Source organism: Pseudoalteromonas sp. H103 (assembly GCF_001469205.1).
In the GTDB taxonomy this organism is placed as follows: domain Bacteria; phylum Pseudomonadota; class Gammaproteobacteria; order Enterobacterales; family Alteromonadaceae; genus Pseudoalteromonas; species Pseudoalteromonas carrageenovora.
The window spans coordinates 115,343-554,949 of sequence record NZ_LOFG01000012.1 but is presented as its reverse complement, the minus strand read 5'-3'; the positions used below and the strand labels follow the sequence as shown (position 1 = coordinate 554,949).

Sequence of the window (439,607 nt, the reverse complement as noted above, 5' to 3'; positions counted from 1 at the left end):
TAGAAGCCAGCTTAACTGCGAGACAGACACGTCGAGCAGGTACGAAAGTAGGTCATAGTGATCCGGTGGTTCTGAATGGAAGGGCCATCGCTCAACGGATAAAAGGTACTCCGGGGATAACAGGCTGATACCGCCCAAGAGTTCATATCGACGGCGGTGTTTGGCACCTCGATGTCGGCTCATCACATCCTGGGGCTGAAGTCGGTCCCAAGGGTATGGCTGTTCGCCATTTAAAGTGGTACGCGAGCTGGGTTTAGAACGTCGTGAGACAGTTCGGTCCCTATCTGCCGTGGGCGTTTGAGAATTGAGAGGGGTTGCTCCTAGTACGAGAGGACCGGAGTGAACGAACCGCTGGTGTTCGGGTTGTCATGCCAATGGCATTGCCCGGTAGCTACGTTCGGAACTGATAAGCGCTGAAAGCATCTAAGCGCGAAGCAGGCCTCGAGATGATTTCTCACTAGACTTTTAAAGTCTCTGAAGGGCCGTTGAAGACTACAACGTTGATAGGCAAGATGTGGAAGTGGTGTGAGCCATTAAGCTAACTTGTACTAATTACCCGTGAGGCTTAACCATACAACGCCAAACGCGTTTTGTGACAGTGAAGCGACAGAAGTTAATAACTAAAGTAGATATTACTTAAAGACTTAAAAATATTATCAGATATTTTCCAAATTTATGAGGTGACTCTTAGCGCGTAGCGTTAAAGTAGAGGCACCTTGCGCAAAGGAAAAAGAAGCACTACGTGCTTATCATTAATCCTTTGCACCTAATTTGCTTGGTGACAATAGCGTTTTGGACCCACCTGACTCCATGCCGAACTCAGTAGTGAAACGAAACAGCGCCGATGATAGTGTAGCATTTGCTATGTGAAAGTAGGACATTACCAGGCTTCAAATTCAGTCGAAGGACTCTAAACTTAATAAAAATAAGAAAATTGAAAAGAATTTTCTTGGTGACAATAGCGTTTTGGACCCACCTGACTCCATGCCGAACTCAGTAGTGAAACGAAACAGCGCCGATGATAGTGTAGCATTTGCTATGTGAAAGTAGGACATTACCAGGATTTAATTAAGAGAAACCCGTTACAGAGATGTGACGGGTTTTTTGTTATCTGGGATTTAGTAAATAGCCAATATCCCATGCCGAATTCAGTAGTGACCTCTCCTGCACGCCGCGGCATTTGTATTCCTATACATCAAACGAATAGCTCCAAGACGAGCCCGACCAATGATAGTGTAGTATGTGCTATGTGACTCTCGAGCGCTGTGGGCACTAAGACATTAACAGGATTTAATTAAGAGAACCCCGTTACAGTGATTTAACGGTTTTTTGCTTTTAATTTAAAAAATCTCACCTTTGAATTCATCAACAAAACTAGGTGCGCCTCTTGGCGCGTGCTAAAATCCAATTTTTACCAATGACGATATAGAGGTATAGATTGCCGACTGCTGATTACCAAAAGGTGCTTGATGAGATAGCACATGAAGTACGTCCTTTGTTATCACAAGGGAAAGTAGCTGATTATATACCTGCGCTTGCTGAGGTTGATCCTGAGCAGTTTTCTATCGCCATTTACACCACTAATGGTGAAACTATATGTGCAGGGGATTGCTCTAAACGTTTTACTATTCAATCGGTTTCTAAAGTAATGACTCTTACTATGGCTTTGCAGCGCTATGGTGACGAGCTTTGGCATAGAGTGGGTAAAGAGCCTTCTGGTACTGCATTTAACTCTTTAACTCAGCTAGAGTTTGAAAAAGGGATCCCACGAAACCCATTTATTAATGCTGGTGCAATTGTTACCTGTGATGCGTTATACAGTCGTTTATCTGCCCCGCGTCACTCAATGCTTGAAACGTTTAGGTTACTCTCAGGCAATAGCACTATTGTTATTGATAAAAAAGTAGCTAACTCTGAATATGAATTTAGACACAGAAATGCTGCCATGGCGCATTTAATGAAGTCATTTGGCAATTTCGAAAATGACGTTGATGATGTGCTTTGGTCGTACTTTAATTTTTGCTCAATTGAGCTTAACTGTGTTGAGCTTGCTAAGGCGTATAACTTTTTGGCTAATAAAGGGATTGATTTTAGCTCTGGTAAACGTGTGCTATCGAGTCGCCAAAACAAACAGCTGAACTCACTCTTATTTACAAGTGGGTTGTATGATGCGGCCGGTGATTTTGGTTATAGGGTTGGTATGCCAGGTAAATCAGGGGTGTCAGGAACCATATTAGCGGTATTACCAGGTAAGTTTACAGTGGCTGTGTATTCCCCGGGGCTTAATAGTTTTGGTAATTCAGTGGCAGGGATAGCAGCACTAGAGCTGCTATCTAAAAAGCTCGATATTTCAATTTTTTAAAATACCAATAGGGAGCTAATTTAGCTCCCTACGTTATTGCTCCCAATACACTTGTTCAAGACAGTCTTCGCGCTCTGGTAAACCACGGGATAAACGTGGAGAGTGCTGAACTAATACTTCGTAGCTTGCACGGTTTGCATATTTACTAATTTGCGCAAGAGATGAGTAAGTAATGGCTTGTTGCTGATGCTTAGCTGAGTTTGCTACGTTTAATTTATGGTAAACGTTAGCTGATAAATCATGTAATACTGCGGCTAAAGCGCAATCGCCAGCACCGTTTGTATTTTTGATTGAATCAGGACCACCCATAAATGGTGCCGTGTGGCTATAAGCTCTAATTGGTGTTTTACAGTCTTCTTTTCGCATAGCGCGAGAAAACTCATAACGGTTAAAGTCTGGAATAGCTCCTGGTAACAACGGGTACTCAGTTTCACGCTTGAGTTCGTCATCAACATAGCCTGCCATAAACAAACCTTTTTCACCTGCAGTACAAATAACTAAATCTACCCAGTCGAGAGCTTTATCTGCAGCAAGAAGAGGGTCTTCAAAACCTGTAATTGCTAGGCCTTCTTCTTCGTTCATTGCAAGTATATCTACGTGCTCATTAACAAAGTTAGCCCACCAAGTAGGATCTTGCTCAATAAGGAACTTGGTACCAAGAGTCAGTACTACCGGTACGCCAGCATCGTTGGCATACTTAACTGCCTGCATGGTCGCTTCGGTCATTGTCTCATTACCTTGAGTACGCATTAAGTAAGCGCTTATAACCAAAGCTGATGATTGTTCAATTAGCTCTTTGTCAATTGACTCAGGGCGTAAGTGATTCATTAACCCTGCGCTAATAGCAAAAGTACGCTCGCCAGTTTCATCAATAAGTGTGAAACAGCGACCTATTGGCCCATCAACAGGTTGAAGGTAATCTAAATCTACTCGGCTTGAGGTATTACACAAAAAGCGATAGGCGTAGCTACCTATTTTTATGTTTTCACTCATTACACCAAGTAAAACAGAGCGGTCGTCTGCAAGTACCGAGTAATTGTGCATAGTGTTACCTATTGTTCCACCTGCAAACTCGTAATCAACCATGTCGTTTAATTTTAAACGGTCGTATAAGGCGTTTGTAATATCGCTATCAATAACTTGCGACATACCTCTGCGCAATTGAAACTCGTCTAGGAAAGCTTGATCAACTTTTGCCTCTATATCAACAACGATTTGGTCGATACCCGTAATATAGCTACGTTGTAATCGCTCTGTTGCGTTAAGTTGATTGGTAAGTGGATCTTTGGCTTCCACTGGAAAATAATGTTTATGCCTGCGGCGTCCAGGAAATTTCATTTGCTACCCGTGTTGTGAGCTAAATAAAAAAAGCGTGAGATTATAGCGTAAATCACTAGCTATGAGCTAAATAAAAAAAGCGTGAGATTATAGCGTAAATCACTAGCTATGAGCCATGACAAACCACACTATTTTGTTTTATTTTTGCAATAAACCAATCTCAAAGGCACTTTATTAGCCTAAGTTGGTATAATTAGAGCATAAAAAGTTAATTAAGTTGATTGAATGAACGAGCCAATTGATGATTCCTACTGGATGGAATTAGCCTTAGAGTATGCACTTAAAGCACAAGCACTTAATGAAATCCCTGTTGGGGCTGTTGTTGTAAAAGATAATAAGCTTATAGCAGCGGGGTATAATCGCTCAATTACTGATAACGATCCTTCTGCTCATGCCGAAATGATAGCCGTGAGAGAGGCGGGCAAAGTACTTAATAATTACCGTTTAATCGACTGTACTTTATATGTAACGCTTGAACCGTGTTCTATGTGTGCTGGTTTATTAGTGCATAGCAGAATTAATCGCTTAGTATTTGGTGCCTCAGATGCAAAAACGGGTTCGGCAGGATCAATTATGAATTTACTGCAAGAGCCTAGGTTAAATCATCAGGTTGAAGTATGTGGTGGGGTATTAGCTCAACAATGTGGTAATACTATTTCTGAGTTTTTTAAAAATCGTCGAGCGCAAATTAAAGCAGCCAAAAAAGCTGCTCGTGATGCTCAAATAAATAAGCCTTGCTCAAGCTAACTTGCAAGTGGCTCTGATATTGGAGCTTCCATTTGCTGCATTGCAAACATGCGGCGGCGCCAGATTATTTTTTTATGTAAACCACGTAACATAATACGACGGCGAGTAGCGGTTGAATATATTACATTTCTTTTTAGTTTTTGCGTGCGTCTACGTTTTAGCATGTGTTCTCCTAATGCGTGAGAGTGAGAAAGGCACAAGGTATATCTGTATAAAAGTGCAGATATACTATTAACACACATTAGTGATCATTTGATGACAAGTAAACAGCTTTTTAATTTTCTTAGTTTTTGTTTTTAAAGTAATTCGATTATTTATAGAAATTTGGTCTTACTGATTACTTTCCTCTTCTTTTACTTTACTTTGCTTTGAAGCGCTGCGGGTTCAGTTTTAGCTGGTTCAGTAGGCGCGGGTTCGTTTTGTACTGGCTCAGGCTCAGACGCAGTTTCTGGCTCTGGAGCTATAGCATTGTTTTCATCAAGCCAAACGAGTGCGTCGTAATATCTGCGAATATTATCAACATATTTTACAGCCACATCTCCACGTGCATAGCCATAACGTGTTTTACGGTAGTAACGCTTTTTAATTAGCAGCGGTAAGCGTTTTTTAACATCGGCCCACTTATCAGGACTTGCCCCTTGCTGCTCAGTGATAATACGTGCATCGTTAACATGTCCCCAACCTACATTATATGCCGCCAATGCTAGCCACGTGCGATCTGGTTGCGGAATACGATCAGGAATGCGCTTAATGAGTTTACTTAAGTACTTAGCGCCACCGCGTATGTTTTGCTCAGGTTCTAATCTATTGGTAACACCTACTTGCTTGGCTGTGCTGCGCGTTAGCATCATAATACCACGCACCCCGGTTGGCGATTTTGCTCGTGGGTTCCACATAGACTCTTGATAACTCAATGCTGCAAGCAAGCGCCAGTCGAGAGTACCGGCATATTGCTCAAACCAAGGTCTGTAAGTAGGGAGTGTCTCTTTTATTGCTTCAATATAGGCAAGCGTATTAACGTAGTTAAATTGGCGCACATGGCCAAAATACTTCTCTTCGAGCACGTAAAGCTGGTTACTTTGTTTAACATCTCCAAAAAATGGCACCAATAACGCGTATAAAGAGTCATCTGTTGATTTATTAAGTATCCACGCAATTGGATCGTTATGTGATACAGAGAAGCCAATACTTAAATTAGGGTGGTAGCGCCTGAATAGCGATAATGTATGGGAATCAGCTAGCGTGTAATCTATTTCACCATCTATAACGGCCTGAAGTAGTTCCTCTTCATCAAATTCTTCGCTTTCGGTCCAGGAGAGTGATGGATTGTTTTTCTTAATTTTTTGTAGGGTAAGCGAATGGCTACTTTTAGCTATTACAGTAAAGTTACCATCTAAATCATCAAATTCTCGCGGACGAACGCGCCCTTGCTTATAAACAAGTTTTTGGCTAATTGTTCTGTAGGTAGGGCCATATCTATATTGCTGCGCGCGCGCTTTATTGTATGTAAGGCCTGAGGCAATTAAATCTAAGTCGCCACTTTCAAGGCGAGCAAACATGTCTGATAAATTAAAAAAGGGGACTATTTCAAGTTCAACACCTAGGTAATCGGCAAAAGCTTGAGAAAGCTCGTACTCAAAGCCTTGCTCGCCTTGAACTGCTTGATAATAATTACTGGCACTAGCCAGCGTACCCACGCGTATTTTATTTTGCTCTTTAATTTGAGCAAGTTGGGTTGACTGTTCTTGCATATCACATGCACATAACAGCATAACTAAAGTAATGATTATTATTAGTTTTTCTTTGAACATTCAGTGCCCCTTATACGCGCTAGCACCCGTTATAGCAAAACTTAGCCATTTCGTCACTTTCCCTTTTATTTTATTAGCTAAAGCGGACTATAAATAAAGCTAAAAAGTTAATTTTATGAAAAGCGCAATTTGGAGTTAAATCTGGATGCTACTTAGACTATAATGTCGCCCTAAAATATCGTTCAATCCCTAACCCCGGATGAAATTATCTATGTTGATCCTTCGTGGTGCACCAGCACTGTCAGAGTTCAGAGTTAATAAAATTTTAGCGCGTTGCAAACAATCGCAACTTCCAGTCACCAACGTATATGCCGAGTATGCTCATTTTGCCGATTTAACATCGCCTTTGAGTGTTGATGAGCAAACCAAGCTTGAAAAGCTATTAACTTACGGTCCTACTATTGCCGAGCATACCCCAGCTGGCACATTAGTACTTGTTACACCTCGCCCTGGTACCATTTCGCCTTGGGCATCTAAAGCAACCGATATAGCGCATAACTGTGGCCTTAAACAGGTCCACCGTGTAGAGCGCGGTATTGCTTATTATATAGAAGGTGAGCTAAGTGCAGAGCAACTTGCGCAAGTAACGGCGTTATTACACGACCGTATGACTGAAGCAACTCATATTGAGCTTGAAGCTGCAGCACAGTTGTTCCGTAATGATTCTCCACGTGAAATGTCATCAGTTGATATTTTAGGTGGTGGTCGCGAAGCGTTAGCTGCCGCAAATGTTGAGCAAGGTTTTGCTCTTGCCGATGACGAAATTGACTACCTAGTAGAAAACTTTAAAAAGCTAGGTCGTAATCCTAACGACATAGAATTATTTATGTTTGCCCAAGCAAACTCAGAACATTGTCGTCATAAAATATTTAATGCTGATTGGACAATTGATGGCATTGAACAGCCAAAATCGCTGTTTAAAATGATCAAAAATACTTTTGAGCACAACCCTGAAAATGTATTGTCGGCGTATAAAGATAACGCGGCAGTAATGAAAGGCTCAAAAGCGGGTCGCTTCTTCCCGAATGCGCAAGGTGAATATGCGTATCATCAAGAAGACATTGAAATATTAATGAAGGTAGAGACTCACAACCACCCAACGGCTATTGCACCGTTTTCGGGGGCTGCTACCGGCTCTGGTGGTGAAATTCGTGACGAAGGTGCAACAGGGCGTGGTTCTAAGCCAAAAGCGGGTTTAGTTGGCTTTACGGTTTCTAACTTACGTATACCGGGTTACGAGCAACCGTGGGAAAGCGATTTTGGTAAGCCTGGGCGTATCGTTAACGCACTTGATATTATGATGGACGGACCACTAGGCGGTGCTGCATTTAATAATGAGTTTGGTCGTCCTAATTTATTAGGTTACTTCCGCACGTACGAAGAAAAAGTAACAAGCCACAATGGGGAAGAGGTACGTGGTTACCACAAACCAATTATGCTTGCCGGTGGTTTAGGTAATATTCGTGCTGATCATGTTCAAAAAGGCGAGATTCCAGTAGGCGCAAAACTAATTGCACTAGGCGGCCCTGCTATGAACATTGGTTTAGGTGGTGGTGCTGCATCAAGTATGGCATCGGGTCAATCAAACGAAGACTTAGACTTTGCCTCTGTACAGCGTGAAAACCCTGAAATGGAACGTCGTTGTCAAGAAGTCATCGACAAATGCTGGCAGTTAGGCGACGAAAACCCAATTGCATTTATACATGATGTAGGCGCTGGTGGTTTATCAAATGCGTTTCCTGAGCTGGTAAACGATGGTGGCCGTGGTGGTAAATTCCAACTACGCGATATCCCTAACGATGAGCCAGGCATGGCACCTCATGAAATTTGGTGTAATGAATCGCAAGAGCGCTATGTACTTGCTGTAGGTATTGAAGACTTTGACCGTTTTGAAGCAATTTGTAAGCGTGAACGTGCACAGTATGCAGTGATTGGTGAAGCAACCGCTGAACCTCATTTAACTGTAGCCGATAGCCACTTTGATAATAACCCAGTCGATTTACCGCTAGATGTATTGTTAGGTAAAGCGCCTAAAATGCACCGCGATGTAACATCTCAGCAAGCAACTGGTACTGCCATTGATACAAGCGCTATTGACGTAGCTGATGCCGCGCAGCGTTTGTTACGCTTACCTACAATTGCAGAAAAAACATTCTTGATTACCATAGGGGATCGCTCGGTTACCGGTTTAGTAGCACGTGATCAAATGGTTGGCCCTTGGCAAGTACCTGTTGCTAACTGTGCTGTTACCGCGGCAACGTACGATACTTATCACGGTGAAGCTATGTCACTCGGGGAACGTACTCCGGCGGCATTATTAAATTATGGTGCTTCGGCGCGTTTAGCGGTGGCAGAGTCGTTAACTAATATTGCGTGTGCAAATATTGGTAGCCTTGAAAACATTAAGCTATCTGCTAACTGGATGGCTGCAGCGGGTCACCCAGGCGAAGACGCAGGCCTTTACGAAGCCGTAAAAGCGGTAGGCGAAGAGCTTTGCCCAGCACTTGGTTTAACTATACCTGTAGGTAAAGATTCTATGTCGATGAAAACGACATGGAAAAACGATGACGATAGTGTTGAGCAATCAGTAACGTCGCCGTTATCGCTTATTATTACTGCCTTTGGTCGTGTTGACGATGTACGTAAAACTGTAACTCCACAGTTACGCACTGATAAAGGCGACACTTCGCTTATTTTAGTTGATTTAGGTGCTGGTAAAAACCGTATGGGCGCATCGAGCCTTGCACAGGTTTATAAGCAGCTTGGTGATGTTACACCTGATGTAGACAGCCCTGAGTTACTTAAAGGCTTTTACAATGCTATGCAAGCACTTGTAGCAGATAGCAAACTACTTGCTTATCATGACCGTTCAGACGGTGGTTTATTTACTACCGTAACTGAAATGGCATTTGCAGGGCACACAGGTGTAACTGTTGATTTAGCGAGTTTAACAGGCTCAGACCTAGAAGTACTTTATAACGAAGAGCTTGGTGCAGTAATTCAAGTGGCTAACAGCGACTTAGAGGCCGTAAATGCAGTGTTTGAACAACACGGTGTAGCTGCAATTAGTCACGTGATTGGCTCGCTTAATAGCGACGATAGCATTGTATTTAACCGCGGCGAGCAAACGGTACTTAATCATACTCGTACTGAGTTACGTACTATTTGGGCCGAAACAACGTACCAAATGCAAGCACGTCGTGATAACCCTGATTGTGCTAAGCAGGAGTTTGATGCTAAGTTTGATGCAAAAGATCCAGGCTTAAACGTAAAGCTTAACTTTGACTTAAACGAAGATATAGCTGCGCCATACATCGCAACGGGTGCTAAACCACAAATGGCTATTTTACGTGAGCAAGGCGTTAACTCGCATCTAGAAATGGCTGCTGCGTTTAACCGTGCTGGTTTTGCCGCTGTTGATGTGCACATGAGCGATATACTCGAAGGGCGTTTAACTCTTGAGCAGTTTAAAGGCTTAGTGGCGTGTGGTGGTTTCTCTTACGGTGACGTATTAGGCGCCGGTGAAGGTTGGGCTAAGTCTATATTGTTTAACGATATGGCACGCGATCAGTTCCAAAACTTCTTCCACCGTGAAGACACCTTTAGTTTAGGTGTATGTAATGGTTGCCAAATGTTATCAACGCTTAAAGAGTTAATTCCAGGTACTGAGCATTGGCCTCGTTTTGTAACTAATAAATCTGAGCGTTTTGAAGCACGCTTTAGCTTAGTAGAAATACAAGAGAATCCGTCTGTGTTCTTTAATGGAATGGCGGGATCGCGTATGCCAATTGCTGTATCTCATGGTGAAGGGCATGCTGAGTTTGCAAATGATGCTGCCACTCAAGCTGCGCTTGAAAGCGGTACTGTCGCGGTTAAATTTGTTGATAACTACGGTAACCCTACAACGCAATACCCGGCTAACCCGAATGGTTCACCAGAAGGTATTACCGGTATTACCTCTACTGATGGCCGTGCAACAGTAATGATGCCGCACCCTGAGCGTGTATTCCGTGCTGTAGCTAACTCGTGGCACCCTGATGAGTGGCAAGAGGATAGCCCGTGGATGCGTATGTTCCGCAATGCACGTAAAAATGTAGGCTAGTGATTATACTCGCTACCTATACAAGCTAGATTCATAATCTAGCGGTAAAATAAAAAAGGCTGCTTGTGCAGCCTTTTTTGATTGCGTAGATTTAAAATTACGATATTTTGTTAGGTAGAAAGCTTATTAAGGATAGTATGTTAAAGCGCATTGGTTTAATTGTTGGTTTTGTATTACTAAGCATAGTATTGCTTGGTTATGTATTTCGTTTGCCATTATTACAATGGGCTGTAGCGCCTGCGCTTGAAAAAGCGGGCGTTACTTTAAGTTGTTTAGACTTTTCGCTTACCAGCAAGCTAAATGTACATGTACAAAAAGCGTGCTTGAGTTACCAAAATCAAGAGCTTGTTGTTACAGGCATTACCGCAAATACTCGCCATGTTGAAATTAAACGTGCGGCGCTTAATATAAATCCACTTCCTCAAAGTGATAAAGTAAGTAACCCTGCAACAATTTTAGATTTAGCCCTTCCCGACAAAAGACCAACAATTACAGTTGAGCAACTAAGTATAAACAGTGAGTTTTTAAATCAGCCTTTAATTTTAAGTATTAACGAGCCTAAGCTTAACCAGTTTGTAGTAAGTGGTGATTTAAGTGCCAGCGCAACGCTTTACAATAATAAGGTACAAGGGCAGCTTAAAGTTAGTGATGAATTGCTTAAACAATTACTTAAAACCGATAACGCGTTATTAAGCGGGCTTAGCTTTAATACATCGCAAGCATTTAACTTTAATGGAATAGAAGGGAGCGCCACTGGTAATTTACAGGCGCGGTATGACTATAAATTTAAAAACTGCGACATTAGTAATAATACTAAAGGGGTGCTAAGCGCTGCGTATAATTTAAATACCCAAAAGCTTGGGCTAGACTCAAGTAAGCTTAAAAACAATGTAACGCTTGGTAATAACTGCCAATCTCTTATTCCTGAAGGTGACTACAAAGCCTTTGCAGTTAAGCAACTTCCCCTTAATTGGCAGTGGGCTTTACCTAAACCAATAAGCCTAGTAGGTAATAATTTAGCCTTGCCGTTAATAACGCTTACAAGCGATGAGCAAAGCGAGCAAGACATAGACATAACTTTTACAGATACGTTTGTTAATACAGTCACGTCTTTACAAAGTGCGCGCACGCAGCTTAAAGCGCAGCTACACACTGATGATATAAAGGCTGTAGTGCTAAATACGCAGCTTGAAAACGCACAACTAAGTGGTAATTACGATATTACGCTTACCGCTTTGCCTGAATTTTTACCGGCTGATGCTAATAATGTAAAAGCCCACGGCGACTTTACACTTACTCAACTCATTGACTCTAAACCCGTAGGTAAAGTAAGTACTGCATTTAGCTTTGACAAAGCCGTTGCTTATGGCACGACTATTAACGCTTACACAGGTAAACTAGTGGTAAATATGAGTGAAAAGCTCAATGCAAACGTGGTTTTAAAAAGTGAGTTTAAAAGCGTTCAATACGATGAGTATAAGCTCACTGGTATTAACAATACCCTCAGTGCAAAGGCAAACTTAGGCGTGGGTGAGTTATTTGCTCATTTATCTGCGAATACTCAAATAAGTACACTGACAAGCCCCAGTATTGATTTAGAAAATATAAACGTGGATTCAAAGGGCTTGCAAAGCCGAGCGCTTAAAGCGTCTCATCATGTATTTGTAAATGGTATAGAGCTGGTGGCGAATCACCATATTTCAAAAGTAGAACACCCGTTTGAAGTAATAGTTCCGCAGCAAAATGTACTTTCGCTAAATTCAATTATTAGCCAATTTGAGCCGTTAGCTCAACTCACTCAAGGCGAGTTTGGTGGGCGTATTAGTGGCGATGTTAACTTACAAAAAGCCAATTTTTATTTAACTATTGATGATACCAGCGCGCTTTATAACGATTACTTAGCTAATCAGTTTAGGGCGCAACTTAGCGGGCAATATGATTCAGGACAGCTTAATGTTAAGCCTACTACCTTTAACGTTAATGAATTAAGAGCGGGCGCGGTAGTTAATAATATTAATGGCAAAATAGAAGTGGTAAATAATAGCGGGAAAGCATTTGATGTAAGTGGCAATGTGTTTGGTGGGGTATTTGAGTTAGATAAATACTCGCTTTTAAAATCGCAGCAAACAGCCAATGTTACTTTTAAAGATATTGATGCGAGTAAACTCATTACCCTTGATGATAAGTCGGGAATTACTTTAACCGGTCGATTAAAAGGGTTGCTGCCCCTTCATTTTAGTGACAGTGGCGTAGAGGTTACAAACGGCAGCTTATTAAACCAAGGCGAAGGTAAGCTTATTATTAGCAATAACGCAGCGTTTGACTCTGTTATGCAACAGCAGCAAGAATTACAGCCTGTACTGAGCTTACTTAAAAACCTTGATATACAAAAACTTAATAGTACAGTAGCACTTAAAAGTGATGGTTGGTTAAATTTAGGTGTTAACTTACAAGGCTTTAATGAGCCACAACAGCAGCAAGTTAATTTTAACTATAACCACGAAGAAAACGTGTTTACGCTACTAAGAGCGCTAAGATTAAGTGACGAAATAACACAAAAAGTTGAGCAGCAATATTCTCAAAAAGGAAACTAATGATGAAAAATTCGTTAAGCATTAAGGCAATCACAGCCCTTGCTGCTATTAGCGCATTGAGCGCATGTACACACAGAGTAGAAGTAGCAGCTAAAGAGCCAATAACTATCAACCTTAATGTAAAAGTAGATCACGAAATTCGTGTGAAGGTGGATAAAGAACTCGATACCCTGTTCAGTGACGACAGCGAATTATTTTAGGAGCTAAATGATGACTATAAAAAATAAATTAAGTATTGCCACTTTAATTGGTGCAGTGTGTATGTCGTTTTCGGCGTGGGCGATTAGTTTAGATGATGCTAAAAGCCAAGGGTTAGTTGGTGAGAACAGTTCGGGTTATTTAGGCTTAGTAGTACAAAATAGCGAAGCTAAAGCTGTTGTTGAAGAAATTAACGCAAAGCGCAAAGATCAGTATTTAAAACTAGCTAAAAAGAACAATTTATCGCTCGCCCAAGTAGAAGCACTCGCAGCGGCTAAAACAATCGAAAAAACTCAAAGTGGTCATTATGTTGAAGTAAATGGCAGCTGGGTTAAAAAGTAACATTGAATTTGATACTTAAAAACCGAGCGGTTATGCGCTCGGTTTTTTTATGCCTTCTAAAAGCTGCTGCCAAAAGTCGATGCCTTTTCGTCTTGCAAGTTTAATATTGTGCTCAGGAATAGATTCTGGCTCATCGTAGCTTTCAAGCGCTTCGCTCATACTTAGTTCGCGTATTAAATGCAGTGTAGGGTAAGGAGCTCGGTTTGTGTAATTTGCGGCATCATCTTCGTCGCTATCGGCAAATACGTAGTCAGGGTGGAAATTAGCAATTTGATATTTACCTTCAAAGCCTTGTGCAACCAGTAGCGCATTGGCTAAATCAACTAAATCTAAAAAGTCTTCAAAATCGATAAAGCCTTTATCAAACAGTATTAATGTGGTTTCGCGCTCTGCACTTTGATCAAGCTGTGTGCATTGCTTAAGCATATCCATTACTGCATCATCAATTTTTACTGCTGGGCTAAGCACATAATGAATGCAGTTGTTCTCAACTTCTTTGCGGGCGAATGGGCAAAAGTTATATTTTACAATAACCGACGATACCCACTCACGGGTTTGAGTTATAGCTAAATTAGTCATGCTTGTGGCTCTAAATACTGATTAATTATGGTTAATGTTTTTTTAATGGCGCCTTGGTTTTTTAATACGCACTGCTGCGCTTTATTCCCTAAAGTTTGGCAAGCTTTAGTGTTTTGGCTTAAGTTAATTAATTGTGTAGCAAGCTCATCAGTGTTTTCAACAACCACAGCGCCTTTTAATTTTATAAGCTCAGGATATACATGATCAAAATTATACGTATGTGGGCCAGTTATAACTCCGACCGAAAAAGCTGCAGCTTCAAGTGGGTTATGCCCGCCGCGGCGAATTAAACTACCGCCTACATAACTTACATTACCAGCGCCATATAAACATTGCAGCTCGCCAAGTGTATCAGCTAATAGTACGTGCTCGTTTTGATAGTTATCGTTACTACGACGGCTAAAGCTAAGGGGGCTTTGAGCTAACGTGTCGGCTACTTTATCAAACTGTTCAGGGTGTCGAGGGGCAATAACTAAAAGTGAATTAGGGTGTTTTTTTAATAATTGCTGATGGGCATTTAATATCATTTCGTGCTCAAGCGGGTGAGTAGAGCCTGCCACCCATACAAAGCGCTCTTGAGTTTTATATTGTGCTTTAAGTTTTGCAACTGAAGCTAGCTGCTCAATGCTTGGGCTTATGTCAAACTTAATTGAGCCTGTAACATGGCTTTTTGAGGAGGTTAAACCGAGCTCAATAAACCGCTCGGCATCTTTTTTATTATGGCTTGCAAGTACCGTCATTGAACGCATAATTATCTGCGTTAACTTAGCTACTTTTTGATACCCTTGTTGTGATTTTTCGCTCAAACGGGCATTGAGCACCAATACTGGAATATTTTTTTTATGGCTTATTGCCATTAAGTTTGGCCAAAGCTCGGTTTCCAATATGCATAGTGCTTGTGGGTTTAAACGTTTTAAAAACCGGGCGGTCGAAAACGGGAAGTCCATAGGTAAATAACTACACGCCGCGGTATTTTTAAATTGATTAATTATTTGCTCGCGACCTGCAGGGGTATTACAGGTAATAAGTATATTAAGCTGTGGGTGTTGTTTTTGCAGCGCTTTAATAAGTGGTGCAGCTGCAAGTACTTCACCTACAGAGGCGCAGTGTACAACTAACGGTTTGCCTTTACTTGTAAATAAGCTTTTGCTCACAAAGCCAAAACGTTCTTTAAAGTGTGCGCGGTAGCCTTTGTTTTTTTTACCTCTTAATACATATAAGTAAAATACAATCAGCGGGCTAATTAAAATTAAAGCGAATGAGTAGAAAATGCGTGCCATACTGAACTTTTATTGAGGTAAGTGCCCTTAGTTTAACGCGAAAGTGATAATTTCTGAACATGTGAAGCACTAAATTATGTTCCAGTTCAGCTATATTCCTATAAAATACACACAACTAAATAAAACTGTGGAATAATGGATTTAATTTTTTCCTGCCATTTCAGTTCCTAGAGGAATTTTTCATGTCAATTATCGATTCTGTGGCAACAAGCTACGTTGAAAGTTTAAACCGTCATCAAGCCTTATTTGAAACGATGGAGGCTTATCATCAAGAGTCTATGCAGTTATTAGAAGCATGCCATAGTGCATTACAAGCTGGTGGTAAGGTTATTTGGTTTGGTAACGGCGGAAGTGCGGCTGATGCTCAGCATTTGGCGGCCGAATTTGTAGTACGTTATAAATTAGAGCGCGGACCGCTTGCGTCTATGGCGCTCACAACCGACACGTCAATTCTTACTGCGCACAGTAACGACTACCATTTTGATACCGTGTTTGAGCGCCAAGTTCAGGCGCTTTGTAAACCAGAAGATTTAGTCATTGGTTTAACAACCTCAGGTACCAGTGCAAATATTAATTTAGCACTTGAAGCCGCTAATAAAATTGGCGCATTTACTGTTGCATTAACAGGCCGTGATGGCGGAAAAGTAAAAAACATTGCCAAGCTGCCAATTATTATCAAAAACGATGAAACAGCACGTATTCAAGAAGCGCATATGTTTATTGGCCACTGGTTATGTGAAGCCATAGATATGGTTGTTGCGGAGCAGCAGTAATGGATTTATCGCTATTAAAAAACTTATCTAAAGCGCGTATTTTAGTGGTGGGCGATGTAATGCTTGATCGCTACTGGTACGGTGACACCGGGCGTATCTCGCCAGAAGCGCCAGTACCAGTTGTTAAGGTAAGTAAGTTTGAAGACAAAGCCGGTGGCGCAGCCAATGTTGCTAAAAACATTGCTAGGCTTGATGCCAAAGTTGGGCTACTTGGCTTAATTGGCGAGGATGAAAGCGGGCAAATTTTAGAAAATATTTTAAAAGGTGAAAAAATAAGTTCACAGCTTGTGAGTGTATGTGATTTACCGACTATTTCTAAAATGCGCGTTATTAGCCGCCATCAACAACTTGTACGCCTTGATTTAGAAGAAACCTTTAGCGAGCAGCACAGCCAGCTGTTATTAAATCGCTTAGAGCTGGTGCTTGATGAATACGACTTTGTGGTGTTTTCTGATTACAGTAAAGGCTCGCTCAGCTTAATTAAAGAGATGGTGAGTATTGCCAAAGCGGCGGGTAAAACCGTGCTTATCGATCCTAAATCGCCAGACTTACACTTATACGAGGGCGCAGACTACATTACGCCTAACTTGCATGAGTTTAATTTAGCAGGTGGTAAAACCGGCTCTGAAGAAATTTTAGCGCAAAGTGCCCGTGAGCTTATTAGTAAAAATGGTATTAAAGCCATGCTACTTACACGCTCAGAGCAAGGTATGTCGTTAATTAATGCCGATGAAAAACACGACTTTGCAGCTCAGCAGCTAGAAGTAAGCGATGTAACTGGCGCAGGTGATACTGTTATTGCAACTTTAGCTGTAATGCTTGGGGCAGGTATGGCCCCTAAAGATGCAGTAGAAATTGCTAATTTAGCCGCCGGTATTGTAGTAAGTAAACTTGGGGCAGCCACAGTGTCACCAGAAGAGCTAAGCCAAAAGCTAGGCCAATACTTACACATTAATGGCGAGCACTACCAAACTCCGTTTGATGATGTACTGCAGCATATTGAGTTTGCAAAACAAAACGGCGAAACCATTGTATTTACGAATGGTTGTTTTGATATTTTACATGCAGGGCATGTCCGCTACTTAGCACAAGCTAAAGCGCGCGGAGATAGACTCGTTGTTGGGTTAAATAACGATGAATCTATTACCCGTTTAAAAGGCCCTGAGCGCCCGATAAACCCGCTTGATGAGCGGGCAATGGTATTAAGTGCACTTGCCTCTGTTGATTGGGTAATCCCCTTTGGCAGCGCTGAGGAAAACGACACACCTGCTAAATTAATCGAGCAAATTAGCCCTGATATTTTAGTAAAAGGTGGTGATTACACCGTAGAGCAAATAGCCGGTGCCGATCATGTACTGCGCCATGGCGGCAAAGTAGAAGTGCTGACATTTTTAGATGGTTGTTCAACATCAAAAGTAATTAGTAAAATAAAGCAGTAATATAAATATTCATAATAAAAAGGGTTGAAAACTGCGTTTTCAACCCTTTTTATTATCACTCTACAACTTTTTAAAAGTTATATTCGTACTTAGCAAACGCAGATGTGTCGTTTTCAGCGCCATCATTGTTTGATGCAAAAGCGCCCAGTGTTAAACGTCCACCCATTGCAAGTTGCCTGTAACGCAGTTCAACCTGTTTTGAGTTATAGCCCGTTTTAGTAATTGTGTTACCTAAATCTGGGTTATTTGGATACCAATCACTATTATCGCTGTTGTAATCAACGCTACGTAGTTTTACTTGCCAATCATCACCGTTTGAAAGTTGCCCAAGCAGTGTTAACACCACTGATTGCGAATCGTTATCAAAGGCTGAGCCTATGGTGCGGCCATGGTAACGGTAACCTGATTTATAATCTGAGTGTTCGTAGTAACAATTCTCTTCAACTGATTCACCACATGAAACACCCGTATCTATATATTCAACATTCACTAATACATTTTGATCGTAAATACGCTGGGTCGTTTGCACACCAAATAAGTAAGCTCTATCGGCAGGTTTAAACTGTGAGCTGGCATCTTCACCTATGGTACTGGCATAAATGGCATAGGGGTGGCTAAATAATGTATCAGACCAACGAACGTCTATACCGGCAAGCTGGTTACCAATTTTAGACTCTAATGAGCTATCGCAACTTTCATTGCCGTCAATACAGTTGGTTTGCCCAGTAATAACATCAATAAAGTCACCGGCAGAGCTTGGTTGGCCTTCGCCAGCCCATTGTGCAGACCAACTTAACGCAATTTCCAACTCTTGAATTGGACGAAAGTTTAAACGGCTGCTCCACAGTAACGCATCAGGAATTACGCGGGTTGATTCCAGCTTTGCCATTTGGGCGGTAAAGCTCCATTGGCCTATCCAGCTTAACCACGGTGTTTCAAACGCAGTGCTTTGCTCACGCGTTACACTTAGTGCAGGTAAAGGCTTGGCATTACCTGAAATAATTAAACTGTTATCAACACCCGGTCCCCAAAATTGCTCTACGGCGCCGGCTCTAAAAATCCAATTACCTAAGCGGTATGCTAAATAGCTATCGTCAAATGAAGTGTCGTTACAATCTTCAAGCGCTTGATCATCTAAGGCTATATCATCAGTTGTTTTACCTTCAATTAAACACTTTTTGCCATCGTTTCGGTAGTTAATAGCAACCTTTGCTGCAAAATTATCCCCAAGATAAGCATACGCTGCGCTTACTTCTGATTCTTGAGTGTTTGTAGCGCCAAAGCTTGTAGCTATAATTGGATCTGATGCTGCAAAAGCTGAAAGTTGTACACTATGAGAACTACCATTTTCTGATTTATAACGATGTTTTACACGAAGTAACGCATCTTGTAAGCTCGGTGATAAAAGCTCAAGCTTGGTAGACTCAACCTCTCCAATAAAGCTTTTCCACATTAAAGGGTACGTTGTTACGGGCGCTAAAATAACGCCAGCATCAGCAAGCTGTTGAATATCGGCTCTGAGTCCGTAGTCGTCTGGTTTTACCCATGGCTCTGCATTTACTGATACGCTCATAGCGCAAAATAGAGAAGAAAGTAGGAAAATTCTGTTTCGCAAAGTTCAGATCCTTGTGATTAAGATTGCGGCTAAGTTTACCAACCTAGGGCGGTTAATGCAGTAAATAATCAAAATAATAGCATTAATTTAATGTATAAAAATGTAACCTATCTATCGTAAAAACTATGGTGTTGATATACTGCTGCGCAAATAGGAAATAGAGAATGCAATGAGCAACAAACGACTTTTATTTATACCCGTATCATCACCGCAAGGGATTGGTGAATACATGCGCTCGTTGTTGCTAGCTCAAAGCCTACAAAATGAATGCTCAAATACTCTCGATATACACTTTATTTTAAATAAGCACACTGCTTATGCTAAAAGCTGTCCATTTAATACAACTTTACTTGAACATTCGCCGACAAAAGAGCTTGATAAGGTATGTCAATTTATAACTGAATATAAACCAGATGTTGTAATCTTTGACTGCGCAGGGCGCGCTGCACATATGAAGGCGGCTAAAAAAGTAGGCGCAAAAGTAGTGTTTATTTCTCAGCATGCAAAAAAACGTGCTAAAGGCTTAAAACTTAATCGTATTAATTTAATAGATAGTCATTGGGTAGTGCAACCCGATTACTGTATTGAGCCACTTAGCTGGGCAGAAAAAACCAAAATAGATATGTTTTCGCTAGCTATGCCCAAAAATGTGGGGCCTTATATTGCGTTTTCTTCAAAGCAACAAACTCAGCAAGTGTTAGATACCTATAAACTCGACAAAAAAGATTATTTTATTGTGAGTGCAGGCTCTGGAGGTCATTTGCTCAATGGTGAGAATTGCGCAGATGTTTTTTTTGCTGCCGCAGAGCAAATTTCATCTAAAACGGGATTAAAAGGGATGGTGGTCTTTGGCGCTAATTATAATAAGACCTTACCAATATCTAGTACAGTAATTAGTCTCACAAGCTTAGATAATAGTGAGTTTTTATCGCTGCTGGAACAAGCTAAATTTGCACTATTAAGTGCAGGCGATACCCTATTGCAAGCTATTGCTGTAAACACTCCTGCTGTTGCTTGTGCTATTTCAAAAGATCAAAATGAACGCCTAACTAGCTGTGAAAGTACAGGCGTAGTACTTAAAGCTCGTTTTGATAAAAACGACATTATAAATAAAGTAGAAGCCTTACTTATAGAGCCTCACTTTAAAGAACTTTTGAGTAAATACTCACAGTTTAAAAATGCGCAAGGTTATGATGTTATAACCCAAGGTGTAAAAAATATGCTATTGGATAAGCATTAATGAATGTTGTTATTGTAATTGATTCATTAGCGGGTGGTGGTGCTGAAAAAGTGATGCTAACCCTTGCTCAGCAGCTTATAAAAGAGCATTGCGTAACCATTTTATCGCTGGCAGATAATTTTGAATACGCTATACCCGAGCAAATAAAGGTAGAGAGTTTATTTACTGATAGGGCATCTAAAGTCGATCGCTTTTGGAAAATAAATAAAAGCGTAGCAAAGTTAGAGGCCTGGTTTAGTAATAAACAACAAGACATAGGCGCGATAGATTTAGTACTTTCAAACCTTGATAGAAGTAATAATTTACTCGCTAAAAGTGCGGTTAAAAATGTGCATTTTGTTATGCATAACTCCGTAAACGCAGAGCTTGCTAGGCAAAAAAAGTTAGGGCCATTTTCATATCGCTATCTTAAAAAATCAAAACAAAACTTAAATGGCAAGTCACTAGTTTGCGTATCTAAAGGGGTAGAGCAAGAAATCAACCAAGGCGATTTAATTACGCCAAGTGCAATAACCACTATTTATAATCCATTTGATTTAGCTGATATAAAACGCCAATCTAATGAAGTAAATACGGCTATCCCGCAGTCTCCTTATTTAATTCATGTTGGTCGCTTAGCTAAGCAAAAGCGCCACGATATTTTATTTGCAGCATTTGCCAAGCTTGATAAAAAAAATAAATTGGTACTTTTGTGTAATAAGCCAGCAAAGGCATTTAAGCTTGCAAAAGAGTATGGCATTGAAGAGCAGCTGATTGTGCCAGGGTTTGAGCAAAACCCTTATAACTGGATTAAACACGCGCAGGCGTTAGTTTTAAGCTCTGACTTTGAAGGTTTGCCAACAGTGTTAATTGAGGCGTTAGCAGTTGGTACGCCTGTAGTAAGTACAAACTGTACCTTTGGGCCGAGCGAAATATTAACAGGCGAACTGGCTAATTACTTAGTACCTGTAGGAAATAGCGAAGAGCTATCGGCTCAAATAAAGCAAGTTTTAGCAAATAAGCCTAATGTAGAAAATGCGGAAATTTTGCAAAAAGTGAATGCTGAACTAGTAGCTCAGCAGTATTTAGCTTTAAGCTGTTAGCCTCTTTTCGTAAAGAGTACACAAAGCTTCCCAATCATTACTTTGCCAATTGAAGACGTTATTACGGCCTTGCTCTTTTAGGAATGAACGCTCCAAGCGCGCCATATTACGTTGTTGCCATTGAAGGTTCGGTGCTTTTAACTCCCCCCTATCAAAATCGATAATATATACGTCGCCTTTTTCATTAAATAAAATATTATTGATATTTAAATCGGCGTGATACACCCCTTTGTTATGAAATAACGCAATAGTGCTGGCTATGTTCTCAAGCTCACTACTATTTAAAGGGCGTTCAATTAAAATGTCGAGCAGGCTTTTAGCACCGCTAACAGCTTGTGTAATTATATCGCCTCGGTAAATCAAACCACTTTGAGATACTTTAGCTGCAATGGGCTTTGGCACATTTAGGCCTAGTTCAATAAGCTTTACCATTAAGCTAAATTCTTTATATACGCGTGTATTTTCAAGTCCAGGATAAAGGTATTGATCGCTTAATAGCTTACCAACTAGTCCACCGCGCCAATAATGCCTTAGTACTGCAGTTAAATCATCGTGCTTAAAAAACCATGCTATAGCGCGGCCTTTTTTAGCGCCCACTATTTTATTTTGCTTTTGCCAATATTCTGCATCAAACCAGTTTATATCAACAAGGTTAAAATAATCTGGGTGGCTTAAAATAGTGTGCTTGCCTTGCTTTCGTGTTTTAAACATAGCTCGTTAAAATAATTCAATAATAGGTCTATATTAACGTGTTTTATGGCGCAGGATAAGTGCTTGCATTAACGCGAGTATAATTTAAGATCCCATCATATTATTTAAAACCTAACGGAATGCGTGACTCAAGTGCCTAATTACTCCTCTATTTGTATTTTAAGACTCTCTGCCATTGGTGATGTGTGTCATGCCGTTAGTGCTGTTCAAGCAATTCAAAAAGCGCATCCTAATGCAAAAATAACGTGGGTAATGGGTAAAGTAGAGGCTATGTTACTTGCTGATTTACCAGGTGTAGAGCTGGTAATATTTGATAAAAAAGAAGGTAAGGCTGCGCTTAAAAAATTAAAAAACACCTTTAAAGGTAAGCAGTTTGATGTGCTTCTTAATATGCAGGTGGCACTAAGAGCAGGCTTTGTAGCACGCTGTATACCTGCAAAAGTTAAATTAGGGTTTGATTGGGCGCGCTCAAAAGAGCTACACAGCTTATTTATAAATAAACGCATAGCAGCGCAAAAAGAGGCGCATGTATTAGAGGGCTTTAAAGGTTTTGCTAAAGCGATAGGGGTAAATGATTATGAACCCAGCTGGCAAATGCCTTACACGAGAGAAGATGAAGTTAAAGCGGATGAGTTATTAGGGCAAGACTATTTAGCTAATAAGTTATTTGTTATTTCGCCAGCGGCTAGTAAAGCTCAGCGTAATTGGTTGCCTGAACGTTATGCCGCACTTGCAGAACACGCACGCGCGCAAGGTTTTAACGTTGCTTTAACAGGCGGGCCTACCGAGCTTGAAGTAAACTTAGCAGAGAATATTATAAAACACTGTAACAGCCCTATTTTAAATCTTGTAGGTAAAACAAAACTTAAAGAGTTGCTATGTGTTTTGAAAAGAGCTGATTTAGTACTTGCCCCAGATACCGGCCCGGCTCACATGGCAGTAACGGTTGGCACGCCAGTAATTGGTTTATATGCACACTCAAACCCGGCTCGTACCGGCCCTTATTTATACCAAGACTACGTAGTTGAGGTTTATCATAAAAATTTACTTAAACAAACCGGTAAAACTGCGCAGCAAGTACCGTGGGGTACCCGAGTAAAGGGCGATGATTTAATGGGCCAAATAAGCGTAGAAAGCGTTAAGGCAGTGTTTGATCATGTTGTATTAAAAGAATCTTTATAATGACTGAACTACAAAATAAAGCCCTTTTTTTAGACCGCGATGGTGTTGTTAACGTTGATCACGGCTATGTATATCAAAGTGAAGAGTTTGAATTTATTGACGGCATTTTTAGCACCTGTAAAAAGTTTTATGATGCAGGCTACAAAATTATAGTAGTGACTAACCAATCAGGTATTGGGCGTGGTTATTATACCGAAGCTGATTTTTTAGCGCTCACTCAGTGGATGAAAACGCAATTTAGTAACCACAATATTGAAATTGCCGATGTTTATTTTTGTCCTCATCACCCTAAAAAGGCTTTACCAGAATATTTAAAGCAATGTGATTGCAGAAAACCAGCTCCCGGTATGTTACTACAAGGCATTAAAGAGCATAACATCGACCCCAAGTACTGCATTATGGTTGGCGATAAACTTAGTGATATGCAAGCTGCAAAAAAGGCACATATTGCTACACGTGTTCTTGTACGTTCAGGTCAAAGTTTTGACGAAAACGCAAAGCAATCTGCTGATCTAGTAATTGATTCAATAAATGATTTACCTGCATTTATAACATTATAAATCTAACCCTCTTATTAGTGTGTAAAGTGGCAGGAATTCCTGCCACTGCATGTGTTTGCGATAAACTGCAAACCGTGCATTTTACTCATGAAACTTTTACAATACCCACCATATTAAACAGTACCTGTTTACCCGTTCAATTAAATGGAGACCACAGATGAGAGCATCTGCTTTTTTTAGCCAGCTACAGCAGCAAATTGAAGACGTAAAAACCGAAGGTTTGTATAAAAACGAACGTATTATAAAGTCTCAGCAACAAGCTGAGATAGAAGTTGCATCAGGCAAAGTAATAAATTTTTGCGCGAACAATTACTTAGGTTTAGCAAATAGCCCTGAGCTAATAAAAGCAGCTCAAAATGGTTTAAACGATCATGGCTTTGGTGTTGCTTCTGTTCGCTTTATTTGTGGCACGCAGGATATTCATAAAACACTTGAGCAAAAAATTAGTGCATTTTTAGAAACCGAAGACACCATTTTATACTCGTCTTGTTTTGATGCTAATACAGGCTTGTTTGAAACAATTTTGGGGCCAGATGATGCCATTATCTCTGATTCATTAAACCATGCGTCAATTATTGATGGCGTACGTTTATGTAAAGCTAAGCGTTTTCGCTATGCGAACAACGACATGGCCGATCTTGAAAAGCAACTTATTGCTGCAGACGAAGCGGGTGCTAAAACTAAACTAATTGCTACCGACGGCGTGTTTTCTATGGACGGCGTAATTTGTAATTTAGAAGCCGTGTGCGACTTAGCCGATAAGTACGATGCTCTTGTAATGGTAGATGACTCTCATGCGGTAGGCTTTGTTGGCGAAAACGGTAAGGGTACACCAGAGTATTGTAATGTACTTGACCGAGTAGATATTATTACTGGTACATTAGGTAAAGCACTTGGCGGCGCATCAGGTGGTTACACCTCAGGTAAAAAAGAAATTGTAGAATGGTTACGCCAGCGCTCTCGTCCATACTTGTTTTCTAATTCACTAGCACCTTCGATTGTTACAGCATCAATTAAAGTACTCGAAATGCTAGAAAATGGCGGTGAACTTCGCGCTAAGCTTTGGTCAAACGCTAAATACTTCCGTGAGCAAATGGAAGCTGCAGGCTTTACCTGTGCAGGTAAAGACCATGCCATTATCCCTGTTATGTTAGGCGACGCTAAAGTAGCATCACTTATGGCTGATAAATTACTTGCAGAAGGCATTTATGTGACTGGCTTTTCATTCCCAGTTGTACCAAAAGGCCAAGCACGTATTCGTACGCAAATATCAGCAGCGCACAGTGTTGAGCAGCTTGATACAGCGATCGCTGCCTTTACCCGTATTGGTAAAGAAATAGGCGTTATTTAATTTTTAATAAACCGGAGTCTTTTCGGTTTTTTTGTTGAGTGTAATTCATGAAAGCATTATCTAAATTAAAAGCAGAGCCGGGCATTTGGATGACAGATGCGCCAAAACCAGAAGTTGGCCATAACGATCTGCTTATTAAAATTCGCAAAACGGCTATTTGTGGAACCGACGTTCATATTTATAAATGGGACGAATGGGCAAGTAAAACGATACCTACGCCTATGGTGGTTGGCCACGAATATGTAGGTGAAGTAGTTGATATGGGTCAAGAAGTTCGTGGCTTTGCTGTTGGCGACCGCGTATCTGGCGAAGGCCATATTACCTGTGGGCATTGTCGAAACTGCCGTGCTGGGCGTGTTCATTTATGTCGTAATACCACAGGTGTTGGTGTTAACCGCGAAGGCGCTTTTGCTGAATATTTAGTTATTCCTGCATTTAACGCGTTTAAAATTCCAGATAACATTTCAGATGAACTAGCGTCTATTTTTGACCCGTTTGGCAATGCTGTACACACAGCGCTTTCGTTTGATTTGGTGGGTGAAGATGTCCTTATTACAGGCGCTGGCCCAATTGGTATTATGGCTGCAGCCGTTGCAAAACATGTAGGTGCACGCCATGTTGTAATTACTGATGTAAATGAATATCGCTTAGAGCTTGCCCGTAAAATGGGGGCTTCACGTGCTGTAAATGTTGCCAATGAAAAGCTCGAAGATGTAATGAATGATTTAGGCATGACAGAAGGCTTTGATATTGGCCTTGAGATGTCAGGCGTGCCAAGTGCATTTAATTCTATGCTTAATAACATGAACCATGGTGGTAAAATTGCCATGTTAGGTATTCCGCCATCAGATATGGCGGTAGATTGGAACCAAGTTATTTTTAAAGGCTTAGTGATCAAAGGCATTTACGGTCGTGAAATGTTCGAAACCTGGTACAAAATGGCAAGTTTGATTCAATCAGGTCTTGATCTAAACCCAATCATAACACATCAGTATTCTGTAGATGACTTCCAAGCTGGCTTTGATATGATGATTTCAGGTCAGTCAGGAAAAGTAATTTTAAACTGGGATTAATTCCACAAAAATTACAAGAAGGGCGGCTATGGCCGCCTTTTTTATTTAATTTATTAAAGAGATTTCAATGGCATTTAAACATATTTCTATTGCGCAAACGCATGAGCTGTTAGATAAAGAAGACGTAGTAATTGCAGATATACGCGACCCAAACTCGTATCAAGCAGGGCATATTCCAGGCTCTGAGGCTCTATCAAATGCAAATATAGCCCAATTTATGATGGAAAAAGAATTCGACCAGCCCATTATTATAGTCTGTTACCACGGCATGAGCTCGCAAGGTGCTGCAAGTTACTTAGTTGAGCAAGGCTTTGAAGATGTGTATAGCATGGATGGCGGCTTTACTGCCTGGGAAGCTTCATATAGTGAGAAAGTAGAACGATGATTGAACTTGGCAGTTTAAATAACCCGCGCGCCGCACAAGGCTTTATAGATTATTTAAAAAGCCAAGGTTTACAAGGGCAGTTAAGCTCCTCTGATGGTAGTAATGTAATAATTAGCGTTGCGCCTGAGCATTTTCATAAAGTACAACCTTTATGGGATGAGTTTGTACAAACCCCTAATCATGCACGCTATCAGCAAGCTTCTTGGGATGTAGGAAGTACGCAATCAGGACTTACCTACCAAGGACAGTCGCTTAACTTAATAGCGCGATTTAAAGCCCTTAGCTGGTTAAACCAAACGGTAAGTATTGTAAGTGTAATTATTTATTTTGCATTTTTACTCGGCGGCTTTGAGAAAATATACACCGCGCTTCAATTTAATCCTGCTCAGCCTTTAAGTTGGCTTACACCTGCACTTGTGCATTTTAGTGCTATGCATATAGTGTTTAATTTAATTTGGTGGATGTCGCTTGGTGATAATATTGAAAAACAGTGTGGTAAAATTAGCTTAGTAGGGCTTTTTGTTGTAACTGCGCTTATTAGCAACTGGGCTCAGTACCTAATTGTAGGCCCCAATTTTGGTGGCTTAAGCGGTGTGGTATATGGGTTATTGGGCTTTTGCTGGATCCATAGCTATTTAAACCCTAAGCGGCCTGCGCTTGTTAGTACACCAATCATTGGCTTTATGCTTATTTGGCTAGTACTTGGTTTTGCTGATGTATTATTTGTTGGCATGGCAAACTGGGCACATTTAGGTGGGCTTTTAAGCGGTATGGCCTACGCATTTACCGCTAATATTTTTAATGCAAAAAAATAGCTCTCTAGTGATACAGGTATTTAGTAAACAAGACTTCACGGATGATCTCTTGTCCTGTTTCCTCTTTGAGTAACATTTTTAATTTTTCAGCACATTTTGCTCTGATCTCTTCACGACCAGTTAACGACTTTATTTTTTCTTCAGGCTCTTTTGATAGTATTTCAACCAAGGCATCACGTAGTAATGGTGTATGGTGCTCAACAATAGCAATGTCTGAAGTATCGGTTAGCATTAAATCGATAGTAACCCTTACGTAGCCCATTTTTTTACTAGAGGCGCCAATATAGTTAGTGATTATATCTGGCTCAAAACCAAAGTATCCTACGCTCGACTCCGCACGAGCAGTCAGACTCATTATGCTAGCTAAAAGTGTAAAAAGACCTGCATATACTATTTTTTTCATAATTTAGTGCGTTTCCGTAAACCAGTTATAAATAGTTTATACTTAATAGTAGGTAATAAACAGCGCCAAGCAATTATTTATCGGCAATAAAACATCACTTTTTCAAATGCTTTGGCAATGTTATCATCGCGTTGGTTTTTATTTTATCGAGCTATTGTGATTACTTATCCCTTGTCTATTTCTGCTAATTGGCAGTCCACTTCATCTGTAAGTGATTTATCTTCTGCTGAACAAGAATGGCTATTTGAGCCAAATTCTTTAACCGCTAAATTAAAAAGTAAATCACAAATATTTAGTGTGAAAGTTTTAAGTGAGCAACTATTTACTTTAAGTCCTGAGCAACAAAATTTGCTAAGTTGTGCTACTCAAACAGCAATTAATCGAGAAGTTATTTTACTGTGCGATAACGTACCTATGGTATATGCACAAAGCTGGTTACCTAAAAGCGATGCAAGCAACCCGTTGCATAATATAGGGGAGCGTCCGTTAGGGGATGTGATTTTTCAAGACCCTGCATTAAAGCGTACAGAGATAGAAATAGCCTCTTTCAACTTCTCTCATTCAATACAACAATTAGTGACGTTGCTAAACTTACCAAACAGAGAGCTTTTAGGGCGTCGTAGTGTTTTTTCCCTACACGAATATCAATTTTTAGTGTGCGAAGTATTTTTACCAGGAGCGTATTTGTACTCATGAAATTAGCCTCATTGCATATCAAGCATATTCCTTTTTATATTCAACTAATGCGTATCGATAAGCCAATAGGTACTTTATTACTCCTGTGGCCTACATACTGGGCTTTATGGCTTGCTAATAGCGGTATGCCTAGTTTGCTTAACTTTATTGTATTTACACTGGGAGTGGTTGTTATGCGCAGCGCCGGTTGCGTTATTAACGATTTTGCAGATAGAAAAATAGATGGAGCTGTTAAGCGAACTGCAGGGCGGCCGCTCGCTACTGGGCAAGTAAGCGCTGGTGAAGCATTAAGCTTATTTGCACTGCTTATTACCATTGCTTTTGTACTCGTGCTGTTGTTGGGTATAAACACTATATTATTGTCGTTTGGGGCGCTTGCTTTAGCATTTTGTTACCCTTTTATGAAGCGTTATACCCAATTACCCCAAGTGGTTTTAGGTGCTGCGTTTGGCTGGGCAGTTCCAATGGCCTATATGGCATCGATTAATTCAGTACCATCGCAAGCGTGGCTATTATTCATTGCTAATATCTGCTGGACTGTAGCCTACGATACTATGTATGCAATGGTCGATAGAGATGACGATTTAAAAATAGGGGTAAAGTCTACAGCCATCTTATTTGGTCAATTGGATCGTCATATTATTTTTATATTAAATACTGTATTTATCGCAATTGTTGCTTTTATTGGGCTAAGTAATAATTTAGGTGCGGTATTTGGCGTTGGCGTAAGTGTTGCTGCGGGTTTACTTATTTATCAGCAAACACTTATTCATAAGCGCGATAGAAGTGATTGCTTTAAAGCATTTTTAAATAACCATTATGTGGGCTTAGCTATTTTTATAGGGTTACTAGTTTCTTATCCAATGGTAGTTTAAAGCCTCTAGGCAGGCTTTAAACTACTTATTATTACTACCTTGGTGGGTCTATAATACCGCTTATAGAAGCGTTTTTTCTAAACCATCCTGCTATAGAGTAACGCTCATCAACGGCGGGTAATACTTCATGGGCAAAACGCTCACTTTCAAACATAACTAATGTACCCGCGGTTGGTTTAATCGTTATTTCTATTTCTTTACTTTTAGGTTTATAAATAACAAGTTCGCCACCTTGTTCAGGTGTATTTAAATAAAGCACAGTTGTAAATACGCGATTAGAGCGTCCTTTAAATGCATCTATATGTTTTTTATAAAAGTCACCATTCGTATACTTTGCATAGTGACATTCGTAATCAAATAACCCCATAAAAAAAGTACGGTTTAGCGTTGTTTTTATACTTTGCATAATAGCTTGATAGGTAAGCTGCGCCTGAGAGCTGCCATCAAACCAATAGGTTTTATCTTTACGAATAGTTTTATCTATTTGCAAATCGTTTAAACGGCCAATACCGGCAAGACTAAAGTGAGGGTTTATACGGTGACAATCGGTTACTAACTCATTAACTAATTCAGCAATAAGCGCGTTATGAATTACGGCGTATCCTTGGCGTTCTATATCATCTAAATAGACATCGGAACCAAAAAGTGTGTTCATTCATGTCAGCTGTTTAAAAAAGGTGCGACAGTGTAGCCGAAAAATAGCTAAAAGCTACTGTTTATTATGCCGCACTTTTTTTAATAATTAGTTAAACGTAGTGCCTGCTTTTTTAATTAGCGATAGTAAGTGCTCTACATGTTCACTAATCGCTGTTTGTTGGCTTGTTTGCACTACAAGCTGTTCATGGCTTAAATCTTTATTCGTTTTTAATTGCACTAAATTCGAGTGTTCAGCAATTGTATTAGCATGCTCAATACTTGCAATTGCAAAGTGATTAGACTTAACAACGCCCGCCATTACTTGCTCAATACTGCCTACTTTAATACTTGATGATTTGTTTAAAGAGTCAATAGCTTCGTTTAGCATAGTTTGTACTTGTTTTGATTGGGAAAAACAACCGTACATAGGGTAACCATCTAAGTCGTGCTTACTGATATCGTTTTTATGAGCCAGAGGGTGGTTTGTTGACACAAATAAAACAAGCTGATCAGGTAAATGTATATCGCTTCCAATACTATTAATAGCTTGCGAATATACGCTTATGTCTATTTCTCCTTGTTGGAGTTTACGTGTCAGTTCTTGCTGGTCTTGTAGTTGCATCTCTATTTTAATGTGAGGGTACTGCGCTAAAAATTGTCCGCACGAAATAGGCACTATGCTACTGGCCTTATTGGTATAGCCAATAACTAGCTTTTCATCAGCGTTGCCATTAACAGATTGAAAAATTCGTTTTTTAGTTAGTTCAAGTTCCGACAGTGTGTTTTTCGCGTAATCAAGAAAAAGCTCGCCTTCAGGCGTTAATTTAACAGAGCGGGTTGAGCGTTTAACTAATTCATATCCCATTTCATCTTCAAGAGTTTGAATGCTGCGCGTAAGCGCTGAAGTACTGATTTGGGTTTGCTCAGCTGCTTGTCTAAAGTGACGTAACACACCAAGCGCTACAAATTGCTCTAATTGTTCAAATCTCACTTTATAGTCCCTTTTTATAAGTAAGTCGCAGTTACCGCGAACATCAAATATATTAATTTTTATTCTAAAGATTAGTAAAATTTAATACTGAAATACGTTTGCAAGTTCATGCATGATTTAGGCAGGATACCCCCCTTTAAGTATTAATTAAAGAGAAAAGCGACCAAATAGTATTACTTTTTTAATTTAAAACTAGTTGTTCATTCTTATTTATTTATATTTATGCAATTATTTTTATTTTAAAGTTATTTTTACTCAGTAAGTTAGGTGTAAAAGGTTAAGTTTTTTATTCTAGTTAATGAAAAGGTATATGCTCGAATTAGTAGCCCATACCATGTAATTGTTACAATCAATAGGTGTGCTTAAGCGTATACGTATTATTTTACAAAGTTACGGTTTACTCTGTTACTTAATGGCTTGTTTTCAATACTTTGTAGCTCTATTTCAATTGCATCACAAGATATGTGTATTTCAAAAAGAGAAGTTAATAGCGATAAGCTTAAACACGCCAAACTTACGCCAAATAGAATAATGCCAGTGGTATTAAATTCAATAAACAATGCAAACATTGATAGCGTGCAAAGTAAAAATGATGCTACACCATACACTTGCATAGTTCGAATCAGCTTTATTCGCTTTCTTAAATTAGTAATTTGAGCAACAACAACTGGACGTATAGACTCACCTTCTCGCGCATTTAGCTCTCTAATTAATTGCGCTAGAACTAAAAAGCGGTTTGTATAAGCAAGTAACAAAAGTGAAATTGCCGGAAAAAGTAAGCCAGGGGTCGTAAGAGTCATTGTTTTATCCTAAAAAGTTACTTACTACACAGTTTAGTAGAGTATCGTAGGATATTGTAAACGCAAAACAAATGAGGTGATAATTGCAAAATATTAATACTGAAAACTCTCACAATGCATTTCATTGGATAACACTCTACAAAGCTGACAATAATCTTGAAGCGAATATTGTAAAAGGGCTTATTTTGAGTGCTGGCATAGAGTGTCAAATTCAAGGTGAAATGTTACAAGGTGCGTTAGGTGAAATCCCATTTGAGCAAACCCAAGTTAGTGTGCAGGTTTATGCGATAAAAGAGCGCCACGCGCGTGAAATATTGGTAAACTATCAGCAAGTAAAACAATCCGCTCCAGATTGGGTGTGCCCTAATTGTAATGAGCATAATGGATCAACATTTGATTTTTGTTGGTCATGTGAGACTCTAAAGAATGACTAAAGCGAATAATTTTCAACGTATTAGAGAGCTAAACTACTTACAAAAAGCAGTGCTAGCAGGTGCTTTAATTGAGCGTATGTTGCCAAACTACGGTTTATTTAGTGAGGCCACTGGTTTTGGTGATGAAGCATTACTGCGTAGTGCGCTTAACGTTTGTTGGGAAAAAATATTACTACCTAAAAGTAAAATTGATCTTGAAAAACAAGTTGAAAAAATTGAGCCAAATGTTCCAGAGCTTGCTGACTTTGATATGTTTGGTACTTACCCTGCGATAGATGCTGCTACCTCTTTGTTAAGTCTTATGCATGGCCTTATGGGTCAAGACGAGCAAGAGTTTATTAGCGTAAGTAAAATTTCGCAGGCTACAGTAGCGCGTTTTATTGAATACCAAATGACTGTTGAAGGCGAAGTAGCTGACAATAAGGCAGTGCGTGAGCACCCATTAATGCAATACGAAATTGACGTGCTTAGGGAGCTAATCGACTTTGTTGAAAATATGGGGCGTATTACCTCAGAAAATGTTAAAGCACTTAAAAAGCAAGCTATTGCGGATGGACAAACCAACATTGGTTTGGCGTTATAAACACATTAAGTAGTGATTAAAAGGCAGGAGAAGTACAGTGCGAATTTTGGGCATTGAGTCATCGTGTGATGAAACAGGTATTGCGATTTACGATGATGAAAAAGGCTTATTGGCTCATCAATTATACAGCCAAGTTAAAGTACATGCAGATTATGGTGGTGTAGTACCTGAGCTTGCATCGCGCGATCATGTTCGTAAAATATTACCACTTATTGACGCCGCTTTTGCTCAAGCAGGTTGCGGCCCTGAAGATTTAGACGGTATTGCCTATACCGCAGGCCCAGGCTTGGTTGGTGCGTTACTTGTTGGTACCTCTATTGGTCGCTCTTTAGCATATGGTTGGGATATTCCAGCTGTTGCAGTGCATCATATGGAAGGGCATTTACTTGCGCCTATGCTTGAAGAAAACGTACCTGAATTCCCTTTTATTGCTTTACTTGTATCTGGTGGTCACACCATGATGGTGAAAGTTGCGGGCATAGGCCAGTACGAAGTGCTTGGTGAATCGGTAGATGATGCGGCCGGTGAGGCGTTTGATAAAACTGCCAAACTGTTAGGGCTTGATTACCCAGGCGGGCCACGCTTAGCTAAAATGGCAGAGCAAGGCGTAGCAAAGCGTTTTGTATTTCCGCGCCCAATGACAGATAAACCCGGTCTTGATTTTAGCTTTAGCGGTTTAAAAACAGCTGCTTCTATTGCGATTCGTGAAAATGACGACGACGCGCAAACCAAAGCAGATATAGCCCATGCGTTTCAAACTGCAGTAATAGATACTTTAGTAATAAAATGTAAGCGTGCGCTTAAACAAACGGGTATTAAACGCTTAGTTATTGCCGGTGGGGTAAGTGCAAATACACAGTTGCGTTTACAGCTAGAGCGCGTAATGCACGGTATGAAAGGGCAAGTATATTATCCTCGCACAGAGTTTTGCACAGATAACGGTGCGATGATTGCTTATGCAGGTATGCAGCGTTTAAAGGCCGGCCAGTTTGCTAGCCTAGATATGAAAACCAAACCACGTTGGCCAATAGATAGCTTAGAAGCTATATAAAGCTAGTGTTTTTTGTCATCAGTGGGGGCTTTTTTAGCGCCCACTTTTGGTTCGTCTCCGCTAAATAAACGAATTATATTAGTGCGGTGGCGAAAAATGATTAACAGCGTAATAAACGCAACAGGCAAAGTATAAAGCGGTTTTATTAACCAAGTATATAGCGGCGCTAAAGAGACAGCCACAAGCGCAGCAAGAGAAGAGTAACGCGTTATTGCAACAATAACCAACCATGTACAAATTAATAAGCCAGCCAAAGATAAACCAATAGGTAGCAATGAGCCAAATGCTGTGGCGACTGCTTTTCCGCCTTTGAAGCTAAAAAATACAGGGTACATATGCCCTAAACATGCAGCTACGGCTACTAAGCCAAGCTCTAAAGGTTCTAGCTTTAAAAAATAAGCGCCCCAAACGGGGATCGTGCCTTTTAAAATATCAAAAACCAATACCAAACACGCAGGAAACGTCCCACCTAGTCTATAGACATTTGTAGCGCCAGGGTTATTTGAACCACTATTACGAGGATCTGGAAGTTTGAATAGCCGCGACACTAAAATAGCCGACGAAATCGACCCAAGTAAATAAGCTAAAACAAACATTAATGTGGCTAACACGCGCTTCCTTATTTTTTAATTGCTATACCAATTGAGGGTACTTTTAAGCTATTATTGGCGACAAAATTTATCGTAAAAATTATTAACAGCCTATTTAATAGCTAGCTTAGTTAATTTGCTATTGTAGAAGTTATTTTTACATATTTAAACACTGGCTAAACCATATACAGTATTAATTTTACTGATGCTTAGTAGTTTATTGTTATTTGGAGTATCAATGGATAAGGTTTTTATATCTCAATTGCACGTCGACACGATTATTGGCGTGTACGATTTTGAAAAAGAAAGTAAACAGAGCCTTTATTTTGATATTGAAATGCTTAGTGATATTAAACCTGCAGCAGAAAACGACGATATTAACTTAGCGCTTGATTACGCTAAAGTAAGCGAACGTATTATTGAGCACAGCACAGCAAAACCAGTTGAATTACTAGAAACACTGGTAGAGCAGTTAGCAAAAATAATACTAACCGAATTTAATACACCAAAAGTGACTATAAGAGTAAGCAAACCTGCAGCAGTACCTCAAGCAAAAACTGTTGGTGTAGAAATTACTCGCACTAAGGTTTGTGATTAAATGGCGCAAATTTATATCAGCTTAGGCTCAAATATAAATAAAGCGCATTATATACAATGCGCACTGATAGCCCTTAGGCAACACTTTGAGCATATCGTGCATTCGTCAGTATTTGAAAGTGAGGCAGTAGGCTTTGCAGGAAATAACTTTTACAATTCTGTTGTTGCTGCAAGTACTGATATGAAATTGCATGATGTGTGTGCCTTATTAAAGCAAATCGAGCGAGATAATGGTCGTAACGCGCATGATAAAAAGTTTAGTCCTCGTACACTCGATTTAGACTTATTATTTTATGATGATGTTATTTGCGACTCTCCAGCACAATTACCACGCGACGAAATAACAAAAAATGCATTTGTACTTCAGCCACTGTCTGAAGTAGCCCCTAATTTTTATCACCCTGTAGCAAAGCAAACCATAGCTGAGCTTTGGGGTGAGTATAACAACCCTCAACAAAAACTATGGAAGGTGGAGTTTTCTAACCCATGAGCATTATAGAAATAATTGTTTTAGCCCTGATACAAGGATTTACTGAGTTTTTACCTATCTCAAGCTCAGCACATTTAATTTTACCTTCGCAAATATTAGGCTGGGAAGATCAAGGCTTAGCCTTTGATGTAGCAGTACATGTAGGGACATTAATAGCCGTAGTAATTTATTTTAGAAAAGAGGTTGCCGATATACTCACGGCTTGGTTTAAATCGTTTGGTGATCAAGGTACTACAGACGATAGTAAATTAGGCTGGTGGATTATTCTTGGTACTATTCCAGCTGCTATTTTAGGGCTGCTTTTAAAAGACTTTATAGAGCTTTATTTAAGAAGCGCTTGGGTAATAGCAACTACCACAATCGTATTTGGTTTATTGCTTTGGTACGCAGATGCCAAGGGCAAGCAAATTAAAACGATTTATCAGCTTAACTGGAAAACGGCACTTATTATCGGCTTTGCACAAGCTGTTGCCATGATCCCAGGAACTTCTCGCTCAGGTATCACCATGACAGCTGGTTTAATGCTGGGTATGAATAAACAAAGTGCTGCGCGTTTCTCATTTTTATTAGCAATACCAATTATTTCTATGATGGGCCTTTATTACACTGTGGAGCTTGCGTTAGGTGACCACGTTGTTGATTGGAGCACATTATTATTAGGTGTAGCGCTTTCGTTTTTATCAGCTTATGCATGTATATTTATGTTTTTAAAAGTAATTGAGCGAATGGGGATGTTGCCATTTGTGATTTACAGATTGCTACTAGGCGTTGGATTAATTGTTTTTTTAACATTGTAGTTTAGCTTAAAAGTAAAAGCCCTCTTTGTTAAGAGGGCTTTTTTATTTCTAATTAGCCGTATTTAGGCATTAGTGAATTGTGTATACGTGCATAGTAACTAAGCGCGAAATTTGGCATTATAGCGCCATTAAATTTGCAGACGTGCAAAGCAGTGAAGGATTAAATAAAAGTTATGCATATACATATTTTAGGCATTTGCGGCACCTTTATGGGCGGTATAGCAGCTATAGCTAAGTCACTTGGCCATAAGGTAACTGGGTCGGATCAAAATGTTTACCCGCCAATGAGCACGCAACTTGAAGAGTTAGGTATTGAGCTGACTCAAGGTTTCAACGTAAACCAGTTAGAGCCTAAACCAGATATGGTGGTAATTGGTAATGCAATGAGCCGTGGTAACCCGTGTGTAGAGTATGTGTTAGATAAAGGCCTACCTTATACGTCAGGTCCTGAGTGGCTTAAGCATAATTTATTACAAAACTCATGGGTGCTTGCTGTAGCTGGCACACATGGCAAAACCACTACAGCGAGCATGTTGGCGTGGATACTTGAATATGCAGGCTTAAAACCAGGTTTTTTAATTGGTGGCATAGTACAAAATTTTGGTGTGTCGGCCAAAGTGGGCGAAACCCCGTTTTTTGTAATTGAAGCCGATGAGTACGATACCGCCTTTTTTGATAAGCGTAGTAAGTTTGTTCACTATTTACCGCGTACGCTAATTTTAAATAATCTTGAATTTGATCACGCAGATATTTTTGAAGATTTAAATGCAATTAAAAAACAATTTCATCATTTAATGCGTACATTACCTCAAAGCGGCAAAGTTATTTGGCCAAAGCAAGATGTAGCACTTAGCGATGTTATTAACCAAGGCTTATGGAGTGAAAGCGAAACGCTTGATGGCGATTGGACGTACGAGTTAATAAAAGCCGACGGCAGTGAATTTAATGTACTGTTAAATAATGAACACCAAGGCACTGTTAACTGGCAGGCAATTGGCGAGCATAATGTTAAAAATGCTATTATGGCTATAGCTGCGGCGCGCCATGTAGGTATTGCTATAGATCATAGTATTGCTGCACTTGGGGAATTTATTAGCCCTAAAAGGCGAATGGAGCTTAAAGCAAATATAAATAACATTAAAGTGTACGACGATTTTGCGCACCATCCAACAGCTATTAAAACCACAATTGCTGGGCTTCGAGCAAAAGTAGGCGATGAAAAAATTATCGCTATTTTAGAGCCTCGTTCAAACACCATGAAAATGGGAGTACATCAGCATACATTGCTTGATTCGTTACGCGATGCTGACGATGTACTTTTATTTGAACCAGATAACTTAAGTTGGTCACTGAAAGAGCAAGCAGATAAAGCGGGTATGCAATGCTTTAACAGCACGCAAACTATTATTAACAGTGTACTTGCAAATATAAAACCTGATCAGCACATTCTAATTATGAGTAATGGCGGCTTTAATGGTCTTCATCAACAGCTTGTTGATGGTTTGAGTAATAAATACAGCGGAGAATAATGTGCAATTTAAAGACAGAATCACACTGGCATTTAGTGGCGCTTCAGGTGCACCATATGGCTTAAGACTACTTGAAGTATTACTTGAACAGCAATTTCAAGTGTACGTACTTATATCAAGCGCAGCCCGTGTGGTACTTGATACAGAATCAAATATAAAGTTATCTGGCAACGAAAACAAAGCAACTGAACAGCTAAGTACTTTATTTAACGCTAAAGATGAGCAGTTAAAAGTATTCGGTAAAGACAATTGGTTTAGTCCGGTAGCCTCAGGCTCTGCGGCACCTAAAAAAATGGTAGTATGCCCTTGTAGTGCAGGCTCTGTTTCGGCAATTTCGGTAGGTGCGTCAGATAATCTACTAGAGCGCGCCGCCGATGTTGTTATCAAAGAGCGCGGACAATTAATTTTAGTACCACGTGAAACGCCATTCAACGAAATCCATCTGGAAAATATGCTTAAGTTATCTCGTTTAGGGGTGACTATTATGCCCGCAGCGCCTGGCTTTTATCATAAACCGCAAAGCATAGAAGACTTAGTTGATTTTATGGTGGCGCGAATTTTAGATCATTTAAACATTGAACATAACCTAACAAAACGTTGGGGTTATGGTGAGGGTAAATAATGAGTAAGCAAAATATTGCTTTAAATATAGAAGGCCTTACCAAGGTTTATAAAAATGGCGTAGAGGCTATTAAAGGTGTTGATTTACAAGTTAATGAGGGCGATTTTTTTGCTTTATTAGGCCCTAATGGCGCGGGTAAATCGACCACCATAGGTGTTATATCGTCTTTGGTTAATAAAACAAAAGGCAAGGTTGAAGTATTTGGGCACAATATTGATACAGACTTAGAGGCAGCTAAAGCGCATTTAGGGCTTGTTCCGCAAGAGTTTAACTTTAGCCAGTTTGAAACGTTAGGGCAAATACTGGTTAACCAAGCAGGTTATTATGGTGTTACTCGCAGCGAGGCGCACAAACGCGCTGATAAGTATTTAAAGCAACTAGGTTTATTAGAGAAAAAAGACAAGCAGGCACGCACGCTTTCTGGCGGTATGAAGCGCCGATTAATGATTGCTCGCGCACTTATGCACGAACCGAAGCTGCTTATACTTGATGAACCAACAGCAGGGGTTGATATAGAGCTTCGTCGTTCAATGTGGGATTTTTTACGTCAAATTAATGAGCAAGGCGTAACAATTATCCTAACTACCCATTACTTAGAAGAAGCAGAGCTATTGTGTAAAAACATTGCCATTATTGATACCGGTCGTATTGTTGAAAACACGACGATTAAAGCGTTGCTAGCAAAGCTTGATAAAGAAACCTTTATTTTAGATTTGAAAATGCCAGCCAACCCTGTAACGCTTGAAGGCTATAAATTTACAATGACGGACGATCATACAATTGAAGTCGAAGTTGCTAAGTCACAAGGCTTAAATGCTGTGTTTAGTGCGCTTACTGAGCAAGGTAATACGGTATTAAGCATGCGTAACAAAGCAAACAGGTTAGAAGAGTTATTTGTAGGACTACTAGAGCAAGGGCGGGGCGAATAAATGTTTAAGTATGGCGTAGCGCTAAAAAGTTTATGGATTAAAGAGTGTATTCGTTTTTTACGTATTTGGGTGCAAACCCTAGTACCGCCAGCGATTACAATGAGTTTATACTTTGTTATTTTTGGTAATTTAATTGGCTCACGTATTGGTGATATGGGCGGCTTTAGCTACATGGAGTTTATCGTACCTGGACTTATAATGATGTCGGTCATAACTAACTCCTACTCTAATGTGGCCTCTAGTTTTTACTCAACTAAATTTCAAAAAAGCATTGAAGAGCTACTTGTTGCACCTGTACCTAATTACATTATTGTACTTGGCTATATGGGCGGCGGTATGACTCGAGGCATGATGGTTGGCTTTATAGTGACCTGTGTATCGTTGTTATTTGTTGATATTCAAATACATAATATATTTGTAATTATGGCGACAGTTATTTTAACGTCAGCTGTATTTGCATTAGGTGGGTTAATTAACGCGATTTACGCAAATAGCTTTGATGATATTAGTATCATTCCTACCTTTATTTTAACGCCCTTAACATACTTAGGTGGTGTATTTTATTCGATTACACTATTACCTGAATTTTGGCAAAATGTGTCGCAAATTAATCCAATTATATACATGGTTAATGCATTCCGTTACGGCTTTTTAGGTGTGTCGGATGTTGATTTAAGCGTAGCACTTGGGGTTATTTTAGTATTTATTACGGTATTATTTACTTTAGCACTTACGCTAATTAAAAAAGGTGTGGGGCTAAGACACTAATGAGCGATGCAAATTCACGCAGTATTGTATCTAACCAAGCAGGTATTCACGAAAAGCTTGATGAAATAGTTAATAAACATTTAAACGCTGAGTTTAAAAAGCCAATTGCTGAGCATACTCAAAAAGCGTTTGATGAAGTAAACGCTAAAGTACAGGCCTTTAATGGCCCGCTTATTTTAGACTCGTGTTGTGGAGTAGGTGAGAGTAGCGCGAACTTAGCTAAGCGCCACCCCGATGCACTGGTTATAGGTATTGATAAATCGTCTCATCGACTTGATAAACACGACGTAGAATACAAGCAAACAGATAGCGGGCAGTATATTTTAGTGCAAGCCGATTTAAACGACTTTTGGCGTTTAGCGGTTGCAGCTAACTGGCAGCCTACACATCATTATTTGCTTTACCCTAACCCGTGGCCTAAATCTAAGCATATTCAGCGCAGGTGGCACGGTGCGGCTATTTTTCCGTTTATTGTTAAGCTAGGCGGGCAATTAGAAGTACGCAGTAACTGGGATATTTACGTAAAAGAGTTTGCAAGGGCGCTTGCGCTAACTGGCAACCCTTGCGATGTAACATTGTATGAGTCAGATGATGCAATTACACCCTTTGAGCGTAAATACTGGGCTAGTGGCCAACAAAGCCACCGTTTAGTTATTAATCTTTAAAGTATTGTTTCTTCTTCAGTTACAGTATTAACGTGTGGCGCTGGATGAGCAAAGTAATTGCCTTGCATCAGTGCCACATTTGCTTTTTTTAGCGCCGTTACTATGGTGGTATTTTCAACTGATTCAGCTATTAGTTTTAGCCCTAATTGGTTTGCAAAACTCGCTATATGTTCGATAAACAAGTAAATATCTTTATCGTTTACTATTTGTTTTATTAGTGCGCCATCTAACTTTATTCCATCTACTTCAAGTTTTAGTACATTTGATATGTTTGAATAACCGCTACCAAAGTCATCAATAATTACTTTTACACCTTTTGCTTTTACCATACCAATAAAGGCTTTTACTTCTGAGAAGTTAGCAATAGCTTGGGTTTCTAAAAGCTCTAACGTGATATTACCTGGGTGCGGGTAACGTTTAAGTTCATAGGCAATGAATTCACTTAAATTAGGGTCAAGCATATCTTGTGCGGTTATATTTAGGCTCCAGCAAATACTGGTTTTTCTAAAGCGGCTTACACATTGCGAAAATATAGTACGAGTTAGTAAGCCATCCATTCTTGAGCGAGTTACTACATTTAAAAATGCGTCGGGTTTTAATATTTCACCTTGGGCCGTGACCATGCGCGCTAAACATTCGTATTGCACAATTTTATCTGTAGTTGTATCAACTATTGGCTGAAAGTAAGGGACTATTCGATTGTTATCAAATGCTTCGCGAACCTCTTTAGCCATTTCTACATTGTATTGATATTGCGTTTTTACATCGTGCAGGGCTTTTGAATAGTTCACTATACTGTGGCGGCCTTCTTTAGCTTGCAGCGCTGCAATATGAGCATTTTCAAGTAGTAATGATTTATTACCGCTAGCAATACCGGCACACAGAGTTATATAAATAAAAGGGTCGGTTAAAACGGGCGTATTAAAGTTGTAAGTTTTAACAAGCTCGGTAAATTCATCATTACTCATTTCTTTAGGTGCAAGTAACACAATTTTATTGGTAGCTAAACGGTATATATAGCAATTTGTAGAACTGCGAAGTTTAAAGTGAGTAAGCAAATTTTTCATCACTTTATCGCCTACTTCGGTGCCGTAAAAACTGTTTATGTCTTCTATTTCATTAACCCAAATTACGGCTAATTGCATATGATGGGCATTGCTTTTTTTTATGTAGTATTCAAGCGCTATATGGTTTGAAAAACCTGTACTTGAGTCGGTCGCTAACGAGCGTTTTAATAAATATATATAGATAGCAGAAACTAATATGGCGATAAAAAAGAAAAAGCTCGCCATAGCAGCAGCCTTCGATACACTCTCTTTAAGTTGCTGGTTTAAATTATAAATAGTTATATCGGCACCGGTTAAGTAGGTTTTGCCGTTAATTGGGTCAACAAAGGGAATAAAAATAGTTTTAAAATGACCCCACTGATCACTCGAAATTTCAAACACAGGCTCAGTAGAATAAAATGCGCTTATGTTAGCGTCGGTGGCTTCAGGGTAGAGGTCTAAAAATTGAGTCACTTTTCCATTATCTTGATCGTCTTGCGTGTAGCTTGATGAACTAAAATGTACTTTGCCATCTTTTAGTATCATCGAATATACATATGCAATATCAAGGGCTTGAGCAAACTCAGAAAGCTGTTTGCTTTTATTTTGATAGTCAGCAAAGCTTACATTGTTGCCTTGGTTTACTGCAATTAAGTATTTTTCACCTAAAATATGTTTAACGCTGGTGGCTGCATTTAACAAGCGGTTATCAACCGACTGCATTATCTCAGCACGTGTAGTCTGGTAAGTGTAGTAAACATAGGTAAGTAAACTTATTAAAAACAAGCTAAAACCAGCCATAATCCAACTAACTTTTACTCTTCCTTTAAGCATGTGTGTCCCTTTTTTGATATCAAATTTATTATACGCAAAATAAACAAATGCCCAATAAATAATTGGGTTTAGTTGAATATTAATTAAATTATCATTTTTTTGTCATCGCTTTGATTGCTTTTATGGGTTTAAACGAGACATTTTAGTTATATTGCAGTAAAGTTAGCGCAATTTTTAAAGAAACACGGTTGCTTAAAATAATGTCTTAATTTGACATTTTTAATAGGTAAATACGTGTTTTAGCTACACACACACTAGGTATAAAGATGGATCAAAAGCGTTGTGCCGTCGCCTCTAAAGAAAGCCTTAAGCGTATATTTACTGTACCTGAAGCGCCAGACTCAACTTTAAGCAAAATAGAGCTTGAAATTTCGAGTAATTTAGCAGGATTTCTAAACGAAAATATTGCGGCAATTGAAAAACCATTACACGAAATTGAAAAAGACTTTCAATCGGCAGTGATCCCAGAAGATCCAACGTTTGTATCTGCCTATGCACAAGATATTATGGACCAATTAGTTGCCCATTCTGTGCATACGGCTGCACCTAGCTTTATTGGGCATATGACGTCGGCATTACCGCATTTTTTACTGCCGCTTTCAAAGCTAATGGTGGGTCTTAATCAAAACTTAGTAAAAATAGAAACCTCAAAAGCGTTTACCCCACTTGAACGACAAGTACTTGGAATGATGCATCATTTGGCTTATGGGCAGGATGATGACTTTTATTCTAAATGGATGCATAGCGCTAAAACATCATTAGGCGCTTTTTGCTCTGGTGGCACTGTAGCTAACATTACTGCACTTTGGATTGCACGCAACCGTTTATTAAAACCCCAAGGTAGTTTTAAAGGAATTGGGGCACAGGGTTTAATTGCTGGCATGCTGCATTATGGTTACAAAGGATTGGCGGTATTAATTTCTGAACGCGGGCATTACTCTCTAGGTAAGTCGGTTGATTTGCTGGGCATTGGCCGTGAAAATTTAATTGGTATTAAAACCTGCAAAAATAATAAAGTTGACGTTGCTGCCATGCGTGAAAAAGCCCTAGAGCTTGAAGCTCAAGGTATTAAAGTCATGGCAATTGTGGGTGTAGCTGGTACTACCGAAACCGGTAATATAGATCCACTTGATGATATGGCCGACTTAGCACACGAAATAAATTGTCATTTTCATGTAGATGCAGCGTGGGGGGGGGCGACTCTTTTATCGCAAACACACCGCCCACTTTTAAAAGGGATTGAGCGCGCAGACTCTATTACCATAGATGCACACAAACAAATGTATGTACCAATGGGCGCGGGTTTAGTGCTGTTTAAGGACCCTGCGGCAACCGATGCAATTGAGCATCACGCTGAGTATATATTACGTAAAGGTTCAAAAGATTTAGGTAGTCATACACTTGAAGGCAGCCGGCCTGGTATGGCTATGTTAGTACATGCATGCTTACGCGTTATTGGTCGTAAAGGCTATGAAATGCTAATTGATCGCAGCATTAAAAAAGCACATTATTTTGCTGATTTAATAAAAGCTGATGAAGATTTTGAGCTTATTTCAGAGCCAGAACTGTGCTTATTAACCTACCGCTACGTGCCTAAACAAATTAAGGAAGCTATTGCAGAAGCTGATGAAAAAACACGTATTGATATTTTTGCATCGCTCAATCGTTTTACTGCCAGTATGCAAAAACGCCAGCGTGAATCGGGTCGTTCGTTTGTATCGCGAACACGTTTAACACCCGTTCAATATGACAACCAGCCTACAGTTGTATTCAGGGTGGTACTTGCTAATCCACTTACCTCAGGTAAAATTTTGAAAGAAATTTTAACTGAGCAAAAAGAGTTAGCAAAATCAGATCCGGTATTTAAAAAGTACTTAAGTAAATATATGAAGTAGCGTTAAAGTAGTTGCTAAAAAGGCACCAATTGGCGCCTTTTTTGCTTTTTAATGCGTAATTACTTTAAGCGTTAAAGCAATTGGCCTTAATAATGTCAGTAATCATTTTTTGCGATGGTGTTATTTTTTCCATAGCTAAAAACTCATCAGGCTGATGAGCTTGGTTAATAGAGCCAGGCCCCATCACTATTGTTTCACAGCCAAGCTGTTGTATAAAAGGTGCTTCAGTACAATAGTTTACTGCAACCGCTTTTTGTCCCGCTATTTTCTCTGCCATTTTTACTAAGGCGCTGTCGGTGCTACCACTAAATGCAGGTATAGGATCGTGTAAATCAATTACACTAACTGCATTAGGGTATTGCTCATTAATCTCTTTAGTTGCATCAATAAGTAATGCTTGTAAGTCTTTTATACTTAGCCCGGGTAATGGGCGCATATCTATGTGCATTTCACAGCAGCCGCAAATTCTATTTGCGTTATCGCCACCATGTATATGGCCCAAATTTAACGTAGGGTAGGGAATTTTGAAGTGCTCTACTGAATATTTATTCTTTAATAGCTCTTTTAAGTTTAGTAATTTTGTAGTCACTTTATGCATTACTTCGATGGCGTTAAGACCACGTTCGGGATCGGAGCTATGGCCAGAACGACCGACAACTCTTATTGCAGTACTCATATGCCCTTTGTGTGTAAATACTGGTGTCATATCAGTAGGTTCGCCAATTATACAGCGAGCAGGTTTTAAATTTGGATGCTTACAAATTTGCTGAGCACCCGCCATTGTCGTTTCTTCATCAGCAGTGGCGAGTATTAAAATTGGCTGGGTTTGTTGCTTTTCATCAAGTTCACTAATTGCTTGCAGCACAAAAGCAAAAAAGCCCTTCATATCAATGCTACCTAAGCCATACAACTTATTATTGTGTTCCGTTAGTTTAAATGGATCGTGATTCCAACGGCTATCATCAAAAGGCACAGTATCGGTGTGTCCTGCAAGCATTAAACCACCATCACCTTGGCCGCGCTTAGCTAATAAGTTATAGCGGCCTTTACCACCTTCTAACTCTATAATTTCACAAGTAAAGCCTAAGCTTTCACACCACTGTGCAAGTAGTTCAATTACGTTTTTATTACTCATACAAAGCGTATCTTCTATTGCGCTGATAGAAGGAGCGGCAATGAGTTGTTGGTACATAGAGATAAACGAAGGCAAAGGCATAAAAAAATCCAAAATTATTATTCAATTTAATTGCATAACAATATAAAAGTATTTATGATGAATATCAATTCACTTTTTAAGCATAAATATATTAAAGTAAAGCTATGACAATAATGCGACGATAATCTACAAATTCATTAAATTAAGTCTTAATTTAGCGATTTAGCTAACTTAAGCGAACAACATATATATTTAGCAATACATTTTAAAATAACGAGTAATCAATGAATGTAGTAATTATTGGCGCAAGCGGTTACAGCGGCGCAGAGTTAGCAAGCTTAGTTGCTAATCACCCACACCTTAAATTAGCAGGTTGTTATGTATCTGAAGGTAGTTTAGATAAAAATAAATTGCTAAGCGATCTTTATCCTGAGCACCTAGGCTTACTCGATACGCCTTTACTCCCTCTTAGCGCTTCAGCATTTGATGACATTAACAATAGCGCTGACTATGTTTGTTTATGTACAGATCATAAGGTAAGTGTTGATTTAGCACCCCAATTTTTAGCTATGGGAAAAAAGGTATTTGATTTATCAGGTGGCTACCGCCTAGCAAGCAACGACGATTACGTTACTTACTATGGTTTTGAGCATCAACATCCTGAACTATTAAACGAAGCGGCCTACGGTTTAGCTGAATGGAATAGTGATGCTATAGCAAATGCACAACTCGTTGCAGTGGCAGGTTGCTACCCGACTGCGGCACTCAACGCACTAAAACCTCTTAAACAAGCTGATTTATTAAGTGATGAAAATATTATTATTAATGCGGTATCGGGTGTAACGGGAGCTGGGCGAAAAGCAAGCGTAGGTACTCACTTTTGTGAAGTGTCGCTGGTTCCATATGGTTTGTTTAACCACCGCCACGGTCCAGAGATTGAACAGCACTTAGGTCACAAAGTGCTATTTACTCCGCATTTAGGTAATTTTCCGCGTGGTATTTTAGAAACTATTTATGTACAGCTTAAGCTTGGCGTTACCAAGGAAAACGTTTTAGACGCTTATAAAGTACTTGCAGATGAGCCATTGATTCGTCTACTCGAAAATAAAATACCGTCTATTAAAGGTGTTGCACAACAACCGTATGTTGATATTGGTTGGCAACAACAAGGGACGCAGTTAATCGTTATGTCTGCTATTGATAATTTATTAAAAGGCGCTGCAGGCCAAGCATTACAATGTATTAACTTATCCATGAATTTAAAACACACTACTGGCTTAAAAGGGGCGTTTTAAATGAGCAAAAAAACGTGGGTAATTAAACTCGGTGGTGCAGTACTTAATATAGAAAATGCAGCAAAAGCTTTGTTTGATGTATTAAATGAGCAAAACAATGATGAGTTTGTCATCGTGCATGGAGGCGGTTCTTTAGTTGATACATGGCTAAAGCAAGCAGGCTTTGCTAGTGCAAAGCACCAGGGCTTGCGTATCAGCCCAAAAGAGCAAATGCCTTATATTGTAGGCGCACTTGCTGGCTGTGCTAATAAACAGCTAGTAAGCCAAGCCATAAATGCAGGACATAAACCTGTTGGATTAAGCCTTTATGAAGCCGGTGTTAGTGCTTCGCAAAAGCTAAAAGCACTTGGCCAAGTCGGTAAGTGTAAAAGTAATGATGACTCTATCGTTAATGATTTACTTAAAATTGGCCGCTTACCTATTGTGAGCTCTATTGGCTTTGACGAGCAAGGTAACTGGTACAACGTGAATGCCGATGAAGCTGCAGCAGCGATTGCCAGTAATCTAAACGCTGAACTTATATTTATGACAGATGTAGAGGCGGTGCTTGATGCAAATAAACAACCGCTACATCAACTTGACACAAAACACATTGATACTTTAATTGATGAAGGAGTAATTTTGGGCGGGATGGAGGTCAAAGTTAAGACCAGCCTACACGCTGCCCAACATTTACGACGAGGTGTGTATATTTCCAGTTGGCAAAAGCCAGAAAACTTAACTGCTTTGCTAAAAGGCGAGCATGTCGGAACAAAGATTACACCATAGGGTTACCATGTTAGAGAATTTTTTAACGGGTCTAGAATTAGACCAACAAGGCGCACTTAATTTATTAAAATTAGCGCGTGATTTAAAAGCAAATCCAGAGAAATACAGCCAAGTATTAGCGGGCAAGTCTGTTGTTACGTTATTCGAAAAACAAAGTTTACGTACGCGTTTATCATTTGATATTGGTATTAATCGCTTAGGTGGTCACGCTGTATATTTAGATCAGCAAAATGGCGCTATGGGCGCACGTGAATCGGTAAAAGATTTCGCACTTAATATTTCTACATGGGCTGATGGTATTGTAGCGCGTGTTAATCAGCACAGCACATTATCAACGCTAGGTGAATACTCTTCTGTGCCTGTGGTTAATAGCTTGTGTGATTTATATCACCCATGCCAAGCATTGGCTGATTTTTTAACGCTTCAAGAAGTACATGGCGATGTGAGCGAGCTTAAAGTTGCTTACTTAGGTGAGGGCAATAATGTAACTCACTCACTTATGCTCTTAGCGGCAACGCTTGGTACTGATTTTGTAGCGGTAACGCCAAAAGGCAGCTCACCTGATTCGCAAATTCTTAAAAAGGCTGAACAAATAGCAGCTATGAATGGCGCATCAGTAATGGTAAGTGACCGTGTTGAAGCGGCTGTTGGCGCAAACGTTGTTTACGCCGATACGTGGGTTTCAATGGGGGATGACACGCCACTTGAGCTTGTAAAAGAAAAATACATGCCTTATCAGTTAAACCAAGCATTGCTAGATCAAACAGGTGCGACTACGGTATTACATTGCCAACCGGCACACCGTGAGTTTGAAATTACCTCTGAGGTAATGGATGGCCCAGCATCTAAAATTATTCAACAAGCAGAAAATCGCATGCATGCGCAAAATGCTCTGCTAGTTACATTACTAAATCCAAATTTTGTTAAGGAACACCTATGAGTTCAATTAAAAAAGTCGTTTTAGCCTATTCAGGTGGTCTTGATACGTCGGCTATCGTGCCATGGTTAAAAGAAAACTACGATTGTGAAGTAATCGCGTTTGTTGCCGATGTAGGCCAAGGCGCTGAAGAGCTTGAAGGCGTAGAAGCTAAAGCAATCGCATCAGGTGCGTCTGAGTGTTACGTAGTTGACTTAAAAGACGAAATGGTAAGTGAATACATTTACCCAACGCTTAAAACCGGTTCAATTTACGAAGGTACTTATTTACTTGGTACTTCAATGGCGCGCCCAATTATCGCTAAAGCACAAGTTGAAATTGCACGTAAAGTAGGTGCCGATGCACTTTCTCATGGTTGTACTGGTAAAGGTAACGACCAAGTTCGTTTTGAATCGTGCTTTGCAGCACTTGCACCCGATTTAAAAGTAATTGCGCCATGGCGTGAGTGGGACTTATCGAGTCGTGAATCATTACTAGATTACTTAGCTGAGCGTGATATTCCGTGCTCTGCTTCTGCAACAAAAATATACAGCCGTGATGCTAACGCATGGCATATTTCGCACGAAGGTGGCGAGCTTGAAGACCCATGGTGTGAGCCTAGCGACCAAGTGTGGACTTGGACTAACTCTCCTGAGCAAGCACCTGATAAAGCTGAGCATGTAACGCTTACGGTTATCGAAGGCGAAGTAGTTGCGGTAAATGGTGAAGAGCTTAAACCTTACGACTGTTTAGTTAAATTAAACGACATCGCAGCACCACATGGTGTTGGGCGTGTAGACATTGTAGAAAATCGTTTAGTAGGCATGAAATCGCGTGGTTGTTACGAAACGCCAGGTGGCACCGTTATTATGGCGGCACTGCAAGCTATTGACGAGCTAGTACTTGATAAATCTAGCCGTAAATGGAAAGAAGTACTCGGCGGTGAGTTTTCGCACTTAGTTTATGATGGTCGTTGGTTTACACCTCTTAAAGATTCTATTTTAGCCGGCGCAGAAGCACTTTCTACACTAGCAACGGGTGAAGTTGTACTTAAGCTTTACAAAGGCCAAGTGACAGCTGTTCAGAAAAAATCACCTAATAGCTTATACAGCGAAGACTTTGCTACCTTTGGTGAAGACGATGTGTATGACCAATCGCACGCTGAAGGCTTTATTCGTTTATTCTCGCTTTCGAGCAGAATTTCAGCAATGGCTAAAAAGTAAATTATTTATAGCCCCTTTAAAAGGGGCATTTCAGGGTTTGGAGAGATTTCATGGCATTATGGGGCGGACGTTTTTCTACGGGTCCAGATGAGGCGTTTAAACAATTTAACGACTCACTTCCGTTCGATTACCAGTTAGCAGAGCAAGATATTATTGGCTCTGTGGCATGGGCAGGCGCACTTGAGCAAGTGAATGTGCTTTCAAGTGACGAGCATACAAAATTAGTCGCAGCATTAAACGAACTGCTTGAAGAAGTAAAAGCAGATCCACAAGCTGTAGCAACATCAGGTGCTGAGGATATTCACTCGCACGTTGAAGCTGCATTAATTGAAAAAGTAGGCGATTTAGCTAAAAAGCTACACACAGGCCGAAGCCGTAATGACCAGGTAGCTACCGACTTTAGATTATGGTGCCGTGATACTGCCGATCATTTACTGGGTGCAATAGCCGGATTAAAAGCTGAATTTGTTGCCCTTGCAGAGCGTGAACTAGGCACTATTTTGCCAGGTTACACTCACTTGCAACGTGCTCAACCTGTGTTATTTAGTCATTGGTGTATGGCCTACGTTGAAATGCTAGAGCGAGATGAAGGCCGCCTACAAGATGCCAAAGCACGTATGAATTTTTGCCCGCTTGGCAGTGGAGCATTAGCCGGTACAGCTTACCCAATTGATCGCCAAGCTTTAGCCGAAGGTTTAGGCTTTACTGGTGCAACAAAAAATAGCCTTGATGGTGTATCTGATCGTGACTTTGTAGTCGAGCTTTTAAGTTGTGCGTCTATTTCGATGATTCACCTATCACGTATGTCTGAAGATTTAATTTTTTATAATTCGGGTGAAGCCGGATTTATAGAGCTTGCTGATAATGTAACATCTGGCTCATCTTTAATGCCTCAGAAAAAGAACCCAGATGCATTAGAGCTCATTCGTGGTAAAACTGGGCGTGTATTTGGCGCGTTTAGTGCCATGATGATGACCCTAAAAGCATTACCCCTTGCTTACAATAAAGATATGCAAGAAGACAAAGAAGGCCTATTTGATGCTATGCCAACATGGCTTGCGTGTATTCATATGGCACAAGCGTGTATTAAAGGCGTAAAAGTAAACGGTGATAAAACATTAGCAGCCGCAAAAGGCGGCCACGCTAATGCAACAGAACTCGCTGACTACTTGGTTGCTAAAGGTGTGCCCTTTAGAGAAGGTCATCACATTGTTGGTGTGCTGGTGCAGCTTGCCATTAGTGAAGGTAAAACCCTAGAGGAGCTTTCACTTGAGCAGTACAAATCGGTTAATGACGTATTTGAAGATGACGTTTACCCAGTACTTGAAATAGATGCCTGTATTAAAGCTCGTCAAGCGCTTGGTGGTACGTCTATTGAACAAGTAACGAATGCTGTTAAAGAAGCCAAAAAAAAACAGCAAATAACGGTTCGTGATGCAAACTTAGACGATGTTGAGGCCATTGCAACGCTTATACAACACTGGGCAACCGTAGGTGAAAACTTACCTCGTGCTAAAAGCGACATGGTGCATTCAATTAATGAATTTGCCGTAACTGAAATAAATGGCAAAGTGTCGGGCTGTGCGTCGTTATACATTTATGACACTGGTCTTGCTGAAATACGCTCTTTAGGAATAGACCCAAAAAGTGCTGTATCTGGGCAGGGCAGGCAGCTTGTAGATCACTTATTAACAAAAGCCAAAAAATTGGCGCTTAACCGCGTTATTGTACTAACGCGAGTGCCAGATTTTTTTGAGCAGCAGCGTTTTACTTTTTGTAGCAAAGAATCATTACCAGAAAAAGTAATGAAAGATTGCGAGCTTTGCCTTCGTAAAGAAAACTGTGACGAAGTTGCGATGGAATATATTTTGAAGCCGAGTACACGTGCGGAGATCCCGTGTAAATACGTGGCTTAAATTCCCTGGATATAAAAAACGTACGGTTACCCCTGTGCGTTTTTTTATGCGTATAATAGACTGGTCAGATGAGTTTGTGGTTTAGTGAAGGTTTTAGGTTAGTTTTAATAAAGTGCTGCTGATAGCATATATTTTTAATGTCAAAAAAATGTTGGCACATTGGTTGCTTTGTATAAGTCAGATAGCAAAATAGCTATCACTGCTTAAAACAGGTAATGCAATTACCTACATGATGGTGTGATTAAAAGTTGCGCCAAATAATATTAAAACTTATACAAGGATCAATCAAATGCAAGTTTCAGCTAATAGCCAATTACAAATGCAAGCATACAATAAAACACAACAATTACAGCCTGCAGCGGAACAAATTGCTAGCCCTAAAACCCTACAATCTGATACAGTAAGTTTCTCTAATGAGGCGATGGCAGCTAGTATGGGAACTGAACGACAAGCTTCAATTTTACCTGGTGCTCCTAAACCAAAATAATAACTAAAGGTTCTTGATGTTTTTAACTGAGTTTTTTGGTCATTTTTCTTTGTCAGCTTTTACAATGTGGGCTTTTATGATGGCCTTTTTGTTTAACGTTTTTGTTTATTCTATTGGTAATAAGAGAAATACTACCCTTTTACTCAGTTCATTAATCATGTTTATTTCATACTCATCGTATGAGTACTTTTTAGATTGGTTGTCTATTTATGCATTAACTTATTTAGATTTAGCAATATACGATGGTTGCACAATAGCTGCACTCCTCATAGCGAAACATTTTATTAAAACAAGCTCTAGTTCATTGCTTTATTTAATTTTTGGATTGTCTACGAATCTTAGTTTAGCTTTATGTATGCAACTAGACACCTTTATTTTACGTAATAGTGAACCATGGTTTTTTTGGGATTTTTATACTTTCTCGGTGATTACAATCGATTTATTGATGGCTGTTTCTTTGATTGTAGATAGAGACTTTTTAGGCCTACACAAATTAAAAAGTAAGCTATGTGGTTTGTTTAAATCGACAAAGCCTCAGCCCACAACCTAGCTTAAATGTACTTATCTGAAGCCCTAATAGATTATGTAGCGGCTTTCTCCCAATGGGGCTTTTTAATGGCCTTCCTATTTTGTTTGGTCTCCAGCATAAACAAAGAAAATAAGACTCCTGTTTATTTGTCTGCATTAATGCTCTGCTCATATATTTTCAGCAGCTATATAAAACTTTTAGAGAATTTGTATCTTAACTGGGCGCTCTACGATTTTATTACAATTGCAGCGCTGCTAACTTTGCAGTACTTCGATGTTTTTAAACGTACTAAAGCTTTCCTGTTCCTCGTTTTGGCTTTAACTGCTAATGCCGTACTTACGTTGCTTTTGTATTGTGATATATACATTTTGTATAACTTTGAGCCATGGTGGTATTGGAGTGTTTATTCTATCGGCGTAAACGTAATTGATGTTTTAATGATGCTTTCATTAGTATTCAATCAATTTAAGAGTAATCGATTTAGTGAGAGGCTATAAGTGTGGTTGAGCTTTAATAATATGGCTATTTTTGATGTAATCTCTAACTTTGATTTCGCTTATGTATTAAGCGTCATTTTGCAGTGGGGGGGGGCTTATGGCCTTTTTATATTCATTCGTATCCTCAATTAATGAATCCTTTAAAGGTTTAGTCGCACTTTCGAGTATTATGGCGATAGGTTACTTACCTTGGATATTCACAAACTTTCAAACGATTATTTATTTAGATTTTGTCCTTTTAGATATCGCTATTTTAGTAGCTGTTTATGGAACCTAGCGTTATTTTATTAAAGAGAAAACGACAGCTTATGTCTACCTAATTATCGGCCTTAGCATCTACGCCTTTTTAGCCCTTAGCATTTATCTAGATACCAATATTCTATATAATTACACCTACTGGTGGTTTTGGCGCTTTTATTCATCGGCTGTTATGCTTTCTGTGTGATTGCCGTACTAATTATCAATAGAGACTTTTTAGGCTTAATTAAGCTTAAAAGGTGGCTTTTGCAGCTAGCATTTTAAAGACGAAGTATCGATACGTTTATGGCGATGAAAGTTATAGTTTGGATAAGTAAAATACTAAGCTAGGTGCTCAGTTAATGGTGTTGTTTATTATTTTTGAGGTGCTTATTATTAGCGTTTACTTTTAAGATGGATATCATCTCTTTTTTATTAGATGTGAGAATTGCCCATATAATCGGTGTGGTATTGCAATGGGGGTTCCTCATGGCATTTTTATATTCTTTAGTCTCATCTATCAATTCACGCTTTAAAGCGTTAGTTATACTTTCATCGATTATGGCTATTTCGTATTTTCCAGGTGTTTTGTTCAATTACCAAACCATTACTTACCTTGATCTCGCTATTTTAGACGCTATCACCATTGTGGTTTTAATTATTACCCAATACTTTTTTATTAAAGAGAAAACGGTTGCATTTATGTATCTTATGCTTGGGCTGAGTATCAACATGTGCTTTGCTCTAGGTATGTATTTAGACTCTTATATTTTACATAATTACACCTACTGGTGGTTTTGGGGACTGTATTCATCAGTTGTGGCCATTTCTGATCTGAGTATGATTTTAGTGTTGTTTATCAATAGAGATTTCTTAAAAATTATTTATTTCACAAACCTTATTCGCTCGCTATGTGCTAAGAAACCGCAATAGTGAATAATGTTCTAATCCCTCCATAGATTTCAGTTTATATCGGTGTGTTAGTACAGTGGGGCTTTTTAATGGCCTTTTTATATTCACTAACAACTAGCATTAACAATCCATCGAAAAAGGCTGTATGGCTATCTTTAGTTATGGTAGTTTCTTATTGCCTAAGCTCATTTATAGATATTTACAACTTTAGCTACATAGAGTTTTTTTGCTATGACGTAGCCACTTTATTTTTTATTTTTTTTCTGCGGTATTACTTACCTGAAAAGCGCATGTCTACTTACTTATTATTTGGCTTGAGCATCAATTCGTTATTATTTTTAGCTATGCACATAGATGTGTTTGTACGTGGTAATTACGAACCGTGGTGGTTTTGGTCTTTTTATACGGTTGTTATTAATATGATGGATATCATCATGGTTAGTATTTTTTTCGTTAAAAAGGATTTCTTAATGTTAGTGCATGCTACTGATAAGTTGGTGAACGGTGTTATGAGATTGAAGCAAAGTGGCTGATATTCTTTGGGGACTGGTCGATTTAGGTTACAACGTAGGCGTTTTGTTTACGTGGTTTTTTCTTATTGCCTTTTTGTATAACTTATCGGCAAGTATTAATAAGCCAGATAAGAGCAGGGCACAACTTTCATTTATTATGATGGTATCCTACATAGCTAGTTTGCTTATGGACCCACTTATTACACCATCGCACTTAAATTATTTTTATTATGACGCTGTAACTCTCCTTGTTTTACTTCTGTGGCATAATTTCACGGAACAGGCTATACCTACGCCTTTTTATTATTTAATTGTAGGGCTAAGCTTTAATGCCTGCTTATTTTTAGGTATGCATTACGACATTGTTATACAGGGTACACTTTACTATTGGTGGTTTTGGACCGTATATATTTTTGGTATGTATTTTAGCGATTTTACAATGGCACTAGTGCTAATTATAAATAAAGACTTGCTGGGACTTGTGAGGCTTAAAAACGTTTTGCAAAGCGACATTCTGAGGCGTTAATTTCTATGGCAGATATTCTTTGGAGTTTAGTTGCAATTAGAGATTATGTAGGCATTTTCATCACATGGCTGTTCGTTTTCGCTTTTTTGTACAACCTATCAGCAAGTATAAATACTTCTCAAAAAGCGAATGTGTACTTATCTTTAATTATGATGATTTCCTATAGTTCAAGTACATTATTCGATATGGTTACAGTATCGCACTTATACTACTTCTATTTTGATATTGTTACTTTAGCTGCTATTTTTTTCTACAAACGCATAAGCAAAGAAGCTATGCCTGTATCTTTTTACTATGTGGTTATAGGCTTAAGTATTAATGCGAGTTTGTTTTTAGCAATGCATTACGATATTGAAGTACGTGGCACATTGTATTATTGGTGGTTTTGGAATGTTTATGTATTTGGCACGTATTTTACAGATTTAATTATGCCATTAGCTTTAATTGTTAATAAAGATATCTTAGGCTTAGCAAAGTTAAGTGATTATTTAACAACAAAATTTAAGCCCTCACAATATGCATAATTTATTATGGGCGATGGCTAACCTTTATGATTACATAACCATTTTAATTACTTGGCTATTTGTTTTTGCATTTCTATATAACTTATCAATAAGTATTAATAAACCAGATAAAAGCCTAGCCCAAATATCATTTATTATGATGGTTTCATATACATCAAGCATGGTTATGGATCCTCAAACAGCTACGCCTCACCTAAACCTTTTTTTATTTGATGCAGTTACAATATTAACTTTGATGATGTGGGCGGGCTTTTTCATAAAAAACAAGCCTACCGCTTTTTATTACCTAATAGTGGGGCTTAGCTTTAATGCGTTTGTATTTTTTGGAATGCATTACGATAGCATTGTCTTGGGAAATATGGAGTTTTGGTGGTTTTGGGGGCTTTACGGTATTGGTCAGCTTACAAGTGACTTAGTTATGGCAGTGGTTTTATTTATAAATAAAGATATTTTAGGGTTAATAAAAGTCAAAAATTTTCTCGTTAAGAAAATGGGTGCTCATTAATGCTTCAATATGTATTTATGGCATTAAGTACTATAAACGATTACCTGAGCATCTTTATTACATGGGCTTTTGTAGTGCCATTTTTATATAATTACGCTTGTACAATTAACTGCCGTAATAAGCATGTAATGTTCATTTCATTAGTTATGATGCTCTCCTATACATTCAGCCTAATTATGTTCAAAGCATCACTTACCCTTACTGATTCAATATATTTAGATTTAGTAATTGCAGATTTACTTACCATCCTCAGTCTTGTTTACTTCTCTTATAGTTATGTACATGCAAACGCCACAGCCTATTATTACCTTGTTTTTGGTTTAACAATTAATGCAATTTTACATATGGCTATGCATTACGATTATGTAGTATTGGTTAGCTATGACTATTGGTGGCTTTGGGGAGTTTACGGGGTCGGGCAGTTTTCGAGTGATTTAATTATGGCAATAGTCTTAATTATTAATAAAGATATTTTGGGCTTAGTAAAAATTAAAAATTTTTTACTTAGTAGCCGGTTATTACAAAAAACGATATAAGATTAGGTGGAGGGTATTAGCGCATTGCAGCGCTAATACTGATGTGTACTTTAACACGCGTCGCAGCCCAACTTTTCTGTTAAGGCATCAACAATAACAGGGTGAACAAATTCGCTTACATCACCATTATGGCGCGCCACTTCTTTAACCAGTGTTGACGATATAAATGAATTACGCTCAGAAGGTGTTAAAAACACGCTTTCTAAATCTGGATTTAGGCGACGGTTCATGTTTGCGAGCTGAAATTCGTAATCAAAATCAGACACCGCTCTAATACCGCGAATAAGTACATCAGCTTTATGATCAAAAGCTAAATCGGCTAGTAAGCCTGAAAAGCCAATCACTTTTACATTACTTAAATGGCCTAAAATGTTGTTGGCTAAATCCACTCGTTCTTCAAGGCTAAAACACGGTTGTTTAGATGGGTTATGAGCAATAGCTACAATCACAGTGCTAAACATTTTAGCTGCGCGTTGAATAAGATCTGTGTGCCCATTGGTTAAAGGATCGAATGTACCAGGGTAAATTGCCGTAACGTTCATAAGTTTCACTAACTATTATTTTTTGAGTAGTCTATCAGTGTTTGTAGTACAAATCAGCTTAGCTCGTTTTTAAAATAGTAAATTATGGTGGTATTTAAACCAGCTCGATTTGTTTATACTGCAAAGATTATATTTAGTGTAATGTAGTTTATAAGTTAATTTGAGTAGTCGCATATGAATACCAAGGAAAAAATAATACACACCAGTATTTCGTTATTTAATGAACATGGTGAGCGTGCAATATCAACTAATCATATTGCATCGCATTTAGGGATGAGCCCGGGTAACCTTTATTATCACTTTAAAAATAAAGAAGACATTATCCGTCATATTTTTGCGCTTTATAGCGAGCACTTAAACACTCATTTTAAACCAATACATGCTAACGATGATGCGTTTGATCACCTAACAGCGTATTTAGATTCATTATTTGAGTTGATGTGGCGTTATCACTTTTTTTACGACAACTTGGGCGATATTCTCTCCAGAGATGAAAGCTTAAAACAAGCGTATATTGATTTTCAGTCAGCATTGCTCGAGCAGGTACGCCAAGTTATTTTAGGCTTATGCGATAGCGATATGATATTTATAGAAGAGCAAGACGCATTAGAACTTGCCCATACACTCAAGCTTACCGTGAGCTTTTGGACACCCTACATAAAAGCACGTAGACCAAGTGGCGCACTCGCTGAGCAAGATATTTACCATGGTATTTTAAAGGTACTGACTTTATTCAGGGCTTACAGTACTGATAAAAGTATTGATAAAATGAACCAACTACGTGAAAAGTACACCGAACTTGCACAACACGCCCCAAGTGTTACTTAGTCTCATTTTTCTGGTTAGTTCCTAGACGCAAAATTTTTTGATATAATCGCGCGCCCAATGCCTGGGAGCGCGAATTCCCGCAGTCTAAGAGTGAACTATGCTTAAATTTATCGTCAAACTACATCCTGAAATTGCCATTAAAAGCCGTTCGGTACGTAAACGCTTTACTAAAGTGTTAGAAAATAACATTAAAATTGTATTGCGTCGTGTTGACGAAAAAGTACAAGTAAGAAACAACTGGGATAATATTTCAGTCGTTACTAAATTGGTTGATGCACAAACGCGCTTAGACTTTATTGACAGCCTGCAGCGTATTCCTGGAATTGTGCAATTTATTGAAGTAACCGAAACAGACTTCACTACACTTGACGATATTTATAAAAAAACGATTGATCTAGTAGGGCATACGATTGTTGGCAAAACATTTTGTGTACGCGCTAAACGTATCGGGCAACACGATTTTACTTCAACAGATTTAGAACGTTACGTAGGTGGTGGCTTAAACCAGCACGTAGAAGGTGCACGCGTTAAGTTAAGCCGCCCTGAAGTAACTATTCGCTTAGAAGTAAAAGACGATAAAGCCTACATAGTAACGCAAACACATTTTGGTATGGCTGGTTTCCCACTGCCAACTCAAGAAGACGTGCTTTCGCTTATGTCGGGTGGTTTTGACTCCGGTGTAGCTAGTTATCAAATGATCCGTAAAGGCGCTCGTACGCACTTTTTATTCTTCAATTTAGGTGGCGCAGCTCACGAAATTGGTGTTAAACAAGCAAGTTACTATTTATGGAAAAAGTTTAGCTCTACCCATAAAGTTAAGTTTGTAACTGTTGATTTTGAACCCGTAGTCGCAGAGATTTTAGAAAACGTTGAAAACAGCCAAATGGGTGTTGTACTAAAACGCATGATGATGCGTGCAGGTAGCCAAGTTGCTGAAAAGCTAAACATTCAAGCACTTGTAACTGGTGAAAGTATTGGTCAGGTTTCAAGCCAAACACTAGCTAATTTAAGCGTGATTGATCGCGTAACCGAAACGCTTATTTTACGCCCGCTTATTCAGCACGATAAGCAAGAAATTATTAATATTGCCCGCCAAATTGGTACCGCAGAAATGGCCGAAACGATGCCAGAGTACTGTGGCGTAATTTCTAAAAAGCCAACGGTTAAAGCTAAAATTGATGTTATTAAAGGCGAAGAAGAAAAGTTCGACTTTGATGTACTAAATACCGTAGTAGAAAATGCCCGCATTATGGATGTACGCGACATTGACGTAGAAGCTAAGCAAGAGCTTAAAGAAGCTGAGTCGGTTGCTGATTTACCAGCTGGCGCAGTGGTTGTTGATATTCGTTCTCCAGAAGAGGAAGACGCAGCACCACTTGAAGTTGATGGCATTGAAGTTGTGCATTTACCGTTTTTCCGCCTAGCGACTAAATTTGGTGATTTACCAAAAGACAAAGATTACTACCTATATTGCGATAGAGGTGTAATGAGCCAGTTACAAGCGCTTATTTTGCATGAGCAAGGCTTCGGCACAGTTAAAGTTTATCGCCCATAAACAACAAACCTTAAGTAAAGTATTTATATAAGCGTGGTTTATACCACGCTTTTTTTTGCCTCAATTTTAGCAAGTAGCTCATTATTATAAGGTGTTTTAATATTATAAAGTTTGCCTTGCTGAGCGATATAGCCACAAATGGCTCTAATTTCGGTTGTTCTGTTATGAACAACATCTTGTTGCATAGATGAGTAATTATCGCAGGTTAGCTCCATTATTTTATAAGCGGTGTTTAAAGCTTTAATTAATGGAATATTAAGACCTTGGGCCCTAGCTATGTTGCAAGCTTCATTGAGAGCGTTAAAAATTACAGCATTGAATTTTGGTGCACGTAACTCACCATTTTTTACATTGTTTAGGGCGCTTAGGGGATTAATCGCAATATTAACAAGTAGTTTTTCAAAACGAAGCTGATGAATGTTATCAGTCCATTTAACGTTAGGTACTGCTTTGAATGCATTAGTGATGACTTCGTTATCTTGAAGCGCTAGGTTATTACAACCGCCAATAATACTTTGCCCCTCACCGCTATGTTGCACAATATACTGGTTAGATTTATACCCAGCCATGCTGGTGGTTAAAAAGTAGAGTGCTTGGTTACTATTGAGCTGATTACTTATTTCGTCAATATTTCCCATTCCATTATGCGAAAGAACGACAGAGCAACCTTTAGGTAAAAAAGATTTTACTTGAGTAAAGGCATCGGGTACCTGAAAGGCTTTAACCGTAAATAATACAAGATCAAATTCACTGTTTTTATTTAGCTGATTTAAAGAAATAAACTGTGCGTTGATTTTTTTAGACGCATTATTGCCACGGCTATAAAAACGTGTGTTCGTAGAGGCTTTACGAGTTAATACCGTTACATGATTTGATGTGCTTAAAAAGTGGCACAGTAATAAGCCTATAGCGCCATCACCAACAATTAAAATATTAGCCATATGGGTTCTTTTTTCGAGGGGTAAAAATAACTCTAATTAAAAAGTAGCTAGCAGCACCAGCAAAGTCAGCAAAAAAATCACCTAGTGATGCCTGTCTGTAGGGGAGGGCGTCTTGCATTATTTCTATAGATGCACCGTATCCAGCCAGTAGCATTATTTGTGCATACAAAGGAAGCTTAAACGCTTTATCCATTATGATAGCTAGTACGAAAAAAATCCCGAAATGGGCGACTTTATCAACATGGGGGAATAAATTTACAACTCCGCCTTTTACTTCCTTGGCAAATAAAAAGGTAAAAGCCACTATACTGATTAAAAAAATTGCTTGATAAACACGCCTTGTCACGACAAATCCTAAAATCGCTTAAAAAAGAGTCGCAAGTATATCAAACTAAATTAGTATCGCACCTGAACAGCATGCAGAAAAATGTAAAGATTTATAATTTTAGCGTTATAATTGCCGCATAAAATTAAGATTAAATAGTTAGGAGAAACCAATGCCTTCATTTGATATTGTATCTGAAGTAGAAATGAACGAAGCTAAAAACGCGGTTGATAACGCAAATCGCGAGTTAGAAACGCGTTTTGACTTTAGAGGCGTAGACGCTTCAATAGAATTAAACGACAAAACAATTAAACTAAAAGCAGAAGCTGACTCACAAGTTATGCAATTGTTTGATATTTTAGCCAGTAAAATATCAAAGCGCGGTATGGATGTAGCGAGTTTAGAGCTGCAAGATATTACGCGTGCAGGCAAAAATGTTTTTCGTAACGTTGGCCTTAAACAAGGTATTGAAAAAGACATGGCTAAAAAAGTAGTTAAAGCCATTAAAGATTCTAAAGTAAAAGTACAAGCCGCTATTCAAGGTGAAGAAGTACGTGTTACAGGTAAAAAGCGTGACGATCTACAAGAAGCTATGCAGGTAGTTCGCAGCGCTGACTTAGGCCAGCCTTTTCAGTTTAAAAACTTCCGCGATTAATTATTTATAGTAGGGCTAGTTATAAATAATACCTCTTCAACCTGCGCTTAATAATATAAGCTCAGGTTGAGCTATTTTTAAGCGCTGTTAGCACCCTTAATAAATCAAACTATGTTTAATAATTAAGCTACTATACTTATACTCTTATTAAATATTTTTGTTTTAGGTGCATTAATGAATCGCTACCAACTTTTAGTTTTTATTACTTTTGTATTTTTTAGTAGCTCAAGCACAAGTAAAGCAATAGATATAAATGTATTAGTAGAAGATGGTTATTTTCCTATAGTCATTAATGCCCAAAAACAGCAGGGCTTAGCCCCTGAGTTTATTAAAGTATTAAACAATACCCAAAGTGAATATAACTTTATACTCAATTCATTACCTGTAAAAAGGTTGACCAAATCAGTAGAGCAAAACAGATTTGATGTTTTATTTTTAATGGCGCAGCAATGGATCCCTCTATCAGCGCGAGAAAATATTACCCAAAGCAAATTTTATGTTATTACTAAAAATGAATTATATGCACTTAAAGAAAACGCCAAAGATCAAACCTACTTTGATGACTTACAATCATTAACTAAAGCCGGTGTACTTGGTTACTCTTATCACTTTGCAGGGTTTAATACCGACGCGTATTACTTAAGTGAAGAGCATAATGTTAGCCTCACAGTTGACGAGTTCAATGTAGTAAAAATGCTGTTATTGCAGCGCGCAGATGTCGGTGTTTTAAATAATATTGCTTATCAATATTTTAAAAATAAAAAAATATTCGATATGAGTTTGTTATATAAAAGCGAAAAACCAGACGCGGTGTTCGACACTCACTTTTTAGTAAGCCCTAAGCAAAGCAAAATATCTGCATCTAAAATAGATTCAATTCTTAACTCAGCAGCTACAAAGCCCCATATTATAAAGTTACTAAATAAATACTCAGCACCATCTAGCTTTGATAATACACCAGAGTAATTAGGTTTTAGCTGTATAGACGTCCGTTGACATTTGTAAACAAAGTACTCACAATAGCCGCATATTTTTAAGGTGCTTGCTTAGTGCTCATGCATTGGTTTTAAGGTATTGAAACTAACAGCAAGATAATCGGGAAGTTGGTGCGTATTTATGACAAAAGCAATCCCAACACTGCCCCCGCAACGGTAAAATATTAACACTTTCTTTATGGTGTTTACTGAGTCCGGAGACCGGCCTTAAAGTAATCTTACTTACTTAAATCTTTGCGGTGGGCAAAGATAGGGACCATCATGTTAAATAAAACAACACTTGGCGTTGCAATTACTGCTGCGCTGTCATTTTCTGTGTCTGGCGCAGAACAATCAATTGAAAAAATAACCGTAACAGCTAATAAATTTGAGCAATCAATTAATGATGTTTTAGCAAGCGTAAATGTTATTGACCGTGCTGAAATAGATGCAAGCAACGTGCGTGACTTACCAACGCTATTAAGTAAACAAGTTGGCTTTCAAATTAATCCTAACGGCGGCTTTGGCCAAAATTCTGGCGTGTCTTTACGTGGTACGGGTTCTGGCGATACGTTAATTTTAATCGATGGCGTACGGACGGGTTCGGCAACGCTTGGTCAAAAAGCGCTAAGTAATGTTCCTTTAAATAGTATTGAGCGTATCGAAATTATTAAAGGCTCACGTGCTGCTGTTTATGGCTCAGATGCTCTTGCGGGTGTTATTAATATTATTACGCGTGAAGCTGATAATTTATCTTTAGATGCTACTTTTGGCTCAGACGCATACCAAAACTATCAAGTTGCGGGCTCTGTTAAATCGGCTGAGGTAACCACCGCTTTTAATGCGGGTTATGAAAAAACAGATGGCTTTGACGCATTGCAAGGTGTGGCACCCGATGAAGATGGCTATGAAAATAAAAACCTTGGTTTTAAAGTAAATTACTCCGACGCATATTACGGCGACTTTAAGTTACTAGGTCAATACAGCGAAGGTTACGCAGATTACGATAGTCGCTTTAGCCCTGCAACAAGTACTGTGGAAACTAGTGATTTTAAAAATTATCAGCTTTCTGCTGGTTGGAATAAAAACTACATTAGTCAATCACACAGTATTGATATTGCTATTTCAACAGATGATTCACACGATACTTCAGCATTTGGCGAAAATGATTTTATAACTAAACGTGTGCAATTGGATTATAACGGTCAGTATAATTTATCAGAAGTACTTAATATTAGTGGCGGTGTTAACTGGTACAATGATGATGTAAGCCACAGTTCAACACAATATGATGTACAAGAACGTGATGTGTTAGCTGTATTTATTGGTGCATATTACAACGCTGAGAAAGTATTAGCTAATTTAACTGTACGCCAAGATGATGATGAGCAATTTGGTGACGAAACGACTTACACTGTGGCAGCCGGATATCACTTATCTGAAGATGCAACCTTTAGAATAAGTCAAAGTACTGGTTTTAAAGCGCCTACCTTTAACGATTTATATTTTCCAGCCTTTCCAGGTTTTCCACCTTCATCTAACCCTGATTTAGAGCCTGAAAAATCATTAAATCGAGAGATTGGATTAAATGTAGATTTTGATGTAGCAAGTGTTGACGTTGCTATTTTTAGAAATGATATTGAGGATAAAATTTCTTTAGACACTAATTTCTTTCCTATTAACTTAAACGAAGCACGCTATGAAGGGGTTGAGTTTGGCCTTTCTCAGCAGTTTTATGGGTTTGATAGCAATATTAACTTTACTTACTTAAGTGCTGAAAACAAAGAAACAGGCGCAGAATTACGTAACGTTGCTAAACGTACATTCAACTGGGAAGTAGCAAAACAGTTTGGTGCATTTGATGCAACACTAGATATGCAATACCGTAGTGACCGAGAAGGTGCAGTAACGCGTTTAGGTTCTTACACACTTTGGAACTTAGCGGGTAATTACCAAGTAAATGAGCACATTGAAGTATCACTTCGTGTAGAAAATTTATTTGATAAAGAATACAACGCGGTTGATTCAAATGCTGATTTTACAACGGGTGAAGTGTATTACTACAACACACCAGAGCGTCGCTTCTTTGCAGGCGCAAGCTACCAGTTTTAGTCGTCTTTAATAACCTTTTGTAGTTAAAGGTTTTTTAAGTTGAGCTGAAAATACAAAAGCCCGGTTTAAATCGGGCTTTTTAATGTGTAGCTAAATTTAACTACTTAAATTAACTGCTTAAATTAGTTACTCAGTTAAAAACTCTCTAAAAACGGTTTCAAACTTGTGTAATTTAGGTGCTATTAAAATACTACAGTAACCTTGTTGTGGGTTTTCGTTGTAGTAATCTTGATGATAATGCTCTGCTGGGTAATACGTTGTAGCTGGGCTAACCTCTGTCACTATTGGCTCGCTAACGTGGTTTTGTAATTGGGCTATCATTTCATTGGTTTGTGTGAATTGCGCGTCGTCATGGTAATAAACAACGCTTCTGTATTGCGTGCCTATATCGTTACCTTGGCGATTTAATTGCGTTGCATCATGCAAAGTAAAAAACATTGCTAAAAGTGTTTCAAAGCTCACTATAGCGCTGTCAAATTCAATTTTAACAACTTCTGCATGCCCGGTAGTGCCTGTACAAACTGATTGGTAAGTCGGCGTGTTTGTTTCGCCGCCAGTGTAACCAGAACTTACGTTTAATACGCCATTTACACGCCTAAATGCAGCATCTATACACCAAAAACAGCCGCCACCAAATGTTGCTACTTGCTTTGCTGAGCTCATAAATTATTCCTAAATGTGTATGGAGTTTAAAGGCGAGCATAAAATGAATGCGCCGTAACAACAAGGTTACGGCGCAATTAAGCGGTTAGATCTCTTCTAAAGGTTTATCTTGTGCTTGTTTATCAAGTTTTTGTTGTAAAAACTCAGGCGATTGTGTGTTTCGAGCTAACGCATAATACGCAGCAGGTACAACAAAAAGAGTCAGCAAGGTAGAGACTATAACGCCTGTAAATACAACAACACCAATTACCATGCGGCTTTCAGCACCAGGACCTGAGGCAAGTACTAAAGGTACCGAACTCATAACCGTGGTCAGCGAGGTCATAATAATAGGGCGTAAGCGCTGAGTTGCTGCCTGCAAAATAGCTTCGCTAAATTCAACGCCTTTATCACGTAGCTGGTTAGTAAACTCAACGATTAAAATACCGTTTTTAGCGCTTAAACCTATGAGCATGACAATACCAATTTGGCTGTAAATATTGAGCGTAAGGCCAGTAGACCATAAACCAAACATAGCGCCCATTAAGCCAAGCGGTACAGTTAGCATAATTACAAACGGGTGCATAAAGCTTTCAAATTGCGCTGCCAGTACTAAAAAAGTAACCGTAAGAGCAAGTATAAATACATAGGTCATCGCAGATGCACCTTCGTAATAAAGCTGAGATTCGCCTTTATAATCTACAGCACCATCAATATCGTTTTCCTGCGCGGCTACTTCATTCAAAAAGTTAAGCGCTTGCTCAAGCGTATAGCCATCAGCTAAGTTAGCGCTTAGCGTTATAGCGCGCATACGATTATAACGATTTAATCGCGATGCTGTGGCTTCTTCTTTTAAGCTGATAAGGCTGTCTAGCGGTACTAGCTCACCGCTTCGCGATTTAAGGTATATGTTTGAAATATCAGTAGGGTTAGCAAAATCGGCTTTTGTGCCTTTTAAAATTACATCGTATTCTTCACCACGGTCAATAAAGGTGGTTACGCGGCGCTGACCTAACATTGTTTCAAGGGTTGTGCCTACATCTGATACCGACACACCTAAATCAGCCGCTTTGTTTTTATCTATGCTAACTAAAAACTGTGGGAAGGTTTCTTTATAATCATGGTCGATTCTTACAAGGCCTGGGTTTTGCTCGGCACGTTTTATTATGCGGTCGCGCCAATCGGCTAGTTGTGCGTAATCGTTACCTTGCAATACAAACTCAATAGGGCGAGATGAGCCACCACCGCCAATACCGCGGCGCATAATGGCAAAGGCACGTACATCAGTAACTTCTTGCATTTTACCGCTTATTTCATCCATTACTTCCCAAGTAGAGCGTTTACGCTTATCCCAATCGGCCATACCTACAATTGCCACGCCGCCGCTACCGCCCCAACCAGGCACTCGAACAAGCACACGGCTAAGCTCACCTGCTTGCGAATAGGGCATTAAGCGCTCTTCAATTTTTGCCATGTTGGCGGCATTATTTTCGTAGCTTGCGCCTTCTGGACCACTCATCATAATAAAGAATGTACCACGGTCTTCTTTTGGCGTTAGCTCAGAGGGGACTTGTAAAAATAGCGAATAACTAACAAAGCCAGCAAGTAATAAGCTCACCATTAATCCCCATTTACGGGTTATATTGGTAGATAAGGACTTACGATAGCTTGATTCTATTTTAGTAAACTGACGGTCCATCCACAGGCTAAACTTGTTTGGTTTGTCAGATACTTTAAGTACTTTAGAGCAAAGGGCAGGAGCAAGCGTTAGCGCGGTAACGCTTGAGAAAAATACGGCAGCACTTACAGCCATTGCAAACTCTGTAAATAAGGCGCCTATACGGCCATCCATAAATACAAGCGGCACAAATACCGATATAAGCACTAGTGTGGTTGCTACAATTGCAAAACCTACTTCACGTGCGCCCCTAAATGCGGCTAACAACGGTGGCTCACCCAGCTCTATACGGCGGTGAATGTTTTCAAGCATTACAATGGCGTCATCTACGACTAAACCAATAGCCAATACTAATGCCAATAACGTTAATAGGTTGATTGAGTAACCCATAGCAAGTAAAAACATAAAGCTACCAACCAGTGCTACGGGTACAGTTACCGCCGGGATAAGCGTTGCTCGTATATTGCCTAAAAACAAAAATATAACCAGTACAACTAGCCCCATAGATATTGCTAGAGTGCTGTAAACTTCACTAATTGACTCTTTAATAAACACAGAGGAGTCGTAGCTGTCTTGAATAGTAGTACCTTCAGGTAGGTTTCGTTTTATTTTTTCAAGTTCGCTGCGGGCATTGTCTACCACGGTTAACGTGTTTGCTTTAGCTTGCTTAACAATGCCTAAACCAATCATGTTACGGCCATTACCACGGAACAAACTTTCATCGTCAGCAGCTTCTAGCTGAACGTCGGCAACTTCGCCTAAACGTACTAAATAGCCTTCTTCACCACGCTTTATTACTAGGTTTTTAAAATCGCGTTGATCTTTATAGCTTCGGGCTGTACGTACAGTAAAGTCACGATCTATCGACTCAATTTCACCTGCTGGTAGCTCAACGTTTTCTGTACGTAGCGTATTTTCTATATCACTTGATGTAATTCCACGGGCAGCCATGGCTTGGCGATTTAGCCAAATTTTCATCGCGTATTGGCGCTCTCCGCCAATACGTACGTTTGATACACCATCAACGACGGCCAAACGGTCAACAATAAAACGCTGAGCGTAATCAGATAGTTGCAACGAATCCATTGTTTCGCTGTTTAGTACAAACCACGCAATAGGGCTTTCATCACTATTTGATTTAGATATTTCAGGTGGGCGTACTTGATCAGGTAAGCTATCTAGAGCGCGAGCAACTCGCTCTCGTACATCGTTAGATGCAGCGTCTATGTCGCGGTTAATATTAAACTCAATAGTAATGTTTGAACGTCCATTACGACTTGATGAGTTAATACTTTTAATACCTTCAATACCTGATATACGATTTTCAATTATTTGCGTTATTTTGGTTTCTATAATCTCAGCAGACGCGCCAGTGTACTCAGTACTTATATTTACTATAGGCGTTTCAATATCTGGGTATTCTCGAAGTGGCAGCATAGTAAAAGCAACCAAACCAAAAGTAAGCAGTAGTAAATTAATTACAATGGCAAAAACAGGGCGTTTAACGCTAGTATCTGTAATCTTCACGTATTACCCCTTTATGCTTACTTTGCTACCAGAGCGAATTTTTATTAGCCCTTCAGTAACAATTTGCTCGCCATCGGTTAAGCCTTCATCAATAGCAACCCAACCATTGTTTCTGCCGGCAACATGTACTTCAATTCGGTTAGCTACACCATCAGTAATTTGAAATACAAAATGTTTATCTTGAAGTGGGATCACGGCTTTTTCAGGCACCATTAATGCCTGATTACTACTTAGCTCCAGAGCCGTGTTTAATAACATGCCAGGGCGAAGTAATCCTGATTTATTAGCAAAGCTTGCAGTAACTTCAACGCTGCGAGTTACAGAGTCGATACGCGAGCTAATATGCGTTACTTTGCCGTTAAACGTTTGCCCTGGGTAGGCGTCGTTTTGAGTTAATACCTTCATACCTATAGCTAGCTGAGATAAGTATTTTTCAGGCACTTTAAAATCAACTTTAATAATACTAATATCATCAAGTGTTGTGATAATGGTTGTATTACTTACGTATGCACCTACTGATATTTCTCGTTTACCTAGTAGACCAGAAAAAGGCGCAGTAATCGTCATTTCGTTTAGCTTTGTTTTTGCGCTTTCTAGTTGAGCCTCTGTTGCATCAACACGCGAAAGTTGCTCCTCTAGTAGTGACTTTGCTGTTGATTGCGTACGTGAAAGCTCAGTAAGGCGGTCTAGCTGGCGCTTTTCTTCACGCAGGTTTATGCCTAGTTCTTTAACCGCTAGTTGTTCTTGCTGGCTTTGTAGTTGAACTAATTTTTGACCTTTACTGACTAAGTCGCCATCTTTAAAGTATATATCTGTGACATAGTCGTTTTGTGCACTTTTAATATAAATTGCTTGGTTTGCGCGGGCACTACCAATGGCTTCTATCATTACTGCGTTTTCTTGAGAGGTAACCGTGTGAGCTGTTACTTGGGTCGACATTTGCGATAAATCGGCCTGTTCACCGTGGCTAGCGGGTAAATATAAGTAAACGCTAAATATTAAAAGTAGTGTAATAATAAATGGAAAGAGAGCTTTACCTGATTGTCTTGAGTACATTGATTTCATACCTGAAAATGAATTGTAAGTATTGTACGAAATAAGACCGGGAAAAGGCGGTTATGTATCTCATAAATTTGTGCGTTAAGCGTAAAAGTAAATAAGATTTATTCATTGTTCCTATTTTGTTGAGGAAAAGCGGTAAATGTATGAAATTTAAAACCACCTGTAGTTTTTGTTTAACCACAAGAAAGGTCATACTTTGGGCCGTTATTATGTTTGTATTTTATATGGTGTTTTATCAATATGGATAAACTTAACAAAGCGGTTAAATATCGTGCTCAAGGAGCTCGCTATGCAATAGAAATACTTATTGTTGGGGCGGTAGGCCTTGCCTTTATCATGCTGTTTAACTTATTGCGGCCGGGTGAAATTAGCATACTAGAAATATTTTTAGTAAGTTTGTGTATAGCCGCTATTTTTGTTGGTTTTTTAAAAACTCAAGAGCCTTATTACAGTCTAGTTTTAAGTGAGTCTGAATTAATTTATTGCCACAAATATGGCGCGTGGAGCATGTCTTGGAGTAATTTTCATCACAGTGGGATCCCTAAAGTAGAAGATGGGCTTGATCACCTAGAGCTTAATGCTGTGGGTGTTAAATTAAACGACATAGATGAGTTTTTAACAAGTATTGCACCGCGAATTGCAGGGAAACTATTAATAGAACAGCGCAACTTATTTATGCAAGTTGTTCAAAAACATTGCAAAAATGGCAATTGCCCATCAGAATGGTTAATAGAAGATACACATTACACTTCCTTAAAAGGAAAGAGCTATACTGGACTTATAGCTATGTTTGCTAATAGAACTAAGCACCTTCAACTGTTAACAGGTTACGACTTATTGTTACCTGCCAGTGTATTAGATAGAGATATTTGGGCATTTAGTGCTAACTTAAATAAGTGGAAGCGCCAGCCCAGTCAGTTTATAGCGTCGCAAATTAATAATTAAATTGCGGCTGTAGGAAAGAAGATGAGCCAAGACAGAGCCTTTTTAAAAAGTGGTCGAAATACCATAATACATAAAGACAAAAAACTTGATTTAGTGGTAGTTAACTCTGAGATCCACCCTAAAATAAAAGTAACTCAAAATGGCCTAGAACCATTTAAAGAAGAGTTACCTAAAAATCGACGTGACGCAAAAGACCGTTACCTAGAAATGGTTTACGTTAGCAGTGCAGATGTTTTTGGTGAAGAAAAGCAACTGCTTTTTATTCAGGCTTTGGATGGTCGAGAGTACAAGGTAGATTACAGTAAAATAGGTACAAAGTTGTTTGTGCGTATCCATCAAGATACTTATATGTAGCTATTTAATGGCATCTTTATTGCTTGTGATTACACTATAGTAATTATTTGACATAAAAGGTGCTACGTATGAAAGCGTTTGCTTTAATCCCTCTCATTTCTTGCGGTTTGCTGAGTGCGTGTGGAGGCGGTGGTGGTAGTGACGATACCGGTATAGAGTCATCAGTGAATGCCGGAACTGACTTACAAATTATCGAAAAAAGTGAATTTACCATTACTGCACAAGGCTCTCCTGCAGACGGTACATTTACTTGGCAACAAGTAAGTGGCCCAAGTTTAGATGGATTCCCACTTGATGGTGCAGAGCAAACCCTTACAGCACCAGATGTTAAAGCTGACAGTGAAATAATTTTAAGAGTTAGCTATCAAAGTACTGGAAGCAGTGCTGTTAGTGATGATATTACAATTTCTGTTAGTTCTAATAATCAGCTACCTCTTGTGGTAGTAACGCAAACCTTACCCGAAACACTTCCCTCTGTTTATAAAGATACAATTACCTTAAGTGCTCTTGAATCAACAGATCCTGATGACAATGGCCAAATAGATACTTATTTTTGGGAACAGTTATCAGGCTTAGATCTTGATATTACAAGCTTTGATGAGTCAACGCTGAGCTTCTCTCATCCGTTACTTGAAAGCAATACCAATTTATCTTGGAAATTAACAATTACTGACGATGAAGGTGGGCAAGCAAGTACGCAATATGATATGACACTTAATAAAACTAATGAGCTGGTGGATGCTAATGCTGGGGATGATCAAACTGTAGAAGAGTTTGAATTAGTTACCCTAGATGCAACAGGCAGTGAAACAGTCACAGATACTTATGAGTGTACCTGGCAACAACTTACCGGTAATGCCGAAACGCTTAGTAGCGCGAGCCAATGTACAACAACATTTACTGCATCTGATGTAGATACAGATACTACTTTAAGCTTTGAGGTGACAGTAACAGACTCAAAAGGGCGTACCGATACAGATTCTTTATTTGTTGATGTTACACCTAAAGCGCTGGGACTTATAAACGACAGCGGTGTAGGTGAGTGCTATAACAATACTCAACGAATAAACTGCGCAAGTGATGACTTTCCTGAGCAAGATGCTGAGCTTGGCCGCGATAGTTACGCAAATAGATTAGATAAAGTAGGTAAAGGTAATCTGGCATTTGATTATACTAAGTTAAACAAGTTTGCCGATGAAGTTGCAGATGATAGCAGTGACTTTACCTGTATTCGCGATAATGTGACTGGCTTAGTGTGGGAAGTAAAAAGTGCTCCTTCAGGTACTGTGCCAGACACCTCATTGCGAGATGGGCAAAATCATTACTTTTGGGATATAGGAGAGACTACTTTTACAGATACAAGTACTGCAAATAGCACGTGTCCTAACGATACAAGTTGTGGAGTTCAAAGTTATATAAACGAAGTGAACGACTTAGATTTTTGTGGTGGTACTAATTGGCGTTTACCAACGTACACTGAGCTTTTAGGTTTAATTGATTATGGCAAGCAAGGGCAAAGAGTATTGATCGACGAATCGTTATTTCCTTATATCCCTCAAGCGGGCGAGATAGAAGATGTAGATTTACCTTATTGGACCTCGCAAACAGCCGCCGATGGTACTAGTTTATCGCAAGCTTATATTATCGATATGAGTAGCGGGAATGACCTTGCTTACCCTAAAGAAAACACCGCTTATGTACGCCTAGTTAGAAGCCGTTAGGAGAAAATGATGAAATTAAAATTACTCTATGTTCTAGCTGCTACCGCGTTTAGCTTTAATGTTGCTGCTGAACAAACATGTTACGCAGGTGCAGACACTACAACCGCAACAGATAGGTTTACTATAAATACAGACGGTACAGTATCAGACAGTGAAACAGGTTTAATGTGGCAACGATGTAGCTATTCGCAAACCTACAACGAGGATACAGAACTGTGCGAAGGGTCTACACCTTCTATTAATTGGCAAGAAGCTCTGCGCGGAGCAAAAAATGATACAACCGCCGATTACGATGATTGGCAAGTGCCTAATATTAAAGAGCTTGCGAGTATTTTAGAGCACAGCTGTACAGAGCCAAGTATTAATGAAGATGTATTTTTAGGCACCAAGCTGCAAAATTATTGGTCAAATACATCGGGTGTAAGCACAATGAGCTCAGCATGGGTTTATCAATTTGATAGCGGGCTAAATAGTTTACACGCCAAAACAAGTAACGTGTATTTACGCTTAGTTCGTTACGAAAAATAACATAAACTATTATTTAGCTGATGCTACTTATAAAGGCATTACACTAAAAAGCACAGCTTTAACGCTGTGCTTTTTTGTTTTACATAAATTTACGTTATTTCACCAATAAAGTGCTTATAAGATTGTTACTTAGTGTGTTTTTTTGCCATTATAGGCCGTGATTTAATTACGAAGGAATATCACGGTGTATTTAAGCTATTTTGGCCTAAGCGAAAAACCTTTTTCGATCTCGCCTAACCCTCATTACTTATTTTTAAGTGAACGCCACAAAGAAGCATTAGCACACCTAACCTATGGATTGGGTGAAGATGGCGGCTTTGTATTATTAACGGGCGAAGTAGGCACAGGTAAAACAACTATTACGCGCAGTATGTTAGAGCAGCTGCCAGAAAATACGCAAGTGGCAATGATCCATAACCCTGCGTTATCAGAGCTTGAACTTTTAGCAAGTATTTGTGATGAGTTAAAAATTAGTTACGACTCGCAAAATGCCACACTAAAAAGCCTAACCGATATTATTAAACAGCATTTAGAAATGAATAATAAGTCGGGTGGCCACACCATACTTATTATTGATGAAGCCCAATTATTAGCACCTGATGTACTAGAGCAGTTACGCTTATTAACTAACATAGAAACTGATCATAAAAAGTTACTGCAAATAGTGCTAGTAGGGCAACCTGAATTGCAAGAGCTATTAAAACGAAATGAATTAAGGCAACTTGCTCAGCGAATTACTGCTCGATATCACTTATTACCGTTAACGCAAGGGCAAACGGTGGCTTATATTAAGCACCGTTTACATATAGCAGGCTGTGATAAAGGAATATTTTCAATGGATGCCATGCAAACTGTCCATCAGTTAACTGGCGGAGTGCCTCGCTTGATGAACTTAGTATGTGAGCGGGCATTAGTAGGGGCTTTTGCAAAGCAACAGCTAATAGTAGATAGCGATATAATAAAAAAATCAGCGCAAGAATCATTACCTATGGATTTTATAGCAACTGATAATAGCGCTTCAAAACCAAGTGGATACACCTCGTACGGCTTTGCCTTTGTTGCATTGTTTGCAGCAGGTGTTGGCCTTTCATTTATTATATAGTTAGGTGATTAATGTCTTATTTATTAGATGCATTAAAACAATCGCAACAAGCAGATATGAGCGCCGAGCAATACGATTTGCAATCAGAACAATTAAAACAACAACAAGCACTCAAGCGTTATCGTAAAGTAGCGTGGTTACTCGGAGGCAGTATTGCCGCTTTTATAACTGTCGCTGGTGGGTTTGCCAGTGGTAAGTGGCTACAAAGCAGCCCCTTTTTTGAAAAGCCAGTACTTAACGAAGCTACAAAAATTGAAGCGGATAGTAAAGCGCCTGTAAAAGTGAGCGAAGAAGAGCAAACAGCATCTTTAAATTCAGCAAATAAATCATCGCCTTTAGAGTCTATGAAAACTGCAGATAGCACTAATAAAGCGTCTATTGAAGGTCAGGTTGTATATGTACAAACACAATCTGGTGTGCAAAAAATGCTGCTAACCCCGCAAGGGCAATATATTCCAATGAATGATAATCCTATGCAAACTCAGCAAGGTTATAATGTAAAAATGCCTATAAATGCCAATGGTTATAGCCAAAATACATTTAATCAACCTGTGCAGAACTACAACCCCAATGCCTATAATGCACAAGGGCAAAACTCACAGTTTATGCAGCCTCAAACGCCAAATACAAGCTCTGCTGGGCTAGATATGAGCAAATATAAAGTGCTGGGTAAACCTGTTAATAGTAATGCAGGGCAAAATACATCAACGACACAAAGCGATCCTGAATTAGATGCGGTGCCAACTAAATTAAAAGACGCGTTTGCACAAGCAATAAAAGACTCTGAACAGGAGCAAGATTACGAAGTAACTCAAGGCTCTCGCACTTCTTCTCGTGTTAACCCTGTAGAGCTATTACCAGACGGCCTACAAGCAATGCTACCAAGCATAAAATATCAGGCGCATATTTACTCATCAAGCGCAGATAAACGTTGGATCAAGTTAAATGGACGAGAGCTTCATGAAGGTGAAAGCATCGGAGTTTTAACTGTAATAGAGATTACGCCAGAGCAAAGTGTACTTGATTTTGATGGTTACGAGTTTAGCTTAAAAGCATTGCAAGACTGGCCGCAATAATAAGGTAGGAGTTGTATCAATAGAGCCGCACTATCGCGTTCTGAGCGGCTTTATTAAGGTAAAATAGAATTTTTATAAAAGCGTTCTAAATCAATATTATATTCTTTTGGTTTTACGGCAGACTCTAGCGAGTCAGACGTTTTTTTATTTGATAAATCTATATCTTGTACTTCCGTATAGCGACCATGTTTAGCACTATAAAAAGTTTTAACTGTAGGCTTTAAGGGGGTCGCTGGGTTGCTTTCGGTTACCAAGCCCACTTTTTGACTCGACAACCTGACAAGAGTACCTACAGGGTGAATACCAATACACTGGATAAACTTAGTTAATAGCTCACCATCAAAACTGTCCGGGCATCCGTCTTTTAATATTTTAAAGGCTTTTATAGGCTCCATACCTGCTTTATAAACTCGCTCTGCGGTTAATGCATCGTATACATCTACAATCGATGCCATGCGAACATATAAGCTTATTTCATCACCTTTTTTACCAAAGGGGTAGCCTTTGCCATCCAATCGTTCATGGTGCATACCAGCAATATCTACAGCTACACCAGTTAATCCAGACTCTTCTAGTATTTGCTTTGAATAAAGTGCGTGCAGCTTCATTATTTCAAACTCGGCCTCGGTTAGACGCCCTGGTTTGTTGAGCACTTCATCTGGGGTTTTTATTTTTCCTATATCATGCAATAAAGCACCTGTTGTTAGCTCTACTATTAGGTCTTTATCTACGCCTAAATGTTTTGCAAAAATGCCCATTAAAATAGACACGTTTATTGAGTGCTCAAGTAAGTAAGCGTCTTTTTGGCGCATTTGCGTTAAACATGCAAGGGCATCTTGGTTTCTAAATACTGAGTCCATAAAACCACTGGCAAGCTCTCTAAATGGCGCTATATCTATATCACGGCCAGCCTTAATATCTTTAAATGCTTTTATTTGTAAGGTTTTAGCTTCGTCGTAAAGCTTTTTTGCTTTACCCATTTCTTGTTCACTACTGTGAACTTTCTGCCAGGGATCACGTTTTTTAATGATGGTAGATGTCTGGGTTGATTCTTTTTCAGGTACTGAATCTGTGAGGGTTTTGTCTGGGTCTATTTCTACCTCTAAAATACCGGCATTTTTAAGCTTATCAATACCAGCCTGAGTTTTTACCCATCCCTGATTTTTGATCTTTATACGGCCTGTTTGTTTAGTAACACTTTGAACAAACATACCGGGTAATAGTTTTGAAATAGGAATAATTTTCAATCTAGTGGCTTCTGTTGTTAATCTTTCGTTAATTTAACAAATATGTACGTTACTGACTAATAAAAAAGGCACTTTACAGTGCCTTTTTTATTTTTTAGTGTAAAAGTATTGAGTTAACTACTCATCATCTTCAACAAGCGTCATTAGCGAGGTATTACCGCCTGATGCTGTTGTATCAATACTAATTGTTTTTTCAGTAATTAAGCGCTTAATTAATGTATCGTAATACTCAGAGCTAATTACCGGTAAAATTGCTCCTTTACGCTGTGCAAGTTGTTGGCTGAAGTAGCCTAAACGAGACGAGCGAGCAGCAACTACCGCACCTGCTAAATGAGGGTGTGCCAAAATAGCTTGTAACTGATTAGGTTTAGCTACTTGGAATACGCCCTCAGCAACACCTGTAGAGATAAATTTATCTTTAAAGGCAACCGCTTCATCATAAAACAGCTCAGACGCTACAGTGATGACCGTATTACCTGCGGCAATTGCAGTAATGATAGACAATGCCCAAAAGTTAAATGAAGTACTTTTATCGGCGTAACACACTACACAACCACGCGCTTCAAGGTGAAGTGTATTAGACTCACCAGTTGGCCCTGGCAGGGTAGTAAACTTACGCATGTGTTTTTCAAGGCGGTTAAGCTGAGCACGTGCTTCTGAAAGCGTTAATGCTAAATCGTCTGCTAAATCGTCAATAATTTCTACTGTAGCAATTTTAGCAAGTAACTGTCGTACAGCCGAAACGCGGTCGTTTAATGGTGTTGCACGCCAAATTTTTTCATCGCGCATTGAGTTCGTCATTAGCTTTTGAACTTGCTCATTTGCACCGCTATAGTGGTGTAAATCAAGCTCATCTGGCGTCAGGTTAGTCATTTGCACGTTATCTGGTGATGCTTTTTCTTTCACTAAACGTTGAAGGTAGTTAGGGCCACCAGCTTTAGGGCCTGTACCTGATAAACCACGGCCACCAAACGGTTGCACACCAACAATCGCGCCAATCATGTTACGGTTTACGTATACGTTACCCGCACGCGACATTTTAGCTAAATACTCACAGCGCTCTTCAATACGTGAATGCACGCCCATTGTTAAGCCGTAACCTGTGTTATTTATTTGGTCAATCACGTTATCAATATCGTTCGATTTAAAGCGTACAACATGAACACATGGGCCAAATACTTCACGCTTAAGTACTGATAAATCTTCAATTTCGTATAAGCGAGGAGCAAAGAAGTAAGCGCCATTTTGCGTGTTATCCGGAATTTTACACTCGTAATGAAGTATAGAATTACCTTTTAAGTACTCAACATGGTCGTTTAAGTTTTTAAGCGCTTTTTCGTCAATTACTGGGCCAACATCAGTTGAAAGTAATGAAGGGTCGCCAATGTGTAATTCAGCTAAAGCACCTTTAAGCATTTCAATAATGCCATCAGCTACGTCATCTTGAATAAATAGCACACGAAGAGCAGAACAACGTTGTCCAGCACTTTGGAAACCCGAACTAATTACATCGTCAACAACTTGCTCAGGAAGGGCTGTTGAGTCCACAATCATACAGTTTTGGCCACCTGTTTCTGCAATTAACGGTACTTGAATATCGTTACGGGCAGCAAGTGTTTGAGAAATAAGTGTGCCTGTTTCTGTAGAACCGGTAAACATAACAGCCTGAATACGCTCATCAGGGACAATTGTTTTACCAACTTCTGAACCGCGTGCAACAACAGGTTGTACAACATGCTCTGGTAAGCCAACAGATAACATTAACTCTATAGCACGAAGCGCAATTAAGCTTGTTTGCTCAGCTGGTTTTGCAATTACAGTGTTACCAGTAACAATAGCAGCAGCCACTTGGCCTAAGAAAATCGCTAGAGGGAAGTTCCATGGGCTAATACATAAAATTACGCCACGGGCTTCAAAACGCTCATCTTGAGAAAGCTCTTCAGCGCGCGCTGCGTAGTAACGGCAAAAATCAACGGCTTCACGTACTTCATCAATACCATCTTGCGCAATTTTACCCGCTTCTTTAATACAAATAGCCACTAGCTCATCGTGATGACGCTCTAAAATATCAGCAACACGGCGTAATAAGTTAGCACGCTCTTTTACTGATGTTTGTGACCAAGTCTCAAATGCGGCTTCTGCATTTGCAAGCAAGGTTTTCATTTCATCGCCAGATTGTAATTTAACGTGACCAATAATTTCTTTATGGTTTGCAGGGTTTTTAACTGCAAGTGAGCCTTCTGGTACTTGGCTTGGCTCAATTAAATGCTCGTTAAACCACATATCAAGGTTTTCTTTGAAAGGGGTAATAACGTTAATATCAGTTAAATCCATGCCTTTTGAATTGGCACGTTCTTCACCGTATAAGTCTATTGGCATTTTAATTTGCGTATTGTATTTGTTACGCAGGCCTTGCAGTGTTTCTACTGGGTCTGGTAGTAACGACTCAACAGGTTTAGTTGTATCTACTATTGCATTTACAAACGAAGAGTTTGCACCGTTTTCTAATAAACGACGTACAAGATAAGCAAGTAAGTCTTCGTGCTGACCTACTGGCGCATATACGCGGCACTGAATTTTTTCTTCGTTAACGATTTGGTCAAATAAAGATTCACCCATACCGTGTAAGCGTTGGAATTCAAAACCTGTGTTATCGCCTTTAGCAACTTCTAAAATAGTCGCTGCAGTGTAAGCGTTGTGTGTTGCAAATTGTGGGTAAAGCACGTCACGCGCTTCAAGCATTTTAATTGCACATGCTTTGTAAGAAACGTCAGTTGTCGCTTTACGCGTAAACACCGGGAAGTGCTCTAAACCATCTTGCTGAGTGGTTTTGATTTCTGTATCCCAGTATGCGCCTTTAACTAAACGTACCATCATCTTGCGACCCACACGAGTTGCAAGGTCAGTTAGCCATTCAATTACAAAAATAGCGCGTTTTTGATAAGCCTGTACCGCTAAACCAAAACCTTGCCAATCACCAAGATCTTTATCGCTAAATACCGCTTCAATAACATCTAAAGAAATATCTAAACGGTCAGCTTCTTCAGCATCTACCGTAAAGCCGATATCGTACTTTTTAGCAGCAAGCGCAAGCTCTTTAAGTTTTGGCACAATTTCTTGCATTACACGTTCTTTATGAGTGAACTCATAGCGAGGGTGAATAGCAGAAAGTTTAACTGAAATACCAGGGCTTTTAACTGGTCCACGGCCATTTGCCGCTTTACCAATTGAGTGTATTGCATTCATGTAGCTGTCAAAGTAACGCTTGGCATCTTTCATGGTGCGCGCGCCTTCGCCTAGCATATCGTAAGAATATACATAGCCTTTTTGCTCTGTGTCGGCAGCACGCTCAATTGCTTCGTCAATGGTACGACCCATTACGAATTGCTTACCCATAATTTTCATTGCAAAGTTTACAGACTTACGAATAACCGGTTCGCCTAAACGACCAATGGTCTTTTTAAGCATACCGAACTGTTGTTCTTTAGTTTTGTCTGTGTAGTTAACCATTTTACCGGTTACTAATAATCCCCAAGAAGATGCGTTTACAAATAATGAATCGCTGCTTCCTAAATGAGAGCTCCAATCGCCTTTAGCTAACTTGTCGCGAATAAGCACATCTTGAGTTGCTTTATCTGGTACGCGAAGCAGTGCTTCGGCCAAACACATTAATACAACGCCTTCTTCACTTGATAGTGAAAATTCGTTTAAAAGCGCATCAACACCGCTTTGACCATCTTGGTCTTTACGAATGTTTAAAACAATCTGACGAGCCCTTTCCCACGCACGGCTTCGTGCTTTTACGCCAACTTCTGCAAGCGGTAAAATATGATCAATAACCGCATTTTCGTCTATGCGGTAAAAGTCACGGATTCTTTGTCTAATAGGACAAGTCGTTGTTAAATCGCCGTTGAATAACATAAGCAACCCTCAGGAGTGTTAAGATTTAAAGTAAAGTTAATTACCAATAAATTACCAGTGATATTGTGAGTGCATTCTAAATAAATTTCAGCAGAATATGCTGGTTAAATTTCACGATTTACGATAATTTACAGGGTATAAATTTAACTTATCCGCATAAAATTCTGTTATGAGCATTCCAAATAGATTACGCATGCTTGATCGTATCGATTTAGCTATATTAGACGTTCTTCAAAAGAACGGCAGAATTTCGAATGTTAACCTAGCAAAACAGGTTAATTTAAGTGCCAGCCCATGCCTTGACCGTGTTAAACGTTTAGAGCAAGAAGGCTATATTGAAGGCTACTATGCTAAGCTTAGCGAAGCTAAACTTAATCAGAGCTTAGTGGCGCATGTTCAAGTATCACTTGTTGCTTCAAACACCGCTGTATTTAAAGTATTCAGAGAGCACATATTGAGGATAGAACAAGTCGTCGAGTGTGACATGGTAGCTGGCGGCTATGACTACCTTTTAAAAATTCGTGTGTCTAACATGGAAGAGTACAGGCAGGTACTAGGTGATTTAGTCGATATCCCAGGGGTAGGGACTCATCATACCTATATGGTTATCGAAAAAATCAAAAAAGATAAAGGCCTGCTAATAGACGTATAAGCCTATTTAATAACAAAAACCGCCAAGTGCGGTTTTTATTTCAGTACATAAAGGTTCTATCAATATAGATCGTACACTACCTTATACATAATTTATTACGCCCTTCCGACTTCGCTCTATATAACGCCGTGTCAGCTGCGCATACTAATGCTTCAGATGTTCTGTATTGATTATCGTATTCGCAGGCAAGGCCCTGGCTTACACTTATTTTTACGTTTGCAGGTAGGCCAATATCTCTAAAGTTAATATTTAGAATTTTATCTTGGATGCGCTTAGCAATCATTTGTGCATTTGAAATGTGCGAACGAGGTAGTACAACGGCAAACTCTTCACCGCCATACCTAGCTACTAAACTGTCTTTAGAGGGGAGGCATTCTTCAATTGTACGCGCGACTTTTTGAAGGCATTTGTCACCTTTTACATGGCCAAAGTTATCGTTAAATAATTTAAAGTAATCAATATCAATAAGTATAAAGCTAAGAGGCTGCTTGTTAACTATGCACTCTTGCCAATTTTTAATGATGGTTTTTTCTAAAGTACAACGATTAGCAATGCCAGTGAGATGATCAAGCTTGGCTACATTTTCCAGTACTTTATACTTTTTAACGTGCTTTGAAATATCATGCATTATACAAATAAAAAGTGGGGTATTTGCGACTACCGATTCGGGTAAACATGATATAGATAGCTCAACATCTAAAAAGTTACCATTGGCTTTAATTATTTTTACTTCTTTAGGACCATGGTTAAGCGGCGTTTGATAATTGTTTTTCCAACTTTCAAACATGTAATTGTAATCGTCTCTATATTGCTCTTGTAAAAACGATTGCCACTTTTTACCAATTATGGCTTCAAGTGGCATATTAAAAAACTTTGCAGCAATCGGATTTACAGACTCAAATACACCGTGTGCATTTACAATAAAAATAGCATCGGCCATCACATTAGTAACATTAATAATCGCGCTTATTTTTTCATTGTTAACGGTATTAGAAATGCTGCTCATTAATGCAGATACAGCGTTGTTGGTGTTATTTGCTCTACTATTTTCATTATTGTTAGACATGGTGTTGCTCATTTTTATTGTTAATGAAACTTGATGTCTAGCAGTGTATTTAATTTGTGGGTTTTAAACCTTTCGGTAACCTTCTGGTTTAAGTTGCTTATTTTATTATGTTTTTTAATTAGGAAAGTACTGAGGTTTAGTTTTTATAACTTTGAAGAGTAGTAGGCGAAAAGGTGGTAAGTCTATAAATAAATTGCACAGGGGTAAATTAGGCCTGTGCAATTTAGAAATCAATAATAAAGCGTTGTTAATTAGTTTTCTTCTTCATTGATAACTTGAGGGTCGGTACTTGTATAAGGATTACCATTGCACTCAACATTAAATACTAAACAGGCAGTACCTGGGTTTTCATCGGTGTCGATAACGGTAATTTTACGGCCGTTATCGCTTACTTTAAAGCTGAAGTCTTGAGCGCAAGGCGCTTCTTTATCGACATCAGTAATAGTGGCGCCAGTAAATAAAAAGCCCTTAGCAAGCGTGGCTTCATCTAAACTATAAATGCCCGCAGTTTCGGTTCTAACAACTCCGCCGCCTGTCACTTCTTTGCCATCTACAGAGTATGTAAAGTTAGCTTCGTTGTCACTGTCTAGTGCAATGTTAACTGTAAAGTGAATTTGCTCTTGAGTGTTATTCATATTATTTCCTTTTGTATTTATGGTTATAGTTGAAAGTTGTTAATGCCCAGCTTAACCAGACGGGCTTTAATTTTGGGTATTTCGTTTGCTCGGTTCAAGCAAGTGTATGCCTGAACCTGTGGGTATGTTATGAGAATGCTTTGGTTTGTATTTACTGTTTTAGCAATTTCTTGAAGCGCATTTAAGCAAAATTGTTCTTTTTGTATACTCGTAGCAGCTAACTTAGCTTTCAGCAGGTTTATTCGTAAAAGTACTAAATTATCACCAATTTTTACTTGTTTAGTTATCAACTGTTGGTAGTTTTCGTTACTCTCAAGCGTAGTTAATAATTTTTGGGCTTTATGCTGTAAGTTTCTATCTATAAAGTACTGAATCAAAACAATTTTTATATTAATGAGCCTGGTATTATTAAAGCTTTGTGACTTTAAGAATGTAATAATTTCTTCTATCCTTGGATCAATGTTTTTGTCATTAGATAACATCAATAATTGCGCTAAAGATCGGTAATACATAAGCTGAAGTTTATTGTCTTTGAAATCTTGTTTTAATGCATTGCTTACCATTTTGTTAGCAAATAGCGCTTTTTGGTAAGCTATTCGTTTATCGGCTAAATAGCTCAATAAATAGCTTTGCTGCATATGTATATTTGCTGACATATACAAAAGGCTTGCATCATTGGGGTAGCGATTAGTCATTTCTTTGACCACTGATGCTGCATTTTCTAACATATTTACCGTTGTACTAAAGCCGCCTAACTTCTCTTCTGTTTTTGCCAGCCAACTGATGGTATCGGCTTTATCGCGCAGTAAGTTTTTGTTGCTGGGTTTAAGCTCAAGGGCTTCATTTTTAAGGGTGAGTGACTCTGTAAAGCTTTGCTTTGCGGCTATGTAGTTAAATTGCTTTAAATACAAAGATCCCAGCGAATTATACGAATAAGATAGCTCCATAATCGAGCTAAAATCATTCGGTGCTAACGAATACATCCTTTCGCTATATGAATGGTACTTTTTAAATAATGGCTCAGTGGCAGCGTAATCACTTTTATCATAATGAAGCTGGCCGAGCCAAAAGGCATTGGCACCGGCGAGGGTGAGTAGCTCTAAGTTGTTTGGCTGGATTTTTAATAATGCTTCAAGGCGAATGCGGGCGTTTTCAAAGGCAGTGAAGGCCTCAATGGTTTTCCCGCGAGAATAGGCCACTTCCCCCATGGCTTCCAGAGTTTGCGCGTATTGAAAGCGACTTTTAAATTCGCCTTGTTGACTGCTAAAGTTAAATAGCGAGCTTGGTTCATCAACTTGATTAGTAAAATACTCAAGTGCTTTATTACTAATGCCATCAAGTAAGTCCATACGTTTAACGCTGCGTAGTTTGTCGGCAAAGTCGCCGACCATAAACCCCAGTAAGCTTTCTGCCTCAAGCTGTTTTTTTTGCGCGTGTTGTTGGGCTTTAAAGCTAGTGAAGCTCATTAATGACGCGGTAAATGTAAGTAAGCATAATAGAGCAACGGTCACTCGCTTTACTCTTACTTTTGTTTTTGTTCTTTTTACAGAGCTTTTAATAAGAGCATGCTCGTTATCATCTAGTTTAAACAGTTTGTCATTAAGCAATAGCTGCGCTTCTTGTAGCGGTTTACCTGGCGCAAGGAGGTAAGCGCTACTTTTACCTTCATCTATCCAATTTTGTGCTTGGTGTTGTAAGCGACTTTTTATTGCTAAAGCATCTTTGTGATCGCTTATCCACTGTTTTGCGCGTGGCCATTGACGTAATAATGCTTCGTGCGCAAGGCTAAAACACGCCTCTTGATTTTGTAAGTGCGATACAAATAAGCGGCTATCGACCATGGCTTGAACAAGCTCTTTTTGGCTGGTATTGGTTAATGCCTTCCAGCGCGCTGCGCGGCTAGTAATCGTTTTACCATCAGGGTTTAGCGTTATTAACTGTGATAACACGCTTTTTAGTTGCTGTTGTTGCGCTTTAGAAAGGCCAATAAATACATCTTCTGCCTTTTTGCCTATGGCGCCCTCAATACCGCCAAGTTTTTTATAAACACTGTGTAGTAACTCGTTATTATCACTACGCTGTAAATACAGCTCTTGCAGAGTGTATTGCAGCATAGGCAGTGCATCGGGGTTGTTGGCGGTATCGGCGCACAGTATTTCATCCAGTGGTGTTTGGGTTTGCGGGTCGTGTGAAAACGTTAAATTAGCGGTTATTGCTGGCAAGCGAATAATTTGTTGAAGCTCGTGCCTGTTTGGGGGTATTAAGTCGTAATGCGCGCCATTAGCTTTGCCAGCCATTAGGCTTGGTTGCTCAACCACTAAAGAATAAAAATCGTTTCTGCACGCACTAAATACAATCACCGCTTTAGACGTTGCTAAGTGCTCAATAACTGATAAAAAGTGGCTACGTGTTTCGTTACTAAATAGTGGCGAGGAGAGTAGTACTTCTAAACGGTCTATAAATAAAAATAATTGCGGCTTGTGGATTTGTGTAGAGGTTTTGCTAAGCACTGATTTTATGGTATTGATGACATTATCAATACTGTGCTCTAGCTGCTGAGCAAGTACTTGCGCGCTTAACCCTTCAAATACAGGTTGATTGTTTATATCCCAGTCGAGTAGCGCAGAGGCTAAATCTAAAAAAAGCCTATCTTTATGTACATCTGCAAAATCGAGCTGACAATAAGAAAGAACTCCGATGCCGTTATAGCCTCGCTCGTCGAGTAACTTTGGCAGTATACCCGCATTAACTAATGATGACTTACCTGTGCCACTAGGGCCTAGGATTAAACAAAATGCGCGTCCAAAATTAACTTGACTCGATATTCTATCAAGTAAGGTAGATACCGATTTATTTCGGCCAAAAAACAAGTGTGTATCGGCTGGATTATATGCGCTTAAACCTAAAAAGGGAGAACCACCTTGCCACGTGTTTTCAGTTGCTGTTATGTCATCTGCTAATGGAAACTCAAGTTTTGCAATAATCCGGTAACCACGTTTGCGAATAGTTTCTATGTAGGTGGGTTCACTTGCTTTATCGCCAAGGGCTTTTCGTAGCTGAGTAATAATTTTATGTAGCGGGTTATCGCCAATTTCAATATTTTTCCAACAATGATCTAATAGCTCATCGCTGGTGACTATTTCACCTTTTTGCAAACACAGGTGCACTAATACATCTATGGCTTTAGGTTCTAATTGCTTAGTTTTACCTGCTCGCTGAACGGTATTTGACTGGGGATTGACTTGCCAATCACCTAAGTAAAAGAGGCTGCGATTCATAATGGCTCATTATTGTTATTATGTGATTAAAGCGAGAGAATAAATAGTTATTTAACTAATTATTTATATTACAGAATAAACAACAAACACAAAAAGAGTTTTTGCTAAGAAAGGGAAGTTTAGGGCGTGTTGAACTTTGATGGTTGAATTTGCAGCTGTGTGTTTGGTTTTTAGGCAAGGCGGAGCCTATGAAGTGTGGTTACTCCCCATAAATAGGCGATAACGCAGCATAAATGCCAAACATGCGCTGCCCTTCGGGTTCTGCCTAGGGGCGATAAACTCTTTGTTACTCGGTTTTTACTTAGCCCACTAGGTTACAAACCTCGCGCCGCGATTTAATCGCCCCTAGATTGAACAAATTTCAATCCGCAAAGATCAACACGCCCTAGTGATGTAGGTAATGCAATACTGCATTACCTACTAAGTTTAAAGGTTAAATATCGTTTTTATTTATGGTCACTACGCGTTGCGGGAACGGTATTTCAATTTCAGCGTTGTTAATAGCTTTATAAACACCACCATTAATAGCGAGCTTTGTTTCGATTATTTTTGTAGTAGGCACCCAATACCTGTAACTAATAGTGACGCCACTATCAGCAAAGCGCTCTATGCCTATTTGAGAGTGTGGGTTTTGAGCAACTAACTCGTGTGCGTTGAGTACTTCTTCAATAAGACTAATAGCGGTATCAGCACATGCACTATAGGCAATATCTATTTCACCTTTAACTAATGAATAACTAAATGAGTTATGAATTATTTCGCCCATTATATGTTTGTTAGGAATAGTGATTTCTACTTTTTCTTCATCTATTAAAATGGTGTAGCCAAGCTCTATAGTTTTAACTTGGCCGCTTACATTTTTAACCTCAATGGTATCGCCAACTACAAAAGGGCGTGTAGCTATAATGGCAAGGCCTGCACCATAGTTAGATAGCATACCTTGCAGTGCTAAACCTGCACCTAAAGACGCTGCACCTATTGCTGCCACAAAAGGAGTAACGCTTATCCCTATTTTGCCCAGCGCTATAATAACCACCATAACAATAAGCAATACCTTAACTACATTGCTTACAAAGTTGGTTAAAGTAACGTCGATATTATGACGAGCCATTAAGCTTGCAACCAGATTGGCTATTTTTTTAGCTACCCATAAGCCCAGTAGTAATATAAAAATAGCGCCTACAATCTGCATGCTGTAGGTAACTAGGTACTCGGTGAGCATGGTGTAGTATTTTTCAAATTGTTCTATTTCAGAACTGATCATAGCGGGCTCTTTAAATGATGGTAATACGATTTTTGCTAACTATAGCAAAGTGTTGACTAAAAAAGGATAGAGCAACGGCACTATAATTGCCGTTAATAATGCGCTTAATGCCATAGCAACAGACGAAAATGCGCCTACTTTTGGATGTTCACTAAGGGCTGCGGCAGTGCCAATTGCATGGCACGCAGTTCCCATTGCAACGCCTTGCGCTTCGTGATTATAAATAGCAGCCAGTTTAAATAGCATAAAGCCAAATAAAGCCCCTAATAAGCCTATAAAAATAACCAAGGCGGCGGCGAGCGAGCTTATTCCTCCTAAGGAGTCTGTCACTATTAAAGAGATGGGCGTTGTTACACTTAAAGCCGCAACAGATGCACTTAAGCTGTTAGGCACGTCAAATAACACACTCAGTACAAATGCAACAAAAGTAGCATTAACAATGCCTAAACTGCAGGTGCTTACTATGAGTAATAAGTTTTTTCGTACATGAATAAATTGCTGATATAAAGGCAGTGCTAAGGCAACAATTGCGGGTTCTAATAACCAGCTAAGTAGTTGACTGTGAGAGGAAAATTGGGAATAGGGCAAGTTTAAGTTAACAAGCAGCAAAGCAATAATAGCAATACTTAAAAATACCGGATTAGTAAGTGATTTTAAAACACCGTTTTGAACTTTCTTGTTTAAGGCCCTTAGCAGTACAAATAAGGCAACAATAAAGGGGATACTTAACCACCATAAATTAGGTGTTAGCTCAGTCATTGTTATCTCTACCTTTAAAATAAGCCATAACCGCACTTACCAGCAGTAAAGTACTGGTAGGAACGAGTAATACCACAGAGACTAAAAAAGGCCCGTTCGATTTTATAAGGTCTATATGCTCAATAAAACCGACTCCTGCAGGAATGAAAAATATTGGCATAATATTTAAGATTGGTGATGCGCAGGGCATTACATAATGCTCTTTTACAATGCCCGATAACAGTAAAGTGAGTAAAATAACCATGCCAAGCAGAGGGGCAGGAAAGTTGCCGCCAATAAAATGCATAACTAATTTAGCTAAAGTTAAACACAATAAAATAATAGCGCTGCTGAGTAAGTACTTCATTTAAGTAGCTTATAAATAAAATGAGGGTTTAACTTTAGCAAATTTGTGCGCGCCATGCATTGGGCGTTAGTCTTACCAGCGCTTAGCATTATTGTAAGTTATATCAGTTTTCCCTTTAGCTTTAGCTATCGCTTTTTTAGTGTTTGGGTTTAGCAGTAATCGCACTTGGCTAAATGTTTCTTTAGCTAATATTTTACGTTGATTAAGCTTATAGCTTTGCTGTGTTATACGTTTAATTGCAGCTAATGTATCTGGCGAGCGCTCAAGCAATGTGTTTAACATGTTGTGTGTTGCCGTTTGTGTATCGTCGGTGAGTTGAGTAACTAACCCTAATTGTTCAGCTTGCTGAGCACTAATTGGATTTGCATGACTGGCAAGCCATTGTGCATGATCGCGCTTTACAAGGCCACTTAGTACTACATTTGCACCCATATCAGGGCAAAGTCCCCAGCGGGCTTCCATAATGGCAAGTTTTGCATTGTTATTAACAATTCTGTAGTCGGCTCCTAAGGCTATTTGTAATCCTCCACCTAAGCAGTTGCCATCTATTTGTGCAATAACCGGTACACTTAACGATTGCCAGCCTAAAACAGCCTTTTGAGCTAGGTTTTGATTACCCGGTAACCACTTAAATAGTAGTTTTACAATGTTAAAGGGGGAAGCCATAACGCCTGCTACATCAAGCCCTGCACAAAAGTGTTCACTTTCGCCTTTAATGATTACAGCTCTAATACTGCGATCTTGTTTGATGTTATTGATTGTTTTTTTTAATTGTACAAACATTTCAAAGCTTAGGGCGTTTTGTTTTTGTGCCCTGCAAAGTGTGACAGTAGCAATATTATTTAGTTTTTCTAATTTTATCATGGTTACTCCTCTGACCTCTTTTGAGCTTAAGTTTTTATAAGCGTTAAGTACATATTTATAAAAAATAAATTGAATTATTTAGTGATCCTTTAGTCATAATTAATTAATTTAGCGAGTATCTACTTTTATTTATTGGTATTGTTTTTAATGGTTTATTTATAGCAATAAATATAATTAATGCAGTTATTCAAGGTGTTAGGAAGTTCCTTAAGTAATGAATTTATTAAATGCTGAATCAAGCATGACTCGGTAACAAAAAAATCTGTTTTTTAAGCGTATTTTTCTCAAACTTGTTTCTAGTTTTGATATTATGACGCCACTTTAAAGCTTAAGGTTAAGCAATTATGTCGGGTCCACGTTTATACACAGAAGAAGAAGCTACTCACCAAGCCTATGATATTTTTTTAGAACTGGCGCCTAATAACCTTAGCGATAAAGACGTTGAGGACTTTAATGAATACCGAGAAGAGTTAGGATTTATTGAAGAAGGTGAACCTGATGACCAATGGCAAGACTTTGTAGCGCTTGAAATAGAGCCTGAACACTTTATTCAGGTATTAGTAGGTTTAGAGTTTGAAACCGACGATGTGTTATTTGCAAAAATTTTAATTAGCCGTGATAAAGACGCACCGTTTTGTCATATTTTATGGAAAGAAACAGCGTAAGCATTGCGCTTACTTGTTTTAATTGTGTATCAGAGAGAGTTCTGTGCGTAAGTATTTATTTTTAATTCTTTTAATGATTAGTAGCCCTAGCTGGGCAGTTGATCCGTTTGAGGATTTTCATGAATATGGCAAGCTTTCAGATGAAGAAATTCATGAGTTACACAAAGGCGAAATGTTTTATGGTGATACCGAGTTTGGCTTAATTTTAAGTAAAGGTAACACCAACTCCACAAGCTTTAAGCTCAAAGGCAACTTGTATCAAGACTTTGAGAAATGGCGAAATCAATTCAAAATAGACTCCCTTTATAAGCGCGACCAAAATGACGATACGGGTACAACCGATGTAACCGCAAATCGTATATTTGTATCTGCTCAGGGTAACTACAAAGTAGGTGTTAAAAACTCTTCACTTTTTATTTATGGCGATTATGAAGAAGATGAATTTAGCGGCCTTGATTTTAAAAGCACGATAGCAACCGGTTATGGCGCGCGGGTATATCAGGGCGTAAAAAATAAAGTTGATATTGATGTTGGGCCTGGCTTGTATCGCTCAGTTGCAGATGATGAATCTGAAGTGAGTGAAGATGAGCAAAACAAAACAGGTTACTTAGTCCGTGTTGCTATGCAGTGGGAGCGATTAGTTTCAAAACGAACTCGTTTTAACCAAGATGTAAGTATTGAGCAATCACTTTCTGGGTTAAACTCTCGTTTAAAATCAGAAACTGCGCTCATTAGCCAAGTTATTGGTGCGGTATCACTTAAGTTTGCTTATATGTATCGTTATAATTCAAAGCCAGAAGACGATAACCTCAAATACGACTCAGAGTTGAGTGCCACCTTGGTATACAGCTTTTAATATTTTTTTATTTTAGAGATAACTATGTATCAGCATAAGCAGTACGCGGTGTTTATATTTTTTGTATTGGCATGGATTGGCGGTTTTGTTGCTCTGGCGTGGAATTTAATAGGTGCTGATGCTCCTTTGATGATATTTGCCGGTATTTTAGTGCTGGTGGGTTTCTTATTTCATGGCTTAACAATTAAAGTAAATGATAGCGCTATTAGTTGGGCGTTTGGCCCAGGCGTAGCAGGGCAAAGTGTTGAGTTGAGTGAAATCACTGAAGCAAAAGCGGTTCAAAATTCTTACAGGCATGGTATTGGTATGCGCATTACGCACGATGGCTGGGTATATTCTGTGTCGGGTTTTAGTGCAGTACAATTAACGCTAAAAGATGGCACTATGTATCGCTTAGGAACTAACGATCAACAAGGTTTATTAAGTGCCCTTAAACAAAATGATGTACCCATGGCACAGCCCGAAAAGCAACAAAGCGAGCCCAAAGTGGTTAAGCGAAATAATATGATATAAAAAAAGCGCCTTAGGCGCTTTTTTTATAAGTATTTAGATTAATGGTCGTGACCACAACCACCTTCGCCATGAACGTGGCCATGAGCCATTTCATCTTCGCTAGCGTCACGTACTTCTAAAATTTCTACATCAAAGTTAAGTGTAATACCTGCAAGCGGGTTATTACCATCTACAATAACTTCTTCATCTTGGATGTCGATGATCATTACCGATTGGTCGCCATCATCAGTTGATGCACGAAATTGCATACCTACTTCAATTTCCATACCTTCAAACATTGATTTAGGTACTGCTTGCATTAAATGGTCGTGGCGCTCGCCGTAACCATCTTCAGGTTCTACTTTTACGCTTAGCGTATCGCCAGCTTGCTTACCTTGTAACGCGTTTTCTAGGCCTGAAATTAAGTAGCCAGTGCCAACAATAAAAACTAGCGGTTCACCACCGAACGAGTTATCAATACTATTGCCATCATTATCCATTACTGAGTAATGCATTTTTACTACTTTATTTGCCGCAACGATCATAGTCATTCCTATTTATTCATCTTCAAGAGAGTATGGTAGAGGCAGAATGCTTAGCTCCACCTGAGGTGCGTGTTTTGCACGAAGTACCTGAGTTACATCGGTATCGTTAGGCAACACAACAAGGCCCGTTAATTTATTAGATTGCTCATCAAAGCTTTGTGCAATCAGTTTACCTGCACGTCGCCAGTTTTCACCTAGTTGGGTTTCTAAATCAAGCTCTTCTAGTAAGCCTTCGCTTTGCCCAGAAACGATATACATGGCACGTTTGTTTTTACCTAGGTATTTCATACGGGCAACGGTTTCCTGGCCCGTGTAGCAACCTTTTTTAAAACTAATACCGCCAATGGCTTGTAAGTTCACCATTTGTGGTACGTATTCACCTACCGCGTCACTGCTTAATTGAGGTTCGCCAGCAAGCATTGCAGCTTGCTGCCAAAGCGCTTCGTTATCAAGCGTTGATATGCTATCGGGCATGCTAAATTGGCCATCTACCATTAACAGTACACGGTTAGGGGCTAATTTAAGTGCTTTGCCATTATTAAAGTCACACGCGTTTGTATCGTCTTCAAAATGAATACCAAGGTGTGTAAGTACATCACTAAGGTCATCGCCAATTAAACCGATTAAACGTTTAGAGCACTCGCTAATTTCAACTTTAGCAAATACAGCGTACTTTTTAAGCTCAGCTAACGACTTTTCTACTTCGGCTTCGCTACCTGCTAGGTAATAGCTATCTTGATAAGAAAATAATTTAAATACGCCCCAAAGTTTACCTTTAGCGCTGCAATGGCCAGCCCATAAATAATTACTGCTGGTTAATTTATTGAGATCTTGAGTGATTTGCCCGTGCAAATAAGATAATTTATCAGCACCACTGAGGCTAATAAGCTGATGAGATAACGGACATGCATAAACGCTCGACATAAAAACCTTCTTTGCAATACAAATGAAGTGACATAATAACGCAGTTGTTACGTATGGTACAGGCAAGCAACTATAACGATTAGTTTATTATTTAATGAATGATTAATAGCTGCTAAGTACACCTGATTTTGGTAAACTCAGGTTAATTAAGTATGAGGTTTAAAATGGTTGAAATTCATAGTAAAGCACGTATTCGTTGGGCTTGTCGTCGTGGCATGTTAGAGTTAGACGTTTTGTTTATGCCGTTTGTAGAAGAAGCATACGACTCGCTTAATGCAAAACAACAAGCTATTTTTCAGCGTTTACTAACGCAAGAAGACCCTGATTTATTTGCATGGTTTATGGGCCATGAAGAATGTAAAGATGAAGAACTAAATAGCATGGTTTCACTCATCTTAGACCGAGTTCGTGTATAGATTTACAGTTACAAATAATAAAGCAGACCACAAACCGATTGTGGTCTTTTTTTGCGTGCTTAGCTTACTACTTTGTATGTTTTTAGACGCGGCGTTAGCTATGCTATTTTGTGTGATTATAAATGCGATAGCTGCCTATATAGTTTGGCGAAAAATTTTAGCGATACATCCTATACAGGGCGTAATAATTTTAGAACCTAAGCTTTTTAGGTTTGAAGGCGAAACGCTAAAAGTGCAGGGTGAAATAACTCAAAAGAGTCGTTTTTATGGCAATAGTATATGGCTGCATATAAAGGGCTTTAGCGAACACCATTGGCTAATAATTTCAGCCAATGGTGTTAATGCGCAAAGTTATGCACGTTTAAAACGCGCCACTTTAAATGCAATTAACTGCGCTTTGGAGTCAAAATAGTCGGTGTTGGGTTTTCATTTTGTTCAGGGTAGTCAATTGTATAGTGAAGGCCTCTGCTTTCTTTTCGCTCCATTGCACTTCTAATGATAAGTTCAGACACTTGTACTAAGTTACGAAGCTCAAGTAAATTATTACTTACTCTAAAGTTTGCGTAGTAATCGTGGATTTCTTGTTGCAGTAACTCAACTCGGTGCAGTGCTCGCTCTAAACGTTTAGTTGAGCGCACAATGCCTACATAATCCCACATAAATAAACGTAGTTCGTGCCAGTTATGGGTAATGACAATTTCTTCATCTGAGTTACTAACACGACTTTCATCCCAATTAGGAAGCGCCATAGGCTCTGGTGCTGTTTCAATTTTACTTAAAATATCTTTAGCAGCAGCATGAGCAAACACAATACACTCTAATAATGAGTTACTTGCCATGCGGTTTGCACCATGAAGACCGGTGTAAGCAACTTCGCCAACGGCATATAGGTTATCCAAATCGGTTTTACCGTTAAAGTCGGTCATTACACCGCCACAGGTATAATGCGCCGCAGGCACAACCGGAATTGCCTCTTTGGTTATATCAAGGCCAACACTTAAACATTTTGCGTAAATAGTTGGAAAGTGCTCAATAATAAAGTCTTTGTCTTTGTGGCTTATATCTAAATAAACACAATTAGCACCAAGGCGTTTCATTTCAAAATCGATTGCGCGAGCGACTATATCACGAGGTGCAAGCTCTTCACGCTCATCAAAGTCTTTCATAAAACGGGAGCCGTCAGGGCGTTTTAAATAAGCACCTTCGCCGCGCATTGCCTCGGTGATTAAAAAGTTTTGCAGCTCTGGGTGATAAAGGCTAGTAGGGTGAAATTGGTTAAACTCCATATTGGCCACTTTACAGCCCGCGCGCCATGCCATTGCAATACCATCACCGCTTGAAACATCAGGGTTAGAGGTATATAGATATACTTTACTTGCACCACCTGTAGCTAAAGCCACAAATTTAGCCGTAATAGTTTCTACTTTTTTAGCTTTTTTGTTCCATACATACATACCATGGATATGCGACCCTGGTTTATCGGCGCTTTTATCAGTAATTAAATCAATTGCATTATATTGCTCAAGCAAGGTTATATTTTTATGCGCTTTTACTTGGCTAATAAGGGTGGTTTGTACCGCTTTACCTGTTGCGTCGGCTGCATGTAAAATACGGCGATGGCTGTGACCGCCTTCGCGAGTTAAATGAAATCTTTCTTTACCTTTACTGTCAAACTCCATATCAAAAGGCACGCCTTGGTCTATTAACCATTGTAGGCAGTCGTGTGCATTACTTGCAGTGTAATGAACAGCATCGCGGTCACACAGGCCGCCGCCAGCGTCGAGGGTATCTTCTACATGGGATTCTATACTGTCATTTTTTTTATCAAAAACCGCGGCTATACCGCCTTGAGCGTACAAGGTAGAACCTTCGGTAAGCGCTCCTTTACTGATCACGGTAACGTTACAATAATTAGCTAAAGACAATGCAAGCGATAAGCCTGCTGCGCCGCTACCGATAATAGCGACATCTGCAATGTGATGTTTATTTTGGTTCATGTCAGAGGTACTTTGCGGTTACAATGCTCAAATAGAGCAATATTTGTTTTTAATATCTGTAGTTGTATCATATTTGTCATATTACTACGTAGTGATTTTAAAGGCTTAGCGCCGTTATTTATCAACTATTTTATAAAAAAATAATATTAAGCAGAACTTTTTATTCATAAAGGGGTCAGAGTATTTGTGAACAATGACGACAATATGAATAACAAGCAAAAATCAGACATAGGAGTACCGGCTCGAATGAGCGAGCAGGAATTAGATTTAGTGCTAGTAAAAAGGGTCCAGCAAGGAGATAAAAACGCCTTCAACCTATTAGTAAAGAAGTATCAAAACAAAATTGCAGGTTTGATCTCACGTTATGTATCTAACCAAGGCGATATTGCAGATGTAGCACAAGAAGCGTTTATTAAAGCTTACCGTGCACTTCCTAACTTTAGAGGGGACAGCGCCTTTTACACGTGGTTATACCGTATTGCCGTTAATTGTGCTAAAAATTACTTAGTAGCCCAGGGGCGTAAGCCGCCAGCGAATGATATAGACGCCGAAGATGCCGAGTTTTACGATGGTGCAGATTCAATGCGTTCTAATGCATCTCCTGAAAACCTACTTTTAAGCGAAGAAGTACGCGCTGTTATTTTTAATACGATTGATAGTTTGCCTGAAGACCTTAAAACCGCGATTACCCTAAGAGAAATTGAAGGGATGAGCTATGAAGAAATAGCCGTGGTAATGGATTGCCCAGTTGGCACTGTACGTTCGCGTATATTTAGAGCCCGTGAAGCAATAGATAACAAATTAAACCCATTAATAGGCGAGTCTTAGTATGACAAAAGCACACGTTAGCAAGTTAGATAACGAAGCGTTATCAGCATTACTTGACGGCGAGCAACATTTAGCTGATGCAACAATTGCAGAGCAAGATGTAACTACGTTCGGTCGTTATGCGTTAATTGGTGATGCGATGCGTGCTCAAAAAAATAACAACGACATCCATATTGATATTAGCGATCGCGTTGCACTAGCGCTAGAAAGTGAGCCTGTATACGCTGATTTTTCTCAGCCTAAAGCAGCAAATAAGCCGCAAAGCTCAACCGAAAAAGACAACAACGTAGTTGCTTTTAATTGGCGTAAACCTGTTGCACAACTTGCTATTGCAGCAAGTGTAGCGATGTTTGCCATTGTAGGTGTAAACACCTTGCCACAAAGCAATAACGAGCAACAAAGTGAAATTCCATTACTGCAAACGACTCCGTTAACAGGTATGGCATCTCCGGTAAGTTACTCATCAGAGCCTGCCCTTGAAAATGCAGAGCAAGGTTTACGTGAGTTACAACAGCAACGTATTGGCGCGTTAGTTTTAGAGCACCAACGCCAAGCCCGAGTTGCGAATTCTTTAGAAACAGCGCAAACTAGCACCAAAGCGTCTGAGGAAAAAAACTAATTAAATGAAAGTAATCACTTTTGTTCTGTCGTTGGTCGTAAGCGTAAATGCCTTTGCCAACGACACAAATCCTGCCAAAGATTTATTACTTAAAATGGCGAATGCCGTTCACACCCGTAATTTTGACGCCTCGTTTGTGGTCGTTAAAGGTAAAGCAATGGAACCCTATCGATGGGTACATGCGCTTCAGGGCGAAACAGAACTTGAGCATTTAAGCTTGCTTAACGGCGCTGGTTTAGAAATGGTTCGTGTTGATAATCAAGTTACTTACTTTGAGCCGCAATCTCAGCCTTACTCTTTAAAAACAGACTCAATAGCGGGTCCAATTCCTGAAGTATTATTCAAAGATATCGAGCGCTTAAGTGCGCATTATGACTTTGTTTTAGGTGGAAAAGGGCGAATAGCTGGGCGTGCTGCGCAGCTAGTGCGAATAGAATCTAAAGACGAGTATAAATATAACTATTGGATTTGGCTTGATATGGAGTCGTCGCTTTTATTAAAAGCAGCGTACGTTAATCATGAAGGCGAAGCTCTTGAGCAGTTGCAGCTTACGCATATTAGCGTAACAGAGCAGCCTGCGGCTATGTTACTTGAAGTACTTAATCGTAATTTTCCAACGCCTTTACCAAATGATGCATTGAACAATAACGATAGCACGGCCACAAACTGGAAAATTAGTTGGTTGCCAGATGGTTTTGAACTTCTAAAATCAGACCGCCATAAGCTCGATTTAAATAATGAACTTACAGACTATTACCTGTTCTCAGACGGGTTTGTAGAAGTGTCGGTATTTATTCAGCGCCCATTACCGGGCAAGCGTTTAAGCGGTGCATTAACTTCTGGTGCAACGACTGTATATGTGCATAATGGCGGTAATTTCGATGTATCCGTTGTTGGTAATGTGCCAAGTATGACCGCAAAAGCAATAGCAGAGTCAGTAACCCGCGCATTATAAACGATTCGTAAGGATTGTTATGATAGAACAGACCCTCACAGTTGTGGCCCTCGATGGCCACACTGCACATTTAGAAGCCCAGCAAAAACAAGCTTGCGAAGGCTGCAACGGACGTTGTGGTTCACAAGTGTTTGGTAAGCTATTTGGCACGGCTAAAAAAACATTCCCCTTTAAATTTGAATCCCCCGTAGAGGTCGGTCAAAAAGTCACACTGTCTCTTGATGATAGCCATATGGTTAAACATGCTTTTGCTGTTTACATGCTACCGTTATTTTTAAGCCTGATTTTTGCTTTTATTGCAGCTCAGTTATTTATAGCTAGTGAAGGCTGGCAAATTTTAGCAGCGGTTTTAGGTGGGATAAGTGGTTATTTTATTGCTAAAACACGTGTTAAATCTCTTAAGCACGATATAAAAGTTATAAAAATTCATCCAATTAGTATTCCTTTAACGCAAATAGATGGTGATTGACGCCAATTAAATGTAAAATTGCCGTTTTATACCAAAGTAACTTGGAAATACAAGGAGCCGTGGTTTTTATAATTGTTTTACGCGAGGAAAGTTATTTAGGCTAAACGGCTCTAAATCAATGTTATTCAAGCTATAAAATAATTTTAACCCACCTTAAAAAGCGTAAGTTTAGTGTGAAAGTTATAAACTAAACTTGTGGCATCCTAAAGCAAGTATTTTCAAGTCACTTAGGTGTATGTACTTAGTCCATTAAAATAGAAGTTTAGAATCCAGTTTATGAAGCATATCCGTAATTTTTCGATCATCGCCCACATTGACCATGGTAAATCGACCCTTTCTGACCGTTTGATCCAAGTTTGTGGCGGTTTAACCGACCGTGAAATGCAGAAGCAGGTTTTGGATTCAATGGACATTGAGCGCGAACGTGGTATTACCATTAAAGCGCAAAGTGTAACGTTGAACTACAAAGCAAATGATGGTGAAACATACCAACTTAACTTCATCGACACGCCAGGGCATGTTGATTTTACTTATGAAGTATCTCGTTCATTAGCTGCGTGTGAAGGTGCATTATTAGTAGTAGATGCAGGCCAAGGCGTAGAAGCGCAAACATTGGCAAACTGTTATACCGCTATCGAAATGGACTTAGAAGTAATTCCTGTACTTAACAAAATTGATTTACCGCAAGCAGATCCGCTTCGTGTAGCTGAAGAAATTGAAGATATTATTGGCATTGATGCCTTAGACGCTGTGCAGTGTAGCGCTAAAACAGGTGTAGGTATTGCCGAAGTTCTTGAAATGATTGTTAAAGACGTTCCGCCACCAGAAGGTGATAAAGAAGCGCCTTTACAAGCACTTATTATTGACTCGTGGTTTGACCCATACCAAGGTGTTGTATCACTTGTACGTATTAAGCATGGTGAACTACGCGCGGGCGACAAAATAAAAATAATGTCAAACGAGCACGTTCATACCGCTGACCATGTTGGTATTTTTACCCCTAAGCAAACAAATACCGGTATTTTACGTACTGGCGAAGTAGGTTTTGTTATTGCGGGTATTAAAGAAATACACGGTGCGCCAGTTGGCGACACCATTACTCATCAAAAAAATGCAGCACCGCTTCGTTTACCAGGCTTTCAAAAAATTAAGCCACAGGTTTATGCCGGTATGTTCCCAATTGCATCTGATGAATATGAATCGTTCCGTGATGCACTAAATAAATTAAGCTTAAACGATGCGTCGTTATTCTTTGAACCAGAGAATTCGACCGCACTTGGTTTTGGTTTCCGCTGTGGCTTTTTAGGAATGCTACACATGGAAATTATTCAAGAACGTTTAGAGCGTGAATACGATATTGATTTAATTACGACGGCACCTACTGTAATCTACGAAGTAGTTACTAAAGAAGGTACTACTCAGATTGATAATCCATCTGATTTACCTGCGGTAAACGATATTTTAGAAATTCGTGAGCCAGTAGTAGAGGCTAATATTCTTGTTCCTCAAGAGTATTTAGGTAGTGTTATTACGTTATGTGTTGATAAGCGTGGTGTACAAACCAAAATGAGTTACCACGGTAAGCAAGTAGCTGTGACGTATGAGCTACCGATGGCTGAAGTGGTAATGGACTTTTTTGATAAGTTAAAATCAACAAGTCGTGGTTTTGCATCACTTGATTATAACTTTAAGCACTTTCAAACCTCAGACATGGTACGCGTTGATATACTTATTAACGGTGAGCGTGTTGATGCGTTAGCAATTATTGTACACAGAGATAGCGCTCAATCGCGTGGTCGTCAGCTTGCTGATGCGCTTAAAGAGCTCATCCCGCGTCAAATGTTTGATATTGCGATTCAAGCAGCTATCGGACAGCATGTTATTGCGCGTACAACGGTTAAGCAGTTACGTAAAAACGTAATAGCTAAATGTTACGGTGGTGACGTGAGTCGTAAGAAAAAGCTACTGCAAAAGCAAAAAGATGGTAAAAAACGAATGAAGCAACTAGGTAATGTTGAAGTGCCTCAAGAAGCGTTTTTAGCTATTTTGAAAGTTGGTAAATAAAAACAAAGGATTATAGATGGCTGGTTACTTTTCAGTTTTATTGGTGTTATTAACCTTAGGCTCAGGTTTAATATGGTTAATAGATCACCTGTTGTATGCGCCAAAAAGGCAAGAGCGTTTGGCTATAGCGCAAACCTCTGCTGGCAGCCAGTTAGATGAAGAAACAGCTGCACTAATAGCACCAGAACCAGTAATAACTGAAACTGCAAAGTCGATTTTTCCGATGATTGCAGCTATTACTATTTTTAGGTCATTTATTTTTGAACCGTTTCAGATTCCATCAGGTTCAATGATGCCTACTTTATTAGTTGGCGACTTTATTTTAGTGCAAAAATATTCTTACGGAATTAAAGACCCAGTTTGGCGTACTCAGTTAGTTGATATGGGTGAGCCAGAACGTGGTGATATTGTTGTTTTTAAATACCCGTTAGATGAAAGAGTTGATTATATTAAACGCGCAATTGGTTTACCGGGCGATAAAATTGTTTATCGCGATAAGCGTTTATATATTCAACCAAACTGTAAAGAAGGTGAAACCCAACAGGGTGAGCTTCTATGCAATGAATTCAATAAAATTGATTTTAAACTAATTAATGATAACGAATTTAAACAAGGCCAAATGTCGCTTGCACGTGTAAACGAAAATTTAACTACACTTAAGCACGACATTTTAATCAACCCACGCGCACCTGAAAGAAAAGGGCGTTACTATCAGCAACCAGGCACACCTTCAGATGAATGGACTGTACCTGCTGATCATTATTTTATGATGGGTGATAACCGCGATAACAGCCAAGATAGTCGCTTTTGGGGCTTTGTACCAAAAGAAAACTTGGTGGGTAAAGCTGTCTTTATATGGATGAGTTTTGAATTTGAAAATGGCCCAGATGATGTTTTACCAGGATGGGTTCCAACTGGTGTTCGTTTTGAACGCCTAGGTAATATTCAGTAACAATGAAAAAAAATGTAACAGAATTATATAATAGAATTGGCTATGTATTTGCTGATCAAGGTTTACTTGAACAAGCAATGACGCACCGCAGCCACAAAGGTCAACATAATGAGCGACTAGAGTTTTTAGGCGACTCAATATTAAGCTTTGTAATTGCCAATGCGCTTTATGCTAAATTTCCAAAAGCACGCGAAGGCGATTTAAGCCGTATGCGTTCTACGCTTGTGCGTGGCCAAACTCTTGCTGAATTTGGTCTCGAATTTGGCCTAGGCGATTACTTGCGCTTGGGGCCGGGTGAGCTTAAAAGTGGAGGTTTCCGCCGTGAGTCTACACTCGCTGACGCAGTTGAAGCCATTATTGGCGCAGTATTTTTAGATTCAGATATTGAACGCTGCGGAGAACTAATTTTAGCGTGGTACGAGTCTCGACTTGATGCTATTTCACCAGGGCTTAATCAAAAAGATCCGAAGACCCTGCTGCAAGAGTATCTACAAGCCCGTAAATTATCTTTACCGGGTTACACTGTTGTTGACACTAAAGGCCAAGCACATAATCAAACATTCACGGTTGAATGTATTGTTGATGGAATGGATAGCATAATTTCTGTTGGTAGCTCGCGCCGTAAAGCCGAACAAAAAGCTGCCGAAAAAGCATTGAAGATACTTAAAAATGAACCTTGATACCTTAATACAACCTCATGAAGGTGATGTAGATACATTTTGTGGAATGGTTGCCATTGTTGGTCGCCCAAACGTAGGTAAATCAACTTTACTTAATGAAATCATTGAGCAAAAAGTAAGTATTACCTCGCGCAAACCACAAACTACACGCCACCGTATTATGGGTATTCATACCGAAGGTAAACACCAAGCGGTATACATAGATACACCAGGTCTTCACGTTGAAGAAAAGCGTGCTATTAACCGTTTAATGAACCGTGCAGCGTCTAGTTCAATTGGTGATGTAGAACTTATTATTTTTGTTGTTGAAGGCACTCATTGGAATGCTGATGACGAAATGGTACTTAATAAGGTATCGCAAAGTGGTAAGCCGGTATTATTGGTTATAAATAAAATTGACCAAGTTAAAAACCGCGATTTAGTGCTACCTCACATGAAAGAGCTTGGTGACAAGTTTGATTTTGTTGGCATTATGCCAGTATCGGCAACACAAGGTAAAAACGTTGATTTGATCAAAGCAGAAGTAACTAAACGCTTACCTCCTTGTGAGTTTTACTTCCCTGAAGATTACGTTACCGATCGTTCTATGCGCTTTATGGCAGCAGAGGTTATTCGTGAAAAGCTAATGCGCTTCATGGGTGAAGAACTTCCATATTCTGTAACTGTTGAAATAGAGCAGTTTAAATGGCAAGAAAACGGTGTATGGCATATCAACGGGTTAATACTTGTTGAGCGTGAAACACAAAAGCGCATGGTAATCGGTAATAAAGGCGAAAAGCTAAAAACGATTGGCCGTGAAGCCCGTAAAGACATTGAAGAAATGCTCGACAACAAAGTATTTTTGGAACTTTGGGTAAAAGTTAAATCTGGTTGGGCTGATGACGAACGAGCACTTAGAAGCTTAGGTTACGGTGAAGACTAAACCAATAAGCAGCTTAATGAATGGATAGCGACTTCTACACAGCGTATTTGTTACATCGGCGTCCTTATAGTGACTCCCAAGTAATGCTTGATATGCTGGTAGAGGGCGTGGGCCAGTTAAGAATGCTGGCGCGAATTAGTGGCCGCCAGGCCACTAAGCATAAAGCACAACTTCAGCCGTTTCAGGCATTACTTGTTCACTACAGCGGCAAGTATGATTTAAAATATATCAATAAATTCGAATTACATGGTAACCCGCATTATTTAAAAGGTGACGAGTTATACTGTGGTTTTTATTTAAATGAATTAACTAATCGTATTGTGCCTGTTAATGAACCCATTGAACAAGTATTTGAACTTTACAAATCTCACCTTGGTAACCTTAATAGCGGTGCTAATTTGCAAGCTGTGCTGCGCTCATACGAGTTTCAATTGTTAGAGCTTTTAGGCTACGGTGTCGATTTTAGTTTTGACGCAAGCGGTGAGCCAATAGACGAAGCGCTTACGTATAGCTATTTCCCTGAGCTTGGTTTTTTAATGCAAGACGATGTACGCTCAGGATTTAGTGGTAAACAGCTTAATGCAATTGCAAATCATGACTTTAGCCAAAGCGATGTGCTATATATGGCAAAGCAATTAAGTCGCTATTTATTAAAGCCCTTACTAGGTAGTAAACCATTAAAAAGCCGTGAGCTATTTATGGCCTCTCAATAAACGTAATTTTACAGGTAGAACAATGAAAGATATTCTTTTAGGTGTAAACGTAGATCATATTGCAACACTTCGCCAAGCACGTGGAACAAACTACCCAGATCCGGCTCACGCAGCCAGTGTAGCTGAGCACGCAGGTGCTGATGGCATTACGATTCATTTACGTGAAGACAGACGCCATATTCAAGACCGTGACGTTTATGTAATGGCTAAAACTATTCAAACTCGTATGAATCTTGAAACCGCTGTTACCGATGAAATGATAAAAATAGCGCTTGAAGTAAAACCTGAGTACGTGTGTTTAGTACCTGAAAAACGTGAAGAGCTAACGACTGAGGGTGGCTTAAATGTAGCTGGCAATATAGATAAAATTAAAGCTGCGACTAAAACTCTTGGTGATGCGGGCATTAAAGTATCGCTATTTATTGATGCAGATAAAGTGCAGTTAGACGCAGCAAAAGAATGTGGCGCTCCATTTGTTGAAATACACACTGGCGCATATGCCGACGCTACTAATGACACTGACTTACATAAAGAGCTTGAGCACATTCGCGAAGGCGTTAAATATGCAGCAAGCATAGGCTTAATTGTAAATGCAGGACATGGCCTTCATTATCATAACGTTAAGCCAATTGCTGAAATGCCCGAAATATACGAGCTAAACATTGGCCACGCTATTATAGCTCGTGCAGCTATAGATGGCCTTGATAAAGCCGTGCGCGATATGAAGCGATTAATGATTGAAGCAAGAATGTAATTTTTATCTTTGATTTAAATTTTACAAAAGCGCAGTTTTACTGCGCTTTTTTAGTTTAAGTAACTAAATTTAAGTTACTGAATTTAAGAAACTTAGTTTAAGTAGCCGTAAGCTAGCGTTGAAGCTCGGTGACATTGGCATCAGCTAATAAATTTTCAAGCTCATCTTGAAGCTCAAATAACTCAGGTTCAATATTCTCTAGTATGCATTCACTTTTAAGTGATGTTTCAATGGTTTCTGCTAGTGATTTAAGCTTAGGTACGCCGGTGTAACAACATGCACCATGAAACTTGTGCACTATGCTAAGTACTTGCTTACAATCATTACTTTCAATAGCTTTAGCAAGGAGTGTGAGTGTTTCAGGCACACTTAGCAGTAGCATATTAAGCATCTCGAGTGCTAACTCGCTTTTGCCGCCAGCACGTTGCAATGCCTGCGCCCAGTCAATTCGAGTACTTTGAAATGGAGCAGGGCTTTGTGGAATATCTATTTTAGCTTTATCACGGTTTATAGGTGTTTGTGGGCTATGATCGCAAATAATTTGGCTTAACATATCCTCATCAATAGGCTTAGTTAAATAGCCTTTAAAACCATCTTTTAAAAGTTGTTCTTTTTCACTGTGAAGCGCATGGGCTGTTACTGCAATAATAGGTGTATCTTCATTTAATGATGATTCGCGAATAAGCTTACATGCGGTAATGCCATCCATTATTGGCATTTGTATATCCATAAATATCACATCGTACTTATGACTTTTGCTTAAGCTGTATGCTTGAGAGCCATTATGAGCGGTTTCTACAACCTCTACTTGCTCTTTTAATAACGTACAAATAAGTTTTAAGTTAGCGTCGTTATCGTCAACAACAAGCACTTTTAATGGTAATAAAGCTTGCTCATTTTGCTCAATATTATGAGTAGGGTGATCAAGTCTATAAGGCGCAGCAAGTACTTCACATAACTTACGGTGATTAAGCGGTTTACTCAAACAAGCGTCAGCGCCACTGCCTATAAACGCTTCTCGCATATTGTGCGATACAGTATTAAGCATTAAATATAAGTAGTCGGTTGATTCACGTACGGCTTTTACATAGCTTTTTAGCTGCTGCATATCATCAACAGACGCCATATGGCCAATTAAACAAATATCATATTTATATTCGCTATTTTTTATAGCATCTAAAAAGCTGGTCTCGTTAAAGCACGCTGTTACGTTTGATTGCCACTGAGTTAATAATGAAAGCACTGCATGGTGTGTATGTTCATGCGGCTCTAAATATAAAATACGCTTACCAATGAGCGATTTCGATGGTAAGTCGTTAGTAAATATATGGTTTGGTAAGTTAAATACACTATTGAATGTAAAACATGTGCCGTTACCTGGTGCTGAGTTTAATGTAATGCGGCCGCTCATCGCCTCAACTATATGCTTGGTAATAATAAGCCCCAGGCCTGTGCCACCAAATTTACGTGTAATACTTGAATCTGCTTGGCCAAAAGGGGTGAATAGTGAATCCTGTTTATCCATAGGGATACCCACACCAGTATCGGTTACCGAAACCAATAAAGAAGCACGCTCGTCATCGAGTAACCGGTGACTTATATCGACCTTAATTGAGCCTTTCTCAGTAAACTTAATCGCGTTGCTTAAAAGGTTTATTAAAACTTGTTTAAAGCGCGTTGGGTCGCCGGTTAAATCATCTGGTACGTGCTGGTTTATGTATATAGATAACTCTAATTGTTTTTCGTGTGCACTAGGCGCTAGTAATGTCATTACCTCATTAACAGCATCGCGAAGTTGAAACTGAATTGACTCAAGCTCCATTGCACCCGCTTCAAGTTTAGAAAAATCTAAAATATCGCTAATTATGGTCATTAAACTATTTGCCGAGAGCATAATTGTATCAAGGTAATCTTTTTGATTTTTATTAAGTGGCGTTTTATAAAGTTGGCGGGTAAAGCCAATAACACCATTAAGCGGAGTGCGCAGCTCGTGACTCATTTTAGCTAAAAAGTCTGATTTAACTCGGTTAGCGTCTTGCGCTTCTTTTTTAGCAAATGAGAGTTCTATATTTGAGGTTTCATATTGCTCAAGTGTTTCACGGTAGTCGCTGGTTGCTTGGTCAATATTTTTTTGCATCTCATCTTTTTGCATCACCATAGTGTGAGCAATGGTATTTAAACCTTCGCGTAGCAGCTCAAATTCACCAATCATGCTATCGGTTAAGCCAGTGTTTCTTTTTCCTTCAACAAGTTTGTCGGTGGCAAGTACTAACTTATTAAGAGGGTTCATAAACATACGGCTAAGTCTTAATGCCAAAATAGCGGCAAACACCAGCGACAAAATAATAACAATACCGCTAATTAATAGCGCTCGTTGCTGGCCAATAACGGCTTGGTCTTTATTTAATTGTAAAATTACAGTACCAAGTGATGACTGAAAAGCCGAAGGGTCCCATTTAGAATCATGACTTGTATGGTTAATTACTGGCGTAAAAAAAGTGATGAGCTCTGCATTTTTTTGCACATGAGTCGTTTTTAAATTTTGTAGTGTTTGCTGGTTAATAAGCTTGTCAAATGAGCGGTGGTAATTACTGGTCATTAACAGCTCATTATTTTTATCAAAAATCGCTATCGATTTGACTGCAGGGGAGTGTTTGTTATGTGTATAGCTAATAAGGCGATTTAATAATTGTTTGTTTTTTTCAAGCATAGGTTGCTCAAGGGCAATAGCAAGCGGCTCAGAAATAGTTGCGCCTTGTTGATATAAAATTTCATCAAGCTCAATGTAACGATTTATTGTAAAATAGCCACCAAGTAGTAATCCTATGATCACCGTTGGGATCAGGGTCAGTGTTAAAACAGAATCGCGTAAGCCTAATTTGGTCATAATGGGAGCGTTATTATCATTATTAGTATGATTTGAGTATATACGGTTCAACTCGCATTCTAAAGCATCTAAACATAGGTGCATTACAAATAAAGTGAAGGTAATGCCTAATGGCGCAAATTTTTAAAGCGAAAAAAAAACCGCTTAAGCAACAAACATTAGAATTAAATATCACAGGTATAGATCACCAAGGGAGTGGTATTGCTAAGCATAAAAATAAAGTGTGTTTTGTAAGTGGTGCATTACCTAATGAAACGGTTAAAGCAACACTTGTTGAAGATAAAGCGAAATACAGTAGTGCTAAGGTAATAAAAGTAATAAACGCCAGTGAATTTAGAACAGATGCATTTTGCGAGCATTATAATCACTGCGGTGGTTGCCAGTTACAGCACCTAGAAGTTGCTCAGCAAGTTATTGAAAAGCAAACAGCGGTTACTCAATTATTTAATAAATTTGCTAAATTAAAAGAGCTGAATTGGCAAACTCCGCTATTGAGCAAATCAACTCATTACAGGCGCAGTGCTCGGATTGCCGTTATGTTTGATAAAGCCGCTAAAAAAATGCGTGTAGGCTATAGAGCCAGTGGCTCTAAAAACATTGTAAGTATTAATAAATGCGCGGTACTTAATGATGTTTTTGCAAATGTATTTACTCTTTTTGATGAGTTAATTAATCAACATAAAGCGCTTCACAGTATAAGTCACCTGCAGTTATGCCAAAGTGATGAGCAAAACTTTGTGGTTATTCGTCACACAAAAACAATTAACGATGAATTTAAGGCAATAGTTGAGCAAGCTGCACTTAACCAGCAATATACTATTGTATGGCAAAGCGAGAGTGACGTTATTGATCATTCGCACTTAGCGATGCCATTTTATTACCTTAAAGATTTAGATATAAAATTTGAATTTGGTTTAAGTAATTTTATTCAAGTTAATGCGCAAGTTAACGAAGCTATGTTAAAGCAAGCTGCAAATTGGCTTAATTTAAATGGGGACGAAAATCTATTAGATTTGTTTTGTGGTATTGGTAATTTCTCATTAGTGTTGGCAAAACAAGCCAAATCGGTAATTGGTGTTGAAGGCGTCACTTCAGCTGTTGCAATGGCTGCTCAAAATGCGCAAACTAACCAAATTACTAATACGCAGTTTCATTGTTTTGATTTAACGCAAAATATGCAAAACGCGCCGTGGTTTAGTAAAGAGTTAGACGTACTCGTGCTTGACCCTTCTCGTACAGGTGCAATGGCTGTTTTGGAGCAATTACCACTGAAGCAGTTTAAAACTATTTTATATGTGTCTTGTGACCCTGTTACTTTAGCCCGTGACAGTGCAATTATTTCGCAAGCAGGCTTTGATCTTAATAAAATTGGGCTAATGAATATGTTCCCTCATACAGGGCATATCGAAACTATGGCGTTATTTCAACGGAGGTAAAGCGCACTATGGTAGCTACACGACAATCACATCAACAAGATGAGAGTACAGACTTTAGCACGCGGCTTTCGTTACTTGGCTTGTCTGAGGAAAAAACAGAGCTACTAAATCAAGCCCAAGCCCTGTGCGATAAATGTGATAACCAAAGCCGGCAAAACACAGCAATCGAAATGGTAGAAATTTTAGCTGAGCTAAATCTTGACCCTGAATCGTTAGCTACTGCATATTTAACGCCTTATTTTTTAAATGATCTTATATCGCTTGAAATCATAGAAGAGCAGCTAGGTAATAACATTGCTATGCTGCTAACGGGTGTAGCGCAAATGGCCACTATTAGTACTTTATCGCACCAAGGTAAAGGCACTATGCAGGTCGATAATATCCGAAAAATGCTATTAACCATGGTTGAAGATGTACGCGCTGTTGTTATTAAACTTGCAGAGCAGGTATGTCATTTACGTAATGTAAAAGATGCCGACGAAGAAGAGCGAGTTATTGCCGCAAAAGAAACAGCCGATATTTTTGCACCACTTGCAAACCGTTTAGGAATAGGGCAATTAAAATGGGAGCTTGAAGATTTATCGTTCAGGTATTTACACCCAGATACCTACAAAGGCATTGCCAAACAGTTAGATGATAAACGACTTGCTCGCGAAGCCTATATGGAAGATATGGTTGAGCAGGTAAAAAACCGCTTAAGTGAGGCCGGTATAGAAGCGCAAGTGTACGGGCGGCCTAAACATATCTACAGCATTTTTAAAAAAATGCAGCAGAAAAACTACGAGTTTGATCAGCTTTTTGATATTCGCGCAATGCGTATTGTGGTTGAGCGTCTACAAGATTGTTATGGCGCGCTTGGCATTGTTCATACTAATTGGCGCCACTTAAATAAAGAGTTTGACGACTACGTAGCAACGCCTAAACAAAATGGCTATCAATCAATTCATACCGTGGTATTTGGCCCTGAGGGCAAAACCGTAGAAATACAAATACGCACCAGCGATATGCATCAAGATGCTGAGCTAGGTGTTGCTGCGCACTGGATGTATAAAGAAGGCGCATTACCTGGACGAGGCTCAGGTTACGAGCAAAAAATTAGTTGGCTGCGTAAATTACTACAATGGCAAGAAGAAGTCGTTGATGGGGGCGATTTAGCCGAAGAGCTAAAAAACCAAGTAGTAGAAGACCGTGTGTACATTTTTACCCCAAGTGGCGATATTATTGATTTACCATTAGGTGCTACACCGCTTGATTTTGCCTACTACATTCACTCAAACGTAGGTCACAGGTGCATAGGCGCTAAAGTATTTGGCAAAATAGTGCCGTTTACACATCAGTTATCAACGGGTGATCAAGTAGAGATACTTACTCAAAAGCAACCTAATCCAAGCCGAGACTGGCTTAATCCATCATTAGGTTATATTAAATCATCACGTGCAAGAGCTAAAATACATCACTGGTTTAAGCAGCTCGACCGCGATAAAAACCTAAGTGCGGGTAAAGAAATCCTCGACAGTGAGTTACAAAAGCTTGATTTAACCTACAAAGATTTAGATCCCGCCATCAAGCGCTTTAATTTTAAAGAGCTCGATGACTTAATGGTTGCCATTGGCGCAGGTGATGTACGCTTAAACCAAATGCTTAACTTTGTTAGCGACCGTACAGAAGATGAACCGGTTATACGTTTTAAAGCACCAAGTAAAGTAACGGGTGATAAAAACGGCATTGTAGTGGACGGTGTTGGTAGCTTAATGAGTCATGTAGCTAAGTGTTGTCGTCCTGTGCCTGGCGACCAAATAATTGGCTATATAACCCAAGGCCGTGGTATTGGTGTTCATAAAGATGACTGCGACGCATTTAATAACTTAAAAACACAGCATCCTGAACGCGTGATCTCAGTAAGTTGGTCTGACGATATTAATGGCTCTTATGCACTGAGCATAAAAATTGAGGCCAGCGATCGGTCTGGTTTAATCCGCGATATAAGCTCTGTGCTTGCTAATGAAAAGGTCAACGTATTAAACATGAACGTAAATACGGTTGGCGCAGACCAACTTGCCGTATTTACTATGCAAATAGAAGTACATGACTTATCAGGTACTAATCGAGTACTTTCAAAACTACTTCAGATTGAAGGTGTTCACGATGCTAAGCGCAGCCAATAAACATGACAGATAAAAACGCATTAACTGAGCTTTTAAATATTATGCAAACCTTGCGAGATCCTAACGGCGGGTGCCCGTGGGATCTTAAGCAAGATTTCAAATCAATTGTTCCTCATACCCTAGAAGAGGCGTACGAGGTTGCCGATTGCATAGAGACTAATAATTTAGGTGAGCTTAAAAATGAGCTTGGCGATTTACTTTTTCAAATTGTGTTTTATGCCCAGTTAGCTAAAGAGCAAAACTTATTTGATTTTGATGATATTATAAATCAGCTAAGCACTAAACTTGTGCGCCGCCACCCTCATGTATTTAACGAGCAGCAAGCGTTAACTGACGAGCAGTTAGCAAAGCAATGGCAAGCAATTAAAGCACAAGAACGTGCTGAAAAAGCTTCACCGGTTAATACTTCGCTTTGGCAAGATATTCCGGCAAATATGCCAAGCCTTAGTAAAGCTAAAAAAATTCAGCAACGTGTTGCTGGCTTAGGGTTTGATTGGCCAAGCTATCATGGCGCACTTGATAAAGTGAGCGAAGAAGTATTAGAAGTAAAAGAAGCGCTCGAACACGATCCTCTATCTGAGCATACAGCAGAAGAAATAGGCGACTTACTGTTTGCCACTGTTAATGTTGCTCGCCATGTTAAACGCGACCCTGAACAACTTTTAAGACAAGCAAATGATAAGTTTTCAGCGCGGTTTGAAAAGGTACAAGCGTACTTAATTGCTCAAGGCAAAAGTTTAGATACTGCGAGCCTAGAAGAAATGGACAACGCGTGGGATGCCATTAAAAAAGTGAAATAGGTTTAATGTTAAAAAATGCACATTTTTTGTGCGCGCATTTACTATTTTTAGCTGGATTGCGCTGGCGTGTTTTGGTACAATTTCGCCCCGTCTTGATGATATACCCAGAGTCTCTTTCTCGGGTGTTATATTCCTTTTAATTCCTGATATTCTAGGGTTCGCATGAGTACAAAATTTATCTTCGTTACTGGCGGGGTTGTTTCTTCGTTGGGTAAAGGTATTGCAGCAGCATCACTAGCCGCTATTTTAGAGGCCCGTGGTTTAGACGTTACCATTTTAAAGCTGGATCCTTACATCAACGTTGACCCAGGCACAATGAGCCCAATTCAACACGGTGAAGTATACGTTACAGAAGACGGCGCAGAGACTGACCTTGACTTAGGTCACTACGAGCGTTTTATTCGTACCAAAATGACTAGTCGTAATAACTTTACACAAGGGCGTGTATACGAAGACGTGTTACGTCGTGAGCGCCGTGGTGAATACCTAGGTGCAACTATTCAGGTTATTCCACATATTACAAATGACATTAAGCAACGCGTATACGACGGTGCTGAAGGTCATGAAATTGCGATTGTAGAAATTGGCGGTACAGTAGGTGATATTGAATCACAACCGTTTATTGAAGCAATTCGTCAAATGGGTACTGAAATTGGCCGCGAACGCGCGCTATTTATTCACTTAACGCTAGTGCCATTTTTAGGCCCTGCGGGTGAAGTGAAAACAAAACCAACTCAGCATTCTGTTAAAGAGTTGCGCTCTGTAGGTATTCAGCCAGATATTCTTATCTGTCGTTCAGACCGTAAACTGCCTAACAACGAGCGTGCAAAAATTGCATTGTTCACTAATGTTGAAGAAAAAGCGGTTATTTCACTACCAGACGTAGACAGCATTTATAAAATTCCTGCGCTATTAAAATCTCAAGAATTAGATAATTTTGTATGCCGTCGCTTTCATTTAGATGCGCCAGAAGCTGATCTTGCTGAGTGGGAACAAGTACTTTATCAAGAGTCTAACCCTACTGGTGAAGTAACAATTGGTATGGTTGGTAAGTACATTGAATTACCAGATGCATACAAATCAGTTAACGAAGCACTAAAACATGCGGGTCTTAAAAATCGTTTAACAATTAATATTGAATACGTAGACTCACAAGATTTAGAAAGCAAAGGTGTAGAACTACTATCTCATTTAGATGCTATTTTAGTTCCTGGCGGCTTTGGCGGACGTGGTGTTGAAGGTAAAATTTTAGCGGCTAAATACGCACGTGAAAACAAAGTTCCATACCTAGGTATTTGTTTAGGTATGCAAGTGGCACTTATTGAATACGCGCGTAATGTTGCAGGTTTAACTGATGCAAACTCTACAGAATTTAACGCTAACTCAGAAGCGCCTGTCGTTGGTTTAATTACTGAATGGTTAGACGCTGAAGGCAAGGTTGAAGTACGTGATGAAAAATCTGATTTAGGTGGCACTATGCGCTTAGGCGCACAAAAATGTCATTTAACACCAGGTTCTAAAGTACATGAAGTATACGGTAATGCTGAAATTGTTGAACGTCATCGTCATCGCTACGAAGTAAACAATAATTTTGTAGAAGCGCTTGAAAAAGCAGGCTTGAGCTTTACTGGTTTATCAGAAGATAAAAAATTAGTAGAAATTATCGAAAATAAAGATCACCCATGGTTTATTGCCGCGCAATTCCACCCGGAATTCACGTCAACCCCACGTGATGGTCACCCGCTATTTGAAGGGTTTGTAGCTGCGGCTCACATTCACCAAAAAGCTAATTCGTAATTTTAAAAGCCGTGCATATTGCACGGCTTTTTTGTTTTAAGGGCTGACTGATACCCATTTTATTAAAAACATGAGCATTGTATCGGATTAAATAACTTACTAATTGCGTTAAAAATTACTCATATAGAACAACTATATGTCATAATTTGTGTCTTGTTATTGAGTTGTTTTCTTAGCGTTATGATAGCTCACTAATTAAATGCAATTGGTATAAACTATACAAAACGTAGTAAAGTTAGCTGAACTCACCATTTTGGGAATATAGAGGAATCAAGATGTCAGAAATCGTAAAAGTAATCGGTCGCGAAATTATGGACTCGCGTGGTAACCCAACTGTTGAAGCAGACGTACATTTAGCAGATGGTTCTTGGGGTCGTGCAGCTGCACCTTCAGGCGCATCTACTGGTACTCGCGAAGCATTAGAGTTACGCGACGGTGATAAGTCACGTTACTTAGGTAAAGGCGTATTAAACGCTGTTGGTTTTATTAATAATGAAATCGCAGATGCGCTTAAAGGCCAAAATGCATTAGAGCAAAGTGCTGTTGATAAAGTAATGCTAGATTTAGACGGCACTGAAAACAAAGAAAAACTAGGTGCAAACGCAATCTTAGCAGTATCACTTGCAACTGCAAAAGCAGCTGCACAGTCTAAAAAAGTAGAGCTTTACGAGCACATTGCTGATTTAAACGGCACACCGGGTGTTTACTCTATGCCACTTCCAATGATGAACATCATCAATGGTGGTGAGCACGCAGATAACTCTGTAGATATTCAAGAGTTTATGATCCAACCTGTTGGCGCTGCAAACTTCCGCGAAGGCCTACGTATGGGCGCAGAGGTATTTCATAGCCTTGCAAAAGTACTTAAAGCAGACGGTCATTCAACAGCGGTTGGCGATGAAGGTGGCTTTGCGCCAAACCTTGCATCTAACGAAGCGGCACTTGCAGCAATTAAAGTTGCGGTAGCAAACGCAGGTTACGAGTTAGGTAAAGATATTACTTTAGCGATGGATTGTGCTGCATCTGAGTTTTACGACAAAGAAGCAAACATTTATGATCTTAAAGGTGAAGGCAAAAAATTCACTTCAGAAGAATTTAACTTCTTCTTACAAGAGCTTACTGAGCAATACCCAATTGTGTCTATTGAAGATGGCTTAGATGAGTCAGATTGGGATGGCTTTGCACACCAAACTAAACTAATGGGTGATAAAATCCAATTAGTAGGCGATGACTTATTCGTAACTAACACTAAGATTTTAAAACGTGGTATCGACAACGGTATTGCTAACTCGATCTTAATTAAGTTTAACCAAATTGGTTCACTAACTGAGACGTTAGCTGCAATCAAAATGGCAAAAGATGCAGGCTTTACAGTTGTTATTTCTCACCGCTCTGGCGAGACGGAAGATTCAACTATTGCTGATTTAGCGGTAGGTACTGCTGCAGGTCAAATTAAAACAGGTTCATTGAGCCGTTCTGACCGTGTTGCTAAGTACAACCAACTTCTCCGTATTGAAGAAGCGCTAGGTTCAAAAGCACCTTACAACGGTCTTAAAGAAGTTAAAGGTCAGTAATTACTGCTCTTTAATTTAAGATTATAAAATCCTCGCTCGGGCGGGGATTTTTTATGCCAGCTACTCTTCTATTAGGAGATCTGAGTAGACCTTCTAATGTACGTATTTAGTAAAAATGAGCCCACTTAAAGCTTTTAATACTTACGTATAATCAAAGCTGAAACTGCTGTTTTAAAATCTCACCCGTAAAACTGGTTTTTAAATAAAAACCACGTGGTAGGGTTTTGATAATTTGACCATGTGGACCAATAGCATCAGTAACAACTTTGCTGTTTGCCGCCTTAGGCCTAATTTGTATAGCATCCCCTAAATGGCCTGATATTTCATCTACTCGTCCGAGTGCGATTAACTCCATTTGTTCTTCCCAGTCACGCTGTAATAACGCATCTTGCTCAGGTGTTGGTTGCCACAAAAAGCCGCTGCCTATCGTTCTGTCAAAAGGGGCTATATCTCGCTCACTTAGTATGGGTAACCATAAAACATGATTTAGCTTTTTACGCACAGAGCTTGTATGCCACGTCATACCGGTGACGTTTATTAAAGGTGTTACCGATACAAACGTAGTCTCTAGTGGCTTACCCTTGTATGAAATTGGTAATGTTTTTAGCTCTATCCCTAAATCTTCAAAATCGGGTAGGGGTTTTGAACCTGCTGTAGCCCCTAGTACATATTCAATGAGTTGCCCGGTCCAGCCTTTTTCACGAAGTAAATCATCAGGTGTTTTAAAGTGATACTGGTTTGCAAGTTGGCCAAGTGTTAATCCAGCAATGTTATTCACGCGCTGCATTAGGTCGTTAATTGAGTGTGGTTTTGATGGTCGCATACTATTAATTTCGGTTGAATAAATACCATAGCCATGATAGCAAATTGGCTAAGCCGTGGATATCTTTAGGGTTGTTCGTTTTTTGTGCTCGTGTTGTTTGGGTTAATTTTGTACATGTATAAAATTGAGCGGTTTACTTTAAGTTACTGAGCTAGTTGGTTTTTTTTAAATTATATATTCAGTTTTGATTAAGGCTATTAAAAGTTGTTGGGATAAATACAACTATATAAACATGTTTATCCACAGAATCTGTGGAGAACACGAGTTTTTAGATCTTATATTGTGGATTTGTTTGCAAAACGAGCGTGTTTTATAAAAGTTATGCACAAACTGTGAGTAAGTAGAGTAAAACAATAACCGCAATAGCTTTGGTGGATTATTTTTAAAATTTTTACTCACACTTCATTATTTATGGGTTATGCAAAAGCGTAAACTTAGCTTACAAATTAGCTTGGCTATAATAGTGTTTGCCGTATTGCAGCTAATGTGGAACAATCATTAAAAATCGACTTACAAATGAGGCACTAAGGTGATTGATGCCGAAGGTTTTCGTGCCAATGTCGGAATTGTAATTTGCAATAATCAGGGACAGGTTTTTTGGGCTAGACGTTATGGTCAGCATTCTTGGCAATTTCCCCAAGGTGGTGTTGATGATGGCGAGACAGCAGAACAAACCATGTACCGCGAGTTACATGAGGAAGTAGGGCTGCGACCTGAAGATGTAGAAATAGTCGCAAGCTCAAAACATTGGTTACGCTATAAATTACCCAAACGATTAATTCGCCGCGACTCTAGTCCGGTATGTATTGGGCAAAAACAAAAATGGTTTTTATTAAAACTACGTTGTAAAGATGAAGACGTAAACTTGCTTAAAACCCATCATCCAGAGTTTGATGATTGGCGCTGGGTAAGCTACTGGTATCCTGTAAGACAGGTAGTATCGTTTAAACGGGATGTTTATCGACGTGTAATGAAGGAGTTTGCTCCTTTCGCCATGCCCTTTAATAAAAGAGAACAACACAAAGATCATTGGCGAAGTAAAAGGTAGTAATTTCTCGATAGAATAAAGGAGCAGGACATGCTGGCTACACTTAGGTCTATTGCTGAGTCTGTATCGCAACAAGCGAATTTAGACAGTGCTTTAGTGTGCTTTGTGCAAATGGTTAAAGATGCCATGAAAACCCAGTGCTGCTCCATTTATTTTGCAGATTACAGCCAAGACAATTTTGTACTTATGGCTACCGAAGGGTTAAATCCTGATGCGGTGGGTAAGTTTAGAATTGGCTTTACCGAAGGCTTAGTAGGCTTAGTTGCCCAGCGCGAAGAGCCAATTAATATAGCATTTGCTAAATCACACCCGCGATTTAAACTCTCCCCCGAAGTGAATGAAGAAGGCTACAATGCTTTTTTATCTGTGCCTGTGGTGCATCAAAAAAAAGTATTGGGCGTTATTGTTGTTCAGCAAAAAATGGCCCGTGTTTTTAGCCAAGATGAAGAATCGTTTTTAATTACGCTCTCTGCACAACTTGCATCACAATTAGCGCATGCTGAAATAAAAGAAGTATTGCGACAAGACGAATCATCTCATCAAACATCAGTTTTAAAAGGGGTATCGAGTGCGCCGGGCATAGGAATTGGCCAAGCATTTGTCGTGCTGCCAAAGCTTGATTTTAAGTCTATAGAGCTTTTAAAAGACAGTGATGTAACCGAGCAACGCCGCTTGTTTACACAAGCCGTAGCCGCGACCCGAAAAGAATTTAATACGCTTTCTATGACGCTAAGTGACTCGATACCGCATGAAGCGTTGGCTGTATTTGATGTTTACCAACAATTACTTGATGCAAAAAGCTTAGGCCATAATGTTGAGGTACAGTTACAAGAAGGTTGGTGCGCTAAAAGTGCATTAAAAATTGTAATAGAGCGCTTAATCTCTCAATTTAATGCCATGCAAGACCCATATATAAAGGAGCGTGCGGTTGATGTTAAAGACATTGGTTTACGTGTGCTACATCATTTAGTAAACACCGAACACGCTATAAAAGATTACCCACCAAATACTATTTTAATTGCTAATACATTAACTCCGGCCATGCTTGCAGAAGTGCCAAAAGGGCATTTAGCGGGTGTAGTTAGTGTTAATGGTTCAGCTAATAGCCATGCGTCTATTTTAACGCGTGCAATGGGTACTCCTGCTATTTGGGGTATTGAAGATTTACCACTATTACAGTTTGAGGGTAAACCGCTCATTCTGGATGCATTTTCTGGGCGTTTATATATTTCCCCATCGCAAATGCTAATAGATGAGTACACCGAGCTTCAGTACCAAGATGGCTTATTGAATAACCGTTTTTTAGCCGAGCAAACATCAGAATCAATCACGCTTGATGGTGAGCATATTAGCTTGCTGTTAAATGCCGGGCTTGAGCTAAATACAGAACAAAGCAGTTCACATATTTGCGATGGCGTAGGGCTTTACAGAACAGAGGCTTGGTTTATGCAAAAAGGCCAGTTTCCTTCGCAATTTGAGCAAGAAAACTGGTACCGCGAAGTGCTTACTAGCTACCACCCAAACCCTGTGGTTATGCGTACGCTGGATATTGGTGGCGATAAAGTTTTAGATTATTTTAATATTACCGAAGAAAACCCATTTTTAGGATGGCGTGGTATTCGTATTAGTCTTGATCACCCAGAGCTGTTTTTAGATCAGCTTAAAGCGATGTTAAAAGCAAATATTGGCTTAGGTAATTTAAAGATTATGCTGCCAATGATCAGTGGCACCGATGAAGTAGATGAATCTTTAGCATTGTTTGAGCAAGCGTACTATGAGCTAAGTGAAAAGTACCCAGAGCAAAGTATAGAAAGACCTGATATTGGTATAATGCTTGAGGTGCCTTCGAGCGTATTTATGTTGCCTGAATGGTCAAAAAAAGTCGATTTTTGCTCAGTCGGTAGTAATGATTTAACGCAGTACCTATTAGCTGTAGATAGAGCTAATGCACGTGTTGCTGAGCTGTTTAACCCTTATCACCCAGGCGTACTAAGAGTGTTAAATAAAGTGGCTTGTGAGTGTGAGCAGTACGAATTGCCTTTTAGTTTATGTGGTGAACTTGGTGGCGATCCAGAAGGTGCGATTTTACTTATTGCAATGGGATACAGGCGCTTAAGTATGAACCTATCATCACTTAATAAAGTTAAATGGGTGATCAGGCGCTTAAATGTGAGTGATATGGAGCAGCTACTTAGCGAGTGCTTAGCTCAATCTACCGCTAAGCAAGTATTGCGCTTAACACGAAACTTTATGTTAGAGCATCAATTAGGCGATTTATTTTACACGCCCAAATAGTATCAATCCGCAGATGCTATTGGCTTTATAATCCTTTAATATAAACACATTATTAGGTATTTGAGATAACTATGTATGACTTAGGGCTGTTAGTGGCAAGCTGCGCACTACTAGGCTGCGTTGTCGGTTTTTTAGCAGGATTGTTAGGTATTGGTGGCGGTTTAATTATTGTCCCTGTGCTTAGTACGTTACTGTTATCGTTTGACGTTACATCTCCAAGCCACGTTCTAGTGATTGCTATTGCAACCTCACTAGCTTCTATTTTATTTACTTCAACCTCTTCAGCGTTAGCTCATCATAAAAATGATAATGTGCCGTGGGAAATAGCTCCTTGGGTTATGTCAGGCGTTGCGTTAGGGGCATTAATTAGTGGCTTTGCCGCAAGTCTCATTCCTGAGCAAATTTTACGAACTGTGTTTGCTATCAGCGTCGTGTTTATTGCTGCGAGGATGGTGTTGTCGACCCGCAAAAAAGCAGTCGTGGAGCAGCCTTTACCAGCAGGCCCTATTTTGGGAGCTATATCGGCTCTAATGGGTGGCTTATCTGGTTTAATTGGTATTGGTGGTGGGGCGCTTATTGTTCCAATGCTTAATTATTTTTCGGTAGATATAAAAAAAGCCATAGGTTGCGCTGCTGCTTGCGGCATTGTTATCGCCTTATTTGGTTCTATTGGGTATATTAGTGCAGGTTGGCAAGTTACCGATTTAGAACATGGTTTTGCAGGGTTTGTTTATTTACCTGCGTTATTTGGGATTGTTATTACATCATGGTTTGTTGCGCCTATAGGCGCTAAAGCAACTCATTATTTACCTGTTAATACAATAAAGAAAGTTTTCGCGGTATTGCTTGTTGTTATCGCACTTAAAATGGTTTTTAGCTAAAGGTTTATTTTTTATGGCACTTGAGTTTCCTCAAATTGATCCAATAATTTTTTCTGTTGGGCCGCTAAGCGTACGTTGGTACGGGTTAATGTATTTAATTGGTTTTGCGTTTGCGATGTGGTTCGCTAATCGCCAAGCTGCAAAACCTAATTCAGGTTGGACAAAAGATCAGGTAAGCGACTTACTATTTTATGGCATGCTAGGGGTAATTCTTGGTGGGCGTATTGGTTATGTATTGTTTTATCAGTTTAGTTACTTTATAGAAAACCCGCTTTATTTATTTAGAATAGATCAAGGTGGTATGTCTTTTCATGGCGGCACGCTGGGAGTTATAACAGCTGTAGCCATTTTCTCGTGGACACGCAAAAAATCATTGCTTCAAGTTGGCGATTTTGTTGCTCCGCTTGTCCCTGTTGGTTTATTAGCTGGAAGAATAGGTAACTTTATTAATGGCGAGCTGTGGGGGCGAGTGACCGATGTGCCTTGGGCTATGGTATTTCCTACAGGCGGGCCACTTGCGCGTCATCCATCACAATTATATGAAGCATTTTTTGAAGGCCTAGTACTCTTTTTAATCCTGCAATGGTTTATTAAAAAACCGCGTCCAGCGGGTAGTGTAGCGGGTGTATTTTTACTAGGTTATGGTGTATTTAGATTCTGCATTGAATACTTCCGTCAACCAGATGCGCAACTAGGGCTGTTTGCTGACTTTATTTCGATGGGTCAAATATTATCACTTCCAATGATTGTGGGCGGTTTAGGTTTATTAATTTGGGCATACAAACAACCACAACAAGTTAAAACAGCTAAGGCATAATAAAAACAGCATGAAACAATATTTAGAATTATGTCAGCGTATTGTTGACGAAGGCCAGTGGGTAGAAAATAAGCGTACAGGTACGCGTTGTTTAACGGTTATAAACGCTGACTTAGAGTACGACGTAGCGAATAATAAGTTTCCTATGATCACCACGCGAAAAAGCTACTATAAAGCAGCGATTGCTGAGTTATTAGGGTATTTACGTGGTTACGATAGTGCAGAGCAGTTTCGTGATATTGGCTGTAAAACCTGGGATGCAAATGCTAACGACAACGGCGCATGGCTTAATAACCCAAGTCGTAAAGGTGAAGACGACATGGGCCGCGTCTACGGCGTGCAAGGCCGCGGATGGCAGCGACCAGATGGTTCAACGCTCGATCAGCTTGCTAAAGTTATTAATAACTTAAAAAATGGTATTGATGATAGAGGGGAAATCGTTACTTTTTATAACCCCGGCGAATTTGAGCTTGGTTGTTTGCGCCCATGTATGCACACGCATACTTTTTCACTGCTTGGTGATACGCTATATTTAACATCGTATCAGCGCAGCTGTGATGTGCCACTGGGGCTTAATTTCAATCAAATTCAGTGTTTTGTTTTACTTGCATTGGTAGCTCAAATTACCGGTCATAAAGCAGGTAAGGCGTATCATAAAATTGCTAACGCCCATATTTACGAAAACCAACTAGAACTAATGAGAGACGTGCAATTAAAGCGCGAACCGTTCGAGTCGCCTAAACTAGCAATTAACCCAAAAATAAAAACGTTAGAAGATATAGAAACGTGGGTAACGCGTGACGACTTTGAAGTAACGGGCTATCAAAGCCACGAACCGATTCAGTATCCATTTTCAGTATAAAAAGATTAAGGAAAACTAAAATGAAAGCAGTGATCCCAGTAGCTGGACTAGGTACTCGTATGTTACCTGCCACAAAAGCAATCCCTAAAGAAATGCTACCAATAGTAGACCGTCCACTTATTCAATATGTAGTAAATGAAGCGGTTGCAGCAGGTATTAAAGAAATAGTACTTGTAACTCACTCAAGTAAAAATTCTATCGAAAACCATTTTGATACAAGCTTTGAGCTAGAAGCCACATTAGAGAAACGTGTTAAGCGGCAATTACTTGCCGAAGTGCAGGCTATTTGCCCTAAAGACGTTACTATTATTCACGTACGCCAAGGTGAAGCTAAAGGCCTAGGCCACGCAATTAACTGTGCGGCGCCAATTATTGGTAACGAACCGTTTGTTGTAATTTTGCCAGATGTAATTATTGATGACGTGGAAAGCGATCTAAAAAAAGACAACCTAGCTGAAATGATTGCTCATTTTGAGCAAACAAAACACAGCCAAATAATGGTTGAGCCAGTGCCAATGGATGAAGTAGATAAGTTTGGTGTGGTTGATTTAGGCGATGTTGACTTACAGCAAGGTGAAAGCTCACCTATTACAAACATGGTAGAAAAGCCGCCTGTTGATCAAGCTCCTTCTAACTTAGCTGTAGTAGGGCGTTATGTATTAAGTGAAAATATTTGGCCATTACTTGCTAAAACACCTCAAGGTGCAGGCAACGAAATTCAGCTAACAGATGCCATTGCAATGCTAATGGAGCATGAAAAAGTTGATGCTTATGCAATTAAAGGCCGTAGTCACGATTGTGGTAGTAAAATAGGTTACTTAAAAGCAACGATTGAATTTGCACTACGCCGCGATGAATTTGCAGGTGAACTCAAATCATTTATTAAAACACTAATTTAATTAGTTATTTTATTTAATACCTTAAGGCGCCTATTTGGCGCCTTTTTTTATATTTATTCATTAGAATAAATATGCATTAATAAGAAAGCTCTAAAACAGAAATGTTTTAGGGACATTACAGACAGATTGTAATTTATGTTGTAAAGTTTAAGTTAACTGGCATTAAATTTGTATTAAATAATGCTCTCAAGGAAGGGGTGGAGTATGCAATATTGTGTTTTATAAAACATAAAAAAGCATACGAAGAGCTAAGTTAATAGCTCAAAGCTTAATAAAGTTAAACGCTTTCTTGTGAGAATGTTTAACTGAAATGTAAGTGTAAAGGCACTACTTTCAGGACAACAAATACATGTTTATACATAAAAAAAATAACATTGGGCTATTACTTAGCTTGCTGATGCTTTTATTTGGCACAGCATGCAGTGTTACGCCTGAAATAAAAACAAGCAACACACCGCAAACTAACACACCAGACTACGTATCTATTACAGCCCTAGAGCTTGCTCAGCTAAAAGATGCCGCCATGCAATGGCAACAAGCCCGAGCGGGTATTGAGCGCATTTTAAAATTAGAAAAAGAAATAACTTATTTAGTAAACCATATAGACATTATAAACAGCAAAGCTATTGCTCAGTCTAACCAAGGCTATAGCAGTAAGTCAGTACGCTCGCCACGCAATACCCGCAGTACGCAATCGCGCCCGCGACAGGTTAAGCAAAACTACAGCAATAAAAAGCAAGCTGTTAAATTAAATACACCTAAACATGTATTTGCATTACAGGTTGCCTCTGTTGATTCGCAAAACGGTGTAGCAAAGGCATGGAAAGAGCTAAATACCAAAGCAGCCCCATTATTTAGAGACAAAATACTGACAAATGTAGAAACCGCAAAAATAAATAACAAAACTTTTTACAGGCTGAAGCTAGGCTCTTACCAAAACTTTAAAAATGCAAAAGCTGACTGTGACGTATTTAAGCTATATAAGCTTGATTGCATAGTAAGTAATTACACAGATAAACCTATTAAGTTGTAACTAAATTTATTGAAAGTGGCGCATAATTTGCTTTGAGATGTTATCTAGGTTGTCTGAGTACTTTTAATGCGCTGTTTTAGGAATTTTCATTTAATACTAACTTTACTTATACCTTTTGGTCTTTATGGATGTACTAGTGCGACGGTTAAACAAGAAAGCACGCAACATACCTTAATAACAGACAAACAGGTCAAAGAGTTCGTATCGCAGTGGCATATGCAGCAAGATAGCATCGCCAAATTAACTGCTATGGAAGCGGATTTACAGCTGCTAATTATGGCGTTATCTTCTCAAAGCGAATTGAGTGAAAACCCTCCTTTATTAACCCAAAAAAAACCAGATATTACTTATAGCAACGAAGCTGTAAAGCCTCTTGAACCTACTACAGTTAATTCTCTTTCTGAGGCTAAATTATCTACCCCTCAGAATTTAGATCTAGCTTTAATAGATGAGTCTAAAGTAGGGGCTCAACTCGGTTGGTATTTAAATCCCGATTTTGCGATTGCGAAAGTTACAAAGCTTAAGGCGTTTTATCCTAATGCATTTTCTCAATTTAGTTTTGCAGTGTTTGAGAACAAAAAAAGCAATATTACGTTGTATGGGTTACGTGTAGGTCCGTTTAAAAGTAATGCTGAGGTAAGCATGTTTTGTTATTTAGTAAATCAATTAGATCAAGCGTGTGATATCGCTGCATTTATAGGAAAGCCAATATAATTGATAAACTAAGCCTTTTGAGCTTATATAGTATTAAAGTATTTGAATTAGTGGTCGATACTAATTACAGTTGGGCAAAATTTAATAAGGCCCATTTTCTCATAAGGATTTAGCATGAAGTTTTATTTATCTACACTAGCTGTAGTTACAGCGGCCAGTTCGTTTAGCTCTTTTGCAGCAACAGAATCATTTGAAGCAAAAGTAACGGTACAAAATGCGGTTGTTCTTACAAAAGATAACGATTTAAGTTTTGGTACTATTCGTGCTATTGCAGATCCAACAGGTGGCGAACAAGCTACACTTGTGGTTAATCCAGACCCTGACGCAAGCCCTGTTTCTACACAGTCAAACCCCGTTAGTAATACTGCAACTATTTCAGTAATAGAGGATGGTGAGGCTGCTGGTTTTAGTGTGTCTGATGTAGTACCTAATTCTATTTTAACTATTACTGATCCGGTAAATACCTTAATAGTGTCTTCTGCAGGACAGGGGGTAAATGAGCCCGACTTTACTGTCGATTCTTGGACATATTTTATAACAAGTGGAACAAATGCGGGGGCGCTTTATACGCAGGGATCTCCTAACTTACAAGCAGGAGCTGACGGCGCTGTATCATTTAATATAGGCGCAACGTTGTCTACTTCGTCAAGTGTATCAAGTGTGGATTATCCTGATGGTGAGTATTCAGGTAGCTTCAATATTGAAGTGTCTTATTGATAAGTGCTTAAGCAAATAATGCGCTTTTTGTATGCTTCGCTATTGCTGATTTTTAGTAAGTCGCTCTATTGCGATAGCATACAGCAAGAGCCTCTCAATTTTGGCACTTTAGTTATTCCTCAAAATAATACCTTAAGCTCTATAACTATTAATCATGAAGGTGAAACTACTACATTTGGTAGTATTTATGTTTTAGCAGAGGGGAACCCCGCAGAGCTTTTATTTACTGGCTTACCTCCTCTTACTCAAGTTTCGTTTAATAAAACAAGTGATTCAACATTGCAAAGCGAAGCACTAGGATCGAATAGTGCTAAGTTTTCGGTGGTCCTAGTGGATTTACCTAGAACGCAAGCTAGCGATGAGTTTGGAGAGCTTTTATTAAAAGTAGGTGGCCGTTTAATTACTACAGGGACAAGCCAAGGTTACTTAGATGGTAGTTTTATTACCGACACACAATTAGAAATTACGATTGATTACTAAAGGAAAAACATGTTTTATAAAGTTGTAGTGCTGCTCGCACTGAGTGTATGTATTTTAGGAAAAAATGCATACGCAAATTTACTTATCTCTCCAACCCGTATTAGTTTTGATGAGCGCCAAAGAACGGCTAAAGTTACCGTAATTAATACGGGTGATAAATATCAAACATATCGTGTTTTGTGGAGCGAAAAGCAAGCGCAGCCAACGGGCGGTTATATACAATTAGCAGAGCCTACTAATGAAAGTTTAAGTACAATGGCGCGGTTGTCACCAAAACAAATGCGTTTAGCCCCGGGTGAAAAGCAAACAGTAAAAATCGCAATACGTAAGCCTAAAAACTTAGTTTCTGGTGAGTACCGTTCTCACTTATTGTTTCAGGCCCTCCCAGGCGAAAATACTAATAAAACAAGCTCTATAAAAGTAAATATGATTATGAGTTATAGTATTCCTATTCTGTTACGTAAAGACATGCAACAGCCTAATGTAGTCATTGAACAAGCTCAATTAGTTTTAAATAACAGTAATAAACGCCCTCAGTTTTTACTAAATATAAACCGAGAGGGTAAGTTTAGTAGCTACGGTAAATTAAGTGCTTACTTTGTTGATAGCAATAACGAGCAAGTTAAAATTGCAGAAATTGGCAATTTAAGTATTTATCCCGAAGTAAACAACGCGTTTGTAACGCTTAGCTTATTTAGTGATAAAAATTTAGATAAAACAGGCAAAGTTATTTTTAAATATGAAGGAAGTCAGGAGTATAAAGATCTTGAATTTGCACAATACACGCTTCCTTTAACATCACAATCACTTAATGTATTAACAGTGAATGAAGCTAAATAAATTATTGTGTGTAATATTTGTAGGCATTAGCGCTCTGCTTAGCACTTGTGCAAATGCCAACAAAGGTGCTTCGGTAGAGGATGCTTTAACAACAATACGCGCAATTGAGCTAAAGCTAACTACATCCGTTGATCTAAACGATTATAACGCCGCTAAAGAAAGTCCCCAGCAGCGTATAGCAACTGGGGAGTTATTAATACTCTCGCTTCATTTAAACTCATACTATCTAGGTGAAGTTGCCGCTATTAAGAGCGCCCAAAGTGTGCATGTTAGTTTAAGTGACCTGTTTGATATATTACAATTTGCCATGAATGTAGATGTAAGCAATCGAACAGCTCAAGGCGTTGGAGCAAACCAACAACCACTTTCCTTAAATGCTGTTGTTACTCCGGCAGTATTTACTAGCTCTTCTCAAAGCTATTTTTTAGCAAAAAACCAAATTACTATTGAAGATGATATTTATGTAGATATTAAAAGCTTACATAGTATTTTAAATCTAGAATTTAGTATTGATTACCCAGATCTAGAGCTATTTATTAGCTCAGAAATACCGCTTCCAGTTGAGTTACAAAGGTACAGGCAATCACGTAATTTTAAATCAGCTAATAAAAAGTCGCCTCCAACGCTTCCCTGGAAAGCAAGCCCTTATCAGGCACTATCCTCCCCAGTGGCTGATTTACAGTTAAACTTTACCGCAAGCGATGATAAGCATTCCACAAACTATTCCCTTTTAGGAACGCAGGATTTTGCTTATTTATCGGCTGAATATTTTTTGGCTGGTCGAAGTACTGATTTACTAACCAATTCTAGGTTAACGTTTACAAAGCAAAATTTAGACAAAAACATAGAAAATGGCTTTATGCCAACAGAAATATCTTTTGGTGATGTAATCGCAACTCAAGTAGGTAATAACTATAACAGCCAGTATGCTCGTGGCATTAAAGTGTCTAATAATGTAACTAATAAAATAATAGTTAATAATCAAATTAATTTAAGTGGTGCTATCCAGCCTGGTTGGGATGTAGAGTTGTACCGCAATGAAATATTAATAGATCAGCAGCTGAGCCTCGCAGATGGTCGATATATTTTTGATAACATAGATTTATTATTTGGAGCTAATAACTTTGAGCTTATTTTTTATGGCCCCCAAGGGCAAGTTGAGCGCAAAAGTGACTATTACTTTGTAGATGGAAATCAGCTCAAAGAAGGGCAAGGCAACTATGAATTATCAGTTACTGAACAAGGTAAGCAGCTACTAAATAATAATGTTTTTAATTCACAAGGGCATGGATGGCAAGTTGCAGGGAGATACGAACAAGGGCTTACTAATAACGTATCTGTTTACTCGGCAGCGTTCGGTCAAAAAAATTCAGATGATGATTTACTCAAATATGCTTTTGGTACCAATATAAGTGTGTTTGACCGGTTACTATTAAATGCAAACATTGAAAAAAACAATAAAAATGAACAAGAATTTGAATTTACAGCTCGAACTCAACTTGCCGAACAATCACTACTTTTTAGTGCCTCTAACCGCACCGACGAACAACAGCAAGATTTTAACAGTTATCAAATAAATTTAGCTGGTGGCCTAATGAATAATATTTATGGGCGACTTTCTTATCAAAATAACTTTTTATATGACGATAGTGATACCAGAGGGCGTTTTAAACAAGTACGCAACCAATTAAATTATTCGTATTCAGGCTTTGCATTAAGTAACCAATTACTATGGCAACACGATAATAGCTCCAAGAGCACATTTGGAACAACACGTTTTCAAAAGCGCTTTGGTAGAACTTACACAAGGTTTGGTGTTGATTATAGGTTATCACCAGTAAGTGAAATTGTAAGTTATGAGGCAGAGTTTAGCCGTAACCTGAGCAGAGACTTACAAGCAGAACTTACTTTAACTGACTCACTCAGTAACAATATTCAATCGGCTGAATTAGGCCTTAACTGGCAAAGTGACAAATTAAGCTTAACAAGCAACGTAAATTATAATAGTAATGATGATTGGCGACTTGGCATTTACAGTCGTTTTAGTCTCGGGTTTGATGTAGAAAACAATACATATTTTATCTCTAAGCGCAGCTTAACTAACACGGGTAGCTTAATGCTAAGAGTATTTTTAGATCAAAACAATAACGGTATTATGGATGATGACGAGCGCGGGATAGCCGGCGTTAAAGTCAAAGGGGTTCATAATTACCGCCAAGCAATTACAGATGAACATGGTATTGCGCTATTAACTTCAATGCCTGCAAACCGAACGACAGACATAATACTTGATAGAGATAGCTTTGAAGATCCATTTATAATTCCCGCTAATGATGGCTTTTCTATAACGCCTCGAGCTGGTTTTGTAGAATACATGGACTTTGCGTTAAATAATGCAAGTGAAGTGGAGGGGGTTGTTTATCAGCAAAAAGGTGATGATATACAAGTTCAACCGTTTGCGAGTGTTTCACTGTTGAATAAAAAAGGTGAAAAAATTGCGCAAGCTCAAGCTGCATATGATGGTTATTATTTATTTACAGATTTAAAGCCTGGGCAATATAAAGCGGTTATAAATGATGAATATAAACAGCGCAAGAAGCTAAAAAGCACCCAAAATGTCACTGTGTCATTGCCGCCAGAGGGAGATGTTGTAATGGGGGTTGATCTTACATTGAAAGCCCTTAGCGAAATAACAGGCGCTATTGCTAATGCGGGGAGTTTTAGCTCGTTAAACATATTAAAAATTTATTACCGATTAATAGCACCAAAAATAGAGCACAAAAAAGCTTTTTATATACATGATAAAGTTAAAAATAAGTTTATTTTAGCGTTAGGGTATGCAAAAGAAATTTCGCCAGATCTTATCTCTGTATGCAACGCAATAAAAGCGCAAGGGCTTAACTGCACTGTGGAAAAACACAAAATACTCCATTAAAGGAATTAGGATGAAAAGGGCTAAAGTTATTTGTTTAATTAGTGCGGTATTATTAAGTTATGGCTGTGCTAGCAATAAGGTAATTGATGAGAATGAAAATACTAAAAATGAAAAAAGTTATATAAAAATAACGGCACAAGAACTTGATGAGCTAAAAAAGAGCTCTGAACAATGGCAAAATATGAAGCCCGAACTATCTCGTTTACTGCTTATTGAAGAAGACCTAAGCTTATTAATATCGCAATTAAATACTATTGCAAAGGTAAAGGAAGAAAATACCTCAGCATTAAAGCAAGAAAAAAAAGTGGTGGATAAAGAGCCTAAAACTAACAGATTTAACTCTAACGATAATAACAAAAGTGCTCCAAAGTTTGCTTTACAAGTGCTATCAATTACTCACAAAGAGCAATTAGCTTCTGCGTTTAAGCAGTTACAAAAAAAGATCCCCGCACTATTTGAATCTAATTACGTTATAAATGTTGAAACAATTAATGTTAAAGGCGTAATGTATAATCGTTTAAAGCTAGGTGCGTATATAAGTAAAGAAAACGCGACAGCTGATTGTCAAAAACTAAAGAGCCAAAGTGTAAATTGTATAGTTAGTCATTATGTTGAACAGCCCTTCATATTAGATTAAATAAGTAGGCATAATAATTGCTTTATCCTCATTATGTTTTAAAGAGGACGGCAACTATGCGCCTTTTACTGCCTTTAGTATTGTTAAATTTAACAGCTTGTAACTTGGTTCCGCCTGAGGAGCCGAGCATACCGACTGACGCCCCTAAAGCGGCAATGGCACCTTATACTGTTAACGAGTACATGGTTAATTTAACCTCACAACTTAACCAAGTAAATGGTGCTTTAAATGCCAATGCGCGCATTGGTGTAAGCAGCTTTTATTACGCAGATGCATTAGATACAAAGCTAGTAACAGGGCAAGCATCGGGCTTGAGCTTGCAAATTCAAGAAAGCTTATTAACTCAGTTTACCCAGCTTGGCTATCATACGGTTGAGTACCGCCTCGGAAACAATCTAACTTTAGCGCAAAATGCAGACAGCATTTTAAGCCGCGACTTAAGTAAATTACGTAATCGCCAAAATATTGACTTAGTGATCACCGGCACAGTGACTCGTCAGCAGCATGCCTATATAGTTAATGCTCGGCTCGTTAATATTGAAAACAAGCAAGTTTTGTCGGCGGGCAGTACAGAGATCCCTATAAATGTAATGTGGGGAAATGAAAAAATTCAGCAGCGTGACGGGTCTTTGTACCGCAGCGAATATTAATCAGGAGCACACCATGAGAAACCTATTAATTACCCTATGTTTGCCATTAGGCTTTGGCTGTTCACAAATGTTAGATTCGCTAAGCCCAGAGGCAAAGCCAGTAGAGCAAGATAATTCAGCTCAGTTGGTATCTGACCAACGTACGGTAAAAGCACCTGAGACTAATACAGCGCTATTTCAATCTAACTTGAACCAGCAAAGTAATTACACTAAAAGCGCGCCTGCAAAGCGAAAAAATATAAATCATTATGTGCGCGGCATAATGCAAGACATGGTGGAAAACTTGCAATATGTGAACGATAAAACACCACTAGCTGTATCTAGTTTTGTATTTTTAGATGATGACTATAGTGATGGTAGCTTACTAGGCAACCAAATAGCCGAAAGCTTTATGCATGAACTACATAGTTTTGGTGTGCCGGTTATCGATTTTAAAACAACCGATTACATGCGTGTAACGCCCGATGGTGACTTTGTATTTAGCCGTGATTACTTGGAGCTAAACCAAGATCAAAACTTTAATTATGTGTTAGCAGGAACGTTAGTAAGCCATCAAGGTGGCGTATTAGTAAATGCGCGTGTAGTGGGTATACAAAGCAAGGCAGTGGTAGGTACTGCGCAAGGGTTTATCCCTCAATCAGTTGTTGATGCACTTAACAGTAGCTATCGCACTGATGGAATAATGCTTAAACAAGCTAGTAAGTGAGGCCAAAATGCATTTTAAATATTTAAATAGCGCAATAGGCTTAGCCATACTTTTAACCTTAGCAGGTTGCTCAATTATTCAAAATAACGAATCAGTAGAGGTTGTTACGCCGGTTGATAATACCCCAAATTACGATTTGACCAGCATGCTACAGTCAGTTCAAGCCGAGCAAAATTCAGAGCCTCAAGATAGCAGTGCGTTTGTGCCTCTTAAGCATCATAAAACGCTTGTTAATTACGTTGAACAAATGGCGCTTGATTTAGTCGACACGCTTGAGTCTGAAGCACAAGATAACAACAGCATTAATATAGCGGTAACAACCATTGTAGATTTAGACGCATCGCTCAATAAAAGTAATCAATTAGGGAATCAAATAGCTGAGAGCTTTATTCATCAGCTGCAAAAATTTGGTTACGGTGTTGTTGACTTCAAAGCTATGAATTCTATTGATGTATCAAACCGAGGTGACTTTGTATTATCTCGTGATATAGAAAAATTGAGTGAAAGCAGCATGGCCAACTACGTATTAGCAGGCACTTTAATTTATCGTCCAAATGGCGTAGCAGTAAATACTCGCGTTATAAACGTGCACAGTAAGCATGTGGTTGCCACTAGCAGAAAACTCATCCCGCTTTATGTACTAAACAAAGAAGATATATATTTATCAAGCAATTAAGTTAATTTTAGCTTGATATGAAAAACAAGATGCCGTTATAATTTTGTAAGCTGTAAGCTGTAAGCTGTAAGCTGTAAGCTGTAAGCTGTAAGCTGTAAGCTCGATGTGGCCTCTTAGTTAAATGGATATAACGGCCCCCTCCTAAGGGGCAGTTGTAGGTTCGATTCCTGCAGGGGCTACCAACCAAAAAACTAATGCAATATTAGTAACTCTTTTGTGCCCGCGTAGGTCGGATAAGCGAAGCGCCATCAGGCACAGTAAAATACCTTACCCAATTATTATCAATATTTTATGTGGTCGAGTGGCTGGAGAGTGCCATAAGCGGACTCACGTAACCTTAGACTCTTGTTATATGCAATTACATAAGTACTTCAATTAGCTCATAAGATTGAAGAATAAACATTAATATTCCGCATATCAACAGAATTGAGCCTCGCTTTTGCAGTACCTCTTTCGGTACAGCAATAGTACCATTTAGAGTGTTTTTAAGCTTACGACCTTGGATAATAAAACCAATTGATACAATTAGAGTTATAATATTTATAGTTAAGCTTGCAGCTTGCTCCGGTTCCATTAATTTCTCCTTGCATATAACGCCTCATTATATCGCTTTTACCGCTTTACTAAACTCATCTAAATCTGCTTTAAGATCTTGAATCGGTATTTTTTCACCGAGAATATCAACAGCACGTAGCAACATAATTAAAATCAGGTTCTGACACTCTCCATGGTTTGCCTGATTAAATCGCTCAAAATCGATGATTAAACGAAAATCCATATCTCTTTTTTTAGCTGAGTAGTTATGGATTTCACAAAATTCTGAGTCATCTCGGATTATCGCAATACAATCTAATGAATCTAATTCGATATCATACTGCTTCTCACTTAAATATTACGTCAATTGGCGTTCGACTTCTATGCGAGCTAAACGAAACTTATCAGAAATTACAGACTCAATTTCACCACCAATCCAAACTTCCATATTTCACCAAACTTTGATTAAGCAATATAACTTTTAAATAAGGGGCGCAGGCATGTGGGGCATAATGGCGAAGCCGCCCCGCGTGTATGCGTCCCAGCGAACGAAGTGAGTGACTTAATTTTTTTGTGTACGCCCGACATGGGCATTGACTTATGAGGTGAAAGTCCTCTGTAGGAAGATCACCGTTTAAATAACACACTGTTATTAAACGATAACTACTAGCGAATGGCAAGGGCTAAATCGCGAGAGATAGTCTGGAGGAAGCCCCTAGCAAATCTGCGAGCTGATGAACAAAAAAATCATATGAGGCGTAGGCTGGAGACGAGCTAGCACAAGATAGCGAAGTCATGTGATCTAACGGCCACCGTAAATGATGCAGTTGTGCAGAGAAAGTCGATGCTCCTTATCCGGGGAGATCTGATAAACACGCATCCGCGCTAACGCTTGTAGCGTTACCAGTTAGGGACTGGTTGTTCAACCCTTGGCGCTTTGGTTACTGCGACCTATAGCGAGCGAAATAGCAGTAAACAAGCGTTAGTTTAGACGCGCTTTATCGAGTAATCGCTAGAGTGATTTATCAGAAGTCAGCAGACGGCATAGTAGCCAAACGCCCATCGTAATGGAGGGGACACGGTGAAGGCCTGAACATCTTAACCAGAGGAGATACTACAATTGAACTTGAATTCACATAGATCACCGTGTTGTGATAGTGATGAACAGCGTTCTGCTGTGAATAATACCTCGAATGAATATAACCAAACAGATCGTGGCCTGATGGCAAGGGTACTAAGCAACCACAATATTGGTGCAGCATGACAACATGTTAAACGCAATAAAGGGGCTGCGGGTATTGATAATATGAGTATTGAAGAATTTAATCACTTCGCTAAGTTACATTGGCTGGGTATTAAACAACAATTACTTAGCGGCACTTATCAACCCTTGCCAGTCAAACGCGTGATGATACCCAAACCCGATGGCGGTGAGCGAATGCTTGGGATCCCTTCTGTTATCGACAGAGTGATCCAACAAGCTATTGCTCAAGTGATTAGCCCTCACTTTGAGCCTCTATTTTCACCACATAGTTATGGTTATCGCCCTCATAAAAGAGCCAGTCAAGCAGTGAGCCATGCTCAATCTTGTGTTAAACAAGGTTATAAAACAGCGGTTGATATCGACTTGTCTAAGTTCTTTGATGAAGTAAACCATGACATGCTGATGCATCGTGTTGCTCGTAAAATCAAAGACAAAGCACTCATGCGCCTACTCGGTAAATACCTCCGAGCAGGGGTAGCAGAACGCGAAACAGGTCTGTGGTTTGAGTCAACCAAAGGAGTCCCTCAAGGTAGGCCATTATCCCCTTTGCTTTCCAACATTTTACTCGATGAATTAGATAAGAAGCTAACCTACAAACACCTTAAGTTTGCACGTTATGCTGATGACATAATCATTTTAGTAAAAACGAAAAGTGAAGGGCTCATAATCCAACGGGACATTACTGCGTTTATCACTAACCGATTAAAACTCAAAGTGAATGAATCGAAAAGTCGAGTCGGTCCCGTATCAGGCTCGAAATTTCTCGGGTTTACATTCCGTTATGCTCAAGTGCAGATCCACGAACAGGCGCTAAAGAAATTTAAAGCAAATGTAAGAGAGCTCACTAACCGCAACTGGGGGATCTCAATGACCCTACAAATTCATAAACTCACGCAGTATTTACGCGGCTGGGGACACTACTACCTGATAGCCAACGCTTATCAGCTAACGGTGGATTTAGATCATTGGATCCGCCGTAGGATAAGAATGTGCTACTGGCGGCAATGGCGTAAACCTCGCACCAAAGTACGCAGTTTAATGAAATTGGGTGTTAGCGAACGACTCGCCATAGCCTGTGGTATCACCAGTACAGGCCCTTGTAGAAGCTCAAAAACAAAAGGAATTAACATTGCGCTAGGTAATGATTACTTAGCGTCACAAGGTTTAGTGTCATTGAGAGATATTTGGAGCAATATTCATTACGGGAGATGAACCGCCCATTGCGGACCCGCATGATGGGTGGTGTGGGGGCTGGAGGTTAGAGACCTCCGGCTACCCGATTAGGTAACCGGCAACTCCGAGGTATCAATTGAAAATATACGTTTCCCAACTCTATTTGTAATTGTGAAAATTGAGTCACTCCATGCTCCGTGGAAAAGAATAAACCAAGCAGAGTCTCTGAATTGGTTCGAAAATAATTGCTTTGTGTATAAAACATTACCACTCTTGTCAATCAATGCAAAGTTGATGTCTATCCCGCCAATTTTATAAGAAAGGGTCGTAGTAGCTCTAATATTCCTAGACTTATTCCACTTGTTGGTTTTTTTATGTATTCGCTCCAACTGGAAATCACAACCTAAGACCTTTTCAGCAATTAAGTCAATGGTGTTTAATATCTCAAAAGGTACGTTGAGCTTATTTCCAATAATTTGCAGAGAATCAGTTAGATAATACAGAGACTTAACACACTTATTATGGTCTGAGAGCTCGCAAAAATCATCGAATCTAAAGTCATCTCTTTTATAAGCAGCTATTCCACCAGATCGTGGAGGAATGTAATCCTCACCTGAATATTTTCCCAGATATACATTCAGCTTTGCCAACCCTGCAAAATCAAACTTATCTGGCAGATATATACAAAAAATATCTTCAACTAAGTTCCAATAGTTCATCAAGTACTTATTTTGTTCAAGCTTCTCGTTACTCGATTTGCCACCATTAACTAATTGGACATCGCGAAGTATCATGAGGTTACCTAACAATTTAATTGTGCGCTCATCGCGCATATTTCTGCCGACGCCACGCTCATTTTTCTGCATTATATAGTTTTAACAAATAACCTAAGGTATTACTATCAATAAGTTTTCTAGAGTTTTTAGATAAAGTTAAATTAACCAATATACGCTCAGCGCTCATTTTCATGAATATATGCGCAAAGAGCAGCCTTACCAATCAATTCACGACGATATTTGGCCAAACTCAATGACCGGTTATCGCTGTGAGTTCAACTCACAGCTCAAAGCCGCCTTTAAAAAACCAAAGATGCCAATAACTACTGAGTTGAAGTATTAGTAAAACAGTAATTTTTATAACTACGCATAAAAAAGCGAGTAAATATAAATCTACTCGCTTTAAAATTTCGACAGCTGACAGCTGACAGCTTACAGCTGACAGCTTACAGCTCAACCATCACTCGTAATCGTATCAATCAATTCACCAAGCACCGTTTCAGATTTACTGGTTTCTACTTGACAAGTACCTGCATTTAAATGGCCGCCACCGCCATATTTAAGGCACAGTTCGCCAACGTTGGTGTTTGAGCTGCGGTTGGTGATTGATTTACCAATGGCAAACACTACGTTTTGTTTTTTAAGGCCCCACATTTTGTGTATTGATATATTGCAGTCGGGGTACATGGCGTAAATTACAAAGCGGTTGGTGGCGTAAATGGTTTCTTCTTGTGTTAAATCCAGTACCACTAGGTTTTTATGTACCGTTGCACACTGTGTTATTTGTGCTTTTGCTTTTTCGTTATGCTCGTTATAAAGCGCAACACGTTCGGCTACGTCTTCCATTTTTAAAATGTCTTCGATGCTTTGATCTTTACAGGCATCAATGAGCTTCATCATTAATTGGTAATTTGAAATTTTAAATTCGCGGAAGCGGCCAAGGCCTGTGCGTGCATCCATTATAAAGTTCATTAATACCCAATCGGTTGGGTTGAGTATTTCGTCTTTTGAAAACTGTGCGGCATCGCCTTTATCTACTGCGTCCATCATATCAATGCTGATGTTTGGAAACTTTTCAGCGCCGCCGTAATAATCGTAAACAACGCGCGCAGCAGAGGGGGCTTCTGGATCAATTACATGGTTTTTTATGTCGCTTGCGTTACGTACGGTTTCGCTTAAGTGGTGGTCAAATGCAATATGGCAACCTGCAACGTAGGGGAGGTTAGTGGTGATGTCGTTTGCTGTTATGTCTATTTTTCCATCTTGCATATCTTTTGGGTGTACAAATAAGATGTCGTCAATTAGGTCTAAGTCTTTTAACAGTACGGCGCACACTAAGCCGTCAAAATCGCTGCGGGTGACTAGTCTAAATTTATTATTGGGCATGGCTGTTCCATCTTTTTTAATTGAGTAATCAATTGAGTGTAACAGCAAATATATTTTTTGAGAGATTAGCGTTAAAAAAACACATAAAAAAGCCAAAACAGATGTTTTGGCTTTTTGTTAGCAAGTATGTATTTGTTTTTTACTATATAAACGTTAAGCGCCTGGGCCACATTCCATACAGCTATTAATAATATCTGGGCCAAATTTTAGTTTGGCGTTTAAATCACGCAGTGCGGTACGTAAGCCTTCTTCTATTACTGGGTGGTAAAATGGCATATCTAGCATTTCTGGTACGGTCATTTTATTTTGCACAGCCCATGCCAGTAAGTGGGCTATGTGCTCGGCTTGTGGGCCAATAAATTCTGCACCTAAAAATAAGCCTGTGCCTTGCTCTGCATAAACGCGCATGTGGCCTTTATTTTTTAGCATAACTCTGCTGCGGCCTTGGTTTTCAAAGCTTACTTCGCCTACTTCAAAACAACCACATTCACCTAGTCGTTCTGTAATTTGCTTATAGCTTTCGCCAACCATTGCTATTTGTGGGTCGCTAAATACAGCAGCAATTTTAGCTCTACGAAGCCCGATACGTATATCTGGGAAACGTCCTGCATTTTGACCAGCGATAGCGCCTTGGTCCGATGCTTCATGTAGCAATGGGATCATGTTGCTGGCATCGCCCGCTATAAATATATTTGACTCTCCACATTGCATGGTATGTGGGTCGGCGTGCGGCACACCGCGATCATCAAGTTCTATGCCTGTGTTCTCTAGGCCTAATTTATCTACATTGGGTACTCGGCCTGTGGCTGCAAGTACGTAGTCAAATTGTTCTGTATGCTTAGCACCTTGTTTGTCGGTGTAAGTTAGTTGGGCTTTATCACCCACTTGCATCATGTCAGATACGTTCGAGTCGGTATCTACAAAAAATTCTTCTGCAAAAACAGTGTTTGCGTAGTCTCTTACTACTGGATCTGTAAGTGGGCCAATTGCGCCACCTACACCAAATAGTTTTACGTTTACGCCTAGTCGGCTAAGTGCTTGGCCAATTTCAAGACCTATAACGCCTGGGCCAAATACCGCGACTGATTCTGGTAGGTCGTCCCAATCAAATACATCATCGTTAATAATTAGCTTGTCGCCAAAGTTATTAAATACGCCAGGGTATGAAGGGCGAGAGCCTGTGGCAATTACAAAGCGTTTAGCGGTTATAATTGTATCGTCATTTATTTGTACACGGTTGGCATCTAAAAATTTAGCGTAACCACGAATTTTATCACCATCTGGTAGTTCATCAACGGCTTCTACTACAAATCCTGCAAAGCGATCTCGTTCACTTTTAACACGTGCCATTACTGCTTTGCCATCAATTTCTGGCTTTGAGCTGTGTACACCAAATGCAGGTGCCATTTCAATTGAGTGAGCGGCTTCGGCTGCGGCAATTAATAATTTGCTTGGCATACAACCAACACGTGCGCATGTTGTGCCGTATGGGCCTGATTCAATCATTAATACGTTTTGTGTGAACTGTTTAGCGTTACGGTATGCACTTAAACCTGCAGTGCCAGCACCTATAACAACAACATCGGTTTGCAATTCTTTCATAGCGTTTTTCCTCTAATAAATAGGGGCATGTATGCCCCTATTTTTACCTATTTACATTAGGTTTTTTTATTTACTTATTATATTAATTAAGCAAAGTAATTTTCTAAATCGTCTGAACCGCCAATGTGTTTACCACCAATAAATATTTGTGGAACAGTGTCACGGCCAGTGATTGCTTTAAGGCTTGTTAATGTTGCGCCTGCACCCATAACAACTTCTTCATATGCATAGCCTTTTTCAGTAAGAAGATCTTTTGCCTTTTTACAGAAAGGGCAACCAGGTTTAGCAAATACAGTTACTGGCTCTGGCTTAATTTGTTTTGGGTTGATGTAGTCAAGCATTGTGTCTGCATCAGATACTTCAAACGGGTCACCTGGTAAATCTGGTTCGATGAACATTTTGTCAATTACGCCATCTTTAACCAGCATAGAGTATCTCCAGCTGCGCTTACCAAAACCTAAGTCGTTCTTGTCTACTAACATGCCCATGCCGTCAGTAAATTCGCCGTTGCCATCTGGTAATAATGTAATGTTTTGCGCTTCTTGGTGCTCAGCCCATGCGTTCATTACAAAGGTATCGTTAACTGATAAACATACAATTTCGTCAACGCCGTTTTTCTTAAATACGCCAGCTAGCTCGTTGTAACGTGGTAAATGCGTTGATGAACATGTTGGGGTAAATGCACCTGGTAATGAAAATACAGCAACGGTTTTACCTTTAAAAATTTCATCTGTTGTTACTGATTTCCATTCGTCGTTTTGACGAGTTGCAAATGTAACGTTTGGGATTGTTTGACCTTCAATATTCTTTAACATAGTTTGTTCCTCTTGATTTGTTGGAGCCATTATGGCGAATAAATAAATATAGTTCCAATCGTTTGTTTGTATTAAACTAATAGGTATAACCTATCATGCTGTGATGAATATGAACTTAAAAGATTTCGAATACGTTAAAGCAATAGCGCACTATAAGCATTTTCGCAAAGCTGCTGATGCTTGCTTTGTTAGCCAGCCTACATTGAGTGGACAAGTTAAAAAACTTGAGCAAGAGCTTGGTGTTGTGTTGTTCGATCGCTCTACTAAGCAAATAACGTTAACATCTCAAGGTGAACGTTTATTGACACAAATAGAGATTATTTTAGAGCAAACACAAATCTTAAAAGAGCTTGCAGCGACCTCAAATGAGCCTCTACAGGGTAAAATTACTATCGGGATCATTCCGACCATTGCGCCGTATTTACTACCAGCTTTACTTACTTCAATGAAAGAAGCCTTTAAAGACAGTCAATTTGCGTTTACTGAAATGCAAACGGCAACAATTTTAGATGCGCTTGATAACGGTGAACTCGATTTTGCGATATTAGCCGACGTACCTGAACTTAAAAATTATCATACGATTAATTTGTATAAAGAAGATTTTTTAGTCGCTGTTTCTCACGATAACGCGTTATCTAAACATAAAAAAGTGGCCATAAGCGATTTACAAAATTACAGCCTATTAATGTTAAGTGATGGTCATTGCTTCAAAGATCAAGCCCAAAAGTTTTGTTTTTCGGCTGGGGTTGATGTCTCAAAGCAGTATCAGGGCAATAGCCTTGAAACGTTATTGGCGCTGGTGGCTATGGATGATGGTATAACATTTGTACCTAAACTTGCATGTACACAGCGCATAGGTATTGAATATTTGCCTATATTTCCTAATCAGCAACGCAATGTAGTGTTTGCATGTAGAAAGCATTACCCGCACTTGTCGGGTGTTGAGCAATTAGGTGAGTGGTTAACTAAGCACCCAAATTTAAAAGCTAAATTGAGTGAAAAGCTTAATTAAGCTATTTAAAGATCTTGGCTGATTATTTCTACCACATCATTAATTTGCACACCTGGTAACGGCTTGTCGTCGATGCTAATTGCAATTGCGCTTTGCTGATAAACTTGCTCTACACGAATGGTGTTAAGTGTTGTAATAGTGTGGGGCATGGTATTACCTTGGGCATCGGTTAAGTAGTTATGATGTGCAATGCTTAGCATCTGGCCTTTTTTAAGCCCGTGCGCTTTACCTAGGTTAATCACTATTTTGCTATTTTCCATGTGCATTATTTTACCTTGAGTTGGCAAACACGCCATAGCTGCTTGAATATCGTAACTTACCGACTGATTTAGTTCGGTTATGCCTTGCCCGTAAGGTGATTGCCAAAACCTATCAGAGTTCACGTCAATAATTGTCGTTTTTTCAAATGGCCAAATTGCTTTAGTGTGATAGCTATTTTGCCAAAGTTGTTCGTATGTTGTGCCATCAAATAATACAAACTCAATGTTGTAACCTCGTTGATAAGCTTCATCTTGCCAAAATGCGTAATCGTTATTTAGTTTATCACTGGTTGATAAATCCGTTATTTGGCTAAGCAATACATATTGAGCGTTACTTCGTGATGCTATTTCTTCTAGTTGCGCATTTGAGTAGTCGTGCTGCTGCGAAAAATATTTATCTACACTAATCGCGTTATTATAATAAGCGATAGGAATAGCACTCATTTTTGATTTTTGCAGTGCGGTAAATATATTTTTGCTAATTGCTTTATTTACGTCAAATATTTGACCCATCATGGCATGCTCGCGATGCACAAGGCGGCTTTGAGTGACCGCTATAAATTTATTAAAGCTATTTTGTGGACATTGCTGTGCTTGAGCAAAAATATCTAAACGTAGGGTAATTGCAAATTTACTGCTGTGGCGGTCTTCGCTTACTAGCTCTATTTTTTGAATTTCTCCATGGCTGCTAATTTTGAGCTGATCTTGCATTAAAACGCCATCTACCAAGGTTTGCACAGAGCTTACACGTGCTCCTGAGAATACAAGAGCTTGAGTTATGGCATCTTTAATAGCCGCTGATTTAGCCGCTGCTACATCGCCATTTTGAATTTGTGCATGGCCCGTTGATTCATACCACTGCGCTTTAGTAAAAGGGGAGAACGTTAATAATGCCGTTGCACTTAACCCTGCAAATGCCAATGATAAAAACGACTTCATACTCTTACTCCAATTAAACTTTAGCTAGTAAGGTGTTTAGAGCAAGGACTGTACCAATGTTATATCAGCGCATTGTTTAGCTTATAAATGGCATTAAACGTGCATAGATTGCTGTAATTAGTTTTTTGAGGGCGATGTGCTATGCGAGTAATTTCATTATTAATTACACTTGGGTGTTTAAGCTTGAGTGGCTGTAGCAGTATTTTTGATAAACATGTTGAGTACAAATACGTAGAGCCAAATAACTATCCTGTTTTAAAAGCAATAGGCTATGCGCCTATAAGTTTGCAAAGTGGTGCTAATTTATCGCAAAAACAGTTAATGGCAATTAAAGCGTCAAAGCTTGAAGCGTACCGTGAACTTACCGAGCAGGTGTACGGGCAAAAAATTACCGCTGGCACCACGGTGGAAGGCTCAATTGCACAAGATGATTATTTACAAAGCCAAGTGCAAGGTATTATTAAAGGCGCTCAAATAATTAAAACCTACGCTGTAGATGATACCTACATTACAGAGCTTGAGCTTAATATGAAGCGCGTACACGATTTGTACATAGGCGAAGTAAAACCTCGTGAGGTTAAAAAGGTAACTTACTACTAAATTACGACCACTATTAAAAAACTCTTACAAAATATCTCATCCTCTTATATTGAGTGCTATGCTGTTGTTAGGATTAATTTTTAAACAGACTGCGTAGTGCTCAACCGATGTATTTTATTGCTACAAGTAGTATAAATGGCGCTTAAGCCAATTCATATTCGTCCCACGTTATTTACATGGTGCAAAGCCAATTTGCGCTACCTATTGCTGTTTTTTTTACTTTCTAGTGGTGTTTTTGCAAGCCGCCTGAGTATTCAATTTAATACGTTTATTGAGCTTATGGGGCAAAAGTATGGCCCTGCGCGAGTAGCTGTTGCCCGTAGTTGGCAAAGTATGTTGGTACAAACACAAAATAAGCCAGAGCAACAACAAATACTTATAGTAAACGACTTTTTTGCACGTAACTTACGTTATCAAACCGATATATTACTTTGGAAACAAAACGACTATTGGGCCACCCCATTAGAAACATTAGGCCGAGGCTTGGGAGATTGCGAAGACTACGCAATTGCAAAATACATTAGTTTAAGAGCATTAGGTGTGAGCGACGATAAGTTAAGGCTTATTTACGTAAAAGCAAAGCTAGCGGGTTCAAACAAAACTCAAGCACACATGGTGCTTGGTTATTTTGCTACACCTAACGCTCAACCACTTATTTTAGACAGTTTAATTACAAAGGTTTTACCTGCTGCAAAACGTGTAGATTTAAGCCCTGTTTTTAGCTTTAACAGCCAAGGTTTATGGGCTAATAATTCAACCAAAAGTGTCGCTAGCCCAACAGCAAGGCTTTCTCGCTGGCGTAAAATTTTGGAGCAGACAACCAATGAAGGAGTTATGTGGTAATGGCATCATTTTCCTTATCTAACTATTTTAAAAAGCGCAAAATTACGCTTCGACAAGAGCTTTGGATTGCATTGCTAATTGTTATTTTTGTTGGGTTTGTTAGCAGTGTTTTAATTAGCACTAATTCGGCTAAAAGTTACTTTTCTACTCAGTTGTATTTAAAAAATGTAGATAACGCAAGCTCACTTGCGTTAATGATTAGCCAGCTAGACAAAGACCCCGTAGAACTTGAGTTATTGGTATCTGCCACGTTTGATACTGGGCACTACAAACGCATTGAACTTCAAGACCCTAATGGTGAGGTAATAATTAAACGCACTTTTACAGATGAGCTTGAAGCGTCTGCGCCAAACTGGTTTAAAGCAATATATGGGCTAAATGTGCAGCCAGGGGTAGGGCAAGTAAATAATGGATGGCAACAGTTTGGTACGTTATTTATAGAAAGCCATAGTCAGTACGCAGAGCAAGCCCTATGGGAAAGTGCACTTAAGCTGTTTTTTAGCTTTTTAATAGTCGCTTTTTTTGCTTGTATAGTTAGTGCTTACTTTTTAAGTAGAATATTAAAACCATTAGATGATGTGGTTTATCAGGCAAACGCGTTTGGAGAAAAACGCTTTATTAAATCTAAGGTGCCGCGCACATTTGAGTTTGCTCGACTAGTACAGTCAATGAATCAGTTATCAACTCGTTTTAGCCGCATTATTAAAGAAGACAGTAAGCGCTTAGAAGAGCTTAGGTTTAAGTCGCAGCATGACGAATTAACCGGTTTGGCTAATCGTGAATATTTTGGCGCTACGCTTGAGGCGCATTTACAAAAGTCGAAAGATCATGCTCATGGTGCTTTATTTTTATTTAGAATTGTAAACTTAGATCAAATTAGTGAGCAAATTAGCCGGGTCGAAATGGTTAATTTTTTGCGCCGTTTTTCAGATATGCTAATTGGGTTTTTAGAGTTAAACCAAGAGCATTTTTCTGAAAACTACATTGCGCGTATCTCTCATAGTGATTTTACGGTTTTATTTAGTGATATAGATGACATAGAGCAATTAAGTGAAAGAGTTAAGGCTATGCATCAGGCTTTTATTGAAGAATATAAAAGCGTTAAGTTAGCAATTCCTCATAGCTGTACATACATACTAAAAGAGGATTCGAGGTTTGATGTATTAAAGCGTGTTGATGAGTTATTAAAATCGGGCAATACCAAGCAGGTGGCTGTTCGTGCTAAAGAAGTCGACAGTAAACAAAAAAGCGAGTTATTTGATGACGCCACAAGTTGGCAAAGTGCAATAGAGTCTGCTTTAGATAATCAAACTCTCGAAATAAACTCCCTCCCAGTAATGAGCTTTACAGGGCAGTTAATGCAAAATCAGCTAGGGCTAAGCCTAGAGCTTGGTGGGCAACTGTACCGCGCAAGTTATTACTACCAATGGGCTAACCGTTTAAAGCTATTAGCACGCTTAGATTGGGGGTTAATTAAACAGTTAGTTAGTGAATATAATGTTGAGCCGCCAAACGAGCTTATTTCAGTTGAGCTTTCGGCGCAAACTTTATTAGATGATACGGCTCTTGCTTCTATATTAACTTACTTATCGGCATTTCCTGAGTTAGCCTCAAAAATTTGCTTTGATATTCGTGAAAGTATTGCGGTTAGCGAAATCGAAATATTTAAAGACTTTTGTGAGCAAGTTAGGTGTATGGGTGCAAAAGTAGCCTTAAAACGGGTAGGACCTGAGTTTACCAAAATTAAGAAAATTCAAGAGTTTGGCTTAGAAATGATTAAAATTGATAGTGTGTATGGTCACAACATTAGCTACAGCCAAGACAATCAAACCTTTTTACGTGGTGTGTGTACTCTCGCACATTCTATTGGTATTAAGGTGGTGGCTCAGGGAGTTACTAACCAAGATGATTTAGACACCCTTATTAATCTTGGCTTTGATGGAGTTATTAAAGAGTCGTAAAAGTTAATGCCCTTTTACGACTAACATTAATTGAATTCGGTCGCGTACTTTTAGTTTATTGAATATAGAGCTCATATGCTCTTTAATAGTGCGCTCTGTAATGTTTAATGACTCTGCGGCTTGTTTATTGGTGGCGCCTGTAACCACAATATCAACTACCTGGCGCTCTCGTTTGGTGAGCGAGTCAAGGTTGCATGAATGCGTATAGTTAAACTGAGTTTGTGATAAAGCACCAACTAGGTTTGACAGCAATTGACCTGGCAGCCAAATACCTCCTGAGCAGGCTGTTTCTAATACTTGTTCAATAATAACCTTAGCAGCTAAAGCCTCTACATAACCTCTTGCGCCAGCCTCTAGGGCTGCTCTGAGTTCGTTAATTTCAAGCTCGTTGGTCATTACTATAACGAGTAAACGCTGTTGCGAATATTTTTTAACAAGTTCGAGCCAATTAGAGGTGCCAGCTAAAATCCAAATAACATTGGATGCTGTTACTCTGTTAGGTTCTTTTGTGCATATTACACAACCCGGAAACGCTGTGTGCCAGTGTTTCGACTCAAACTCAGGTTGTGTAATAAAAATACTTTGACGCATTATTTCTCCGTTTATGTAAATGCTTTAACGCTCTGTCATTGCTTGTGATGTTGCTCTGAGAACAGGTTTTAAAAGATACTCAAGTACGGTTTTTTTACCGGTAATAATGTCTACTTGAGTGGTCATCCCTGGGATAATAGTTAGTTCTTTAGAAAAGTTATTTTTGGTGGTTTTTAACTGCACCAAGTAAAACGTGTTTTCTCTATCGTCTGTTATTGTGTCTGCGCTGATGTGTAATACTTCTGCCTCTAGGCCACCGTACACAGCAAAGTCGTAGGCGCTAAATTTGATCATAGCTGGCTGCCCAGGGCGTAAAAAAGCAATGTCTTTTGGTGGAATTTTTGCCTCTACAACTAGTTGGTCGTCCAGTGGTACTATTTCCATAACGTCACTGCCTGGTTGTAAAATACCGCCTACTGTATTGACTAATAAGCGTTGTACAGTGCCTTTAACTGGCGAGCGAATTTCAGTTTGAGTGACTTTATCGGCAAGGCCAGATTCCGTTTCTTTAATCGACTCTAAGCGAAGTAGTGCCTCAGATAACTCATTGTTCCAGCGGTTTATCATCGCAAGTTCAACTTCGGTAACCTTATTCTTAGCTTCATTAATTGCCGAAAGACTTCGGTTTATAACTGCTTTGGTTCGGTTTACTTCGCCAGTAATATCGACTATTTCTCGCTCTAATCTAATAATATCGATATCAGATACTGCACCTGTACGCAGTAGTGGGCGAGTTACTTTAAGCTCTCTATTGGTTAGCCTTAATGCGTTGGTATGCTGCTGTAGCGCCGCTTTAGCTTCAATATGATCTTGTCGACGCTGTTCAAGCTGACGCTTATGTATTGCCACCTGTTGCTCAAGCTCTTGTCGATTACTTAAGTAAATAGATTGCTCATGTATAACGGCTTCAGGTACGTCTTTAGCTAAACCGTCAGGGAAAATAAGTTCTTCTTTTTTAGTTAATGCTTTCAAGCGTGCAACCTTCGCAGTAAGTGACTGCACTTTTGATTGATTTTCTCTAAAGCTAGAAATAAAACGAGTAGGGTCAATTTTAATAAGTACATCGCCTTCGTTAACTATTTGCCCTTCACGTACATTTATTTTTTCTACCATGCCGCCATCGTAGGATTGAACCAACTGTAATTTATTCGAGGGGATAACTCGCCCTTCTCCACGTGCAACCTCATCTAAATTAGCAAATCCTGCCCATACAATAAGGCTTATAAATGCAATGCAAATTAAATAAAGCAGTAACCTTGCACTGGCGGGCTCTTGCTGCATTTTTTCCCATTGGGCATCTACTACCCAGTCTTGCGTGTTTGGTGGCGAGAGCCATCCACTAAATAATTTATTGAAAACTGATGGCTTGCCTTTTTTTCTGGATTCAATAGCCCTACTTACAGATTCGAAGGAGCGTTGTTCTAGTGGTTTTTTGTCATTACTCATGATGCTTGCTCCACTGTTTTATTATTTAATGCAGCAATTACTTTTTGCTTAGGACCGTCGGCAACTACTTTGCCATTGTCTAAAACAATAATACGGTCAACTAGTTCAAGTAATGATGAGCGATGTGTAACTACAATTAAGGTTTTATCTGTAGAGCATTTTTTTAGATTATTAATGATCTTGTTTTCGCTGTTGTGATCAAGCGACGACGTTGGCTCATCTAATAATAAAATTGGCGGGTCGTTAATTAATGCTCTTGCCATTCCCACAGCTTGGCGTTGGCCACCTGAAAGTTGCCTGCCTAGCTCGCCTACTTGCAAGTCGAAGCCGTCTGGATGTGAGTTTATTAAATCAAATAATTGGCTTCGCTCACACGCTTCTATAATTTGCTCATCTTTAGCATGCCAGGCACTCATGGTTAAGTTATCTTTTAAAGTACCAAAAAATAATGAAATGGTTTGAGGCACATAACCAATATTGTGACGAAGTTCTGCCGGGTCTATTTGATGAATATCGTTATTGTCCATTAAAATATTACCTGAGCTTGGCTCGTATAGACCTAAAATGAGCTTTTCTAAGGTACTTTTACCTGAACCATTTCGACCTAAAATAGCGACCTTTTCGCCTGCTTTTATTTTAAAACTAACCCCGTTAAGCGCATTGTGTGATTCGTCAGAGTACTTAAAGCACACATCTTTAAATTCTATATCGCCTTTTAAAATAGGGTGACTTAACCAATGTTTACCAGTAGGGCGTTCTATCTCTTTTTCCATTATTTCGTTAAGAGATTGCATAGCAATAGCAGCATGGTGGTACTGCGCTAAAACTGCAGCAGACTGCCCAATGGGGCCCATAGCACGAGATGAGAGTAAATAGGCGGCTATTAAGCCACCTTGGGTGAGTTCGCCTTCGATAACTAAGTGAACACCAATTATCATTATGATCACACCTACACATTGTTGTATCCACGACGCAGTATTAGATATTGAGCTGGAAACTAATCGGCTTTGTGCATTTACTTGGGCAATGTATATGGTTGATTTTTCCCACGTGGATTGTGTTTTGCACTCAGAGTGAAAGCTTTTTACATCTTCTATATTTGTTAGGCTCTCTACTAAGACTGCGTTTCGCATTGAGCTTGCCTTCATTGTTTGCTCTGAAAGTGCTTCAAGTTTACGGTGCGCCGCTATAGCATAGGTAAGTAATATAAGCGCGCCTGCAATGATAGGAAGGCTCAGAGGGACGCCAATAATTGCTATAACAATCAGGTATAAAACAACAAAGGGGAGGTCTACTAAGGCTACAAGCGTAATAGAACTAAAAAAGTTTCTTACCGCTTCAAAAGATTGTATGTTACTTGCAAAAGACCCCGCTGAAGATGGGCGATTTTCAAGCTTCATGCCTAAAACTCGCTCCATGATCACCGCTGATACTTTTACGTCAATTCTGCTGGCAGCCAGCTCTACAAAATAGCCGCGTACTAACCTAAGTGCAAAGTCAGCGGTTAAGGCTATTAAAATTCCTATCGCGAGTACCCAAAGAGTTTCGGTGGCATGGTTTGGCACAACGCGGTCATACACGTTCATTACAAATAAAGGCATAGCAACAGAAAGCACGCCAAGCGCAATAGCAGATATAATCACGTCTTTGTAAAGTGATCGACACTCCTTTATTACGCCCCAAAACCATCCATCTTTTGATAGTTTTTCGAGTACTGGTGTACGTTCGTCAAACGCAAATTCGGGTTGAGCATAAATAACCATATCAACGCTTGTTAATGCCAGCTCATCAATACTTTGCTCAATAACAGATTCAGTTAACTCTGGGTAAATAACACTCACGAGATTGTTGCTAAAATCGATTTTAGTAACAACGCATGCTTGGTTATCTTTTAATATTAAAATGGCGGGTAATAGTGCTGTATTTATTTTTTGTAGTGGCTTATTAACTACTTTTGATTTAAAACCAATACGTTTAGCCGCGCGTGCAAATCCTGAAGGAGTAAGGTTCCCGTCGCTAAGTGGTAAGCCATTTAAAAGGGCTTCTCTTGAAAAATCTTTATCATGGTGGCGACATAGCACTGCTAAGCAGTCGACTAATTTGCCACCGTGATCAAGTACATCATTTAATTCCATAAACCATCCAATGTTATGAAGAACTACAAGCGGTTGTTACTACTTAACCTAAACCCTACATAAAAGGCTTTTACTTAAGCTTTTAGATAAAGTTTAGGTTATTTACATAACGCTAATTGCCTTTGTGTTTAAACTGGTTGGTATTAACTATCAGTAATAACGGCTTCAATACGTCTGTTTTGTGCATTAGCCCTTACTGATATTTCGTTTACACGTGGTTGATCAATGCCATAACCCAATGATTTAACACGGTTAGGCTCTATACCAAATTGCTCAATTAGCATTTGTGCAACGCTAAAAGCACGTTGTTCAGATAGTTTTCGGTTGTAAGTTTTATCCCCATCTAAAGAAGCATGACCTTGAATTTCCACCATTTTATTTGGGTTTTGTTTTAAAAAATCAGCTAGCCTTTCGACTTCACGTATATACTCAGAACGAACTTCACTAGAATCTGCTGAAAATGGAATACCGATATCCACAGAGTTAGTTGCCTGCGTGTACAGGGTACAACCTGATAAATCAACGTTTGTACTCAAAGGTGTACTTGGGCAGGTATCTTGCTCGTTTGGCACACCGTCACCGTCGTCATCTAAAAACTCTCCACTCGGTGCAGTATTTGTCTCTAGTGGAATATCAAGATAGCGTGGCATCGCCGTTACACTCATATAGGCGTTATCTTGCTTGGCCTTTTTTTGCAAAAAGGCTTTACGGCTAAAGGTTGTGGCTACGTCGTAGGTTGGACAAATATTTTGTGCATCGTGAATAATAGGATCGTCGGTCAAATCTTCTATAGATGGGTATTGATCTGACATTACGTTAAGCGCGGGTAGAAGTTTCCCCATTTCTTTGAGCATTGTTAAAATAGCCGACTGCCGATCGTAAAGCGCAACTATGTATGAACGAGTTGACTGAAATGACTCATTTTCTGCATCAAGTACGTCTAGTAATGTACGTTGACCTATATCAAATTGGTCTTTGTAAGCTATTTTTACTTTAGTTGAAGATGCTCTGTGCTGATCTAGTGCGGGTAGTTTCTGCTCAAGTATAGTCACATTATGGTATGCAATTTGTAAGCTTTGGCGAATATCAATACACGCTTGATCTCGTTGGTATTTAGCAATGTTTATATCTTGATAGGCTTGCTCAAGATTAGCGCTATCAAGCCCACCATTATATAAGTTGTAGCTTATATCTATGCCTACACGGGCTTCTGTTCTGGTTTCGTTTTGCCCAAGCTCATCTCTATCTTGGCTGCCATAACGGGCAGATAAATCTACATTAGGATGAAACGCGGCTTTTTGCGCTTCGGCATTCGCTTTTTGCGCCTCTATATTATACAAAGACGCATAAAAGGTAGGGCTGTTTTTATACGCTATGCTAAGCGCTTGATTGACTGAAATAGGGATATTATCTTCATTCAGATCTGCTTGTTTAATCTCTTGTAACGGAAGCTCTCCTACAACTCGTAAATAACGTGCACTTACGTCATGTAAATTTGCGTACTCTGTAAGTACATTCGATTGCGCAAGCGATAAACGTCCGCTAATTTGCTCTAAATCGGCCGCCCGTGCTACGCCTGCGCTTACACTTTGTTCTATTTGTTGGTATACCGATTCATGCTCTTGTAGGTTAGCTTCAGCAAGCTGAACTAGCTCTTTAAATTTTTGTACATCAAGTAATGCTATTGAGGCTTCAAGCGCTGTTTGCTCTGTTTGCGTTATAAGCTCAAAATAGCGAATAAGCTGAATACGCTTAAAGCGGTCAACGGTATTAGATGTTCTAAACCCATCGTAAAGCATTTGAGTAACACTTAGCTCTGCTGTATTTCGATTGTATTCTTCTTCAACTCCATAATTTCTTCTCTCGTAGCCTGCGCTGGCAGATACGTCAACACTGGGTAAATAACCAGAACGTGCAGCATCGACTCCATAAATAGAGGATTTAAATGCATGCCACGCTTCTTGGACTTCAGGATTATTCTCTATGGCTTTACTAGAAACATAGGTTAGGGGCATAGCTGATTCGTTTGTAGCTTGCGCGTAACTAGACAGAGCGGCCGATGCTACGGCTAACCCAATTAAAATATTTCCATGATGCTTTTTAAAAGTGTTTTTTGTAATCATTTCTTCCTCTTAGATCCTGTTAAGACCGAAAATACTCCCTTCAATATTTAGTAAAGGAATATCAATTTTGCAAATAATCATTTTGGGTAGCATAAAATAAGTTTTCTACCACTTTTTTGTTGATTATTTTGTTTTGGAATTTATTTGCAAAACCTGTACTTGAGTCCAGTACCTAGATTGATTTTGTGTTCTACCTTTAAGTTATTAGAACGTAATTTAAAAAGTTTGAGGGTACCCAAATGGAAGCAAATCAATTATTAGTAACCGATATTCAGGGCTCTGCGGGTGTAGTTTTAGAAGATGGCTCAATTAAGGCTTTAAACGTAGGTGATTTCATTAATGTGGGAGATTTAGTAGTTACGGCTGTTAAGTCTTCACTACAAATTGATGTACAAGGTGAAACACTTTCTATTCCTGCAAATCAAAAGGTAAAAATAACTCCAGACTTATTAGCAAAAGAAGCCAGAGACTCAAGCGAAACAACTATTTTTGATGAAAGCTTAGATGAGGCCATTGCAAGTTTAGACTTAGGCACTGATCAAGATTCTACAACCTCGGCTAATTCGGATGTAACTGACTTTTTAGATGCCCTAGAGGGTGATGGTGATATTTTAGATAACCTAGAAGCAACAGCCGCTGGTGGCGGTGGCGCTGCTGGTTCTGGCGGTGGTAGCTCGTTTGTGCAACTTACCCGTATATCTGAAAATGTTGATCCGAACAGTGTGGCGTTTGACTCATCACTTGATCAAAGTACTGCTGAGGCATTTAACTTACGTGACACATCAGACGGGGTAGTACCAGATGATAGCACCGCGTCTATATCGCTAAACGAGTTGGGTATAACCAACTCATCTCAACCTACTATTAGCGGTACTAGTGAAAACCTTATCGGTGAAACTGTTAATATAACGGTGACGGATGAAGATGGTAACTCGCAAGTGGTCACTGCAGTTATTGGTCCAGATGGCACATTTGAAATTACGCTTCCAAACCCAATAGCTGATGGCCCAGTTGATGTTGTTGTTGAGGCAGTAGACCCTGATGGTAATGCGTTTAACGATGCTATTTCTATTGAAATTGATACCACAGCACCTGTTATTAATATTGACCCAGTTGCGGACTCTGCTTCGCAAACGGTTACGGTAACAGGCTCTGTTGCGGGTTTAAATACCGGTGATAATGTATCTGTAACGCTTACAGATAGCACAGGTACACAGCAAACTGTTATTACACAAGTTGATGCGCAAGGTAATTGGAGTATTACAACCACGTCGCCGTTAGCAGAGGGCGAGTTTAGCGTTAATGCTGTAGCAGTAGATGCCGCTGGTAACCAAGCGATAGATCAAGCTATTGCAAATGTTGACCTAACAGCACCTGAAATTAGTGTAACGGTTGCAGGAGAGACGAATAATGCAACACCTCCTCTAACCGGTACAACCAGTGGTGTACCAGAAGGCACAGAGGTAACAATAACAGTTACTAATAGCGTAGGAGATGTACAGCTGTTAACTGCCGTTACCGCTGAAGACGGAAGCTGGTCGGTGGATGTTGGAACTGCATTACCTGAGGGCGATTTTACAGTAGATGCGCAAGTAAGTGATAGTGTAGGGAATCAGGCTCTAGCAAGTGATGCTGGTATTATAGATTTGACCGCACCTATTGTTGAAATTAATGCCATTGCAGATACACAAGATACAACGCCTGTAATTACAGGTTCTGCTCAAGATGTGCCAGCAGGCTCAGTGATTACGGTTGTTATCACTGATATTAATGGTCAAACCCAAACGCTTTTAACACAAACTAATGATGACGGTAGTTGGTCTGTCAGTGTATCGACTCCTTTAGCGCAAGGTGAGTTTGATGTAAACGCAACGGTTACAGACAATGCGGGTAACCAAGCGCAAGCTATCGAACAAGGTTTAGTTGACTTAACAAGCCCTGAAATCACGGTTACAGCAATTGCTGATACTAACGATGCTACTCCAACTTTTGTTGGGCGTGTTGACGGTGCGCCAGAGGGCTCAGTAATCACTGTTTTAGTAACAGACAGTGACGGTAATTTACAAACATTGACCACAACACTTGAAGCCGATGGCACATGGAGTGTTGAATCACCAAGCGCAATTCCTAGCGGCGACTTTAATGTTACTGCTACGGTTAGCGATCCTGCTGGAAACGAAGCATCAGCACAAACAAGTGGTGAAGTGACCTTTGCGCCTATTTCAATTCAAATTAACTCGATTGCAGATACAAACGATACCACGCCATTTTTAAGTGGTAATACTGGCAACGTACCTGCAGGGACCACCATTACACTAACCATTACAGCAAGTGATGGCAGCACATTTACTCTATTAGCGGTAACTCAAGACGATGGCTCGTGGACTGCGCAAGTTACGCAGCCGCTACCAGAAGGTGATTTTACCGTTGTTGCTGCGGTAATTGACGACTCAGGTAATGAAGCGCAAGCAAGTACAGTAGGTAATGTAGATTTAACAGTAAGTATTAACTTTATAATAGATACAAACGATACCACACCAACAATTAGTGGCTCTACACAAGATGTAGATGCCGGGGCGGTAGTTACCGTTACCTTTACAGGCAGCGATGGCGCAACAGAAACCGTACAAGTAACAACTAATGCAGACGGTAGTTGGTCAATAGAAGCCACTGATGAGCTGGTGGAAGGTCAGTTTACTGTGGTTGCAACGGTTACTGACGCGGCAGGTAATACCGCTTCTGCAAGTGAAGTTGGCGAAATAGATTTAACAGATCCTGCAATTACTATAAACCCTATTGAGGATACAAACGACACTACACCAAGCGTTACCGGTAGTGTAGTGGATGTACCACAAGGTACAGAAATAACGCTGGTAATTACCGATAGTAACGGTAATCAACAAACAATTACCGCGGTGACTAATGCTGATGGAAGCTATAGCGCCGATATTGTAAACGAGCTTAGTGAAGGTGATTTTACAGTAACTGCAAGTGTGAGTGATGAAGCGGGTAATAGCAGTACTGCAACTGTTACGGGCACCGTTGATTTAACACCGCCTAGCGTTACCATAGATACTTTAGGCGATGGCAACGATACAACGCCTGCTATTTCAGGTTCAACCCAAGGGTTATCTGCTGGCAGTGTAGTGACGGTTATTGTTACCGATAGTGCAGGTGCTGAACAACAGTTTGTAACTGCAATAAATGGCGATGGCACATGGAATATTGATGTGCCACAAGCGCTGGCTGAAGGTGAGTTTACTGTTGTAGCAAATGTGAGTGATAGCGCGGGGAATACAGCACAAGATTCTCAAGCAGGCAATATTGACCTTACGGCTCCAACAATCAGTGTAAATCCATTTACAGATTCTAACGACACGACCCCTAGCTTTAGTGGCACAACAAGCGAAGTTGAGCCTGGTAGTTTGATCACCGTATTAGTGACAGATTCAAATGGCGATTCACAAACATTAACTGCAGTTGTTGCACAAGATAGCTCTTGGCAAGTAGGCGCAACGGATGAAATTGCTGAAGGTGAGTTTACTATTACAGCCACGGCAACTGACTCAGCAGGTAATGAAGCATCGGCTTCAACTACAGGCATTATTGATACTGCCGCGCCAACGGTTACTGTTGATCCTTTAGGCGATACTAACGATACAACGCCTACAATTTCAGGCACCGCAACAGGTGAGCCAGAAGGCACCGTTGTTACCATTACAGTTACTGATGAAGCTGGTAACCCACAAATCATCACTACTGAAGTGCAAGCCGATGGCACCTTTAGTGTGGATGTACCGAATGAATTAAGCGAAGGTGAATTTACGGTTGAAGTATCGGTTACCGATACTGCGGGGAATGAAACCACTGGAACCACAACCGGCGAAGTGGACACGGCTGCGCCATCAGTAATAATCGACCCAGTTGGCGATACTAACGATACCACACCTACAATTTCAGGCAGTGCAACGGGTGAGCCAGAAGGCACAGTTGTTACCATTACTGTGACTGATGAAGCGGGTAATCCACAGATAATTACTACCGAAGTGCAAGCCGATGGCACCTTTAGTGTGGATGTACCTAACGAATTAAGCGAAGGTGAATTCACCGTTGAAGTATCGGTTACCGATACTGCGGGCAATGAAATGACTTCAACGACCACGGGTGAAGTGGATACTGCTGCGCCATCAGTAATAATTGATTCTGTTGGCGATACTAACGATACCACACCTACAATTTCAGGCACCGCGACGGGTGAGCCAGAAGGCACCGTTGTTACCATTACAGTTACTGATGAAGCGGGTAACCCACAAACTATTACCACTGAAGTGCAAGCCGATGGCACCTTTAGTGTGGATGTACCGAATGAATTAAGCGAAGGTGAATTCACCGTTGAAGTATCGGTTACCGATACTGCGGGCAATGAAACGACTTCAACGACCACGGGTGAAGTGGATACTGCTGCGCCATCAGTAATAATTGATTCTGTTGGCGATACTAACGATACCACACCTACAATTTCAGGCAGTGCAACGGGTGAGCCAGAAGGCACCGTTGTTACCATTACTGTGACTGATGAAGCGGATAACCCACAAATCATCACTACTGAAGTGCAAGCCGATGGCACCTTTAGTGTGGATGTACCGAATGAATTAAGCGAAGGTGAATTCACCGTTGAAGTATCGGTTACCGATACTGCGGGCAATGAAACCACTGCAACCACAACCGGTGAAGTGGATACGGCTGCGCCATCAGTAATAATCGACCCTGTTGGCGATACTAACGATACTACGCCTACAATTTCAGGCACGGCGGCAGGTGAGCCAGAAGGTACACTAGTTACGATTACCGTCACTGATGAAGCAGGTAACCCACAAATCATCACTACTGAAGTGCAAGCCGATGGCACCTTTAGTGTGGATGTACCGAATGAATTAAGCGAAGGTGAATTTACGGTCGAGGTATCGGTTACCGATACTGCGGGGAATGAAACCACTGCAACCACAACCGGCGAAGTTGATACCACAGCGCCAATAGTGACTATTAACGCGCTAGGTGATACAAGTGATACAACACCTACTATTTCAGGTACGGTTAGCGGTGAGCCTGCTGGTTCAACTATTACTTTAACTGTGACTGATGCTAATGGTGCTGTTCAAACTATTACGGCACAAGTAATTGCAGATGGAAGTTGGACTGTTGAAGTGCCTGTGGCTTTAGCTGAAGGGAGCTACTCTGTAGATGCAAGTATTAGTGATAGCGCTGGTAATGAAGGCACTGCAAATGCTTCAGGTACAATTGATACAAGCGCGTTGACTATTACCATTAATGTTATTGGTGAAACTAACGACCAAACACCTCAAATAAATGGTGATACTTTTAATGCACAAGCCGGCTCGTCGGTTGAAGTTCAGATCACTGACTCTGCGGGGGCAGTAATCACTTTAACTACAACTGTTGATGAAAACGGGCTATGGAGTGTGACTCCGCCTGCCAATTTGGCTGAGGGCACAATTTTAATTAGTGCAACAGTAACAGACCTAGGTGGTGGAACTGCAAATGCAGAGCTTGATGCTGTAATTGATATTACGCCTCCAACCCTACAAGTAAATGAACTAGAAACAAGTAATGATACAACACCGGTTATTTCTGGTAACACAACAGGCGTCGTATCAGGCACAGTTATAAATTTAACAGTTACTGACTCTCAAGGCGTTGTCCGCTCATTTAGCGCAACAACAGATGCCGAAGGTAATTGGAGTGTAGAGCTTTCTCAAGGGCTGGCCTCGGGAGATTACTCTGTAGAAGCTGAAGTGTCTGATGCTGCAGGAAATAGCGCTTCAACTACGGCTACCGGTAACATAGATACATCAGGACCGAGCTTAACCGTTGACTTTGAAGCTGTAACCAACGACTCAACGCCTACTATTTCAGGTACTAGTGATGCAGACGTTGGTACCAGTATTACGGTTGTTATTACAGATGAAAATGAGGTAGAACAAACACTTACCACCACAGTAGATGCAAATGGTAATTGGGAAGTAACGCCACAAACAGATTTAAATGAAGGTGATAACACCATAGAAGTAAGTGTGTCTGATGAAGCCGGTAATACAACAACAGTTACAGATACAATTACGTTAGACACACAAGCACCCACATTAACCATTCAAACCGTGGGCGATGTAAACGACCTAACACCGACCTTGCAAGGCACCAGTAACGAAATTGGCGGCACGGTCACACTCACCGTCACCGACAGCGACGGCGCTGTACAAACCATTACCACGACTGTTGGCAGTGATGGCCACTGGGATATTGAAATCCCCAGTGCGCTCGCACAAGGTGACTTTACTGTAAGCGCCAGTATTACCGATGCCGCGGGCAATGAGAGTACAGCAAATAGCAGCGGTAATGTAGATACCATCACCCCGATTGTGAGCGTGGATGCACTGGGCCTTGGCAATGACAGCACGCCAGTGATCAGCGGTACCTCAACAGAGCCTGAAGGCACGGTTGTAAACATTGTCATCACCGACAGTAACGGCGATGAAACACCCATTACCGCCACCGTTGATGCCAACGGCAACTGGCAAGCAACCAGCCCTGAATTACCAGAAGGCAGCTACAGTGTGCAAGCCAGCATCACCGATGCGGCAGGCAATACCGGAGGCGCCGTGCAAGCAGGCACCATTGATAGCCTCGCGCCAACTCTTGTGCTTGATACTGTGGGCGCGACTAACGACAGCACCCCGACTATCAGCGGAAGCACCAATGCGCCAGCGGGCACAGTGATAAACATCAGCGTCAGCGATGGCACCACAACCGAAACCTTCACCGCCACGGTACAAGCTGACGGCAGTTGGTCAGCGGATGTGCCGAACGCCTTAAGCGATGGAGAGCTCACCATTGAAGCAAGCGTAAGCGATAGCGCCGGTAACACCACCACATTAAGTGAAACCGCGACACTGAACACCACTGCACCAAGCATTAGTATTAATGCCTTGGTGGATACCAACGACACCACGCCAACCATTAATGGGACAAGCGATGCAGCCGATGGCACCACCATTAGCCTAACGTTTGAAGACAGTGCAGGGAATATTACGACTGTTGATACGACCGTAACGGGTGGCGTCTGGAGCGTTGATGCACCAAGCGCTTTAGCTGAAGGCGAATACACGGTCACCGCAGAAGTAGACGATGGCCTAGGGAATATTGGCAGCGCGAGCGAAACCGGTATTATTGACACCACCATGCCAGCGATTGAAGTTGATACGCTGAGCGTAACAAACGACACCACACCAACCATCACCGGCACCGCGAATGCACCGCAAGGCAGCACCGTGACGGTTGAAATCACCGATAGCAATAATGTCACTCATACGGTTACAACTACGCTTGGGGCTAATGGCACCTGGAGTGTGGCCGCCTCACAAGTACTTGCTGAAGGTAACTTTACTGTAAGCGCAAGCGTGAGCGATGCCGCGGGTAACGCCGCGACTGCCACAGGCGCAGGGGAAGTGGACACCATTGCCCCAACGCTTGAGTTAACCAGCCCAGGTTCAAGTAACGACGTAACCCCAACCTTAAGCGGCACTAGTGATGCGGTAGAAGGCACCGTGATCACCTTTACTGTTACAGATGATTTAGGGGCCGAGCAAACCTTTACGACGACCGTGGATGCCAGCGGCAACTTCTCAGTCGAAGTGCCAAACGCATTAGCTGAAGGCCCTTACAGCATCGACGCGACTATTAGCGATGAAGCGGGCAACAGCAACGATATTACCGCCAGCGGTAACATTGATACCACCGCGCCAAGTGTGAGTGTGGATGCGCCAATACTCACTAACGACAGCACCCCAACGGTTACAGGCACCAGTGATGCACCAAACAGCACCATCATCGTTACCTTTACGGATGCGGCCAACGCAGTTCAAACCATTGATGTACAAACCGATGCCAGCGGTAACTGGAGTGCCACCCCAGCGACAGACTTAGCAGAAGGGAACTACAGTGTTAGCGCCAGCATCACCGATGCGGCGGGCAACACCGGCACAGGCAGTAATACGGGCGAAGTAGATGTGACGCCACCGACCTTAGAGATCATTCCTTCGTTCTTGCTGGGGAATTTGGTTTCTCTTTCAGGGGATTCTGATTTACCTGAAGGGTCTGTAATTACCATTACTGAGTATTTAGTTGACGGCTTGGTAGGCGCGACTTACACAGCTACAACAAATGCTGATGGCACATGGGGGCTTGCAAATATAACAGTACCTCTACTTAACCTTGCCTATGTTACAGCTAGTGCAAGTGATGCCGCTGGTAACGTTGTTACTGTTAACTCGCTTGATTTTGATAACGAAGCACCTGCGCTCACTGTGACTGTTGATGCCTTATCGAACGATGCTACGCCTATAGTTTCTGGTGTCACTGATATGGAAGCGGGTACAGAGATAAAACTTACCGTTGTAGATAGTGCAGGGCAGAGTCAAGAGTTTACGGCTATTGCTCAAGCAAATGGCGGTTGGTCTGTTGAAGTACCAACCGAACTTTCGCAAGGTCAGTACACTGTAACTGCGGAGGTAAGAGACGACGTTGGTAATTTAACTACTGAGCAAGCACAAGGTGAAATAGACAGTATTGCACCAACCCTTAGTGTTAATCCTATTGATACTACAGTAGATACGACGCCAATTATTTCAGGCACCAGTGATGCAATTGGTGCTGATGTAATTATTAGTATTGATGGACAAACGTTCTTTGCTGTAGTTGGTGCAGAGGGGAACTGGCAAGTAGAAGTACCTACGGCACTTACTGATGGGAGCTATACAGCGCAAATAAATGTTGCCGATGAAGCTAATAACATCACTAACACAACAATAGATCTAACTATTGATACTCAAGTCCCAGTTGTAGTACTAGCTGATATCACAGTATTTAATACAGATACCCCAGTTATAAGCGGCACATCAACAGAGCCTACTGGCACAAATGTAGATATTGTTATTACAGATAGTAATGGTGATACCCACACGCTATTAGCAACGGTTGATGCAAGTGGAAACTGGCAAGCTACGGCACCAAGTTTACCTGATGGTAATTACGATGTTGTAGTAAGTATTACTGATGATGCTGACAATACAGGCTCTGATTCTGCGTCAAGTTTTGTTGATACCCAAGCGCCTAATATTACTATTGATGCCCTAGGTACAATTAATAACAGTACGCCTACTATTTCAGGTACATCTAATGAGGTTGAAGGTACTACAATCACCGTCACAATTACTGATGGTGATAGCGTTGATACATATACAACAACTGTTGCTGCCAACGGAGGATGGAGCTTTGATGTAACGACCCCATTAACTGATGGACAAGTGACAGTTTCAGCAAGTATTACTGATACGGCAGGAAACACTTCATCAGCAGAGGCGACTGCAACGCTTAATACTAATGCGCCTACTATTAATATAAACACCATTGTTGATACGAACGATCAAACCCCAACACTTTCGGGTACAAGCAGTGCGGCTGATGGCACTGAAATTACAGTAGTTATAACGGATATTAATAATGTTTCACACACAGTTACTACTAATGTGCTAAGCGGTGCTTGGAGTGTAGATGCGACAGATATACTTCCTGAGGGAGAGTTTACTGTTACTGCAAGTGTTACTGAAGATGGCTTAACAAGTAACGCTACGAGTAGTGGTGTTATCGATTTAACAGCACCAGCACTAAGTATCAATACGCTTATTACAGCAAACGATACAACCCCTACCATTTCGGGCACAACAACGGCACCGCAAGGCGCAATAGTTGTAATTTTTATTACTGATAGCTTAGGGGCTGAGCAAACAGTTAATGCCACAGTGGGAGCCAATGGCACTTGGTCAGTTGCTGCACCTAGTGCGCTTAGTGAAGGGGTATTTAGTGTAAATGCATCAACAACAGATACCGCAGGCAACCCTGTAAGTACGAGCGCAACAGGTACGCTTGATATAACAGCACCAATAGTAACTATTAACGATATTGTTGGAAGTATCGATTTAACACCAAGTGTTTCAGGTACTGTTACTGGAGCAACAGTAGGCGATAGCGTTGTTGTCGTATTTATTGATGCACAAGGTAACGAGCACTCAGTAAACACAACAGTGCAAGCCGGTGGTACATGGACAGTAGAGGCTAGTAATAGCCTTTCACAAGGAGATTATTCTGTTGAGGTGTTTATTACCGATAATGCAGGAAATACCGGTGATTCACTTGTAAGCGCGACCATAGATAGCATTGCACCAGAGATTAGTATTGATCAAAGCTCACTGGTACTAACACAAGACAACACACCTCTGATTTCGGGCACATCAAACGAGGCCAACACTAATGTGATTGTTACCTTTACTGATTCTGCAGGAGCTTCTCATCAAATGACCGTTCAAACCGATGCTAATGGAGACTGGCAAGCGGCTGCTGATAATATTTTGGCTGACGGTGTTTACAGTGTAAGTGCAACTATTAGCGATGTTGCAGGCAATACTTCTACAGATAGTAAAACAGGTGGTGAGGTTGATACAGTAGGACCAGAACTAACAATTGTGCCTTCGTTCTTATTAGGTCAGTTGATTTCTTTATCTGGTACATCCGATTTGGGCGAAGGTAAAACCGTTACGGTTACTCTAGAGCTTGCAGGTGACTTACTTGATTTAACATACGATGTAACCACAGATGCAAATGGTGATTGGGAGTTAGTGGGTTTAGCAGTGAACGTAGTAGGATTATCGGTTGTTGAAGCTTCTGCAACTGACGATGCTGGTAATACAACCACTATAACTACGGCTGATGTAGATGCTTCAACCCCAGTACTAAATGCGGTGGTTGACTTTGTTACTGGTGAGGGGGACTTACCAATAATCAGTGGGTCAACAGACCAAGCACCTGGTACTGAAGTATTAGTTGAAGTGATTGATAGCGATAACGTAGTGCAAGAACTCGTTGCAATAGTACAAGCCGATCAATCATGGGTTGTACAAGTGCCGCAGTCTCTTGCAGAAGGTGCATTTAGTGTAACTGTTAATGTGCTTAGTGAGGTTGGTATCACTGCAACACAATTAATCACAGATGTTGTAGATACCATATCGCCAACATTGGTCTTAGATGTTATTGGGTCAACATCTGATTCATCGCCAATAATTCAAGGTACCAGTGATTTAATTAATGGTGTAGTAGAAATACAATTAGATGGCGGGACTGTACTAACGACTACTGTCGATGCTCTAGGGTTGTTCACACTACAACTAGATGCATTATCTGAAGGCCAACACGTTGCTAATGTTAGTATTACAGATGAGTCGGGCAATGTAGTAACGCAAACGCTTGAGTTTGTAGTTGATACGCTAGTGCCTGTAGTAGATATTTTACCGTTGAGCATCAGCAATACTGACATACTAACTATTTCAGGTACATCAGAAGAAGCACCAGGTACAGAGATTGATGTAACTGTAATTGGCAGTAACGGCAACACAACAGTATTCGATGCGCTTGTAGGAAGTGATGGCACGTGGTCATTAGTAACTACTAGCCTACCCGATGGTGTATATAGTGTATTCGCAGGCATTACTGATGCTGCAGGCAACGTAGGCCAGTCTGTTACTGAGCAAGTGATCATTGATACCATACCGCCAGCGCTAGGAATAGATGCCTTTGGTGTACTTAACACGCTAACGCCAACTATTACAGGCACCAGTGACGAAGAGGCTGGTAGCTTAATTACGGTTAATATTACAGACTCTACAAGTACACTCTTTGCAGTTACCACAACGGTATTAGGCGATGGAACATGGCTTATTGTTACTCCGGCTCTAGCTGAAGGTGATTTAACCGTTGAGGCTATTAGTATTGATGATGCAGGAAATATAGCAACAGTGACACAAACGGGCACCGTTAGCACTACTTTACCAGGCCTATTAATCAACCCAATAATAGATACAAGCGATACAACCCCTACCATTAGCGGTACTACCGATGTGTTAAATGGTGATGTAGAAGTTGTAATAACCGATAGTAGTGGTACAGCAACTACTTACAACACACAGGCTATTGCGGGAGTGTGGACGTTAACACCTAGCGTTCCATTAGCTGAAGGCGCCTTTACAGTGGATGCAACTGTAGAAAACTCAGGGCTTACCAGTACTACAAGCCTAGGTGGTATTGTTGATTTAACACCGCCAACAATTGAAGTTGACCAGTTAGCAGTTACTAACAATCCACTACCTACCATTACAGGTACAAGTGATGCACCAGCAGGTACAACGCTGAGTGTGGTTATTACTGATGCTAATAACGACTCACAAACTATTACTGCCCAAGTTGCAGGAAATGGCATATGGACAGTAACAGCGGCTACAGTACTGAGTGAAGGTAGCTTTAGTGCAACAGCATCAATAAGCGACGCTGCAGGTAACTCTTCAAGCGATACAATGGTATCAAGCACAGACTACACTGCACCAACTGTAGTCATAGATCCAATTGTGGTAGGTCAAGATACTACGCCTACTGTTACAGGGTCAGTAACTGGAAGCTTTGCGGGGGCTTCAGTTATGGTGATGTTTACTGACGCACTAGGTGAAACACACAATGTTTCGACAACAGTAAACACAGACGGGTCGTGGAGTGTTACAGCCTCGCAGCCTCTTAGTGAAGGGAACTACAGCGTTGATGTAAGCGTACTTGATAATGCAGGTAATATTGGCGAGCAATCAATAAGCAGCATAGTTGATTCAGGCATAGTAATTAACTCTGGTTTAGAATTAACAGCCGATAGCACACCTAAGCTCACCGGTACCGCAGGAGCAAATGAAGATATTACCGTAAGCTTCATAGATGAAAGCGGTACTGTTGTAACCAAGGATACAACAGCGGGTGAGACAGGTGTATGGAGCGTATCACCAGACAACGCTTTACTCGATGGAACATACACTGTAACGGCTACCGCTACTGATGAATCTGGAAATGTTACTTCAAGTGGAAGCTTATCTGGATTGGTTGTTGATACTACGCCAATAAGTTTTCAGGTCAGTTACTATCATGGATTGCTAGGCTTAGGCCTGACGGCTTTTGGTACCGTAGAAGAGGGGAGTAGTGTATACGTAGTGGGGAATAACTTGCTTGGTCTTGATGTGCTAAATATTAACCTTAATGTATTAGAAAGTTCTACAGAGGTTCAATCGGATGCTAATGGTGAGTGGAGTCACTTATTGTCTGTACTCGATTTAGGTTCTTGGAGCGACTATCGTTTTATCACCATTGATGAAGCCGGTAACTACTTAGTTAAAGATTTATACAATAATGTTATTGACCAAGGATATAACTCCGAGTTAGTTTCAGATGAAAATAATTTGAGTACAGCTGAAAGTACATTCGGATTAGGGGATAGTATTGCAGAATCATTTAGCGAAGATTCAGCTTTAGGCGATACAACCCCGAATGAAGTTTCAAGCAACAACGTATTAAGCACTGAATCGATTGATTTAGGTAACTTGAGTGGCCTATCAACACCTGAGCAAACGGTGCAAATGAGTTCGGCGGAGCCGCTTAATATTGATGATGTGATCATTAACGAAGATGCAGAGCAGCTTATAGCGCTAAATACACTGGTTGAAGACGAAGGCTCTGCGATTGCTTATAGCCCAGCACAAAGCGGAGGAAGTATTGATGAAGCAGCGCCAGCGGTTGATGTACAAAATCAGTCAGAGGAGATGATTAAGCACTTAATCGAAAATGGTAATAACCAAACAGACATTTAAATAAATTGCCCATCTCAGTTTAGTATTGAGATGGGCTATAAAATGTACTTAATCTAGGGCGTGTTGATCTTTGCGGATTGAAATTTGTTCAATCTAGGGGCGATTAAATCGCGGCGCGAGGTTTGTAACCTAGTGGGCTAAGTAAAAACCGAGTAACAAAGAGTTTATCGCCCCTAGGCAGAACCCGAAGGGCAGTGCATGTTTAGCATTTATGCTGCGTTATCGCCTATTTATGGGGAGTAACCACACTTCATAGGCTCTGCCTTGCCTAAAAACCAAACATACTGCTGCAAATTCAACCATCAAAGATCAACACGCCCTAATGTTTGATAAAGCGATTTATTTATACCAACTCCATTAAATATGTGTTCTAAATTTCACGCCGAAAAACAATTCAGTTCTAGGCGTAAATTGATGTAAATGGTTGTTCCCTTTACGAAATTTACAACAAAGAAATGGGTTGTTTTAGCAAGTAAAATAGAACAGCTATTTATTGGCGTTGGTATTACAGGTTCAAAGTGATTGTAAGTATGTTAGTACGGAAGGTAGCAAGTTCAGATTGGTTTATTATTCAAAGCGCAGCTTACTAAGCTATCTATATTTAAAAGGCCCTTATTGAAAATATTCAATAAGGGCCTTTTAACAAAATATGGCTATAAATAAAGTATGGTTAGGCTTTTAAGTTACGGACTAACTTGTTATCAGTATTCACTACGCTACCGCCTTGATCGTAAGTCATGCTGGTTGGTGCGCCAATTAAAATCTCTTTAAGTTGTTTAACACTTAAATGAGCTTGGCGAGCTGCATGTGAATTAACTTTATTTTGCTTTTGGCATTGTGCTAATTGTGATTTAACTTGGTCAACAAGCTCATTCACTTCAGGAGAATTCTCATCATTAGCGACAAAAAGTTTGTTTAACTCTTTATCGAGCTTAGTTAGCTTGGTTAAAAAAGGCATTTTTTGTTGGGCAAGCTCTTTTAAACCTTCACCTCTTCGAGATGCTATAACTGTAAGCTCTTCGTTTAACAGCGCGTGTAATGAGTCTAAGCAATCTACTTGCTCATTTAATTTTACGCAAATTAAACCGTTATGATTAGCCATAAACGTTAAACTCAAAGTCTGCTAAGTTTTTTGTTAGCTTTTCAGCATCAATTTGGTATTTACCTTCGGTAATTGCTTTTTTAAGTTCAGCTACTTTTTCACTGTCAAAACCAGGCGACTGTTGCGCTTTATCTTGCAATGTTTTTAATTGTTGTGCCTGTGGCGTCAAGCTTACAGAATCACTCGCAGCTTTTGGAGATTGCGACTGTGCAGCTTGTGTATTTGCATTATCTTTTTTTAAATCAACTTGTTGTTGCTTTGCGTTTGTAAGCGCATTCGTTTGTTGATTACTACCATTAACTTGACTGACCATAATAATAAACCTGTATATTACCCAACTAATGCCTAGTTATCGGCATATACGTAGGATACTTTAGTATAAATCTAAATTAAATGTTTACTTGAACAGACTCTACACCATCTACTCGAGCATTTAAAATTTTACCTGATTTTTTGTTTTTAATCTGAACCTGTTCGCCTAAAGTACCATCTTCAAGGGCTATGCCCGTGGTTTTAATTCTAAGGCCTCTGAGGTTTGCGTAAATATTAACAGAATCTCCCTTACATACCATGCAAATTTGATTAAGTAGTACTGGCATACCACTTCTAATGTTCCGTTTACTTCTGCTACCAATCAACATATCAGGGTTATCTAAGTATTGGACTCTCACAAAGTGCGAAGGCTTCATTTGTATACTTAAATGTGACTTAGTAATTACTTCACCACGAGCTAGGTTTGCATTCGCAACTACTACTGGGGCCATTTCGACAACTCTTACATGTACGTATTGCGCCCACGCTTGCTCATCTTGGCACTTAGCCTGAATAGTGACCTGCCTATTAAAAGGAGGCTCACTAGCAGACGTTAGCTCAAGGGGGGATTTACAGATGCGATCAGGTATGCGGCTATCAAGTGGTAGGGCACTTAATTGAGTTTTATCACTATCATTTGTGTTTATTTGATTAGCTACGTAACTAACGGCTATCTCTTGTAATAAATCTTTGCTAAACACTTTTGCATGCAAAGGTGTTGCTAAGCAGAGGCTGGCAACAAAATAAAAAACACTGTATCTTCTGACTTTTTTTAACAAACTCATAATGTTTCGACTATGCTTATGGTTTCAAACAGGGTATAAATATTTTGCGTCAAAACTTAGACGCTCCCGCGATGTTATGTAGCTTTATAATTAGAAAGCAATTATCGTTCCGCATTATTTGTTTTCTTTAGGAGATTTGAATGGCAGGCATTTTAGACTCAGTAAACCAACGCACACAGTTGGTTGGGCAGAACCGCCTAGAATTACTTTTATTTAAGCTCAGAGGGCGTCAGCGTTTTGGTATTAACGTATTTAAAGTAAGAGAGGTACTACAATGTCCGCCTCTTACTAGTATGCCTAAATCGAATGCGTACATTCGTGGTGTAGCGCATATTCGTGGCCAAACTATTTCAGTTATAGATTTATCGATGGCTGTAGGCGGGCGTCCAATAGAAAACATTAAAGACAGTTTTATTATCATTGCTGAATATAACCGTTCTGTTCAAGGGTTTTTAGTGGGTGGTGTAGAGCGAATAGTAAATATGAATTGGGAAAAAATAATGCCGCCTCCATCAGGAGCTGGGCGATATTCATATTTAACCGCTGTGACCGAAATCGAAAATGAATTAGTAGAAATTCTTGATGTAGAAAAAATTCTTAACGAAATTTGCCCAGTAAATACAGAAGTGAGCGCTGAAGTAGCTGCCGGTGGTGATATCCAAAAAGATTTAGGCGAGCGTATCGTATTTATTGCTGATGACTCTGCCGTTGCTCGTAACCAAGTAAAGCGTGCTCTTGAACCACTAGGTGTACAAACTGAGCTTGCTAAAAATGGTAAAGAAGCACTAATCAGACTTAAAGAAATAGCCGAGCTTGATTGTAAAAACGATATTACAGAAAGAGTAGGTTTATTAATATCAGATGTTGAAATGCCTGAAATGGACGGCTATACATTAACTGCAGAAATAAAAGCAGATCCAAAATTAGCGCCATTGCACGTTATTTTACACACATCTTTAAGTGGTGTATTTAACCAAGCAATGATCGAAAAAGTAGGCGCAGATGATTTTATTGCTAAATTTAACCCTGATGAATTAGCTACAGCGGTTAAAAAATGGGTTCATAGTGACGAATAATTATAGGTGTTATTAATTTGAATAATAAAGATTTGCAGCAAAGTGAATACGATCAGTTCCGTTCGTTTTTAGAGCAGCAATGTGGCATTGTTTTAGGTGAAAACAAGCAGTATTTAGTTAAAAGCCGACTTGCTCCATTAATGGCTCGATTTAATGTGGAATCTTTATCGCAACTAGTCAGTAAAACACTTGGGCCACATGAGCGGCAATTAAGAGCCGCAGTTGTTGATGCAATGACCACAAACGAAACGTTATGGTTTAGAGATCAATACCCATTTGAGCTTTTACAAAATAGATTATTCCCTGAATTTAAAGATCTAAGGAGGCCATTGAAAATTTGGTCTGCGGCAAGTTCATCAGGGCAAGAGCCATACTCTATTGCTATGTCTGTTGCGGAGTTTCAGGCAAAGCAGCCTGGAGTACTGCGCATGGGAGCGCAAATTACCGGTACTGATATATCTAATACCATGCTCGATATGTGTAAAAATGCAGAGTACGATTCACTTGCGTTAGCAAGAGGTTTGTCTGCAGAGCGTCGTAAAAAGTTCTTCAAAGATAGTGGTAATGGTATGGCTCAAGTTAACGATTCGGTAAAAAAACAAGTTAACTTTAGGCACTTAAACCTACTTGATTCTTATGCACTTATGGGTAAGTTTGATATTATTTTTTGTCGAAATGTACTTATTTATTTTGCACCAGAAGTAAAAGCAAAAATTATTAGTCAATTTGCTCAAGCCTTAAATCCTAAAGGGTATCTATTTTTAGGTGCTTCGGAATCGATGACTGGCTTAAGTAATGAATTTGATATGGTACGGTGCAACCCTGGTATCATTTACCAAAAGAAATAATTAAGTTAATTCCTTCCTTTTTAACGACGCTATTTGCGTCGTTTTTCATTTAAAAACATAGCTCTATAAAAATAACATAACTTCTAAGATTAATGGCTTATTTTTTGCTTTAACCATAGGTAAGTCAATTTTTTGGAGAAGGGTTATGGCTATCAGTTTTGATAAAGCTTTGGGTGTGCATCCGCAAGCCATGTTGATCCGTTCACAGCGAGCAGAGTTACTTGCCACTAATATAGCGAACGCTGATACGCCTGGCTATAAAGCAAAAGATATCGATTTTGCCTCAGCATTAAAAGCGGCAAGGTCAACCCAACAAAGCGGCAATTCAATGGTTACAACAGATGCAAATCACATTGCCGGTGGTACTAGAAGTGTAGGTGGTTCTGAATTATTTCGTATGCCAAATCAAACAGATACAGGTGATGGTAACTCGGTTGATATACAGGTGGAACGAAACTTGTATACACAGAATGCGATGGAGTATCAGGCCAGCTTGCAATTTTTAAGCGGCAGATTTAAAGGTCTGAACAAAGCCCTCGGTAGTCAAGGATAAAAATTATGAGTTTATATAATGTATTTGATATTTCAGCTAGTGGTATGAGCGCACAAAATGTTCGCCTAAATACTACCGCAAGTAATATCTCTAATGCTAATACGATTAGTTCATCTCAAGACCAAACTTACCGAGCGCGCCAGCCTGTATTTGCAGCAGAACTGACTAAAGCGTCAGCATCGGCTAGTAATCCTCAGGGCTCCGCTGTTGGTGTTAAAGTTTTGGGAATTGTTGAAAGTGACAAGCCATTACAGATTGAATATAACCCAAATCACCCGAGCGCGGATGAAAACGGCTATATCTATAAACCCAACGTTAATGTTGTTGAGGAGATGGCAAATATGATCTCAGCCTCTCGCTCTTATCAAACAAACGTGCAAGTTGCAGATGCAGCTAAGCAAATGTTAAGCAAAACGCTGTTACTTGGGCAGCGATAACCGAGGGTAGGTTATGAGTAACGATATTAGTACCAGTTCATCCTATTTAGACTCTATTACTTGGCAAGACACCCAAGTAGCAACAGCTGATGAGGAAAGTGACGCGTTAACGCAAGAAGACTTTTTCTCTTTGTTAACTCAGCAATTATCGTATCAAGATCCCAGTAACCCTGCGGATAATGATCAAATGATTGCACAAATGACTAATTTTACGATGGCGCAAGGCATTACTGATTTAAACACAAACTTTGAATCTTTAGCTTCATCAATGACTTCTAACTCTGCTTTGCAAGCTTCAACACTTGTAGGTAAGCAGGCGCTATTAGAATCTAACAGTTTAGATTTAAACGAAACAGGTGATGCTAAAGGGTCTGCAGTTGCAGAAGCCGCGGTTGATAATTTAAAAATTAAGGTAACTGATGCGTCAGGTCAATTAGTGAAAACAATTGATATGGGCTCTCAGCCTGCTGGAGCGGTTCGTTTTACTTGGGATGGTACCAACGAAGACGGTGAGCGCTTACCTGAAGGTGAATACACTGTATCAGCTGAAGGAAGTACCGACGGTGAATTTTCAAGCTTACCAATAGCGACATTTAAGAACATTGAAAGCGTTAATATAAATGGCTCAAGCGGCATTATTATTAACACTAAAGAAGGCGCGGTTAGACTGACAGATGTTGCAGAAATCGCATAATAAAATTTAGTATTTTTTGCCTGCCAGCAGGCCACATATTTAAAGGTTAGAGGTGAATTATGAGCTTCAATATTGCATTAACCGGCCTTGCTGCCGCACAAAAAGATTTAGACGTAACAGCAAATAATATTGCAAACGTTAATACAACGGGCTTTAAAGAGTCACGTGCTGAGTTTGCTGATGTATATGCATCATCAGTATTTAGTGCAGGTAAAACTAAAAATGGTGATGGTGTACAAACCACTATGGTTGCACAACAGTTTCATCAGGGGTCGTTACAGTTTACTAATAACTCATTAGACTTAGCGATTACGGGTGAAGGTTATTTTGCAATGACTGATGATATTTCATCGCAAGATTTAACATACACACGTGCGGGTGCATTTAAGCTTAACCAAGATAATTTTATGGTAGATGCTAAAGGTAATTATTTACAAGCCTTTCCAGTTGATTCATCAACAGGTGATACTACCTCTGTGAGTTTAAGTACAACTAACCCAGTACAAATTCCGGATTCGTCGGGTTCTCCTCGAGCAACAGAAAATGTATATCTATCTTTTAACTTGGATGCAACTGCAGATCCAACGGGTATAGATTTTGACCCTACATCAAATGGTACGTACAACTCTTCAACATCAACAACTGTATATGATTCATTAGGTGAGCCACATATTTTACAATACTTCTTTGTTAAAGAAGAAGATGCGGCTTCTGGTGGCACAGACAACAGCTGGGAAGTATATGCCACTCTTGATGGTAAAGTAGTTGATGGTACAACGGGCGCAGAACAAACTACAACGCCATATACACCTATCACTACACTAGGTTTCGACTCAAGCGGTTTGCCGTCTACAACAGACGGTGTAGCGAACACGAACTTAACAACGTTTGACGAAATAAACCTACCAGCAGGTGCAGGCACTGGGCTATCTACCATGCTTGATAACGGTGCAACATTTCCTAGCACAGGTATTGAGCTGAACTGGCGTGATGAAAATAACACAGCTGGTCGTATTCCTACTCAGTACTCGAGTGGTTTTGAAGTAAAAGCACTTGATCAAGATGGCTCAACAGTAGGTCGTTTAGCGGGGATCGATATTGGCACCGATGGTAAACTTGTTGCTTCATACAGTAATGGCGATTCAACTTACCTAGGTCAAGTTGCTATGGTTCGCTTCCCTAATTCACAAGGTTTATCGCAAGTAGGCGATACAAGTTGGAAGCAAAGTATTGACTCTGGAGAGCCTGTTGCAGGTGAAGCAGGATCAGGTACTTTTGGTAGTATTAACTCCTCTGCACTTGAGCAATCAAATACAAATTTGACAAACGAACTTGTAGATTTGATTACAGCCCAACGAAATTATCAGGCCAACTCACGTGCGCTTGAAGTTAACTCAACCATTCAGCAAAGCATTTTGCAGATTCGATAAGTTAAATTTAATTCAAATAGGCTGCATTTTTGCAGCCTTTTTTATGATCTCCTGTATAAAACCTTCCTGTTTATTGCGTCAATTTTAATCTGGCATCTATTTTGCATTTATCAACTCAGAGATTTTTATGTGAGTCGATACTATGGACAAAATGGTCTACATTGCCGCCTCTGGCGCTAAGCAAAGCCTGCAGGGGCTTGCGCTTAAAGCCAATAATTTGGCGAATGCAAATACAACTGGCTTTAAAGCTGACTTTGCTCAGGCGCGCTCTATGCAAGCGTTTGGCGAAGGTTTGCCGACACGTGTATTTTCAATGCAAGAGCGCCCAGGCTCAAACATGGTATCGGGTGGCATAATACAAACCGGACGCGATTTAGATATTGCGATGAGCGATAACGCTTGGCTTGCAGTACAAGATGCATCGGGCAACGAAGCTTACACAAAAGTAGGTACGCTTAATATCACAGCGCAAGGCATGTTAGTAACAAGTCATGGTCGTCAAGTAATTGGCGAGGGTGGCCCTGTTATTTTACCTGTACCGGTCGAAAAAATTGGTTTTAGTGAAGATGGTGCCATTCAAGTACGCCCGCAGGGTGCACCGGCTAACTTCTTAGAAGAAGTGGACACGCTAAGAGTTGTAGAAGCTAACAGCTCGCAACTTGAAAAAGGTAACGATGGTTTATTTAGGCCTGTAGTAGGGCAAGCTGTTGATACCTCTGCAAATGTAAAAGTATTAAGTGGTTCGCTTGAAATGTCTAATGTGAACCCTGTTCACGAAATGGTCGACATGATAAGTCACCAGCGTCAATTTGAATTACAAGTAAAACTAATGAAAACAGCTGAAGAAATTGACGAACGTCAAGATCAGCTCATGCGCATAGTTTAACTTTAAAATGAGGGCATAATTATGAATCCAGCATTGTGGATCAGTAAAACAGGGCTAGACGCTCAACAAACCGATATATCGGTTATTTCAAATAACCTAGCGAATGCCAGCACTGTAGGTTACAAAAAAAGCCGCGCTATATTTGAAGACTTACTCTATCAAAATATTAATCAGCCGGGTGGTCGTTCATCGCAAGATACCGAAATGCCGTCAGGTTTAATGTTAGGTGCGGGTGCTAAGGTGGTTGCCAACCAAAAAGAGTTTACTCAAGGTAATATGTTAACTACCGAGAACTCTTTAGATTGGATGATTTCTGGCGAAGGCTTTTTTGAAGTACTTCAGCCAGATGGCAATATTGCCTACTCACGCAATGGCCAATTTACAACAGATGGCGATGGACGAATTGTAACCTCTGGAGCTGGCTACGTAATTCAGCCAGAGATGAATGTACCAGATGACGCACAATCAATAACCGTTTCACAAGATGGTGAAGTATCGGTACGTGTTGCAGGTCAAGCCGATAATGTGGTTATTGGGCAGTTAACAATTAGTGATTTTATTAATCCATCAGGCCTTGAGCCAATTGGACAAAATCTTTATACCGAAACGGCTGTAAGTGGTGCACCGGTACAAGGTAACCCAGGAGTTGAAGGACTTGGAAGTATTATTCAAGGTTCGCTTGAAACATCAAACGTAAATGTAACTGAAGAGCTGGTTAATCTAATTGAAACGCAGCGTATTTACGAGATGAACTCAAAGGTTATCTCGGCCGTTGACGAAATGATGAGTTACATTAATCAACAGCTTTAAAGAGTAAGGGGACTTTTATGCGTAAAACTTTATTTATTTCAGCAGGTGCTTTATTTTTAAGTGGCTGTATGTCTACGCAAAATAGTGAAGTAGTACAAGACGATCCGTACTATGCACCTATGTACCCAGAGCCTGTTGTAGAGCCCCTGGTAGCAACTGGGTCTTTATTTAATACTCATACTTCTAACGATTTATATTCAGACAAAAAAGCACTACGTACTGGCGATATAATTACGGTTAAACTTGAAGAGTCTACCCAAGCGACTAAAGCCGCTAAAACAGAAACAGATAAAGAAACTGACGCAAGCCTCGACCCTGTTATCGGCTTAGGTGGTTTACCTGTAAATATTGGTGGCGATAGTATTCAGTTTGGTATTGGCAGCGATTCATCGTTTACGGGTGATTCTAAATCAAACCAATCTAATAGTTTAGTAGGCGATATTTCGGTAAATGTTATGCGTGTTTTACCAAATGGTAATTTAGTTATTCGCGGCGAAAAATGGCTAACCTTAAATACCGGTGAAGAATTTATTAGGCTCGAAGGCTTAGTTCGCCCGCAAGATGTAAGTGCTGATAACACAGTAGAGTCAAACCGCATTGCAAATGCTCGTATTCAGTACTCGGGTAAAGGTCAAACACAAGAATCGCAAAGTCCAGGTTGGCTTACACGCTTCTTTAGCAGTTCGCTGTTTCCATTTTAGAGGGTAGCAACATGAAGAGCCTAAAAGCTTTATGTTTAGTCGTTTTACTAAGCTTGCATTTTACTGCGAGCGCCGAGCGCATTAAAGACGTGTCTATGGTCGAAGGCGTAAGGTCTAATCAATTAGTTGGTTATGGTTTAGTTGTTGGCCTACCTGGCACTGGAGAGCAAAACTCATATACGCAACAAAGCTTCAGAGGCATGCTAAATAGTTTTGGTATTACGCTTCCTTCTACGCAAAGTCCTAAAATTAAAAATGTAGCTGCAGTAGCTGTTCATGCTGAGTTACCCGCTTTTAGAAAACCAGGGCAAACAATTGACATCACTGTTTCGTCTATTGGTAGTGCAGGGAGTTTACGTGGTGGTACTTTGCTGCAAACCTTTTTAAAAGGGGTAGATGGCAACGTGTACGCAATTGCTCAAGGTAGTTTAATTGTCGGTGGTTTAGGTGCCCAAGGGCTTGATGGCAGTAAAGTTGTTATTAATACACCTACAGTTGGCAGAGTGCCAAATGGTGCTACTGTAGAGCGCGCCGTAGAAAGCCCGTTTATGCAAGGTGATTACATTACTTTTAATTTAAATCGCCCAGACTTCACAACTGCTAAACGCTTAGAAAAAACGATTAACGATTTAGTGGGCCCTAATAGCGCACAAGCACTTGATGCTGCTTCTATAAGAGTTTTAGCGCCACGGGATGCCTCGCAGCGTGTGTCTTACTTATCTACGCTTGAAAACCTTGAGTTTAAACCCGCTGATACAGCAGCAAAAATTATTGTTAATTCGCGAACAGGTACCATTGTTATTGGTAAAAACGTAAAGCTTCAGCCAGCGGCAATTACGCATGGTGGCTTAACTGTAACAATTGCAGAGCAACAAAATGTCTCTCAACCAAATCCGCTAGCAAACGGCGATACTGTTGTCACGCAGCAAAGTATTATTGATGTTAACCAAGATGATTCTCGTGCGTTTGTTTTTAATCCTGGCGTTAGTCTTGACGATTTAGTGCGTGCAATAAACGAAGTAGGTGCAGCGCCTGGCGATTTAATGGCTATTTTAGAAGCCCTAAAAGAAGCGGGTGCCATTAACGGTCAGCTTGTTGTTATTTAATTAGTTACAGGTTGTTACTCCTTCCAAACAAAGCTTAAGTATACAAAAGGGACTTAAGCTTTTTATTGTTTCCCCTTCTTTGGCTCAATTTTTGCATTTGTTAAAGCATTATTCATTTTTGTGTCAAAAAGCTGATGGAAACAAATCACCTCGATAAGCAAAACTTTTTTGATTTAAGTAATTTAAATACATTACGTCAAGACGCTTTAAACAGCGGTGATGCATCAACTGATGCCTCAAAAGCTGCGCTTAAAAAAGCGGCTGCACAATTTGAAGCTATTTTTACGCAAATGCTGCTAAAAGGAATGCGCAAAGCAAATGAAGCTTTCGAAGACGAAGACAGTCCTTTTAATTCAAGTGGTGTAAAGTTTTTTGAAGAAATGCACGATCAGCAGCTTTCCTCTGAGCTGTCATCAAACGGCTCTCTAGGTTTAGCTGATTTAATAGTGCAGCAGCTTTCGCCAGAAGCAGATAACTTTATGCCCGGTTCAGTGTTAAGAACAACAAATGACTTTTTTAGTGACAAGCGTGCTGGGTCAACACTTGCGCATGAAAAAAACGAGCAACAAGCAGCTGCTATTGATAGTACTCAAGCCAATATTAATGAGCCTAAAGCGAGTAGTACTAATTTTGAAACAGCAGAGCAGTTTGTAAGTTCAGTGTGGGAACACGCTAAAACTGCAGCACAAAAAATTGGCTTAAACCCAGCTGTAATGGTTGCTCAGGCCGCCCTTGAAACGGGTTGGGGTAAGCACATCATTAGTAAAAGTGATGGTGGCAGTTCAAATAACTTATTTAATATTAAGTCAGATAAAAGCTGGGAAGGCGACAAAGCAAGTAAAGTAACACTTGAGTTTGAGCAAGGTACAGCTGTTAAAAAACAAGCAAGCTTTAGAGCCTACGATTCTATTAAAGATAGCGTAAACGACTTTGTTGATTTTTTAACGCAAAACCCACGTTACGAAGAAGCACTACAAAATACCGCAAAGCCAAATGAATTTTTAGATTCACTACAAAAAGCAGGCTACGCAACCGATCCTAATTACGCGAGTAAAATTAAAAAAGTGCTAAATAGCAGTGAGCTTAAAAATATTGCAACAAGCGCGTTTGCCCAAGGAGTGAAGTAATATGTCGTTTAGTTTATTAAATATTGCCAGTGCTGGGGTACGTTCAAGCTCTGAGCTTTTGCAAACGACCAGTAAAAATATCACCAATGTAAATACTGAGGGCTACGTACGTGAGCGAACTGAATTTACCACTATGGTTGATAATCAAGTAGGGCGGGGCGAAACATATAGGCTTTTGAACGAGTTTGCCCAATCGCAATTAAATCGCGATACCTCTAATAAATCATTTTTTGATCAGTTTGTTACTGAGGCAAACCGTGTAGATACCATTTTTTCTGAAGAATCTAATAATTTATCAACCGGTATCAATTCGCTTTTCAACAACGTGCAAGAGGCATTAAACCAGCCTTCTTCATCTGTTGCTCGCTCATTGGTAATGACTGATGCGCAAAGCCTAGTTGATCAAATGGATAGACTTTCAGGCATAGTGCTTGAGCAGCAAAGCATAGTGAACGAACAACTCGAGATTTTTTCTGATGAGGCTAATTCATTAATTCAAAATATTAATACGCTAAACCAAGAAATAGCGGTAGTAAACGGAACAAATAACGCATCAGACGCAAGCTCTATTTACAATCAACGAGATTTAGCAATTCGTGAGCTATCAGAATTAGTTGATATAGAAACTCTTGATGGCCCAAATGGCGAAAAGCTTGTATTTATGGGCACTGGCGAGTCTTTAGTTATGGAGAACGGTACTTTTAACTTGTTTTCACTGTCGGGCGACCCTGATCCTAATTTTAAAGAACTCACACTTGACGTAAATGGCGGCAAAGCTGTGCCGCTAGAAATAGATTCAAGTAAATTAAAAGGCAAAATTGGCGGCTTACTCGCATTTAGAGATGACATCTTAGTGCCAGCACAAAACCAAATAGGCCAAATGGGGTTGGCAATTGCCGATGCGTTTAACGAACAAAATAAATTGGGTATGGATGCTAATGGCGAGTTAGGCGGTGATATATTTAATATACCTACTGTCGGTGCTTATGCGTATAAAGATAATAGCGGTGGTGTTACTAATATGACAGCCACAGTAGAACCCGGCAAAGGCAGTGAATTACCGGCTAGTGACTTTATTATTACCTACACCGCCAATGCTGATGAAGTAAGTATTCAACCCATCGACAATAAAGGTGAACCAGTAGGTAGCGCCTCTTTAGCTACTTTACCAGCATCAGGCGTTATTAACTCTGATGACATTACAAGTGGAGAGTCATTTGGTTTACAAATTAACGTTTCAGGGAGTGGTGTTGAAGGCGATCAGTTTCAAATAAAATTAAACTCAGAAGCCGCTACCAGCATTACACTTGCTACCAGTCGCGGTGAAGACCTAGCGCTTGCTTCACCAATTCGTACAGCAAATAGTATCGACAATACAAGTACAGCAACTATTTCAGCAGGAGAGGTAACAAGTGTTACCTCCGGTGGTTTTACTTCGGCGCCAGGCTTAACAAACGGTGATATAACCTTAGTTAAAACAGGCACTGCAAACGAATACCAAATTACAGATGCAAGTGGTACTTCAACATTTACTATTACGCCTCCGGCTGAAGGTATGCTCGCCCAAGCAGGCGCACCTTTTGATAGCTACGGCTTTGACTTTGACATTGAAGGCACGCCAGCCACTGGAGACACGTTTACTCTTGAATTTAATGAAGGCGGCTTTGATGATAACCGTAATGGTTTAAAGCTAGCTGATTTACAAAATGGCGAATTAGTTCGTAAAAATGTAGTAACTACAGCTACAGCCGACAATCACGACACATTTAATCAAGCCTATTCAGGCTTAGTGAGCGATATAGGTGTAGTAACCGGCCAAGCAATTACCAGTGCAAGTGCATTTGATGCACTAGCTCAGCAATCAGAGGCGTGGTATGAGTCGCTCTCGGGTGTAAACCTAGATGAAGAGGCCGCTAATTTACTGCGTTTTCAGCAATCATATTCAGCATCAGCGCAAGTATTGGCTGCAGCTCAAGAAATTTTTGACACCTTATTAAGTGCGGCGAGGTAATTATGCGTTTATCTAATAACTTAATGTACCAAAACAATATAAATAAAATACTCGACAACCAACAAAGTGTTGCCAATGCACAAGAACAAGTAACGACAGGAGAGAAGTATTTAACGACTTCAGAAGCGCCAGCTGCTATTTCGCAAGGGATGCTGTATTCAAATAAAATACAAACAAACGAGCAGCATTCTAAAAATATTGACCAATTAAATGGTCGCCTAGAAACTGAAGAGACCATCTTACAAAGTATAAATACTAATATTCAACAAGCACAAGAGCTGACTATTCAAGCAGGTAATGGTGCTTATACACAAGATGATTTAGAGTCTATTGCCGCCGAATTGAGTGAAATACAGAAAACACTCGTCAATTTAATGAATACTCGCTCAGAAGACGGTAAGTTTATTTTTTCAGGCTACCAAGACAGTACTCAGCCTTACCAATTTGACTCTACTGCGGGTGAATATACTTATAACGGAGATCAAGGCCAGCATGTAATTACCATTGCTGAAGGCGTAAGTATTAAATCTAGCGATAACGGTTTTGATACGTTCGAGAAAACTGATGCACGCTTGAATGTTGCGTCAAATACAGCCACAGTTTCGGGTTCTATTACAGCGGCAAGTGTTTATGTTGATGGCCAAACTGAGTTTGATAGCTTCCATCAAGCAAATTACAACGCAGACCCAACAGCCTCAGCGACTGCAAATACATATAGCGTACTTGTAAGCCCCGGTGCTACGGCTGACGATCCCCAAACTTACGAAATATACAGAGATGGTGCTCCACTAACACCAACAGTAACGGGTGAAGTTACTGATGAACCAATCGATTTTGCCGGTATGAAAATTGAATTTGAAGGCACAGCACCTGGTCAGCTTGACTTCAGCCTTGAAAAGCCAGGCAAAGAAAATGTACTTAATACCTTGCAATCGCTTATTACAGGTTTAAATGACGGCACACTTGAGGGTGATGACTTTCAAGAAGTGTTAGCCGATGGCTTAGTGCAATTACAAAATGCCAGCGAGCAAGTTGTGTTTACGCAAGCAAGTTTAGGTGGGCGTATGAATGCACTTGAAAGAGTTAGCGACTCTAACCTTGCACAAGATATTCAAAACAAAAGTAATCTCTCTGACTTAGTTGAAGTAGACATGGCAGAAGCCATTAGTGAACTCACTAAACAAGAAACTGCACTACAAGCATCACAAGCCACGTTTGGCCGTTTAACTAACCTTTCTTTATTTGATTACTTATAAACTGATTATAAGCAGAAATACCTTGCCGCTTTAGTTAATACAAAGCGGCAAAAACCTCCCTCAAAATAGCGGCAATAAATTGTCGTCACTCCCGCTAAATAGATAACTTATTATTAACGTTTGATATTTTTATTGAAAACACTTTAAAAACATGTGGTTATATTTATTTAAAAGTTGGCACAGTAAATGCTTTTCTAATAGTAAGAAATTATCGAATAGTGGTTCCTGTTAAAACGTGTTGAACCACACTCTGTTTAAACCTAGGAGATGGTAAAATGGCATTAACAGTAAATACTAATGTGTCGTCATTAAACGCACAACGTAACTTAACAAAATCTGGCGAAGGTTTAGCGACGTCAATGGAACGTTTGTCATCAGGTATGCGTATTAATAGCGCAAAAGATGATGCGGCAGGCCTGCAAATTTCAAACCGTTTAACATCACAAATTAATGGTTTATCAGTCGCTCAGCGTAATGCCAACGATGGTATCTCAATGGCGCAAACCGCTGAAGGCGCAATGAGTGAGTCAACTAACATACTTCAGCGTATGCGTGAACTTGCTCTGCAATCAGCGAATGGTTCAAACTCAACCGAAGACCGTGAAGCACTGCAAAAAGAAGTATCAGCACTTCAAGTTGAGCTAACACGTATCGCAGATACTACCTCGTTTGGTGGTCAACAGTTACTTGATGGCAGCTACGGAAGTAAAACATTCCAGGTAGGTGCTAATGCAAACGAAACCATAAATGTGTCACTTTCAAGTGTTGCAGCTGAGAAGATTGGTGCTAACCAAGTTAATCTTCAAGCTTTGAATACAAGCGCGGTAGGTGGTTATGGTGGAGCAACTCCTGCAAATGCCGCAGTTGCTGCTGATAACGGTGTTGCTGGTGGAACTTATGTAATAGCAGGTAAGGGTGACGCTGCGTCTACTGTAGATATAACAGCCGGTGCTAGCGCCAAAGAAGCAGCAGCAGCTATTAATCAATATACATCTAACACAGGTGTTACTGCACAAGCAAGAACAACTGCAGGTGTCGCTATTGTAACGTCTTCTGCTGATGAGACTGTTAGTTTTACTCTCAATGGTGAGAAAGTAGCATTTAGTAGTACAGGTAATGCCGCTAATGATCAGATTGCGATGGCTGAAGCTATTAACACTGCGACAGATGAGCACGGGGTTACAGCAACTATTGAGAATGGTGTTTTCACACTTAATAATGACCAAGGTGAAGATATTGAAATAGTCGATTATCAAAGTGCTAATGCAACCGGCACAGTTACTTCCGGCTCAATAACACTGACAGGTCAAAGCTATAATGGTGTAAATGGGACTGCAGCTACATTAGTTAGTGGTGGGGCAGATTCTACAACCGTAGCAGGGGGGATCCAATTAAACTCCTCAGAAACTTTTAACGTAACGGCCGATGATACATCGCTTGCTACAAGTGATACGGATACAGTCACAAGTAAATTAGAAAATGCTGCTGATATTGATGTAACTAGTCAAAAAGGTTCGCAAGATGCTTTGTCGGTTATTGATAATGCAATTGCTAACATCGATGCACAACGAGCTGGATTGGGTGCAGTTCAAAACCGATTTAGCTTTACAATTAACAACCTTGCAAACATTGAAGAAAATGTATCGGCATCACGTAGTCGTATTCAAGACACCGATTTTGCTACTGAAACTGCTGAGATGACTAAAAACCAGATATTACAGCAGGCGGGTACATCAATACTTTCGCAAGCAAATCAGGTTCCACAGGCAGCAATTAGCTTGTTAGGTGGCTAAAAAAACCTTACTTTGAATGATTATAAAAACGCGCCTATTTAGGCGCGTTTTTATATTTTTAGCTTATGTGCGTACAATTTATAAAGCTAATATAGGGATAATGTAAAAAATAAAAATTATTATTATGCATAAAATCATGGGCTTATTGTTTTTTTGTTAAAAATATTCAAAATTAAATCAAAATACTGCTAAAGATAAAATTTCCCCTGCCGTTAACTTAACCAGTACAGAGCTTGAACATACAATTGTGACAGCTCTTGGTTAAATCTAAACAGTCACATTACGAAAGTAATCAGGAGTTTTATTATGATTTCAGTAAATACAAATGTATCTTCATTAAACGCTCAGCGTAACCTATCTACTTCAGGTTCTGACCTTGCAACGTCAATGGAACGTTTATCATCAGGTATGCGTATCAACAGCGCAAAAGATGATGCGGCAGGCCTACAAATTTCAAACCGTTTAACATCGCAAGTAAATGGTTTAGCAGTAGCACAGCGTAACGCTAATGACGGTATCTCAATGGCACAAACTGCTGAAGGTGCAATGAGTGAGTCTACAAGCATATTACAACGTATGCGTGAACTAGCACTACAATCTGCTAACGGCTCAAACTCTACAGAAGACCGTGCGTCACTTCAAAAAGAAGTGTCGGCGTTACAAACAGAACTTACTCGTATCGCTGATACAACATCATTTGGTGGTCAACAGCTTTTAGACGGTAGCTTTGGTTCTAAATCATTCCAAATTGGTGCTAACTCTAACGAAACAATTAATGTATCGCTTTCAAGTGTTGCAGCTGAAGATATTGGTTCTAATCAAGTAAACCTTCAAGCTGCTGACGGTGCTGCGGGTGGTTTTGGTGCTGCAACAACTGCTGCTGATGATACAACTGCTGGCAATGGTGTTGCCGGTGGAGCACTTGTAATAGATGGTCGTGGTGATACAGCTTCTACTGTAACAATTGCAGCTGGCGCTAGTGCAAAAGAATCTGCTGCTGCAATCAATCAGTATACTAATAATACAGGTGTGACAGCTCAAGCCCGAACAGCTGCTGGTGTTGAGTTTGCTTCTGCTACTGCTGGTGAAACAGTTAGTTTTTCTTTGAATGATGAAAAGGTTTCTTTTGGTACTACGGGTGTTGCAGCTGATGACTTACAGTCACTTGCTGAAGCTGTGAACTCTGGAACAGATGAGCACGGTGTGACCGCATCGTTAGAAAATGGTGAGCTAACTTTTACTAATGATTTAGGTGAAGATATCAATCTTCAGGATTATCAAAGTGTTGCGGCTGACGGTACTGTGTCTACAACAGCTTCTTTAACGCTGACTTCACAAAGTTATGATGGCGTAGACCATGACACAGCAATTAGTGTAGTTAGTGGTGGTACTGTAGATTCTACTGTTGTAGCTGGCGCTGTTCAGTTAAATTCTTCAGAAACATTTACAGCACAAACAGCTGTTACAACTATGGCTCAAAGCACAACTGCCGTTACAAGTACGCTAACAGATGTTGATGATGTTGATATCACTACTCAAACTGGTTCACAAGATGCGTTAGCAATTATCGATAACGCAATTGCTAATATTGATGCACAACGAGCTGGTTTGGGTGCGGTTCAAAACCGTTTTGACCATACTATCAGCAACCTTGCAAACATCTCTGAAAACGTATCTGCTTCACGTAGCCGTATTCAAGACACAGACTTTGCAACTGAGACGGCAGAGATGACGAAAAACCAAATCTTGCAACAAGCGGGTACGTCAATCTTATCGCAAGCGAATCAGTTACCACAAACAGCTCTTAGCTTATTAGGTTAATAAGTAATACGTTATAGCTTAATGGGTAGCTAGCTAGTACAAAAAGTCAGTATTAGTTTTAAAAAAAGGAGGTGGCTTTAGCTACCTCCTTTTGTGGTTTAAGGGTATAAATTAAGCTATTGTTAGTCTAATAACTATACAAGTTCGGCAATGTTAGGAGGCGTTATGAACACCATTACTTCAAACGCAGAAGTTACTATAGCATCAACATCTTTAACTGGTGAAGATAAACAAATAGGTCAATCTGGCTCAGTATTGACTCAGCGTGCTGTTGATGACGTAAATAAAACGGATGAACAAGGCTCACAAAATCAGTTAAATAACCAATACGCACAACAAGGTTTAGAGGGTAATAGTTCACAAAATCAACAGCTTGAACGTGAGCAGCTAGAAAAAGTGGCGCAACAATTGCAAGACTTTATGGGTGAGATGAATCGTAGCCTGCAATTTCAAGTTGATGAAGATTCAGGACGTGATGTAATTAAAATACTAGACAAAACCAGTGGTGATGTAATTAAGCAGTATCCTTCAGAAGAAGTGCTTAGCTTAGTATCTAAGCTCTCAGAGTCTGCTGGTATTTTAATTGATCAAACTGTTTAGCGTTTATAACCACGCATATATAAGCGGTTAAATTATATTAAGTCTTTAAGGGGTAAAATATGTCTATTTCGTTCAATGGCTTGGGCTCTGGTTTAGCTGTGTCAGATATTGTTGATGCATTAGTTAATGCTGAGCAAGCTCCTGCTGAGGCTCGTTTAAATACTCAAGAAAGTAATTTAACTACTGATATTTCTGCTGTGGGAGCTCTAAAATCTGCACTACAGCAAGTGCAAACAGCAATGGAAGCGTTAGGTGATTCAGATAATTACCAAAAACGCAGTACGTCAGGCAATGATGATTTCATCTCTATTAGTGCTGATGAAGACGCACAGCCAGGTGGTTATTCTGTAAAGGTTAATAACCTTGCTACGGAGCATAAAATACTTTCTGAAGCCTTTGATGCTGATGCTGCTGTGGGTGAAGGTACAATGACTCTCAGCTCGGGCGACAGCAGCTTTGATATTGAAGTATCAGACACTGCTACTTTAAGTGAAATTAGAGATGCAATTAACGACAGCAGCGATAACGATAGTATAAACGCAACAATAATTACAGATGATACCGGTCAGCACTTAGTACTTTCTGCCAAAAATAGCGGTCTTGAAAATGAGATTAAAGTAGAAGTAGCAGATACAGATGGTGATAACACGGATACAAATGGGTTATCCCTGTTAGCATTTGACTCTGCAGGGGTTCAAAATGCGTCTGAAATTATCGCAGCTACCGATGCATCAATTACTATTGATGGTTCTCTTACTGTTAGTAACGCGTCAAATACGTTCACCGATGTAATAGATGGAATTACTATAACTGCAAAAAAAGCACATGACACTGATGATGATTTAAGTGATATATCAGTAACCGAAAATAACAATAATATTCAATCAGGCTTAAATAACTTTATTTCCAGCTATAACGAACTACTTGAGCTTAGTAATACCCTCGGTGCTTCAAGTGAAGATGGCGCTGGTGTAATGGCCGGTGACTCGTTACTTCGTGGTGTTATGTCTAAATTACGAGAGCAGATTACCGACTCTGTTGATTTAGGTAATGGTAACTCATTATCACTTTCTCAGTTAGGTGTTGAAGCAGATCGTTATGGAGTACTGACGCTTAATACCGAGACATTAAATGATAAAATTGATGAAAACGTTGGTTTAGTGCAACAGTTTTTTGTAGGCAGTGATGATGACGAAGATGGTTTTGCCCAATCATTTGACGAACTAATGAGTTTTTATACCGACACCGACGGTATTATTCAGAATCGTATTGATAGTAAAACAAATCAACTTGAAGATATTGACGATCAGCGTGAAAGCTTAACAAGTAAAATGGAGTCGCTTTCTTCCCGATTATACGCTCAATATAACGCTATGGATTTACTGGTAGCGAGCCTAAACTCTACTAGTAGCTATGTGCAAGCTCAGCTTGAAAATATGCCAGGAGTGGTAAGCAATAACTCTTAATACTAGTTATGAGCACAAAAAAACCGTTTAAAAAAACGGTTTTTTTGTGCCTGCTATTTACATGAGAGCAATTAAACCGATTTATATGCTGAGATTGCTTTGCCCGATTTTTTTTGCTTAATTATAGCTTTAGATGATTCATTTTTTGCAGCTATAGCCTGCTTGCTTATAGCGTTTATAACAGCTTGTATAGTCTCTAATTCTTGAGTGTTTGGTGGTGTATCACTTTCGCACCAGCTTTTAAGTTCACTATTTAAAGTATCCATAATTGGCTTGGCTTCTTCTGCTTTATTGCTTTGTACTAATGCTTCAATATTATTAAGCAGCTCATGAATATGCTCTGCTTTAACTGAAAGGCTTTGACCCATAGCATTATACCGCAGGACTGCGTTGATCTGCAGGAATACTATCCCAACCTTCTTTTATTTCTTTAATGATGCTTGAAACTTCAACAACTGCTTCAATATCATTATTTATATTAGCTTGCGTTAATTTGCGCTGGCAGTAGGCGTATAGCGCCAATAAATTATCAGAAATACTAGGATCTTGTTCTACTTCTAAATTAAGCGCATCTTGCAGTGCACCTAATAATAAAATGCATGCTGAGAGGTTTTCGCCTTTTTTTTCTATTTCTTTGCGTTCAATAAAACCCTTAGTAGCAGCTAAGCGACCAATAATATTACTAAAAATAAGGTTTATTTGTTCATACGGCGCCATTTCTGCAATGTTACTTGCACGAACTTGACTGTATTTTTTCAGTGAGACATGTGCCATGGGAAAATCCTAAAATTTAACTACTAAAATTATGTAAAACTTATACCAAAATAAAAGCAATATTAATGCCAAGCGTTTTACATTTGTATAGTTATCGGCATTGTTACTTTCAACTTAAGTAAATAATAGCTTATATATTTTGTATATTGGGTAATTTGTACTTTAAAATTTTTAGTTAGCTTTTATATAAGGTTTTTATAAATTGATACTTAATGATTAATTCTTAAGTATGATTGATTTTACTAGTCCGTCTGTTTTTTGGCGTTTATGTCAAAAAACTGCCGCTATCGCTTGCATCCACGCTGAACTGGCTTACAATTTAACTAATTAAATAAATTAGTGAAAGTACGGCTCGCTAACTATGATCTTGATTTTAGATAATAATAACAATCGCTCAATAGGATTAAACGCATCACTTACCTTTATAGGTGAGGCTGTACAATTGCTAGATGAATCTAGCTTTGAGCAAATATGCAGTAAATATCAGCAGCAAGAATGCATAGTAATTTTAGGTGCATTGCAAAGCTTAGATCACGAAAGCTTAATTAAACGCTACCCAACACTTCCTTTTTTATTAATTGGTGAAACACTTAAGCCACTACTAAGTATTGCAAATGTTGTAGGCTTAATTTGTGAGCCTTTTAATCACGAAGTAACCACGCAATTGCTGCACGATTGCCAGCAGTATCAACGTATGTTACCAACTGACCATAAAGGCCATAAACCTCATAAATCATTTGATGGTTTAGTAGGTGAAACTGATGCAGTTAAAGACGTACGCTTTTTAATTGAGCAAGTGGCTAAAACCGATGCAAACGTGCTTATTTTAGGTGAGTCGGGCACAGGTAAAGAGGTTGTTGCGCGCAACGTGCACTTATTGTCTAAGCGTAATACAGGGCCGTTTGTGCCGGTTAACTGTGGTGCAATACCTGGGGAGTTGCTTGAAAGTGAGTTGTTTGGGCACGAAAAAGGGGCGTTTACAGGGGCTATATCGGCGCGTAAAGGACGTTTTGAACTTGCTCAAGGTGGTACACTATTTTTAGATGAAATAGGTGATATGCCGCTGCAAATGCAAGTTAAGTTACTAAGGGTGTTGCAAGAACGCAGCTACGAGAGAGTGGGTGGCACAAAAGCCATACAGGCTGATGTGCGGGTTATTGCCGCTACTCACCGCAACCTCGAAAACATGATAGAAGAGGGGAGTTTTAGAGAAGATTTATATTATCGCTTGAATGTATTCCCTATTGAAAACCCTTCGCTAAGTGAGCGCGCTGACGACATTCCTCTGCTATTAAAAGAGTTAATGCGCCGTGTTAATGAGCAAAGTGGCACCACCGCTAAATTTACAGAACGCGCGGTTAAGAGCTTAAAAGAACATGCGTGGCCAGGCAATATTCGTGAGCTTGCTAATTTAGTTGAGCGTATGGTTATTATGTTTCCTGAAAAGGTGGTTGATGTACCTGATTTACCAAATAAATATCGTTACATAGAAGTCGATGCCTACGAGCCAGAGTACCCAGAAGAGCTTTTAGAAAAAGATGCCTTTAACGATATTTTTAGCACTGGTTTTAGTGATTATGATTCTGAACCCGAAGCTGAATTTAATCAACAAGGCAGCGGATTACTACCTGATGATGGTATTGAGCTTAAAGACTATTTAGCAGAGCTTGAAATTAGCTTAATTACCCAAGCACTTGAACGCTTTGATTATGTTGTGGCACGCGCCGCGGAAATATTAGGTGTAAGGCGTACAACGCTCGTCGAAAAAATGAAAAAGTATAACTTGTCGCGAGATTAGCAGTATGCAAATGGTGAAAGACTTTTCGTTATTTATTATTCATTTTTGAGCAATTAATTTACGGGCTTTGCCCGTCACGCAAGCAAGCTTCGCGTCTACACGATAAACGCAAACTTGAACCTTGGCGGTAGACGCCGATCTTGCTCGCGTGAAAAGCGCAGCTTTTAATTACTTAGCTGTACTTACTCATTGACTAGCTAAAAGCCTTAATAATTTCTTCTTTTCTAAAGCAATCATTACTATGATCGTTAACCATGCCACAGGCCTGCATATGTGCGTACACCGTTGTAGGCCCTAAAAACTTAAAACCACGTTTTTTCAAATCCTTTGCAAACGCGGTAGAGGCCTCTGTTATTGCAGGGTAGTCATCTATGCTATTTAAGTTGCTGATAATTGGCTTGTTGTCTACAAACTGCCATTGGTAATTACTAAAACTACCAAACTCTTTTTGAATTTCTATAAATCGTTTAGCGTTATTTACAGTTGCTGCAACTTTTAAGCGGTTACGCACAATACCTTCATCAAGCATGAGTCGCTCAATGTCCTGTGCTGTATATTTAGCTACTTTGTGCACATCAAAATTAGCAAATGCTTTTTTGTAGCCTTCACGCTTTTTTAAAATGGTGTACCAACTTAAACCCGCTTGCGCCGACTCTAGCGTAATAAATTCAAATAGTTTTGTATCATCATAAAGTGGCACGCCCCATTCTTCATCGTGGTAAATAACGTAGTCTGGTTTAGTGGTGTCGAGCCACGGACAACGGCACTTTTTTTGCTCACTCATTATGATCCCTTTTAGTGTGCGTCATTTTTATGTCGCTTAAAATTAGTGTGTAACTTAATGAAAAATATATAAATAAAATTTGGTATAAATTGTGCATTTAGCCCTGTATCTACATCAATTCGAGATTTGATTATGGCTCTTGCAAGCGTGTTAAAACCACAGTTTATTTCTGCAAATCAGTATAACCCATGTTTACTTCAAGAGGAGTACATTGGTGAGTTAAGCGATCTGCGTAAGCAAGCAAGCTGGCTTTCGCATTTAGTAGACACTATGCCCGCAGGTGTGGTGGTACTAGATGGCAAAGGTATGATAGCGAAAGCGAATCAAATAGCGATAGATATGCTTGGTGAGCCACTAGAGGGTGAGAAGTGGTTTAATGTGATTCAGCGCTCTTTTCGTCCGCATCAAGATGATGGGCACGAAGTGTCGCTTAAAGATGGTCGTTTAATAAAGCTTGATATAACCGCACTCGCTCCAGAGCCTGGCCAGCTTATATTAATGACCGATTTAACAGAAACCCGCCGATTGCAAAAAAGGGTTGCTCATATGCAGCGTTTAAGTGCGCTGGGTAAAATGGTTGCTTCATTGGCGCATCAGGTGCGTACGCCACTTTCTGCGGCTATGTTATACGCTGCTAATTTAGGCTCAAAACGCTTACCAGAAGCCTCTCGTGATAACTTTCAATCTAAATTAATGTCGCGATTAAAAGACTTAGAAACCCAAGTTAACGACATGCTGCTATTTGCAAAAAGTGGTGATCAGCAGGTTGTTGAGCAAGTTTCTATGCAGCAGTTATTAACAGAGGTTAAAACCGGCGCGGACGCAATGGTAGCCCTAAATAACAGTGAGCTAGATGTAAGCCTACCTGAGCCCGACATACAAATTGTGGGTAATAAAACTGCGCTTGCGAGCGCGATTCAAAATTTAGTGCATAACAGTATTCAAGTTATTGGTAATGGCGCAGCGGTAAAAATAACGGCGCAAACAGATTCACACGACCCAAATATGGCACGAATTAGTGTTAGTGATAATGGCCCAGGCGTTGATTTAAGCCAAGGCGATAAAATATTCGAGCCATTTTTTACTACAAAAAGCCAAGGCACAGGCTTAGGGCTTGCGGTTGTAAGCTCGGTGGCTAATGCGCATCAAGGTCGTGTTGACGTGGCTAATAATGAACACGGGGGAGCCTGCTTTAGTTTGTTACTTCCCATTAAAACAACATCTAAATTAGAGGAATCATCATGAGTAACACTATTTTAGTTGTCGAGGATGATGCGGGCTTACGCGAAGCCTTAATTGATACGCTTGAAATGTCGGGTATTGAATGTGTTGCTGCAAATAGTGCAGAGCAAGCAATGCTATTACTTAAAAAAGAGTCATTTTCGTTAGTGGTAAGTGACGTACAAATGGGCGCAATGAGTGGCCTTGATTTACTGCGTAGTATTAAATTAAATCACCCTGATTTACCCGTATTGATGATGACCGCTTATGCAACAATTGATGATGCAGTAGAGGCTATGCGCTTAGGGGCTATTGATTACATGGCAAAACCATTTGCCCCCGAAGTGCTGCTAAATATGGTGAGCCGTTACCTACCTGAAAAACCTAAAGACACTGATGGCCCCATTGTTGCCGATCCAACGAGTATTCAACTCCTAGAGCTGGCAAGTAAAGTTGCGCGCTCTGATGCAAGTGTTATGGTGCTTGGCCCTAGTGGCTCAGGTAAAGAAGTATTAGCACGCTATATTCATGATAAATCAAACCGCTGCAATGAGCCTTTTGTAGCAATTAATTGTGCGGCAATACCTGAAAATATGCTTGAAGCAACCTTGTTTGGCTATGAAAAAGGCGCCTTTACAGGTGCTATTCAAGCGTGTCCTGGTAAATTTGAACAAGCACAAGGCGGCACTATTTTGCTTGATGAAATAACCGAAATGGATTTAGGCCTACAGGCTAAATTATTACGCGTTTTGCAAGAGCGCGAAGTAGAGCGTTTAGGTGGTCGTAAAACAATTCAGTTAAATGTACGTGTACTTGCAACAAGTAACCGCGACTTAAAAGAAGCAGTGGCAGATAATCAGTTTCGAGAAGATTTATATTACAGATTAAATGTGTTTCCGCTTATGTGGCGCCCTTTGTGCGAGCGCCCTGGTGATATAATTGTGTTAGCTAAACACTTAATAGATCGCCACATAGCTAAAAGCAAAGAGCCAATGGCGTATTTAGATAGCGTGGCCGAGCAAAAGTTACTTGCGCATGCGTGGCCTGGCAATGTGCGCGAACTTGATAACGTGATTCAACGTGCACTTATACTGCGAAGTGGCGATACAATAAATGAGCATGCAATTTTTATTGAAAATTTAGCACCGAGCAACTTTGTTATTCCACAGCCTGAAAAAAGTGAAACAGTAGAGAAAAAGTCGTTGAGTAACGCTTATTACGATCAGAAAAGTGCTGATGTAATTCCTCAACAAGATTTGCCAACACCAGATACCGGCAGCTATAAAGACGAACTAAAAGATAAAGAGCATCGAATAATTTTAGAAACGTTAGCGCGTTGCCAAGGTAAGCGAAAAGACGTAGCCGAAACACTCGGTATTAGTCCGCGCACTTTACGTTATAAATTAGCGCAAATGCGCGACTTAGGTATTTCACTTCCAGCATAGCTTCCTATAAACCCTAAATTCGTACTGCGAATTTAGGGTTGTCAAAACTCTGACTCACCAATCTAAGTGTTAACCGTATGTATTTAAAGGGTTATTTATTTGGCATGCTTTGTGCTTTATTACCTTTAAGAGTTAACTGCACCGTCAGAGAAAAATTATGAAAATTCAAAACAGCGCTGTATTTCAAGAAATGCAATCAATGGCCTTAGAAGCTGGCCGCAGTAATCAAGCAAATAAGCTGCCTACTCAGGTTCAATCACCTTCAAGCGCACAGTTTGGCGATATGTTAAGTAATGCATTAAATACAGTGCATGAGCTACAACAAGACACTGGCCAAAAAGTAAAAGCAGTTGAAATGGGCGATCGCAGTGTATCGCTAGCCGATGCAATGATTGCTTCGCAAAAATCATCAGTAGCATTTGAAGCAACAGTACAGGTTCGTAATAAACTTGTAGAAGCTTACAAAGAAATTATGAACATGCCTGTTTAACTAGGTAGTGGAGAATTATTGTGGCGCAATCTAATCAATCTACAGACCTTGCACTTGCTGGTGGCACACTCGAGCAAAGCGATGGCGATAGTCAACAAGAGCAAAAATCGGGCTATTTAAGTGCGTTAAATGGTGTTGATGTATTACGCCAAGTTACGCTTGTTATTGCATTAGCGATTTGTTTAGCTATCGCTATTTTTGTGATTATATGGGCTCGCCAGCCAGATATGCGTCCGTTAGGTAAAATGCCTACAGAAGAGCTTATTCAAACGCTTGATTTTTTAGATGCACAAAAAATTGAATACCAACTAGACGGAAATGTCGTATCGGTTGATGAAAGCGAATACCAAAATATTAAACTACTAATGGCACGCGAAGGGCTAGAGCAAGGGCCTACATCGGGTAGCGATATTATTATGCAAGATATGGGCTTTGGTGTAAGCCAACGCTTAGAGCGTGAACGTTTAAAGCATGGCCGAGAGCAGCAACTTGCGCGTACCATTGAAGAGCTTAACAATGTAACTCGCGCCAAAGTATTGCTCGCTATACCAAAAGAAAACGTTTTTGCACGTAGAGAAAAAAAGCCATCAGCCACAGTGGTACTTACTCTTAAACGCGGCAGAATGCTCGATGGTGAAGAAATTGACTCAGTTGTTGATATGATAGCGTCAGCCGTTCAAGGGTTAGAGCCTGCTCGTGTAACAGTAACCGATCAAAATGGCCGCTTATTAAATTCAGGCTCTCAAAGTTCATTGGCAGCGCGTTCTCGTAAAGAGTACGACCTTGAGCGTAAGCGCGAACAAGAATACTTAGAAAAAATAGATAGCATACTTATCCCGGTTGTAGGGCTAGGTAATTATACCGCCCAAGTTGATTTAAGTATGGACTTTAGCGCTGTAGAAGAAACCCAAAAACGTTATAACCCCGACTTACCCGCTGTACGTAGCGAAACCACATTTGAAGAAAGTAACATAGGTGGCCTAGCTGTGGGTATTCCTGGTGCGCTGACTAATCAGCCTCCGGTTAATTCAAATATTCCTGAGGTCGCAGGGCAAGGCGGAGCAGGCACTGCCACTTCTCCAACACGCAGCCATAAAGAGGCAACGCGTAACTACGAACTCGATACAACTATTTCGCACAAGCGCCAACAAACCGGTGTAATACGTAGAATTAGTGTGTCGGTTGCTGTTGATTATTTACCTAAAGTAGGTGAAAACGGCGAGACAACAATGGCTCCTCGCTCGGTTGAGGCATTATCAAATATTCGTCGTTTATTACAAGGCGGTGTTGGTTTTGATATGCAACGAGGTGATGCGCTTGAAGTAGTCACCGTACCGTTTGTAAGAGAAGCAACAGATTTAGATATTGAAGTACCGCTTTGGGAGCAAGACTGGTTTATGAAAATAGCCCGCCTTGTTCTTGGTGCCCTAGTTATTATTGTATTAATAATGGCTGTAGTTAAACCTATGCTTAAACGCTTAATTTACCCAGACGATACCCTTGAAGAGTACGACGAAGATGCATTAAGTTCTGGTGTAGATATTGGCGACAGTACGCTAGATATGCTAAATAAAGACTTTGATTCTGCTTCGGTTGGTTTCTCAAGTGATGGTACACTGCAGTTACCAGATTTACATGGCGATGAAGACTTACTTAAAGCAATTCGTGCCCTTGTAGCTAACGAACCAGAACTATCATCACAAGTAGTGAAAGCGTGGTTAACAGAAGATGACTGATCAAGAACAAAAACAACTCCCGCCAGCGTTTGATGTTGATAAGCTAGACGGTGTAGATAAAGCCGCCATATTACTTTTGAGTTTATCAGAGGAAGATGCCGCGCAAATACTTAAACACTTAGAGCCAAAGCAAGTGCAAAAAGTGGGTATGGCCATGGCTGCGTTAGATGATTTATCGCAGGCTAAAATAAGTGCTGTACATAATTTGTTTATAGAACAAATTCAAAGCTTTAGTACTATAGGTTTTCAGTCTGAAGACTTTATTAAAAAAGCGCTTACAGCCGCCCTTGGTGAAGATAAAGCCGCGAGTCTTATTGACCAAATTGTTATGGGCTCAGGGGCTAAAGGTTTAGATTCATTAAAATGGATGGACTCTAAACAGGTAGCTAACATTATTCGTAATGAGCATCCGCAAATTCAAACTATTGTACTGTCGTACTTAGAGCCTGAGCAGTCCGCTGAAATTATTGCGCAATTTCCTGAAAAAGTGCGCCTTGATTTAACTATGCGTATTGCCAACCTTGAAGAAGTACAGCCGGCTGCTCTACAAGAGCTTAACGAAATTATGGAAAAACAATTTGCCGGCCAAGCAGGTGCGCAAGCAGCTAAAATGGGTGGCTTAAAGGCTGCGGCAGATATTATGAACTACCTAGATACAAACGTAGAAGGGCAGTTAATGGACTCTATTCGTGAGCATGACGAAGAAATGTCGCAACAAATTCAAGATCTTATGTTTGTGTTCGAAAACTTAATGGACGTTGAAGACCGCGGTATTCAAGCAATATTACGTGAAGTTCAGCAAGATGTATTAATGAAAGCCATTAAGGGCACCGATGATGCATTGAAAGATAAAATACTTGGCAATATGTCTAAGCGTGCAGCCGAAATGCTTGCTGATGATTTAGAGGCAATGGCACCTGTGCGTATAAGTGAAGTAGAAGCTGCACAAAAAGAGATTTTATCAACTGCGCGCAGATTATCTGACTCAGGTGAAATTCAGCTTGGTGGCGGTGGTGGTGAGGAGTTCTTGTAAACCATGAGCAAACTCAAAGGCCGTACACTTCGGGCTGATGAAGCCGATGAATTATTAAAAAACTGGGCTATTCCTGATGTAGCCCCCGATGAAAGTAGTTTTGGCAACCGCTCTACTGCTTATGGCACACCGCTTAGTGAGCTTTATAAAAAAGAGCTTGAAGAGGAAATGCCCGCTGATGAACCCCAAGAACCAGAACTACCTTCATTAACTATGGTTGAGCTTGAGCGTATTAGACAAGACGCTTATGAGGAAGGGCTTAAACAGGGTCATGAGCAAGGTTACATAGATGGCTTTGAAAAAGGTGTGGGTGAAGGCAAAGAAGCTGGCTACAAAGAAGGTGTTGAGCTTGGCAAAACACAAGGCCATGAAGAAGTTAAACCGCTAGTTGAAGAGCAATTAACGAGTTTAAAAAGTATTTTAGAGAGCTTAATCACACCACTCAATAAAGTAGATGAACAAGCAGAAAAACAATTAGTACAGTTAGCGAGTATGTTAGCCGAAGCAGTTATTTATCAAGAAGTAAAAACATCGCCCGATGTTATTTTACATACCTTAAAGCAAAGCATTGATTCACTTAATGCTGAGCAAGAAAAAGTACGCATACATTTACACCCAGACGACCTAGCTCTTATAAAAGAGAGCTACGGCGAGCAAACTATTGCTGATAATAATTGGCAGCTAGTTGCAGAGCCAGCACTTGAACGCGGCGGCTGCGAGGTGAAAACAGCACAATCGTCACTCGACATGACCCTAAAAACGCGTGTCAAAGAAACGTTGGATAGTTTTTTGCATAATAGTGGTATCTAATTTCATTTTTGGCGTGTTATGTCACAGCAACGTGCACCTTTAAGCGAACGCTTATCTCAATACCAACAACATATTAAAACCCCAGCGCCGGCTGTGGCCGGTATTTTAACGCGAGTGGTAGGCCTTACTTTAGAAGCTAAAGGCTTGCGTGCACCTGTTGGTAGCCAATGCAAAATTGAAACAATGCACGGCTTTGTTGATGCTGAAATTGTTGGTTTTAATGATCAAACACTTTATTTAATGCCAAATGATCATATTTCGGGCGTGTTACCTGGCGCTAGAGTCATTCCTCAAGTAAACGACACTGGTTTACCGGTGGGAATGAGCCTACTTGGTCGCGTAGTTGATGGTTTAGGCCGTCCTCTTGATGGGCTGGGTAAAATAAATGCCGAACATCACTTAAAATTTGCTCAAAACACAATAAACCCCCTCTCAAGAAGACCAATCAGTAAACCTATGGATGTTGGTGTGCGTGCTATTAACTCCGTAATTACAGTAGGGCAAGGCCAGCGTATGGGCTTGTTTGCAGGCTCAGGTGTTGGTAAGTCGGTATTATTAGGAATGATGACCCGAGGCAGCGAAGCCGATGTAATTGTTGTTGGTTTAGTCGGTGAACGTGGCCGAGAAGTAAAAGAATTTATTGAAGAAATACTAGGTGTAGAAGGACGTAAACGCTCAGTTGTTGTTGCAGCCCCTGCTGATGCTTCACCCCTGATGCGCTTAAAAGGCTGTGAAAGTGCGGTTACCATTGCTGAATATTTTAGGGATCAAGGATTAAACGTATTGTTGTTACTTGATTCGGTAACGCGTTATGCCATGGCGCAACGCGAAATAGCGCTTGCTGTAGGTGAGCCACCTGCAACGAAGGGTTATCCGCCTTCAGTATTTGCAAAGCTTCCTGCATTGGTTGAGCGTGCAGGTAATGGAGGGGAAGGACAAGGCTCTATTACCGCCTTTTTTACCGTACTGAGTGAAGGCGATGATATGCAAGACCCAATTGCCGATGCTGCCCGCGCTATCTTAGATGGACATATTGTGCTTTCTCGAGATTTAGCCGACAGCGGACATTACCCCGCAATAGATATCGAAAAGTCGATTTCGCGTGTTATGCCGCAAGTTGTGTCTGAACCTCATATGCAGCAAGCTCGCGTGTTAAAGCAAGTATATTCAATGTATCAGCAAAACAAAGATATGATTACTCTTGGCGCCTACCAAAAAGGGACCGACCAAATGCTTGATCAAGCGATAAATATGATGCCAAGAGTAAATGCATTTTTACAACAAGGCATGCGAGATGTAATTAGTTACGACGATGGCTTACAGGGTCTTGCGCAGTTATTAGGACAAGCATAATGGCTAAAAATAAACTCGATTTATTGCTAAAGCTAGAAAACGATAAAGAAGAAAGTTTGCGAATGAATTACTTACAAGCAAATCAAAACTTGCAAGCAAACCAACAAAAGCTTCAAGGGCTAAACAACTTTAGGTTGGAGTATTCACAGCAATTACACTTAAAAGGTAAATCGGGTTTATCGAGTGCCGGATTTGGTCAGTATCATGCGTTTATAGCTAAAATTGAAGAGGCTATTCGTCAGCAAGCAAGTACAGTAAATACAGCAAAGCAAGTTGTTACCCAGCGAAAAGAACTATGGTTAAAGCAGCAAATTAAGGCAAAAGCGGTGGCTAAATTAATCGAAAAGCAAAAGCTTAAAGCCAGTGTTTTGATCGCAAAAAATGAGCAAAAGATGTTAGATGAGTTTTCAGCTAACCAATTTTTTCAACGTCGTAAAGTTTTATAAGTTAGGCACGTTAATTGCTTTATTACTTGGTGGTATTTAACTTTTGGCAATATGCGGTGGTGTATTGCCGTAATAGTATTAGGTGATTTATGGCGATGAATGATATTTCTTTTTTGGCTACTACTGAACAAGACGCTTTATTAGCTTTTAAAGACGGTAACTTGGAAAAAAGTGACAAAGACTCAGGTGCTGAATTTTTAAGCCAACTCCATAACGCTCACAATTCTATTGAGCCTGAAAAAAAAGGCAATGCCAAAGCTCAGACTGACACTGAAAACTCTATCGCCGTTCCTAAACACAAACAGCCACAAGAAAATGAAGCTCAAAATGAAGAGCAAAGCATAGAGTTGGGTGAGGAAGACTCTGATACAGTATTTGTATCTGGAGACAGCATGCTTGCGCAGATTAGCTCTGCACAAACTATGAGTACATCCGTTAGTAAACCTACTGATACGTTAAGCAATACCGAGTTAAAAAATCCTTCACAGTTTTCTGCTAATACAGGCGCTAAAGTGCTTAGTGAAGACGTTAAAGCAGCTTTACTGGTTGCTAAAGAAGGTGATCAGTCATCTTCAATACAAAATACAATTTCTGCTAATACCGATCCTAAAACGGCTCAATCAACTGACTCAAAAAATGATAACGAAAACTCTTTGTTACTCAATGAAAATAAACATTTAAAAAGTTCTGTAGCGCAAGCTATAGAAGGGCAGTTTTTGGATAATAAAAAGCCTGAGGATAGCGTAGGCCCAATTATAAATAAGCCTGAATTAACACCAATGGCTGCTGAGAAGCAAATAGCGCAAGATAAGGCTGTGGCTCAAAGCGACAAAAATATAGCGTCTCCTTCACTAGTAACAAATTCAGTTTCTGTTTCACAGTCGCAAATGCCAGTAGATTCAACAAAAGCAACAACATCAGAATCAGCGGTAAACCAATCAACTAAATTAGCTTCTGAAAATGGACAAAGTACAGCATTAACTAACTTTTTAACTAAAGAGATCGGATCAACTACTGCTGATAAAGTGATTGCTAGTTTGACCCCTGGGCAGCGCTTGCAACTTAATACGCAAGCGCAAGCAATTACAAATTCTGATACGGCTAATGTAAGTAATACTTCAAGTTTAAAAGAGATGCTTGCGCAATTTATTACAGATAATGAACAAACTCAAAATACAACCGTAAAGCAAAGTGTAAGCTCAGAAATTAATACGCTTAATACAAGCGAAAAACAAACATTGTTAACACAATTAAACGCATACATTAAAACGGAGCAACCCCAAGGCGAGCAGTTAAAAGCCCTTAAGCAAACGGTTAGTGAACTTGAAGCGTCAATTGAAATAAAGTTAGTTGATAGCGCTAAAATCAAGCCAAGCACATTTGTTGCCGGTGAAACCCCAAATACGGTAAATACAGTTGCTCAAGCCAGCTCAAAATCTGTCAATAAAGCGGATGCCGAAATAAGTAAAATTACAGTGTCAAACGATGATGATTTAGCTAAGCAATTGGAGCAACTTTCTAAAGAAGGGCTTAAAAGTACAACAGCGGAGCAAAGCTCACCACGTGTAGCACAAATATTTACTCAACTTACGGCTGCGTTTAATACAGTGCAAGCTAATAGTATCGGCTTATATGAAGGGCTTAACTTTGAGCAAGGACTTGTAGATACACAGCTTTTGCAAAGCCAGCAATTACAAAGTGCGGCACAAGTAAAGCAAGTAAGTATTGACCCCGGTGTTATGCAAGCAATAAACATTGTAAAAAGTGATGCAGCTAAACTTTTGCAAGAGCGAGTAAGCTCTATGCTCAGCATTAACAATAAAGAGGCTGAAATACGCCTAGATCCACCTGAAATGGGCAGTATGCAAATACGTATTAGAAGTGATGCAGAACAAGCTCAAATTAATTTTGTAGTGCAAAACCAACAAGCCAAAGAAGCGCTTGAACAGTCAATGCCACGACTACGTGAGATGTTAGCTCAGCAGGGGTTAGAGCTTGGCGAAAGTACTATTTCTTATGGGCAATCGGGCGGTGAAAACCCAGAGCAAAGTGATAGCGGTAGTCAAGCGGGTTTAGCTAATAACGAATCGGTAAATGGTGAAAATGACGAGCAAGCAAACAGTGCTTCACAAAGTTCTCGACAACAAAGTTCATCATCAATAGATTACTATGCCTAAGTACTGCTATTATAATAACTAAAACAAGCAAGTACCTTTACAAATAAAGGAATCATAATGGCTGAAGAAGCAAGTTTAGAAATAGAAGAAACCGGTAAAAGTAAAAAGAAGCTAATAATTATAATAGTGGCTGTTTTACTTATTGCGGGTGGCGTTGGTGGTTACTTTTTTATGTCGGGTTCTGATGCGCCTGTTGAAACACTCGATGAAGAAACGGCTATGTCTGAAGAAGCTCCTGAAGCGTCTGGTTCGTCAGCTCAAATGGGGAGTGCTTTGTACGTTGCTATGCCTAGGCCTTTTGTATTTAATGTACCGGGCTCAAGCCGCGATAGAATTGTTCAAATTAAAGTGCAGTTATTAGTCCGTGGTGATGTAAATGAAGAGACAGCCAAAAAGCATATTCCACTTATTGAAGGTACCTTGTTAAGCGTGTTTTCTACTACAACTGCTGATGAGTTAAGCACCAGTGCTGGCAAAGAAACACTTCGTTTTTCAGCGCTTGAAAAAGTACAAACAGCTTTAAATGATGTTGAAGGCAGTAAAGTAATTGAGCGGGTATTGTTTACCGGCTTTGTGATGCAATAAGGGGTTAGTGTGAGCGATTTATTATCCCAAGACGAAATTGATGCGCTATTACATGGTGTTGATGACGTTGAAGAGGAAGATATACACGAAGGTGAAGACGGCGGAGGAAGTACGCTTCAGTACGACTTTTCTTCGCAAGATCGGATCGTGCGTGGTCGCATGCCGACACTGGAAATTGTTAATGAGCGTTTTGCTCGTCACATGCGAATTAGCCTATTTAACATGATGCGCCGCACCGCTGAGGTGTCGATTAACGGCGTTCAAATGATTAAATTTGGCGAATATATCCATACTCTATTTGTTCCGACTAGCTTAAACATGGTGCGTTTTAGACCATTAAAAGGCACAGGCCTTATTACCATGGAAGCACGACTCGTGTTTATTTTGGTAGATAACTTTTTTGGTGGTGATGGACGTTATCATGCAAAAATAGAAGGTCGAGAATTTACTCCAACCGAGCGCCGAATAGTGCAAATGCTGCTTAAAATAATTTTTGAAGATTATAAAGAAGCTTGGGCACCGGTTATGGACGTGTCGTTTGAATACCTCGACTCAGAGGTAAACCCTGCAATGGCCAACATTGTAAGCCCAACAGAAGTTGTAGTTATTAGCTCTTTTCATATTGAGCTTGATGGCGGCGGTGGCGACTTTCATATTGCACTTCCTTATTCAATGCTTGAGCCTATTAGAGAATTACTTGACGCCGGTGTGCAATCAGATACTGAAGATACCGATCTACGTTGGAGTAAAGCGCTTCGCGATGAGATTATGGATGTTGAAGTTGATATGTCGACTCAGCTACTTGAAGTCGATCTTTCTCTTAAGCAAATTATGGAGCTTAAAGCGGGTGACATTATACCGGTAGAAATGCCGGAGCATATTACGGTATTTGTTGAAGAGCTTCCTACCTTTAGGGCTAAAATGGGCCGCTCTCGCGATAATGTTGCGCTACAAATTAGTGAAAAAATTAAACGACCTGATTCAGTTAAATCTGAGCTGCATGTATTTACCAAAGGCGGCAAGAAAATTGACTCAGATGCAGAATTAGCAGAACTAGAAGATGATTTACACCTTTCTGACGGTGTAGACTTAGACTGGTAATTGATTTAAAAGGTTAAAAGTATGAGCGATGATCAAGATACAATGGACGAGTGGGCAGCAGCACTAGCTGAGGCTGAGGGTACTGATGAAGGTGGCGAAGCGCAAGTAGCCGAACTTGATGAATTAAGTGATTCTAAACACGAAATGAGTGGCGAAGAAAAGCGCAAACTCGATACTATATTAGATATACCTGTCACTATTTCTATGGAAGTCGGGCGCTCTAAAATTAATATTCGTAACTTACTTCAGCTAAACCAAGGCTCTGTTGTAGAGCTTGACCGTGTTGCTGGTGAGCCGTTAGATGTATTAGTTAATGGTACGCTCATTGCGCATGGTGAAGTAGTTGTAGTAAACGATAAGTTTGGTATTCGCTTAACTGATGTTATTAGCCAAGTAGAGCGGATCAAAAAGTTACGATGAACACGCTAGTAGCTTTAACGAATTCGGTTTTTACAAAAGCAGATGCGGTAACACCTACCGGAGATATTCTCTCTATGGTGTTGTCGTTAATAATGGTGCTAGTGCTGATTATAGTACTGGCATTTTTTGTTAAAAAACTTAACCCTAATTTAGCAAATAGTGATGAGTTTAAAGTAGTGCGAAGCTTACCACTGGGCTCTCGTGAGCGCTTAATGGTTGTTGAGATAGATAACGCACAGCATTTATTAGGTGTAACTCCGCACAGTATTAATTATTTGCATAAGCTAGAAACCCCATTAAGTGAAAAAGAATTACCAGAGCTTGCAAAGCGATTTGGTAAGCTTTTAAACACGCAATCAAACCAAAATAAAAAGAATTAAACCTATGACAAAGTGGCTGCTTATTATTTTTGCCATGGTGTTTGTACCAAATGTAAGCGCAGAGGGAATTGATGCGCTGACCATTACAACAAATGCCGACGGTACTCAGGATTACTCGGTAACATTACAAGTTTTAGCCATTATGACGGCGCTGAGTTTTATACCAGCAGCCATCATTATGATGACCTCTTTTACCCGCATTATTGTAGTACTTGCTATTTTGCGCCAAGCAATTGGTTTGCAGCAAACGCCATCAAACCAAGTGCTACTAGGTATGTCGTTATTTTTAAGTATTTTTATAATGTCGCCGATTTATCAGCAAGTGAATGAGCGAGCCATTGAGCCTTACTTAAACGAACAGGTTACCTCGGTACAAGCGCTAGAACTTGCAAAAGAACCAATGAAAGCATTTATGCTCTCGCAAGTGCGCCTAAAAGACTTAGAAACATTTGCCAAAATAGCGGGTTACGATCAGTTAGATTCGCCAGAAGATACACCACTAATTGTGCTTATACCCGCTTTTGTAACCAGCGAGCTGCAAACTGCTTTTATAATTGGGTTTATGTTTTTCATCCCATTTTTAATAGTAGATTTGGTCGTGGCTTCGGTTCTTATGGCGATGGGTATGATGATGCTATCGCCAATGATTGTATCTTTACCATTTAAAATAATGTTATTTGTATTGGTTGATGGTTGGAGCTTAGTAATGGGCACTTTAGCTAAAAGTTTTGGCTTAGGGACTTAAAATGCAAAGTTTAGCTGTAATACAAAAATAGGAGTACAACATGGAACCGGAAATTTTTGTTGATATTCTAAGTGACGCATTATTTTTAGTGATTAAATTGGTGTCTGCAATCGTTGTCCCTGGTTTAATTGTGGGTTTAGTGGTTGCTGTATTTCAAGCTGCAACTTCCATAAATGAACAAACACTAAGTTTTTTACCTCGCCTATTAATAACAATTAGTGCACTTATAGTTGGAGGCCATTGGCTAACGCAGGAGCTAATGGACTTTTTTACGCGCTTAGTTTTGCTTATTCCTGAAATTGCAGGTTAACTGTGGAATATCCATTTGCCGTTATCATTCAGTGGTTAAGCGACTTTTTATTGCCTTTAGTGCGTATAAGCTCAATGATCATGATAATGGCGGGCTTAGGTGCTAAAAATGTACCTACTCGAATTAAAATGGGCTTAGCGGTTGTTGTTACATTTTTAGTAGTACCCGTATTACCGCCCGCTACATTTACTAACCTATTTTCGTTTGAAATGATTTTAGTGGTTATTCAGCAAATGTTGATAGGTGTTGCTATTGGCTTTGCATCAACCCTTTTACTAAATACGTTTGTTTTAGCAGGTCAAATACTCGCAATGCAAACCGGTTTAGGTTTTGCTTCTGTAATCGACCCCTCGAATGGTGCAAGCGTACCGGCAGTTGGTCAGTTCTTTCTGATTTTAGCCACTCTCTTATTTTTTGTTTTTAATGGTCATTTAATGATGATTCAAATGGTGGTGCATAGTTTTCAGGTGTTGCCAATTGATGGTAATTGGTGGTCTGTTGATCATTATTGGGACATAGTAACGTGGGGCGGGTGGATGTTTACAACTGCTTTAGTGCTGTCTCTTGCGCCATTAACTGCGATGCTCGTTATTAACATGTCGTTTGGTATTATGACGCGTGCAGCCCCTCAATTGAATATTTTCTCTATTGGTTTCCCGTTTACCTTGGTGGCTGGGCTTATTATTATTTGGGCTACGCTGGGCAATTTTGTGACTCAATTTGAGTTTCAATGGCTTAAAATGGTTGAGCTAATGTGTACTTTAGTTGGCTGTTCGCCTTAGGAGGAAATAATGGCAGAAGATTCCGGGCAAGAAAAAACAGAAGAACCCACATCCAAAAAATTGGATGAGTCTAAAAAGAAAGGCCAAATAGCCCGCTCAAAAGAGTTAGGGACTATGTTTGTACTCATATTTTCAGCTATTTCTTTATTAATGTATGGGCCTGAAATTGGTAAAGGTTTATACAACGTAATGGGCCGAACCCTAAGTTTAAACCGAAATGAAGCATTTGATACGACAAAAATGTTTGCGGTGTGGGGTGAAGTTGCTGATGCCTTAATGTTCCCAATGGCAATGTTTGTATTAATTATCGTACTTGCTGCATTTATTGGTAATACCTTACTAGGAGGCTTTAACTTTAGCTGGGAAGCTGCCACACCTAAAGCAAGTAAAATGTCGCCGATGAAAGGCTTTAAACGTATGTTTGGCCCTCAAGCTGGTGTTGAGCTTGTTAAATCACTTTTAAAGTTTGGCTTAGTTGCTACTTTCGCCGTTTTTTTAATTAATACTTACTTTGATGAAATACTGCATTTAAGTTTAGAAAGTGCACCCGGTAATATAATCCACGCGCTAGAAATTTTAGGGTGGATGTTTTTAGGCCTTTCATGCACTTTAATTGTGATTGCAGCGATAGATGCACCGTTTCAAAGTTATAACCATAACAAACAACTTAAAATGACCATGCAAGAGGTCAAAGACGAGTATAAAAACTCTGAAGGTGATCCACAAATTAAAGCGCGAATTAGGCAAACGCAAAGGCAAATGTCGCAAAATAGAATGATGCAAGATGTCCCAGATGCCGATGTTATTGTTACTAACCCTACACATTATTCTGTAGCGTTAAAATACGATACGGAGCGTGCAGGCGCACCTATTGTGCTTGCCAAAGGCGCAGATGAAATGGCAATGCAAATTCGTAAAGTTGCAATAGGTAACGAAGTTCCTATTGTGGAGTCGCCAATGCTAACCCGTGCGCTTTATCATACCGCTGAGGTGGGCGATCAAATACCCGATCAATTATTTACCGCTGTTGCGCAAGTTTTGGCGTATGTATTTCAGCTTAAACGCTTTAATAAAGGGCGTGGTAAACGTCCTGTTCCACTCAACAAAAAACTCCCAATTCCAGATGCTTACAAGTATTAGTCGTTAAGGTTATAACTTGGAATAGTTATTGCAATTTCAGCACAGTGTCAATTTTTTGAAATTGTAGATTTATGGATTTTAAAGCGGTATTACAACAACTTAATAAAGATAAAAAAGAGTACGCCAAAGGCGTAGGAACACCACTGTTGGTGTTAGCTGCGCTTGGTATGGTTATTTTACCGCTCCCACCTTTTCTTCTCGATATACTCTTTTCGTTCAATATAGCACTTGCGTTAGTTGTTCTGCTTGTGACTGTTTATACAATGAAGCCCGTTGAGTTTGGTATGTTTCCGGCCGTGTTACTTATTGCAACTATAATGCGACTAGCCCTAAACGTTGCCAGTACACGTGTAGTATTACTTGAAGGACATAACGGGGGTGATTCTGCAGGTAAAGTAATTGAGGCTTTTGGCTCGGTGGTTATTGGCGGAAATTATGCCGTTGGTTTAGTGGTTTTTTTAATTCTGATTATTATTAACTTTGTGGTAATTACCAAAGGTGCAGGGCGAATATCTGAAGTGTCAGCACGTTTTACCCTTGATGCTATGCCGGGTAAGCAAATGGCTATAGATGCAGACTTGAATGCTGGTTTTATTAGTGCCGAGCAAGCGCGAGATCGCCGTGAAGAAGTTACTCGCGAAGCTGATTTTTACGGTTCTATGGATGGTGCTAGTAAATTTGTTAAAGGCGATGCAATTGCAGGTATTGTTATATTAATCATCAATATTGTTGGTGGCTTATTTGTAGGTATGATCCAACACAATATGAGTTTTGGCAATGCGATGGAAGTGTATACATTACTTACTATTGGCGATGGCCTAGTTGCTCAGCTTCCTTCTTTACTACTTTCTATTGGAACCGCAATTGTTGTAACGCGCCAAAATGAATCGCTTAATATGGGCGACCAATTTAAGAAGCAACTTGGTAACGAAAAGTCGTTATTTATTGCATCAGGTATTTTAATTGTAATGGGGCTTGTACCCGGTATGCCTCACCTAGCCTTTTTGAGCCTAGGTGGTTTATTAGGCTATGTAGCGTATTACACACAACAAAGTAAATTAAAAGCAGCTGCTTTAGAGGCTGAAGCCGCTGCTAATGGAAATAATGCAGCAACAGGCGTTGCTAATAAACAAGAGCAAAAAGAGCTTGGTTGGGATGACGTACAACAAATTGACGTTATAGGGCTAGAAGTCGGTTACAGATTAATTCCATTGGTTGATCAGTCGCAAGGCGGCGAGCTACTAAATCGAATTAAAGGGGTGCGTAAAAAGCTTTCTCAAGAGCTTGGTTTTTTAGTGCCGCCTGTGCATATTCGCGATAATTTAGAGCTAGATCCAAATGCTTACAGAATAACCTTGATGGGTGTTTCTACCGGTGAAAGTGAGCTTAAGCATGGTGACGAACTTGCTATAAATCCAGGTCAAGTATTTGGGCCAATTAAAGGTGTAGACACAAAAGACCCTGCATTTGGACTTGATGCTGTTTGGATTAAGCCCGATCAAAAAGATGAAGCTCAATCTCTTGGTTACACCGTTGTTGATTCAGCCACCGTTGTTGCGACGCATATAAGCCAATTACTTACAAATAGCGCTGCATTATTACTAGGACACGAAGAGGTTCAAAATCTACTTGATATGCTTGCTAAAAGCCACCCTCGCTTAGTTGAAGGGCTGGTGCCAGATGTATTGCCATTGACTGTAATTGTAAAAGTACTGCAAAATTTACTAAACGAAGGTGTCGCTATTCGCGATATGCGCTCAATTGTACAAACCCTTGTTGAATATGGCCCGCGAAGCCAAGACCCCGATGTTTTAACGGCTGCAGTGCGCATTTCACTGCGTAGATTGATTGTTCAAGACGCCGTGGGTATGTCGTCAGAAATCCCTGTCATAACCTTGGCACCTGAGTTGGAACAGATGTTGCATCAGTCATTGCAAAATGCAGGCGACGAAGGTGCCGGTATAGAGCCAGGACTTGCAGAGCGACTTCAAGTGTCATTAACCGAAGCGCATCAAAACCAAGAAATGGCTGGCGAACCTTCGATATTGCTAACGTCAGGAATGTTACGCACTGTGTTATCTCGTTTTGTTAAGTACACAATACCTGGTTTAAGGGTGATGTCTTATCAAGAGGTACCAGATGAAAGACAGATCAAGATTGTAAGCTCGGTAGGCCAACAATAAGATTTTAACAGGGGTTAAACCATGAAAATTAAACGTTTTTTCGCTAAAGATATGCGCACAGCACTTAAAGAAGTTAAAGATGAGTTAGGTGTTGATGCGGTTATTATGTCAAATAAGAAGCTTGCTAACGGTGTTGAAATTGTAGCAGCGGTTGATTATGACAAGGCAGCCCCTAAAGTAGCTTCGCAGCCTCAAACAGCTCAAAATACACTTGCTCAAGCACCACAACAAAGTATGCATAATTTTGTAAAACCAGAGCCTCAACGTGCTAAACCAGAGCCTCAAGCAAAAGTTGCAGACAGCTTACAAGCGTTATTAGAGCGCCAGTCTCCACGTCCTCGTTCTCCAGAGCTTGCTTCAATGTTTTCACAATCGGGTATTGATACTACCGACAACTACCAAGAGCCAGTCGCTAAAGCGCGTCCTACCAATAATATGTTTGCACGTGATGATGTAGCCCCGCAGCGTCCGCATACGCAAGCTGATAGCTTAGGTTTTGACGACTTAGACCGTGATTTTGATGATTTAGAAGCGCCTGTAAATTCTCGCCCACAAACTAAAAATAATGAAAGCGAAGAAATGACAAATATGCGCGAGGAAATGAACGCAATTCGTCAATTACTTGAGCATCAAGTATCGGGTTTAATGCAACAAGATATGGCGCGTCGCGATCCAACACGTGCGTGTATGGTTGACCGTTTAGTTGGTATGGGTATAGATAAAGAAGTCGCTCAGCAAATGGCTTGTTTTGTGCCTGACGATGTATCTCGCCAACAAGGTTGGAAAGCATTATTAACTATGGTCGAAGATCAAATGCAAACAACTAACAACGAGATACTTCGCCAAGGTGGTGTTTATGCGTTAGTTGGCCCAACAGGCGTAGGTAAAACAACAACGGTTGCTAAACTTGCAGCTTTAGGCGCTCAAAAATATGGTGCTGATAAAGTCGCATTAATTACAACTGATACTTACAGAATTGGTGCTTATGAGCAGCTTGCCACATACGGACGAATCATTGGTTGTGGAGTTAAACAAGTAAAAGATGCTAATGAATTAGCTGAAGTTTTATATCATTTACGTAATAAGCGTCTAGTATTAATTGATACAGCAGGTATGAGCCAACGAGACTTGCGTTTAACTGAGCAGTTAAATACATTAATGCGTAATCAACGCGTTGATATTCGTAGTTATTTAGTACTAAGTGCAACAGCACAAATTAATGTACTGCAAGAAACCGTACGTCACTTTAAAAAAGTACAGTTAAGTGGTTGTATTTTCACCAAGTTAGACGAGTCTTTAAGTTTGGGTGAGATTATTAGTATTGCGATTCAAAATCGCCTTCCAATAGGGTATCTTACTAACGGGCAACGAGTACCAGAAGATATTCGAGTTGCAAATGCTGAGAAACTAGTTAAAAAGGCTGAGCAATTGTATTTAAAAAGAACAAAAGCACAACATTCAAGGCACCAAGCAGTGGCGCCAAGCACAGTAGGGATGTATGATTAACACAGTATTAGATCAAGCAAGCGGCCTGCGCAAAATGAGTCAAAACAATAACAACGGCATAAAAGTTATCGCTGTTACTGGTGGTAAAGGTGGAGTAGGGAAAACAAACGTTTCTCTAAATACTGCTATTGCATTAGGGCAGCAAGGTAATCGAGTATTAGTGCTTGATGCCGACTTAGGCTTAGCAAATTGTGATGTGATGCTTGGTTTGCGCGTAGAGCGCAACTTGTCACATGTTTTATCTGGCGAATGCGAGCTGGATGAAATTTTAGTTGAAGGCCCTGCAGGAATAAAAATTGTACCTGCTACGTCGGGTTCGCAGAGTATGGTCGAACTATCGTCTTCAGAGCATGCTGGTTTAATTCGTGCTTTTAGTGAACTCAACACTGAATTTGATATTTTAATTGTAGATACTGCCGCCGGTATTTCTGACATGGTGCTAAGTTTTTCTCGAGCTGCACAAGATGTCATGGTTGTTGTTTGTGATGAGCCAACATCAATAACTGATGCATATGCGTTAATTAAAGTATTAAGCCGTGAGCATGGTGTTTATAAATTTAAAATTGTTGCAAATATGGTCCGCAGTATGCGAGAAGGCCAAGAGTTATTTGCAAAGCTATCTAAAGTAACGGATCGGTTTTTAGATATTTCAATGGAGCTTGTTGCCACCGTTCCATATGATGAAAATATGCGTAAATCAACGCGTCGCCAAAAAGTAATTGTAGAACTCTTTCCGAATTCGCCAGCAGCCCTTGCATTTAAAACGCTGGCAACAAAAGCAGTTAAATGGCCAATACCAAACCAACCATCTGGGCATTTAGAGTTTTTCATTGAAAAACTAGTAAACGGCTAATTATGACAACATTGGTGAATAGAGCTATGGGATATCAAACAACACAAAACTTGAATGTGATTGTTGAAAAGCATGCATCGCTTGTAAAAAAAGTGGCATGCCATCTAATTGCTCGATTACCGCCAAGTGTTCAACTTGATGATTTAATTCAATCAGGAATGATAGGTTTAATTGAAGCTTCAAAAAACTTTGATGCAACCAAAGGCGCAAGTTTTGAAACCTTCGCAGGTATAAGAATTCGTGGAGCTATGCTCGATGAAATGCGCCGGGGTGATTGGGCCCCTCGCTCAGTACACCGTAAAAGTAGGCAAGTAGCTGAGGCCATCACAGAGCTTGAAAGTAGCTTAAATCGTGAACCATCAGATACAGAAGTTGCTGAAAAACTTGAAATTTCGTTAAATGAGTACCATCATATTTTAAATGATGTTAACGCAAGTAAAGTATTAGGTATTGAGGATCTTGGAGTTGATGAAGATGTTATCACTCCTGTAGGGCAAGATTTATCACTAGACAAACCTTTTAATAATGTTAAAAATGAACGGTTTAATGAGTCTTTGCTTAGTGCAATTAAATCATTACCAGAGCGTGATGCAATGGTACTTTCTTTGTACTATAACGATGAAATGAATTTAAAAGAAATAGGACATATACTCGATGTAAGTGAATCGCGTGTAAGTCAAATACATGGTCAGGCGATGATTAAGCTTAAAGCTAAAATCAATGACTGGATAAATTAGTAGTAAGTAAACTAAGGTTAAAACCTCACTGGAGGATGTTTTGGATAAAAACATGAAAATTCTTGTTGTTGATGATTTCTCAACGATGAGACGTATTATTAAAAATCTGTTACGTGACTTAGGCTTCACTAACGTTCAAGAAGCTGATGACGGTTCTACAGCTTTGCCTATGTTACAAAATCAAGTATTTGACTTTGTGGTTACAGATTGGAACATGCCGGGAATGCAAGGTATTGACCTTTTAAGAGCGATTCGTGCAGATGATAAGCTAAAGCATATCCCTGTACTAATGGTGACAGCTGAAGCTAAAAAAGAACAAATAATTGCAGCAGCTCAAGCTGGCGTTAATGGTTATATTGTGAAGCCTTTTACGGCTGGAACATTAAAAACTAAATTAGAAAAAGTATTTGAACGTTTAGGTTAATGATGGGGGAGAGGCTTATGTCAGCACCTGCTGCGCCTCAAATAACTTTAGAACAAGCTCGACAACTCGTCGTTTTTTTAGAAAACGGTGAGCAAGAGAAAGCCAATCAGTTAATTTTAGAAACCGCTTCACAAGAGCAATCTGAATTATTTGCTGAAGTTGGAAAGTTAACCCGTCAATTGCACGAAGCGCTTAAAAGCTTTGAACTTGATACACGTTTAACTGACTTAACTACCGACGCTATTCCTGATGCTAAAAAGCGGCTTAATTATGTTATGGAAATGACAGAAAATGCAGCTAATAAAACAATGGATGCCGTTGAAGCAAGTTTGCCTATTGCTCAGCAATTAGCAGATGAAATATCTCATATTAAACCGACTTGGGATCGCTTAATGAGTCGCGAAATTGAGTTAGGTGAGTTTAAGACGCTGTGTCATAGCATCGATAAGTTTATGAACAATTCTCATCATAAAACCGATGAGTTACAGAGCTTAATGACCAACGTGTTAATGGCTCAAGACTATCAGGATCTAACCGGACAGGTCATTCGTCGTGTTATAGAACTTGTAAGAGAAGTTGAAGAGAGCTTACTCCATCTTTTAACAGCCTTTGCTGCACAAGATGACAGCACAGCTGAAATAATAGAACAACAAAAAACAGAAGAACCAGTTGCCACACAAACTTTAGCAGGTCCTGAAGGCCCTATTATTGATAAAGATTCACGTAATGATGTTGTATCTGATCAAGATGAAGTCGATGATCTTTTATCAAGTTTGGGCTTCTAAGAGGAGAGTAACTGCATGAGCTTTGAAGTCGATGAAGATATTTTACAAGACTTTCTTGTAGAAGCTGGAGAAATCCTAGAGCTTTTATCTGAACAGTTAGTTGAGCTGGAAAATAACCCAGAAGATACCGAACTACTAAATGCTATATTTAGAGGTTTTCATACCGTAAAAGGTGGTGCCGGCTTTTTAGCAATGACGGAGCTTGTTGATGCGTGTCATGGTGCAGAAAACGTATTCGATTTACTGCGTCAAGGAGTGCGAACTGTCAACTCTGAGTTGATGGATGTTATATTACAAGCCCTCGACACCATTAATGAAATGTTTGCGACTATTCAAAATAGAGACAAACCTGAACCTGCAGACCCTCAGTTACTCGAAACTCTCCATATACTTGGTTTACCGCCGACAGAGGCTGAACTAGCCGGTGCAGCATCCCAAAATGAACCAGAGCAACCTCAAGCTGAGTCTGTAGAAGCGAATGATATAGACGAAGAAGACCCATTTGCTTTTGATGAATTGTTTAGTGGTGCACCTAGCGCAGCTGATGCACAAATAGATGAAATTACCGAAGACGAATTTGAAAACCTGCTTGATGAACTTCATGGTAAAGGACAAGGTCCTATTGCTGAAGAAGCAACAGCAAGCGGTGCTGATTTTAGCGGCGATATAACAGATGATGAATTCGATAGTTTATTAGATGAATTACATGGTGTTGGTAGTTTTGGTGCTGTAGCAAACTCAGAACCAGAAAAAAGTAACACTGCACAAGCTCCTGTTGAACAAGCTAAAGCAGCACCAAGCGATGTGAGTTCATCGTCAGATGATGAAATTAGTGATGATGAGTTTGAAGCGCTTCTTGATGAGCTTCATGGTAAAGGGACTGCTCCTAAATCGACAGAAAGCGCACCAGCTGCAAAACAACCAGAGCCTGTTTCACCGCCAGCTGCAAAACAGCCTGAGCCGGTAAAAAAAGCGGAACCAGCTAAAGCCCCTGCACCAAAACCAGTTGAAAAAGCACCTGAAAAGCCTGCAGCAAAAGCACCTCCTGCACCTAAAAAGGCAGCACCACCGCCAGCTGAAACTACAGTACGTGTAGATACTAAGCGTCTTGATCAAATTATGAATATGGTGGGTGAGCTAGTACTTGTTCGAAATCGCTTAGTGAGTCTTGCCACTAACTCTGATAGCGAGGCCATGGGCAAAGCAATATCTAATCTTGATGTAGTAACTGCTGATATTCAAGGTGCGGTTATGCAAACACGAATGCAGCCAATCAAAAAGGTTTTTGGCCGTTTCCCTCGTGTTGTTCGTGATTTAGCGCGTAGTTTAAATAAAGATATAAATCTACAACTTGTTGGTGAAGAAACTGATTTAGATAAAAACTTAGTTGAAGCGCTTGCCGATCCTCTTGTGCATTTAGTTCGTAATTCAGTCGATCATGGAATTGAAATGCCAGCCGCCCGTGAAGCCGCAGGTAAACCACGAACAGGAAATGTAACGTTATCTGCATCGCAAGAAGGCGATCATATTTTGTTAACCATTAAAGATGATGGTGCAGGTATGGACGCGGAGAAACTCAAAAAAATAGCGATTAGTAAAGGCGTTCTCGATCATGACCAAGCGAGTCGACTTTCTGACACTGAAGCTTATAACCTAATTTTTGCTCCAGGTTTTTCTACCAAAGAAGAAATTTCAGATATTTCTGGCCGTGGTGTAGGGATGGACGTAGTAAAAACTAAAATCACTCAATTGAATGGATCGGTTAGCATACAGTCTGAGCTAGGTGTAGGCACTATTTTAGAAATAAAAGTTCCTCTAACTTTAGCTATTTTACCTACCTTAATGGTTATTGTTGGTGCACAAACATTTGCCTTACCACTGGCTGGGGTAAGTGAGATATTCCATTTAGATTTAACTAAGACAAATGTTGTTGATGGTCAATTAACAATTATTGTGCGTAAAAAAGCGATTCCGTTATTTTATTTAGAGCATTGGCTAGTTAAAGGTGCAGACCGCTCTCAGCGAAAAGCCCAAGGACATGTTGTTATTGTTCAAATTGGAACGCAGCAAGTTGGTTTTGTTGTCGATTCATTAATAGGCCAAGAGGAAGTGGTAATTAAGCCGCTAGATGCATTGCTTCAAGGCACGCCAGGTATGGCAGGCGCTACAATTACCTCTGATGGTGGTATTGCACTTATTCTTGATGTTCCAAGCATGTTAAAACATTACGCAGGCTAATAATAATGCAGGTTTGTAGTAAATACTTACCTGCGCATAAACTTAATAAGAGAGCTAAATGGCCGTTAAAGTTTTAGTTGTTGATGATTCAAGCTTTTTTCGCCGTAGAGTAAGCGAAATACTTGAACAAGATAGCGACATACACGTTATAGGTTTTGCTGTAAATGGCAGAGAAGCTGTAGAAAAAACAGCGCAGCTACGCCCTGACATGATCACTATGGATGTAGAAATGCCCGTGCTTGATGGCATTAGTGCTGTGAAAGAAATAATGGCGAGTAATCCAACGCCGATATTAATGTTTTCGTCGCTAACACGTGATGGTGCAACAGCAACACTAGATGCACTAGATGCTGGAGCAATGGATTTTTTACCAAAAAAATTCGAAGATATTGCGCGTAATAACGAAGATGCTATTAAGTTACTACAAACAAAAGTAAAAGAAATAGGAAGAAGGCGGGCGCCAAGAGCGTTTAAGCCAATCACTACAAGTAAACCAGTGGAAAGAGCAACGTCTGTACGCTCCAGTTTTTCAGGGGCTAGCACTGTAAAGCAGCCTGATAGAAGCTTTCAACGTGCTGAGCCTGCAAAAGCTCACTCAAATAATGCGTCAATACGAGCAAGTGGTAAACACTACCAACTTGTCGCAATAGGTACATCAACAGGGGGACCTGTTGCACTACAAACTATTTTAACTCAGTTACCTGCAAATTTTCCTCACCCAATTTTACTTATTCAACACATGCCTGCTGCGTTCACGCCGGCATTTGCTGCACGTCTAAATGGATTGTGCCAAATTAAAGTAAAAGAAGCTCAGCAAGGGGATCGTTTACAACCTGGAACGGCTTATTTAGCGCCAGGTGGTCAACAAATGATGGTTGAAGGGCGCGGCTCAAATAGAACACTGCGTGTATTTGAAGATAATAGCGAACGCATAAGTTACAAACCTAGTGTAGATGTTACTTTTGCTAGTGCAGCAAAGGCTTATCAAGGTGATGTGCTGGCAATTGTTTTAACAGGGATGGGCGTGATGGTGCGCGGATGTTGAAGCAAACTGGTGCCACAATTTGGGCTCAAGATGAAAAAAGTTGCGTAGTGTATGGTATGCCACAAGCGATCGCAAACGCAGGACTTGCAAGTGAAAATTTAGCACTTGATGATGTTGCTATGAGAATTAAAAGAGAGATTGGGTGTGGATAAGCTCTCAATACTTGGACTATTTGTAGCACTAGGTGCAATAGGTCTAGGTTACTCTTTAGAAGGCGGCGTTGTTTCAGCTCTTTTTAATGGGCCTGCATTAATTATTGTTTTAGGCGGCACGATTGGCGCGGTTATGCTACAAACCTCTGCCAGTACATTTAAAAAAATGCTGAATATGAGTAGCTGGGTTTTTGTTGCTCCTCACTATGATATTGACGAAGCGATAGAGCAAGTTAAGCGCTGGTCCCATAAAGCTCGACAAGAAGGTTACTTAGCGCTTGAAAACGAAGCACTAACACACTCAGATGCTTATGCTGCAAAAGGTTTAAGCTTACTGATTGATGGCTGTTCAGAGCAAAAGCTGCGCGACACACTCGAAATTGATTTACTACTTGAACGTGATCGCTTATTAGAAGCTGCTCGTGTTTATGAAGCCATGGGAGGTTACAGTCCTACCATTGGGATTTTAGGAGCTGTGCTTGGATTAATTCAGGCAATGTCTTTTATTACTGACCCACAAATGTTGGGCGCAGGTGTTGCAACTGCTTTTATAGCGACAATTTACGGAGTTGGACTCGCTAATTTACTGTTTTTACCAATGGCAAATAAGCTTAAACAGCGAGTTGAGCAAAAAATGCTATACCATGAAATGCTTGCTGAAGGTGTGATTGCTATAAGCGTTGGCGAAAGCCCTATGAATATAGAATTAAAGCTTGAAGCTTATCGTGTTGAGCGCCCTAATTTAGTGGATGTGTAACTATGCTGCGTAGGCGCCTTCGTCATTCAGCTGCTAAAGACCAACACACAGAGCGTTGGCTTGTGTCGTATGCTGATTACATGACCATAATGTTTGCCTTTTTTGTAGTGCTATACGCTATTGCCATTAATAAAGAAGAAAGCTTTCAGGTTTTATCTGACTCACTTGAACATGTTTTTGATAAGTCTGCACGCCAATTTTCGCAGCAAGGTGAAGGTGTTAACGGCAATGGAATTTTGACCGATAGAGTGACGCCAGAGCAGGAAGTTCTTTATGGCGAAAGTATTCAAAAGCAAGAGCAAGGTCCTGAGCTTCTTGATGGGCAAAGTGATACAAGTAATATTCAACAAAAGTACTTAGGCAAACCACTTGATAGCCTTTTAATTAAATTACAGTCAGCACTAATTGATGAAATTCGTGATGGCGAGGCTAGCTTAGAGCTTAACCAAGATTGGTTGATTATAGAGCTTAGTTCTGGAATGTTGTTCTCAAGTGGAAGCTCAGTTGCGCACTCAAGAGCAAAGCAAGTAGTTAAAATAGTTAAAGATATTATTGCTCCTGTAGATAACTATGTACGAGTGCGCGGTTATACTGACGATGAAACTATTCGTAATGAAATTTTTCGCTCTAACTGGGAACTGTCGGTTGCTAGAGCTACCTCTATTTTAGTGGAGCTTGAGGCATTAGGTATTAACTCGGCGAGAATGGCTATAGAGGGATATGGTCAATACTCTCCGTTTGCAGATAACAGTACCGCCGAAGGGCGAGCTGAAAATCGTAAAGTTGTAATTGCACTTTCTAAGTATGGCCTACCACCTAAAAAAGAAGTTAAAAAAGGTGAGCAAGAAAGTGAGCCTGAAGCGGTAGAGCACGAAGTCGAGCTACCGTCGGACGACGATACTATAAAAATAATTCGATTGCCTCATGGTGGTATTCGCATAACCACACGCAATGAACAGTAATTAGGACAAAATGTGAAGATTTGGACTGTCGCAAATCAAAAGGGAGGGGTTGGAAAAACAACCACTGCTGTTAGCCTTGCTGGTATTTTAGCTTTGCAGGGTAAACGTGTGCTGCTTATAGATACCGATCCTCATGCATCACTCACATATTACTTTGGTATAGACTCTGAAGACTTAGAAGTCAGCGTGTACGATATTTTTGCACGTGGTACGAATATGCAAAGCGAAGAAATACTCCAAGCATTATGTCCATCAACTCTCGAAAACCTAGATATTTTACCCGCAACAATGGCCATAGCCACGCTTGATAGAAGTATGGGTAATAAAACGGGAATGGGACTAATATTAAAAAAAGCGCTTGCAAAAATCAGTGAACATTACGACTATGCCATTTTAGATTGTCCTCCTGTTTTAGGTGTGTTGATGGTTAATGCTTTAGCCGCCAGTGAGCGTATTTTAGTTCCGGTACAAACTGAGTTTTTAGCGCTTAAAGGGCTGGATAGAATGATGCGTACAATGGAATTAATGCAAACCTCTCAGGCGAAAGATTATCAATATACTATAATTCCTACTATGTATGATAAGCGTACTAAAGCATCGTTAGAGGCATATAAAACATTACAAAATACATATACCAATAAAGTATGGCCGGGTGTCATTCCGGTGGATACTAAGTTTAGAGATGCAAGCTTAGCGCAAAAAGTGCCAATAGAATTTTGCCCCCGCTCGCGTGGTGTATATGCATACAAAGCTCTATTGGAGTATTTAATTGAACAAGGTTAATGAATGAGTAAGCAATTATTTGCTAATGAAAAAGTAATGAAACAATACCTAGGGGCTTTGCTTTGTGAAGACGAGCCTGTAGATAGCCTTGAGCCAGTAGCAAAGTTACTCGAGCAGCTACCAGATGGCACACAGCCTGAGCAAGTTCATTTAAAACCTAAAGAGCAATTAAAAGCAGCAGAAAAAGTATTCGATCAAGATTTACTCGCTTCAGATGTAGAGCCAATATCTGATACCGAAAATGTTAGTGAGGTTGTTAGTAACGACAATGTAGAAACAACCACTACCGTACTTGAAAGTGTTGAGCCGCAGCTTTCAATTGATGGTAAGGCTGATTATTTTGAAGGTGAGTTTCAGGCGTTATTTTTTGAAGTGGCAGGGCTCACACTTGCCGTGCCATTAAAGGCATTAGGTGGTATTCATCAATTAGGTGAAGTAAATCATTTGTTTGGTAAACCTAAGTGGTTTAAAGGTGTCATGCTTAACCGAGAGGAAAAACTCAACGTTGTTGATACCGCTCGTTGGGTAATGCCAGAGAAGTACGATGAAAAATTAGAAGCGTCATTAGATTATCAATATTTAATTACACTAGGCGATAGTCAGTGGGGCTTATTAGCTGAAAAGCTGATAAATAACATTACATTGAGTAAAGAAGATGTAAAATGGCGTACCAACCAAAGCAAGCGTCCATGGCTTGCGGGCGTTATAAAAGAAAAAATGTGTGCTTTAATTGATGTAGACAACTTAAATATATTATTAGAGAAAGGCTTAGACAGCCGTCAGTAGTAATGACCATTACGGGGTAATAGCATGAATCAAGATAAATTACTGTCAGCAAATAAAAATGCAGATAATAATGATGAAATTTTACAGTGGGTTACGTTTAAGCTTGAGGAAGAAACCTACGGCGTAAATGTAATGCAAGTACAAGAAATACTTCGTTATACAGAAATTGCTCCAGTACCTGGTGCGCCTTCTTATGTTATTGGTATTATTAACCTTCGCGGTAACGTGGTAACGGTTATTGATACTCGCTCTCGTTTTGGCTTACCAGCAGCTGATACTACTGATAATTCTCGAATTTTGATTATTGAAGCAGAAGAGCAAGTCATTGGTATTTTAGCCGATAGCGTATCTGAGGTTGTTTATCTGCGAAGCTCTGAAATAGACAGTGCTCCTAATGTGGGTACTGAAGAAAGTGCTAAGTTTATTCAAGGTGTTTGTAATCGCGATAATGAATTACTTATATTAGTTGATTTAAATAAACTACTTAGTGATGATGAATGGGATGAGTTAAGCGATATATAAGCTTTACCAAATAAATTATGCTGTTACTTAGTATAGCTATATCGGCGCTAGCGGTAGGTCTTATATCGCTGGCGTTAATTATTGCATTAAAAAATAAACACACTGCAGAAATCGTTGCCATTTCGCAGCAGCTTAAAGAATCATCTGAGCAAACTCATATTTTAAGAAGTGAAGTGTCAGAGTTAAGAACCGGATTGCTGAGTATTGGTAAGCGAGTACTTGAAGTTGAACAACAAAACCAAGACTTAATGCAGCAACAAGCGGCTCAAAAGTACGATGATCCCGATGCCAAGATCTACTCTCGTGCTGTGAAGATGGTTGAACTCGGTGCTGAATTAGATGAAGTTATACGCGAATGCGAATTACCAAGAGCTGAAGCTGAATTACTTTTTTCACTACATAAACAAAAAGGCGCATAGCGCCTTTTTAAAACACACATATACTACTTTCTAAAAACTATATCTAACACCAAACATTGCCACTACAGGGTCTAGCTCTACCGTTGAGGTAAGTGCTTTTGCACCATTAGCGTATACCGTCGCATCAGTATCAATATCCATCAGCGATACCATGGCGTGCAAGCCCCAGTTTTTATCAATTTTATAGTTAGCTCCTACTTGAGCTACAAAGCCAAAAGAATCATCTAATTTTACTTCGACATCATCTGTGCCCAGTGTTGTTTTAAGAGCTTGAGATGGCTGTTCGTCAAAAAATGCAGTGTAGTTTATACCTACACCTACAAAAGGTCTTAGCGCATAACTCGTATCTAAAAAGTGGTATTGAGCGACAAGTGAAGGTGGTAATTGTTTTATATCCGCAATTTTATTACCAGCCAAACCACCAGCGCCGTTTACATCATGAGAAAATGGTGTAGCTGCTATAAGTTCTAGCACCCATTTATCGTTAAATGCGTAATCGATAGTAATACCTAATTGTGTATCTGAATCGCCTTTAAGGCCCAATGTTGGCGCTTCGTTAATTGCTGAGCTGCTGTTGTCAGGGTTAACGTTAATAGCGCCAACATTTACGCTAAAGTTAGCGTGTGCAGCAGGAGAGAGTGCTAGTAAAGAAGTAAGTAATGCAATGCTAATTTGAGTTTTCATGCTGTTCTCCGAGAACGACTTTTTAATTGCCGCTATTATTGACGAATAAAAAATTTAAAAAACTGTTCTAGATCAAAGTTTCAAAAATGTTTGAACCTTGTGAAGCACTTTATTGATTTAGATTAATTTTAGCGTTATTCGTTAATCGCAAATATTGACATTTTATTTTACTCATCGTCACAAGAATGTATTAGGGCTGACATAGGGGAGTCATGAAACCACGTTTTAATAAAAGCTCCTTAGGCCACATAGTATGTTTAATATGTTTTTAGCGGCACTTGAATCGCAAATAAAACACACAGATAGTAAAGCCGATGTTGTAGAGTACCTACAGACGCTCATTCGCTTTAAATCAGTAACACCTGAGCAAGCGGGTGCAATAGATTGGCTAATTAAGCAATTAACAGAGTTGGGCTTTAATTATGAAAAATTTACTATAAATGGCGTAACAAACTTAATAGCGAGTATTAAGTTTAAAGAGGGTCCGAGCATTGCTTTCTCTGGCCATATTGATGTTGTACCAGCAACAGGTGACGCGTGGTTAAGCCCTCCTTTTGAAGGTAAAATAGTAAATGGTGCTATTTTTGGCAGAGGCGCTGCTGATATGAAGGGCGGTGTAGCGGCGATGTTAAGCGCTACAAAAAATTTAATTACTAATACATCTACAAAAGTAGGCACACTTTATTGGCTTATTACGTCTGATGAAGAAGGTGAAGCTGAGTTTGGCTCTTTAGAAATAGCAAATAGGCTAATTAGTCAAGGCATAGTATTAGACGGTTGTATTGTAGGAGAGCCTACAAGCTCAATACAAGTTGGCGATACAATTAAAAACGGACGCCGTGGCGCGCTCTCTGCGCGTATAACCGTAAGAGGTAAGGCTGGGCATGTCGCGTATCCTCAAAATACACTTAATGCCGCGCATTTGGGCGCAAAAATAGTAAATTTGTTAAGTGAGCAAGTTTGGCTTCTAGATGAAGCAAGCTCTAAAACAACACTGCAAGTAACCGGTATAAATATAAATAACGTGGTTGATAATTTAGTACCTAGTGAGTGCGAAATCACATTCAATGTACGCTATAGTCACGGTTATAACAGTACGGCTGTTAAAGCATTATTACTAAATACATTAAATGAGTTTTTAGAGAAAATATCTATCACATGGGAGCGTCCATGCGAGCCATATTACACCAGCGCTAATAATAACGGGTGCTTAATAGCGCAAGTAGAGGAGGCCATTTATGAGCAAACAGGCAGTTACCCTCTTTTAAGTACCAGCGGTGGCACATCAGATGGGCGTTTTTTTTCAAATAACCATACCCAAGTAATAGAGTGTGGTGTACTAAATAAAACGATTCACCAAACTAACGAACATGTTTCAATTAATGATTTAATTAAGATTGAGGGTATTTATACTAATCTATTATCGCGTATTTTTATAAACGAAAACTAACAGCGAGCACATGCTCGCAGTTAAGTTAATGCTTATTAACCTAGGTAACGCTTTGCTTTGTTATCTTTCACGTTTTGCATATCTACGAGTACTAGTCCATCGATACAATTATTAAAATCGGGATCGATGCTAAAGCTTAAAAATTTTACCCCGCCAGGCTTACAAAGCTCAGTATATTGTTTAAATAAAGTAGGTACTTGCACACTCATATTTGCAAGAACGTGTTTAAGCTCAACAAAGTCTTCTTTTACGTCGTTACCGCTAAAAACATTATTACATTGTATGAGCTCTTGCTCGCTAGGCTTAAACTCATTATTAGGGCTTGCAAGCGTTTCATCAGTTTTATAATAGTGTTGGTAATAATGAATTAACATGGCTTTTGCTTGATCTGGTAACGTATTTGGAACGCTTACAGCGCCAAATAAATAACGGTATTGCGGATAGTTTTTTACAAAAGCACCAATCCCATACCACAGATAATCTAAGCTTTTTCGCCCCCAATATTTAGGTTGTACAAAGCTTCTGCCTAACTCTATGCCTTGTTCTAAATAAGGTTTCATAGCATCGGTATAGCTAAATAAGCTGTCGGTGTATAAACCTTCTCTCCCATGTTTATCTATAATGTCTTTTGCACATGCAAGCCTATAAGCACCTACAAGTTCTAATTGGGTGGGATCCCAAAGTACCAAATGTTGATAGTCCATATCATATTTATCTATGTCGCGGCGTTTACCACTTCCTTCACCCACGGCTCTAAAGGCAATTTCTCTAAGGCGCCCAAGCTCTCTAAAAATAGGTGAACTACCTGTATATTGGTATAGGTGGATATGCATACCATCTAGGGTTTTACCCAGTAACTTACATTGTTCTATGGCTTTTTTAAGCTCTTTTCTGCACTCCGGCACTGCAATAGGAGTTTGTGTTTTTAGTGGTAATGTTTTTTTAGTGGTAAGGCGATATAGCTGCTTGCGAATTAGGTTTACAACCTCTTTGTCTTTTAAGTTTTCTATTAAATATGACTCTGGAGGGATTGAGGCACCTATTTCAAACTCTAATGATTTTTGACGTTGCTTAAACATTTCTTTTACTAATAGCAAGCTAGCCAAAGGCTTGTAAATCATCGAAGTGCCATAAAACAGAGGACTGTTCTTAGCTTTAATATAAATAGGTAGAATAGGGCAGTTAGCTTTTTTTGCCATGCGTAAAAAGCCACTATTCCATTTGCAGTCCTTTATACCGGTTGGCCCTAAACGAGATACTTCACCAGCAGGAAAGATGAGCAAGGCTCCCTCGCTTTTTAAATGATTTTGTATATTGTTTAGCTCTTGTTTTTTACTCATCCCAGATAAGTTATCTACAGGCAGTAAAAGAGAGTGCATCGGCGTTACCGACATTAGCATACGGTTAGCTACTACTTTTAAATCTTGCCTAACACCTGAGAGTACTTTAATGAGCGCTAATGCGTCTAATGAGCCAATAGGGTGGTTAGCAACAATGACTAACTTACCTTCTGTTGGTATATGCTCTATTTGCTTTGGTTTATAACGAGTATCAAAATTGAGCTCATCAAGCACTTGCTCAACAAACTCTAATCCTTGTAGGTGAGGATATGCATCGCCAAAAGCAACAAACTCTTGTTCATGTAGCAAATAACCAAGGCCTTTTTTTACTAACCCTTTTACCTTTGGAGAGTTATCTAGTTGTGGTAAATTTGCAGCAATTACTTTATCAACACTTATCATATTAACCTCATCTTCAATTTGGCCTATTCGCCATACCTATAAGATTAAAAAAAGGGTGTGACAATTACTTTGCAGTTGTGTGACTTTTTAAAGTGTTAGTTTATAAACTTTGTATTGCTAGGAGAATTTATGTCGGTATTAGTGGCTATAACTGGACGAGATAACACAAAACTGATAACCAAGTTACAACAGCGTTTGCCCAATACCCAGATAGAGCAATGGCCCGCGTGTAAAAATGTAGAAGGTGTTGAATTTGTACTTGCTTGGAATGCACCTGAGGCTATGTGGCAACAGCTACCTAATTTAAAAGCTGTGTCGTCATTTGGTGCCGGTGTAGATAGTATAGATTTATCACTTTTAAATGATAAGGTGGACGTTGTTCGTATTGTTGATGAGCAACTTGCAGAGGATATGGCTGAATATGTGCTAACACATGTGTTAGCTCAAAAGCTTCGTTTAAAAGAGTATTACCTAAAACAAGCGCAGCAAACGTGGAAACCAAAACGCGCATTCAAAAATAAGCATGTTGGTATTCTTGGCTATGGAGAGCTAGGCAAAGCATGTGCACAAAAACTTTTTAATAATGGCTTTAAGGTAAGTGCGTGGGCACAAAGTGGTAAAAATGTAACTGGTGTAGATATTTTTTACGCTGAGCAAGGCCTTAGCAATATGCTTCCTAACGTTGATTACTTAGTATGTTTACTTCCTCTTACACAGGCAACGCAAGGTATTATTAATGGCTCCTTGCTATCTAAATTACCTGAACATGCTGTAGTTATTAATGTGGCTCGAGGAGGACATGTCGTAGAACCAGATTTATTAAACGCCTTAAATAATAATACTTTGCGCGGCGCAACGCTTGACGTATTTGAGCAAGAGCCGCTAGCACAAGAACATCCATACTGGTGCCATCCTAAAGTTACTTTAACTCCGCACTGTGCAGCATTATCTGATATTGATAGCGTAATAGATCAAATAGCAAAAAATGTTGAATGCTTAAATCAGGGCGTTTCACTTAATAATACAATAGATAGAACTAAAGGTTATTAAGAGATAGCTAATTAGTTTAAAAAACAGCTTGTTAACATTTGTAATTTTTATTAGTGTAAAGCTGTTCTCACTAATAAAAATTACAAAGAGGGTGTTATGAAATCGAGTCAAAGTGGCGTTAAATTAAGCCTAGTTATCATTTCTATTGTAGTACTTGGCGTTTCTGCTTGGTTTAATCAGGCTAATGCCGAAGATATCCCTTCAAAAGTTCAAACCAAGGAAGAGTTAACGGTAGCGGATTAACCCCGCTTACTGTGTATTTCTCGGTTTTCGTGTTTCTTTTCTTCACTTTTTTTAAGTAATACATAAGTAGCACCGCTTCCACCGTGGTGCCTAAGTGCGGTATGAAAAGCCAATACTTGAGGCAACTCTTGTAGCCACTTGTTTACATAGCTTTTTAAAATGCCTGGTTTAGCTTTATTTTTTATGCCGATCCCGTGGCGTAATAATACAACACGTATATTTCGCTGGTGACAATCAGCGATAAAGCTAAATAAAGTATTACGTGCGTTTTTAAGTAATTGCCCATGGAGGTCAAGCGTGGCATCTACTTGGTATTTAGCTAAACGTAAGTTTTTGAAAACCGCACTTTGTACGCCATCTTTTTTAAAGCTTAATATAGCGAGTGGGTCTAATATTTCAACATGCTCAGATTGTAAGTAATTTTCATCATTTGCTAGATTAATTTGTGCTGCTTTACGTTTTTCTTGTTGGGCTAGGGTTGCACTGTGGCTATTTGAAATGGGAGTAACAGTATCGTGGTTTATTGGTTTTATATCTTCCATAGAAGATAAAAATAAATCAAAGTCAGAAAAAGGCATAGTAAGACCTAAATTTAGAATAATACGTACTAAATTTTATCTCAGTTCATTATGAACCCCAAACTTTAAATTTTAATATAAAAAAGCCCAGCAATGCTGGGCTATCAAATATTCTAAGGAGAAGTTGTTAATTTGGGGTTACGTTAAACTGCCCAAATGTATAAACTTTAAACAAGTAAAAAGTGTTGATCAACACTAAACTCATATTTGAAATAACACTCGACGACATAAGATCTAAGCTAAATGATAAGAATAACAAACCACAAGCACTAATGGCGGCAACGCGCAGCAGTGTTATCTGGTTAATAAAGAATGCACCTAAACCTAGTGCAAGTAGTGTCGTGTTTAAAAGCCAATCTAGCTCGTTTAGCATGGTCGTTTCAATAGTTCAGTTGTTGAAAAAAGGAGCGCCATTATGTTGATCTTTTGCACACCTTTCAACCAAGTAATTTTAAATTTTCAGATTAGTTTTTTTAATGCTAAAAGTAACTGCCTATTGCAGCAAATAAACCATTGTCAGCTATCACTTGATACTTTTGGCAGCTTTGTGGCTTTTGTAAATCACTGCATAAATAAAGGGATTTACGCTTAGAATCAAACTGTGGGTGTAAGTTTGAATCAATAAGCATTGCGCCTTTACCAAAAACACCTGGCCAATAAATACTTTCACTTACCATCCCTAATTTTTTATAGGTGAGTAAGGTCGGTTTTGGAAACGCTAAAATAATCACCGCTATAACTGCAAGTGTTATAAATAACCCTTTTTTAGGTTTGGTGTGTTTGCATTTATCATCGAGAGTTTGTGCATTTGCGTTATTTGTTTGTGGACGCTGGGTTGAAGGTTGAGGCTTTCTTTTTTGGGGTGTTTTTTTTCTTGCTGGTGCTTTACCAAGCAGTGATTGTTTATTTGGTGTTTTAGACATAAAGCAAATCTGGCCTTTTTGGCGTAGGTCTCTATAATTAAATGAATAAATTTATGTATCAATATGATAACTTAAAGTTAGCTTATAGCCTACGAGGAATAAAGATGAATACGCAGCTATCAATTTTAATTGTAGATGACGTTAGCACGGTGCGTAGTTTTTTGAGCCAAACGCTCATGCACTTAGGGATAGACAATGTAAAGGAAGCATCTACGGCTTCGCAATGTATTAGTGAGTGTCAGGCTGCCAATTACGATATGATTTTTTTAGATATTGAATTACCAGATGGAGATGGTAAAGATTTGATTTCGCAAATCAATGAATTAAGCCCAGAGACAAATGTGGTGATGGTATCTGCACATTCAGGTGTTGATAACGTAAAGGATGCAATAGATAAAGGCGCTAAAGGGTTTGTTGTAAAACCATTTACACCTAAAAAAATAGCGGCAATGTTGAAGAAGTTTTACCCAGATTTAGAAAATGCATAAGCAAGTTAAGTGCAGTTAAAATTAAAGCAAAAAAAAACCGGCAAATGCCGGTTTTTTATATTCTACAAAAACAAATTATAGCGCTTTAATTTTAGCGGCAATACGGCTCTTATGACGAGCTGCTTTGTTTTTGTGAATTAGACCCTTAGTTGCGTAACGGTCTAGGATAGGTGTAGCAACAGAAAAAGCTTGCTGTGCAGCTTCTTTATCGCCAGCTTCAATAGCAACAATTACTTTTTTGAAGTAAGTGCGCATCATTGAACGACGGCTTGCGTTGTGCTGACGGTTTTTTTCGCTAGTGATAGCGCGTTTTTTTGCAGACTTGATGTTAGCCAAGGTTTGCTCCTAACAATCTTAAATAAAGCTTAAATTAAAGGCCGTGGAATATGCCTGTTTTTATCATGAATGTCAATGTAAATTTAACAATCCAAGAAAAACTGCTCCTTATAACGAACATCAATTTGCCGCTTTAGCAGTTAATATCGATATTGTAACAAAGCACAGACTCCCAGCCTAGTGCTTTAAAGCGATTTATAAAAAAGACTGTGGCATAATTGCCCATATTAGGGATTTTTAAGTGGGTTTAAGGTGTCAAAAGGTTTATTTCGCTCAGGTATGATTGTGAGTTGTATGACTATGATTTCACGTATATTAGGGCTAGTACGAGATGCAGTAGTTGCAAATTTATTAGGGGCCAGCGCCGCTGCCGATGTTTTTTTATTTGCTAACCGTATTCCTAATTTTTTACGACGTTTGTTTGCCGAAGGTGCCTTTGCACAGGCGTTTGTACCTGTTCTTAGTGAAATTAAAGAGCAACAAGGTGATGACAAAGTTAAACTTTTTGTGGCGCAAGCTGCCGGTACGCTCGGTACAATTTTACTTATAGTAACCATATTTGGTGTCGTTGCTTCACCGGTAATTGCGGCCTTATTTGGTACAGGTTGGTTTATAGATTGGTGGCAGGGTGGCCCAAACGCTGAAAAATTTGAACTTGCTAGTTCGTTATTAAAGTTAACTTTTCCGTATTTATTTTTTGTGAGCTTAGTTGCGCTTAGTGGTGCAGTAATGAACGTTTATAACCGCTTTGCAGTCGCTGCTTTTACGCCCGTTTTACTTAATATATCAATAATCAGCTGCGCCATCTTTTTACATGATAAGTTTAGTGTTGGTGCATACGCTCTAGCTATAGGCGTATTTGTCGGTGGTATTGTGCAATTGTTATTTCAATTGCCGTTTTTATATCGCGCAAAAATGTTGGCGCGCCCGCGTTGGGCTTGGCAAGACGAAAATGTTAAAAAAGTGCGTAAGCTAATGCTTCCTGCATTGTTTGGCGTATCGATAAGCCAAATTAATTTATTACTAGATACCATGATAGCCTCACTATTAATGACAGGCTCTATAGCATGGCTTTATTACTCAGATAGGCTAATAGAGTTTCCGCTTGGTTTGTTTGGAATAGGTATTGCGACGGTTATTTTACCCGCACTCTCTAAATTGCACAGTAGTAAAAAATTGAGCGATTTTCAGCATACGTTAGATTGGGGTGTGCGCTTTGTAATATTTTTAGGTATACCAGCAATGGTTGGCCTAATGATAATTAGCCCACTTATAATTACGGTGCTATTCGATCATGGTGCTTTTAAAGAAGACAGTGTTGATCATGTAAAAGCGGTAAGTTTAGGTGTTGTTGCGTACTCTGTAGGGTTAGTTAGCTTTATGCTGATTAAAGTGCTCGCGCCTGGTTTTTATTCCCGTCAAGATACTAAAACGCCTGTACGCATTGGTATTATAACCCTAGTGCTAAATATGGTGTTTAACATTATGTTGGCCCCTTTTATAGGTTACTTAGGGTTAGCCCTTGCTACATCAATGTCGGCCAGTTGTAATGCATTTTTACTTTACAGGCAGCTTAAAAAAGAAAAAGTTTATCAGTTTTCTTCTATGAGTTTGCGTTTCACTATAAAGTGTATTGTTGCAAGTATAGTTATGGGATGTGTTACATGGTATGTAAGTAGTTACTATTATTGGGCTTCATGGACGTTTATGCAGCAAGTTATATTGTTAATTGCTCTTGTTGCATTAGCGGGAGTTAGCTACTTTGCAATGCTCTTTTTAATGGGCGTAAGACTAAATACGATAAAAAGTGTAGCAATTACTGAATCAAACTAAAAAAAAGATTATAATCGGCAGCCTTGTGGCTTTTCCTTGGTATAAGTCGTGATAATACTCGCTGAAAAAAGGCTTTAGGTGGCATGGAGTTAATTAGAGGTATACACAATATTCGAGCGCATCACTTTGGGTGTGTGCTGACTATTGGTAATTTTGACGGTGTTCACTTAGGTCATTCACAAGTATTAAAAGGTTTGTTAGCAGATGCTAAAGCGCACAACTTACCAAGTACAGTGATGCTTTTTGAACCTCAGCCTCAAGAGTTTTTTGCTAAAAAAAGTGCCCCAGCAAGGCTTACGCGATTACGTGATAAGTTGCGTTTGTTGAGCGATTTAGGCATTGAACGTGTAATTTGTATTAGCTTTAATCAGCAATTTGCAAATATGCAAGCTGAACAGTTTGTAAGCGACATACTTATAAAAAAACTCGGTGTTAAAGCATTAACCGTAGGTGATGATTTTAGATTTGGGCAGCAGCGCAAAGGCAATTTTGATTTACTCGTTAGTATGGGTAATCAGGCGGGAATGGATGTGCAAAGCACAGCGAGTTTTCGCCAGTTAAATGCTAGAGTGAGCAGCACATTGATTCGTGAAGCATTAGCTGCTGGTGATTTAGCCAGTGCAAAAGTTATGCTTGGCCACGACTACGCTATCTCTGGGCGCGTAATACATGGCTGGAAAAGAGGCCGTGAGCTTGGCTTTAGAACAGCAAACATAGCGCTTAAACGCCAAGTTTGCCCTGTTAATGGTGTGTTTGCTGTGCAAGCTACAATTGCAGGTAAACAAATTTTTGGGGTTGCAAATATAGGCAACAAACCCACATTTAATGGAACACGTGCACTTCTAGAAGTTCATCTTTTTGATTTTGCACAAGACATTTATGGACAATTTATGCACGTGGAGTTAATACAAAAACTCCGCGACGAGAAAAAATTCGAGACATTAACACAACTCACGGCGCAAATAGCAACAGATGTTGCCGCCGCTAAGCAGTGTTTTGGTTTAAATTAGGCAGCCGATAGATACGGAATGTAGGATAAATGAGCGACTATAAACATACTTTGAATTTACCGGAAACACAGTTTCCAATGCGTGGCAATTTGGCACAACGTGAACCAAAAATGCTTAAAGCATGGTATGAAGACGACCTTTACGGTCAAATTCGCAGCGCTAAAAAGGGTAAAAAGACCTTTATTTTGCATGACGGCCCTCCGTATGCAAATGGCGACATCCACTTAGGCCACTCAGTAAACAAGATTTTAAAAGATATTATTGTTAAGTCTAAAACTTTATCTGACTTTGATTCGCCTTATGTACCTGGTTGGGACTGTCACGGTTTACCAATTGAGTTAATGGTTGAGAAAAAAGTAGGTAAGCCGGGTGTAAAAGTGACGGCGAGCGAGTTTCGCGAAAAGTGTCGTGCGTATGCTAAAAAGCAAGTTGAAGGCCAAAAGGTTGATTTTAAACGTTTAGGCGTATTTGCAGATTGGGATAAGCCTTACTTAACAATGAATTTTGACTTTGAGGCAAATGCAATTCGTGTGCTTGGTCGTATTATTAAAAACGGTCACTTACACAAAGGGGCTAAGCCTGTGCATTGGTGTACAGATTGTGGCTCTGCATTAGCAGAAGCAGAAGTTGAATATCAAGATAAACAGTCGCCAGCAATTGATGTACGCTTTATTTTTGCTGACCAAGACGCAGTAGTAAATGCGTTTGACCTAGCCCAAGGCCATGAAGGGCAAGGTAGTGTTGGCACTGTTATTTGGACAACAACGCCATGGACGCTTCCTGCAAACCGTGCTGTTGCTGTTCATGCCGATTTAGAATATGCGCTTGTGCAAGTTGAAGATGAAGGCGCACAGCAGCGTTTAATTTTAGGCTCAGAACTTGTTAAAGATGCAATGGACCGTTTTGGTTTTGATCATTACCACGTATTAGGTTACGTAAAAGGTGCTGTACTTGAAAACTTGCAAGTAGCGCATCCTTTTTATGACTTTAGTGTACCAGTGATTGTTGCTGAACACGTTACTACTGACTCAGGTACAGGTGTTGTGCATACTGCGCCAGGTCATGGTCAAGAAGATTTCGTGGCAGGCTTAAATTACAACCTAGAAGTCGCTAACCCTGTTGGTGCAAATGGTGTGTACTTACCAGATACTGAACTTTTTGCAGGTCAGCATGTATTTAAAGCAAACGCGAGCGTCATTGAAGTATTAAAAGAGCGTGGTGCATTAGTACATCATCATGCGCTTACACACAGTTACCCGCATTGTTGGCGCCACAAAACGCCAATAATTTTCCGTGCTACACCGCAGTGGTTTGTAAGTATGGATCAGGCTAACTTACGTCAAGATTCTCTTAAAGAAATCAAAAATACACAGTGGCTGCCTGAATGGGGCGAAAGCCGTATTTCTAACATGGTTGAAGGCCGTCCAGATTGGTGTATTTCGCGTCAGCGTACATGGGGTGTGCCGATTGCTTTATTTGTTGATAAAGACACCGGTGCTTTACACCCAAATACCCAAGAGCTTATCGAGCAAGCTGCAGAGCTTGTTGAAAAGGCAGGTATTCAAGCATGGTATGACCTAGAGCCAGCTACTTTACTTGGCGAAGAAGACGCTAAGCAATACATGAAAGTGCAAGACACGCTAGATGTATGGTTTGATTCAGGTGTGTCGCACGCATGTGTAGTAGATGCACGTGAAGACTTAGTTGGCCCAGCCGACTTATACCTTGAAGGTTCTGATCAACATCGTGGTTGGTTTATGTCGTCAATGATGACATCGGTTGCGATTAATGGACATGCACCATATAAGCAAGTACTTACGCATGGTTTTACCGTTGATGAAAACGGCCGTAAAATGTCTAAGTCACTGGGTAATGTTATCTCTCCGCAAAATGTAATGAATAAGCTTGGTGCTGACATTTTACGCTTGTGGGTTGCTTCTACCGATTACACGGCAGAAATGACTGTGTCTGATGAAATATTCAAACGCTCTGCGGATCGTTATCGTCGTATTCGTAACACTAGCCGTTACTTATTAGCTAACTTAAATGGTTTTGATCCTAAAACTGATCAAGTTGCTGTAGATGACATGGTTGAGCTTGATAAGTGGATTGTTGGCCGTGCAGCACAGTTACAAGACGAGATTTTAGCCGCTTACGATAGCTACCAAATGTTATTAGTAACGCAAAAGCTAATGAACTTCTGTACCGGTGAACTTGGCTCATTTTACTTAGATGTAATTAAAGACCGTCAGTACACAGCTAAAAGCGATAGCCATGCACGTCGTTCTTGTCAAACTGCGCTTTACCATATTGCAGAAGCTATGACGCGCTGGATGGCGCCAATTATGAGCTTTACAGCACAAGAGATCTGGGAAGCCTTACCAGGCGAGCGCAGTGATTACGTATTTACATCAGTATGGTATGACGGCTTACAAGCACCAACGAGCAGTCAGTTTAGTAACGATGATTGGCAAGCAATTTTAAATGTACGCGATGAAGTTAACCGCTTATTAGAAGCTGCACGTAAAGAAGAAGTAATTGGTGCAACACTACAAGCAACAGTTAATTTATTTGCGGATAAAGACCTTGCAAGCACACTTGCTTCACTAGGTGATGAGCTTCGTTTTGTATTGTTAACATCAGCAGTAAACGTTAAGCAGGTTGATAGCCAACCAGCAGATACGCAAGCAACAGAAATTGAAGGTTTATACATTAGTGTTGCAGCAACAGATGCAGCTAAGTGTGAGCGTTGTTGGCACTATAGCGACGATGTAGGAACTGATCCTGCTCATCCTGAAATTTGTGGCCGTTGTGTAAGTAATGTTGATGGCGAAGGTGAAAAGCGTCAATTCGCTTAGGAGCTTTACTCAGTGAGCAAACTAGCCCAAAAAAGTGGTTTAGTGTGGCTTTGGTTAAGTCTATTACTGTTAGTAATAGACTTTGCCAGTAAAACACTAGTTGTGAATACCATGGCTTATCAAGAGTCTATAAATTTACTGCCTGTTTTTAGTATTACTTACGTACATAACTATGGCGCAGCCTACAGCTTTTTAAGTGAAGCAGGTGGTTGGCAACGTTGGTTTTTAAGCTTTATAGCTATTGCCATTAGTGGGTTACTTGTTTGGTGGCTTAAGCGATTACCAGCGACCAACAAAATATTGTGCAGTGCTTATGCGTTAGTACTTGCAGGCGCAATAGGTAACTTATATGACCGTATAGCTTATGGTTATGTAATTGACTTTATTCATGTGTTTTACGATAAGTCACATTTTCCAGTATTTAATATTGCTGATTGCGCTATTTGTATTGGTGCCGCGTTATTATTATTTGATGCCTTTACAGGCGAAAGTCCTAAGGAGCATAAAGCATGAGCCAAGTTGTAATTGGTGAAAACTCGCAAGTTATTTTTCATTTTTCTATTAAGTTAGAAGATGGCTCTGCCGCAGACTCTACAAAGGTTCATAACAAACCTGCAAAATTAACAATGGGTGATGGTAGCTTAACGGCAAACTTCGAAAAGTGTTTATTAGGGTTAACTGCTGGTGAAAGTAAAACATTTGAATTAGAACCTGAAGATGCTTTTGGTCAGCCAAATCCAGATAATATTTACTATGTTGACCGTAGTAAGTTTGGCCCAGAAACACCTGCTCAAGTAGGTGCTATCATTGCGTTTACACAACCTGATGGTACTGAACTTCCTGGGCTTGTTCGAGAAGTGCAAGGGGAGTCGGTTACTATCGATTTTAACCACCCGCTATCGGGTCAGCGCCTAACATTTGAAGTAGATATTATTGAGGTAGAAGGCTAATGGATATTTTATTAGCTAACCCACGTGGTTTTTGTGCGGGCGTTGACCGTGCAATCAGCATTGTAGAGCGTGCTCTAGATATTTTTGAAAAGCCAATTTATGTTCGTCACGAAGTGGTACATAACCGCTACGTGGTCGATGGGCTAAAAAGCCGTGGCGCAGTGTTTGTTGAAGAGCTTGATCAAGTACCTGACGACAGCATTGTAATTTTTAGTGCTCATGGTGTATCGCAAGCGGTACGCTCTGAGGCGAAACGCCGGGACTTAAAAGTATTTGATGCAACATGTCCGCTTGTAACTAAAGTTCATATGGAAGTTACACGCGCTAGCCGCAAGGGTATTGAATGTATTTTAATTGGGCACCATGGACACCCTGAAGTAGAGGGTACAATGGGGCAGTACGATAACGATGAAGGCGGGATTTACCTGGTAGAAACCGCGGAAGACGTTATTGCACTCAATGTAAAAAATGCCGAAAACTTATTTTATTGTAGCCAAACAACGCTTTCGGTAGATGATACGGCTGATGTCATTGACGCACTACGAGAGAAATTTCCTGCAATAGATGGTCCTCGAAAAGACGATATTTGTTATGCAACACAAAACCGCCAAGATGCGGTGCGTGATTTAGCTGATAAAGTTGATGTGCTTTTAGTTGTTGGAGCTAAAAATAGTTCTAACTCTAATCGCTTGCGCGAACTTGCAGATAAAATGGGCACAACGGCTTATTTAATTGATGATGCAACTGATGTACAAGAGCAGTGGGTTTCAGAGTCTAAGTCTGTTGGTGTTACGGCTGGAGCATCTGCACCAGAAGTACTTGTACAGCAAGTAATAACACGCCTTAAAGAGCTTGGCGGCAAGCAGGTAGTAGAAAACCCTGGTGAAGAAGAAAACATCGTATTTGCCGTTCCTGTTGAGCTGCGTTAATCTATATAAATTAATTATTTAGATTTCAAGGAGAGCTGTCATGAGCAAGTTGCTTCAATCTGATGCATTGCTTTTTTCAGCTCTTTTTAATGAGCGAGGGGTGCTAGCCTCGCTAGTTGTTACTCAAGTTATAGCTGTTGTATTGGCGTTTGCGCCAAATATCCAAGGTGACATTTGGTTACGCCTTGGGGTTATTAGTTTATTTTTACACTTAACTGTTTTATCAAGCACCTCAGCTCTGTATCTTTTTAAGCGCTTTTTACAAAAGCGAACAGACGTTTTTCAGCTCACGCTATTTTTTACCTCGTTTTTATTATTTACCTGCATATATAGTGTTTTATTTTCTCACTTTGCGTTTGATATAAATAAAGCCGATAACCTTATTTATTTTGTATTGCGAAATTGCCTTACAGTTTTTTTATTAGCCGCTTTGTTTGTACAGTTTTTATTTATCTATACTGAAAAAGAGCAGCAAACGAAGGCACTTTCTCGCGCGGAATTGGACGCTTTACAAGCTAGGATCCGTCCTCACTTTTTATACAACAGCTTAAATACAGCAGCAGAACTTACTCATCATGATGCTGATGCCGCTGAGCAAGCTATTTTAGCCTTGGCAGCTTTATCTCAAGCAGCTATGCGCTCTGGTAAAAGTGTATTACTCAATGATGAAATAACACTGAGTAAGCAATATGTAGCCTTGGAAACGTGGCGCTTTGGAGAGCGTTTAAAGGTTGATTGGCAAATACCGAATGAACTTCCTATATTACATATTCCATGTTTAACACTGCAGCCGCTAATAGAAAATGCGGTATGTCACGGAATTGAAACAAGCGAAAGTGGCGCAATTATTAATGTTGAGCTGCATATTACTACCGGTTATATAACGATGATTGTTACTAACCCTATCACTATTACTAACAATCAAACTCGGCCTAATAATGGCATGGCACTTGATAATATTCGTCAGCGCTTAAATATTTATTATAAAAATAAAGCTCAGCTTGTCATCACCAATAAAAATGATGTATTTAGAGTAAAAGTAGTTATTCCTAAACATAATACTGAGAGTAGTCTATGAACGTATTAATAGTTGATGATGAACCATTGGCAAGAATGCGTTTAATTCGTTTACTAGCGCATGATAAAAGCATAGTTATTAAAGGCGAAGCCGGTAATGGCAATGAAGCCTTATTACTCATTAAAAAGCACACCCCCGATTTAATATTTTTAGACGTTGATATGCCTGGTTTAAATGGATTGCAGGTTGCGAATGAGCTTAATAATTTAGCTTTACCTCCAGCTGTTGTGTTTATTACCGCTCACCCTGAGCATGCTCTTGATGCCCTGCAACTAAGTGCTGCAGGTTATTTAGTTAAACCAGTTACAGAACAATCATTAGTAAAAGTATTAGAGCAGGCTGGGCGCTTGAATAAAGCGCATGTGCAAAAACAACAATCAACAAAAATTAGTTACCAATTAGGGGGAAGCATTAAAAGTGTTGAGCTTGACAATGTTTATTATTTTAATGCCCAAGAAAAGTACACTAATATGGTATTTGAAGGCGGGGAAGCATTTATTGAATCCAGCCTAAAGCAACTGGAATCACAGTATCCTGCTCAATTGGTACGAATACACCGAAATACCTTAGTAAATAAAAGCAAACTTTTATCTTTAAATACTCATGGCCCAGGTTTGCATAGTGTAGAGCTTATGGGTTGTAACGATCATTTAACCGTTAGCAGGCGAGAGCTAAAAACAGTAAAAAATATTTTAAACTAGATCTTGTCGCTTTCTGGATTGAAATTTGTTTAATTAGTGAGGGAATCGCGATGCGAAACTTTATCTAGTGTGCCTGTTAACTGCCACTGCGTTATTGCCTACTTATGAGCACAATTGTACTACATAGTTTCTACCTTGCTTAAATATCAAACATTCAAGTCAAAGGTTAGCCTCCAAAGATAAACGGTCACTAGTGCTTGTTAACCGTTTATCAACAAATTTAACCGCCTATCCTAGTAATTATTGAAACTAAGTTAGAATGACATAAACTTAGAATCAGATAATTTTTTATTTGGTTCACTATGCAATCTCCTCAAACTAAAACACAAAAAGGCTTCACTTTAATTGAAGTGCTCATTGCGTTTATTATTTTAAGCTTTGGTTTATTAGGTGCCGTAGCGCTTCAAGCAAAAGCTAAACAAGCAAGCTTTGATTCTATGCAGCGAGCCGCTGCTGTAGCGCTAGGTAATGATATTGTGCAGCGTATTCGTGCAAATGATACCGCCCAATTAGTCGCTCTATATACGCAAACATTTAATAGTGAAACTTCAACATCTACCTCGCAAACGTGTTTTACAAATACTTGTACAGCAGCGCAGGTTGCAGCATTAGATCTTGAACAGTGGAAAAGAGCAATCAGAGCGCGTGAAAATACGGGGTCGTTGGACGACGCAACTGTGTGTATAGCCCCAACGGCTGTGGCAGGTTCAGGCGGTAAGGCATTTAATTTAGAAGTGATAGTTTCATGGCAGGGACGGCAGGAGTTCAACGCTAATGATGATACCGCAGCTATAAAATGTGGTACAGCGGATAAAAAACGCCGCTTAGTAGTTTTAACTAGTTACATTTACCTTAGGAGCTAACATGAAGCAAAAAGGTTTTACACTTATAGAGGTTATGATTTCGTTATTTATAGGTGGCCTAATTTTAGGTGGCGTCATGTTCACTTATATAGGAATGAAAGTAACCACTAAGGATACGATGACCATTGGTGAGCTTCAGGAGTCAGGTCGATTAGCCATAAATATAATGCAACGTGATATTGAACAGATTGGCTTTTGGGGAACTTATTATGATGATTCGTTTACATCAGCCAATACAACATCGTTATCGAACCCTAGTGCTGATTGTACAGAGGGGTTAAATAACGGCAGCTTTCCTGATTTAGCGACAGCGAGTAACTTTAGAACTATTTATGCAAAAGTGGCTGATTCTACCAAAGAGTTAAACTGTGCAAATAACCCTATTAAAAATACAGATATCATTCAGTTAAAATTTTTACAAGGTAATCAGCTTGATGCAGGTGATACGCAAGCTGATGAAAACTATTTTATAGCAGAGCAAGAAAAGGCTCAATTTAAACGTGGAGCAATAGGTGCAGGCTCTATAAATGTAAATGCATCTATATGGCCATACAGCCACCATGTTTATTACTTATCAGAGCAAACTTATACAGTAAATAATAAAAGCCTCAAGGTGCCGGCATTAATGAGAAAGCGCTTAGTTGGTGGCAATATTACAACCGAAACTATAATGGAAGGCGTTGAAAATATGCGCTTTGTTTTTGGTCTTGATACAAATAGTGATAGCCGAGTTGATACATACAGAAGTATTAATGATATGGAGCATACAGATTGGGAAAACCGTAAAGGAATCTTAACTGTACAAGTATTTTTATTGATTAGGTCGTTACAAGAAGATCCGGGAGTGACAATTAAAAATCAAACATACACCTTGGGCGAAGATGAGGATAAGCGAGAGCTTTCCTTTACCGATAACTATAGACGCACAGTGTTCACAACCACAATTCGATTGAATAATGTAGGAGCCAACTTATGGCGCATTTAACACAGCTACGAGCTAAACAACAAGGTGTTGTACTAATTACGGCTCTTATCATGGTTATTGCAGTAACGGGTATTGCGGTTACTTTAATGAGCAGTAGTAGTATTGATATAAAAATTACTAATGCTGCACAAGAGCGAGAAGTTGCTGAGAATGAGCTTATCGGAGAGGTTCAAAGAATGATTTCTGACGAGGCAAATAAGGGAGCTGCAAATCAGTTTTTTTTATCGCCTGATGAAGTTACTACTATGGCCGATGCTGATACAGAAGGCATGGTTATAGCCGAACACGATGAGATGAAAAGCAAAATGGTTAACCTCAATCAGGGCGCTCTTGATTTAGAATGCCCGCGCAGGTTCAATTTTACGGCAGGTATTTCATGCAATATGTTGCAAGTCTCTACCACTATAAAGTATGGCTCTAAAGCAAAGCACGAACTGACCATAGTGACTGGTGTAGCTCAAGAAATGGCTAGCACAAGTAAGGGGATTTAAAATGAAACTTAACAAAATACTTGCCTCATTAATTAGTTTGACGCTTAGTGCATCTGCTTTTGCTGAAGATATAGAGCTGTATGTTAACCATGATGTTGATGTAGAGGAAAAACCCCGCGTACTATTAATTTTTGATACATCAGGAAGTATGGCTTTTTCATCTTCAAACGGAGATAACTGTGGTTATAATAATTTTTTAGGATTGTATAACCTATGTGTGGATAGCCGACTTGCAGCTGCCCAGTTTGCAATGAATAAAGTGGTATCAGATAACGAAGACACTATTGATTTTGGCTTAATGCGTTTTAAGAGCACTACAGGTGGCTACATTGTAAACGGTGTTGGGAGTGACTCTTCAGTAGTACGCAATTCTATAGCGGCTTTGCCAGCTGATGGCGGAACCCCGCTTACAGAGACTTTATGGGAAGCCTATTTATATATTACCGGACAAGGAGTTCAATATGGTCTTGAAGCAACCACACTTGAACGCGATACAAGCGCTGAATTAAGAACCGGTAGCCAGTATACAGAGGTTGAATGTGATTGGGTTTGGAAAGGGCGACGTTCTGGATGGGTATATGAGTGTGAAAATGTAGTAAAAGATAACTACCAATATACTTACATATCCCCTTTTGAAGACAGCGATGCTGAAGCTATACGCTGTGATAATTCAATCAATATCATTTATATGACTGATGGCGACCCATCTGGTGATAATGACAGTGATAGCCAAATTAGTGCCGAGCATGAAAAATACTTTGGTGAAGGACTAAACTGGAATACAGATAGTTACTACAGCAGCTACCTTCACCAAATGGCTAAAATTATTCATGGTACAAGTGATGTAACAGTTGATTTATACCCTTCTACTCCCGATATTCACGAAACAGGTCGCTTATATACCATAGGTTTTGGCTCGGGTATGAGCGCAAGCGGTCAGGAACTTTTAAGGCGTGCAGCCTCTTTAGGTGGCGGTGAAAACTTACCTGCAAGTACCCCCGATGAGCTCTCTAACTCACTAAATAGCGCAATTTCTCGTATTCGTGAAGTAAACGATAGCTTTTCATCTCCCTCAGTAGCAAGTAATAACGTAGACCAAACACGTAGCCGCGATGCTATTTACTTTGCCATGTTCTACCCAGAAACTAACACAAGATGGGGCGGTAATTTAAAAAAATTAAAAGTATCAGGCAGTGAAATAGTCGACTCAGCAGATAATACAGCGCTTGATTCTGACGGTTTAATTGACACCGATGCTAAAACATTTTGGTTACCTGATGGCCAATCTGCCGATGGTAACTTAGTAGCACAAGGTGGAGTGAATTACCATTTAGCTACATTAACAGGTACCCCAGCAGAAGACAGGCGCAACCTCTACACTGATAAACAAGGCGATATTGTAGATTTTACCACTAATATAGTGAGTGATATTTTAGACTTAGTAACTAATAACCCGATTAGCTTATCCAGTTCAGATATTGAATGGGCTATGGGCATTGATGTTGATGACGAGGATAACGATGGTTCAAATACAGACCAACGCAGCGATATTTTTGGCGACCCTCTTCACTCTAAACCTGTTGCCATAGACTACGGTAACGATGATATACGTATACTTATTGGCACTAACGCCGGCTTTTTACATATGTTTAAAGACGACGATACTAATAACGAAGTAAGTGAAAGCTGGGCATTCATCCCTTCAGACTTGTACGATATTATTCAGTCTTTACGCAACGAAGATACTGGTAAAGTGTATGGTATGGACGGCCCAATCAGTGTTTATTTTAGCGATAAAAGCTTAAATGATGAAGGTGTTAACGATGGTATTGTTGATGCCAGCGATGGCGACGATGTTTGGGCCTTTGCAGGAATGCGACGTGGCGGGAGAAACTACTATGCGCTTGATATCACAAACCCTAATGAACCAAAAAAATTATGGGATAATCCGATTGAAGGGGGTAAAGGCGATTTTACAGAGCTTGCACAAACGTGGTCAAAGCCACAGATAGCTTACATAAAAGCGTTTGGTGATAAACCATTATTAGTATTTGGTGCAGGGTATGATACAAATAAAGACGCTGTTGTAAGAAGTGAAGATTCAGTAGGTCGTGGTATTTATATTGTTGAAGCTGAAACAGGTAAAAAAGTGTGGGCTTTAACGCCTAGTGAGAATGGCTTTAAAGGAAAACACTCAATAGCAGCTAATGTATCTACATTAGATTCTGATTACGATGGCTATATTGATAGAATATATGCAGCTGATACTGGCGGAGATATTTGGCGTATTGATATGCCTGGTAGTAGCACAAGTAATTTTACACACTTTAAACTTGCTGAGTTAGGCAGTTCATTAGCGAGTCAGGATAGACGTTTTTTCTATCAACCACTAGTAGCGCGTACGCTTTATAGTAAAGTAAGTGAAACAACGATTAATGGTGAAACAGTCATTACTCGTTTAGATACACCCTATGATGCAATTGTGATTGGAAGTGGTAATCGCTCTAAACCAACCGGTACAAATGAAGACGATCAGTTATTTATGATCCGGGATGAAAATACAGTAACTAAATCGTTTACTACTTCGCCTACAGCGATTAAGCCAACGGATCTAATGCAAATGAATAGCGACCCATTTGGTAATGCATTAGATGATGTTGATGAATTTGTTGATTTAGAAGTTGATTTAGCTAAATTTAAAGGCTGGCGGTATGAGCTAGGTTCGGGTGAAAAATCATTAGCGGCAGCTACAGTGGTAGGGGGGGTAGCATACTTTACAAGTTTTACGCCATCTTCTGACACATCAACTGAAAATCAGTGCTCGTTAAGTGGCGGTGGAGGTTCGTTATATGCTTTCCACTTACACTATGGGACCAAAGTGTATGACGATTTGAAATTTACAACTAGTTATGATGTGCCTGATACTCCTCAATTATACTTTGGAGAGGGGCCGTCATGTGCTGATGGGAATGGCGACGGCATGTGCGACGACAACCCAACTATTGAAGTAACACAGGAGAGTCAATTTTATTTAATTGGTCCTGGAATTAAAGGTGAGGATGCGCAAAATCCTATGAAACCTGTAGAGGTAGTAGGCCCAGGCTTAACGGTTGTGGACGGTACAATACAGTTAGTAAATGATTCTGATACAGTAGGATTTGGTTTTAAAACACAGCAAACCTATATCTTTAAACGCGAAGAAAATGATGAAGTGGGTAATTAAGGAATATATATGAGTAAACTAACTCGCGGTTTTACACTAATTGAACTAATGATTGCTGTTGCTATTGTCGGTATTTTAGCAGCAGTAGCGTTGCCTAATTACACTGAGTATGTAAAGCGAGCATCACGAGCTGAGGCTGCTGCTGCATTATTAGATGCAGCAAACAGGGAGGAGCAATTCTTTGTCGATAATCGTGAATATACAGAATCATTTGATGATTTAGGGTTGCAAGATAAAACCGAAAATGGTCATTTTGAATTATCTATAGATGTAGATGATGACGACAATACATTCACCATCACCGCAAAACCTATTGCTGGCGCTGTAAAAGGGGATACTGACTGTAAACAAATTACAATTACAGACACCGGTTACAAAGGCGCTAAAGGCACTAAAGGTAATTCTGATGTTGAATATTGCTGGGGGCGTTAATTTAATTTTTCTGGCATTTATCTGTTGATTTTATACGGATACGCCCAGTTTGACTTACTGATAAAGCCAGCCCCTCCAGGTTGGCTTTATCATTATTGGGGCAATAAATAAAAGTCCCATTTTGAAAGCCATTCAACGAACCATCAGGTCTAAAAGTAATTGCGCTACGAGGGTATTCAAGGCTATCAGCATCATGAACGTCTTCAAATGTACTTAACAGAAGCTCGTCATCATCTAGGGTGGTTGATTTATCATTATCGATAAATAACGACATTTGCCCGTCCCACTCATCCTTACTACATTGGTTGTCTTTTAAAACACAAAGAGTGACATAGGTTCCATTTTCAATAGCGTAAAGTCGTCCGTAATTAATGTTTCTATGCAGAAGGTTTACGTGGTTATCTAAGCGATTATTTGCTAAAAAATCTGGATAAAACCACATTGAAAGTTGACTGATAATACTTACAATGGCTAACGAAATCATCAGCTCGAGTAGTGTCATACCTTTATTTTTATATATTGTTACCCTCATCCTTGAAGTCCTGAGTTTTAAAATGTATCAACTCAGTGTAGTAAATGATAAAAATATGACAATATAAACTGTGTGTTTTTTAACCGCAGGTTTTGTTTGTATCGCCTACGTAAAAGGCTGTACCTGATTGTGATACGGTTAATGCTTTATTATTTTCATTAGTACTATTAGGACAAAAAATAAAGTCTCCGGGCTTCGTCGTAATTCTACCACTGGTGTTAAAGCGTAAGCGACGATCGTTACCATCAAACGATAACTTATCGTTGTCTGATATTTCTTCCATTGCCCTAAGTAAGGTATCTGTAGCTTTATTGTATTGCCCGTCATTATCTACATCGATAAATACAGCAATAATTTTATCCTCATCCCACTTTGCGTTGCAGTTGAATGTATCTTTATTGTTTTTTATTCGACCTTGTCCTGTAGGACATACAACAACTATTTCATCAGTACTTGCTGCTTGTGAGCGTGCATATGCAATATTTCTTTTTAATTCCAATAAAAAATTTTCCGCTCTGTTTTCCTCAAGCATATCACTGCTATTCCAAAGCGCGATTGATGCAATAATACCGACTATGGCAACGGTGACCATAAGCTCTAAAAGGGTGAATCCATTTTGCTTATTATTCATATTAATCTCATGTACTGCTAATAGTTTAGTATAGCTATTTTTATGAAAATAATTATACCATGGTTGATTGTTTTATCATCAAATTCAATTGCTTTGTTTGCTATGGGCTTCTTGATTGTCTAAAATCGAGGCAACTGAAGCTTTAAAAAGTAATTAATATGAAAAAGATAGAAGCAATTATAAAACCATTTAAGCTTGATGATGTTCGCGAAGCCTTATCTGACGTGGGTATTACCGGTATGACTGTTAGTGAAGTTAAAGGCTTTGGGCGTCAAAAAGGGCATACTGAGCTTTATCGCGGCGCAGAATACATGGTTGATTTTTTACCTAAAGTTAAACTTGATATTGTACTAAGCGATGAAGACGTTGATCGTGCAATTGAAGTGATTGTTAAAACAGCGCAAACGGGGAAAATTGGCGACGGTAAAATCTTCGTGACTGATGTTGAGCGTGTTGTCCGTATTCGTACTGCTGAAGAAGATGAAGAAGCTATTTAATACCAACTTGTATAAATCTTTGATCAATTTAACGAATTAAATTGCACTATAACGTTGTTAAAAATTTTTTATTTAGAACAACTAGGTAAAAAACTTTTGCCTAGTTCTAGCGTAATTTTCTTGACGTTAAATAGACCCCACATATAAGCAGATTGGTATAATGACAATGTGGTATAGAAAAAGGCGCTTTAGTAAGCGCCTTTTTTGTTTATTTATTTCTGCTATTTACCATTCTGGTTTGTTTAGCATGTTCGCTTAGCTCTGTTAAGCCAAGTTTATCGTAGCTCTTTTCCATCATTTCTAAAGCAGGCTCTAAGTAACTGCTTTGCGAATAATGTTCTACAACATACTTGCCTCGGTTAGCGGCTGCTAAATAAGCTTCACGTTCGTAATAGTAAGTTGCTACTTTTAGCTCATAACGCGCCATACGGTTTAAAAGCCACACTAAGCGGCGTTTAGCCTCTGGTGCGTAATCGCTTTTTGGAAAACGCTTAACAAGAGTAGATAAATCTGTAAACGCTACACGTGTACGGTTTGCGTCACGGTCAGCTCTGTCTACGCCAAAGTATTCTTGGAATGCATTTTTATCGGCTTTAATATTTACTAAACCACGCATGTAGTACATGTAATCAAGATCTTTATGATTTGGGTTTAACCGAATAAAGCGATCGATTGTTGCAAGTGCTTGTTCAGTATTACCTGATTGGTAATGTGCATATACCAAATCCATTTGTACTTGTTTAGAGAATGGGCCAAACGGGTAGCGTGAATCTATAGCGCTTAAAAGTTCAATTGCACGAGCATATAAACCAGAATCTAGTGTTTCTTTTGCATCTTCGTATAGAGCGTGTGCAGATTTATTAGGTACACGTTGAATATCTTCTTGGTCTGGTGCAGACGAACATGCGCCTAAACTAAGTACAGAAGCTGAAAAAACAATGGCGAATGCACGTTTCCCTATTTTATTTATCATTTTATTTGTTACCTTCGATGTCTTCGGCTAGGCCAAGTCGGTAAAACCGAGTAAACTATGCGTATTATATTATGCTTTTATTAAAAGCGATTCTAACCCAGTCGAGCAAAGCTTGCACTGGTAAATTGGGTAAAGTTACTAATGTCAGAGCAAATTTCTCTTCAAGCCGATGTTCCTACCGACTTAGGTGGTAAACGTCTAGACCAAGTATTAGCACAATTGTTCCCTGATTATTCACGTTCTCGTATAAAAACGTGGATTTTGGATGATAAAATCACCGTAGACGGTGAAATTTTCAACACACCACGCGAAAAGCTACTAGGTGGTGAAGTTGTAAATGTTGAAACAACAATTGAAGCACCACGTGAATACGAAGCACAAGATATCAAATTAAACATTGTTTATGAAGACGATGATATTTTGGTTATTAATAAACCAATGGGATTAGTGGTACACCCAGGTGCAGGTAATCCAAATGGCACAGTGCTTAATGCACTATTACATTACTATCCTGAAATCATAAATGTGCCGCGTGCGGGTATTGTCCATCGTTTAGATAAAGACACTACAGGCCTAATGGTTGTAGCTAAAACGATTCAGGCTCAAACACATTTAGTGAAAGCACTACAAAAGCGCGAAAACTTCACTCGTGAATATGAAGCGTTATGTAATGGCACCATGACTGCTGGTGGTATGGTTGAAAAAGCAATTGGCCGCCATCCTACACAGCGTACTCATATGGCAGTACATGAAATGGGTAAACCCGCGATTACTCACTACCGTGTTGCTGAGAAGTTTCGTGCGCACACTCGTTTACGTTTACGCTTAGAAACAGGCCGCACGCACCAAATTCGTGTACACATGGCTCACTTGAACCATCCGTTAATTGGCGATCAATCATACGGCGGGCGCCCTCGTCCACCTAAAGGTGCAACACCTGAGTTATTTGAGTTACTTCGCAGCTTTAGACGCCAAGCACTGCATGCAGTAAAACTGAGCATTGCTCATCCAATTACTGGTGAAATGATGACATGGCAGGCACCTATTCCTGATGATATGGTCGCTATGACGGTTGCTCTACGTGAAGATACTAAAGCAAACCCTGATATCGATAGATAATGTATTTGTTATCAGCTCCATGGCAACGCCTTGATAGTGTAGATACTCTCAGTACTACACGTGAAGGCGGTGTATCAAAAGCGCCATTTTTAAATATGAACTTGGGGCTTCATGTTGGTGATAACAAAAACCATGTATTACAAAATCGCGCTTTACTCACCAAAAAACTGCCAGCCCCGGCTATATGGGTAAATCAAACACATAGTGCTGATGTTATCGTTGTTGATGAGCAATTTGATTTTAGTAAATTGCATGATGGCGATGCGTTATTCACAAGACTTAAAAGTCAGCCTTTAGCGATAATGACCGCAGATTGCTTACCCATTTTACTTACTAGTGAAAATGGCGAAGAAATAGCGGCGATTCATGGTGGTTGGCGTGGTTTAGAGCGGGGGATTATTAAAAATACCCTCAGCTATTTTAAAACTACCCCTATTAAAATTCATGCTTGGCTAGGTCCTGCTATTGGACCCACTCAGTTTGAAGTAGGTGAAGAGGTTTTTAATTTATTTAAAGCACATTCGGCTTTATTTACTCATGCGTTTGAGCTGCAAAAAAATAAAAAATACCTTGCTGATATTTATCACATAGCCCGTATTCAGTTACAACAATTAGGGGTTACAAATATTAGCGGCGGTGAGCACTGTACTGCTTTACAAGAAGATCAATTTTTTTCGTATCGCCGCGATGGTCAAACAGGGCGTATGGCAAGTTTGATCTGGCGCAAGTAAAGCGTACATTAGTGATTATATTTATTCCCACACCTTGAACAATTCTATTAACATACCCATTTATTAAACAATTAGTTTATTAAATAGGTAAACCCTCATGCGTTTAGATAGATTTACAAGCAAATTTCAATCTGCGCTTTCTGATGCGCAATCTTTAGCACTTGGTCGCGACCATCAATTTATTGAGCCCGTGCACTTAATGTATTCATTGCTACAACAAAGTGGCTCAAGTGTGCGAGCGCTATTTGCGCAAACAGGAGTCAGTGCTGACGAGCTCAATACTAAGCTTTCTCAAGAAATCGAAAAGCTCTTTAAAGTCGAAGGTGTTGGAGGCGATGTACAGTTGTCAAACAACATGGCATCACTTATTAACTTATGTGACAAGTATGCGCAAAAACGTAAAGATAAATACATTTCGAGTGAGCTATTTGTACTGGCAGCATGTGATGATAAAGGGCCGCTTGGCGATATATTCCGCTCATTAAATATTACTTCTACAAAAATTGAAAATGCCATTAAAGCAATTCGAGGCGGGCAAAAGGTTGATGATCCTAATGCTGAGGAAACGCGTCAAGCACTCGAAAAATTTACGATTGACTTAACTGAGCGTGCCGAGCAGGGCAAGCTTGATCCTGTAATAGGGCGAGATGACGAAATTCGCCGTACTATTCAAGTACTCCAGCGCCGTACTAAAAATAACCCTGTGTTAATAGGTGAACCAGGTGTTGGTAAAACAGCAATTGCTGAAGGCCTAGCACAACGTATTATTAATGGTGAAGTGCCTGAAGGATTAAAACATAAACGTGTTTTATCGCTAGATTTAGGGGCGTTAGTTGCAGGTGCTAAATACCGTGGCGAATTTGAAGAGCGTTTAAAATCAGTTCTCAACGAGTTGGCTAAAGAAGAAGGTCAAGTCATCTTATTTATTGATGAAATACACACTATTGTAGGTGCCGGTAAAAGCGACGGTGCGATGGATGCGGGCAATATGCTAAAACCTGCACTAGCACGTGGCGAGCTACATTGCGTGGGGGCGACTACGCTTGATGAGTACCGCAAATACATAGAAAAAGATGCAGCACTTGAGCGTCGTTTTCAAAAAGTATTAATTGAAGAGCCATCAGTTGAAGACACCATCGCAATTTTACGTGGCTTAAAAGAGCGCTATGAGTTGCATCATTCTGTAGAAATTACAGATCCTGCAATAGTTGCTGCCGCGCAATTGTCGCATCGTTATATTAGTGACCGCCAATTGCCAGATAAAGCGATTGATTTAATAGATGAAGCCGGCTCTTCTATTCGTTTGCAAATTGACTCTAAACCAGAATCGCTTGATAAGCTTGAGCGAAAAATTATTCAGTTAAAACTTGAAGATAATGCACTTGCTAAAGAAAAGGACGAAGCGAGTCAAAAGCGCCGCAGTGAAATGCAAGAGTTGATCACAGATCTTGATTCGCAGTACAGAGAGCTTGATGAAATTTGGAATGCAGAAAAAGCATCACTGCAAGGCACACAAGTTATTAAAGCTGAGCTCGAACAAGCACGCTTAGACTTAGATGTAGCACGCAGAGCAAGCGACTTACAACGTATGTCAGAATTGCAATACGGGCGTATTCCAGAGCTTGAGCGTAAGCTCGATTTAGCTTCTCAAGCTGAAATGCAAGAAATGACCTTACTTAAAAACCAAGTAGGGGAAGACGAAATAGCTGAAATACTCTCACGCTGGACAGGTATCCCTGTATCAAGAATGCTTCAAGGTGAGCGTGAAAAGCTACTTCAAATGGAAGATAAGCTTCATAGTAAAGTAATAGGACAAGACGAAGCGGTTGTAGCGGTGGCAAATGCTATACGTCGCTCACGTGCGGGGCTTGCTGATCCTAACCGCCCAATTGGCTCATTTTTATTTTTAGGCCCGACAGGTGTTGGTAAAACAGAGTTAACAAAAGCGCTTGCAGGCTTTATGTTTGATACCGAAGATGCCATGGTACGCATTGATATGTCTGAGTTTATGGAAAAGCATTCAGTAGCGCGTCTCGTAGGGGCACCTCCTGGTTATGTAGGCTATGAGGAGGGAGGTTATTTAACCGAAGCCGTTCGTCGTAAGCCATACTCGGTAATATTGCTTGATGAGATTGAAAAAGCACATCCTGATGTATTCAATATTTTACTTCAAGTACTTGATGATGGACGCTTAACTGATGGGCAAGGCCGCACAGTTGATTTTAAAAATACCGTGATCATTATGACCTCAAACTTAGGCTCAGATATCATTCAAGAACAGGCTGGCAACAACGACTATGCAACCCTCAAAAATAAAGTGATGGATGTGCTTATCAGCGAGTTTAGGCCTGAATTTATTAACCGTATAGATGAAACAGTTGTATTTCATCCATTAGCTAACGAGCACATAAAAGAAATTGCTGATATTCAGTTGATGAAACTTCGTGAACGTTTAACCGAAATGGGTTACTTACTTGAAATAAGTGATGCAGCGCTTGAGCGAATTGCAGCCAGTGGATTTGACCCTGTTTATGGGGCGCGTCCACTAAAACGTGCAATTCAACAAACTATTGAAAACCCATTAGCGCAAAAGCTACTTAGTGGAGATTACTTATCAGGTAGTGTTATCACTATAGATGCAAATGACGAAGGCTTAGTTTTTGCGAATCGTTAGCCTTTAAGCTATAAAACAAAGCCGCTATTTATATAGCGGCTTTTTTTATACTTTAAATGTGAGCAGTAAATCATTTACTTTACGAGAGCCCTCAACAAGTTCAGCTGCACCTGTTGCTACGTTAAAGCTTAGACTTAGATTGTTATCACTAAAGCTTTTAATTTGCGTAACGTTATGACTAATGTCGTTACTCACCATTTGCTGCTCTTCTGCAGCTGAAGATATTTGCATCGCTAATTGCGATATTTCACTTATTTGATTAAAAATACCCTCTAACTCAACCTGAGTTTGCGCCGTTTTATTAACACAGTTATCAGCCTGGTTTTTAGTGTTTTGCATTACTTTTGACCAGTTGAATAAGGTATCTTGTATTTCTTTAATCGAGCTGTGGATTTGAGTTGTTGCGTTTTGAGTTCGAGAGGAGAGTGTTCTTACTTCATCAGCTACAACCGCAAAACCACGGCCATGTTCACCTGCTCTGGCAGCTTCAATGGCTGCATTAAGTGCAAGTAGGTTAGTTTGATCCGCAATACCTTCAATTTCACTCATAACTTGCCCAATTTTATCAGCCTCATCAGCTAAACTGCTTGCTGTTGAAGCTGCCTGTTCAACTTGAGAAGCCAAATCAGTAACCATAAAACTATTATCAGCAATGTGTTCTTTTATTTCTGAACAACTTTGATGTGTTGAATTTACCTTGTCAGCAGTTTCTGCGGTATTAATTGATATTTCACCGATTGTAGAGCTCATTTGCGTCATTGCTGATGCAATTTGTTCAAGGCGCTCACCTTGTGATGCAATTCCTTTTTCAGTGAGGGTTGACTGCTCATCTAAATTAATTGCAATACCGTTGAAGCTTTCTGTAGAGTCTTTAACGCGACCTAAAACGGTGCGTAATTTAGCAGTAAGCAGTTGTTCTCTGTAGTCACTGACGCTGTGAGGGGTATTTCCACTGTATATATAACGCGATACAGAGTCAGCTTTTGCTTTTTGTTCTCGTAAAATAGCAGGAGTTGTAATTAATTCATCAAAGTTAAGGGCAACAACAACTATAAACACTAATGAGCTGATTAAAGCCATACTTATAGAGGCAAATATAGCAATACTTACAAGCCATACTAACGCGCAAATAAAACTAATAACCTGTCGAAGCTGACTGTGTTCACGAATGCTTGATATTGATTTCCCTGCATTAATTTTATTATAAAGTGAATGTGCTCGCTTTTTTAGCTCTTCGCTGGGCTTTGTTCTAACCGACTGGTAACCAATAAGTTGGCCATGCGCAAAAATGGGCGTTACAAATGCATCTACCCAGTAATAACGACCATCTTTGCAACGGTTTTTTACCATCCCTCGCCATGAATGGCCTTGCTTTAATGTTTCCCACATTTCTTTAAAAGCTGCTTTAGGCATATCAGGGTGGCGTACAATACTGTGATTTTTACCTATGAGTTCCTGTTCGCTGTACCCTGCAATTGAGCAAAATTCTTGGTTCGCATATGTGACTACCCCTCTTAGGTCGGTGGTAGAGACAAGCTCCTGCGATTGTTCGAAATGTACTTCTTCATTTTTTAAGCTTTTATTATTGCGCATAATATTTTTTATCATCCTTTACTGTTGGCGCAATTATATTGCTTAGTAGGTACAAAGCAAAAAAAGAAGAGAATTGGTTAGTCGTAACGACTCAAATAAATGCTTTTATTGATCTAGATCAAATTTTAAAATGGCTAGAGGCTGTTGGGCTGTGCGGATTAAAATTAAGGTAACTGAATTTTGTGCTTCTTTTTACTTGGTTTGGGTCTACTTATAAGTACAGAGGTTTTATGAGTTTAATTTTTGCGTAAATATACACTTAAGCATTTGTATAATAGCTACAGCAGTGGCAAGATTATGACTTAATTTAATCATATTGGTTATATCAAGCGTATATAGGGGCCGGGTAAATATTTCATTAATTTTGATAATTTACACCCTTCTTATTAATTTAATCTTGAGTCTAAGCAATTAGCCCCCATAACCGTATGATTAAGCCACGTGGCCCGAGGAAAGATTTTTTGACAACACATGATTTAACTAACGCACTTGAAGCGTTATCTGTAAATGAGCACCAATACGCAGTTAAAGGCATTAAACGTGGTATCGAGCGAGAGTCGCTAAGAATTAAAAGCGATGGCGTAATTTCAGCTAAAGGTCACCCAAAAGGGGTGGGCAGTGCGTTAACTAATGGACATATCACAACTGATTTCTCAGAGTCGCTACTTGAATTTATTACTCCAGTTAGTGAGTCCTCTACACAAACACTCAAGCAATTAAAAGATCTGCAAAAGTTTACGCTTGAAAAAATGGGCGATGAATTACTTTGGCCTATAAGTATGCCGTGTTTTATCGAGCACCAAGACGACATTGTGCTTGCGCAGTTTGGTGATTCTAATACGGGTAAAATGAAAACCCTGTACCGTGAAGGTTTAAAAAACCGTTATGGCAGTATGATGCAAGCTATAGCTGGTGTTCATTTTAATATTTCATTTCCTGACTCGCTTTGGCAGTCGCTGCATACACTAAAACAAAGCGATGCAAGCCTTCAAGATTTTATTTCAGATGGTTACCTTTCGCTAATTCGTAATTTTAAACGTGAGTTGTGGTTAATAAGTTATATGTTTGGTGCTTCACCTGCACTATGTAACTCATTTTTACAAGGTCGAAAAACTGACTTACCATTTAAAAAGTTAGGTAAAGGGACGCTTTATTTAGAAGTGGGTACAGCACTTCGTTTAGGTAATTTAGGGTATACCAATAGCGCTCAGTCATCATTACGTGTTATGTACAACTCACTAGATGAGTATGTGGCAGGTCTTAAAAAAGCAATCAACACACCCTCAGATATTTACGGCGACCTTGACGACTACACTAGTAAGACGCCAAAGCAGCTAAACAAAAATATATTACAGATTGAAAACGAGTTTTATTCACCAATTCGTCCTAAACGTAATGCAAAAAGTGGTGAAACACCAACAGATGCTTTACTCAGAGCGGGTATTGAGTATGTCGAAATTCGTGCCTTAGATGTTAATCCATTTAGTGAAGTAGGTATTGATCTTGAGCAAATTCACTTCTTAGATGTATTTTTGACGTACTGCTTATTAAAAGATTCACCAGAAATGGATTGGAAAGAGCAAGCACGCAGTACTGAAAACCTTGATACAGTTGTGAACCAAGGTAGAGAAGCAGGTTTAATGCTTAATTTTAATAATGGTTCTCGTAGCTTGCAATCGTGGGGTGATGAAATATTCACACAGCTTGCTGATGTTGCTAAGTGGATGGACACTGCATATGGTGTTGATTATTACTCAAACACTATTAAGCGCATGGCGACGTGGATTTATAATCCAGAGCTTACTTATTCTGGGCGTTATGTAGCACAGCTTAAAGAGTCTGGCTTAGATAATGGGCATTTTGCTTTAGCACTTGCTAATAAATATAAGCAAAGTCATGAATCTACCGATTACAGTGAGTTTTTAAAGCCATGGCTTGAGCAGCAAGTTATAGTGTCAAATGAAGCTAGAGCTGCAATTGAAAGCGCCGACACTTTAACGTTTACTGCATTTTTAGATGCGTACTTTAAAAAGTAAATACTTTTTAAAGTTTAAAAAAAACGCAGCCCAAGGTGGCTGCGTAAATATTTTTCAGGGATGAAACAATGCTGTACTGCTGCATTCATAAGCTCAGACCCACGCTTTTTTAAAAAAGTTCAGTGAGATATTAAAAAAATGAAAAAAAATGCAATTATTTTATCTCTTGCCCTCACTTTAGCTGGGTGTGCTACCGCTCCTCCCAAACAGCCTAATGATTTATGTAAGATTTTTGAAGAAAAGCCAGATTGGTATTTTGACGCAAAAGATGCTCAAGAAAAATGGGGATCACCAAAACATGTACTCATGAGCATGATGTATCAAGAAAGCTCATTTAAGCATGATGCAGCGCCGCCAATGGAATACTTTTTATGGATAATACCTACAGGCCGTGCAAGTGATGCGTATGGCTATTCTCAAGCTAAAACACCGACATGGTCTGACTACATTCGTGAAACCGGTAACAATGGCGCAGATAGAGATGACTTTGATGATGCAATCGACTTTATGGCGTGGTTTGTTTATAAAACCCACAAAGTAAACAAAATATCAAAGTGGGACGCTTACGCACAGTACCTTAATTATCACGAAGGGTGGGGTGGATATAAGCGCGGCACGTACAAAAAGAAGAAGTGGTTAATGAGTGTGGCTAACAAAGTTAAGCATCGCGCTAGTCGTTATGGTGTGCAGTTAAAGCGCTGTGAGGAAGAGCTAGATAAAGGTTGGTTTGAGCGTTTATTATTTGGTTAAGCTTTTGTAGATATTAAAAAAAGGAGTCAATTGACTCCTTTTTTTAATTTATTTGGTTCGCATATTAGGCTGTATTTTTACTTGTTTTATCATGTTCTCTTTTACTTCAAGAACTTCAACAGGGTAGCCTGCAATACGTAAACTGAGATTAGCGTCAGGAATATCTTCTAAGTATTCCACAATTAAACCACTGAGAGTTTTAGGCCCATCAAGCGGAAATTCCCAACCCATTTCTTTATTTAAATCGCGAACGTTTGCCCCACCATCAACAATGCAAGAGCCATCGCTTTGCGTTGTTACTTCTTCACTTGGTGTGCGAGTTTGTGTAGTAGTGAAGTCGCCAACCACTTCTTCTAAAATATCTTCAAGAGTTACTAAGCCCTGAATATCACCATATTCGTCTACAACTAAACCAATGCGCTCTTTCGATTGCTGAAATTTAAGTAGCTGTGTATTTAACGAGGTGCCTTCAGGAATAAAGTAAATTTCGCGCACTGCACGTAGTAATGAAGGTTTATCAAATTGCTCTTTAGTAAGAAGACGCAGCGCGTCACGTGAGTGAATAAAGCCAACTGCATCATCTATGTTGTCTCTATAAAGTAATACACGTGTATGTTGTGCGTGAGTTAATTGACGACTAATTAGTTTCCAATCGTCATTAATATCAATAGCCACAATTTCATTTCGTGGGATCATAATATCTTCAACAGTAACTTGCTCTAAGTCTAAAATTGAAGTCAACATACTTTGATGGCGAGCAGGTAATAAAGCACCAGATTCATTTACCACAGTTTTAAGCTCTTCTTTGCTCATGCTGTGCTCATCAATTTGTTCTGCACTAATACCAAATAACCTTAATATACCGTTGGTCATCCAGTTAACAATAACAACAAACGGGAAAAGAATTTTAAGTAACCCTTTAAGTATCACAGAGCTCGGAAAAGCAACTTTTTCAGGATACAGAGCAGCAAGCGTTTTAGGCGTTACTTCAGCAAATATAAGTACAACTAAGGTTAATACACCGGTTGCAATAGCAATACCTAAGTCGCCATAAAGACGAATACCTATAATGGTCGCAACTTGGGCCGCAGCTATATTTACTAGATTATTACCAATTAAAATTAGGCCTATGAGTCTATCTGGACGGCTAAGAAGTTTACTGACTCGTTTCGCTGCACGGTGGTCCTCTTTTGCAAGGTGGCGCAAGCGTATACGATTGATTGACATAATCCCGGTTTCTGAACCAGAAAAATAAGCAGAAAAAAGTACCAATAATCCTAAAATGATAAACAGGGTACTTGTCGATATGTCGTCCAACGATGGATCCTTTTTTTATAAATCAATGCGTATTAAGCTAGAGTGAGCAAGCAGAGTCAAGTTAAAACTTATTTAGTATCACTTCTTGTATGAAACGGCTGCCAAAATAAGCAAGTGTGAGGACAAATGCAGCGACCATGATCGTAACAACCACTGGTTTACCACGCCAGCCTTTTTTCATGTGGCCAACTGCTACAACAGCAAAAATAGCCCATGCAACTAACGATAAAATTGTTTTATGAATAAACTCTTTAGCAAACATGCCATCAAGAAATACAAACCCTGATAGTAATGCAAATGTAAGCAAGATAGTGCCTAAATTAAGAAGTTGATAAAGCTGGCGCTCTACAACCATTAAAGGCGGAAGGTGGCTGTGTACAATCGCTAAATCTTTACGTTTAAGACGTTTATCAATAAAGTAAAATTGTACGCCATATAAAGTAGCAATAATTAAAATACAGTAAGCGAGTAACGATAATGAAATATGTGTCACTAAACCAATTTCAATATTAATACTTTGCAGCATAATATGATGCGGAATAAACAAGCTGGCAATCGTTAAGAGTGCACCAAAGCCATAAACAACCGGTAGTAACAACGTAGCTGGGAACTTTAACGACACTGCGGTTACCGAAACAACAATCACCCAGCACGTTAATAAAGCAACATTAACAATACTTAAATCTTGCCCATCGGATCTAAACACAGAGTTAACCAACAGCAGCATATGCGCCACGATAGCTACGGTACTTAAAATCACCGTTACTTTTTGGCTAGGGCCTTGTTGATGAAACAGGCGTGATAGCACGTGAGACGTTGCTAACACATAAAATAAACTGGCAATAATAGTTAAACTAATAATCAGCATTGTGCTTGGGCCACTTAATTTGAGACAAAATAATTCTTGTTGTTATATGGGCATTGTATTTTATAGCAAAGCAAATGCATAGACCTTAAAAAAAGAAACTCAACAAGCTGCACTTGAACACTATATTGTAAGGCGCCATATACGGTATACTACTTTTAATTGAAATTTAATAAGTCAGTCCTTGTTAATTGAAAACTCAAATTAACAGTGAATTTAAAGGATTGATATAAACGTCTTATCGGAACCGTTACATGTTTGAGAACCTCCAAGAACGATTAGGTAAAACCTTAAAAAATATCAGTGGCCGCGGCCGTCTGACTGAAGACAACATTAAAGACACACTTCGCGAAGTGCGTATGGCATTTTTAGAAGCCGATGTGGCACTGCCAGTTGTTCGCGAGTTTGTAAAACAAGTTAAAGAACGCGCAGTGGGCGTTGAGGTAACTAAAAGCCTAAGCCCTGGTCAAGTATTTATAAAAATAGTGCGTGAAGAGCTAGAAAAAGCAATGGGTGAGGCTAACGAAGAGCTAAGCCTAAATGCACAACCGCCAGCAGTCGTCATGATGGCCGGCTTACAAGGTGCGGGTAAAACCACCAGTGTAGCTAAACTTGCTAAATTTTTGAAAGAGAGAAAAAAGAAATCAGTACTAGTAGTAAGTGCCGATGTTTACCGCCCAGCGGCAATTAAACAGCTAGAAACACTTGCAACCGAGGTTGATGTAGATTTTTTCCCAAGTGACATCTCTCAAAAGCCAGTTGATATTGCAACCGCTGCAATTTCACATGCTAAAAAGAAATTTATTGATGTAGTGCTAGTTGATACCGCAGGCCGCTTGCATGTTGATAGCGATATGATGGATGAAATTAAAGACCTTCATAAAGCAATTAACCCGATTGAAACCTTATTTGTAGTTGATGCAATGACAGGTCAAGATGCGGCAAATACAGCAAAAGCCTTTGATGAAGCCTTACCACTTACCGGTGTGATTTTAACAAAAACCGATGGTGATGCTCGAGGTGGTGCAGCCTTATCTATTCGTCACATTACAGGCAAACCTATTAAGTTTATGGGTGTAGGTGAGCGCACTGACGCACTTGAGCCTTTTCATCCGGATCGTATCGCGTCACGTATTTTAGGAATGGGTGACGTACTTTCATTGATCGAAGAAGTCGAGATGAAAGTGGATAAAGAGCAAGCTGCTAAGGTTGCTGAAAAAGTATTTAAAGGAGCTGGCTTTACCCTTGATGATTTTGCTGATCAACTTAAGCAAATGAAAAACATGGGCGGTATGATGTCGATGCTTGATAAATTACCAGGTATGGCTAACTTACCAGATGCTGTTAAGGGCCAAATGGGTGATAAGACATTTGTTCAAATGGAAGCTATTATCAGCTCTATGACTAAACAAGAGCGTGCTCGCCCTGAAATTATTAAAGGCTCACGTAAAAAACGTATTGCAGCTGGCTCTGGTACTCAAGTGCAAGAGATTAATAAGTTGCTAAAACAATTTACGCAGATGCAAAAAATGATGAAAAAAATGAAAGGCAAAGGCGGCATGCAAAAAATGATGCGCGGTATGAAAGGCATGTTACCACCTGGAATGATGGGTGGCGGTGGCCCTAAATTTTAATCTTGCGACTTAAACAGTGCTATATAATGTATAACAAAGGGGCTATATAGCCCTTTTTTGTTGAATAAATTATGCGCACAACAGGGCGTTCTCTTTGATTTCCTCCTCAGATCACGGTTTAACCTACTAATCTGCCATTTTGCATCACTTCTTACTTGCATTGTTGCTAAAAACTCGTACAATTCCCCAGCTCCCCATACTGGGGAGTAAATCTTATTAATGAAAACAGTCAATCTATTTAGAGGACGGTATGGTAACTATTCGTTTGCAACGTGGTGGCGCTAAAAAACGCCCTTTCTATCAAATTGTGGTTGCGGATAGCCGTTTCTCGCGTGACGGTCGCTTCATCGAGAAAGTAGGCTTTTTTAACCCTATTGCTTCAGGTCAAGAAGAAAAAATTCGTTTAGATTTACCACGTGTTGATCACTGGGTAGGTCAGGGCGCATCTCTTTCAGATCGCGTAGCTAAGTTAGTAAAAGACGCTCGTAAAGCGGCTTAATAGGCGTAAGTGTAACCATGAGTCAAGAGAACACCTCATCAATAATTGTCGTAGGAAAGCTCGGTGCCCCATATGGTATAAAGGGCTGGCTTAAGGTACATTCATTTACTGATGATCCCCAAGGGATCTTCGATTTCAGCCCGTGGTTGATAGGGCAGCAAGGTAAATGGCAGACCTTAGAAGTGGTCGACTGGCGTCGCCACAACAAAGGCTTTATCGCCAAGTTTGCGCAAATTAATGATCGTGACGAAGCAATGGCTTATACCCATGCAGAAATTTCGATGGATTCAGCGCAATTACCAGAACTCCCGCAAGGTGAGTTTTATTGGCGAGATCTCATTGGCATGTCGGTTGTAACTGATAAAGGTTATAGCTTAGGCACTGTTGATGACCTGATGGAGACAGGATCAAATGACGTACTGGTTGTTAAAGCAAACAGTAAAGACGCATTTGGTCAGGCAGAGCGTTTAATTCCTTTTTTAACTGATTCAGTTATCAAAGAAGTTAAGCATGATGCAAGAGAAATTACCGTAGACTGGGATCCTGGGTTTTAATGACTCAAACTAGTTCATTGTGGGTAGGGGTGATAAGCCTTTTCCCTGACATGTTTGATGCTATTACACACCAAGGTGTAACTGGTCGCGCAGTAAAAAATGGTTTAATTGATTTTAACTGCTTTAATCCACGAGACTACGCTTTAGATAAGCATAGAACCGTAGATGACCGTCCTTACGGGGGCGGGCCGGGTATGTTAATGATGGTTGAGCCATTAAAAAAAGCGATTACCGAAGCCAAACAGGCAGCTGGTGATGGCGCTAAAGTAATTTATATGTCCCCGCAAGGGCGCAAATTAGATCAGCAAGGGGCGAGCGAACTCGCAAACTCTAAAAAACTGATTTTAATTGCCGGTCGCTATGAAGGTATAGACGAGAGAATAATAGAATCGTACGTTGACGAAGAATGGTCAATTGGTGATTTTATTTTGAGTGGTGGTGAACTACCAGCCATGACATTAATTGACGCAGTAGCGCGATTAGTGCCTGGTGTATTAGGTCATAACCAATCAGCAGAGCAAGATTCATTTTCGGATGGCTTGCTAGATTGTCCTCACTATACACGGCCAGAAACATTGGACGACAAACAGGTGCCTGCTGTATTACTCAGCGGAAACCACCAAGAGATAGCAAAATGGCGACTTAAGCAGTCATTAGGCAGAACTTGGTTACGACGTCCTGACTTGTTGCATAACCTAGCTCTGACTGAGGAGCAAGCGGTATTACTCGCACAATTTCAGCAAGAGTACCAAAAAGCTTGTGGCTAGAAGACAGTTACACCTAGGAAAGTGAGAAACATAATGGCAAAAGTAAACCAAAATATTATTAAAGCGCTTGAAAATGAGCAGCTTAAAACAGACGTACCTACATTCGGCCCTGGTGATACAGTGGTTGTACAGGTAAAAGTAAAAGAAGGTGCTAAAGAGCGTCTACAGGCCTTTGAAGGTGTTGTAATCGCTAAGCGTAACCGTGGTCTTCACTCAGCATTCACAGTTCGTAAAATTTCGAGCGGTGAAGGTGTTGAGCGTGTATTCCAAACGCACAGCCCTCTTATTGATAGCGTAACAGTTAAGCGTCGCGGTGCAGTTCGTCGTGCTAAGCTTTACTATCTACGTGAGCGTTCTGGTAAATCTGCACGTATTAGAGAAAAACTTAACTAATACGCGCTGTTTATCAACGCAAAAAAACGGGTTGCATCCTTCGGGTTGCAGCCCGTTTTGGTTTCTGGAATAATTTTCACCGTTCACCGTTCACCGTTCACCGTTCACCGTTCACCGTTCACCGTTCACCGTTCACCGTTCACCGTTCACCGTTCACCTTTATTATTGGCTCCCAGCCGCAGTAAAATTTTAGTATTAGCCTTTTCTCAGTTAAGCGATCCTGTTAGTATTTATCGTATTGATTAGTTTACTTTTTTGTAAATTTAAATTTACGATATTGGCTTTAGGGTGAAATGAACGTGGCAGACATTAGCGATTTAGCACAGTTAAGAGATGGTATAGACGAGTGCGACGCACAGCTGGTTGCTTTACTAGCTAAACGTAACAGCATTACGCAAAAAATTGGCGAAGTAAAACAGCAAACAGGTGCGCCCTTACATGCCCCTGAACGCGAAGCCGCACTGCTAGCAGCAAGACGACAAGAAGCTATCAAGCAAAATGTAAGCCCTGATCTCGTTGAAGATATACTAAGACGTATGATGCGCGAGGCTTATCAAAATCAGCAAGCAAAACTTGCTTGTGCTGCGCCACAGCTTTCACCTATTGTTATTGTAGGTGGCCAAGGCGCAATGGGGCAGTTATTTGCGCAGCAGTTTATTCGCTCTGGCTACGACGTTAAAATCTTAGATAAAGATCAGCAAGACGAGGCGCAAAGTATTTTAAAAGGTGCCAAACTCGTAATGGTGAGCGTGCCTATTAATGCACTAGATTCCGTAGTCGCTAAATTGCCTAAACTTGATGATGACTGCTTGCTTGTAGATATAACGTCGGTGAAGCAATCACCTATTAAAGCATTAAAAGCGGCGCATAGTGGGCCGGTAGTTGGTTTACACCCAATGTTTGGACCTGATATTTCTCACTGGGTTAAACAAACCGTTGTTGTATGTGAGGGGCGGGATCATTTAGCTGCTCAAGGTTTATTACAACAACTACAAGTATGGGGATGCCAGCTGGTTGAACTTGATGCTAAAAAGCACGATGAAGCAATGCAAATTATTCAAGTTATGCGTCATTTAACAACATTTGTCTATGGGCAGTTTTTAGCTAAGCAAAGCCATACACTCGAAGAGCTACGTAGTTGTTCATCGCCTATATACCAATTGGAGCTGATGATGGTGGGCCGCTTGTTTGCGCAATCACCGGAGCTTTACTCAGATATTATGTTAGCGCAATTTGATGACGTAGAAAGCTTATTAGCACAGTATCAAGATACTTTCGCTGAAACGCTTGAAAAGTTAAAGGCGGGCGATAAAACTTCGCTTATAGATGCATTTGCTGATGCAAAATCTTATTTTTCAGATTCTACGGCACATTTTTTAACGCAAAGCCGAAGCTTATTAAATAAAGCGAATGACGCTAAAGTACTCGACTAACCTTTATAATTTAATTGTATGAACTAAAAAAGGGCCAGTTCAGGCCCTTTTTTAGTTATAAAGCGAGGGGTTAAGTGTTAACACTAACTGCTTGTAATGTCTCGCTCTGATAGCAGCCTAAAACACGTACATACTGTGTGTATTCTTTAAGTTCTTCTAGCGCTTCTTTTACTTGGCTATCAGCTAAGTTTGCTTCTAAATCAACATAAAACACTTCTTCCCACGGATTGCCTGGAGTAGGACGCGATTCAAGTTTTACTAAGTTAATTTGATGCTGTTTAAAAACCATTAAAGCATCAGCAAGTGAACCTGCTTGTTGCTTAGTTGACATTATTAAGCTTGTTTTAGTTGGGATCTGGTTAGACACTTGCAAAGGTTTGCGCGCAACAACAATAAAGCGGCTGTGGTTTTCGCTTTGGTTGGCAAGATTTGACTTAATTACCTCAAGGCCAACGTTTTTACCAGCTTGTGCTGAGCCAATGGCTGCACTATTTGGTGTATTTAACGCCGATTGTAGTGCGCTTGATGTTGAGTCACATGTTTCATGTTGTAAATCACCTAAGCCTTGCAAAAAGCGACTGCACTGAGCAAACGGTTGAGGGTGAGCAAATATTTTTGTTAATTGGCCTAATTCCGTCTCAGGATTGGCAAGTAAGCAGTGCTCTACACTGTGAGTCACTTCACCGACGATAGACACTTGGGCATGTTGTAGCAAGTCAAATACTTCATTAATACTACCAGAGCTTGTATTTTCAATTGGCAGTAAACCAAAGTCGGCTTGACCGTTCTCTACTTTACCGGTGATTTCATCAAACGAAGTACAGCCAATTTCAATTAGTTTTCCTGGGCGGCGACTAAAGTACTTATGACAAGCAAGCTGGCTGTATGAGCCTTGGCCACCAAGATAAGTAACACGATGAGTTTCGCTAAGTGCATCTGGGTTTAAGTTTTTTTGTAGCATTGCTTGCTGATGTAATACTGAGTCTTCCAAAATGGTCTGAAAAACATTGTTTACGTAATAAGCATCTAAACCAAGTGACTTACCATAACCAATTAGCTTCTCTAATAGGGCGAGCTCGCGGGCTTCATCGCGTATAGGCTTATTGTTAGCAATTTTGTATTCGACTACGCCATGGCTAATGCGGCGACGTTTTGCTAATAGCACGAGTAAGTCAGAGTCTATTTCATTAATGTCGTGTCTGAGTGTGTTTAACACATCGTTTGTCATTTTGGTTTCCTCATTCCAAAAATACGCTGTTATTTAACAGCAAAAACAAAAAAGCCTCCCAGTTGGGAGGCTTTACTATTCGATTGATTTTATCTCACAAACAGGGAAGCCTCTTCTATATAAAGAAGCTAAAAAAAGAAAAAAAAGCGCGAGAGATAAATATGTTCATATAAGTAATGTATGGAGAGTTGCCAGTAATGTCAATAAAGATACGCCCCTAAATGAGATCAAAGTGCGTTTTATTCACCCATTTTTAGTTTTTATCAAAACTTCACAAATAATTTATATATATGAATGCGGATCTGGTATATTTCATTAACTGGTTCAAATAATAACTATTACTAATAATTAAGGTTGACCTGTGGTTTACAGACGCCCGCCTTCGCGTTTTGGATTAAATTCTTTAAGTGTAAAACTGTCACTGCTTATATCGGCTATTTGTTTAATAGCAGGAGTATGTGCGGCTGCCTTAATGCTTAAGTCAGAAGAAAAACAGCTTGTTTTTGAAGAACATGAAGTTTTAAAAAGCTCAACAGACTTATTGGTTAAGCAGTTTAACGAACGCATTCAAACAAAATTAAACATTGCCCAACAAGCTAATAATGTAGTGACTGAACAGCTTTTTCAGGAAAACTCATCTGTTAACTTAAAAAATAAATCGCAACTACAATTTAATAGTGATGGTACGATCAGAAGTGCTTCAGCTGATGGTCTGTCTGCTGCATTTTTACCTCAGCAAAATTACTCGCCTTTTTATAAACGCCTGTTTAATGACTCAGAGACGCTTTGGCGTATTATTTCTCCAACGCTTGTACATGACTTTTTCAACTTTTACCTCATAACAAATGATGACTTTATTCGTGTATCTCCGCCTAATTGGGCACTCAATGCACCTGCTGATTTTAGTGTTACAAATGGCTCTACTTATAAATATATTAAAAGTAAATTAGGTACTGAGCGAAGCCCTGCTTGGTCAAAAGTATACTACGACAAGGTATGGCATAAATGGGTAATAAGCTTGTTAGTGCCTGTCTATGTAGACAACGAATTTTTAGGCGTAACGGGCAGTGATATTGCCTTAAATAAATTAATTTCTTTTTTACCGGTAGGCGATAAAGAAAAGCATTTGCTTGTATTTAATAGCAAAGGGCAGTTATTAGCGCACCCTAACTTAAACCCTGCGTTATTAGCTGATTACGCTGGTGAAAACAAAGGGCTAAGCACTAATGAGTTGGTAAACCCAGAGCTACAATCGATTATTGATGATGTAATAAGAGTTAAATTACCCGAATACGCTAACTCGTTTAAAAAGAATGATGAAGCTCACATTATTAATATTAGAAAAATTGATGATTTAGATTGGTATATTGGCGTGTATAAAAAGCGCTCTTCAACGCTCTCTGCGTTGCAAGATTTAAAGCTCAAATTTTTTGGTTTATTTATCCTTTATGCTGTTCTAGTGGCGCTGCTATTACATCAAGCGTTATATCAGTTAGTTTTACGCAGAATTCATACGCTTGTACATGCAGTAACAGGATTTGGTAAAGGTCAGCTATTAACTGAGTTCCCGCCAGAAAATAAAGACGAAATTGGTACACTTAATGGCTCATTTAGAGACATGACTGTTGAAATTCGTAAACTTATTGATGGCTTGAATCAGCGAATTACAGAGAAAGAAATAGCAGAAAAAGCGGCAAACCGCCTATCTAAAGCTGTGGCGTTTTCTGGTACTGGTGTGGTTATAACCGATGCAAATTTTGTTATTGAGTATGTAAACCCTAAAATGCTTGAAATGACCGGCTACCCAGAGAGCCACTTCAATCGAGCGCCTTTACTGAGTATTATTGCCTCTGAAATGGCTATTTTAGTTGATGATATAAACATTGATTTACGCAGTCGCAATTACTGGCGCGGAGATACCCTAATTCAGGGCTTAAACAAAGAACCTATTTGGGTATCTTTGAGTGTATCGCCAATTCGTGAAGACGGCGGAGAAATAACAAGCTATGTAGCATCAGCACAAGATATTTCGTTTGTTAAAGAAAGCCAACGAAAAATGGAGCAGCTTGCTTATTTTGATACTTTAACGGGCCTTGCAAACAGAACCTTTTTTAGAATGCAATTACGTAAATCAATGGCGCTCGCTGAGCGCGGACACTATGCATTTGCACTATTTTACTTTGATTTAGATGAATTTAAACGAATTAACGATACGCTTGGTCATGATGCAGGTGATCAGCTTTTAATTGAAGTTGCAAATAGGCTTAAAAAACGCTTAAGGGCAGAAGACACTATTGCCCGTTTAGGCGGTGATGAGTTTGCTGTATTACTCAGTGGCATTGAAAGCCAAGAGCATGCAAGTGACGTAGCAAATACGATTCAAAAAACACTTAATATACCTATTAAGCTTGGTAACAACGAAGTAATAGTTAGCGCTAGTATTGGTATTACTATGGCTCCGTACGATAGCTTAGAGGAAGACCAGTTATTAAAACACGCTGACTTAGCTATGTACGAGGCTAAAGCAAAGGGTCGTAATACATACCACTTTTATAGCCAAGAGTTAAACGCTGCGGCTAATGAGCGCTTATTCATAGAAAACGAATTACGTATAGCGTTAAAAGAAAAGCAATTTGTAGTTCACTACCAGCCACAGGTAGACAGCAGGAATCAAAAAGTTATTGGCTATGAAGCATTATTAAGATGGTTCCACCCAACTGAGGGATTAATTCCGCCAGATAAATTCATTCCAATCGCAGAGGCTACAGGCTTAATCGTTGAGTTAGGCGAGTGGGTGCTACAGGAGTCTTGTGACTTTGCTGTTAGGCTAAGTGAGCATGGACTTGAAAATAATATTTCAATTAACTTATCTGCTCGTCAGTTTAAAGATTCAAACTTGGTTCCTACATTGAGCAAAATGATAATTCGCTCAGGCGTATCTGCAAAACGCCTGCATTTAGAACTGACCGAAAGTATGCTTATGGGCAATGTTGAAGCGGCTATTACGCAATTGCACGAGCTTAAAGCATTAGGTATTTCTATTTCTATTGATGACTTTGGTACTGGTTATTCATCACTTAGTTATTTAAAACGTTTCCCTGTAGATATACTCAAAATTGACCGTTCATTTGTAAAAGACATCCCAGATGACACAAATGATATGGAAATCACTGCGGCTATTATTGCTATGGCGCAAAAGTTAAAACTAGATGTTGTTGCTGAAGGTGTTGAGACGATAGAGCAAATGCAGTTTTTACAAAATAACAACTGCTTTATTGTGCAAGGGTATTATTATAGCCCGCCAATACCTGAGTACGACTTACCTAACTTATATGAAAAATTAAATGAGCTTTCAATAAGTGAAGTAACTAACTAGCCTTTAGATGGTAAATCTATTTCAGCTGCTATTTTCAGTGCTAACTGCACTGAATTTACTAAAGTTTGTAGCTATAAAAGTAATAAGGTTAAATAATTAAACCTGGGCTTGGCTAACTAATAAATTGCGGGTTAACCACCCGCAATTTTAACTTTAAACTTTAACCCTTCTAAAATAGCTTTTAGTTTATCTCGGTCATCGCCTTGTACTTCAATAATGCCTTCTTTAACTGCGCCGCCTTGGCCCATTTTGCTTTTAATGGTTTTAGCTAACTTTTTTAAATCGTGTTCTTTTGGGTCAATACCTACCACTAACATGACACCTTTGCCTTTACGCCCTTTTGTTTGACGTTCTATACGTACAGAGCCATCTTTAAAAAGTTTAGTATCTAGCTCTTTTTCAGGTTTTGGTTGGTCAATTCGACCTGTACTTGTTGAATATACTAAGTGACTATCACTCATAACTTACCTTTAATAGATAAAATGAAATAAATATTGGCATAAATGATAGCAAATTTGCTGTTGTGTGTTTTTCTTTTTGCTAAATACTTTTAACAGGTTATATTTAGTTCAAAGGAAATATTATTGGAGTTTATTATGAGTTTAACAAAGAACGAATCGGTCGATGGCACTACTTTAACAATACAAATTAAGGGCAAGTTTGATTTTAATTTAGTGCAATCTTTTCGCCAAGCCTATGCACAAATGAGCGATAAAACGGTTAAAGTTATTATCGATTTACGAGAAACCGACTATATGGACAGCTCTGCACTTGGCATGTTGCTCAATATGAAAAAAACCATTGAGGGACAAGTAAAAACAATCGAAATTAGCAACTGCCAACCACAACTAAGAAAAATACTACAAATCTCTCGTTTTGATAAAAAGTTTGATATTAGCTAATGATGCATGTGCTGATTGTAGATGACCAAGCGCTCAACCGTATTTTATTAAGTAAAATGCTTGAGCAAGAAGGTTACAAAATATCGTTTGCTTATAATGGCCTCGATGCGCTTAATGTACTTAAACGAGAAGAGATAGACATTGTTTTACTTGATGTTTTAATGCCTGTAATGGATGGCTTTGAGGCTGCTGAAAAAATAAAGCAGCTAAACAGCGAAGTTTACCTACCTATTATTTTTATTACCTCTTTAGAAGATCAGGCCAGTTTTGAGCGCTGTTTAGCCGTAGGCGGCGATGACTTTATTCATAAACCATTTGAAAAAGTTATCTTACACGCAAAAATTAAGGCCCATAGCCGCACCAGAGAGCTAAGTAAAAAAGCCAATCAGCAAAAAAAATTACTAGAATATCATCACAATCAAATTGAACGTGAACATGAGATTATTGAGCATATTTTTAGTAACTCCTTGGAAAACCAAGGGAAGTTTAAAGAATACCTCGATTTTAATTTATCACCGGCATCCATGTTCAATGGCGACGTATTTTTGGTTGCACAAAGCCCAATAGGGAATTTGTACTGCATGCTGGGTGATTTTACTGGGCATGGCTTAGCTGCCGCTATAGGCGCATTACCTGTTTCACGTGTGTTTTACACTATGGTGCAAAAAGGGATGGCAGTTAACGACATTGCGTGTGAATTAAACCTATTACTATATAACTTACTCCCAGGTCATATGTTTTGCGCAGCTAATATTATTGAGCTAAGTGCATCGGGTAAAAGTGTGTCAGCTTGGCTTGGCGGCCTACCTGATGCTTACTTAATAGATAATAACGGAAACGTTAAGCAAACACTTGAGTCTCAACATATGGCACTAGGCATATTAGATGAGCAAGAATTTGAATATGAAGTTATACACTTTGAGGCGGACCCATCAACGCGCTTAGTGTTAGCAACAGACGGTATTATTGAAACAGCAAATCATAGTGATGCCTTTTTTGGTGAAGAGCGCTTTTTACAGACCTTAAAAGCTAAGCCAATGATAAGCAGTGAAGACATAATACAAAGTGTAAGTAAGTTTGCGAACGGTAGCGAGCAACAAGATGATTTAAGTATTGTATTACTTAACTGTCTTCCTTTAATACCACAGGAGCAAGAACGCGAAGCGTTTTCTACTTTAGCATTTAACTTATCCTTGAGCTTAAACTCACAGCAAATAAAAAAAACAGATCCTGTATACGATGTTGTCAATATTTTAAGTAGCGTTGAAGGACTAAAAGCCCATCGTTCCAATATATTTTTGCTGCTTTCTGAGGCTTATAACAATGCGTTAGATCATGGTGTATTAGGTCTCGATTCAGAGATTAAAAAACAAGAAGATGGCTTTTTTCGGTATTACGAATTAAGAGAAGCTGCCTTAGCTAACCTTACAGGTGCAATGATTATTATTGATATGCGTTATTGCCCCGATACGCTGTGTTTATATTTTATTATTTGTGACTCAGGGCGAGGGTTTAGCAATAAACCAGGAGCTAGTGAACCTACCTTAGTTAATAACGAGTTTGGCCGGGGCCTTTCATTATTAGAAGAAATTGCCGAAAAAGTTACTTACAACGCCAGCGGAAATCAAGTTGAAATGTGCTACAAGTTGAGCTAGCTCTGTAAAAATATCCATGTTATTATCTTCGAAACTTTAGATGTATGGATGGCCAAATGATTTCTTCTTACCTAACACAAGCACAGCTAAGTGTTGATCAAAACTTAATTTCAGCTGAGCTTGAAAAGCTTGAGCTATACCTTGCTAGCAGCCCTAACACTAAGGTTTGTTGGGAATATCAAATTCCTGAGTTAGGCGAGGGCGGTGCATGTAGCTTATTTGGTTATTTACAAGACGAGCCATTCAAACTTACTGACTATATTGAAAACAATTCACAGACCGAACAAAAGCTTGCTCAGTTACAAGCTATTGTTAATTATATAGAGCAACAAACTAAAGTAGATTGGTACGGCATTTATCAGGCAACAAATACCAATGAAGGTAAGCAACTACTTAAGCTTGCTTATCATGGTGCGCCAAGTCGTCCTTTATTTCCGCTTACAGAAGCTTTTGCAGCAGGTAGCAACAATGTACAAGTTGCGCTTTCTCGAAAAGGTCGCATTATTAACAATGTTGAAAACTACTTATCTCAAGGTGGTGAGTACTATACATGCGATCCTAAAGTTAAATCTGAAACCTGCCTACCACTTTTTAACTCTCAAAATGAATGTGTAGGTATTGTGGATGCAGAAGCCTTTAGCAATGATTTTTTTGATGAAAAGACACTTGCCATTTTAATTGCATGTTGTATTAAAATTCCTCACTTTCTAGTGTAAATAACACTGGTCAACGTGATGTGCTTTTATGTTAAGCTAAGCCTAACAGCTAACCCCTAAATAACGATAAGAGATAGCCAATGTTCTCAGTATTAAAACCATTACCAACAGATCCTATTCTTGGCCTTATGGCGGCCTATAAACAAGATACAAACCCTAATAAAATTGATTTAGGCGTAGGTGTCTACAAAGATGAGCAAGGCAACACACCGGTACTTAAAGCGGTGAAAAAAGCTGAAGCGTTTCGTTTAGACAACGAAACGAGCAAATCTTACATTGGTTTAGCGGGTAACCTAGATTACTGTCAAAAAATGGAACAGTTATTATTAGGCGAGCACCAAGCTTTACTTGCTAATCGTGTACGTACAGCACAAGCACCTGGCGGTACAGGCGCACTTCGTGTAGCAGCTGAATTTATTAAGCGTTGCAACGCTGATGCAACTGTTTGGGTAACTAATCCTACTTGGGCAAACCACATCAGCTTATTTGAAGCGGCAGGTCTTACTGTTAAAGAGTACCCATACTACGATTACGAAAACAAAGATTTATTATTTGATGAGATGATCGACACGCTTAAAAAAGTGCCTAAAGGTGATGTAGTTTTAGTTCATGCATGTTGTCATAACCCAAGTGGTATGGATTTAAACGAAACTCAGTGGAATACAGTCGCTGAGCTTGCTAAAGAAGTTGGCTTTACACCACTTGTAGATATTGCGTATCAAGGTTTTGGATCTTCTCTTGAAGAGGATGCTCGTGGATTACGTATTTTAGCTGATGCAGTAGAAGAGCTCATTATTTGTTCTTCTTGCTCTAAAAACTTTGGTCTTTACCGTGAGCGTATTGGTGCATGTTCACTAATTGCTAAAGATAGCGCAACAGCAGATATATCTAACTCTGTAATGTTAAGTGTAGTACGTAGTATATATTCAATGCCGCCAGCGCATGGTGCAGATATAGTAAATACTATTTTAAGCAGCACCGAACTTACGCAAATGTGGCACTCAGAGCTTGATGAAATGCGTACGCGTATTAATGGTTTACGTAGCCTAATTAAAGAAAGCTTAGCAGCAAAAGATATTGCTCAAGACTTCTCATTTATTGAGCGCCAACATGGCATGTTTTCTTTCTTGGGCATTAATAAAGAGCAAATTGCTCGCCTGCAAAAAGAGTACGGTATCTACATTGTTGGTTCTAGCCGTGTAAACGTAGCGGGTATTAGCGATTCGAATATTGAATACTTTGCAAATGCAGTAGCTGACGTTTGTAAATAAACGTAGTTAACATAAAAAACCGCACTCCATTAATAATGGTGTGCGGTTTTTTATTAACTAAATTTAAGTTTACAGAAGTACGCATTAACCAATAGCAGGTATAACCCCAGCCATTTGCATAAATTGCGCAGTAATTATTAGCACACCACATAACCCAGCAATTAATAGCCCAGTGTTCCCAGTACTTACTTTATAACCCTGCTTATTTGAGGTTTTCCGCTGCTTGTAAACCATAGCAACAGGTAAAAATATAGCTAACACGACCAATGCAATGGCTGCGTAGCCTAATGCCATAATAAAGCCTTGCGGATAAAATAGCGCAAATCCTAAAGGAGGTATAAATGTTATTAAGGCTGTTTTGATGCGGTCTGTTTTGTTATCACCTTTTTTAAACGTGTCTGCAAAAAAGTCGAATAAGCCTAAGCTAACGCCTAAAAACGATGTGGCAAGTGCAAGATCCGCAAATAGTTTAACCGCAGTTGAAACACTTGGATTATGCGCAATATTAGCTACGCTACTTACAAAACCATTTAAGCCTTCACTATTAAGTAAATCGCTTTGGCTCATAATACCTTGGCTCAATAACTGCCAAAAAATATAAATAACCAGAGGCAAAGCTGCGCCTGCAATCATTACTTTTTTAAGGGAGTTTATTTCAAGCCCTACATATTTAACAATAGAGGGAATAGATCCATGAAAGCCAAAAGATGTAAAAATAACCGGAATAGCAGAAAGTATTAGGCCTTGCTCTACAGGCATTTCTAATAAATGTTTACTTTGAACATAAGGAGTGAGCATATAAAACAAGCTAGCCAATACAACAATTTTAATTGCAAATAAAACTTGGTTCAATTTATCAACTTTACTTGTGCCTAGGGTAACAACACTTGCAATAATTACGGCAAGGATCACAGAGCCTAGCTGCGGAGCAATATCTACATCAAAGCCTATATTTATTCGTGCTTGAAGCTGCGCACCTCCACCTGCTATATACGCTGCACACAAAGCATAAAATAAAAATATCATTGAGAAGTTAGCGACGTATTGCCCTCGTTTACCTAACCACAATTTAGCAAGAGTATTTAATGTGGCATCACGGGGTGCATATTGATGTAGTTCTAGCATAAGTAATGCTGTGTAGGTCATTAATAACCAACTACCTACAATTAATGCAAGCGCAGTACTAAAGCCAAGCCCTGCTGATGCGATTGGTAGGGCAAGCATTCCTGCGCCAATAGTGGTGCCCGCAACAATTAACATGCTGCCTATTGTTTTATTTTTAAGCACTTAATTACCTTAATTATTATTAATATTTATGCACCATATAACTAGTTACTTAAATCTCAAATAGTTTTGTAATAAAAGGGCTGTATTTAAATGTAACTCTCAATTTACAACTGTATTTATTAAGCACTTGTATTGCATTTAAAAGTATTAAAATAGGGTGGTGAGGGTATAATTTTATGTACGTTGTATTGCGTTATTAAACGCTAAGGATTGGCACGTGCCGGTAAAAGTATCGTATTTTTTTATGGTTCTGATTTGGTCTACTACACCACTTGGTATTGTTTGGAGTAGCGAAAGTGTGTCGCCAACGCTTGCTGTTTTAATGCGTATGTTGGTGGGGCTGCTTTTAGGTGGCTTAATTGTCGCGATTACTAATATAAGAGTGCCATGGAGTAAAAAAGCCTGCTTACTCTACTTTTATTCAAGTATTGGTATTTTTGGCGGTATGTTACTGAGCTATATGGCTGCTAAAACCGTGCCTTCGGGCATTATTTCGCTTATGTTTGGCTTAGCGCCTATATTGTCTGGATTACTTGCGCAGCAATTACTTAATGAACCAAAGTTTAGCCCTATAAAGCTTGTTGCTTTAGCATGCGCATTAATAGGTTTGTATTTTGTAAGTTATAACCAAGTACAAAACTCACAAACACAAGGCTTAGGACTGCTATATGTATTTATGGCTGTGTGCTTTTTTAGTTTAAGCGGCGTGATGATCAAGCGAGTGCAGATAGCTATCCATCCAATGGCAACCACATTTGGTGCGTTGGTCTTTGTAACTCCACTCTTTTTTATTGCGTGGTGGTTATTAGATGGTGAGCTGCATGTACAAAACTGGAGTGCGAAATCATTATGGGCAATTGGTTATTTAGGACTATTCGGTTCTTTAGTGGGGGCACTTGCGTATTTTCATGTGTTACAAAATTTAAATGCTAGCACCGTTGCACTTACAACGCTTATAACCCCTAGTTTTGCGCTAACACTAGGAGCATGGCTTAATAATGAGCGACTTAGCCAAGAGTTAATTATAGGGGCTGTTATTATTTTAATTAGCCTAGGCTTTTTTCAATTTGGCGATAAATATCTTAAGCAAGCTAAAAAGTTTTAACTACATTTTTTCTATTTGAATTATTAAACGACGGTTTCTGTCGCGCCCTAAAATATTGTCATTGGTATCAACAAAGCGTTTTTCACCTAAACCCGTTGTTTGTACTTTTGCTTCGTCAACGCCTAGGCTTACCATGTAATCTTTTATTGCTTTAGCGCGTTTGCGAGAAAGGTCTAAGTTATTCCAGCGACCACCGTAGCTATCTGTATACGAATCGATACTTATAGATTCAATACTCACATCGTTTTTTAGATATTCAGCTATTTTATCTAAACGTTGTTGAGATGATTTAGTTAATTTACTGCTGTTAGATTGATAGTTCATCACCGTAAACGAAATGTCTTCAAAACTGTAAGAAAGTAACTCATCGCGGCATTGCAAAAACGCCCAATAAGCTTGTTTAAAATTTACGCTCGACATACCAACGGCAATTTTATCGGCAGAATTTTGCCAGTCTTGATAATAAAAGGTGGGGTAGTAGCCTTTTTCAAGCTCAGTTAACATCTCCCAGGCCGTTTTATTGCCTAGTTCACCGTCAAACTTTTTTAGTAGTTTCATGTTCGCTATATCACGAGCGGGCATACCTGCTCGCCATGTTGGCGGCACTGCTTTTAGCCCTGCAATTGAATAGTTTTCAGGGCGTACAACCATATCTAAATTAAAGGTTAGGTTTTTGTTTTTGCTTGCAGAGGCTTTAAATATAGCTTCACCGTAATAAGGAACCTCATGATTTAGCTGGCATTGTAAGCGTGTTGTTTTTACAACTTCCCAATTGGAGTTATCTTGGGTTGCAGTATATTGGCGCATAGCTGCGTGCGAATGAGCAGCGCTCACTAAAGCACTTACGCTAAGGCTAATAAATAACAACTTACACTTCATGGACGTTCTCCAACTCTGGTATGCCAAAAGTTTGGCAAATTAACTGCTTAAAAGGTGAGTTTTTAGCAAACAAACTTAACAGCTTAGGTAAAGCAAGTTATGTGCCTACAATTATAAAGCAATAAATCCTTGAACCCCCTAGCCTAGAGGGCATCAATTTTGACATAATAGTCAGCTTACACCCATAAACCAAGAAGACTATGGCAAATACTGAGCAAACACTTTTCGCAAAACGCTTTCGTGGATTTTTTCCTGTTGTAATTGATGTTGAAACCGCAGGTTTTAACAAGCAAACAGATGCCCTGTTAGAAATAGCAGTGTCTGTATTAAAAATGGATGACGAAGGGTTGCTCAGCATAGATCATACCGTGCATTTTCATGTGCAGCCTTTTGAAGGCGCGAATATAGAGCAAGCCGCCATCGACTTTAACGGAATTGACCCTTTTAGCCCGCTGCGAGGCGCAGTACCAGAAGAAGAAGCAATTAAAGAAATTTGTAAAGTGGTTCGCAAAGCTCAAAAAGCTGCCGGGTGCCAGCGCTCGGTTGTTGTAGCACATAATGCTGCATTCGATCATGGCTTTTTAAATGCAGCCATTGAGCGTAATAATATTAAACGTACGCCGTTTCACCCATTTGTTAGCTTTGATACAACCTCACTAGCAGGCTTAGCGCTTGGGCAAACAGTTCTTGCTAAAGCTTGTAGGGCCGCAGGAATTGAATTTGATAATAGCCAAGCGCATTCAGCACTTTACGATACAGAGCGCACCGCAGAGCTTTATTGTTTAATCGTTAATAGGTGGCAGCAATTAGGTGGCTGGCCGCTTGCGCCACTTCCAGAAAGTGACGCACAAGATAGCACTTCAGATGGTGAAGAAGCTAAAACGACTGAGTAATTTTACCCTCAGTGAGTTTAACCAAATGGGGCGGGTAAATACGCGAAAACTGTTTTGAATCTTTTGCTATTTTGAGCTCCACACCTGGATGCATTATTTCATTTACTTTTAAACGACTTGCTGCCAACAATTGTGTTATTTTTCTTTTAACCAATAATTTTTGGCGCTGAACATGAGCAGAACGCGTTTTTATTTGCTGTTCATTAACGATTATTTTGTCTAAAAAAAGCTGGCGTTGATCTGCCGCTGGCATTTTACTCGCTTTCTCTCGCGCCTTTTGCAAAGCTGTTATTTTAGTTGCAAGCAACTTTTCAAAGTCAGTAATTTGCGACTGCTTTTCACGTAATTCAAACCAGTTTTGCGCCAAAAAAACACGTGTTTTAGTGCCCGCAGGTGCCCCAAGCTCTCCTGTTTCAATTCGCATGGCATCTAAAATACTGCCACCGATTATTTTCCCACGAGGGTTGCCAGCTTTACCTACGCGTATTAATCGCCTTGCACTTAAATTACAGTGAAGTGCTTGGCGTTCAATAAATAAATCTTGTTCTGTTTTTATATGGCAGTATTGGGCGTAGCCAATCGAAATAGTACGAGTTGCCGTTATACTGCAGGTGAAATCGTCATCGTTTTCACGTTTACGGCCAATAGCTCCCAGCATTATTGTAACGGCACTATTGCTCTGAACTGTGCCCGACTCAACAAAGCCAAGTACAGTAATATCGCCATTGGCTTTTACATGCATACCATCTTTAATATCACCGCTTATAATCACACTGCCGTCAAAATCAACATGGCCGGTGCTTACATCTACGTTATCAAAGCATAAAACATCATCAACACGCATACCACGGGGCAAAGCAACGGGTACACCTTTGCAATCTGCAATGAGCATATTTGGATTTTTTGGGTCAATTTTAGTGCCTTCAAAAGGCTGTAACTGATGCTCTTTACCTGGTTTTGCAGCAATTATGTCACCAAAAACCGTATAGCCATCTTCACCAGGGGTAGCGGCAACGCGCTGCATTAATGGCGTACCAGGTTTTACTGTGATAATTGCACCAAGGTTCTTCATATCAACCTTGCCGCCTTCTTTCGCTTGTGGGCTTAGTACTCTATCTTGAGCGGTAGAGCATAAACGCACAAACTTGGCATCGCTCCCTTCTTTAGGGTTACGGCCGTGGGCAATAATAGCGCTATATGAAGTGCCTGAAGGCTGCTCAAATTGTTGGCCTAAAAAGGTATCAAGCGCACGAGGGCTAATACCTTTTTTTACACCTGCTTTAGCAAGTGCTTTTTGTGCACCCTCCATAGAAAATAATGCACCTCCCTTTGCCGTTGTAATTGTTGCCTCTGCAACCATATTTTTTTCATCAACATTAATAATAATTGATGCATCAACTGCTTTAGCAACAATAAGAGATACTTCTTGATAGTTTTTAGTAGGCGCAAAAAGTTTACCGATATTAGCTGAAATTGTTTCGTATTCACTAAATTCAGATTGCTCCAACATCTCAACTAGTTGAGTACTTGTAACAGGAAAGCCACTATCAATAGGGTGTTTTAGTAAAGATACACACCCAGTATTTTTATCTAATGAAAAAACCGACATTTATTAATTCCCTACAAATTATGCCTGTTATTATTTTTTATTTATTACAACTAAAGTTTTAGCTTACGCAAAAAACCTAACTTCCTATTTGAGCACAAGTTAAACGTTTTGTTAAGCAAATGTTTATAGCAAGTTTATTGAAAACTATCAGCTTGGGTGTTTAATGCGCAGTCGACACACATAAATAAAATAAAGCAACGCTAGCCCTTGAGTATCAGTACTTTACTCAGTTATACTGCTTGCACGCTCTGAATGAGTTTACTAATTCAGGGGCTGATTAGGATTCGACGGAATTCAAGAAGCCCAAGGTGCATGTCGAGGTGCGGTTTGCCTCGTAAAAAAGCCGCAATCTAAAGTAATCGCAAACGACGATAACTACTCTCTAGCAGCTTAGGCTGGCTAGCGCTCCTTCTATGTATTCTTGTGGACTAGATTTTGGAGTGTCACCCTAACACCTGATCGCGACGGAAACCCTGGCCGGGGTTGAAGCGTTAAAACCAAGCGGCCTCGCCTTTACTTACCGTGTTTGTCCGGGACTTAAAGGTTAATTAAATGACAATACTAAACATGTAGTACCGACGGTCGAGGCTTTTCGGACGGGGGTTCAAATCCCCCCAGCTCCACCAATAACGGTTTTTAAATTCGTTAGTTTAAAAACCATAAAAACCCGCAACTTGAGCAATCAGGTTGCGGGTTTTTTTATGAATATAGTTTTACTGAAACTGATTGCTTACTGTACAAATTTAGTTTTTAGTTGCTATTTTAATGTGAGAGATTTGATACCAAAGCAGTGCATTATAATTTTTAACTGTTTTTTATAGCGCGTAGTTTCATTTTTATAGCTATCACAAAAATGCTCAATAGAGAAAGTAAGCTTATTAACAGCGTTAAACTTAATATTGGGTTGCCTTTTGCTGGTGGTTCGCTTTTGGTATTTGGCTTATCGGTACTCTGGTGTTGCCTAATATAACTTTGGCTTATCCAATCTACGGCGTTAATCCAGTGTATTTTAGCAGAGTCGTCGCTCTGAAGAGCGCTCATTTTATGTGAGTCGTTATCTAGATTTTTTGCAAGTAGAATGAGCTGTTTCCAGAATTCATTTTTTGGCCCTAAATCGTCTATTTCTTGAAGGTGTTGCTGTAACTTATCTCCGCCCATGGCGTTTATATTTGCTTGGCCTAGAGTTTTTGCATATCTATTTATATGTGCAGAAAACTTACTAAAGTATTCATTATTTTCTGTTGAATCTGTTTTAGTACCTTGCTCAGCGATAGCTATTTGGGGTTGATGCTTAGTGCTGTTTTGCTCATTTAAAAATAGCTTGTATTGTTGATAACTTAATTTACTTTGCACTGACTCATCAGAAGTAAATGTACTTTTAATAACGGTGTAGCTAGTGCTTAAGCCAAATAAAGTAACAATAAAAAGCGCTAAATAGCACAAATATAATGCGCTTTTTAGCGTGTTACTAAGTAGTCTTGTTTTAACATTTGTTTGCTCAAAAACAGTGTTTAGTTGTGCTTTTTTACTTTGTACTGCGCTATTTTCATCGTTAGTTTTTACAGGAACTTTTTTATCGTTGTTTTGAATGTGCTTGGGGCAAACTAGTTGACTGTTTTGTGATTGAATAACAGGAGCTGTACGCTCTGGCTCTACTTTAGTTATTAAGCCGAGCTTTTTTAATGATGACTCCGTTTTAACAGCATCAATACTTGTTAAGTCTTTTTTTAAAGCATAAGACTTACCATCAAATAACTGAATGACGATGTCATGAGGGATCTTTAAAAACTGGCTAAGCTGTTCTTGAACAGAAGTAATATCAGCATCTTGATGTAACTGGCCATTAAAAATAATTTTAAATGTAGCGCTCACGTTAGTTTCCTAGTGTAACTCCTTGTTGGAGTGTTTTTTTTATTTTTATACACCCGCTTAATTTAACAGATAAACATAACCCTTACTACGTCCATACTCATGATTTTTACTTAAAAAATTTACTGGCAGCGTTAAGGTTTTTAATGCCAGTTATCTATTTATAGATTAGTTAGTGGGGTTACTGATTGTTTTATAGTGTTGGTGGGTTTGCTTTGTGTTGGCTGTGTTGCTTTATCTAATAATGTCTCTAGTGGTTTGTTTCTTACACACATGAGTATGTTATTCATTGCTTGGCATGTGCCTGATGCTTTTTTATTGTGTGTTATATAGCTGCATTCTTGATTTACAGCTTTTTCTTCACATGCTTGCCAAGGCGCACTTGAGCCATGACCTGCGTGGCTTATTACTGAGCATGACGTGATTAATAAAAAGCACGCTGATAAATTTTTAAATATTTTCATAGTTATCTCACTTAATTCCTTGGTAACAGGTTAGCGGGCGATGGCCCCTTTAAAGCAGCCAATAAACATGTTTTCAGCTACATCTGCTGCATGGTAGTGGTAACCGCGGGTGTCGTCAGAGTGGCCTCGACATTCATCTAAATCTGTTGGCTCTGTGTTGTCTTCGTTAAGCATTCCAAATATGCCAAAACCATCGAGTGCGTAGCCCATCATAGCTGCGTGACCATCAGATTGAATTTGTGTTTGACTACACCCCGCCTCACCATGGTAGTGATAACCAGCCACTAAGTTAATGTGGCCTGCGCAATCGTCAAAGGCTGCAATTGTATAAGCACCTAAAATAGCATCTACAGGAGCAGGGGCTGCGAGCACTACACCGTTTAGTGCAACACCTACATTTGTATTGCCAATACTGTTATTTTGAGCTGTGGCTACAGGCGTGATTGGTATTAAAAAAGATTCAGAAATACCGCCATCAACATAGTCAATAGAGCACTCTACACAGTGATTTTGATATTGCTCTTCTACGTTTGGCCTTGCTGCACCGTCACATGACTCTTGCGTGTCGGTTATATTTACAAGCCCAGTTCCTTCGTCATAAAGCTGCCAATGGCTATCGTTATACAAAGTAGGTAGGTTTAAAATAAAGTCGCCAGTAATATCGTAAACCTCACCGCCGCCATCAAACCAGATCCCAGCCTCGTCTGCTGTTGAGGTTATATTTTTGGGGCAAAATACGCCAATTTCATAATTAGAGGGAGCGCCAGCAATATCAATCTTATAGCAAGAAGCCTCGTCGCCATTACTCAGTGTGCATGTTTGAGTGCTTATTGATGAGATAAGCGCATCACTTTCAAAGTTAAATGGATCAACCTCTACAATAAGATCAGTTGAGGCTTCAGTGGTGGTATCGTCTGTAGTTGTTGTATCACTAAGTGTTGTGCTGTCGGTACTACCGCCATTACAAGCTGCCAAGCTTAGAAAAGTTAAAAGTAATGTAACTAGCTTTAAGACAGGCGTGTTGAATTTGCTCATTAAATATATCCGGTAATGAAATTGATTGTATAGTATTTGTTAAATGTGCAAAAAAAGTGCAAAAACCTCGCAACATAGTACATGGCTAGATTAAGGCCGATGATTGGAATATTTTAGTACCGTTTCATTTTTGGATTAGTGAAGTTAATGGGTGTGCTTTACGGTTAATTATCAGAAAGCTAATTAGCAGATAATTGGGTAGGGAAGTGAATTAGCAATTGCTTCGCTAAAAGTAGCGAAGCAAAAATACAATTTAAACGTTTATTTAACCGCTGCTTTAATAGGTTTGTCGCCATCAAATAGCTCAAAAATACGGTTACTATTAAATGAGTTTGTAGCTATATGTAGCAATGCATTGGCTACATTTTCGCGACTAATTTTAGCTTTTGATCGATCGTTAGGGCGCTCTGTTGTTACTTCCAATGAGGCACTTTCGTCGGTTAACGTTCCCGGGCGGACAATTGTATAATTTAAACCGCTATGAATTAAATGTTCATCAGCCATATGTTTTGCAACTAAATAGGGTTTCAAGTCGCTTTCTATTGCATCAGGATCGTCTGCTCCAATAGAGCTGACCATAATAAAGTGTTTTACACCGTGCTCTTTAGAATAAGTTGCCGCTTTAGTAGCTGCCCACAAATCAATAAGTACGGTTTTATCTGTACCTGTACTTCCACCAGAGCCTGCTGCAAAAATAACCTGATCACAGCCATTAACTGCATTTGAAAAGTCACCTTCTAAGTCTTGTTCAACAATACTTAAAAATGGGCTATCTAAATCACTCAGTTTGCTTTTGTCTCTTACAAGTGCAACAACATTTTGCTCGTTTTTTAAAAGTAGCTCGGTAGCCATTTTACCAATTTGACCACTTGCGCCAATAATTAAAGTCTTACTCATAATTAACTCCTTCTCAATATAGTGTAAAAGTTGTTTGTACAAATAGACCTTGGGGTAGGGGATTATTTTTAAAGGGTAAAATGAGGTTTAAATGAGCTAATTTTAAAAAACATGACAATTAAAAACTGTTACTTAACTGGGTATTAAAATTAGCTTTTTTTAAGGCGTTTTTTAGAACTTTTTATTCGATCATTATACTAACTTCGGTCACATAATTATGGTGGTATAAGCTAATACGTACACCGCGTTCTTGGTAGTTATAATAAAGGGTTTTGTAGATATTATTACCTTTACTTTTTATTGGCTCACCTAATGCTTGCAAATAAAAGTGTGATATAGCCTCGATTGATGATGCTAAATAGCCAGTGCGCACCATGGGGTATTCGTTTGTAACATCCAAAGTTGTAACAAACTCATCTGGCAGGGGGATTTGTGTAACGTCTTGGCTCATTGCGCTAAATGGTAAAATACACATTAGCGATATTACAAAGGTGAATATTTTCATGGGAGTCCTTTTAAGTGAGTAAATTCCTTTTACAGGCACTATTTTACGTAAAAATACGGTGATGTCATTTAAATTTTATTACGTATTAAATCACGAACAATAAATCGTGCAGGGTGAATCGCTTGGCTTACGCGCTCACTTAAAGGGCGAGGTTCGTTGTTTAAACAACTAATAAAGTGCTCACTCAACAGTGGTGCGCTACATAATGCTCGAGCGCCAAACCCTGTAAAAATATGCAGGCCTTGTTGTGGCTTATTTAGTGCGTGATATTGATAGCGTTTACCTAAGCGTAAGTTTGCAAATGCGGTTGTGTAATCGCTTGGCTCGCACCACTGACCAGCCATAGGAAGGTGGTCGATAAATGTGCAGCGCACAGCCGCTTTAGCTGATGTTATTTTTCCTAGCGTGGTTGCAAAATCGCATTGCTGGTAAAAGCTAAGCAGCTGCTTATGATTTAGTTGGTTGTCTTGCTCTGTAACCGCTCTGCTTTTAGTGTTTTTTTCAAATGTTGCTCCCATACAATGGCTATCTAAATATGAAGGGGTAAAGTAACCTTTATGGCACAGAACCGTTTTAAGCTTGCTTGACTGCTTACTCGCTTGTATGTGCGATACTTGGCCTCTAACGCCTACAATGGGAAGTGCTTTGGTTTGCTCAAATGCATCGCTGTGCTCTCCTGCGCAAATAATTACATCGCTAAATGGGCCAAATTTCTGATTGTTACTGATTAAATACCAACCCTCATCTGATTTATTTATTTGCTCAATATTACAGTTAAACATGCTATTAAATGGCGTTAGGTTATTTGCGGCTTTTAACATTGCATCAACGAGTTGCACAGGGTTAACCCAGCCACCTTGTTCAAAAAACACGCCAGAGTAGCCTGTTGCTACACCTGCTATTTTATCGCCTTGTTCGGCAGTGACACTGCGCATTAGCTGCTCGGGCCAAAGTTGTTTCTGCTCTAAATTTTCGTGTTTCTCGGCTAAGGGCTTTTTTACTGCATGCTGTAATACACCGCACCAATCGTGATCAAAACTAAACCCATCTGTGCATAATTGATTATAAAAACGTTTGCCATACAAAAAGCTATGAGCAAATAACTCACTATGTGGTGAGTTTTTAGCTTGTAAATGAGGATACACAGCACCTTGTACATTGTGTGATGCGCCCATTGCAGGTTTTTCATCTTGGCAAAACAGTGTGCTTGAAATACCGCGCTTAGCTAAGCTATATAAAATGCAGCTGCTGGCTATACCTCCGCCTATTATTGCCACATTTTTAAGTTCGCTGGTGTCTTGGTTAAAATATACAGGAGATGATTGCTGACTATTTGGCGTTGCTAGAAAGCCCGTTAGCATTTCGCGTTTACGAGCAAAGCCTTTAGCTTTTTGCATTGTAAAGCCTGCTTCAATAAGCCCTCTGCGCACAAACCCTGCGGCGGTAAATGTTGCAAGCGTTGCAGACTCGCGCGAAATATCAACCATTGCATTAAACACACTTTGTTGCCACATATCAGGGTTTTTACTTGGTGCAAAGCCATCTAAATACCACGCATCTACTACTCCTGCTTGCGGATAGCTCATCGCGTTTATTGAATCAAGTACATCGCCAAAGTATAAATCGAGTGTAACTTGCCCGTTATTAAATTCTATACGGTGGCAGCCTTGTAAATTAATAGGGTAATTTATCGTTAGCTGATCGCTCAAATGACTTAAAGTAGGCCAAGCGGTGAGTGCTTGTTTTAAGTCATTTACTGTAAGCGGAAATTTTTCAAATGAAATAAAATGCAGACGTTTTACACTTTTATCACATTCATTTTGAACTTGCATACGTTCTAAGTGGTCATTAAAGCATTGCCATGTATTTAAAAAATTTAAGCCTGTGCCAAAACCGGTTTCGGCAATAACAAAATGCGATTGGTCATGATTTTGTAACCGTGACTCTATATTGTTTTGTTGATAAAACACATAATGGGATTCGGCAAGGCCATCGTCATTAGAAAAATAAACATCGTCAAAGTTGTCGGCTACGGGTGTGCCCAAATTATTAAAGTGTATTTTGGCGTTTTTTATCATGACTTATTACATTTATAGAGTGTATTTTTTGATTATTTTACGGGTTTTCTTTGAAATAGTCTGGCGTTATTTATAAGCTATAACTTCAGAGTACAAGTGTACGCTAGAAAGCTGACCACTTAGCGATTAAAATCAGCGTAAAATAGAACACAATTTAGTATTAAGCTAAGGGAATTACCCATGAGAAGAGCCGTAATTACGGGTATCGGTGTTGTATCAAGCATCGGTAACAACAAAGAAGAAGTATTAGAGTCGTTAAAAACTGGCAAAAGCGGCATCGCTTTTAACCAAGAATTTGCCGATTATAAGTTACGCAGTAACGTATCTGGTAAAATTGACATTGACGTTAAAGAGCACGTAGACCGCAAAGCTATGCGCTTTATGGGCGACGCAGCTGCTTATTCTTACATTTCAATGCAGCAAGCAATTGAAGATGCAGGCTTATCTGACGATCAAGTATCTAACGAACGTACTGGTTTATTAGTTGGCTCAGGTGGTGGTTCATCTAAGTGGCAAGTAGAAGCTGCTGACATTTTACGTGAAAAAGGCGTAAAACGTGTAGGTCCTTACATGGTTCCACGTACTATGGCGAGCACTACATCAGCATGTTTAGCGACTCCTTTTAAAATTAAAGGCGTTAACTACTCAATTAGCTCTGCTTGTGCAACATCTGCGCACTGTATTGGCCATGCTGTAGAGCAAATTCAACTTGGTAAGCAAGATGTAATTTTTGCTGGTGGCGGTGAAGAACTTCACTGGACATTGGCAATGGAATTTGACGCTATGGGCGCTCTTTCTACTAAGTACAACGAAAGCCCAGAAAAAGCCTCTCGCACATATGATGCTAACCGCGATGGGTTTGTTATCTCTGGTGGTGGCGGTATTGTTGTAGTTGAAGAGCTTGAGCATGCACTTGCACGTGGCGCGCACATTTACGCAGAAATAGTTGGTTATGGCGCAACATCTGATGGATACGACATGGTTGCTCCATCGGGCGAGGGCGCTGTACGTTGTATGCGCCAAGCAATGCAAGATGTAGACAGCATTGATTACTTAAATACGCACGGCACATCTACTCCAGTAGGTGACGTAAAAGAATTAGGCGCAATTCAAGAAGTGTTTGGTGGTAATTCACCAATGATCAGCGCAACGAAAGCTATGACCGGTCATGCTTTAGGTGCTGCAGGTGTTCATGAAGCTATTTTCTCATTATTAATGTTAGAGCACAGCTTTGTCGCGCCTTCTATTAATATTGATGAGTTGGACGAGCAGGCAGAAGGTTTAAACATTGTAACCGAACGTCGCGATGTTGAGCTAAATACAGTTATGTCTAATAGCTTTGGCTTTGGTGGCACTAACGCTACTTTAGTTATGAGTAAATATAAAGGCTAATTTTAAGCAAGCCCTAAGGTGCAATAACCGCAGGGCCAGTCGCTAAAAACAAAAAAGGAAAGCCTCAGCTTTCCTTTTTTATTGAGCGAAGGGTTATATTAACCTTCTTCGTGCTCTTGACGTGCCTGCTCAATTTCTTGTGCAAGTTCATGCGCTTTTTGTTTAGTTTTTTCAGTAAGCTCACCTGCGGCTTCTTTGCTTTTAACCCATGCATCAACAGCAATTTCTTTACCGTCGTCGTACATGTCTAAGCCCATTGCTTTACTTTCTTGCATCAGCTCGTTTAACGATTCGTCGTTTTTAAGCTCGTTTGTTTTATCTTTAACATCTTCCCATGCATCACCAAGCTTTTCTTGCATTTGCGCGCTTTTATCTTTTGCATCTTCTTTTACTTCTTGAGCGTCTTCACAACCCGTTAAAGTAATTAAAGTGCCTAATAAAGCTAAACCTGCTAATTTGTTCATGTGCGATCTCTCCTTGGAGACAAGTAATTAATTCACACTAACTATAGAACAATGAAAATGAACACACCTGTAACAAAGCGATTAAATTTTAAATTAATGGATGAGCACGATTGGCCGCTGTTATTTGAGCTTGATCAGAACCCGGCTGTAATGCAGTTTTTAACGCGAGGGATACCCACATCCTTAGATAAAATTAAAAACGAAGGTATACCTCGTATGCTTGAATATAAAAATGAGCTAAAAGGGTGGGGGCTTTGGGCTATAAGCATTAAGCCTAGTAATACTTTTATAGGTTGGGTTTTAATAAGACCAATGCACTTTTTTAGTGATAAGCCTAACTTTAGTGATATTGAAATAGGCTGGCGTTTTAAGCAGCAAAGTTGGGGAAATGGTTATGCAACCGAAGCTGCAAAGGCATTGTGCGACGAATTAGCAAAACAAGCAGATGTTAAAAAAATCAGTGCAACTGCAATTACAGATAACCTAGGGTCTATTAATATTATGAAAAAATTAGGGCTCACCTTTATAAAAAGTTATACACACACAGATGAACACGGTGACTTGCCCGCAGTTTTATACGCTAAAACACTTTAAACTAAGACTAAAATTTACCTGTGCAAACATTGACCTGAGCATAATTGATATGCATAAATGTGGTTGGGTAACTTAAAAAATAATAAATTAAGGATGTTGTATGGGGTTGTTTTCACCAAATAAATTAATAGTAAAAAGTGTGTTTATTTTACAGCTGTGTGTATTTGGCGCAGCAGCTGAGCAAGTTACTCAAAGTGCGGTTGCGATGCCTGACTCATTTAGTGCCGACGCTGCTAAAAGCATATTAGAACAAGGAGGTAATGCTGTAGATGCTGCCATTGCAGCGCAGTTTGTACTTGCAGTTACATTACCCGAGGCCGGAAATATTGGCGGCGGTGGCTTTATGCTTATTCAAAAAGACGGCCAAGGCGACTTTATAGATTATCGTGAAACAGCACCAACGGCAGCTCATCGAGATATGTATTTAGATGAGCAAGGTAACGTTGTTGCTAATAAATCAATATATGGCATTCACGCAAGTGGTGTACCGGGCAGTGTGGCAGGTATGTGGCTAGCTCATCAAAAACACGGCACGTTAAAATGGGAAGCATTAGTACAGCCTGCTGTTAGATTGGCTGAGCAAGGCTTTGTAGTACCTCCTAAATTAGCTCAGGGAGTAAGTCGTTATATTGCGCATTTAAAAGCAAAACAAATAGAAGTGAATTTTGAAAAATATTTTGCTGATGTAAAAGCGAATAAAGTATTTAAGCAACCTGAGCTTGCAGCTACATTAAAACGCATTCGCGATAATGGTCAAGATGGGTTTTATAAAGGCGAAACTGCAAAAATTATTGCCAAATTTATGCTTCAACATGGCGGTATTATTAATCAAGATGATTTAAAAAATTACACGGCTAAATCGCGAACACCTATAAAAGCAAGTTGGAACGGCTATGAAGTATTAACATCACCGCCACCAAGCTCTGGCGGTATCGCTATTTTACAATGGCTCAAAATGTTTGAGCTAAAAAAACCAGATATGGGTTTAGTACATAACTCCACGCAGTATGTGCATTTACTTTCTGAAATAGGTAAACGCGTATTTGCTGATAGAGCTGAGTATTTAGGCGATCCTGATTTTTTTGATGTACCAGTTAATGCACTTACAGACATTAATTACCTTAAAAAGCGTAGCGACGATATTTCGTTAACGGCTATTTCTACAACCGAAAACATTAAACCTGGTTTAAAAGAAAGTGAGCAAACTACGCATTTTTCAATTGTTGATAACATGGGTAATGCAGTCGCAAACACTACAACTATAAATCTAAGTTTTGGAAGTGGGGTTGTCGTTGAAGGCGCAGGGTTTATTTTAAATGATGAAATGGACGACTTTAGCGCCAAGCCAGGCGTTATGAATGTATTTGGCGCCATTGGTGGTAAAGCAAACGAGATACAACCTAACAAGCGTATGCTTAGCTCTATGACACCTACCATACTGTTAAAAGATAATAAAGTGAAAATGGTAACAGGTTCACCGGGTGGAACAACGATTATAAGCTCTGTTTATGAGTCTATTTTAAATGCCGTAGAGTTTGATATGAGTGCGGTTGATGTTGTAAACAGCACGCGTTTTCATCATCAACTTTGGCCTAAAAACGTAATTAGAACACATAGCGGTTTAACTGATAACGTTAAAGCAGAGCTTATAAAAATGGGTTACACCCTTGATGAGCGACACTTTGGTGATTTACATGTCATTATTAGTAAAGAGGGTAAATTAGACGCAGCTTCTGAAAGCTCAGGACGTGGTAAATCAATTGTTTTTTAATAACTTAAACGCTGTTTAGCGGTTTACTAATACAATAAAACACCGCGCTAGTAATAGTAATTAAAGCGCGGTGAACTATCTTACTAAGCGTCGATTAAATCTTCGACACCAACAATAAGCCAAGGAGCACCGTCTGAAATAGCGCGCTCTAAGTGCCAAATTTCTAATATTGGCTCCTCTTTTTTATCACCTAAGTCGCGGTACTTACCTTTAAAGCGAACACTTACTTGCCATTCAGTAGCTGTAATATCTGCGCGCACTAGCTCAGCATCAATAAACATTACTTCTGTTTCTACGCTTTGTATTGCTTCGCGTTCAGCTTTAAACTCTGCAACAAGCTCTGGGCTTAAATATTCTGCCATCGTGGCGTAATCTGCATTATTCCAAGCACTTTGCAGTGTGCGGTAATGATTGCGAGCACCTTGTAAAAAACCATTAACGTCAAAATTAGGCGGCAAATTAAAAGGTACGTTTTCACTTTGTGGGGCACTATTTGTAAAGCCTGTGTTTGTAGGTTGCTCTATAGGCGCTTGCTTAAACGCATTTTGCGATATGCTTGCATTGGCAAGTTGAGGAGAATGTTTTGCGCGCATAAAACCGGTGATCAGTTTAAATAAAATAAAAAGTCCCCCAGCTAGTAAAATTATCTCTAAAAGTTGGAAGCCTTCAAAGTCATCGCCTAACATAGCAGCAATTAAGCCACCGGCTAAAAGCCCGCCAAATATACCGGCCATAACCCCTTTTTTATTCGATTTGGCTTTTGGAGCTGTAGAGGCTGGAATGTCAGATTGTTTGTTTTGTGTTGTTTGCTGTGTGGTTGGTGTTTTACCACGTTTACTACTGCCAAATTTTTTGCGTGCGTGTGCATCAAAACTTGCCGTACAAAGTAATGCAAGTAATGAAAATATAACAATGATGTTCTTCATGTAATTCCCTAAATAAGACTGAGCGGCGAGTATAATTAACTTTTCAGCAAAATTTAATAAATTACGTTAAAAATCAATATGGTTGAGCGTAAATTAGGCAACTGTGGGGTTATATACAAAAAGCCGCACAGTAAACACTGTACGGCTTTTCAAAATAACTAACGAGTGACTATAACCAGCGAATAGCACCCGTAACGCGTTCGTTATACACATTAATAGGTGCGCCAGCATTAGCCACTAAAATGGTATCTGCTTGTGTACCTCGGTTAATATGGCCTTCAAAACGCTCATCGCTAAAGTCGTCATCACCAAAACCAAACGACTGGTTGTCAGAAGGTACAATAAATACCGTCATTGGGCCAAAGTCTGACTCAAATATTAAGTGTAATCCTTCCTGACCTTTAAAATCACAAAACATAGCGTAGGTAATTTTGCCCGGAAGCTCTTCAATGTGTCCACCAAGCATAGCCAGCTTATCGTTTACGCTTTGTAAGCTAATCGCATCTGTTTTATCTAGTGCACTAATTTCGTGGTAAACATGTGTTAAGGCATGTTCACCCGCTTCATGGGCAATGTGCTGTTCAGAACTAAAAAAGAACGCGCCCATTGCTACAAAAAAAGACGCAGCAAGTGCTAAATGCACACGGTCAAACTTAAAACGCGAGCGCGCATCTACCACATTTTTACCAGATGCTTGTTCTTCTTGCAGTGCTTTTTCTTTTAAAGAGGTATTTAAAAGAATTCGCTCAGCAAGGTTATCTGGCACTGGTATATCTAGCGCGTCTTGAATTTGTTTATCAAAATCTTTCATATCGTTAATAAAGCTTTGTCTCTGAGAGCTTTCTTTAGCAAACTCCAAAAGCTCTTTTTCTAAATCGTTTGGCTGCGCAATAGTGCGGCGACGAAACTCAAGATCATCCATTATTTTGATGCTCCTTTAAGTTGTTCATCATCACGGCTTAAAGCCTCTTTAAGTTGGTTTCTGGCACGGTATAAACGAGTCATTACCGTGTTTTTATTTAAATCGAGTATTTCTGCAATCTCCTCACCAGAGCAGCCCATTACAACTTGAAGTAGTAATGGTTCTCTGTATTCATCAGATAGCAGCGCAATTTGGCGTTGTATAACTGTTTGTTCCATTTCATCATCAAGTGAATGGCTCGTTTCATCAACAAGGGTATCGTTTTCTACGTCGCTGTAATCAAACTGTTTACGTTCAAAACGACGTGCGTTTTCTCTGCGTAAAATAGTCAGTAGCCAAGGCTTAGCCGCTTTTTGATCCAGTAATGAATCAAGCGAGCGCCAAGCACGTAAAAACGTCTCTTGCACTAAATCATCTGCTATATGTGGGTCACGGCATAACCAATAAGCAAAGCGATAAAGCTCCTTATTGTATACATGCACCAAGGCTTCATAACGCTTTTGTTTCTCTGCCATATCAACTAAGACCTGATTATTTAATATTTTCTTTCCAAGCATAAGTACTTTTTTATTTAAAAATTATTATTTAATGCATGAAAAGACCTAAATTTATCAAACTAGTTAATAAAGGTCTTTTAATACAGCTTGTTGCGACGTATTGCTTTGAGCTTGGTACTGCTCAATTATTTTAATAATAGCATTAAGATCGCTCTTTGTGCTGTTATTAGCATATAGCGTAGCTTGTAGTTGGTTTATTAGCGCCGTTAATTCGCTGTTATTAATAAGGTTTGTTAGTGCATCAATAGCGGCAACGTTTTTACCTGTAAGCTCTTTAGCAACATTATTTAGCTCGCTATAAAATGCGCTTGAGTTATTAACTTTGGCGGCATTTTTTAATCTATTTAGTGAAAGCGGCGCTTTGTTGTTGCTTTTTAAGCTATCAATTTTTAGTTCATTATTAGTAGAACGGTTTAACCAAAATAAAATTGCAGTAATAATCCATAAAATATAACCAAGCACTGCAACAATAATTAACCAAAGCGGTGTAACGCTTTGAACAACCGGTTCGAGTGTAGATTGCTGCGCTAAGTTACTCGATGGATTTATTTTGCTGCTTTGTTCATTTGAAGCTATTGCATTGGTTACATCGGGCGAGGGTGTATTTGCGTTACTTGTCACGGTTATAGTGCGCTTAGGCAGCGTTGCATAACTAATACGGTTAATTTTAGTGTTATACCAAGGTAATTTTATTTCAGGCAGTGTGTAAGTACCTGGCTTTTGAGGTAGCAGCGCATACGATGCGGTTTGCTGCGACACGACTCGCCCATCACGTACAGCGTTGTTATTTTCCTTTTCATCTGGGTAGCTGCGAATGCCGTCTATTGTTGGCATTGTGATTTCGGGTAATTGCTCTTTTGTTACTCCAAGCGCCGTTAGGGTAATTGTACGTGTAATGGGGGTGCCTACTTCTACGGTGTTTTCTTCTGGTTGCCACTGCTCATCTAAATTAACAAGTTCGCTTGGTAACCATGCACCTTTATAATTACTTGGTATAGGCTTTATTTCTATTTGCTGATCATCGCCAAGTGCAGACACCTCAAGTTGTCGGTAGTTTTGCTGAACGCGCCCCTGAAAAGCTGGCCCAGCAATAGTGTAAAGACCACTTTTTTGAGGCTGAATTAAGTATTCGCGGGTAATAACGAGGTAGCGTTTACCATCTACAAGCTCGTAACTCTCAGTTTGTTTACCTAACTGCGTTAATTGCGCATCCTCCATATTAGGCGTGCTTAAGCTGCCATCAAGTAGCTCTTTAGCGAGATAAAGTTTTATAGTGTAAACACCGGCTTCCTGCACAAAAATAGAGTTACTAGAGAGCTCTGTTTTTAAAAATATATCATTATTTTTATCTGCATCCGCTGAGCGCTTGGCTACTTTTAATTTAATAGGCTGGGATGTAAGCCCGGCAACACTAAAAGGTGGAATCGTGTATTCACCCTCGGCGCGGGTCATTAACTTTACTGACCACGTAGTTTGTTTATTAATGCTGCCATTAATAATATTTGTTCGTGAACTTAAGCTTGTAGGTCCAACAACAAAATCTTTAAGTAGTGCTGATGTGTCTGGTTGCTGGCCTTTAACTGTATCGTCTACTGTTATGTTGAGCATAAAAAATTCACCTGCAAGTACAGGGTTTTTATCTACGCTTGCTTCTAACTTGGTGGCGGCCCATGTTGGCATCGCACTTAATAGCAATAAACAGCAAAATAATCGCATTACCATGATTTTTCTACTCCTGTAGGGCGACGTTGATATTGTCTTTTTTGGGCTTCTAATTGCATTTTATTCCGTAATAAAATTGCCGGGTCGTCCGGTACTTTTCTTAATAACTGATTAAGCTGCTGCGCTTTTTCTTTCTCTTCGTTGGTAAGCTCACGTGCCTGTGCTTGAGCAGCTTGTTGCTGTGCATTTTGCTTTTGCTCATCCGTTAACGCTTGTTCAGTAATACCTTGTGGCTGTGCGTTTTGCGGTTCTTGTTTAGCTTGTTCAGACTCTTTTTGTGCTTGCTCAGTTTGTTGCTCTGCTTGCATGTCAGGTTCATTTTGCTTATCTGATTGCGAGCCAGGCTGTGCGTTTTGCTCTGAGTCTGATTGCTCATTTTTATCTTTATCAGACTCGTCGGGTTTACCTTGCTGATCTTGTGATTGTTCGCCCTGGTTTTCACCTTCTTGAGATTCGCTTTTTTCACCATCGCTTTGCTGCTGATCTTGCTTTGATTGATCATTTTGCTGTTGGTTTTGCTCATCTTTGTTTTGCTCGTTTTGAGAGTCACCGTTTTGATCTTGCTGGTCTTGTTGCTTTTGCTGATTTAAAAGCTGTTCAACAAGTGCTTGGTTGTCGGCGGCTTCACTAAAATCGCTTTGTAGGTTTTGTGCTTGTTTATAAGCGTCAATAGCCTGCTCAAGCTGGCCCGCTTTTGCAAGTGCATTACCATAATTGTATAAACCAGAGGCCGACTTATCTTTGCTAAACGCATTAAGCGCCTCTTCAAAGTTGCCTTGCTGGTATAAAGCCGCACCTTTTAATTTACTTGAATCGGCATTGGCTGCGCTTTCAAAATCTTTATTTTGATATGCATCTAGCGCTTGCTGATCGGTATTTTTTAAAAACGCGGGTAGCTCTACGGCGTAGGCCTGTTGCTGTGGTAAAAAACTCAATACTAAAAAAGCACCTACAAAAGCTGCGTTTCTAAATAAATATAAACCTAAAGGCAATAAAATAAGTAAGCCATAAATACCTGCATCTATTCGCCAAAGTGCATGGCTTTGCTTTTCATCTTTTAACAGCTCGCTATTTGCATTTGGTGCAAACGCTGCAATGTCGCTACTGCTAGGCTGGTAACTTGCATATTTGCCACCGCTGTTGCTGGCAAGACCTTTTAATTGTGATGAGTTAAGAGTAGGCACTACAATTTGCCCATAGCGGTCTTTTAAAAAGCCGCCTTCAGGTAATTTTATTGGCGCACCTTGGGCAGTACCTACACCGTAAATATTTAAGCGGTATTGGCTGTTGTTAGTAAAGTCACTTACATCGCTTTGCTCAGTTTGATCTATGCCATCGGTAACTAAAATTATGTCGCCATCAATATAACCTGCTTGAGTTAAAAGCTCTTTTGCCATATCCAGCCCGGCTAAAACATTAGAGCCTTTGTCAGGCATTATGTCGGGGCTCAAACTTGGGATTAAATTGGCAAGTGTAGTGGCGTCGTTAGTTAAAGGAGAAATAGTAAATGCGCTACCTGCGTAGGCAACTAAGGCTGTATCGCCTTCTTTAAATAGCTCAATCATATCGAGTGCTTTAAAGCGCGATTGCGTTAAACGGTTTGGTAAAATGTCGGTACTGTACATTGAATACGACATATCCATAACGATTACGCGAGCGCTTTTACTTTGAAATACGGGCACTTGTTTTTCTTCAAAGCTAGGGCCTGCACTAAATAAAATACCTAAACAGCAAAATACAGCAATAAGCCAAAGCGGTTGGCTAGTTTTAGTGTTTGATTCGCTCATAATAAACGACGCCAAATGAGGAGCGATTAAGTTATCTGCTGTCGTTTTTTTATGTTTAATAAACGCGACAAAAAATAGCGCTACAGCAGGTATTAAAAGCCACAAAACAGCTGGGCGAATAAATTCGAAATCCATTAGTTAGGCTCCTTAAGTGCACGCAAAGTACTTATCATTACTTTTAAGCTAATGAGTAAAATAGCAATCAGTAGTGGGTAGTAAAATAGTGAGCTTTGTGGGCGAAATGTTTGTTCATCAGCACTTATTGGCTCTAATTTATCAAGCTCAGCGTATATTTGCTGAAGGCCGGCTACATCTTTTGCTCTAAAGTATAAGCCGCCTGTTTGCTCCGCTACTTGTTTTAGTAAGCTTTCATCTAAGCTGCCACCACTTGAACCACCCATATTAAATAGGCTAAAGCCGCGTGGGTTATCTGAGCCTACACCTATGGTATATACTTTAATACCTTCTTCGCGGGCAAGGAGTAGGGCATCTTCTGGTTTTAAATTACCGGCTGTGTTTTGCCCATCGGTTAAAAGCACCACAATTCGATTACTTTTATCTTTATTAGCAAAACGTTTTACCGATAAACCTAGTGCATCGCCAATAGCCGTGGCGCGCCCTACCAAGCCAATTTGAGATTCGCTGAGCATTTTACTTACTGTTTTCACGTCGCGCGTAAGTGGTGTTTGTAAAAATGCGGTGTCGCCAAATAATATCAAGCCAAGCCTGTCGCCTTGGCGCTGTTCTATAAAGTCGCTCAATACAGCTTTTACCATAGTAAGGCGGTCAACATACTGGCCGTTGTAGGCCATGTCTTGTTCGGTCATAGATCCTGATAAATCAACCGCGAGCATTATATCGCGCCCTTCATTAGGTAATGAAATAGGCTCGTCTAACCACGTTGGGTTTGCAGCCGCTGTTACAAGTAATAACCATAAAATCCATTCGAAAACATTTAACTTACGTGCACCTTGCTCAAGGCAATGCGTGGTTAAGTTGTGTTTAGCAAAGCTAGGAATGCGAAGGCGCGTTTGTGCGCTAGTTGCAGCCGGTTTTAATAATAAAAGTAATAAAGGCAGTGGCAGTAATAAAAATAACCAGGGCCAGCTAAACTCAAACATGTACTGACTCCTTTAGTTTAAATTGTTTAATACCTTGGCGAAACTTGTCACTTAGTGCTTCGTTTGCTTGCTCGGTATTATAAAGGCTGAGTATTTCTTGTTCGCTAAAGCTTAAGCCGGTTAACGCATGAAGCGTATTGCACCAATTAGTTGTTGATTGTGCAGCTAGGCGTTTATCGTAATACTCAATAACAAGGCGTTTTAAAATAATATGAAGCTTGAGCGGGTTTTGCTCTGTTTTACTTAAGTCTATTGCGTAACGTTTTGGTTTTTTAAATTTGTGATTTTTGTAAAACCAAAAAGCAGCTGCACAGGTTGCTATAAATAGCAGGGTAATAATAACCCACCAAGCAGGGGCGAGTGGCCACCAACTTACTTGGCTTGGTGCTATTATGTCGTGCAGGCCGTCGAGTGGATTGGGTTGCATGGTTACTTTCTCACTAATTGCAGTTCAAGCGGGCTGGCTGCATTGAATGATATTAAATTAAGGCCTGATTTAGTTAAGCGATTAAGGCGAGTGCTAAATGCGTGTTTGGCATTTTTTGCAAAGCGTTCTCTAAAACTGTTATCCATTAGCGGAAGGGCAAAGTCTTGGTTATTTGCACTTACCGTAACCGTTTGTTTAAACGCAGGGAGCTGATGCTCAAACGGGTCACTTATATGACAGCCTATTAGTTCGCAGTGGCGGCTTAAAATTTCTAATTGCTTAAAGCTTGCATCATCTAGGGCATTAAAATCAGAGACTAAATACACTAAGCTGCCTGGTTTAGCTAAGTGGTTAAGGCGTTTTAAATTATCGCTAAAGTTGTTAGTGGCTTGTTTGTCTATATTGTTAAGTGCTTGATGGTGGTTGTCGCATAGGTTATGGCAAAGTTTAAGAACGGCTTTTTCGCGTGCGCTTGGCTTAAGTTCTAAATGCGAGTGCTGGTTAAACACAATGCCGCCAATTCTATCACCGCGCTGACACGCCGACCAAGCAACTAGCGCGCTAATGTGCGCAGCCTGTACCGACTTAAGCAGCAGCTTTGAGCCAAATAGCATTGAGTTTGAAAAATCAGTAAATACAAAAACTGGGCGCTCTTTTTCTTCTTGAAAAAGCTTTGTATGGGTTTCGCCGGTGCGCGCTGTTACTCGCCAGTCAATAGAGCGAATATCATCGCCTTGCTGGTAATGGCGCACTTCGGCAAACTCCATTCCTCGGCCTTTATGTGGCGCAAGGTATTGCCCAGTTAAACTATTTTTAATTTTAACTTTTGGTGCAAGCTCGAGTAACTGCGCTTTTGCTTTGTAATACATCAGCTCTTTTAGTGCTAAATTTACACCGTGGCTATGGCTTTCTTTCAGCCATGCCTGAGGGTCTAATTGTTTTTGCATAACTTATGGTACGGCTACAAGTTCAACAATTCGGCTTATTACCTGATCTTTAGTAATGCCATCGGCCTGCGCTTCGTAGCTTAAAATAATACGGTGGCGCAGTACATTATGCACAACGGCTTGAATGTCATCGGGAGCTACAAAATCGCGGCCGTTTAACCAAGCGTGAGCTCGGGCACATTTATCCAGTGCAATAGTTGCACGTGGGCTTGCGCCAAATTCTATCCAACGACCCAGTTGCTCATCTAGTTGCGCGCCTTCTCGTGTTGCAATAATAAGCTGTACTAAATACTGCTCAAGAGGCTCGGCTAAATACAAACCTAAAATTGCTTGGCGGGCAGCAAATAAATCGCTTTGGCTAATTTTTTGTAAAACAGCTTGCTGCTCTTTTAATGCTTCACCTCGAGTTAGGTGTAAAATGTCTAGCTCGTGCTCGGCGCCCGGATAACCAATACTTAAATGTAATAAAAAGCGGTCAAGCTGTGCTTCTGGCAGCGGGTAAGTACCTTCTTGCTCTAGCGGGTTTTGGGTTGCCATAACCATAAACAAATCGCTAAGCGGATAGGTGTTTTTACCTACTGTAACTTGGCGCTCTGCCATGGCTTCTAGTAGTGCTGATTGTACTTTCGCTGGGGCACGGTTTATTTCATCTGCTAAAATAAGATTATGAAACAAAGGGCCTTTTTCAAATACAAACTCGCTGGTTTGTTGGCGGTATATATCGGTGCCTGTTACGTCTGCAGGTAATAAGTCAGGCGTAAATTGTACACGTTGAAACGAGCCTTCAATCCCTTTAGCGAGCGCATTTACAGCACGCGTTTTTGCAAGCCCTGGAGGGCCTTCTACTAATAAATGGCCGTCGGCTAAAATTGCAATAAGTAGTGCTTGAGTGAGCTCTGGCTGGCCAATAATCTGTGTATCTAAGTACGTTTTTAATTGTGAAAATGCGTTAGCTGCCATAATAAGTAGACTGTCCTCGTCAGCTTGGGTTGTACCTAAATTGTTTTAGGTAATAAATTCTGACCTAGTTATAAGGTTTATAATTGAGTAACTCAAGGGTTAGACTTAATTTTTCAAAATAGTTCGTTATTTTTTAACTGTTTTTAGCGTACCACAAAACTTTGTAAAAACGCTTAAAAAAGCCTATTGTGGTAGCCAATATTAAGTACTGTTTATGTATCTGCCTGTAGTGCTTTTGTATAAATTTGTGTTTATCTATTGGCTTTAGCACACGGGTTGTTTAGAATCGAGGAAAACAAACAGGTCAGACCTGTCAGCGGGAGAGCATAAATGTCTGAGCAAAACATACTAAAAACACCAAAGGGCGACCGTATTGCCATAGTTAGCGGCTTACGTACACCTTTTGCAAAACAAGCAACAGCGTTTCACCATGTACCAGCCCTTGATATGGGTAAGTTGGTTGTTAACGAAATGCTTGAACGATTAAATTTCGACAAGTCAGAAATCGATCAACTTGTATTTGGTCAAGTAGTACAAATGCCAGAAGCGCCAAATATTGCACGTGAAATTGTTTTAGGTACGGGTATGCCTGTAGGCGTAGACGCGTATTCTGTATCGCGCGCATGTGCTACCAGCTTTCAGGCCATTGCTAATGTAGCTGAGTCTATTATGGCAGGCTCTGTAAATGTAGGTATTGCCGGTGGCGCCGACTCATCTTCAGTACTGCCAATTGGTGTTAGTAAAAAGCTAGCAGGCAGCTTAGTTGATTTAAATAAAGCGCGTACATTAGGCCAGCGTTTACAAATATTCTCAAAACTACGTTTAAAAGATTTATTACCAGTGCCCCCTGCGGTTGCTGAGTACTCAACAGGCCTTTCAATGGGGCAAACTGCTGAGCAAATGGCTAAAACACATAACATTAGCCGTGAAGATCAAGATGCACTTGCGCATCGCTCGCACTCACTTGCAACCCAAGCATGGGCTGATGGCAAGTTAAAAGATGAAGTAATGACGGCGCACTTACCGCCATACAAAAGCTTTATTGAAGAAGATAATAACATTCGTAAAAATTCAACGGTTGAAGGCTACGCTAAACTTAAACCGGTATTTGACCGCCAACATGGCTCAGTGACCGCAGCAAACGCAACACCTTTAACTGATGGTGCAGCAGCGGTACTGATGATGAGCGAAAGCAAAGCAAAAGCACTAGGCTACGAAATTTTAGGTTATGTACGTAGCTTTGCGTTTTCGGCTATTGGTGTAGAAAAAGACATGCTAATGGGTCCAGCGCACTCAACGCCTATCGCACTAGATAGAGCGGGTATTACACTTGCTGATTTAGATTTAATCGAAATGCACGAAGCGTTTGCATCGCAAACACTTGCCAATATGAAAATGTTTGCATCAGATAAGTTTGCGCAAGAGCAACTTGGTCGTAGCAAAGCAATTGGCGAAATTAACATGGATAAGTTTAACGTTAACGGCGGCTCTTTAGCATATGGTCACCCATTTGCTGCAACAGGTGCTCGCTTAATTACGCAAAGCTTACACGAGCTTAAACGTCGTGGTGGCGGTTTAGCATTAACAACAGCGTGTGCTGCTGGTGGTTTAGGTGCAGCCTTTGTATTGGAGAGCGCGTAATGTCAGATTCAGTATTTAATTTAACGGTAGATGAAAACAAAATTGCCGTAGTAACCATTAATGTGCCGGGTGAGAAAATGAACACCCTGCGCGACTCATTCGCTGATGACTTAAAAGCTTTACTTGAAGCGGCTAAGCAAGAGTCAGTAAAGGGTATGGTATTTATAAGTGGTAAAAGTGATAACTTTATCGCGGGCGCTGATGTAAAAATGCTTGATAGCGTGCAAAAGCGTGAAGATGCTTTAGCAATTAGTGAGCTTTGTCATCAAGCCTTTTTTGATATGACAAAACTACCTTATACAACAGTAAGTGCAATACATGGTGCGGCGCTTGGTGGTGGTTTAGAGTTTGCTTTAGCGTGTGATTACCGCGTAGGCACAGATAGCGATATTACTAAAGTAGGCCTTCCTGAAGTACAACTTGGTTTATTGCCAGGTGGCGGCGGTACGCAGCGTTTAACTAAAATTGTAGGCATTCAAAAAGCACTAGAGTGGATGCTAACAGGTAAGCAGATTCGTCCTAAGCAAGCTAAAAAAGCGGGCGTATTAGACGACGTTGTGCCACAAAGTGTATTGTTAAAAGTCGCTAAAGAATTTGCAGCTAAGAAAAAGCCACAGGATAAAGAGCCTAAGCTTGATAAAGTAAGCAAATTATTAGAGTCAAACCCGTTTGGCCGTAACTTTATCTTTAAAAAGGCGAAAGAAAACGTACTTAAAAAAACCGGCGGACATTACCCAGCACCGCTTGCAATTATTAAGGCTGTGCGTGCAAGTGTAGAGCTTGATAAATTAAAAGCATATAAAACAGAGGCTGAAAGCTTTGCAACACTTGTAATGAGTGATGAATCTAAAGCGCTTCGTAGTATTTTCTTTGCAACCACTGAAATGAAAAAAGAGTGGCGCAACGATGATGCGCCGGCTATTAGTAAAACAGCCGTTTTAGGTGGTGGCTTAATGGGTGCTGGTATCGCACATGTAAGCGCAGTAAAAGCCAAAGTACCTGTGCGTATTAAAGATGTAGCTGAGCAAGGCATTAGTAATGCCATGAACTACACCTACAAAATTTTAGATAAGCGCCTTAAGCGCCGTATTATGTCTAAAGCTGATATGCAGTTAACCATGAACCGTATTACCGGTACAACTGACTACAGCGGCTTTAAACACATTGATTTAGTAGTAGAAGCTGTATTTGAAGACCTAGCCTTAAAGCAGGGTATGGTTGCTGATATAGAGCAGCAATGTCAAAGCAATACTATTTTTGCTAGTAACACGTCATCACTGCCTATTTCACAAATTGCAGCACAGGCGCAGCGTCCAGAAAACGTGATTGGCCTGCATTACTTCTCGCCAGTTGAAAAAATGCCACTAGTGGAAATTATTCCTCATGAAGGGACTTCACAAGAGACCATTGCGCGTGTAGTTAACTTTGCTCGTAAGCAAGGTAAAACGCCAATTGTGGTAAAAGACATGGCTGGTTTTTACGTAAATCGTATTTTAGCGCCTTATGTAAATGAGGCGGCTAATTTAATGCTTGCCGGTGAGCCAATTGAAAAAATAGATGCAGCGCTTGTAGAGTTTGGCTTCCCAGTGGGGCCGCTTGCTTTACTTGACGAAGTAGGGATTGATATAGGCTCTAAAATTGCCCCAATTCTTGAAAAAGAACTAGGCGAACGATTTAAAGCACCAGATGCATTTTCTCGTATGATTGATTCAAAACGCCTAGGCCGTAAAACGGGTCGTGGTTTTTATGAGTACGATAAAAAGAGCAAGAAAGTTGACGAGTCTGTCTATGAGCTATTAGGTGTAACACCTGCACCGCGTTTAAATAAAAGCGAAATTGCTAAGCGTTGTGTATCTCAAATGCTTAACGAAGCCGTACGTTGTTTAGATGATGGCATTATTGCAAGCCCACGTGATGGCGACATTGGCGCTATATTTGGCATTGGCTTCCCACCGTTTTTAGGTGGGCCGTTTAGCTACATGGATAAACTTGGCGCAAGTAAAGTAAGCTCTGACATGTCTACTTTAGCTAACAGCAATGCGAACTTTGCTCCGTGCGATACGTTGGTTGCAATGGCAAACTCAGGCGCTACATTTTACAATGTGCAAACAGCCACTGATGAGCCAAGCTCAGCCACAATTGAAGAGCAAGTAATACACGCTGAATCTTCTGATAAGCAAAATGAAGAAAGCGTAGTAGAGTCACCAAAACAAGACTCTTAACAGCTGCTTTAATAAAAACCGCATTTATATGCGGTTTTTTTATGCCTGCTATTAATAGATACATAATACCAATCCGCAATAATACTTAATTATTTTGCTTTACTATGAATACGTTTTCCCATTCCCAAAATCGATTAATTAAGTGAATTAGTATGTTATGTGTTAGCGTAATTACTTAGTACGTAGGTAAATAAGGGAATTAATGCAGTTATTTACACCCAGATTAACAATGCGCCAATTACAAAGTCGCGACTGGACGCTATTTTTGCAATTACACAGAGAACCACAAGTGCTGCGTTATTGTTACGACATGCCTAGTGAGGCCTTTGTACGCAATCGATTTGAACAGCGCCTAGGTAATTGGGATACAAGCTCTCGAGACCCATTGTGTTTAGTTGTAACAGATAAGGTTTCAGATGTTTTGCTTGGGGTAACAGGTTTTACTTATGATGGAGATACAGCAGAGCTTGGGTACTTATTTATGCCAGAGTATTTTGGCTATGGTTATGCCACAGAATCTTTAAGGGCTGTGATAGATTGGGCATGGAATGAGTGCAAAATAAGCCAGTATAAAGCTGTGGTAACACGTGGGAATATTAATTCTGAAAAGGTACTGAGTAAGTGTGGTTTAACGCATACAGAAACGCTTGCAAGCTCCCACAGCATTAGTGGTAAGCTGTATGATGATTTAATTTATACACTGAAGCTTTAGGGTATTTTAATGGGCTAGTAACGCCTAGCCCAAAAATGCCTACAAATGAAGTAAAATAGCTTGTCGGTCTTTTTCTGGCATGTTTTCTACTACTAAACTGAATGAGTTATCAATCATTCGCTCAATTTCACCTTGTGGAATTGTGCCGTCTAGAATAACAGTGTTCCATAAACGTTTGTTCATATGATAACCAGGGATCACCGCTGGGAAAATGTCACGCAACGAAAGCGCCTCGTCAGGATCACACTTTAAATTAAGCCACCAAATAACTTCTCCATCATCGTTTGTTTCACCATCATTGCCAACAGCAAGAGTAGCAAACATTTTATGATTCACTTTATAAACATCAACCTCTTGCGCAAATGGTTTAGTAACCTGCACAAGTGGTTTTTTAATTAAATACTCATGTACTTTAGTCTGGTCCATGATCCATTCCTTGAAGTCATACTCGGTAAAGCTACCATAGCAGTTTTTTGTTCATTTGATTATATGTATTTTAGTATAAATTAGAATTTTGCAAGCTAATACAACCTAATACAGTAAATGTATATTATAAGATCAACTTAATTGTTGAACAAAATCTAGTTCGTGGTATGTTTCTGCCAATCACAAAAATAATAGGAATACACACATGCCAAAGGCGAGTGAAGTTAAAAAAGGTACAGCTATTGATTTTAATAATCGTGTTTTAGTTGTAAAAGATATTGTGCGCTCTGTGCCGCAGGGTCGTGCAGGTGGTAGCTTATACCGTATGCGTTTATACGATGTAGTAACCGGTGCTAAAGTGGACGAAACATTTAAAGACAGTGATATGTTAACGCTTGCCGACCTTACTCGTCGTGAAGTGATGCTTTCGTATGTAGATGGCGATGAATATGTGTTTATGGATAATGAAGACTACACGCCGTATAACTTAAATAAAGATGCAATAGCAGAAGAAATTCAATTCGTTAATGAAGAAACGCAAGGCGTACACGTAATTGTTATTGATGGCGCTCCGGTAGGCCTTGATTTACCTTCAAGTGTTGAACTTGTTGTTGAAGAAACAGACCCTTCAATTAAAGGTGCTTCAGCAAGTGCTCGCTCTAAACCAGCAAAGCTTTCTACTGGCTTAACTATTTCTGTACCAGAGCATATTTCTACAGGCGATCGCATCCGTATTAATACAGTAGAACACAAATTTATGGGTCGTGCTGAAAAGTAATACCAAACCTTTAGCCCATATAAATACAGGGCTCAAAGTAAAAAGGGAGTAACATTAGTTACTCCCTTTTTATGTGTTTTTTTAATACGGCTAGCTTGCTTGCTGCTCGTCGTCTTTAATTGGCGCTATATTATCAGCTTTCTTATTTTTTGTAGGTGCCTTAGCTGCTGCAGGCTCTTTGCCACCTTTAAGTACTGCCATAAAGTCATCTTTACTTTTTGCAATTTCAAGTGCTAATGATTCGACTTGTTGCTCGCTTAACGGCACATCTACCTTTTCTAACATCAGTTCAAGTGACTCAGCTATATCCAGCATTTTGTCATAGGCATCAGCTTCTTTTTTGGTAGTAAACGTCATGCGCTCAACTCCGTTTCGTTCTACAACATATTTAACAACAACAGCCATGATTTCTCCTGCAAGCTTGCGTGGTACTGTGGTTTATAAAAAACCATTATATTACTGTTTTTATGTACAGTAATGGTTTGCGAAGGATTTTGCAAGCTAAGAGTATTGATTTTCGCTGTCTTAAATTTGACAAAAAACTGTAACTTTACTTTAGTTAAGCAATCACTTGTTGTGCCAGCTGCATTTTCAGGATTTCGGATCATGGTGATAATGCGTTTAGGTACTCTTTAAGTGACGAACTTTTTGTTCCTTGTTTATTGACTTTCCTGAGCAATATTTAAAAACTCATAAAAGAGTAATAAGGACGAACAAATGAAAACTATAAAAAGCTTACTAGTTGTGGGGTTACTATTTTTACTGCCGATTACTGCTGTAAACGCGCAATTACCGGAAGTAACAAAGCAAATGCCACAGTTTGAGACCGTGAGTATAAATAACGCTGATACAAAGGTGCTTGCTCAGTTACCGGGGATTGGCGAAAAAAAAGCTCAAGCCATAGTTGATTATCGCCAAGAAAACGGTGATTTTGAAAATTTAAGTGATTTATCAAATGTTAAAGGTATTGGTAAAAAGTTATTAGAAAAACTAGAAGGTAAAATATCGCTTTAGATAAGCAGGTATAACCAGAGCGCTAACTGCTCTGGTTATATTGTTTTAATGCTTCAGCTAGATGTTTTTTTGCAAAGTTAATTTCGATAGGTGTAGTGAGTAATGGGTAGCAAAGCCCGCCAATAATTAAAAACGGAATTAAAATCCACCCTTTGAACACAGTAAATATTAAAAACAATGGGCTAAGCAGTACTAGCTTTATAATACGCAGTAACACTCTATCAGTAGGTGAAAGCATGCTTAAAGACAAAGCAATTACCTGCTGACGCTGGCGAATTTTTAGCTGTTTTAATTCATCTATTTGGCTAGAAAAAAAGGTGAACATATTAAATCGTCTTTTTAATTAATAAACGGCAAGTTACTAAAATAAATAACGTTACAGTAAATAATGCAAATATGATTTCCATCCAAGCTGGCATACTTAAGCTCGCAAATTGCCAATCTATATTGCCACAATCACCTGTTGCTTGAAAAAAACTTGGGATCCACTTGTGCAGCGGCATAAACGATGGGAAGTTTGGTTCAAACTCACAGCTAAATGCAAAAGGATCTGTAGTGGTTTGCATATCGATATGTTCACGGGCGATTAGGTAACCCCAAATACTCGATACACCCCACACTAAATATGCAAAGGCTCTTACAAGTTTGTTTTGAGGTTTAGCCGAGCCAATAATACCTGCGCCTAATAAACCTAACACAGCGGTACGCTGATAGATGCACATAATGCACGGCGCTAAGCCCATCTGGTATTGAAAAAATAGTGCGGTGACTTCTAGTAAAAAAACAATGCCAGTAAATAACAACCATGGTGTACGTTGAGTGGGGAGGTGTGCGAGCCAGTTCATAAAAATTCCGCATTTAAATAAGACGTTAGATTATGTACTAGGATAAAGTAAGCAGCAACAAAAAGGAAAAAAAAGCTACCGAAGTCGCTTTTTTTAAGATGAGCTAAATGGTTGCTTACAACAACTCCTACCTTAGCTAATTGATACTCAATAACTAGTGCGAATAAATATTTTGATTATATCGCTCTACCTTTACATTTTATGTGAGCAGTTCTCAAAGGTGCCTAAATATTCAAGTAAAACGCGCTGTTATTAAGGTGTATCTTTTTATTTTTACTATACATAGTCACTGGCAAGCTAATGTATATATAAAATTAAGCATAACAAATTAATTAATAGTAACTATGTACCTACAATGAACGTTAGTAAGCTAAAAATACAAATATGACTATTTTATGCAAAGTTAAATTTGATCATTTGCTAATTTGAAATTTCTACTCATTTGCTTGGCTAATATAACTTACTTTACTTGTTAGTTGTGTTTCGTCTGGTACAATCAGTCAGTTATTCGTGAAAAACGATAAGTGTTGATTAATTCGAGTGGGAATTGAATGAGAATTTTTAAAGCGAAAAGCCCAGCAGGTTTTGCTGAAGAATATATAGTTGAGTCTATTTGGAATGGCGATTTCCCTCCAGGTTCAATTCTACCAGCAGAGCGAGAGCTTTCAGAGTTAATTGGCGTAACAAGAACAACTTTACGTGAAGTTTTGCAGCGTTTAGCGCGCGATGGCTGGTTAACCATTCAGCATGGCAAACCAACTAAAGTAAATAACTTTTGGGAAACATCGGGCTTAAATATACTTGAAACACTAGCGCGCCTAGATGAAGACAAAATGCCAGAGCTTACAGATCAGCTTTTATCTGCGCGAACGAATATAAGTGCTATCTATACACGTGCCGCTATTAAGTTAAACCCAGAACGTGTAATTGAAATTTTATCAGAAAGTGATGAGTTAGAAGATACAGCTCAAGCATTCGCTGATTACGATTATAAAGTACATCACGAACTTGCCGTTGCAGGTAACAATCGTATTTATGTACTTATATTGAACGGCTTTAGAGGTTTTTACTTTAAGATTGGTTGTCATTACTTTTCAGATGCGGGTACTCGCGAGTTAGCTCGTCAGTTCTACAAGGATTTAACTGTTCTTGCTCAAAACAGAGAGCATGACGGAGCTATTTCGATGATGCGTAAGTTTGGCCATCAAACTGGCGAAATTTGGCAAAAAATTCGTGATGATATGCCTTCCGATATAATGGATTAAATTGATATTAAAAACCTGCATTTGCAGGTTTTTTTGTATCTCTAATGCAGTATTTACTTATATTCGGTATTTTCGATTGCTCATATCGCTAAATACGATTGTTCTTTTATATCGAATAACTCTAGAATGCCAAATAATTATATGTTTGCGCTATTGGTTTTTAATTTTTAGTGCCCATATAACTATCAGTATTGCGTTAGCAATCTAAAACAAACTCAAAATATTTGGAGAATAAAATGGGTGTATTAGTAGGCCGCCAGGCACCAGACTTTACCGCTGCAGCTGTTCTAGGTAACGGTGAAATTGTAGATAGCTACAACCTTCACGAAACTATTAAAGGTAAAAAAGCAGTAATCTTCTTTTACCCACTAGATTTCACGTTTGTATGTCCTTCTGAACTTATCGCATTTGATAAGCGTTTTGAAGAATTTAAAAAGCGTGGCGTAGAAGTAATTGGTGTTTCTATCGATTCACAATTCTCACATAACGCATGGCGTAACACGCCTGTAGCTGACGGCGGTATTGGTAAAGTTCAATACGCACTAGTTGCAGACGTTAAACACGAAATCTGTAAAGCATACGACGTTGAGCACCCAGAAGCGGGTGTTGCATTTCGTGGTTCTTTCTTAATCGATGAAGAAGGTAACGTACGTCACCAAGTAGTGAACGATTTACCACTTGGCCGTAACATCGACGAAATGATCCGTATGGTTGACGCTTTAGCATTTCACAGCGAAAACGGCGAAGTTTGCCCAGCTGGTTGGACTGAAGGTAAAAAAGGTATGGACGCAAGCCCTGAAGGTGTTGCTAAATTCCTATCTGAAAACGAAGGCGAGCTATAATTTAGCCCTTTGCTTTTAATAAAAAACCGCCAAATGGCGGTTTTTTTGTTTTAAGCATAACCCATTTTAAATGGCTTTTAGCTAATTAAAACGAGAAGCTAACTTTAGTATAGAAGTAACGGCCTCTAGGGTTGTGTACACCTGAAGCATAACCGTATAAATCAGCGTCACCATCACCAATTGCAAATGGTGGCTCTTCATCAAATAAGTTATTTACACCTAACGATACTTTAGTTGAGTCAGTAACACGGTAAGACGTTTGTAAGTCTACCAATGTTTGCGAATCAACCATGCGTGATGTGTTGCTATCAAAGTCTAAATTACCGTCAAAATCAATATCAGGAGTATCTTCAAACTCACCTACATAACTGATGTTTACGTTTGTATTAAACTCGCCAATTTCCCAGTTTGTAGAGAAAATCCAGCGGTGCTCTGGATAGCCATACTCACCGGTGTAATCACGACCATCTTTTTCAAATTTATCTTGGTAAGCCCATTCTAGGTTAAATTTAAACAAACCTAGGTCATCAAGTGAGTGATTGTAGTTAGCTGAAACATCAATCCCAGATACTTCTTGCGAAGAAACGTTTTCAAATGTGCTGTAAATTTTTTGAATTGTTCCTAAGCTGTCGCCACCTGTAGGTGCTAAACGCACACATACAGTGCTATCTTGGTTATTACACTCAGAGTTATAAATTGGACCAAACTCTTGCTCATCAATTTTGTTATCTTGAGTGATGCTCCACACATCAATACTTAAACCGAATTCAGCTGTAGGCGCCCAAATGAAGCCTACATTCCATGATTCTGATTCTTCAGCTTCAAGATCAGGGTTACCAGCAAATTCAATATTGTAATCAAGTGCATCACAATCCAAGCCGGTTGCTTCACAGCGGTATGTATCTACAAAGAATTGGCTTTCTTGAGATGGACCCAAACCAACTTGTGCCAAAGAAGGCGCTCTAAAACCTTGTGCCCAAGAGCCACGTACTGTGATTTCATCAGTAGGTGCCCAGCGAAGAGCTACTTTAGGATTCGTTGTTGTACCAAAGTCACTGTAGTCATCGTAACGACCAGCAAGTTGTAGCTCTAAATTATCAGCAAGAGGGATAGAAAACTCAACATAGGCTGCGTATTGTTCACGATCTGCAGACGCAGATACAGACTCAGTACCGAATATTAAACCACGTTGAAATTGATCATCAGGAATGTCATTAACGTCTTCTTCACGGTATTCAATACCTGCTGCCATCATTACTACGTCATCGCCAAAACTAAAAGCTTCGCCTGTAATGTTTGCATCAAAAGAGGTCATATGAGACTCACCACGACGCACTAAGCTTGTTGTAATACGATCAATTACAGCAGGGTCGTTGTATGTGCCACCAAATGGGTTGTAGTTTCCTGCATCAATTTCTTGTTGTAAGAAATCAGTACGAACCCAGCCTTGTGTTCTATCACCTGTTTGAAGAGATTTACTACGGCCTTTTTGTACCGCGGTTTCCCAGCTCCAGTCGTTAAATTCACCTCTAAGCCCTGCAACAAAGCGAAGCGTATCTGATTCAATATCCCATTGGCGTGCGCCAGCATCAACGGTACGGTAACGACCAATTTGAATGTCTTCACCAAATGGATTGTTAGGGTGATTCGCTGGGACAGTTAAGCCTGCATCTTCATCAAGTGGAGTAGGGGCTCCGGCTGCAACAGACGTATTGTGCTGTACTGCCATTTCTAAAAAGCCTGTAATGCCATTGTCAAAGTTATATTCAAATTGAGAAATAGCACCTACGCGCTCAGACTCTGGTGCAATATAACCGTATGGGCCGTAATCAAATAAACAACTACCGCTTGAAGTTGCGTTTTCTGCAGGACAAGCCGGATCAATTGTTTTAACACCATCTACATAAAAATATCCCGGGAAACCACGAGATGAGCGAAAATCCTCCCCCCCATAAGGTGACTGATTTGCTGTACCTAAGCTGCCCATTTCATCAGATGATAGTGAGGTGTTTTTAAAGTAATCAATGATCACAGAAGCACTACTTTTCTCGCTAGTAGTACCCCATACTAAGCTTGCTGTTGTTTCTTCATAGCTTGGGCCATCAGTACCACCGTAGCCTAAATTAACTTCAACACCGTCAATGTCTTTTTTCAAGATAACGTTTACAACACCGGCTACTGCGTCTGAGCCGTAAATAGCAGATGCGCCATCTTTTAAAATATCTATACGCTCAATTGCTGATACAGGAATGCTGTTAATATCTACAAATGAGTTTGTGATACCTTCGGCAAATGCACTAATAGATACACGGCGGCCATTGATTAGTACGAGCGTAGCATCAGCACCTAAACCACGTAAACTAACAGCAGCAGACCCATTTGCAGTTGAATCTTGGTTGTTACCACGTGTAGAGAAGGTACCGCTACCCGCTACAGGCATTCTTTCGAGGAGTTGTTGTAGGTTGTCATAACCCATGTTCTCAATATCAGCTCTTCCGATTGATTGAACCGGAGAGGGCCCTTCGATATCTGAACGTTTAATTCGTGAGCCAGTTACTTCAATGCGCTCTACTTTTTTAGCTTCTTCAGCAGCGTAAGTTGTTGTTGTAAAACCTGCTGAAAGTGCGATTGTTGCACCTGCAATTAAGCTAGGTGTAAATGCAGTTGATTGCTTCATCCTTAAGTCCTTGTTGATATGTTATAAATTTAGTTGCTCAATACCAATCCTTTTTAAATTGTTAAATAAATCCCATATTTAAGCGGATTGATATAACAAGCGACGACATTAATATCATGTAACTTAAGTGTTAGCAATTAGACTCAAATGTGATTTTAGTATGGCTTTTAGTATGTTTTTGGATGATTTTAAAACAGATGTTAAGCGCTGAAGAAGGTTGAAATAGGCGTATATGCTTTATTTTGGAAATAAAAAATACAGCCTAAATGAGAGTAATAATTAAATTAATTAATTCACAATAAAATTGTAATAAATTATTTACATATATACTCTGTGTGAATAGTAATCTTGTTGTATATTAATAAAACAAATAATAGTTAACTTTTTTATAAAAAAACGCCTAACTTAGTTAGGCGCTGTACTTATACTTTGTGCTTCATTAAACGTTCTTTTTCGCGAGACCAATCTTTATTTTTTCCATCTTCGCGTTTGTCATGCATTTTTTTACCTTTCGCTAAATGAAACTCTAGTTTCACCCAGCATTTTTTCCAATACATGGCTGTGGCTACCAACGAGTAGCCATCGCGTTCGGTTGCGCCGACTAATCTATCAAGCTCTCTTCGGCTTAATAGAAGTTTGCGGTATCGCATAGGATCGCAAATAACATGGGTTGATGCGCTGTTTAAAGGCTGAATTTGACTGCCTAATAAAAACGCTTCGCCATTTTTAAGGTGAATGTAAGTTTCTGAGATGTTTACCTTACCTGCTCGGATACTTTTCACTTCCCAGCCTTGTAGTTCAACACCTGCTTCAAACTTGTCGTGTAAAAAATACTCATGACGCGCTTTTTTGTTTAGCGCGATGGTATTACTATTCGATTTTGATGATTTGTTCTTAGCCATAGTGCCCTATAATATACGTATTAAGAGATGTTTTACATCGATTTTTTAATTCTGCATTTAAAATAATCAGGTTAATTTAAGCGCCATGAAAATTTGGGGAAACGCGCAAAGCTTGCTAAAATTCGCCCACACAGTTGGGAGTGAGTATGCCACAAATAGAAAAAAGTGCGCTGGTTATGTACAGCACCAAAGAGATGTTTGATCTAGTTAATGATGTAGAAGCTTATCCAGAGTTTTTACCTAACTGTTCAGACTCAAAAATTGTTTCACAGCATGATAATAACATGACAGCGAGCTTAGAAATATCTAAGGCGGGTATAAAAAAGTGGTTTACTACCGAAAATACATTTATTGATGAGCAAACTGTTGCACTGCGTTTAGTTGATGGGCCATTTAAGATGCTACAAGGGCGCTGGCACTTTCAAGCATTAGATAAAACAGCATGTAAAGTTAACTTAGAGCTTGAGTTTGAATTTTCGAGCAAGTTAGTTGAGCTTGCATTTGGCAAAATATTTAATGATGTTGCTAAAAATATGGTGAGTGCTTTTACTCAACGAGCTAAGCAAGTTTACGGATCGCGATTATGATTAATATAGAAGTTGTATTTGCATTGCCTACTACGGCGACAAGCTTATCTATAGAAGTGCCACAAGGTACTACTGCCGAGCAAGGGGTTATTCAGTCAGGTATTATTGAAAAGTGCCCTGAAATAGACCCAACTGCGCTAACATTGGGCGTATGGAATCGAACAGTAAAGGCTAACTATGAGCTAAAAGAGGGTGACAGAATAGAAATTTATCGCCCATTAATAGCAGATCCTAAAGATGCTCGAAGAAAGCGTGCAGAAAAAGCTAAAGAAGAAGGCCGCGCTAACAAAATTACAGGCGGGCGCCCTCTGTAAAATAAAAAAAGGTGAGCAATGCTCACCTTTTTATATTGTTAAGTTATTTATTGCTCTATAGGTGCTTATTGCTCAAGCGGAGTATTAAACTCTTCAGGTTGGTCGTAATCACCTAGTACAGCAACTAATTTCTCGTTTTCAAATTTAATCACCAACTCTTTTTGTTGCTCGTTTTTACGACCTTTATTGAAGCTATAAACATAGTGCCATGTGCTTTTATCAAAGGCATCTTCAGCAATAGGGCGACCTAATACATAAATAACTTGCTCTCGAGTCATGTTTACACGAAGCTTATCTACATCCGATTGTTCTAAAAAGTTACCCTGTGGGATGTTTATTCTGTATACCCAGCTAGAACAGCCCGCTAATGAGCTAAATGTTAAAGCGACGATAAGCCAAAGAGAAAAAGTTTTTAACGACTGCATTGTTAGTTGTGATCCTTATTTTTTATAATCTGCATGATACCGATTAGTCACTGAAGGTAAAACCCTTTTAAGCAATTGTTTTTTGTTAAGGGTGTTAAGGTAATGTTTTGACCATAAATAATGAAAAAAGTTTACAGCGTATTGATGCAAAGGCATTAAAAAACGAGTCTATGTGGTTTTTATACATAGTTGAAACACGATTTGGGCATTGGTATACAGGGATCACAACGAACGTTGAAAAACGTTTTGCAACTCACCAAGCAGGTAAGGGGGCTAAAAACCTAAAAGGTAAGGGTCCGCTTTTACTTATACACCAACAGCAAGTAGGTAATAAAAGCGAAGCGAGTAAGCTGGAATATAAGCTAAAAAAACTGACTAGAGCAAAAAAAGAAGCGTATGTATTTGCTTACACTTGCAAAGATTAAGCTAGGATTAGGGCGTGTTGATCTTTGATGGTTGAATTTTCAGCAGTATGTTTGGTTTTTAGGCAAGGCAGAGCCTATGAAGTGTGGTTACTCCCCATAAATAGGCGATAACGCAGCATAAATGCCAAACATGCGTTGCCCTTCGGGTTCTGCCTAGGGGCGATAAACTCTTTGTTACTCGGTTTTTACTTAGCCCACTAGGTTACAAACCTCGCGCCGCGATTTAATCGCCCCTAGATTGAACAAATTTCAATCCGCAAAGATCAACACGCCCTAGTTAATTAATACATCAACTAATAGTGCATCGAGTTTAAAGCGACATATCAACATTTTAAATGTACACCTTGCACTCCAATAGGCTTTTAAAGGTAACTTCTAATCAGCTACATTAACAACCAGGTGTACGGATAACTTAAAACGAGTATGTGGTGGGTATGATAAATGGTGAGTTAATGGGGGTTATAAAACACCTTTAAACAACACTAAATGTTTATAGTGATGCTCAAAGGTGTCATTCAATCGCTTTTATTTTCTTAACGGTGTTTTTCAAAAGTAGCAACTAATGCATCAAGTGTTTGTGCACTGTTTGCTAAGTCGCGAATAGCTTGTTCAGTATTAATTTGCTCGCTCATTGCTTTATCGCTAATTTCACTGATTTGTTCAATGTTCCGCCCTACATCAGCAACTACATTGCTTTGTTGCTCAGTAGCCGTTGCTATGAGTGCAGCCATATCATTTATTTGATTAGCCGTTTCGCTAATTGCATCAAGAAGCTCAACCGAACTTTGCATTGCCCCCACACTTTGCTGGGCTTTATTTTTTGATTGGCTAATATCATTAACCACATCGTCAGAGATTTTAGTGAGCTCTTCAATCATAGATTGAATCTCAGTTGTTGATTGAGATGTACGATTAGCCAATGCACGTACTTCATCTGCTACTACAGCAAAACCGCGTCCGTGTTCACCTGCACGAGCAGACTCAATGGCAGCATTTAGGGCAAGTAAGTTAGTTTGCTCTGAAATGCCTCTAATTGAGTCAACAATGCTTGCTATATCAACTGTTTTTTTAGAGAGCAGAGTAACCTGCTCGGTTATGCCGTCAATATCGCTAGCTAGGGCTGAAATTGTTGCCTGGCTTTGCAATACTTGTTTATGGCTTTGAACGGTATTTTCGCGACTGTTATCAGTTAGTTTTGCTGTGTTTGCCGCGCTTTGAGCTATTTCTTGCACGGTCGCGCCCATTTCATTAATTGCAGCTGCCACAGAAATTGTTTGCTCTTTTTGACTATCTATTGCTTGTGAGTTTCGTTTTGCTTGTTCAAAAACATGATCAGAGCTTTGACGAATATCATGGCTTTCGCTTGCCACTTGAGTAATCGCTGTTTCTATTTTATTGATAAACTGATTAAAGCCATTACTTAAATTATTAAGCTCTGGTTGGCTCGATTCAGGTAGTCGGTACGCTAAATTAGCATCACCAGATCCCAACCTTGAAAATAGCTCAGCCATTTTAGAAAGTGGAGATGAAAGCGAGCGAGCAAGTAAATAACTAACTAAGCTAGCAATGATTGCAATTATCAAAGTGAAGGTAAATATTTGCCACTGTAGTGTACTAACACTTGCAAATACTTCACTTTTTGGTACTTGTGCAACAACGTATAAATCAGTGTTTTTAATAGGTGTAGCGGCGATTAGTGTTGGTTCACTATTTAAGCTTATTTCTTCTAGCGCAAAGCCGTTTTGGTTAAATAATTGGTTGTGAATATTTGCAGTATATAAATCATCAATATTCGCTTTAGCTACTTTATTGGCATCTTTATGAAGTTGAATTAGGCCGTTTTTATCTGCAATAAATACAAAGCCTGTTTTTTCAATTTTAAACTGTTGTAAAAGCTTTTGCATATCTGTGATGCTTTTAGCTAAACCCGCTAAACCAGTGCCATTTGCTTGCTGGTGATTTACAAACATTTTTACGTCATTAGCAGACTCTTGATAAATACTTATGGAGTAGGGCTGTTTAGATTGTGTAAAACCAAAAAACCAGCCATCTGCGGCATCATTTTGTAGCACACGTAAAAAACCGTGTTGGTTCCAATATTGTGCTGTATTTCTATTTGCCCAAGATGCAGTGGCTAAATCAAATTGTGAGGCGACTCGGTTTAACTCTTTTAATAACAGCGTGTCGTCTTGGTTATTAGACTCAGCCCACTGTAATATAAACTCATTTGATGATAGCTGCTGTGCAGCACCTAATAGCTCGTTTATTTCACCACCGATATGGTTACTTATTGTTTGCAGTTTGCTTGGCAATTCTGATTCGATCATACGTTGCTCAATAATATCTTCAGAGCTGTATAACGAAGTTAAGCCAATAAGTGCAGCTACGCATATAGCAATACCGCTTCCAAGAGCCGTTATTTTTTGAGTGATTGAAAGGTTTTTTATCATCATGATATTAATTATTTTTACAACTGAGTAGAGAGCTATGTTAGCACATTATTTATTTTGAGCTAACTATTGGCTAAAGCACAATTAATGAACTTACATTGAATTTATTAAGTTTTTATTAATAGGCATTAAAAAAGCCCATACGCAAAACATATGGGCTTGGTTTCTAACAAGCGAAACTTAATGTCTAGGGTTATACAATCTTTTTCATTGCTGACATGTAACCACGTAGCTTAGCGCCAACTTTTTCTACAGGGTGCTCACGTAGAGCTGCATTAATTTGAATCAACGTTTGGTTATCAACTTGGTTGCTTTGCTCGCCAAGACCTTTACCAATAACATCAGTATCAATGTTTTTCATAAAATCAGCTAATAGTGGCAAACATGCATGGTTATATAAGTAACAACCATATTCAGCTGTATCAGAAATAGTACGGTTCATTTCGAAAAGCTTTTTGCGGGCAATTGTATTAGCAATTAACGGCGTTTCGTGCAATGACTCGTAGTAAGCCGACTCTTCAATAATGCCCGCTGCGGTCATTGTTTCAAAAGCAAGTTCAACACCTGCTTTAACCATAGCTACCATTAAAATACCGTTGTCAAAAAACTCTTGCTCTGAGATTTCTACATCGCCAGCAGGTGTTTTTTCAAAGTTAGTTTCAGCTGTTTCGCTGCGCCATTTTAGTAAGTTAGCGTCGTCGTTATTCCAGTCTTCCATCATTACTCGTGAGAATGTACCGTCGATGATGTCATCTTGGTGCTTGTTATAAAGCGGGCGCATAATAACTTTAAGCTCTTCACTTAACTCAAACGCTTTTACTTTTGCTGGGTTTGATAAGCGGTCAAGCATGTTAGTAACACCACCGTATTTAAGAGCTTCGGTGATTACTTCCCAGCCGTATTGAATTAGTTTAGATGCGTAACCTGCATCAATTCCTTTTTCAATCATTTTATCAAAACATAAAATAGAGCCCGTTTGTAGCATGCCACAAAGGATAGTTTGCTCACCCATTAAGTCTGATTTTACTTCAGCAATAAATGACGATTTTAAAACGCCTGCACGGTGACCACCAGTACCTGCTGCGTATGCTTTAGCTTGTGCTAAGCCATGGCCTTGAGGGTCGTTTTCTGGGTGAACAGCAATAAGTGTTGGAACACCAAAGCCGCGTTTGTATTCCTCACGTACTTCAGAGCCAGGACATTTTGGCGCAACCATGATTACCGTGATGTCTTCGCGTACTTGCATGCCTTCTTCAACAATATTAAAGCCGTGAGAGTATGCAAGAGTAGAGTCTTTTTTCATAAGCGGCATAATTGCACTTACTACTGCTGTATGTTGTTTATCTGGCGTTAGGTTTAATACTACATCAGCAGTAGGGATTAATTCTTCGTATGTGCCAACTGTAAAGCCATTCTCAGATGCATTTAAAAACGATTGACGGCGCTCAGAAATAGCAGATGCACGTAATGTGTAAGAAACGTCTAAACCAGAGTCACGTAAGTTAAGGCCTTGGTTTAAACCTTGTGCGCCACAACCTACAATAACTAATTTTTTACCTTTAAGTGCGTCAACGCCATCGGTAAATTCGCCAGCGTCCATAAATTCACATTGCGCTAATTGCGCTAATTGCTCGCGTAAAGGTAAGGTATTGAAATAATTCGCCATTGTTAGTGTCCTATAAATTTGTTTGTTAGATGCGCGGCATTTGCAGCGCTTACAAACACCTTATGCAAAAACGTTACTTGCGTAAAATGATATATTTGAATTAAAGTATTTCATAATATGAAACGTAGAGCGTGATATGGACCATAAACACCTAAACTATTTTTTAGCCCTAGCTAAAACTTTGCACTTTGCTCGTGCAAGCGAACTTTGTCATATAAGTGCACCCACACTAAGTCGCAATATAAAGCAGTTAGAAGAAGAAGTGGGGGTTGCATTATTTTTACGAGATAACAGAAGCGTAAAGTTAACACGTGAAGGGGAGTCGTTTATTGATTACGCAACAGCAACGCTTGCAAACTGGCAACGTTTTAAAGCTAACGTAAAAGATCCTACCCAACACATTTATGGCAAGGTAAGTATATTTTGTTCAGTGACTGCCTCTTATAGTTTTTTACACCAAATATTGGAGCAGCTGCGAGCGCAACATCAATATATAGAAATAACTTTAAACACGGGCGACCCAGCGTTAGCTATTAATAGGGTGCTTGATGGACATGAGTTAATGGCTATTGCAGCTAAACCAAGCAAGTTACCTGCGCAAATTGCATTTGTAGATATTGGTTACTCTCCACTTGTATTAATAGGCCCAAAAATTCAATGCCCGCTTAGTGAAAAATTGATACAAAATAATGAAATAACGGATTGGTCAGATCTTGAATTTATAGTGCCAGAGCAAGGCTTTGCAAGACAAAGGTTAGAGCTGTGGTGGCGTAAAAATAATATTCACGGAAAAATATATGCACAAGTTGCAGGACACGAAGCTATGGTTTCAATGGTAAGCCTAGGCTTAGGTGTTGCTATGGTTCCTAAAATAGTGCTAGATAACAGCCCGCTGCAAGATAAAGTACAGATTTTGACACCTAAAATGCAAGTGCCTGAGGGGTTTGATATAGGTTTAGCGGTATTAAAAAAAGAACTAAACGACCCTGCTATCAGTGCATTATGGAATATAGCCCAAACTTTGGACGCAAAAGCTATTTAATATGCCCTGAAAAAAAGTAGTTCAGTAAATAGTATGGATAGTGGTTGCTTAACGGTTTACTATTACTTAACATTGAAAACTAATAAAAAAACAATGCCGCATGAGAGTTTATCTATGAACCAAGCAGTATCACTTGCTCATTCTGCCCAGTGCCTCAAAAAGGCAATCCCATTAATGGTAAAGTACCGTATGCCGGTCACCCCCATTAACTACGCAATTTGGTACTGTTATATTCAAGGGAATAACCCTTCTCTTAATGCTGAGTTAGATCAAATTATTGAGCAGCAACAAACCTGTTCTCAAGATAAAGCCAAGGAGATTTTTGATAAGCATCTAACGCAAGACGATTTGGCTTTTTTTCAAGAAATGACAGAAAAATTCCATACAACTATGGAACAAGTTCAGCAAGATATAAGCATAACACTTGATCATTCTAAAAGTTTCACTACAAGCCTCGTAGACTCTCAAAATGAATTAAACATGCTTGCAGATGTAAGCTCATATAATGAAATTTTAGGCTGTGTTGAGCGTTTAACTGATGAATCGATCGCCATGCAAGATTATGCGCGAGAGTTTCAAACTAAGTTAGCTGTTGCATACAATGAAATTAAGGATTTAAAAGAAGCGTTAAATATTTCAAAAGAAGCTGCAGATACAGATACGCTTACGGGCTTTTATAATAGAGGTAAGTTTGATACCGACATTATAGATTTTTGTCGTCAATATTCAGAGCAAGAACAAGAAAGCTCGCTTGCTGTACTTATTATGTTTGATATTGATCACTTTAAACGCTTTAACGATGACTTTGGCCATCAAAAGGGCGACGAAGTATTGAAGTTGGTAGCTAAAAAAGTAACAGAAAACACAATAGATACTGCCAAAGTGTATAGGTATGGCGGGGAAGAGTTTTGTATTACAGCTTACTTTGACACAATTAACGATATTATAGCGTTTGCAGATCGTATTCGTATTGATATTGCAAAACTAGCTATCCGTAAAAAGCATGATGTAACAACTAAACGTGCTATTTCGGCTAGTTTTGGATTAGCTATTTTACGCCCGTTTACAAATAGCGCTGTGTTAGTAGAGCGGGCAGATAGAGCGTTATATATAGCTAAAACTCACGGGCGAAACCGTATTGAGATAGCACCCGATATTTAATCCTCACTTTTTTAAACATAAAAGTTAACATTGTTGTATACAAATTGTGAATAATTGTAACCAGCTAGAGCTACTTTAAAAAGACCTTGCTAGTATGGGTGACTCACTTATTTTTATACTTTGATTTACGCTAATGCGGAACTCCTTTTCATTAATCACAGCTTTATGCTTTAGCTTGCTGTTTAGCTGTTTTTCAGTGCGTGCTACACAAGATAGTAATCACGCTGATGAATTTACAGAGCAAAGCATATCAATTAACCAGTGGCATTTAAGTTTAAGTGCGGGAGTTGGTGCAATAACAAACCCATTACACGGCGGAGATAACATCCCGCTGGTGGTAATTCCTCAAGTCGCTTTTTATGCAAAGCAATGGTTTTTTGATAACGGTCGGCTTGGTTACTCATTTTTACAAACTCCAAAACATCATCTTAACTTAGTGACTGAATTAAATACTGAGTCTCGCTTTTTTATTGACTGGCACCCAAAAAATATTTTTACATTACAAAGTAGTGCGTTTAATACTCAGCAGGTTATAGAAGATGAAAGTGAAGCGCGCTCCGTAAATATAAATACCCTACATAAACGCCAGCTAGCTCTTGATGCTGGACTGGCATATCATTATGTAAATGAAGAACATGTATTTTCTGTTCAAGCGCTACATGATGTAACCGATGTGTACTCCGGTGTCCGTGGTGCACTGCAATGGCAGTACCATACACTGTTTGGGCAGCTTAAAATAAAACCTACCCTTGGAATAAATTACAAATCTTCGGAACTAAATAACTACTTTTATGGACTTAAAGACGGTGAAACTCAATTTGGTAAAATAGACGTTGGTAGTAGTTGGCAACCTTATGCTAAAATCGACGCCCGTTGGCCACTGAGTAAGGCTGACTCTCTTCGTTTTCATATAGCATATTATGACTATTCGGCTATGGATGGCAGTCCGCTTTTTGAACGCACTTATTCAATGACTGCTTTTATAGGATTTGACCGTACTTTTTAATATGAAGTATTCAATATTAGTTGTGTTTATTACTACTTTATTTAGTGGTTTTAGTATGGCACAAACCGTTAACCTTAGCGTTTCTCCCAAAGTCTGTGTTGTTTCTGAGCAACAAGAATTTTGCGATCTTGATTTACAGTTCAACTGGCAATTACATGCCTCTAGTGATGTGTGTCTGTATCAACAAGATGAGCAGCTGCAGTGCTGGCAGCAGCAACGTTCTGGGCAATATAATTATAAAGCGCGTGTTCAGGTGGAGACCATATACTCCTTAATCAATCCTCATACGGGTGTGTTAATAGCAACAACACAAATTGAAGTACAAAGCGCCCATGCTAAAAAAAATAGGCGTAGGCTTCGCTCTCCGTGGAGCTTTTTTTAATTTAGGAGCAACAAATGCCAAAAATTTTACTTGTTGAAGATGATCTCGGTTTACAGCAGCTAACAAAAGATTACCTTGAACATAATGGCCTAGAAGTCGATGTATTAGATCGTGGTGACGAAGTGTTTGACTACTTAGAAAATAACACTCCCGATTTAATGATATTAGACGTAATGCTGCCAGGTAAAGATGGCTTTAGCGTTTGTCGCCAAGTAAGAGATAAGTTTACTCTACCCATTTTAATGCTGACTGCTAAAGGTGAAGACTTTGACCAAGTACTTGGTTTAGAGCTCGGCGCAGACGATTATGTAATAAAACCAGCAGAGCCGCGTGTACTTTTGGCTCGTGTTAATGCATTACTTCGTCGTGGGCAACCGATTGTAAAACCAAGTGAAGAACTTCAGTTTGGCGATTTAATGATTGATAAAACAAGCCGAATTGTAAAGCTAAGTGATTCTGAAATAGTATTAACATCACATGAGTTTGAGCTATTATGGCTACTTGCCTCAAATGCAGGCGAAGTATTGAGCCGAGAACATGTTCATCAGCATATGATAGGGCGTCAATACGATGGTCTTGATAGAACGGTTGATGTGCGCGTATCACGAATTCGAAAAAAATTAGGCGATAATAGCGATAAACCTTATCGTATAAAAACTGTATGGGGACAAGGCTATTTATTTGTTTCTGATGCGTGGGATCTCTAGCACTATTTAAGGTTAATCGGCTTTAATGGGAAAACTGTTTACCAGCTTATACTTATATATCATTGTTTCATTATTTGTTGTAAGTGGTGTTATTGAGCAGCTGTGGCCCTATGAAGAGTCGCAGCAGCAAGTTCTATTAGATGACGAGTTTGGGCAATCGCTCTGGTTGCTCTCACAAACCCCCAACGGTCTTCAACAGCTCAAGCATAACTTTGAAAGTAAAGTTATTGCCAGACGTGACTTAATACTTCCTCAAAAGCAACAAACACAACTTAAACAAGATCATTACTTATACTTGTACGATAAGCAGCAGCGCATTGTATGGTATGTAGAGCTTGGCAATAATGCATTACTGCAGGTTGGGCCTGTAGGTGTTTTAACACCAGAAGCATCATCTGTTTGGCCTTATTTATTATTACTCGTTATTGTTGGAATACCGGTAGGGCTTTGGAGCTTTTTATTGTGGCGCGATTTTACAAAACTAAGTAAAGCCTGTGAAGCTGTTGAAGGCTTACAAGACTTTGACTTAAATGACACATCAAAATCATTTTTTTTGCCAATTACCGATACATTAAAAGTAATGCAGCAGCGTATTGAGTTTTTACTTAGTGCGCAACAAGAGCTTACTTCTTCTGTATCGCATGAATTTAGAACGCCATTGGCGCGTTTAAAGTTTGCCATTGTTATGCTGCAAGAGCAGCTACTTAATGAAAAGGGTGAGAAGTACCTGGCAAATATGCAAACCGATATTAGCGAGCTTGAATCTTTAGTTTCTGAGATGCTTGAGTACGCACGCTTAGACTCACAGCAACCAAGCATTAAGCCAGTAAATTGTGATTTAGTGGGTTTGATAAAAACGGTTGTTGAAAAGCTAAACTTTGAAACGCAGATAAATCTTTCTACGGACTTTCCTGATAAATTTTATTACGACTGCGATAGCCACTTCATGTCGAGAGCTTTACAAAACTTAATAGGAAATGCCTTAAAGTATACGTATTCACAGGTTAAGATTTCTCTTTTAACTGAAAAAAATCATATTTTACTTATCGTTGAAGACGATGGAGAAGGGATTACTCCCACTGAGCGAGAAAGCGTATTCAAACCTTTTACCCGATTAGATAAAAGCAGAGCAAAGGATACTGGTGGTTTTGGCTTAGGGCTTGCTATAGTTGCTAAAATTATTCATTGGCACCAAGGTGAGTGTAAAGTAGAAAGCTCAGCCTTAGGTGGTGCTAAATTTATTGTGTGTTTACCGCTTAAATTCAAGACATAAAAAAAGCGCCGAGAGGCGCATTTTTGTGGTTAAAAACCAAAATCAACAAGTAGCAATTAAATAGACCGGCTACCTTCAAAAAAGTTCTCAATTAATTTATTTTTTTTCAAGCAATGGCATAAGCATTTGCTCAAGCCCATTTAATTTTACTTCATACATCATCGCTAATTGGCTGCCGAGTTTTGTGTCGGGGAATCCTTGTTGCTTAAACCAAACCAAATAGGGCTCGGGTAGTAACAATAAAGGACGACCTGCATATTTTCCAAAAGGCATTATTGTGTTGATTGCTATTTTGAGTTGTTTTGGATCCATATAGATAACTTAAATATTTATGCGTAGTTAAGTGTAAGGGATTTTAGAGAGATAAAATAGGCTGTGACGGGCAAGAAACAGCCTATTGAGCGAGGGAGTAGGCCCTCTGACTTAAGAATTTATGTTGGTAAATATAACCCTTGTAAAACGTTAATTAGCTGGAGTCTAATTACGTTATTATTTTTAACATGGGTTCTTATTTAACCAACACGGCTAGTCTACCTGTTTTTTATTGCAGTGGTGAGTAGGCTTGTAAAGGAATGTAAATAGAATGGGTTTTTATTTTAAAACTAATAACAAAGAATTACGTTCTTTGTTATTAGTTAGCGTTATCAAATACGATTTATTCGTTAAATAGCTCTTGTTTAACGTGTTCAGCAAAACCACTACCAGCCTCTAGGTAAAAGTTATAAGTAGAATGCACACCCATTTCTTCGAGTTCTTTTTGCTGGTCGGGATAGTTTGCAATGGCGGTAACTTGGCCTTTGTAGCCAGAAGCCTGAAGTTGCTCTAATGCAAAAATATTTTGCATATGCTTGGGCATTGCAAGCATAACCATTTCAACGTGTGAGTGATTCACTCGTTGCCAAAAATCAGGGTCTGTTGCATCGGCAATGAGTACATTTCTTCCTCTTTTAACGTGTTTATCTACCACTTCTGGCTTTATATCAATACCTGCAACAACATTTGGGTGCGTAGCATTTATTGTTTCATACGCACCGGTACCTATACGGCCCATGCCAAAAATAACTATTTTAGTGTTATTTAGGTTAACCGGTAGCTCTTCGGCCAAACGTGTTTTACTTTCAAACTTCAATAGCCAATGCTCTATTTTTACGTACAACTCGTTTGAGCGTTTATTCAAAGGCGAAGCGATAACAAACGTAATAGACACTGCAATTGCCATCACTGCCAGCCACTCAGAGGTGATCATGCCGGTAGTTGCTGCCACAGCACATACAATTAAGCCAAATTCGCTGTAGTTAGATAAACTAAATGTAGTTAGTAAAGAGGTGCGTGCACGCAGTTTAAATAAATTAGTAAACACATAATAAAGGCCTGCTTTAATTGGTAGTACCAAAATAAGTATTATTGCAACGATTAAAGAATTACCCGTAAGCTCTGCATTTAAGCCAATACTTAAGAAAAAACCAACCAATAATATATCTTTTAAGTTGAGTAAGGACTTTGATAACTCGCCTGCTTTTTTGTGCGGGGCAAACATCATCCCAATTATTAGTGCACCTAAATCGCCTTTTAGGCCTGCAAATTCAAAAGCATGATAGCCAGCAACGAGTGCGAAAAAGAACCCAAATAAAGGTAGTAGCTCACCATGCTTTGAGCGGTTTAATACGCCGTACATTACGGGTCTAAGTAAAGGCAAGGCAATTATTAAAGCAATAGCCCATAAATTTGGTACTTTCCCTGTGCTTATTGCTAAAAATATAACCGCGAAAATATCTTGCATTACTAAAATACCAATGGCTATTTTACCGTGTAAGCTTGCCATTTCTCCGCGCTCTTCAAGCACTTTTACTGCAAAAACAGTGCTTGAAAAGCTAAGAGCAAAGCCAACTAATAAAGCACTTTGCCAGCTTAAGTCAACAAACATAGGTACTGCAAACACACCAAGCAATAGCATAAAGCCACTAAATAATGCGCTACTAAAAATTATATGTAAGGTCGCAGGCGCCCATACCTGGGGTTTTACTAAGCTGTGTACTTTAAGTTTTAAGCCAATACTAAAAAGAAGAAGTGTTACGCCAAGTGCCGCAATTGTGTCCAGTAGTTCAGTACTTTTGTAGCCTGATAAATTTAAAGCAAAACCAGCCAGTAAAAAGCCAATTAGTGGAGGAAGTTTTAACTGATAAACGGCAAAGCCACATACAAATGCGGCGGCAAAATAGATTAGTTCCATAATTCTTAATATCACTTCATTTGGCATTGCAGTGTAACGAAAAATTTATACCATTGAAAATAAAAATAGTGCTAAAAATGAGCGCGTTTAATCAATTACTTGCTCAGTTACGTATAAAAAATGCACATTAAACACGTATTTAATCGTAAATAGCATGTAAATAACATTTTTTCACTGACATTGGCTTTTAAATATGGTTAAGATGCTTTAACGAAGGAGTTTAAGCATGAGCAAAAAATACAGTCGCTCAGCTTAAGGAGAAATATATGTTTAAAAAGATTTTAGCGTCAGTGGGTATTGGTGCTGCGAAAGTAGACACTATTTTAGAAACTGAGCACTTACAACCAGGTCAGCTTTTTAACGCGCAAATAGTTATTACAGCGGGTGATGTAAGCCAAGAGATTGCAGGTTTAGATTTATTATTAATGACCCGTGTAAAAGTGGCCGGTGATGATGGCGATTATTTTACTAATCATGTAATCGATCAGTGGCGCATTACTGACATAGGGTCTATTGAACCTGGTGAAGTAAAAAGCATTCCTTTTGAAGCTCGTCTTCACCCTGAAACACCAATTACTGAAATTAACGCGGGTTACAACCAATCTCATGTATGGATTGAAACAGGTTTAGATATTGATTTAGCACTTGATCCTTCAGATAAAGACCATTTACACATTTATCCTAATGAAGCCGTTAAAACATGCATGCAGGCAATGGATAAACTAGGATTCAGCTTGATGAAAGCGGATGTTGAAAAGGGTCATTTACGTGCATCTACTTTTCAGTCTCTGTCAGGCTGTTATCAAGAACTTGAATACAAACCAAATAGCCGCAGCTTATTTGGGCTTCAAGAAATTGAGCTGTCGTTTGTTCCCGAGGCACATAAAACTCACGTACTGATAGAGCTTGATAGAGCCTTTAGAAGCGATGGTTATGTAGATTTAACTATAGAGCATGACCATGTTAATTTGTCGCAGTTGTGCGACCAACTAGAGCGCTTATTTACTTGATAGTAGAGCGTAGTTTAGTAAAACCCAGCCAAGGCTGGGTTTTTTGTTACAGGATTTTATATGACGTTTAAATGCGAACCGTTCGACTCTCTTGACTCTCGTACTCTTTTTACAATAATTCGTGGGCGTATTGATGTATTTGTAGTGGAGCAACAATGTCCTTATCCCGAGCTAGATGATGTAGATATTGCTGCGAATACTATGCACTTATATACACTTTATAATGATCAGTTACAGAGCTATGCGCGTTGCTACGAAAAAAATAAACACTACAGTGCAATAGGGCGAGTACTTGTCAGTGAAAGTGCACGTGGAAAAGGGCAAGCTACGCTGCTTGTTAACGAGGCTATAAATTGTTGTAAGAGGCACTGGCCTGAGCGTGATATTTATATTGGCGCTCAAACTTACTTACTTGAGTTTTATCGCTCTTTTGGTTTTGAAGATTATGGTAATGAATACTTAGAAGACGGTATTGCCCATCAAGATATGATTCTAAAAGTGTTATAAATCAGTACACATATAAAAGCTCACAAATGTGAGCTTTTATATTTTAAGCTTAGCTTAGCAAAGAGTGTAAAAACACCATGCCAATGGCCAGCGGGCACACAAACTTAGTGTACCAAGGCCATACTTTCCAAAATAAAGAGTTATGGACCTCAGGGTTACCTTCTTGTATTGCTTTAAGTAGTGAGCCTCTATACCAAATCCAACCAACAAAAATACAGCACATTAGGCCAAGCAATGGCTGTGCTACTTTAGTCGTTAAGGTGATCACTAAACCAAATAAGCTACCAAGGTTGCAAACAATAGTAATACTAACAATTGCAATGAGTGCTCCAATTAACCAAGTTGCTTGAACGCGTTTCATCGCAAAGCGCTCAACAGTGTATGACACAGGTGCTTCTAGCATTGAAATAGATGAGGTTAATGCGGCAATACTCATTAACGCAAAAAATGCAAAGCCTACAAATAAACCTACGCCGCCCATACCGTCAAATAAAGCGGGGAGTACTTGAAACACTAATGTATCTTCAGAGAGTAATTTACCTGTTGATGCTGAAAATATTTCAACACCTTGTGCTTGTGCCACGTACATGGCTGGAATGATCAGTAAGCCTGCAACAAAAGCGATAAATACATCAATAAGCGTTACATAAGCACCTAAAGAAACCAGATTTTCTTTTTTGCTAATATATGAGCCATAAATAATCATTACACTAGTGCCTAGCGATAATGAGAAGAAAGCTTGGCCTAGTGCACTTACTAATAGCTGTGCGTCAAAAATAGATGAAAAGTCTGGAACTAAATATGCTTTTAAACCTTCCATAGCACCATCTTGTGTCATTACATAGGCGATAAGTGCAAATAAAATACCTAACAGGGCGGGCATTAATCGTTTAGACCATTTTTCGATGCCGTTTTCTACGCCTCGACTGATAATAGCGACAGTTAAAGCAATAAATACTAGAGTAAATATAATGTTTCTAGTAAGTGATTGCTCGCTTAGCCATGTCGATGCTGTGTCGGCGCCGACTAAAGTGGCTATGGGTTCAGCGGTAGCACTGAGCATCCAGCCTGCAACAATAGCGTAAAAACTTAAAATAAAGCCTGCACATAAAATACCACCAAAACCAACAGTAAAAGCAAAACGCTTTTGCCAAGGTTTACTCGATATTTTTTTAAGTGATGACACTGCATTAGCTTGACCGTGACGGCCGATCATCAGCTCTGCCATTAAGGCAGGGTAGGCCAAAAAGAAAGCAAGCACTAAATAAGCGACTAAGAATGCAGCACCGCCATTACTTGCTGTTTGTGTGGGGAATCCCCATATGTTGCCCAAACCAACGGCAGAACCGGCGGCGGCCATAATAAAACCAAAGCGAGAGCTAAACTCGCCTCTAACTGCGCTCATATTATTGTACTTCTCTATTGTGTGACGGCGCTGACAATCTACTGGAAATGTAAATAAATAAAAAGTGCTTATTTGCTGATTTAGCACAATTTAATAAGTCGAGTGTATGTATTAACCATCAATTTTATTTATTGTTATCGAGTCGTTTAAAATAACGAGTTGATTTTGTTTAATAATTGTTAACTTTATTCTGTAACTATTGCTTTACGGATTGTAATGCTGAGCAATAGTGAGGGTAAAACAAGCCCCACCTAGTTGATTACTTTTAGTGACTTTAACATTACCGTGATGCCAATCAGCTACTTTGGCAACTATGGCCAAACCAAGACCATAACTTTTATCGGCTCTATTACGGTGATCTTCTTCTCTAAAAAATGGGCTAAATACATTATTAAAGTTTTCACGGGCGATTCCCGGGCCATCATCTTCTACGGTAATTATAAGCTGTTGCTCGTGTAATTTTGCGCTTAAGTAAATATATTGAGTCGCAAAATCGCAGGCATTCGTTAATAAGTTTGTAATGGCACGTGCAAGCCAATGAAGATCGGCACTTATTAAATCGTCGCTACTGTTAAGCTGCACACTTAGCATTTGCGATTCAAGCTTTGGCGCAAGCTGTACTAAAATATCTTCAAGGTATGGTTTAATATTTGTTGAAGAGTAGGTCAGTTTATTAGCATTTTGCTCAAGTGTTGCAAACGCTAAATAACTGCTCAGCATAGACTCCATATGATCCAAATCGTTTTCCATTCGTGCTAAATATTGCTTTATTTTATGCTCATCATGGCTATCAAGCGCGGCATCTAATCCAAATCGAAGGCAGGCTATAGGAGTGCGTATATCGTGAGATAAGCTTGAGGCCATTAATTTATTTTCGGCGACGAGCTTTTCTATCTGACTCGCCATGCGATTAAAGGTGAGCTCAACATCTTTTATATAAGTAAAGTGCGACACTTTTATACGGGCTTGAACGTTACCGGATGCAAATTTTTTGGCAGCCTCGTTTAATACAGTTAAACGTTTTGCTAAAGGGGCAATAATAAAGCCCATAAATACACACAAGCCTGCATAAAATAGCAGTGTTAGCATTATGTCATTACGTTGCTCGCCATCAGAGTGTTTATCTAAGCGCATAGATAAATGAAAAGGGTTTAGTATTTCACTGCTGTAAAGCATATAAAAGCCTTGCTGATCTTCTAAAATCAGACCATCTGGGGTGTGCATTTGTAATAATAGTGATGGCGGTAAGGCTAACGACTCGTTAGGTTTGTAATCAATTAAAATATCAAACTCTTGGGCAAGTTGTTTTACATAGCTGCTGCGCTCTGGTGTAGGAATGTTGGCGAGCTGCTTACTAAAACCAGTAATCATTCTACTTTGTTGGCTAAACTCATCTTGTGGCGTATGTGCGCGCTGGCTAAATGCATCAATAAGCCAGCCTAAAACCACAATAGATAACAGTGCACTGCCTAGGAGTGATATATAAAACTTTTTCATTTATTTATCACTTTATTACCACGCAGTAGAAACAAGTAAATAGCCACGGCCCCAAATAGTTTTTATTTTTTCTGGGTTTTGTGAGTCATCATTAAATTTTTTACGAAGTGCAGATATAAGCACATCAACACTTCTATCAAGTCCGTCGTACTCTCTGCCTTTAGTTGCTTTAAATACAGCATCGCGTGATACAACTTGGCCTGCATTACTTGCTAGGTAATGTAGTAATAAATACTCGGCGCTTGATATGTTTATATCTTGCTCATTAAGGGTTACATTTCTTGATTCGGTATTAATACTAAGCGCACCGACTTGAATAAGGCTTTCGTTAACCTGTGGCGTATTAGGTTCATTGTTTTGGCGCAGCGCGGCTTTGATTCGTGCTAATAAGGCACGCGGGCGAACAGGTTTCATTATGTAATCGCTCGCACCGACTTCGAGGCCTATGACTTCATCCATTTCTTCATCGCGGGCGGTGAGCATTATAATAGGTGCGCTATAAAAACTGCGAAGCTCTCTGCAAACACTAATGCCATCTTGTCCTGGAAGCATAATATCAAGCAGCACTATATTAGGGTTCAATGTTTTTACTTGGCTAACAACTTCGTCACCCCGATGACAAACATGAGTAGTGTAGCCTTGCTCTGTTAAATACTCAGCTACCCACTGGGCAAGCGATACATCGTCTTCAACAAGTAAAATGGTGCCGTAGTTATCCATAAAATATCCTTAGAACAAGTGGTATTAAAATAGTCGCCAGCGACGTTTTTTTTGTCTGTTTTGATAAACCCATTGTAGCTTTACTTCTGCTGTGCTGATGACTTTAGCTGTATTGCTATCAAATAGTTCAAATGAAATGCTTTGCTGTGAGTCAAAAGCATAATTAAAAGTGCCGCTTTGCTGTTTGAGCCAACATTGCATTATGTACTTTGATGTTGCATCACGCAGACAGTAATTACCAATTACAGGTTGCTCCCACGTGAGTGTAACATCAGCATAGCAATTACGCCCTTCGCGCAACGCAACGCAGGTATCGGGCAATGCTATAAGTGCTTCTGGTGGCTCTTGTGCTTTTAAAAGCCAAGGGCTTGGGAAGATCAGTAATACACAGATCCATCTAAAATACATAACGTAGGCCTACCTTGGCTTTATGTTGATATCCTTGGGAAATAATAGGGCTGTCGTCGATTTCTTTTGAAAACCATGTAGTGAGCCAACCCGCTAAAAATACCCAGTCGCGGCTCAAGGGGTATTCTGCATGAAACTCAAACATAATACTGGTGCTGGCATTACTGCTATATACAGGGCGAAGGCTGGTGGCTTCATCGTTATCTATACCAAAATAGTAATTAGTAAAGTCAGCGGAGTAGGCGCTAATACCCACCCCGGATCTAAATTCCCAATTTCGCCATGGTAATATTTGGCTAAAAAAGCTGTTTATTACCCAGCCATTGTGGGCACCCGATACATCATGAAGGTATTCAAAAGAGAATTGTGAGTTTTCGAATCTGCGGGTTAACCTAAGACCTACGTCAAAATCGTAATTACGCTTTTTTATCCCTTGCAGCTCTTTTATAACGCCATTGTTATAAAAGCCAAGGCCTTTTTCATCAAACCCGGCTTGAGTATTGGTGCCTAAAATATCTAGGCCCCAATCAAATTTATCGATAAGGCTGTAGCCTATAACAAGGCCGCCGCTTAGCTGGTTATGATCAAAATCGAGGTAAAATCTGTCGTAAGAAATAGCAAGGCTGAGGTCAAGTTCGACGCCTTTATCGTAAGACTCAATCCCAACAAGGTAAGAGTCTTCAATATAAAAGCCAGCGCCTGCACTCCAGTCCCACGCAAAACCTTGAGTTGGTTCTAGCGTGTTATCGGCATAATAGCGATTACTTGCCATACTCGATGTGCTAAATATGCAGCAAAAAAGCAATGTGATGCTCAAAAAAGTATGATTAAGCAAAGCGTTTCTCATCCCTAGGGGCCTAATTATTATTTGTTATTAAGCGTAGTATATTGTTAAGGCGTTTCTTTAATCTGTAAAAAAATGTAGTAAGTGTAAGCTGGCTAAAATCTACTGCACTTTAATTTTATCGATTAATATACTGCTTAGGTAAAACTGCATCATAGGTGTTAATGCGCTTACTTCTGTTCTATTACACGGGCCGCTTAATTTAGTAAGACTCGATAACTTAGAAAGAGTTTTGTACTGGGGTATCTGTATATCTTTTCCAAGCCTTGCTATACGTGCTTCATCAGTATTTTGCTGATGGATAAACGAAGCAATTTCAAGCTCATTAGTAATCTTTTGCTCTTCACTAAAACTATAAACTAATGGCTCACGATGAAAACTTGCACTGTCTATTGATGATTTAGCAAACCATACAACATCACCCGACGCTTTGTGTGTTAGTCGCATGCTAACTTGGGCAAATATTGCAGCGCACTGCTGAGTTGGGTATTGCTGAGCAACTTTTGTATAAATAGGAAATGGGTTTTCAGGTTGCTTTATAGCGTATTTAGTATCGTCAGTGAATGTTAAGTCTAACTGTTGGATAGTAAGTGTGTAGTCGCTATTATTTTTAGTTGTAACTTTTAATTGTTTGTCGTTAAGTGCTTGGCTAATTTGTGATAAAAGCTTATCGGTTACACTTGCTTTGTCGGTAATAATTTTAACTGTTTGGTTTCTTAGCACCTTGTGCGCAGGTAGCTGAACAGACTTAACTTTTGGCGAAGCATGCTCGGTGGTGTACTCAAGTTGATAGGTTTGACTTTTTAATGTTGGCTTTACTGGCATAGCCAAAGGTTCGGCCGGCTGCTGAGTAAGAGCACAACCAGTTGATAATAAAATAAAAAGTGATACAACTAAAAAACGCATAAGTACAAAACACTCACTAAAAGCCAAATATTCGTCGTATTGTACGTTAGTCGAAACAAAACTTCATGATATTATCTACGCAGATGTAGTTAAAAAGATAAAAATTGTAAAAAATGAAGTACCTCAACCCTTTATTATATTGCCTATCTGCTTTGTGTTTACTGTTTAGTGCTGTGAGTTTTTCAGCAAAAGCAGATCCTAATTGGGATGCATTTGTAAAAAAGTATGGTCGCTACGCACAAAAAAAATTAAAGAACAAAGGCATACCTGGTGCCGCTCTTTCTATCGTTAATATAAATAATGCGGATTATATTCATACTATGGGCGTTACAAAAATACGTAATGGCCAAAAGGTTAATAAACACACTCGATTTAGACTTGCGTCAGTGTCTAAAACATTTGCAGGTTCCTTATCGGCTAAGCTTGCAAATGAGGGGCTGCTTGAATTAGACAAACCAGTAAGTGACTATTTAAGCGATTTTAAAAATACCGTTTATAAAGACGATTTAAAGGTGTTCCATTTACTTAGTCATTCTAGTGGGTTAGTGCCAAATGCTTACGATAACTTAATTGAATCTCGAATGGATTACCCCGATATCGTACAAAAACTGCTTACGGTAAAGCCTATTTGTAAACCAGGAGAGTGCTACGGCTATCAAAATGTCATGTTTAGTCTCATTGATGATGTGATATTACAAAGCACTCATAAAAATTATGCACAGTGGTTAAGAGAAGCTATTTTCGACCCTTTAAAAATGAGTGATGCAAGCTTAGGTTTTGAAGCTATGGTTGAAGATAAAAACTTTGCATTACCGCACATCAGAGGGACAAAGCGTTGGTATAGCGCCAAGCTTAAAAAAAACTATTATAAGGTTGGTCCCGCAGCAGGTGTAAACGCCAGCGCTAGCGACATGGCTATTTGGTTAAAAGCACAGCTAGGCTCATACCCAGATGTATTATCTTTAGACGCTCTTGCAAAACAAACTCGCCCTTATACTTATACAAAAAAAGAAAGATATCGCCGAGTATGGAAAAAACACGTAAATAATGCGTATTATGGGTTGGGCTGGCGGGTTTACGATTACGCAAAAGAAACGCTTTATTATCATAGTGGTTGGGTACAGGGCTACAGAAGTGATGTAGTTGTATTCCCTCATTTAAATATTGGTTTTAGCTTAATAGTTAATGCTGAAACAGGGGTGATTAACGAGCTAACTACTGAGTTTATTGACCGAGTGCTTGAATATAAACGAGGTGAAAAAATATGAAATATAAAATTATTTTACTTACGGGTGTAATTTCTTTAGTTACCTTATTTAATAGCTCCTTAGTGTTTGCAGTACCTGATGAAATATATTTATTTCGTCACAGTGAAAAGTTAGCAGGCAAAAACCCAGAGCTTTCTGATACCGGAAAATTACGCGCTAGTCACTTGGTCACTTTATTCAAAAAATATAAAAAGATTCAAATATACAGTAGTAAATACAAACGGACTCTTCAAAGCGCAGCTCCATTGAGTGAGTATTTTAATGAGAAAATTAGTACTTACGATGCAGGAGAGTTACCTGCTTTTAAAAAAGAACTGCTTAAACTTAACGGGGTAGTGGTTGTTATGGGGCACAGTAATACAACACCGCAATTAGCGACGCTGCTTTCGGATAAAAAAGTAACACCGATGAATGAGAGTGAATTTTCACGTTATTTTTTATTAAGTACAAATGCTAATAAAAATAAGACGGGATATTCTGTCGTAGAGCACAAAATGATCTTTTAAATAGTATTAGTTAAATAATAAAAAAACCAGCATTAAGCTGGTTTTTTTAATTAAACGTACTAAATCCTTTAAATAGGATTGATTAGTTACGCGGTAATTGGATCTTTTTCTCAACACTTTGGCGATAAAGCACAATAGTGTGACCAATCGTTTGTAGTTTAGTCGCGCCAGTTTCACGAATAATAGCATCAAAAATTAGGGCTTTAGTTTCGCGATCGTCAGTGGGTACTTTCACTTTGATTAATTCGTGAATTTCTAATGCACTTTGAATTTCAACTACTACGCCTTCGGTTAAACCGTTAGAACCTAGTAAAACTACAGGCTTGAGGCTATGTGCCTGACCTTTTAAAAACTGCTTTTGTTTGTTTGATAATGTCATGTTTATACAAATTTTGCTGAATATGGCTTGAATTAAGGGTATTCTAACGCCATCTAAAGAATATTACTAATTAGTTGCGTGTTAATTTATGACAAATAAAAAACAGTCAGCCAGTTCACAGCGTTGGCTGAAAGAACATTTTGATGATAAATATGTTCAAGAAGCGCAAAAAAAAGGCTGGCGTTCTAGAGCGGTTTTTAAATTAGATGAAGTACAGAATAGAGATAAGTTACTTCGCCCTGGTATGACAGTGGTTGACTTAGGGGCTGCTCCTGGGAGTTGGTCACAATATTTGGCTGAGAAAGTAGGTGACAAAGGACAGGTTGTAGCGTGTGACATATTACCTATGGACTCACTTGCGGGTGTTGACTTTTTACAAGGCGACTTTCGTGAAGAGGCTGTATTAAATGCATTGTTAAAACGCATTGATGGTAAAAATGTTGATGTGGTACTCTCTGACATGGCACCTAATATGAGTGGCAATAACTCTGTAGATCAAGCCGGTAGCATGTACTTAGTGGAACTTGCACTAGATATGTGTAACCAAGTTTTAAAGAAAAATGGCGCATTTATTGTTAAAGTTTTCCAAGGAGAAGGCTTTGATCAATACTTGCAGGATGTACGTAATAGTTTTAAAGCAGTGAAAATACGCAAACCTGATGCCTCACGTGCCCGTTCTCGGGAAGTATATATAGTAGCGACTGGATACAAACTGTAGTACAGTTGCTTGGCGTTTAGTTGAATTTAAATTAATTGGATACAAGAGGTTAACCCCTTGAGCGATATGGCGAAAAATTTAATACTATGGCTGGTAATTGCAGTTGTGCTGATGTCAGTCTTTCAGAGCTTTAATGGCGGCGATCAAGTTGATCGTCAAACAAGTTACACTCAATTTGTAAAAGATGTACGTAGTGGCTCTTTACAAGAAGTTATTATTGACCGTGGTACAGGAAATATTACGGGCACTAAAAGCAGTGGCGAACGTTTTCAAACAACAATGCCAATGTACGATGAAGACTTAATTAATGATTTGCTTAAAAATGATGTAAATGTGAAAGGTGTTCAACCTGAAGAACAATCATTTTTAGCAAGTATATTTATTTCTTGGTTCCCGATGATACTGCTCATTGGTGTATGGATATTCTTCATGCGTCAAATGCAAGGCGGTGGCGGTAAAGGTGCGATGTCGTTCGGTAAGAGCAAAGCGCGCTTAATGAGCGAAGATCAAATTAAAACAACCTTTGCTGATGTTGCCGGTTGTGATGAAGCAAAAGAAGACGTTACCGAATTAGTAGACTTTTTACGCGACCCATCTAAATTCCAAAAGCTAGGCGGCAGTATACCTAAGGGTGTACTGATGGTTGGTCCTCCTGGTACAGGTAAAACGTTGCTAGCGAAAGCGGTGGCAGGTGAAGCAAAAGTACCATTTTTCACAATTTCAGGTTCTGACTTTGTAGAAATGTTTGTAGGTGTTGGTGCATCACGTGTTCGTGACATGTTTGAACAAGCTAAAAAAGCAGCCCCTTGCATTATCTTTATAGATGAAATTGATGCCGTTGGTCGCAAACGTGGCGCAGGTATGGGCGGCGGTAATGATGAACGCGAGCAAACATTAAACCAAATGCTAGTAGAGATGGATGGTTTTGGTGGTAATGAAGGCATAATTGTTATTGCTGCGACTAACCGCCCAGACGTACTTGATCCTGCATTACTTCGCCCGGGTCGTTTTGACCGCCAAGTAGAAGTAGGTTTACCAGATATTCGCGGCCGTGAACAAATACTTAAAGTTCACATGCGTAAAGTGCCATTAGGCGACAACGTAGAAGCGGCTGTTATTGCTCGTGGTACACCTGGTTTTTCAGGTGCTGATTTAGCAAACTTAGTAAATGAAGCTGCTCTTTATGCTGCACGTGGTAATAAACGTGTTGTTAATATGGCTGAGTTTGACGCTGCTAAAGATAAAATCATGATGGGCGCAGAGCGTAAGACCATGGTGATGAGCGAGCAAGAAAAAGAAATGACGGCTTACCACGAAGCAGGCCATGCAATTGTTGGCCGTATGGTACCAGAGCATGACCCTGTTTATAAAGTATCTATCATTCCACGTGGTCGCGCGCTAGGTGTAACAATGTACTTGCCAGAGCAAGATCGTGTTAGCCATTCTAAAGAGCTTTTAGAGTCTATGATTTCAAGCCTTTATGGTGGCCGTATTGCTGAAGCACTTATTTATGGTGCTGACAAAGTAACAACCGGTGCAAGTAACGATATTGAGCGCGCAACTGATATTGCACGTAAAATGGTTACACATTGGGGGTTAAGTGAAAAACTTGGACCGTTACTTTACGCTGAAGATCAGAATGAGATGTACATGGGTGGCGGCGGAAGTCGTGCATCGAGCATGTCGGATGATACGGCTAAAGTAATTGATGCTGAGGTACGCTTGTTCTCAGATCGTAACTATCAACGAGCAGAAGATATATTAAAAGAAAACATCGATATTCTTCACTCAATGAAAGATGCACTGATGAAATATGAAACAATCGATGCTAAACAAATTGATGATTTAATGGCACGTCAGCCAGTTCGTGAACCTCGCGATGCACATGACCGTCATGAAGCTAAGCCTGAAAAAGCCCAAGCACCTCAAGAGCCGGTTATTGAAGAAACTCAAAAACCAGATGATTCATCAAAAAAAGATGAAACAAACCTTGATGACAAAGCTGAATAATCGTTAAAATAGTTATGAAAGCCCCGTACTTCGGGGCTTTTTTGTATCAACTATTTAGAAATAAGAATAAAAGGTTGGCAATGACTAACGAATTAAAGCTTCCAAGAGGCCGTAAGCTCAGCCTAGAAACTCCAGTTATTATGGGAATATTAAATGTTACACCAGATTCTTTTTCTGATGGTGGGCAGTTTATAGACCCCATTACAGCACTCAATCAAGCTATGCAGTTGTTAAATGATGGCGCGCAAATAATTGATATAGGCGGTGAATCTACCCGTCCTGGTGCCCCTGATGTATCTCTTGAAGATGAGCTTGCGCGCGTCATTCCCGCAATTAAGGGCATTCGTGAGCACAGTGACTGTATTATTTCTATAGACACAAGTAAGGCAATGGTAATGGAGCAAGCTTTACTAGCCGGGGCCGACATTATAAATGATGTAAGAGCACTTCAAGACGAGGGCGCATTAGAGGTTGTAGCAAAACACAGCGATGTGGCTATTTGTCTGATGCACATGCAAGGCCAGCCTCGTAGTATGCAATCAGCCCCTCATTACGATGATTTATTTTCAGAGATAAACACTTTTTTTACTCAGCGTATTAACGCATGTGAAACAGCTGGGATTAAGCGAGAGCAGCTTATTCTTGACCCTGGATTCGGATTTGGAAAAACATTGAGCCATAATTATCAAATATTGGCTCAGTTTAATGACTTTAATCAATTTGGCTTACCCTTACTTGCTGGTTTATCGCGTAAGTCGATGATAGGTAATTTATTAAATAGAGACACTAGTGAGCGCCTTGCAGGTAGCTTAGCCGGTGCATTAATAGCAGCGCAAAATGGCGCAAAAATTATTCGTGTACACGATGTAAAAGAAACCGCAGATGTACTTGGTGTATATCAAGCATGCGATAAAGGAATTACACAATGAAAGAAAGAAAATATTTTGGCACTGACGGCGTACGTGGTTTAGTAGGTACAGCTCCCATAAACCCTGAATTTGCAATGAAATTAGGTTGGGCTGCAGGGCGAGTATTATCACAAAGCGGCACAAAGAAAGTAATTATAGGTAAGGATACCCGTATTTCTGGCTATATGCTTGAAACCGCACTAGAAGCAGGCCTTATTGCTGCAGGTATTGATGTAGTATTGCTCGGCCCAATGCCAACTCCCGCAGTTGCATATTTAGCACAAACATTTAGAGCTGAGGCGGGCATTGTTATTAGTGCTTCGCATAACCCTTATTACGATAATGGTATTAAGTTTTTTAATGGTCAAGGCTTAAAACTTGATGATGCTGTTGAGCTTGAAATAGAAGCGATGCTTGACGAGCAGATGACCTGTGTTGCATCTGACAAGCTTGGTAAAGCATCACGCTTAGTTAGCGCTGATGGGCGTTATATTGAATTTTGTAAAAGCCAGTTTCCTCAAGGTCTTTCACTAGAGGGGCTTAAAATTGTTTTAGATTGCGCAAATGGCGCAACCTATCATATTGCACCTTCAGTAATGCGAGAGCTTGGTGCTGAGGTTATTACTCATGCTTGTGAACCTAATGGGGTTAATATTAATCACGAATGTGGTGCAACGCATGTAGATACATTAAAACGTAAAGTACTAGAGCACAAAGCCGATGTGGGCATTGCCTATGATGGTGATGGCGATCGTGTAATGATGGTCGATCATAATGGCCGTGTATTTGACGGTGATGACTTAGTTTATATTATAGCGTGCCAAGCCGCAGATGATCATATGCTGGGCGGTGGAGTAGTTGGTACCGTTATGTCTAATATGGGCCTTGAAAATGCCTTAAAAGCTAAAGGTATAGACTTTGCGCGCAGCAAAGTGGGCGACCGTTATGTTATGGAAGTGCTCCAACAAAAAGGCTGGAAAATTGGCGGGGAGAGCTCAGGCCATGTTTTAAATTTAGACTTAATTAGTACCGGCGATGGTATTATTTCAAGCCTTCAAGTACTTGCCGCTATGGTTGCGCAAAATCGAACATTACAAGATTTAGGTGCCGGTTTTACCAAGTACCCAATGAAAATGATCAATGTACGTTATACACCCGGTACCGATCCTACAAAAGCAAGTGAAGTACTCGATACGGTGGCAGAAGTTGAAAAAACTTTAGGTGATAAAGGGCGTGTTTTACTTCGTAAATCAGGTACCGAGCCAGTAGTTCGTGTTATGGTTGAAGCTGAACAAGAAAAAATAGTATTAGACAGCGCTAAAAGAATTGCAGCGGTTGTCGAATCTATGAGCAAACAAACTGATTGATAACAATAACCTCTTGTAACTTTGGGCGAGAAAAGTTAATATCTCGCCCGCTTTCTAATATGGAGTGGAAAAATGGCAACACGCAAGGCGATGGTCGCGGGCAACTGGAAAATGAACGGCTCTTTAGAGCTAGTTAAACAAATGTCTGATGCTATTAACAATGTACAATCACAAGAGATGGACATTGTTTTATTTCCTCCTTTCCCTCTAATATCAGCAATGATTGCAAGTGGAGTTGTAACTGGGACACAAACTGTTTCAGAAAATACGCCAGGTGCTTTTACTGGTGAGGTAGATGCTCAGCTTGTTAAAGACTTAGGTGCACAATATGTACTTGTAGGTCATTCAGAGCGCCGTAGTATTTATAACGAGAGTAATGCAGCCGTAGCTGATAAATTTGCTAGAGCACAACAGGTAGATTTAACACCTATCTTGTGTATTGGTGAAAGTGAAAGCGAGCAAGAAAACGGTCAAACCGAACAAGTAGTTGCTGCACAAATTGATGCAGTAATTGAAAAATTAGGTGTAGCAGCACTGAAAGATTCTGTGATAGCATACGAGCCCGTTTGGGCCATAGGCACAGGTAAGACTGCATCGCCGGAGCAGGCACAAGCTGTTCATAAATTTATCCGCGATAAAATTGCATCACTAGATAGCGATTTAGCACAAGGGCTTACCATCTTATATGGTGGTAGCGTTAACGAAAAAAATAGCGAATTATTATTTGCGCAAACAGATATAGATGGCGGCCTAATTGGCGGAGCTAGTCTTAAAGCAGATTCATTTACTGCAATCTGTAACAGTGCAAAAAGGACCGTATAAGATGTACGAAATTTTATTAGTAGTTTATTTAGTTGTAGCTTTAGCTTTAGTTGGTATGGTTTTAATCCAACAGGGTAAAGGCGCTGACATGGGCTCATCATTTGGTGCTGGTGCTTCTGGCACTGTTTTTGGCTCATCAGGTGCAGGTAACTTCATGACTAAAACAACAACCAGCTTAGCAACAGTCTTTTTTGTATTAAGCATTGTTTTAGGTAATCTTACTGCTGGTCAAATTAAAAAGACTGACGAGTGGGAAAATCTTGAGGCAGCACCTGCAGCAGAAACTGTATTACCTGCTGAAGAAGATGTGCCAGTTTCAGCTACTAAAGAGCAAAGCTCTGACGTGCCTAACTAATTTTAGTTTAAAACTAACGTTAAACGATTTATAAACCTCAAATAAGTCATTAAGTTTAACACTAAAGCGAAAGCTTAAAATGCGGATGTGGTGGAATTGGTAGACACGCTACCTTGAGGGGGTAGTGCTTTCGGGCGTGGGGGTTCAAGTCCCCCCATCCGCACCAAATTATAGAAACCAGTAACAGTAATGTTACTGGTTTTTTTATGCCTGTAATTTGTGTTGAGTGTTATTTGAACTGCTGTTTTTTTTATGGAGCAATTAGTTATTTAAATTTTTGAATTATTTGTAAAAAAAACTAGAAATATTACAAATTTAGTTAACACTTATGAGTAATAAGCCGATAATAGATCTAGACAATAAAATAAGGTATTCACAATGGCTTCAGGCTTCTCTTTTCAAAATCTCAGCATAAGTAAAAAAATACATGCGATTACGAGTATTGCTGTCGTTGCATTTTTAGTGATTGTTTTGATCAACTATTTTGCTATGAATGATAATAGAATTGCACTTGATGAAATGGAAAAATCATCCTACCAAGTTGTTAAGTTGACATCAGCTAACGTTGGCATTTTAGAGAAGCTAGACGAACTTTATACTCAAGCGGTAACATTTGGTGAGCAGGATTTAGTGGAAAAAGCGTCCGATACATATAACCAACTTGAATTAAATATTATCGCGATAGAAAAAATAAATGCGTCTTATATTCATAGTGACACTAAAGAGCAACTCGCAAATTATGAAAAAATATCGGCGACCATTGCAAATGGTATGGTAAATGGGACAGCCGATTTTAGTAAAATTCAACAACAAGCACAGAGAAAAACAGCGCTTTACAATGATGTCCTTGAAAAGTTTAAGGCAGCACAAGTAAAAGCAGATGATCGCTTTTTTGAACTTGTTGCAAGCACAAAGGACCGCTCTGATTACGCGCTTACATTAATGTTAGTTGTTTCTATTGTATCGCTTATGTTACTGCTCTTTATGGCTATTTGGATAGCCAAACGAATTGCTTCTTCAGCGAGTGATGCGGCAAATAATTTAAGCCTGTTAGCAAGCGGTAAAGGCTCTCTAAGCACTAAGTTGACAGTTAACTCTGAAGATGAAATAGGCCAAGTATCTATAAACTTTAACTCTTTTATCGGTATATTGAAAAAAACGGTATTAGAAATAATAGCCGTTTGCGAACCATTAATGGAAAATTCTACTCGTTTAGTGCAGGGGATGGAACAAGCGGAGCGCGCAACGACCAAGCAAACCAGCGACGCTGAGATTGTGAAGCAATCGATGGAAGAGATGAAGCAGAGTGTTGGAGATATTTCTCAATCAGCGGCAAGCGCTTCTCATGCCGCGCAAACGGCAGAGAAAGAAGTGGAGCAGAGTCGAACTCAAGTGCAAACATCAGTAACCGCTTCTCGCACGTTGAGTGATGAGATTAATCACGCTGCTACAACTATTAATAAATTAGCAGACGATACAAAAAATGTGTCGCAAATATTAAATGTTATTACATCAATAGCCGAGCAAACAAATTTACTTGCACTTAATGCTGCTATTGAGGCCGCTCGTGCTGGTGAGCATGGCCGAGGCTTTGCTGTTGTTGCTGATGAAGTTAGAGAGCTTGCATCGCGTACTGCTCATTCAACAAATGAGATCCGAGAGCTGTTGACTACTTTAACTGAAGCGGCTAACGAATCAGTTACTGCAATGACAACTGCAAGAGATATGGCTACCGATAATGCAACTGCAGCTGAGAAAACAGGTATTTCTATAGAGAAAATTGCAGAGCAAATGTTAGAAATCAATGGAATGAATTCACAAATTGCTGCTGCCACCGAAGAACAAACGTCAGTTGCTGCTATGGTTGTAGAAAATGTTACAAATATGCATGTATCATTTGAAGATACAATGGACTCGCTGACCGCCGTTAGGGATGTAGCTAAAAACCTTCATTATCTTTCAGATAACCTGCTAGATGCTACTGCAAAATTTAAAATAGAATAAGCAAAGCGTAATTATAAAAAAACCACCTAATTGGTGGTTTTTTTATAAAATATTAGTAGCATTTAAAAAGTAGCTATCACTTTAACCTTATCTGTGGCTTTGCTGCTATCAATATAACCGATAGAGTCTGCATTAGCGGCTACAAAGTCTATAACAGCTTGGTCTGTATCCAACTTTTCAGGCGGTGTGCCTTTACCGGTAAAAACAAGTTTTGACCAGTAAGCGTTTAATTGACTACTCGATTTACCAACCACCTTTGAATTGAATTCATCAGCAATAGCTGTACCGTTTTGAGTTGCTGGATTAACCTTATTACCGTTATCAAAAGACTTAGTTTTTCCTAAGTAAATCTTCTTTATAGTGTCTGTATCTAGTGCATTTGCATTACTAGGGTTTACTATCACTGCAACTTCAGCGAAAGCGCCGAAAGAACATACCGAAAGTGCACTAACTAGAATTAATTTTTTCATATTCCGCTCCAATTAAAATACTAAGTCAACACCAACGGCTACTATATCCGTTTCAGTGTTAGTGACGTCATCATCAAATCGGCTAAAGTCAATTTTAAATGCAGCTGAAGGGTGGAAGTCGTAGCGCGCTCCAATAGTGACTACGTTGCTCTCTGCACGCATGCTATCAAGGGCAAAGTTCACAGTCGTATTTAATAATGGAATTGATTCAAGTGTATTAAAACGTGATGAATCATGTTCATCATCATTTTTTTCATAGGTGAGGTGAACGATAACATCATCTATACGGTAGCCTGCAGAGGCATAGTATTGTGATTGTTCAGCCAAAATACTTCCCTCGACTTCAAATTGAGTATATTCAGCATCAAATAAGAAGTTTTCATAATCAACAGAGAAGCCAATTCCAAAAAAGGTTGTTTCGTCTTCGTCAGTGATAAGATCATTTGCTGTGCTAGTTAAACCGCTCGTATTGAGTACATCAATAAGTCCAATTAAGTCGCTGTCATCAGATGAAATGCTAGTGTCGGCCATAATATATGCAGCTCGCGCACTGAACCAGTCGTATGATAAGCTCCAGTTTATACCACCTAAATTATTTAATTCAGCAGGTAAGCTATCTCCAAATACATCTATATCGCCATCAAAGGCGCCATAAAAGCCTTGTAAAGTAGAGTCCCAATCTCCTAATTGGCTGTTATAAACTACGCTAAGTCCTTCATAAGTAGAAAAAGGAATACCGTACACAGATCTAGGTGGGCGAACCCAGCGATAAGCATAGCCAACGTCTAAAAAGTCAGAGTACTTGTAAAAAGGGACACGCATTTTACCAGCGCTAAATTGCAGTTCATCGCTGTATTCATAAGTAACATATGCCCATTCGAATGTTGCGTCAAAGTCATCCTCTCCACGCGCAATAATTTGAGCCGTAGCGGTTAGCTTTTCTTGAAGATCAGCAGATAGTTGTAAAGCAAACTTACTCTCATTTTTAAATGAGATATCGTCATCATATCCATATAAGGTCTGATCACTGTCTAAACTTTTACCACCGACAATAGATGCAAAACCATTAATACGTACCTCAGCGCTTGCATAACTTGTTGCAAGTACAGCACATACAGCTACTGCTACAGATAGCTTTTTCATATGTATTTCCTATTTGTTATTTAGATGTTGATTTCATGAGGATTATAGAAGTGATAATGTTTTTTATCTAATAAATTTAGCAAGTTAGTAAAAATAAATTTAGTTGCGATGATCGTAGGTTTTTAACATGAGTGTTTTAAGTGGCGGCAAAGAACGGAACAGTATGATTTTATTAGAATAAATTTTAAACCTAATTATTAAGGCTTTCTTATAATAACGGGAACTATAAAACTAAAATTTATCTATACATTATTTGATAGAGAGGCTAAAACAAACATTTTAGGTAATTATCAAGGCTATGAGCAAATTGGCCCAATTACATTTTAATTATTAATTTTATTTAAGTTTTTTTGACACCAAAGTAATGCTTGCTGTTTATTTTTAACGGCAATTTTTTGGTAAACTTTATGTAAATGCACACGAACGGTAGCTTCACTTATAAATAAAGTGTCTGCAATGGCACTTGAATGCAAACCAGAGAAAAGTAAATTTAGAACTTTAATTTCTTTACATGTTAAGTTATTTGATTGCAGTGTAGTTTGTTGTTCACTGGCAAGCATTTGTCTCATCCACCCATCAGTGACGGCACGAGGAAACCATAATTTACCTTGTTCAATCGCTTCTAGTCCTTGAGTAAAAAGCTCTTCTTCGGTGCCTTCATAAAATAAACCTTTTAAATTAGGCCATTCCTTTAATGCTAATACATCACCGTCTTTAGGGACGTCAAAAATCGCTAACCCTTGATGGCCATTTTGCTGCATAAATTGATTAATCAGCTCGTAATTAGTTATGACATTTAAGGCTTGATAATTAACAAGTAAAACATTGTAGTGAGCGGCAACACAAAAAAGGGAGGTATAATTTGGGTTTTTAAAACATTGAATATGTTTATCTGTTGTATTTGCAATATTCATAATTTTCTATCCATAGACTGCATTTTAGTACTATATTCTTATTGTTAGTTAATTTCAATGATGAGCCTGTGCCTTTTTGTATTTTTTTTATACATATTAGTACATTTATAATAGGTTGTTTTATAAGCGATTTTAAAACTAAATGATAGGGATTCTTTTTATTTACAAGAGGTTATTTGTTTTATTTAATTTTTTAATATCTGTCTCAGCTAAAGATAATTTATTTTAAGCGAATAGTATTTGCTAAAACTTTATAATATTTTCAATTAATTTAAAAAAACATACATTTGTTCACAATATTGTCATATAATGTCCCTCCAGAGGAAAGGTGCTATCACGCATCTTTTTTTATGCCTAAAATTTATATTTTCTTAATATAAATGCATAACAAATTACACGGTATCCTTTGGAGAATATTTTGAAACTACGCACACTCTCACAGTTAAGCCTAGCAATTGTTGCTGCACTATCTACCTCAGTAAATGCTGAAGAAGCTAAAACAACAGCAAAACAAGACGCGTTTGAAAAAATCGAAGTTACAGCTCGTAAACGTACAGAGAGCTTATTTGAATCTCCAACCGCTATCACATCAATTGGGGCGAACCTTATTGATAAAGCCAATATGAGTAACCTTGAAGATATTGGTAAATATGTTCCAAACTTAAATATCACCCGCTATGGCGTTGGTAATGCAGCACATGCGTCTGTATTTATTCGTGGTATTGGTCTGCAGGATCATATTATCACTACTGATCCAGGTGTAGGCGTTTATTTAGATGGCGTTTATTTAGGTCGTCAAATGGGCTCAAACTTATCACTTCCTAATGTTGAGCGTGTTGAGGTTCTACGTGGCCCACAAGGTACGCTATATGGTCGTAACACATTAGGTGGCGCGGTAAATGTAATTACTAAGCAACCGGGTGACGAAGGTATTGTTACTACTTCGGCAAAAATTGGTAGCCGCGGGCGTATTGCCGGCGATGTTTATTTTAATAACTCACTAAACGATGAACTAAGCATGTCAGCTAGTGCATCATACAAAACACGTGATGGTGTTGGTGAAGCTGTTAATTTAGCCAATCCCGAGAAAGAAATTGGTGAGGAAGAAGAATTTAGTGGTCGTGTTGCCCTTAAGTGGCAAGCGAATAGCGATTTAGCATTTACTTTCTCTCTCGATGGTGTTGATAACGAGTCGGGTCAATCGCCTTACACGATAGAATTAACTGAGCCGCTAGATGCAAACGATGTATTCAATGGTGACTTTCCACTACTTACACAAGACATGATCCCGTCAGACCCTGATGATTTGGGTACTACTGTTGCTGGTATTGAGTCTACATCTTATTCAGGTTGGGGGTCGTCATTTACTGCTGATTGGGCAATTAATGACACATATACAGCTAAGTTTATTTCAAGCTACCGTACTTCTGAATATGAAGGCGGTCTAGATGATGATGCCTCACCACTTAATTTATCTGAATTCCCAGAAGAGGGCGGAGCTGACCAATACTCGTTTGAAATTCAACTCAATGCTACCTACGATAATATGGACTTTGTATCAGGCCTTTATTTCTTTAATGAAGATGGATTTACACGTTCAGGACCATTTGTATTTAGCCCGTTCAATACGCCTAATGGATTATTAAACGATGGTGTAACTCCTTCGTTTGGTGGTTATGGCGACTTTGAAATTAACCAAGAAACTAATTCATACGCAGTTTATTTTAATACAAGTTACGACTTAACTGATGATTTAAGTATTGGTGGCGGCCTTCGTTACTCAAAAGATAAAAAAGATGCAGACGCTATCTTCCCAACATTTGCAGAGCGTAAATATGTAAGTGCTGAATTTGACGCTGTAACGTGGGATGTAAATGCATCTTACCAAATTAGTAATAGCATGAATGTGTATGGTCAAATACAAAAAGGCTATCAAACAGGCGGTTTTCCTCCTCGCCCATTTGGTGGACCGGATCAGTTTGTATCATTTGATGAAACTAAAGCGGTTAACTACGAGATGGGCTTAAAAGGCCAAGTACATGAAAATGTATCTATGATGCTAGCGGTATTCGTAACTGACTACACCGACTTAGCACTGCCATTTTCAGATCCTACAGCAGGAGGGGGCTTCGTAACAATTGTAGAAAATGCAGGCCAGTCTAAAGCACAAGGTATTGAGCTTGAAACAACGGTTGCAATAACAGACGACTTTACCATTCGCAGTGCCGTTGGTTACTTAGACTCTGAAATTACAGAGGTCGATGCAGGCGTTCAAGGGATTGGTAAAGGTGACTCACCAGCACTTACACCTCGTTGGACTGTCATGATTGCACCTTCTTACTTTATGGATTTAGATAGCGGTGCAACAGTTGCGTTTAACGCTAACTATTCATATCGTAGCGATATGCAAGGACAATCGGTTTACAACGAAAGTGAAACTATAGACTCACGTGAGTTAGTTGGTTTTAATGTATCTTACACGAACCCTTACGGCGACATGGAAGTTACGATATACGGTGAAAACGTATTGAACGAAGTTTACGATGTAGGTCGCTTACAACAATCTGGCTTTGTTGGTGTTATGCGCAGCAACGACCGTAGTGAGTTTGGCTTAAAATTCAAAAAAGATTTTGAGTTATAAGCTAAAATATTTTTAAAAAGTATGTAACTTACGAATACGACTATTTTATTTTGTAATATAGGCCGAATCAGCTTTTGATTCGGCCTTTTTAGTTTGTGTATAGGCTAAATTGTTCGTTACAATAGCGCCTCTTAATTGCAAACGAGTCCTCAAATGAAAATTCTTGCCGATCAAAATATGCCTTTAGTTGAGCAGTACTTTGCAGACTTTGGTGAGGTTGAACGCTTTGATGGCCGCAAATTAACACCAGAACAATTAATTGATGTAGATGTACTACTCACTCGTTCTGTCACAAAAGTAGATACTGCGCTTTTAGAGTGTGCTAATAAGCTGAGCTTTGTTGGTACAGCAACCATTGGTGTAGATCATATAGACACTCATTTACTAAGCGATAAAAATATTGCATTTAGTAGTGCCCCAGGTTGCAATGCTATCGCTGTTGCTGAATATGTAATCAGTAGTTTATATGCTTTAAGTCAAGAAAATGCACAGCCACTTAGCGGTAAAACAATAGGTATTGTAGGCGTTGGTAATATAGGCAGCTGTCTAGCTGATAAACTAAAAGCGCTAAACGTTAATGTTTTACTATGTGATCCAATAAAACATGAGCAAGGCTTATTAAAAGAGCACATAGAACTTGATGAGTTATTGGCTAAAAGCGATGTTGTTACTTTACATGTTCCGCTAATCAAAACTGGTAAACATAAAACGCTTCATTTGATAGATCAAACACGTTTAAAAGCACTTAAACCTGGGTTAATTTTAATTAATGCTTGTAGAGGTGAAGTTATTGATAATCGAGCATTACTAAAAGTAATGGAGCAAGGTGCAGACCTAGATTTAGTGTTAGATGTATGGGAAAACGAACCAGACATATTAACACCGTTGCTTGATCATGTTCGCTATGCCAGTGTGCATATTGCGGGGCACACTCTTGAAGGGAAAGCCCGAGGTACGCAAATGTTATATCAAGCATTATGCGAGCTAAAAAATGTTAAGGGCGTTAAATCACTCGATGATTTTCTACCTGAGCCTGTAATTACTCAAGCAACTTTACAACCGAGCTTTGAAGACGAAGACATAGCACGTTTAGTACACTTAATTTACGATGTTCGCCGCGATGACGGCATTTTACTTCGTCACTTAGCTAAAGATGGGTTTGATAGCCTACGAAAAAACTATCCAGTAAGGCGCGAATTCAGTACGTTAGAAGTGCAAGCAGCACCAGATCTAATGGCAAAGTTGAATCAGCTAGGCTTTACAACAGCAAACTAATTTAATCTGTGGTGTTGTTTTAACACCGCTAATAGAGGAAAAAATATGTCGCAAAAATATAACGTTGCCGTACTTGGTGCTACTGGTTTAGTAGGCCGTCAGATCATAGAAACACTTGAAGAACGTAAGTTTCCAGTGGATCAACTTTTTTTACTTGCTAGTAGTCGAAGTGCTGGTGAAGACATAAAGTTTCGTGGTGAAACCATAGAAGTACTAGACGTTGAAGGCTTTGACTTTAGCCAAGCACATATTGGTTTATTTTCAGCCGGCGGCAGTGTATCAGAAAAATATGCACCTATTGCAGCAGAGGCTGGATGTGTAGTTATCGACAACACATCACACTTTAGAAATGACTTTGAAGTACCACTTATAGTGCCTGAGGTTAATGCTTCAAGCTTAGCTGACTTTAGAAATAAAAATATTATAGCGAACCCTAACTGCTCAACCATCCAAATGATGCTGGCACTTAAACCGATATACGATGCTTATGGAATTGACCGAGTAAATGTATCGACATACCAAGCTGTGTCGGGTGCAGGTAAAGAAGCTGTAGATGAACTTGCCAAACAAACAGCCAATTTAATGAATGCTCGCCCTATGGAAAACGAAATATTTCCAAAACAAATAGCATTTAACGTAATTCCACAAATAGATAGTTTTGAAGATAACGGCTATACCCGCGAAGAAATGAAAATGGTTAACGAAACACATAAAATTTTAGGTGATACGACTATTGCAGTTAATCCTACATGTGTGCGAGTACCTGTATTTTTTGGTCATTCTGAGTCTATTAACATAGAAACACGCATGCCTTACGATTTTGAGCACGTAAAGCAATTATTAAACGATGCACCTGGTGTTGAGCTAATTGATGATGAAGGTGATTACCCAACTGCAGTATCTGATGCAAGCGGCAACGATACAGTTTATATTGGGCGATTACGCGCCGATATTTCACATCCCCATGGTTTAAATATGTGGGTTGTAAGTGATAACACTCGAAAGGGCGCTGCAACTAATAGCGTTCAGATTGCAGAAGAGTTAATTGCAAATTATCTATAAAATTAGTAATTAATAAAGAGGTTAATATAAGCGGCAAACTTTTATAGTTTGCCGCTTTTGTTTTTAGGATGTCAAAATATTGCCGCTTTAGTTTGTTAATAAACTAAACACCTTGATCTTTCTGATTAAAATAGAATTACGAAAAAAGTTTTAAGGTATTTATTTTCAAAGCGTTGCAATGGATATTAGGCCGCAACTGGTTTATAGTTTGTAACTGGAATAGAGCTTGCAATAAAAATAGATTGTAATAATAAATTAGAATCAACCATTTGGTTGGTAACGGCAAGAATAATCAGTGTTTACGTAGTTACAAAGGTAGATAATTACGTAGCATTATATATTAAAGGATCAGCATGCGCGGTTTAGCTTCACTTATTATATTAGCGTCTGCATTGGTAGTAACTCCGCTTTACTCTCAAGACAGTACCCAATTAAAGGGGCCAAAGGGCGCTGACTATGGTGCGCAAGGGCGATCAATTGGGCCAATAAAACCAACCGATACTCTGTGGCGTATTGCGGCGAAAGTACGTCCCGATAACTCAGTTAGTATTTATCAAGTTATGCAAGCCTTGTATAACAAAAACCCAAACTCCTTTTTAGAACAAAATCTTAACCACATGCAAAGTGGTGCTTTTTTAAAAATACCTACTTTAGCTGAAATCAGAAGTGTCGACCCACAACTAGCCAAACAACGTTCTGAGCAAGATGATGGTTTATGGGAAAAGAAAAAGAATGGGACGCTCACGCAAAGCGAAATCACGTCAGCACAAACAAAAGTTACACAAGCACGTAAAATAGACGTAGATGATGCTAAAAAAGAGATTCAAAAAGAATTAAACGAAATAAAAACTGAGCAAAGCACTAAATTAGTGGCTTTACAGGAGCAATTTAAAAACTCTGTAAGCAACGTTGAAGAGATTTTAGTTGAAAATAACCAGCTCAAAAAGCAATTATCAGGAATTTCAAAAGAGCTCGAAAATGTCCGGTTACAATTAGGGCAAGACAGCGAAATCCAAAAGCAATTAAAAGAACTTATTGTTAAACAAAATGAGATTATTGCACAACAAAAAGAAAAAGTAATAAAACCAGAAGAGTCATTTGATTTTAATTCGTTATTTTCAAACCCAATAGTGCTTGGCTTATTAATGTTTATTCCTGGGTTACTGATCATTTTTGCTATGGTGATGTTTTTACGAAAACGTGCTGACGGCAAAGAAGAAACTCAAAACGATGACGACTTTTTGCCACAAACGCCTACTTATACTGACGACGAAGACATTGTAACAGGCTTAAATGATGACCCTATAGTACCAGACCCATTAGATGACTTAAGTGTGCAGCTTGATGATAATCTCGACAATGACATGCTGCCAGACGATGATTTAGATGATGATAGTTTAGATGATTTTTCTGAAGGAGAAAACTTACTAGATCAGGATGAACTAGAAAGCTTGTTAAGTGATGATATTGTTTTTGATGATGAAAATACTGATGACGATGATCTAGATATTTTTATGCAGCAAGGCTTTGATCAAACTTCAGACGACAGCCTAGAAGATATTGACTTAGATTTAACTGATGAACCTGTAAATAATGACGAGATTTTATCAAACGATGATCTAGATAGTTTATTTGATGAAGATGATAGCCTGCCTGAATTTGATGCTGAGCAAAAAGGTGACACGGCAGAAGATGATAGCTTAGAGACTCACGATGAAATGGCGGCATTGAGTGAAGAGTTAGCTGGTGAAGATGATTTTGATATTGATGACTTACTTGATCAAACATCGAATGAGCTAGATAGCGAGAACAATGCTCTTGATGAGCCTCAAGCAAGTGACGACTTTGATTTAGATGACATAGATAGCTTAATTGATGAAGCAAATGAGACTACGAGTACTGATGAAGATTCATTAGACAGTGATTTACTTGAAGAAGACGAGTTACTAGACACAAGTGATGATTTTGATTTAGACGACATAGATAGTTTAATTGATGAAGCTAATGAGTCCACAGATACTGATGGAGATTCATTAGGCGGCGATTTACTTGAAGAGAATGAGTTACTTGAAGAAGATGAGTCACTAGACACAAGTGATGATTTTGATTTAGACGATATCGATAGTTTAATTGATGAAGTAAACGAGCCTACAAGTACTGATGAAGGTTTATTAGGTGGTAATTTACTTGAAGAGAATGAGCTGCTTGAAGAAGGTGAGTCATTAGGCACAAGTGATGATTTTGATTTAGACGATATAGACAGCCTCATAAATGATCAATTAGATGAACAAGGTTCAAGAGATTCTGAAATTGATAGTGCGTTAGCGGATTCGGTAGAAGATTTAGCTGATGCCCAAGAAGAGTTAGATATTGATGATATCGAATCTTTAGCTACTACATTAAACGAAGAGCAGGGGCTTACAGAGGAGCCAGAACTTGAAGAAGAGCCAGAGCTTTTAGAAGAACCAGAGCTTTTAGAAGAACCAGAGCTTTTAGAAGAACCAGAACTTGAAGAAGAGCCTGAACTTGAAGAAGAGCCTGAGCTTGAAGAAGAGCCAGAGCTTGAAGAAGAGCCAGAGCTTGTAGAAGAACCAGAGCTTTTAGAAGAACCAGAGCTTGAAGAAGAGCCAGAGCTTGTAGAAGAGCCAGAGCTTTTAGAAGAACCAGAGCTTGAAGAAGAACCAGAGCTTGAAGAAGAACCAGAGCTTGAAGAAGAACCAGAGCTTGAAGAAGAACCGGAACTTGAAGAAGAGCCAGAGCTTGAAGAAGAGCCAGAGCTTGTAGAAGAACCAGAGCTTGAACCAGAGCCAGTGCTTGAACAAGAGCCAGAGCTTTTAGAAGAACCGGAACTTGTAGAAGAGCCTGTGCTTGAAGAAGATCCAGAGCTTGAAGCAGAACCGGAACCTATAGAAGAACCAGAGCCAGAGCTTGAACCAGAGCCAGAGCTTGAAAAAGAGCCAGAGCTTGAAAAAGAGCAAGAACTTGTAGAAGAGCCTGTGCTTGAAGAAGAACCGGAACTTGAAGAAAATCCAGAGCTTGAAGCAGAACCTGAACCTATAGAAGAACCAGAGTCAGAGCTTGAAAAAGAGTCTGAATCTGCGGATGATTTTACTGATACATCACAATCGCTTTTAGACCCAGAATATTCGCTTGAAGAATACACTGACGACACACTAAAAAGCGTAGATGAACTTTTAAATGAGTTACAACAAACAGATGATGATTACGTAGAAACGCCGGATTGGTCTTTAGACGAGCTTGATGATGACATGGAGGAGATTGAAGTCGACCTAGGTGACGATCCACTCGCGGCTGATGAAGCTGATCTGACGCAAGATGATGAAAGCCAGGAAGATGAATTAGTAACTCCTAGTGAAGAGCTTGATGAATACCCTGAACTAGAATTGGATGATTCACAACCTATCGAAGATGAACCTTCGTTTGTTCCTGAGGAGCTACAAGGAGATTCTTTGGACGGCGATGCTAAAGGCATGTCGCCAAGTCAGGCTGAACAAGATTTAGCTAGTTCACTAATTGGTGATGTTGACCTAGATAGCCTAGAAGATGATTTTGATGATGAACTTTTAATTGATAATGACTTTACTGAATTAACCTCTGACAATGAGCAAGCGTTGGGTGTTGATGCTAAAGAGCAGGCAGATTTATTAAATGATGAATTAAACCCAAGCGAGTTAGAAAATGAAAATATTGATAGCTTACTTGAAGAGCTTGAAGATATAGAGTTACCTGAACAAGCAGATACTCAGTCATCTTTAGAACATGAGGAATTAAATAACTCTGAACTGCTAGAAGACGCTGACACAACTGAACATACACCACTGTCGGCTAGCCAAACTGAGCAAGATTTAGCAAATGCGCTTTCTCAAGATGTTGATTTAAATTCTTTGGATGATGACTTTGATGATGAACTATTAATTGAAAATGATTTCTCTGATTTTGAGGACGATTTAGAGGCTTTAAATGAGCTAGAGCTTGATAACGAAGTTTTAGCTGAACCTGATAGCCCAGAAACCATAGACGAGCTGCCTGCTGAACCAGAAAAATTAGATGATGTTCTAACGCAGACGACAGAGGATAGTTTACTCGAACAAGCCTTTACTGATGAGTTGACACCGCAAACAAACGCGGAGCGAGAAGCGCAACTAACGCAAACGAATACTACTGATCAAAACAATGTTATTTCAGATGATGAACTCGATGAAGAGTTTATGGCTGATTTAACACAAACTGACTTTGATTCATTACTAAATGAATTAGCACAGCCAGAAGAACTAAATGTTGATAATAGCAGTGATTTTGATGTCGATTTTGATAGCTTATTAAGCGAAGACTTAGGCGAAAATTCAGGCGTGGATAAACCTCAAAATGCGCAAATTAATGAAGTAGATACGTCAGTAGAGGATGCCTTCGTTGATATAGATTCGTTGCTTGAGCAAAGTGACGATGCTGAACTTGAACACGAACCATATAACGATGTAAATATGGATGTAGGTTTGAGCGAGTTTGACGCATTATTAGCCGGTGATAACCCAACTGATGTAGATGCTGAAAGCGGTGGGTATTCTGCCAAGCTAGACCTTGCTCGTGCATACATTGAAATCGACGACTTTGACTCTGCATTAAATGTGATTGACGAGGTTATCGACAAAGGCCCTGAGGATGTTCAAGAAGAAGCACTTAGTTTAAAAGCAAAACTAAAGTAGTTTTTTAGGCATTATAAAAACCGCAATAAGGAATTTATTGCGGTTTTTTTGTAGGTATTCATTGGATCACAACACACTGGCTTTTATTGCATCGCGAGATAGCATAAAATGCCCCGTTCATTAGTACAGTAGGTAAAGCAGTAATTATGCGAGTAGCACTTGGAGTTGAATACAATGGCGCACGTTACAGTGGTTGGCAACGTCAATCACATGTGAATAGTGTACAACAAGAAGTTGAAAAGGCGTTGTCGCGTATTTGTAATCATCCTGTAGAAGTTACCTGTGCGGGACGCACTGATGCTGGCGTTCATGGAACAGGCCAAGTAATACATTTTGATACTGATGCTCAGCGCGATATGGTTGCATTTACTTTAGGCATGAATACGTTAATGCCCAAAGATATCGCTATTCGCTTTGCTCAGCCAGTTTCTGATGACTTTCATGCTCGCTTTAGTGCAACCGCTCGTCGTTATCGTTATGTTATTTATAATTATCCGTTTCGTGGAGCTGTATTAAACGAAGGTGTTACACACTTTCATCACCATTTAGATGAAACTAAAATGCAGCAAGCTTGCCAGTATTTAATAGGTGAGCACGACTTTACCTCTTTTAGAGCGTTGCATTGCCAAGCAAATACGGCAACACGTACAATTCATCACTTATCGGTACAGCGTCAAGGTGATTACGTTATTATAGATATAAAAGCGAATGCTTTTTTACATCATATGGTGCGTAATATTACTGGTTGCCTTATGGATATTGGTTTGCACAAGCATGAGCCTGTATGGCTAAAAGAGCTTTTAGATATTAAAGAGCGAGCAAAAGCCAGCGCCACTGCAAAAGCCGCAGGTTTATATTTAGTTGATGTTGACTACCCTGAACAATTTAATGTACCTAAAACGCCATTAGGGCCTTTATTTTTGCCTGATGTTGATATTTAATCAGCATCTGCTTTTAGCTATTTACTAAGTAGCAGCAACTACTAAGACCAGTTTTTTATACCGTGTTAGTGTAATTCATGTTTTAATTGAAAAAATTTGTCTGTGAGTTATTACTTGCAGGCTCGCGACACAGAACAGCATTAAGAGAGTTGCAAATGAGTTGGCTAGAAAAAATCTTACCAAAAACGACAAAATCATCAGGTCGTAAAGAAATCCCAGAAGGTGTTTGGGCTAAATGTACATCATGTGACTCAATTTTATATAAAGCTGAGTTAGAAAAGTCATTAAATGTATGTCCTAAATGTGCTCATCACATGCGTGTAAGTGGCCGTAAGCGCCTTGAAAGCTTTTTAGATGAAGCTGATCGTGTTGAGCTTGGTACACAACATGAGCCTAAAGATATACTCAAGTTTAAAGATTCTAAAAAGTACTCAGACCGTATTAGCGCAGCTCAAAAAGCAAGTGGTGAAAAAGACGCACTAGTTGCCATGAAAGGGCGCTTAAAAGGCGTACCTATAGCAGCTGTAGCCTTTGAATTTTCGTTCATGGGTGGCTCTATGGCATCTGTGGTAGGTGCACGCTTTGTAGACGCTGTAGATGAATGTTTAGAGCATAACATGCCGCTCATTTGTTTTTCGGCCTCAGGTGGAGCACGTATGCAAGAAGCGCTAATGTCGCTTATGCAAATGGCTAAAACAAGTGCCGCTCTTGCTAAAATGAGCGAAAAAGGTTTACCGTTTATTTCTGTAATGACTGACCCAACTATGGGCGGCGTATCAGCATCTTTAGCAATGCTAGGCGACATTAACGTTGCAGAGCCAAAGGCTTTAATTGGTTTTGCGGGCCCTCGTGTTATTGAGCAAACTGTTCGTGAAACGCTACCAGAGGGTTTCCAGCGTAGTGAATTTTTACTAGAACACGGTGCAATTGATATGATTATCGACCGCCGTGAAATGCGCGATACCTTAGCGCGTATTTTAGCTAAATTTATGAACTTGCCTTCTACTGAACAAGAGCATAGAGTAGCGTAAATTTCAGCTTTACTGATTACACGCTATGACAAAAACAATCCCTAGCCAATCATCAAGCCTTGATGATTGGCTTTGTTATTTAGAAAGTGTTCATCCGGCTAACATAGAAATGGGCCTTGAACGCGTTGCCAGTGTTGCCAATAACATTGGTCTTTTAAACTCCCCTAGCAAAATTATTTTAATTGCAGGCACAAATGGCAAGGGCACAACAGCGCGTTGTTTAGAGTCTTTATTACTTGCTCAAGGCTTTTCTGTTGGCACATACGCCTCACCTCACTTAATACGCTATAACGAACGAGTCCGCATAAATGCTCAAGAACTTGATGATCAATATCATGTAGATGCATTTCATTTGTTAGAACAAGGGCGTAAAGACACACAGCTTACTTATTTTGAATATGGCACCTTAGGCGCTCTTGCTATTTTTAAACGCTGCCAAGTTGATTATGTGTTGTTAGAAGTGGGGTTAGGTGGGCGTTATGACGCAACAAATATAGTGACACCATTTGCCAGCGTCATCACTACAATAGATTTAGATCATAAAGAATATCTAGGCGACACCCGAGAGCTAGTCGCTTACGATAAAGCAGGTATCTTTCGTGAAAACACTCCCGCAATTATAGGTGATTTAAATATACCTCACACCATGACCGATTACGGCGATGAAATTAATGCCAATATGGTTTTATCGGGCAGTGACTTTATTTTTAAAGAAAATGCGCACAGTTTTACCTGGCAGTATAAAGAGCTTGATTTAGAACTAGTTAAACCCGCAATTCCAAGTCAGAATGCTGCAACAGCTTTAACAACGTTAAGTGTGCTAAACCTATTACCTACAGAGCAAGTAATTAAGCAGTGCTTAGCTAGCTTAGCCGTTGAAGGTCGTTTTCAACAACTAAGTGAAGTGCCTTTGGTTTTTACTGATGTGGCTCATAACCCGGAATCTGCTCGTTATTTAGCTAATAAGTTATCAAGCTACGTAGATAAAGGCTTTAAAATTCATGCATTAGCCGCTATGCTTGCTGATAAAGATAAAGCAGGTGTACTTAAAGAAGTAAGCTACTTAGTAAGTCAGTGGTCGGTAGCGAGTTTAGGTGGTCCGCGCGGAGATAGCGCAGAAAACTTAAATAACGCACTTCAAAGTATCTCTCAGGCTAATAATATACACAGTTATAGTAGCGTTGCAGAAGCCCTAGATGGAATTTTACCACAACAAAAAAACGACACTGTTTTGATTGTTTTTGGTTCGTTTTTTACAGTCGCTGGCGCTATTAATTACTTTAAAAAATAGAGAGGATATCGGTGAACTCAGGTTTTATTAATCGCTTAGTCGGAACGAGTATAGTGGTGATCGCAGCAATTGTGTTTATCCCTAATATTCTAGATGGCGAAAAAGTACACTATAAAGAAGGCTTCAAAGCTATTCCAGATAGCCCTGAGTTCAAAACAATTGATCTTCAACAATCAATCGACGAAAAAGTAGCTGATTCAGAGCCGCTAAAGCAAGATGAAATAGAAGATATAACCGCCGATGATGATATCTTAAAGCAGCAGCCAGTGGTTACAGAGAGCGATTATGCTGAGCAACCAAAGCTTGTTGAAGCAACCATAGAGTCAAAAGAGCAGCCAAAGGTTAAAGACGTTGCGCCTGTTAAAGCAAAGCCTATTGCACCTCGTAAAAGTGATGAAAATCTTACTAGCATGGCTTATGTTATTCAATTAGGTAGCTTTTCTCATGTTGCTAATGTTAAAGCGCTTCAGGCTAAATTAAAGGCTCAAGGTTTTAAAACATTTACTAAACCTATAAAAACCCCAAATGGAACACTCACAAAAGTGTTTGTTGGACCATCGCTCAATAAAGCAGAGCTGCAAAAACAGCTCCCTGAGCTAAAAAAGCTTACCAAACTTAATGGTAAAGTGACTCAATACGAAGTGACAAAATAATATTTAAAAAGGCTCATTTAATGAGCCTTTTTTATTTTTAGACAATTATTTTTTTTAATGCTTCAGTGCACATTATGTGTATTTTTATATGTTAATTATTTGTATTAACACCAACATGGTAATCTCCCGTTTAAACTTGCATACAAACGATGTTTGGGTATAGAATGCGCCCCAAATTAGCGACTAATTGGTTCTTATGATCTGGGTTGATTACGCCATTCTTGGCATCATTGCACTGTCTACCATCATCGGTTTAATACGCGGCTTTGTAAAAGAAGCAATGTCATTAGCGGTATGGGCTGGCGCCTTTATCATCTCTAGTTTATTTTACCAATATTTAGCTTCCTTCCTAACAACCATTTCTGAACCCCTTTTAAGAAATGCGGCGGCCATAGCCATATTATTCTTTGCGACGCTACTGTTAGGCGGTTTACTAAACTATATTTTAGGTGAGCTTGTACATCGTACTGGTTTATCGGGTACCGACCGTGTTTTTGGCATAGTGTTTGGTGCTCTACGAGGCGTGTTGGTCGTGAGCGCGTTACTCTTCTTTCTTGATGCTTTTACTGGTGCACCTAGCACGCACTGGTGGGGCAATTCTATTTTGATTCCAGAATTTGGCTTTGTTGTTGAATGGTTTTTTTCGTACCTCGAAAACAACTCTAGCTTTTTAAATTCAGTAAACCGTTAATCGGCGAGGATAAATTACATGTGTGGTATCGTTGGAATAGTCGGAACGTCTCCTGTAAATCAGGCGATATATGATGGCTTAACCGTTTTGCAGCACCGAGGCCAAGATGCCGCGGGTATTATTACCATAGAGAACAATACGTTTAGCTTACGCAAAGCGAATGGTCTTGTGAAAGATGCATTTCACACCCGTCATATGAAGCGACTACAAGGTACAATTGGTATTGGCCATGTGCGTTATCCAACTGCAGGCTCTTCTAGTTCATCTGAAGCGCAGCCTTTTTATGTTAACTCACCATTTGGTATTGCACTTGCCCACAATGGCAACCTTACAAATGCTGAAGCGTTAAAAGAGCAGTTATTTTCAGAAGCTCGCCGTCACGTAAATACAACTTCAGATTCAGAAATTTTGCTTAACATCATGGCACATGAATTAAGCAAATCAGACAAGTTACATTTAGACCCTGAAGATATTTTTACAGCAGTAACCGAAGTAAACAATAAAGTAAGCGGTGGTTATGCAACAATTGCAATGATCATTGGTCACGGTATTGTTGCTTTTCGTGACCCGAACGGTATTCGCCCATTAGTCTTTGGTAAGCGTGAGACCGAAAAAGGCACTGAATATATGTTCGCTTCAGAAAGCGTAGCGTTAAAGCCTGATGGCTTTGAATTTATTCGAGACGTAGCACCTGGTGAAGCTATTTATGTTACAGAGTCGGGTGAGTTTCATTCGCTAAGCTGTGCAGAAAAAGCATCATACTCTCCGTGTATTTTTGAATTTGTTTATTTTGCTCGTCCTGACTCTACCATCGACCGCATGTCTGTTTACGCAACACGCGTAAATATGGGCACTAAACTAGGTGAAAAAATTGCTCGTGAGTGGGCTGATAAAGACATTGACGTAGTTATCCCAATCCCTGAAACATCGTGCGATGTAGCTCTAGAAATTGCTCGTGTGCTTGATTTGCCTTACCGCCAAGGTTTTGTAAAAAACCGTTATATTGGTCGTACGTTTATCATGCCAGGCCAAGAAATGCGTAAAAAGTCAGTGCGTCAAAAACTAAACGCTATTGACCGAGAATTTAAAGGTAAAAATGTACTATTAGTTGATGACTCAATTGTACGTGGTACTACATCAGCACAAATAGTTGAAATGGCACGTGAATCCGGCGCTAAAAACGTATACTTTGCATCGGCAGCACCTGAAATTCGCTTCCCAAATGTGTATGGTATTGATATGCCATCGGCAGCTGAGCTTATTGCTCACGGCCGTGAAGTTGAAGATATAAATACGAGCATTAGCGCAGACGGTTTAATTTTCCAATCATTAAACGATTTAATAGCCGCAGTAAGCCAAGAAAACCCTGAAATTACAAAGTTCGAAACATCTGTTTTCGATGGCCAATACATCACTGGCGATATAGATCAGGATTACTTAAACAGAATAGATAAATTAAGAAATGACTCAGCAAAAAGCACACGCGAAAACGCTATGTCTGCTAATTTAGAAATTCATAATCAAGATGAAAATGAATCAGATTAAGTTGTGATTAAAAATCATCAGGTATAAAAAAAGGAGCTAAATAGCTCCTTTTTTGCGAAGGAAAGAAGGGAACACTTCTATCAAACAACACATATTGATTTGGTTATGTGAACATCGGGCTTACAATCCCATTTGTCCAAAGCATTGCTGTTACTGCTAAAATTATTACCAGCAGAATCAATCCACAGGTCACCACTGAGCTTGCGTAAATAAACCCCCGTTCTTGAGGTATGTGCATCAAAATAGGCACTCCGGTATACAGTAAATAAACAGAATAAGCCAAAGCCAGTATTCCTATACACACAACAAACCAAAGTTCAGGCCAAAATGCGCCAAGTGCCGACATAAATACAGGGGTTGCCGTATAAGCGGCAAGCTCTAATGTTTGAGTAAATGTAGGTTTAGCGCCAAACGTTATAGCCATCCAATGTGCTAAATAGGCAAGTGCAAAAACACCTCCAATTAATGCTATGTACATCGCAGCTGCAATGAGTAGGGCACTATCGTGAGTTAAAAAAACGGGGGCACCAGTACCTATACTCCATCCTAAATATACAGATGAGTAATACCCCATAATTGAGGGAAATAAAGCAATAAGCAGTATATGCGATAAGCTATAAGTTAAACTTTCGTGACGGTTATCTATTGTTTGCCATTCTTCGAGTGGGTGGGCATAAATGCCCCAAAGGTGATTCAGTATCATAGCGGTACTCCATAAAAGGAACGTATTACTGTTGGTTTTAATTGTTTATAGTTAGTTTGTTTTTTATACAGTATCTATATTTATGGTTTAGTTCATAAACAAAGTCAAGTTAACTCGTTATTAACATTTTAAGTAGCTTGTTTTACCAAGTTTTATTCTTCGTTATTTTTCGTGTTAAAATGCATTTTTATTTTTTGAAGTAACGAGCAGCAACGTGCCACACAGCGAACTTTTAGCACCTATTAATAATTTTTTATTGTGCGAAACTCCCAATGAATGGGTTATTGAGGCAGTAAAAAAAGAGAACTTATCGGTGATATTAATTGATCACTTAATTTGTGAGTTAAAGGCGGCGCAAAGTGCGATGTTTTTAATTCGTAAATATGCTGTAGATAAAGAAAGTAGCGATGCTTTGCTTGAGTGGCTTAAGCCTTTTGAAACGCTTATTTATAAACGTGAAGGTGACTGGCGTGACCTGGCTGCAAAAAATAAACTCACCAAGTCTATTATTCCTAAATCGAACTCTCCTTACGGACAAGATTTGATAGATAAAATGGTTATGCTTATAAAAGAAGAGCTGCATCATTTTTATCAAGTGCTCGAAATAATGGATGAGTATGGAGTTGAGTATCAAAGTATTACGCCATGTCGATACGCTAAAGGTATGCTACGCAACGTAAAAACATTTGAGCCAAATGCTTTAGTCGATAAATTAATTGTAGGTGCCTACATTGAAGCACGCTCGTGTGAGCGTTTTGCAAAGCTTGCGCCGCATGTAGATAAACGCTTAGGCGATTTTTATATTTCATTACTTCGATCTGAAGCGCGTCATTACCAAGATTATTTAACACTAGCTCAAGAAATTGCCGATTTTGATATTACAGAGCGCGTCGATTTTTTTGCAAAAATAGAAGCTGATCTAATCCAATCTCCAGATGATGATTTTAAGTTTCATAGTGGGGCGCCAACACCTAATAGCTAATTACTTATTATTGCTACTAGGGCTTATTACATTTAAAAGTTAAAATTGCATTTAGATTAGGCCTAATGGGCAGCGCATGGTTAGCGTTCATACTAGGTTACTGCCAATTTATAGGCAGTAACCTCACTGAACAGGTTCTGTCTTGTATAAAAGCCAAACATGCTGTTGTAATACTAATTTGCAATAATACTTAATCATTTTGCGGGGCTAAGCGTGTCGCCACCTACGGTAAAAGCTCTCATTTACGACTGCATGGATGCAGAGGGTAGAGCAATGCAGGAGCAATTGCCAAGAACAACTAAATAGTAATTTTTTGCCTAGCTACCAACAGGTTTTTCCAGTCTCAAAATAGAACACTTAATTAAGCAAATTGGTATAATTCAACCTAGAAAGATAAACACCCCAGTTAGCTCTCAAAATTATTAGCAAACGCTTTTAAATAGTGTTTAATGTATTCATCACTAAAGTGATGCTTTTTTAATACTTTAGCAATAGAACCATTTTTTATAATGGCTTCAAGGCCTGCCTCAAATTGAGTAATCCTCTTGTCATTGTCAGGACTACTTTTAGGTACAATTAAATGAAGCTTATGAATTGCTAAATGTGGTGGTAGGTATTCAATTACTTGTTCTTCGTTTTTTAGTAATTTAGAACTGTGCTTAATCCAATACTCACCTACTTCTTTGGTACCCGCAACCAAATCTACTCGTTCGTTTTGTAGTAAAAATAAGCTATTAACTAAGTTAGCAGTTGAGGTCAGAGATAATCTGGGGTCGTGTGAAAAATCAGCACTTATAGGGTCACCGGCCTCTTTACAGATATTATAAGGCAGTAATGACTCAAGTGAACCATCGTAATTAATTACACTTTTTTTAAGTTTAAAAAGCCCTGAATGAGCAATTGCTAATGGGCGGGAGTAATCAAAAATATCGCTTCTTTGTTTTGAAAAAAAAGCACCAAGAATAGCTGTTTTTTTTTGTTTTTCTAAAAGATTAAGAGAGCGATTCCAAGAAGTAAATTCTATTTCGGTATTTATGTTCTGACTTTTTAAAGCGAGTTTAGTTATCTCAAATAACCAGCCATTATTTGGTAACTCTTCGGAGAAGTAGGGAGGGAAATTTTCGGTCACTATATGCCAAGTTTGCTCGCTTTTAGCTGTATTCGCATAGAAAGCTAAAACTATAAAAAGCAGCACACGGAACATTTATTATCCTTAACTATTTAAATACCTTACATTTAAGGATAGTCAGAAAATAAAATTATGCGAAAGGTGTACTAATTAATTTTTGTGATTGTGGTGTAACCACCAAATATGAGCCTTGAGTGTACCAGTCTCCTAATACTGTGCGCGTAAGCGTTTTATTGTTTAGCGGGTATGTATGAACGTTAGGACGATGAGTGTGGCCGTGTATCATGTTGCTCACATCATGCTTTTTAAACGTTTCTAGAACGGCTTCGTCTACAACATCTAAGATTTCTATTGGCTTGTCGGCTTGGCTTAGTTTGCTTTTTTCACGTGCGTTGCGGGCTATTTTTTTTCTATACCAAAGCGGCATAGCTAGCATAAGCTTTGGCCACCACCAACCACGACTTTTTTTACGGAATTTTTGATATTCAGTATCTTGAGTACACATTTCATCGCCATGTAAAATAACGGTAGGTGTACCGTATAAATCAATCACGGCTTGTTCGCTTAAAAGTGTCATGCCAGCTAAGTTTGCATATTGCTCTCGCATAATAAAGTCGCGGTTGCCATGTATAAAATATACTGGCGTACCTGCATTACTCACAGTTTTTAAATGCTTAGCTACATCGCTTGCAAGTTCAGTGACGTAGTCATCACCTACCCATACTTCAAAAAAGTCACCTAAAATATAAAGCGCATCAACGTCTTGATTTAGAATATTAGATTCTAAAAATTTAAAAAAAGCAGCGCTAATGTCAGGTCTGTTTTCACTTAAATGTAAATCAGCAATAAAGTATGTCTTACGAGTCATAGGGATGTCTTTTCGATATAAATAAAGCGGGCGTATGTATATTGCATAAACACCCGCTGATACTCCACATTACGTGGATAAACGTACTATTAGCTAACAGTAACGCTTTCGATGATCACGTCTTCAAGAGGCACGTCTTGGTGAAAACCGTTGCTACCTGTCGCTACACCTTTAATTTTTTCTACAATGTCCATGCCTTCAACTACTTCAGCAAATACACAGTATCCCCAGCCTTGAGATGTTTCGCTGCTGTGGTTTAAGAAATCGTTGTTGTTAACGTTAATAAAAAACTGTGCAGTAGCTGAATGAGGATCAGGAGTACGTGCCATTGCTAAAGTACCTACTTTATTAGATAGGCCGTTGTTAGCTTCGTTTTGAATCGGATCGTTAACGTCTTTTTGTTCCATACCTGGAACAAAACCACCGCCTTGAACCATAAAGCCATCAATTACACGGTGAAAAATTGTACCGTTGTAAAAACCAGCATTTGCATACTCTAAAAAGTTTTTAACTGTGTTTGGTGCTTCCGCTTCGTGCATTTTAATGGTGATGTCACCAAAGTTTGTGTGTAGAACAACCATGAGGTTTCCTATATCTGGTTTAAATAGTCGCGCTATTTTATCTTAGTTAGCTAAGATTAACAAAGCGCTAGAGCCCATGCTTTGCAAGTGGTAACATACATTTTCTTGATAACAGTGAAGGACACCAACTAAATGGTACAAATATACAACACACTCACGCGACAAAAAGAACAATTTAAACCTATGGTCGAAGGAAAAATCGACATGTATGTGTGTGGTATCACCATTTATGATTACTGTCACATAGGTCATGCGCGTACATTTGTTGGGTTTGACGTAATAGTCCGCTACCTTCGCCATATTGGCTACGACTTAAAATACGTACGCAATATTACCGATGTTGACGATAAAATAATTAAACGTGCAAATGAAAATGGCGAGTCAATAAACGATTTAACACTTCGTATGACTAAAGCAATGCATGAAGATTTCGATAGTTTGAACATGTTACGTCCAGATGTTGAGCCAACAGTAACGGGCCATATGGATGAAATTATTGAAATGGTTGAGCGTTTAGTTGCTAAAGGTCATGCGTATGTTGCGGCTGATGGCGATGTATTATTTGATGTTTCAACGTTTGAGCAATACGGCGCGCTATCTCAGCAAGATTTAACAATGCTTCAGTCAGGCTCACGTGTTGAGGTGGCTCAAGATAAAGACGACCCATTGGACTTTGTTTTATGGAAAAAAGCCAAAGCAGGGGAGCCATCTTGGTCATCTCCATGGGGAGAAGGGCGCCCAGGTTGGCACATTGAGTGTTCAGCAATGAGCTCAAAGCATCTAGGTGAGCATTTTGATATTCATGGTGGAGGTTCTGATTTACAGTTTCCGCATCACGAAAATGAAATTGCTCAATCATGCTGTGCAAATAATGGTAAATACGTAAATACGTGGATCCACACAGGTATGGTGCAAGTTAATAAAGAAAAAATGTCTAAATCTTTAGATAACTTTTTTACTGTACGTGAAGTATTAAAAGCTTACGACGCTGAGTCTGTTCGTTACTTTTTAATATCGGGTCATTACCGCAGCCAATTAAATTACTCGCAAGAGAATTTAGATCAAGCACGTTCGTCACTTGAACGTATTTACACAGCGCTTCGTGATGTAGAGCCGGTAGAATGCGATTTAGAAGGCAACGAGTTCGTTGCCAAGTTTAGAAAAGCAATGAATGATGACTTTAATACACCAGAAGCACTACCTGTGTTGTTCGAACTTGCAAAAGAGTTAAACCGCGTGAAAGATACTGATACTGATACAGATCAAGCTGGTAAGTTAGCGTTTATACTGCGCAGCCTTGGTGAAGTGCTAGGGGTTGCTCAACAAGCACCTGAGGCTTTTTTACAAGGCGGGCAAGATGATGAAGAAGTTGCAACGATTGAAGCTTTAATAGTAAAGCGTAATGAAGCACGTGCGAGTAAAGACTGGGCTGCTGCTGATGAAGCACGTGATGCGCTTAATGCTTTAGGTGTAATACTTGAAGATTCAGCCGGTAAAACAACGTGGCGTAAAGCGTAAATGTTTTAAAAAATAGCTTTAAATAAAAAGGGTTGCCAATTGGCAACCCTCTTTATTTAATCTACATTTTAGTTAATAGATTAATTAGATTAATTATATTAATTGATTTTAGCTGTGGTATTTTTCACATGCTTCTAATGTGTTTTCAATTAAGCTTGCAACTGTCATTGGGCCAACGCCGCCAGGTACAGGTGTTATAAAGTCAGCTTTTTGCTCAGCAACACTGTACTCAACATCGCCTACTAATTTACCGGTATCTAAGCGGTTAATACCTACATCAATAACTATTGCTCCTTCTTTAACCCAATCACCAGGGATAAACTCAGGCTTGCCAACAGCAACTACTAATAAGTCAGCACGGCGAACGTGTGTTTCTAAATCTTGTGTAAATTTATGACATACCGTTGTAGTACAACCTGCCAGTAATAACTCAAGCGACATTGGGCGACCAACTATATTAGATGCACCAACCACAACCGCATGCATCCCTTTATAACGCACACCGGTTGAATCAAGTAAGGTAATAATGCCCTTTGGAGTACAAGGACGAAGCGCTGGCATACGCTGCGCTAAACGACCTATATTATAAGGGTGGAAACCATCAACGTCTTTGTGTGGCGTGATGCGCTCTAAAATCTTTTCAGCGTCTAGGCCTTGTGGCAACGGTAATTGAACTAAGATACCGTCTACTTCAGCATCATTATTTAACTCATCAATTAAATCTAAAAGCGTTTGTTCAGTAGCGTCTGCGGGTAAATCAAAAGATTTTGAAATAAAACCAACTTCTTCACAGGCTTTGCGTTTTGAACCAACATAAACTTGGCTTGCAGGATCTTGTCCTACAAGTACTACTGCGAGTCCTGGTGCACGTAAACCATTTTTAACACGTTCAGATACACGTTCTGCTACTGCACTACGTACTTGTTTTGCGATTGCTTTACCATCAATGATGTTTGCCGTCATGGGTGACCTTTAATTAGGGTTAATTAACTTGATTCCGATACTTTAAAAAGTGAATGCATAAAATAGGGGTAGTAATGCCTATAAAGAATCTATTCTTTAAATTATCACTTTTTAATATAGAGGCTATTTTCGCAGAAAAGCACTAAAGCGCCAAGGTGCTTTTAAGCTATAAAACGTAAGAAGCGTAAAAAGAGTTTAAATTTTAAACCCTACATTGCAATATTTAACCATTGTGAGCTAAAAATAAGCAGTTGATTGGTTTTCTTAAAAAAACGTTTGACCTAACCCCGTCAAATCACTATTATGCACCCCGTTGTCAACGAGGTCATTCGTTAACAATAGTAAGCATCGGCGATTAGCGCAGTTTGGTAGCGCACTTGGTTTGGGTCCAAGGGGTCGCAGGTTCAAATCCTGCATCGCCGACCACTTTTTAAAAGTAAGCTTATTTGTACGCTATGAAGTTTTCGATGCGCCCATAGCTCAGCTGGATAGAGCAACGCCCTTCTAAGGCGTGGGTCGAAGGTTCGAATCCTTCTGGGCGCACCATGTTGAAAACGTGTAAATATAGCGGTGATTGTAGCTCAGTTGGTAGAGCCCCGGATTGTGATTCCGGTTGTCGTGGGTTCGAGCCCCATCAGTCACCCCAATTTACATTGAGTATCGGCGATTAGCGCAGTTTGGTAGCGCACTTGGTTTGGGTCCAAGGGGTCGCAGGTTCAAATCCTGCATCGCCGACCACTTTCTTATAAGTGGTCTTAAATTCAAAGTTTAAGTATTCACAATATATATCGGCGATTAGCGCAGTTTGGTAGCGCACTTGGTTTGGGTCCAAGGGGTCGCAGGTTCAAATCCTGCATCGCCGACCACTTTTATTATATCAAATAATGAAACGTGAAAATTAATACTCTATATTCCATACCTTATCTTTATATTCAAATTCATTAATAAAATTTTAATTACTTACAATCTAATTAGTTTGTTTTTTATTCTGTTGTGTGCGATCAGTGCCGATCTAGCCTAAATAATTGTCCCCTACACTCGACTCTCATGATTATTAGGTTATAATGCCGCGTCTATTGTTTAACATAGTGCCCGAAGGGCAGAGCAGCAATGATATCTCATGGTAGCGACGGATGTATTTAAGCATTAAATTTAGCTTAAATTTTATCAAGACTCATGAAGGTACTTTGTTTGTAAGGAAGGCGAACAGTCGCCAAAATTGAATATTGAGGTAAATCATGCAAGTTTCTGTTGAGACGACTCAAGGCCTTGAGCGCCGTCTGACCATCACCGTTCCTGCAGAGAACGTTGAGACCGAAGTAAAAAAACGCTTACAACAACTGTCAAAAACACAGCGTATTGATGGTTTCCGTGCTGGTAAAGTTCCAGTTTCAGTAATTAACAAGCGTTTTGGTCCTGCAGTTCGTCAAGAAGTTGCTGGCGAAGTAATGCAACGTAATTACATTGAGGCAATCGTTGCTGAAAAAATTAACCCTGCTGGCGCACCATCATTTGCTCCAAAATCTCTTGAAGCAGGTAAAGATTTAGAATTCTCAGCTACGTTTGAAGTTTACCCTGAAGTTGAAGTTCAAGGTTTAGATAAAATTGCTGTAGAAAAACCAGCAGTTACAGTAACTGACGAAGATTTAGCAAACATGCTAGAAACACTTCGTAAACAGCACGCTTCTTGGGCTGATGTTGATACAGCTGCTGGCGAAAACGACCGTGTAACTGTTGATTTCGTAGGTACTATCGACGGTGAAGTATTTGAAGGCGGTAAAGCTGAAGACTTCCCATTAGAACTTGGCCAAGGTCGTATGATCCCAGGTTTTGAAGATAACATCGTAGGTAAAAAAGCAGGCGAAGAAGTAGTTGCTGATGTAACTTTCCCTGATGACTACCACGCTGAAAACCTTAAAGGTAAAGCGGCTCAATTCACTATCACAGTGAAAAAAGTTGAAGCGCAAGAGTTACCTGAATTAAGCGAAGAGTTTGCAACTAAATTCGGTGTTACCGAAGGCGGCGTAGACGCGCTTAAAGAAGAAGTTAAAAAGAACATGACACGTGAGCTTGACCAAGCAGTTAAAGCTAACGTGAAAGACCAAGCAATTAAAGGTCTTTTAGAAAACAACGAAATTGAAGTGCCAAAAGCACTTGTTGATCAAGAAGTTGACGCACTACGTCAGCAAGCAGCTCAACGTTTTGGCGGCGACGCTAAAAACATGCCTGAGCTTCCAGCTGAATTGTTCCATGAGCAAGCTGTAACTCGCGTTAAAACTGGCCTTTTATTAGGTGAAGTGATCAAAGCTAACGACATCAAAGTTGATGATGCTAAAGTTGAAGCACTTATCGCAACAGTAGCGTCTGCATACGAAGATCCAACTGAAGTAGTAGAATACTACAAAGGTAATGATCAACTAATGCAGCAAATGCGTAATGTAGCAATGGAAGAGCAAGCAGTTGAAGCTATTTTAGCTAAAGCAAATGTTTCTGACGTTGAAAAAGCATTTGACGACATCATGAATCCGCAGCAAGGTGCTTAATAAGTCATTGACTTAAGCTCTCGCTAACGATTAAATGGCTCGTGTTACTCTGTTTATGCAGTGTGCCCGGGCCATTTTAGTTTGTGGCTCTTAATTTGCGAAAAATGATAACTATGCTTTTCTTATAGTGAAGGATAAGTATAAGCGCATAAGGAATTAAATAAGTATGAACACTGGTATTACAGATCCCCTAAACGCATTAGTCCCTATGGTTGTTGAACAAACGGCTAAAGGCGAGCGCTCGTATGATATTTATTCGAGATTATTAAAAGAGCGTATTATCTTTTTAACAGGCCAAGTTGAAGACAACATGGCAAATCTAATTTTAGCGCAAATGCTATTTTTAGAATCAGAAAACCCTGACAAAGATATCTTTTTATATATCAACTCACCAGGTGGTTCAGTTACTGCAGGCATGGCCATTTACGATACAATGAACTTCATTAAACCAGATGTAAGCACAATTTGTGTTGGTCAAGCAGCAAGCATGGGCGCATTTTTACTTACAGCGGGTGCTAAAGGTAAGCGTTTTTGTCTACCAAACTCACGTGTAATGATTCACCAACCATTAGGTGGTTTCCAAGGTCAAGCGTCTGATTTTGAAATACACGCTAAAGAAATTCTGTCTATTAAAGACAAACTTAACCGCTTAATGGCTGAGCATACAGGCCAACCATTAGATGTTATTTCACGCGATACAGATCGTGATAACTTTATGAGTGCATCACAAGCTGTAGACTACGGACTTGTAGACTCAGTATTTACAAATCGCGATAGCAAGTAAGCGTGTAGGCAAGCAAACTATTGCTTGCCACTATGAGTTACTATGCGAAAACCAGTAAATTTTGGTATAGTTAAAAGCGAATTTGAATAGTTGCCAACCGGTTTGGCAGCCAACGTATAAAATGAGGTAGCTGAATGTCTGACACTCCTACAGACGGCGACAAAAGTAATAAATTGTTATACTGTTCTTTTTGTGGCAAAAGCCAGCATGAAGTTCGTAAATTAATTGCAGGTCCTTCAGTATACATTTGTGATGAATGTGTAGAGCTGTGTAACGATATCATCAGGGAAGAAATCAAAGACATTGCTCCTAAGCATAATGCGTCTGATAAACTACCTGTGCCAAAAGAAATTCGTAATCACCTAGACGACTACGTAATTGGTCAAGACCATGCTAAAAAAGTATTATCAGTAGCGGTATACAACCACTACAAACGCTTGCGTAACCAATCTACAAAGCAGGAAGTTGAACTAGGTAAAAGTAATATTCTACTTATTGGCCCAACAGGTAGTGGTAAAACATTACTTGCAGAAACGCTAGCACGCCTTTTAGATGTGCCGTTTACTATGGCTGATGCCACAACATTAACCGAAGCCGGTTATGTAGGTGAAGATGTAGAAAACATCATTCAAAAACTATTGCAAAAATGCGATTACGATGTAGAAAAAGCCCAGCGCGGTATTGTTTACATCGATGAAATTGACAAAATTTCTCGCAAATCAGATAACCCATCAATTACACGTGATGTATCAGGTGAAGGTGTGCAACAAGCACTACTTAAACTGATTGAGGGCACTGTTGCTTCGGTTCCACCACAAGGTGGCCGTAAGCACCCACAGCAAGAGTTTTTACAAGTAGACACATCTAAGATTTTGTTTATTTGTGGTGGTGCATTTGCAGGCCTAGATAAAGTAATTGAGCAGCGCAGCCATAAAAACACCGGGATTGGTTTTGGCGTTAACGTAAAAGAGTCTGCGGCGAGCCGTTCTTTAAGTGATACATTTAAAGACGTAGAGCCAGAAGATTTAGTTAAATATGGCTTAATCCCTGAGTTTATTGGTCGTCTACCGGTTGTTGCTACGTTAACTGAACTTGACGAAGCAGCACTTGTGCAAATTTTAAGTGAACCTAAAAACGCGATTACTAAGCAGTTCTCTGTATTGTTTGGTATGGAAGATGTTGAACTTGAATTTCGTGATGACGCCTTAGCAGCAATTGCTCACAAAGCAATGGAGCGCAAAACAGGTGCTCGTGGCCTTCGTTCGATTGTTGAAGGTGTATTACTTGATACCATGTACGAACTACCGTCTATGGACGATGTAAGCAAAGTGGTTATTGATGAAACCGTTATTAAAGGTGAGTCAGACCCAATCTTGATTTATGAAAACAATAAACAAGACAAAGCAGCATCTGAGTAGTTTTTAAGCTATTTGCATAAAAAAGGAGCCTTAGGCTCCTTTTTTTATAATTAATTTAGTCGAGTAGGGGAAAATTGTTGAACTTTAATTAGTTTATCCCCATATACTTGAGTAATCTTTTAAATAAATAAAGTGCGAAGAGAAAATATAATGACGCTTGAGAGAACCGACCGAGTCGAAATCCCAGTCCTAGCACTGCGCGATGTTGTGGTATATCCACACATGGTGATCCCGCTTTTTGTTGGCCGTGAAAAATCAATAAAATGCCTAGAAGCGGCAATGGACAAAGACAAACAAATTTTCTTGGTTGCACAAAAAGATGCAACTGTAGATGAACCAGAACAAGACGATATTTATCGTATTGGTACTATTGCCACTGTACTTCAGTTATTAAAATTACCAGACGGTACAGTGAAAGTTTTAGTTGAAGGTACACAACGCGCACAAATTGAAGAATTTGTAGATAACGATGACTTTTTTGTTGCTAACGCCCAATTTATTGAATCTGATTCGGTAGACGAGCAAGAGCAAGATATATTTATTCGCAGCGCTATTAGCCAGTTTGAAGGCTATGTAAAACTAAACAAAAAGATTCCACCAGAAGTATTAACCTCTGTGTCGGGTATTGATGAGCCAGCACGTCTTGCCGACACAATGGCAGCGCATATGCCGCTTAAAGTGCCTGAAAAACAAAAAGTGCTAGAAATCTCAAGTGTGACTGAACGCTTAGAGTATTTAATGGCGTTGATGGAAGGTGAAATAGACTTACTGCAAGTTGAGAAGAAAATTCGTACCCGCGTGAAAAAGCAGATGGAAAAATCTCAGCGCGAGTATTACCTCAACGAGCAAATGAAAGCCATTCAAAAAGAGCTTGGTGAGCTTGATGATGTGCCTGACGAATTTGAAGCGCTTAAAAAGCGTATTGAAGACTCTGGCATGCCTGATGAAGCTAAAGAAAAGGCCACTACTGAGCTTAATAAGCTTAAAATGATGTCGCCAATGTCTGCTGAAGCCACGGTTGTACGCTCTTACATTGATACGTTAATTAACGTGCCATGGAAAAAACGCTCTAAAGTGAAAAAAGATTTAGCGGGCGCGCAAAAAATCCTTGATAGCGATCACCACGGCTTAGATAAAGTTAAAGAACGTATTATTGAATACCTCGCAGTGCAACAGCGTACAAATAAGCTTAAAGGGCCTATTTTATGTTTAGTGGGTCCTCCAGGTGTTGGTAAAACATCTTTAGGGCAATCAATAGCGCGCTCTACTGGCCGTAAATATGTGCGTATGGCCTTAGGTGGGGTACGTGACGAGGCTGAAATTCGTGGCCATCGTCGTACTTACATTGGTTCTATGCCAGGCAAGCTAATTCAAAACATGTCTAAAGTGGGCGTTAAAAACCCATTATTCTTGTTAGATGAAATTGACAAAATGTCATCAGATATGCGCGGTGACCCAGCATCAGCTCTTCTAGAAGTATTAGATCCTGAGCAAAACAGCCATTTTGCCGATCATTACCTTGAAGTTGATTACGATTTATCTGACGTTATGTTTGTAGCCACATCAAACAGCTTTAATATTCCAGGCCCATTATTGGACCGTATGGAAGTTATTCGTTTATCGGGTTACACCGAAGATGAAAAGCTAAACATTGCAAAAGAGCACCTTATTACTAAGCAAGTTAAACGTAATGGTTTAAAAGATAACGAAGTAGTAATAGAAGATAGCGCTATTATTGGCATTATTCGTTATTACACGCGTGAAGCGGGTGTGCGTAACCTTGAACGTGAAATATCTAAACTGTGCCGTAAAGCCGTTAAAAATATCTTGTTAGAAAAAGACACTAAAACAGTGACTATCAATCAAGCTAACCTAGAAGACTTTTTAGGTGTGCAGCGCTTTGATTATGGTAAAGCTGAAGATGGTAACCGTATTGGCCAAGTAACTGGTTTAGCATGGACAGAAGTAGGTGGCGACTTGCTAACTATTGAATGTGCAGCTGTTCCAGGTAAAGGCAAGTTAAGTTACACAGGTTCACTGGGTGATGTAATGCAAGAGTCAATTCAGGCTGCGATGACTGTTGTACGTAATCGTGCTGATACATTCCGTATTAATAGTGATTTTTACGAAAAACGCGACATACACGTTCACGTACCTGAAGGTGCAACACCTAAAGATGGCCCTAGTGCCGGTGCTGCTATGGTTACGGGTTTAGTGTCGAGCTTAACGGGTAACCCTGTAAAAGCCGATGTTGCAATGACAGGCGAAATAACACTACGTGGTGAAGTATTGCCAATTGGTGGCCTTAAAGAAAAGTTATTGGCTGCTCATCGCGGTGGAATTAAAACAGTCATCATTCCAAAAATTAACGAACGTGACCTAAAAGAGATCCCAGACAACGTGCTGGCAGGTCTTGATGTTCACCCTGTTACGTGGATTGACGAGGTGTTAAAGCTTGCTTTAGTGCATCCTGTTGAGAGTTTTTCGCCCGAAACACCGAAAAACCAATAAAAAACCCAAAAAAAGTGCTTTTTAGGGCTTTTCAAATCTAAACGGTATGATAAGTTAAGCACTGGTTTTCAAGCCTAGCCCTTATGGGGCCTAGGCTTAAGAAAAATATAATCATGTGAGCATTAAAAGTTTGCTCTAAAATTTTCAAAAAAGTGATGTTAGTTTAAAAAACCATCGCTCTTGATAATAACAATGAAAGAGGATGATATTGTGAATAAATCTCAATTAATCGATCAAATCGCAGCTGACGCTGACATTTCTAAAGCGGCTGCAGGTCGTGCACTAGATTCATTCATCGGATCTGTATCTGGCGCGCTTAAAGATGGCGATTCAGTTGCACTTGTAGGTTTTGGTACTTTCTCAGTACGTGAACGTGCTGCACGTTCAGGCCGTAACCCACAAACTGGTGAAACTATTCAAATTGCTGCAGCTAATATCCCAGCTTTCAAAGCCGGTAAAGCGCTTAAAGACGCAGTAAACTAATCACTGTTTTACACACATTAGTTATGGCGAGTGTAAAGATACTGATTCACCACAACAGATGAATTAAGTAACTTTACCGCCAGTTACTTCAAGTGAAAAAGCGTATCTGGTAAGATACGCTTTTTTTACATGTGACAAGGTAAAATACCTTGATCAAAAAGAGATAAACAAATGCTTGAGAAAATCAGAGAGGGCTCACAAGGCCCTGTAGCCAAAATAATTTTAGGCGCGGTGATTTTATCTTTTGCCTTAGCAGGGATCGGTAGTTACTTAGGTCAAACCACAGAACAACCCGTTGCTGAAGTAAATGGAATTAAAATTAGCCAAACCGAATTTAATCGTGCTTATCAAAACGAACGTAGCCGTTTAGAGCAACAATTTGGTGAATACTTTACACAAATTGCAGCCGATCCAAATTATATGGCACAAATACGTCAAGGTGTAATTGACCGCTTAGTACAACAAGAATTGCAATCACAATTAGCGGCAGATTTAGGCCTTCGCGTGAGCGACGACAGCGTACGTAAAACCATTTTAGAACTACCTTACTTTCAAATTGGCGAAAAGTTTAATAACGACCGTTACTTACAAGTAATTCGTCAAATGAACTTTCAACCAGATGCATTTCGTGAATATCTTCGTAAAGATATGACGCGCAGCCAATTAGTATCAGCTGTAGCAGGTACTGACTTTGCATTAGAAAGCGAGCTTAAGAGTGCGATTGCACTACAGCAACAAACGCGTAGCATCGACTACTTAGTCGTTAACAAAGAAGCACTAGCAAAAGACATTGAAGTATCAGAGCAAGAAATTTCTGATTACTATGACCTAAACTCTTCACAGTTTTTATCGCCAGAGCTAATTTCAGTAAATTATATTGAATTAAATGCGTCAGATATTAACGTTGAGTCGGTAACTGAGGATGATGTAAAAGCGTATTACGAGCAAAATAAAGCGCAGTACATCGAGCCTGAAAAACGCCGTGTATCGCATATCTTAATTGATAACAGTGAAGACGACGATGCAGCTAAAGAAAAAGCTAACGCGCTACACGCTCAACTTGAGCAAGGTGCAGACTTTGCAGAGCTTGCTGAGTCATCGTCTGATGATATTGTAAGCGCTGAAATGGGCGGCGACCTTGAGTGGATTGAGCGTGATGTAATGGACCCTGCATTTGAAGAGGCAGCGTTTGCACTTGAAAATAAAGGTGACTTTTCAGAGGTTGTTGCATCTGAGTTTGGTTATCACATTATTAAGCTTACAGATCTTCAGCCACAACAAGTAAAAGCGTATGACGATGTTAAAGCAGATTTACGTGCTGAGCTTGAGCAAACTGAAAAAGTAGATGCATTTTACGAGAAGCAAACTGAAATGGGCGCATTAGCGTTCGAAATTTCAGACCGTTTAGATGATGCCGCAGAAGCTGCAGACGTTGAAGTTAAATCTACAGAGCTTTTAGCGCTTAACGCACTTCCTGAGCCATTAAATAACCCTGCGGTTATTACAGCGCTAACATCAGTTGATTTACTAGAAGATAAAGTAAACTCTGAGGTTATTGAACTTGGTGATGAGCACGCAGTTGTTGTTCGTATTAACGAACACAAACCTGCAGCAACTAAACCTCTTACAGAGGTAAGTGAGCAAATTAAAACTCGCTTAGTTAACGAAAAATCATCAGAGCTTGCTAAAAGTAAAGCGCGTGAATTATTCGCTCAAGTACAAGCAGGTAAGAGCTTAAATGAAGTTGCACAAGAGCAAAGCTTAACAGTTCGCCAAGAAGCGCAATTAACGCGTCAAAGCTACACTGTATCGCCAGCTATTGTAACGCAAGCGTTTAAAATGGCTCACCCAGCAGATTCTGCAGTGGTTGATATTGTTGATTTAAATAATGGTGACTCAGCAATTGTGGCGCTTAAATCGGTGACTGATGCACAAGTTGCAGAAAACATTGATGCACAAACTAAGCAAACAATTACTATGGCGCAAGCTAATAAAAACTACATGGTATTTATTGAAGCGCTAAAAGCACAAGCTGAGCTTAACTTACCACTTGTTGAGCAAGCGGCTGAATAAGTTGTTTTAGCAAATATACTAAAGGCGCCTTGAGCGCCTTTTTTATTGTCTTGAATTAGGGGGTGCCTATAATACTAATCATTTTACGGGGCTAGATAGGCCTCGCAATAAACTCAATCCGATTACCGCTAGGCTCTCTTATCATCATGTGCTGCGTAGGGCCTTTACCTAAATTCTCTGGTGCAAATTCTATAGTAATATTATTTTGCATTTTTAAGTGTTTATACAGCTCGCTTAACTTTTCAATACTCTCAACACTGAGTGCTAAATGGTGTAGGCCCACATTCTTTGCTCGATTAAACTCTACACGTTTTTTATCATTCTTAACTCGCCACAATGTAATGGTTATTTTTTTGTTAGATAAAAAGTAAGCAGGATAAGTCGGATCATTTCCCAGCACTTTAAAACCAAGTACATCAGTAAAAAACACTTTAGATGAATCTAAATCTGAAACAGTTAAACCTAAATGATCGATTCCGCCAACCCAGTTTTTAACTTTGTTAGGGGTATCGGCAATAGCAGAGGCAGATAAAAGCAGTAAGGGAGTAATACAAAGTAGTGTGTGCTTGAGCATGGAACGGTCCTGTTAAAAAGTAAAAGTTAATAACAAGACCTTCTAAAATGCGCTTACATTACAAAAAACTGCATTAGCAGCTTAATAAACGTTGTGTAACTTTTGATTGTGGGTTTTGAAATACCTCTTTAGTGCGGCCGTATTCCACCACTTCACCTTTATCAAGCACGACTACCAAATCGCTAATATGGCGAACTAAACTTAGATGATGGGTGATCATGACATAAGTGAGGCCTGTATCACGCTGTAGTTTAAGTAATAAATTTACGATTTGAGCGCGTATCGAAGGATCTAAAGACGAAACCGCTTCATCGAGTACAATTACCTTCGGATCTAAAATTAAAGCTCTAGCAAACGCTACACGCTGTAATTGCCCCACACTAAACATATGCGGGTAATAATGTTTATGATCGATTAATAAACCTACTTTAGAAAGCGTGGCATCTATTTTTTCATCACGCTGAGCTGTATCAAATTCGGTATTGTACTGCAGGCAATCGTTAAGCATTTCACCTATGGTTAAACCAGGATTAAGCGAGGCACCTGAGTCTTGAAAAATCATGCGGATATGCCGACATTGATTATCGCGTACGCCGTTATCTTCAATAATAATATTTTCGAGTAAAATTTGCCCGCTATCTGCGTTATCAGCGCCCGAAAGCAGCTTAGCTAATGTACTTTTACCTGCACCGGTTTCGCCAATTATGGCGATACTTTCACCTTTGCCTACGCAAAATGAAATATTTTTAAGTACCTCAAACTTTTTGCGAGTAAAAAGCCCTGCGCGTACATTAAAGGTTTTACAAAGAGCTTGTACTTTTAACAGTGGCTGCATTACTTCATGTCCTTAATTAACGGAAAGTGACACGCATAACTATGACCATGATGCTTAGTTAAAGCGGGTGTAACGACACATGCTTTTTGTGCTTGTGGGCAACGCGGCCCCAATCGGCAGCCAATAGGCAAATGTTGTAATGTAGGAATAGTACCTTTAAGCGCATAAAACGGCTCTTTATGGGCTAAGCCTTGCTCGTAGTCGGGCAAGCTTTTTAATAGCGCTTGTGTATATGGATGTCTAGGTTGTTTAAATATTTGATGAGTAGGGCCTGCTTCTACCATTTGTCCGCAATACAAAACATGGATGCCGTGTGACCAATGGGCAATTTCTTCAAGTTCATGGGATATCATCAAAATAGACATGTTTTTAAGTTGGTTTAAGCTTTTTAGTAATCTAAAAACTTGCGCGCGTGTGGTGCTTTCAAGCGCTGTAGTAGGCTCATCAGCAATTAAAAGCTTAGGCGTACGAGCAATGGCCATGGCAATCATTACTTTTTGGCACACGCCCTCTGAGAGCTCATGCGGGTAACTACTAAGTACAGCTTCGTGATTTTTAATACCGACCTTATGAATAAGTGCTTTTACGCGGTCTTTTCTCTCGCGGTTGCGCTTTAAAAAGAAACCTTTACGAGCAACTTCAGGCAGTGTTTCGGCTATTTGGTCAAATATTTTTGCGGTAGGGTCAAGGCATCTACTTGGATCTTGGTAAATCATGGCGATGTCTTGGCTTACTATTTTACGGCGCTGCTCTGGGCTTAAGCGCATTAAATCAACACCGCGCCAGTGTATACGGTCGGCTGTTATATGCCAGCGTTCGTTTAATACGCCAATAATCGCTTTTGCTATTAAGCTTTTACCTGAACCAGACTCACCTACAAGTGCATGTACTTCACCTTCTTTTAGGCTAAAGCTCACTCTGTCTACGGCTCTAATTACCGTCTCAGAGGTGCGTAGTTCAATCGTTAAGTTACGAACATCAAGTAATTGCATTTAATCTGCCTTACGTGCTTTAAGCACTTGTCGCAGGCCATCACCTACTAAATTGGTAGATAATACGGCTAAAAATAACAGTACACCGGGCAAGGCTACCGTCCAAGGTGCTAAATAAATCAGGCCTAAGTTTTCAGCTAAAATTGCGCCCCATTCGGTTGTGGGAGGCTGTGCACCCAACTTTAAAAAGCCAAGGGCAGAAATATCCAATATTGCGGTAGAAAGCGCCATAGTGAAAATAACCACAATGTGCTCGTAAATATTTGGAAAAATTCCCCGCGATATAATATGCCAGTTAGATGCGCCATCTAGCTTAAACGCGGTGATGTAATCTTTACTCAGCTCATCAACAATTAAGTTACGAACCGAGTGAATAAACTGTGGCAGTAGCGCCAATATAATTGCCCATACGGTATTCATTAAACCAGGGCCAAGTATGGCTATTATAATTATTGCCAATAATAAAGAAGGTATTGAGAGCGTTATATCAAGTAAATGGTTTAAAAAGCTTGAACGAAGGCCTCGGCTAATACCTGCAAAAGTACCCACTAAAACACCAATAATCGTTGTTAATAATGCGGCGACCACAGACAATCCAAACGTATAGGTTGCGCCATTCATTAAACGAGAGAGAACATCTCGGCCTAAATCATCGGTGCCTAAAATAAAGCGCACATCGCCCATTTCACGCCATGAAGGTGGAATGAGTAAGGCATCGCTATGTTGTTGATTTACACCATAAGGCGCTAAAAATGGCGCGCTGGCTGCTAATAAAGCAAACGCCATAAAAATCCATAAACCCACAAGAGCGGGGTGGTTATTTTTAAATTTTCGCCAAAATCGCGCAAGTGGCGATTTATTCGACTCTTCAGAAAATAAATTAAACTTTGCCATGGGCCTGGTTCCGCGAGAGTGGGTCGAATAATGTGTAAGTAAGCTCAGCTATAATAGTGGCTAATATAACAAATAAAGACACTGCCATTAAACCACCTTGAATAGCCGGGAAGTCGCGCTGATAAATACTGTCAATTAACCAGCGGCCTATACCTGGCCACGAGAAAATAACTTCGGTTATCATGGCAAGGGTAATTAGCGTACTAAATTGCAAACCTATTTGTTTTATAACCGGTAATAATGCATTACGAAGCGCATGGTGCATGATAAGTTGACGCCGGTTAAGGCCTTTTGCCCTGGCTGTTTTAATAAAGTTTTGATCCATTATTTTAAGCATAGACTCACGTGTAAAGCGAACCAATACCGTTGTAGGGTACATTGCCAGTACAATAGTGGGGAGTGTTAAATGGCGCAGAGCATCTACAAAAGCCATGCCTTTATAGGGGAAGCCCGCCAAAGCAATATCAATTAAAATAAACCCAGTACTTGCTGGTATTTCATAAAGTAAGCCCATTCTTCCCGACATAGGAAACCAGCCAAGCTTTAATGAAAAAATCATTATTAATAATAGTGCAAGCCAAAATACCGGAATAGAATAACCCACCATAGTGGTTGAGTTTATGAGTTTATCGGGCCAGCGTTTATGATAGCCAGAGCCTAAAATACCTGCTGGTACACCAACAACAATTGATACAATAAGTGCATATAAGCTAAGTTCAAGCGTTGCTGGTAATAAATCAAAAATATGACTAAATACACTGCCACCAGAGGCAAACGACAGCCCCCAATCACCTTGAAATATTCGCCCTAAAAAAGCAATGTACTGCATAAAGTAATTGCTGTTGTATAAATATTTGTCTTCAAGTTCGCTATGCTGAGCGAAGTTGCTGCTAGGTACACCACTTAAATTACTTAATGGATCGCCAGGGAACAAATAAGCGAGAGAAAAAGTAAAAACGCTGAGCATTAAAATCATAAAAAACAATAAGCCAAGGCGACGTAAAATATAATCTACGATCATTATTTTTTCCTCGCATTGGCAAGAGAAATAGCACCAAATGGGCCAAGCGTTATGCCCTCTACATCGGCACTACTGGCTTGAAAACGCAGACCATGAGCTAAAGGCAGTAATGGCAGCTCTTTAATTATTAAGCTTTGTGCATCTTCGTAGTATTTTTTACGTTTGTTTAAATCTGTGGTGTCGAGTGCTTGTGTAAGCATTAAATCAAATTGCGGATTACACCAATTTGCAGGGTTTTTACCGCTAAATGTAGCGGTGCAGCTTAATAGTGGGCTAAAAAAGTTATCTGGGTCGGGTGTATCAGCGGCCCAACCAAGTAATACGCTGTCGTGGCGATGTTCACCAATGCGCTGAATAAAGGTGTTCCATTCGTACTCTACAATACTTACGTTAACACCTACTTTTCGTAAATCACTTTGCATTAGCTCAGCCATTTTACGTGCATTAGGGTTATAAATTCGGCTCACTGGCATTGCCCAAATGGTCATATCAAAGCCATTAGGTAGGCCTGCTTCTATGAGTAGTTTTTTAGCAAGTTCGGGGTCAAACCTAGGCATATCTTCTTGTGGCTCAAATGCCCACGATGTTGGCGGTAAAATAGATTGTGCACGTGTGCCATTTCCGTAATAAACAGCCTGCATTATTTTATCGGTGTCTATAGCATGCGCCAGTGCTTGGCGTACGCGAATATCGTCAAATGGCGCTCGTTCAGTATTAAAAGCCCAATAACCTACATTTAAATTGGTTTCTTTTTCTACGTTTATGTCATCGCGCTGAGCCAAAATACTGAGTTGTGCGCTACTTGGGTGAGCGGTTATATCACATTCTTTAGTTAGCATTTTTGCAATGCGGGTGGTGCCATTAGGTGTTATATCGTAAACCAATTGCTCAAGGGCTACATCGTGCTTCCAATACAGCGGATTACGGTAAAAACGCACTAAATGGTCGCGGCGGTACTCTTTATAAATATAAGGGCCAGTGCCTATAGGGTATTGATCGAATAAGTTTTCTTGGTTATTTTTTTTAAGCTGCATGGCGTATTCTTCTGAAAGCACCACGGCAAAATCGGTAGCCATATTCGCTAAAAAGCTGCTCTCAGGGTTAAACAGTTCAAAACGCACTTGATAATCCGACACGCGAACAATTTTACGAATTAGCTGATCAATCCCCACACTTTGAAAATACGGATAATTAGCATCGCCCACAAAGTGATATGGGTTATATACGTCAAATAATCGACTGAAGGTAAATATAATATCGTCGGCATTAAAGTCCCGCGACGGGGTAAAATACGACGTAGTATGAAACTTTACGTCTTTACGAAGGGTAAAGGTTACCGACTTTCCATCTTTACTAATTTTCCAATCGGTAGCGAGCTCGCTTTTAAATTCGGCCGTGACGGGGTCAATGCTAATTAAGCGGTCGTATAATTGATTGGCAATAATATCAATAGTTGAACCTGTAGTCGTTACTTGAGGGTTAAACGACACAGGGTTAGCTTCAGCGCAATAAACTAGCCCTTGGTTTTTTTCTTCTATGATTTCTTCTTTGCTATCAAGGCAACCAACTAAAGTGGTGGCAAGCAAAACAAGTAATAATTTATGCACCCGCATAACCTCTAACTATTGTTGATCCAACAAGTTGTATTTTTTAAGATAACCACGTAATTGATGATACGTTAAACCAAGTACTTCTGCAGTTTTCTTTTGATTAAATTGGCTATGTTCGAGTGCTTTATTAATCATATTTATTTCAAACTCGTTAGAACGCTCTTTTAAGCTACACGGAAACTGTATTTCTTCCCCGGGCTCTGCTTTAGGTAAAGCACTCGGCGCAGGAGCCAAAGCGGGCTGTTGTGCAACAACTTGCGCTGGGATAGGGGCTTTAATACGCGCTTTTGGTCTAAAGCGGCTTTCAAATGGGTCTAAAATAATCTGATGAACGGGAATATGTTCGCTGCCATGGCGATATAAGCTGCGCTCAACTACATTTTTAAGCTCACGTATATTACCTGGCCAATCGTAACTTAACAGGGTTTCGGTCGCGCTTCGAGTAAAGCCACTAAATAACTCCCACTCTAGGTCGCGGGCCATGTTCATCGCAAATTGCTCGGCAAGTAACATAATATCGTCTTGACGTGCGCGCAGTGGCGGCAGAGTAATTACATCAAAAGCTAAGCGGTCAAGTAAGTCGCTTCTAAATTCACCTTGCTGTGCAAGGTGCGGTAAATCTTCGTTAGTTGCACACACTAAACGGGTATCAACTTTTACGGTTTGCTTACCGCCCACACGTTCAAATTCGCCATACTCTATTACACGTAGGAGCTTTTCTTGTACCATAGGTGATGTGTTTGCCAGCTCATCTAAAAATAAAGTGCCACTATTGGCACGTTCAAAGCGGCCTTCATGGCGTTTGCTTGCACCGGTAAAAGCACCGCTTTCATGACCAAACAATTCGCTTTCGAGGAGGTTTTCGTTAAGGGCTGCACAATTTAGTTTTACGTAGTTTTGATCCCAACGTTTAGATAAAAAGTGCAAACGCGCAGCGATGAGCTCTTTACCCGTACCGCGTTCACCAATAATTAATACCGGTTTATCTAAATTAGCTAACTGCGATACCTGATCAAGTACAGCTAAAAAGCTATCAGATTGGCCGAGTAAATTATCCTGTTGGCGATATTGGCTCATATTTCCTAACTCTTGGTCATTTTTACTAACAGTTAGTGTATTTCATAATTAGGGATAACTAAAGGAATTTGTATATTTAGTTTAACTTAATGAAAATAAAGTGTATTTTAGTTTTTTAAAAGTTGGCAAGCATATTGATACTAGTTACAGCAGACTAACTAAGTTTAAATTACAGAGGTAAATGTTATGGGAATTTTTTCACGTTTTGCAGACATTGTTAATTCTAATATCAATGCCATTTTAGATAAAGCAGAAGACCCAGAAAAAATGGTTCGTCTTATTATCCAAGAGATGGAAGACACATTAGTAGAGGTACGCTCTACGTCAGCTAAAACACTCGCTGAGAAAAAAGAAATTGTACGCCGTGCAGAAGAATTAAAGGCGCAAGTAATTGATTGGCAAGATAAAGCCGAGTTAGCTCTTAGCAAGGATCGCGACGATTTAGCACGCTCAGCATTGCTTGAAAAGCAAAAGTCGGCTGAAGCCGCAGCTGCTGTAGAAGGTGAGCTTGAGCATGTAGAGTCTCATATTGAGAAACTACAGCAAGAAGTTACCACGCTGCAAGAAAAGCTAGCTGATGCTAAAGCACGTCAAAAGGCAATTATTTTACGCCAACGCTCGGCTGAGTCGCGCCTTGAAGTGAAAAAAGCGCTTGATAGCTCTAAAGTAGACGATGCACTTAATCGTTTTGAACGCTACGAAACTAAAATTGATGGACTAGAATCTCAAATAGAGTCGTACGATTTAGGTAAGAAAACATTAGCAGACGAAATTGCAGACTTACAAAAAAATGAAAAGATAGATGATGAGTTAGCCGAACTTAAAAAGAAGCTAGCTGATAAATAACTTATAAAGGGGTACTTAAAGTGCCCCACTGCTTAAAACATCGAATACGGATTGCCAGGAGAGGATTATGTTTGATCCAGAGATACTAGTTGCACCATTTATCTTGTTTATGATTTTTGTTGCGCCACTGTGGTTAATTTTACACTACCGTAGCAAAAAACAAGTAAGCCAAGGTTTAAGTGAGCATGAACACCGCCAATTACTTGAGCTTGCTCAAAAAGCCGAAAAAATGGCTGACCGAGTAGAAACCCTTGAAGCATTACTTGATCAAGAGTCACCACAATGGAGACGCAAAGTATGAGTGCCAAACGCGAATTATTAAGAGACCCACAACGCGGTAAAATAGCCGGTGTATGTGCGGGATTAAGTGACTACTTTAATATGGAGTTATGGTTAGTTCGCATTATATTTGTTAGTGCGGTACTGCTAACAGGTGGCCCATTATTTGTGGTAGCGTATATTGCAGCGTGGTTTATTTTAGATAAAAAAGACCCCACAACTACACATACAAGCAGCGCAACTAAAACTGACGATCCGCTAGAAGTTAAATTTAAAGTATGGCAAAAAGGCGAGCCTCCGCGCCGCGCATTGCAAGACTTAAAAGAGCGTTTAGGGCGAGTAGATTCGCGCCTTCAAGATATGGAACGCCATGTTACTTCAAGCGAGTTTACGGTTAGCCGTGAAATCAACAAACTTTAAAGGATTTAATAGCACTTTGTTCGGTGATTAAGCATCAATGAAGTGCTAGCCCATTATGAGTAGCACTTCATTTGCCAAAAAAACCTTTAAAAGCATTAAAGGTTCAGCCCAAAAAGCCCTTCATCGTAGTTTAGATCAACACGTAAAATTAGCTGTAACGGGTTTGAGTGGTAGTGGTAAAACGGCGTTTATTACCGCGCTTGTTAAACACTTAACCACACAAAGTGATGATAAAAACTTACCCTTTTTTGATGTAATGCGAGAGCACCGCCACATTGCCACTAAAGTTGTTCCGCAAGAGGCGTTAAAGGTGCCTACGTTTGACTACCCACGAGCACTTAACGCATTACTCCCAAGCGATGGGGAGCCTACATGGCCTGCATCAACCGAGCGTATTAACACCCTGCGTTTGGCTATTAAATACCAAAGTGCCTCAGGGTTACGTGGGCATTTTTCGCCGCAATCTACGCTGTATTTAGATATTATTGACTACCCAGGTGAATGGCTACTTGATTTACCTATGCTTGAGCAAAGCTATAGCTTGTGGTGCGATCAACAATATCCGCTATTGTTACAGCACCCGCGTGTGAACACCTCTACTGAATTTTTAAACGCGCTTGAACAGCTTGATTTAAATGCCCCCGTAGATGAAGGGTTGCTTGCGCACATTGCAGCGCTTTATCAAAGTATGCTGGTGGGCCTTAAAAAAGACACCAAGCTTGCCATGTTACAACCTGGGCGAATGCTTATGCCTGGCGACTTACAAGGTGCGCCGCTTTTATTATTTTTTCCGGTAAATGCACAGCATATAAAAAGCGATGAAGTGGTGCCTGGCTCTAACTTAGCGCATTTAATTAAGCGTTTTAACGCCTATGTAAAAGAAGTAGTTAAGCCATTTTATAATGAGCACTTTAAACACTTTGACCGTCAAATTGTGCTAGTAGATGTACTCAGCGCTTTAAACGAAGGCCACGAAACACTCCAAGAGCAAAGTAGTGTAATTAATCAATTGCTCGCACACTTTAATTACGGCGAGTCGGGATTTTTTAAGCGCTTATTTAAACCCAACATAGATAAAATACTCTTTGCTGCCAATAAGTCAGATCATATAAGTGCTAAGCACCACAAAGACTTAGCACTACTGCTTGATTCGCTAGTGCATGAGCAAAGCAATCACTTAAAGTTTGATGGCGTACAAATAGAAACCATGGCTATGTCGTCAATTACTGCAACGCAGCCGCGCCAAGTTGCCGATAAAGGCCAAACGTTAGATTGCATTTATGGCAAACCACTTAACGAGCAAGACTGGCTAACTTACTTACCACCACAGCCACCTAACCGCATGCTTAATAAAAATGAGTGGCCAGCGCAGGGGTTTGAGTTTTTGTCGTTTGCGCCTATGCCAAACCCCGATAAGCAACTTAAACATATTCGCCTTGATCATGTGATGCAGTACCTGTTAGGAGACAAATTATCATGAACGATACACACCAAACATTTCAAGCGGGTAGACGTATTAATACCCAAGCAGATGAGCAGATTGAGCCTAAACTTGCCCCTGCAAAAATAGTTGCTCAAGGTCAAAGTGAATACATTGAAGAGCCTGATGATGAGCTTCTTGAAGATGAAATAGAGTTAGAGCCGCTATATAAAAAGTCAAAATGGCAAACGCTTAAAGGTGTGTTTGTTGTCAGCTTTTTAGTACTGGTGCTACTTGAGTTTGCTTATTCGCTAGTATTTGCATTTCAGCAATCGGTAATTTTAGGCGGCGTATATTTAACAGCCGTGGTAAGTGGTGTGCTATTAATTGGGCGCATGCTCTGGCGCGAATATAGAATGCTGCGCAGTTTAAAGCGCAATCAGTTACACCGTCATGAAGCGGATAGGCTTTTAAATAGCGAGCAAGTAGGCGGCGCATTGCCGTGGCTTGAAAAGCTAAACAAGCACCAACAACTCGACAACTTCGAAGCGTTTAAAAACCAAGTAGCTACCCATCATAGCGACAAAGAAATAATGACCCTTTACGCGAATAGCTTACTCATAACGCAAGACACCAAAGCTAAAAAGCTTATAAATCGTTTTGCGACTGAATCTGCACTGCTAGTTGCCTTAAGCCCACTTGCGCTGGTAGATATGATGGCCGTGCTTTGGCGCGGTACTAAGTTAATAGAACAAATTGGTAAAATTTATGGCATTGGTTTTGGCTACGCGAGCCGTATAAAGTTATACCGTATGCTGATAAAACAAGTGATGTTTGTAGGCAGTGCTGAGCTTGTATCTGATTTAGCAGCCACAGCACTCAGTGCTGAGCTTTTAGGTAAGCTTTCGGGGCGGGCTGCGCAGGGCGTAAGCGCCGGTATTTTTACAGCGCGTATTGGTTACAAAGCAATGGAGCTTAGCCGCCCACTGCCAAGGCTTGAAAACAAACGCAGCTTGTTAAAAGGTACAGTGCAAAGTATTGCCAGTAAAATTATGAACCGTAATAAGGGCGAGCCAACGCAATAAAACAGTGGCAATATTTGTGTACAAAATCGTACTGAACGGTTTTTGCACAAATAGCCATCTGAGCATCCGGCATGCTTGTGATTTAAAGTGCGGTGCGTTTTATTTATGTAATTGACACACATAATAAAAACGAGATCACACAATGAGCAAGCATCATATTAATACCCAATGTATCCATGGCCCACAAAAAGCAAACGATCCTCACGGCGCACTCACGTCGCCTTTGTATCAAACCTCTACCTTTCATTTTGAAAATGCAGCACAAGGCGCCGCACGTTTTGCAGGCGAAGAGCCAGGTTATATTTACACCCGCCTAGGTAATCCAACCACCACCGAACTTGAGCAAAAAGTAGCACAGTTAGAAGGCTGCGAAGCTGCAGCTGCCACCGCCACAGGTATGGGCGCTGTTTCGGCATCGGTATTGAGCTTTTTATCGCAGGGCGATCACCTTGTTGCATCAAGCGCGTTATACGGTTGTACGTTCGCGTTTTTTGCACACATGTTGCCGCGCTGGGGAATTGAAGTCACTTTTGTTGATATGACCTGCGAGAACGAACTACGCGCTGCCATTAAACCTAATTCCAAAATGGTTTTTGTCGAAACCCCGATAAATCCGACAATGGCTGTTATTGATTTAGCCTTAATTGGCGCGCTCGCTAAACAACACAATTTAATTAGTGTGGTCGACAACACCTTTTTAACTCCGTTACTGCAATCACCTAAGCAGTACGGTATAGATATTATTATGCACAGCGCCACCAAATATTTAAACGGCCATGGTGATGTTGTAGCAGGGCTTGTGTGTGGGTCGCTTGAGCACATTACCTTAATAAAAATGACGGTACTTAAAGATATTGGTGCAACCATAAGCCCGCACGACGCTTGGCTAATAAACCGCGGCTTGAAAACTTTAGCTATACGCATGGAGCGTCACTGCCAAAGCGCACAAACAGTAGCTGAATACTTAGAGGGGCATCCGCAAGTTAATATTGTTTATTACCCAGGGCTTAAATCGCACCCAGGTAATAAATACATAGGCAATCAAATGAAAGCCGCAGGCGGCGTTATTGCATTTGAAATTAAAGGCACCCTTGCCCAAGGAACGCAGTTTATAGATAGCATGAAGCTTTGCACTCTCGCTGTAAGTTTAGGTGATGCAGAAACGCTCATTCAGCACCCCGCATCAATGACGCACTCTCCTTACACACCCGAGGAGCGAGCAGCTGCAGGCATAAGTGATGGCTTAATAAGACTCTCTGTCGGGCTTGAAGATGTTAACGATATTATTGACGACTTAAACCAAGCTTTTACATTAATTTGTTAGGTGTATTTATTTATGTACAGTTGGGTTTGTCCTTAGAGCCTTTGATTTAGTTGTTGTATCATATTAATGCCGGTGGTGTAATTTTAACTATACACTTTGGTGGATCGTGCTAAATGTAGATATCCGCCTAACTATTAAACTTTTCTTCACTTTTGCATAGTATGGCTGCATTAGATATTCACTCATCTTGAGTATCACACTGACACACATTTAGGGCTTAACCCCAAGAAGGTTATTATGGCTAAAGCAAGTAAATACACCTCTAAAACACCAGACGAAAATGGTGTTATACACTGGAGCGAAGAAGAAAATAAAATTTGGTCTGAGCTTGTAGCACGCCAACTTGCGTGCATAGAAGGCAAGGCGTGCGATGAGTACATGGAGGGGCTTAAAAAAATAAACCTACCACACGATCGTATTCCGCAGTTAAGCGAGCTTAATGAAGTGCTTCTTGCCTCCACTGGTTGGCAAGTAGCGCCTGTACCTGCGCTTATCGATTTTGATGAGTTTTTTAGGTTATTGGCAAATAAACAATTTCCGGTAGCCACGTTTATTCGTAGCCGTGAAGAGCTTGACTACCTTCAAGAACCTGACATTTTCCATGAAATATTTGGCCACTGCGCCATGCTAACTAACCCTGACTTTGCCGAATTTACACATAAATACGGCCAACTAGGTTACGCAGCACAGAAAAAAGATCGCGTGTACCTTGCACGTATGTATTGGTTTACGGTTGAGTTTGGTTTAATGCAAACCGAAAACGGCCTGCGTATTTACGGCGGCGGTATTTTATCAAGCCCGGGTGAAACGCAATACGTGTATTCAGACACACCAGAAATAACGCCTATGAGCGTAATTGATGTGCTGCGTACGCCGTACCGTATTGATATTATGCAACCACAGTACTACACCATTAATTCGATTCATGATCTGTTTGATATATCGCAAATGGACATTATGACTTTGGTTGAACAAGCTAAAGAGCTTGGCTTGCATGACCCAAAATTTCCACCAAAAGAAAAATTAGCTAGTTAACTTTAATTTAAAAGAAACGCTAAAGTAAGGATTTAAGATGTCTTCATTAAGTGAACAAAAATGCGAAGCTTGCCACGTAGATGCACCAAAAGTATCTGACGAAGAGCTTGCACAATTAATTACTAAAATCCCAGACTGGGTACCAGAAGTACGCGACGGCATTATGCAGCTTGAACGTGTTTATAAATTTAAAAATTTTAAACAAGCTATCGCATTTACTAACAAAGTGGGCGACATGGCAGAAGATGAAGGCCATCACCCTGGTTTATTAACCGAGTGGGGCAAAGTAACTGTAACGTGGTGGAGCCATTCAATTAAAGGCCTACACAAAAACGACTTTATTTGCGCAGCTAAAACAGACGATGTGTTTAACGCGCTTTAAGGTTACTTCAGGTTAGTCTTCGCAATAAAAAGCCCGCTAAATTAACTTTAGCGGGCTTTTTTATACGCCATCGTCACTAGCATTGATAGAAATTGAATGAACCTTTAGCTGTTTATCAGAAAACTTATTTTTGAGAATGCCGATAGTTTTTTCTTGCTGCCTACAAGGTGGACAAGGGCCTACATCTTCATCTATCGAAGTGTAAATTAACGTATACTTTTGCTGAGTAAAATCGGGTAATGTTATTAATAGTTGCTCTAGATTACTTTTAAGTAAATCAGAATCAGGATGGCTTTGTTTATTTTTAAAAATAGATAAAATATTTGGTAAATATTTATCTGAGTAATGCATTAACTCGCCTTTGCTGTTAAATAAAAACATTTGCGGAGCGGTATTATTAATGGGCGACTTAACTATCTGATAATGCGAGAAGCTATAATTCTCGGCGTACGTGTTACCGCTATACAAAAGTAGTAAGGCTATAATTGATTTGTACATGTTTATCCTTAAGTTAAGTTGTTCCAAGAGTTACTCAGTGTTTTTTTAATCTCTATAGCAATAATACATACAACCACTAACAAAATGACTAAATGCACTGTAAGTATCGTGCTTAGGTCAAAAACGGATTGATGAAATAAAAAAGTTTGTAGTTTTTTATGTTGGGTGAAAAATAACGCAATAATAACTATATGAGTTATCACAAATGCAGTAAAAAAGAGCTTTAAAAATAAATAACATATTTGGTAGCTGCGAGCGCCCATAGCACGTCTTAATGCAAGCTCTGTGGATGACTTAGCAGTAAGCTGTTTGATACTACTGTAGTTGTATAAAAACGCAGAGAGTAGAAGAATTGAGGAGCACACAACGGTAATTACAAGTAATGCATTTCTAGGGGCTTGCTCATTTTTTACTAAAGACGAAAGGGGGGTAAGTGATAAATCGTTAAAGTTTACACTTAATGCTTTTACTGCCTTTTGGAGTTCCTTTTCAACTTGTGTGATGGGCGCATGAGTTTTAATTATAATTGTTTCAAAACCTGTCAGAGCACTTATTACACTATACACAGTGGGCTGAACAGGTGTATCGGCTCCTTCATTATAAATATCATTAACAACGCCAACTACTTTATGTTTTACTTTGCCAGTATCAAATTGGGCTAATAAATAAGCTTGGCTTAGTTCTGTGCTTGCAAAGTATTGATCCCATAAGGCTTTGTTAACCACAACTTTTTGATATTGCTGCCACTGAACACTTTGGCCTGAGATAAGCTTAGCGCCAATAGTTTTAAAATATTGAGGGCTTACTCGATGGCTTGCAGTACTGGCATTTTTACCTGCGCTTATAGCTTGTCCGGTAACGGTGTACCATGAACTAAAACCACTTCGTTTTGATAGTGGTGGGGCCGAACTAAGTGATACTTCTTCAATAATGGGCAGTGAATTTAATTGCTGAATTAATTGTTGAGCAGAGTTATTTGCATTAAAGGCCTCGCTAGGTGATTGCGGGAAGCTAAAACTAGCTATTAAAATATTGTCAGCAACAAATCCCACGTTTTTATTATTTAAATTAATCTGGCTGTAAATAACTAAACTACTAATGTAAACACTTGTGATGGCAAGGCTAGTAAGTAACGAAAGTAATGAGAACACTTGTATTTTTTCGCTTGTTGTTGCGCTTTGACCGCGTCCAACACTGCTGTGTATCCACTTTCTTTGAAAGTAATTAAGCGCCGATAAACAAGTAATAATAACGATGTAAAATACCGCCAGCGTAAATAATGAAAAAGAGCTGCTTTGCTGGTTCAGGCTTGGTAATAAAATTGCGCTGATACTGTCGCTCAGTGGATAAAAAACGCACATTACAATAATAAGCAGTAGGCTTGTGAGTACGATATCAATAATTTGCTGCACAAAAATGTGTGTGTTATTGGCTCCGCATAATTTGCGTATAGTTTCTTCTTGTTGCTTTTTAATTGACTCTGCACAGTAAAATGCACAAAAGGCAATAAAGCTAAATGAGAGTAAAATATAATATAGTAACTGCAATAAGTTTAGGCGCTTTATTATTTTATTAAAGTGAGTTGGGTTGACGCCAATACCATCACTAAACTTAAGTTCGGTGTTATCAAATATAAACATTTCGTTTTGTAAGTGCTTATTTAGCAAGTTTAAGAAAAGTGTTTTATTTTTAACGTTTCCTAGAATATACGTAAATGTATCTGGGGTCAGGTTACTTTCTTGAGGCAAAATACGCTTGAGTTGCGAGTAAGGAATAACAAGTTTAGGTTCATAGGCGCGTTTAAAGCTTTTAAACTCTTTTGGCATTACAGCAACAATGTTTATGCTTTTATTATTAACCACAAGCTGTTTGCCAATAATATCAGTGACACCTTTAAAATGAGTATGCCAAAACGAATAGCTAATAGCGGCACTTATTGCGCTGCCTTGTTTTGGGTAATCTAATTGTTCAAAGCTGCCTAAAGCAGGAATGATACCTAATTGTTTATAACCCCCCGATATAAAGCTTACCTTAACGGCCTCACTATCATGATTAACCGAAAGCTTTAATGATAAATCGATAGAGCGTTCAAAAACGCCGACTAAATCTGGGTGCAATACGGTTATTTCATCAAAAATGTATTCATCAACGGGTAAGTCATTTTGAGTGTCACTTAGGTAAACTTGTTTAATGTTATGAATGTTATTTATTGCAGTGTAATCGGCTGATAAAAACTGACTATGAATGTTACTTATATTTAAAATTAAACATAAAGGAATACTCAGCAACAAACAGCTAAGCCATAATTTAGTATTTTGCTTAGCATATTTTAGCCAGTTAAAGGTCAGATCAGTAATAAAGTTCAGCATTAAAAACCTTGCGCACTTAGCTGTCCGTCTTGAATATACAAACGCGTTTTTGCTGTTTTAGCATGGTTTTCATCATGGGTAATTAAACAAATTGTTTTACCTTCGTCGTTTAGCTTATTGAGTAACTGATATATTTGCCCGCTATTTCTCGAATCTAAATTACCGGTTGGCTCGTCGGCTAAAATAACAGAGGGATCATTTATTAATGCTCTAGCAATAGCAACTCTTTGTTGTTGCCCGCCAGACAATTGGCTTGGTTTTCTATCAATAAACTCAAGCATGCTTACTTTATTAAGTGCAGCTTTAACTTTATTTAGGTAGTCCTTTCTAGGCACTGATTTGTTGTAACTCAGTGGTAAAGCAACGTTATCAAATACGCTTAAATGATTTAACAAATTAAAGTTTTGAAATATAAAGCCAAGCTCTCTGTTTTTAATAGCTGCAATAGCATCGGGTGTTAAGTCTGCTGTGTTAGTGCCTAAAATAGTGTATTGCCCTTGGCTGGGTAAATTTAACAAACCTAAAATAGAAAGTAGGGTACTTTTACCACTGCCTGAGGTGCCCGTAATTGCAATATAATCGCCACTGTTTATTTTAAAGTTTATAGCTTTAAGTGTATTCACTTTGGTATTAGGATATTGATAAAAAACATTATTAAACTCTATCAGCGGATAACTCATCAAAAAGCACCTATCAAGTCAAAGTTATTTTCAGTGGCGTAATCAGCAGGCAGTAACAACACATAGTTACTTTTTAATGGTTCATTAAAGCTTAACGTATCTCGCTCGCTCGATTTGTAATTTATATGAGTAAGAATAGCTTTACTTGATGGTGTTACTTCATAAATCTTCCACTGGCTATGACTATCAAAGTCATTCGGTTTTGGAATATTTTGAACGAGTAGAGATTTCTCTAAATAAATATGAGCTTCTATTGCTTGGCTGCTTCTAAGCCATGATGGTGGGGGGGCGTTTAATACTAAAAATACGTTAATAGCACCATTTCTTATTACCGTATCAATATAATCAACCTTAGCTGCAATTGTGCCACTGGGCGTAACTATGTCTGCTTTTTGGCCTATCTTTAACTGAGTAGATGAATATTGAGGAACTTGTATTTTAGCGAGTAAGTTGTCGGTCTCTATTAACTCAAACAACGATTGCCCTTGTGTGACCGCTTGACCTAATTTAGCTAAGTTTTGGCTTACGGTACCGTCAAAGTTTGCTGTGAGTGTTAATTGCTCTTGGCGCCCTTGTAAATAACTAAGTTTGTTTTTGGCGATGTTTACTTTGTTATCAAGCGCAATTAATTGCTGATCAAATGCATCTTTAAATAGGCCAAGTTCATCATTTTTAGCATTAACTTCAAGTTCACTTTGCTTGTAAAGCATTTCGCTTTGTTTAAAGCGAATTGCAGAAATAATACCTTGTTCCAATAAAACTTTATTAGCATTTAATTCAAGCGATTGCTGCTGTAATGCCATTTGGGCTTTAGATAAGTCTACTTTGATTTGCGAGAGCTTGATTGTTAAATTGCTTTTATCAATAGCCACCTGAGATTCTAAATTAAGCTGCTCATAGCTCGCATTATGTATATCTTGTTCCAACTCGTAGTTAGTTAGCTTTGCCAATACTTGGCCTTTTTTTATAGCTTGCCCTTCACGAATTGTAAGTGCTTTTATATTGCCTTTTAGCGGCGCAGACAAAAGCTCTCTTTGTGTAGGCTCTATTGTACCAATCCCTTTTAATACATTAGGTGAGGATATTTTAGTAACAAGTATTGGTTTCAAGTAACGAGCAGGTATGCCATCAGAGAATAGTGCTAATTTAATTAAATAGGCAAGAGCAATTAACAACAATAAAGCCCCAATTATGAATGGAGCTTTCTTTTTTTGTTTTACGATTAAATACTCTTCCATTAGTACAACCTGCTAAGTGCTTTTATTATTTTAAAAATAGGCTAAACGTTATTTAAGTTAGAGTTTTCACTTTCCTTATAAAAAGGATGTGAGGTTAATATCTAGCAGACTAACAGTCTGAATATTCATCAACTCGTCCCAAAACACACTCAGTTATATCACCACTAAGTTAACGATGTAAATTTTATTTTAATGTAACTTAGAGCAATAGAAATTTAATTATTTTACTTCTGATGATGTGGGGTAGAGAAACTATTATGTTGCTATACAAAAACGACTTTATTTGCGCAGCTAAAACAGACGACATATTTAACGCACTGTAATTAAAAATTAATTATGCAAACTAAAAAGGCACTTTTCAGTGCCTTTTTAGTTTGCATTAATTGTGTATTGAATACGATGCTTATTTAAGATTTATCGCTATTTAACATGTCATCGTGCTCGGCCATATCCCAAGGTAGCTCACCTGGGCTGTTACCTAAAAAGTGTAAGTAATTCTCAAATTGATCAAGAATATCCTTCACAATATCATCTTCACTGTAACCATACACATCGTAAGATTGCCCACCACGGCGTAAGAAAACATCAGCCTTGTAATACATTTCGATGTTATCAATATCGGGCTTTAGTTCTGAATAGGCAAAGCTTGGCATAGGGTGTTCGGTTAGACGAATGTCATACACAAAATCAACATGCTCATGGCGTAGCACAGTTAAATGAGCACGGCCTAAGTCGGTATCAAAATCAACCTCTGCATGCCATTGTCGCGCTTTTAATTCAGCCTGAACGGCTTGCATTGCTTGTACCACCACACTACTAATGAAGGTGTGTACTTTTTCTCTATTAGGGTAATTAACCATGGCGGCTAAACGGCGCTTCCAATGAGATAAGTTAACATTACGGCCATTAAGCGCATGTGCTTGTAAGCTAGTATCGCGATGGCCTTCAATGGTGAGTGCTCGCCAAAGCCCGGCGGTTGCAATAAGCATAATAATCGCAAAGGGTAAGGCACTGGCTATAGTCATAGTTTGTAGCGCACTTAACCCACCTGCTACTAATAAAACAGCAGCCACAGCGCCCTCTAGCACAGCCCAAAATACGCGTTGCCATGCAGGCGTATTAATACTCCCGCCAGAGGCGAGGGAATCAATAACTAATGATCCTGAGTCAGACGAAGTAACAAAAAAGGTAATGATTAAAATAACCGTCAGTAGCGAAATAATAAATGATAACGGTAACACCTCAAATAACTGAAACAATGCAACAGCTTGGTTTGCTTGAACATCAGTAATTAAAGTATTGAACCCTTCATTCATTATTAGATTTAACGCGGTATCACCAAACACAGAAAACCACAAAAAGGTAAAAATAGTTGGGACTAGCATCACGCCAACAACAAATTGCCTGATGGTTCTGCCGCGGCTAATTTTAGCGATAAACATGCCAACAAATGGCGCCCAAGCAATAGTCCAGCCAAATATAAATAGTGTCCAGTTACCAATCCAATCACTACGGCTATACGCCTGTAAATTAAAAGTACGCTCAACAATACCGCTAAGGTAGCTGCCGGTATTTTGTAAAAACGATTCAAGAATATGAATAGTAGGGCCAATAAAAAATACAAAAGCCATTAACGACACTGCAAGTGTCATGTTTACAATAGATAAGCGTTTTACACCTTTATCCATACCTGCCACTACAGAGAGCGTAGCCGCTGCGGTAATAATGGCAATAGCAGTAATTTGTACTGTGGTATTAATAGGAATACTTGGCCATAAATAATGCAGCCCAGCATTAATTTGGGTAACGGAAAGTCCTAGTGTTGTAGCAATGCCAAATAGCGTGCCTAATATGGCAAACACATCAACAGTGTGACCAATAGGGCCATATATTTTATCACCAATAAGTGGATACAACGCTGAGCGAATCGACAGTGGAAGGCCATGGCGAAATGCAAAATAAGCAAGGACTAAGCCGACAATCCCATAGATTGCCCATATGTGAAAACCCCAATGAAAAAATGCAATTTGCATAGCTTGCTTGGCAGCATCAACGGTTTCTGCTGCGCCCGCGGGCGGAGATGCATAATGGAGTACGGGCTCTGCTACACCAAAATATAGTAATGCGACTCCGTAGCCGGCCGAAAATAGCATGGCAAACCATTCACCGAAGCTATATTGCGGCTGCGCATGATCAGGGCCCAGCTTAATATTGCCCCAGCTGGAGGCTGCAACACAAACGATGAAAACTAAGAAGATGGCGACTGATAACATATAAAACCAGCCAAAGGTTTCTGTTATCCACTTGAGGGTGACACTAAATGCTTGCCCTGCAAGTTCAGGATTGCTACTTGTACCAATTACCAAGAGCAGAATAATAAACACTGCAGGCAAAAATACCGGTAGCAAAATAGTTGAGCGTAAAGCAGTTTTTGTCATATTAATCCTTAATATTAATTGCTAACTTTCAATTATGCTTTACTACCTTATTATATCTTGAGTGAGTTGGCTAATTCAGTCATTTGTTTTGTATATGTGTGTTGCTTTAAAGCAAGTGTTTTTTATTATTTTGATTAAACACCCACTTTTACTTTATAAAGTTATGTTTACGATGATATTTTAAATCTTATTATGATCTGTGAGTGAATCTTAATGGAAAGAACAATTAGGGATGAAAAAATTTCAGGTTTTAGAGATCTCGTTAATTCAAATTCTAGTTTTATTTATAACACTTATCATAATAAAAATGGCAAAAACCAATGGAATCTAATTTGTTCTTGTATGGACTGGATCACTGTATCGATTAGGTATTTACAACATACCTCAGGGTTTGAGGAAAATATTGATGTGCGTGTAATGCAGATGTTTTCTTTAATTTCTGCAATAGATCTCGTTTCAGAAGCAATAACCCAACTACACCGAGTGTTTATAAACCCGAGGACTTTACCTTTCTCCGGCGAAAAGGAGTGTTTTACAAATCGTTTATTTGATGAGGACGACAACAGCTACTTTAAATCAATAAGAGCTTCATTTGGTGCTCATCCCGTAAATTTGAATCATTCAGACTGTAAAAGGTTTGCTAGTTGGCCTTATGATGACCACATGGATAATGATGAGCTTACTGTTAACTTATATAGTAATAAAGTGGATGAAAGTGATCTTGTGATGGTTCTTAACTCTCACGAACTATTTTTTTTCCTTCTTAAGAGATACAACTATCTTGATGTTCTATCTCAAGCAATAACAAAATTATTTAACGATTTTAAGCTGAATTTAACTAAGCAGCCTATACAGACTAAAGCATCTACTTTAGATCAGTTATATATTTTAAAAGATGAGTCTAAGGTAAGATTAAACAATGATTATTATAATGATGTAATTGATAATTTAATTATGGTTTACGAAGCCGAGCCTTTAGAGCCAGACCTTGAAATTAAAGCTACTAATTATAGAAGGTCGCTAGAGCCATTAATTGATGAAATAAAAATAAACCTCCAATTGATGAATATTAAAGATTTAGATAATGACGGGCTTCTTGAACCTAAATCAGACTTAAGTCAAAAGCTAAGTTATGAGTTAGGGAAGTTTTACAGTTGGCTACATGAGAGTGGCTATGATCCATTAGTTAGTTATTATTTAAAAAGATTCAATACAGAAACAGACTACATGTATGACTTCAAGATAGAAGATCCAGTTAATACGTTATTGATTAAGACAAAAATAATGCTACTTGATTGAGAGTTTATTGTCATAAGCAAAAAAGCTCCAAACCAAAGGGTTTAGAGCTTTTTTATATACAATTAAAGTTTAGCTAAAACACTTAACTTCAACATAGGTTGAGTGAAACGAAACCCAACCTATGTTTAACACCAATCAGCTTAGGGCTTACAGCTGAAAGTTTATCGCTTCTTTTTAATCATCAATCGAGCGTAGTAGGGCGTTTATGCCTACTTTTTCACGTGTTTGCTTATCTACTTTTTTCACGATGATTGCAGCATAAAGGCTGTGAGTGCCATCTTTTGACGGTAGTGCACCTGGTACAACTACGGCGCCTGCTGGTACGCGGCCGTAGTGAATTTCGCCGGTTTCACGGTCGTAAATACGGGTGCTTTGGCTGATGTAAACGCCCATTGAAATTACAGCGCCTTCTTCTACTACTACGCCTTCAACAATTTCAGAACGTGCGCCAATAAAACAGTTGTCTTCAATGATGGTTGGGTTAGCTTGTAGTGGCTCTAAAACGCCGCCTATGCCAACGCCGCCAGATAAATGTACGTTCTTACCAATTTGTGCACATGAGCCTACAGTGGCCCATGTATCAACCATGGTGCCTTCGTCAACGTATGCGCCAATATTTACGTACGATGGCATAAGTACGACGTTTTTACCTACAAAGCTGCCTTTGCGGGCTACCGCATTTGGTACTACGCGCATGCCGCCTTGCTGAAATTGCTCCGGCGTGTAGTCGCTAAATTTAAGCGGTACTTTGTCGTAAAACTGGTTTACGCCGTCGTTCAGTGGTTGATTGTCGCGAATACGAAACGACAGTAATACGGCTTTTTTAAGCCATTGGTGTACAACCCATTCGCCTGATATTTTTTCTGCAACGCGGGCAGCGCCGCTATCAAGTAGTTCTAGTGCGTCGATAATAGCTTGTTTAACATCGCTAGATACGGTGCTTGGGCTAATGCTGTCGCGGTTGTCCCACGCGTTTTCTATCATGGTTTTTAAATCTGACATGGTGTGTCCTTATTCTGTTTCGGCGTTGAATTTTTTACGTAATGCCTGATGAATTTTAACTTGCTCTTCATCAGTCAGCGCTTGATATTCGTTATTTGATACGACAAAGAAATCCTCAGCACGTTCACCTACCGTTGTAATGCGGGCAGCATGAATATGTAATAAATGCGCTTGGAAAACTTCGGCAATTTTGGTTAATAAGCCAGGTATATCTACGGCCTGTATTTCTATTAAACTGCGGTCCTTGCGTGCATGGGGGCGCAGCACAATTTTCGGTTTAATATTAAAGTCTTTAAATCGTTGTGAGCGATTCTTTTTAAATCGAATCTTTTTACGTGGATCGCTAAGTGCTTGTTCAAGGCCGCGTTTAATAGATTGCGCGCGGCTGCTTGCGATAGGCTCACCATTTACTTCAAGTATTACAAAGTTAAATAGTACGTAACCGTCTTTGGTGGTAAGTACTTGAGCATGTTGTATTTGTGCTTTTTTAGTACCAATTACACTTACTAAGCGAGCAAACAATGGCCCAGAGTAGGGGCTGTATACGAAGACTTGTGTTCCACCATGCATGGCTTTATCTGATACAACTACACTTGGCTGGCTTAAATCGGTGCATTTAAGCAGATGTTCGCTGTGCCACGATATTTGTTGCTCACTAAAAGCGGTAAAGTAATTTGCTTTAAAACGGCTCCAAATTAAGTCTATTTGTTCTTCAAAATGACCTAAATTAAGTAAGCGCTGTTTAGCTTGGTGCTTTTTATCGCGAATTTGGTCGCGTTGATCCATTGGGTTTTCAAGCCCTAGACGTAGCGCACGTTGAGTATGTAAGTAGAGTTCGCGCAGTAACGTGTTTTTCCAGTCGTTCCATAAGTTGTCGTTGGTTGCGCGAATATCGGCAACGGTTAAACAATATAGGTAATCGAGTTGGCGTTCTGTTTTTACGCGTGATGCAAAATCTTTAATTACACCTGGGTCGTTTATATCTTTACGCTGTGCGGTTACCGACATCAGTAAGTGGTTACCAACAAGCCAAGATATAAGCTTGCCGTCTGACGATGGGAAGCCATGTAATTTAGAAAAAGCAATGGCATCCACTGAGCCAAGCTCTGAATGATCTCCACCACGGCCTTTAGCAATATCATGAAATATTCCGGCTAAATAAAGTAGCTCGGGCTTATCCATACGGGTCACTATTTCACTACAAATAGGAAACTCACTGATACCGGTTTTATCAAAAAATTGGTAAATATTTTTAATGAGCTTGTGGGTATGCTCATCTACTGTGTAGGCATGAAATAAATCAAACTGCATTTGCCCAAATATATTACGCCACTGTGGTAAATATGCGGCTAACATGCCGTGTTTATGCATAAGCGTAAACGCGCGGCCCATGCCATTAGGGTGTTTTACCAGGCGTAAGAATGCTTCGCGACACGCAGCGTAATCTTGTAAATCGCCCAACAAACGCCTACGAACTTGGCGAATGGTGCGTATGGTGCTTGGGTAAATATGAGTGATTTCAGGGTTGTCGGCTATGTGTTCAAATAAAACAAACAGCTGGTCGCGCCTAAAAAATACAGATGGATTTTTTACTCTTATTTGATGGCCAACGCGTTCAAAATTTCTATCAAGTTCTACAACTGGCGCTTCTATGGTTTCTGGAATAATGCTTTGTTCAAAGTACGAAAGTAGCATTTGATTAAGCTCGCGCACGCGGCTCATTATTCTAAACAAACGCTTCATCATGCGCTCAACCGACGATTTACCATCACTACCAAAACCTAAAATTTCTGCAGCATTGGGTTGATGATCAAACAATAATCGGTTTTCTGAGCGACCTGCAGCTAAATGCAGCGCAAAGCGAATATTCCATAAGTTCTCTAAGCACTCTGAAAGCTCCTGAAACTCTTCATGAGTTAAATAGCCGTGGCTTATTAGCTCTTGCAGTGTTTCGGCTCTAAAGTGCTTTTTAGCAACCCAAATTATAGTTTGTAAGTCGCGCAGGCCACCTGGGTTTTCTTTTATATTGGGCTCTAGGTTATACGCTGTGCCGTGGCATTTTTTGTGGCGAAGATTTTGCTCTTGCACTTTAGCAACAAAAAACTCACCTGAGCGCCAAACTGGGGTTTCGATAATATGCGTTTTGAGTTTTTCAAACTCAATGTGGTTACCAAAAATTAGACGGCTTTCAAGCAAGCTGGTGGCAAATGTAACGTCTTCACGTTTTTGCTCAATGGCTTGCTCAATGGTGCGCACACTGTGGCCTATCTCTAAATTGAGATCCCAAAGCATGGTAACAAATTGGCCAATTTTTTCGCATATTTCTTCGCTAGGTTGTTGAGTTACTAGCAATAAAAAATCGATGTCGGAGTAGGGGTGTAATTCACCACGGCCGTACCCGCCTACAGCAATAAGCGCTAAATCAGGTTCGCGCGCTAAATCGTAAACATGAAATAACTTTATTAGTAGGCGGTCAATAAACTCAGCCCGGGCATTAATTAAATTACCAACCGGTTGTTTAGAAAATTCGTTATGTAACCATTTATAAAAATAGCTAGAACAATCGCGATAATCACTAAGTTGCTCAGCATCGCTAAGCAACTTTTTTACTTTGTTGGGTAATGCCACGTGGGCTGGCTCCTTGTTGAACCTTTCACACGGATAAGGTTTTTCTTATCAAGTGTTTCGGTTTTATTAGTGTTCTATGATCCGCTCGATAGTATCATCTGATCGAAGCGTTAAAATTTCAACTCCATTCTCAGTCACTAATAATGTGTGTTCCCACTGTGCAGACAAGCTACGGTCACGTGTAACAACAGTCCAGTCATCTTTAAGCAGTTTACATTGGCGCTTGCCCGCATTAACCATTGGCTCAATAGTTAAACACATACCCGCTTTTAGTGTTTCACCCGTACCCGCTTTACCGTAATGCATTACTTGTGGCTCTTCGTGAAATTCGCTACCGATACCATGGCCGCAGTATTCGCGAACAATTGAGTAGTTAAAGCCTTCTGCATATTTTTGAATAGCTTCGCCAATATCACCTAAACGTACACCTGGTTTTACCATTTTAATAGCAAGGTATAAGCTTTCTTGTGTTACTTCTGCAAGGCGCTTTCCTTGAATATTTGGTGTACCTACGTGAAACATTTTTGAGGTGTCGCCGTGGTAACCATCTTTGATAACGGTAACGTCAATATTTACACTGTCGCCATCTTTTAAAGCTTTGTCGTTTGGAATTCCGTGACAAATTACATGATTTACAGAGGTACAAACCGACTTAGGGAAACCATGGTAATTTAGCGGAGCAGGAATCGCTTCTTGCACATTTACAATATAATCATGACAAATTGTATTTAACTCATCAGTAGTCACACCTGGCACTACATGTGGTCCAATCATTTCTAGCACGTCTGCCGCTAAACGCCCGGCTATACGCATTTTTTCAATTTCTTCAGGGGTCTTGATCACAGCGCTCATTGAGGCTCCAAAGTTGCGTTTTTTAACATTTATCGTCGCACAAATTTTGCACGCGACGTTGAGTATTTAATTTTAATATGGTATAAAGCGCGCCGTCTTTTTACAAATAAATTCTTAAATGATTTTTTGTATTTAAGGCAAACACAATTTTATTTTAACACACACACGTATCGTCACATACACTTGGGTGCATTTGAAGTTTAAATACTTCGGTGTTGGTGCTATGGGATATGTGGAGGCCTAACCCTAAACAACTATAGAGGATCTATAAAATGGCAAACGTTTCAATGCGCGATATGCTTCAAGCTGGTGTTCACTTTGGTCACCAAGCACGTTACTGGAACCCTAAGATGAAGCCTTTCATCTTCGGCGCACGTAACCGTGTACATATCATCAACCTTGAGCAAACAGTACCAATGTTCAACGACGCACTTAAGTTTTTATCAAGTGCTGCTGCAAACAAAGGTAAAGTTCTTTTCGTTGGTACTAAGCGCGCAGCAAGCGACGCAGTTAAAGAAGCCGCTTTACAAAGCGACCAGTTCTTCGTAAATCACCGTTGGTTAGGTGGTATGTTGACTAACTGGAAAACTGTACGTCAATCAATCAAGCGTCTTAAAGACCTTGAAGTACAAAGCCAAGACGGTACTTTCGAGAAATTAACTAAGAAAGAAACGTTAATGCTTAACCGCGAAATGGAAAAGCTTGAAAAGAGCCTTGGTGGTATCAAAAACATGGGCGGTCTTCCAGACGCGCTTTTCGTTATCGATGCTGACCACGAGCACATTGCTATCCGTGAAGCAAACAACCTAGGTATTCCAGTTGTTGCAATCGTTGATACTAACTCTAACCCAGACGGTGTTGATTACATCGTACCTGGTAACGATGATGCTATCCGTGCAATCAACCTTTACACAAGTGCTGTAGCTACTGCTATCACTGAAGGTCGTGAGAACAACATTGTTGCTCAAGCTGAGAAAGACGACTTCGTAGAAGCTGAGTAATTAGCTGTCATCAAGTCTTCATCTTTTTAAGGTGAAGACTTGCTATTCTTGTCGAGCGGGTAACCCGCTTATCTAACCTGATTTCAGATTTGAGGATTTACTAATGGCTGTAACTACTGCCCTAGTTAAAGAATTACGCGAGCGTACTGGCGCTGGCATGATGGATTGTAAAAAAGCGTTAACTGAAACTGATGGCGACATCGAGTTAGCGATTGAAAACATGCGTAAAAGTGGCGCTGCTAAAGCTGCTAAAAAAGCAGGTAACATTGCTGCTGAAGGTACTATCATCATCAAGCAAAATGCTGGTGTTGCTGTACTTGTTGAAGTTAACTGTCAAACAGACTTCGTTGCAAAAGACGTAAGCTTCTTAGCATTTGCTAACAAAGTTGCTGACGCTGCAATCGCAGAAACAATCTCTATCGAAGACTTACAAGCTAAGTTTGAAGAAGACCGTGTTGAGCTAGTTACTAAGATTGGCGAAAACATCAACGTACGTCGTTTACAGTACATCGCTGGTGAAAACCTAGTTGAGTACCGTCACGGTGAGCGTATTGGTGTTGTTGTTGCTGGTGTTGCTGACGAAGAAACACTTAAGCACGTTGCAATGCACGTTGCTGCTTCAAGCCCTGAGTACTTAACGCCTGCTGATGTTCCTGCAGACGTTGTAGAAAAAGAAAAGCAAGTTCAAATCGACATCGCGATGAACGAAGGCAAGCCTGCTGAAATCGCTGAGAAGATGGTTGTTGGACGCATGAAAAAATTCACTGGTGAGGTTTCTCTTACTGGTCAAGCTTTCATCATGGAACCTAAAAAATCTGTTGGCGAAGTTCTTAACGAGAAAAACGCAACAGTTACTGGCTTTGTACGTGTAGAAGTTGGTGAAGGTATCGAGAAGAAAGAAGAAGATTTTGCTGCTGAAGTTGCTGCTCAAATTGCAGCCGCTAAAGGTCAGTAAGATTAACTATTTGTGATGCATAAGGAAATTAGATGCAATTAAAGTACTATTTGGTTTTGCGTCACGCATAGAAATTCTTTAAAATAACCGCGCTTTTATGTTTATCATAAGCGCGGTTATTTTTTACCCATATTTTAATAAAAGTTGGCCCCAATACTATGACTATCAATCGTAAACCTATTTTTAGACGTGTTCTTCTCAAATTAAGTGGTGAAGCTTTAATGGGAGACGAAGGCTTCGGCATCGACCCAAAAGTATTAGATCGTATGGCTCAAGAGATTAAAGAGCTGGTAGAACTCGACGTAGAAGTGGGTTTGGTTATCGGCGGCGGTAACTTTTTACGAGGCGGATCGCTTGCTGAAGCAGGTATGAACCGCGTAGTAGGCGATCACATGGGCATGCTTGCAACCGTTATGAATGGCCTTGCAATGCGTGATGCGCTGCACCGTGCATTTGTAAACTGTCGTTTAATGTCGGCAATCCCACTAAACGGTGTATGTGACGCTTACAACTGGGCTGAAGCAATTAGTTTATTAAAATCTGGCCGTGTTGTTATTTTTGCAGCCGGTACAGGTAACCCTTTCTTTACTACCGATTCTGCAGCGTGTTTACGCGGTATCGAAATTGAAGCTGACACAGTAATTAAAGCAACAAAAGTTGATGGTGTTTACAGTGATGATCCTGTTAAAAACCCAGAAGCGACGCTTTACCGTCACTTAAGCTACAATGAAATCATTGATAAAGAATTAAAAGTTATGGATTTAGCGGCGTTTACATTAGCCCGCGATCATAATATGCCATTGAGCGTATTTAACATGAATAAATCAGGCGCGTTAAAACGCGTAATTATGGGTGAAGAAGAAGGAACACTTATCTCTTCACAAGCCTCAGATGAAGTAATCAAATAATTAGGATTAAACCGTGATTAACGATATTCAAAAAGATGCGCAAGAGCGCATGCAAAAGAGTGTAGCAGCACTAGGTAGCCAATTATCTAAAATCCGTACTGGTCGTGCTCACCCTGCAATTTTAGACGGCATCATGGTGTCGTACTACGGTGCAGATACCCCACTTAACCAAGTAGCTAACGTGACGATTGAAGATTCACGTACACTTGCCATTGGCGTATTCGATAAGTCTTTAGCGCAAGCTGTTGAAAAAGCAATTATGGCGTCTGACTTAGGCTTAAACCCTATGTCAGCAGGTACCGTTATTCGTGTACCTCTTCCTCCGCTTACGGAAGAACGTCGTAAAGATTTAATTAAAATTGTACGCGGTGAAGTAGAAGGCGGCCGTGTTGCTGTTCGTAACATTCGTCGTGATGCAAATGGTGATGTTAAATCTCTACTTAAAGAAAAAGATATTTCTGAAGATGAAGCGCGTCAAGCCGAAGATGCAATTCAAAAGCTTACAGATAAGTTTATCAAAGAAATGGATGCTCAATTAGCAGCCAAAGAAACAGAATTGATGGAAATCTAAACAGCTAATTTTATTAGTTTTGAAACGCCGTCTGGGGTATACTAGGCGGCGTTTTTTTATGGAATAGTCAATATTTATGGTTCTAGACGCTGACACAATTTCACAGCAAAGTTTACCTAAGCATGTTGCCATCATCATGGATGGGAATGGACGTTGGGCTCAAGCTAGAAATAGACCTCGTGTGTTCGGGCATAAAAAAGGCGTGGACGCTGTTCGTCAATCAGTTCAGTTTTGTACTAAATTAGGGATACAGTCGTTAACCTTATTTGCTTTTAGTAGTGAGAACTGGCGCCGCCCAGAAGACGAAGTAAACACTTTAATGGAGCTTTTCTTATTTGTTTTAACAAAAGAAGTAAAAAAGCTTCATAAAAATAATGTAAAACTGACCATTATTGGAGATTTATCACGGTTTTCAGAAAGCTTGCGCAGCAAAGTAGACGCTGCACATAAGTTAACTGAAAATAACACCGGGCTGTGTTTAAATGTTGCAGCAAACTATGGTGGTCGTTGGGATATGGCTAATGCGGCTAAACAGCTTGCTTTGCAAGTGGCGCAGGGCACACTCAACGCAGAAGATATTACAGAAGAGCGCTTAGCGCAGCATATGAGCATGGCAGATCAGGCAGAACCTGATTTACTCATTCGCACAGGTGGCGATGTTCGTATTAGTAACTTTTTACTATGGCAAGCTGCTTATGCAGAGCTTTACTTTACCGAGACACTTTGGCCTGATTTTAATGAAGCAGCTTTTGCTGAGGCCATTGCGTGTTACGTTGCCAGAGAGCGACGTTTTGGTTGTACGGGCGAACAAATAAAACAATTACTCGCTCAAACCTAAATAGAATAAGGGTCACAATTTTGTTAAAACAACGCATTTTAACCTCTCTAGTGCTAGCACCATCTGCACTGGCGCTGGTTTTTTACACACCACTTACGTTATTTAGCTACTTTGCAGGTGCAATTGTTATGCTGGGTGCGTGGGAGTGGTCAGCATTTATGGGCTTATGTGGAAAGCTTAAACGTGGCGCTTTTGTGGTATTAATAGCGGCTTTGCTTGGCTTACTTAATTTACATTGGCCAATCGAATCGTTATGGGTAAATGGCAAGTTAGCCGGGGATGCAAATTACTTATTTACACTGTCCTTTGCATGGTGGATTGTAGCCAGTTACTTAATTTGGCGTTATCCAGCCATGGCTAAAGCGTGGAACGAAGGGTTAGTTATGCGTGGTATTGCCGGGCTCCTAACGCTTGTGCCGTTATGGCTTGCTCTTAATACCCTACGTAGTGCGCAATATGCTGAATCGACCCACTTTGGCTCTGTACTAATTTTAGTGGTGCTAGGCATAGTGTGGAGTGCTGACGTAGGCGCTTATTTTTCAGGTAAAAGCTTTGGTAAACACAAACTAATGCCAAAGGTGAGCCCTAATAAAACCATTGAAGGGCTAGCCGGTGGTGTTGTTGCTTCAATTGTTTTTGTTTTAGCTTTTTGCCACTTTACCGATGTTGATTTAGTCGTTTGGCCTATTTACGCTGTGATGACTGCATTTATTGCCTTATTTTCTGCTGTTGGCGATTTACTTGAAAGTATGTTTAAGCGCGAAGCCGGCTTAAAAGATAGCGGTAGTTGCTTACCAGGACATGGTGGTATTTTAGACAGAATTGATAGCTTAACTGCAGCAGCGCCAATGTTTGTTATGTGTTATGCATGGACCTTGAGTTTATGAACCAAAAGCAACAACTGGTTATTTTAGGCGCTACGGGGTCTATTGGTTTAAGTACATTGGATGTAGTAGCGCGAAATAAAGAATTATTTGATGTATTTGCATTAACAGCCGGCCAAAATGCTAAAAAAATGGCTGAACTGTGTATCGAACACGAGCCGCTTTATGCTGTTATGGCCACTCAGGTAGCCGCAGAGGAACTTAGTTCTCATTTAAATAATACGCCTTGCCAAACTCTAGTTATGCACTCAGTGCAAGCTATGAGCGATTTATGTGCTCATCCTGATGTAGACACTGTGATGTCGGCTATTGTGGGTGCTGCTGGTTTACTACCTACGCTTAGTGCTGTAGAAGCCGGTAAAAAAGTATTGCTTGCCAATAAAGAATCGTTAGTAATGTCAGGTCAGTTGTTTATTGATAAAGTAAAACAACACAAAGCGACCTTATTGCCGATTGATAGTGAACACAACGCTATTTTTCAATGCCTACCTCATTCATTACAAAATGCACAAAGCGATAAAAACCTGCAAGATAACGGTGTAAGTAAAATTCTTCTTACGGGTTCTGGCGGACCATTTTTAACGCGTGATATAAATACCTTAAAAAATGTAACAGTTAGCGAAGCCGTAGCGCATCCTAATTGGTCTATGGGGCAAAAAATATCGGTAGACTCTGCAACAATGATGAACAAAGGCCTTGAGTTTATTGAAGCTAAATGGCTATTTAATTGCGATACCAGCGACATTGACGTTGTTATCCATCCGCAAAGTATTATTCACTCAATGGTGCAATACCATGATGGGTCTATTTTAGCGCAAATGGGTAACCCTGATATGCGCACGCCTATTGCACATGCACTCGCTTATCCTGAGCGAATAAATGCAGGCGTTAAACCGTTAAATTTCTCTGATATATGTGATTTTTCGTTTACTAAGCCTGATTTTGCTCGCTACCCTAACTTACAGCTAGCTATAGATGCGTGTAGTGCAGGGCAAGGCGCTACAACAACGGTTAATGCAGCAAATGAAATTGCTGTTGCAGCATTTTTAAAAGGCCAGATTGGCTTTACTGATATTTATAAAATTAACGCGCAAACACTTGAAGCCGCAACATTTAGTAATGTTAAAAGCCTAGAAGAAATACTTGAGTGCGATAAATTAGCGCGAATTAGCGCTTCGCAATTTATAACAAAAGTGACTCACTAATATGTTTGATTTTTTTTGGAATCTTGGCTCGTTTATTTTAGCACTAGGGATTTTAGTCGCTATACATGAATACGGTCACTTTTGGGTTGCCCGAAAGATGGGTGTTAAAGTGCTGCGTTTTTCAATTGGCTTTGGTAAGCCGCTTTTAAAGTGGCACGATAAATACAAAACCGAATACGTAATTGCTGCGATTCCGCTTGGTGGTTATGTAAAAATGCTCGATGAGCGTGTTGATGAAGTACCTGCAAACGAGCGTCACTTATCGTTTAATGCTAAATCGGTTCAAGCACGCATTGCCATTGTAGCTGCAGGACCAGTGGCAAACTTTTTGTTTGCAATTGTAGCGCTCGCAGCAATGTACATGGTGGGTGTGCAGTCGGTTAAGCCTGTGGTTGGCAGTATTACTGAGGGCAGCCGAGCCGAGCAAGCGGGTATTATGCCATCACAACATATTATAAAAATTGGCGATGACGATATTGCTACATGGCAAGATGCTACATTTTCACTTATGTCTAGTTTAGGTGAGCAAAGTGTTGATGTTACTGTGCGTGATGAAAATCTTCAGACGCGTGTTAAAACGCTTAATTTAGATGGCTGGAAGCTTGATCAGCAAGATGTCCCACCGCTTAGCTCTCTCGGTATCGTGCCATTTAGGCCTCAAGCTACACTCACAATCGCTGCTGTGACTAAAAATTCAGCAGCAGAACAGGCAAATTTACAAGCTAAAGACATTATATTGGCTGTAAACGGTGAAACTATAAGCAATTGGCAGCAATTAGTTAATCTTATTACGCAATCGGCTAACAAATCTTTACAATTTAGTGTAAAAAGACAGGATAGTATAAAAACCATTACAGTGACCCCGAAAGGGCGCGTTGATAATAATGGTATTGAGCAAGGCTTTTTAGGTGTTGCCCCTGTTGTACAACAGTGGCCAGATGGCTACGTTGAGACTAGACATTACGGCCCGCTCGATAGTATCGTGCGAGGCACAAAAGAAACATGGCGCTTAATTACCCTAAGTTTTGACATGATTGGTAATTTAATTACAGGCCAGGTTTCGGTTAAAAATTTAAGTGGTCCGGTTGGCATTGCAGTCGGCGCTGGAACTAGCGTAAGCTATGGCTTAGTGGCCTTTTTAAGCTTTTTAGCCTTAATAAGCGTGAACTTGGGTGTATTTAATTTATTACCCTTACCAGTGCTTGATGGCGGACACTTAATGTATTACATAATTGAACTTTTTCGTAAAAAGCCGGTCTCTGAAAAGACACAAGAGTTTGGTTTTAAAGTGGGCGCCTTGCTGCTCATTTTTCTAACATGTTTCGCTTTGTTCAATGATGTATCGCGTTTGTAGTTACAGCGTGACAATTACTAATTAGAACACGATTGTAAAGCATCATTAAATTGATGCTATGCGGTAATACAGTTGTAAAGGATAAAGATAATAAAATGGCTATAAAAAAACATTTGGCAGTAACAAGTTTATTGGGTGCAAGCTTTGCAGCCCTAGGCCAAAACTCCTTTATTGTTGAAGACCTAAAAGTTGAAGGTTTGCAGCGTGTAGCACTTGGTGCAGCGCTTACGCATATTCCTATTAACGTAGGCGATAACGTAGATGACTACACGATTTCAAAAACAATAAAGTCACTTTATCGTTCTGGGCACTTTGACAACATAAAAGCGCTTCGCGATGGCAATAACGTTATTTTTAAAGTAACTGAACGTCCTACCATTAGCTTTATTGAGTTTGAAGGCAATAAAGATATAAAAGACGAGCAGCTTAATGAATCTCTAGATCAGCAAGATATTCGCCAAGGTGAGCCACTTGATAAAACCGTTATCGATAATATCGAAAAGGGCCTAGTTGAGTTTTTCCACAGTATTGGTAAATACAACGCTAAAGTAGATATCAGTGTAACTAAGTTACCTCGTAACCGCGTTAAACTTAAATTAGAGTTTGATGAAGGTGATGCCGCGTCAATTCGTCAAATTAACTTAGTAGGTAATGAGCTTTTTTCTAATGAAGAGCTTTTAAAGCTTGCTGAATCGCAACAAGATTTACCTTGGTGGCAGTTTATGGGTAGCGATCGCTACCAAAAGCAGACCATTGAAGGCGATTTAGAAAAAATCCGTAGCTACTACTTAGACCGTGGTTATTTACGCTTTAATATCGATTCAACTCAAGTATCTGTAAGCCCTGAACGTGAATCTGTTTACGTTACCGCTAACTTAACTGAAGGCGTTAAATATACCGTTAAAGGCTTTGACTTTATTGGTGATTTACTTGGCCGTGAAGAGTTAATCAAAAGTGTTATTCCACTTCGTGCAGGCGAGTTATATAACGGTTCAGTAGTCACTTCTTCTGAAGAATTTATTAAAAGCTACTTAGCACGTTTTGGTTATGCAAATGCTGAAGTACGTACAATTCCTGAAATTGACGACGAAAAGCAAGAAGTTCAGTTAACGCTTTCGGTAAATCCTGGTAAACGTGTATACGTTCGTCGTATTATTGTTGGTGGTAACCAAAACACCGCTGATGAAGTACTTCGCCGTGAGATGACACAGCTAGAAGGTGCATGGTTATCTAATCAAAACCTTGAACGTTCAAAACTACAAATACAGCGTTTAGCATACATGGAAAGTGTTGATTTTAACGTAGTACCAGTCCCAGGTGTTGATGACCAAGTAGATGTAGACTTTACAGTTAAAGAGCAATCAGCAGGTAGCTTTAATGCAGGCCTTGCATATGGCTCTTACCTTGGTTTGCAGTTTAATATTGGTGTGACCGAATCTAACTTTTTAGGTACGGGTAATCAAATTGGTTTAAATCTAAATACTTCAACAGGTTCTGAAAGCATTAGCTTATCTTACACCGACCCTTACTTCACACCTGATGGTGTATCGCAAGGTAGCAGTATTTTTTACACTAACTATGATGCAAGTAAGTTTAGCTTAGTAGATTACAAATCGAAAAGTTATGGTTTAGGCACTAATATTGGCTTCCCAATTGATGCTGTAAATCGTGTTAACTTTGGTGTTCGTTGGATAAAAGAAGAGCTTTCAGATATAGCTGAGTACGAACAAACTCGTGTACTTCGTGAGACTTTCTTAGATCCAGAAAACCCAGATGCTGGCTTTGACTTTACCAAATATGAGCTAAGTGCAGGTTGGTCGCGTGTTACCGTTAACCGTGGTTTATTCCCAACAGCGGGTTCGCGCCAAACATTAAATTTAACAGCAACTACGCCTAACTCAGACCTTCAATACTTTAAACTGAACTATGATTCGCGTTTTTACTGGCCAATCTCAAATGATCACCGTTGGGTGTTCTCAACGCGTGCAGCGCTTGGTTACGGTAATGGTTATGGGTCAACAAATGGTTATGAGCAAACATTACCATTCCAAGAGTTCTTCCGTATAACGGAAATGGAACTACGTGGCTTTGACCGTAATACAATATTACCTCGTGCTGTATCACGTATACCGCAGTCTATTCCTGGTACACCAGGCGCAGATGGTACAACTACAGGTAGTATTGGTGGGGCAGACGAATTTGATGTGTTAATCCCACAAGGCCGTATTGGTGGTAACGCTAAAGCGGTTGCAGGTATGGAGCTAATTGTTCCTACACCGTTCTTAGATGAAGAAAATACCAGTTCTGTACGTACCAGCTTCTTTGTAGATGCTGCGAACGTATGGGATACTGAATTTAGCGTAGACCGCTATCAAAACTTAGCGCCAGATGAGCGTGCTAAATTAGATGACTATTCAGACCCAATGCGCTTTAGGGTTTCAACCGGTCTTTCATTACAATGGATCTCTCCAATGGGTCCAATGTTGATTAGTTTTGCGTATCCATTGCAAAAAGAAGAAGATGACGATACGAAAACGATCAGCTTTAACATTAGTAACACTTTCTAAAGGAGTTTTTTGTGAAAACATTATTTAAATCAACAGCAGTAGCAGTTTTAGCAACATTAATGATGGGTACTTCAGCGAGTGCATTTGCACACAAAGTAGGTATCGTTGATATGCAAGAAATCTACAAGCAAATTCCTCAAATGGCTAAAATTGAACAGTCTTTACAAACTGAGTTTGCAGAGCGTCGCCAAGAGCTTGAGAAGTTACAAGGCGATATTCGTTTTGAAGCAGAAAAATTTAAGCGTGAAAGCACAACCATGAGCCAAGCTCAAAAAGATGCACTACGTGACAAAATTCAGGGCATGCAAAAAAATCTTGCTGAACAGGGCCGTCCTTTAGAGCAAGAGATTAAAGCACGCCAAAACCAAGAACTTGCTAAAGTTCAAGGTGTGATCATCAAAACAATTGAAGAAATTGCTAAAGATGGCGACTTCGATGAAGTTAAAGTAAAAGACACCACAATTTACTTTAACCCTAAAGAAGTAACTGATCTTTCATCTAAAGTTGTAGCAGCTGTTAGCAAGAAATAATCTATCTATGCAAAATTATACGCTTTCGCAAATTGCGGAACTTCTAGGCGCCGAGCTTCAAGGTGATGGCGCTTTAGAAATAAAAAAAATAGCGACACTTGCAAATGCCCGTTCTGGGCATATTGCATTTTTAGCGAACTCAAAATATCGTACGCAGCTTGAAACCACTCAAGCCAGTGCTGTAATAGTTAGCCAAGCTGATGCTGAATTTTTTCAAGGCAGTAAAGTTATTGTTGGCAATCCATATGTGAGTTACGCAAAACTAGCGCAATTTATGGATACCACACCTCGCTCTGCTTCTACAGGCATTCATCCAAGTGCAACTATTCATTCATCAGCTATTGTTAGCGACAGTGCCGCTATAGGCGCTAATGCAGTAATTGAAGCTGATGCAGTGATTGGTGATAACGCGCAAATTGGTCCGAACAGTTTTATCGGAGAACGTGTTAAAATAGGCTCTGGCACTAAGCTTTGGCCTAGTGTGACTATTTATCACGATGTTGAGATTGGCGCAGATTGTTTGTTTCAAGCAAATAGTGTTGTAGGAAGTGATGGGTTTGGCTATGCCAATGAGCGCGGGCAGTGGGTGAAAATACCGCAACTTGGCTCAGTGATCATAGGCGACAAGGTAGAAATAGGGGCAAGTACCACTATTGACCGCGGCGCACTAGATAACACGATTATCCATAGCAATGTTATTATTGATAACCAGTGTCAAATAGCACACAACGTTGAAGTTAACTCGGGCACAGCAATTGCTGGCTGCACCGTACTTGCAGGAAGCGTTACCATTGGCAAAAACTGCCAAATAGGCGGCATGACTGCAATTAATGGTCACATGTCTGTATGTGATGGTGTTATAATTACCGGTATGAGTATGGTGACTAAATCAATCACCGAACCGGGTATTTACTCATCAGGTATGCCCCATACAACTAACAAAGAATGGCGTAAATCAATTGCTCACTTGCGTAACCTTTCGGACATGAAATCTCGTCTTAAAGCGCTTGAAGCATTGGCTAAGTCATAACGTTGAACACTAATAAGGATGCTATTTTGGCAAACGAATTAAATAGCCTTGATATTCAAGAGATTTTAAGTTTATTACCGCACCGTTACCCGATGCTACTAATTGATCGTGTTATTGATTTTACACCTGGCGAGTCTTTACATGCTATTAAAAATGTTTCTATAAACGAACCTATTTTTACTGGTCATTTCCCAAATCAGCCAATTTTTCCTGGTGTGCTAATATTAGAAGCCATGGCGCAAGCAACGGGTTTGCTAGGTTTTAAAACAGTAGAGAATCGCAGCGAGAACGAATTATATTTGTTTGCAGCGGTTGATAATGCTCGTTTTAAGCAGCCGGTAATTCCTGGCGATACTATGCACCTTCATGTAGAGTTTTTAAAAGAACGCCGCAATATATGGAAATTTGCTGCTGAAGCAAGAGTCGATGGCAAAGTAGTATGTAGTGCCGAAATTATGTGTGCGAGAAGAGAGTTTTAATAGTGATCCATTCTACAGCAATAATCGAACCTGGCGCTAAACTAGGCAACAATGTCTCAGTTGGTCCGTATAGTTATATTGGCAATGATGTTGTGATCGGTGATGACTGTATTATTGAGTCTCACGTTGTTGTTAAAGGGCCGTCTACCATTGGCTCTGGAAATCATATTTTCCAATTTGCGTCTGTAGGTGAAGCCTGCCAAGACAAAAAATACAACAACGAGCCTACTACGCTAATTATGGGCGATAACAACGTTATTCGTGAGTGTGCAACCATTCACCGAGGTACTATTCAGGACCAAGGTGTTACTAAAATTGGTAGCAATAACTTATTTATGGCTTATACCCACGTGGCTCACGATGCAGTAATTGGCGATAACGTTATTTTTGCTAACAACGCAAGTGTAGCGGGGCATGTGCACGTAGGTGACTGGGTTATCTTAGGTGGTAACTCAGGAGTGCATCAATTTTGTAAAATTGGTGATCACGCATTTATTGGCATGTACTCGGGTGTTAATAAAGACGTACCTCCGTTTGTTACTACTATTGGTATGCCTGCAGGCCCTGCAGCAATCAATAAAGAAGGTATGAAACGCCGTGGCTTTGAAAGCGATGAAATAATGGCAGTACGCCGTGCTTATAAAGCATTTTATCGTAAGAGCTTAGGTGTTGATGAAGCAATTTCATCACTAAGTGAAGACGCTGCAAAGTATCCTGCAGTGCAAACCATGATAGATTTTGTTAAAGGCTCTGAGCGCGGCATTGTAAGATAATTACAAGCTTTGCTTTGAGCATTAAAAACCACCCTAGATGATAAATCGAAGGTGGTTTTTTATTGCCCAGAGTTTAAAGCCAATTCAGTTAATACTCAGGGTACTCAAGTTAGTATGCGCTTAATTTTTATAATAAAAGCCATTCTATGCGTTTACCTAAGTTAGTTGTCACTCTTTTTATTACTTCAGTTTTAGCCGCTTGTAGTAGCCAGCCACTCATTAAGTCATCTATAGGAGAAATAACTCAAGTAGGAAAAGCATCTTTTTATGCTGATAAATACCACGGAAGAACAACTGCTAATGGAGAGCGCTTTAGCCAGCAAGCTGCAACAGCTGCTCATTTAGAATTCGATTTTGGTACTAAGGTGGTTGTTACTAACCTCGCTAATAATAAATCAGTAATAGTAAGGATAAATGACAGAGGCCCTTATGTACGTGGCCGTATTATCGATTTATCAAAAAGCATGTTTAAAAAGATAGCCGACCCTAAAGTCGGCGTTATTGACGTGTCTGTAAAGGTATTAAAACCGGGTAGTTAGTGCCACATAATCTGGATAAGCGCTACTGAGCTCTTTATGAGAGCCTTGTGCAACCACTTTACCGTCTTCTAACCATATAACATTATTCATTTGAGTAAGAAGAGCTGGGTCGTGGGTAATTGTAAGTACGCTTGCGTTACCCATTACCTGCATAATGGCGTTCATTACGGTTTGCTTAGATTGGTTATCTAGTCCTTCGGTAGGCTCATCAAGTACTAAAATAGCGGGGTTTTGTAATAAAGCCTGAGCAATGGCTATACGCCTTGATTGCCCTTGGGATACGCTTCGCCCACCGGTACCTAAACGTGTTTTTAAACCCTTTTGTAAATCATTAAACCAAGGCTCTAGCTGCGCAAGTTTAATGGCTTCAAGCATTTCTTCTTTTGTAGCACTTGGTGCAGCATAGCGTAAATTTTCACTTAGGGTGCCATCAAAAATATGATGCTGCTGCGCTAATATATTTATAACGCTTGCGCGGGTGTCATTGCTTAGTGAGTGTAGTTCTTGCGAGTTATTTTGATCACCCAACGTAATGCTGCCTTGCTGAAGTGGCCATAGCCCAGTTAGCAAATTTACAAGCGTGGTTTTACCGCTCCCGCTTCTACCTACAATGGCTACTTTTTGTTGCGCTTTTAGCATAAAGCTCACATCAGTTAATGCATTATGCTCATCGTATTTATAGCTAATGTTATTAAGTGTTAGTGCGGTATTATTTTTATCAAACTGAGTATCAATTAAAGCGCTGTGATTGTTGCTCTGAGCAGATACTTTATCTTGAAGTGTAAATAGTCGCTCTGCGGCTTTTAGCACATTAGGTAACTCTATAAAGGCATTAGGGAGGAGCAATACACTTTCAAAGCTTGCCAATACAAATAGGCTTAGCATAGCAAGCTCTACATTTACCATGGCCCCGCTGTAAACTAATGGCACAATAGTAACAATGGCGCCTAGCATGGCTAATTGCACTACCAGCAAGCTTAAGCCATCACTATTTGCCAGTGCTTTATGGCGACTATAAAGTTGCTGGTTGTACTGTTCATTCAAATCATCACATTTTGAAATTTGATCGCCACCTGCTTGATAAATACTAAGCTCTCTAAGGCCTGTTAGTGTGTCAGAAAGTTCGGCTCTAAGTTGAGCGCTTAGTTGTGTTTCTTTGTGGCTATTTTTGTTTAATTTAGCACTTAATAGAGCTGGTAAAACAACACCAATTAATAAAATGCCAGTAAAACAAATAAGTGCAACGTTTGCATTATAGGCCGCCATAAACACCATAATAATAGGTATGCTTAATAGCGCTACTAGCATAGGCAGTAATATGTTTAAGTAAAATTTATCTAGGGCATCAACATCGTTCTGTAGGCGATTTACTAAATCGGCGCTGCGGCTCATTGCTAAATCTACATTGTTTAGCTTACTTAGTGTTGCAAACATATTTACGCGAATTTCACTAAGCAATAAAAACGTCGCGTTATGTGTTACTAAACGCTCACCATAGCGTGATGCGGTTCGAACAATCGCTAAAAATCGAATAGTCCCTGCGGGTGTAAAGTAGTTCATTTGCACGCCAGCAATACCTGCAGCTGCCATTGAAGCTAAAAACCAACCCGATATAGCGAGTAAGCCCACGTTTGCAAGTACAGTTAAAGTGGCTAAAAAAGTACCCAGCAACATAGCTTTATAGTGCGGGCGGCAAAGCTTTAATAGCCTAATAAAATTAGTCATTATTAGCTCCTTGCACTTGAGTGCTTAGCAGTGTTTTAAACGCACCATTTTGCTTAGCAAGGTGTGAGTATGTGCCTTGCTGTGCTACCTCACCATTTTGCATAACAATAATATTGTTGGCATTTTTTACTGTATTGAGTCTATGAGCTATAACCAGTACCAAATGTGTTTTTGCATAATCGTTTATTGCACGCTGAATAAGCTGCTCTGTTTGGCTATCAAGATGTGCCGTTGGTTCATCGAGTACTAAAATAGGCGCTTGTTTTAAAAATGCACGAGCAAGGGCGATACGTTGCTTTTGTCCGCCAGAAAGCCCTTCGCCTTGCTCGCCTATCAATGTATTAAAGCCATTAGGCAACGTGTTTATAAAATCTAAAGCGCCAGCTTGGTGTGCTGCTTGCTCAAGCTCTAATTGTGAAGCGTCTGGTTTTGCTATTTTGATGTTATCGCTAATGCTTTGATAAAATAGCGTTGGCGTTTGCGGGATCCAGGCAATTTTATTTTGTAGCGTATTAATATTAGTTGCATCTAGTGGCTTGTCATTAATACTGATTTGCCCAACCACCTGAGGGTGAAACCCTAATATGCAATCAAATAAAGTGCTTTTACCTGAGCCACTCGCCCCAACTAAAGCTACTAGGCCTTTATTGGGTAGGGCTAAGTTTATATTTTTTATACCTTCATTACTGTTTGGGTATGTAAAATTTAAGTTGTTAATGCTTATTGTATTTATAGGCTCGCTAACGTGGGCGTTGTTTTGCTGTGATTGTTCAGGAAGCGGCGCATTTAAAATAGTTACCATGTCGGCTGCAGCGCTAATACCTTGCAAGCGAGCGTGGTAGTGGCTACCTAATTGGCGAAGTGGTAAATAAAATTCAGGTGCAAGTAGCAGCACTACAAAACCGGTTGCAAAATCTAGCGTGCCAAAAAATAGCCTAAAGCCAATTATTACCGCAACGAGTGCCACGCTAATAGTGGCTAAAAATTCCAGCGCAAATGACGATAAAAAAGCAATTTTTAATACATCGAGTGTGGCGTGTCTAAAATCATCAGAAATTTTAGCAATATGTTTAAGCTCAGTGCGGGTGGCATTAAATAGTTTTAGTTGCGTTAAACCTTGTATGCGGTCAAAAAAGTAGTTACCTAAAACGGCAAGTTGTTTCCAACGTTTTTGATTTAAATCTTCAGCTTTAGATCCAACTAAAATCATAAAAAAGGGAATAAGCGGAGCGGTTAGTAAAAATATTAAACCCGCTTTATAGTCGGTTGGAAAAATCACCACCAAAATTGCTATAGGAATAAGGGCACTGTAAGCAACACCAGGCAAGTATTTAGCGTAATAGTCGTGTAATGCTTCAACGCCATCGTGCAAGGTGTTAAGCGTTGCTCCTTGACCATGTTGTTCAATGTAGCTAGGCCCTAATTGGGTTAATTTGGTTAATAAGGTTTGGCGCATAGCCGATTTGATTTTAAGTGCAGCAAAGGCACTTAGCCTTTCACTTAGCGCTAAAAAAAGCGCTCGTAGTAAAATAATGCCTGCAAGTGGCCAAAGTAAATGTGTTACTTGAGCAAGGCTTTCACCTTCAAACATTACATTATGAATAGTTTGGGCGAGTAAGTAAGCCCCTGCAATCATTAAAATAGCGTTAAAAGTACCCAGTGCAATGCTTAACTTTAACCACATTGCAGCGGGTTTACTTTGTAGCTTTAAAAAAGCGCGCAGAGACTGCTGCTGCGCGCGATCTAATCGAGGGTTAGTCGTCATTTTTAGCTGAGTTTTTCTCGTTTAATAAATCATGCATAGGTTGTTCATCATCAGCTATGCTGTTTTTATTTTGGTGAAACTCGTACCACATTACGTTTATTACACCTAAGGTACAGGCTAAAAGTACACCTAAAATCCAAGCAAAATACCACATAATTTAGTCTCCTTAGTAGCTACCGTGAGTGTTGTTTTCAATTTCATCTACCGTTACTCTGCGCCACATTTTTACGTAACACCACGTGGTGTAGGCCAGTATAAGCGGTATAAAAATAACTACGGCAACAAACATAATATTTAGCGTTTTATGACTAGATACGGCATCCCAAATAGTTAAGCTAATATCAGGATTATTAATTGAAGGCATAATGAATGGGAATAGTGATACGCCCGCCGTCATAATAATGCCTATTAACATTATACTTGTAGAAATAAGGCCAAGCGCAGGTTTATTAATTTTTGAGAAAAACAATGCGCTTAGTGCCATTACAAACCCTAAAATAGGGAAGGTCATTGTCCATGGTCGTTCACTGTAGTTATTAAGCCAAGCACCTTTTGCTGTAGTTACCACTTTAGCTAAAGGGTCGGCATGGCTTTGCGTGTCTGGCATAGAGATAATTTGATAGCCATTGATATTAGCCACCCAAACACCAGCTCCAGCAAAAAGCACAATAAATACCATCAGTGCATAGCGGCCATACTGCCCTGAACGTTCAGCTACTGCATCAGCGGTACGAAGTTGTAACCACATACCAGCATGAGCAATTAACATAGCCACACTAATTAAACCTGCAAGCAATGCAAATGGGTTTAATAAACCAAAAAACGAGCCTTGATAACTTACACGTAGTAAGTTATCAATATTAAACGGCACGCCTAAAAATAAGTTACCAAACGCCACACCAAATACTAAAGCCGGAATTGCACTGCCTGCAAACAAGCCCCAATCCCAGTTGTTGCGCCAGCGTTTAGAATCTATTTTAGAGCGGTAATCAAAACCAAGAGGTCTAAAAAATAATGCAAATAGCACCAGCATCATAGCAAAATAAAAACCCGAAAATGCGGCTGCATACACCATAGGCCACGCTGCAAATAAAGCACCGCCAGCGGTAATAAACCACACTTGGTTACCATCCCAGTGTGCGCCAATGGTATTAATTACTGTGCGACGTTCTGAGTCTGTTTTACCTACTAGGCGTAGCAGCATAGCCACGCCCATATCCATACCATCGGTAATAGCAAAGCCAATAAGCAACACACCAATGAGCAACCACCACAGCATTTTTAATGTTTCATAATCAAAAATCATAATTGCTCTCCTGCATCTTTATCTGCTTTGTTTGGTAACTCAAAGTGGTATTTACCAGTATGTAATGAGCTTGGTCCTTGTTTAATAAAGCGAACCATCAACCAACCTTCAACAATAGCCAAGCCAGTGTAAAAAATAATGAATCCAGTTAAGCTAATTAAAATATCGTTTACCGTTAGTGACGAGGTCGCTAAAAAGGTGGGTAAAATTTCAGATATTGCCCAAGGCTGGCGACCATATTCAGCAACTATCCAACCAAATTCAATGGCAATCCAAGGGAGTGGAATACTCAATACCGCAGCCCACAGTAACCAACGTTTTTGCTCAATAATACGGTGTGCATTGTAGTAAAACGCTAATATAAATACACCAAGCATAGCTACGCCACAGGCGACCATTATCCTAAACGACCAAAACATAGGGCCTACTTTAGGGAAGGAGTCTTTAACGGCTTTTTGAATGTGCTCTTCTGTCGCGTCTACCACATTAGGTGTATAGCGCTTAAGTAATAACCCATAGCCTAAATCGGCTTTTAAAGTGTCAAATTTAGCAATGTTTTGTGGGGTATCGTCACCGCTTCTTAGTTTTTCAAGGTACTCGTATGCAATCATGCCGTTACGAATACGCACTTCGTGTTTTTTCTCTAAATCAGAAATCCCAATTACTTGCTCATCTAAAGAGCGCGTCGCAATTAAACCCAGTGCGTAAGGAATTTTTACCGCCGCGTGGGTTACTTGTTCGTCCGAATCAGGAAAACCAATAGCTGTAAATGCAGCAGGGGCCTCTTCTGTATGCCACTCAGCTTCTATTGTTGCTAGTTTTACTTTTTGAACTTCGCCTACTTCGTAGCCTGACTCGTCACCTAATAAAATTACACACAATATTGAAGCCAAACCAAAGCCCGATGCCACCGAGAACGAGCGCTTAGCAAAGGCTAAATCACGGCCTTTCAATATGTACCAGCTACTAATACCCAACACAAACATAGAGGCTGCTACATAACCTGCCGATACAGTATGAATAAACTTAACTTGTGCTACAGGGTTAAATACAAGCTCTGCAAAGCTAGTCATTTCCATACGCATAGTTTGATAGTTAAATTCTGCCCCTACCGGATTTTGCATCCAACCATTAGCAATCAAAATCCAAAGCGCCGACATATTTGTACCCAGCGCCATTAAAAATGTTGCGCCTAAGTGTTGGCGTTTAGTTAACCTGTCCCAGCCTAAAAAGAACATACCCACAAAGGTCGATTCTAAAAAGAATGCCATTAAGCCTTCAATAGCGAGCGGCGCACCAAAAACATCACCCACATAATGTGAGTAATAAGACCAGTTAGTACCAAACTCAAACTCCATGGTTAGGCCCGTTGCCACACCAATTGCAAAGTTAATACCAAACAACTTACCCCAAAACTTAGTCATATCGCGATATATTTCGCGGCCGGTCATAACATAAACCGATTCCATAATGACTAAGATCCAGGTCATACCTATGGTTAAAGGTACGAATAAGAAATGGAAGAGTGCGGTAACAGCAAACTGTAATCGCGATAGATCCACAAAGGTTTCATCTATCATTTTTAGCTCCTTGAGGGTGACGGGTTAACAAGGCAATACAAAATTGGCAAAGTTAGATTTAATGAACTTTCAGTAATTACTGAAAGTTTGTAATATTATTTACGCTTGTACAATTTTTGTCAATATATATATTAGGAAAAGTTAATATATATTACACATGCTACATCAGTATTAAAAACAAACAATGTTTAGGTGTAATTTAAGCTATAAAAGGTGGTTAATTTAAAGCGTTTAACCAAACACTAAAACACGGTAAACTAACCCTTATGAACGCCTGGTTTACTTGTGAAATAAAATCAAATGAATAAAGAGAAAAAACAACTACGTATTGGTATTGTGGCAGGTGAACTGTCGGGCGATATTTTAGGTGAAGGCTTAATTAAAGCGCTTAAAGTACATTTCCCTGATGCTATTTTTGAAGGGATTGCTGGGCCAAAAATGCAGGCGCAAGGCTGTAAAACACTTTACGATATGGATGAGCTATCGGTAATGGGGCTTGTTGAAGTATTAGGACGCCTGCCTCGATTACTTAAAATACGCAAACAGCTCGTACAGCATTTTGTTGATAACCCACCCGATGTATTTATTGGAATAGACGCCCCCGATTTTAACCTACGCGTTGAAAAACCATTAAAAGATGCAGGCATTAAAACTATTCAATACGTGAGCCCATCAGTGTGGGCATGGCGTGAAAAACGCATTCATACAATAAGTGCTGCTACTAACTTAGTGCTTGCATTATTACCGTTTGAAAAAGAATTCTACGATAAGCACCAAGTACCTTGTACATTTGTAGGGCACACATTAGCTGACGATATAGCCCTTGAGCACGACGACAGCCAAGCACGTGCAGAACTAGGTTTAAGCCTTGATGACAAAGTACTTGCGTTACTACCAGGTAGCCGAGGCTCTGAAGTAGGCTTATTAAGCGAAACCTATATAAAAACAGCTGCGCAGTTACAAGCGCAAAACCCAGACCTTAAAATTGTGGTGCCACTGGTAAACGAAAAGCGCAAAGCGCAGTTTACTGATATTTTAAATGCCACAGCACCTAGCCTTAATATTAGTTTGCTAGATGGGCAATCAAAACTCGCTATGCAAGCGGCAGACGCCATATTACTTGCATCGGGCACCGCGACACTTGAAGGCATGCTCTATAAAAAGCCAATGGTAGTGGGTTATAAAATAAAGCCGATGAGTTATTGGATTTTTAAAACTTTATTTACCTTTAATATTAAGTATTTTTCACTGCCTAACTTATTGGCCGATGAAGAGCTTGTGCCTGAATTTTTACAAAGCGAATGTAACGCAGCCAATTTAACAGGTGCACTTACGCCTATGCTAAATACCGATAACAAAGAATTAAAAGCACGCTTTTTAGCTATTCACGAAAAAATTAGATTAAATGCCAGCAAACAAGCAGCTAATGCTGTGGCGGAGTTAATAAATGCAAATTGAACGACCTAACGTAACCTTAATTGCCGGTGTAGATGAAGTAGGGCGCGGCCCGCTTGTAGGTGATGTTGTTACCGCTGCGGTAATACTCGACCCCACTAAACCTATTGCAGGTTTAGCTGACTCTAAAAAGCTAACAGAAAAAAAGCGCCAAGCACTTGCTTTAGAAATAAAAGAAAAAGCACTGTGTTACGCATATGGCCGTTGTAGCCCAACTGAAATTGACGAGTTAAATATTTTACACGCCACCATGCTTGCTATGAGTCGCGCGGTTGAGGGGCTAAGCACACAGCCTGAATTTGTATTTATAGATGGTAATCGTTTACCTAAGTTAACTATGCCCGCGCAAGCGGTTGTTAAGGGCGATAGCCTAGTGGCCGAAATATCAGCGGCGTCTATTTTAGCTAAAGTAGCGCGTGATGATGAAATGATTGAACTCGATGCACGCTACCCACAATATGGATTTGCAGGGCACAAAGGTTACCCAACTAAAGCGCACTTTGCAGCACTTGAGCAATATGGCGCAATAGATGAGCACCGTAAAAGCTTTAAACCTGTGCAGCGCGTATTAATGCAAGCTAAGGGTGAGGCGTAAACCATGGCTGCACCAGAGTTTGTACATTTAAGGGTTCACTCAGACTTTTCGATGGTAGATGGCCTGGCCAAAACCAAGCCAATAGTCGCTAAAGCGCAAGAGCTTGAAATGCCAGCGCTTGCTATTACCGACCAAATGAACTTTTGTGGTTTAGTGCGGTTTTATGGCGCCACGCACAATGCGGGTATAAAGCCGATTGTGGGTGCTGATTTTTGGCTGCGCAGCCCTGAATTTCCAGATGAGCCATGCCGTATAACTATTTTAGCTAAAGACAACGATGGTTATAAAAATATAACTTTATTAATATCTGAAGCGTATCAGCGAGGGCATGTATTTCATCGCCCGGTGATTGACCGTGAATGGCTAGTAAATCACAAAGAAGGGTTAATTATTCTCTCAGGCGCTAAAGATGGCGATTTAGGTAAAGCGCTTTTAAAAGGCAACCCGGGCGTTATTGAATCTGTTGTTAGCTTTTACAAGCAGCACTTTAGTGATCATTACTATTTAGAGCTTGTACGAACTAACCGCCCGCTCGAAGAAGACTACCTGCACATGGCAGTAGAGCTTGCCGCTAAAGAACAGTTACCGGTTGTAGCCACTAACGAAGTGGTATTTTTAAAGCCTGAGAACTTTGAAGCGCACGAAATCCGAGTGGCCATTTTTGATGGCTACACCCTTGATGATAAACGCCGCCCTAAACGATTTTCACAAGAACAATACCTAAAAACGCCTGAGCAAATGGCTGAGCTTTTTAGCGATATTCCAGAGGCGCTACAAAATACCGTAGAAATAGCCAAGCGCTGTAATGTAACGGTGCAATTAGGGACTTACTTTTTACCAGATTACCCTACTGGTTCACTAAAAATTGAAGACTTTTTAGTTAAAGTTTCAGAAGACGGCCTTGAAGAGCGACTACAGTTTTTATTCCCAGATGAAGAAGATAGAAAAGTAAAACGCGTTGAATACGACGAACGTTTAGCAATAGAGCTTGGCGTAATTAACCAAATGGGTTTTCCGGGTTACTTCTTAATCGTAATGGAGTTCATTCAGTGGAGTAAAGATAACAATATACCGGTAGGCCCTGGGCGTGGTTCAGGTGCAGGCTCGTTAGTAGCATACGCACTTAAAATTACCGACCTCGACCCGCTTGAATTTGATTTACTCTTTGAGCGATTCTTAAACCCTGAACGTGTATCAATGCCCGATTTCGACGTCGATTTTTGTATGGACAGGCGCGATGAAGTAATTGATCACGTGTCGGCATTGTATGGCCGTGATGCGGTATCGCAAATTATCACCTTTGGTACCATGGCGGCAAAAGCGGTAATTCGCGATGTAGGGCGTGTACTTGGTCATCCTTATGGGTTTGTTGATCGCATTTCGAAGATGATCCCTGGCGATCCGGGTATGACCCTTGCCAAAGCGTTTGAAGTTGAGCCGCGTTTACAAGAAGCATACGATGGCGACTCTGAGGTAAAAGATTTAATCGACATGTGTCGCATCCTCGAAGGGTGTACACGTAACGCAGGTAAACATGCGGGTGGCGTAGTAATATCGCCAACCACTATTACCGACTTTGCTGCACTTTATTGCGATGACGAAGGTAAATTTCCGGTTACCCAGTTTGATAAAAACGACGTAGAAACCGCAGGCCTTGTTAAGTTCGATTTCTTGGGTTTACGTACCTTGACCATTTTGCAGTGGGCTGTGGATATGACCAACGTGCGAATGCAGCGCGAAGGTAAGGACCCAGTTGATATAAATACCATCCCACTGGATGATAAAAAAAGTATAGAGCTATTACTGCGCGCCGAAACAACGGCAGTGTTTCAGCTAGAGTCGCGCGGCATGAAAGACTTAGTACGTCGCCTTAAGCCCGATTGTTTTGAAGATATGATTGCACTCGTGGCCTTGTTTCGTCCAGGTCCACTGCAATCAGGCATGGTAGATAACTTTATCGACCGAAAACTCGGCCGAGAAGAAATCTCATACCCCGATGCGCAGTATCAGCACGAAAGCTTAAAACCAATACTCGATCCTACTTACGGCATTATTTTGTATCAAGAACAAGTAATGCAAATAGCGCAGGTACTAGCAGGCTATACGCTTGGTGGCGCCGATATGTTACGCCGTGCAATGGGTAAGAAAAAACCCGAAGAGATGGCAAAACAGCGTTCAACGTTTGAAGATGGCGCCCGAAATAACGGCATTGACGGCGAGCTAGCCATTAAAATCTTCGACTTGGTAGAAAAGTTCGCAGGTTATGGTTTTAATAAATCTCACTCAGCGGCATACGCATTAGTATCGTATCAAACGCTGTGGATGAAAACGCACCACCCAGCTGAGTTTATGGCTGCGGTAATGTCGGCAGATATGGATAACACCGACAAAATAGTAATTTTGGTAGATGAATGTGAAAACATGAAACTCACCTTATTACCGCCAGATGTAAACGCTGGTGAGTTTAAGTTTACGGTAAACCTGCGAGGCGAAATTGTTTACGGTATAGGCGCAATTAAAGGCGTAGGTGAAGCGCCGGTAGATGCTATTTTAGAAGCACGCGCAAAAGGCGGCCCATTTAAAGACTTATTTGATTTTTGTGCCCGTGTAGATTTAAAACGCTTAAATAAACGTGTTACCGAAAAATTAATTTATGCCGGTGCGCTTGATCAGCTCGGTCCAGAAAAAACCCAAGCAGGGCGTGCAACGTTACTGGCAAGTTTGAAAGATGCCATGCGTGCAGCCGATCAGCACAACAAGGCAGAGCTGCTTGGGCAAAGCGATTTATTTGGTTTATTAGCCACCGAGCCTGATGAAGTAGAACAAGCCTTTATTAAAGCCACGGGTCTTACAGATAACCAATGGCTTGAAGGTGAAAAGGATACACTAGGCCTTTATTTAACAGGGCATCCGATAAATCAGTACCGAAAAGAACTTAGGTATTATACCAGCGGTAAGCTGGTGGATTTACAGCCAACTAATCGTGATGTACTCTCTACAGCGGCTGGTTTAGTTATTTCAGCGAGAACCTTAATTAATAAAAAAGGAAATCGTTGGGGGTTAATAACTTTAGATGACAAGAGCGCCCGTATTGATGTACGCTTGTTTCCAGAACAGTTCGAAATGTACCAAGAAATGCTTCAAGTTAACAATATCTTGGTAATATCTGGACAGGTCAGCTTTGATAACTTCTCCGGTGGCATTACAATGACCGCCAGAGAAATAAACACCATTGCTCAAGCGCGTGAAAAACGTATTAAAGCGATTAAAATGACGCTGAACATGGTGCAAATCGAGGCAGGTTTCTTCGATAAATTACAAAAAGTACTCGAACCTTATAAAATGGGAACGTGTCCGATCAAGGTTTATTACCAACGCCCCGATGCGTTGGCGCAATTAACCCTAGGGATCGAATGGTGTGTTACGCCGAGCGACGACTTAATTCATAAGTTATCACTCATGGCGGCACAAGATGTAGAACTAGAATTTAACTGATTAGGTAGTTTAGAGCATGAGCCTCAATTATCTTGATTTTGAGCTTCCGATTGCAGAATTAGAAGCAAAAATTGAAGAATTACAAAGTATAAGCCGCGCTGGCGAATTAGACCTTGAGTTAGAAGAGGAAGTCAGCAAATTAAAAGAAAAAAGTGCTAAGCAAAAAGAGGAAATATTCTCAAATTTAGGCGCTTGGCAAGTATCGCAGTTAGCGCGTCATCCGTTGCGTCCTTACACTCGAGATTATATCGAGCGCATTTTCACGGAATTTGACGAGTTTGCAGGCGATCGTACTTTTGCTAACGATCCGGCTATTTTAGGCGGTGTTGCACGTTTAGATGGCGAACCAGTAATGGTTATTGGCCAACAAAAAGGTCGCGATACAGCTGAAAAAATTAAACGCAACTTTGGTATGCCAAAGCCTGAAGGTTACCGTAAAGCATTACGCTTAATGGAAATGGCTGAGCGTTTTAAAATGCCAATTATGACCTTTATCGACACACCAGGTGCTTATCCTGGTGTTGGCGCTGAAGAGCGCGGTCAGTCTGAAGCAATTGCACGTAACCTAAAAGTAATGGCGGCGCTTAAAGTGCCCACTATTTGTACGGTTATTGGTGAAGGCGGTTCAGGTGGTGCATTAGCGATTGGTGTTGGCGACAGAGTTAACATGTTGCAATACAGCACTTACTCGGTAATTTCGCCTGAAGGCTGTGCATCTATTTTATGGAAAAGCGCAGACAAAGCACCACTAGCAGCAGAAGCTATGGGTGTAACGGCAGAGCGTGTTAAAGAGCTTGATTTGATCAGCAACTTAGTTGACGAGCCTTTAGGTGGCGCACATCGTAATTACGATGCAATGGCGCGTAACTTAAAAACCCGTTTAAAACGTGATTTAGCAGACTTACAAGCGCTTTCGCTTGAAGACATGCTTGATCAACGTTACAAACGTTTGATGTCGTTTGGTTACTGCTAATAAAGTAGCTATTACATTAAATGCTAAAAAAAGCCGCTTATGCGGCTTTTTTGTTTTAAAATACTACCAACACAAATTTTATAGCGTATTGCATGCAATCATCAGCCATTTATCAACAAGTTAAACATTCACTTGAGCACTTTTTTAAGCAACAACAGTTTAATTTTACTGTGGCGCTTTCGGGTGGGGTTGATTCTGTTGTATTGCTGCATGTAATGCACTTGCTAAGGCAAGAAATGCCAACGCTAAAGGTAAGTGCTATATATGTAAATCATGGTTTAAGCCAATACGCACAAGACTGGCAACAGTTTTGCCAAACAGTGTGTACCAAACTTAACGTACCTTTTAACGCAGCTGCTGTGCATATAGAGCAAAAAACACGTACAAGCCTTGAAGCGCAGGCTCGCGATGAGCGTTATAAAGCACTTGATGAACTAAGCGCACCTGAAAGTGTTATTTTATTAGGCCAGCATTTAAACGATCAAATAGAAACTTTTTTACTGCGCTTAAAGCGTGGCTCGGGCCTAAAAGGCTTAGGTGCTATGCAGCAAACTCGCACTCTTAATAGTGGACGTGTATGTTTTAGGCCGCTTATAAATGTAACGCGTAGTAATATTGAAGCCTTTGCCGCCGAGTTTAATATTAGCCATATTACTGATGACTCAAATACGGATGAGCGCTTTGAACGTAATTTTTTACGCGCAAGTGTAGTGCCCATACTTGCAGAGCGCTTTAATGGTTTTGAGCACTGTGCAGGGCGAAGTATAAGCTTATTGCAAAAGCAGCAAGCGCTTCTTGATGAATACACTCAAATTGATTTAAGCCAAAGTTTAAATGACCAGCAAGCATTGTGTATTAGCCTAATAATTCACTATAGCGAGGTGCGAATGGCAAATGTTGTTCGTGCTTGGCTTGAGTTATTTACTCAAATTATGCCCTCGCAAAAACAGTTGTCGCAAATAATAAACCAAGCTATTAATGCTCAAACCGATTCGCAGATGCAGATTGATTTAACTGATGGGCAAATACGTCGTCATCAAGAATATTTATATTTTGTTGTACCGCGTAAACCATTAAGCAATGAACTTTTAATTGCAGATGAGCTAACACTTTGTGATGGCCGTTTATTATTAAAACAACGCGGTAAAGGTGTGCGTGAGCCATTTACTAATGAACAAGTAAGCGTGCGATTTAATTGTAATAGTGCTCGTATAAAGCCTTTAAAAAAACCAGGTAGTAACACCCTAAAACATTGGTTTAAAGATGCAAAAGTAGCGCCTTGGCTGCGATCGCAGGTGCCACTAATATTTTATAACGATGAGTTAGTGCAAGTAGTTGGTTATTTTGTAAGTGAAAAACATAAAGATGAAAACGGTATTATTTGGGAGTGTAAATAAATGAGTGAGCAGCCGCACGTAGGGTTGTCGTTAGTTAACAAAGCGCCAATGGGCATGTTAATAACAGCTTTAATTGCTGTTATAGCTAATGTATTGCTAGAGCTTAATATTATTACTTTGGGCTATGCTGTTGCTGGTGGTGTGGTATCTGCGGCATTACTACTTGCCTACTGGTTAGGAAAAGGTGGGCTGTTTTTTATTTTAGGCGTAAGCTTACCACTGGTTTTAGTGCTATTTACTCCGCTTGCGAGTATTACCGCATTACTTAATTTAGTGAGCGGCTTCTTTTTTGGCTTTTGTGCTGCGTTGTTTATTTATAAATTGGTGAGTCCAAAGTTTTAAGATTGGAATTTTAGCAATAAAAAAGCCTAGCGGGGGAAGCTAGGCTTTTTTATTCAATGCAGTTAAGTAAATACTAATATGCTTTTGCGCAGTTGCGTCCAGATGCTTTTGCTTTGTATAGACCTTTATCGGCTCTAGCAAATATTTCGTTTTCGCAATCTTGGCTGCTTGCCAAAGAAAAGCCAATACTGGTTGTTACTTTGTATTGAGACATTAAAGGCGATTTTCTTACTAGGCGCATAATACGCTCAGCAATTACTTTATTGGTCGTAAATTCAGGGTCTTCAATAAGTAATGCAAACTCATCACCACCAAATCTAAACACCGAATCAGTGCCTCTTATGCTGCTACATAATACTTTTGCGAACTCCTTGAGCATGTCGTCACCTACTTTATGGCCAAAGTTATCGTTAACCTGCTTAAAGTTATCTAAATCAAGTAGCATTAGGCTAAATGGGCGTTGGTAACGACGGCAGTTTTCAAGCTTTTGAAGCAAAAAGTCATTAAATTGACTGCGGTTATTTAAACCCGTTAATGCATCTTTTGTAGCAAGTTTTAACACACGACTATACATCATTGCGTTACGCAATGGGTAAACAAGTGCCGAGTGCAAAGTACGTAGCTTGCTTTCAATCGCTGCATTTAGCTTAAATTGGCTAAAGTAAATTAATTGGCCTAAGTGCTCTTTACCAATAGATAAGTCAAATATATAAGGCGTAGTATTGGTGTTGCTGTCTGAGGTTTGCGCAGTACCAAGTGTTGATTGAAACTGCAATCCAGAAAAATTAAGTAACTTTTTAGCAAATTTTGCATAAATAGCTAAAACATCTTCAATAACTAGGCTTGTTTGTAGCTCAGTAACAAGATCATGCGTTGCCGCAGACTCGTTAATTTGTGTGTGTTCAGCCGAAAACGGCAAAAAGTCGCCGCGACCAGATACACGTTGTGTCAAAATATGGACGTTTTCCATTAAAATCTCCCCCGAGAGTGTTGCTTTGCAGTAACTAAGCGATTTTTATGCCATATTTTAAAATTGCTTGATAAACATATGGTTGCTATATTTAGAGTACATTCCTTAGTTTAATTGACGCCGGAGCCCAAATTTGCAAAGTATAAACGCTCAAATTTTTGGCTTGTTAGTAGCGGCAGTGCTTTTTGTGTGGTTTTTTAAGCGCATAGGGTTGCCACCAATTTTAGCGTACTTAGCTACGGGTGTTTTAGCGGGCAGCCATGGTATTGGTTGGCTTGCTCAATCGCATGAAATTGAATTTGTAGCAGAGTTAGGAATTGTATTTTTATTATTTAGTCTGGGATTAGAGTTTTCTATTTCTCGGCTAATGGCAATGCGTAACCTCGTATTTGGGCTTGGCTCCTTGCAAGTGGGGGTTACCAGCTTACTCTTCATTATAATTTTATATTGTTTAGACTTCTCCTTACTTACCAGTTTTACCATTGGCACAATAATGGCCCTGTCTTCAACGGCTGTAGTGGTAAAGCTATTAAAAGAAACCGGTGAATTAAACCAACGCCGCGGGCAACTTGCCGTAGGTGTGTTGCTGTTTCAAGATATAGCTGTAGTCCCTTTACTTATTATTCTTCCGTTGTTTGCCTCAAGTGGCTCGCAAAGTATTGGCTGGGCATTAGCCTTTGCTTTAACTAAAGGGGCATTTGTATGTGTTTTATTGTGGGCAATTGGTAAATGGGTGTTACCCAAAGTATTTAACGAAATAGCCCAGGTACGTACCGATGAACTGTTTGTATTAACAACTATTTTGGTTGCACTGTTTGCTGGGTTATTAACTTATATGTTTGGCCTATCTATGGCCTTAGGGGCTTTTTTAGCGGGTATGATGTTAGGCGAGAGCCATTACAGGCACCAATTAGAAGCCGATATAAGACCATTTCGCGATATTTTAATGGGGCTGTTTTTTGTAACCGTTGGTATGCAGCTCGACATTTTATTTGTACTTAACCACAGTTTACTTATTATTGGTGCCTTACTTGGCTTATTAATATTAAAAATTACCGTGGTTGCGCTTAGTGCACGGCTTATGCATGAGCGAAACCAAGACTCCTTAGCGTGTGGCATTATGCTTTGGCAAATGGGAGAGTTTGGCTTTGTGTTAATTGCCCTTGCTGGGCAGCACCAGTTATTAAGCTCTGAACAGGCTTCGTTTTTAATTGCACTTGGCGTGTTATCTATGGCAATAACGCCATTTTTAATTGATAAAACGCCCTTTATTTTAAACAAATTAGGCATTTTAGAGCACCCAAGTATGGCCACAGAAAGTGTGCCACAAAGCAGTACGCTGTATAACGATCACGTTGTGATCTGTGGTTTTTCTCGGGTTGGGCAAACTATAGCGCGGTTTTTAAAGCCCGAGGCCATAGATTACGTAGCAATAGAAAGTAACCCTATTTTGGTTCAAGAAGGTAAAGCCGCTGGTGAGCCTGTAATCTTTGGCTATGTTAAGCAAAAAGATATTTTAAAATGTGCAGGCGTAGAACGTGCGCGTTTAGTTATTATTACCTTTACAGAGCTTGAGCACGCACAAGTAGTTATAGATGCCATAAAACAGCTCGCCCCCAATGTAAAAATACTGATAAGAACCCGTGACGACAGCCAGCTAGATTACTTAAAAGAGTTAGGTGTAACAGAAGTTGTACCTGAGTCACTAGAGGCGAGCTTAATGCTTGTCTCGCATGTTTTATCTATGTCGGGCGTACCCATGACACGCATTGTACGCCGAGTGAGTAAAGAACGTAGAAACCGTTACCCGTTAATGCAAAGCTTTTACGCGGGCTACTTTAAAGACAGTGAAGAAACCTCAACTGACCGTTTAGAATATTTACATGTGGTTGCACTACCGCCGCAAGCCTTTGCAGTTAATAAAGTTATAGAAGAGTTAAATTTAGCTAAACGCCGAGTAATAGTTAAAGCACTGCGCAGAGAAGGGCAAGAAATAGATACGCCCGATGAGCAAACAACGCTTTACGCTAACGATGTACTCGTACTACAAGGTAAACCAAGGAGGGTAGAGCGGGTAGAGCACTACCTGCTCGATGGAATAGAATAACGTGTCTGTTTAGGCTTAATCTAGTTCTAAAAACTTGCGTATCTCCGGTAATTTTTTCATACCGTCTTCAAAGCCTATTTGCATTAAATGCTGGGTGTAGCGTTTTTCAAATAATAGATAGCTAGTTAAACTCGATTGTGAATGCTTTTTAACACCGATTGTACGCAGTAGTACTTTAATAGCCCATGGCATGTCGTTGTAATATTGCGCGGCAATGGCATTAAAGTTTTGCGATGGATTAATTACAAACGTATCAATTTGCTTAAGCTCTTGGTGTTTATCGCGAGCGGGTAGTAGCCCTAAAGTGCGATTAATACGGTCTAAACGCTCTAAATCCGATTGCATGGTGTCGGTAAAAACACTATCGAGTAAATGCCCAGCAACAGCCGAAAGGCCCGGGTAATGAGGAGAATACCCCGGAGGATGAAGCTCTTTAGGTTGATCGACACCAATAATAAATATTTTCTCTGCACCTAAATGAATAGATGGGCTTAAAGGCGAAAGCTGATGTATTGAGCCATCACCAAAATAATGGTTATAAATATTCACACTAGGAAACACCATAGGAATTGCGCTTGAGGCCATTAAATGCTCTACATTAATACGCGTTGCTTGGCCTTCGCGCTTAGCACGCTGCCACGATGTTTGTGTGTTTGACTGAAAAAACGCCACAGAATCGCCGGTCGTGTAACTAGAGGCCGTAATCGACAATGCATCTAGGTAATTACGGTGTAAATTACGCTCAATTCGGTGTAAATCTAAAATTTCGTTTAACAGCCCTCGCAAAGGGCGATTATTTAATAAGCTCGCAGGAGGATGGTTTATATGCTCTGACTGAAAGCTGGTTAAAATATTACGTGCAATATGGCCAAATACACTTAAAAAGTCGCTTTTATACACCATAGAGGTCGAAAAGTTTTTCCAAACCGACTCAAGTTTACGCACAGCTAAATGCGCACAAGAGGCATAACACGCTAAAGCGGCTGAGTTAATTGCTCCAGCTGAAGTGCCATTTATTACTCTAAACGGCAAAGGAGCAGTACGTGGCATACTATGCGCAAGGGCTTTTAAAACACCCACTTGATAAGCAGCTCGTGCGCCACCCCCTGTTAATAACAGAGCAATTTTTGGTTTTTCTGGATCGACTTGCTTGATTTTCATATTGGTGTTTAAACTGTTCAACGTCTTTACTTTATTTATTAACTGTAAGTCTTTAAGCTAGAAGAATCAAAGGATAACTGAGTTACTACGTATAGTAAGCTTACATTTATATTTGTAAGCTAAAATAGTTACAGTAATAGTTTTTACTCATAATGAATTTTTTCCATTCAGAGCACTCTGAGTGATAATGCATTTTAATTTTTATGGAGTTTGTATGTCAGATAAACCAGAAGCGTCAGATGTTCAAAAACGTCCGCCTAATAACAACTTTTTATTCGCCGTTATTATTTTAATTATTGTGGTGTGTGCTGCCGCATTTGTACTTTTAAAACCAAGTGACGAGCCACAAAAACGCACAGAGGTAGAGCAAGCACCAAAAGAGCAGCCAATGATGGAGCTTAAACCAGAAAACGACCCTGTTGTTGATGCACCATCGGTTATGCCAGAAAAACCAGAAAACCTAGAAGTGCCAGCACAGCGCCCAGTTGAGCCAGAGCCTGAAGTAGAGCCACTACCAACGCTTGATGAAAGTGACGACGTAGTAGTAGCAAAAATCGACGAATACCTAAGTGATTCAGTAATGAGCCTAATGGTAACCGACGACGTAATTCGCCGTGGCGTTGTATTTATAGATAACATAGCCAAAGGTAAAATTGCTAAAAAGCACACACCAGTAGTTAAGCCAGAAGAAGAGTTTAGTGTTAACGAAGGTGACATTTTAACAATCGACCCTAATAGCTACGAGCGTTACACCCCTTATGTAAAAGTTTTTACAAGTATGAGTGCAGCACAAGCTGTGCGTATGTACGAAGAATATAAACCACTTATAAATAATGCTTACAGTGAAATTGGCTACGGTGATGATGAGTTTAATCAAACGCTGGAAGATGCTATCGATTTATTACTCGATACGCCAGAACCTGAAGGTGACTTGCCGTTACTACGTGACTCGGTTACTTATCAGTATGCATTTTCTGAATGGGAGCAACTTCCTGCTGCACAAAAACAACTTTTACGCATGGGCCCAGAAAACATGAAAAAAGTAAAAGCAGCACTTCGCAATATAAAAGTGCAGTTAGAGAGCAATTAATACGCACTAAAACAGCTAAATATGCCGCGATTGTATATGAAGTATGCAATCGCACTTTCTTTTTTGATTATCCCTTGAATAACACAGTAAAAGTAGAGATAATCCCTCCCGCGCCAACCAAGGCCCTCAATGGTAGTCTTATTGGTCCTCTCGCAACACTAGCAGGCGAACCTGGTCAGGCCCGGAAGGGAGCAGCCACAGTTTGTGACGTGTGTGCCGAGATGTGGCTGGTAAGACTGCCACCCAAATTCCTCATTTGGGTGTATATCTCTAACTCCTTAATATTTATGTTTTTTCACTAAATTAATCCATAATACCTAATAGTTTCCGGCTCCTTTTCTCGCTAGACAACTTTTAACTTGTACGCAATAATGTAGCAATTATATTAATTTAACACTGCGTGTTAACAAAGTGCCCCAAGGTTGGTTTAATGCCTCAAAGAAGTAAGTGGACACTCGCTGTTTTATTAGGGTTGCTAGGTGGTTTAGTTAACCTCTCGCCGTTATATTTTTTCGACAGTTCTGAGTTTTTATTTGGGCAAGTATTTGTATTATGTAGCTTAGTGTTTATTGGGCTGCGTTATGCGTGCTTAAGCCTTGCGATCGTATCTGGCTTTTTACTTTATAGGTGGGGGCATTGCTGGCCGAGTATTGTTTATTTACTCGAGCTTTTTTGGCTTTACACTTTTTGTTTACGCCGCTCTAAACCCATACTCCCTCTTGGTACTGTTTTTTGGCTGTTAGTTGGTTTACCTATAATTTGGGGAATAGGGCAGTTTCTTATTGGTCTGCCATGGTTAACGCTAGTTGTTGCAATATCAAAGTACCTCATAAATGCGTTAATTAGCTTAGCTTTAGTTGATTTATTTAGTGTATTTGTACCCCACGCCAGCCGTGCCTATCAGGGCAGGCCTCTTGCTCGCATTCTTAGCTATGTTGTAAGCGTTATTATTATATTGGTTATACTGCTTACCAGTGTAATTTTAGTGAACGATCACCACTCTCGGTTAGAGTATGAGGTAGACGCCCAGCTTGAAGAAAAAGCCAAATATATAAGCACTCAATTAAGTGATTATTTAACGTTTCATAAAAATGCCATTGTAATGAGTAGCGACGCCATAAGCGCGGGCACAGATAGTGAGCAGCAGTTAAAAAGGCTAATGAATCTATTTCCAGGGTTTGCTACAAGCTTGTATGCAAACCCTAGCGGCTACGTCGAAATAACGTCGCCTAATAACCTTATAGCGGGGTTAACTAAGGCGCAGCGTAATGTTACTGATCGCGAGTACTTTAATCAGGCTAAGCAATATCCTCTTGGTTATAGCAGTGGTGTGTTTCAAGGGCGAGGGCTTGGCAATGAAGCCATTGTTGCGCTGTCTGCACCTATTTATCGTGATGGTGAGTTTTACGGCGTAGTAGAGGGGTCGTTAAAGCTTGGACGATTAGAGCAGTTTATTCCTAATTTATTTGAAAACACTGGCGAATTAGTTGTACTGGATGATAAACAAAAAGTGGTTTTTAGCTCGCTTGAGCAGTTTAAAATATTAACCGACTTTAACGAAGATGGTTTTAATGCGCGTAATATGGGCGATAAAAATTTATTTCGTTCCAATAATAACGAGGTTTACCATAGCTCTAAATATGTTAATCCGCAGAGCAAATGGCAAGTAATCACTTTTTATAATCGTAAACATTTGAGTATGGCTGTAGCCAAAGCCTGGCTGCCAAGTATTTTGTTAGGCGCTATGCTAATTATTATGGTGGTACTGTTTGTACGCCAACTTGCAAATTTATTAGTGCAGCCAATCAGTGGTTTAACTAATTTAATGCAAAGCTTTAATAAATCAAAAAAACAGACTTTTAATACAGATTCAAGTTGGCAAGAAGTACTGCAACTTCAGCAGCAGTTTGAAATGCTCGCCACTGCGCTGCAGCATTCAATAGAAAACCTGCAAGCGTCAAATATAAAAAACCAAGACCTAAACAAACAACTCAGTGAGTTTAACCAGCAGCTAGAAAAACAAGTTGCTGAGCAAACCAATAAGCTTAAGCAAGCAGTAGAGCGTGCTAATTTAGCTAATGTGGCTAAATCGCAGTTTTTAGCAAATATGAGTCATGAACTACGCACCCCAATGAACGGTATTTTGGGCATGGGTGAGGTATTGCTGCGTGATAGTTCGTTAACCGACGAGCAAAGAGATCTTTTAGATACGCAACAA

The 439,607-nt window shown here is 39.7% G+C and carries 391 protein-coding genes, 7 tRNA genes, 3 rRNA genes, 2 other RNA genes, 5 pseudogenes, 1 riboswitch and 1 other annotated feature (1 of these 410 cut by a window edge); of the genes and pseudogenes, 276 read left to right on the top strand and 132 right to left on the bottom strand.

The features are described 5' to 3' along the window. From ATS74_RS09830 to glsB, 4 genes are all read left to right on the top strand, one after another. Window positions 1–573: ribosomal RNA gene (locus ATS74_RS09830) — 23S ribosomal RNA — on the top strand; the annotation flags it as partial. Window positions 574–774: 201 nt separating this feature from the next. Further along, window positions 775–889, top strand: a 5S ribosomal RNA gene (rrf, locus tag ATS74_RS09825). Between the two features lie 59 nt (window positions 890–948). Then, window positions 949–1,063 (top strand): 5S ribosomal RNA (gene rrf / locus ATS74_RS09820). 375 nt (window positions 1,064–1,438) lie between these two features. Then, a complete protein-coding gene (gene glsB, locus ATS74_RS09815; protein ID WP_058548714.1) occupies window positions 1,439–2,362 on the top strand; it encodes a glutaminase B in 924 nt (307 codons plus the stop codon). Between the two features lie 33 nt (window positions 2,363–2,395). Here the strand turns inward: glsB and ATS74_RS09810 are convergent, their stop codons facing one another. Further along, window positions 2,396–3,700: an inosine/guanosine kinase gene (locus tag ATS74_RS09810; RefSeq protein ID WP_058548713.1), complete on the bottom strand. Its 1,305-nt coding sequence runs from the start codon at window positions 3,698–3,700 to the stop codon at window positions 2,396–2,398. A gap of 225 nt (window positions 3,701–3,925) precedes the next feature. Here ATS74_RS09810 and tadA point away from each other — a divergent pair, with 225 nt between their 5' ends. Further along, on the top strand, window positions 3,926–4,447 hold the full coding sequence (tadA, locus tag ATS74_RS09805; RefSeq protein WP_058548712.1) for a tRNA adenosine(34) deaminase TadA: 522 nt from the start codon (window positions 3,926–3,928) through the stop codon (window positions 4,445–4,447). Here tadA and ATS74_RS20010 read toward each other — a convergent pair. Together ATS74_RS20010 and mltF are read right to left on the bottom strand one after the other, a co-directional pair. After that, window positions 4,444–4,611 (bottom strand): hypothetical protein, encoded by a 168-nt coding sequence (locus ATS74_RS20010; RefSeq protein WP_165491322.1) that lies wholly within the window; start codon window positions 4,609–4,611, stop codon window positions 4,444–4,446. The genes tadA and ATS74_RS20010 overlap by 4 nt on opposite strands. 189 nt (window positions 4,612–4,800) lie before the next feature. Beyond that, window positions 4,801–6,258 carry a membrane-bound lytic murein transglycosylase MltF gene (gene mltF / locus ATS74_RS09800; RefSeq protein ID WP_058548711.1) on the bottom strand — a complete coding sequence of 486 codons (1,458 nt, stop codon included), beginning with the start codon at window positions 6,256–6,258 and terminating at the stop codon, window positions 4,801–4,803. Between the two features lie 211 nt (window positions 6,259–6,469). Between mltF and purL the strand changes: the two genes are divergently transcribed. The 4 genes from purL (at window position 6,470) to ATS74_RS09780 (ending at window position 13,494) form a co-directional block, all read left to right on the top strand. Further along, the gene (purL, locus tag ATS74_RS09795; RefSeq protein WP_058548710.1) at window positions 6,470–10,360 is read left to right on the top strand and encodes a phosphoribosylformylglycinamidine synthase; all 3,891 of its coding nucleotides are present in this window, start codon (window positions 6,470–6,472) and stop codon (window positions 10,358–10,360) included. 137 nt (window positions 10,361–10,497) lie between these two features. Next, entirely contained in the window at window positions 10,498–12,954 is a 2,457-nt protein-coding gene (locus ATS74_RS09790) for a YdbH domain-containing protein (RefSeq protein ID WP_058548709.1), read from the top strand. Window positions 12,955–12,956: 2 nt separating this feature from the next. Next, on the top strand, window positions 12,957–13,154 hold the full coding sequence (locus ATS74_RS09785) for a YnbE family lipoprotein (protein WP_058548708.1): 198 nt from the start codon (window positions 12,957–12,959) through the stop codon (window positions 13,152–13,154). 10 nt (window positions 13,155–13,164) lie between these two features. Beyond that, window positions 13,165–13,494, top strand: a complete 330-nt coding sequence (locus ATS74_RS09780) for a YdbL family protein (protein ID WP_058548707.1) — start codon at window positions 13,165–13,167, stop codon at window positions 13,492–13,494. A gap of 30 nt (window positions 13,495–13,524) precedes the next feature. On the opposite strand, the gene ATS74_RS09775 is transcribed toward ATS74_RS09780, so the two are convergent. Continuing rightward, window positions 13,525–14,073: a DUF1415 domain-containing protein gene (locus ATS74_RS09775; protein WP_058548706.1), complete on the bottom strand. Its 549-nt coding sequence runs from the start codon at window positions 14,071–14,073 to the stop codon at window positions 13,525–13,527. Beyond that, window positions 14,070–15,353: a lipid IV(A) 3-deoxy-D-manno-octulosonic acid transferase gene (gene waaA / locus ATS74_RS09770; protein WP_058548705.1), complete on the bottom strand. Its 1,284-nt coding sequence runs from the start codon at window positions 15,351–15,353 to the stop codon at window positions 14,070–14,072. Before waaA ends, ATS74_RS09775 begins: the two co-directional genes overlap by 4 nt. A gap of 182 nt (window positions 15,354–15,535) precedes the next feature. Between waaA and ATS74_RS09765 the strand changes: the two genes are divergently transcribed. Beyond that, a complete protein-coding gene (locus ATS74_RS09765; RefSeq protein ID WP_058548704.1) occupies window positions 15,536–16,126 on the top strand; it encodes a D-sedoheptulose-7-phosphate isomerase in 591 nt (196 codons plus the stop codon). Next, a complete protein-coding gene (gene hldE, locus ATS74_RS09760) occupies window positions 16,126–17,565 on the top strand; it encodes a bifunctional D-glycero-beta-D-manno-heptose-7-phosphate kinase/D-glycero-beta-D-manno-heptose 1-phosphate adenylyltransferase HldE (protein ID WP_058548703.1) in 1,440 nt (479 codons plus the stop codon). The genes ATS74_RS09765 and hldE overlap by 1 nt, the downstream gene beginning before the upstream one ends. Window positions 17,566–17,635: 70 nt before the next feature. Here hldE and ATS74_RS09755 read toward each other — a convergent pair whose 3' ends face one another. Beyond that, window positions 17,636–19,138, bottom strand: coding sequence for a capsule assembly Wzi family protein (locus tag ATS74_RS09755; RefSeq protein ID WP_058548702.1), 1,503 nt, complete (start codon window positions 19,136–19,138; stop codon window positions 17,636–17,638). A gap of 211 nt (window positions 19,139–19,349) precedes the next feature. On the opposite strand from ATS74_RS09755, the gene ATS74_RS09750 reads away from it, so the two are divergent. Together ATS74_RS09750 and ATS74_RS09745 are read left to right on the top strand one after the other, a co-directional pair. Next, entirely contained in the window at window positions 19,350–20,420 is a 1,071-nt protein-coding gene (locus tag ATS74_RS09750; RefSeq protein WP_058548701.1) for a hypothetical protein, read from the top strand. Beyond that, entirely contained in the window at window positions 20,420–21,502 is a 1,083-nt protein-coding gene (locus ATS74_RS09745) for a glycosyltransferase (RefSeq protein WP_058548700.1), read from the top strand. The genes ATS74_RS09750 and ATS74_RS09745 overlap by 1 nt, the downstream gene beginning before the upstream one ends. Here ATS74_RS09745 and ATS74_RS09740 read toward each other — a convergent pair. Next, entirely contained in the window at window positions 21,491–22,213 is a 723-nt protein-coding gene (locus tag ATS74_RS09740) for a 3-deoxy-D-manno-octulosonic acid kinase (protein WP_058548699.1), read from the bottom strand. The two genes, ATS74_RS09745 and ATS74_RS09740, sit on opposite strands and share 12 nt — an antisense overlap. A 123-nt stretch (window positions 22,214–22,336) precedes the next feature. Here ATS74_RS09740 and ATS74_RS09735 point away from each other — a divergent pair, with 123 nt between their 5' ends. From ATS74_RS09735 to glpG, 6 genes are all read left to right on the top strand, one after another. After that, a complete protein-coding gene (locus ATS74_RS09735; protein WP_058548698.1) occupies window positions 22,337–23,395 on the top strand; it encodes a glycosyltransferase family 9 protein in 1,059 nt (352 codons plus the stop codon). Beyond that, window positions 23,395–23,955, top strand: a complete 561-nt coding sequence (gene gmhB, locus ATS74_RS09730; protein WP_058548697.1) for a D-glycero-beta-D-manno-heptose 1,7-bisphosphate 7-phosphatase — start codon at window positions 23,395–23,397, stop codon at window positions 23,953–23,955. The genes ATS74_RS09735 and gmhB overlap by 1 nt, the downstream gene beginning before the upstream one ends. Window positions 23,956–24,112: 157 nt before the next feature. Then, the gene (locus ATS74_RS09725; RefSeq protein WP_058548696.1) at window positions 24,113–25,306 is read left to right on the top strand and encodes a glycine C-acetyltransferase; all 1,194 of its coding nucleotides are present in this window, start codon (window positions 24,113–24,115) and stop codon (window positions 25,304–25,306) included. Window positions 25,307–25,353: 47 nt separating this feature from the next. Beyond that, on the top strand, window positions 25,354–26,379 hold the full coding sequence (gene tdh, locus ATS74_RS09720; RefSeq protein WP_058548695.1) for an L-threonine 3-dehydrogenase: 1,026 nt from the start codon (window positions 25,354–25,356) through the stop codon (window positions 26,377–26,379). A gap of 67 nt (window positions 26,380–26,446) precedes the next feature. Beyond that, window positions 26,447–26,764: a thiosulfate sulfurtransferase GlpE gene (glpE, locus tag ATS74_RS09715; RefSeq protein WP_058548694.1), complete on the top strand. Its 318-nt coding sequence runs from the start codon at window positions 26,447–26,449 to the stop codon at window positions 26,762–26,764. Beyond that, window positions 26,761–27,579: a rhomboid family intramembrane serine protease GlpG gene (glpG, locus tag ATS74_RS09710; RefSeq protein WP_058548693.1), complete on the top strand. Its 819-nt coding sequence runs from the start codon at window positions 26,761–26,763 to the stop codon at window positions 27,577–27,579. The genes glpE and glpG overlap by 4 nt, the downstream gene beginning before the upstream one ends. A gap of 4 nt (window positions 27,580–27,583) precedes the next feature. Here the strand turns inward: glpG and ATS74_RS09705 are convergent, their stop codons facing one another. Continuing rightward, window positions 27,584–27,982: a flagellar basal body-associated protein FliL gene (locus ATS74_RS09705; protein ID WP_058548692.1), complete on the bottom strand. Its 399-nt coding sequence runs from the start codon at window positions 27,980–27,982 to the stop codon at window positions 27,584–27,586. A 156-nt stretch (window positions 27,983–28,138) separates the two neighbouring features. On the opposite strand from ATS74_RS09705, the gene ATS74_RS09700 reads away from it, so the two are divergent. Both ATS74_RS09700 and ubiA read left to right on the top strand, forming a co-directional pair. Continuing rightward, window positions 28,139–28,678: a chorismate--pyruvate lyase family protein gene (locus ATS74_RS09700; RefSeq protein WP_058548741.1), complete on the top strand. Its 540-nt coding sequence runs from the start codon at window positions 28,139–28,141 to the stop codon at window positions 28,676–28,678. Continuing rightward, on the top strand, window positions 28,675–29,553 hold the full coding sequence (gene ubiA / locus ATS74_RS09695) for a 4-hydroxybenzoate octaprenyltransferase (protein WP_058548691.1): 879 nt from the start codon (window positions 28,675–28,677) through the stop codon (window positions 29,551–29,553). The genes ATS74_RS09700 and ubiA overlap by 4 nt, the downstream gene beginning before the upstream one ends. Window positions 29,554–29,587: 34 nt before the next feature. Here the strand turns inward: ubiA and ATS74_RS09690 are convergent, their stop codons facing one another. From ATS74_RS09690 to ATS74_RS09680, 3 genes are all read right to left on the bottom strand, one after another. Then, window positions 29,588–30,208, bottom strand: a complete 621-nt coding sequence (locus ATS74_RS09690; protein WP_058548690.1) for a 2OG-Fe(II) oxygenase — start codon at window positions 30,206–30,208, stop codon at window positions 29,588–29,590. An 87-nt stretch (window positions 30,209–30,295) separates the two neighbouring features. Continuing rightward, entirely contained in the window at window positions 30,296–31,180 is an 885-nt protein-coding gene (locus ATS74_RS09685) for a LysR family transcriptional regulator (protein ID WP_058548689.1), read from the bottom strand. Between the two features lie 377 nt (window positions 31,181–31,557). Beyond that, the gene (locus tag ATS74_RS09680; RefSeq protein ID WP_058548688.1) at window positions 31,558–31,980 is read right to left on the bottom strand and encodes a DUF2721 domain-containing protein; all 423 of its coding nucleotides are present in this window, start codon (window positions 31,978–31,980) and stop codon (window positions 31,558–31,560) included. An 83-nt stretch (window positions 31,981–32,063) separates the two neighbouring features. Here ATS74_RS09680 and ATS74_RS09675 point away from each other — a divergent pair, with 83 nt between their 5' ends. The 3 genes from ATS74_RS09675 to tsaD are packed head-to-tail and all read left to right on the top strand — an operon-like array spanning window position 32,064 to window position 34,048. Next, the gene (locus tag ATS74_RS09675) at window positions 32,064–32,414 is read left to right on the top strand and encodes a putative signal transducing protein (protein WP_058548687.1); all 351 of its coding nucleotides are present in this window, start codon (window positions 32,064–32,066) and stop codon (window positions 32,412–32,414) included. Continuing rightward, window positions 32,407–32,997 carry a YjaG family protein gene (locus ATS74_RS09670; protein WP_058548686.1) on the top strand — a complete coding sequence of 197 codons (591 nt, stop codon included), beginning with the start codon at window positions 32,407–32,409 and terminating at the stop codon, window positions 32,995–32,997. The genes ATS74_RS09675 and ATS74_RS09670 overlap by 8 nt, the downstream gene beginning before the upstream one ends. Window positions 32,998–33,034: 37 nt before the next feature. Next, window positions 33,035–34,048 (top strand): tRNA (adenosine(37)-N6)-threonylcarbamoyltransferase complex transferase subunit TsaD, encoded by a 1,014-nt coding sequence (gene tsaD / locus ATS74_RS09665; protein ID WP_058548685.1) that lies wholly within the window; start codon window positions 33,035–33,037, stop codon window positions 34,046–34,048. A gap of 2 nt (window positions 34,049–34,050) precedes the next feature. Here tsaD and plsY read toward each other — a convergent pair whose 3' ends face one another. Further along, entirely contained in the window at window positions 34,051–34,659 is a 609-nt protein-coding gene (gene plsY / locus ATS74_RS09660) for a glycerol-3-phosphate 1-O-acyltransferase PlsY (protein ID WP_058548684.1), read from the bottom strand. A 217-nt stretch (window positions 34,660–34,876) separates the two neighbouring features. Between plsY and folB the strand changes: the two genes are divergently transcribed. From folB to trmB, 8 genes are all read left to right on the top strand, one after another. Then, window positions 34,877–35,236, top strand: coding sequence for a dihydroneopterin aldolase (folB, locus tag ATS74_RS09655; protein WP_058548683.1), 360 nt, complete (start codon window positions 34,877–34,879; stop codon window positions 35,234–35,236). Then, the gene (folK, locus tag ATS74_RS09650; protein WP_058548682.1) at window positions 35,237–35,725 is read left to right on the top strand and encodes a 2-amino-4-hydroxy-6-hydroxymethyldihydropteridine diphosphokinase; all 489 of its coding nucleotides are present in this window, start codon (window positions 35,237–35,239) and stop codon (window positions 35,723–35,725) included. Beyond that, window positions 35,722–36,522, top strand: coding sequence for an undecaprenyl-diphosphate phosphatase (locus ATS74_RS09645; RefSeq protein WP_058548681.1), 801 nt, complete (start codon window positions 35,722–35,724; stop codon window positions 36,520–36,522). The genes folK and ATS74_RS09645 overlap by 4 nt, the downstream gene beginning before the upstream one ends. 173 nt (window positions 36,523–36,695) lie before the next feature. Then, entirely contained in the window at window positions 36,696–38,051 is a 1,356-nt protein-coding gene (gene mpl / locus ATS74_RS09640; protein WP_058548680.1) for a UDP-N-acetylmuramate:L-alanyl-gamma-D-glutamyl-meso-diaminopimelate ligase, read from the top strand. Window position 38,052: 1 nt separating this feature from the next. Continuing rightward, window positions 38,053–38,673 (top strand): flavin prenyltransferase UbiX, encoded by a 621-nt coding sequence (locus ATS74_RS09635; protein ID WP_058548679.1) that lies wholly within the window; start codon window positions 38,053–38,055, stop codon window positions 38,671–38,673. Further along, window positions 38,673–39,602, top strand: coding sequence for an ABC transporter ATP-binding protein (locus tag ATS74_RS09630; protein WP_058548678.1), 930 nt, complete (start codon window positions 38,673–38,675; stop codon window positions 39,600–39,602). The genes ATS74_RS09635 and ATS74_RS09630 overlap by 1 nt, the downstream gene beginning before the upstream one ends. After that, the gene (locus tag ATS74_RS09625) at window positions 39,603–40,370 is read left to right on the top strand and encodes an ABC transporter permease (RefSeq protein WP_058548677.1); all 768 of its coding nucleotides are present in this window, start codon (window positions 39,603–39,605) and stop codon (window positions 40,368–40,370) included. It begins immediately after the preceding gene. Beyond that, window positions 40,370–41,035 (top strand): tRNA (guanine(46)-N(7))-methyltransferase TrmB, encoded by a 666-nt coding sequence (gene trmB, locus ATS74_RS09620; RefSeq protein WP_058548676.1) that lies wholly within the window; start codon window positions 40,370–40,372, stop codon window positions 41,033–41,035. Before ATS74_RS09625 ends, trmB begins: the two co-directional genes overlap by 1 nt. Here trmB and ATS74_RS09615 read toward each other — a convergent pair. Next, window positions 41,032–42,915, bottom strand: coding sequence for a bifunctional diguanylate cyclase/phosphodiesterase (locus ATS74_RS09615; RefSeq protein ID WP_058548675.1), 1,884 nt, complete (start codon window positions 42,913–42,915; stop codon window positions 41,032–41,034). The two genes, trmB and ATS74_RS09615, sit on opposite strands and share 4 nt — an antisense overlap. 266 nt (window positions 42,916–43,181) lie before the next feature. Between ATS74_RS09615 and panP the strand changes: the two genes are divergently transcribed. Further along, window positions 43,182–44,810 carry a pyridoxal-dependent aspartate 1-decarboxylase PanP gene (gene panP, locus ATS74_RS09610; protein ID WP_058548674.1) on the top strand — a complete coding sequence of 543 codons (1,629 nt, stop codon included), beginning with the start codon at window positions 43,182–43,184 and terminating at the stop codon, window positions 44,808–44,810. A gap of 64 nt (window positions 44,811–44,874) precedes the next feature. Here panP and argE read toward each other — a convergent pair whose 3' ends face one another. Next, the gene (argE, locus tag ATS74_RS09605) at window positions 44,875–46,026 is read right to left on the bottom strand and encodes an acetylornithine deacetylase (protein ID WP_058548673.1); all 1,152 of its coding nucleotides are present in this window, start codon (window positions 46,024–46,026) and stop codon (window positions 44,875–44,877) included. Window positions 46,027–46,250: 224 nt separating this feature from the next. Between argE and argC the strand changes: the two genes are divergently transcribed. From argC to ATS74_RS09535, 13 genes are all read left to right on the top strand, one after another. Beyond that, window positions 46,251–47,261 (top strand): N-acetyl-gamma-glutamyl-phosphate reductase, encoded by a 1,011-nt coding sequence (argC, locus tag ATS74_RS09600; RefSeq protein WP_058548672.1) that lies wholly within the window; start codon window positions 46,251–46,253, stop codon window positions 47,259–47,261. After that, window positions 47,262–48,029, top strand: coding sequence for an acetylglutamate kinase (argB, locus tag ATS74_RS09595; protein ID WP_058548671.1), 768 nt, complete (start codon window positions 47,262–47,264; stop codon window positions 48,027–48,029). 7 nt (window positions 48,030–48,036) lie between these two features. Next, window positions 48,037–48,969: an ornithine carbamoyltransferase gene (locus ATS74_RS09590; RefSeq protein WP_058548670.1), complete on the top strand. Its 933-nt coding sequence runs from the start codon at window positions 48,037–48,039 to the stop codon at window positions 48,967–48,969. Further along, the gene (locus ATS74_RS09585; protein WP_058548669.1) at window positions 48,966–50,168 is read left to right on the top strand and encodes an argininosuccinate synthase; all 1,203 of its coding nucleotides are present in this window, start codon (window positions 48,966–48,968) and stop codon (window positions 50,166–50,168) included. Before ATS74_RS09590 ends, ATS74_RS09585 begins: the two co-directional genes overlap by 4 nt. Before the next feature lie 50 nt (window positions 50,169–50,218). Then, window positions 50,219–52,084 carry an argininosuccinate lyase gene (gene argH, locus ATS74_RS09580; protein ID WP_058548668.1) on the top strand — a complete coding sequence of 622 codons (1,866 nt, stop codon included), beginning with the start codon at window positions 50,219–50,221 and terminating at the stop codon, window positions 52,082–52,084. Window positions 52,085–52,373: 289 nt separating this feature from the next. After that, a complete protein-coding gene (locus ATS74_RS09575) occupies window positions 52,374–52,571 on the top strand; it encodes a hypothetical protein (RefSeq protein ID WP_058548667.1) in 198 nt (65 codons plus the stop codon). A gap of 16 nt (window positions 52,572–52,587) precedes the next feature. Further along, a complete protein-coding gene (locus ATS74_RS09570; protein ID WP_058548666.1) occupies window positions 52,588–53,121 on the top strand; it encodes a hypothetical protein in 534 nt (177 codons plus the stop codon). Between the two features lie 1,202 nt (window positions 53,122–54,323). Further along, window positions 54,324–54,767 carry a hypothetical protein gene (locus ATS74_RS09560; protein ID WP_082660581.1) on the top strand — a complete coding sequence of 148 codons (444 nt, stop codon included), beginning with the start codon at window positions 54,324–54,326 and terminating at the stop codon, window positions 54,765–54,767. A 68-nt stretch (window positions 54,768–54,835) separates the two neighbouring features. Beyond that, window positions 54,836–55,279 carry a hypothetical protein gene (locus tag ATS74_RS09555; protein WP_082660575.1) on the top strand — a complete coding sequence of 148 codons (444 nt, stop codon included), beginning with the start codon at window positions 54,836–54,838 and terminating at the stop codon, window positions 55,277–55,279. Next, entirely contained in the window at window positions 55,272–55,784 is a 513-nt protein-coding gene (locus ATS74_RS09550) for a hypothetical protein (RefSeq protein WP_058548663.1), read from the top strand. Before ATS74_RS09555 ends, ATS74_RS09550 begins: the two co-directional genes overlap by 8 nt. Window positions 55,785–55,789: 5 nt before the next feature. Continuing rightward, complete coding sequence (locus ATS74_RS09545; RefSeq protein WP_058548662.1) at window positions 55,790–56,308, top strand: hypothetical protein; 519 nt, start codon at window positions 55,790–55,792, stop codon at window positions 56,306–56,308. After that, window positions 56,301–56,813 (top strand): hypothetical protein, encoded by a 513-nt coding sequence (locus tag ATS74_RS09540; RefSeq protein ID WP_058548661.1) that lies wholly within the window; start codon window positions 56,301–56,303, stop codon window positions 56,811–56,813. The genes ATS74_RS09545 and ATS74_RS09540 overlap by 8 nt, the downstream gene beginning before the upstream one ends. Before the next feature lie 128 nt (window positions 56,814–56,941). Beyond that, window positions 56,942–57,349: a hypothetical protein gene (locus tag ATS74_RS09535; RefSeq protein WP_235591999.1), complete on the top strand. Its 408-nt coding sequence runs from the start codon at window positions 56,942–56,944 to the stop codon at window positions 57,347–57,349. Between the two features lie 50 nt (window positions 57,350–57,399). On the opposite strand, the gene coaD is transcribed toward ATS74_RS09535, so the two are convergent. Continuing rightward, window positions 57,400–57,891: a pantetheine-phosphate adenylyltransferase gene (gene coaD, locus ATS74_RS09530; RefSeq protein WP_058548659.1), complete on the bottom strand. Its 492-nt coding sequence runs from the start codon at window positions 57,889–57,891 to the stop codon at window positions 57,400–57,402. 174 nt (window positions 57,892–58,065) lie between these two features. Here coaD and ATS74_RS09525 point away from each other — a divergent pair, with 174 nt between their 5' ends. Both ATS74_RS09525 and thiI read left to right on the top strand, forming a co-directional pair. After that, window positions 58,066–58,719: a TetR/AcrR family transcriptional regulator gene (locus ATS74_RS09525; RefSeq protein ID WP_058548658.1), complete on the top strand. Its 654-nt coding sequence runs from the start codon at window positions 58,066–58,068 to the stop codon at window positions 58,717–58,719. Between the two features lie 97 nt (window positions 58,720–58,816). Continuing rightward, the gene (thiI, locus tag ATS74_RS09520) at window positions 58,817–60,274 is read left to right on the top strand and encodes a tRNA uracil 4-sulfurtransferase ThiI (RefSeq protein ID WP_058548657.1); all 1,458 of its coding nucleotides are present in this window, start codon (window positions 58,817–58,819) and stop codon (window positions 60,272–60,274) included. 38 nt (window positions 60,275–60,312) lie between these two features. On the opposite strand, the gene ATS74_RS09515 is transcribed toward thiI, so the two are convergent. Beyond that, on the bottom strand, window positions 60,313–61,215 hold the full coding sequence (locus ATS74_RS09515; protein ID WP_058548656.1) for a ketopantoate reductase family protein: 903 nt from the start codon (window positions 61,213–61,215) through the stop codon (window positions 60,313–60,315). Continuing rightward, window positions 61,208–61,561, bottom strand: a complete 354-nt coding sequence (locus ATS74_RS09510) for a VanZ family protein (protein ID WP_058548655.1) — start codon at window positions 61,559–61,561, stop codon at window positions 61,208–61,210. Before ATS74_RS09510 ends, ATS74_RS09515 begins: the two co-directional genes overlap by 8 nt. 151 nt (window positions 61,562–61,712) lie before the next feature. Between ATS74_RS09510 and ATS74_RS09505 the strand changes: the two genes are divergently transcribed. The 3 genes from ATS74_RS09505 to ATS74_RS09495 all read left to right on the top strand — a co-directional run bounded on the left by ATS74_RS09505 (window position 61,713) and on the right by ATS74_RS09495 (window position 65,281). Further along, window positions 61,713–62,195 (top strand): YajQ family cyclic di-GMP-binding protein, encoded by a 483-nt coding sequence (locus ATS74_RS09505; RefSeq protein WP_058548654.1) that lies wholly within the window; start codon window positions 61,713–61,715, stop codon window positions 62,193–62,195. 174 nt (window positions 62,196–62,369) lie between these two features. Further along, the gene (locus tag ATS74_RS09500; RefSeq protein WP_058548653.1) at window positions 62,370–63,161 is read left to right on the top strand and encodes a hypothetical protein; all 792 of its coding nucleotides are present in this window, start codon (window positions 62,370–62,372) and stop codon (window positions 63,159–63,161) included. Window positions 63,162–63,247: 86 nt separating this feature from the next. Continuing rightward, a riboswitch (cobalamin riboswitch) is annotated at window positions 63,248–63,414 on the top strand. A gap of 37 nt (window positions 63,415–63,451) precedes the next feature. After that, a complete protein-coding gene (locus ATS74_RS09495) occupies window positions 63,452–65,281 on the top strand; it encodes a TonB-dependent receptor domain-containing protein (protein WP_058548652.1) in 1,830 nt (609 codons plus the stop codon). A 126-nt stretch (window positions 65,282–65,407) separates the two neighbouring features. Here the strand turns inward: ATS74_RS09495 and msrA are convergent, their stop codons facing one another. The 3 genes from msrA to ATS74_RS09480 all read right to left on the bottom strand — a co-directional run bounded on the left by msrA (window position 65,408) and on the right by ATS74_RS09480 (window position 70,184). Next, a complete protein-coding gene (gene msrA / locus ATS74_RS09490) occupies window positions 65,408–65,944 on the bottom strand; it encodes a peptide-methionine (S)-S-oxide reductase MsrA (RefSeq protein ID WP_058548651.1) in 537 nt (178 codons plus the stop codon). A gap of 85 nt (window positions 65,945–66,029) precedes the next feature. Next, entirely contained in the window at window positions 66,030–69,128 is a 3,099-nt protein-coding gene (locus ATS74_RS09485; protein ID WP_058548650.1) for an efflux RND transporter permease subunit, read from the bottom strand. 3 nt (window positions 69,129–69,131) lie between these two features. Beyond that, a complete protein-coding gene (locus tag ATS74_RS09480) occupies window positions 69,132–70,184 on the bottom strand; it encodes an efflux RND transporter periplasmic adaptor subunit (protein WP_058548649.1) in 1,053 nt (350 codons plus the stop codon). Between the two features lie 246 nt (window positions 70,185–70,430). Between ATS74_RS09480 and ATS74_RS09475 the strand changes: the two genes are divergently transcribed. From ATS74_RS09475 to ATS74_RS09450, 6 genes are all read left to right on the top strand, one after another. Further along, window positions 70,431–71,135 (top strand): DUF2982 domain-containing protein, encoded by a 705-nt coding sequence (locus ATS74_RS09475; RefSeq protein WP_058548648.1) that lies wholly within the window; start codon window positions 70,431–70,433, stop codon window positions 71,133–71,135. A 21-nt stretch (window positions 71,136–71,156) separates the two neighbouring features. After that, entirely contained in the window at window positions 71,157–71,489 is a 333-nt protein-coding gene (locus tag ATS74_RS09470) for a hypothetical protein (protein WP_058548647.1), read from the top strand. A gap of 68 nt (window positions 71,490–71,557) precedes the next feature. Further along, window positions 71,558–73,210 (top strand): Lcl C-terminal domain-containing protein, encoded by a 1,653-nt coding sequence (locus ATS74_RS09465; protein WP_058548646.1) that lies wholly within the window; start codon window positions 71,558–71,560, stop codon window positions 73,208–73,210. Between the two features lie 9 nt (window positions 73,211–73,219). Beyond that, a complete protein-coding gene (locus ATS74_RS09460) occupies window positions 73,220–73,738 on the top strand; it encodes an Lcl C-terminal domain-containing protein (protein ID WP_058548645.1) in 519 nt (172 codons plus the stop codon). 184 nt (window positions 73,739–73,922) lie between these two features. Further along, window positions 73,923–74,840 (top strand): ExeA family protein, encoded by a 918-nt coding sequence (locus ATS74_RS09455; protein WP_058548644.1) that lies wholly within the window; start codon window positions 73,923–73,925, stop codon window positions 74,838–74,840. Between the two features lie 11 nt (window positions 74,841–74,851). Next, a complete protein-coding gene (locus tag ATS74_RS09450) occupies window positions 74,852–75,916 on the top strand; it encodes a general secretion pathway protein GspB (protein ID WP_058548643.1) in 1,065 nt (354 codons plus the stop codon). Window positions 75,917–75,969: 53 nt separating this feature from the next. Here the strand turns inward: ATS74_RS09450 and ATS74_RS09445 are convergent, their stop codons facing one another. Together ATS74_RS09445 and putA are read right to left on the bottom strand one after the other, a co-directional pair. Further along, window positions 75,970–77,163 carry an HD-GYP domain-containing protein gene (locus ATS74_RS09445; RefSeq protein ID WP_058548642.1) on the bottom strand — a complete coding sequence of 398 codons (1,194 nt, stop codon included), beginning with the start codon at window positions 77,161–77,163 and terminating at the stop codon, window positions 75,970–75,972. 117 nt (window positions 77,164–77,280) lie between these two features. Further along, on the bottom strand, window positions 77,281–81,084 hold the full coding sequence (gene putA, locus ATS74_RS09440) for a bifunctional proline dehydrogenase/L-glutamate gamma-semialdehyde dehydrogenase PutA (RefSeq protein WP_058548641.1): 3,804 nt from the start codon (window positions 81,082–81,084) through the stop codon (window positions 77,281–77,283). Window positions 81,085–81,253: 169 nt separating this feature from the next. On the opposite strand from putA, the gene ATS74_RS09435 reads away from it, so the two are divergent. Continuing rightward, window positions 81,254–81,736: a winged helix-turn-helix transcriptional regulator gene (locus ATS74_RS09435; RefSeq protein WP_058548640.1), complete on the top strand. Its 483-nt coding sequence runs from the start codon at window positions 81,254–81,256 to the stop codon at window positions 81,734–81,736. 76 nt (window positions 81,737–81,812) lie between these two features. Here ATS74_RS09435 and ATS74_RS09430 read toward each other — a convergent pair whose 3' ends face one another. From ATS74_RS09430 to ATS74_RS09400, 7 genes are all read right to left on the bottom strand, one after another. Then, entirely contained in the window at window positions 81,813–82,802 is a 990-nt protein-coding gene (locus ATS74_RS09430) for a sensor domain-containing diguanylate cyclase (protein ID WP_058548639.1), read from the bottom strand. A gap of 251 nt (window positions 82,803–83,053) precedes the next feature. Continuing rightward, the gene (locus ATS74_RS09425) at window positions 83,054–83,437 is read right to left on the bottom strand and encodes a DP-EP family protein (protein ID WP_058548638.1); all 384 of its coding nucleotides are present in this window, start codon (window positions 83,435–83,437) and stop codon (window positions 83,054–83,056) included. A gap of 23 nt (window positions 83,438–83,460) precedes the next feature. Next, window positions 83,461–86,715, bottom strand: coding sequence for an nSTAND1 domain-containing NTPase (locus tag ATS74_RS09420; RefSeq protein ID WP_058548637.1), 3,255 nt, complete (start codon window positions 86,713–86,715; stop codon window positions 83,461–83,463). A gap of 433 nt (window positions 86,716–87,148) precedes the next feature. Continuing rightward, window positions 87,149–87,979 (bottom strand): mechanosensitive ion channel family protein, encoded by an 831-nt coding sequence (locus ATS74_RS09415; RefSeq protein WP_058548636.1) that lies wholly within the window; start codon window positions 87,977–87,979, stop codon window positions 87,149–87,151. A 39-nt stretch (window positions 87,980–88,018) separates the two neighbouring features. Further along, window positions 88,019–88,738, bottom strand: a complete 720-nt coding sequence (locus ATS74_RS09410) for an LrgB family protein (RefSeq protein WP_058548635.1) — start codon at window positions 88,736–88,738, stop codon at window positions 88,019–88,021. Further along, entirely contained in the window at window positions 88,731–89,084 is a 354-nt protein-coding gene (locus ATS74_RS09405) for a CidA/LrgA family protein (RefSeq protein ID WP_058548634.1), read from the bottom strand. Before ATS74_RS09405 ends, ATS74_RS09410 begins: the two co-directional genes overlap by 8 nt. 72 nt (window positions 89,085–89,156) lie before the next feature. Continuing rightward, on the bottom strand, window positions 89,157–89,948 hold the full coding sequence (locus ATS74_RS09400) for a crotonase/enoyl-CoA hydratase family protein (RefSeq protein WP_058548633.1): 792 nt from the start codon (window positions 89,946–89,948) through the stop codon (window positions 89,157–89,159). A gap of 344 nt (window positions 89,949–90,292) precedes the next feature. On the opposite strand from ATS74_RS09400, the gene ATS74_RS09395 reads away from it, so the two are divergent. Genes ATS74_RS09395 through ATS74_RS09385 form a run of 3 tightly spaced genes read left to right on the top strand, consistent with a single transcriptional unit; the run spans window position 90,293 to window position 91,982 of the window. Further along, window positions 90,293–90,613: an HI1450 family dsDNA-mimic protein gene (locus ATS74_RS09395; protein ID WP_058548632.1), complete on the top strand. Its 321-nt coding sequence runs from the start codon at window positions 90,293–90,295 to the stop codon at window positions 90,611–90,613. A 43-nt stretch (window positions 90,614–90,656) separates the two neighbouring features. After that, window positions 90,657–91,469, top strand: a complete 813-nt coding sequence (locus ATS74_RS09390; RefSeq protein ID WP_058548631.1) for a DUF481 domain-containing protein — start codon at window positions 90,657–90,659, stop codon at window positions 91,467–91,469. A 24-nt stretch (window positions 91,470–91,493) separates the two neighbouring features. Continuing rightward, a complete protein-coding gene (locus ATS74_RS09385; protein ID WP_058548630.1) occupies window positions 91,494–91,982 on the top strand; it encodes a hypothetical protein in 489 nt (162 codons plus the stop codon). Window positions 91,983–92,020: 38 nt separating this feature from the next. On the opposite strand, the gene ATS74_RS09380 is transcribed toward ATS74_RS09385, so the two are convergent. Together ATS74_RS09380 and ygfZ are read right to left on the bottom strand one after the other, a co-directional pair. Continuing rightward, a complete protein-coding gene (locus ATS74_RS09380) occupies window positions 92,021–92,506 on the bottom strand; it encodes an FKBP-type peptidyl-prolyl cis-trans isomerase (RefSeq protein WP_058548629.1) in 486 nt (161 codons plus the stop codon). A gap of 12 nt (window positions 92,507–92,518) precedes the next feature. Continuing rightward, entirely contained in the window at window positions 92,519–93,430 is a 912-nt protein-coding gene (ygfZ, locus tag ATS74_RS09375) for a CAF17-like 4Fe-4S cluster assembly/insertion protein YgfZ (RefSeq protein WP_058548628.1), read from the bottom strand. Window positions 93,431–93,594: 164 nt separating this feature from the next. Between ygfZ and ATS74_RS09370 the strand changes: the two genes are divergently transcribed. Further along, a complete protein-coding gene (locus ATS74_RS09370) occupies window positions 93,595–93,846 on the top strand; it encodes an FAD assembly factor SdhE (protein WP_058548627.1) in 252 nt (83 codons plus the stop codon). A gap of 55 nt (window positions 93,847–93,901) precedes the next feature. After that, window positions 93,902–94,258, top strand: a complete 357-nt coding sequence (locus ATS74_RS20100) for a hypothetical protein (RefSeq protein WP_058548626.1) — start codon at window positions 93,902–93,904, stop codon at window positions 94,256–94,258. Here the strand turns inward: ATS74_RS20100 and nadB are convergent. Then, the gene (gene nadB / locus ATS74_RS09360; RefSeq protein ID WP_058548625.1) at window positions 94,233–95,843 is read right to left on the bottom strand and encodes an L-aspartate oxidase; all 1,611 of its coding nucleotides are present in this window, start codon (window positions 95,841–95,843) and stop codon (window positions 94,233–94,235) included. The genes ATS74_RS20100 and nadB overlap by 26 nt on opposite strands. A gap of 246 nt (window positions 95,844–96,089) precedes the next feature. On the opposite strand from nadB, the gene rpoE reads away from it, so the two are divergent. The 10 genes from rpoE (at window position 96,090) to pdxJ (ending at window position 104,799) form a co-directional block, all read left to right on the top strand. Beyond that, window positions 96,090–96,671 carry an RNA polymerase sigma factor RpoE gene (gene rpoE / locus ATS74_RS09355; RefSeq protein WP_058548740.1) on the top strand — a complete coding sequence of 194 codons (582 nt, stop codon included), beginning with the start codon at window positions 96,090–96,092 and terminating at the stop codon, window positions 96,669–96,671. 1 nt (window position 96,672) lies between these two features. Further along, the gene (locus tag ATS74_RS09350) at window positions 96,673–97,290 is read left to right on the top strand and encodes a sigma-E factor negative regulatory protein (RefSeq protein WP_058548624.1); all 618 of its coding nucleotides are present in this window, start codon (window positions 96,673–96,675) and stop codon (window positions 97,288–97,290) included. Between the two features lie 4 nt (window positions 97,291–97,294). Further along, window positions 97,295–98,245, top strand: a complete 951-nt coding sequence (locus ATS74_RS09345) for a MucB/RseB C-terminal domain-containing protein (protein ID WP_058548623.1) — start codon at window positions 97,295–97,297, stop codon at window positions 98,243–98,245. 19 nt (window positions 98,246–98,264) lie between these two features. Next, window positions 98,265–98,714: a SoxR reducing system RseC family protein gene (locus ATS74_RS09340; RefSeq protein WP_058548622.1), complete on the top strand. Its 450-nt coding sequence runs from the start codon at window positions 98,265–98,267 to the stop codon at window positions 98,712–98,714. A gap of 276 nt (window positions 98,715–98,990) precedes the next feature. Further along, the gene (lepA, locus tag ATS74_RS09335) at window positions 98,991–100,778 is read left to right on the top strand and encodes a translation elongation factor 4 (protein WP_058548621.1); all 1,788 of its coding nucleotides are present in this window, start codon (window positions 98,991–98,993) and stop codon (window positions 100,776–100,778) included. A 16-nt stretch (window positions 100,779–100,794) separates the two neighbouring features. Next, window positions 100,795–101,730 carry a signal peptidase I gene (gene lepB, locus ATS74_RS09330; RefSeq protein ID WP_058548620.1) on the top strand — a complete coding sequence of 312 codons (936 nt, stop codon included), beginning with the start codon at window positions 100,795–100,797 and terminating at the stop codon, window positions 101,728–101,730. A 2-nt stretch (window positions 101,731–101,732) separates the two neighbouring features. After that, window positions 101,733–102,410 carry a ribonuclease III gene (gene rnc / locus ATS74_RS09325; protein ID WP_058548619.1) on the top strand — a complete coding sequence of 226 codons (678 nt, stop codon included), beginning with the start codon at window positions 101,733–101,735 and terminating at the stop codon, window positions 102,408–102,410. Further along, the gene (era, locus tag ATS74_RS09320; protein WP_058548618.1) at window positions 102,400–103,332 is read left to right on the top strand and encodes a GTPase Era; all 933 of its coding nucleotides are present in this window, start codon (window positions 102,400–102,402) and stop codon (window positions 103,330–103,332) included. The genes rnc and era overlap by 11 nt, the downstream gene beginning before the upstream one ends. Window positions 103,333–103,352: 20 nt before the next feature. Further along, entirely contained in the window at window positions 103,353–104,045 is a 693-nt protein-coding gene (gene recO / locus ATS74_RS09315; protein WP_058548617.1) for a DNA repair protein RecO, read from the top strand. A 22-nt stretch (window positions 104,046–104,067) separates the two neighbouring features. Continuing rightward, entirely contained in the window at window positions 104,068–104,799 is a 732-nt protein-coding gene (gene pdxJ / locus ATS74_RS09310) for a pyridoxine 5'-phosphate synthase (protein WP_058548616.1), read from the top strand. A gap of 112 nt (window positions 104,800–104,911) precedes the next feature. Here the strand turns inward: pdxJ and barA are convergent, their stop codons facing one another. Then, the gene (gene barA, locus ATS74_RS09305) at window positions 104,912–107,686 is read right to left on the bottom strand and encodes a two-component sensor histidine kinase BarA (RefSeq protein WP_058548739.1); all 2,775 of its coding nucleotides are present in this window, start codon (window positions 107,684–107,686) and stop codon (window positions 104,912–104,914) included. Between the two features lie 110 nt (window positions 107,687–107,796). On the opposite strand from barA, the gene rlmD reads away from it, so the two are divergent. The 5 genes from rlmD to eno all read left to right on the top strand — a co-directional run bounded on the left by rlmD (window position 107,797) and on the right by eno (window position 115,458). After that, complete coding sequence (gene rlmD / locus ATS74_RS09300) at window positions 107,797–109,122, top strand: 23S rRNA (uracil(1939)-C(5))-methyltransferase RlmD (RefSeq protein ID WP_058548615.1); 1,326 nt, start codon at window positions 107,797–107,799, stop codon at window positions 109,120–109,122. An 8-nt stretch (window positions 109,123–109,130) separates the two neighbouring features. Continuing rightward, complete coding sequence (gene relA / locus ATS74_RS09295; protein ID WP_058548614.1) at window positions 109,131–111,287, top strand: GTP diphosphokinase; 2,157 nt, start codon at window positions 109,131–109,133, stop codon at window positions 111,285–111,287. Between the two features lie 2 nt (window positions 111,288–111,289). Beyond that, the gene (gene mazG, locus ATS74_RS09290; RefSeq protein ID WP_058548613.1) at window positions 111,290–112,087 is read left to right on the top strand and encodes a nucleoside triphosphate pyrophosphohydrolase; all 798 of its coding nucleotides are present in this window, start codon (window positions 111,290–111,292) and stop codon (window positions 112,085–112,087) included. 162 nt (window positions 112,088–112,249) lie between these two features. After that, window positions 112,250–113,884: a CTP synthase gene (locus tag ATS74_RS09285; protein WP_058548612.1), complete on the top strand. Its 1,635-nt coding sequence runs from the start codon at window positions 112,250–112,252 to the stop codon at window positions 113,882–113,884. A gap of 275 nt (window positions 113,885–114,159) precedes the next feature. Then, the gene (gene eno / locus ATS74_RS09280; protein WP_058548611.1) at window positions 114,160–115,458 is read left to right on the top strand and encodes a phosphopyruvate hydratase; all 1,299 of its coding nucleotides are present in this window, start codon (window positions 114,160–114,162) and stop codon (window positions 115,456–115,458) included. A 151-nt stretch (window positions 115,459–115,609) separates the two neighbouring features. Here eno and mutH read toward each other — a convergent pair whose 3' ends face one another. After that, window positions 115,610–116,281: a DNA mismatch repair endonuclease MutH gene (gene mutH / locus ATS74_RS09275; RefSeq protein WP_058548610.1), complete on the bottom strand. Its 672-nt coding sequence runs from the start codon at window positions 116,279–116,281 to the stop codon at window positions 115,610–115,612. Window positions 116,282–116,810: 529 nt separating this feature from the next. Between mutH and rppH the strand changes: the two genes are divergently transcribed. The 17 genes from rppH (at window position 116,811) to ATS74_RS09190 (ending at window position 132,653) form a co-directional block, all read left to right on the top strand. After that, window positions 116,811–117,329 (top strand): RNA pyrophosphohydrolase, encoded by a 519-nt coding sequence (gene rppH, locus ATS74_RS09270; RefSeq protein ID WP_002958704.1) that lies wholly within the window; start codon window positions 116,811–116,813, stop codon window positions 117,327–117,329. Between the two features lie 30 nt (window positions 117,330–117,359). Next, window positions 117,360–119,624, top strand: a complete 2,265-nt coding sequence (gene ptsP / locus ATS74_RS09265) for a phosphoenolpyruvate--protein phosphotransferase (RefSeq protein WP_058548609.1) — start codon at window positions 117,360–117,362, stop codon at window positions 119,622–119,624. A 71-nt stretch (window positions 119,625–119,695) separates the two neighbouring features. Next, window positions 119,696–120,505, top strand: a complete 810-nt coding sequence (locus tag ATS74_RS09260; protein WP_058548608.1) for a sulfite exporter TauE/SafE family protein — start codon at window positions 119,696–119,698, stop codon at window positions 120,503–120,505. Between the two features lie 13 nt (window positions 120,506–120,518). Then, the gene (gene lgt / locus ATS74_RS09255; protein ID WP_058548738.1) at window positions 120,519–121,322 is read left to right on the top strand and encodes a prolipoprotein diacylglyceryl transferase; all 804 of its coding nucleotides are present in this window, start codon (window positions 120,519–120,521) and stop codon (window positions 121,320–121,322) included. 10 nt (window positions 121,323–121,332) lie between these two features. Beyond that, a complete protein-coding gene (locus tag ATS74_RS09250) occupies window positions 121,333–122,184 on the top strand; it encodes a thymidylate synthase (protein WP_058548607.1) in 852 nt (283 codons plus the stop codon). Window positions 122,185–122,204: 20 nt separating this feature from the next. Continuing rightward, on the top strand, window positions 122,205–123,083 hold the full coding sequence (galU, locus tag ATS74_RS09245; RefSeq protein ID WP_058548606.1) for a UTP--glucose-1-phosphate uridylyltransferase GalU: 879 nt from the start codon (window positions 122,205–122,207) through the stop codon (window positions 123,081–123,083). Between the two features lie 349 nt (window positions 123,084–123,432). Then, window positions 123,433–124,116, top strand: a complete 684-nt coding sequence (locus ATS74_RS09240; protein WP_058548605.1) for an SPOR domain-containing protein — start codon at window positions 123,433–123,435, stop codon at window positions 124,114–124,116. A gap of 216 nt (window positions 124,117–124,332) precedes the next feature. Then, window positions 124,333–124,830 (top strand): hypothetical protein, encoded by a 498-nt coding sequence (locus ATS74_RS09235; protein ID WP_058548604.1) that lies wholly within the window; start codon window positions 124,333–124,335, stop codon window positions 124,828–124,830. Between the two features lie 114 nt (window positions 124,831–124,944). Continuing rightward, window positions 124,945–125,547 carry a DUF4402 domain-containing protein gene (locus tag ATS74_RS09230; RefSeq protein WP_058548603.1) on the top strand — a complete coding sequence of 201 codons (603 nt, stop codon included), beginning with the start codon at window positions 124,945–124,947 and terminating at the stop codon, window positions 125,545–125,547. A gap of 3 nt (window positions 125,548–125,550) precedes the next feature. Further along, entirely contained in the window at window positions 125,551–126,027 is a 477-nt protein-coding gene (locus tag ATS74_RS09225) for a DUF4402 domain-containing protein (RefSeq protein WP_058548602.1), read from the top strand. 9 nt (window positions 126,028–126,036) lie between these two features. After that, entirely contained in the window at window positions 126,037–126,867 is an 831-nt protein-coding gene (locus ATS74_RS09220; RefSeq protein ID WP_058548601.1) for a fimbrial biogenesis chaperone, read from the top strand. Further along, complete coding sequence (locus ATS74_RS09215; protein WP_235591998.1) at window positions 126,854–129,802, top strand: MSCRAMM family adhesin SdrC; 2,949 nt, start codon at window positions 126,854–126,856, stop codon at window positions 129,800–129,802. Before ATS74_RS09220 ends, ATS74_RS09215 begins: the two co-directional genes overlap by 14 nt. Before the next feature lie 10 nt (window positions 129,803–129,812). Beyond that, on the top strand, window positions 129,813–130,439 hold the full coding sequence (locus ATS74_RS09210) for an SPOR domain-containing protein (RefSeq protein ID WP_058548600.1): 627 nt from the start codon (window positions 129,813–129,815) through the stop codon (window positions 130,437–130,439). Between the two features lie 56 nt (window positions 130,440–130,495). Continuing rightward, on the top strand, window positions 130,496–131,089 hold the full coding sequence (locus ATS74_RS09205; protein ID WP_058548599.1) for a FlgO family outer membrane protein: 594 nt from the start codon (window positions 130,496–130,498) through the stop codon (window positions 131,087–131,089). A 13-nt stretch (window positions 131,090–131,102) separates the two neighbouring features. Then, window positions 131,103–131,795 carry a FlgO family outer membrane protein gene (locus ATS74_RS09200; protein WP_058548598.1) on the top strand — a complete coding sequence of 231 codons (693 nt, stop codon included), beginning with the start codon at window positions 131,103–131,105 and terminating at the stop codon, window positions 131,793–131,795. 7 nt (window positions 131,796–131,802) lie between these two features. Continuing rightward, window positions 131,803–132,471, top strand: a complete 669-nt coding sequence (locus ATS74_RS09195) for a FlgO family outer membrane protein (protein WP_058548597.1) — start codon at window positions 131,803–131,805, stop codon at window positions 132,469–132,471. 107 nt (window positions 132,472–132,578) lie between these two features. Further along, window positions 132,579–132,653, top strand: a tRNA-Arg gene (locus ATS74_RS09190). Between the two features lie 176 nt (window positions 132,654–132,829). Here ATS74_RS09190 and ATS74_RS09185 read toward each other — a convergent pair. Both ATS74_RS09185 and ATS74_RS19870 read right to left on the bottom strand, forming a co-directional pair. After that, on the bottom strand, window positions 132,830–133,045 hold the full coding sequence (locus tag ATS74_RS09185) for a hypothetical protein (RefSeq protein ID WP_058548596.1): 216 nt from the start codon (window positions 133,043–133,045) through the stop codon (window positions 132,830–132,832). A 27-nt stretch (window positions 133,046–133,072) separates the two neighbouring features. Further along, window positions 133,073–133,345, bottom strand: a pseudogene (locus ATS74_RS19870) (Imm44 family immunity protein); the annotation flags it as partial. A 939-nt stretch (window positions 133,346–134,284) separates the two neighbouring features. Here ATS74_RS19870 and ltrA point away from each other — a divergent pair. After that, window positions 134,285–135,481: pseudogene (gene ltrA, locus ATS74_RS09180) on the top strand (group II intron reverse transcriptase/maturase); the annotation flags it as partial. 68 nt (window positions 135,482–135,549) lie between these two features. Here ltrA and ATS74_RS09175 read toward each other — a convergent pair. The 4 genes from ATS74_RS09175 to ATS74_RS09160 form a co-directional block, all read right to left on the bottom strand. Then, the gene (locus ATS74_RS09175; RefSeq protein ID WP_058548595.1) at window positions 135,550–136,308 is read right to left on the bottom strand and encodes a hypothetical protein; all 759 of its coding nucleotides are present in this window, start codon (window positions 136,306–136,308) and stop codon (window positions 135,550–135,552) included. A 363-nt stretch (window positions 136,309–136,671) separates the two neighbouring features. Then, window positions 136,672–137,604, bottom strand: coding sequence for a hypothetical protein (locus ATS74_RS09170; RefSeq protein ID WP_058548736.1), 933 nt, complete (start codon window positions 137,602–137,604; stop codon window positions 136,672–136,674). 153 nt (window positions 137,605–137,757) lie between these two features. Further along, window positions 137,758–139,206 (bottom strand): dihydrolipoyl dehydrogenase, encoded by a 1,449-nt coding sequence (locus ATS74_RS09165; protein ID WP_058548594.1) that lies wholly within the window; start codon window positions 139,204–139,206, stop codon window positions 137,758–137,760. A gap of 86 nt (window positions 139,207–139,292) precedes the next feature. Then, window positions 139,293–140,021, bottom strand: a complete 729-nt coding sequence (locus ATS74_RS09160) for a glutathione peroxidase (RefSeq protein WP_058548593.1) — start codon at window positions 140,019–140,021, stop codon at window positions 139,293–139,295. Between the two features lie 109 nt (window positions 140,022–140,130). Between ATS74_RS09160 and ATS74_RS09155 the strand changes: the two genes are divergently transcribed. After that, the gene (locus tag ATS74_RS09155; protein ID WP_058548592.1) at window positions 140,131–141,033 is read left to right on the top strand and encodes a LysR substrate-binding domain-containing protein; all 903 of its coding nucleotides are present in this window, start codon (window positions 140,131–140,133) and stop codon (window positions 141,031–141,033) included. A 5-nt stretch (window positions 141,034–141,038) separates the two neighbouring features. Here the strand turns inward: ATS74_RS09155 and ATS74_RS09150 are convergent, their stop codons facing one another. Continuing rightward, entirely contained in the window at window positions 141,039–142,232 is a 1,194-nt protein-coding gene (locus ATS74_RS09150) for a flagellar assembly protein FlgT (RefSeq protein ID WP_058548591.1), read from the bottom strand. Between the two features lie 141 nt (window positions 142,233–142,373). On the opposite strand from ATS74_RS09150, the gene ATS74_RS09145 reads away from it, so the two are divergent. The 3 genes from ATS74_RS09145 (at window position 142,374) to ATS74_RS09135 (ending at window position 145,636) form a co-directional block, all read left to right on the top strand. Further along, window positions 142,374–142,832 carry an LPP20 family lipoprotein gene (locus tag ATS74_RS09145; RefSeq protein WP_058548590.1) on the top strand — a complete coding sequence of 153 codons (459 nt, stop codon included), beginning with the start codon at window positions 142,374–142,376 and terminating at the stop codon, window positions 142,830–142,832. Between the two features lie 135 nt (window positions 142,833–142,967). After that, a complete protein-coding gene (locus ATS74_RS09140) occupies window positions 142,968–143,675 on the top strand; it encodes a transglutaminase-like cysteine peptidase (RefSeq protein WP_082660573.1) in 708 nt (235 codons plus the stop codon). Beyond that, complete coding sequence (locus ATS74_RS09135) at window positions 143,675–145,636, top strand: bifunctional diguanylate cyclase/phosphodiesterase (RefSeq protein ID WP_058548589.1); 1,962 nt, start codon at window positions 143,675–143,677, stop codon at window positions 145,634–145,636. The genes ATS74_RS09140 and ATS74_RS09135 overlap by 1 nt, the downstream gene beginning before the upstream one ends. A 3-nt stretch (window positions 145,637–145,639) precedes the next feature. On the opposite strand, the gene ATS74_RS09130 is transcribed toward ATS74_RS09135, so the two are convergent. The 4 genes from ATS74_RS09130 to ATS74_RS09115 form a co-directional block, all read right to left on the bottom strand. Then, window positions 145,640–146,227, bottom strand: a complete 588-nt coding sequence (locus ATS74_RS09130) for a response regulator transcription factor (RefSeq protein WP_058548588.1) — start codon at window positions 146,225–146,227, stop codon at window positions 145,640–145,642. A 24-nt stretch (window positions 146,228–146,251) separates the two neighbouring features. After that, window positions 146,252–147,673: an HlyD family type I secretion periplasmic adaptor subunit gene (locus ATS74_RS09125; RefSeq protein WP_058548587.1), complete on the bottom strand. Its 1,422-nt coding sequence runs from the start codon at window positions 147,671–147,673 to the stop codon at window positions 146,252–146,254. Continuing rightward, entirely contained in the window at window positions 147,670–149,808 is a 2,139-nt protein-coding gene (locus ATS74_RS09120) for a type I secretion system permease/ATPase (RefSeq protein ID WP_058548586.1), read from the bottom strand. Before ATS74_RS09120 ends, ATS74_RS09125 begins: the two co-directional genes overlap by 4 nt. 143 nt (window positions 149,809–149,951) lie before the next feature. Continuing rightward, window positions 149,952–151,931, bottom strand: a complete 1,980-nt coding sequence (locus ATS74_RS09115) for a TolC family outer membrane protein (RefSeq protein WP_058548585.1) — start codon at window positions 151,929–151,931, stop codon at window positions 149,952–149,954. A 239-nt stretch (window positions 151,932–152,170) separates the two neighbouring features. Between ATS74_RS09115 and ATS74_RS09110 the strand changes: the two genes are divergently transcribed. After that, a complete protein-coding gene (locus ATS74_RS09110) occupies window positions 152,171–165,733 on the top strand; it encodes an Ig-like domain-containing protein (protein ID WP_058548584.1) in 13,563 nt (4,520 codons plus the stop codon). Between the two features lie 670 nt (window positions 165,734–166,403). Here ATS74_RS09110 and flgN read toward each other — a convergent pair. The 3 genes from flgN to flgA all read right to left on the bottom strand — a co-directional run bounded on the left by flgN (window position 166,404) and on the right by flgA (window position 167,932). Further along, window positions 166,404–166,835, bottom strand: a complete 432-nt coding sequence (gene flgN, locus ATS74_RS09105; protein WP_058548583.1) for a flagellar protein FlgN — start codon at window positions 166,833–166,835, stop codon at window positions 166,404–166,406. Further along, on the bottom strand, window positions 166,828–167,148 hold the full coding sequence (gene flgM / locus ATS74_RS09100) for a flagellar biosynthesis anti-sigma factor FlgM (RefSeq protein WP_058548582.1): 321 nt from the start codon (window positions 167,146–167,148) through the stop codon (window positions 166,828–166,830). Before flgM ends, flgN begins: the two co-directional genes overlap by 8 nt. A 76-nt stretch (window positions 167,149–167,224) precedes the next feature. Further along, window positions 167,225–167,932, bottom strand: coding sequence for a flagellar basal body P-ring formation chaperone FlgA (gene flgA / locus ATS74_RS09095; protein ID WP_058548581.1), 708 nt, complete (start codon window positions 167,930–167,932; stop codon window positions 167,225–167,227). Between the two features lie 140 nt (window positions 167,933–168,072). Between flgA and ATS74_RS09090 the strand changes: the two genes are divergently transcribed. The 18 genes and pseudogenes from ATS74_RS09090 to fliD all read left to right on the top strand — a co-directional run bounded on the left by ATS74_RS09090 (window position 168,073) and on the right by fliD (window position 186,547). Continuing rightward, on the top strand, window positions 168,073–169,008 hold the full coding sequence (locus ATS74_RS09090) for a chemotaxis protein (RefSeq protein ID WP_058548580.1): 936 nt from the start codon (window positions 168,073–168,075) through the stop codon (window positions 169,006–169,008). A gap of 17 nt (window positions 169,009–169,025) precedes the next feature. Continuing rightward, the gene (locus ATS74_RS09085) at window positions 169,026–169,856 is read left to right on the top strand and encodes a CheR family methyltransferase (RefSeq protein ID WP_058548579.1); all 831 of its coding nucleotides are present in this window, start codon (window positions 169,026–169,028) and stop codon (window positions 169,854–169,856) included. A 145-nt stretch (window positions 169,857–170,001) separates the two neighbouring features. Continuing rightward, on the top strand, window positions 170,002–170,409 hold the full coding sequence (gene flgB, locus ATS74_RS09080) for a flagellar basal body rod protein FlgB (RefSeq protein WP_058548578.1): 408 nt from the start codon (window positions 170,002–170,004) through the stop codon (window positions 170,407–170,409). A 5-nt stretch (window positions 170,410–170,414) separates the two neighbouring features. Continuing rightward, complete coding sequence (gene flgC / locus ATS74_RS09075) at window positions 170,415–170,846, top strand: flagellar basal body rod protein FlgC (protein ID WP_058548577.1); 432 nt, start codon at window positions 170,415–170,417, stop codon at window positions 170,844–170,846. Window positions 170,847–170,859: 13 nt separating this feature from the next. Further along, window positions 170,860–171,540, top strand: coding sequence for a flagellar hook assembly protein FlgD (locus ATS74_RS09070; RefSeq protein ID WP_058548576.1), 681 nt, complete (start codon window positions 170,860–170,862; stop codon window positions 171,538–171,540). A gap of 59 nt (window positions 171,541–171,599) precedes the next feature. Beyond that, window positions 171,600–172,970, top strand: a complete 1,371-nt coding sequence (flgE, locus tag ATS74_RS09065; protein ID WP_058548575.1) for a flagellar hook protein FlgE — start codon at window positions 171,600–171,602, stop codon at window positions 172,968–172,970. Between the two features lie 142 nt (window positions 172,971–173,112). Further along, window positions 173,113–173,856: a flagellar basal body rod protein FlgF gene (locus tag ATS74_RS09060; protein WP_058548574.1), complete on the top strand. Its 744-nt coding sequence runs from the start codon at window positions 173,113–173,115 to the stop codon at window positions 173,854–173,856. Between the two features lie 21 nt (window positions 173,857–173,877). Beyond that, window positions 173,878–174,666 carry a flagellar basal-body rod protein FlgG gene (gene flgG, locus ATS74_RS09055; protein WP_002959420.1) on the top strand — a complete coding sequence of 263 codons (789 nt, stop codon included), beginning with the start codon at window positions 173,878–173,880 and terminating at the stop codon, window positions 174,664–174,666. A 17-nt stretch (window positions 174,667–174,683) separates the two neighbouring features. Next, window positions 174,684–175,367 (top strand): flagellar basal body L-ring protein FlgH, encoded by a 684-nt coding sequence (flgH, locus tag ATS74_RS09050; RefSeq protein ID WP_058548573.1) that lies wholly within the window; start codon window positions 174,684–174,686, stop codon window positions 175,365–175,367. Between the two features lie 11 nt (window positions 175,368–175,378). Beyond that, a complete protein-coding gene (locus ATS74_RS09045; RefSeq protein ID WP_058548572.1) occupies window positions 175,379–176,473 on the top strand; it encodes a flagellar basal body P-ring protein FlgI in 1,095 nt (364 codons plus the stop codon). A 134-nt stretch (window positions 176,474–176,607) separates the two neighbouring features. Beyond that, entirely contained in the window at window positions 176,608–177,600 is a 993-nt protein-coding gene (flgJ, locus tag ATS74_RS09040; protein ID WP_058548571.1) for a flagellar assembly peptidoglycan hydrolase FlgJ, read from the top strand. A gap of 1 nt (window position 177,601) precedes the next feature. Further along, window positions 177,602–179,611 carry a flagellar hook-associated protein FlgK gene (gene flgK / locus ATS74_RS09035; protein WP_058548570.1) on the top strand — a complete coding sequence of 670 codons (2,010 nt, stop codon included), beginning with the start codon at window positions 177,602–177,604 and terminating at the stop codon, window positions 179,609–179,611. A 2-nt stretch (window positions 179,612–179,613) separates the two neighbouring features. Beyond that, window positions 179,614–180,867 carry a flagellar hook-associated protein FlgL gene (gene flgL / locus ATS74_RS09030; protein ID WP_058548569.1) on the top strand — a complete coding sequence of 418 codons (1,254 nt, stop codon included), beginning with the start codon at window positions 179,614–179,616 and terminating at the stop codon, window positions 180,865–180,867. Between the two features lie 275 nt (window positions 180,868–181,142). After that, a complete protein-coding gene (locus ATS74_RS09025) occupies window positions 181,143–182,660 on the top strand; it encodes a flagellin (protein ID WP_058548568.1) in 1,518 nt (505 codons plus the stop codon). Window positions 182,661–182,966: 306 nt separating this feature from the next. Next, a pseudogene (locus ATS74_RS20230) lies at window positions 182,967–183,896 on the top strand (flagellin N-terminal helical domain-containing protein); the annotation flags it as partial. 234 nt (window positions 183,897–184,130) lie between these two features. Then, on the top strand, window positions 184,131–184,481 hold the full coding sequence (locus ATS74_RS20225; RefSeq protein WP_438269495.1) for a flagellin: 351 nt from the start codon (window positions 184,131–184,133) through the stop codon (window positions 184,479–184,481). Window positions 184,482–184,646: 165 nt separating this feature from the next. Next, the gene (locus ATS74_RS09015; protein WP_058548566.1) at window positions 184,647–185,081 is read left to right on the top strand and encodes a flagellar protein FlaG; all 435 of its coding nucleotides are present in this window, start codon (window positions 184,647–184,649) and stop codon (window positions 185,079–185,081) included. A 59-nt stretch (window positions 185,082–185,140) separates the two neighbouring features. Beyond that, entirely contained in the window at window positions 185,141–186,547 is a 1,407-nt protein-coding gene (gene fliD, locus ATS74_RS09010; RefSeq protein ID WP_058548565.1) for a flagellar filament capping protein FliD, read from the top strand. 71 nt (window positions 186,548–186,618) lie between these two features. Here fliD and ATS74_RS09005 read toward each other — a convergent pair whose 3' ends face one another. Further along, window positions 186,619–186,915 carry a hypothetical protein gene (locus tag ATS74_RS09005; protein WP_058548564.1) on the bottom strand — a complete coding sequence of 99 codons (297 nt, stop codon included), beginning with the start codon at window positions 186,913–186,915 and terminating at the stop codon, window positions 186,619–186,621. Window positions 186,916–186,919: 4 nt separating this feature from the next. After that, the gene (gene fliS, locus ATS74_RS09000) at window positions 186,920–187,321 is read right to left on the bottom strand and encodes a flagellar export chaperone FliS (protein ID WP_058548563.1); all 402 of its coding nucleotides are present in this window, start codon (window positions 187,319–187,321) and stop codon (window positions 186,920–186,922) included. A gap of 361 nt (window positions 187,322–187,682) precedes the next feature. Between fliS and ATS74_RS08995 the strand changes: the two genes are divergently transcribed. Continuing rightward, window positions 187,683–189,119 (top strand): sigma-54 dependent transcriptional regulator, encoded by a 1,437-nt coding sequence (locus ATS74_RS08995; RefSeq protein WP_058548562.1) that lies wholly within the window; start codon window positions 187,683–187,685, stop codon window positions 189,117–189,119. A gap of 193 nt (window positions 189,120–189,312) precedes the next feature. On the opposite strand, the gene ATS74_RS08990 is transcribed toward ATS74_RS08995, so the two are convergent. Next, window positions 189,313–189,903 (bottom strand): DNA-3-methyladenine glycosylase I, encoded by a 591-nt coding sequence (locus ATS74_RS08990; protein WP_058548561.1) that lies wholly within the window; start codon window positions 189,901–189,903, stop codon window positions 189,313–189,315. 132 nt (window positions 189,904–190,035) lie between these two features. Between ATS74_RS08990 and ATS74_RS08985 the strand changes: the two genes are divergently transcribed. The 31 genes and pseudogenes from ATS74_RS08985 to ATS74_RS08835 all read left to right on the top strand — a co-directional run bounded on the left by ATS74_RS08985 (window position 190,036) and on the right by ATS74_RS08835 (window position 220,229). After that, window positions 190,036–191,148 carry a sensor histidine kinase gene (locus tag ATS74_RS08985; RefSeq protein ID WP_058548560.1) on the top strand — a complete coding sequence of 371 codons (1,113 nt, stop codon included), beginning with the start codon at window positions 190,036–190,038 and terminating at the stop codon, window positions 191,146–191,148. Next, complete coding sequence (locus ATS74_RS08980; RefSeq protein WP_058548559.1) at window positions 191,145–192,569, top strand: sigma-54-dependent transcriptional regulator; 1,425 nt, start codon at window positions 191,145–191,147, stop codon at window positions 192,567–192,569. Before ATS74_RS08985 ends, ATS74_RS08980 begins: the two co-directional genes overlap by 4 nt. A gap of 157 nt (window positions 192,570–192,726) precedes the next feature. Further along, the gene (fliE, locus tag ATS74_RS08975) at window positions 192,727–193,059 is read left to right on the top strand and encodes a flagellar hook-basal body complex protein FliE (protein ID WP_058548558.1); all 333 of its coding nucleotides are present in this window, start codon (window positions 192,727–192,729) and stop codon (window positions 193,057–193,059) included. A gap of 20 nt (window positions 193,060–193,079) precedes the next feature. After that, a complete protein-coding gene (gene fliF, locus ATS74_RS08970; RefSeq protein WP_058548557.1) occupies window positions 193,080–194,795 on the top strand; it encodes a flagellar basal-body MS-ring/collar protein FliF in 1,716 nt (571 codons plus the stop codon). Beyond that, a complete protein-coding gene (gene fliG, locus ATS74_RS08965; protein ID WP_058548556.1) occupies window positions 194,788–195,828 on the top strand; it encodes a flagellar motor switch protein FliG in 1,041 nt (346 codons plus the stop codon). Before fliF ends, fliG begins: the two co-directional genes overlap by 8 nt. Window positions 195,829–195,831: 3 nt before the next feature. Beyond that, the gene (fliH, locus tag ATS74_RS08960) at window positions 195,832–196,638 is read left to right on the top strand and encodes a flagellar assembly protein FliH (protein ID WP_058548555.1); all 807 of its coding nucleotides are present in this window, start codon (window positions 195,832–195,834) and stop codon (window positions 196,636–196,638) included. Window positions 196,639–196,656: 18 nt separating this feature from the next. Continuing rightward, window positions 196,657–197,991, top strand: a complete 1,335-nt coding sequence (fliI, locus tag ATS74_RS08955; RefSeq protein WP_058548554.1) for a flagellar protein export ATPase FliI — start codon at window positions 196,657–196,659, stop codon at window positions 197,989–197,991. After that, window positions 197,991–198,437: a flagellar export protein FliJ gene (gene fliJ, locus ATS74_RS08950; RefSeq protein WP_058548553.1), complete on the top strand. Its 447-nt coding sequence runs from the start codon at window positions 197,991–197,993 to the stop codon at window positions 198,435–198,437. Before fliI ends, fliJ begins: the two co-directional genes overlap by 1 nt. Before the next feature lie 89 nt (window positions 198,438–198,526). After that, a complete protein-coding gene (locus ATS74_RS08945) occupies window positions 198,527–200,614 on the top strand; it encodes a flagellar hook-length control protein FliK (RefSeq protein WP_058548552.1) in 2,088 nt (695 codons plus the stop codon). 57 nt (window positions 200,615–200,671) lie between these two features. Beyond that, window positions 200,672–201,199, top strand: coding sequence for a flagellar basal body-associated protein FliL (gene fliL / locus ATS74_RS08940; RefSeq protein WP_058548551.1), 528 nt, complete (start codon window positions 200,672–200,674; stop codon window positions 201,197–201,199). Between the two features lie 9 nt (window positions 201,200–201,208). Next, window positions 201,209–202,300: a flagellar motor switch protein FliM gene (fliM, locus tag ATS74_RS08935; RefSeq protein ID WP_058548550.1), complete on the top strand. Its 1,092-nt coding sequence runs from the start codon at window positions 201,209–201,211 to the stop codon at window positions 202,298–202,300. Window positions 202,301–202,321: 21 nt separating this feature from the next. Continuing rightward, complete coding sequence (gene fliN, locus ATS74_RS08930; protein ID WP_058548549.1) at window positions 202,322–202,720, top strand: flagellar motor switch protein FliN; 399 nt, start codon at window positions 202,322–202,324, stop codon at window positions 202,718–202,720. Next, window positions 202,717–203,100, top strand: coding sequence for a flagellar biosynthetic protein FliO (gene fliO / locus ATS74_RS08925; protein WP_058548548.1), 384 nt, complete (start codon window positions 202,717–202,719; stop codon window positions 203,098–203,100). Before fliN ends, fliO begins: the two co-directional genes overlap by 4 nt. A gap of 4 nt (window positions 203,101–203,104) precedes the next feature. Continuing rightward, entirely contained in the window at window positions 203,105–203,845 is a 741-nt protein-coding gene (gene fliP / locus ATS74_RS08920) for a flagellar type III secretion system pore protein FliP (protein WP_058548547.1), read from the top strand. 40 nt (window positions 203,846–203,885) lie between these two features. Continuing rightward, a complete protein-coding gene (gene fliQ, locus ATS74_RS08915) occupies window positions 203,886–204,155 on the top strand; it encodes a flagellar biosynthesis protein FliQ (RefSeq protein WP_058548546.1) in 270 nt (89 codons plus the stop codon). Window positions 204,156–204,157: 2 nt separating this feature from the next. Beyond that, window positions 204,158–204,937: a flagellar biosynthetic protein FliR gene (gene fliR, locus ATS74_RS08910; RefSeq protein ID WP_058548545.1), complete on the top strand. Its 780-nt coding sequence runs from the start codon at window positions 204,158–204,160 to the stop codon at window positions 204,935–204,937. Between the two features lie 9 nt (window positions 204,938–204,946). Next, window positions 204,947–206,077, top strand: coding sequence for a flagellar biosynthesis protein FlhB (gene flhB / locus ATS74_RS08905; protein WP_058548544.1), 1,131 nt, complete (start codon window positions 204,947–204,949; stop codon window positions 206,075–206,077). 71 nt (window positions 206,078–206,148) lie between these two features. Continuing rightward, window positions 206,149–208,260, top strand: a complete 2,112-nt coding sequence (gene flhA / locus ATS74_RS08900; RefSeq protein ID WP_058548543.1) for a flagellar biosynthesis protein FlhA — start codon at window positions 206,149–206,151, stop codon at window positions 208,258–208,260. 21 nt (window positions 208,261–208,281) lie between these two features. Continuing rightward, window positions 208,282–209,766 (top strand): flagellar biosynthesis protein FlhF, encoded by a 1,485-nt coding sequence (gene flhF / locus ATS74_RS08895; RefSeq protein ID WP_058548542.1) that lies wholly within the window; start codon window positions 208,282–208,284, stop codon window positions 209,764–209,766. Next, window positions 209,759–210,619 carry a MinD/ParA family ATP-binding protein gene (locus ATS74_RS08890; RefSeq protein ID WP_058548541.1) on the top strand — a complete coding sequence of 287 codons (861 nt, stop codon included), beginning with the start codon at window positions 209,759–209,761 and terminating at the stop codon, window positions 210,617–210,619. Before flhF ends, ATS74_RS08890 begins: the two co-directional genes overlap by 8 nt. A 26-nt stretch (window positions 210,620–210,645) precedes the next feature. Then, window positions 210,646–211,356, top strand: a complete 711-nt coding sequence (locus ATS74_RS08885) for an RNA polymerase sigma factor FliA (protein WP_058548734.1) — start codon at window positions 210,646–210,648, stop codon at window positions 211,354–211,356. 40 nt (window positions 211,357–211,396) lie between these two features. Further along, window positions 211,397–211,780, top strand: coding sequence for a chemotaxis response regulator CheY (gene cheY / locus ATS74_RS08880; RefSeq protein WP_008132609.1), 384 nt, complete (start codon window positions 211,397–211,399; stop codon window positions 211,778–211,780). Window positions 211,781–211,797: 17 nt separating this feature from the next. Further along, on the top strand, window positions 211,798–212,565 hold the full coding sequence (locus ATS74_RS08875; RefSeq protein WP_058548733.1) for a protein phosphatase CheZ: 768 nt from the start codon (window positions 211,798–211,800) through the stop codon (window positions 212,563–212,565). Window positions 212,566–212,580: 15 nt separating this feature from the next. Next, window positions 212,581–214,803: a chemotaxis protein CheA gene (locus ATS74_RS08870; protein ID WP_058548540.1), complete on the top strand. Its 2,223-nt coding sequence runs from the start codon at window positions 212,581–212,583 to the stop codon at window positions 214,801–214,803. A 58-nt stretch (window positions 214,804–214,861) separates the two neighbouring features. After that, window positions 214,862–216,000: pseudogene (locus tag ATS74_RS08865) on the top strand (protein-glutamate methylesterase/protein-glutamine glutaminase). Further along, complete coding sequence (locus ATS74_RS08860; RefSeq protein WP_058548539.1) at window positions 215,993–216,757, top strand: flagellar motor protein; 765 nt, start codon at window positions 215,993–215,995, stop codon at window positions 216,755–216,757. The pseudogene ATS74_RS08865 and the gene ATS74_RS08860 overlap by 8 nt, the downstream one beginning before the upstream one ends. 2 nt (window positions 216,758–216,759) lie before the next feature. Then, the gene (locus ATS74_RS08855) at window positions 216,760–217,719 is read left to right on the top strand and encodes a flagellar motor protein MotB (RefSeq protein ID WP_058548538.1); all 960 of its coding nucleotides are present in this window, start codon (window positions 216,760–216,762) and stop codon (window positions 217,717–217,719) included. Window positions 217,720–217,731: 12 nt separating this feature from the next. Beyond that, the gene (locus ATS74_RS08850; protein WP_058548537.1) at window positions 217,732–218,502 is read left to right on the top strand and encodes a ParA family protein; all 771 of its coding nucleotides are present in this window, start codon (window positions 217,732–217,734) and stop codon (window positions 218,500–218,502) included. Window positions 218,503–218,505: 3 nt separating this feature from the next. Further along, window positions 218,506–219,288 carry a chemotaxis protein CheW gene (locus ATS74_RS08845; protein ID WP_058548536.1) on the top strand — a complete coding sequence of 261 codons (783 nt, stop codon included), beginning with the start codon at window positions 218,506–218,508 and terminating at the stop codon, window positions 219,286–219,288. A gap of 24 nt (window positions 219,289–219,312) precedes the next feature. Beyond that, window positions 219,313–219,810: a chemotaxis protein CheW gene (locus ATS74_RS08840; RefSeq protein WP_058548535.1), complete on the top strand. Its 498-nt coding sequence runs from the start codon at window positions 219,313–219,315 to the stop codon at window positions 219,808–219,810. Window positions 219,811–219,827: 17 nt separating this feature from the next. Beyond that, a complete protein-coding gene (locus ATS74_RS08835; RefSeq protein WP_058548534.1) occupies window positions 219,828–220,229 on the top strand; it encodes a DUF2802 domain-containing protein in 402 nt (133 codons plus the stop codon). 30 nt (window positions 220,230–220,259) lie between these two features. Here the strand turns inward: ATS74_RS08835 and ATS74_RS08830 are convergent, their stop codons facing one another. Then, window positions 220,260–220,913: an OmpW/AlkL family protein gene (locus ATS74_RS08830; RefSeq protein ID WP_058548533.1), complete on the bottom strand. Its 654-nt coding sequence runs from the start codon at window positions 220,911–220,913 to the stop codon at window positions 220,260–220,262. Between the two features lie 262 nt (window positions 220,914–221,175). Between ATS74_RS08830 and dapE the strand changes: the two genes are divergently transcribed. After that, on the top strand, window positions 221,176–222,363 hold the full coding sequence (dapE, locus tag ATS74_RS08825; RefSeq protein ID WP_058548732.1) for a succinyl-diaminopimelate desuccinylase: 1,188 nt from the start codon (window positions 221,176–221,178) through the stop codon (window positions 222,361–222,363). Window positions 222,364–222,398: 35 nt separating this feature from the next. Here the strand turns inward: dapE and ATS74_RS08820 are convergent, their stop codons facing one another. Then, window positions 222,399–224,105, bottom strand: coding sequence for a GNAT family N-acyltransferase (locus ATS74_RS08820; RefSeq protein ID WP_058548532.1), 1,707 nt, complete (start codon window positions 224,103–224,105; stop codon window positions 222,399–222,401). A 129-nt stretch (window positions 224,106–224,234) separates the two neighbouring features. Between ATS74_RS08820 and ATS74_RS08815 the strand changes: the two genes are divergently transcribed. Both ATS74_RS08815 and ATS74_RS20005 read left to right on the top strand, forming a co-directional pair. Further along, window positions 224,235–225,155, top strand: a complete 921-nt coding sequence (locus ATS74_RS08815) for a 2-hydroxyacid dehydrogenase (RefSeq protein ID WP_058548531.1) — start codon at window positions 224,235–224,237, stop codon at window positions 225,153–225,155. A 96-nt stretch (window positions 225,156–225,251) separates the two neighbouring features. Beyond that, complete coding sequence (locus tag ATS74_RS20005) at window positions 225,252–225,398, top strand: hypothetical protein (RefSeq protein ID WP_165491319.1); 147 nt, start codon at window positions 225,252–225,254, stop codon at window positions 225,396–225,398. Here ATS74_RS20005 and smrA read toward each other — a convergent pair. The 3 genes from smrA to ATS74_RS08800 all read right to left on the bottom strand — a co-directional run bounded on the left by smrA (window position 225,395) and on the right by ATS74_RS08800 (window position 226,899). After that, window positions 225,395–225,976: a DNA endonuclease SmrA gene (gene smrA / locus ATS74_RS08810; protein WP_058548530.1), complete on the bottom strand. Its 582-nt coding sequence runs from the start codon at window positions 225,974–225,976 to the stop codon at window positions 225,395–225,397. The genes ATS74_RS20005 and smrA overlap by 4 nt on opposite strands. A 127-nt stretch (window positions 225,977–226,103) precedes the next feature. After that, window positions 226,104–226,349, bottom strand: coding sequence for a hypothetical protein (locus ATS74_RS08805; protein WP_058548529.1), 246 nt, complete (start codon window positions 226,347–226,349; stop codon window positions 226,104–226,106). Window positions 226,350–226,455: 106 nt separating this feature from the next. After that, window positions 226,456–226,899: a hypothetical protein gene (locus ATS74_RS08800; protein ID WP_058548528.1), complete on the bottom strand. Its 444-nt coding sequence runs from the start codon at window positions 226,897–226,899 to the stop codon at window positions 226,456–226,458. Between the two features lie 104 nt (window positions 226,900–227,003). On the opposite strand from ATS74_RS08800, the gene ATS74_RS08795 reads away from it, so the two are divergent. Further along, complete coding sequence (locus ATS74_RS08795; protein ID WP_058548527.1) at window positions 227,004–227,387, top strand: response regulator; 384 nt, start codon at window positions 227,004–227,006, stop codon at window positions 227,385–227,387. Window positions 227,388–227,462: 75 nt separating this feature from the next. Here the strand turns inward: ATS74_RS08795 and rpsT are convergent, their stop codons facing one another. Beyond that, window positions 227,463–227,723: a 30S ribosomal protein S20 gene (rpsT, locus tag ATS74_RS08790; RefSeq protein WP_002958225.1), complete on the bottom strand. Its 261-nt coding sequence runs from the start codon at window positions 227,721–227,723 to the stop codon at window positions 227,463–227,465. Window positions 227,724–228,017: 294 nt separating this feature from the next. Here rpsT and murJ point away from each other — a divergent pair, with 294 nt between their 5' ends. The 13 genes from murJ (at window position 228,018) to ATS74_RS08725 (ending at window position 243,076) form a co-directional block, all read left to right on the top strand. Continuing rightward, window positions 228,018–229,556 carry a murein biosynthesis integral membrane protein MurJ gene (murJ, locus tag ATS74_RS08785; protein WP_058548731.1) on the top strand — a complete coding sequence of 513 codons (1,539 nt, stop codon included), beginning with the start codon at window positions 228,018–228,020 and terminating at the stop codon, window positions 229,554–229,556. Between the two features lie 83 nt (window positions 229,557–229,639). Then, the gene (ribF, locus tag ATS74_RS08780) at window positions 229,640–230,566 is read left to right on the top strand and encodes a bifunctional riboflavin kinase/FAD synthetase (RefSeq protein ID WP_058548526.1); all 927 of its coding nucleotides are present in this window, start codon (window positions 229,640–229,642) and stop codon (window positions 230,564–230,566) included. A 29-nt stretch (window positions 230,567–230,595) separates the two neighbouring features. After that, a complete protein-coding gene (gene ileS, locus ATS74_RS08775; RefSeq protein WP_058548525.1) occupies window positions 230,596–233,424 on the top strand; it encodes an isoleucine--tRNA ligase in 2,829 nt (942 codons plus the stop codon). A 12-nt stretch (window positions 233,425–233,436) separates the two neighbouring features. Then, a complete protein-coding gene (lspA, locus tag ATS74_RS08770; protein ID WP_058548524.1) occupies window positions 233,437–233,937 on the top strand; it encodes a signal peptidase II in 501 nt (166 codons plus the stop codon). Continuing rightward, window positions 233,934–234,374, top strand: coding sequence for an FKBP-type peptidyl-prolyl cis-trans isomerase (fkpB, locus tag ATS74_RS08765; RefSeq protein WP_058548523.1), 441 nt, complete (start codon window positions 233,934–233,936; stop codon window positions 234,372–234,374). Before lspA ends, fkpB begins: the two co-directional genes overlap by 4 nt. Continuing rightward, window positions 234,374–235,303, top strand: coding sequence for a 4-hydroxy-3-methylbut-2-enyl diphosphate reductase (gene ispH, locus ATS74_RS08760; RefSeq protein ID WP_058548522.1), 930 nt, complete (start codon window positions 234,374–234,376; stop codon window positions 235,301–235,303). The genes fkpB and ispH overlap by 1 nt, the downstream gene beginning before the upstream one ends. 40 nt (window positions 235,304–235,343) lie before the next feature. Further along, a complete protein-coding gene (locus tag ATS74_RS08755; RefSeq protein WP_058548521.1) occupies window positions 235,344–236,381 on the top strand; it encodes a sensor histidine kinase in 1,038 nt (345 codons plus the stop codon). Further along, a complete protein-coding gene (locus ATS74_RS08750; protein WP_058548520.1) occupies window positions 236,378–237,082 on the top strand; it encodes a LytR/AlgR family response regulator transcription factor in 705 nt (234 codons plus the stop codon). The genes ATS74_RS08755 and ATS74_RS08750 overlap by 4 nt, the downstream gene beginning before the upstream one ends. Before the next feature lie 302 nt (window positions 237,083–237,384). Then, on the top strand, window positions 237,385–237,945 hold the full coding sequence (gene pilV, locus ATS74_RS08745; RefSeq protein WP_058548519.1) for a type IV pilus modification protein PilV: 561 nt from the start codon (window positions 237,385–237,387) through the stop codon (window positions 237,943–237,945). Window position 237,946: 1 nt separating this feature from the next. Next, window positions 237,947–238,930 (top strand): PilW family protein, encoded by a 984-nt coding sequence (locus ATS74_RS08740; protein ID WP_058548518.1) that lies wholly within the window; start codon window positions 237,947–237,949, stop codon window positions 238,928–238,930. Next, window positions 238,918–239,421 (top strand): pilus assembly PilX family protein, encoded by a 504-nt coding sequence (locus ATS74_RS08735; RefSeq protein WP_058548517.1) that lies wholly within the window; start codon window positions 238,918–238,920, stop codon window positions 239,419–239,421. The genes ATS74_RS08740 and ATS74_RS08735 overlap by 13 nt, the downstream gene beginning before the upstream one ends. 1 nt (window position 239,422) lies before the next feature. Further along, window positions 239,423–242,644: a PilC/PilY family type IV pilus protein gene (locus ATS74_RS08730; RefSeq protein WP_058548516.1), complete on the top strand. Its 3,222-nt coding sequence runs from the start codon at window positions 239,423–239,425 to the stop codon at window positions 242,642–242,644. A 9-nt stretch (window positions 242,645–242,653) separates the two neighbouring features. Continuing rightward, the gene (locus tag ATS74_RS08725) at window positions 242,654–243,076 is read left to right on the top strand and encodes a type IV pilin protein (protein WP_058548515.1); all 423 of its coding nucleotides are present in this window, start codon (window positions 242,654–242,656) and stop codon (window positions 243,074–243,076) included. A 1-nt stretch (window position 243,077) separates the two neighbouring features. Here the strand turns inward: ATS74_RS08725 and ATS74_RS08720 are convergent, their stop codons facing one another. Together ATS74_RS08720 and ATS74_RS08715 are read right to left on the bottom strand one after the other, a co-directional pair. Beyond that, entirely contained in the window at window positions 243,078–243,608 is a 531-nt protein-coding gene (locus ATS74_RS08720; protein ID WP_058548514.1) for a GspH/FimT family pseudopilin, read from the bottom strand. A 79-nt stretch (window positions 243,609–243,687) separates the two neighbouring features. Continuing rightward, a complete protein-coding gene (locus ATS74_RS08715; protein ID WP_058548513.1) occupies window positions 243,688–244,239 on the bottom strand; it encodes a GspH/FimT family pseudopilin in 552 nt (183 codons plus the stop codon). A gap of 158 nt (window positions 244,240–244,397) precedes the next feature. Between ATS74_RS08715 and glnB the strand changes: the two genes are divergently transcribed. Next, window positions 244,398–244,736, top strand: a complete 339-nt coding sequence (gene glnB / locus ATS74_RS08710; protein WP_058548512.1) for a nitrogen regulatory protein P-II — start codon at window positions 244,398–244,400, stop codon at window positions 244,734–244,736. Window positions 244,737–244,944: 208 nt separating this feature from the next. Here the strand turns inward: glnB and ATS74_RS08705 are convergent, their stop codons facing one another. Next, on the bottom strand, window positions 244,945–245,709 hold the full coding sequence (locus ATS74_RS08705; RefSeq protein ID WP_058548511.1) for an outer membrane protein assembly factor BamD: 765 nt from the start codon (window positions 245,707–245,709) through the stop codon (window positions 244,945–244,947). A 141-nt stretch (window positions 245,710–245,850) separates the two neighbouring features. Here ATS74_RS08705 and rluD point away from each other — a divergent pair, with 141 nt between their 5' ends. The 3 genes from rluD (at window position 245,851) to clpB (ending at window position 250,233) form a co-directional block, all read left to right on the top strand. Beyond that, window positions 245,851–246,828 (top strand): 23S rRNA pseudouridine(1911/1915/1917) synthase RluD, encoded by a 978-nt coding sequence (gene rluD, locus ATS74_RS08700; RefSeq protein ID WP_058548510.1) that lies wholly within the window; start codon window positions 245,851–245,853, stop codon window positions 246,826–246,828. Then, complete coding sequence (gene pgeF / locus ATS74_RS08695; protein WP_058548509.1) at window positions 246,828–247,559, top strand: peptidoglycan editing factor PgeF; 732 nt, start codon at window positions 246,828–246,830, stop codon at window positions 247,557–247,559. Before rluD ends, pgeF begins: the two co-directional genes overlap by 1 nt. Window positions 247,560–247,656: 97 nt before the next feature. Next, entirely contained in the window at window positions 247,657–250,233 is a 2,577-nt protein-coding gene (gene clpB / locus ATS74_RS08690; protein ID WP_058548508.1) for an ATP-dependent chaperone ClpB, read from the top strand. 45 nt (window positions 250,234–250,278) lie between these two features. Here clpB and ATS74_RS08685 read toward each other — a convergent pair whose 3' ends face one another. Further along, window positions 250,279–251,826, bottom strand: a complete 1,548-nt coding sequence (locus ATS74_RS08685) for a methyl-accepting chemotaxis protein (RefSeq protein WP_058548730.1) — start codon at window positions 251,824–251,826, stop codon at window positions 250,279–250,281. Window positions 251,827–252,287: 461 nt separating this feature from the next. Here ATS74_RS08685 and gshA point away from each other — a divergent pair, with 461 nt between their 5' ends. Next, window positions 252,288–253,862, top strand: a complete 1,575-nt coding sequence (gene gshA, locus ATS74_RS08680; protein ID WP_058548729.1) for a glutamate--cysteine ligase — start codon at window positions 252,288–252,290, stop codon at window positions 253,860–253,862. Window positions 253,863–254,000: 138 nt separating this feature from the next. Then, on the top strand, window positions 254,001–254,612 hold the full coding sequence (locus ATS74_RS08675) for a transglycosylase SLT domain-containing protein (protein ID WP_058548507.1): 612 nt from the start codon (window positions 254,001–254,003) through the stop codon (window positions 254,610–254,612). Between the two features lie 48 nt (window positions 254,613–254,660). Here ATS74_RS08675 and ATS74_RS08670 read toward each other — a convergent pair whose 3' ends face one another. Both ATS74_RS08670 and ATS74_RS08665 read right to left on the bottom strand, forming a co-directional pair. Next, window positions 254,661–255,929: an HlyC/CorC family transporter gene (locus ATS74_RS08670; protein WP_131692458.1), complete on the bottom strand. Its 1,269-nt coding sequence runs from the start codon at window positions 255,927–255,929 to the stop codon at window positions 254,661–254,663. A 61-nt stretch (window positions 255,930–255,990) separates the two neighbouring features. Beyond that, window positions 255,991–256,797: a cytochrome C assembly family protein gene (locus ATS74_RS08665; protein WP_058548506.1), complete on the bottom strand. Its 807-nt coding sequence runs from the start codon at window positions 256,795–256,797 to the stop codon at window positions 255,991–255,993. A 251-nt stretch (window positions 256,798–257,048) separates the two neighbouring features. Here ATS74_RS08665 and ffh point away from each other — a divergent pair, with 251 nt between their 5' ends. From ffh to tyrA, 6 genes are all read left to right on the top strand, one after another. After that, on the top strand, window positions 257,049–258,428 hold the full coding sequence (gene ffh / locus ATS74_RS08660) for a signal recognition particle protein (protein WP_058548505.1): 1,380 nt from the start codon (window positions 257,049–257,051) through the stop codon (window positions 258,426–258,428). Between the two features lie 250 nt (window positions 258,429–258,678). Next, on the top strand, window positions 258,679–258,927 hold the full coding sequence (gene rpsP, locus ATS74_RS08655; protein ID WP_058548504.1) for a 30S ribosomal protein S16: 249 nt from the start codon (window positions 258,679–258,681) through the stop codon (window positions 258,925–258,927). Between the two features lie 17 nt (window positions 258,928–258,944). After that, a complete protein-coding gene (gene rimM / locus ATS74_RS08650) occupies window positions 258,945–259,481 on the top strand; it encodes a ribosome maturation factor RimM (protein ID WP_058548503.1) in 537 nt (178 codons plus the stop codon). Continuing rightward, window positions 259,481–260,248, top strand: a complete 768-nt coding sequence (trmD, locus tag ATS74_RS08645; protein WP_058548502.1) for a tRNA (guanosine(37)-N1)-methyltransferase TrmD — start codon at window positions 259,481–259,483, stop codon at window positions 260,246–260,248. The genes rimM and trmD overlap by 1 nt, the downstream gene beginning before the upstream one ends. 33 nt (window positions 260,249–260,281) lie before the next feature. After that, window positions 260,282–260,641, top strand: coding sequence for a 50S ribosomal protein L19 (gene rplS, locus ATS74_RS08640; protein ID WP_058548501.1), 360 nt, complete (start codon window positions 260,282–260,284; stop codon window positions 260,639–260,641). 299 nt (window positions 260,642–260,940) lie between these two features. Beyond that, window positions 260,941–262,074: a bifunctional chorismate mutase/prephenate dehydrogenase gene (gene tyrA, locus ATS74_RS08635; RefSeq protein WP_058548727.1), complete on the top strand. Its 1,134-nt coding sequence runs from the start codon at window positions 260,941–260,943 to the stop codon at window positions 262,072–262,074. A 70-nt stretch (window positions 262,075–262,144) separates the two neighbouring features. Here the strand turns inward: tyrA and ATS74_RS08630 are convergent, their stop codons facing one another. Beyond that, on the bottom strand, window positions 262,145–263,302 hold the full coding sequence (locus tag ATS74_RS08630) for a chorismate mutase (protein ID WP_058548500.1): 1,158 nt from the start codon (window positions 263,300–263,302) through the stop codon (window positions 262,145–262,147). Window positions 263,303–263,346: 44 nt separating this feature from the next. Then, window positions 263,347–263,464 (bottom strand) — a sequence feature (Phe leader region). 199 nt (window positions 263,465–263,663) lie between these two features. Between ATS74_RS08630 and ATS74_RS08625 the strand changes: the two genes are divergently transcribed. Continuing rightward, the gene (locus tag ATS74_RS08625; RefSeq protein ID WP_058548499.1) at window positions 263,664–266,678 is read left to right on the top strand and encodes a bifunctional diguanylate cyclase/phosphodiesterase; all 3,015 of its coding nucleotides are present in this window, start codon (window positions 263,664–263,666) and stop codon (window positions 266,676–266,678) included. 131 nt (window positions 266,679–266,809) lie between these two features. Here the strand turns inward: ATS74_RS08625 and ATS74_RS08620 are convergent, their stop codons facing one another. Further along, window positions 266,810–267,139, bottom strand: coding sequence for a translation initiation factor (locus ATS74_RS08620; RefSeq protein WP_058548498.1), 330 nt, complete (start codon window positions 267,137–267,139; stop codon window positions 266,810–266,812). Between the two features lie 135 nt (window positions 267,140–267,274). Between ATS74_RS08620 and ATS74_RS08615 the strand changes: the two genes are divergently transcribed. From ATS74_RS08615 to ATS74_RS08600, 4 genes are all read left to right on the top strand, one after another. After that, a complete protein-coding gene (locus tag ATS74_RS08615) occupies window positions 267,275–267,580 on the top strand; it encodes an STAS domain-containing protein (RefSeq protein ID WP_058548726.1) in 306 nt (101 codons plus the stop codon). After that, window positions 267,580–269,235 (top strand): fused response regulator/phosphatase, encoded by a 1,656-nt coding sequence (locus ATS74_RS08610; RefSeq protein ID WP_058548497.1) that lies wholly within the window; start codon window positions 267,580–267,582, stop codon window positions 269,233–269,235. The genes ATS74_RS08615 and ATS74_RS08610 overlap by 1 nt, the downstream gene beginning before the upstream one ends. Before the next feature lie 56 nt (window positions 269,236–269,291). Next, window positions 269,292–269,951 (top strand): GAF domain-containing protein, encoded by a 660-nt coding sequence (locus tag ATS74_RS08605; RefSeq protein WP_058548496.1) that lies wholly within the window; start codon window positions 269,292–269,294, stop codon window positions 269,949–269,951. Between the two features lie 80 nt (window positions 269,952–270,031). After that, window positions 270,032–271,222 (top strand): amino acid aminotransferase, encoded by a 1,191-nt coding sequence (locus ATS74_RS08600; protein WP_058548495.1) that lies wholly within the window; start codon window positions 270,032–270,034, stop codon window positions 271,220–271,222. A gap of 84 nt (window positions 271,223–271,306) precedes the next feature. Here ATS74_RS08600 and ATS74_RS08595 read toward each other — a convergent pair whose 3' ends face one another. After that, window positions 271,307–272,509: an aromatic amino acid transport family protein gene (locus ATS74_RS08595; RefSeq protein ID WP_082660572.1), complete on the bottom strand. Its 1,203-nt coding sequence runs from the start codon at window positions 272,507–272,509 to the stop codon at window positions 271,307–271,309. Between the two features lie 217 nt (window positions 272,510–272,726). Between ATS74_RS08595 and ATS74_RS08590 the strand changes: the two genes are divergently transcribed. Further along, entirely contained in the window at window positions 272,727–273,614 is an 888-nt protein-coding gene (locus tag ATS74_RS08590; RefSeq protein ID WP_058548494.1) for a DMT family transporter, read from the top strand. On the opposite strand, the gene ATS74_RS08585 is transcribed toward ATS74_RS08590, so the two are convergent. Then, the gene (locus ATS74_RS08585; protein WP_058548493.1) at window positions 273,615–274,493 is read right to left on the bottom strand and encodes a flagellar protein MotY; all 879 of its coding nucleotides are present in this window, start codon (window positions 274,491–274,493) and stop codon (window positions 273,615–273,617) included. A 200-nt stretch (window positions 274,494–274,693) separates the two neighbouring features. Here ATS74_RS08585 and rnt point away from each other — a divergent pair, with 200 nt between their 5' ends. Then, complete coding sequence (gene rnt, locus ATS74_RS08580; RefSeq protein ID WP_058548492.1) at window positions 274,694–275,386, top strand: ribonuclease T; 693 nt, start codon at window positions 274,694–274,696, stop codon at window positions 275,384–275,386. On the opposite strand, the gene ATS74_RS08575 is transcribed toward rnt, so the two are convergent. After that, on the bottom strand, window positions 275,370–276,995 hold the full coding sequence (locus tag ATS74_RS08575) for a DUF342 domain-containing protein (RefSeq protein WP_058548491.1): 1,626 nt from the start codon (window positions 276,993–276,995) through the stop codon (window positions 275,370–275,372). The two genes, rnt and ATS74_RS08575, sit on opposite strands and share 17 nt — an antisense overlap. Window positions 276,996–277,264: 269 nt before the next feature. Between ATS74_RS08575 and ssrA the strand changes: the two genes are divergently transcribed. Then, window positions 277,265–277,621: a transfer-messenger RNA gene (gene ssrA, locus ATS74_RS19685) on the top strand. Between the two features lie 178 nt (window positions 277,622–277,799). Here ssrA and ATS74_RS08570 read toward each other — a convergent pair. The 6 genes from ATS74_RS08570 to mnmC form a co-directional block, all read right to left on the bottom strand. Continuing rightward, a complete protein-coding gene (locus ATS74_RS08570; protein WP_058548490.1) occupies window positions 277,800–278,867 on the bottom strand; it encodes a hypothetical protein in 1,068 nt (355 codons plus the stop codon). Between the two features lie 158 nt (window positions 278,868–279,025). Further along, on the bottom strand, window positions 279,026–279,328 hold the full coding sequence (locus ATS74_RS08565; RefSeq protein WP_058548489.1) for a hypothetical protein: 303 nt from the start codon (window positions 279,326–279,328) through the stop codon (window positions 279,026–279,028). 30 nt (window positions 279,329–279,358) lie between these two features. Next, window positions 279,359–280,363, bottom strand: a complete 1,005-nt coding sequence (locus tag ATS74_RS08560; protein ID WP_058548488.1) for a YHYH protein — start codon at window positions 280,361–280,363, stop codon at window positions 279,359–279,361. A 261-nt stretch (window positions 280,364–280,624) separates the two neighbouring features. Beyond that, the gene (locus ATS74_RS08555; protein WP_058548487.1) at window positions 280,625–281,260 is read right to left on the bottom strand and encodes an NAD(P)-binding oxidoreductase; all 636 of its coding nucleotides are present in this window, start codon (window positions 281,258–281,260) and stop codon (window positions 280,625–280,627) included. Window positions 281,261–281,441: 181 nt separating this feature from the next. Beyond that, a complete protein-coding gene (locus ATS74_RS08550; protein WP_058548486.1) occupies window positions 281,442–281,765 on the bottom strand; it encodes a hypothetical protein in 324 nt (107 codons plus the stop codon). 68 nt (window positions 281,766–281,833) lie between these two features. Continuing rightward, the gene (gene mnmC, locus ATS74_RS08545; RefSeq protein ID WP_058548485.1) at window positions 281,834–283,843 is read right to left on the bottom strand and encodes a bifunctional tRNA (5-methylaminomethyl-2-thiouridine)(34)-methyltransferase MnmD/FAD-dependent 5-carboxymethylaminomethyl-2-thiouridine(34) oxidoreductase MnmC; all 2,010 of its coding nucleotides are present in this window, start codon (window positions 283,841–283,843) and stop codon (window positions 281,834–281,836) included. Between the two features lie 180 nt (window positions 283,844–284,023). Here mnmC and fabB point away from each other — a divergent pair, with 180 nt between their 5' ends. Next, window positions 284,024–285,235, top strand: coding sequence for a beta-ketoacyl-ACP synthase I (gene fabB / locus ATS74_RS08540; protein WP_058548484.1), 1,212 nt, complete (start codon window positions 284,024–284,026; stop codon window positions 285,233–285,235). 98 nt (window positions 285,236–285,333) lie between these two features. On the opposite strand, the gene ATS74_RS08535 is transcribed toward fabB, so the two are convergent. Further along, window positions 285,334–285,699 (bottom strand): hypothetical protein, encoded by a 366-nt coding sequence (locus ATS74_RS08535; RefSeq protein ID WP_058548483.1) that lies wholly within the window; start codon window positions 285,697–285,699, stop codon window positions 285,334–285,336. Between the two features lie 51 nt (window positions 285,700–285,750). Here ATS74_RS08535 and ATS74_RS08530 point away from each other — a divergent pair, with 51 nt between their 5' ends. Together ATS74_RS08530 and ggt are read left to right on the top strand one after the other, a co-directional pair. Then, window positions 285,751–286,293, top strand: coding sequence for a GNAT family N-acetyltransferase (locus tag ATS74_RS08530; RefSeq protein WP_058548482.1), 543 nt, complete (start codon window positions 285,751–285,753; stop codon window positions 286,291–286,293). A gap of 100 nt (window positions 286,294–286,393) precedes the next feature. Next, the gene (gene ggt, locus ATS74_RS08525) at window positions 286,394–288,064 is read left to right on the top strand and encodes a gamma-glutamyltransferase (protein ID WP_058548481.1); all 1,671 of its coding nucleotides are present in this window, start codon (window positions 286,394–286,396) and stop codon (window positions 288,062–288,064) included. A gap of 83 nt (window positions 288,065–288,147) precedes the next feature. Here the strand turns inward: ggt and ATS74_RS08520 are convergent, their stop codons facing one another. The 9 genes from ATS74_RS08520 to ATS74_RS08480 all read right to left on the bottom strand — a co-directional run bounded on the left by ATS74_RS08520 (window position 288,148) and on the right by ATS74_RS08480 (window position 297,433). Continuing rightward, window positions 288,148–288,990, bottom strand: coding sequence for a Tim44 domain-containing protein (locus ATS74_RS08520; RefSeq protein ID WP_058548480.1), 843 nt, complete (start codon window positions 288,988–288,990; stop codon window positions 288,148–288,150). A 169-nt stretch (window positions 288,991–289,159) separates the two neighbouring features. Beyond that, entirely contained in the window at window positions 289,160–289,912 is a 753-nt protein-coding gene (locus ATS74_RS08515; protein ID WP_058548479.1) for a DUF3379 family protein, read from the bottom strand. Beyond that, the gene (locus ATS74_RS08510; RefSeq protein WP_058548478.1) at window positions 289,912–290,469 is read right to left on the bottom strand and encodes a sigma-70 family RNA polymerase sigma factor; all 558 of its coding nucleotides are present in this window, start codon (window positions 290,467–290,469) and stop codon (window positions 289,912–289,914) included. Before ATS74_RS08510 ends, ATS74_RS08515 begins: the two co-directional genes overlap by 1 nt. A gap of 63 nt (window positions 290,470–290,532) precedes the next feature. Next, a complete protein-coding gene (locus ATS74_RS08505; protein WP_058548477.1) occupies window positions 290,533–292,191 on the bottom strand; it encodes a BatD family protein in 1,659 nt (552 codons plus the stop codon). Then, window positions 292,185–294,113 carry a VWA domain-containing protein gene (locus tag ATS74_RS08500; RefSeq protein WP_058548476.1) on the bottom strand — a complete coding sequence of 643 codons (1,929 nt, stop codon included), beginning with the start codon at window positions 294,111–294,113 and terminating at the stop codon, window positions 292,185–292,187. The genes ATS74_RS08505 and ATS74_RS08500 overlap by 7 nt, the downstream gene beginning before the upstream one ends. Beyond that, entirely contained in the window at window positions 294,113–295,099 is a 987-nt protein-coding gene (locus ATS74_RS08495) for a vWA domain-containing protein (protein ID WP_058548475.1), read from the bottom strand. Before ATS74_RS08495 ends, ATS74_RS08500 begins: the two co-directional genes overlap by 1 nt. After that, the gene (locus tag ATS74_RS08490; RefSeq protein WP_058548474.1) at window positions 295,092–295,526 is read right to left on the bottom strand and encodes a DUF4381 domain-containing protein; all 435 of its coding nucleotides are present in this window, start codon (window positions 295,524–295,526) and stop codon (window positions 295,092–295,094) included. Before ATS74_RS08490 ends, ATS74_RS08495 begins: the two co-directional genes overlap by 8 nt. Before the next feature lie 2 nt (window positions 295,527–295,528). Beyond that, on the bottom strand, window positions 295,529–296,473 hold the full coding sequence (locus ATS74_RS08485) for a DUF58 domain-containing protein (RefSeq protein ID WP_058548473.1): 945 nt from the start codon (window positions 296,471–296,473) through the stop codon (window positions 295,529–295,531). A gap of 3 nt (window positions 296,474–296,476) precedes the next feature. Continuing rightward, a complete protein-coding gene (locus ATS74_RS08480; protein ID WP_058548472.1) occupies window positions 296,477–297,433 on the bottom strand; it encodes an AAA family ATPase in 957 nt (318 codons plus the stop codon). A gap of 330 nt (window positions 297,434–297,763) precedes the next feature. Between ATS74_RS08480 and fadI the strand changes: the two genes are divergently transcribed. From fadI to ATS74_RS08465, 3 genes are all read left to right on the top strand, one after another. After that, window positions 297,764–299,074 carry an acetyl-CoA C-acyltransferase FadI gene (gene fadI / locus ATS74_RS08475; RefSeq protein ID WP_024031879.1) on the top strand — a complete coding sequence of 437 codons (1,311 nt, stop codon included), beginning with the start codon at window positions 297,764–297,766 and terminating at the stop codon, window positions 299,072–299,074. Continuing rightward, on the top strand, window positions 299,074–301,296 hold the full coding sequence (fadJ, locus tag ATS74_RS08470) for a fatty acid oxidation complex subunit alpha FadJ (RefSeq protein WP_058548471.1): 2,223 nt from the start codon (window positions 299,074–299,076) through the stop codon (window positions 301,294–301,296). The genes fadI and fadJ overlap by 1 nt, the downstream gene beginning before the upstream one ends. 202 nt (window positions 301,297–301,498) lie before the next feature. Next, on the top strand, window positions 301,499–302,008 hold the full coding sequence (locus ATS74_RS08465; protein WP_058548470.1) for a GNAT family N-acetyltransferase: 510 nt from the start codon (window positions 301,499–301,501) through the stop codon (window positions 302,006–302,008). Window positions 302,009–302,047: 39 nt separating this feature from the next. Here the strand turns inward: ATS74_RS08465 and ATS74_RS08460 are convergent, their stop codons facing one another. Beyond that, window positions 302,048–302,434, bottom strand: a complete 387-nt coding sequence (locus ATS74_RS08460; RefSeq protein ID WP_058548469.1) for an MmcQ/YjbR family DNA-binding protein — start codon at window positions 302,432–302,434, stop codon at window positions 302,048–302,050. Between the two features lie 205 nt (window positions 302,435–302,639). Between ATS74_RS08460 and efpL the strand changes: the two genes are divergently transcribed. Then, the gene (efpL, locus tag ATS74_RS08455; RefSeq protein ID WP_058548468.1) at window positions 302,640–303,212 is read left to right on the top strand and encodes an elongation factor P-like protein EfpL; all 573 of its coding nucleotides are present in this window, start codon (window positions 302,640–302,642) and stop codon (window positions 303,210–303,212) included. A gap of 90 nt (window positions 303,213–303,302) precedes the next feature. On the opposite strand, the gene ATS74_RS08450 is transcribed toward efpL, so the two are convergent. After that, window positions 303,303–303,617 (bottom strand): YebG family protein, encoded by a 315-nt coding sequence (locus tag ATS74_RS08450; RefSeq protein ID WP_058548467.1) that lies wholly within the window; start codon window positions 303,615–303,617, stop codon window positions 303,303–303,305. 312 nt (window positions 303,618–303,929) lie between these two features. Between ATS74_RS08450 and ATS74_RS08440 the strand changes: the two genes are divergently transcribed. After that, a complete protein-coding gene (locus ATS74_RS08440; RefSeq protein ID WP_058548465.1) occupies window positions 303,930–304,226 on the top strand; it encodes a ComEA family DNA-binding protein in 297 nt (98 codons plus the stop codon). Window positions 304,227–304,248: 22 nt separating this feature from the next. On the opposite strand, the gene ATS74_RS08435 is transcribed toward ATS74_RS08440, so the two are convergent. Next, the gene (locus ATS74_RS08435; RefSeq protein ID WP_058548464.1) at window positions 304,249–304,551 is read right to left on the bottom strand and encodes a DUF6170 family protein; all 303 of its coding nucleotides are present in this window, start codon (window positions 304,549–304,551) and stop codon (window positions 304,249–304,251) included. A gap of 1 nt (window position 304,552) precedes the next feature. After that, window positions 304,553–305,071 carry a disulfide bond formation protein DsbB gene (dsbB, locus tag ATS74_RS08430; RefSeq protein WP_058548463.1) on the bottom strand — a complete coding sequence of 173 codons (519 nt, stop codon included), beginning with the start codon at window positions 305,069–305,071 and terminating at the stop codon, window positions 304,553–304,555. Between the two features lie 551 nt (window positions 305,072–305,622). Here dsbB and fadR point away from each other — a divergent pair. Then, window positions 305,623–306,336: a fatty acid metabolism transcriptional regulator FadR gene (fadR, locus tag ATS74_RS08425; protein ID WP_058548462.1), complete on the top strand. Its 714-nt coding sequence runs from the start codon at window positions 305,623–305,625 to the stop codon at window positions 306,334–306,336. A 236-nt stretch (window positions 306,337–306,572) separates the two neighbouring features. Then, complete coding sequence (locus tag ATS74_RS08420; RefSeq protein WP_006793938.1) at window positions 306,573–307,178, top strand: peroxiredoxin; 606 nt, start codon at window positions 306,573–306,575, stop codon at window positions 307,176–307,178. Window positions 307,179–307,263: 85 nt separating this feature from the next. Here the strand turns inward: ATS74_RS08420 and ATS74_RS08415 are convergent, their stop codons facing one another. Both ATS74_RS08415 and smpB read right to left on the bottom strand, forming a co-directional pair. Beyond that, window positions 307,264–309,855, bottom strand: a complete 2,592-nt coding sequence (locus tag ATS74_RS08415; protein ID WP_058548461.1) for a TonB-dependent receptor — start codon at window positions 309,853–309,855, stop codon at window positions 307,264–307,266. Window positions 309,856–310,277: 422 nt separating this feature from the next. Further along, a complete protein-coding gene (gene smpB, locus ATS74_RS08410; RefSeq protein WP_058548460.1) occupies window positions 310,278–310,757 on the bottom strand; it encodes an SsrA-binding protein SmpB in 480 nt (159 codons plus the stop codon). 146 nt (window positions 310,758–310,903) lie between these two features. Between smpB and ATS74_RS08405 the strand changes: the two genes are divergently transcribed. Further along, window positions 310,904–311,344 (top strand): type II toxin-antitoxin system RatA family toxin, encoded by a 441-nt coding sequence (locus tag ATS74_RS08405; protein WP_058548459.1) that lies wholly within the window; start codon window positions 310,904–310,906, stop codon window positions 311,342–311,344. Next, window positions 311,341–311,658 (top strand): RnfH family protein, encoded by a 318-nt coding sequence (locus ATS74_RS08400; protein ID WP_058548458.1) that lies wholly within the window; start codon window positions 311,341–311,343, stop codon window positions 311,656–311,658. The genes ATS74_RS08405 and ATS74_RS08400 overlap by 4 nt, the downstream gene beginning before the upstream one ends. Window positions 311,659–311,723: 65 nt before the next feature. Here ATS74_RS08400 and ATS74_RS08395 read toward each other — a convergent pair whose 3' ends face one another. Further along, complete coding sequence (locus ATS74_RS08395) at window positions 311,724–312,083, bottom strand: outer membrane protein assembly factor BamE (protein WP_058548457.1); 360 nt, start codon at window positions 312,081–312,083, stop codon at window positions 311,724–311,726. Window positions 312,084–312,190: 107 nt separating this feature from the next. On the opposite strand from ATS74_RS08395, the gene ATS74_RS08390 reads away from it, so the two are divergent. Further along, complete coding sequence (locus ATS74_RS08390; protein ID WP_058548456.1) at window positions 312,191–312,508, top strand: GIY-YIG nuclease family protein; 318 nt, start codon at window positions 312,191–312,193, stop codon at window positions 312,506–312,508. Between the two features lie 533 nt (window positions 312,509–313,041). Here the strand turns inward: ATS74_RS08390 and ATS74_RS08385 are convergent. Beyond that, window positions 313,042–314,961 carry a methyl-accepting chemotaxis protein gene (locus ATS74_RS08385; RefSeq protein ID WP_058548455.1) on the bottom strand — a complete coding sequence of 640 codons (1,920 nt, stop codon included), beginning with the start codon at window positions 314,959–314,961 and terminating at the stop codon, window positions 313,042–313,044. A 190-nt stretch (window positions 314,962–315,151) separates the two neighbouring features. Beyond that, complete coding sequence (gene ilvC / locus ATS74_RS08380; protein ID WP_058548454.1) at window positions 315,152–316,624, bottom strand: ketol-acid reductoisomerase; 1,473 nt, start codon at window positions 316,622–316,624, stop codon at window positions 315,152–315,154. A 136-nt stretch (window positions 316,625–316,760) separates the two neighbouring features. On the opposite strand from ilvC, the gene ilvY reads away from it, so the two are divergent. From ilvY to ATS74_RS08350, 6 genes are all read left to right on the top strand, one after another. Next, complete coding sequence (gene ilvY, locus ATS74_RS08375) at window positions 316,761–317,666, top strand: HTH-type transcriptional activator IlvY (RefSeq protein ID WP_058548453.1); 906 nt, start codon at window positions 316,761–316,763, stop codon at window positions 317,664–317,666. 114 nt (window positions 317,667–317,780) lie between these two features. Beyond that, entirely contained in the window at window positions 317,781–318,827 is a 1,047-nt protein-coding gene (locus ATS74_RS08370; RefSeq protein ID WP_173827054.1) for a GGDEF domain-containing protein, read from the top strand. Between the two features lie 196 nt (window positions 318,828–319,023). After that, entirely contained in the window at window positions 319,024–319,833 is an 810-nt protein-coding gene (locus ATS74_RS08365) for a MipA/OmpV family protein (protein WP_058548452.1), read from the top strand. A 1-nt stretch (window position 319,834) separates the two neighbouring features. Next, window positions 319,835–320,215, top strand: a complete 381-nt coding sequence (locus ATS74_RS08360) for a DUF3019 domain-containing protein (RefSeq protein WP_173827052.1) — start codon at window positions 319,835–319,837, stop codon at window positions 320,213–320,215. 14 nt (window positions 320,216–320,229) lie between these two features. After that, window positions 320,230–320,922, top strand: coding sequence for a response regulator (locus tag ATS74_RS08355; protein ID WP_058548451.1), 693 nt, complete (start codon window positions 320,230–320,232; stop codon window positions 320,920–320,922). Between the two features lie 25 nt (window positions 320,923–320,947). After that, a complete protein-coding gene (locus tag ATS74_RS08350) occupies window positions 320,948–322,195 on the top strand; it encodes an ATP-binding protein (protein WP_058548450.1) in 1,248 nt (415 codons plus the stop codon). Window positions 322,196–322,291: 96 nt separating this feature from the next. Here the strand turns inward: ATS74_RS08350 and ATS74_RS08345 are convergent, their stop codons facing one another. After that, complete coding sequence (locus ATS74_RS08345; RefSeq protein ID WP_058548449.1) at window positions 322,292–322,507, bottom strand: DUF3820 family protein; 216 nt, start codon at window positions 322,505–322,507, stop codon at window positions 322,292–322,294. A gap of 343 nt (window positions 322,508–322,850) precedes the next feature. Further along, window positions 322,851–324,425 carry a cation:proton antiporter family protein gene (locus ATS74_RS08340; RefSeq protein ID WP_058548722.1) on the bottom strand — a complete coding sequence of 525 codons (1,575 nt, stop codon included), beginning with the start codon at window positions 324,423–324,425 and terminating at the stop codon, window positions 322,851–322,853. Window positions 324,426–324,691: 266 nt separating this feature from the next. On the opposite strand from ATS74_RS08340, the gene ATS74_RS08335 reads away from it, so the two are divergent. Continuing rightward, window positions 324,692–325,435, top strand: a complete 744-nt coding sequence (locus ATS74_RS08335) for a sporulation protein (RefSeq protein ID WP_058548448.1) — start codon at window positions 324,692–324,694, stop codon at window positions 325,433–325,435. A gap of 60 nt (window positions 325,436–325,495) precedes the next feature. After that, window positions 325,496–325,942, top strand: a complete 447-nt coding sequence (locus tag ATS74_RS08330) for a GNAT family N-acetyltransferase (RefSeq protein WP_058548447.1) — start codon at window positions 325,496–325,498, stop codon at window positions 325,940–325,942. 49 nt (window positions 325,943–325,991) lie between these two features. Here the strand turns inward: ATS74_RS08330 and ATS74_RS08325 are convergent, their stop codons facing one another. The 6 genes from ATS74_RS08325 to ATS74_RS08300 form a co-directional block, all read right to left on the bottom strand. Next, on the bottom strand, window positions 325,992–327,347 hold the full coding sequence (locus ATS74_RS08325; RefSeq protein ID WP_058548446.1) for a sodium-dependent transporter: 1,356 nt from the start codon (window positions 327,345–327,347) through the stop codon (window positions 325,992–325,994). A 204-nt stretch (window positions 327,348–327,551) separates the two neighbouring features. Next, on the bottom strand, window positions 327,552–328,844 hold the full coding sequence (locus tag ATS74_RS08320; protein WP_058548445.1) for a sensor histidine kinase: 1,293 nt from the start codon (window positions 328,842–328,844) through the stop codon (window positions 327,552–327,554). A 15-nt stretch (window positions 328,845–328,859) separates the two neighbouring features. After that, window positions 328,860–329,564, bottom strand: a complete 705-nt coding sequence (locus ATS74_RS08315) for a response regulator transcription factor (protein WP_058548444.1) — start codon at window positions 329,562–329,564, stop codon at window positions 328,860–328,862. Window positions 329,565–329,588: 24 nt separating this feature from the next. Beyond that, window positions 329,589–329,972, bottom strand: coding sequence for a DUF3019 domain-containing protein (locus ATS74_RS08310; protein WP_058548443.1), 384 nt, complete (start codon window positions 329,970–329,972; stop codon window positions 329,589–329,591). Next, window positions 329,962–330,744 carry a MipA/OmpV family protein gene (locus tag ATS74_RS08305; protein WP_227006947.1) on the bottom strand — a complete coding sequence of 261 codons (783 nt, stop codon included), beginning with the start codon at window positions 330,742–330,744 and terminating at the stop codon, window positions 329,962–329,964. Before ATS74_RS08305 ends, ATS74_RS08310 begins: the two co-directional genes overlap by 11 nt. Before the next feature lie 174 nt (window positions 330,745–330,918). Further along, a complete protein-coding gene (locus ATS74_RS08300; RefSeq protein WP_058548441.1) occupies window positions 330,919–331,722 on the bottom strand; it encodes a hypothetical protein in 804 nt (267 codons plus the stop codon). Window positions 331,723–331,835: 113 nt separating this feature from the next. Here ATS74_RS08300 and ATS74_RS08295 point away from each other — a divergent pair, with 113 nt between their 5' ends. Next, the gene (locus ATS74_RS08295) at window positions 331,836–332,990 is read left to right on the top strand and encodes a serine hydrolase domain-containing protein (RefSeq protein ID WP_058548440.1); all 1,155 of its coding nucleotides are present in this window, start codon (window positions 331,836–331,838) and stop codon (window positions 332,988–332,990) included. After that, window positions 332,987–333,496: a histidine phosphatase family protein gene (locus ATS74_RS08290; protein ID WP_058548439.1), complete on the top strand. Its 510-nt coding sequence runs from the start codon at window positions 332,987–332,989 to the stop codon at window positions 333,494–333,496. Before ATS74_RS08295 ends, ATS74_RS08290 begins: the two co-directional genes overlap by 4 nt. An 82-nt stretch (window positions 333,497–333,578) precedes the next feature. On the opposite strand, the gene yhbY is transcribed toward ATS74_RS08290, so the two are convergent. Then, complete coding sequence (yhbY, locus tag ATS74_RS08285) at window positions 333,579–333,875, bottom strand: ribosome assembly RNA-binding protein YhbY (RefSeq protein WP_058548438.1); 297 nt, start codon at window positions 333,873–333,875, stop codon at window positions 333,579–333,581. Window positions 333,876–333,963: 88 nt separating this feature from the next. On the opposite strand from yhbY, the gene rlmE reads away from it, so the two are divergent. From rlmE to ATS74_RS08245, 8 genes are all read left to right on the top strand, one after another. Then, window positions 333,964–334,593, top strand: coding sequence for a 23S rRNA (uridine(2552)-2'-O)-methyltransferase RlmE (gene rlmE / locus ATS74_RS08280; protein WP_058548437.1), 630 nt, complete (start codon window positions 333,964–333,966; stop codon window positions 334,591–334,593). Window positions 334,594–334,659: 66 nt separating this feature from the next. Continuing rightward, window positions 334,660–336,603 (top strand): ATP-dependent zinc metalloprotease FtsH, encoded by a 1,944-nt coding sequence (ftsH, locus tag ATS74_RS08275; protein WP_058548721.1) that lies wholly within the window; start codon window positions 334,660–334,662, stop codon window positions 336,601–336,603. A gap of 80 nt (window positions 336,604–336,683) precedes the next feature. Next, window positions 336,684–337,532, top strand: coding sequence for a dihydropteroate synthase (gene folP, locus ATS74_RS08270; protein ID WP_058548436.1), 849 nt, complete (start codon window positions 336,684–336,686; stop codon window positions 337,530–337,532). Beyond that, window positions 337,529–338,878 (top strand): phosphoglucosamine mutase, encoded by a 1,350-nt coding sequence (gene glmM, locus ATS74_RS08265; RefSeq protein ID WP_058548435.1) that lies wholly within the window; start codon window positions 337,529–337,531, stop codon window positions 338,876–338,878. Before folP ends, glmM begins: the two co-directional genes overlap by 4 nt. Window positions 338,879–338,950: 72 nt before the next feature. After that, window positions 338,951–339,700 carry a triose-phosphate isomerase gene (gene tpiA / locus ATS74_RS08260; RefSeq protein ID WP_058548434.1) on the top strand — a complete coding sequence of 250 codons (750 nt, stop codon included), beginning with the start codon at window positions 338,951–338,953 and terminating at the stop codon, window positions 339,698–339,700. Window position 339,701: 1 nt separating this feature from the next. Beyond that, a complete protein-coding gene (gene secG, locus ATS74_RS08255) occupies window positions 339,702–340,055 on the top strand; it encodes a preprotein translocase subunit SecG (protein WP_058548433.1) in 354 nt (117 codons plus the stop codon). Window positions 340,056–340,136: 81 nt separating this feature from the next. After that, window positions 340,137–340,221: transfer RNA gene (locus ATS74_RS08250), tRNA-Leu, on the top strand. A gap of 212 nt (window positions 340,222–340,433) precedes the next feature. Continuing rightward, window positions 340,434–342,059, top strand: a complete 1,626-nt coding sequence (locus ATS74_RS08245; protein ID WP_058548432.1) for a methyl-accepting chemotaxis protein — start codon at window positions 340,434–340,436, stop codon at window positions 342,057–342,059. 62 nt (window positions 342,060–342,121) lie between these two features. Here ATS74_RS08245 and ATS74_RS08240 read toward each other — a convergent pair whose 3' ends face one another. From ATS74_RS08240 to ATS74_RS08230, 3 genes are all read right to left on the bottom strand, one after another. Further along, the gene (locus ATS74_RS08240) at window positions 342,122–342,529 is read right to left on the bottom strand and encodes a hypothetical protein (RefSeq protein ID WP_058548431.1); all 408 of its coding nucleotides are present in this window, start codon (window positions 342,527–342,529) and stop codon (window positions 342,122–342,124) included. 12 nt (window positions 342,530–342,541) lie between these two features. Continuing rightward, window positions 342,542–343,672, bottom strand: coding sequence for a porin (locus ATS74_RS08235; protein ID WP_058548430.1), 1,131 nt, complete (start codon window positions 343,670–343,672; stop codon window positions 342,542–342,544). A 323-nt stretch (window positions 343,673–343,995) separates the two neighbouring features. Then, the gene (locus tag ATS74_RS08230; RefSeq protein ID WP_058548429.1) at window positions 343,996–344,586 is read right to left on the bottom strand and encodes a LuxR C-terminal-related transcriptional regulator; all 591 of its coding nucleotides are present in this window, start codon (window positions 344,584–344,586) and stop codon (window positions 343,996–343,998) included. A 418-nt stretch (window positions 344,587–345,004) separates the two neighbouring features. On the opposite strand from ATS74_RS08230, the gene ATS74_RS08225 reads away from it, so the two are divergent. The 10 genes from ATS74_RS08225 to purF all read left to right on the top strand — a co-directional run bounded on the left by ATS74_RS08225 (window position 345,005) and on the right by purF (window position 360,440). Continuing rightward, window positions 345,005–347,227, top strand: coding sequence for a TonB-dependent receptor (locus tag ATS74_RS08225; protein ID WP_058548428.1), 2,223 nt, complete (start codon window positions 345,005–345,007; stop codon window positions 347,225–347,227). Between the two features lie 153 nt (window positions 347,228–347,380). Then, window positions 347,381–348,502, top strand: a complete 1,122-nt coding sequence (locus ATS74_RS08220; protein WP_058548427.1) for a 4-phosphoerythronate dehydrogenase — start codon at window positions 347,381–347,383, stop codon at window positions 348,500–348,502. A gap of 45 nt (window positions 348,503–348,547) precedes the next feature. Next, entirely contained in the window at window positions 348,548–349,564 is a 1,017-nt protein-coding gene (locus tag ATS74_RS08215; protein ID WP_058548426.1) for an aspartate-semialdehyde dehydrogenase, read from the top strand. 353 nt (window positions 349,565–349,917) lie between these two features. Further along, window positions 349,918–354,288 (top strand): FimV/HubP family polar landmark protein, encoded by a 4,371-nt coding sequence (locus ATS74_RS08210; protein ID WP_058548425.1) that lies wholly within the window; start codon window positions 349,918–349,920, stop codon window positions 354,286–354,288. Between the two features lie 146 nt (window positions 354,289–354,434). Beyond that, on the top strand, window positions 354,435–355,229 hold the full coding sequence (truA, locus tag ATS74_RS08205) for a tRNA pseudouridine(38-40) synthase TruA (RefSeq protein WP_058548424.1): 795 nt from the start codon (window positions 354,435–354,437) through the stop codon (window positions 355,227–355,229). A 155-nt stretch (window positions 355,230–355,384) separates the two neighbouring features. Then, entirely contained in the window at window positions 355,385–356,260 is an 876-nt protein-coding gene (gene accD, locus ATS74_RS08200; RefSeq protein ID WP_058548423.1) for an acetyl-CoA carboxylase, carboxyltransferase subunit beta, read from the top strand. 25 nt (window positions 356,261–356,285) lie between these two features. Next, complete coding sequence (gene folC / locus ATS74_RS08195) at window positions 356,286–357,551, top strand: bifunctional tetrahydrofolate synthase/dihydrofolate synthase (RefSeq protein ID WP_058548422.1); 1,266 nt, start codon at window positions 356,286–356,288, stop codon at window positions 357,549–357,551. An 11-nt stretch (window positions 357,552–357,562) separates the two neighbouring features. Next, the gene (locus ATS74_RS08190; RefSeq protein WP_058548421.1) at window positions 357,563–358,204 is read left to right on the top strand and encodes an SPOR domain-containing protein; all 642 of its coding nucleotides are present in this window, start codon (window positions 357,563–357,565) and stop codon (window positions 358,202–358,204) included. Window positions 358,205–358,400: 196 nt separating this feature from the next. Then, window positions 358,401–358,895 carry a CvpA family protein gene (locus ATS74_RS08185; protein WP_058548420.1) on the top strand — a complete coding sequence of 165 codons (495 nt, stop codon included), beginning with the start codon at window positions 358,401–358,403 and terminating at the stop codon, window positions 358,893–358,895. A gap of 18 nt (window positions 358,896–358,913) precedes the next feature. Continuing rightward, entirely contained in the window at window positions 358,914–360,440 is a 1,527-nt protein-coding gene (gene purF, locus ATS74_RS08180; RefSeq protein WP_058548419.1) for an amidophosphoribosyltransferase, read from the top strand. 103 nt (window positions 360,441–360,543) lie between these two features. Here the strand turns inward: purF and ATS74_RS08175 are convergent, their stop codons facing one another. Beyond that, complete coding sequence (locus tag ATS74_RS08175) at window positions 360,544–361,143, bottom strand: Yip1 family protein (protein WP_058548418.1); 600 nt, start codon at window positions 361,141–361,143, stop codon at window positions 360,544–360,546. Window positions 361,144–361,357: 214 nt separating this feature from the next. Between ATS74_RS08175 and miaE the strand changes: the two genes are divergently transcribed. Then, the gene (gene miaE / locus ATS74_RS08170; protein WP_058548417.1) at window positions 361,358–362,125 is read left to right on the top strand and encodes a tRNA isopentenyl-2-thiomethyl-A-37 hydroxylase MiaE; all 768 of its coding nucleotides are present in this window, start codon (window positions 361,358–361,360) and stop codon (window positions 362,123–362,125) included. 406 nt (window positions 362,126–362,531) lie between these two features. On the opposite strand, the gene ATS74_RS08165 is transcribed toward miaE, so the two are convergent. The 3 genes from ATS74_RS08165 to ATS74_RS08155 all read right to left on the bottom strand — a co-directional run bounded on the left by ATS74_RS08165 (window position 362,532) and on the right by ATS74_RS08155 (window position 364,703). Next, the gene (locus ATS74_RS08165; RefSeq protein ID WP_058548416.1) at window positions 362,532–363,329 is read right to left on the bottom strand and encodes a substrate-binding periplasmic protein; all 798 of its coding nucleotides are present in this window, start codon (window positions 363,327–363,329) and stop codon (window positions 362,532–362,534) included. A gap of 55 nt (window positions 363,330–363,384) precedes the next feature. After that, window positions 363,385–364,122 (bottom strand): UDP-2,3-diacylglucosamine diphosphatase, encoded by a 738-nt coding sequence (locus ATS74_RS08160; protein WP_058548415.1) that lies wholly within the window; start codon window positions 364,120–364,122, stop codon window positions 363,385–363,387. Between the two features lie 89 nt (window positions 364,123–364,211). Continuing rightward, window positions 364,212–364,703, bottom strand: coding sequence for a peptidylprolyl isomerase (locus ATS74_RS08155; protein WP_058548414.1), 492 nt, complete (start codon window positions 364,701–364,703; stop codon window positions 364,212–364,214). A 132-nt stretch (window positions 364,704–364,835) separates the two neighbouring features. Here ATS74_RS08155 and cysS point away from each other — a divergent pair, with 132 nt between their 5' ends. After that, window positions 364,836–366,221, top strand: a complete 1,386-nt coding sequence (cysS, locus tag ATS74_RS08150; RefSeq protein ID WP_058548413.1) for a cysteine--tRNA ligase — start codon at window positions 364,836–364,838, stop codon at window positions 366,219–366,221. A gap of 108 nt (window positions 366,222–366,329) precedes the next feature. Here cysS and folD read toward each other — a convergent pair whose 3' ends face one another. Beyond that, complete coding sequence (gene folD, locus ATS74_RS08145) at window positions 366,330–367,184, bottom strand: bifunctional methylenetetrahydrofolate dehydrogenase/methenyltetrahydrofolate cyclohydrolase FolD (protein ID WP_058548412.1); 855 nt, start codon at window positions 367,182–367,184, stop codon at window positions 366,330–366,332. 349 nt (window positions 367,185–367,533) lie between these two features. On the opposite strand from folD, the gene ATS74_RS08140 reads away from it, so the two are divergent. The 11 genes from ATS74_RS08140 (at window position 367,534) to ATS74_RS08090 (ending at window position 376,996) form a co-directional block, all read left to right on the top strand. After that, a tRNA-Pro gene (locus ATS74_RS08140) sits at window positions 367,534–367,610 on the top strand. Between the two features lie 43 nt (window positions 367,611–367,653). Beyond that, window positions 367,654–367,730 (top strand) — tRNA-Arg (locus tag ATS74_RS08135). Between the two features lie 24 nt (window positions 367,731–367,754). Then, window positions 367,755–367,830: transfer RNA gene (locus ATS74_RS08130), tRNA-His, on the top strand. Window positions 367,831–367,845: 15 nt separating this feature from the next. Continuing rightward, window positions 367,846–367,922 (top strand) — tRNA-Pro (locus ATS74_RS08125). A 51-nt stretch (window positions 367,923–367,973) separates the two neighbouring features. After that, window positions 367,974–368,050: transfer RNA gene (locus tag ATS74_RS08120), tRNA-Pro, on the top strand. A 372-nt stretch (window positions 368,051–368,422) separates the two neighbouring features. Continuing rightward, window positions 368,423–369,727, top strand: coding sequence for a trigger factor (gene tig / locus ATS74_RS08115; RefSeq protein ID WP_058548411.1), 1,305 nt, complete (start codon window positions 368,423–368,425; stop codon window positions 369,725–369,727). 166 nt (window positions 369,728–369,893) lie between these two features. Continuing rightward, window positions 369,894–370,511, top strand: coding sequence for an ATP-dependent Clp endopeptidase proteolytic subunit ClpP (gene clpP / locus ATS74_RS08110; RefSeq protein ID WP_058548410.1), 618 nt, complete (start codon window positions 369,894–369,896; stop codon window positions 370,509–370,511). Between the two features lie 134 nt (window positions 370,512–370,645). After that, window positions 370,646–371,929, top strand: coding sequence for an ATP-dependent protease ATP-binding subunit ClpX (gene clpX / locus ATS74_RS08105; RefSeq protein WP_058548409.1), 1,284 nt, complete (start codon window positions 370,646–370,648; stop codon window positions 371,927–371,929). Window positions 371,930–372,079: 150 nt separating this feature from the next. Further along, complete coding sequence (gene lon, locus ATS74_RS08100) at window positions 372,080–374,440, top strand: endopeptidase La (protein WP_058548408.1); 2,361 nt, start codon at window positions 372,080–372,082, stop codon at window positions 374,438–374,440. A gap of 192 nt (window positions 374,441–374,632) precedes the next feature. Next, a complete protein-coding gene (locus tag ATS74_RS08095) occupies window positions 374,633–374,923 on the top strand; it encodes an HU family DNA-binding protein (RefSeq protein WP_158657444.1) in 291 nt (96 codons plus the stop codon). Between the two features lie 171 nt (window positions 374,924–375,094). Continuing rightward, window positions 375,095–376,996: a SurA N-terminal domain-containing protein gene (locus tag ATS74_RS08090; RefSeq protein WP_058548406.1), complete on the top strand. Its 1,902-nt coding sequence runs from the start codon at window positions 375,095–375,097 to the stop codon at window positions 376,994–376,996. A 91-nt stretch (window positions 376,997–377,087) separates the two neighbouring features. Here the strand turns inward: ATS74_RS08090 and ATS74_RS08085 are convergent, their stop codons facing one another. The 7 genes from ATS74_RS08085 to pspF form a co-directional block, all read right to left on the bottom strand. Then, window positions 377,088–377,570, bottom strand: a complete 483-nt coding sequence (locus tag ATS74_RS08085) for a VOC family protein (RefSeq protein ID WP_058548405.1) — start codon at window positions 377,568–377,570, stop codon at window positions 377,088–377,090. A gap of 73 nt (window positions 377,571–377,643) precedes the next feature. Next, window positions 377,644–378,405: an ATP-binding cassette domain-containing protein gene (locus ATS74_RS08080; RefSeq protein ID WP_058548404.1), complete on the bottom strand. Its 762-nt coding sequence runs from the start codon at window positions 378,403–378,405 to the stop codon at window positions 377,644–377,646. Beyond that, complete coding sequence (locus ATS74_RS08075) at window positions 378,405–379,397, bottom strand: peptide ABC transporter ATP-binding protein (protein WP_058548403.1); 993 nt, start codon at window positions 379,395–379,397, stop codon at window positions 378,405–378,407. Before ATS74_RS08075 ends, ATS74_RS08080 begins: the two co-directional genes overlap by 1 nt. Next, entirely contained in the window at window positions 379,398–380,291 is an 894-nt protein-coding gene (locus ATS74_RS08070; protein WP_058548402.1) for an ABC transporter permease subunit, read from the bottom strand. It lies immediately after the preceding gene. Further along, entirely contained in the window at window positions 380,278–381,312 is a 1,035-nt protein-coding gene (locus ATS74_RS08065; RefSeq protein ID WP_058548401.1) for an ABC transporter permease, read from the bottom strand. Before ATS74_RS08065 ends, ATS74_RS08070 begins: the two co-directional genes overlap by 14 nt. Next, window positions 381,312–382,919 (bottom strand): ABC transporter substrate-binding protein, encoded by a 1,608-nt coding sequence (locus ATS74_RS08060; protein ID WP_058548400.1) that lies wholly within the window; start codon window positions 382,917–382,919, stop codon window positions 381,312–381,314. Before ATS74_RS08060 ends, ATS74_RS08065 begins: the two co-directional genes overlap by 1 nt. Before the next feature lie 15 nt (window positions 382,920–382,934). Continuing rightward, complete coding sequence (pspF, locus tag ATS74_RS08055; protein WP_058548399.1) at window positions 382,935–383,999, bottom strand: phage shock protein operon transcriptional activator; 1,065 nt, start codon at window positions 383,997–383,999, stop codon at window positions 382,935–382,937. Window positions 384,000–384,185: 186 nt separating this feature from the next. Between pspF and pspA the strand changes: the two genes are divergently transcribed. The 8 genes from pspA (at window position 384,186) to ATS74_RS08015 (ending at window position 390,790) form a co-directional block, all read left to right on the top strand. Next, window positions 384,186–384,845: a phage shock protein PspA gene (gene pspA, locus ATS74_RS08050; RefSeq protein ID WP_058548398.1), complete on the top strand. Its 660-nt coding sequence runs from the start codon at window positions 384,186–384,188 to the stop codon at window positions 384,843–384,845. A gap of 67 nt (window positions 384,846–384,912) precedes the next feature. Further along, complete coding sequence (gene pspB, locus ATS74_RS08045; RefSeq protein WP_011328706.1) at window positions 384,913–385,146, top strand: envelope stress response membrane protein PspB; 234 nt, start codon at window positions 384,913–384,915, stop codon at window positions 385,144–385,146. Next, on the top strand, window positions 385,143–385,544 hold the full coding sequence (pspC, locus tag ATS74_RS08040) for an envelope stress response membrane protein PspC (protein ID WP_058548397.1): 402 nt from the start codon (window positions 385,143–385,145) through the stop codon (window positions 385,542–385,544). The genes pspB and pspC overlap by 4 nt, the downstream gene beginning before the upstream one ends. A 55-nt stretch (window positions 385,545–385,599) precedes the next feature. Further along, window positions 385,600–387,024 (top strand): YcjX family protein, encoded by a 1,425-nt coding sequence (locus ATS74_RS08035; protein WP_058548396.1) that lies wholly within the window; start codon window positions 385,600–385,602, stop codon window positions 387,022–387,024. Further along, a complete protein-coding gene (locus ATS74_RS08030; protein WP_058548395.1) occupies window positions 387,021–388,049 on the top strand; it encodes a YcjF family protein in 1,029 nt (342 codons plus the stop codon). The genes ATS74_RS08035 and ATS74_RS08030 overlap by 4 nt, the downstream gene beginning before the upstream one ends. A 142-nt stretch (window positions 388,050–388,191) precedes the next feature. Continuing rightward, entirely contained in the window at window positions 388,192–389,373 is a 1,182-nt protein-coding gene (megL, locus tag ATS74_RS08025) for a methionine gamma-lyase (protein ID WP_058548394.1), read from the top strand. Window positions 389,374–389,610: 237 nt separating this feature from the next. Continuing rightward, entirely contained in the window at window positions 389,611–390,408 is a 798-nt protein-coding gene (gene phhA / locus ATS74_RS08020; RefSeq protein ID WP_058548393.1) for a phenylalanine 4-monooxygenase, read from the top strand. Window positions 390,409–390,445: 37 nt separating this feature from the next. Beyond that, complete coding sequence (locus ATS74_RS08015; RefSeq protein ID WP_006793641.1) at window positions 390,446–390,790, top strand: 4a-hydroxytetrahydrobiopterin dehydratase; 345 nt, start codon at window positions 390,446–390,448, stop codon at window positions 390,788–390,790. 60 nt (window positions 390,791–390,850) lie between these two features. On the opposite strand, the gene ATS74_RS08010 is transcribed toward ATS74_RS08015, so the two are convergent. Genes ATS74_RS08010 through ATS74_RS07995 form a run of 4 tightly spaced genes read right to left on the bottom strand, consistent with a single transcriptional unit; the run spans window position 390,851 to window position 395,575 of the window. Beyond that, the gene (locus ATS74_RS08010; protein WP_058548392.1) at window positions 390,851–391,288 is read right to left on the bottom strand and encodes a hypothetical protein; all 438 of its coding nucleotides are present in this window, start codon (window positions 391,286–391,288) and stop codon (window positions 390,851–390,853) included. Between the two features lie 8 nt (window positions 391,289–391,296). Beyond that, window positions 391,297–393,657, bottom strand: a complete 2,361-nt coding sequence (locus ATS74_RS08005) for an ABC transporter permease (protein WP_058548391.1) — start codon at window positions 393,655–393,657, stop codon at window positions 391,297–391,299. Continuing rightward, complete coding sequence (locus tag ATS74_RS08000) at window positions 393,657–394,337, bottom strand: ABC transporter ATP-binding protein (protein ID WP_058548390.1); 681 nt, start codon at window positions 394,335–394,337, stop codon at window positions 393,657–393,659. Before ATS74_RS08000 ends, ATS74_RS08005 begins: the two co-directional genes overlap by 1 nt. Further along, a complete protein-coding gene (locus ATS74_RS07995; RefSeq protein ID WP_058548389.1) occupies window positions 394,337–395,575 on the bottom strand; it encodes an efflux RND transporter periplasmic adaptor subunit in 1,239 nt (412 codons plus the stop codon). The genes ATS74_RS08000 and ATS74_RS07995 overlap by 1 nt, the downstream gene beginning before the upstream one ends. 227 nt (window positions 395,576–395,802) lie before the next feature. Between ATS74_RS07995 and ATS74_RS20220 the strand changes: the two are divergent. Beyond that, window positions 395,803–395,898 (top strand): annotated as a pseudogene (locus tag ATS74_RS20220) (4a-hydroxytetrahydrobiopterin dehydratase); the annotation flags it as partial. 84 nt (window positions 395,899–395,982) lie between these two features. Here the strand turns inward: ATS74_RS20220 and ATS74_RS07990 are convergent. Further along, the gene (locus ATS74_RS07990) at window positions 395,983–398,013 is read right to left on the bottom strand and encodes a BCCT family transporter (RefSeq protein ID WP_058548388.1); all 2,031 of its coding nucleotides are present in this window, start codon (window positions 398,011–398,013) and stop codon (window positions 395,983–395,985) included. A 213-nt stretch (window positions 398,014–398,226) separates the two neighbouring features. Between ATS74_RS07990 and ATS74_RS07985 the strand changes: the two genes are divergently transcribed. Beyond that, the gene (locus ATS74_RS07985) at window positions 398,227–399,312 is read left to right on the top strand and encodes a hypothetical protein (RefSeq protein WP_058548387.1); all 1,086 of its coding nucleotides are present in this window, start codon (window positions 398,227–398,229) and stop codon (window positions 399,310–399,312) included. 174 nt (window positions 399,313–399,486) lie between these two features. Here the strand turns inward: ATS74_RS07985 and dapD are convergent, their stop codons facing one another. The 3 genes from dapD to map all read right to left on the bottom strand — a co-directional run bounded on the left by dapD (window position 399,487) and on the right by map (window position 403,794). Beyond that, window positions 399,487–400,314 carry a 2,3,4,5-tetrahydropyridine-2,6-dicarboxylate N-succinyltransferase gene (gene dapD, locus ATS74_RS07980; RefSeq protein ID WP_058548386.1) on the bottom strand — a complete coding sequence of 276 codons (828 nt, stop codon included), beginning with the start codon at window positions 400,312–400,314 and terminating at the stop codon, window positions 399,487–399,489. A 9-nt stretch (window positions 400,315–400,323) separates the two neighbouring features. Beyond that, a complete protein-coding gene (glnD, locus tag ATS74_RS07975) occupies window positions 400,324–402,942 on the bottom strand; it encodes a [protein-PII] uridylyltransferase (protein WP_058548385.1) in 2,619 nt (872 codons plus the stop codon). Between the two features lie 66 nt (window positions 402,943–403,008). Next, window positions 403,009–403,794, bottom strand: a complete 786-nt coding sequence (gene map, locus ATS74_RS07970; protein ID WP_058548384.1) for a type I methionyl aminopeptidase — start codon at window positions 403,792–403,794, stop codon at window positions 403,009–403,011. A gap of 272 nt (window positions 403,795–404,066) precedes the next feature. On the opposite strand from map, the gene rpsB reads away from it, so the two are divergent. The 14 genes from rpsB (at window position 404,067) to ATS74_RS07900 (ending at window position 417,428) form a co-directional block, all read left to right on the top strand. Next, entirely contained in the window at window positions 404,067–404,795 is a 729-nt protein-coding gene (gene rpsB / locus ATS74_RS07965) for a 30S ribosomal protein S2 (RefSeq protein WP_058548383.1), read from the top strand. 103 nt (window positions 404,796–404,898) lie between these two features. Next, window positions 404,899–405,750, top strand: coding sequence for a translation elongation factor Ts (tsf, locus tag ATS74_RS07960; RefSeq protein ID WP_058548382.1), 852 nt, complete (start codon window positions 404,899–404,901; stop codon window positions 405,748–405,750). 158 nt (window positions 405,751–405,908) lie between these two features. Continuing rightward, entirely contained in the window at window positions 405,909–406,658 is a 750-nt protein-coding gene (pyrH, locus tag ATS74_RS07955) for a UMP kinase (RefSeq protein ID WP_058548381.1), read from the top strand. Between the two features lie 49 nt (window positions 406,659–406,707). Then, window positions 406,708–407,229, top strand: coding sequence for a ribosome recycling factor (gene frr / locus ATS74_RS07950; RefSeq protein WP_247655286.1), 522 nt, complete (start codon window positions 406,708–406,710; stop codon window positions 407,227–407,229). A 76-nt stretch (window positions 407,230–407,305) separates the two neighbouring features. Beyond that, a complete protein-coding gene (locus tag ATS74_RS07945) occupies window positions 407,306–408,067 on the top strand; it encodes an isoprenyl transferase (protein ID WP_058548379.1) in 762 nt (253 codons plus the stop codon). Window positions 408,068–408,087: 20 nt separating this feature from the next. Further along, entirely contained in the window at window positions 408,088–408,954 is an 867-nt protein-coding gene (locus ATS74_RS07940) for a phosphatidate cytidylyltransferase (protein ID WP_058548378.1), read from the top strand. Further along, window positions 408,951–410,156, top strand: coding sequence for a 1-deoxy-D-xylulose-5-phosphate reductoisomerase (gene ispC / locus ATS74_RS07935; RefSeq protein WP_058548377.1), 1,206 nt, complete (start codon window positions 408,951–408,953; stop codon window positions 410,154–410,156). The genes ATS74_RS07940 and ispC overlap by 4 nt, the downstream gene beginning before the upstream one ends. Window position 410,157: 1 nt before the next feature. Further along, window positions 410,158–411,510 (top strand): sigma E protease regulator RseP, encoded by a 1,353-nt coding sequence (gene rseP / locus ATS74_RS07930; RefSeq protein ID WP_058548376.1) that lies wholly within the window; start codon window positions 410,158–410,160, stop codon window positions 411,508–411,510. A 95-nt stretch (window positions 411,511–411,605) separates the two neighbouring features. After that, window positions 411,606–414,077: an outer membrane protein assembly factor BamA gene (bamA, locus tag ATS74_RS07925; protein ID WP_058548720.1), complete on the top strand. Its 2,472-nt coding sequence runs from the start codon at window positions 411,606–411,608 to the stop codon at window positions 414,075–414,077. 11 nt (window positions 414,078–414,088) lie between these two features. Then, complete coding sequence (locus ATS74_RS07920) at window positions 414,089–414,607, top strand: OmpH family outer membrane protein (RefSeq protein WP_058548375.1); 519 nt, start codon at window positions 414,089–414,091, stop codon at window positions 414,605–414,607. A gap of 7 nt (window positions 414,608–414,614) precedes the next feature. Further along, window positions 414,615–415,637, top strand: coding sequence for a UDP-3-O-(3-hydroxymyristoyl)glucosamine N-acyltransferase (gene lpxD, locus ATS74_RS07915; RefSeq protein ID WP_058548374.1), 1,023 nt, complete (start codon window positions 414,615–414,617; stop codon window positions 415,635–415,637). A 26-nt stretch (window positions 415,638–415,663) separates the two neighbouring features. Continuing rightward, on the top strand, window positions 415,664–416,116 hold the full coding sequence (gene fabZ / locus ATS74_RS07910; protein WP_058548373.1) for a 3-hydroxyacyl-ACP dehydratase FabZ: 453 nt from the start codon (window positions 415,664–415,666) through the stop codon (window positions 416,114–416,116). 2 nt (window positions 416,117–416,118) lie between these two features. Continuing rightward, window positions 416,119–416,889 (top strand): acyl-ACP--UDP-N-acetylglucosamine O-acyltransferase, encoded by a 771-nt coding sequence (gene lpxA, locus ATS74_RS07905; RefSeq protein ID WP_058548372.1) that lies wholly within the window; start codon window positions 416,119–416,121, stop codon window positions 416,887–416,889. Window positions 416,890–417,035: 146 nt separating this feature from the next. Continuing rightward, window positions 417,036–417,428 carry a septal ring lytic transglycosylase RlpA family protein gene (locus ATS74_RS07900; protein ID WP_058548371.1) on the top strand — a complete coding sequence of 131 codons (393 nt, stop codon included), beginning with the start codon at window positions 417,036–417,038 and terminating at the stop codon, window positions 417,426–417,428. On the opposite strand, the gene cydC is transcribed toward ATS74_RS07900, so the two are convergent. The 5 genes from cydC to ATS74_RS07875 are packed head-to-tail and all read right to left on the bottom strand — an operon-like array spanning window position 417,411 to window position 423,804. Then, the gene (cydC, locus tag ATS74_RS07895) at window positions 417,411–419,153 is read right to left on the bottom strand and encodes a thiol reductant ABC exporter subunit CydC (RefSeq protein WP_058548370.1); all 1,743 of its coding nucleotides are present in this window, start codon (window positions 419,151–419,153) and stop codon (window positions 417,411–417,413) included. The genes ATS74_RS07900 and cydC overlap by 18 nt on opposite strands. After that, window positions 419,146–420,918: a thiol reductant ABC exporter subunit CydD gene (gene cydD / locus ATS74_RS07890; protein ID WP_058548369.1), complete on the bottom strand. Its 1,773-nt coding sequence runs from the start codon at window positions 420,916–420,918 to the stop codon at window positions 419,146–419,148. The genes cydC and cydD overlap by 8 nt, the downstream gene beginning before the upstream one ends. Then, window positions 420,908–421,072, bottom strand: coding sequence for a cytochrome bd-I oxidase subunit CydX (gene cydX / locus ATS74_RS07885; protein WP_058548368.1), 165 nt, complete (start codon window positions 421,070–421,072; stop codon window positions 420,908–420,910). The genes cydD and cydX overlap by 11 nt, the downstream gene beginning before the upstream one ends. Window positions 421,073–421,084: 12 nt before the next feature. Continuing rightward, window positions 421,085–422,224 (bottom strand): cytochrome d ubiquinol oxidase subunit II, encoded by a 1,140-nt coding sequence (gene cydB / locus ATS74_RS07880; protein WP_058548367.1) that lies wholly within the window; start codon window positions 422,222–422,224, stop codon window positions 421,085–421,087. Next, the gene (locus tag ATS74_RS07875) at window positions 422,221–423,804 is read right to left on the bottom strand and encodes a cytochrome ubiquinol oxidase subunit I (protein WP_058548366.1); all 1,584 of its coding nucleotides are present in this window, start codon (window positions 423,802–423,804) and stop codon (window positions 422,221–422,223) included. The genes cydB and ATS74_RS07875 overlap by 4 nt, the downstream gene beginning before the upstream one ends. A 300-nt stretch (window positions 423,805–424,104) precedes the next feature. Here ATS74_RS07875 and lpxB point away from each other — a divergent pair, with 300 nt between their 5' ends. From lpxB to ATS74_RS07845, 6 genes are all read left to right on the top strand, one after another. Then, window positions 424,105–425,262 carry a lipid-A-disaccharide synthase gene (lpxB, locus tag ATS74_RS07870; protein ID WP_058548365.1) on the top strand — a complete coding sequence of 386 codons (1,158 nt, stop codon included), beginning with the start codon at window positions 424,105–424,107 and terminating at the stop codon, window positions 425,260–425,262. Continuing rightward, window positions 425,252–425,854 (top strand): ribonuclease HII, encoded by a 603-nt coding sequence (rnhB, locus tag ATS74_RS07865; RefSeq protein ID WP_058548364.1) that lies wholly within the window; start codon window positions 425,252–425,254, stop codon window positions 425,852–425,854. The genes lpxB and rnhB overlap by 11 nt, the downstream gene beginning before the upstream one ends. A gap of 3 nt (window positions 425,855–425,857) precedes the next feature. Next, window positions 425,858–429,349: a DNA polymerase III subunit alpha gene (dnaE, locus tag ATS74_RS07860; RefSeq protein ID WP_058548363.1), complete on the top strand. Its 3,492-nt coding sequence runs from the start codon at window positions 425,858–425,860 to the stop codon at window positions 429,347–429,349. 16 nt (window positions 429,350–429,365) lie between these two features. Continuing rightward, window positions 429,366–430,322, top strand: coding sequence for an acetyl-CoA carboxylase carboxyl transferase subunit alpha (gene accA / locus ATS74_RS07855; RefSeq protein ID WP_058548362.1), 957 nt, complete (start codon window positions 429,366–429,368; stop codon window positions 430,320–430,322). A gap of 92 nt (window positions 430,323–430,414) precedes the next feature. After that, complete coding sequence (gene tilS, locus ATS74_RS07850) at window positions 430,415–431,719, top strand: tRNA lysidine(34) synthetase TilS (protein WP_058548361.1); 1,305 nt, start codon at window positions 430,415–430,417, stop codon at window positions 431,717–431,719. After that, window positions 431,720–432,061, top strand: a complete 342-nt coding sequence (locus ATS74_RS07845; RefSeq protein ID WP_058548360.1) for a hypothetical protein — start codon at window positions 431,720–431,722, stop codon at window positions 432,059–432,061. A gap of 73 nt (window positions 432,062–432,134) precedes the next feature. On the opposite strand, the gene ATS74_RS07840 is transcribed toward ATS74_RS07845, so the two are convergent. Further along, the gene (locus ATS74_RS07840) at window positions 432,135–433,031 is read right to left on the bottom strand and encodes a GGDEF domain-containing protein (RefSeq protein WP_058548359.1); all 897 of its coding nucleotides are present in this window, start codon (window positions 433,029–433,031) and stop codon (window positions 432,135–432,137) included. Window positions 433,032–433,164: 133 nt separating this feature from the next. Here ATS74_RS07840 and ATS74_RS07835 point away from each other — a divergent pair, with 133 nt between their 5' ends. Beyond that, on the top strand, window positions 433,165–435,138 hold the full coding sequence (locus ATS74_RS07835) for a monovalent cation:proton antiporter-2 (CPA2) family protein (RefSeq protein ID WP_058548358.1): 1,974 nt from the start codon (window positions 433,165–433,167) through the stop codon (window positions 435,136–435,138). A gap of 15 nt (window positions 435,139–435,153) precedes the next feature. Here ATS74_RS07835 and ATS74_RS07830 read toward each other — a convergent pair whose 3' ends face one another. Then, window positions 435,154–436,299, bottom strand: a complete 1,146-nt coding sequence (locus ATS74_RS07830) for a patatin-like phospholipase family protein (protein WP_058548357.1) — start codon at window positions 436,297–436,299, stop codon at window positions 435,154–435,156. 214 nt (window positions 436,300–436,513) lie between these two features. Here ATS74_RS07830 and ATS74_RS07825 point away from each other — a divergent pair, with 214 nt between their 5' ends. The 3 genes from ATS74_RS07825 to ATS74_RS07820 form a co-directional block, all read left to right on the top strand. Further along, complete coding sequence (locus ATS74_RS07825; RefSeq protein WP_058548356.1) at window positions 436,514–437,389, top strand: DUF3014 domain-containing protein; 876 nt, start codon at window positions 436,514–436,516, stop codon at window positions 437,387–437,389. A 139-nt stretch (window positions 437,390–437,528) separates the two neighbouring features. After that, window positions 437,529–437,625: signal recognition particle sRNA small type (gene ffs / locus ATS74_RS19675), an RNA gene on the top strand. Window positions 437,626–437,819: 194 nt separating this feature from the next. Then, window positions 437,820–439,607, top strand: the 5' portion of a protein-coding gene (locus ATS74_RS07820) for a response regulator (protein ID WP_058548355.1). 972 nt of this gene lie beyond the right edge of the window; only the first 1,788 of its 2,760 coding nucleotides appear in the window; the start codon lies at window positions 437,820–437,822; its stop codon lies beyond the right edge, outside the window.

Excerpts from the sequence above, each read along its gene's own strand:
- ATS74_RS09810 (WP_058548713.1), bottom strand. The coding sequence starts at position 3,700 with ATGAAATTTCCTGGACGCCGCAGGCATAAACATTATTTTCCAGTGGAA.
- tadA (WP_058548712.1), top strand. The coding sequence starts at position 3,926 with ATGAACGAGCCAATTGATGATTCCTACTGGATGGAATTAGCCTTAGAG.
- ATS74_RS20010 (WP_165491322.1), bottom strand. The coding sequence starts at position 4,611 with ATGCTAAAACGTAGACGCACGCAAAAACTAAAAAGAAATGTAATATAT.
- mltF (WP_058548711.1), bottom strand. The coding sequence starts at position 6,258 with ATGTTCAAAGAAAAACTAATAATAATCATTACTTTAGTTATGCTGTTA.
- purL (WP_058548710.1), top strand. The coding sequence starts at position 6,470 with ATGTTGATCCTTCGTGGTGCACCAGCACTGTCAGAGTTCAGAGTTAAT.
- ATS74_RS09790 (WP_058548709.1), top strand. The coding sequence starts at position 10,498 with ATGTTAAAGCGCATTGGTTTAATTGTTGGTTTTGTATTACTAAGCATA.
- ATS74_RS09785 (WP_058548708.1), top strand. The coding sequence starts at position 12,957 with ATGAAAAATTCGTTAAGCATTAAGGCAATCACAGCCCTTGCTGCTATT.
- ATS74_RS09780 (WP_058548707.1), top strand. The coding sequence starts at position 13,165 with ATGACTATAAAAAATAAATTAAGTATTGCCACTTTAATTGGTGCAGTG.
- ATS74_RS09775 (WP_058548706.1), bottom strand. The coding sequence starts at position 14,073 with ATGACTAATTTAGCTATAACTCAAACCCGTGAGTGGGTATCGTCGGTT.
- waaA (WP_058548705.1), bottom strand. The coding sequence starts at position 15,353 with ATGGCACGCATTTTCTACTCATTCGCTTTAATTTTAATTAGCCCGCTG.
- ATS74_RS09765 (WP_058548704.1), top strand. The coding sequence starts at position 15,536 with ATGTCAATTATCGATTCTGTGGCAACAAGCTACGTTGAAAGTTTAAAC.
- hldE (WP_058548703.1), top strand. The coding sequence starts at position 16,126 with ATGGATTTATCGCTATTAAAAAACTTATCTAAAGCGCGTATTTTAGTG.
- ATS74_RS09755 (WP_058548702.1), bottom strand. The coding sequence starts at position 19,138 with ATGAGCGTATCAGTAAATGCAGAGCCATGGGTAAAACCAGACGACTAC.
- ATS74_RS09750 (WP_058548701.1), top strand. The coding sequence starts at position 19,350 with ATGAGCAACAAACGACTTTTATTTATACCCGTATCATCACCGCAAGGG.
- ATS74_RS09745 (WP_058548700.1), top strand. The coding sequence starts at position 20,420 with ATGAATGTTGTTATTGTAATTGATTCATTAGCGGGTGGTGGTGCTGAA.
- ATS74_RS09740 (WP_058548699.1), bottom strand. The coding sequence starts at position 22,213 with ATGTTTAAAACACGAAAGCAAGGCAAGCACACTATTTTAAGCCACCCA.
- gmhB (WP_058548697.1), top strand. The coding sequence starts at position 23,395 with ATGACTGAACTACAAAATAAAGCCCTTTTTTTAGACCGCGATGGTGTT.
- ATS74_RS09725 (WP_058548696.1), top strand. The coding sequence starts at position 24,113 with ATGAGAGCATCTGCTTTTTTTAGCCAGCTACAGCAGCAAATTGAAGAC.
- tdh (WP_058548695.1), top strand. The coding sequence starts at position 25,354 with ATGAAAGCATTATCTAAATTAAAAGCAGAGCCGGGCATTTGGATGACA.
- glpE (WP_058548694.1), top strand. The coding sequence starts at position 26,447 with ATGGCATTTAAACATATTTCTATTGCGCAAACGCATGAGCTGTTAGAT.
- glpG (WP_058548693.1), top strand. The coding sequence starts at position 26,761 with ATGATTGAACTTGGCAGTTTAAATAACCCGCGCGCCGCACAAGGCTTT.
- ATS74_RS09705 (WP_058548692.1), bottom strand. The coding sequence starts at position 27,982 with ATGAAAAAAATAGTATATGCAGGTCTTTTTACACTTTTAGCTAGCATA.
- ubiA (WP_058548691.1), top strand. The coding sequence starts at position 28,675 with ATGAAATTAGCCTCATTGCATATCAAGCATATTCCTTTTTATATTCAA.
- ATS74_RS09690 (WP_058548690.1), bottom strand. The coding sequence starts at position 30,208 with ATGAACACACTTTTTGGTTCCGATGTCTATTTAGATGATATAGAACGC.
- ATS74_RS09680 (WP_058548688.1), bottom strand. The coding sequence starts at position 31,980 with ATGACTCTTACGACCCCTGGCTTACTTTTTCCGGCAATTTCACTTTTG.
- ATS74_RS09670 (WP_058548686.1), top strand. The coding sequence starts at position 32,407 with ATGACTAAAGCGAATAATTTTCAACGTATTAGAGAGCTAAACTACTTA.
- folB (WP_058548683.1), top strand. The coding sequence starts at position 34,877 with ATGGATAAGGTTTTTATATCTCAATTGCACGTCGACACGATTATTGGC.
- folK (WP_058548682.1), top strand. The coding sequence starts at position 35,237 with ATGGCGCAAATTTATATCAGCTTAGGCTCAAATATAAATAAAGCGCAT.
- ATS74_RS09645 (WP_058548681.1), top strand. The coding sequence starts at position 35,722 with ATGAGCATTATAGAAATAATTGTTTTAGCCCTGATACAAGGATTTACT.
- mpl (WP_058548680.1), top strand. The coding sequence starts at position 36,696 with ATGCATATACATATTTTAGGCATTTGCGGCACCTTTATGGGCGGTATA.
- ATS74_RS09630 (WP_058548678.1), top strand. The coding sequence starts at position 38,673 with ATGAGTAAGCAAAATATTGCTTTAAATATAGAAGGCCTTACCAAGGTT.
- ATS74_RS09625 (WP_058548677.1), top strand. The coding sequence starts at position 39,603 with ATGTTTAAGTATGGCGTAGCGCTAAAAAGTTTATGGATTAAAGAGTGT.
- trmB (WP_058548676.1), top strand. The coding sequence starts at position 40,370 with ATGAGCGATGCAAATTCACGCAGTATTGTATCTAACCAAGCAGGTATT.
- ATS74_RS09615 (WP_058548675.1), bottom strand. The coding sequence starts at position 42,915 with ATGCTTAAAGGAAGAGTAAAAGTTAGTTGGATTATGGCTGGTTTTAGC.
- panP (WP_058548674.1), top strand. The coding sequence starts at position 43,182 with ATGGATCAAAAGCGTTGTGCCGTCGCCTCTAAAGAAAGCCTTAAGCGT.
- argE (WP_058548673.1), bottom strand. The coding sequence starts at position 46,026 with ATGCCTTTGCCTTCGTTTATCTCTATGTACCAACAACTCATTGCCGCT.
- argC (WP_058548672.1), top strand. The coding sequence starts at position 46,251 with ATGAATGTAGTAATTATTGGCGCAAGCGGTTACAGCGGCGCAGAGTTA.
- argB (WP_058548671.1), top strand. The coding sequence starts at position 47,262 with ATGAGCAAAAAAACGTGGGTAATTAAACTCGGTGGTGCAGTACTTAAT.
- ATS74_RS09590 (WP_058548670.1), top strand. The coding sequence starts at position 48,037 with ATGTTAGAGAATTTTTTAACGGGTCTAGAATTAGACCAACAAGGCGCA.
- ATS74_RS09585 (WP_058548669.1), top strand. The coding sequence starts at position 48,966 with ATGAGTTCAATTAAAAAAGTCGTTTTAGCCTATTCAGGTGGTCTTGAT.
- argH (WP_058548668.1), top strand. The coding sequence starts at position 50,219 with ATGGCATTATGGGGCGGACGTTTTTCTACGGGTCCAGATGAGGCGTTT.
- ATS74_RS09575 (WP_058548667.1), top strand. The coding sequence starts at position 52,374 with ATGCAAGTTTCAGCTAATAGCCAATTACAAATGCAAGCATACAATAAA.
- ATS74_RS09570 (WP_058548666.1), top strand. The coding sequence starts at position 52,588 with ATGTTTTTAACTGAGTTTTTTGGTCATTTTTCTTTGTCAGCTTTTACA.
- ATS74_RS09560 (WP_082660581.1), top strand. The coding sequence starts at position 54,324 with ATGGCATTTTTATATTCTTTAGTCTCATCTATCAATTCACGCTTTAAA.
- ATS74_RS09555 (WP_082660575.1), top strand. The coding sequence starts at position 54,836 with ATGGCCTTTTTATATTCACTAACAACTAGCATTAACAATCCATCGAAA.
- ATS74_RS09545 (WP_058548662.1), top strand. The coding sequence starts at position 55,790 with ATGGCAGATATTCTTTGGAGTTTAGTTGCAATTAGAGATTATGTAGGC.
- ATS74_RS09540 (WP_058548661.1), top strand. The coding sequence starts at position 56,301 with ATGCATAATTTATTATGGGCGATGGCTAACCTTTATGATTACATAACC.
- ATS74_RS09535 (WP_235591999.1), top strand. The coding sequence starts at position 56,942 with ATGTTCATTTCATTAGTTATGATGCTCTCCTATACATTCAGCCTAATT.
- coaD (WP_058548659.1), bottom strand. The coding sequence starts at position 57,891 with ATGAACGTTACGGCAATTTACCCTGGTACATTCGATCCTTTAACCAAT.
- ATS74_RS09525 (WP_058548658.1), top strand. The coding sequence starts at position 58,066 with ATGAATACCAAGGAAAAAATAATACACACCAGTATTTCGTTATTTAAT.
- thiI (WP_058548657.1), top strand. The coding sequence starts at position 58,817 with ATGCTTAAATTTATCGTCAAACTACATCCTGAAATTGCCATTAAAAGC.
- ATS74_RS09515 (WP_058548656.1), bottom strand. The coding sequence starts at position 61,215 with ATGGCTAATATTTTAATTGTTGGTGATGGCGCTATAGGCTTATTACTG.
- ATS74_RS09505 (WP_058548654.1), top strand. The coding sequence starts at position 61,713 with ATGCCTTCATTTGATATTGTATCTGAAGTAGAAATGAACGAAGCTAAA.
- ATS74_RS09500 (WP_058548653.1), top strand. The coding sequence starts at position 62,370 with ATGAATCGCTACCAACTTTTAGTTTTTATTACTTTTGTATTTTTTAGT.
- ATS74_RS09495 (WP_058548652.1), top strand. The coding sequence starts at position 63,452 with ATGTTAAATAAAACAACACTTGGCGTTGCAATTACTGCTGCGCTGTCA.
- msrA (WP_058548651.1), bottom strand. The coding sequence starts at position 65,944 with ATGAGCTCAGCAAAGCAAGTAGCAACATTTGGTGGCGGCTGTTTTTGG.
- ATS74_RS09480 (WP_058548649.1), bottom strand. The coding sequence starts at position 70,184 with ATGTACTCAAGACAATCAGGTAAAGCTCTCTTTCCATTTATTATTACA.
- ATS74_RS09475 (WP_058548648.1), top strand. The coding sequence starts at position 70,431 with ATGGATAAACTTAACAAAGCGGTTAAATATCGTGCTCAAGGAGCTCGC.
- ATS74_RS09470 (WP_058548647.1), top strand. The coding sequence starts at position 71,157 with ATGAGCCAAGACAGAGCCTTTTTAAAAAGTGGTCGAAATACCATAATA.
- ATS74_RS09465 (WP_058548646.1), top strand. The coding sequence starts at position 71,558 with ATGAAAGCGTTTGCTTTAATCCCTCTCATTTCTTGCGGTTTGCTGAGT.
- ATS74_RS09460 (WP_058548645.1), top strand. The coding sequence starts at position 73,220 with ATGAAATTAAAATTACTCTATGTTCTAGCTGCTACCGCGTTTAGCTTT.
- ATS74_RS09450 (WP_058548643.1), top strand. The coding sequence starts at position 74,852 with ATGTCTTATTTATTAGATGCATTAAAACAATCGCAACAAGCAGATATG.
- putA (WP_058548641.1), bottom strand. The coding sequence starts at position 81,084 with ATGTTATTCAACGGCGATTTAACAACGACTTGTCCTATTAGACAAAGA.
- ATS74_RS09435 (WP_058548640.1), top strand. The coding sequence starts at position 81,254 with ATGAGCATTCCAAATAGATTACGCATGCTTGATCGTATCGATTTAGCT.
- ATS74_RS09430 (WP_058548639.1), bottom strand. The coding sequence starts at position 82,802 with ATGTCTAACAATAATGAAAATAGTAGAGCAAATAACACCAACAACGCT.
- ATS74_RS09425 (WP_058548638.1), bottom strand. The coding sequence starts at position 83,437 with ATGAATAACACTCAAGAGCAAATTCACTTTACAGTTAACATTGCACTA.
- ATS74_RS09420 (WP_058548637.1), bottom strand. The coding sequence starts at position 86,715 with ATGAATCGCAGCCTCTTTTACTTAGGTGATTGGCAAGTCAATCCCCAG.
- ATS74_RS09415 (WP_058548636.1), bottom strand. The coding sequence starts at position 87,979 with ATGATCAGTTCTGAAATAGAACAATTTGAAAAATACTACACCATGCTC.
- ATS74_RS09410 (WP_058548635.1), bottom strand. The coding sequence starts at position 88,738 with ATGACTGAGCTAACACCTAATTTATGGTGGTTAAGTATCCCCTTTATT.
- ATS74_RS09405 (WP_058548634.1), bottom strand. The coding sequence starts at position 89,084 with ATGAAGTACTTACTCAGCAGCGCTATTATTTTATTGTGTTTAACTTTA.
- ATS74_RS09400 (WP_058548633.1), bottom strand. The coding sequence starts at position 89,948 with ATGATAAAATTAGAAAAACTAAATAATATTGCTACTGTCACACTTTGC.
- ATS74_RS09395 (WP_058548632.1), top strand. The coding sequence starts at position 90,293 with ATGTCGGGTCCACGTTTATACACAGAAGAAGAAGCTACTCACCAAGCC.
- ATS74_RS09385 (WP_058548630.1), top strand. The coding sequence starts at position 91,494 with ATGTATCAGCATAAGCAGTACGCGGTGTTTATATTTTTTGTATTGGCA.
- ATS74_RS09380 (WP_058548629.1), bottom strand. The coding sequence starts at position 92,506 with ATGATCGTTGCGGCAAATAAAGTAGTAAAAATGCATTACTCAGTAATG.
- ygfZ (WP_058548628.1), bottom strand. The coding sequence starts at position 93,430 with ATGTCGAGCGTTTATGCATGTCCGTTATCTCATCAGCTTATTAGCCTC.
- ATS74_RS09370 (WP_058548627.1), top strand. The coding sequence starts at position 93,595 with ATGGTTGAAATTCATAGTAAAGCACGTATTCGTTGGGCTTGTCGTCGT.
- nadB (WP_058548625.1), bottom strand. The coding sequence starts at position 95,843 with ATGAACCAAAATAAACATCACATTGCAGATGTCGCTATTATCGGTAGC.
- rpoE (WP_058548740.1), top strand. The coding sequence starts at position 96,090 with ATGAGCGAGCAGGAATTAGATTTAGTGCTAGTAAAAAGGGTCCAGCAA.
- ATS74_RS09350 (WP_058548624.1), top strand. The coding sequence starts at position 96,673 with ATGACAAAAGCACACGTTAGCAAGTTAGATAACGAAGCGTTATCAGCA.
- ATS74_RS09345 (WP_058548623.1), top strand. The coding sequence starts at position 97,295 with ATGAAAGTAATCACTTTTGTTCTGTCGTTGGTCGTAAGCGTAAATGCC.
- ATS74_RS09340 (WP_058548622.1), top strand. The coding sequence starts at position 98,265 with ATGATAGAACAGACCCTCACAGTTGTGGCCCTCGATGGCCACACTGCA.
- lepA (WP_058548621.1), top strand. The coding sequence starts at position 98,991 with ATGAAGCATATCCGTAATTTTTCGATCATCGCCCACATTGACCATGGT.
- lepB (WP_058548620.1), top strand. The coding sequence starts at position 100,795 with ATGGCTGGTTACTTTTCAGTTTTATTGGTGTTATTAACCTTAGGCTCA.
- rnc (WP_058548619.1), top strand. The coding sequence starts at position 101,733 with ATGAAAAAAAATGTAACAGAATTATATAATAGAATTGGCTATGTATTT.
- era (WP_058548618.1), top strand. The coding sequence starts at position 102,400 with ATGAACCTTGATACCTTAATACAACCTCATGAAGGTGATGTAGATACA.
- recO (WP_058548617.1), top strand. The coding sequence starts at position 103,353 with ATGGATAGCGACTTCTACACAGCGTATTTGTTACATCGGCGTCCTTAT.
- pdxJ (WP_058548616.1), top strand. The coding sequence starts at position 104,068 with ATGAAAGATATTCTTTTAGGTGTAAACGTAGATCATATTGCAACACTT.
- barA (WP_058548739.1), bottom strand. The coding sequence starts at position 107,686 with ATGACCAAATTAGGCTTACGCGATTCTGTTTTAACACTGACCCTGATC.
- rlmD (WP_058548615.1), top strand. The coding sequence starts at position 107,797 with ATGGCGCAAATTTTTAAAGCGAAAAAAAAACCGCTTAAGCAACAAACA.
- relA (WP_058548614.1), top strand. The coding sequence starts at position 109,131 with ATGGTAGCTACACGACAATCACATCAACAAGATGAGAGTACAGACTTT.
- mazG (WP_058548613.1), top strand. The coding sequence starts at position 111,290 with ATGACAGATAAAAACGCATTAACTGAGCTTTTAAATATTATGCAAACC.
- ATS74_RS09285 (WP_058548612.1), top strand. The coding sequence starts at position 112,250 with ATGAGTACAAAATTTATCTTCGTTACTGGCGGGGTTGTTTCTTCGTTG.
- eno (WP_058548611.1), top strand. The coding sequence starts at position 114,160 with ATGTCAGAAATCGTAAAAGTAATCGGTCGCGAAATTATGGACTCGCGT.
- mutH (WP_058548610.1), bottom strand. The coding sequence starts at position 116,281 with ATGCGACCATCAAAACCACACTCAATTAACGACCTAATGCAGCGCGTG.
- ptsP (WP_058548609.1), top strand. The coding sequence starts at position 117,360 with ATGCTGGCTACACTTAGGTCTATTGCTGAGTCTGTATCGCAACAAGCG.
- ATS74_RS09260 (WP_058548608.1), top strand. The coding sequence starts at position 119,696 with ATGTATGACTTAGGGCTGTTAGTGGCAAGCTGCGCACTACTAGGCTGC.
- lgt (WP_058548738.1), top strand. The coding sequence starts at position 120,519 with ATGGCACTTGAGTTTCCTCAAATTGATCCAATAATTTTTTCTGTTGGG.
- ATS74_RS09250 (WP_058548607.1), top strand. The coding sequence starts at position 121,333 with ATGAAACAATATTTAGAATTATGTCAGCGTATTGTTGACGAAGGCCAG.
- galU (WP_058548606.1), top strand. The coding sequence starts at position 122,205 with ATGAAAGCAGTGATCCCAGTAGCTGGACTAGGTACTCGTATGTTACCT.
- ATS74_RS09240 (WP_058548605.1), top strand. The coding sequence starts at position 123,433 with ATGTTTATACATAAAAAAAATAACATTGGGCTATTACTTAGCTTGCTG.
- ATS74_RS09235 (WP_058548604.1), top strand. The coding sequence starts at position 124,333 with ATGCAGCAAGATAGCATCGCCAAATTAACTGCTATGGAAGCGGATTTA.
- ATS74_RS09230 (WP_058548603.1), top strand. The coding sequence starts at position 124,945 with ATGAAGTTTTATTTATCTACACTAGCTGTAGTTACAGCGGCCAGTTCG.
- ATS74_RS09220 (WP_058548601.1), top strand. The coding sequence starts at position 126,037 with ATGTTTTATAAAGTTGTAGTGCTGCTCGCACTGAGTGTATGTATTTTA.
- ATS74_RS09215 (WP_235591998.1), top strand. The coding sequence starts at position 126,854 with ATGAAGCTAAATAAATTATTGTGTGTAATATTTGTAGGCATTAGCGCT.
- ATS74_RS09210 (WP_058548600.1), top strand. The coding sequence starts at position 129,813 with ATGAAAAGGGCTAAAGTTATTTGTTTAATTAGTGCGGTATTATTAAGT.
- ATS74_RS09205 (WP_058548599.1), top strand. The coding sequence starts at position 130,496 with ATGCGCCTTTTACTGCCTTTAGTATTGTTAAATTTAACAGCTTGTAAC.
- ATS74_RS09200 (WP_058548598.1), top strand. The coding sequence starts at position 131,103 with ATGAGAAACCTATTAATTACCCTATGTTTGCCATTAGGCTTTGGCTGT.
- ATS74_RS09195 (WP_058548597.1), top strand. The coding sequence starts at position 131,803 with ATGCATTTTAAATATTTAAATAGCGCAATAGGCTTAGCCATACTTTTA.
- ATS74_RS09185 (WP_058548596.1), bottom strand. The coding sequence starts at position 133,045 with ATGGAACCGGAGCAAGCTGCAAGCTTAACTATAAATATTATAACTCTA.
- ATS74_RS09175 (WP_058548595.1), bottom strand. The coding sequence starts at position 136,308 with ATGCAGAAAAATGAGCGTGGCGTCGGCAGAAATATGCGCGATGAGCGC.
- ATS74_RS09170 (WP_058548736.1), bottom strand. The coding sequence starts at position 137,604 with ATGCCCAATAATAAATTTAGACTAGTCACCCGCAGCGATTTTGACGGC.
- ATS74_RS09165 (WP_058548594.1), bottom strand. The coding sequence starts at position 139,206 with ATGAAAGAATTGCAAACCGATGTTGTTGTTATAGGTGCTGGCACTGCA.
- ATS74_RS09160 (WP_058548593.1), bottom strand. The coding sequence starts at position 140,021 with ATGTTAAAGAATATTGAAGGTCAAACAATCCCAAACGTTACATTTGCA.
- ATS74_RS09155 (WP_058548592.1), top strand. The coding sequence starts at position 140,131 with ATGAACTTAAAAGATTTCGAATACGTTAAAGCAATAGCGCACTATAAG.
- ATS74_RS09150 (WP_058548591.1), bottom strand. The coding sequence starts at position 142,232 with ATGAAGTCGTTTTTATCATTGGCATTTGCAGGGTTAAGTGCAACGGCA.
- ATS74_RS09145 (WP_058548590.1), top strand. The coding sequence starts at position 142,374 with ATGCGAGTAATTTCATTATTAATTACACTTGGGTGTTTAAGCTTGAGT.
- ATS74_RS09140 (WP_082660573.1), top strand. The coding sequence starts at position 142,968 with ATGGCGCTTAAGCCAATTCATATTCGTCCCACGTTATTTACATGGTGC.
- ATS74_RS09135 (WP_058548589.1), top strand. The coding sequence starts at position 143,675 with ATGGCATCATTTTCCTTATCTAACTATTTTAAAAAGCGCAAAATTACG.
- ATS74_RS09130 (WP_058548588.1), bottom strand. The coding sequence starts at position 146,227 with ATGCGTCAAAGTATTTTTATTACACAACCTGAGTTTGAGTCGAAACAC.
- ATS74_RS09125 (WP_058548587.1), bottom strand. The coding sequence starts at position 147,673 with ATGAGTAATGACAAAAAACCACTAGAACAACGCTCCTTCGAATCTGTA.
- ATS74_RS09120 (WP_058548586.1), bottom strand. The coding sequence starts at position 149,808 with ATGGAATTAAATGATGTACTTGATCACGGTGGCAAATTAGTCGACTGC.
- ATS74_RS09115 (WP_058548585.1), bottom strand. The coding sequence starts at position 151,931 with ATGATTACAAAAAACACTTTTAAAAAGCATCATGGAAATATTTTAATT.
- ATS74_RS09110 (WP_058548584.1), top strand. The coding sequence starts at position 152,171 with ATGGAAGCAAATCAATTATTAGTAACCGATATTCAGGGCTCTGCGGGT.
- flgN (WP_058548583.1), bottom strand. The coding sequence starts at position 166,835 with ATGGCTAATCATAACGGTTTAATTTGCGTAAAATTAAATGAGCAAGTA.
- flgM (WP_058548582.1), bottom strand. The coding sequence starts at position 167,148 with ATGGTCAGTCAAGTTAATGGTAGTAATCAACAAACGAATGCGCTTACA.
- flgA (WP_058548581.1), bottom strand. The coding sequence starts at position 167,932 with ATGAGTTTGTTAAAAAAAGTCAGAAGATACAGTGTTTTTTATTTTGTT.
- ATS74_RS09090 (WP_058548580.1), top strand. The coding sequence starts at position 168,073 with ATGGCAGGCATTTTAGACTCAGTAAACCAACGCACACAGTTGGTTGGG.
- flgB (WP_058548578.1), top strand. The coding sequence starts at position 170,002 with ATGGCTATCAGTTTTGATAAAGCTTTGGGTGTGCATCCGCAAGCCATG.
- flgC (WP_058548577.1), top strand. The coding sequence starts at position 170,415 with ATGAGTTTATATAATGTATTTGATATTTCAGCTAGTGGTATGAGCGCA.
- ATS74_RS09070 (WP_058548576.1), top strand. The coding sequence starts at position 170,860 with ATGAGTAACGATATTAGTACCAGTTCATCCTATTTAGACTCTATTACT.
- flgE (WP_058548575.1), top strand. The coding sequence starts at position 171,600 with ATGAGCTTCAATATTGCATTAACCGGCCTTGCTGCCGCACAAAAAGAT.
- ATS74_RS09060 (WP_058548574.1), top strand. The coding sequence starts at position 173,113 with ATGGACAAAATGGTCTACATTGCCGCCTCTGGCGCTAAGCAAAGCCTG.
- flgG (WP_002959420.1), top strand. The coding sequence starts at position 173,878 with ATGAATCCAGCATTGTGGATCAGTAAAACAGGGCTAGACGCTCAACAA.
- flgH (WP_058548573.1), top strand. The coding sequence starts at position 174,684 with ATGCGTAAAACTTTATTTATTTCAGCAGGTGCTTTATTTTTAAGTGGC.
- ATS74_RS09045 (WP_058548572.1), top strand. The coding sequence starts at position 175,379 with ATGAAGAGCCTAAAAGCTTTATGTTTAGTCGTTTTACTAAGCTTGCAT.
- flgJ (WP_058548571.1), top strand. The coding sequence starts at position 176,608 with ATGGAAACAAATCACCTCGATAAGCAAAACTTTTTTGATTTAAGTAAT.
- flgK (WP_058548570.1), top strand. The coding sequence starts at position 177,602 with ATGTCGTTTAGTTTATTAAATATTGCCAGTGCTGGGGTACGTTCAAGC.
- flgL (WP_058548569.1), top strand. The coding sequence starts at position 179,614 with ATGCGTTTATCTAATAACTTAATGTACCAAAACAATATAAATAAAATA.
- ATS74_RS09025 (WP_058548568.1), top strand. The coding sequence starts at position 181,143 with ATGGCATTAACAGTAAATACTAATGTGTCGTCATTAAACGCACAACGT.
- ATS74_RS20225 (WP_438269495.1), top strand. The coding sequence starts at position 184,131 with ATGGCTCAAAGCACAACTGCCGTTACAAGTACGCTAACAGATGTTGAT.
- ATS74_RS09015 (WP_058548566.1), top strand. The coding sequence starts at position 184,647 with ATGAACACCATTACTTCAAACGCAGAAGTTACTATAGCATCAACATCT.
- fliD (WP_058548565.1), top strand. The coding sequence starts at position 185,141 with ATGTCTATTTCGTTCAATGGCTTGGGCTCTGGTTTAGCTGTGTCAGAT.
- ATS74_RS09005 (WP_058548564.1), bottom strand. The coding sequence starts at position 186,915 with ATGGGTCAAAGCCTTTCAGTTAAAGCAGAGCATATTCATGAGCTGCTT.
- fliS (WP_058548563.1), bottom strand. The coding sequence starts at position 187,321 with ATGGCACATGTCTCACTGAAAAAATACAGTCAAGTTCGTGCAAGTAAC.
- ATS74_RS08995 (WP_058548562.1), top strand. The coding sequence starts at position 187,683 with ATGATCTTGATTTTAGATAATAATAACAATCGCTCAATAGGATTAAAC.
- ATS74_RS08990 (WP_058548561.1), bottom strand. The coding sequence starts at position 189,903 with ATGAGTGAGCAAAAAAAGTGCCGTTGTCCGTGGCTCGACACCACTAAA.
- ATS74_RS08985 (WP_058548560.1), top strand. The coding sequence starts at position 190,036 with ATGGCTCTTGCAAGCGTGTTAAAACCACAGTTTATTTCTGCAAATCAG.
- ATS74_RS08980 (WP_058548559.1), top strand. The coding sequence starts at position 191,145 with ATGAGTAACACTATTTTAGTTGTCGAGGATGATGCGGGCTTACGCGAA.
- fliE (WP_058548558.1), top strand. The coding sequence starts at position 192,727 with ATGAAAATTCAAAACAGCGCTGTATTTCAAGAAATGCAATCAATGGCC.
- fliG (WP_058548556.1), top strand. The coding sequence starts at position 194,788 with ATGACTGATCAAGAACAAAAACAACTCCCGCCAGCGTTTGATGTTGAT.
- fliH (WP_058548555.1), top strand. The coding sequence starts at position 195,832 with ATGAGCAAACTCAAAGGCCGTACACTTCGGGCTGATGAAGCCGATGAA.
- fliI (WP_058548554.1), top strand. The coding sequence starts at position 196,657 with ATGTCACAGCAACGTGCACCTTTAAGCGAACGCTTATCTCAATACCAA.
- fliJ (WP_058548553.1), top strand. The coding sequence starts at position 197,991 with ATGGCTAAAAATAAACTCGATTTATTGCTAAAGCTAGAAAACGATAAA.
- ATS74_RS08945 (WP_058548552.1), top strand. The coding sequence starts at position 198,527 with ATGGCGATGAATGATATTTCTTTTTTGGCTACTACTGAACAAGACGCT.
- fliL (WP_058548551.1), top strand. The coding sequence starts at position 200,672 with ATGGCTGAAGAAGCAAGTTTAGAAATAGAAGAAACCGGTAAAAGTAAA.
- fliN (WP_058548549.1), top strand. The coding sequence starts at position 202,322 with ATGAGCGATGATCAAGATACAATGGACGAGTGGGCAGCAGCACTAGCT.
- fliO (WP_058548548.1), top strand. The coding sequence starts at position 202,717 with ATGAACACGCTAGTAGCTTTAACGAATTCGGTTTTTACAAAAGCAGAT.
- fliP (WP_058548547.1), top strand. The coding sequence starts at position 203,105 with ATGACAAAGTGGCTGCTTATTATTTTTGCCATGGTGTTTGTACCAAAT.
- fliQ (WP_058548546.1), top strand. The coding sequence starts at position 203,886 with ATGGAACCGGAAATTTTTGTTGATATTCTAAGTGACGCATTATTTTTA.
- flhB (WP_058548544.1), top strand. The coding sequence starts at position 204,947 with ATGGCAGAAGATTCCGGGCAAGAAAAAACAGAAGAACCCACATCCAAA.
- flhA (WP_058548543.1), top strand. The coding sequence starts at position 206,149 with ATGGATTTTAAAGCGGTATTACAACAACTTAATAAAGATAAAAAAGAG.
- flhF (WP_058548542.1), top strand. The coding sequence starts at position 208,282 with ATGAAAATTAAACGTTTTTTCGCTAAAGATATGCGCACAGCACTTAAA.
- ATS74_RS08890 (WP_058548541.1), top strand. The coding sequence starts at position 209,759 with ATGATTAACACAGTATTAGATCAAGCAAGCGGCCTGCGCAAAATGAGT.
- ATS74_RS08885 (WP_058548734.1), top strand. The coding sequence starts at position 210,646 with ATGGGATATCAAACAACACAAAACTTGAATGTGATTGTTGAAAAGCAT.
- ATS74_RS08875 (WP_058548733.1), top strand. The coding sequence starts at position 211,798 with ATGTCAGCACCTGCTGCGCCTCAAATAACTTTAGAACAAGCTCGACAA.
- ATS74_RS08870 (WP_058548540.1), top strand. The coding sequence starts at position 212,581 with ATGAGCTTTGAAGTCGATGAAGATATTTTACAAGACTTTCTTGTAGAA.
- ATS74_RS08855 (WP_058548538.1), top strand. The coding sequence starts at position 216,760 with ATGCTGCGTAGGCGCCTTCGTCATTCAGCTGCTAAAGACCAACACACA.
- ATS74_RS08845 (WP_058548536.1), top strand. The coding sequence starts at position 218,506 with ATGAGTAAGCAATTATTTGCTAATGAAAAAGTAATGAAACAATACCTA.
- ATS74_RS08840 (WP_058548535.1), top strand. The coding sequence starts at position 219,313 with ATGAATCAAGATAAATTACTGTCAGCAAATAAAAATGCAGATAATAAT.
- ATS74_RS08835 (WP_058548534.1), top strand. The coding sequence starts at position 219,828 with ATGCTGTTACTTAGTATAGCTATATCGGCGCTAGCGGTAGGTCTTATA.
- ATS74_RS08830 (WP_058548533.1), bottom strand. The coding sequence starts at position 220,913 with ATGAAAACTCAAATTAGCATTGCATTACTTACTTCTTTACTAGCACTC.
- dapE (WP_058548732.1), top strand. The coding sequence starts at position 221,176 with ATGTTTTTAGCGGCACTTGAATCGCAAATAAAACACACAGATAGTAAA.
- ATS74_RS08820 (WP_058548532.1), bottom strand. The coding sequence starts at position 224,105 with ATGATAAGTGTTGATAAAGTAATTGCTGCAAATTTACCACAACTAGAT.
- ATS74_RS08815 (WP_058548531.1), top strand. The coding sequence starts at position 224,235 with ATGTCGGTATTAGTGGCTATAACTGGACGAGATAACACAAAACTGATA.
- ATS74_RS20005 (WP_165491319.1), top strand. The coding sequence starts at position 225,252 with ATGAAATCGAGTCAAAGTGGCGTTAAATTAAGCCTAGTTATCATTTCT.
- smrA (WP_058548530.1), bottom strand. The coding sequence starts at position 225,976 with ATGCCTTTTTCTGACTTTGATTTATTTTTATCTTCTATGGAAGATATA.
- ATS74_RS08805 (WP_058548529.1), bottom strand. The coding sequence starts at position 226,349 with ATGCTAAACGAGCTAGATTGGCTTTTAAACACGACACTACTTGCACTA.
- ATS74_RS08800 (WP_058548528.1), bottom strand. The coding sequence starts at position 226,899 with ATGTCTAAAACACCAAATAAACAATCACTGCTTGGTAAAGCACCAGCA.
- ATS74_RS08795 (WP_058548527.1), top strand. The coding sequence starts at position 227,004 with ATGAATACGCAGCTATCAATTTTAATTGTAGATGACGTTAGCACGGTG.
- murJ (WP_058548731.1), top strand. The coding sequence starts at position 228,018 with ATGACTATGATTTCACGTATATTAGGGCTAGTACGAGATGCAGTAGTT.
- ribF (WP_058548526.1), top strand. The coding sequence starts at position 229,640 with ATGGAGTTAATTAGAGGTATACACAATATTCGAGCGCATCACTTTGGG.
- ileS (WP_058548525.1), top strand. The coding sequence starts at position 230,596 with ATGAGCGACTATAAACATACTTTGAATTTACCGGAAACACAGTTTCCA.
- fkpB (WP_058548523.1), top strand. The coding sequence starts at position 233,934 with ATGAGCCAAGTTGTAATTGGTGAAAACTCGCAAGTTATTTTTCATTTT.
- ispH (WP_058548522.1), top strand. The coding sequence starts at position 234,374 with ATGGATATTTTATTAGCTAACCCACGTGGTTTTTGTGCGGGCGTTGAC.
- ATS74_RS08755 (WP_058548521.1), top strand. The coding sequence starts at position 235,344 with ATGAGCAAGTTGCTTCAATCTGATGCATTGCTTTTTTCAGCTCTTTTT.
- ATS74_RS08750 (WP_058548520.1), top strand. The coding sequence starts at position 236,378 with ATGAACGTATTAATAGTTGATGATGAACCATTGGCAAGAATGCGTTTA.
- pilV (WP_058548519.1), top strand. The coding sequence starts at position 237,385 with ATGCAATCTCCTCAAACTAAAACACAAAAAGGCTTCACTTTAATTGAA.
- ATS74_RS08740 (WP_058548518.1), top strand. The coding sequence starts at position 237,947 with ATGAAGCAAAAAGGTTTTACACTTATAGAGGTTATGATTTCGTTATTT.
- ATS74_RS08735 (WP_058548517.1), top strand. The coding sequence starts at position 238,918 with ATGGCGCATTTAACACAGCTACGAGCTAAACAACAAGGTGTTGTACTA.
- ATS74_RS08730 (WP_058548516.1), top strand. The coding sequence starts at position 239,423 with ATGAAACTTAACAAAATACTTGCCTCATTAATTAGTTTGACGCTTAGT.
- ATS74_RS08725 (WP_058548515.1), top strand. The coding sequence starts at position 242,654 with ATGAGTAAACTAACTCGCGGTTTTACACTAATTGAACTAATGATTGCT.
- ATS74_RS08720 (WP_058548514.1), bottom strand. The coding sequence starts at position 243,608 with ATGAGGGTAACAATATATAAAAATAAAGGTATGACACTACTCGAGCTG.
- ATS74_RS08715 (WP_058548513.1), bottom strand. The coding sequence starts at position 244,239 with ATGAATAATAAGCAAAATGGATTCACCCTTTTAGAGCTTATGGTCACC.
- glnB (WP_058548512.1), top strand. The coding sequence starts at position 244,398 with ATGAAAAAGATAGAAGCAATTATAAAACCATTTAAGCTTGATGATGTT.
- ATS74_RS08705 (WP_058548511.1), bottom strand. The coding sequence starts at position 245,709 with ATGATAAATAAAATAGGGAAACGTGCATTCGCCATTGTTTTTTCAGCT.
- rluD (WP_058548510.1), top strand. The coding sequence starts at position 245,851 with ATGTCAGAGCAAATTTCTCTTCAAGCCGATGTTCCTACCGACTTAGGT.
- pgeF (WP_058548509.1), top strand. The coding sequence starts at position 246,828 with ATGTATTTGTTATCAGCTCCATGGCAACGCCTTGATAGTGTAGATACT.
- clpB (WP_058548508.1), top strand. The coding sequence starts at position 247,657 with ATGCGTTTAGATAGATTTACAAGCAAATTTCAATCTGCGCTTTCTGAT.
- ATS74_RS08685 (WP_058548730.1), bottom strand. The coding sequence starts at position 251,826 with ATGCGCAATAATAAAAGCTTAAAAAATGAAGAAGTACATTTCGAACAA.
- ATS74_RS08675 (WP_058548507.1), top strand. The coding sequence starts at position 254,001 with ATGAAAAAAAATGCAATTATTTTATCTCTTGCCCTCACTTTAGCTGGG.
- ATS74_RS08665 (WP_058548506.1), bottom strand. The coding sequence starts at position 256,797 with ATGCTGATTATTAGTTTAACTATTATTGCCAGTTTATTTTATGTGTTA.
- ffh (WP_058548505.1), top strand. The coding sequence starts at position 257,049 with ATGTTTGAGAACCTCCAAGAACGATTAGGTAAAACCTTAAAAAATATC.
- rpsP (WP_058548504.1), top strand. The coding sequence starts at position 258,679 with ATGGTAACTATTCGTTTGCAACGTGGTGGCGCTAAAAAACGCCCTTTC.
- rimM (WP_058548503.1), top strand. The coding sequence starts at position 258,945 with ATGAGTCAAGAGAACACCTCATCAATAATTGTCGTAGGAAAGCTCGGT.
- trmD (WP_058548502.1), top strand. The coding sequence starts at position 259,481 with ATGACTCAAACTAGTTCATTGTGGGTAGGGGTGATAAGCCTTTTCCCT.
- rplS (WP_058548501.1), top strand. The coding sequence starts at position 260,282 with ATGGCAAAAGTAAACCAAAATATTATTAAAGCGCTTGAAAATGAGCAG.
- ATS74_RS08630 (WP_058548500.1), bottom strand. The coding sequence starts at position 263,302 with ATGACAAACGATGTGTTAAACACACTCAGACACGACATTAATGAAATA.
- ATS74_RS08620 (WP_058548498.1), bottom strand. The coding sequence starts at position 267,139 with ATGAGTGATAGTCACTTAGTATATTCAACAAGTACAGGTCGAATTGAC.
- ATS74_RS08615 (WP_058548726.1), top strand. The coding sequence starts at position 267,275 with ATGAGTTTAACAAAGAACGAATCGGTCGATGGCACTACTTTAACAATA.
- ATS74_RS08610 (WP_058548497.1), top strand. The coding sequence starts at position 267,580 with ATGATGCATGTGCTGATTGTAGATGACCAAGCGCTCAACCGTATTTTA.
- ATS74_RS08605 (WP_058548496.1), top strand. The coding sequence starts at position 269,292 with ATGATTTCTTCTTACCTAACACAAGCACAGCTAAGTGTTGATCAAAAC.
- ATS74_RS08600 (WP_058548495.1), top strand. The coding sequence starts at position 270,032 with ATGTTCTCAGTATTAAAACCATTACCAACAGATCCTATTCTTGGCCTT.
- ATS74_RS08585 (WP_058548493.1), bottom strand. The coding sequence starts at position 274,493 with ATGAAGTGTAAGTTGTTATTTATTAGCCTTAGCGTAAGTGCTTTAGTG.
- rnt (WP_058548492.1), top strand. The coding sequence starts at position 274,694 with ATGGCAAATACTGAGCAAACACTTTTCGCAAAACGCTTTCGTGGATTT.
- ATS74_RS08575 (WP_058548491.1), bottom strand. The coding sequence starts at position 276,995 with ATGTCGGTTTTTTCATTAGATAAAAATACTGGGTGTGTATCTTTACTA.
- ATS74_RS08565 (WP_058548489.1), bottom strand. The coding sequence starts at position 279,328 with ATGAAAATATTTAAAAATTTATCAGCGTGCTTTTTATTAATCACGTCA.
- ATS74_RS08560 (WP_058548488.1), bottom strand. The coding sequence starts at position 280,363 with ATGAGCAAATTCAACACGCCTGTCTTAAAGCTAGTTACATTACTTTTA.
- ATS74_RS08555 (WP_058548487.1), bottom strand. The coding sequence starts at position 281,260 with ATGAGTAAGACTTTAATTATTGGCGCAAGTGGTCAAATTGGTAAAATG.
- ATS74_RS08550 (WP_058548486.1), bottom strand. The coding sequence starts at position 281,765 with ATGAAAATATTCACCTTTGTAATATCGCTAATGTGTATTTTACCATTT.
- mnmC (WP_058548485.1), bottom strand. The coding sequence starts at position 283,843 with ATGATAAAAAACGCCAAAATACACTTTAATAATTTGGGCACACCCGTA.
- fabB (WP_058548484.1), top strand. The coding sequence starts at position 284,024 with ATGAGAAGAGCCGTAATTACGGGTATCGGTGTTGTATCAAGCATCGGT.
- ATS74_RS08535 (WP_058548483.1), bottom strand. The coding sequence starts at position 285,699 with ATGAACAAATTAGCAGGTTTAGCTTTATTAGGCACTTTAATTACTTTA.
- ATS74_RS08530 (WP_058548482.1), top strand. The coding sequence starts at position 285,751 with ATGAAAATGAACACACCTGTAACAAAGCGATTAAATTTTAAATTAATG.
- ggt (WP_058548481.1), top strand. The coding sequence starts at position 286,394 with ATGGGGTTGTTTTCACCAAATAAATTAATAGTAAAAAGTGTGTTTATT.
- ATS74_RS08520 (WP_058548480.1), bottom strand. The coding sequence starts at position 288,990 with ATGAAGAACATCATTGTTATATTTTCATTACTTGCATTACTTTGTACG.
- ATS74_RS08515 (WP_058548479.1), bottom strand. The coding sequence starts at position 289,912 with ATGGATGATCTTGAGTTTCGTCGCCGCACTATTGCGCAGCCAAACGAT.
- ATS74_RS08510 (WP_058548478.1), bottom strand. The coding sequence starts at position 290,469 with ATGCTTGGAAAGAAAATATTAAATAATCAGGTCTTAGTTGATATGGCA.
- ATS74_RS08505 (WP_058548477.1), bottom strand. The coding sequence starts at position 292,191 with ATGGTAATGCGATTATTTTGCTGTTTATTGCTATTAAGTGCGATGCCA.
- ATS74_RS08500 (WP_058548476.1), bottom strand. The coding sequence starts at position 294,113 with ATGGATTTCGAATTTATTCGCCCAGCTGTTTTGTGGCTTTTAATACCT.
- ATS74_RS08495 (WP_058548475.1), bottom strand. The coding sequence starts at position 295,099 with ATGTTTGAGTTTAGCTGGCCCTGGTTATTTTTATTACTGCCACTGCCT.
- ATS74_RS08490 (WP_058548474.1), bottom strand. The coding sequence starts at position 295,526 with ATGCAACCCAATCCACTCGACGGCCTGCACGACATAATAGCACCAAGC.
- ATS74_RS08485 (WP_058548473.1), bottom strand. The coding sequence starts at position 296,473 with ATGCAAAAACAATTAGACCCTCAGGCATGGCTGAAAGAAAGCCATAGC.
- ATS74_RS08480 (WP_058548472.1), bottom strand. The coding sequence starts at position 297,433 with ATGGCAGCTAACGCATTTTCACAATTAAAAACGTACTTAGATACACAG.
- fadI (WP_024031879.1), top strand. The coding sequence starts at position 297,764 with ATGTCTGAGCAAAACATACTAAAAACACCAAAGGGCGACCGTATTGCC.
- fadJ (WP_058548471.1), top strand. The coding sequence starts at position 299,074 with ATGTCAGATTCAGTATTTAATTTAACGGTAGATGAAAACAAAATTGCC.
- ATS74_RS08465 (WP_058548470.1), top strand. The coding sequence starts at position 301,499 with ATGCAGTTATTTACACCCAGATTAACAATGCGCCAATTACAAAGTCGC.
- ATS74_RS08460 (WP_058548469.1), bottom strand. The coding sequence starts at position 302,434 with ATGGACCAGACTAAAGTACATGAGTATTTAATTAAAAAACCACTTGTG.
- efpL (WP_058548468.1), top strand. The coding sequence starts at position 302,640 with ATGCCAAAGGCGAGTGAAGTTAAAAAAGGTACAGCTATTGATTTTAAT.
- ATS74_RS08450 (WP_058548467.1), bottom strand. The coding sequence starts at position 303,617 with ATGGCTGTTGTTGTTAAATATGTTGTAGAACGAAACGGAGTTGAGCGC.
- ATS74_RS08440 (WP_058548465.1), top strand. The coding sequence starts at position 303,930 with ATGAAAACTATAAAAAGCTTACTAGTTGTGGGGTTACTATTTTTACTG.
- ATS74_RS08435 (WP_058548464.1), bottom strand. The coding sequence starts at position 304,551 with ATGTTCACCTTTTTTTCTAGCCAAATAGATGAATTAAAACAGCTAAAA.
- dsbB (WP_058548463.1), bottom strand. The coding sequence starts at position 305,071 with ATGAACTGGCTCGCACACCTCCCCACTCAACGTACACCATGGTTGTTA.
- fadR (WP_058548462.1), top strand. The coding sequence starts at position 305,623 with ATGAGAATTTTTAAAGCGAAAAGCCCAGCAGGTTTTGCTGAAGAATAT.
- ATS74_RS08420 (WP_006793938.1), top strand. The coding sequence starts at position 306,573 with ATGGGTGTATTAGTAGGCCGCCAGGCACCAGACTTTACCGCTGCAGCT.
- ATS74_RS08415 (WP_058548461.1), bottom strand. The coding sequence starts at position 309,855 with ATGAAGCAATCAACTGCATTTACACCTAGCTTAATTGCAGGTGCAACA.
- smpB (WP_058548460.1), bottom strand. The coding sequence starts at position 310,757 with ATGGCTAAGAACAAATCATCAAAATCGAATAGTAATACCATCGCGCTA.
- ATS74_RS08405 (WP_058548459.1), top strand. The coding sequence starts at position 310,904 with ATGCCACAAATAGAAAAAAGTGCGCTGGTTATGTACAGCACCAAAGAG.
- ATS74_RS08400 (WP_058548458.1), top strand. The coding sequence starts at position 311,341 with ATGATTAATATAGAAGTTGTATTTGCATTGCCTACTACGGCGACAAGC.
- ATS74_RS08395 (WP_058548457.1), bottom strand. The coding sequence starts at position 312,083 with ATGCAGTCGTTAAAAACTTTTTCTCTTTGGCTTATCGTCGCTTTAACA.
- ATS74_RS08385 (WP_058548455.1), bottom strand. The coding sequence starts at position 314,961 with ATGATGATAAAAAACCTTTCAATCACTCAAAAAATAACGGCTCTTGGA.
- ilvC (WP_058548454.1), bottom strand. The coding sequence starts at position 316,624 with ATGGCGAATTATTTCAATACCTTACCTTTACGCGAGCAATTAGCGCAA.
- ilvY (WP_058548453.1), top strand. The coding sequence starts at position 316,761 with ATGGACCATAAACACCTAAACTATTTTTTAGCCCTAGCTAAAACTTTG.
- ATS74_RS08370 (WP_173827054.1), top strand. The coding sequence starts at position 317,781 with ATGAACCAAGCAGTATCACTTGCTCATTCTGCCCAGTGCCTCAAAAAG.
- ATS74_RS08360 (WP_173827052.1), top strand. The coding sequence starts at position 319,835 with ATGAAGTATTCAATATTAGTTGTGTTTATTACTACTTTATTTAGTGGT.
- ATS74_RS08355 (WP_058548451.1), top strand. The coding sequence starts at position 320,230 with ATGCCAAAAATTTTACTTGTTGAAGATGATCTCGGTTTACAGCAGCTA.
- ATS74_RS08350 (WP_058548450.1), top strand. The coding sequence starts at position 320,948 with ATGGGAAAACTGTTTACCAGCTTATACTTATATATCATTGTTTCATTA.
- ATS74_RS08345 (WP_058548449.1), bottom strand. The coding sequence starts at position 322,507 with ATGGATCCAAAACAACTCAAAATAGCAATCAACACAATAATGCCTTTT.
- ATS74_RS08340 (WP_058548722.1), bottom strand. The coding sequence starts at position 324,425 with ATGGAACTAATCTATTTTGCCGCCGCATTTGTATGTGGCTTTGCCGTT.
- ATS74_RS08335 (WP_058548448.1), top strand. The coding sequence starts at position 324,692 with ATGTTTAAAAAGATTTTAGCGTCAGTGGGTATTGGTGCTGCGAAAGTA.
- ATS74_RS08330 (WP_058548447.1), top strand. The coding sequence starts at position 325,496 with ATGACGTTTAAATGCGAACCGTTCGACTCTCTTGACTCTCGTACTCTT.
- ATS74_RS08325 (WP_058548446.1), bottom strand. The coding sequence starts at position 327,347 with ATGAGCGCAGTTAGAGGCGAGTTTAGCTCTCGCTTTGGTTTTATTATG.
- ATS74_RS08320 (WP_058548445.1), bottom strand. The coding sequence starts at position 328,844 with ATGAAAAAGTTTTATATATCACTCCTAGGCAGTGCACTGTTATCTATT.
- ATS74_RS08315 (WP_058548444.1), bottom strand. The coding sequence starts at position 329,564 with ATGGATAACTACGGCACCATTTTACTTGTTGAAGACGATGTATCGCTT.
- ATS74_RS08310 (WP_058548443.1), bottom strand. The coding sequence starts at position 329,972 with ATGTATTTTAGATGGATCTGTGTATTACTGATCTTCCCAAGCCCTTGG.
- ATS74_RS08305 (WP_227006947.1), bottom strand. The coding sequence starts at position 330,744 with ATGGCAAGTAATCGCTATTATGCCGATAACACGCTAGAACCAACTCAA.
- ATS74_RS08300 (WP_058548441.1), bottom strand. The coding sequence starts at position 331,722 with ATGCGTTTTTTAGTTGTATCACTTTTTATTTTATTATCAACTGGTTGT.
- ATS74_RS08295 (WP_058548440.1), top strand. The coding sequence starts at position 331,836 with ATGAAGTACCTCAACCCTTTATTATATTGCCTATCTGCTTTGTGTTTA.
- ATS74_RS08290 (WP_058548439.1), top strand. The coding sequence starts at position 332,987 with ATGAAATATAAAATTATTTTACTTACGGGTGTAATTTCTTTAGTTACC.
- yhbY (WP_058548438.1), bottom strand. The coding sequence starts at position 333,875 with ATGACATTATCAAACAAACAAAAGCAGTTTTTAAAAGGTCAGGCACAT.
- rlmE (WP_058548437.1), top strand. The coding sequence starts at position 333,964 with ATGACAAATAAAAAACAGTCAGCCAGTTCACAGCGTTGGCTGAAAGAA.
- ftsH (WP_058548721.1), top strand. The coding sequence starts at position 334,660 with ATGGCGAAAAATTTAATACTATGGCTGGTAATTGCAGTTGTGCTGATG.
- folP (WP_058548436.1), top strand. The coding sequence starts at position 336,684 with ATGACTAACGAATTAAAGCTTCCAAGAGGCCGTAAGCTCAGCCTAGAA.
- glmM (WP_058548435.1), top strand. The coding sequence starts at position 337,529 with ATGAAAGAAAGAAAATATTTTGGCACTGACGGCGTACGTGGTTTAGTA.
- tpiA (WP_058548434.1), top strand. The coding sequence starts at position 338,951 with ATGGCAACACGCAAGGCGATGGTCGCGGGCAACTGGAAAATGAACGGC.
- secG (WP_058548433.1), top strand. The coding sequence starts at position 339,702 with ATGTACGAAATTTTATTAGTAGTTTATTTAGTTGTAGCTTTAGCTTTA.
- ATS74_RS08245 (WP_058548432.1), top strand. The coding sequence starts at position 340,434 with ATGGCTTCAGGCTTCTCTTTTCAAAATCTCAGCATAAGTAAAAAAATA.
- ATS74_RS08240 (WP_058548431.1), bottom strand. The coding sequence starts at position 342,529 with ATGAAAAAATTAATTCTAGTTAGTGCACTTTCGGTATGTTCTTTCGGC.
- ATS74_RS08235 (WP_058548430.1), bottom strand. The coding sequence starts at position 343,672 with ATGAAAAAGCTATCTGTAGCAGTAGCTGTATGTGCTGTACTTGCAACA.
- ATS74_RS08230 (WP_058548429.1), bottom strand. The coding sequence starts at position 344,586 with ATGAATATTGCAAATACAACAGATAAACATATTCAATGTTTTAAAAAC.
- ATS74_RS08220 (WP_058548427.1), top strand. The coding sequence starts at position 347,381 with ATGAAAATTCTTGCCGATCAAAATATGCCTTTAGTTGAGCAGTACTTT.
- ATS74_RS08215 (WP_058548426.1), top strand. The coding sequence starts at position 348,548 with ATGTCGCAAAAATATAACGTTGCCGTACTTGGTGCTACTGGTTTAGTA.
- ATS74_RS08210 (WP_058548425.1), top strand. The coding sequence starts at position 349,918 with ATGCGCGGTTTAGCTTCACTTATTATATTAGCGTCTGCATTGGTAGTA.
- truA (WP_058548424.1), top strand. The coding sequence starts at position 354,435 with ATGCGAGTAGCACTTGGAGTTGAATACAATGGCGCACGTTACAGTGGT.
- accD (WP_058548423.1), top strand. The coding sequence starts at position 355,385 with ATGAGTTGGCTAGAAAAAATCTTACCAAAAACGACAAAATCATCAGGT.
- folC (WP_058548422.1), top strand. The coding sequence starts at position 356,286 with ATGACAAAAACAATCCCTAGCCAATCATCAAGCCTTGATGATTGGCTT.
- ATS74_RS08185 (WP_058548420.1), top strand. The coding sequence starts at position 358,401 with ATGATCTGGGTTGATTACGCCATTCTTGGCATCATTGCACTGTCTACC.
- purF (WP_058548419.1), top strand. The coding sequence starts at position 358,914 with ATGTGTGGTATCGTTGGAATAGTCGGAACGTCTCCTGTAAATCAGGCG.
- ATS74_RS08175 (WP_058548418.1), bottom strand. The coding sequence starts at position 361,143 with ATGATACTGAATCACCTTTGGGGCATTTATGCCCACCCACTCGAAGAA.
- ATS74_RS08165 (WP_058548416.1), bottom strand. The coding sequence starts at position 363,329 with ATGTTCCGTGTGCTGCTTTTTATAGTTTTAGCTTTCTATGCGAATACA.
- ATS74_RS08160 (WP_058548415.1), bottom strand. The coding sequence starts at position 364,122 with ATGACTCGTAAGACATACTTTATTGCTGATTTACATTTAAGTGAAAAC.
- ATS74_RS08155 (WP_058548414.1), bottom strand. The coding sequence starts at position 364,703 with ATGGTTGTTCTACACACAAACTTTGGTGACATCACCATTAAAATGCAC.
- cysS (WP_058548413.1), top strand. The coding sequence starts at position 364,836 with ATGGTACAAATATACAACACACTCACGCGACAAAAAGAACAATTTAAA.
- folD (WP_058548412.1), bottom strand. The coding sequence starts at position 367,184 with ATGACGGCAAACATCATTGATGGTAAAGCAATCGCAAAACAAGTACGT.
- tig (WP_058548411.1), top strand. The coding sequence starts at position 368,423 with ATGCAAGTTTCTGTTGAGACGACTCAAGGCCTTGAGCGCCGTCTGACC.
- clpP (WP_058548410.1), top strand. The coding sequence starts at position 369,894 with ATGAACACTGGTATTACAGATCCCCTAAACGCATTAGTCCCTATGGTT.
- clpX (WP_058548409.1), top strand. The coding sequence starts at position 370,646 with ATGTCTGACACTCCTACAGACGGCGACAAAAGTAATAAATTGTTATAC.
- lon (WP_058548408.1), top strand. The coding sequence starts at position 372,080 with ATGACGCTTGAGAGAACCGACCGAGTCGAAATCCCAGTCCTAGCACTG.
- ATS74_RS08095 (WP_158657444.1), top strand. The coding sequence starts at position 374,633 with ATGAAAGAGGATGATATTGTGAATAAATCTCAATTAATCGATCAAATC.
- ATS74_RS08090 (WP_058548406.1), top strand. The coding sequence starts at position 375,095 with ATGCTTGAGAAAATCAGAGAGGGCTCACAAGGCCCTGTAGCCAAAATA.
- ATS74_RS08085 (WP_058548405.1), bottom strand. The coding sequence starts at position 377,570 with ATGCTCAAGCACACACTACTTTGTATTACTCCCTTACTGCTTTTATCT.
- ATS74_RS08080 (WP_058548404.1), bottom strand. The coding sequence starts at position 378,405 with ATGCAGCCACTGTTAAAAGTACAAGCTCTTTGTAAAACCTTTAATGTA.
- ATS74_RS08075 (WP_058548403.1), bottom strand. The coding sequence starts at position 379,397 with ATGCAATTACTTGATGTTCGTAACTTAACGATTGAACTACGCACCTCT.
- ATS74_RS08070 (WP_058548402.1), bottom strand. The coding sequence starts at position 380,291 with ATGGCAAAGTTTAATTTATTTTCTGAAGAGTCGAATAAATCGCCACTT.
- ATS74_RS08065 (WP_058548401.1), bottom strand. The coding sequence starts at position 381,312 with ATGATCGTAGATTATATTTTACGTCGCCTTGGCTTATTGTTTTTTATG.
- pspF (WP_058548399.1), bottom strand. The coding sequence starts at position 383,999 with ATGAGCCAATATCGCCAACAGGATAATTTACTCGGCCAATCTGATAGC.
- pspA (WP_058548398.1), top strand. The coding sequence starts at position 384,186 with ATGGGAATTTTTTCACGTTTTGCAGACATTGTTAATTCTAATATCAAT.
- pspB (WP_011328706.1), top strand. The coding sequence starts at position 384,913 with ATGTTTGATCCAGAGATACTAGTTGCACCATTTATCTTGTTTATGATT.
- pspC (WP_058548397.1), top strand. The coding sequence starts at position 385,143 with ATGAGTGCCAAACGCGAATTATTAAGAGACCCACAACGCGGTAAAATA.
- ATS74_RS08035 (WP_058548396.1), top strand. The coding sequence starts at position 385,600 with ATGAGTAGCACTTCATTTGCCAAAAAAACCTTTAAAAGCATTAAAGGT.
- ATS74_RS08030 (WP_058548395.1), top strand. The coding sequence starts at position 387,021 with ATGAACGATACACACCAAACATTTCAAGCGGGTAGACGTATTAATACC.
- megL (WP_058548394.1), top strand. The coding sequence starts at position 388,192 with ATGAGCAAGCATCATATTAATACCCAATGTATCCATGGCCCACAAAAA.
- phhA (WP_058548393.1), top strand. The coding sequence starts at position 389,611 with ATGGCTAAAGCAAGTAAATACACCTCTAAAACACCAGACGAAAATGGT.
- ATS74_RS08015 (WP_006793641.1), top strand. The coding sequence starts at position 390,446 with ATGTCTTCATTAAGTGAACAAAAATGCGAAGCTTGCCACGTAGATGCA.
- ATS74_RS08010 (WP_058548392.1), bottom strand. The coding sequence starts at position 391,288 with ATGTACAAATCAATTATAGCCTTACTACTTTTGTATAGCGGTAACACG.
- ATS74_RS08005 (WP_058548391.1), bottom strand. The coding sequence starts at position 393,657 with ATGCTGAACTTTATTACTGATCTGACCTTTAACTGGCTAAAATATGCT.
- ATS74_RS08000 (WP_058548390.1), bottom strand. The coding sequence starts at position 394,337 with ATGAGTTATCCGCTGATAGAGTTTAATAATGTTTTTTATCAATATCCT.
- ATS74_RS07995 (WP_058548389.1), bottom strand. The coding sequence starts at position 395,575 with ATGGAAGAGTATTTAATCGTAAAACAAAAAAAGAAAGCTCCATTCATA.
- ATS74_RS07990 (WP_058548388.1), bottom strand. The coding sequence starts at position 398,013 with ATGACAAAAACTGCTTTACGCTCAACTATTTTGCTACCGGTATTTTTG.
- ATS74_RS07985 (WP_058548387.1), top strand. The coding sequence starts at position 398,227 with ATGGAAAGAACAATTAGGGATGAAAAAATTTCAGGTTTTAGAGATCTC.
- dapD (WP_058548386.1), bottom strand. The coding sequence starts at position 400,314 with ATGTCAGATTTAAAAACCATGATAGAAAACGCGTGGGACAACCGCGAC.
- map (WP_058548384.1), bottom strand. The coding sequence starts at position 403,794 with ATGAGCGCTGTGATCAAGACCCCTGAAGAAATTGAAAAAATGCGTATA.
- rpsB (WP_058548383.1), top strand. The coding sequence starts at position 404,067 with ATGGCAAACGTTTCAATGCGCGATATGCTTCAAGCTGGTGTTCACTTT.
- tsf (WP_058548382.1), top strand. The coding sequence starts at position 404,899 with ATGGCTGTAACTACTGCCCTAGTTAAAGAATTACGCGAGCGTACTGGC.
- pyrH (WP_058548381.1), top strand. The coding sequence starts at position 405,909 with ATGACTATCAATCGTAAACCTATTTTTAGACGTGTTCTTCTCAAATTA.
- frr (WP_247655286.1), top strand. The coding sequence starts at position 406,708 with ATGCAAAAGAGTGTAGCAGCACTAGGTAGCCAATTATCTAAAATCCGT.
- ATS74_RS07945 (WP_058548379.1), top strand. The coding sequence starts at position 407,306 with ATGGTTCTAGACGCTGACACAATTTCACAGCAAAGTTTACCTAAGCAT.
- ispC (WP_058548377.1), top strand. The coding sequence starts at position 408,951 with ATGAACCAAAAGCAACAACTGGTTATTTTAGGCGCTACGGGGTCTATT.
- rseP (WP_058548376.1), top strand. The coding sequence starts at position 410,158 with ATGTTTGATTTTTTTTGGAATCTTGGCTCGTTTATTTTAGCACTAGGG.
- bamA (WP_058548720.1), top strand. The coding sequence starts at position 411,606 with ATGGCTATAAAAAAACATTTGGCAGTAACAAGTTTATTGGGTGCAAGC.
- lpxD (WP_058548374.1), top strand. The coding sequence starts at position 414,615 with ATGCAAAATTATACGCTTTCGCAAATTGCGGAACTTCTAGGCGCCGAG.
- ATS74_RS07900 (WP_058548371.1), top strand. The coding sequence starts at position 417,036 with ATGCGTTTACCTAAGTTAGTTGTCACTCTTTTTATTACTTCAGTTTTA.
- cydC (WP_058548370.1), bottom strand. The coding sequence starts at position 419,153 with ATGACTAATTTTATTAGGCTATTAAAGCTTTGCCGCCCGCACTATAAA.
- cydD (WP_058548369.1), bottom strand. The coding sequence starts at position 420,918 with ATGACGACTAACCCTCGATTAGATCGCGCGCAGCAGCAGTCTCTGCGC.
- cydX (WP_058548368.1), bottom strand. The coding sequence starts at position 421,072 with ATGTGGTATTTTGCTTGGATTTTAGGTGTACTTTTAGCCTGTACCTTA.
- cydB (WP_058548367.1), bottom strand. The coding sequence starts at position 422,224 with ATGATTTTTGATTATGAAACATTAAAAATGCTGTGGTGGTTGCTCATT.
- ATS74_RS07875 (WP_058548366.1), bottom strand. The coding sequence starts at position 423,804 with ATGATAGATGAAACCTTTGTGGATCTATCGCGATTACAGTTTGCTGTT.
- lpxB (WP_058548365.1), top strand. The coding sequence starts at position 424,105 with ATGAATAAAGAGAAAAAACAACTACGTATTGGTATTGTGGCAGGTGAA.
- rnhB (WP_058548364.1), top strand. The coding sequence starts at position 425,252 with ATGCAAATTGAACGACCTAACGTAACCTTAATTGCCGGTGTAGATGAA.
- dnaE (WP_058548363.1), top strand. The coding sequence starts at position 425,858 with ATGGCTGCACCAGAGTTTGTACATTTAAGGGTTCACTCAGACTTTTCG.
- accA (WP_058548362.1), top strand. The coding sequence starts at position 429,366 with ATGAGCCTCAATTATCTTGATTTTGAGCTTCCGATTGCAGAATTAGAA.
- tilS (WP_058548361.1), top strand. The coding sequence starts at position 430,415 with ATGCAATCATCAGCCATTTATCAACAAGTTAAACATTCACTTGAGCAC.
- ATS74_RS07845 (WP_058548360.1), top strand. The coding sequence starts at position 431,720 with ATGAGTGAGCAGCCGCACGTAGGGTTGTCGTTAGTTAACAAAGCGCCA.
- ATS74_RS07840 (WP_058548359.1), bottom strand. The coding sequence starts at position 433,031 with ATGGAAAACGTCCATATTTTGACACAACGTGTATCTGGTCGCGGCGAC.
- ATS74_RS07830 (WP_058548357.1), bottom strand. The coding sequence starts at position 436,299 with ATGAAAATCAAGCAAGTCGATCCAGAAAAACCAAAAATTGCTCTGTTA.
- ATS74_RS07825 (WP_058548356.1), top strand. The coding sequence starts at position 436,514 with ATGTCAGATAAACCAGAAGCGTCAGATGTTCAAAAACGTCCGCCTAAT.